This window comes from Patescibacteria group bacterium (genome assembly GCA_023380635.1).
Lineage (GTDB): Bacteria > Patescibacteriota > Microgenomatia > JAMCZE01 > JAMCZE01 > JAMCRP01.
The window spans coordinates 1-453479 of sequence record JAMCRP010000001.1 but is presented as its reverse complement, the minus strand read 5'-3'; the positions used below and the strand labels follow the sequence as shown (position 1 = coordinate 453479).

At 45.8% G+C, this 453479-nt stretch carries 479 protein-coding genes, 30 tRNA genes, 1 other RNA gene, 4 pseudogenes and 1 riboswitch (1 of these 515 running past the window's edge); of the genes and pseudogenes, 332 read left to right on the top strand and 182 right to left on the bottom strand.

Annotated elements, in window-relative coordinates:
* Positions 1-375 carry the 5' portion of a class A beta-lactamase-related serine hydrolase gene (locus M1403_02570; GenBank protein MCL4397886.1) on the bottom strand. The gene continues 603 nt to the left of window position 1, outside the view, so only the first 375 of its 978 coding nucleotides appear in the window; it begins with the start codon at positions 373-375; its stop codon lies off the left edge, out of view.
* Between the two features lie 214 nt (positions 376-589).
* On the opposite strand from M1403_02570, the gene M1403_02565 reads away from it, so the two are divergent.
* The 3 genes from M1403_02565 to M1403_02555 all read left to right on the top strand — a co-directional run bounded on the left by M1403_02565 (position 590) and on the right by M1403_02555 (position 2720).
* Positions 590-775, top strand: a complete 186-nt coding sequence (locus tag M1403_02565) for a hypothetical protein (GenBank protein MCL4397885.1) — start codon at positions 590-592, stop codon at positions 773-775.
* A gap of 71 nt (positions 776-846) precedes the next feature.
* Positions 847-1389, top strand: a complete 543-nt coding sequence (locus M1403_02560; GenBank protein MCL4397884.1) for an ATP-dependent Clp protease proteolytic subunit — start codon at positions 847-849, stop codon at positions 1387-1389.
* Positions 1390-1415: 26 nt separating this feature from the next.
* Complete coding sequence (locus M1403_02555) at positions 1416-2720, top strand: exonuclease domain-containing protein (protein ID MCL4397883.1); 1305 nt, start codon at positions 1416-1418, stop codon at positions 2718-2720.
* On the opposite strand, the gene rpoD is transcribed toward M1403_02555, so the two are convergent.
* The 3 genes from rpoD to M1403_02540 are packed head-to-tail and all read right to left on the bottom strand — an operon-like array spanning position 2708 to position 6257.
* Positions 2708-3850, bottom strand: a complete 1143-nt coding sequence (gene rpoD / locus M1403_02550) for an RNA polymerase sigma factor RpoD (protein ID MCL4397882.1) — start codon at positions 3848-3850, stop codon at positions 2708-2710. The two genes, M1403_02555 and rpoD, sit on opposite strands and share 13 nt — an antisense overlap.
* Before the next feature lie 24 nt (positions 3851-3874).
* Positions 3875-5695: a DNA primase gene (dnaG, locus tag M1403_02545; GenBank protein ID MCL4397881.1), complete on the bottom strand. Its 1821-nt coding sequence runs from the start codon at positions 5693-5695 to the stop codon at positions 3875-3877.
* A gap of 16 nt (positions 5696-5711) precedes the next feature.
* Positions 5712-6257, bottom strand: coding sequence for a transglycosylase family protein (locus M1403_02540; GenBank protein ID MCL4397880.1), 546 nt, complete (start codon positions 6255-6257; stop codon positions 5712-5714).
* Positions 6258-6364: 107 nt separating this feature from the next.
* Here M1403_02540 and M1403_02535 point away from each other — a divergent pair.
* From M1403_02535 to M1403_02520, 4 genes are all read left to right on the top strand, one after another.
* Positions 6365-6448, top strand: a tRNA-Ser gene (locus M1403_02535).
* 4 nt (positions 6449-6452) lie between these two features.
* Positions 6453-6526, top strand: a tRNA-Arg gene (locus tag M1403_02530).
* Between the two features lie 6 nt (positions 6527-6532).
* A tRNA-Ser gene (locus M1403_02525) sits at positions 6533-6614 on the top strand.
* Positions 6615-6627: 13 nt separating this feature from the next.
* Positions 6628-6702, top strand: a tRNA-Arg gene (locus tag M1403_02520).
* 2 nt (positions 6703-6704) lie between these two features.
* Here M1403_02520 and M1403_02515 read toward each other — a convergent pair.
* From M1403_02515 to M1403_02495, 5 genes are all read right to left on the bottom strand, one after another.
* Positions 6705-7229 (bottom strand): hypothetical protein, encoded by a 525-nt coding sequence (locus M1403_02515; GenBank protein ID MCL4397879.1) that lies wholly within the window; start codon positions 7227-7229, stop codon positions 6705-6707.
* 42 nt (positions 7230-7271) lie between these two features.
* Positions 7272-7571, bottom strand: a complete 300-nt coding sequence (locus M1403_02510; protein ID MCL4397878.1) for a hypothetical protein — start codon at positions 7569-7571, stop codon at positions 7272-7274.
* Between the two features lies 1 nt (position 7572).
* The gene (locus M1403_02505; GenBank protein ID MCL4397877.1) at positions 7573-10176 is read right to left on the bottom strand and encodes a hypothetical protein; all 2604 of its coding nucleotides are present in this window, start codon (positions 10174-10176) and stop codon (positions 7573-7575) included.
* Between the two features lie 110 nt (positions 10177-10286).
* Positions 10287-10445: a hypothetical protein gene (locus M1403_02500; protein ID MCL4397876.1), complete on the bottom strand. Its 159-nt coding sequence runs from the start codon at positions 10443-10445 to the stop codon at positions 10287-10289.
* A 46-nt stretch (positions 10446-10491) separates the two neighbouring features.
* Positions 10492-10573: transfer RNA gene (locus M1403_02495), tRNA-Ser, on the bottom strand.
* Between the two features lie 57 nt (positions 10574-10630).
* Between M1403_02495 and M1403_02490 the strand changes: the two genes are divergently transcribed.
* Positions 10631-11254, top strand: a complete 624-nt coding sequence (locus tag M1403_02490) for a hypothetical protein (GenBank protein MCL4397875.1) — start codon at positions 10631-10633, stop codon at positions 11252-11254.
* 1 nt (position 11255) lies between these two features.
* Here M1403_02490 and M1403_02485 read toward each other — a convergent pair.
* Positions 11256-11343, bottom strand: a tRNA-Ser gene (locus tag M1403_02485).
* A gap of 24 nt (positions 11344-11367) precedes the next feature.
* Here M1403_02485 and M1403_02480 point away from each other — a divergent pair.
* From M1403_02480 to ssrA, 3 genes are all read left to right on the top strand, one after another.
* Complete coding sequence (locus M1403_02480; protein ID MCL4397874.1) at positions 11368-12066, top strand: ComF family protein; 699 nt, start codon at positions 11368-11370, stop codon at positions 12064-12066.
* Positions 12067-12189: 123 nt separating this feature from the next.
* Positions 12190-12615, top strand: coding sequence for an SsrA-binding protein SmpB (gene smpB, locus M1403_02475; GenBank protein MCL4397873.1), 426 nt, complete (start codon positions 12190-12192; stop codon positions 12613-12615).
* 43 nt (positions 12616-12658) lie between these two features.
* Positions 12659-13042, top strand: a transfer-messenger RNA (tmRNA) gene (gene ssrA, locus M1403_02470).
* Here the strand turns inward: ssrA and M1403_02465 are convergent.
* The gene (locus M1403_02465; GenBank protein ID MCL4397872.1) at positions 13040-14710 is read right to left on the bottom strand and encodes a hypothetical protein; all 1671 of its coding nucleotides are present in this window, start codon (positions 14708-14710) and stop codon (positions 13040-13042) included. The genes ssrA and M1403_02465 overlap by 3 nt on opposite strands.
* A gap of 50 nt (positions 14711-14760) precedes the next feature.
* Here M1403_02465 and M1403_02460 point away from each other — a divergent pair, with 50 nt between their 5' ends.
* The 3 genes from M1403_02460 (at position 14761) to M1403_02450 (ending at position 20003) form a co-directional block, all read left to right on the top strand.
* A complete protein-coding gene (locus tag M1403_02460; GenBank protein ID MCL4397871.1) occupies positions 14761-17550 on the top strand; it encodes a hypothetical protein in 2790 nt (929 codons plus the stop codon).
* A gap of 5 nt (positions 17551-17555) precedes the next feature.
* A riboswitch (cobalamin riboswitch) is annotated at positions 17556-17656 on the top strand.
* A gap of 4 nt (positions 17657-17660) precedes the next feature.
* Complete coding sequence (locus M1403_02455) at positions 17661-18392, top strand: hypothetical protein (protein MCL4397870.1); 732 nt, start codon at positions 17661-17663, stop codon at positions 18390-18392.
* A gap of 9 nt (positions 18393-18401) precedes the next feature.
* Positions 18402-20003, top strand: a complete 1602-nt coding sequence (locus M1403_02450) for a hypothetical protein (GenBank protein ID MCL4397869.1) — start codon at positions 18402-18404, stop codon at positions 20001-20003.
* A gap of 2 nt (positions 20004-20005) precedes the next feature.
* Here the strand turns inward: M1403_02450 and M1403_02445 are convergent, their stop codons facing one another.
* The 8 genes from M1403_02445 to murJ all read right to left on the bottom strand — a co-directional run bounded on the left by M1403_02445 (position 20006) and on the right by murJ (position 29534).
* The gene (locus M1403_02445) at positions 20006-21637 is read right to left on the bottom strand and encodes a hypothetical protein (GenBank protein ID MCL4397868.1); all 1632 of its coding nucleotides are present in this window, start codon (positions 21635-21637) and stop codon (positions 20006-20008) included.
* A 32-nt stretch (positions 21638-21669) separates the two neighbouring features.
* Positions 21670-22008: a pilin gene (locus tag M1403_02440; GenBank protein MCL4397867.1), complete on the bottom strand. Its 339-nt coding sequence runs from the start codon at positions 22006-22008 to the stop codon at positions 21670-21672.
* A gap of 72 nt (positions 22009-22080) precedes the next feature.
* Positions 22081-22524 (bottom strand): pilin, encoded by a 444-nt coding sequence (locus M1403_02435; protein MCL4397866.1) that lies wholly within the window; start codon positions 22522-22524, stop codon positions 22081-22083.
* A gap of 66 nt (positions 22525-22590) precedes the next feature.
* Positions 22591-22995, bottom strand: a complete 405-nt coding sequence (locus M1403_02430; GenBank protein ID MCL4397865.1) for a pilin — start codon at positions 22993-22995, stop codon at positions 22591-22593.
* A 2-nt stretch (positions 22996-22997) separates the two neighbouring features.
* The gene (locus M1403_02425) at positions 22998-23777 is read right to left on the bottom strand and encodes a hypothetical protein (protein MCL4397864.1); all 780 of its coding nucleotides are present in this window, start codon (positions 23775-23777) and stop codon (positions 22998-23000) included.
* Between the two features lie 19 nt (positions 23778-23796).
* Positions 23797-26037 carry a hypothetical protein gene (locus M1403_02420; GenBank protein MCL4397863.1) on the bottom strand — a complete coding sequence of 747 codons (2241 nt, stop codon included), beginning with the start codon at positions 26035-26037 and terminating at the stop codon, positions 23797-23799.
* A 13-nt stretch (positions 26038-26050) separates the two neighbouring features.
* Positions 26051-27811 (bottom strand): translation elongation factor 4, encoded by a 1761-nt coding sequence (lepA, locus tag M1403_02415; protein ID MCL4397862.1) that lies wholly within the window; start codon positions 27809-27811, stop codon positions 26051-26053.
* A 10-nt stretch (positions 27812-27821) separates the two neighbouring features.
* A complete protein-coding gene (murJ, locus tag M1403_02410) occupies positions 27822-29534 on the bottom strand; it encodes a murein biosynthesis integral membrane protein MurJ (protein MCL4397861.1) in 1713 nt (570 codons plus the stop codon).
* 41 nt (positions 29535-29575) lie between these two features.
* Here murJ and rpsT point away from each other — a divergent pair, with 41 nt between their 5' ends.
* The 5 genes from rpsT to M1403_02385 all read left to right on the top strand — a co-directional run bounded on the left by rpsT (position 29576) and on the right by M1403_02385 (position 32643).
* Complete coding sequence (rpsT, locus tag M1403_02405; protein MCL4397860.1) at positions 29576-29875, top strand: 30S ribosomal protein S20; 300 nt, start codon at positions 29576-29578, stop codon at positions 29873-29875.
* A gap of 63 nt (positions 29876-29938) precedes the next feature.
* Positions 29939-30490, top strand: a complete 552-nt coding sequence (locus tag M1403_02400; protein MCL4397859.1) for a PilN domain-containing protein — start codon at positions 29939-29941, stop codon at positions 30488-30490.
* Positions 30474-31121, top strand: coding sequence for a hypothetical protein (locus tag M1403_02395; GenBank protein ID MCL4397858.1), 648 nt, complete (start codon positions 30474-30476; stop codon positions 31119-31121). Before M1403_02400 ends, M1403_02395 begins: the two co-directional genes overlap by 17 nt.
* Positions 31118-31309 carry a hypothetical protein gene (locus tag M1403_02390; GenBank protein MCL4397857.1) on the top strand — a complete coding sequence of 64 codons (192 nt, stop codon included), beginning with the start codon at positions 31118-31120 and terminating at the stop codon, positions 31307-31309. The genes M1403_02395 and M1403_02390 overlap by 4 nt, the downstream gene beginning before the upstream one ends.
* Positions 31306-32643, top strand: a complete 1338-nt coding sequence (locus M1403_02385) for an Ig-like domain-containing protein (protein MCL4397856.1) — start codon at positions 31306-31308, stop codon at positions 32641-32643. The genes M1403_02390 and M1403_02385 overlap by 4 nt, the downstream gene beginning before the upstream one ends.
* On the opposite strand, the gene M1403_02380 is transcribed toward M1403_02385, so the two are convergent.
* Positions 32618-33709, bottom strand: coding sequence for an LCP family protein (locus tag M1403_02380; protein MCL4397855.1), 1092 nt, complete (start codon positions 33707-33709; stop codon positions 32618-32620). The two genes, M1403_02385 and M1403_02380, sit on opposite strands and share 26 nt — an antisense overlap.
* Positions 33710-33711: 2 nt before the next feature.
* Positions 33712-34392 (bottom strand): triose-phosphate isomerase, encoded by a 681-nt coding sequence (locus M1403_02375; protein ID MCL4397854.1) that lies wholly within the window; start codon positions 34390-34392, stop codon positions 33712-33714.
* 23 nt (positions 34393-34415) lie between these two features.
* On the opposite strand from M1403_02375, the gene M1403_02370 reads away from it, so the two are divergent.
* Positions 34416-36209: a UvrD-helicase domain-containing protein gene (locus M1403_02370; protein ID MCL4397853.1), complete on the top strand. Its 1794-nt coding sequence runs from the start codon at positions 34416-34418 to the stop codon at positions 36207-36209.
* Here the strand turns inward: M1403_02370 and M1403_02365 are convergent.
* The gene (locus M1403_02365; GenBank protein MCL4397852.1) at positions 36187-37689 is read right to left on the bottom strand and encodes a hypothetical protein; all 1503 of its coding nucleotides are present in this window, start codon (positions 37687-37689) and stop codon (positions 36187-36189) included. The two genes, M1403_02370 and M1403_02365, sit on opposite strands and share 23 nt — an antisense overlap.
* A gap of 37 nt (positions 37690-37726) precedes the next feature.
* On the opposite strand from M1403_02365, the gene M1403_02360 reads away from it, so the two are divergent.
* Complete coding sequence (locus tag M1403_02360; protein MCL4397851.1) at positions 37727-39250, top strand: 6-pyruvoyl-tetrahydropterin synthase-related protein; 1524 nt, start codon at positions 37727-37729, stop codon at positions 39248-39250.
* Here M1403_02360 and M1403_02355 read toward each other — a convergent pair.
* From M1403_02355 to M1403_02335, 5 genes are read right to left on the bottom strand one after another with little or no spacing between them, the layout of a single operon-like run.
* Positions 39200-40705: a glycosyltransferase family 2 protein gene (locus M1403_02355; protein ID MCL4397850.1), complete on the bottom strand. Its 1506-nt coding sequence runs from the start codon at positions 40703-40705 to the stop codon at positions 39200-39202. The genes M1403_02360 and M1403_02355 overlap by 51 nt on opposite strands.
* Positions 40702-41430 carry a TatD family hydrolase gene (locus M1403_02350; protein ID MCL4397849.1) on the bottom strand — a complete coding sequence of 243 codons (729 nt, stop codon included), beginning with the start codon at positions 41428-41430 and terminating at the stop codon, positions 40702-40704. The genes M1403_02355 and M1403_02350 overlap by 4 nt, the downstream gene beginning before the upstream one ends.
* A 1-nt stretch (position 41431) precedes the next feature.
* Complete coding sequence (locus M1403_02345; GenBank protein ID MCL4397848.1) at positions 41432-42127, bottom strand: glycosyltransferase family 2 protein; 696 nt, start codon at positions 42125-42127, stop codon at positions 41432-41434.
* A complete protein-coding gene (metG, locus tag M1403_02340; GenBank protein ID MCL4397847.1) occupies positions 42124-43521 on the bottom strand; it encodes a methionine--tRNA ligase in 1398 nt (465 codons plus the stop codon). The genes M1403_02345 and metG overlap by 4 nt, the downstream gene beginning before the upstream one ends.
* Positions 43522-43534: 13 nt before the next feature.
* Positions 43535-43861 (bottom strand): hypothetical protein, encoded by a 327-nt coding sequence (locus M1403_02335; GenBank protein MCL4397846.1) that lies wholly within the window; start codon positions 43859-43861, stop codon positions 43535-43537.
* A 6-nt stretch (positions 43862-43867) separates the two neighbouring features.
* Between M1403_02335 and M1403_02330 the strand changes: the two genes are divergently transcribed.
* Positions 43868-44749, top strand: coding sequence for a DNA recombination protein RmuC (locus M1403_02330; GenBank protein ID MCL4397845.1), 882 nt, complete (start codon positions 43868-43870; stop codon positions 44747-44749).
* Here the strand turns inward: M1403_02330 and M1403_02325 are convergent.
* The gene (locus tag M1403_02325; GenBank protein ID MCL4397844.1) at positions 44715-45395 is read right to left on the bottom strand and encodes a class I SAM-dependent methyltransferase; all 681 of its coding nucleotides are present in this window, start codon (positions 45393-45395) and stop codon (positions 44715-44717) included. The two genes, M1403_02330 and M1403_02325, sit on opposite strands and share 35 nt — an antisense overlap.
* A gap of 62 nt (positions 45396-45457) precedes the next feature.
* Between M1403_02325 and M1403_02320 the strand changes: the two genes are divergently transcribed.
* Positions 45458-48307, top strand: coding sequence for an ATP-dependent helicase (locus M1403_02320; protein MCL4397843.1), 2850 nt, complete (start codon positions 45458-45460; stop codon positions 48305-48307).
* Here M1403_02320 and M1403_02315 read toward each other — a convergent pair.
* Together M1403_02315 and M1403_02310 are read right to left on the bottom strand one after the other, a co-directional pair.
* Entirely contained in the window at positions 48296-49108 is an 813-nt protein-coding gene (locus M1403_02315) for a peptidoglycan bridge formation glycyltransferase FemA/FemB family protein (GenBank protein ID MCL4397842.1), read from the bottom strand. The genes M1403_02320 and M1403_02315 overlap by 12 nt on opposite strands.
* Positions 49105-49962: a peptidoglycan bridge formation glycyltransferase FemA/FemB family protein gene (locus M1403_02310; GenBank protein ID MCL4397841.1), complete on the bottom strand. Its 858-nt coding sequence runs from the start codon at positions 49960-49962 to the stop codon at positions 49105-49107. The genes M1403_02315 and M1403_02310 overlap by 4 nt, the downstream gene beginning before the upstream one ends.
* Before the next feature lie 37 nt (positions 49963-49999).
* Between M1403_02310 and M1403_02305 the strand changes: the two genes are divergently transcribed.
* From M1403_02305 to fusA, 11 genes are all read left to right on the top strand, one after another.
* Complete coding sequence (locus M1403_02305) at positions 50000-52261, top strand: baseplate J/gp47 family protein (protein MCL4397840.1); 2262 nt, start codon at positions 50000-50002, stop codon at positions 52259-52261.
* Entirely contained in the window at positions 52261-52965 is a 705-nt protein-coding gene (locus M1403_02300) for a sortase (protein MCL4397839.1), read from the top strand. The genes M1403_02305 and M1403_02300 overlap by 1 nt, the downstream gene beginning before the upstream one ends.
* Positions 52962-53300 (top strand): RuvX/YqgF family protein, encoded by a 339-nt coding sequence (locus M1403_02295; protein MCL4397838.1) that lies wholly within the window; start codon positions 52962-52964, stop codon positions 53298-53300. The genes M1403_02300 and M1403_02295 overlap by 4 nt, the downstream gene beginning before the upstream one ends.
* A gap of 2 nt (positions 53301-53302) precedes the next feature.
* Entirely contained in the window at positions 53303-53482 is a 180-nt protein-coding gene (locus M1403_02290) for a hypothetical protein (GenBank protein MCL4397837.1), read from the top strand.
* Between the two features lie 4 nt (positions 53483-53486).
* Positions 53487-54386, top strand: a complete 900-nt coding sequence (mltG, locus tag M1403_02285; protein MCL4397836.1) for an endolytic transglycosylase MltG — start codon at positions 53487-53489, stop codon at positions 54384-54386.
* A gap of 117 nt (positions 54387-54503) precedes the next feature.
* Positions 54504-57908, top strand: coding sequence for a DNA-directed RNA polymerase subunit beta (locus tag M1403_02280; protein MCL4397835.1), 3405 nt, complete (start codon positions 54504-54506; stop codon positions 57906-57908).
* Positions 57901-61623, top strand: coding sequence for a DNA-directed RNA polymerase subunit beta' (gene rpoC, locus M1403_02275; protein MCL4397834.1), 3723 nt, complete (start codon positions 57901-57903; stop codon positions 61621-61623). The genes M1403_02280 and rpoC overlap by 8 nt, the downstream gene beginning before the upstream one ends.
* A gap of 4 nt (positions 61624-61627) precedes the next feature.
* Positions 61628-62065 carry a 30S ribosomal protein S12 gene (rpsL, locus tag M1403_02270; GenBank protein ID MCL4397833.1) on the top strand — a complete coding sequence of 146 codons (438 nt, stop codon included), beginning with the start codon at positions 61628-61630 and terminating at the stop codon, positions 62063-62065.
* 6 nt (positions 62066-62071) lie between these two features.
* The gene (rpsG, locus tag M1403_02265) at positions 62072-62536 is read left to right on the top strand and encodes a 30S ribosomal protein S7 (GenBank protein ID MCL4397832.1); all 465 of its coding nucleotides are present in this window, start codon (positions 62072-62074) and stop codon (positions 62534-62536) included.
* 4 nt (positions 62537-62540) lie between these two features.
* Positions 62541-62717: a hypothetical protein gene (locus M1403_02260; GenBank protein MCL4397831.1), complete on the top strand. Its 177-nt coding sequence runs from the start codon at positions 62541-62543 to the stop codon at positions 62715-62717.
* Positions 62718-62787: 70 nt separating this feature from the next.
* Positions 62788-64899, top strand: coding sequence for an elongation factor G (gene fusA, locus M1403_02255; protein ID MCL4397830.1), 2112 nt, complete (start codon positions 62788-62790; stop codon positions 64897-64899).
* 633 nt (positions 64900-65532) lie between these two features.
* Here the strand turns inward: fusA and M1403_02250 are convergent.
* Positions 65533-65907 carry a hypothetical protein gene (locus M1403_02250; protein MCL4397829.1) on the bottom strand — a complete coding sequence of 125 codons (375 nt, stop codon included), beginning with the start codon at positions 65905-65907 and terminating at the stop codon, positions 65533-65535.
* 111 nt (positions 65908-66018) lie between these two features.
* Between M1403_02250 and M1403_02245 the strand changes: the two genes are divergently transcribed.
* The 41 genes and pseudogenes from M1403_02245 to M1403_02045 all read left to right on the top strand — a co-directional run bounded on the left by M1403_02245 (position 66019) and on the right by M1403_02045 (position 88262).
* Positions 66019-66312, top strand: coding sequence for a hypothetical protein (locus tag M1403_02245; GenBank protein ID MCL4397828.1), 294 nt, complete (start codon positions 66019-66021; stop codon positions 66310-66312).
* 107 nt (positions 66313-66419) lie between these two features.
* Positions 66420-67607 carry an elongation factor Tu gene (tuf, locus tag M1403_02240; protein ID MCL4397827.1) on the top strand — a complete coding sequence of 396 codons (1188 nt, stop codon included), beginning with the start codon at positions 66420-66422 and terminating at the stop codon, positions 67605-67607.
* Positions 67608-67694: 87 nt separating this feature from the next.
* Positions 67695-68003, top strand: a complete 309-nt coding sequence (rpsJ, locus tag M1403_02235) for a 30S ribosomal protein S10 (GenBank protein MCL4397826.1) — start codon at positions 67695-67697, stop codon at positions 68001-68003.
* A 108-nt stretch (positions 68004-68111) separates the two neighbouring features.
* Positions 68112-68624, top strand: a complete 513-nt coding sequence (gene rplC, locus M1403_02230; GenBank protein MCL4397825.1) for a 50S ribosomal protein L3 — start codon at positions 68112-68114, stop codon at positions 68622-68624.
* A gap of 4 nt (positions 68625-68628) precedes the next feature.
* Positions 68629-69129, top strand: a complete 501-nt coding sequence (gene rplD, locus M1403_02225) for a 50S ribosomal protein L4 (protein MCL4397824.1) — start codon at positions 68629-68631, stop codon at positions 69127-69129.
* Positions 69119-69427 (top strand): 50S ribosomal protein L23, encoded by a 309-nt coding sequence (gene rplW / locus M1403_02220; GenBank protein ID MCL4397823.1) that lies wholly within the window; start codon positions 69119-69121, stop codon positions 69425-69427. Before rplD ends, rplW begins: the two co-directional genes overlap by 11 nt.
* Positions 69428-69458: 31 nt before the next feature.
* Complete coding sequence (gene rplB / locus M1403_02215; GenBank protein ID MCL4397822.1) at positions 69459-70247, top strand: 50S ribosomal protein L2; 789 nt, start codon at positions 69459-69461, stop codon at positions 70245-70247.
* A gap of 3 nt (positions 70248-70250) precedes the next feature.
* Positions 70251-70535: a 30S ribosomal protein S19 gene (gene rpsS, locus M1403_02210; protein MCL4397821.1), complete on the top strand. Its 285-nt coding sequence runs from the start codon at positions 70251-70253 to the stop codon at positions 70533-70535.
* A gap of 6 nt (positions 70536-70541) precedes the next feature.
* The gene (rplV, locus tag M1403_02205; protein MCL4397820.1) at positions 70542-70862 is read left to right on the top strand and encodes a 50S ribosomal protein L22; all 321 of its coding nucleotides are present in this window, start codon (positions 70542-70544) and stop codon (positions 70860-70862) included.
* A gap of 1 nt (position 70863) precedes the next feature.
* Entirely contained in the window at positions 70864-71532 is a 669-nt protein-coding gene (rpsC, locus tag M1403_02200; protein MCL4397819.1) for a 30S ribosomal protein S3, read from the top strand.
* Positions 71533-71538: 6 nt separating this feature from the next.
* Positions 71539-71952 (top strand): 50S ribosomal protein L16, encoded by a 414-nt coding sequence (gene rplP / locus M1403_02195; protein MCL4397818.1) that lies wholly within the window; start codon positions 71539-71541, stop codon positions 71950-71952.
* A 2-nt stretch (positions 71953-71954) separates the two neighbouring features.
* Positions 71955-72161 carry a 50S ribosomal protein L29 gene (rpmC, locus tag M1403_02190; GenBank protein ID MCL4397817.1) on the top strand — a complete coding sequence of 69 codons (207 nt, stop codon included), beginning with the start codon at positions 71955-71957 and terminating at the stop codon, positions 72159-72161.
* The gene (rpsQ, locus tag M1403_02185; protein MCL4397816.1) at positions 72148-72375 is read left to right on the top strand and encodes a 30S ribosomal protein S17; all 228 of its coding nucleotides are present in this window, start codon (positions 72148-72150) and stop codon (positions 72373-72375) included. Before rpmC ends, rpsQ begins: the two co-directional genes overlap by 14 nt.
* Before the next feature lie 4 nt (positions 72376-72379).
* Positions 72380-72754, top strand: coding sequence for a 50S ribosomal protein L14 (gene rplN / locus M1403_02180; protein ID MCL4397815.1), 375 nt, complete (start codon positions 72380-72382; stop codon positions 72752-72754).
* A gap of 1 nt (position 72755) precedes the next feature.
* Positions 72756-73055 (top strand): 50S ribosomal protein L24, encoded by a 300-nt coding sequence (rplX, locus tag M1403_02175; protein MCL4397814.1) that lies wholly within the window; start codon positions 72756-72758, stop codon positions 73053-73055.
* Between the two features lie 11 nt (positions 73056-73066).
* A pseudogene (rplE, locus tag M1403_02170) lies at positions 73067-73537 on the top strand (50S ribosomal protein L5).
* A 69-nt stretch (positions 73538-73606) separates the two neighbouring features.
* Positions 73607-73795: a type Z 30S ribosomal protein S14 gene (locus M1403_02165; GenBank protein ID MCL4397813.1), complete on the top strand. Its 189-nt coding sequence runs from the start codon at positions 73607-73609 to the stop codon at positions 73793-73795.
* Positions 73786-74169, top strand: coding sequence for a 30S ribosomal protein S8 (gene rpsH / locus M1403_02160; GenBank protein MCL4397812.1), 384 nt, complete (start codon positions 73786-73788; stop codon positions 74167-74169). Before M1403_02165 ends, rpsH begins: the two co-directional genes overlap by 10 nt.
* A gap of 4 nt (positions 74170-74173) precedes the next feature.
* Entirely contained in the window at positions 74174-74737 is a 564-nt protein-coding gene (gene rplF / locus M1403_02155) for a 50S ribosomal protein L6 (protein ID MCL4397811.1), read from the top strand.
* Positions 74738-74739: 2 nt separating this feature from the next.
* Positions 74740-75045 carry a 50S ribosomal protein L18 gene (gene rplR, locus M1403_02150; GenBank protein ID MCL4397810.1) on the top strand — a complete coding sequence of 102 codons (306 nt, stop codon included), beginning with the start codon at positions 74740-74742 and terminating at the stop codon, positions 75043-75045.
* A 5-nt stretch (positions 75046-75050) separates the two neighbouring features.
* On the top strand, positions 75051-75509 hold the full coding sequence (rpsE, locus tag M1403_02145) for a 30S ribosomal protein S5 (GenBank protein ID MCL4397809.1): 459 nt from the start codon (positions 75051-75053) through the stop codon (positions 75507-75509).
* 12 nt (positions 75510-75521) lie between these two features.
* On the top strand, positions 75522-75962 hold the full coding sequence (gene rplO / locus M1403_02140) for a 50S ribosomal protein L15 (protein MCL4397808.1): 441 nt from the start codon (positions 75522-75524) through the stop codon (positions 75960-75962).
* Positions 75962-76288, top strand: a complete 327-nt coding sequence (locus M1403_02135) for a hypothetical protein (GenBank protein MCL4397807.1) — start codon at positions 75962-75964, stop codon at positions 76286-76288. The genes rplO and M1403_02135 overlap by 1 nt, the downstream gene beginning before the upstream one ends.
* A gap of 36 nt (positions 76289-76324) precedes the next feature.
* The gene (gene secY / locus M1403_02130) at positions 76325-77608 is read left to right on the top strand and encodes a preprotein translocase subunit SecY (GenBank protein MCL4397806.1); all 1284 of its coding nucleotides are present in this window, start codon (positions 76325-76327) and stop codon (positions 77606-77608) included.
* On the top strand, positions 77605-78174 hold the full coding sequence (locus tag M1403_02125; GenBank protein ID MCL4397805.1) for an adenylate kinase: 570 nt from the start codon (positions 77605-77607) through the stop codon (positions 78172-78174). The genes secY and M1403_02125 overlap by 4 nt, the downstream gene beginning before the upstream one ends.
* On the top strand, positions 78161-78910 hold the full coding sequence (gene map, locus M1403_02120; GenBank protein ID MCL4397804.1) for a type I methionyl aminopeptidase: 750 nt from the start codon (positions 78161-78163) through the stop codon (positions 78908-78910). Before M1403_02125 ends, map begins: the two co-directional genes overlap by 14 nt.
* A 72-nt stretch (positions 78911-78982) precedes the next feature.
* Complete coding sequence (infA, locus tag M1403_02115; GenBank protein ID MCL4397803.1) at positions 78983-79201, top strand: translation initiation factor IF-1; 219 nt, start codon at positions 78983-78985, stop codon at positions 79199-79201.
* Between the two features lie 4 nt (positions 79202-79205).
* On the top strand, positions 79206-79319 hold the full coding sequence (gene rpmJ / locus M1403_02110) for a 50S ribosomal protein L36 (GenBank protein ID MCL4397802.1): 114 nt from the start codon (positions 79206-79208) through the stop codon (positions 79317-79319).
* A gap of 10 nt (positions 79320-79329) precedes the next feature.
* Positions 79330-79758 carry a 30S ribosomal protein S13 gene (gene rpsM / locus M1403_02105; GenBank protein ID MCL4397801.1) on the top strand — a complete coding sequence of 143 codons (429 nt, stop codon included), beginning with the start codon at positions 79330-79332 and terminating at the stop codon, positions 79756-79758.
* A 14-nt stretch (positions 79759-79772) separates the two neighbouring features.
* Positions 79773-80180, top strand: a complete 408-nt coding sequence (rpsK, locus tag M1403_02100) for a 30S ribosomal protein S11 (protein MCL4397800.1) — start codon at positions 79773-79775, stop codon at positions 80178-80180.
* Positions 80181-80182: 2 nt separating this feature from the next.
* Complete coding sequence (rpsD, locus tag M1403_02095) at positions 80183-80791, top strand: 30S ribosomal protein S4 (protein MCL4397799.1); 609 nt, start codon at positions 80183-80185, stop codon at positions 80789-80791.
* Between the two features lie 61 nt (positions 80792-80852).
* Positions 80853-81773 (top strand): DNA-directed RNA polymerase subunit alpha, encoded by a 921-nt coding sequence (locus M1403_02090; protein ID MCL4397798.1) that lies wholly within the window; start codon positions 80853-80855, stop codon positions 81771-81773.
* 6 nt (positions 81774-81779) lie between these two features.
* Positions 81780-82238, top strand: coding sequence for a 50S ribosomal protein L17 (gene rplQ / locus M1403_02085; protein MCL4397797.1), 459 nt, complete (start codon positions 81780-81782; stop codon positions 82236-82238).
* A gap of 2 nt (positions 82239-82240) precedes the next feature.
* A complete protein-coding gene (gene rplM / locus M1403_02080; protein ID MCL4397796.1) occupies positions 82241-82600 on the top strand; it encodes a 50S ribosomal protein L13 in 360 nt (119 codons plus the stop codon).
* 1 nt (position 82601) lies between these two features.
* Positions 82602-83069 carry a mitochondrial small ribosomal subunit protein uS9m gene (locus M1403_02075; GenBank protein ID MCL4397795.1) on the top strand — a complete coding sequence of 156 codons (468 nt, stop codon included), beginning with the start codon at positions 82602-82604 and terminating at the stop codon, positions 83067-83069.
* A gap of 35 nt (positions 83070-83104) precedes the next feature.
* Positions 83105-83175: transfer RNA gene (locus M1403_02070), tRNA-Pro, on the top strand.
* Between the two features lie 95 nt (positions 83176-83270).
* The gene (gene recA, locus M1403_02065) at positions 83271-84347 is read left to right on the top strand and encodes a recombinase RecA (protein MCL4397794.1); all 1077 of its coding nucleotides are present in this window, start codon (positions 83271-83273) and stop codon (positions 84345-84347) included.
* 306 nt (positions 84348-84653) lie between these two features.
* Positions 84654-85184, top strand: coding sequence for a TlyA family RNA methyltransferase (locus M1403_02060; protein ID MCL4397793.1), 531 nt, complete (start codon positions 84654-84656; stop codon positions 85182-85184).
* The gene (locus M1403_02055; GenBank protein ID MCL4397792.1) at positions 85175-85783 is read left to right on the top strand and encodes a RecX family transcriptional regulator; all 609 of its coding nucleotides are present in this window, start codon (positions 85175-85177) and stop codon (positions 85781-85783) included. Before M1403_02060 ends, M1403_02055 begins: the two co-directional genes overlap by 10 nt.
* A 130-nt stretch (positions 85784-85913) precedes the next feature.
* On the top strand, positions 85914-87413 hold the full coding sequence (gene rny / locus M1403_02050) for a ribonuclease Y (GenBank protein MCL4397791.1): 1500 nt from the start codon (positions 85914-85916) through the stop codon (positions 87411-87413).
* A gap of 6 nt (positions 87414-87419) precedes the next feature.
* Positions 87420-88262 carry a PEGA domain-containing protein gene (locus M1403_02045; protein MCL4397790.1) on the top strand — a complete coding sequence of 281 codons (843 nt, stop codon included), beginning with the start codon at positions 87420-87422 and terminating at the stop codon, positions 88260-88262.
* Here the strand turns inward: M1403_02045 and M1403_02040 are convergent.
* The 17 genes from M1403_02040 to nusA all read right to left on the bottom strand — a co-directional run bounded on the left by M1403_02040 (position 88244) and on the right by nusA (position 105664).
* A complete protein-coding gene (locus M1403_02040) occupies positions 88244-89191 on the bottom strand; it encodes a UbiA prenyltransferase family protein (GenBank protein ID MCL4397789.1) in 948 nt (315 codons plus the stop codon). The two genes, M1403_02045 and M1403_02040, sit on opposite strands and share 19 nt — an antisense overlap.
* Complete coding sequence (locus M1403_02035) at positions 89137-90243, bottom strand: undecaprenyl/decaprenyl-phosphate alpha-N-acetylglucosaminyl 1-phosphate transferase (GenBank protein MCL4397788.1); 1107 nt, start codon at positions 90241-90243, stop codon at positions 89137-89139. Before M1403_02035 ends, M1403_02040 begins: the two co-directional genes overlap by 55 nt.
* Complete coding sequence (locus M1403_02030) at positions 90240-90686, bottom strand: hypothetical protein (protein MCL4397787.1); 447 nt, start codon at positions 90684-90686, stop codon at positions 90240-90242. Before M1403_02030 ends, M1403_02035 begins: the two co-directional genes overlap by 4 nt.
* Positions 90673-92370 carry an alanine--tRNA ligase gene (locus M1403_02025; protein ID MCL4397786.1) on the bottom strand — a complete coding sequence of 566 codons (1698 nt, stop codon included), beginning with the start codon at positions 92368-92370 and terminating at the stop codon, positions 90673-90675. Before M1403_02025 ends, M1403_02030 begins: the two co-directional genes overlap by 14 nt.
* Positions 92371-92394: 24 nt before the next feature.
* Positions 92395-92790 carry a YtxH domain-containing protein gene (locus tag M1403_02020; GenBank protein MCL4397785.1) on the bottom strand — a complete coding sequence of 132 codons (396 nt, stop codon included), beginning with the start codon at positions 92788-92790 and terminating at the stop codon, positions 92395-92397.
* Between the two features lies 1 nt (position 92791).
* Complete coding sequence (locus M1403_02015; protein ID MCL4397784.1) at positions 92792-93058, bottom strand: hypothetical protein; 267 nt, start codon at positions 93056-93058, stop codon at positions 92792-92794.
* 7 nt (positions 93059-93065) lie between these two features.
* Positions 93066-93698: a helix-turn-helix domain-containing protein gene (locus M1403_02010; GenBank protein MCL4397783.1), complete on the bottom strand. Its 633-nt coding sequence runs from the start codon at positions 93696-93698 to the stop codon at positions 93066-93068.
* Between the two features lie 12 nt (positions 93699-93710).
* Positions 93711-95864 carry a DNA translocase FtsK gene (locus M1403_02005; protein MCL4397782.1) on the bottom strand — a complete coding sequence of 718 codons (2154 nt, stop codon included), beginning with the start codon at positions 95862-95864 and terminating at the stop codon, positions 93711-93713.
* Between the two features lie 46 nt (positions 95865-95910).
* A complete protein-coding gene (locus tag M1403_02000) occupies positions 95911-97614 on the bottom strand; it encodes a ribonuclease J (protein MCL4397781.1) in 1704 nt (567 codons plus the stop codon).
* A gap of 113 nt (positions 97615-97727) precedes the next feature.
* On the bottom strand, positions 97728-98363 hold the full coding sequence (locus M1403_01995) for a uracil-DNA glycosylase (protein MCL4397780.1): 636 nt from the start codon (positions 98361-98363) through the stop codon (positions 97728-97730).
* Positions 98363-99394, bottom strand: coding sequence for an AAA family ATPase (locus M1403_01990; protein ID MCL4397779.1), 1032 nt, complete (start codon positions 99392-99394; stop codon positions 98363-98365). Before M1403_01990 ends, M1403_01995 begins: the two co-directional genes overlap by 1 nt.
* 25 nt (positions 99395-99419) lie before the next feature.
* Positions 99420-99599 carry a DUF6496 domain-containing protein gene (locus M1403_01985; GenBank protein ID MCL4397778.1) on the bottom strand — a complete coding sequence of 60 codons (180 nt, stop codon included), beginning with the start codon at positions 99597-99599 and terminating at the stop codon, positions 99420-99422.
* 56 nt (positions 99600-99655) lie between these two features.
* Positions 99656-101902: a polyribonucleotide nucleotidyltransferase gene (locus M1403_01980; GenBank protein MCL4397777.1), complete on the bottom strand. Its 2247-nt coding sequence runs from the start codon at positions 101900-101902 to the stop codon at positions 99656-99658.
* A gap of 38 nt (positions 101903-101940) precedes the next feature.
* Positions 101941-102210: a 30S ribosomal protein S15 gene (gene rpsO / locus M1403_01975; protein ID MCL4397776.1), complete on the bottom strand. Its 270-nt coding sequence runs from the start codon at positions 102208-102210 to the stop codon at positions 101941-101943.
* A gap of 44 nt (positions 102211-102254) precedes the next feature.
* Entirely contained in the window at positions 102255-103172 is a 918-nt protein-coding gene (locus M1403_01970; protein MCL4397775.1) for a DHH family phosphoesterase, read from the bottom strand.
* Positions 103169-104551, bottom strand: a complete 1383-nt coding sequence (locus M1403_01965; GenBank protein ID MCL4397774.1) for a GTP-binding protein — start codon at positions 104549-104551, stop codon at positions 103169-103171. Before M1403_01965 ends, M1403_01970 begins: the two co-directional genes overlap by 4 nt.
* A 12-nt stretch (positions 104552-104563) precedes the next feature.
* Positions 104564-105664: a transcription termination factor NusA gene (nusA, locus tag M1403_01960; GenBank protein ID MCL4397773.1), complete on the bottom strand. Its 1101-nt coding sequence runs from the start codon at positions 105662-105664 to the stop codon at positions 104564-104566.
* Between the two features lie 122 nt (positions 105665-105786).
* Here nusA and M1403_01955 point away from each other — a divergent pair, with 122 nt between their 5' ends.
* Complete coding sequence (locus M1403_01955; GenBank protein ID MCL4397772.1) at positions 105787-106134, top strand: hypothetical protein; 348 nt, start codon at positions 105787-105789, stop codon at positions 106132-106134.
* Between the two features lie 46 nt (positions 106135-106180).
* Here M1403_01955 and M1403_01950 read toward each other — a convergent pair whose 3' ends face one another.
* The 5 genes from M1403_01950 to M1403_01930 all read right to left on the bottom strand — a co-directional run bounded on the left by M1403_01950 (position 106181) and on the right by M1403_01930 (position 111165).
* Positions 106181-107089, bottom strand: coding sequence for a DnaJ domain-containing protein (locus tag M1403_01950; protein ID MCL4397771.1), 909 nt, complete (start codon positions 107087-107089; stop codon positions 106181-106183).
* A gap of 99 nt (positions 107090-107188) precedes the next feature.
* Positions 107189-109096 (bottom strand): molecular chaperone DnaK, encoded by a 1908-nt coding sequence (gene dnaK / locus M1403_01945; GenBank protein MCL4397770.1) that lies wholly within the window; start codon positions 109094-109096, stop codon positions 107189-107191.
* Positions 109097-109120: 24 nt separating this feature from the next.
* Positions 109121-109606 (bottom strand): nucleotide exchange factor GrpE, encoded by a 486-nt coding sequence (locus tag M1403_01940; protein MCL4397769.1) that lies wholly within the window; start codon positions 109604-109606, stop codon positions 109121-109123.
* Positions 109607-109609: 3 nt separating this feature from the next.
* Positions 109610-110341, bottom strand: a complete 732-nt coding sequence (locus M1403_01935) for a hypothetical protein (protein ID MCL4397768.1) — start codon at positions 110339-110341, stop codon at positions 109610-109612.
* 119 nt (positions 110342-110460) lie between these two features.
* Positions 110461-111165 (bottom strand): M15 family metallopeptidase, encoded by a 705-nt coding sequence (locus tag M1403_01930; GenBank protein MCL4397767.1) that lies wholly within the window; start codon positions 111163-111165, stop codon positions 110461-110463.
* Positions 111166-111254: 89 nt separating this feature from the next.
* On the opposite strand from M1403_01930, the gene M1403_01925 reads away from it, so the two are divergent.
* Complete coding sequence (locus tag M1403_01925; protein MCL4397766.1) at positions 111255-111566, top strand: co-chaperone GroES; 312 nt, start codon at positions 111255-111257, stop codon at positions 111564-111566.
* Between the two features lie 3 nt (positions 111567-111569).
* Complete coding sequence (gene groL / locus M1403_01920) at positions 111570-113222, top strand: chaperonin GroEL (protein ID MCL4397765.1); 1653 nt, start codon at positions 111570-111572, stop codon at positions 113220-113222.
* Here the strand turns inward: groL and M1403_01915 are convergent.
* Together M1403_01915 and M1403_01910 are read right to left on the bottom strand one after the other, a co-directional pair.
* Positions 113219-113701 carry a hypothetical protein gene (locus tag M1403_01915; protein ID MCL4397764.1) on the bottom strand — a complete coding sequence of 161 codons (483 nt, stop codon included), beginning with the start codon at positions 113699-113701 and terminating at the stop codon, positions 113219-113221. The genes groL and M1403_01915 overlap by 4 nt on opposite strands.
* Before the next feature lie 3 nt (positions 113702-113704).
* Positions 113705-114310, bottom strand: coding sequence for a M23 family metallopeptidase (locus M1403_01910; GenBank protein MCL4397763.1), 606 nt, complete (start codon positions 114308-114310; stop codon positions 113705-113707).
* Positions 114311-114534: 224 nt separating this feature from the next.
* On the opposite strand from M1403_01910, the gene M1403_01905 reads away from it, so the two are divergent.
* Positions 114535-114807, top strand: coding sequence for an HU family DNA-binding protein (locus tag M1403_01905; protein ID MCL4397762.1), 273 nt, complete (start codon positions 114535-114537; stop codon positions 114805-114807).
* Between the two features lie 61 nt (positions 114808-114868).
* On the opposite strand, the gene M1403_01900 is transcribed toward M1403_01905, so the two are convergent.
* Positions 114869-115888 carry a DHH family phosphoesterase gene (locus tag M1403_01900; protein ID MCL4397761.1) on the bottom strand — a complete coding sequence of 340 codons (1020 nt, stop codon included), beginning with the start codon at positions 115886-115888 and terminating at the stop codon, positions 114869-114871.
* Positions 115889-116014: 126 nt separating this feature from the next.
* Between M1403_01900 and M1403_01895 the strand changes: the two genes are divergently transcribed.
* The 11 genes from M1403_01895 to M1403_01845 all read left to right on the top strand — a co-directional run bounded on the left by M1403_01895 (position 116015) and on the right by M1403_01845 (position 126584).
* Entirely contained in the window at positions 116015-116797 is a 783-nt protein-coding gene (locus tag M1403_01895; GenBank protein MCL4397760.1) for an ABC-2 family transporter protein, read from the top strand.
* Positions 116794-117591 (top strand): ABC-2 family transporter protein, encoded by a 798-nt coding sequence (locus M1403_01890; GenBank protein ID MCL4397759.1) that lies wholly within the window; start codon positions 116794-116796, stop codon positions 117589-117591. The genes M1403_01895 and M1403_01890 overlap by 4 nt, the downstream gene beginning before the upstream one ends.
* 12 nt (positions 117592-117603) lie before the next feature.
* Complete coding sequence (locus M1403_01885; GenBank protein ID MCL4397758.1) at positions 117604-118596, top strand: ABC transporter ATP-binding protein; 993 nt, start codon at positions 117604-117606, stop codon at positions 118594-118596.
* Positions 118597-118614: 18 nt separating this feature from the next.
* Positions 118615-119415, top strand: coding sequence for an ABC-2 family transporter protein (locus tag M1403_01880; GenBank protein MCL4397757.1), 801 nt, complete (start codon positions 118615-118617; stop codon positions 119413-119415).
* A gap of 7 nt (positions 119416-119422) precedes the next feature.
* Positions 119423-120202, top strand: coding sequence for an ABC-2 family transporter protein (locus tag M1403_01875; protein ID MCL4397756.1), 780 nt, complete (start codon positions 119423-119425; stop codon positions 120200-120202).
* Positions 120199-121044: a tRNA (adenosine(37)-N6)-dimethylallyltransferase MiaA gene (locus tag M1403_01870; GenBank protein ID MCL4397755.1), complete on the top strand. Its 846-nt coding sequence runs from the start codon at positions 120199-120201 to the stop codon at positions 121042-121044. The genes M1403_01875 and M1403_01870 overlap by 4 nt, the downstream gene beginning before the upstream one ends.
* Positions 121034-121543: a PH domain-containing protein gene (locus tag M1403_01865; protein MCL4397754.1), complete on the top strand. Its 510-nt coding sequence runs from the start codon at positions 121034-121036 to the stop codon at positions 121541-121543. The genes M1403_01870 and M1403_01865 overlap by 11 nt, the downstream gene beginning before the upstream one ends.
* A gap of 46 nt (positions 121544-121589) precedes the next feature.
* A complete protein-coding gene (locus M1403_01860; protein ID MCL4397753.1) occupies positions 121590-121997 on the top strand; it encodes a response regulator in 408 nt (135 codons plus the stop codon).
* A gap of 32 nt (positions 121998-122029) precedes the next feature.
* Positions 122030-123760: an ATP-binding protein gene (locus M1403_01855; protein ID MCL4397752.1), complete on the top strand. Its 1731-nt coding sequence runs from the start codon at positions 122030-122032 to the stop codon at positions 123758-123760.
* Between the two features lie 96 nt (positions 123761-123856).
* Positions 123857-126382, top strand: coding sequence for an endopeptidase La (gene lon, locus M1403_01850; protein ID MCL4397751.1), 2526 nt, complete (start codon positions 123857-123859; stop codon positions 126380-126382).
* The gene (locus M1403_01845) at positions 126294-126584 is read left to right on the top strand and encodes an MGMT family protein (protein MCL4397750.1); all 291 of its coding nucleotides are present in this window, start codon (positions 126294-126296) and stop codon (positions 126582-126584) included. Before lon ends, M1403_01845 begins: the two co-directional genes overlap by 89 nt.
* On the opposite strand, the gene M1403_01840 is transcribed toward M1403_01845, so the two are convergent.
* Positions 126559-126999 carry a hypothetical protein gene (locus M1403_01840; GenBank protein ID MCL4397749.1) on the bottom strand — a complete coding sequence of 147 codons (441 nt, stop codon included), beginning with the start codon at positions 126997-126999 and terminating at the stop codon, positions 126559-126561. The genes M1403_01845 and M1403_01840 overlap by 26 nt on opposite strands.
* A 431-nt stretch (positions 127000-127430) precedes the next feature.
* Between M1403_01840 and M1403_01835 the strand changes: the two genes are divergently transcribed.
* The gene (locus M1403_01835; GenBank protein ID MCL4397748.1) at positions 127431-128042 is read left to right on the top strand and encodes a ribonuclease H-like domain-containing protein; all 612 of its coding nucleotides are present in this window, start codon (positions 127431-127433) and stop codon (positions 128040-128042) included.
* Here M1403_01835 and M1403_01830 read toward each other — a convergent pair.
* Genes M1403_01830 through M1403_01820 form a run of 3 tightly spaced genes read right to left on the bottom strand, consistent with a single transcriptional unit; the run spans position 128039 to position 129181 of the window.
* A complete protein-coding gene (locus tag M1403_01830) occupies positions 128039-128203 on the bottom strand; it encodes a hypothetical protein (protein MCL4397747.1) in 165 nt (54 codons plus the stop codon). The two genes, M1403_01835 and M1403_01830, sit on opposite strands and share 4 nt — an antisense overlap.
* Entirely contained in the window at positions 128193-128846 is a 654-nt protein-coding gene (locus tag M1403_01825; GenBank protein MCL4397746.1) for a M23 family metallopeptidase, read from the bottom strand. Before M1403_01825 ends, M1403_01830 begins: the two co-directional genes overlap by 11 nt.
* Positions 128847-128860: 14 nt before the next feature.
* A complete protein-coding gene (locus M1403_01820) occupies positions 128861-129181 on the bottom strand; it encodes a GlsB/YeaQ/YmgE family stress response membrane protein (protein MCL4397745.1) in 321 nt (106 codons plus the stop codon).
* Between the two features lie 109 nt (positions 129182-129290).
* Between M1403_01820 and M1403_01815 the strand changes: the two genes are divergently transcribed.
* The 3 genes from M1403_01815 to cadA are packed head-to-tail and all read left to right on the top strand — an operon-like array spanning position 129291 to position 133062.
* A complete protein-coding gene (locus tag M1403_01815; protein MCL4397744.1) occupies positions 129291-129536 on the top strand; it encodes a metal-sensitive transcriptional regulator in 246 nt (81 codons plus the stop codon).
* Positions 129537-129545: 9 nt separating this feature from the next.
* A complete protein-coding gene (locus M1403_01810) occupies positions 129546-130874 on the top strand; it encodes a sulfite exporter TauE/SafE family protein (protein ID MCL4397743.1) in 1329 nt (442 codons plus the stop codon).
* Positions 130861-133062 (top strand): cadmium-translocating P-type ATPase, encoded by a 2202-nt coding sequence (gene cadA, locus M1403_01805; GenBank protein MCL4397742.1) that lies wholly within the window; start codon positions 130861-130863, stop codon positions 133060-133062. Before M1403_01810 ends, cadA begins: the two co-directional genes overlap by 14 nt.
* A gap of 99 nt (positions 133063-133161) precedes the next feature.
* Here cadA and M1403_01800 read toward each other — a convergent pair whose 3' ends face one another.
* The 4 genes from M1403_01800 to M1403_01785 all read right to left on the bottom strand — a co-directional run bounded on the left by M1403_01800 (position 133162) and on the right by M1403_01785 (position 134687).
* Positions 133162-133938 (bottom strand): hypothetical protein, encoded by a 777-nt coding sequence (locus M1403_01800; GenBank protein ID MCL4397741.1) that lies wholly within the window; start codon positions 133936-133938, stop codon positions 133162-133164.
* 64 nt (positions 133939-134002) lie between these two features.
* Positions 134003-134221 (bottom strand): hypothetical protein, encoded by a 219-nt coding sequence (locus M1403_01795; protein MCL4397740.1) that lies wholly within the window; start codon positions 134219-134221, stop codon positions 134003-134005.
* Positions 134222-134279: 58 nt separating this feature from the next.
* Positions 134280-134564, bottom strand: coding sequence for a hypothetical protein (locus M1403_01790; GenBank protein ID MCL4397739.1), 285 nt, complete (start codon positions 134562-134564; stop codon positions 134280-134282).
* Positions 134565-134616: 52 nt separating this feature from the next.
* Positions 134617-134687, bottom strand: a tRNA-Gln gene (locus M1403_01785).
* A gap of 179 nt (positions 134688-134866) precedes the next feature.
* Between M1403_01785 and M1403_01780 the strand changes: the two genes are divergently transcribed.
* The 3 genes from M1403_01780 (at position 134867) to M1403_01770 (ending at position 136731) form a co-directional block, all read left to right on the top strand.
* Positions 134867-135058 (top strand): hypothetical protein, encoded by a 192-nt coding sequence (locus M1403_01780; protein ID MCL4397738.1) that lies wholly within the window; start codon positions 134867-134869, stop codon positions 135056-135058.
* Between the two features lie 72 nt (positions 135059-135130).
* Positions 135131-135511, top strand: coding sequence for a hypothetical protein (locus tag M1403_01775; protein ID MCL4397737.1), 381 nt, complete (start codon positions 135131-135133; stop codon positions 135509-135511).
* Positions 135512-135534: 23 nt separating this feature from the next.
* Positions 135535-136731 carry a replication-associated recombination protein A gene (locus M1403_01770; GenBank protein MCL4397736.1) on the top strand — a complete coding sequence of 399 codons (1197 nt, stop codon included), beginning with the start codon at positions 135535-135537 and terminating at the stop codon, positions 136729-136731.
* A gap of 26 nt (positions 136732-136757) precedes the next feature.
* Here M1403_01770 and M1403_01765 read toward each other — a convergent pair whose 3' ends face one another.
* From M1403_01765 to M1403_01745, 5 genes are read right to left on the bottom strand one after another with little or no spacing between them, the layout of a single operon-like run.
* Positions 136758-137045: a GIY-YIG nuclease family protein gene (locus M1403_01765; GenBank protein MCL4397735.1), complete on the bottom strand. Its 288-nt coding sequence runs from the start codon at positions 137043-137045 to the stop codon at positions 136758-136760.
* Between the two features lie 3 nt (positions 137046-137048).
* Positions 137049-138035, bottom strand: a complete 987-nt coding sequence (locus M1403_01760) for an acyltransferase (protein ID MCL4397734.1) — start codon at positions 138033-138035, stop codon at positions 137049-137051.
* 4 nt (positions 138036-138039) lie between these two features.
* Positions 138040-138366, bottom strand: a complete 327-nt coding sequence (locus M1403_01755) for a hypothetical protein (protein MCL4397733.1) — start codon at positions 138364-138366, stop codon at positions 138040-138042.
* The gene (locus M1403_01750; GenBank protein ID MCL4397732.1) at positions 138347-139201 is read right to left on the bottom strand and encodes a hypothetical protein; all 855 of its coding nucleotides are present in this window, start codon (positions 139199-139201) and stop codon (positions 138347-138349) included. Before M1403_01750 ends, M1403_01755 begins: the two co-directional genes overlap by 20 nt.
* Positions 139185-140423, bottom strand: a complete 1239-nt coding sequence (locus M1403_01745; protein MCL4397731.1) for a glutamate--tRNA ligase — start codon at positions 140421-140423, stop codon at positions 139185-139187. Before M1403_01745 ends, M1403_01750 begins: the two co-directional genes overlap by 17 nt.
* A 52-nt stretch (positions 140424-140475) precedes the next feature.
* Here M1403_01745 and M1403_01740 point away from each other — a divergent pair, with 52 nt between their 5' ends.
* Positions 140476-141540, top strand: a complete 1065-nt coding sequence (locus tag M1403_01740) for a hypothetical protein (protein MCL4397730.1) — start codon at positions 140476-140478, stop codon at positions 141538-141540.
* A gap of 12 nt (positions 141541-141552) precedes the next feature.
* On the opposite strand, the gene greA is transcribed toward M1403_01740, so the two are convergent.
* Entirely contained in the window at positions 141553-142017 is a 465-nt protein-coding gene (greA, locus tag M1403_01735; GenBank protein MCL4397729.1) for a transcription elongation factor GreA, read from the bottom strand.
* A 119-nt stretch (positions 142018-142136) separates the two neighbouring features.
* Here greA and M1403_01730 point away from each other — a divergent pair.
* From M1403_01730 to M1403_01695, 8 genes are all read left to right on the top strand, one after another.
* Positions 142137-142213: transfer RNA gene (locus tag M1403_01730), tRNA-Glu, on the top strand.
* 47 nt (positions 142214-142260) lie between these two features.
* Positions 142261-142932 carry a L,D-transpeptidase gene (locus M1403_01725; protein MCL4397728.1) on the top strand — a complete coding sequence of 224 codons (672 nt, stop codon included), beginning with the start codon at positions 142261-142263 and terminating at the stop codon, positions 142930-142932.
* Between the two features lie 22 nt (positions 142933-142954).
* On the top strand, positions 142955-144313 hold the full coding sequence (locus tag M1403_01720) for an OB-fold nucleic acid binding domain-containing protein (GenBank protein ID MCL4397727.1): 1359 nt from the start codon (positions 142955-142957) through the stop codon (positions 144311-144313).
* Between the two features lies 1 nt (position 144314).
* Entirely contained in the window at positions 144315-144881 is a 567-nt protein-coding gene (locus M1403_01715; GenBank protein ID MCL4397726.1) for an HDIG domain-containing protein, read from the top strand.
* Between the two features lie 40 nt (positions 144882-144921).
* Positions 144922-146271 carry a serine--tRNA ligase gene (gene serS / locus M1403_01710; protein MCL4397725.1) on the top strand — a complete coding sequence of 450 codons (1350 nt, stop codon included), beginning with the start codon at positions 144922-144924 and terminating at the stop codon, positions 146269-146271.
* Between the two features lie 70 nt (positions 146272-146341).
* Positions 146342-147364 (top strand): ATP-grasp domain-containing protein, encoded by a 1023-nt coding sequence (locus M1403_01705; protein MCL4397724.1) that lies wholly within the window; start codon positions 146342-146344, stop codon positions 147362-147364.
* A complete protein-coding gene (locus M1403_01700) occupies positions 147365-148354 on the top strand; it encodes an ATP-grasp domain-containing protein (GenBank protein MCL4397723.1) in 990 nt (329 codons plus the stop codon).
* Positions 148332-148835 (top strand): methyltransferase domain-containing protein, encoded by a 504-nt coding sequence (locus M1403_01695; protein ID MCL4397722.1) that lies wholly within the window; start codon positions 148332-148334, stop codon positions 148833-148835. Before M1403_01700 ends, M1403_01695 begins: the two co-directional genes overlap by 23 nt.
* Here the strand turns inward: M1403_01695 and M1403_01690 are convergent.
* Both M1403_01690 and M1403_01685 read right to left on the bottom strand, forming a co-directional pair.
* Complete coding sequence (locus M1403_01690) at positions 148832-149326, bottom strand: hypothetical protein (GenBank protein ID MCL4397721.1); 495 nt, start codon at positions 149324-149326, stop codon at positions 148832-148834. The two genes, M1403_01695 and M1403_01690, sit on opposite strands and share 4 nt — an antisense overlap.
* 20 nt (positions 149327-149346) lie before the next feature.
* Positions 149347-150288, bottom strand: a complete 942-nt coding sequence (locus tag M1403_01685) for a hypothetical protein (protein ID MCL4397720.1) — start codon at positions 150286-150288, stop codon at positions 149347-149349.
* Between the two features lie 23 nt (positions 150289-150311).
* On the opposite strand from M1403_01685, the gene secA reads away from it, so the two are divergent.
* Positions 150312-153038 carry a preprotein translocase subunit SecA gene (gene secA / locus M1403_01680; GenBank protein MCL4397719.1) on the top strand — a complete coding sequence of 909 codons (2727 nt, stop codon included), beginning with the start codon at positions 150312-150314 and terminating at the stop codon, positions 153036-153038.
* On the opposite strand, the gene M1403_01675 is transcribed toward secA, so the two are convergent.
* Positions 153035-153658: a peptide chain release factor N(5)-glutamine methyltransferase gene (locus M1403_01675; GenBank protein ID MCL4397718.1), complete on the bottom strand. Its 624-nt coding sequence runs from the start codon at positions 153656-153658 to the stop codon at positions 153035-153037. The genes secA and M1403_01675 overlap by 4 nt on opposite strands.
* Between M1403_01675 and M1403_01670 the strand changes: the two genes are divergently transcribed.
* From M1403_01670 to M1403_01615, 12 genes are all read left to right on the top strand, one after another.
* Positions 153645-154136, top strand: coding sequence for a DNA-3-methyladenine glycosylase (locus M1403_01670; protein ID MCL4397717.1), 492 nt, complete (start codon positions 153645-153647; stop codon positions 154134-154136). The two genes, M1403_01675 and M1403_01670, sit on opposite strands and share 14 nt — an antisense overlap.
* Positions 154137-154141: 5 nt before the next feature.
* On the top strand, positions 154142-154810 hold the full coding sequence (locus M1403_01665) for a phosphatase PAP2 family protein (protein ID MCL4397716.1): 669 nt from the start codon (positions 154142-154144) through the stop codon (positions 154808-154810).
* A 6-nt stretch (positions 154811-154816) separates the two neighbouring features.
* Positions 154817-157144 (top strand): magnesium-translocating P-type ATPase, encoded by a 2328-nt coding sequence (mgtA, locus tag M1403_01660; protein ID MCL4397715.1) that lies wholly within the window; start codon positions 154817-154819, stop codon positions 157142-157144.
* Positions 157131-157799 (top strand): DsbA family protein, encoded by a 669-nt coding sequence (locus tag M1403_01655; protein ID MCL4397714.1) that lies wholly within the window; start codon positions 157131-157133, stop codon positions 157797-157799. The genes mgtA and M1403_01655 overlap by 14 nt, the downstream gene beginning before the upstream one ends.
* A gap of 67 nt (positions 157800-157866) precedes the next feature.
* Complete coding sequence (locus tag M1403_01650) at positions 157867-158865, top strand: PCRF domain-containing protein (GenBank protein MCL4397713.1); 999 nt, start codon at positions 157867-157869, stop codon at positions 158863-158865.
* Positions 158866-158886: 21 nt separating this feature from the next.
* Positions 158887-159384 (top strand): hypothetical protein, encoded by a 498-nt coding sequence (locus M1403_01645; GenBank protein MCL4397712.1) that lies wholly within the window; start codon positions 158887-158889, stop codon positions 159382-159384.
* Positions 159385-159387: 3 nt separating this feature from the next.
* On the top strand, positions 159388-160065 hold the full coding sequence (gene ftsE / locus M1403_01640) for a cell division ATP-binding protein FtsE (GenBank protein ID MCL4397711.1): 678 nt from the start codon (positions 159388-159390) through the stop codon (positions 160063-160065).
* On the top strand, positions 160062-160937 hold the full coding sequence (locus tag M1403_01635) for an ABC transporter permease (GenBank protein ID MCL4397710.1): 876 nt from the start codon (positions 160062-160064) through the stop codon (positions 160935-160937). The genes ftsE and M1403_01635 overlap by 4 nt, the downstream gene beginning before the upstream one ends.
* On the top strand, positions 160916-162118 hold the full coding sequence (locus M1403_01630; protein MCL4397709.1) for a C39 family peptidase: 1203 nt from the start codon (positions 160916-160918) through the stop codon (positions 162116-162118). Before M1403_01635 ends, M1403_01630 begins: the two co-directional genes overlap by 22 nt.
* 47 nt (positions 162119-162165) lie before the next feature.
* Positions 162166-163200, top strand: a complete 1035-nt coding sequence (locus M1403_01625) for a hypothetical protein (protein ID MCL4397708.1) — start codon at positions 162166-162168, stop codon at positions 163198-163200.
* On the top strand, positions 163197-164216 hold the full coding sequence (locus tag M1403_01620; protein ID MCL4397707.1) for an AI-2E family transporter: 1020 nt from the start codon (positions 163197-163199) through the stop codon (positions 164214-164216). Before M1403_01625 ends, M1403_01620 begins: the two co-directional genes overlap by 4 nt.
* Before the next feature lie 342 nt (positions 164217-164558).
* Positions 164559-166094, top strand: coding sequence for a YifB family Mg chelatase-like AAA ATPase (locus tag M1403_01615; GenBank protein ID MCL4397706.1), 1536 nt, complete (start codon positions 164559-164561; stop codon positions 166092-166094).
* Positions 166095-166102: 8 nt separating this feature from the next.
* Here the strand turns inward: M1403_01615 and M1403_01610 are convergent, their stop codons facing one another.
* Positions 166103-166273, bottom strand: a complete 171-nt coding sequence (locus M1403_01610; GenBank protein ID MCL4397705.1) for a hypothetical protein — start codon at positions 166271-166273, stop codon at positions 166103-166105.
* On the opposite strand from M1403_01610, the gene M1403_01605 reads away from it, so the two are divergent.
* The gene (locus M1403_01605; protein ID MCL4397704.1) at positions 166272-166991 is read left to right on the top strand and encodes a SurA N-terminal domain-containing protein; all 720 of its coding nucleotides are present in this window, start codon (positions 166272-166274) and stop codon (positions 166989-166991) included. The two genes, M1403_01610 and M1403_01605, sit on opposite strands and share 2 nt — an antisense overlap.
* Before the next feature lie 90 nt (positions 166992-167081).
* On the opposite strand, the gene M1403_01600 is transcribed toward M1403_01605, so the two are convergent.
* Entirely contained in the window at positions 167082-167225 is a 144-nt protein-coding gene (locus M1403_01600) for a DUF5679 domain-containing protein (GenBank protein ID MCL4397703.1), read from the bottom strand.
* Between the two features lie 238 nt (positions 167226-167463).
* On the opposite strand from M1403_01600, the gene M1403_01595 reads away from it, so the two are divergent.
* Genes M1403_01595 through secF form a run of 4 tightly spaced genes read left to right on the top strand, consistent with a single transcriptional unit; the run spans position 167464 to position 171533 of the window.
* Positions 167464-168675 carry a DUF3048 domain-containing protein gene (locus M1403_01595; protein ID MCL4397702.1) on the top strand — a complete coding sequence of 404 codons (1212 nt, stop codon included), beginning with the start codon at positions 167464-167466 and terminating at the stop codon, positions 168673-168675.
* A gap of 43 nt (positions 168676-168718) precedes the next feature.
* Positions 168719-169294 (top strand): hypothetical protein, encoded by a 576-nt coding sequence (locus tag M1403_01590; GenBank protein MCL4397701.1) that lies wholly within the window; start codon positions 168719-168721, stop codon positions 169292-169294.
* Positions 169295-169329: 35 nt separating this feature from the next.
* The gene (gene secD, locus M1403_01585) at positions 169330-170643 is read left to right on the top strand and encodes a protein translocase subunit SecD (GenBank protein ID MCL4397700.1); all 1314 of its coding nucleotides are present in this window, start codon (positions 169330-169332) and stop codon (positions 170641-170643) included.
* Complete coding sequence (gene secF / locus M1403_01580) at positions 170640-171533, top strand: protein translocase subunit SecF (GenBank protein MCL4397699.1); 894 nt, start codon at positions 170640-170642, stop codon at positions 171531-171533. Before secD ends, secF begins: the two co-directional genes overlap by 4 nt.
* On the opposite strand, the gene M1403_01575 is transcribed toward secF, so the two are convergent.
* Positions 171492-172835, bottom strand: a complete 1344-nt coding sequence (locus M1403_01575; GenBank protein ID MCL4397698.1) for a CCA tRNA nucleotidyltransferase — start codon at positions 172833-172835, stop codon at positions 171492-171494. The two genes, secF and M1403_01575, sit on opposite strands and share 42 nt — an antisense overlap.
* Here M1403_01575 and recJ point away from each other — a divergent pair.
* On the top strand, positions 172834-174438 hold the full coding sequence (gene recJ / locus M1403_01570; protein MCL4397697.1) for a single-stranded-DNA-specific exonuclease RecJ: 1605 nt from the start codon (positions 172834-172836) through the stop codon (positions 174436-174438). The two genes, M1403_01575 and recJ, sit on opposite strands and share 2 nt — an antisense overlap.
* Here recJ and M1403_01565 read toward each other — a convergent pair.
* Positions 174407-174790, bottom strand: a complete 384-nt coding sequence (locus M1403_01565; GenBank protein MCL4397696.1) for a hypothetical protein — start codon at positions 174788-174790, stop codon at positions 174407-174409. The two genes, recJ and M1403_01565, sit on opposite strands and share 32 nt — an antisense overlap.
* Before the next feature lie 213 nt (positions 174791-175003).
* On the opposite strand from M1403_01565, the gene aspS reads away from it, so the two are divergent.
* The 11 genes from aspS to M1403_01510 all read left to right on the top strand — a co-directional run bounded on the left by aspS (position 175004) and on the right by M1403_01510 (position 183927).
* Positions 175004-176332: an aspartate--tRNA(Asn) ligase gene (aspS, locus tag M1403_01560; protein MCL4397695.1), complete on the top strand. Its 1329-nt coding sequence runs from the start codon at positions 175004-175006 to the stop codon at positions 176330-176332.
* The gene (locus M1403_01555; protein ID MCL4397694.1) at positions 176310-177266 is read left to right on the top strand and encodes a D-alanyl-D-alanine carboxypeptidase; all 957 of its coding nucleotides are present in this window, start codon (positions 176310-176312) and stop codon (positions 177264-177266) included. The genes aspS and M1403_01555 overlap by 23 nt, the downstream gene beginning before the upstream one ends.
* Positions 177250-177657: a tRNA (adenosine(37)-N6)-threonylcarbamoyltransferase complex ATPase subunit type 1 TsaE gene (gene tsaE, locus M1403_01550; GenBank protein MCL4397693.1), complete on the top strand. Its 408-nt coding sequence runs from the start codon at positions 177250-177252 to the stop codon at positions 177655-177657. The genes M1403_01555 and tsaE overlap by 17 nt, the downstream gene beginning before the upstream one ends.
* Before the next feature lie 19 nt (positions 177658-177676).
* On the top strand, positions 177677-177955 hold the full coding sequence (gene tsaB, locus M1403_01545) for a tRNA (adenosine(37)-N6)-threonylcarbamoyltransferase complex dimerization subunit type 1 TsaB (GenBank protein ID MCL4397692.1): 279 nt from the start codon (positions 177677-177679) through the stop codon (positions 177953-177955).
* A gap of 31 nt (positions 177956-177986) precedes the next feature.
* Positions 177987-178307, top strand: coding sequence for a hypothetical protein (locus M1403_01540; protein ID MCL4397691.1), 321 nt, complete (start codon positions 177987-177989; stop codon positions 178305-178307).
* Between the two features lie 161 nt (positions 178308-178468).
* Positions 178469-179053 (top strand): CalY family protein, encoded by a 585-nt coding sequence (locus M1403_01535; protein MCL4397690.1) that lies wholly within the window; start codon positions 178469-178471, stop codon positions 179051-179053.
* Between the two features lie 54 nt (positions 179054-179107).
* Positions 179108-179629, top strand: coding sequence for a signal peptidase I (locus tag M1403_01530; protein ID MCL4397689.1), 522 nt, complete (start codon positions 179108-179110; stop codon positions 179627-179629).
* Positions 179610-182036, top strand: a complete 2427-nt coding sequence (locus tag M1403_01525; GenBank protein ID MCL4397688.1) for a lamin tail domain-containing protein — start codon at positions 179610-179612, stop codon at positions 182034-182036. The genes M1403_01530 and M1403_01525 overlap by 20 nt, the downstream gene beginning before the upstream one ends.
* Positions 182033-182773 (top strand): hypothetical protein, encoded by a 741-nt coding sequence (locus M1403_01520; GenBank protein ID MCL4397687.1) that lies wholly within the window; start codon positions 182033-182035, stop codon positions 182771-182773. The genes M1403_01525 and M1403_01520 overlap by 4 nt, the downstream gene beginning before the upstream one ends.
* Positions 182774-183664: a CAP domain-containing protein gene (locus M1403_01515; GenBank protein MCL4397686.1), complete on the top strand. Its 891-nt coding sequence runs from the start codon at positions 182774-182776 to the stop codon at positions 183662-183664.
* On the top strand, positions 183661-183927 hold the full coding sequence (locus M1403_01510) for a hypothetical protein (GenBank protein MCL4397685.1): 267 nt from the start codon (positions 183661-183663) through the stop codon (positions 183925-183927). The genes M1403_01515 and M1403_01510 overlap by 4 nt, the downstream gene beginning before the upstream one ends.
* Here M1403_01510 and trmD read toward each other — a convergent pair.
* The gene (gene trmD, locus M1403_01505) at positions 183905-184573 is read right to left on the bottom strand and encodes a tRNA (guanosine(37)-N1)-methyltransferase TrmD (protein MCL4397684.1); all 669 of its coding nucleotides are present in this window, start codon (positions 184571-184573) and stop codon (positions 183905-183907) included. The genes M1403_01510 and trmD overlap by 23 nt on opposite strands.
* 39 nt (positions 184574-184612) lie before the next feature.
* Here trmD and M1403_01500 point away from each other — a divergent pair, with 39 nt between their 5' ends.
* Genes M1403_01500 through M1403_01475 form a run of 6 tightly spaced genes read left to right on the top strand, consistent with a single transcriptional unit; the run spans position 184613 to position 189863 of the window.
* The gene (locus tag M1403_01500) at positions 184613-185359 is read left to right on the top strand and encodes a glycosyltransferase (protein MCL4397683.1); all 747 of its coding nucleotides are present in this window, start codon (positions 184613-184615) and stop codon (positions 185357-185359) included.
* Positions 185356-186096: a glycosyltransferase gene (locus M1403_01495; GenBank protein ID MCL4397682.1), complete on the top strand. Its 741-nt coding sequence runs from the start codon at positions 185356-185358 to the stop codon at positions 186094-186096. The genes M1403_01500 and M1403_01495 overlap by 4 nt, the downstream gene beginning before the upstream one ends.
* 1 nt (position 186097) lies before the next feature.
* Positions 186098-186580, top strand: a complete 483-nt coding sequence (locus tag M1403_01490; GenBank protein ID MCL4397681.1) for a GtrA family protein — start codon at positions 186098-186100, stop codon at positions 186578-186580.
* Positions 186580-188070 (top strand): glycosyltransferase family 39 protein, encoded by a 1491-nt coding sequence (locus tag M1403_01485; GenBank protein ID MCL4397680.1) that lies wholly within the window; start codon positions 186580-186582, stop codon positions 188068-188070. The genes M1403_01490 and M1403_01485 overlap by 1 nt, the downstream gene beginning before the upstream one ends.
* Before the next feature lie 3 nt (positions 188071-188073).
* Entirely contained in the window at positions 188074-188844 is a 771-nt protein-coding gene (locus M1403_01480) for a glycosyltransferase (GenBank protein ID MCL4397679.1), read from the top strand.
* On the top strand, positions 188841-189863 hold the full coding sequence (locus M1403_01475; protein ID MCL4397678.1) for a hypothetical protein: 1023 nt from the start codon (positions 188841-188843) through the stop codon (positions 189861-189863). The genes M1403_01480 and M1403_01475 overlap by 4 nt, the downstream gene beginning before the upstream one ends.
* On the opposite strand, the gene M1403_01470 is transcribed toward M1403_01475, so the two are convergent.
* The 9 genes from M1403_01470 to M1403_01430 form a co-directional block, all read right to left on the bottom strand.
* Positions 189775-191250, bottom strand: coding sequence for a 6-pyruvoyl-tetrahydropterin synthase-related protein (locus M1403_01470; GenBank protein ID MCL4397677.1), 1476 nt, complete (start codon positions 191248-191250; stop codon positions 189775-189777). The genes M1403_01475 and M1403_01470 overlap by 89 nt on opposite strands.
* Positions 191250-193013 (bottom strand): glycosyltransferase family 39 protein, encoded by a 1764-nt coding sequence (locus M1403_01465; protein ID MCL4397676.1) that lies wholly within the window; start codon positions 193011-193013, stop codon positions 191250-191252. The genes M1403_01470 and M1403_01465 overlap by 1 nt, the downstream gene beginning before the upstream one ends.
* A complete protein-coding gene (locus M1403_01460) occupies positions 193000-194034 on the bottom strand; it encodes a YfhO family protein (GenBank protein ID MCL4397675.1) in 1035 nt (344 codons plus the stop codon). The genes M1403_01465 and M1403_01460 overlap by 14 nt, the downstream gene beginning before the upstream one ends.
* Positions 194003-195208, bottom strand: coding sequence for a YfhO family protein (locus M1403_01455; protein ID MCL4397674.1), 1206 nt, complete (start codon positions 195206-195208; stop codon positions 194003-194005). The genes M1403_01460 and M1403_01455 overlap by 32 nt, the downstream gene beginning before the upstream one ends.
* Positions 195205-196758 (bottom strand): glycosyltransferase family 39 protein, encoded by a 1554-nt coding sequence (locus tag M1403_01450; protein ID MCL4397673.1) that lies wholly within the window; start codon positions 196756-196758, stop codon positions 195205-195207. Before M1403_01450 ends, M1403_01455 begins: the two co-directional genes overlap by 4 nt.
* Positions 196745-197641, bottom strand: coding sequence for a class I SAM-dependent methyltransferase (locus M1403_01445; protein MCL4397672.1), 897 nt, complete (start codon positions 197639-197641; stop codon positions 196745-196747). The genes M1403_01450 and M1403_01445 overlap by 14 nt, the downstream gene beginning before the upstream one ends.
* Positions 197634-198866: a glycosyltransferase family 39 protein gene (locus M1403_01440; GenBank protein MCL4397671.1), complete on the bottom strand. Its 1233-nt coding sequence runs from the start codon at positions 198864-198866 to the stop codon at positions 197634-197636. Before M1403_01440 ends, M1403_01445 begins: the two co-directional genes overlap by 8 nt.
* 71 nt (positions 198867-198937) lie before the next feature.
* Positions 198938-199429, bottom strand: a complete 492-nt coding sequence (locus M1403_01435; protein MCL4397670.1) for a hypothetical protein — start codon at positions 199427-199429, stop codon at positions 198938-198940.
* The gene (locus M1403_01430; GenBank protein ID MCL4397669.1) at positions 199383-200789 is read right to left on the bottom strand and encodes a hypothetical protein; all 1407 of its coding nucleotides are present in this window, start codon (positions 200787-200789) and stop codon (positions 199383-199385) included. The genes M1403_01435 and M1403_01430 overlap by 47 nt, the downstream gene beginning before the upstream one ends.
* Between M1403_01430 and M1403_01425 the strand changes: the two genes are divergently transcribed.
* From M1403_01425 to M1403_01285, 29 genes are all read left to right on the top strand, one after another.
* A complete protein-coding gene (locus tag M1403_01425; protein MCL4397668.1) occupies positions 200759-202384 on the top strand; it encodes a hypothetical protein in 1626 nt (541 codons plus the stop codon). The two genes, M1403_01430 and M1403_01425, sit on opposite strands and share 31 nt — an antisense overlap.
* Positions 202350-203792 (top strand): oligosaccharide flippase family protein, encoded by a 1443-nt coding sequence (locus M1403_01420; GenBank protein ID MCL4397667.1) that lies wholly within the window; start codon positions 202350-202352, stop codon positions 203790-203792. The genes M1403_01425 and M1403_01420 overlap by 35 nt, the downstream gene beginning before the upstream one ends.
* Positions 203789-204685 carry a glycosyltransferase family 2 protein gene (locus tag M1403_01415; GenBank protein ID MCL4397666.1) on the top strand — a complete coding sequence of 299 codons (897 nt, stop codon included), beginning with the start codon at positions 203789-203791 and terminating at the stop codon, positions 204683-204685. Before M1403_01420 ends, M1403_01415 begins: the two co-directional genes overlap by 4 nt.
* Positions 204682-205617, top strand: a complete 936-nt coding sequence (locus tag M1403_01410) for a glycosyltransferase family 2 protein (GenBank protein ID MCL4397665.1) — start codon at positions 204682-204684, stop codon at positions 205615-205617. The genes M1403_01415 and M1403_01410 overlap by 4 nt, the downstream gene beginning before the upstream one ends.
* A complete protein-coding gene (locus M1403_01405; protein ID MCL4397664.1) occupies positions 205610-206515 on the top strand; it encodes a glycosyltransferase family 2 protein in 906 nt (301 codons plus the stop codon). Before M1403_01410 ends, M1403_01405 begins: the two co-directional genes overlap by 8 nt.
* Entirely contained in the window at positions 206512-208188 is a 1677-nt protein-coding gene (locus M1403_01400; protein MCL4397663.1) for a hypothetical protein, read from the top strand. Before M1403_01405 ends, M1403_01400 begins: the two co-directional genes overlap by 4 nt.
* Complete coding sequence (locus tag M1403_01395; protein ID MCL4397662.1) at positions 208178-208990, top strand: glycosyltransferase family 2 protein; 813 nt, start codon at positions 208178-208180, stop codon at positions 208988-208990. The genes M1403_01400 and M1403_01395 overlap by 11 nt, the downstream gene beginning before the upstream one ends.
* Positions 208987-210042, top strand: a complete 1056-nt coding sequence (locus M1403_01390; GenBank protein ID MCL4397661.1) for a glycosyltransferase family 4 protein — start codon at positions 208987-208989, stop codon at positions 210040-210042. The genes M1403_01395 and M1403_01390 overlap by 4 nt, the downstream gene beginning before the upstream one ends.
* Positions 210030-212234 (top strand): YfhO family protein, encoded by a 2205-nt coding sequence (locus tag M1403_01385; GenBank protein MCL4397660.1) that lies wholly within the window; start codon positions 210030-210032, stop codon positions 212232-212234. The genes M1403_01390 and M1403_01385 overlap by 13 nt, the downstream gene beginning before the upstream one ends.
* Positions 212231-213631, top strand: a complete 1401-nt coding sequence (locus tag M1403_01380) for a glycosyltransferase family 39 protein (protein ID MCL4397659.1) — start codon at positions 212231-212233, stop codon at positions 213629-213631. The genes M1403_01385 and M1403_01380 overlap by 4 nt, the downstream gene beginning before the upstream one ends.
* Positions 213628-215196 carry a phospholipid carrier-dependent glycosyltransferase gene (locus tag M1403_01375; GenBank protein ID MCL4397658.1) on the top strand — a complete coding sequence of 523 codons (1569 nt, stop codon included), beginning with the start codon at positions 213628-213630 and terminating at the stop codon, positions 215194-215196. The genes M1403_01380 and M1403_01375 overlap by 4 nt, the downstream gene beginning before the upstream one ends.
* Positions 215189-216607 carry a glycosyltransferase family 39 protein gene (locus tag M1403_01370; GenBank protein ID MCL4397657.1) on the top strand — a complete coding sequence of 473 codons (1419 nt, stop codon included), beginning with the start codon at positions 215189-215191 and terminating at the stop codon, positions 216605-216607. Before M1403_01375 ends, M1403_01370 begins: the two co-directional genes overlap by 8 nt.
* On the top strand, positions 216604-217353 hold the full coding sequence (locus M1403_01365; GenBank protein ID MCL4397656.1) for a glycosyltransferase family 2 protein: 750 nt from the start codon (positions 216604-216606) through the stop codon (positions 217351-217353). Before M1403_01370 ends, M1403_01365 begins: the two co-directional genes overlap by 4 nt.
* On the top strand, positions 217322-218977 hold the full coding sequence (locus M1403_01360) for a 6-pyruvoyl-tetrahydropterin synthase-related protein (GenBank protein MCL4397655.1): 1656 nt from the start codon (positions 217322-217324) through the stop codon (positions 218975-218977). The genes M1403_01365 and M1403_01360 overlap by 32 nt, the downstream gene beginning before the upstream one ends.
* Complete coding sequence (locus M1403_01355; protein ID MCL4397654.1) at positions 218955-220451, top strand: hypothetical protein; 1497 nt, start codon at positions 218955-218957, stop codon at positions 220449-220451. The genes M1403_01360 and M1403_01355 overlap by 23 nt, the downstream gene beginning before the upstream one ends.
* The gene (locus tag M1403_01350; protein ID MCL4397653.1) at positions 220448-221161 is read left to right on the top strand and encodes a glycosyltransferase family 2 protein; all 714 of its coding nucleotides are present in this window, start codon (positions 220448-220450) and stop codon (positions 221159-221161) included. Before M1403_01355 ends, M1403_01350 begins: the two co-directional genes overlap by 4 nt.
* Before the next feature lies 1 nt (position 221162).
* Positions 221163-221915 (top strand): glycosyltransferase family 2 protein, encoded by a 753-nt coding sequence (locus M1403_01345; protein MCL4397652.1) that lies wholly within the window; start codon positions 221163-221165, stop codon positions 221913-221915.
* The gene (locus M1403_01340; GenBank protein MCL4397651.1) at positions 221912-222868 is read left to right on the top strand and encodes a glycosyltransferase family 4 protein; all 957 of its coding nucleotides are present in this window, start codon (positions 221912-221914) and stop codon (positions 222866-222868) included. The genes M1403_01345 and M1403_01340 overlap by 4 nt, the downstream gene beginning before the upstream one ends.
* Positions 222849-223877 (top strand): hypothetical protein, encoded by a 1029-nt coding sequence (locus M1403_01335; GenBank protein ID MCL4397650.1) that lies wholly within the window; start codon positions 222849-222851, stop codon positions 223875-223877. The genes M1403_01340 and M1403_01335 overlap by 20 nt, the downstream gene beginning before the upstream one ends.
* Positions 223877-224554 (top strand): glycosyltransferase family 2 protein, encoded by a 678-nt coding sequence (locus M1403_01330; GenBank protein ID MCL4397649.1) that lies wholly within the window; start codon positions 223877-223879, stop codon positions 224552-224554. Before M1403_01335 ends, M1403_01330 begins: the two co-directional genes overlap by 1 nt.
* Complete coding sequence (locus tag M1403_01325) at positions 224551-224877, top strand: DUF2304 family protein (GenBank protein ID MCL4397648.1); 327 nt, start codon at positions 224551-224553, stop codon at positions 224875-224877. The genes M1403_01330 and M1403_01325 overlap by 4 nt, the downstream gene beginning before the upstream one ends.
* A gap of 4 nt (positions 224878-224881) precedes the next feature.
* Positions 224882-226015, top strand: coding sequence for a glycosyltransferase family 4 protein (locus tag M1403_01320; protein ID MCL4397647.1), 1134 nt, complete (start codon positions 224882-224884; stop codon positions 226013-226015).
* Positions 226012-226980: a glycosyltransferase family 4 protein gene (locus M1403_01315; GenBank protein MCL4397646.1), complete on the top strand. Its 969-nt coding sequence runs from the start codon at positions 226012-226014 to the stop codon at positions 226978-226980. Before M1403_01320 ends, M1403_01315 begins: the two co-directional genes overlap by 4 nt.
* Positions 226871-228193, top strand: a complete 1323-nt coding sequence (locus tag M1403_01310; GenBank protein MCL4397645.1) for a glycosyltransferase family 39 protein — start codon at positions 226871-226873, stop codon at positions 228191-228193. Before M1403_01315 ends, M1403_01310 begins: the two co-directional genes overlap by 110 nt.
* Positions 228190-229263, top strand: a complete 1074-nt coding sequence (locus M1403_01305; protein MCL4397644.1) for a glycosyltransferase family 4 protein — start codon at positions 228190-228192, stop codon at positions 229261-229263. The genes M1403_01310 and M1403_01305 overlap by 4 nt, the downstream gene beginning before the upstream one ends.
* Complete coding sequence (locus M1403_01300) at positions 229263-230930, top strand: glycosyltransferase family 39 protein (GenBank protein MCL4397643.1); 1668 nt, start codon at positions 229263-229265, stop codon at positions 230928-230930. Before M1403_01305 ends, M1403_01300 begins: the two co-directional genes overlap by 1 nt.
* Positions 230911-232005 (top strand): glycosyltransferase family 4 protein, encoded by a 1095-nt coding sequence (locus M1403_01295; protein ID MCL4397642.1) that lies wholly within the window; start codon positions 230911-230913, stop codon positions 232003-232005. Before M1403_01300 ends, M1403_01295 begins: the two co-directional genes overlap by 20 nt.
* Positions 231986-232774 carry an FkbM family methyltransferase gene (locus M1403_01290; GenBank protein MCL4397641.1) on the top strand — a complete coding sequence of 263 codons (789 nt, stop codon included), beginning with the start codon at positions 231986-231988 and terminating at the stop codon, positions 232772-232774. The genes M1403_01295 and M1403_01290 overlap by 20 nt, the downstream gene beginning before the upstream one ends.
* A gap of 62 nt (positions 232775-232836) precedes the next feature.
* Positions 232837-234000 carry a glycosyltransferase family 4 protein gene (locus M1403_01285; protein MCL4397640.1) on the top strand — a complete coding sequence of 388 codons (1164 nt, stop codon included), beginning with the start codon at positions 232837-232839 and terminating at the stop codon, positions 233998-234000.
* Here M1403_01285 and M1403_01280 read toward each other — a convergent pair.
* The gene (locus M1403_01280; GenBank protein MCL4397639.1) at positions 233888-234874 is read right to left on the bottom strand and encodes a GDP-mannose 4,6-dehydratase; all 987 of its coding nucleotides are present in this window, start codon (positions 234872-234874) and stop codon (positions 233888-233890) included. The genes M1403_01285 and M1403_01280 overlap by 113 nt on opposite strands.
* Before the next feature lie 54 nt (positions 234875-234928).
* On the opposite strand from M1403_01280, the gene M1403_01275 reads away from it, so the two are divergent.
* The 16 genes from M1403_01275 to M1403_01200 all read left to right on the top strand — a co-directional run bounded on the left by M1403_01275 (position 234929) and on the right by M1403_01200 (position 251821).
* Positions 234929-236182 carry an oligosaccharide flippase family protein gene (locus M1403_01275; GenBank protein MCL4397638.1) on the top strand — a complete coding sequence of 418 codons (1254 nt, stop codon included), beginning with the start codon at positions 234929-234931 and terminating at the stop codon, positions 236180-236182.
* A gap of 86 nt (positions 236183-236268) precedes the next feature.
* Positions 236269-236844 carry a class I SAM-dependent methyltransferase gene (locus tag M1403_01270; GenBank protein MCL4397637.1) on the top strand — a complete coding sequence of 192 codons (576 nt, stop codon included), beginning with the start codon at positions 236269-236271 and terminating at the stop codon, positions 236842-236844.
* Positions 236841-238067 (top strand): glycosyltransferase, encoded by a 1227-nt coding sequence (locus M1403_01265; GenBank protein MCL4397636.1) that lies wholly within the window; start codon positions 236841-236843, stop codon positions 238065-238067. The genes M1403_01270 and M1403_01265 overlap by 4 nt, the downstream gene beginning before the upstream one ends.
* Before the next feature lie 15 nt (positions 238068-238082).
* Positions 238083-238988: an SDR family oxidoreductase gene (locus M1403_01260; GenBank protein MCL4397635.1), complete on the top strand. Its 906-nt coding sequence runs from the start codon at positions 238083-238085 to the stop codon at positions 238986-238988.
* The gene (locus M1403_01255; GenBank protein ID MCL4397634.1) at positions 238985-240049 is read left to right on the top strand and encodes a polysaccharide biosynthesis protein; all 1065 of its coding nucleotides are present in this window, start codon (positions 238985-238987) and stop codon (positions 240047-240049) included. Before M1403_01260 ends, M1403_01255 begins: the two co-directional genes overlap by 4 nt.
* The gene (gene wecB, locus M1403_01250) at positions 240046-241146 is read left to right on the top strand and encodes a UDP-N-acetylglucosamine 2-epimerase (non-hydrolyzing) (protein ID MCL4397633.1); all 1101 of its coding nucleotides are present in this window, start codon (positions 240046-240048) and stop codon (positions 241144-241146) included. Before M1403_01255 ends, wecB begins: the two co-directional genes overlap by 4 nt.
* Positions 241147-241155: 9 nt before the next feature.
* Positions 241156-242295 carry a glycosyltransferase family 4 protein gene (locus tag M1403_01245; GenBank protein MCL4397632.1) on the top strand — a complete coding sequence of 380 codons (1140 nt, stop codon included), beginning with the start codon at positions 241156-241158 and terminating at the stop codon, positions 242293-242295.
* Positions 242292-243419, top strand: a complete 1128-nt coding sequence (locus tag M1403_01240) for a glycosyltransferase family 4 protein (protein MCL4397631.1) — start codon at positions 242292-242294, stop codon at positions 243417-243419. The genes M1403_01245 and M1403_01240 overlap by 4 nt, the downstream gene beginning before the upstream one ends.
* The gene (locus M1403_01235) at positions 243400-244749 is read left to right on the top strand and encodes a DUF2142 domain-containing protein (protein MCL4397630.1); all 1350 of its coding nucleotides are present in this window, start codon (positions 243400-243402) and stop codon (positions 244747-244749) included. The genes M1403_01240 and M1403_01235 overlap by 20 nt, the downstream gene beginning before the upstream one ends.
* Positions 244750-244753: 4 nt before the next feature.
* A complete protein-coding gene (locus tag M1403_01230) occupies positions 244754-245461 on the top strand; it encodes a class I SAM-dependent methyltransferase (protein ID MCL4397629.1) in 708 nt (235 codons plus the stop codon).
* Positions 245458-246867 (top strand): glycosyltransferase family 39 protein, encoded by a 1410-nt coding sequence (locus M1403_01225; GenBank protein MCL4397628.1) that lies wholly within the window; start codon positions 245458-245460, stop codon positions 246865-246867. The genes M1403_01230 and M1403_01225 overlap by 4 nt, the downstream gene beginning before the upstream one ends.
* Entirely contained in the window at positions 246833-248143 is a 1311-nt protein-coding gene (locus M1403_01220) for a glycosyltransferase family 39 protein (GenBank protein MCL4397627.1), read from the top strand. The genes M1403_01225 and M1403_01220 overlap by 35 nt, the downstream gene beginning before the upstream one ends.
* On the top strand, positions 248124-249338 hold the full coding sequence (locus M1403_01215) for an oligosaccharide flippase family protein (protein ID MCL4397626.1): 1215 nt from the start codon (positions 248124-248126) through the stop codon (positions 249336-249338). The genes M1403_01220 and M1403_01215 overlap by 20 nt, the downstream gene beginning before the upstream one ends.
* Entirely contained in the window at positions 249319-250089 is a 771-nt protein-coding gene (locus tag M1403_01210; protein MCL4397625.1) for a glycosyltransferase, read from the top strand. The genes M1403_01215 and M1403_01210 overlap by 20 nt, the downstream gene beginning before the upstream one ends.
* On the top strand, positions 250086-250793 hold the full coding sequence (locus M1403_01205; GenBank protein MCL4397624.1) for a class I SAM-dependent methyltransferase: 708 nt from the start codon (positions 250086-250088) through the stop codon (positions 250791-250793). The genes M1403_01210 and M1403_01205 overlap by 4 nt, the downstream gene beginning before the upstream one ends.
* On the top strand, positions 250790-251821 hold the full coding sequence (locus tag M1403_01200) for a glycosyltransferase family 4 protein (protein ID MCL4397623.1): 1032 nt from the start codon (positions 250790-250792) through the stop codon (positions 251819-251821). The genes M1403_01205 and M1403_01200 overlap by 4 nt, the downstream gene beginning before the upstream one ends.
* On the opposite strand, the gene M1403_01195 is transcribed toward M1403_01200, so the two are convergent.
* Positions 251781-252701, bottom strand: coding sequence for an SDR family oxidoreductase (locus M1403_01195; GenBank protein ID MCL4397622.1), 921 nt, complete (start codon positions 252699-252701; stop codon positions 251781-251783). The genes M1403_01200 and M1403_01195 overlap by 41 nt on opposite strands.
* 21 nt (positions 252702-252722) lie before the next feature.
* Between M1403_01195 and M1403_01190 the strand changes: the two genes are divergently transcribed.
* From M1403_01190 to murC, 25 genes and pseudogenes are all read left to right on the top strand, one after another.
* A complete protein-coding gene (locus M1403_01190; protein ID MCL4397621.1) occupies positions 252723-253583 on the top strand; it encodes a glycosyltransferase family 2 protein in 861 nt (286 codons plus the stop codon).
* The gene (locus M1403_01185; GenBank protein ID MCL4397620.1) at positions 253580-254857 is read left to right on the top strand and encodes a glycosyltransferase family 39 protein; all 1278 of its coding nucleotides are present in this window, start codon (positions 253580-253582) and stop codon (positions 254855-254857) included. Before M1403_01190 ends, M1403_01185 begins: the two co-directional genes overlap by 4 nt.
* Positions 254854-255894 carry a glycosyltransferase family 4 protein gene (locus M1403_01180; GenBank protein ID MCL4397619.1) on the top strand — a complete coding sequence of 347 codons (1041 nt, stop codon included), beginning with the start codon at positions 254854-254856 and terminating at the stop codon, positions 255892-255894. The genes M1403_01185 and M1403_01180 overlap by 4 nt, the downstream gene beginning before the upstream one ends.
* Positions 255878-256978 (top strand): hypothetical protein, encoded by a 1101-nt coding sequence (locus M1403_01175; GenBank protein MCL4397618.1) that lies wholly within the window; start codon positions 255878-255880, stop codon positions 256976-256978. Before M1403_01180 ends, M1403_01175 begins: the two co-directional genes overlap by 17 nt.
* A 19-nt stretch (positions 256979-256997) precedes the next feature.
* Positions 256998-258071 carry a glycosyltransferase family 4 protein gene (locus M1403_01170; GenBank protein ID MCL4397617.1) on the top strand — a complete coding sequence of 358 codons (1074 nt, stop codon included), beginning with the start codon at positions 256998-257000 and terminating at the stop codon, positions 258069-258071.
* A 373-nt stretch (positions 258072-258444) separates the two neighbouring features.
* Positions 258445-258660, top strand: a pseudogene (locus M1403_01165) (acyltransferase).
* Between the two features lie 5 nt (positions 258661-258665).
* On the top strand, positions 258666-261767 hold the full coding sequence (locus tag M1403_01160) for a glycosyltransferase family 39 protein (protein ID MCL4397616.1): 3102 nt from the start codon (positions 258666-258668) through the stop codon (positions 261765-261767).
* 3 nt (positions 261768-261770) lie between these two features.
* Positions 261771-262964 (top strand): glycosyltransferase family 4 protein, encoded by a 1194-nt coding sequence (locus M1403_01155; protein ID MCL4397615.1) that lies wholly within the window; start codon positions 261771-261773, stop codon positions 262962-262964.
* Positions 262939-263838, top strand: coding sequence for a glycosyltransferase family 2 protein (locus M1403_01150; GenBank protein ID MCL4397614.1), 900 nt, complete (start codon positions 262939-262941; stop codon positions 263836-263838). The genes M1403_01155 and M1403_01150 overlap by 26 nt, the downstream gene beginning before the upstream one ends.
* A complete protein-coding gene (locus M1403_01145; GenBank protein MCL4397613.1) occupies positions 263838-264917 on the top strand; it encodes a glycosyltransferase family 4 protein in 1080 nt (359 codons plus the stop codon). The genes M1403_01150 and M1403_01145 overlap by 1 nt, the downstream gene beginning before the upstream one ends.
* Positions 264883-265998 carry a glycosyltransferase gene (locus M1403_01140; GenBank protein ID MCL4397612.1) on the top strand — a complete coding sequence of 372 codons (1116 nt, stop codon included), beginning with the start codon at positions 264883-264885 and terminating at the stop codon, positions 265996-265998. The genes M1403_01145 and M1403_01140 overlap by 35 nt, the downstream gene beginning before the upstream one ends.
* Positions 265982-266620 carry a sugar transferase gene (locus tag M1403_01135; protein MCL4397611.1) on the top strand — a complete coding sequence of 213 codons (639 nt, stop codon included), beginning with the start codon at positions 265982-265984 and terminating at the stop codon, positions 266618-266620. Before M1403_01140 ends, M1403_01135 begins: the two co-directional genes overlap by 17 nt.
* Positions 266621-266634: 14 nt before the next feature.
* Positions 266635-268545: a DUF4012 domain-containing protein gene (locus M1403_01130; GenBank protein MCL4397610.1), complete on the top strand. Its 1911-nt coding sequence runs from the start codon at positions 266635-266637 to the stop codon at positions 268543-268545.
* 14 nt (positions 268546-268559) lie between these two features.
* Positions 268560-269084 carry a DNA repair protein RecO gene (gene recO / locus M1403_01125; protein ID MCL4397609.1) on the top strand — a complete coding sequence of 175 codons (525 nt, stop codon included), beginning with the start codon at positions 268560-268562 and terminating at the stop codon, positions 269082-269084.
* A gap of 21 nt (positions 269085-269105) precedes the next feature.
* Complete coding sequence (locus tag M1403_01120) at positions 269106-270464, top strand: glycine--tRNA ligase (protein MCL4397608.1); 1359 nt, start codon at positions 269106-269108, stop codon at positions 270462-270464.
* The gene (locus M1403_01115) at positions 270461-270934 is read left to right on the top strand and encodes a hypothetical protein (GenBank protein MCL4397607.1); all 474 of its coding nucleotides are present in this window, start codon (positions 270461-270463) and stop codon (positions 270932-270934) included. Before M1403_01120 ends, M1403_01115 begins: the two co-directional genes overlap by 4 nt.
* Before the next feature lie 197 nt (positions 270935-271131).
* The gene (locus tag M1403_01110) at positions 271132-271488 is read left to right on the top strand and encodes a cell division/cell wall cluster transcriptional repressor MraZ (protein ID MCL4397606.1); all 357 of its coding nucleotides are present in this window, start codon (positions 271132-271134) and stop codon (positions 271486-271488) included.
* Positions 271489-271490: 2 nt separating this feature from the next.
* Positions 271491-272378, top strand: coding sequence for a 16S rRNA (cytosine(1402)-N(4))-methyltransferase RsmH (rsmH, locus tag M1403_01105; protein ID MCL4397605.1), 888 nt, complete (start codon positions 271491-271493; stop codon positions 272376-272378).
* A 38-nt stretch (positions 272379-272416) separates the two neighbouring features.
* Positions 272417-272761, top strand: coding sequence for a hypothetical protein (locus M1403_01100; GenBank protein MCL4397604.1), 345 nt, complete (start codon positions 272417-272419; stop codon positions 272759-272761).
* Positions 272758-274536, top strand: a complete 1779-nt coding sequence (locus tag M1403_01095; protein MCL4397603.1) for a penicillin-binding protein 2 — start codon at positions 272758-272760, stop codon at positions 274534-274536. Before M1403_01100 ends, M1403_01095 begins: the two co-directional genes overlap by 4 nt.
* 17 nt (positions 274537-274553) lie before the next feature.
* Positions 274554-275618 carry a UDP-N-acetylmuramoyl-L-alanyl-D-glutamate--2,6-diaminopimelate ligase gene (locus M1403_01090; GenBank protein MCL4397602.1) on the top strand — a complete coding sequence of 355 codons (1065 nt, stop codon included), beginning with the start codon at positions 274554-274556 and terminating at the stop codon, positions 275616-275618.
* The gene (locus M1403_01085) at positions 275602-276093 is read left to right on the top strand and encodes an NUDIX hydrolase (GenBank protein ID MCL4397601.1); all 492 of its coding nucleotides are present in this window, start codon (positions 275602-275604) and stop codon (positions 276091-276093) included. The genes M1403_01090 and M1403_01085 overlap by 17 nt, the downstream gene beginning before the upstream one ends.
* A 38-nt stretch (positions 276094-276131) precedes the next feature.
* Positions 276132-276827, top strand: a complete 696-nt coding sequence (gene murI / locus M1403_01080; GenBank protein ID MCL4397600.1) for a glutamate racemase — start codon at positions 276132-276134, stop codon at positions 276825-276827.
* Positions 276824-278044: a UDP-N-acetylmuramoyl-L-alanine--D-glutamate ligase gene (gene murD, locus M1403_01075; GenBank protein ID MCL4397599.1), complete on the top strand. Its 1221-nt coding sequence runs from the start codon at positions 276824-276826 to the stop codon at positions 278042-278044. The genes murI and murD overlap by 4 nt, the downstream gene beginning before the upstream one ends.
* Positions 278025-279323 (top strand): UDP-N-acetylmuramate--L-alanine ligase, encoded by a 1299-nt coding sequence (murC, locus tag M1403_01070; protein MCL4397598.1) that lies wholly within the window; start codon positions 278025-278027, stop codon positions 279321-279323. The genes murD and murC overlap by 20 nt, the downstream gene beginning before the upstream one ends.
* A gap of 213 nt (positions 279324-279536) precedes the next feature.
* Here murC and murB read toward each other — a convergent pair whose 3' ends face one another.
* Complete coding sequence (gene murB, locus M1403_01065; GenBank protein MCL4397597.1) at positions 279537-280442, bottom strand: UDP-N-acetylmuramate dehydrogenase; 906 nt, start codon at positions 280440-280442, stop codon at positions 279537-279539.
* 15 nt (positions 280443-280457) lie between these two features.
* On the opposite strand from murB, the gene murA reads away from it, so the two are divergent.
* The 15 genes from murA to M1403_00990 all read left to right on the top strand — a co-directional run bounded on the left by murA (position 280458) and on the right by M1403_00990 (position 295604).
* A complete protein-coding gene (gene murA / locus M1403_01060) occupies positions 280458-281849 on the top strand; it encodes a UDP-N-acetylglucosamine 1-carboxyvinyltransferase (protein MCL4397596.1) in 1392 nt (463 codons plus the stop codon).
* A gap of 2 nt (positions 281850-281851) precedes the next feature.
* Positions 281852-282865, top strand: coding sequence for a phospho-N-acetylmuramoyl-pentapeptide-transferase (locus M1403_01055; protein ID MCL4397595.1), 1014 nt, complete (start codon positions 281852-281854; stop codon positions 282863-282865).
* On the top strand, positions 282844-283929 hold the full coding sequence (ftsW, locus tag M1403_01050; protein MCL4397594.1) for a putative lipid II flippase FtsW: 1086 nt from the start codon (positions 282844-282846) through the stop codon (positions 283927-283929). Before M1403_01055 ends, ftsW begins: the two co-directional genes overlap by 22 nt.
* Entirely contained in the window at positions 283926-284963 is a 1038-nt protein-coding gene (locus tag M1403_01045; protein ID MCL4397593.1) for a UDP-N-acetylglucosamine--N-acetylmuramyl-(pentapeptide) pyrophosphoryl-undecaprenol N-acetylglucosamine transferase, read from the top strand. The genes ftsW and M1403_01045 overlap by 4 nt, the downstream gene beginning before the upstream one ends.
* Positions 284960-285514 (top strand): HAD family phosphatase, encoded by a 555-nt coding sequence (locus tag M1403_01040; protein ID MCL4397592.1) that lies wholly within the window; start codon positions 284960-284962, stop codon positions 285512-285514. Before M1403_01045 ends, M1403_01040 begins: the two co-directional genes overlap by 4 nt.
* Positions 285501-285890 (top strand): hypothetical protein, encoded by a 390-nt coding sequence (locus M1403_01035; protein ID MCL4397591.1) that lies wholly within the window; start codon positions 285501-285503, stop codon positions 285888-285890. The genes M1403_01040 and M1403_01035 overlap by 14 nt, the downstream gene beginning before the upstream one ends.
* Positions 285891-285893: 3 nt before the next feature.
* On the top strand, positions 285894-287231 hold the full coding sequence (gene ftsA / locus M1403_01030; GenBank protein MCL4397590.1) for a cell division protein FtsA: 1338 nt from the start codon (positions 285894-285896) through the stop codon (positions 287229-287231).
* Between the two features lie 9 nt (positions 287232-287240).
* Entirely contained in the window at positions 287241-288401 is a 1161-nt protein-coding gene (gene ftsZ, locus M1403_01025) for a cell division protein FtsZ (GenBank protein MCL4397589.1), read from the top strand.
* Between the two features lie 18 nt (positions 288402-288419).
* Positions 288420-288776: a hypothetical protein gene (locus tag M1403_01020; GenBank protein ID MCL4397588.1), complete on the top strand. Its 357-nt coding sequence runs from the start codon at positions 288420-288422 to the stop codon at positions 288774-288776.
* Positions 288777-289202: 426 nt separating this feature from the next.
* The gene (gene ileS / locus M1403_01015; protein ID MCL4397587.1) at positions 289203-292073 is read left to right on the top strand and encodes an isoleucine--tRNA ligase; all 2871 of its coding nucleotides are present in this window, start codon (positions 289203-289205) and stop codon (positions 292071-292073) included.
* The gene (gene rodA / locus M1403_01010; GenBank protein MCL4397586.1) at positions 292048-293103 is read left to right on the top strand and encodes a rod shape-determining protein RodA; all 1056 of its coding nucleotides are present in this window, start codon (positions 292048-292050) and stop codon (positions 293101-293103) included. The genes ileS and rodA overlap by 26 nt, the downstream gene beginning before the upstream one ends.
* Before the next feature lie 15 nt (positions 293104-293118).
* The gene (rplU, locus tag M1403_01005; protein ID MCL4397585.1) at positions 293119-293505 is read left to right on the top strand and encodes a 50S ribosomal protein L21; all 387 of its coding nucleotides are present in this window, start codon (positions 293119-293121) and stop codon (positions 293503-293505) included.
* Entirely contained in the window at positions 293429-294508 is a 1080-nt protein-coding gene (locus tag M1403_01000; protein ID MCL4397584.1) for a methyltransferase domain-containing protein, read from the top strand. Before rplU ends, M1403_01000 begins: the two co-directional genes overlap by 77 nt.
* Positions 294495-294740 carry a bL27 family ribosomal protein gene (locus M1403_00995; GenBank protein MCL4397583.1) on the top strand — a complete coding sequence of 82 codons (246 nt, stop codon included), beginning with the start codon at positions 294495-294497 and terminating at the stop codon, positions 294738-294740. The genes M1403_01000 and M1403_00995 overlap by 14 nt, the downstream gene beginning before the upstream one ends.
* A gap of 6 nt (positions 294741-294746) precedes the next feature.
* The gene (locus tag M1403_00990) at positions 294747-295604 is read left to right on the top strand and encodes a ParB/RepB/Spo0J family partition protein (protein MCL4397582.1); all 858 of its coding nucleotides are present in this window, start codon (positions 294747-294749) and stop codon (positions 295602-295604) included.
* On the opposite strand, the gene lepB is transcribed toward M1403_00990, so the two are convergent.
* Positions 295574-296161: a signal peptidase I gene (gene lepB, locus M1403_00985; protein MCL4397581.1), complete on the bottom strand. Its 588-nt coding sequence runs from the start codon at positions 296159-296161 to the stop codon at positions 295574-295576. The genes M1403_00990 and lepB overlap by 31 nt on opposite strands.
* Before the next feature lie 46 nt (positions 296162-296207).
* Positions 296208-296282 (bottom strand) — tRNA-Val (locus M1403_00980).
* Positions 296283-296353: 71 nt separating this feature from the next.
* Between M1403_00980 and M1403_00975 the strand changes: the two genes are divergently transcribed.
* The gene (locus tag M1403_00975) at positions 296354-296719 is read left to right on the top strand and encodes a hypothetical protein (protein ID MCL4397580.1); all 366 of its coding nucleotides are present in this window, start codon (positions 296354-296356) and stop codon (positions 296717-296719) included.
* Here the strand turns inward: M1403_00975 and M1403_00970 are convergent.
* Positions 296716-298986 (bottom strand): hypothetical protein, encoded by a 2271-nt coding sequence (locus M1403_00970; protein ID MCL4397579.1) that lies wholly within the window; start codon positions 298984-298986, stop codon positions 296716-296718. The two genes, M1403_00975 and M1403_00970, sit on opposite strands and share 4 nt — an antisense overlap.
* A 55-nt stretch (positions 298987-299041) precedes the next feature.
* Between M1403_00970 and M1403_00965 the strand changes: the two genes are divergently transcribed.
* The 8 genes from M1403_00965 to M1403_00930 all read left to right on the top strand — a co-directional run bounded on the left by M1403_00965 (position 299042) and on the right by M1403_00930 (position 306606).
* Entirely contained in the window at positions 299042-299257 is a 216-nt protein-coding gene (locus M1403_00965) for a hypothetical protein (protein ID MCL4397578.1), read from the top strand.
* 248 nt (positions 299258-299505) lie between these two features.
* Positions 299506-300261 (top strand): glycosyltransferase family 2 protein, encoded by a 756-nt coding sequence (locus tag M1403_00960; protein MCL4397577.1) that lies wholly within the window; start codon positions 299506-299508, stop codon positions 300259-300261.
* On the top strand, positions 300258-301397 hold the full coding sequence (locus M1403_00955) for a glycosyltransferase family 4 protein (protein ID MCL4397576.1): 1140 nt from the start codon (positions 300258-300260) through the stop codon (positions 301395-301397). Before M1403_00960 ends, M1403_00955 begins: the two co-directional genes overlap by 4 nt.
* Complete coding sequence (locus M1403_00950) at positions 301372-302079, top strand: glycosyltransferase family 2 protein (GenBank protein ID MCL4397575.1); 708 nt, start codon at positions 301372-301374, stop codon at positions 302077-302079. Before M1403_00955 ends, M1403_00950 begins: the two co-directional genes overlap by 26 nt.
* Before the next feature lie 8 nt (positions 302080-302087).
* Positions 302088-303641, top strand: coding sequence for a hypothetical protein (locus M1403_00945; GenBank protein MCL4397574.1), 1554 nt, complete (start codon positions 302088-302090; stop codon positions 303639-303641).
* Positions 303628-304248, top strand: coding sequence for a hypothetical protein (locus M1403_00940; GenBank protein MCL4397573.1), 621 nt, complete (start codon positions 303628-303630; stop codon positions 304246-304248). The genes M1403_00945 and M1403_00940 overlap by 14 nt, the downstream gene beginning before the upstream one ends.
* Positions 304211-305506 carry a hypothetical protein gene (locus M1403_00935; protein MCL4397572.1) on the top strand — a complete coding sequence of 432 codons (1296 nt, stop codon included), beginning with the start codon at positions 304211-304213 and terminating at the stop codon, positions 305504-305506. Before M1403_00940 ends, M1403_00935 begins: the two co-directional genes overlap by 38 nt.
* On the top strand, positions 305503-306606 hold the full coding sequence (locus M1403_00930) for an O-antigen ligase family protein (GenBank protein MCL4397571.1): 1104 nt from the start codon (positions 305503-305505) through the stop codon (positions 306604-306606). The genes M1403_00935 and M1403_00930 overlap by 4 nt, the downstream gene beginning before the upstream one ends.
* Here M1403_00930 and M1403_00925 read toward each other — a convergent pair.
* From M1403_00925 to M1403_00915, 3 genes are all read right to left on the bottom strand, one after another.
* Positions 306583-307299 (bottom strand): Ig-like domain-containing protein, encoded by a 717-nt coding sequence (locus M1403_00925; protein ID MCL4397570.1) that lies wholly within the window; start codon positions 307297-307299, stop codon positions 306583-306585. The genes M1403_00930 and M1403_00925 overlap by 24 nt on opposite strands.
* Positions 307300-307317: 18 nt before the next feature.
* Positions 307318-307389: transfer RNA gene (locus M1403_00920), tRNA-Thr, on the bottom strand.
* A gap of 17 nt (positions 307390-307406) precedes the next feature.
* Positions 307407-307637 (bottom strand): SHOCT domain-containing protein, encoded by a 231-nt coding sequence (locus M1403_00915; protein ID MCL4397569.1) that lies wholly within the window; start codon positions 307635-307637, stop codon positions 307407-307409.
* A 55-nt stretch (positions 307638-307692) separates the two neighbouring features.
* Between M1403_00915 and obgE the strand changes: the two genes are divergently transcribed.
* The gene (gene obgE / locus M1403_00910; protein MCL4397568.1) at positions 307693-308634 is read left to right on the top strand and encodes a GTPase ObgE; all 942 of its coding nucleotides are present in this window, start codon (positions 307693-307695) and stop codon (positions 308632-308634) included.
* On the opposite strand, the gene M1403_00905 is transcribed toward obgE, so the two are convergent.
* The 6 genes from M1403_00905 to M1403_00880 form a co-directional block, all read right to left on the bottom strand.
* On the bottom strand, positions 308591-308926 hold the full coding sequence (locus M1403_00905) for an ASCH domain-containing protein (GenBank protein ID MCL4397567.1): 336 nt from the start codon (positions 308924-308926) through the stop codon (positions 308591-308593). The genes obgE and M1403_00905 overlap by 44 nt on opposite strands.
* 6 nt (positions 308927-308932) lie before the next feature.
* The gene (locus M1403_00900; GenBank protein ID MCL4397566.1) at positions 308933-309646 is read right to left on the bottom strand and encodes a DNA alkylation repair protein; all 714 of its coding nucleotides are present in this window, start codon (positions 309644-309646) and stop codon (positions 308933-308935) included.
* 5 nt (positions 309647-309651) lie between these two features.
* Entirely contained in the window at positions 309652-310155 is a 504-nt protein-coding gene (locus tag M1403_00895) for a hypothetical protein (protein MCL4397565.1), read from the bottom strand.
* Between the two features lie 3 nt (positions 310156-310158).
* Positions 310159-310229: transfer RNA gene (locus M1403_00890), tRNA-Gly, on the bottom strand.
* Positions 310230-310249: 20 nt separating this feature from the next.
* Positions 310250-310840, bottom strand: coding sequence for a LysM peptidoglycan-binding domain-containing protein (locus M1403_00885; protein ID MCL4397564.1), 591 nt, complete (start codon positions 310838-310840; stop codon positions 310250-310252).
* A gap of 39 nt (positions 310841-310879) precedes the next feature.
* Positions 310880-310954 (bottom strand) — tRNA-Asp (locus M1403_00880).
* 26 nt (positions 310955-310980) lie between these two features.
* Here M1403_00880 and polX point away from each other — a divergent pair.
* The 13 genes from polX to M1403_00815 all read left to right on the top strand — a co-directional run bounded on the left by polX (position 310981) and on the right by M1403_00815 (position 324313).
* On the top strand, positions 310981-312747 hold the full coding sequence (polX, locus tag M1403_00875; protein ID MCL4397563.1) for a DNA polymerase/3'-5' exonuclease PolX: 1767 nt from the start codon (positions 310981-310983) through the stop codon (positions 312745-312747).
* Positions 312744-313616, top strand: a complete 873-nt coding sequence (locus M1403_00870) for a M48 family metalloprotease (GenBank protein ID MCL4397562.1) — start codon at positions 312744-312746, stop codon at positions 313614-313616. Before polX ends, M1403_00870 begins: the two co-directional genes overlap by 4 nt.
* A gap of 19 nt (positions 313617-313635) precedes the next feature.
* Positions 313636-314880, top strand: a complete 1245-nt coding sequence (locus M1403_00865; GenBank protein ID MCL4397561.1) for a MurT ligase domain-containing protein — start codon at positions 313636-313638, stop codon at positions 314878-314880.
* Positions 314877-315578, top strand: coding sequence for a cobalamin biosynthesis protein CobQ (locus M1403_00860; protein MCL4397560.1), 702 nt, complete (start codon positions 314877-314879; stop codon positions 315576-315578). Before M1403_00865 ends, M1403_00860 begins: the two co-directional genes overlap by 4 nt.
* 14 nt (positions 315579-315592) lie before the next feature.
* Positions 315593-315892, top strand: coding sequence for an Asp-tRNA(Asn)/Glu-tRNA(Gln) amidotransferase subunit GatC (gatC, locus tag M1403_00855; protein ID MCL4397559.1), 300 nt, complete (start codon positions 315593-315595; stop codon positions 315890-315892).
* Positions 315883-317241, top strand: a complete 1359-nt coding sequence (locus M1403_00850; GenBank protein ID MCL4397558.1) for an aspartyl/glutamyl-tRNA amidotransferase subunit A — start codon at positions 315883-315885, stop codon at positions 317239-317241. The genes gatC and M1403_00850 overlap by 10 nt, the downstream gene beginning before the upstream one ends.
* Complete coding sequence (gene gatB, locus M1403_00845) at positions 317238-318530, top strand: Asp-tRNA(Asn)/Glu-tRNA(Gln) amidotransferase subunit GatB (GenBank protein ID MCL4397557.1); 1293 nt, start codon at positions 317238-317240, stop codon at positions 318528-318530. The genes M1403_00850 and gatB overlap by 4 nt, the downstream gene beginning before the upstream one ends.
* Positions 318527-319384 (top strand): diguanylate cyclase, encoded by an 858-nt coding sequence (locus M1403_00840; protein MCL4397556.1) that lies wholly within the window; start codon positions 318527-318529, stop codon positions 319382-319384. Before gatB ends, M1403_00840 begins: the two co-directional genes overlap by 4 nt.
* A gap of 62 nt (positions 319385-319446) precedes the next feature.
* The gene (locus M1403_00835) at positions 319447-322683 is read left to right on the top strand and encodes a DNA polymerase III subunit alpha (GenBank protein ID MCL4397555.1); all 3237 of its coding nucleotides are present in this window, start codon (positions 319447-319449) and stop codon (positions 322681-322683) included.
* 50 nt (positions 322684-322733) lie between these two features.
* The gene (locus tag M1403_00830; GenBank protein ID MCL4397554.1) at positions 322734-322916 is read left to right on the top strand and encodes a hypothetical protein; all 183 of its coding nucleotides are present in this window, start codon (positions 322734-322736) and stop codon (positions 322914-322916) included.
* 42 nt (positions 322917-322958) lie between these two features.
* The gene (gene rplS / locus M1403_00825) at positions 322959-323252 is read left to right on the top strand and encodes a 50S ribosomal protein L19 (protein MCL4397553.1); all 294 of its coding nucleotides are present in this window, start codon (positions 322959-322961) and stop codon (positions 323250-323252) included.
* A gap of 3 nt (positions 323253-323255) precedes the next feature.
* A complete protein-coding gene (locus tag M1403_00820) occupies positions 323256-323624 on the top strand; it encodes a YraN family protein (protein ID MCL4397552.1) in 369 nt (122 codons plus the stop codon).
* An 80-nt stretch (positions 323625-323704) separates the two neighbouring features.
* On the top strand, positions 323705-324313 hold the full coding sequence (locus tag M1403_00815) for a hypothetical protein (GenBank protein ID MCL4397551.1): 609 nt from the start codon (positions 323705-323707) through the stop codon (positions 324311-324313).
* Between the two features lie 113 nt (positions 324314-324426).
* Here the strand turns inward: M1403_00815 and M1403_00810 are convergent, their stop codons facing one another.
* The 3 genes from M1403_00810 to M1403_00800 form a co-directional block, all read right to left on the bottom strand.
* On the bottom strand, positions 324427-325023 hold the full coding sequence (locus M1403_00810) for a hypothetical protein (GenBank protein MCL4397550.1): 597 nt from the start codon (positions 325021-325023) through the stop codon (positions 324427-324429).
* Between the two features lie 217 nt (positions 325024-325240).
* Positions 325241-325312 (bottom strand) — tRNA-Lys (locus M1403_00805).
* Between the two features lie 39 nt (positions 325313-325351).
* The gene (locus M1403_00800; GenBank protein MCL4397549.1) at positions 325352-325852 is read right to left on the bottom strand and encodes a class I SAM-dependent methyltransferase; all 501 of its coding nucleotides are present in this window, start codon (positions 325850-325852) and stop codon (positions 325352-325354) included.
* Positions 325853-325873: 21 nt separating this feature from the next.
* Between M1403_00800 and M1403_00795 the strand changes: the two genes are divergently transcribed.
* Positions 325874-325949 (top strand) — tRNA-Glu (locus M1403_00795).
* A 51-nt stretch (positions 325950-326000) separates the two neighbouring features.
* Positions 326001-327797: a translational GTPase TypA gene (typA, locus tag M1403_00790; GenBank protein ID MCL4397548.1), complete on the top strand. Its 1797-nt coding sequence runs from the start codon at positions 326001-326003 to the stop codon at positions 327795-327797.
* Here the strand turns inward: typA and M1403_00785 are convergent.
* Entirely contained in the window at positions 327794-328129 is a 336-nt protein-coding gene (locus M1403_00785) for a hypothetical protein (GenBank protein MCL4397547.1), read from the bottom strand. The genes typA and M1403_00785 overlap by 4 nt on opposite strands.
* 61 nt (positions 328130-328190) lie before the next feature.
* Between M1403_00785 and M1403_00780 the strand changes: the two genes are divergently transcribed.
* From M1403_00780 to M1403_00755, 6 genes are read left to right on the top strand one after another with little or no spacing between them, the layout of a single operon-like run.
* Positions 328191-329324 (top strand): hypothetical protein, encoded by a 1134-nt coding sequence (locus M1403_00780; protein ID MCL4397546.1) that lies wholly within the window; start codon positions 328191-328193, stop codon positions 329322-329324.
* Positions 329234-329602: a metallopeptidase gene (locus M1403_00775; protein ID MCL4397545.1), complete on the top strand. Its 369-nt coding sequence runs from the start codon at positions 329234-329236 to the stop codon at positions 329600-329602. The genes M1403_00780 and M1403_00775 overlap by 91 nt, the downstream gene beginning before the upstream one ends.
* Positions 329565-330077 (top strand): hypothetical protein, encoded by a 513-nt coding sequence (locus tag M1403_00770; GenBank protein MCL4397544.1) that lies wholly within the window; start codon positions 329565-329567, stop codon positions 330075-330077. The genes M1403_00775 and M1403_00770 overlap by 38 nt, the downstream gene beginning before the upstream one ends.
* Positions 330078-330086: 9 nt before the next feature.
* Positions 330087-331415, top strand: a complete 1329-nt coding sequence (locus M1403_00765) for a hypothetical protein (protein ID MCL4397543.1) — start codon at positions 330087-330089, stop codon at positions 331413-331415.
* Positions 331387-333723 carry a phosphoenolpyruvate synthase gene (gene ppsA / locus M1403_00760; protein ID MCL4397542.1) on the top strand — a complete coding sequence of 779 codons (2337 nt, stop codon included), beginning with the start codon at positions 331387-331389 and terminating at the stop codon, positions 333721-333723. The genes M1403_00765 and ppsA overlap by 29 nt, the downstream gene beginning before the upstream one ends.
* The gene (locus M1403_00755; GenBank protein ID MCL4397541.1) at positions 333720-334760 is read left to right on the top strand and encodes a hypothetical protein; all 1041 of its coding nucleotides are present in this window, start codon (positions 333720-333722) and stop codon (positions 334758-334760) included. The genes ppsA and M1403_00755 overlap by 4 nt, the downstream gene beginning before the upstream one ends.
* Here M1403_00755 and M1403_00750 read toward each other — a convergent pair.
* A complete protein-coding gene (locus M1403_00750) occupies positions 334687-335313 on the bottom strand; it encodes a 2,3-bisphosphoglycerate-dependent phosphoglycerate mutase (GenBank protein MCL4397540.1) in 627 nt (208 codons plus the stop codon). The genes M1403_00755 and M1403_00750 overlap by 74 nt on opposite strands.
* Before the next feature lie 2 nt (positions 335314-335315).
* Complete coding sequence (gene rsmI, locus M1403_00745; protein ID MCL4397539.1) at positions 335316-335990, bottom strand: 16S rRNA (cytidine(1402)-2'-O)-methyltransferase; 675 nt, start codon at positions 335988-335990, stop codon at positions 335316-335318.
* A 2-nt stretch (positions 335991-335992) separates the two neighbouring features.
* On the opposite strand from rsmI, the gene M1403_00740 reads away from it, so the two are divergent.
* Together M1403_00740 and M1403_00735 are read left to right on the top strand one after the other, a co-directional pair.
* A complete protein-coding gene (locus M1403_00740; protein ID MCL4397538.1) occupies positions 335993-336601 on the top strand; it encodes a DedA family protein in 609 nt (202 codons plus the stop codon).
* A gap of 52 nt (positions 336602-336653) precedes the next feature.
* On the top strand, positions 336654-336821 hold the full coding sequence (locus M1403_00735; GenBank protein MCL4397537.1) for a hypothetical protein: 168 nt from the start codon (positions 336654-336656) through the stop codon (positions 336819-336821).
* On the opposite strand, the gene lexA is transcribed toward M1403_00735, so the two are convergent.
* Entirely contained in the window at positions 336818-337447 is a 630-nt protein-coding gene (gene lexA, locus M1403_00730; protein ID MCL4397536.1) for a transcriptional repressor LexA, read from the bottom strand. The two genes, M1403_00735 and lexA, sit on opposite strands and share 4 nt — an antisense overlap.
* A gap of 52 nt (positions 337448-337499) precedes the next feature.
* On the opposite strand from lexA, the gene uvrB reads away from it, so the two are divergent.
* The 8 genes from uvrB (at position 337500) to M1403_00690 (ending at position 347480) form a co-directional block, all read left to right on the top strand.
* Positions 337500-339563 carry an excinuclease ABC subunit UvrB gene (gene uvrB / locus M1403_00725; protein MCL4397535.1) on the top strand — a complete coding sequence of 688 codons (2064 nt, stop codon included), beginning with the start codon at positions 337500-337502 and terminating at the stop codon, positions 339561-339563.
* A gap of 65 nt (positions 339564-339628) precedes the next feature.
* Positions 339629-342577 (top strand): excinuclease ABC subunit UvrA, encoded by a 2949-nt coding sequence (uvrA, locus tag M1403_00720; GenBank protein MCL4397534.1) that lies wholly within the window; start codon positions 339629-339631, stop codon positions 342575-342577.
* Positions 342578-342617: 40 nt separating this feature from the next.
* Positions 342618-344141 carry a hypothetical protein gene (locus tag M1403_00715; GenBank protein MCL4397533.1) on the top strand — a complete coding sequence of 508 codons (1524 nt, stop codon included), beginning with the start codon at positions 342618-342620 and terminating at the stop codon, positions 344139-344141.
* The gene (locus tag M1403_00710) at positions 344059-345267 is read left to right on the top strand and encodes a GIY-YIG nuclease family protein (GenBank protein MCL4397532.1); all 1209 of its coding nucleotides are present in this window, start codon (positions 344059-344061) and stop codon (positions 345265-345267) included. Before M1403_00715 ends, M1403_00710 begins: the two co-directional genes overlap by 83 nt.
* 3 nt (positions 345268-345270) lie before the next feature.
* Positions 345271-345675 (top strand): phage holin family protein, encoded by a 405-nt coding sequence (locus M1403_00705; GenBank protein MCL4397531.1) that lies wholly within the window; start codon positions 345271-345273, stop codon positions 345673-345675.
* Positions 345672-345896, top strand: coding sequence for a preprotein translocase subunit SecG (secG, locus tag M1403_00700; protein MCL4397530.1), 225 nt, complete (start codon positions 345672-345674; stop codon positions 345894-345896). The genes M1403_00705 and secG overlap by 4 nt, the downstream gene beginning before the upstream one ends.
* A gap of 1 nt (position 345897) precedes the next feature.
* On the top strand, positions 345898-347229 hold the full coding sequence (locus M1403_00695) for an ABC transporter substrate-binding protein (GenBank protein MCL4397529.1): 1332 nt from the start codon (positions 345898-345900) through the stop codon (positions 347227-347229).
* 65 nt (positions 347230-347294) lie between these two features.
* A complete protein-coding gene (locus M1403_00690) occupies positions 347295-347480 on the top strand; it encodes a hypothetical protein (protein ID MCL4397528.1) in 186 nt (61 codons plus the stop codon).
* An 82-nt stretch (positions 347481-347562) separates the two neighbouring features.
* Here M1403_00690 and M1403_00685 read toward each other — a convergent pair whose 3' ends face one another.
* Together M1403_00685 and M1403_00680 are read right to left on the bottom strand one after the other, a co-directional pair.
* Positions 347563-347814: a GlsB/YeaQ/YmgE family stress response membrane protein gene (locus tag M1403_00685; protein MCL4397527.1), complete on the bottom strand. Its 252-nt coding sequence runs from the start codon at positions 347812-347814 to the stop codon at positions 347563-347565.
* Between the two features lie 152 nt (positions 347815-347966).
* Complete coding sequence (locus M1403_00680; protein MCL4397526.1) at positions 347967-348638, bottom strand: response regulator transcription factor; 672 nt, start codon at positions 348636-348638, stop codon at positions 347967-347969.
* A 73-nt stretch (positions 348639-348711) separates the two neighbouring features.
* Between M1403_00680 and M1403_00675 the strand changes: the two genes are divergently transcribed.
* Positions 348712-351003, top strand: coding sequence for an ATP-binding protein (locus M1403_00675; protein ID MCL4397525.1), 2292 nt, complete (start codon positions 348712-348714; stop codon positions 351001-351003).
* Here the strand turns inward: M1403_00675 and M1403_00670 are convergent.
* The gene (locus M1403_00670) at positions 350969-351934 is read right to left on the bottom strand and encodes a hypothetical protein (GenBank protein ID MCL4397524.1); all 966 of its coding nucleotides are present in this window, start codon (positions 351932-351934) and stop codon (positions 350969-350971) included. The two genes, M1403_00675 and M1403_00670, sit on opposite strands and share 35 nt — an antisense overlap.
* Positions 351935-351975: 41 nt before the next feature.
* Entirely contained in the window at positions 351976-352581 is a 606-nt protein-coding gene (locus M1403_00665) for a hypothetical protein (protein ID MCL4397523.1), read from the bottom strand.
* Between the two features lie 27 nt (positions 352582-352608).
* Here M1403_00665 and M1403_00660 point away from each other — a divergent pair, with 27 nt between their 5' ends.
* Positions 352609-353364 (top strand): phosphatase PAP2 family protein, encoded by a 756-nt coding sequence (locus M1403_00660; protein ID MCL4397522.1) that lies wholly within the window; start codon positions 352609-352611, stop codon positions 353362-353364.
* On the opposite strand, the gene M1403_00655 is transcribed toward M1403_00660, so the two are convergent.
* From M1403_00655 to M1403_00640, 4 genes and pseudogenes are all read right to left on the bottom strand, one after another.
* The gene (locus M1403_00655) at positions 353285-354751 is read right to left on the bottom strand and encodes an RnfABCDGE type electron transport complex subunit D (protein ID MCL4397521.1); all 1467 of its coding nucleotides are present in this window, start codon (positions 354749-354751) and stop codon (positions 353285-353287) included. The two genes, M1403_00660 and M1403_00655, sit on opposite strands and share 80 nt — an antisense overlap.
* Positions 354741-355438: pseudogene (locus M1403_00650) on the bottom strand (FAD:protein FMN transferase). The gene M1403_00655 and the pseudogene M1403_00650 overlap by 11 nt, the downstream one beginning before the upstream one ends.
* 28 nt (positions 355439-355466) lie before the next feature.
* Positions 355467-355895 (bottom strand): FMN-binding protein, encoded by a 429-nt coding sequence (locus M1403_00645; GenBank protein ID MCL4397520.1) that lies wholly within the window; start codon positions 355893-355895, stop codon positions 355467-355469.
* A gap of 67 nt (positions 355896-355962) precedes the next feature.
* Positions 355963-356241 carry an RNA-binding protein gene (locus tag M1403_00640; GenBank protein ID MCL4397519.1) on the bottom strand — a complete coding sequence of 93 codons (279 nt, stop codon included), beginning with the start codon at positions 356239-356241 and terminating at the stop codon, positions 355963-355965.
* Positions 356242-356336: 95 nt separating this feature from the next.
* Between M1403_00640 and M1403_00635 the strand changes: the two genes are divergently transcribed.
* The 3 genes from M1403_00635 (at position 356337) to M1403_00625 (ending at position 357563) form a co-directional block, all read left to right on the top strand.
* The gene (locus M1403_00635; GenBank protein MCL4397518.1) at positions 356337-356864 is read left to right on the top strand and encodes a topoisomerase DNA-binding C4 zinc finger domain-containing protein; all 528 of its coding nucleotides are present in this window, start codon (positions 356337-356339) and stop codon (positions 356862-356864) included.
* A gap of 138 nt (positions 356865-357002) precedes the next feature.
* Positions 357003-357076: transfer RNA gene (locus M1403_00630), tRNA-Gln, on the top strand.
* 43 nt (positions 357077-357119) lie between these two features.
* On the top strand, positions 357120-357563 hold the full coding sequence (locus M1403_00625) for a DUF5666 domain-containing protein (GenBank protein MCL4397517.1): 444 nt from the start codon (positions 357120-357122) through the stop codon (positions 357561-357563).
* A 940-nt stretch (positions 357564-358503) separates the two neighbouring features.
* Here M1403_00625 and M1403_00620 read toward each other — a convergent pair.
* From M1403_00620 to M1403_00580, 9 genes are all read right to left on the bottom strand, one after another.
* Positions 358504-358577, bottom strand: a tRNA-Val gene (locus M1403_00620).
* Between the two features lie 6 nt (positions 358578-358583).
* Positions 358584-358655: transfer RNA gene (locus M1403_00615), tRNA-Lys, on the bottom strand.
* Positions 358656-358664: 9 nt separating this feature from the next.
* Positions 358665-358740 (bottom strand) — tRNA-Arg (locus M1403_00610).
* A gap of 21 nt (positions 358741-358761) precedes the next feature.
* Complete coding sequence (locus M1403_00605; protein MCL4397516.1) at positions 358762-359121, bottom strand: DUF4112 domain-containing protein; 360 nt, start codon at positions 359119-359121, stop codon at positions 358762-358764.
* Positions 359122-359609: 488 nt separating this feature from the next.
* Positions 359610-359682 (bottom strand) — tRNA-Arg (locus tag M1403_00600).
* Between the two features lie 5 nt (positions 359683-359687).
* A tRNA-Gly gene (locus M1403_00595) sits at positions 359688-359758 on the bottom strand.
* Position 359759: 1 nt separating this feature from the next.
* Positions 359760-359832 (bottom strand) — tRNA-Pro (locus M1403_00590).
* A gap of 341 nt (positions 359833-360173) precedes the next feature.
* Positions 360174-360246, bottom strand: a tRNA-Phe gene (locus M1403_00585).
* Between the two features lie 4 nt (positions 360247-360250).
* Positions 360251-360322: transfer RNA gene (locus M1403_00580), tRNA-Gly, on the bottom strand.
* Positions 360323-360373: 51 nt separating this feature from the next.
* Here M1403_00580 and M1403_00575 point away from each other — a divergent pair.
* From M1403_00575 to M1403_00545, 7 genes are all read left to right on the top strand, one after another.
* Positions 360374-360517 carry a hypothetical protein gene (locus M1403_00575; protein MCL4397515.1) on the top strand — a complete coding sequence of 48 codons (144 nt, stop codon included), beginning with the start codon at positions 360374-360376 and terminating at the stop codon, positions 360515-360517.
* Positions 360518-360522: 5 nt separating this feature from the next.
* A tRNA-Leu gene (locus tag M1403_00570) sits at positions 360523-360606 on the top strand.
* A 9-nt stretch (positions 360607-360615) separates the two neighbouring features.
* Positions 360616-360702, top strand: a tRNA-Leu gene (locus M1403_00565).
* A 5-nt stretch (positions 360703-360707) separates the two neighbouring features.
* Positions 360708-360797 (top strand) — tRNA-Leu (locus tag M1403_00560).
* Between the two features lie 59 nt (positions 360798-360856).
* On the top strand, positions 360857-361444 hold the full coding sequence (locus M1403_00555; protein MCL4397514.1) for a hypothetical protein: 588 nt from the start codon (positions 360857-360859) through the stop codon (positions 361442-361444).
* A gap of 159 nt (positions 361445-361603) precedes the next feature.
* Positions 361604-362128, top strand: a complete 525-nt coding sequence (locus M1403_00550; GenBank protein MCL4397513.1) for a hypothetical protein — start codon at positions 361604-361606, stop codon at positions 362126-362128.
* A gap of 34 nt (positions 362129-362162) precedes the next feature.
* Complete coding sequence (locus M1403_00545; protein ID MCL4397512.1) at positions 362163-362504, top strand: hypothetical protein; 342 nt, start codon at positions 362163-362165, stop codon at positions 362502-362504.
* 47 nt (positions 362505-362551) lie between these two features.
* Here the strand turns inward: M1403_00545 and M1403_00540 are convergent.
* Positions 362552-362638, bottom strand: a tRNA-Leu gene (locus M1403_00540).
* A gap of 37 nt (positions 362639-362675) precedes the next feature.
* On the opposite strand from M1403_00540, the gene M1403_00535 reads away from it, so the two are divergent.
* From M1403_00535 to M1403_00520, 4 genes are read left to right on the top strand one after another with little or no spacing between them, the layout of a single operon-like run.
* On the top strand, positions 362676-363416 hold the full coding sequence (locus M1403_00535) for a hypothetical protein (GenBank protein MCL4397511.1): 741 nt from the start codon (positions 362676-362678) through the stop codon (positions 363414-363416).
* Positions 363416-363808 carry a hypothetical protein gene (locus M1403_00530; protein ID MCL4397510.1) on the top strand — a complete coding sequence of 131 codons (393 nt, stop codon included), beginning with the start codon at positions 363416-363418 and terminating at the stop codon, positions 363806-363808. The genes M1403_00535 and M1403_00530 overlap by 1 nt, the downstream gene beginning before the upstream one ends.
* 18 nt (positions 363809-363826) lie before the next feature.
* Positions 363827-364711, top strand: coding sequence for a hypothetical protein (locus M1403_00525; protein ID MCL4397509.1), 885 nt, complete (start codon positions 363827-363829; stop codon positions 364709-364711).
* Between the two features lie 8 nt (positions 364712-364719).
* On the top strand, positions 364720-365379 hold the full coding sequence (locus M1403_00520; protein ID MCL4397508.1) for a DUF5660 domain-containing protein: 660 nt from the start codon (positions 364720-364722) through the stop codon (positions 365377-365379).
* A gap of 242 nt (positions 365380-365621) precedes the next feature.
* Here M1403_00520 and M1403_00515 read toward each other — a convergent pair.
* Positions 365622-365693 (bottom strand) — tRNA-Val (locus M1403_00515).
* Positions 365694-365840: 147 nt separating this feature from the next.
* On the opposite strand from M1403_00515, the gene thrS reads away from it, so the two are divergent.
* The 7 genes from thrS (at position 365841) to pheT (ending at position 372487) form a co-directional block, all read left to right on the top strand.
* The gene (gene thrS, locus M1403_00510; GenBank protein ID MCL4397507.1) at positions 365841-367565 is read left to right on the top strand and encodes a threonine--tRNA ligase; all 1725 of its coding nucleotides are present in this window, start codon (positions 365841-365843) and stop codon (positions 367563-367565) included.
* Positions 367566-367587: 22 nt separating this feature from the next.
* Positions 367588-368055: a translation initiation factor IF-3 gene (gene infC, locus M1403_00505; GenBank protein ID MCL4397506.1), complete on the top strand. Its 468-nt coding sequence runs from the start codon at positions 367588-367590 to the stop codon at positions 368053-368055.
* Between the two features lie 2 nt (positions 368056-368057).
* Positions 368058-368252: a 50S ribosomal protein L35 gene (locus tag M1403_00500; protein MCL4397505.1), complete on the top strand. Its 195-nt coding sequence runs from the start codon at positions 368058-368060 to the stop codon at positions 368250-368252.
* A 129-nt stretch (positions 368253-368381) separates the two neighbouring features.
* The gene (rplT, locus tag M1403_00495) at positions 368382-368726 is read left to right on the top strand and encodes a 50S ribosomal protein L20 (protein MCL4397504.1); all 345 of its coding nucleotides are present in this window, start codon (positions 368382-368384) and stop codon (positions 368724-368726) included.
* Positions 368719-369183 (top strand): hypothetical protein, encoded by a 465-nt coding sequence (locus tag M1403_00490; GenBank protein MCL4397503.1) that lies wholly within the window; start codon positions 368719-368721, stop codon positions 369181-369183. The genes rplT and M1403_00490 overlap by 8 nt, the downstream gene beginning before the upstream one ends.
* 297 nt (positions 369184-369480) lie before the next feature.
* Positions 369481-370494 carry a phenylalanine--tRNA ligase subunit alpha gene (gene pheS / locus M1403_00485; GenBank protein MCL4397502.1) on the top strand — a complete coding sequence of 338 codons (1014 nt, stop codon included), beginning with the start codon at positions 369481-369483 and terminating at the stop codon, positions 370492-370494.
* 1 nt (position 370495) lies between these two features.
* Complete coding sequence (pheT, locus tag M1403_00480; GenBank protein MCL4397501.1) at positions 370496-372487, top strand: phenylalanine--tRNA ligase subunit beta; 1992 nt, start codon at positions 370496-370498, stop codon at positions 372485-372487.
* On the opposite strand, the gene M1403_00475 is transcribed toward pheT, so the two are convergent.
* Positions 372465-375026, bottom strand: coding sequence for a PBP1A family penicillin-binding protein (locus M1403_00475; protein MCL4397500.1), 2562 nt, complete (start codon positions 375024-375026; stop codon positions 372465-372467). The genes pheT and M1403_00475 overlap by 23 nt on opposite strands.
* Positions 375027-375085: 59 nt before the next feature.
* Between M1403_00475 and tyrS the strand changes: the two genes are divergently transcribed.
* The 10 genes from tyrS to M1403_00425 all read left to right on the top strand — a co-directional run bounded on the left by tyrS (position 375086) and on the right by M1403_00425 (position 383906).
* Complete coding sequence (gene tyrS, locus M1403_00470) at positions 375086-376231, top strand: tyrosine--tRNA ligase (GenBank protein ID MCL4397499.1); 1146 nt, start codon at positions 375086-375088, stop codon at positions 376229-376231.
* Between the two features lie 110 nt (positions 376232-376341).
* Positions 376342-378324, top strand: coding sequence for an ATP-dependent DNA helicase RecG (recG, locus tag M1403_00465; protein MCL4397498.1), 1983 nt, complete (start codon positions 376342-376344; stop codon positions 378322-378324).
* Positions 378325-378327: 3 nt separating this feature from the next.
* Positions 378328-378483 carry a 50S ribosomal protein L32 gene (gene rpmF, locus M1403_00460; GenBank protein MCL4397497.1) on the top strand — a complete coding sequence of 52 codons (156 nt, stop codon included), beginning with the start codon at positions 378328-378330 and terminating at the stop codon, positions 378481-378483.
* Entirely contained in the window at positions 378426-379046 is a 621-nt protein-coding gene (gene nusB / locus M1403_00455) for a transcription antitermination factor NusB (GenBank protein MCL4397496.1), read from the top strand. The genes rpmF and nusB overlap by 58 nt, the downstream gene beginning before the upstream one ends.
* Before the next feature lie 5 nt (positions 379047-379051).
* On the top strand, positions 379052-379735 hold the full coding sequence (gene rnc / locus M1403_00450) for a ribonuclease III (GenBank protein MCL4397495.1): 684 nt from the start codon (positions 379052-379054) through the stop codon (positions 379733-379735).
* 85 nt (positions 379736-379820) lie between these two features.
* Positions 379821-381044, top strand: coding sequence for a hypothetical protein (locus tag M1403_00445; protein MCL4397494.1), 1224 nt, complete (start codon positions 379821-379823; stop codon positions 381042-381044).
* Between the two features lie 10 nt (positions 381045-381054).
* Positions 381055-381372, top strand: a complete 318-nt coding sequence (locus M1403_00440) for a hypothetical protein (GenBank protein MCL4397493.1) — start codon at positions 381055-381057, stop codon at positions 381370-381372.
* 42 nt (positions 381373-381414) lie between these two features.
* Positions 381415-383391 carry a hypothetical protein gene (locus M1403_00435; GenBank protein MCL4397492.1) on the top strand — a complete coding sequence of 659 codons (1977 nt, stop codon included), beginning with the start codon at positions 381415-381417 and terminating at the stop codon, positions 383389-383391.
* A gap of 42 nt (positions 383392-383433) precedes the next feature.
* Positions 383434-383673: a 30S ribosomal protein S16 gene (gene rpsP, locus M1403_00430; protein ID MCL4397491.1), complete on the top strand. Its 240-nt coding sequence runs from the start codon at positions 383434-383436 to the stop codon at positions 383671-383673.
* The gene (locus tag M1403_00425) at positions 383673-383906 is read left to right on the top strand and encodes a KH domain-containing protein (GenBank protein MCL4397490.1); all 234 of its coding nucleotides are present in this window, start codon (positions 383673-383675) and stop codon (positions 383904-383906) included. Before rpsP ends, M1403_00425 begins: the two co-directional genes overlap by 1 nt.
* Here the strand turns inward: M1403_00425 and M1403_00420 are convergent.
* The 15 genes from M1403_00420 to tadA all read right to left on the bottom strand — a co-directional run bounded on the left by M1403_00420 (position 383887) and on the right by tadA (position 395376).
* Complete coding sequence (locus M1403_00420; protein MCL4397489.1) at positions 383887-384591, bottom strand: hypothetical protein; 705 nt, start codon at positions 384589-384591, stop codon at positions 383887-383889. The genes M1403_00425 and M1403_00420 overlap by 20 nt on opposite strands.
* Complete coding sequence (locus M1403_00415; protein ID MCL4397488.1) at positions 384578-385120, bottom strand: hypothetical protein; 543 nt, start codon at positions 385118-385120, stop codon at positions 384578-384580. The genes M1403_00420 and M1403_00415 overlap by 14 nt, the downstream gene beginning before the upstream one ends.
* Positions 385117-386154 carry a type IV pilus assembly protein PilM gene (gene pilM / locus M1403_00410; GenBank protein ID MCL4397487.1) on the bottom strand — a complete coding sequence of 346 codons (1038 nt, stop codon included), beginning with the start codon at positions 386152-386154 and terminating at the stop codon, positions 385117-385119. Before pilM ends, M1403_00415 begins: the two co-directional genes overlap by 4 nt.
* A gap of 15 nt (positions 386155-386169) precedes the next feature.
* Positions 386170-387033 carry a hypothetical protein gene (locus M1403_00405; GenBank protein MCL4397486.1) on the bottom strand — a complete coding sequence of 288 codons (864 nt, stop codon included), beginning with the start codon at positions 387031-387033 and terminating at the stop codon, positions 386170-386172.
* Between the two features lie 36 nt (positions 387034-387069).
* Complete coding sequence (locus tag M1403_00400) at positions 387070-387630, bottom strand: type II secretion system GspH family protein (protein ID MCL4397485.1); 561 nt, start codon at positions 387628-387630, stop codon at positions 387070-387072.
* Positions 387630-388076: a type II secretion system GspH family protein gene (locus M1403_00395; GenBank protein MCL4397484.1), complete on the bottom strand. Its 447-nt coding sequence runs from the start codon at positions 388074-388076 to the stop codon at positions 387630-387632. Before M1403_00395 ends, M1403_00400 begins: the two co-directional genes overlap by 1 nt.
* The gene (locus tag M1403_00390; protein ID MCL4397483.1) at positions 388063-388629 is read right to left on the bottom strand and encodes a prepilin-type N-terminal cleavage/methylation domain-containing protein; all 567 of its coding nucleotides are present in this window, start codon (positions 388627-388629) and stop codon (positions 388063-388065) included. Before M1403_00390 ends, M1403_00395 begins: the two co-directional genes overlap by 14 nt.
* Positions 388587-389357, bottom strand: a complete 771-nt coding sequence (locus tag M1403_00385) for a prepilin peptidase (protein ID MCL4397482.1) — start codon at positions 389355-389357, stop codon at positions 388587-388589. The genes M1403_00390 and M1403_00385 overlap by 43 nt, the downstream gene beginning before the upstream one ends.
* Positions 389358-389428: 71 nt before the next feature.
* Positions 389429-389905, bottom strand: coding sequence for a type II secretion system GspH family protein (locus tag M1403_00380; protein MCL4397481.1), 477 nt, complete (start codon positions 389903-389905; stop codon positions 389429-389431).
* Between the two features lie 104 nt (positions 389906-390009).
* Entirely contained in the window at positions 390010-390423 is a 414-nt protein-coding gene (locus M1403_00375; protein MCL4397480.1) for a type II secretion system GspH family protein, read from the bottom strand.
* Entirely contained in the window at positions 390420-390809 is a 390-nt protein-coding gene (locus M1403_00370) for a hypothetical protein (protein ID MCL4397479.1), read from the bottom strand. The genes M1403_00375 and M1403_00370 overlap by 4 nt, the downstream gene beginning before the upstream one ends.
* 33 nt (positions 390810-390842) lie before the next feature.
* On the bottom strand, positions 390843-391322 hold the full coding sequence (locus tag M1403_00365; protein MCL4397478.1) for a type II secretion system GspH family protein: 480 nt from the start codon (positions 391320-391322) through the stop codon (positions 390843-390845).
* A gap of 13 nt (positions 391323-391335) precedes the next feature.
* Positions 391336-392547, bottom strand: coding sequence for a type II secretion system F family protein (locus M1403_00360; protein MCL4397477.1), 1212 nt, complete (start codon positions 392545-392547; stop codon positions 391336-391338).
* A gap of 8 nt (positions 392548-392555) precedes the next feature.
* Complete coding sequence (locus M1403_00355) at positions 392556-393623, bottom strand: type IV pilus twitching motility protein PilT (GenBank protein MCL4397476.1); 1068 nt, start codon at positions 393621-393623, stop codon at positions 392556-392558.
* Between the two features lies 1 nt (position 393624).
* Positions 393625-395376, bottom strand: coding sequence for a Flp pilus assembly complex ATPase component TadA (gene tadA, locus M1403_00350; GenBank protein MCL4397475.1), 1752 nt, complete (start codon positions 395374-395376; stop codon positions 393625-393627).
* A gap of 74 nt (positions 395377-395450) precedes the next feature.
* Between tadA and M1403_00345 the strand changes: the two genes are divergently transcribed.
* From M1403_00345 to M1403_00300, 10 genes are all read left to right on the top strand, one after another.
* Entirely contained in the window at positions 395451-396419 is a 969-nt protein-coding gene (locus M1403_00345) for a hypothetical protein (protein MCL4397474.1), read from the top strand.
* 50 nt (positions 396420-396469) lie between these two features.
* Complete coding sequence (locus M1403_00340) at positions 396470-397060, top strand: hypothetical protein (GenBank protein ID MCL4397473.1); 591 nt, start codon at positions 396470-396472, stop codon at positions 397058-397060.
* A 46-nt stretch (positions 397061-397106) separates the two neighbouring features.
* Entirely contained in the window at positions 397107-399095 is a 1989-nt protein-coding gene (locus tag M1403_00335) for a hypothetical protein (GenBank protein ID MCL4397472.1), read from the top strand.
* A complete protein-coding gene (locus M1403_00330) occupies positions 399096-399812 on the top strand; it encodes a hypothetical protein (protein MCL4397471.1) in 717 nt (238 codons plus the stop codon).
* Complete coding sequence (locus tag M1403_00325) at positions 399796-402063, top strand: hypothetical protein (GenBank protein ID MCL4397470.1); 2268 nt, start codon at positions 399796-399798, stop codon at positions 402061-402063. Before M1403_00330 ends, M1403_00325 begins: the two co-directional genes overlap by 17 nt.
* Before the next feature lie 15 nt (positions 402064-402078).
* The gene (locus tag M1403_00320) at positions 402079-402630 is read left to right on the top strand and encodes a hypothetical protein (protein MCL4397469.1); all 552 of its coding nucleotides are present in this window, start codon (positions 402079-402081) and stop codon (positions 402628-402630) included.
* Between the two features lie 34 nt (positions 402631-402664).
* A complete protein-coding gene (locus tag M1403_00315; GenBank protein MCL4397468.1) occupies positions 402665-404575 on the top strand; it encodes a DNA gyrase subunit B in 1911 nt (636 codons plus the stop codon).
* Between the two features lie 44 nt (positions 404576-404619).
* On the top strand, positions 404620-406617 hold the full coding sequence (locus M1403_00310) for a sodium-translocating pyrophosphatase (GenBank protein MCL4397467.1): 1998 nt from the start codon (positions 404620-404622) through the stop codon (positions 406615-406617).
* A gap of 91 nt (positions 406618-406708) precedes the next feature.
* Positions 406709-409195, top strand: a complete 2487-nt coding sequence (gene gyrA, locus M1403_00305) for a DNA gyrase subunit A (protein ID MCL4397466.1) — start codon at positions 406709-406711, stop codon at positions 409193-409195.
* Between the two features lie 66 nt (positions 409196-409261).
* Entirely contained in the window at positions 409262-410011 is a 750-nt protein-coding gene (locus M1403_00300) for an SIMPL domain-containing protein (protein MCL4397465.1), read from the top strand.
* Here M1403_00300 and M1403_00295 read toward each other — a convergent pair whose 3' ends face one another.
* From M1403_00295 to M1403_00275, 5 genes are all read right to left on the bottom strand, one after another.
* On the bottom strand, positions 410012-410944 hold the full coding sequence (locus tag M1403_00295) for a tyrosine-type recombinase/integrase (protein MCL4397464.1): 933 nt from the start codon (positions 410942-410944) through the stop codon (positions 410012-410014).
* A gap of 931 nt (positions 410945-411875) precedes the next feature.
* Positions 411876-412709, bottom strand: a complete 834-nt coding sequence (locus tag M1403_00290; protein MCL4397463.1) for a hypothetical protein — start codon at positions 412707-412709, stop codon at positions 411876-411878.
* Positions 412710-412734: 25 nt separating this feature from the next.
* Positions 412735-413250: a crossover junction endodeoxyribonuclease RuvC gene (gene ruvC / locus M1403_00285; protein MCL4397462.1), complete on the bottom strand. Its 516-nt coding sequence runs from the start codon at positions 413248-413250 to the stop codon at positions 412735-412737.
* Positions 413251-413253: 3 nt separating this feature from the next.
* Positions 413254-413478 carry a hypothetical protein gene (locus tag M1403_00280; protein ID MCL4397461.1) on the bottom strand — a complete coding sequence of 75 codons (225 nt, stop codon included), beginning with the start codon at positions 413476-413478 and terminating at the stop codon, positions 413254-413256.
* The gene (locus M1403_00275) at positions 413462-414148 is read right to left on the bottom strand and encodes a YebC/PmpR family DNA-binding transcriptional regulator (protein ID MCL4397460.1); all 687 of its coding nucleotides are present in this window, start codon (positions 414146-414148) and stop codon (positions 413462-413464) included. Before M1403_00275 ends, M1403_00280 begins: the two co-directional genes overlap by 17 nt.
* 70 nt (positions 414149-414218) lie before the next feature.
* On the opposite strand from M1403_00275, the gene M1403_00270 reads away from it, so the two are divergent.
* On the top strand, positions 414219-414977 hold the full coding sequence (locus tag M1403_00270; protein ID MCL4397459.1) for a tetratricopeptide repeat protein: 759 nt from the start codon (positions 414219-414221) through the stop codon (positions 414975-414977).
* 129 nt (positions 414978-415106) lie between these two features.
* On the opposite strand, the gene M1403_00265 is transcribed toward M1403_00270, so the two are convergent.
* The 7 genes from M1403_00265 to M1403_00235 all read right to left on the bottom strand — a co-directional run bounded on the left by M1403_00265 (position 415107) and on the right by M1403_00235 (position 422462).
* The gene (locus M1403_00265) at positions 415107-416045 is read right to left on the bottom strand and encodes an LCP family protein (protein MCL4397458.1); all 939 of its coding nucleotides are present in this window, start codon (positions 416043-416045) and stop codon (positions 415107-415109) included.
* 8 nt (positions 416046-416053) lie between these two features.
* Positions 416054-417262: a tRNA guanosine(34) transglycosylase Tgt gene (gene tgt / locus M1403_00260; protein MCL4397457.1), complete on the bottom strand. Its 1209-nt coding sequence runs from the start codon at positions 417260-417262 to the stop codon at positions 416054-416056.
* 135 nt (positions 417263-417397) lie between these two features.
* Positions 417398-417712, bottom strand: coding sequence for an RNHCP domain-containing protein (locus tag M1403_00255; GenBank protein ID MCL4397456.1), 315 nt, complete (start codon positions 417710-417712; stop codon positions 417398-417400).
* Positions 417713-417751: 39 nt separating this feature from the next.
* The gene (locus M1403_00250; GenBank protein MCL4397455.1) at positions 417752-419425 is read right to left on the bottom strand and encodes a cation:proton antiporter; all 1674 of its coding nucleotides are present in this window, start codon (positions 419423-419425) and stop codon (positions 417752-417754) included.
* Positions 419426-419453: 28 nt separating this feature from the next.
* On the bottom strand, positions 419454-420188 hold the full coding sequence (locus M1403_00245; protein ID MCL4397454.1) for an RluA family pseudouridine synthase: 735 nt from the start codon (positions 420186-420188) through the stop codon (positions 419454-419456).
* A complete protein-coding gene (locus M1403_00240) occupies positions 420188-421219 on the bottom strand; it encodes a prolipoprotein diacylglyceryl transferase (protein ID MCL4397453.1) in 1032 nt (343 codons plus the stop codon). Before M1403_00240 ends, M1403_00245 begins: the two co-directional genes overlap by 1 nt.
* Positions 421200-422462, bottom strand: coding sequence for an MFS transporter (locus M1403_00235; protein MCL4397452.1), 1263 nt, complete (start codon positions 422460-422462; stop codon positions 421200-421202). Before M1403_00235 ends, M1403_00240 begins: the two co-directional genes overlap by 20 nt.
* 100 nt (positions 422463-422562) lie before the next feature.
* Here M1403_00235 and M1403_00230 point away from each other — a divergent pair, with 100 nt between their 5' ends.
* Positions 422563-423021 carry a hypothetical protein gene (locus M1403_00230; GenBank protein ID MCL4397451.1) on the top strand — a complete coding sequence of 153 codons (459 nt, stop codon included), beginning with the start codon at positions 422563-422565 and terminating at the stop codon, positions 423019-423021.
* Here M1403_00230 and efp read toward each other — a convergent pair.
* From efp to M1403_00215, 3 genes are all read right to left on the bottom strand, one after another.
* On the bottom strand, positions 423014-423589 hold the full coding sequence (efp, locus tag M1403_00225) for an elongation factor P (protein MCL4397450.1): 576 nt from the start codon (positions 423587-423589) through the stop codon (positions 423014-423016). The two genes, M1403_00230 and efp, sit on opposite strands and share 8 nt — an antisense overlap.
* 11 nt (positions 423590-423600) lie before the next feature.
* A complete protein-coding gene (locus M1403_00220) occupies positions 423601-424551 on the bottom strand; it encodes an NGG1p interacting factor NIF3 (protein MCL4397449.1) in 951 nt (316 codons plus the stop codon).
* Between the two features lie 144 nt (positions 424552-424695).
* Positions 424696-425142 (bottom strand): RAD52 family DNA repair protein, encoded by a 447-nt coding sequence (locus tag M1403_00215; protein ID MCL4397448.1) that lies wholly within the window; start codon positions 425140-425142, stop codon positions 424696-424698.
* Between the two features lie 63 nt (positions 425143-425205).
* On the opposite strand from M1403_00215, the gene M1403_00210 reads away from it, so the two are divergent.
* A tRNA-Leu gene (locus tag M1403_00210) sits at positions 425206-425290 on the top strand.
* Between the two features lie 16 nt (positions 425291-425306).
* Here the strand turns inward: M1403_00210 and dnaB are convergent.
* Both dnaB and M1403_00200 read right to left on the bottom strand, forming a co-directional pair.
* Complete coding sequence (gene dnaB / locus M1403_00205) at positions 425307-426632, bottom strand: replicative DNA helicase (protein MCL4397447.1); 1326 nt, start codon at positions 426630-426632, stop codon at positions 425307-425309.
* Entirely contained in the window at positions 426633-427109 is a 477-nt protein-coding gene (locus M1403_00200) for an MBL fold metallo-hydrolase (protein ID MCL4397446.1), read from the bottom strand. It lies immediately after the preceding gene.
* A 58-nt stretch (positions 427110-427167) separates the two neighbouring features.
* Between M1403_00200 and M1403_00195 the strand changes: the two genes are divergently transcribed.
* From M1403_00195 to M1403_00155, 9 genes and pseudogenes are all read left to right on the top strand, one after another.
* Positions 427168-427632, top strand: coding sequence for a hypothetical protein (locus tag M1403_00195; GenBank protein ID MCL4397445.1), 465 nt, complete (start codon positions 427168-427170; stop codon positions 427630-427632).
* Positions 427632-428285: a hypothetical protein gene (locus M1403_00190; GenBank protein ID MCL4397444.1), complete on the top strand. Its 654-nt coding sequence runs from the start codon at positions 427632-427634 to the stop codon at positions 428283-428285. The genes M1403_00195 and M1403_00190 overlap by 1 nt, the downstream gene beginning before the upstream one ends.
* 8 nt (positions 428286-428293) lie before the next feature.
* Positions 428294-429301: an efflux RND transporter periplasmic adaptor subunit gene (locus M1403_00185; protein ID MCL4397443.1), complete on the top strand. Its 1008-nt coding sequence runs from the start codon at positions 428294-428296 to the stop codon at positions 429299-429301.
* On the top strand, positions 429301-429975 hold the full coding sequence (locus M1403_00180) for an ABC transporter ATP-binding protein (GenBank protein ID MCL4397442.1): 675 nt from the start codon (positions 429301-429303) through the stop codon (positions 429973-429975). Before M1403_00185 ends, M1403_00180 begins: the two co-directional genes overlap by 1 nt.
* A gap of 95 nt (positions 429976-430070) precedes the next feature.
* Positions 430071-431276 carry an ABC transporter permease gene (locus tag M1403_00175; GenBank protein ID MCL4397441.1) on the top strand — a complete coding sequence of 402 codons (1206 nt, stop codon included), beginning with the start codon at positions 430071-430073 and terminating at the stop codon, positions 431274-431276.
* A 25-nt stretch (positions 431277-431301) separates the two neighbouring features.
* Positions 431302-432558, top strand: coding sequence for a histidine--tRNA ligase (gene hisS, locus M1403_00170; protein MCL4397440.1), 1257 nt, complete (start codon positions 431302-431304; stop codon positions 432556-432558).
* Positions 432545-433453, top strand: a complete 909-nt coding sequence (locus M1403_00165) for a DMT family transporter (protein ID MCL4397439.1) — start codon at positions 432545-432547, stop codon at positions 433451-433453. Before hisS ends, M1403_00165 begins: the two co-directional genes overlap by 14 nt.
* Positions 433454-433467: 14 nt before the next feature.
* Positions 433468-433656, top strand: a pseudogene (gene rpmE / locus M1403_00160) (50S ribosomal protein L31).
* 117 nt (positions 433657-433773) lie between these two features.
* Positions 433774-434688, top strand: coding sequence for a PCRF domain-containing protein (locus M1403_00155; GenBank protein ID MCL4397438.1), 915 nt, complete (start codon positions 433774-433776; stop codon positions 434686-434688).
* Here the strand turns inward: M1403_00155 and M1403_00150 are convergent.
* From M1403_00150 to ychF, 6 genes are read right to left on the bottom strand one after another with little or no spacing between them, the layout of a single operon-like run.
* Complete coding sequence (locus M1403_00150) at positions 434657-435835, bottom strand: trypsin-like peptidase domain-containing protein (GenBank protein MCL4397437.1); 1179 nt, start codon at positions 435833-435835, stop codon at positions 434657-434659. The two genes, M1403_00155 and M1403_00150, sit on opposite strands and share 32 nt — an antisense overlap.
* A 7-nt stretch (positions 435836-435842) precedes the next feature.
* Positions 435843-437021 carry a S41 family peptidase gene (locus M1403_00145; protein MCL4397436.1) on the bottom strand — a complete coding sequence of 393 codons (1179 nt, stop codon included), beginning with the start codon at positions 437019-437021 and terminating at the stop codon, positions 435843-435845.
* Between the two features lie 18 nt (positions 437022-437039).
* Positions 437040-437273 (bottom strand): 30S ribosomal protein S18, encoded by a 234-nt coding sequence (gene rpsR, locus M1403_00140; GenBank protein ID MCL4397435.1) that lies wholly within the window; start codon positions 437271-437273, stop codon positions 437040-437042.
* Between the two features lie 31 nt (positions 437274-437304).
* Positions 437305-437859, bottom strand: coding sequence for a single-stranded DNA-binding protein (gene ssb, locus M1403_00135; protein ID MCL4397434.1), 555 nt, complete (start codon positions 437857-437859; stop codon positions 437305-437307).
* Position 437860: 1 nt separating this feature from the next.
* Positions 437861-438145 (bottom strand): 30S ribosomal protein S6, encoded by a 285-nt coding sequence (gene rpsF, locus M1403_00130; GenBank protein ID MCL4397433.1) that lies wholly within the window; start codon positions 438143-438145, stop codon positions 437861-437863.
* 20 nt (positions 438146-438165) lie between these two features.
* Positions 438166-439257 carry a redox-regulated ATPase YchF gene (gene ychF / locus M1403_00125; GenBank protein MCL4397432.1) on the bottom strand — a complete coding sequence of 364 codons (1092 nt, stop codon included), beginning with the start codon at positions 439255-439257 and terminating at the stop codon, positions 438166-438168.
* A 63-nt stretch (positions 439258-439320) separates the two neighbouring features.
* Between ychF and M1403_00120 the strand changes: the two genes are divergently transcribed.
* Both M1403_00120 and M1403_00115 read left to right on the top strand, forming a co-directional pair.
* Positions 439321-439851, top strand: coding sequence for an HD domain-containing protein (locus M1403_00120; GenBank protein MCL4397431.1), 531 nt, complete (start codon positions 439321-439323; stop codon positions 439849-439851).
* A complete protein-coding gene (locus M1403_00115; GenBank protein ID MCL4397430.1) occupies positions 439852-440406 on the top strand; it encodes an AAA family ATPase in 555 nt (184 codons plus the stop codon). It begins immediately after the preceding gene.
* Here M1403_00115 and M1403_00110 read toward each other — a convergent pair.
* From M1403_00110 to M1403_00080, 7 genes are all read right to left on the bottom strand, one after another.
* Positions 440386-441042 (bottom strand): hypothetical protein, encoded by a 657-nt coding sequence (locus M1403_00110; protein ID MCL4397429.1) that lies wholly within the window; start codon positions 441040-441042, stop codon positions 440386-440388. The genes M1403_00115 and M1403_00110 overlap by 21 nt on opposite strands.
* Complete coding sequence (locus M1403_00105; protein MCL4397428.1) at positions 441035-442294, bottom strand: glycosyltransferase family 4 protein; 1260 nt, start codon at positions 442292-442294, stop codon at positions 441035-441037. Before M1403_00105 ends, M1403_00110 begins: the two co-directional genes overlap by 8 nt.
* Entirely contained in the window at positions 442295-443194 is a 900-nt protein-coding gene (locus M1403_00100) for a radical SAM protein (protein MCL4397427.1), read from the bottom strand.
* Between the two features lie 8 nt (positions 443195-443202).
* Positions 443203-443799, bottom strand: coding sequence for a hypothetical protein (locus M1403_00095; protein MCL4397426.1), 597 nt, complete (start codon positions 443797-443799; stop codon positions 443203-443205).
* 128 nt (positions 443800-443927) lie between these two features.
* Positions 443928-444488 carry a hypothetical protein gene (locus M1403_00090; GenBank protein MCL4397425.1) on the bottom strand — a complete coding sequence of 187 codons (561 nt, stop codon included), beginning with the start codon at positions 444486-444488 and terminating at the stop codon, positions 443928-443930.
* 76 nt (positions 444489-444564) lie between these two features.
* Complete coding sequence (locus M1403_00085; protein ID MCL4397424.1) at positions 444565-444978, bottom strand: hypothetical protein; 414 nt, start codon at positions 444976-444978, stop codon at positions 444565-444567.
* A complete protein-coding gene (locus M1403_00080) occupies positions 444975-445937 on the bottom strand; it encodes a hypothetical protein (GenBank protein ID MCL4397423.1) in 963 nt (320 codons plus the stop codon). Before M1403_00080 ends, M1403_00085 begins: the two co-directional genes overlap by 4 nt.
* A gap of 115 nt (positions 445938-446052) precedes the next feature.
* Here M1403_00080 and M1403_00075 point away from each other — a divergent pair, with 115 nt between their 5' ends.
* Positions 446053-446652, top strand: coding sequence for a phosphatase PAP2 family protein (locus tag M1403_00075; GenBank protein MCL4397422.1), 600 nt, complete (start codon positions 446053-446055; stop codon positions 446650-446652).
* On the opposite strand, the gene M1403_00070 is transcribed toward M1403_00075, so the two are convergent.
* The 3 genes from M1403_00070 to M1403_00060 are packed head-to-tail and all read right to left on the bottom strand — an operon-like array spanning position 446632 to position 447669.
* Positions 446632-446916, bottom strand: coding sequence for a hypothetical protein (locus tag M1403_00070; protein MCL4397421.1), 285 nt, complete (start codon positions 446914-446916; stop codon positions 446632-446634). The genes M1403_00075 and M1403_00070 overlap by 21 nt on opposite strands.
* 46 nt (positions 446917-446962) lie before the next feature.
* On the bottom strand, positions 446963-447199 hold the full coding sequence (locus M1403_00065) for a DUF167 domain-containing protein (GenBank protein ID MCL4397420.1): 237 nt from the start codon (positions 447197-447199) through the stop codon (positions 446963-446965).
* Positions 447200-447210: 11 nt separating this feature from the next.
* The gene (locus tag M1403_00060) at positions 447211-447669 is read right to left on the bottom strand and encodes a hypothetical protein (protein ID MCL4397419.1); all 459 of its coding nucleotides are present in this window, start codon (positions 447667-447669) and stop codon (positions 447211-447213) included.
* A gap of 46 nt (positions 447670-447715) precedes the next feature.
* Between M1403_00060 and M1403_00055 the strand changes: the two genes are divergently transcribed.
* Positions 447716-448051, top strand: coding sequence for a hypothetical protein (locus M1403_00055; GenBank protein MCL4397418.1), 336 nt, complete (start codon positions 447716-447718; stop codon positions 448049-448051).
* A 51-nt stretch (positions 448052-448102) separates the two neighbouring features.
* Here M1403_00055 and M1403_00050 read toward each other — a convergent pair whose 3' ends face one another.
* Positions 448103-448564 carry an OB-fold putative lipoprotein gene (locus tag M1403_00050; GenBank protein ID MCL4397417.1) on the bottom strand — a complete coding sequence of 154 codons (462 nt, stop codon included), beginning with the start codon at positions 448562-448564 and terminating at the stop codon, positions 448103-448105.
* A 190-nt stretch (positions 448565-448754) separates the two neighbouring features.
* Here M1403_00050 and M1403_00045 point away from each other — a divergent pair, with 190 nt between their 5' ends.
* Positions 448755-448922, top strand: a complete 168-nt coding sequence (locus M1403_00045) for a hypothetical protein (GenBank protein ID MCL4397416.1) — start codon at positions 448755-448757, stop codon at positions 448920-448922.
* Between the two features lie 2 nt (positions 448923-448924).
* A complete protein-coding gene (locus M1403_00040) occupies positions 448925-449350 on the top strand; it encodes a TIR domain-containing protein (GenBank protein MCL4397415.1) in 426 nt (141 codons plus the stop codon).
* A gap of 46 nt (positions 449351-449396) precedes the next feature.
* Here the strand turns inward: M1403_00040 and M1403_00035 are convergent, their stop codons facing one another.
* Positions 449397-449810 carry a hypothetical protein gene (locus M1403_00035; GenBank protein ID MCL4397414.1) on the bottom strand — a complete coding sequence of 138 codons (414 nt, stop codon included), beginning with the start codon at positions 449808-449810 and terminating at the stop codon, positions 449397-449399.
* A 109-nt stretch (positions 449811-449919) separates the two neighbouring features.
* On the opposite strand from M1403_00035, the gene M1403_00030 reads away from it, so the two are divergent.
* On the top strand, positions 449920-450561 hold the full coding sequence (locus tag M1403_00030) for a hypothetical protein (protein MCL4397413.1): 642 nt from the start codon (positions 449920-449922) through the stop codon (positions 450559-450561).
* On the opposite strand, the gene M1403_00025 is transcribed toward M1403_00030, so the two are convergent.
* Together M1403_00025 and M1403_00020 are read right to left on the bottom strand one after the other, a co-directional pair.
* On the bottom strand, positions 450543-451580 hold the full coding sequence (locus tag M1403_00025) for a site-specific DNA-methyltransferase (protein MCL4397412.1): 1038 nt from the start codon (positions 451578-451580) through the stop codon (positions 450543-450545). The genes M1403_00030 and M1403_00025 overlap by 19 nt on opposite strands.
* 65 nt (positions 451581-451645) lie before the next feature.
* Positions 451646-452155, bottom strand: coding sequence for an NUDIX domain-containing protein (locus M1403_00020; GenBank protein ID MCL4397411.1), 510 nt, complete (start codon positions 452153-452155; stop codon positions 451646-451648).
* A 91-nt stretch (positions 452156-452246) separates the two neighbouring features.
* On the opposite strand from M1403_00020, the gene M1403_00015 reads away from it, so the two are divergent.
* Complete coding sequence (locus M1403_00015; GenBank protein MCL4397410.1) at positions 452247-452465, top strand: DUF433 domain-containing protein; 219 nt, start codon at positions 452247-452249, stop codon at positions 452463-452465.
* Positions 452443-452829 (top strand): DUF5615 family PIN-like protein, encoded by a 387-nt coding sequence (locus M1403_00010; GenBank protein MCL4397409.1) that lies wholly within the window; start codon positions 452443-452445, stop codon positions 452827-452829. The genes M1403_00015 and M1403_00010 overlap by 23 nt, the downstream gene beginning before the upstream one ends.
* A gap of 34 nt (positions 452830-452863) precedes the next feature.
* Here M1403_00010 and M1403_00005 read toward each other — a convergent pair whose 3' ends face one another.
* Entirely contained in the window at positions 452864-453316 is a 453-nt protein-coding gene (locus tag M1403_00005; GenBank protein MCL4397408.1) for an NUDIX domain-containing protein, read from the bottom strand.
* Positions 453317-453479 lie beyond the last annotated feature (163 nt).

Here is a 453479-nt window from a genome sequence, read left to right as displayed (position 1 = left end):
TCCTTTTTCCACCTGCTGAAAAACCGCGCCCATTACCCAGAGCTTGTATAAACTGGCGGGCTCAAAGACCCGGTGTTCGTTTTGGAAGTAGGCCTCGCCGGCCTTCAGATTTTTAATGACGATACCGTAGGTTCCGGAAGTGCCCTCAAGGGTGCTATCAATAACCGTCGTTAATCCGGGAGAAGAAGGAGGTGCCGTTTGCGCCGAGAGGACGACCTGGTTGGTCAAGGAGAGATCCGCCGGCAATTTGCGGAAATGTTTATAGCTGATAATTCCCAGAAAGGCAATAAACGCCGGCAGCAGCAGAAGCAAGTATTTTTTCCTGGCCCGCTCCCGCCGTCGTTTCTCAATCAGAATTGGGGTATAGGTGAACATAACCTCAACAATATATCTTAAAACCAGCCAGTTTGGAAAGCGGAAAAGCCCTAGATATCAGAAATTCTGGTGCTGGTTCTGTTAAAAGTGAACAATCGTGTAGTTAAAAATGGCCAATAATTTTAGCCTGCTCTCTTATATTTTGCTTACAAAGCTCTTTTTGGTTTCTTTTAGCCTCAAATTACACTGATGTCTGAAAGGAGGAAACGAAAGTATGAAGAGGTACAAGCGGCGGGGAAGAGAGAGTACCTGGGGACTGGAACCGGATTCGTCGGGACTGACCCGGGAAGAACAGGATGATCTGGCCAGGGAGGAAAACCGACGCCAGAAACCTGTCAGCAGCCAGCGGGATCCGATCCAATCGGATCGGGCAGACAACACCGCTAGCCAAAAATCATGAGTAACGCTGGAAGGCAAACCGCAGCCTTGCCTTTCAGCTTGGCAAGAGCGCTGTTTTAGGAAGTAAAACTTATGGATGAGAAAAGCCTAAAACAAGCGGAGCCTTCGATTTTTTTTGCGCGCCTGGTCGGCAACATCGAAGACGACACCGTCAAAGAAACGGTGGAAGAATTAAATATCGCCAACGCTAAAAGTTATGTCACTCAAATATCTTTTACACTGGTTAGCTATGGCGGGGATCTCCTTTATTCTTTTGCGCTTTATGATCATATCAAAGCCTCTGTTAAACCCGTAGACATTATCGTTGAAGGCATGTGCATGTCCTCGGCCGTCATGGTTCTCCAGGCCGGAAGACGCCGGATTGCCCGACCCCATACTGTCTTCATGGTCCATCCGACCATCACTTCTCTGGAAGAAAAAACCTATCCGGAATTTATTTCCATTGTCGACCAGTTTAAAAAGAACCACGATCTTTTTGTTAATTTATCAATTGAACGGTCGGGAATGAGCCGGGAAGAGTTTGAAAAAATTTACGCGCCCCGAAAATACCTTACCCCCGAAGAAGCGCTGCATTTTGGTAAACACGGCCTCATCGACGAAATCTGCGAACAATAGTTGACCCCTGTGTTAGTATACGATCCATGCTCCCACCCAAAATTGCCTTCGTCGATATTGAAACTACCGGGACTAGTTTAAGACGAGACCGCATTATCGAAATCGGGGTTTTACGCGTTGAAAAAAATAAACTGACAGACACCTATCAAACTTTAGTTAACCCCGAAACCTATTTACCCCCAGAGATAACCCTGTTGACCGGTATTAAAACTTCGGATTTGGAAAACGCCCCGACTTTTTCCGAAGTGGCCCGTAATTTGACAGAAATCCTAGATGGCTGCGTTTTCGCGGCTCATAACGCCCGGTTTGATTATGGATTTATCAGACAGCAACTGGCGGGATATGGCATTAAGTATCGGGCAAAAAATTTGTGTACCGTTAAACTCTCCCGGCTTTTGTTTCCTCAAAACCGGCATCACAAACTTGACAATCTAATCGAACAATTTAGTTTAAACTGTGAGCGGCGTCACCGGGCTTTTGATGACGCGGCCGTTCTTTGGGATTTTTATAAGAAACTTTTAAAAGAAATCCCTGAAGAAAAATTTGAAATAATTATTAATCAGGTTTTGCGTAAACCTAACCGGCCGATAAATGTTTCTGAAAAAATACTGGATAATTTACCGGAAGGACCGGGGGTTTATATTTTTTATGATCAAGACGGCGCGCCTTTGTATGTCGGTAAAAGTGTCAATATTAATGATAGGGTCCTGTCCCACTTCGCTTCTGATAATGAGATAAAACTTTCCGGCCAGGTAGCCAGTATCGAAACGATTGAGACGAAAACAGAGCTTGAAGCGTTGCTTTTAGAATCCAAAAAAATTAAAGAACTGCAGCCGCTCCATAACCGGATGCTAAGAAAAACCCAAAAGCTTGTGGTCTTAAAACAAGATAAAAGCGGGGACTACAACACGGTCAAGATCGACACGGTTAATAAAATAATGCCCGGCGAAGTCGAAGAAATCTTGGGGGTGTTCCGCAGTGTTAAACAGGCCAAAGATACCTTAGTAAATTTGGCCAAAGAGCAAAAACTGTGTGAGCGGCTACTTGGTGTAGAAACTACCAATCGCGCCTGTTTTGGCTACCGTCTCGGTCGATGTAAAGGCGCCTGTGTCAAAAAAGAAAAACCGGCCCTTTATAACGCCCGGTTTGCGTTGGCTTTTATGAACTCCCGCATTAAGCACTGGCCCTTCAAAGGCCCCAGACTTTTGGAAAATAAATATCTGGTCGATAACTGGTGTCTCGTCGGGGAAGATTTTGATTTAGATACTTATAAAATTCTTCAGAGATACCTGCGCAACCAGCGAAGACAGATTCGGACTTATTCCAGATAGTCTTTGAGTTTTTTAGAACGGCTGGGGTGTTTAAGCTTTCTAATGGCTTTGGCCTCGATTTGGCGAATGCGTTCACGGGTGACACCGAAGGCCTTGCCGACTTCTTCCAGGGTTCGGGGCCGGCCATCTTCCAGACCAAAACGCATGATGAGTACCTTGCGCTCTCTATCATTTAAGGTACCCAAAGCTTCTTCCAAATGCTCTTTTAGTAAAGCTTTGCTGGTTTGGTCCTCAGGAGACGGAGCTCTTTCGTCAGCAATAAAATCGCCCAGCTGGGAATCTTCCTCGTCGCCGATTTTAGTCTGCAGGGAAGTAGGCTCCTGGGAGATTTTCTGTATCTCTAAAATTTTCGACACATCAATTTCCATTTCCTTGGCTACTTCTTGAGGCAGAGGATCTCTTCCAAGTTCTGAAGTAAGGCGGTTGCGAGTCCGAACGTACCGATTGATTGTCTCGACCATATGCACGGGGATACGAATGGTCCTGGCCTGGTCAGCAATCGCCCGGGTAATAGCCTGTCTAATCCACCAGGTAGCGTAAGTGGAAAACTTGTAGCCCCGGCGCCAGTCATATTTTTCGGTGGCCCGGATTAAGCCCTGATTGCCCTCCTGAATAAGGTCAAGCATGGTCATGCCCCGGCCGAGATATTTTTTGGCAATGGACACGACCAGCCTTAAATTAGAAGAAATCAGTTTGTCTTTGGCCCGTTTTTCGCCCTTTTCCGATCTTTTGGCCAAGTCGACTTCCTCTTTGGCGTTAAGAAGCGGAATGCGGCCGATTTCTTTAAGGTACATTCGGACCGGATCGGTGACTCCGCCGGATTCTAAAGCGGCAATGGATTCCAGTTCTTTTTCCAAATCAGAGGCGGTTTTGGTTTCGTTTTCGATGTCGTCGGCCGTGGTTTCAAATATGTCGACATTGGCGTTAATGAGGCGGTCATAGAGTTCGTCGAGTTCTTCCAGGTGCTCTTCGGCTTTAGGAAAAATTTGGAGGATTTCTTCCTGAGTGACAAAGCCGGAAGACTTGCCCTTCTTAAGCAGATCCGTGGCCTTATCGGGCAATTCAATTTTTGCCCCGACGGGGGATTTTTTTACCGGTGTCAATACCTTGGCGGGAGATTTTTTGGGCATATTGGAGCCTATTTTAGGCTCTTATTAATTTTTTGTCAAGAGTTGGCGCTCCTGCCGGAGTTGTTGCAGGACAGCAGTGGTTTCGGTAAAAGTCTCTTCCAAGACGGTGTCGTCGGGGTGCTTCTTGATCGCTTCACCGGCTTTTTTTAATTTTTCCCGTAGAGTCAGCTCCTTAATTTCCCAGACTGTCCGCTGAATTTCTTCTAAAGTTGCGGCGTCGGCAGTTAAATCGATTTTATTTTCCTGTAAATAGAGCCGATCGACCAGATCAAGAGCTTCCGGCGGAACGACATTCACAAAATCCTTAATGTCAAACTTTTTGCCGGGCATGGCAATGTCCGATTTGGGGTTATCGACCAGGGAAACCATCAGCTGATAAATCTTTCCCAACGCCTGGTTAGTGAAATCTTCAGGTTTTAGCCTGGGAGAAATCAGTAGCAGATAGTCTGACGGTCGGGAAGACTGGAGAAGCAGGGAAAGCAGATACTCTTCCAGAAGTTCACTGCGGGATTTGGGACTTGGAGAACTAGGGACATTGGGGGAACTGGAGGAATGGGGGAGGGTAAGCTTCTTGTATTCCTTGGCCAGTTGGGCCTGAACGACTTCTTGGCTGACGCCCAAAACCCTGGCCAGTTTTTTCAGGTAGTGATTTTTGACAATTAAATTATCGATCGGTTCAATAAACTTTGTAACCTCGCTAAGAATTTTCTTGCCGCCGTCGGCGGAGTCTGCTGCGTATTTTGTCGCGGCGTTATCAATCACATAGTCATAAAACGGCACGGCTTTCTCTACAGCTTCACGCCAAAGTTTGGGATCAATTTTAACCAGTTCGTCCGGGTCTTTAGCCTGGGAGAAAGTTACCACTTTAATATTCAGTCCGGCCTGGTCGGCCATCTCGATTCCGCGGTGGGCGGCGGCGTCGCCGGCAAAGTCAGAGTCTAAAGATAAATACACATTTTCCGTGTACCTTTTAAGTAGGCTGATATGCCCGGCCGTTAGAGCCGATCCTTTAATGGCCACGACATTGCGCACCCCGGCCTGATACGATGAGATCGCGTCAATTTCTCCCTCAACCACTACGGCAAATCCGGCTTTTTTAATTTCGTCATGAGTGATGTCCAAACCGTACAGCACATTGCCTTTGGTGTAAGCGGCCGTTTCCGCCGTGTTGATATACTTCGCCTCTTTAGCCTCCGGATCCAAAAGTCTGCCGGCAAAGCCGACGACATTACCCCGGTGGTCGCAGAGTGTAAACATTACCCGGCCGCGGAAGCGGTCAAAGTACTTGCCGATGCCGGACTTCGAGACTAACCCGGCAGCTTCCATTTCCGCGCCCGAGTAGCCTTTTTTAAGCAAAAACTTCATGAGGGAGTCCCAGGAATTGGGAGCGTAGCCGATTTTAAAAAGGTTAATCGAGTTGGGGCTGATTTTACGGTTTTGCACATAATCAAGACCGTTCTTGCCCAAGGGATGTTTCGTTAAAAGGTAATTGTAAAACTCCGACGCCAGGTGATTGGCGGCATAAATTCTTTCTTTTAGTTCCGTAGCCTTTGACGGCTGGTATGAAGTTAAAGTGACTCCGGCCCGTTTGGCCAGTATTTTTAAGGCTTCGGGAAACTCCAGATTTTCGGCCCGCATTAAAAACTTAAAGATGTCGCCGCCGTCCTGGCAGCCGCCGAAACAGTGCCAAATTTGCCGCTCCGGGGAAACAATAAAGCTGGGGGTTTTTTCGGAGTGGAAAGGACAAAGACCCTTGAAGTTGGCCCCGGTCTTTTTTAACTGGACATATTCGCCGATCAGAGTGACAATATCAATCTTTTGCTTAATCTGATCGAGGTCGGTCATTTGGCCGGAGTATACACTACTTTCCGCAAACGGGCCAGGCGTCCAGGCCGCCGTGGGCAATTTTCCAGGCAGAGGTTTTAATGGCTTCTTCGGCGTTAAAAACTAAAGAAGGGTTGGGATCAGCACCCATGGCCTTACGGGTAGATATCCAGGTACTCTCCAGGTACTGAAACATACCCAAATAAGGGCCGCCGGGATTAATAGAATCGGAGTGGAAATTAGACTCGCATTTGGCAATTTTGGTGAGTAAGTCCTTATCGACATTATAGATTTTAGCGGCCTCGCTAAAAATCGCCTCCAGATCGGTGGGAGCGGGATAATTTACGACCACGACTGGTTTCACTGCTACCGGAGCGGGTTTTGGTCTAGGTTTAACCGAAAAAGTGGCAATTTTTTCTTCCCAGTCCAGGGTGGAGGAAATGTGATCGTGAACAATAGTGTAGGAATAATCTTCATCAGTTGTTGGCAAACTGACGGAAATCTTCGGCGCCAATAGTAATAGCACCCCGGCTGCCGCGAGCCAGAAATAAGCAGGGATCGTTCTGGAAAGGGTAAATGACATGGAAACTGTTTAGCGGAGCAGATTCTATAGGCTAGATATGAGTGAAAAACTATAAATTAGTTAGAAGTCCATATATTAACAGAAAAAGGTATAATAGCGCTATAATTGGAGGAGTCGGATAGTGGCCCATTCCGCTTGCTTGGAAAGCAAGTGAGCGTAAGCTCGCGCGAGTTCGAATCTCGCCTCCTCCGCCGGGCGCCTGTAGCTTAACTGGATCGAGCACTTGGTTGCGGACCAAGAGACTGTGAGTTCAAGTCTCACCAGGCGCGCTGGATGGAGGATGGGCAGGACGGTAATGCGCTGGTTTCGAAAACCAGTGTTCGCAAGGACTAAGAGGTTCAACTCCTCTATCCTCCGCAAGATTATTTATGCGCCCGTAGCTCAACGGATAGAGTACTTCCCTCCGAAGGAAGTGATGGTGGTTCAATTCCACTCGGGCGTACCAAGTTAGGCGCGAAGAACCTTCTGACTAAACCAGTCGGAGATCTTGTCGACGACGGATTTTTCCGGGACTTCGATAAAAGGCAGATATTGGGCCAGAATATCCCGGATTTTTTCTTTGTCTGCCGAGTTTATAAGAATCGTCAGATGGCCAAAAACATTCCGGTTGGCAATATGGAGGATTAATTCGTTATTTCGGGGCATAAACCAGAACGGTCCAAGTTCGCCCCAAAGATAGGCGTGGTTCATAGAAATTATTCCTTCGGTGGTAATTTTATGTTCCACGGATTCCTGAGGAATCTTGGTCAAAGCAAAAAAGAGGAAATAGGCAGCCCAGGTTACGGCTATGGCCAGCCATTCCTGAAAGAAAGTAAAAATAACAGTAACTAAAAAGACTAAACTGCCCAGAGTGAGAAAAGTGCCTTTGGGATAATTTAGGGTCGGCCGGGAGAGAGATTGCCAAGTAAAAAGATCCCGAACCCGCGGTGGTTTCGGTGACTCTTGGCTATTGGGCAGAGGAGTTTCTTCCATTAATATAACTATACTTTTTGAGGCCGGGGAAGTAAAGCCGTTTTAGTTTTTGCCGGGAGTTAAATATTGCTGGGACACCCGGTCGCGAAGCTTAATTAAAAACTCTTCCGGGGTCATTTGTGTGTGGTCTTTAAAGCGTTTTTTGATTTCTTCTTCGGCCAGGGCGTCGTCGCTGATTTTTTCGATAGCTTGCATATCCTCTTCCGTCATTTGGCTCATGATAACAACATAGAGTTCTGCCGCGCTAAAGTTAAGAAAATCTTGAAAAAACTTTTCGGCTTCCTCAGGATTTTTGTCAGCCTTGACCTTATCAATGAATTTTTGAAAAATATCGTCCTGCATTTTATTTAATTATACTCAGATGTTGCATAGCCTGAGCAACAGCCGAACCATGGTTCATGAGATTGTTAAAGACACTTTGGGTGCCGTTACTGATTTGGAAAATTGCCCAGAGATCGGGGTGATCGGCGGCGCTTAGTTCGCCACGACTCCATAGATTAACTGCTTCCTGAAGCTTTTCGGCCAAAACGGTTTCGTTAATCATTTCGCCGCCGGCCAGTTGGTGCAGGTGAAGGGAGCCGTTATCTAAAAGGTGCCAAGGCTCACCATTGTAAGTTAATGTGTTATTAACTACCGAACCGTTAATGACGGCGCCATTGGGGGCAATCAGGTGCTCGATGCCCGGTGGAACAACCGGCGGGACCCCGGTTACTTCCGGACCGACAGGGGGTGTGGCACCGGGGGTGGGAGAGACGGGAGGTGTTTCCGCTTTTGGGGGAGTTGGAACTGCCGTTCCAGCTGTTGACGGTTTTCCGGGTGGTGGTGTTGGTTCGGCGGTTGGGCTATGAGTGGGGGTAGTGGTTTCTGCCGGCTGAGTTTCGGCTGTTAAATGGCTGGCCAAGCCGGACAAAGCGTGCTCACCAATGCTTTCGGCGCTCCAGCCCATAAGGACAGCGGTGGCGCCAGCGGCAAAACGCTTAATCCGCCTGGTAGCTATCGGGTGTTTTGCTTCTAGCGCCAGGGTTTCAGGATTTTGCTCAGCTGCCCTAATGGCGACATTAGTCGAGAAACCAAGGAACGCAAGGGACATATTAAGTATATCGGGGTTATAAAGATCAGCTCCGGCATGAGATAGGATCATCCGCAGTCCTGCGCCGCCAACAAAGAGAGCAAGCAATTCTCCGTTGTTTTTAGCGAAGTCGCTTAAATTTTTTGGCAAGTTTTCCAGAAATTTTTCCGCATTGGCCCGGATTCGTTCTCTGGTTATTAATTGGTATTTGTCCGGATAGGAATCCACCAAAAGCACTCGCTCCCGGTAGGTTAGATGATCGGGGTTAATAAGTCCCCGATTAATCAATTCATCCAGCTGGTCGACAGTGAGGGGTTCCCCTTTTTCCCTTCGGATAATCAGAGTCATGCGGTCTAGAAACTCATCTTCCTTACGCTGAGCTTCTCTTTTGGTTCGTTCCAATTCTTCTTGAAGATGATCGATAGTTTCTTGATCCCGAGCCTTTTGATCGGCTTTGGCCGCAGCGGCAGTCTGGGCGATATTAGCCTGTCGTTCGGCGGCCAGGGCGTCGGCCCGGGCTTTTTCCCGGTTGCGTTCTTGCTGAGCTTCCAAAACCTTTCTGGTTGCTTCGCCGGCAGTTTCGGTCGCTTTCTTGGCCTGTTCTTGGGCGGCTTTAATTTCCGGCAATTGTCCGCTGGCTGCTTGTTCCCGCAGTTGGGCAAGTTGCTCTTCAGCCGCTTTGGCTTGAGCCTGAGTTTCGCGCAGCCGAACCTCCAGGTCCAGCGCGTCTTTAACCGCTTCCGGTGTATTGGTTTCCAAAATTTTTGACCCGGCTAGGATTTGTTCCCGGTGGGCTACTTTGATCAATCGCGGAATAACCGCCAAGGCTTCACGCTCGATAGTATTGGGGTTTTCACTAGTGACGGTTTTTTCCCCGCGTAATTCCGGGGGAATGTTCTTCTTATCAAAAGTCGCGCGTTTTTCCGGATCGGTAATCGTGGCTCGTTCCTGCTCAATCCGGTCTGCATTGCGGATGTAATAGTCCCAGAGATTAAGTTCTTGGCGCAAATGGAAATTCCGGTCACTGGTTTCCCGGGTTGCCGCGAGCGCCTCTTTGGTCATCGCAACGGTTCTTTTCAGGGTCCGGCTTCCTTTGCCTTTGTTTTTCTGGCGCCTTTCTCTTAAGCGGTCTTGAATATCCATTTGTTGGTTATCCAAAGTGGTGTTTCGGTTGGCTCCCATTTGCTGAAGACGAGCCAAGTCTTCCAAAGCATTTTGTTTGTCGTCTTCGGGATTTTCCGGCAGACTTTTTTCCGGTTCCGGGGCTGGGGGATTCTCCGGTCCTTGGGGTTCATTGGGCACAGGAGGGACTGGCGGCGGGGTAACCGCCGGTTCAGGGATCGGCGGAACAACTTCAGCCGGCGGTTTTTGGACGGTAGATTTAATTTTTTCCTCCAGCTTATCAGCTTCCTGTTGTAAATTGTTAGCAATATCCTCTTTGTTTTGGTGCTCGGCGACCCCGGCGGCAAAGCGGATTGCCGCTACATTCTTGTAGTATTCTTCCTCGGAATTAGCCTCAACTGCGAAGCTGAATTTGTCTCCGGTTTCACTGTCTGTAATAGTGCAAGTTTCCCGGCCTTTGTCATCGGTCGTTATTGTTGCAATTTCATCGAAGAAATCATTCGTTTTGTCGGCAATTTCAGTTTCTCTAATCAGTTCCAACTCTTCTGAGGAATACCTTGGTTCCGGCGAAGGAGGAGTTTTCTCTTGATTGTTTTTTCTCATAATATTTTCTGAGAGTGGGTTGCTGGCTCGGGCTTGAGGTTCAGAAGGAATGGGCGTCCCTATTTTTGGTCCGGGAGCTTTCGGCAAGTTTTCCTTGCCCATATTATCCTGAGTCTCGTGAAGAATTGAACCTAACTCATCCCTTTCCGGCATATTGTTCCTTTATCAGTTTATAAACTTTACTGACATTCAACAAGTGCTGAGCCACGAAAAATTTATGCGTTGCAGGCATATTATACCTTTAGCGATCGGAGAAGGGAAATTTATGGTTTTAGGAATGTCGGCAAAGAGTTTGTTTGCCAGGCAAAGAAAACCAGCAGGGCGACAACTACCGCGGCCAGAAGGGCTAACTCCTGGGTGCCGAAAAACCGGCGCGACCGGGCAGACGCGTGGCTAGTCCTCTTGTGGGACTTTGTCTTCATATAACTAGTATAAGAAGATTTTTTACAGAAAGTAAAGGGGCGAGGGCGGAGGGTACAGGAGTCGAACCTGTTAACCCTTACGAGTATCAGTTTTCAAGACTGACGCCTTACCGTTCGGCCAACCCTCCGTAAGGCATATTATACTTTATTGGTACGCTTGCGGTCCTTTTGATATCATTAGCTTAATGGAATTTAAAGATTTTCTCGGTCGGTTCCGTCAGAAAGAAACTTCAGACGATGAAACCCTTGCTCAAGCTCACGAGGCATTTTGCCTGCTGTCGGCGGCTGGAGCTGGGGGTCAGGAGCCGATGGCCAGTTATGGGGCGGGGACAACCCTAATTTTGTCAGAGCTGCGTTCCGGGACAATCCTGCGGGAGAAATATGAAGATAACGATCTGAGCGAACCGGTGTATATCTGGTATTTTGTCGGGAGGACACAAAAAAATAACGAAAGTGTGGAAACGGTCTTATGCGATTCAACTCCTTTTACTGGTAATCCGCCAGGGCACTACTTTCACACTTCCCCAATCTATCAGCTCTTGGGTCCGGACAAAATGACGCTAAGCAAACGGGTTCTTAAAAGAAATAAAACCGGAATTGAATACGAAGTGGGGAAACCGGGGATTCTCTTGGATGAAAGCCTGGCGACTTGGATGAACAAGGAGTCCTGCGAAGCGATCAGACGGACGAGGCAAACCCTGCAAATCGATATTATTGTTTTTGGGAAGAAGGTAAAAGAAAAAGAAGAAAAACCCCAAACCCAAGGTCTTCAGGAACTTCGCCCGGTCTACGAACCGGGAGGAGTATAGTTGGCGGAGAGTACAGGAGTTGAACCTGTTAGAGTTTATACAACTCAGCGGCTTAGCAAGCCGCCGCATTACCGTCCTGCCCACTCTCCAGTTTTCCATATTATACTTGAATAGTGCTTAACTTTCTTCTGGATTTAATTTTTCCCCGGACTTGTGTCGGGTGCGGGAAGTGGGGGAAATATTTTTGCGACAAATGCGTCACTAAAATAGATTACTTCACCGATCAGGTTTGTCCGTACTGCGAACGGCCCAGTCCCTACGGTTTAACTCATCCTCGCTGTCAAAAAGCCTTTGGTATTGATGGAATGTACACCTTAGCCCATTATCGCGGGCCGATTCAAAAAGCAATCCAATTAATAAAATATCGCAACTCCTGGGCAATCTGTCAGGAGCTGGCGGAACTGATCGGGAAAAATTATCACGATAAATATAATTTCGACTATCTGGTGCCGGTACCCCTGGCTCCCAAAAGGGAAAGGAAAAGAGGGTTTAATCAGGCGGAAAAATTAGCGGGAGAATTGGTGAAATGTCTACGGACTACTGACCACCGACGACTGACTGTAGTAAATTTGTTGAAAAGAACCAGGGAAACAAAGCCGCAGTTTGATTTGAAATACAGCGAGCGGCAGAAAAATGTTCACGAAGCGTTTACTCTTTCTAACCAGTATCCAGTCTCCAGTGTCCAGCAAACCAGTTTTTGTCTGGTTGATGATGTGAGTACTACCGGCTCCACAATTTTTGAGTGTGCCAAGATTTTAAAAAAAGCGGGCGCTTCTAAAGTCTTTGCAATTTGTGTGGCGAGAGGAGGATGAAGGTGGAGCGGCCCGCAAAGTTTTTCGCGCTCGGCCGCTATGGCGAGGTACCAAGTGCCTGCGCAGCTTACCCTCGCGCTGCAAAACTTCGCCACGCTGCTCCTATTGTGGGATAATAGAAATATGAGGATTGAAAACCGCGCGGCACGGTATAACTATAATTTACTCGAAAAATTTGAAGCCGGGATAGATCTTTTAGGTCCCGAGGTCAAATCTGTGCGCGAAGGACAGGTTTCTTTAAACGAGGCTTTTGTCCACATTCGTGATGGGCAAGCATATCTGGTTAATGCCCACATTCACCCGTACCAAAATTCTATCGAGACGATTAGTCCCACTCGCTCGCGCCGCTTGCTTTTGCATAAGAAAGAATTGCTCGGTTTAGCCTCAAAAATGCAAACTATGGGCTTGACTTTGGTGCCTGTCGCGCTGTATAATAAAGGCAATATCTTTAAGGTGGAAATCGCCCTGGCCCGAGGCAAAAAACAATGGGATAAAAGAGAAGCGATCAAAAAGCGCGATCTTGAGAGAAGTTTGAAAATTGAAAATTAAGAATTCATTGAAAATTTAAAATTGTAAATTGAAAATTGTTCTTGGGGATGTACGAATCGACGAAAAAGCACTTTGACAACGGCAAGCCGAAGAAGAAATCTACTTCGTAAAAGACGGTTTCAAAAGATAAGTGCTAATCAAAAACTAGCATTTGCCTACGCCCAATTGGATCAAGATGGGTATCCCATCTATAGCTAAAAGGGTTAAAGCTGTTTCTTAAACCTTCTCCCGGTGGGGTTTCTGGAGCATAAACACAGCCGGAATGCTGGTTATTAAGTTTGGTTTTCTTAGTAATCCTAAGACGAACAACCACGGTACTGCTTTCTTGTTAGTTTGACCGGCAGTACCAAGAGTCAGAACTAACTAAGCTTGTAGATGTTTAAAAGTCACTTTTTCACACGAGGGGTCACACCCTCCATCTCCACTATTTGAGATCAAAGGAATAGACTTTTGCCCCAGAAAGCAAAAATACCTTCTTTACGGTTTCGTCGGCAAGAATGAGGCTGCCCTTAATATCCGGCGAAACATACTGGGCCTGATAATTGCCTTTTTTATCTAAAACGACGACCCGGTTGTTGCCGGAATCGAGAATATACAAATTATTGGTTTCGTCGGAAGTAAAAATGCTAGTAGGGTTGTTCAGGGGTTTGTCTAAACCGGAAACGCTAAAATCCTGCGCGTAGCCGCCGGAAAAATTGGCCACATTGCCGCTATTACTTAAAACAAAAATGGTGCCGTCAATGGCAAAAGAATTCACATTGGTAAAGTCAGCGGAACCGGCGCGAAGATACGCCGAGGGCGAGGCCGAAAAACCAAAATCCGTCCCCTGATATTTCCAAATTTGCGAACCGTCGGTGTCCAGAAGATATAAGTTTCCCCCGAAAGTCTTGAGGCCCCGGATTTTGACAAAATCACTTGATAAAGGCAATAAAACTTTGACGGAATTGGTGGTCCGGTTAATACTTTCAATTCCGGATGGTGTATATACATAAACGGTGTCGGCCGTCGCATCAATATAATTGTTACTCTTAAAATCCGCAGCGCCGCCGACAATGGCTGCCGTTTTTGATTTGGTGCCGAGAGAATAAACGGCGCCGTTATTGGAATCCAGGGCAACAATTTCGTTTTTGTCTAGAGAAGCAGCAGTAATGTTAGCATCGGCCCGCAGTAGACTGAAATCAGAAAAAAGATCCAGGGCGGATAAATTATAAATATGCGAAACCTGGGCCAGCTGATTATCCAAATCGGCTAAAACCGCCTGCAACTTTTTAGTTTCCGGGCTTGGGTCTTTTTGCCAGTTGGGGCCAAAATCCGTTTGGGCCTGGGTCAGGAAATTATTTTTGGCGGTAATGAGAGTGTTTCTGGCCATGTTGTCGTTCAGCCCGGCAAAGTTAGAGGCTTGATTCAAACTGTCCCGGGCCTGTTTTTCGATCACCGCGGCGTTTTGAGTGCGCTGTTCCAGATTACGGCCGCGCAGCTGAAAGGCGATAAGCGAAATCAGAAAAACCAGAATGACCCCGGCACCGTAAAGCGTGCGCTTGGAAGGGGTTTGAGTTAAGATTTTTGGCCGGTCAAAACTGGAGGGGAACAGCGGGCGGCGAGGAGAACTGGTAGGGCTGGATAATGGGGGTCGGAGACTAGTATCCAAAGAAACATTGTCCAGTTTCAGAATTAAACCGGCAACATTGTCTTTATCTTCCAGGCCTTCCAGTTTTAGAGATAATTCTTCAGGATTATGGACATTCTCGGAACTAAAAATCTTATTAAAAAAATCTTCAGTTCCCAAAACCAGAATGTCCCCGTTTTTAATATGGCCGGCAATTTTTCCCGGAGTCAGGAGAAGATTAATAATCTTTCCGCCGCGGAAGAGTTTGGCTCTCATGCCGTTCGTTGCGGCTACTTCCAAAACATCGCCGTCAATTTTGGCAATTAGTAAATGAGTGTTCGGAACGGAATCAATCAATTCTGTCGGAGCGCTTTGGGGCGACTGTTCAATGGTTTTTTCGATTTTGTGCAGCGCGTTAAAATCCGGCGCGACCACCTGAAACGAGTCGAAACTGGCGGCATGACCAAAAAAAGTGGCATGCTCGGGCATACGTCTAGTATACATTATCTTAAGAAGAGAATTTTTGCTAAGATGGTTGTATGGCCGATGTTGAACCTGTTTTGGGTTCGTATGAAGCGCAATTGCAAAAGGATATTGATAGGTTGGAACATGACCTGAATGATTCGAATACCGGGGTTAATGTTCTATTGGCCGCTGAAGAAAAAAAGGTTAGTGGGCAACAGGCATACTTTGACAAGGAACGGGCCGATCATGAGAAGGCTTTGCTGCAAGCTACTTTTGGGGCGGCGATTGGGGAAGGTTTGATTTCCGGCATCGAGGCACTTCGTGAACAATTAGCCGAATTGGAAAAAGCCTATATTCTGGCAAAAGACCATTCGCCAGATGCCATATATGGCACGACCGCACTTCTAATGGATTCTAGGGCGTCATATATAGAAACAGTTAATTTAGACAATGCTATTGTCGACTGGGTAAATGCACTAAGGGTCGGAACAAATCAAAGCCAAACTTCCCAACAGCAATCTCAGGCTAATTTCGAAGAATTTTTATTTGATCATGTCATTAAAAGAAAGCCGCCAAAAATTGGCAAGGCGCCGGAGTATAAACCAGCTTTTGAAACTCAGAACTGGCCGGTTATTATCAACATTTTTCGGGAGGAATATTTAGCCCTAGAGGAGTTATTAGCTAAGTATGAAGCAGGACTGCGGAATTTAGTTGGTGTCAACCTGAGTGATGTTATTTTTCTTAAACAGCCGGATAAAACCCTTCTGGAGTCACTAAAAGCCCAAAAAGCAAGATTGGATAACCAGCAGAGTGAAGCTAAGCACCGAATGGATCGTTTCCAGGCGCTATACGCGGTTTATTTGGAGCGTTGGCTGGACAAACCCGGCCTGGCAACTGCTGAGGCTGAGAAAAACGCGGCCCGCGACGCTCAAAGGGCTGTAGAACTGGAGGAGGAAGAAGCCAAAAAAAAGCAGGAAGAGCAGCCAATTGGAGTAGCGTCCGGCGAGCGCATTGTTCAAACTCCGGTGCCGGAGAAAAAGTCAGTTGAACAGACAAAGCCGGGATCGGTGGTCCAAGCTCAGGAACGTCGCACCCTGGAAGAAATTGGCGCCAGGCAGCTTAGTTGGCGGGCCGTAGTGCACAGTCCATCACTTCTGGTGCCCTGGTTTAGAGATTTTTTTGTCGGTTCCTGGGAACGAACATTTAGTAAAAGTAAGACTGAACAGCCGGTTACTACTCCGCCGGAAACGCTTACCCCCCCGCCGGCTAAACCGCAAAATATATGGCAAAGACTGACCGGGCGGTTTGTTTCTAAAAAAGACCTGAAGTTGGCCGGTAAAGTGGGCGGGGAGAGTTTAAAAAAAGCCGGGAAAGAAACCGGCAAGGTTGTTACCGGCGAAATCAAAAAGAAGTCGTGGGGAATGCTGATTAAAGGTGCTTTGGGAGCAATTCCCGGCGCGGGCCAGGTCATAGCCGCCATTGGCTTAATTTGGGAAGGAGCCAAACTGGTCAAAAAACTGCTCTCCAGCAAAGAAATGCGGGACTTAATGCTTAATGCTGGTGTCGGGACCGGTCTAGCCGTCTATGTTTTTATCCAAGCTTTGCTTTCAAACGCCATAGTGATCGGCTTCAGCGCGGCCGGGGCGCTGACCGGAATGGCTCTGGGAGCTCTGGCAGGCGGACCAATCGGCAGCCTAATCGGTTTTGGTTTGGGAGGAGTTTCGGGAGCAGCCATTGGTTATGTTGTGAGCAGTTCTTTTGGTTTCGGGGCGGGTTTCGGGTCGGCCGTAGCTACGGCTCCAGTGGCCAGCGCGGCGACAATTGGTGGCGCGGGAGCTTTGGGAACGGGGACGGGCGCGGTTGGAGCAGCGGCGTCCGGCGGCTTTTTGGGCATTAGCGGGCTGTCGCTCACATCTTTGTTAGGTGGCGGAGCTCTTCCGGTAATCGCTTCGGTGGCGGCAACCGCTGTCGGTTCATTGGTAGTGGTTATTTCGACCTGGACGGCTTTTGGCACCGTGGCCGCGACTTCTCAGCAGGCGGATTTAAGCAAAGAGGAAGGCACTTTATTTACGCTGGAAAAAACCGTTGATCAAACTTCGGTTGCCGGGGGGACGAGTGCTACCGTAACCTTTTCCCTTAAAATTACTGCCGGAAAAGATAACGATATCAGCATTGTTAAGGTTGACGATAAGTTTACCCGGGAAAATAATGCCAGCACGCCGTTGAAATTGTCAGCCAATCCGGTTTTTCCGCCAACCGTCCTAAAGGGCGATTCCACAACGGTGATGACTTCCTACACGACAACGGCTGCGGACAATAACAGCAATTTGGTAAATATAGCTACCGTAACGGTCAAAGCGGGCGACAAAGAAGAAACCCTGACCGCTGAAGCAACGGTAGCGGTCGGCAGTCCGAACTACACGGCCAGTCGCTGTCCAGTAGCGCCAATTGGCAACGCCTGTTCTGTAGCTAATCTCTCATCAACTTTTACTAGTGATCAGGTCGAAAATGCTTCGAGAATTTGTTATAGGGAATCCGGTGGTAAGAGTACCAAAACGAACGACGGCTGCAACGATGGAACTAATCGTCACAACGAATACAGCGTCGGCATTTTCCAAATTAATTTATTCGCCCATGATTATTTATGTAAAGAAATTCCTGGTGGCAAAAATCCGTTCTTAAAACCTTACTGTGGCAAAGATTGCGGCGATGCTTGTGATAGAGATGAGAATCTTTTAAAGCAATGTGCGGACTATTGGAGGCAAGACGATCACAATGCTGCTGCTGCAGCCAGGCTTTCAAATAACGGTCAGACATGGAAGGCTTGGTCAACTGCCAAACCTCAGTATTGCAATATCCCCTAGGATTTGGCATATTAACCCTGGATTGTGTTTAAGGAAGTCGGTGTAACTCCGACGCTGTGCCGCAACCGTTAAAGCCGGAAAACTAGCAATCTGCCCGTCTCGAGCAAGATATGATTTCCCGTCTTGAAGCCGTTAACGCCGTCTCTGCTAAAAATGAGCTTCTTCCCGGTTTAAACACCTCGGTTATTAGACTAAATCTCACCAATTTGGGAATTGTTGACCCGCTTTCCGGAAAAAGGATTGAACAAACTTTTGCGGCCCACAACCATCGGGAAGAGCGGGAAACCCAAGTTAATTTGGCCATGCTTAACGAATTGCAAAAAAATTCGGGGACCGGGGTTTGGCTGAGCCCTCCGGATAGTTTTTATAACCGGGGAAAAATTTTGGTGGCGATAAGAGAAGGAAATCAGATTGTAGAATATGACATTACTGGCCAGACCTTTTCCGGCCGGGATTTTGCCTCGTTTATAACTTCCTTAGCCGGATTTTCCCGTGAGGGCTATTATTTTTTGCCGGACCCGAAGATACTTGAAGAGGTTATTCCCATGTCGGTTATCTGGGAAAGTATCCGAAACGACCAGGCGGAAATAAAGTTTAATCAGGAAGTTGAAGAGATTCAGCATCAAAATGACCCAAAGGCTTATTTTTTGAAAAAAGAGGGGGTAGACATTGATAAAGCTTGCCCAAAGGCAGTCGAAGTTACCCAGAAGCGGATCGGACCCGATGGAAAAATCCAAGTTTTTGCCCGCGCCTGTGGAATCTGCGGAAAAGAAATTAATGATTGGATTACCAAAGGCTACCGGTGTAAACACTGTGGAGAGATTTATCTAGGCGTGTGTTAAAATGCTCTTATGCCAAGCATTTCTGGCGAAATTTTATCAGGACTCGGGGCTTCGGTACCACAAACGGAAGAAGATGTTTTTAATGCCCTAGCTGCTAAAACTCCGGATTGGATGAGCTACATTGGTGTAGCAACGCCGCCGGATATACCGGCTAAAAATATGCCTTCTATGATTACTGCAGCGGGTTTTCCTCCCCGAGACACCGGCTTAACTGGAGAAAAGATTTTTTCTGCCGAAGCCGTAGGAAACAATTTACGCGATATTTCTAACTGGGTCTTGATGATTTACGGCTCGGTTTATGAGAACCGGGGAAAATTGACAGAGGGAATCGGCACTCGAGTGTCACAGGAACTAGAGAAAAGGGCTCAGTTGGCTCGAACCGGAGTGCGGCCTTGGACCTTGTCAGAACAAGATTATCTGGATATTTTGGGGTTAGCCCGAGGTTTGCATAAATTACATAATCTGGATAATGCTTTTCTGCAGTCAAACGGTAACGCCGGAGAATTCATTAAGGCAGTAACTGCCGGTTCGGAGGACAAAGACTGGTTCAAGGAGGATGAGCTGGCGCAAATAATTTATTTTTCCAGAGGAGTTCAGCAATCTTTCCGTTTTTTGGATACTAACGCGAAACAATGGCAAGAAGAAGCTTTCGCTGCTATGATTGCCAATGGCGGTGCCCCCGATGACCGCTTTGAGATTGAGGCCAGATGGCTGGCGACTTCGAAAGCGATGTTTGCCGGGCGACCAGCCAGAACAGCTTGGGTCAACAGCTGGGACACGATTATTCCGGAATATCAATTTGCGATGACGCTACAACTGGCTCAGATCTTAGGTTATGTGGGCTATTGGAACCGGATAAATACGAGGACCGGACATTGGGATGAAAACACAATTGAATTTGGCGCCTGGACAACAAATGATCCCGTGGCGAACATAATGTACCCCCATCGATATGCTCTCTATGTTCGTGGAGAAATGATTACTGAGGCGATGATGCCAGCGCTGCGGCGCTATTCTGAGGCGTTTGATCTACCGTCTTATGCAAAAAAGGAAATTGACTCCCGTTCAGCAGTACCAGTATCCCGTCCTGCCGGAGCGCCGCCTGCGCTCTGGTCTCTGGTTGATGCTGGAGCTCGGGATGAGGAAATGCGCGACAATGAGGGGCGAAAGATTGGTTTAAAAAGTTATTTTAAAGCCTTAGAGCGGGGCCAGGCAGCGACGGAGGGTTTCATTGCTGCTTTGGGCGATTTTGGCAAGGTTGGTGCCGCTCTCAAATCGGTGGATAACTATGCCCGGGTAACTCTACAATATACCGGCCGACTTAAAGAAAACGCCAAGAGAAGCACTCTGGGAGGAATAGTTCTTTTGGAATCGACCATGGCTGAGTATATGCGGCCGGCTGGAAAACTTCTCAAACCCGGCGATTCCAGGGCATTTTTCCAGGAAATCAGAAATATGTATGGAATCGAAATACCAAAGAATATACGAGGCGATGTTATCTCGTATTTTGCCCAGAATGCTGCAAAAGGCTGGGGCAGTAGAGCCCTTCAAGATGTCTTGGGTGTAGCCGGCACGATTACCGGCATCAAATTTGGCGGCGGAAAAAGGTAAGGCTAACTAAACTGAGACCTTATCCAACCTGTAGCTACCGGTACAATTCCTCTTCTCCTGGCTCCTTCTCTTGCTCCAGGCAAAATTTCGGCATTACCAAGTTCCAAGGCTCCTCGGCCAGCAAACTGAGCACCGGTAGCTCCTGCAGTCAGAGACTCTTGCCAGGCGTTGCCATACTTAAACGGCGGGGTTTTAAGCATTTCCTGGACAATATTGACAGCTTTGGGAATAGTTAAAAGGATGCCTAATCCGATAAGACTGGAAGCTGCTTCCATATTCCCGGCGCCGAGAAGGGGCGGAACAAAGCCTCCTGAGGTGCCGACGTTACCCGTGCCGCTCCCTAAATTAGTCGTGATTGCTGAGCCGATGGTTAGCATGACAAAAACTACTGGAAAAGCCAGGAGGTTGGAGAGCATATTCCGAAGCCACGCACTAAACTGGTTTTGACCGGGAATAGCGTCCATCATAAGCATTAAGGGCGAACCAATAATGGCCAGAATAATATTGGCATAAGCCCCGATCAAGGATAGCCAGGTGCGGAAAAGGGCGACCAAAATGGCAATAGCAACAACTAAGAAGGCAAGTCCTGAGGTTACTAGTCCTAAAACAGAGCCTTGTACGGAATTACCCCCTCTTATGCCAGTAACGATTCCGTTAACAATGTTTCCGACTGCTGCTGCGGCACTGGTAGAAACATCCATGAATTGGCCATTGGCTACATAGTTGAAAATGCTACCGCTAAGAAGGTTTTCCAAAATATCCTTACCGCCGGCAACCGGACTCATTAAAGTTACAATTAAGGCCAGGAACACATACATGATATCGATCAAAAATCCGGCAATGGCGTAGGAGAAAGTCACCAAAACCAGAGCAATGACAATTTTTGGCAGGGAATTTTGAATGGTAGCAGCGGTTTTGGGATCAATTTTAACCCGCAGCATAATCATTAAACCGATAATTACGAAAATGATGGCAAAGACCAGATAGGCAAGATTACGGGCGATAGTCCAAAGCTGGAGAATGGGACTAAGTTGGCTGAAACCCACGCCGCCGATATTATCCGCGGCGTAAGCGGTTTCCGGGGTGCCGGGTACATGGAACTCCCGTCCCATGTACGCCAGATACTGGATCGATGAAGCCGGCGGATTAAAAGCCAAAGTATCAATGCCCCGGGCTAAAAAACCTACAGCACTAGCTTGAACGGAGTTCGGTTGGCCGGGCAAGCCAATGGCATCGGCAGCAATAGAAAGGCCAATATCCGACGCCACCATCTTTACCCATCTTGAGCTGTTTATTTCCGTTCCGGCATCGGCTCCGGCTTGACCATAGAGGTCGTTAGAAAAAGACTGGGGAGTGGGATTAAAAAAGGTGTAACTCCCTGGATATAAATTTGATGTGGCGGTACAACCCGAATTGTTTTGAGCATCAGTATCTGTAGGTGTTCCACTGGACCAAGAACAATTGGAACCGGTGGCGTCGCAGTTGCAAGTGCTGCTTCCTACAGTGGTACCGGCAATACAATTATATGAAGTTGTGGAACAGCTGCCCGACCTGGGCGCAGTCTTGGCTAGGGCTGGTTTTGGGGTCAAAAATAAAACTGCTAAAGCCAGGCCAAAAAAAACGGCCTTTTTCATTACATTCAGAATGGCATTTTTGAAGGATTAAGTCAAGGCTGGTAGAGACGGAAATTTTGAAGCGGGTTAGGAAGACCGAGGGCGGTAGTGATCACGCTGACGATCACATAAGCGCCCAGAACAACGATAATACCGACGATTGCGTAGGTAATGGTTTTTTGGGCTCCTTGGACGGCTTTTGGATCACCGCCGGAAGTGACAAAACGGATGGCACCCCAAAGGAGCATGAGTAAGGTCACGGCGCCGAGAAAAACGAAAGCCCAGTTAATGACACTGACAATGACTTGAGCCAGACAACCAAGTGAGGGGATATCGTTCGAACCTACACTCTGGCCGGTAAATATACAACCTTGACTCAAATCCTCTTTCATGAATTTATTCTAGCATATTTCCACGCAAAACCCGCCCTTAATCGGGCGGGTTAGATATTCCCATAATCAAAATTAGTGAGTTGTGCCCGTGCCAACATTCAGTGTTGGTACAGTCAGGCCAGTTAATCCGCTGCTCACCCCAAAGAAACTTAGCAAAATGTTAATCAAAATCCAGGCAGCGAGAACCACAGCCAAACCAATTAAAGCAGAAGTGACTGTTTCCTTGGCTTTGCTGGTACCTTCTTTATCGCCGCCGCTTAGGATCCATTTAATACCGCCGATAATCAGGAAAATCAAAGCGGCCACGAAAGCGACAAACAGCAAAAGATTTAAAACTGACGAAATAATCGATCCGACGCTAATTGCAGTGGCTTTTCCGTTGTCACATCCGGGCGGAAAGGGAGCTTGAGTCGGGCAAAGGCCCACTGTGTCGGCCAACGCCGGTAAAACCCCCCAATAAAGGGTGGTCAGAGCGGCTCCTGCTCCAACTCCAAATTTAACTAAATTTTTCTTCATGTTTTCACCTCCCCCGTTTATAGATTAAGAATACAGGCTTTTTCACGGACAAGTCAAGAGTCAGGGTTAAAGATTACAATAGCTCCCAACACATCTTGGCGGTTGGTCACCTAATAAATTAACTCCAAAAAATTGCCCAATAATGTTCAGGGCGAGAAAAGCCAAAATAGCAATGATTAACCCCACTAAAGCGTAAGTGATTGTGGCTTTGGCTTTGGCGGCGCCCTCCTTGTTCCCCCCAGAGGTAATCCACATAATACCGCCCCAGACTAAAAATATCAGTGACAGAACAAAAACAATAAACAGAGCGCCGGAAATGAGAAAAGGAATGAGTTGCTTGGTAAAAAAATCAATACCCTGGGCTTTGGGCCAGCCGTTGCCCGGGTCGAGGGTGCCCAGCCAGCCCCGAGGATTAGTAAAAGGCACCCCTCCGGTGTCTTCTGGTATCGCAGCCAAAATTTTTCCGGTCATGTTTAGAAAGTCGGCAGGCGCAAAATGTCTGCGCCAATAGTTTGCAATAAAATCAGGGAGAAAGCAATCATAAGAAGCCCGGTAAAAATCGCGACCAGGTTTTCTTTGACCACCTGGAGTTTTTCCGGATTGCCGCCGGAAGTGAGAAGAGTGTAGCCGGACATAATAATCATAAACAAAATGACCGCCCCGGAAATGCCCAGGGCAAATTTCAAAATGAAGCTTAAGAAACCACTCGGTCCGACCATGTTTCCAGTGGGAATGCAGCCAATGGCGGTGGCAACACCGACATCGCCGCCGGGGCAAGTAGTGGTATTCAAGTCCCAGGGGGTATTTACCCTTCGAACGCAGGTATCGCTTTTTTTATCATACTGGTAAAGCCCATCGCTACCACAATTAGTCTTGGGACACTCTGCCAGCGGCAGATTAATGGAGCCGGGGATTGCTGCACTTTGGTAACAATGCCATGCTTGTCCTCCTACTCCTGGAAGCAGAAGTGAAGCGTGAATTGCGGGATTTAATATTGTACATCCTGGCCAACACTCTGGTGATTGGGTTGTCGACCCTTTTGGCCAGCATTCTAAAACCACTTTGGTTAATTGGTCTGAACGGCTGTTTAGACACTCATCAGACGGGCAGCTTTTTGGAGTTTCGGTTTTGAACCATTCTACAAGATGGCTTGCGCTCTTATTGTATTGGGTTGCGTCGCAGGTATCAACAGCCAAGGCCGGTTTGGCGAAGATGATTAAGAAAAAAATTAAAAGCCCGACAATTTTCTTCATTATTTTCAGAATATCATATCTACTTGCTAACCGGCAGACCGAGAGTTTGGAAGACAAAATTGCGGGCGTTCCAGATGCCGCCAAGGTTATAGAAAAACAGCTGCCAGCCATTTTGTTTGTGGCCGGCGTCATTAATCGCCAGGCCGGAGCTTCCTGTTAATTCATACTTGACGCCGTCGACCGCAGCCGGAATCGGAGTGTAGGCTTCTTTAAACTTTTCCACTTCTTCGGGGCGGAAGAGCTGCAAAAAGCCCTGCATGAAGGAAATAGACTGTTCAGAAGCTTCAAAAAGATGGGGGAAAACGGTGCGGATCTGAACGGTGGCTTGGGCTCCGGCCACCTGACGATAACCCGGAGTCCCTCCGGCTTCGTTGCGCTGACATTCCAAAGTGCCGTCTGGCAAAAGAACGCAACCGGAAAGATTATCTTGCCCGGCCAGCGGTTTTAAATTGCCGAAGTTACAGCTGACGCCCCGATCCAGATCGGCGCCGTAAAGATTTTCCCAGGTCGGCGTCGGATTACAGGCGTTGTTTTCCAAATTTAAAGTAATAGCTTTGCCGTAGGTTTTAGGTTGATAGGTTTGGGTTGGCACCAGAGCTTGCTGCAAAATTTTAGTGGAGAGGTTCAGTCGTTGGATTTCCGGCAGGGAAACGGTGACGGGCTGAACAGTGGCCAGACTGGGACTGACAAATTCGATCTTGCCCAGAGAATCGTCATTGGGGACAAGCGGGATTTGGGACCAGCCGGCAAGGGTCGGATCGCAAGGCAGAGATGAAACCAGTTTCCCGTCGATTTTCAGATCTTTATATTTGGAATTGGGATTGTCCTTGACATATTTAATGAATTTACAGCGCAAGTCGTTTTGCTGGGTCGGAGAAGTAAAATAGGGCACCAATCTTTCAAAATAATCGCCCAACTGCTGGATTTGTCCCGGCACCGGAATCTTATTGTCCTGGATTTTAATTTGGGCGTAGCAGGTGCCTGAGCCGTTAGTCAAACAACTGCCGGTATCGGAAAGTTGCAGATTCTGGTCAATTTCCAGCGGCGGACTGCATTCGGAATTACAAATGTTGCCCGGTTGGTTGGTCGGCGAACAGGTTTGAGTGGTTTGGGCCTTGGTAGCATCCGGACATTGCTCTAAAGAACCCAAAGGAGGATAAACAATGCTGGTATCCTGTGGGTAGCCACTACCGGAACCATAAGTAACTGAGCCGCCAAGATTAATGACGCTTTTTTCGTTGCCTTTGTCATACTCGGTACTGGAAGAACAAGCGCCGGTGGGATAGTAGTACGCGTGAACCCGCAGTCGGTCATCACGCGAGTAGATAGTGGCCGCCAGGAAGTTGTTTCCCTGGCTGGAATTTAAAATGGCCTGATAAAAATGACAGGCTTGCTCTCCGGCCGGTGGAGGATAGACACCGTTGGCCAGACCAATTTCTGTAATGAGAAATTTTTTACTGTCAATTTTAAAGCCTGTGTCCTGCAAGGCCTTCAGGACTTTGTCTTTGTCCGCCAAAATATAGCCGGTCTTTTGTCCCGTGTCTTCAACACCCGGGGGTGGATAAAGATTTAAGGCGTAAGCGGAAATATTGGTATCCAGCCAGTCGTCAATCTTTTGACGGCACCGGTCGAGAGGATCAATATCCAAACTGCAGCTGAATTTTTGTGACAGTTGCTGGTCGAGAGCTTGTTTGAGCTTCAGATAATAGGTGTTGTAGTCGATAGCTGCCGCCGGGTTAAGAATTAAAGGGGGCAGCATTATTTTCACGGCGGAAAGATTTTCGGCAAACGGAATAAAAGTGGCGGCATAACTTTCCGGACTCGGATTACCGCCCCATTCGTCAGCGGCATTTACTTCATTGCCCATTTCCACATAAATCTCTTTGGGAAAACCGGAGGCGGCCACGGCCTGATTTAAATAAGTCGCGTCAGTTTGGGCGAGTTGGGTGGTAAAAGCCGGCCATTTAGAACCGCTATTTTCCGTGCCGATTCTGATGATGGGAAAGATTTTATTTTCCGCCGCTTTCTGGAAAAAAATTTTCAAATTGGGGCTGGAAAGGTCGTTGGTGCGCAGAAGAAAAGTAGCCGTGAGCCAACAGTTGGGACTGCCGGCGTTGGTATGCAAATTTTCCAGAACCTGCGGGCTGATATTGTCAATGAGATTATTTCCCGGACCGGGACAAAAATCGGCATCAGCCAGCACGGGTTTAGGAACAAGAACAAATAACAGCAAAATAAGAACGGCCAGACCGATCTTCATCGCTTTCAGAATATCATGTTTTGAAGACCTTGAGGAAGGTATCACCCGGGATTTGGACCTTACCGATTTGCTTCATCTTTTCCTTGCCTTTTTTTTGTTTTTCCAATAATTTCATCCGCCGGGTAACATCTCCGCCGTATAATTTCGCCGTGACATCTTTACGGAAAGACTTAATGTCCGCCCGGGCGACGACCTGACCATTAATACTTGCCTGGATAGGAATAGGAATTTGTTGGCGGGGAATGATTTCCGCCAGTTTTTCTACGATTCTCTTTCCGAATTTTTCCGCCCGGGTCTTTTCCATCATCTGAGAAAAAGCGTCAATAGATTCATGATTAATCAGGATAACCAGTTGTACGGCGTCAAAAGGCCGGTATTCCCAGAATTCGTAATCAAAACTGGCAAAGCCTGATGACTTGCTTTTTAACTGGTCAAAAAAATCGGTAATGATTTCCGCCAAGGGCAGTTCGTAAAATAAAGTGACCCCGGTGCCGTGGTACTCCATGTTTATCAGTTTTCCCCGGCGTTCTTCACAAAGGGTAATGACTGCACCGACATAAGCCTGAGGCGTAATAATTGTTGCTTTGATCCAAGGCTCTGCCCAAAGATTTTGGGTCCTGCCAGCTCGACCATCCTTAACTTCCTGCGCTGCAAACGAGCTATTCGCTTCTGGCTCATGGCTCGCGGCTCCGCCGAGGTGGCCGCTCGGAGTTAAGGAATTCGTCTCGCTGTCACCCAAAATCTTGTACTCTACAGTCGGAGCGGTGGCAATAATTGAGAGATTAAAGTCAGTTTCTAATCTTTCCTGGGAGACCTCAGCGTGCAAATGACCCAGGAAACCGCAGCGAAAACCTCGCCCCAAGGCTTTGGAACTGGTAGGGGAAAAAGTAATGGCCGCGTCGTTGAGGCGCAGCTTTTTTAAAGCGTCCTCAAGTAAATTGAATTCATCCTGATTAACCGGAAAAAAACTGACGAAGACCATGGGTTTAGGCGGCTGGTAGCCTTCCCACAGGTGGATTTTTTCCGGATCTTTAATGTTGGTTAACAGGTAACCGACTTCGCCTGTAGAGAGATATGGGGCCGGGGTCATGAACGGAGTGAAGTGGCCGACCTCGCCGGTCAGTTTTCCCTCCAGAACTTTAACGAAAGCCACGACGCCGCGCTGTTGGTTATATTGCGAAGAAAAGATCTGAGTTTTGGTAGGGCCATCAGGATTACCGGCCGGCGGAGGAACATTTTTGATAACTTCTTCCAATAACGCTTTTACTCCGTCTCCGGTTCTGGCAGAGATTTTAAAAATTGCGGATTTGTCTAATTGGACTAATTGAGCCAGCTCGGCAATAGTTTCTTCCACCCGGGTGTTGGGCATGTCGATTTTGTTAATGGCCGGAATAATTTTTAACCCTAATTTTTTGGCTTTATCAAAATGAGAAAGAGTCTGAGCCTGAATGCCTTGAGTGGCATCGACTAATAAAATCGCCCCTTCGCAAGCAGCCAGACTGCGCTCGACTTCATAGGAAAAATCCACATGGCCGGGAGTGTCAATCAAATTCAATTTGAAATTTGAATTTTGAAATTTGAAATTCATGGTCACAGGCGAAAGCCGTATCGTAATCCCGCGCTGTCGGGAAACCGGGTGAGTATCGAGGGTTTGTTCCACGAGATTTCGCCGGTCAACAGTGCCGGTCAGTTCCAAAAATCGGTCGGCCAGGGTCGATTTTCCGTGGTCGATGTGCGCAATAATGGCAAAATTGCGGATGAGCTTTTGATCCATGAGGCTAATTTTACCTTACTTCGGGAGTTTGTGGGGGAATTTCCACCGGAGCGGTCTCGGTGACGACATCGGAAACCGCCCGTTCCACCTGATCTTCGGCAGCAAAGAAGACATGCCCGAGCTGGCCAAACAGGCTCAGGAAAGACTTCAGTTCTTCGATTTGGAGAACCCAGGTTAAAAAGAGATAAACGGTTAAGCCGATCAGACTGACAGTGGCGGAAAGCATAATTAACGGCGCGGTGCGGGTGGTGTCAAAAACCAGCTGGTCTAAAAGTTTCATGGGAACATAGAGGGAAAAACCGGTCAAGGCGGCGGCAAAGAGAATTTTGCCGGCGGGCAAAAGCAACGCTTGCGGCTCGAAGGAATGGACGGCCCGGTTAAGCAGGTAAATTAAAATTAAGGCGTAAAGACTATCGGCGATGGCGGAAGCGGCAGCCAGACCGAGAACCGATTTTCCCCAGATGGGAAATAGGAAAATAAAACTAAAGGACAGGGCAATATTAAGTAAAACAGTCAGGCTGCCCACAATCACCGGGGTTTTGCTGTTATGCAACGCATAAAATCCCCGGACTAATAAATTGATGGCCGCTTCGGCAATTAAGCCAATGCTTAAAAAAGCCAGGGTCCGGCCGGTTTCGACAGTTGCCGGCCAGTCAAACTTGGAAGCTCCGTAAACCAGGCGAACGATCGGAATGCGCAAAACAATCAGAATGGCCGCGGCCGGGCAAACCAGAAACAGAATCTGGTGGAGCGAGGTAAGAAAAGTTTTTTTAAAGTTAGCAAAATTATCATCTTTGCCATGTTCTTCAGATAAAGTTGGCAAAGCGGCCTGAGCGATAGTAGCAGCAAAAACCCCGATAGGGAGTTGTTCCAGTTGCTGGGCAAAAGAAAAGATGGTGATCGCCCGGGTGGAAATTAAGGAAGAAATAGCCAGGTTGGCAAAATAGTTCAACTGGGTCACGGCCAGGCCCAAAGTGCGCGGGACAATCAGTCGGCCGATTTCGGTTACGCCGGGATGTCTCAGGTCAAACTTAAGCTGATAATGAAAATCCAAATGGGCGCACAGGGGAATCTGGATCAGCATGAAAAGAAACGCACCCAGAACCACGCCCCAAACCGCACCATACAACCCTAAACTCGGCGACAGGAAAAGAATGCCCAAAATTATGCCGATGTTATAGACCACCGGAGCCAGAGCCGGAACCAGAAACCGCTTGTGTGATTGCAGGATTCCGGTCAAGAAGTTGCCTAAAATGAGCGGCAGGGTTTGGCCCAAAAGCATGATCCGGGTGAAAGGAATGGCTAAAGACATTTCCCGTGGCGACAGGCCCGGGGCAATAAGATGCATCAGCGGGTCGGTAAAAACGAAAAACAGGAAAGAAAAAAGAAGAAAAATGAGGATACTCAGATTTAAGACAGTTGAGGCGATGCGGTTGGCATCTTCAGTTTTATCTTTGGCAATGTATGAAGTAAAAACCGGGATAAAAGCAGTCGTCAAAGCGCCCATAACAATCAGATCAAAGACGGTGTTGGGCAAACGGAAAGCAGTAATGAAAACTCCGATATCCGAAACGGAAAACCGGCCGGTCAAGAGACGGTATTTAAAAAGACCCAGGAGACGGGAGAGCAAAACGGCGGCGGCAATAACCGTGGCGGCAGAAAGGATATTTGTTTGGCGCCTAAAGAGAAGATCCCGGCCGTTTTTAATCAGGTTGTTAACCATTGCTACGAAGCATTGTACTATGCTAAAATCAGAATTAACATATGCCAGTAATCCAGTCAGCCATTAAGAAATTAAAACAGGCCCGAAGTCACGAGGCCCAGAACCGTGGGGTCAAAAAGCAGGTCAAAGAACTGATCGATGCCTTTAAAAAAAACCCGACGGTAGCGGCCTACTCAAAGGCGGTATCCGCTTTGGATAAGGCGGCAAAAAATAACGTGATTCACAAAAATAAAGCAGCCCGTCTAAAGAGCCGGCTGTCTAAGCGTTTGCCCAAAACTGAGACTAAAGCCAAAGGCGAAGCTAAACCAAAAGCTGCCAAGACGAAAACTGCCAAGAAATAGCTCCGGATTTTTTCTTCTGCTACATTGATTCTTTGCCTCGGATAATCTATTCTGATTAAAGTTATGCCGGAGGAAAAATTTCCCACACCGGAATTAAATCTGTTGTCTGGGGATGAACTGGAAAACACCTCGGGAGGAAAATTTATTAAATGGGCGCTGACCTGGGGCCGGCGGATTGTAGTTTTAACAGAATTAATTGTTATCGGGGCCTTTTTATCCCGCTTTTGGCTGGATACGGTGGTGGCGGATTTAAACGACAAAATTGACCGGCAAAAGGCGGTTGTTTTGGCCCTGGCGGATTTTGAGAAAGAATTTCGGACAGTTTCGGACAAGGTAGACAAAGCCGGCCAGCTGGAAAAAGCAACTTCTACTCTGACGGTTTACGATCAGACTAAAAAACTGATTCCCAATGGAGTAACTTTGGTTCAGCTGAGCATTAACCCGCAAATGATTGCCTTTGCCGGAAGCGCCGACGAAAATCTTTTGGAAACCATGGTAACCGGGTTTCAAAACTCACCGAACTTTTCCAATATTAATGTCGAGCGGATCGCTAAGAAGGATGTTTACGGTGTTGTTGATTTTTCTTTGAAAGCAGACTATGGCCACAAGCAGTAATTCAGCCCGATACCGGCGCTACTTTGCCTACATCCAGCCTGTCCTGACGGATCCGGTTGTCCGCAGTTATTTTGCCCTGATTGCCTCGTTGATTTTAATCACTTTCCTGATTTTGTTTGCCCTGTCGCCGACAATCAATATTATTCTGGGGCTGCGCAAAAAGATTGACGATCAGAACCGGATCCTGAAAGCGCTTAACGATAAAGTTAACGCGCTGGTTTTGGCAGAGGATGTCTATCAGCGCATTAGCCCGCAGCTGCCCCTTTTGGAGACTGCACTGCCAACGGAACCCCAACCCCAGGATTTGATTTTTGATTTGCATAAAACAGCCACGGCCGCGGGAGTCACGCTTTCCGGTTTACAGTTTGAGGATATTCCCTTGTCAACGGAAGCGGCCAAAACCGCCGGTAAAACGGAGAAGAAAGCAGTGACAGTGGCAAACTTACCGACGGTTAATTTTTCTCTGGCGGTTAACGGCACTGAGCTTCAGACCCGAGATTTCCTGGGAAGACTGGAAAACCAACTGCGCTATATCCGACTTTCGTCGCTGTCTTTTTCCTGGATAGAGAGCCAAGCAGGCGGGCTATCGATTAATGTTTCCGGTCAGGGATATTATTACAGAAGCCAATGAAAAAGAATCGCAACTGGTTGATTATCGCGGTTTTAGCTTTTGCTCTGGCGGCATCCTGGGCGATTACTTCTGCCGCGGCAAACATTCGCCGGTCAACTATCCCGGCAGATGTGGAAAAAATTATGACGCCACTCTCGCCGACAATTAATCAGGATATCTTTACTACTTTAAGTAAAAAGGAGCCATGAGAAAAATTCCTACGGCTGTCGGATTAATAATGGTTGTCGCTCTGGTGGGAGTAATGGCCGTGACAACCTCTCTGGTTAAAAATGTGACCAGTTTATTTTCCAAAGCCAGTTCCGACCAGATTTTGCTGGTGCCAGCTGATATCGCCAATGTTTCCGACACCAGCTTCACGGTTTTTTGGGTTGCCCAGAGCAAGACAGTGGGCGTGGTTTCCTACGGTCTTAGTGAAGGGGCAACAAATGAAACGGCGACCGACAATGGTCAGTCAGCAAGCCATTTTATCCGGGTAACCGGTCTTACGGCGGCTACGACTTATTATGTCAAAGTCAGCGACGCTCCTTCAGGGCAACCGCTTCAGGTGACAACCAAAATGGTTCCTGATAATCAGGTAACCGATCCGATTTTTGGCAAAGTGACGGACACGACGGGTGTGCCGCTGTCTGATGCGATTGTGGTCTGGCAGACCGATAAACCAACAGAGAAAGTAGCAGCTTTAACGAACGCCTCGGGAAGTTATGTTCTGCCGGTAGTAACTACGGCAGGTCAGGCGGAAACAGTGAAGATTTATGCGGCTGACGGAACCGCGGCAACCATAAGTTGTACTAATGGCCAGGATAAACCGCTGCCGACGGTTAAAATCGGTGACAGCACCAGTTGTGGACAAAACGGCCAGGTTCAGGCACCGACAGCGACTTCTTCCGGCGCGACAGGTTTTCAGGTAAGTCTTAATACTGGTTCTGCTTCTCCCAGCGGCGGAACTTTAGAGGTGACTTTAAAAAATAACGAAACGGTGTCAACGCCGCTACCCACAATTAAAGGCACTGCCGGACCCAACCAGATGGTCTCTATTACCGTGCATTCGTCGACGGTTTATTCAGGAACGGTAAAAGCTGATCCAAGCGGCAACTGGTCCTGGACCCCGCCGGCCGCCCTTTCTCCCGGGCAGCACACGGCCACAATCACGGTGGTTAATCCTGACGGAACAACCCAAACCATCACCAGAACTTTTTATGTCTCCGCGGACACTTCCATCTTGCCGGTGACTTCAGGAACACCTTCGGCCACGACTTCGCACTTTGCCTGCGTAAATAACGCCTGTGTTAAAGTAAATGGCCTGGGCCAGGACACCTGCTCCGCTGACGCTGATTGTGCGCCGGCACCCACACCGACGCCGCAACCAATTGAGGAACCGCCGGCCACGCCCACCGCTACCCCGGAAAACCAGCCGCCGGCTCAACCTCCGCAAACGCCAACGACCGGAGCTTTGGAAACCACCCTGTTGATTCTTGGCGGTGGAATAGGGGCAATAGTTATTGGGCTTGGCCTGATTCTGTAGCGATCAGCTGGTGAATTTCATCCCAGGAGCCGTTTTTGGGTATTAGGATCCAACCCCTTTGGTCTTGTGGAGGATTAACTAAGACATTTTCGTCCAGAGTGATGCTGCGTAGCGAGGCGCTGCGGTATTTTAGAGCCAAGTTTAGAAGATCCTGCGGCGAGGAAAAATCAAAATCGGTGTCGATATGGGATTTCAGCTGGTTATAAATGGCCAGATCCTGGCCGACATTGAGAAGCGACGGTAAAGTAAAAACCTTGTCCCGGATGGCTTTAATCACCAGCTGCTGACGCTGGGAACGGGCAAAATCCGAGCCTTCCGGCCACTGAGCATGGCGGCTGCGGACAAATTTTAGAGCCGTGGTTCCGTCCATGTGTTGCAGACCGGGATCAAAATGCAAATGTTCATAGCGGCAGGGGAAAGCGGCAAAGGCTGTCTGGTCGTCAATAATAGTTGCTGCCCGGGAAGCCACTTCCGCCTCAGAAAAACCGCAGGTATCATTTTCTTTACCATCAATAGGATACTGATAGTCGTCTAAAGTATTTGTCACATTCACATCAATGCCGCCGATGGTGTCAATAATTTTTTCGAAGACCGAAAAATCAATCCTCACGGCATAATGGATTGGCAGACCGGTAACCGTAGCCACGGCAGTTTCCGCCTGGGTTAAGCCTCCAAGGTCATAAGCGCTGTTGATTTTTCCCGGCAAAGAGTCCAGGTAGATATCTCTGGGAATAGAAATTAAGGTTATTGGCGGTACGGGAGTGTTATCTTTTGGTAGTTTAGTTACAGCCGAAACGACAATCATCGTATCTGTTAGATTCGGCCCGTCGTGAGTTCCTCCGCCCACGCCCAAAACCAGGATATTGGTTCGGCCGTTATCATTTTTCAGAGTAAAGTTATTTTGCGGCAGAATAATTTTCTGGCCGGTTTTTACTACGGGGGACAAATACGGGGATAAAAGATAAAAAATAAAAGCCAGGAAAGCGAAACAAATAATTCCAATGCCAATTGACCGGATTAGCCGTGGCCGGGAAAAAATTTTTCGCTTGAATCGTTTCCAGGGCATGTTTATGATTGCAGAGAATTAATAATAGCAGAAAACGAAGCCGAATCTAAAGAGGCGTGACCGACAACAAGACCAGAGATTAATTTGAAATTTGAAATTTGAAATTTGAAATCAGGATTAACACTGCCGCCATATAAAAATTTCGTCCCGGGAAGAATGGTTTGCCACTCAGACAGGACTTTATTAATGTTTTCCGGCGACTCCGGATGATAAATTCCGTTGGTGCTGATGGCTTCTTCGGGTTCGTACATGACATAGGGCAAATTAGGAACATCGGGAATATCTGACAGATTGCGGGCGCAGACAATCGGAGTAATTCCGTTTGCCAAAAGTTGTTTAACTTTTTCGGCTACAATATCTGCCATTTCGCCAAAATTTTTGCGTCGTTCCGAGTGGCCCACGAGGCAATATTTCACGCCAATTTTTGCTAAAATAGCGGCCGGGACTTCACCGGTATACGGCCCTTCGGGAAATCGGGAAACATCCTGCGAAGCAATTTGAAATTTTAAATTTGAAATTTGAATTTCTTGAGAAACACTGGAAATTAATGGGAATGAGGGGGCGATCGCAATTTCGATTTTGTTTTCGAATTGTAAATTTCGAATTGAAAATTCCTGAAACCATTTTTTAGTTTCAGGTGTGAAGGCTTTCCAATTGGCGACGATTAAGAAATTGTTTTCCATTACGACTAAAATATTCTAACACGATGGAAGAGCTTTTATCTAAACTAAACAGTAAACAGCAGGAAGCGGTGCGGGCAACCGAGGGACCGGTCTTGGTTTTGGCCGGGGCGGGGTCAGGTAAAACCCGGGTCTTAACATACCGAGTTGCGTACCTGATGGCGGAGAAAAAGGTGGCCCCGGAAGAAATTCTCCTGGTAACTTTCACCAATAAAGCGGCCAACGAAATGAAGGAGCGGTTACTGCAATTGGTTGACGGCCGCTCGCCGTTAGCTGGTACTTTCCATAGTATTTGCGCCAAAATTTTGCGCGTCGACGGCAAAGAAATCGGCATTTCTTCCAAGTATGTTATTTATGACGACAACGATTCTTCGGACCTGATTAAAGATATCATGAAGAAAATGGACATCTCGACAAAAAATTTCAATCCGAACGCGGTGTTGGCAACCATTAACGGGGCCAAAAACCAACTGATATCCGCAACGGACTATCCCCAATACGCCCGGGGTTTCTGGCAGGAAACCGTGGCTCAGATATACCTTAGTTATCAAAAAGCCCTAAAGGAAGCCGATGCCTTGGATTTTGACGATCTGATAATGGAGACAGTGCGGCTGTTTCGTACCTCTAAAAATACTTTAGAAAAATACCAGGAGCGCTGGAAATATGTTCTGGTTGACGAATATCAGGACACCAATAACGCCCAATTTGAACTGACGCGGCTGTTGGCTAAAAAATACCAAAACATTTGCGTTGTCGGGGATTTTTCCCAAAGCATTTATTCCTGGCGGGGAGCCGACTACCGCAATCTCTTAAAATTTAAAGCGGAGTTTCCCCGGGTCCAAACTTTTAATCTGGAACAAAACTACCGGTCCACGCAAAAAATTCTCGACGCTGCTTTCCATGTGATTTCCAAAAATAAGTCCCACCCGATACTCAAGTTGTGGACTGAATCTAATGGAGGAGAAAAAATTCATTTATACGAAGCGAGAAACGAACAAGATGAAGCGCTCTATATAATAAAAACAATAAAGCAGTCACCCAGTAAACCAATAAACTACTCTAATTACGCGGTGCTTTACAGGACCAACGCCCAATCACGGGTTCTGGAAGAAGCGTTTTTACACGAGGGCATACCTTATTTGTTGGTTGGAGGTACCCGATTTTACGAAAGAAAAGAAATAAAAGATGTCCTGTCCTATCTTCGCTATTTTCATAATCCCAAAGACGCGGTTTCCTATAAAAGAATCGAGAAACTTGGTAAGGGAAGACTGGAGAAATTTGAAGACTACCGATTACAGACCACCGACTACAGCAAGAAACAAACATTGGAACTACTCGACGATGTTTTGAAAGCTACCGGTTATCTGGAACTGTTTGACCAAGAGAACGAAGAAGATCTGGCAAGATTGGAAAACATTAAAGAGTTGCGATCAGTGGCCCAGGAATTTCCGAAGCTTGAGGAATTTTTGGAAAATGTCGCTCTGGTAGAAAGAGAAAGTAACCGCCGGGTCAGTAACAACGCCGTGACTCTCATGACTCTCCACAGCGCTAAGGGTCTGGAATTTCCGGTGGTCTTTATGGTGGGAATGGAAGAGGGGTTGTTTCCCCACAGCCGGGCGTTAATGGATAGACTGGAAATGGAAGAAGAACGCCGACTCTGCTATGTGGGCATCACCCGGGCTAAACAAAAGTTATACCTGACCTACGCGCGGCGGCGATTGTTTTTTGGTACCCGCTCGGAAAACATGATCAGCCGCTTTATTGCCGACATTCCGGAACACTTGTTGGAAGTACAATTTAGTTCGTATATTGGGGATTAAAAGTTGGTGGATTGGCGGGAAGGATACTGCGGTAGACGTAAACACTTTCAAAAGTTTGGGTCGGGCGATAATTCTTTTTCAGGAAATCTTCCAGAGTCGGGAAAGCAAAACCGGCGGGGCGGGAAACCAGAATTAATTTTGGCTGATATTTCTCCAAACGCTGCATGATTAAATCATAATTTTTCGGGGGGATAGTGGTCAAATGGTGGGCCTGAATAAACTTGGTAGCCGCCGGCCGGTTGGAAACAACATAAACAAAAGCGTTGTCACCCCAGAAAAAAATCGGATCATTGGGACCCGTGTTTTGATCAATATACTTTGCCAGGTCATAATTATTAGAAGTCCGGCTGTCAAAATAATTGACATAATCCATCCAGGATTTTCTTTCGGAAAGATAGTCAAACCAGTTGGCATAATAGGACCGGGTATCCAAGGCAAAAGCACCGGTAAACATTCGGGCGAGGAGGAGCAAAAGTATTAAATATAGAGTATTAAGGATTAGGTATTGGCGGATATTTCTTAACATGTAAAAAAGCAGGATAACTCCAGGGGGGACAATCTGGAGGAGATAATGCAAATAAGGACGGTTAGACAGCAAGGCGCCGTAGAGCGAAAAACCAAACCAGAAAGAAAGGAACAGAAATTCTTTGGAAACACGCTTTTTGAGGAAAAGAACCAATAAGATTAATAAGGAAAACAGGAGCAATAAGCCTTTTATAAATAAAGGATTAGATAATTTCGAGAGGGGGCCGGAATCAACGGTGACATAAGAAGCGTTTTGGAAAAACACTGCCAGGAGAAAATCGGGGAGGGCGTGATGGAGCTGAAAATAAACCGTTAGGATAACAAGGGAAAGTAAGGGGATCAGAGCCACGGCCAGAAAAAACTTAACTTGTTTTAAAATAAAACTAAAGAAGGCCCGGCCGTTTCGGGGGTGAACTTCAATAAAATCTATAAGTAAATAGGCCGCAAACATTCCGAGGAAATCAAAAGCGGCCGGAACTTTTAAAAGAAAAGCGATTGCCAGCAAGATACCGATGAACCCCGGTTTAAGCCGGTTAATAAGAAAAAAATAAGCGGCCAGGGCAATCGGCAAAGTAAAATACAATTCGGCGTTGGCAATGGTGCCTTCTAATAATGGTATCGAAAGCAGAACTCCCGCTAGCAGGGCCGCTAAAAAGTTTCGGGAAATTTTATAAACAACCGCGGTGGTTCCCAGGACAAAGACGGTCGCAGTAATCTTTGCCCACAAGAGAGTAGGAATAATGGCGTAAATCATGTACAAAAGCGGCGGCTTGTTATCCCAGATATCACGGTATAAAACGGCGCCCCGGCGCATGGCCTGCCCCAAAGCTAAATAAATTCCTTCATCGCCATACCAGTAAGGTTCAAACAAAGAGGGGAGGCGTAAGAGCAAGACGATACCAAGAACAACCAGAAGCGGGTATAATGGTTTTAGTAGTCTTATGAAGCGGCTCACAATTATAATTGTACTCCTTCTTTCTCTCTTTGGAATTATGGATCTGGCCCTGCCCGGCTATTACTCTTCCCACGACGGCATCGGCCATGTAATCCGGATGGAAGAGTTTTATCGCTCCTTAAAAGATGGCAATATTCCGGTGCGCTGGTCGGAAAGGCTTTATTACGGATATGGTTATCCTTTCTTTAATTTTAATTATCCGTCAATTTATTACCTCGGCGCGGCTCTTATGGCTCCGGGTCTTTCGGCCGCGGACGCTATGAAACTGGAAACGGCCGGATCTTTTGTTCTTTCAGGACTTCTAATGTACTGGTATCTGCGGCGCAAAATAAAGGGGGAGTATGCGGTTTTGGGAGCGGTGCTTTATATGTATGCCCCTTACCGAATGAGTAATATTTATGTCCGGGGGTCAGTGGCTGAAGCAATAGCATTTATTTTTCCGCCACTTCTTCTTTGGAGTGCGGAAACATTAACAACGAAAGGTAAAAGAAATATTTTATGGGTGGCTTTAATAGTCGGAGCTTTGGGGGTTTCTCACAATATTTCGGCCATGCTTTTGGCCGCTTTTTTCTTTGGCTATCTGGCAATTTTGGGAGTAGCTAACAAATCAATTATTCCTTTGGTTAAAGGTGCGGTCGCTTTTGCTCTGGGAATTTTAATGGCGGCCTTTTTCCTGGTGCCAGCCCTTTATGAGAAGAAATGGACCTTTCTGGATTTAACGATTGCCAAAGATTATCCCAACTATTTCGTCAGTCCGTTACAGCTAATCGATCCGCGCTGGAGTTTTGGAGCAGTACCTTTAAATCTTGGTTGGATCCAACTGGCGCTGGTTGTTGTCGCCTTGAGGTATATTCGCCGGAACATTCTGCTGGTCTTTTCCCTGTTAATGTTTTTGGTTTCGATTTTCTTCATGCTTCCGATCTCTAAAATATTTTGGGATCATGTGCCTCTCCTGCCGTTTGTCCAGTTCCCCTGGCGGTTTACCATGCTGACACTACCGGCCATGGCGGTCTTGGGGGCAATGGGGGTAGCGGCGGCTAAAGCTTCAAGAAAAGCCGTTATTATTTTAGTAGTCCTAACTATTCTGTCCGTCAGTTACACTTGGTGGCGCAACCAGACGGAATATGCTCCAGTTTTTCCCGGCGATGCCATTCCTGGCTCGACCACTTGGGCACACGAACAGGCGACCCGTTGGCTGGTTCCTAAACCAGATAGTATCCCCGCGCAAAAAATTGAAAACGCCAACTATCAGATCACTCTTTGGAAAACCAACGAACATGATTACGTGATTAATAACGTCGGTAAGTCCGGTTTAGTAACGGAAAACACCATGTATTATCCCGGCTGGGAGGTTTTTGTTGACGGAGTGGAGACGCCGATAAACTATGATAACGGCAAAATAAATTACCTTGTTTTGCCGGGAACCCATCAGATAAAAACAATCTTTACAGAAACACCGCTACGAAAAACAGTAGATCTTTTATCACTTGGAGTTTTTGGTATCGTTGTTTTAGGCCTTCTTCTCAGTTACGTGGTACCCGAGATATCTTCCAAGCATTAACCTGGTTTGGGATTCCAGACCCGGCAGTGACCCAAAAATCAAGCCGGTTACCGGCAGTAACAACCATTGCAAATAAGTTAGGGGATGAAAAAAGACGAGGACTTTATTTTTCTTCTGCGGATTAAGTAAATTATCATAAACGGTAATAGCAATGGCTCCGATAACGCAAATCGTCAAAATCAAACTGCTAGTTCGGGAGAGATTGTAGCCCAGAGTGGTCCGGGCGAAAGCGGGATTTAAAACAGTCGGAATAGTGGCTCCGAGAGTAATCAAAAACCAAGAAGTGGACCAGGAAAAATGCCATTCCAAAGCCAAAGATAATTTCACCAGTTTATCCCACAAAGGAATTTCCGGATGGAGGAAAAAGTTTTTAACAACATAGGGAATATCTACCACGCCCCACGCCCAACGTTTGTTTTGCTGATAACTGTTTTTATAAGTTTGCCAGCGGGATGACGATTCGGCGGCGTCAATGGTAATGGGCAGAAAAATCGGGACCACAGTGATGTTACCTTTGTTAGCAAAGTAGCATTTGTAATACAAATGGGCGTCTTCGGGAATAACATCCAGATCCCAGTAGCCGACGCTGTCCAAAAGTTTGAGGGAAAGCGAATAAGTCGAAAAATTCAAAAAGCGTTTGCTGTATTTTTGCAAAATTGACAGAAAATAAACGCCGCTGATAATAGCGGGGAAACGGATCAAAAGCGGAACGCGGGAAATGTTGTTGTACATAAAAAGCGGGGCCTGGAAAAATTCGTTAAACGGCTGTTTGGAAGTCAGGAATTTGTAGGTTAAGAGGGAAAAATATTGTGGCGGGAAAACACAATCGATGTCGCTCGTTGTAATTAAAACATTTTCGATCGGGACACGCTCTTTATCAATCAAAAGTTTCTTGGCCACTTTGGCCGCGTAAGCTTCATTACTGTGTTTGCCGATAGTTTCGCCGGGTTTTAGGGAATGAAAGGTAGCAATCAGCTCTCCAAATTTGCCGCGATATTTTTTCAGCAAATAATCCGCCCGCCGGTGGGCTTCCTCGCCGGCCCGTTCTTCCATTGCCAAAACTACTATTAATTTTTTAACCGGAAAATTTTGGGTTAAAAGAGAATTTAAATTCCGTTCCAAAAGTTCCACTGGTTCTTTGACATTGGGAATAATAACAATGTTCCAGATTTTTTGATGATCGGGAAGAGCGTCGAATTTTTGGCGCCAGTCAACTTTTTGGGTAGCCCGGATGTTGAGATATCCTAAAGTGGCGTGCCAGGCCAGCTGGGCTGAGCGGTAAAGCCAGTAGATATTAAAGGCGATGACAAAATAGGCGACAATTTCCGGAATAACAAAACTGCCCCCGATGACCCAGGCGATAATCAGCCAGGGAACCAGGCCGGTGGCAATTTCCAGGGCCCGCTGAGTTTTGACGGGGTGGTAGTTAATGTAATTAATAATTCTTTCGTTCATATTCCGAACAAAAAAGCGGCATTAGTGGCCGTAATTGTTTCAATTTCTTCCAAACTAACGCCTTTCAGTTCAGCCAGTTTTGACGCCACAATTTTAACATTCGCCGGGGAGTTTTGCGAACCACGGTAGGGTTCGGGGGCCAAATATGGCGAGTCGGTTTCTATCAGTATTTTTTCAAAAGGTACTATTTTAGCCAACTCCTGCAGTTCCTTGGCATTCCTAAAAGTTAGATTGCCGGCAAAAGAGATGTAAAAAGTCGGTAATTTCTCCAGAATAAAATTCAGGTAATTCGTATCGCCGCTAAAGCAGTGAAAGACACCCTGATTACCGGATAAAATCTCTCCAAATCTCTCCATTAAATCTGCCCGAGCATCACGAATATGTATAGATAACGGCAGATTTAACTTCGCGGCAATTTCGATTTGTTTAGAAAATATTGCCCTCTGTCTGTCCTTGTCCTGGTTTTGGTGATAGTCCAAACCGCATTCACCAATGGCGACGACTTTTGGTTGTTTGGCCAGCTCTTCAAACTTTAGCCAGTCAATACTATTAATAGTTAAGGTCGGATTGTCGACCGGATGAATGCCGACAGCCGCGAAAATATTGTCATATTTTTTGGCCAACTCGATAGCTTTTTCGCTGTCTTCCAGGGAAGTTCCGACATTAATAACCTTATCTACTCCCGTAACCGGTCCGCTAATATGGGCATGAGTATCGACGAGCATTTTAGTTAAGAATACTAAACGATTTTGATGGCCGGCGTTTTTGGCGAAGTTCCTTACAAACCTGATTCCAGATAGGTTTCATTTTCCAATAAGATGGTTTGCCGTTTACTCGATAATAGATTGTAGAGAAAGCAGGAACTTTAACAACATCATAGCCGCGGGCAAGCATTTCTAAGGCCCAATCATAATCTTCGCACCCAAACATTAGTTTTTCGTCAAAATGATAACTTTTCCAAAGTTTCTTTCTAATCATACTATTAGTATTCGTCATGTCCGCAATAAAATGTTGTTCTTTTCTACGCAACACAAGTTTCTTTCCTATTTTAAAATTTTCATCGACATAATGTCCTGAGATAGCGGCAACTTTAGAATCCGAGAAAAGCTTTAGACCATCTTCATAGAAAGAAGCAGTTATTGGTATGCTGTGACCGCTAAGAATGCCAATATATTGCCCGCGGGCGAATTTGATGGCTCGATTCAAGGCGTAACTATAATTAAACTCTTCAGGCTTAATACTAATTAGTCTGATAGGGTACTTCCTGACTATTTCCAGTGTTCCATCTGTTGAACCCGAATCAATAACAATTATTTCAAAATCCTTTCGTGTCTGGTTTTTAAGCATCTCTAGAACTTCTCCGATGTGTTTTTCTTCATTCTTTGTGCGAAGTACCCACGAAGTAGTGATTACAGTGGTCATATACTAATCCTCGGGAAAAGGGGATCTTGATAGTAAATCCGCTGGGAAAACTGATCCTCAATTTTTTTGGAAACCTCGGGCAAAAATGGCGTCAGGTTATAACTCAAGTTTTGGATTTTCGGAACGATACTGTCTAAAAACGCGCGTAACTGAGTACCGGGAACGGCCCAAGGTTTAGCAGTATCCAGATCGACATCACACTCTCTAACTTTGGTCCAGATAAATTCCAAGGCCTGATCGACCCGAAAATTTTCCAGGGCTTTTTGCACTTCCGGATAGAGTTCGTGATTAACACTTTTGGGAACATAAGCGGCTTTTTCTCCCAGCCGGCCAATACGGGAGATAAGATTTCCCAATCCATTAGCCAAATCGGCGTTATAAACTTCCGTCAGTTTTTCGTCGGTAATATCAATATCCGCGGTCAAAGGACCATAGCGCAAAAAGTAATATCGAACGGCATCGGTTCCGTATTTTTCTACCAGCTCTGATGGAAGGATAACGTTCCCCAGGCTTTTACTGACTTTTTGGCCATTCAGACTGATAAATTCATGGACTAAAATTGTTTTCGGCAAGGCGTAGCCCGCCGATTTCAACATGGCGGGCCAATAGATGGCATGAAATCTCTGGTTGTCTTTACCAAGAACATGAACATTTGCCGGCCAGAAATCTTCTTCATCACCATAAGTTAGATAATTTATGAGGGCATCGAACCAAACATAGATCACCTGATTGTCGTCGCCGGGGACGGGAATGCCCCAGGATAAATTCTTTTTATTTCTACTGACGGAAAAATCCCGCAAGCCACTTCTAATAAAACTCAGAATTTCGTTACGGTGCTTTTCCGGCCAGATAAATTCCGGATGTTTTTCGATGTATTTTTCCAGCCAGTCCTGGTATTTTGACAACCTGAAGAAATAGTTTTCTTCAGATATTTTCAGAATTTCTCTGTTAGGGTGAAACGGGCATTTACCTTCAATTAAATCGGATTCTTCATAGTAGGCTTCGCAGCCTTCACAATACAAACCTTCGTATTTTCCCAGATAAATATCTCCGTTCTCCTGACATTTTTTGTAAAACTCCTGGGAGAATTCGATGTGGTCTTGGTCGGTAGTTCTGATAAATCTGTCGTAAGAAATGTTTAAGCTGTCCCATTCTTTTTTATCCGCGGCGGCAATTTTGTCGGTGTATTCTTTCGGCGAAATGCCTTTAGCCTCGGCGCTTTTTTGCACTTTTTGCCCATGTTCATCCGTTCCCGTCAGTAGGCGGGTCGGATTACCAATGAGCCGGTGATATCTGGCCAAGGCGTCCGCCAGAATCTTTTGGTACGCGTGGCCAATGTGAATTACGTCATTGGTGTAGTCGATGGCGGTCGTGACATAGAATTTCTTTTCCATGAAGCTAATTTTACTACTTTTTATGAAGATATAAACCCAAAAGGAGCAGGAAAACGGCAAAAAGGCCAATATTAATTAAACTAAACAGACTGACTGCCCGCAGAAAAAGAAGAAAGGAAGCGGTTAGAGAAATAAACAAGGAGGTCTTGCTACTTTGGAAAAAACTGACAATAATCGCCAGGACCAAGAATAGCAAGACGGCCACCAGGGTAATCAGGCCGATGTCCGGCGGAGCCTTGAGAACGATAAGAACGATGAGAGAAACCAGAATAAGGAGGAAAAACAATTTAAGGGGAAGGAGGAATTTTTGAATTCGGCGCAGAAATATGGTAAAAAACATAAGCCGATGGATATTAATACTGCCGCTATCATTATATCCTCAATAATCATAGTTTTTCTGCTTCTTCGAAAGACTAAATCGGCTGACGACAAGGCTCTGGTGGAATGGCTCAAGTCCACCAATACCCGCCTGGACGAACAAACCCGGCAGATGGCCCAGACAGCTAAATCTATTGGGGAGTTTTCAGAAATTGGCCGGAGTATGAAGGATCTGCAAAGTTTCCTGGCGTCGCCAAAGCTGCGAGGAGGGCTGGGGGAACAGGTGTTAAAAACACTGCTAGAAGAGAGCCTGCCCAAGCAAAGTTTTAACCTACAGTATGGCTTTCGGTCGGGGGTCAAAGTTGACGCGGCCATTAAAACCGCCTCCGGAATCATCCCCATCGATTCCAAATTTCCCCTGGAAAATTTCAAACGCATGTGCGAAGACAAAACCTACGAAAAAGACTTTCAAAGAGATGTCAAAGACCGCATTGATGAAATTTCTAAAAAATATATTTTGCCGGACGAAGGAACCGTGGATTTTGCCTTAATGTATGTTCCTTCAGAAGCGGTGTACTACGAAATCGTCAACAGTAATCTCATGGATTATGCCTACAAACAGCGGGTTATGCCCGTTAGCCCGTCAACTTTTTACGCCTTTTTGCGGTCAGTCCTTCTGTCTTTTGAAGGCCAAAAAATTGCCTCTGAGATTAAAACCATTCAGCAGGCACTGCGGGCCATTCACACCGAAACTTCGAAGTTTGCCGAAGTGCTCTCTACCTTACAAACTCACATTAATAATAGTTACGCCACCATGTCTAAAGTTTCCTCGCAATTTTTAAGTCTTTCGACAAAGGTTGATAGCGTGCAAAAATTTAAAGAGGCCGACGAAAAATCTCTTTTAGAATAAATTTGTTCAGATAGAAAGACTTCAATACTCGCTTTACTAAAAAGTCCCGAACCGAATACGGCAAATTGCTGTGCCAGATATTTGACGCCAGAATAATAAACGGCTGCTGGTAATTCCACCCCCGGCCTTTAACGGCAAAAACCTGGGAATCCAAAACACCAATATAACTAAATTTTCCGTTAAAAATTTCTTCTCTCACGGCACGCCAGACTTCAGGGAAAGGGGCAAAGGCGTCGTGGCAAATCACAACTCCATTATTTTCCAAATGGGGCAGCCAGAGTTTTAAATCCTGTTTGGCGAATTCGTATTCATGTAGTCCGTCAATGTGCAGTAAGGAAATTTTCTTTTTCCAACCCTTGTTAGCGGTTTCCGAAGTTTTGCGGATGGGAACAACTTTATCCAAGTGATATTTCTTAATGTTTTTAAGAAAAACGGTGTAAGTCGGCAGGCCCTTTTTGCCATTAGCCTGAGTTTGGCCTTGATGCGGATCGATGGCGTAGATGAGATTTCTGGTCGCCAGTCCCATGGCCACCGTCGATTTCCCCTGAAAACTGCCGATTTCAACAATGGTTCCGGGACTTTTTTTGGCAAAATAGGCCAGAAGTTGTTCTTCGTAATCTGACAGCCAGCCGGCAATTTTCCTCATTTGTTCCAGTTTGAAACCTTATAACAGATTGTATTTTCGCACTAAAAACCTAATATGGAAATATGCTTAACCCCGAGCAGTTAGCGGCAGTAGAGGACACAACGGGGCCGCTGTTGATAGTGGCGGGAGCGGGGACGGGGAAAACCACGGTAGTCACCGAAAAAATTAAGCATCTTCTGGAAAAAAATCTGGCCCGCCCGGAAGAAATTTTAGCCCTCACTTTTACGGAAAAAGCGGCGCGGGAGATGGAAGAGCGGGTAGATCAGGCGCTGCCCTACGGGACTTTCGGAATGTGGATTATGACCTTCCACTCTTTTTGCGACCGGATTCTCAAAAGCGAAGCGTTGCAAATTGGCCTAAGCCCCCACTATAAATTGCTCACGGAGGCGGAAACTTACCTTCTGGTTAAGAAAAATTTCTGGAAATTTAATTTGAAAAATTTTCGGCCCAGCGGTAACCCTTATAAATTTATCGATGGCATGGTCAGCCATTTTAGCCGGTTAAAAGATGAAGACATAAAACCAACGGAATACAAGAATGAGGAGTATCCGGAACTGGAAGAAGCTTACAAGGTCTACGAACAACTGAAAGTTGATGAAGGAGTAATGGATTTTGCGGATTTAATCAGCAATACTTTAAAACTTTTCCGGGAAAGAAAAAATGTTTTGGAAAGATACCGGAAGCAGTTTAAATATATTCTGGTTGATGAGTTTCAGGACACCAACTTTGCTCAATATGACCTGATTAAACTTCTGGCTCCGGCAGCGGGTAACCCCAATTTGACAGTTGTCGGTGATGACAGCCAGTCCATTTATAAATTCCGCGGCGCGGCTATTTCCAATATCCTCTCTTTTATGAAAGACTACCCGAAAGCCAAACAAATTGTTTTAACTAAAAATTACCGTTCTACCCAGACGATACTCGACGCGGCTTACAGGTTAATAAAAAATAACGATCCTGATACTTTGGAAGCGAGACTGGGAATAAATAAAAATCTTGTTTCGCAAGTGAAAGACGGGCCGGGGGCGGAGTTGATTCATACGGACAGACTGGAGGAAGAAGCGGAAATGGTAATTGGGAAAATTAAAGAAATAGGGAAAAAAGAAAAACACGAATGGAAGGATTTTGCCATCCTTGTCCGGGCAAATAATCACAGCGAACCGTTTGTGAAAGCTCTGGAAAGAGCCAGGATACCTTTTCAGTTTTTAGGGCCGGGGGCGCTTTTTAAACAGCCGGAAGTTAAAGATTTAATCGCCTATCTTAAGGTCTTGGCGGACTTTACAGATTCAGTCAGTTTATACCGGGTACTTTCGATGGATGTTTGGAATATCCCGCAACGGGATCTGATTTACTATTTAAACAGTGCCAAAAGGAAAAATGTTTCCTTGTTTGAAGAGTTGGAACTACAGACCAGTGCAGCGGCAAGTGCGGTAGCTTCTGCAATTTCCGGATCAGGTGAGATTGCCACGGCGCTCACTGCGTTCGCGCCTCGCAACGAGGTAATAATAAAGTTTGTCGACATGGTCCACCGTCACCAAAAATTAATTCCCAAAGAAACCGGGGGACAAATTCTTTATTACTTTTTACAGGACTCGGGGCTGTTGCAAATGGTTGCCAACTATAAAACAGCGGCCGAAGAACGCAAAGCGCTAAACATCACAAAATTTTTTGACCGGCTGAAAACTTTTGAATCGGTTAACGCTGACGCCAGTGTTTTTGCAATTGTTGATTATCTGGATTTAGCGATGGATATGGGCGAAAGTCCGTTAGCGGCCGAAACCGATTGGAGCAGTAATAATGCCGTGAATATTTTAACGGTCCATTCGGCTAAGGGTCTGGAATTTCCGGTAGTATTTTTGACTAACCTGGTAGAAGGGAGATTTCCGACTAGAGAACGCAAGGAACAAATTCCGGTGCCGGATAAACTTATCAAAGAAGTTCTACCCCAAGGCGACTATCACTTGGAGGAGGAGCGGCGATTGTTTTATGTCGGTATGACAAGGACAAAAGAGCGACTGTATTTGGCCGCGGCCAACTATTATGGGGAGGGGAAAAGGGAAAGAAAAATTTCCCCTTTTGTCATTGAGGCGCTGGGAGATAACGGATTAAAGATATGGAATAATAAACAGGAAAAAGGAAGACAGATACCGCTGTTTGAATGGGAAAAGCCGATTCTGGAACCGGTTCACCAAAACACGGAACCGGTCAAGATTGATTACCTTTCGTATTCCGCCATTCAGGCTTTCAAAGATTGCCCTCTGCATTTCAAACTCCGGTACATTTTACGAATTCCTACCCCGACAACTGCGCCGCTTTCCATGGGAAACTCAATCCATCTTGCCCTGAAGGATTATCACCGCGACGGCGGAAATATTTTAGAGTGTCTGGAACGAAATTGGATTGTTGAAGGTTATGCCAGTAAGAAACACGAACAGGAAACTTTGGAAAAAGCCAAAAAATTCCTGACTGGCTATCTGGAAACGGAAATTCACAAAAAGGCTAAGCCGATATTTCTTGAACAACCATTCACTTTAAGAGTAGACCCAACATTAAAAGTCGGTGGAAAAATTGACCGGGTAGACGACTTGGGAAATGGAGAAATTGAAATAATCGATTATAAAACCGGAGCTAATGTGCCATCACAAAAGGACATAGACATAGATTTACAGATAACGATTTATGCTTTGGCTGCCGCCGATCCGGGGGTTTTAGGTAAAGATATCAGTAAAGTAAAATTATCCTTCTACTTTTTTGATAACGCGACCAAGGTAACCACGATCCGGACTAAAGACCAACTGGAACAAACCAAGAAAGATCTTTTAAAGATTCGTGACGAGATCCAGAATTCAAATTTCGCCTGTTCTCATTCTCTGTTTTGCGAAAATTGCGAGTTTAAAATGTTATGTGGGTAGACGATACTTCGAATAGCTTCCGGGATATTCGACAACTTTTCCGCCCCATTGTTTTTTAAATGCCGTGAAACCTTGCCAGTTTTTGGTCGATGATGGATAGCGTTCGTCATAAATGCCTTCCAAATCCAAATACTTTAGTTTTTTCTTTTGACAAAATTTAATGGCTTCCCAAAGAGTGAGATAAGCAGCGCCGCATTTGCGGCCTTCGGCAGTATTGGCGGCGTACATGTAGTGGGCCGTGTCGCCATTCCAAACCAAAAGACAACCAGCAGCAGGAACGTTATTAGTAACGTTATTAATAACGTTACGGGCAATTAATAGGACAGAGTTGTTTGGCTGAAAACTTTTCCAGAGATTGATAACCTCTTTTTTAATCGGGACAGACCATTTACCAATCTTCATGGTTTCCTGAAGAATTTTGTAAAACAGCTGCGGGTCTTTTGATTCTTCAACTTTTAGTCCGGCTTTTTCGGCTTTGCGGATTTCGTAACGAACATCCTTCGAAAGGTTTATTTTGTTAAGGTTTAAGACCAAAGTTTTTGAAGGAATGAGCGGCCAGTTGTCACGCTTGAAACCTAAGTTTCTTAAGGAACTTAAGTGACTTAAGTCACTTAAGTTGGGTTCGACTTTTATTAAAAAGGGGTGGTATTTTTTGAGAGGTGTCAAATCAATTTTGTCAGGGTGCTGAATTTTGACGATTGATGTAAACCACAGTTTTTTAATAAAAGCGCCGTGGTCGACAGTCCAGCCCAAAGACTCCATATATTTGGCATAATTTTTTGATTGGCGAAGAGCGCTCATCGAAGAATCTTCAGAATTTTCCAACGAAAATTATCGACTAAAGGATATAGGGGATATAAGGGAGATAAGGGGATATCAATGGCCTGAGGGAAATTCACTTCATAGCCGCCGAAACCGGATTTAAAGCGGTAAATGCCCCACCAGGGATCGGATTCGTCTTTGGAATTTTTATAGCTTCCCCATAAATCGTAAATTTTACAGCCCAGTTTTTTTCCCAGTTTAATAGCTTCCCAATGAAGAAGATTGGGAGCCATGTATTCCCGGTATTTCGGATCAGAGCCGCCATAGGGGTAATACAAAACTTCGTCATAATGAAAAAGCATGATGGCGGCCACTGGTTTATCTTCGACATAAGCTATTAATATGATTGGTTTAATGATTTGCCAAAGCTTGCGGTAGTAGTCGGGATAATGAGAGTAAAAACCCTGGCGGGCTTCCGTTTTCTCCAAAATTTTCATGAAAGTTTCAAGATCGTCACTTTGTTTTACGACCACGCCTTTTTTTGCGGCCAGACGGATGTTATAGCGGGTTTTCTCATGCATATTCTTTAGGAGGTCTTCTTCGGATTTTGTCAGGTCAATATAAATAGTATGTTGGGGCAGGATCGGTTTGCCGTCGCCGCCGGGGCCGGTCAGAGGTTCGACTTTTAAATAGATAGCTCCTTCTTTGCGACAAAGGTTTTTCAGATGGTCGTCAACTTTAACATCAGCCCGGGGAATATAGGCCACGGTAAAAGGCAGATGGGGGATTCGGTGGAAATAGACTTTGGTTCCGGCAATTTCCAGAACTTTTTTGACATTCGGAGTGCTCAGCCGAAATCTGGCCCAGGCGTCAGATTGGGTAATGTGTTTCATCTTTGAAGAATTGTACCATTTGTGCTAGTCTGAGTTAATGGATTTAAGTTCCGTTCTTTCTCGCGTGGGAGGGAAATCTGCCCGGTCAGAGTCGGCAGAGCAGTATCTGGCAGTAAAAATTTCTTCGACGGAGGTTCTGGCCACGGTTTGGGCTGTTTCGGAAGGTCGGGTGGTGGTGGAAAATACCGGCGGCGAGAAGATTGACAGTCAAAGTTATGAAGGACTGCTTGCGGCAGCAGATGCGGCAGTTTCGACGGCTTTAGGAGAAAGGCAATTACCGGCAGCCAAAACTATTTTTGGGGTTAGCCCGGATTGGATTAATGAGGGAAAAATTATCACTGAGAAACTGCAGCTTTTACGCAAACTTTGTAAGGAACTTGATTTGCGACCCCTGGGTTATGTCCAGCTTTTTGAAGCTTTGGAAAACTATCTGAAAGAAACGGAAGGAGCACCGTTAACCGCGGTTTTAGTTGGTCTGGACGGAGATAACGGCTGGGTCACGCTTTTTAGAGCCGGCAAAAATTTGGGAACGATTCCGATTCCGGAAAGCGCGGACGGAGTAAATAATCTGGCTGCCGGAATCGAAGTGGCCTTGCGCCGGTTTACCCAGGTAGAGGTGCTTCCGGCCAGAATTATTCTTTATGATGGGCGCCGGGATCTTAAGACTCTGGAAGAAAAAATCATGGCTCATCCCTGGACAAAAAGTTTACCTTTTTTGCATTTCCCGCGGGTAGAAGTTTTGTCCGGGGACCTCATTGTCAAAGCGATTGCCATTGCCGGAGGAACACAGATGGGAGGAAGAATTGATGTGATGGGCGCCCCGGCGGAAGAAGGGGAGCCGGAAAAGAAGATAGAAGAAAGAAAAAATAACGCAGAGAATGAAGAAGAAAAGGTCCGGGAGGCAAAGGCAATTGAAGAAATGGAAGAAGGGATAGAACCGGAGCTGGAAGAAGTAACTGCCGAAGAAGCCGGTTTTGTGACCGACGGAGACTTCGGGAAATTACAGGAGATGACCCATGAGGAAAGGGCGGTTCCGGCGATGCCGTTTAAGGCTGAAGCGCCCAAGATGATGCCTAAGGTTAATTTTAAAAAAATTTTTGGCAGTCTTAATCCTATGATCGAAAAAATTTTGGCCCAGGTTAAAAATCTGAAACCAAACAAAAAGATGGTAAATGTGAACGCGCCGGCATTTTCTTCCAAAAAACCGCCGGTTCCGGTGTTTCTGGCGGCCGCGGTCTTGGCGGTGATTCTTGTGGCCGGGGGATTAATAATCTACCTGGTGCCTCAGGCTAAGGTAATTATTCATCTGAAACCGGAAACTTTTGACCGGGAAATGGAAGCGACAATTTCGGGACAAATGGTCAGCGTGTCAGAAATGGGAACCAAGAAAAGCGTGGCCACGGGAAACAAACTGGTCGGGGACAAGGCGCACGGCAGCGTGACAATTTATAGCACGGCTGATAGCAAAAACTTTTCGGCGGGTACCGTTTTAACCTCGCCGCAAGGATTAAAATTCACTTTAAACAGTGATGTATCCGTGGCGTCCGGTTCGGGGGCAGCTTCTCAGGTGACTGCGACCGCCGCGATTACCGGGGCCGATATCGGGGATAAGTATAACCTGCCGGCCGGAACTCTGTTTACCATTGGCAGTTTTTCCAGCAGTTCCTATCAGGCTAAAAATGACGCGGCTTTAACCGGAGGTAACAGTCACGAAGCGACGGTAGTAACAAAAGCCGACCAGGATCGACTGCTGGCGACGCTTTCGGCGGAACTGCAGCAAAAAGCTGCCGCCGATCTTAATACCAAGCTGGACAGCGGTCAGACTCTTTTACCTAACGCCATAACTTCGCAAATTACTCAAAAACGCTATTCTAAAGATGTTGATGCTGAAGCCGATATGGTCAGCCTCGATCTGACAATTAATTTTAAAGGGGTAACTGTTTCCCGGGATGATTTGACCGATAAATTCCTGGAAAAATTTGGCAGCGATGTCCCCTCTGGTTACTATTTGGCCAAAGATACGGCTAAACCCGAGATTAAATCGACGAAGCTGGATAAATCAGGAAACGCCGTTTTGGATGTTCAACTGGCGGCTTCAATGCTGCCTCAGGTGGATTTGGATCAACTAAGTCGGGAGATTGTCGGGAAGAACCCGACTAAAGCGACGGAAATTTTGACGGCCCAGACAGGGGTTGACAGTGTTGATATCGAAGCAAAGCCTCGGGTTTTCCAAAGTATTATTAATTACTTCCTCCCCTGGCGTGCTCAAAACTTAAAATTGGAAACGGTAACTGATTAATGGACACTTATGTAAAAGGACCGGCCCGGGTAATTAAGCCTCCCCGTCGGCATCCGAAAACCGCCGGAATTTTCTCACTCCTGTTATTGGTTTTAGGGATTTTTTTAATTTTTCAGGCAGCCTGGCCGGTGGTCGGGTGGTATTTCTTTGTCATGCCGTCGGTAAGTACAAAAATAGTTTCTCCGTTGGCTTCGACCTTTGGGCCGTTAGTCCGGGCGCAGGAGGACCAATCTTATGATCCTTCTACCTGGTTTGCCAATTCAGGTCAAGTATTAGCGGCACAGTCAGCGGTGGCGAAAGCCTATACCCTCACTATCCCGAAATTGAAAATAAACGGTGCTAATGTTGTAGTTGGCGGAGACCTAAAAAAATCTCTGGTTGCCTGGCCGACTTCACCGGGGCCGGGGCAGTGGGGGAATAACATTATTTTCGGCCATTCGGAGCTGCCCCAGTTTGCCAGCCCGACAAATTATTCCGGGATTTTTACTTTTCTCATGGATTTAAACGAAGGTGACGATATTTATATTAATTCCGACGGAGTCCGTTACCATTATCAGGTTTTTGACAAAAAAGTGGTCGATCCGGACGATATTTCCGTTCTGGAGCAAAAATTCGATACCTCTTATGTCACTTTAATCACCTGCGTTCCCCCGGGAACAATCTGGAAACGGGGCATTATCCGGGCTAAATTAATACAGATATGATTCTAGGAGTAGATTATGGTGAAAGCTGGTGCGGTATAGCCACTTCGGAAGGGAGTTTGGCCGATCCGCTTAAAACCGTCCCCACGAAAAATATTTTTGCAGAAGTAGAACGACTAAAGCCTGAAAAAGTGGTGGTGGGTATTTCGGAGAAAAACATGGCCAAAAAGACCCTTGTCTTTGTCGACAAGCTGGCGGCCTGGACAAAAATGCCCATCGAAACGGTCGACGAAACTTTAACCAGCGTGGAAGCGGCCGGAATAAAAACTAAAGATAAGCAAAAACAGCACGCTGTGGCTGCGGCCTTGATTTTGCAGCGTTACTTAGATAACATGTAAACATGTTTAAGAATTTAATTTCTCCCGTTCAGGCGTGGTTACTTTCCCAGGGCAAATGCGTTGGTTGCGGTATGCCGCTGGCCAAAGGTAAAAAAGACGGGAAAATGGTGATTTGTAAATGCAAACGGGTTTATGTTGAAGAAAGTGGAAAATTCCGTCGGGCCAAAATGGATGAGGTCTGAAACCATGAAAAGGCTAATTCTGGCCGGCGGGCTCCTCGTGCTTCTGGTTATCGGGACTGCTTTTTGGTGGAAAGTTTCCCTCCTGCCGGTGAATACTTCGGACAAAACTAACCTGACTTTTGTGGTCGCCAAAGGCGATACCGTCAGGGAAGTTTCCAATAACCTCAAAGAAAAAGGGCTTATTCGTAACCAGATTGTTTATTTTCTCTTGGTCCGGCTGGGGCTGGAAAAAAATCCGCAGGCAGGAACCTTTGAACTTACCCCGGCCATGAGTACTCCCGAAATTGCCAAAGCGTTGACTTTTGGCATGGAAGAACAGGTGAAAATTACTATTCCTGAAGGCTGGCGAAGTTCAGAAATCATTAGTTACCTGCAAAAACAAGGTCTTTCCGAGCCTGTTGGTACTTGGAACGAAGAGGGAAAATATTTCCCTGAAACTTACTTGGTTCCCCGGACAGCCACCATTGATAGTGTCCGTCAACTGATGCGGCAAACTTTTGACGCAAGAGTCGCCAGTGTTACCCCGCAACAACTAATTGTCGCGTCGATGGTTGAACGGGAAGCCAAACACCCACAGGACCGGCCACTCATTGCCAGTGTCATTTACAACCGCCTGGAAGCAGGGATGTCCTTGGATATTGATGCCACAGTCCAATATGCTCTTGGATACTGGAAACAGAATTTAACTCTCGACGATCTTAAAATTAAATCACTTTACAATACCTACCAAAATGCCGGTTTGCCGCCAGGGCCAATCAGTAATCCAGGCTTGGCTTCTATTCAGGCCGCGATTAATCCGGCCAAGACCGACTATTTATATTATGTGGCCGACAAAAACGGCGTCTCTCATTTTGCCAAAACCCTCCAGGAACACAACGCCAATGTGGCTAATTATGTCCAGTAGTTTCCCTCTTGACGAAACCTGATTTTCTGCTAAAATAGCTTCAGTTGAATAGAAGTCTTTAGGCGAACATATTGTAGGTTCGCTAGTTTTTGTAGTCCTTCGGGACACTTTTTGTTGATGGCCAAGAAAAACCAAAAACCGGCTGCGAAAATTTCCGACTCCAAGCCCGTAGAACGGCTTTATTGGGGTAAATCCTATCCTTCTTTACCGCAGTTAGACTTCGTTTCTATCCACCGCGAATCTTATCAGCAATTTCTCGATGAGGGTATCGGCGAACTTTTAGCCGAAGTTTCGCCCATTTCTGATTTCACCGGCAAGAACTGGGAATTATCCTTAGGTAAATACACTTTCGGCGAGCCGAAATACACGGCGGTCTCCGCAGCCCTGAAAGGTGTTACCTTTGACATGCCGATCCGGGTCCAAGCTACCCTTCTCAATAAGCGAACCGGCGAAACCACTTCTCAGGAAGTATTCCTTGGCGAGGTGCCGGTAATGACTCCCTCGGGCACCTTCATTATTAATGGCATTGAGCGGGCGGTTATTCACCAGCTCGTTCGTTCTGCGGGTGTCTATTTCCTGGGCGACATTGATCCCGTCACCGGCAGAATGCTTTATTTTTCGGAGGTCCGGCCCCTGAGAGGAAGCTGGCTGGAATTTAACATCAGCCGCAATAATGTGATTTCTGTCCGGATTGACCGCCGGCGCAAATTCCCGGTCACTACCTTCCTGCGGGCCATCGGCATTGGCTCTGACGAAGAAATTAAAAGAGCTCTGGGTGATGACGAACTGGTTGAAGCTACCCTTAAAAAAGATGTGACTCACGGCAGCGCCGAAGGCGCCATGGAAATTTATAAAAAGATGCGCCCGGGCGAACCGGTGGTGGCCGAAACTGCCATGGACTATATTGCCTCGCTATTTTTCCAGCCGCGCCGCTACAATTTAGGCAAAGTCGGCCGCTATAAGATTAATAAACGCCTGGGATTAAATGTTCCCAATATTCCGGAAAATCAGATTATTACTCGGCAAGATATTGTGGCGACGATCAAATACCTCATTCGCCTGCAAAAAAACGATCCCGACACTTACACTGACGATATTGATAATCTGGGTAACCGGCGGCTGCGCCGGGTTGGGGAACTGGTGGGCAATGTCGCTTTCCGTGACGGGCTTTTGAGATTGGAACGGGCGGTTAAAGAGCGGATGAGCCTTCTGGATCCGAAAACCAAGGTGATGCCCAACCAGGTGGTTAACGCCCGGCCGATTATTTCGGCCGTGAACGAATTTTTCCGGACTTCGCAGCTCTCGTCAATTTTGGATCAGACCAATCCGCTGTCGGAAGTCGACAGTCTGCGTCGGTTAACTGTCATGGGTGTCGGCGGAATTTCCCGGGACCGGGCCTCTTTTTCAATTCGGGATATTAATTCTTCCCAGTACAGCCGGATTTGTCCGGTTCGTTCTCCTGAAGGACCAAACATTGGCCTGGTTACTTACATGAGCCTTTACGCCCGGGTTGACGAGTATGGATTTTTACTGGCGCCGTACCGGAAACTGAAAAAGACCGGCAATAAAGTAGCTTTAACTGACGAAATTGTTTATCTGGCCGCTGATGACGAACGCGAATCCAAAATTACGCATGCCGGAGTAGGTATCGACAGTCACGGAGTCATTACTGACAGCCGGGTGCCGGTCCGCTACAAAGGTGAATTCATTGAAGTAAACACTGACGAAGCTGATTTAATCGATGTAGTTCCCCGACAGGTAGTGGGGGCGGCGGCTTCTTTGATTCCGTTCCTGCAGCATGATGATGGTGTCCGGGCTTTGATGGGTTCAAATATGCAGGCTCAGGCCGTGCCCTTGGTGCGTCCTCAGGCTCCGGTTGTCGGAACCGGGGTAGAAGATGCTGTTGCGGGGGCCATGGGCTGGGTGGTTAAAGCCGAACATGGTGGTGAAGTTTCTTTTGCTGACGGAGATAAAGTCGTGATTAAAACTGGCGAAAAGACGGCTGATACCTACAAAGTGACGAAATTCTACCGGACTAACCCCAACGGCGCCTGTTATTCCCAAAGAACTCTGGTAAAAGTCGGCGACAAGGTTAAAGCAGGTCAGGTTATTATTGACGGTCCGGCTTCGGACCATGGCGAGCTGGCCCTGGGGGCTAATCTGCGGATTGCTTACATGCACTTTGACGGCTATGGCTATGAAGATGCGGTTATTATTTCCGAAAGACTGGTACGCGATGATGTTTTGTCCAGTATCCACATTGAGGAACACGAGTGCGAACTGGTGGATACCAAACTGGGACCGGAAGAAATTACCCGGGACATTCCCAATGTCGGCGAATCTGATCTGGCCAATCTGGACGAAACCGGAATTGTGGTCATTGGCGCGGAAGTCGGGCCGGGGGACATTCTGGTTGGAAAAATTGCCCCGAAAGGCGAGACAGAATTATCAGCGGAAGAAAGACTTCTGCGCGCTATTTTTGGCGAAAAAGCCCGGGAAGTACGCGACACTTCGCTTCGCATGCCGCACGGCGAACGCGGTACAGTCATCGGCATTAATATTCTGGACAAAAGCGTCGGAGACGAGCTGCCGCCGGGAACTAATAAACTCATTAAAGTAAAAGTTGCCCAATTCAGAAAGATTTCGATCGGCGATAAAGTTGCCGGGCGCCACGGAAACAAAGGGGTTATCAGCCGGATTGTGCCGATTGCGGATATGCCCCATCTGGCGGATGGTACTCCGGTGGACGTTATTATTTCGCCGTTGTCGGTTTTAGGCCGGATGAATTTGGGTCAGCTTCTGGAAACCCACTTGGGTTGGGCCATGAGTGGAGCGGGTAAAAGAGTGGCCGTGCCGGTATTCGAAAAGATTGCTGAAGACTGGATTGTCAAAGCTTTAGAAGAAGCAAAGCTGCCGGTCGACGGCAAAGTGACTGTCTATGACGGACGGACCGGTGATCCTTATGCTCAAAAGGTAGTTGTGGGGACGGGCTATTTCCTCAAACTCATTCACATGGTCGAGGACAAGACGCACGCCCGCTCGACCGGACCGTACTCACTGGTAACCCAACAGCCTCTCGGCGGTAAAGCTCAAATGGGTGGTCAGCGGTTGGGAGAAATGGAAGTTTGGGCTCTGGAAGCGCACCGGGCTGCTTACACTCTGCAGGAAATGCTGACGATTAAATCCGATGATGTCGTCGGACGGGCCAAAGCATTTGAAGCTATCGTTAAAGGAACGGATATTCCGCAGTCTTCCATACCGGAATCATTCAAAGTTCTGGTGAAAGAACTGCAAAGTTTGGGCTTGGCTATAAATCCGACCGGGGTTGTGACTACAACCCAAACCACGACTACCCCATTGCCAACGAAAGAAAAAACTGATAAAGAAGTAAAGGAAATGGAAGAAGTTCTGGAGGCCAAAACCGATGTTGCCGAAACTTCAGCCCATGAAGCGCATGAAAAAGGCGAAAATCTTGAAGAAGAAAAAAGTGAAGAAGAGATAAAGGAGGAAACCCATGAATAATTTAACCAATCCTAAACCACAGCAGGATAATCTGGCAAATATCGTCGACTTTAAGGGCTTGAAGATTACTTTGGCTTCACCGGCCCAGATTCTGGCGTGGTCGCACGGTGAAGTAACCAAACCGGAAACCATTAATTACCGGACCTTGAAGCCGGAGAAAGACGGACTGTTCAGTGAGAATATTTTCGGACCAACCAAGGACTGGGAATGTTACTGTGGTAAATATAAGAGGATCCGCTACCGTGGAATTATCTGCGATAAGTGCGGGGTGGAAGTAACCCAGTCAAAGGTCCGCCGGGAACGGATGGGTCATATTTCCCTGGCGGTTCCCGTGGTTCATGTGTGGTACTTTAAGGGAGCTCCTTCAAAGTTGTCATTGATACTGGACCTTTCACCAAAGGCACTGGAAAACGTCGTTTACTTTGCTTCCTACCTTGTCTTGAGTGTGGATGAAAGCAAGCGTGATGAAGCGATTTCCACTTTGAAAGAGACCATGGAAGAGCGCCAAAAAGAGTTGGCGACGACTTTTGATCGCCAGGTGAAGGAAGAAGAAAAAGAGCGTGACGAGAAAATCAAAGAGCAAAGAGCCAAGATTAAAGATAAAGACCAGTTGGGGCTGACAATCTCGGAAATCGAACTGTCCAGCAAACAAAAAATCGCCAAACTGGAGAGCGAAAACGCTCTGGAAAAACAGCGCCTGGGCGAGATTTACCGGACTCTTTTAGATCTAGTTAAAAGCGTCAAAAAGATTTCGGAACTGACTGAAGACGAATATCTCAAGCTTGACCAATACGGCGCAGCCGACTTTATTGAGGTCGGAATGGGAGCCGAAGCCATCGAAAAAGTTTTGAAAGAGCTGGACCTGGAAAAAATCGCGGCTAGCCTTCGGGAAGAACTGGTTGAAGCTACCGGCCAGAAAAAAGTTAAAGCCACAAAGCGGCTACGAGTGATTGACGGAATGCGCCGAAACGCCATCCGTCCGGAATGGACGGTTATGTCGGTGCTCCCGGTAATCCCGCCGGATTTGCGGCCGATGGTCCAGTTAACTGGCGGCCGGTTCGCCACTTCAGACCTGAATGATTTATACCGCCGGGTTATTAACCGCAATAACCGTCTCAAGCACCTGATCGATTTGGGTGCGCCGAACATAATTCTTCGTAACGAAAAACGGATGCTTCAGGAAGCCGTGGATGCGTTAATTGACGCTTCACAGCGAAGCAGTACCCGGGCAAATACAAACGAGCTAAAAAGTCTGTCTGACATGCTTCGGGGCAAACAGGGGCGATTCCGTCAGAACCTTTTGGGAAAACGGGTCGATTACTCCGGCCGGTCGGTCATTGTCGTCGGGCCGAAACTGGCTTTGTCTGAATGCGGATTGCCCAAGGAAATGGCGCTGGAAATGTTTAAGCCGTTCGTTTTGCGGGAACTTATTATGCGCGGAACTTCCCCGAATGTTCGCTCGGCCAAGTATGTTTTGGAGAAACGGACTCCGGAAGTTTTTGACATTCTGGAAGAAATTACCAAGAATCATCCGGTTCTCTTAAACCGGGCGCCGACCCTGCATAAACTGGGAATTCAGGCTTTTTATCCGGTTCTGATTGAGGGCTCGGCTATTCAGGTTCACCCGCTGGTTTGTACGGGTTATAACGCGGACTTTGACGGTGACCAAATGGCGGTTCATGTGCCCTTGTCAAGTGCCGCCAAGAGCGAAGCGGTCAATCTGATGATGGCTGAGCATAATCTTCTTAAACCGGCTGACGGCATGCCGGTGGCGTTCCCCAACAAAGAAATGATTCTGGGAATTTATTACTTTACTTCGATTGACGAGAAACTGCCCGTCAGCGAGACAATTTTTGCCGATTTTGCAGAGGTAATCACTGCATACCAACAGCATAAGATTGAGTTACGCCAGAAAATTAAAGTCCGCCAGGAAAACCAGACTATGGAAATCACTGCGGGTCGGATCATGCTTAACGAATTTGTTCCGAAAGAGCTTGGTTACATTAATGAAACCATTACCATCGGCAAACTAAAGTCTATCCTTAACAAAGCGATGGATCTGGTCGAAAAGAGTGAACTGGTTAAACTTTTAGATAACCTGAAAAACCTTGGTTTCTCCGGCTCAATGGCTTCCGGTATTTCCGTCGGAATCTTTGACATGATCATGATTCCCAATAAAGAGGAAATTATTGCCGAAGGGGATCGGGAAGCAGCCGAAGTGGAAGAAAATTACAAAGCCGGTTTAATTACCGCTGAAGAAATGCGCCGGCTGCAGATTGATATTTGGATTCGGGTAACGGATAGAGTGACAGATCTAACTTGGGAAGCTTACGGCAAAGATAATCCGGTTAAAACGATTCTGGAATCCGGTGCTGGTAAATCCAGCCGGGATAATGTTAAGCAGGTTTCCGGTATGCGGGGACTGATGGTAGATCCGACCGGAAAAATTGTTTCTCTTCCGACCAAGACAAACTTCCGCGAAGGCTTATCTGTTTTTGAATATGTCACCGGAACCCGGGGTTCCCGCAAAGGTTTGGCTGATATTGCCATCAGAACTGCCGATGCCGGCTACTTGACCCGCCGGCTGGTGGATGTCTCGCATGATATGATTATCCGGCTCGAGGATTGCCGAACGGACGATGGTATTGAGATTTTCCGCAGTGATAACCGACCTGCCTCGTTTGCTTCCCGGATTTTGGGCCGGGTAGCCGCCGTTGATATCAAGAGTGGCAAAAAAGCCATTGTGGCCGCAGGCGCGGAAATTGACGAAGCGGCCGTCGCCGAAATTGAAAAAGAAAAGATTGAGTCCGTTTTGGTCCGTTCGCCCTTGAAATGTAAAGCCAAGTACGGTTTGTGCCAGAAGTGTTACGGCCGGGACTTTAGCAGCCGCCAACTGGTGGAAATTGGCGTGCCGGTCGGGATTGTGGCTGCTCAGTCCATTGGTGAACCGGGAACCCAGCTGACGCTAAAATCCAAGCATACCGGAGGTACTGTCGCGGCGGATGTGACTCAGGGTTTGCCGCGGGTAGAAGAGCTCTTTGAAACCCGCTCGCCCAAGGTTTTGTCGCCGATTGCCGAAATTGCCGGGAAAGTTGAAGTTACCGAAACGCCCGACGGCTACAAAGTTCGGGTTCGCAGCCATGGTGTCAAACCGGTTGAGGAACGGGAATACATTATTCCTTTAACTTCTCAGCTTAAAGTCAGTGACGGCGACTTGGTTTCGGCCGGAACACAACTGGCTTCCGGCTATCTGGATATTAAAGATGTCCTGGCCGCCCGGGGATTGTTTGGTGCTCAGAAATACTTAATCGAAGAGTTGCAGGCGGTTTACGAATCCCAGGGGATTCCCATTAATGACAAGCATTTTGAGGTTATTGTCCGGAAGATGTCGGACAAGGTCCGGCTCGAAACTTCGGGTGATACCGTTTTTCTGCCGGGTGAATTTGCCGAAAAAGTGCGTTTTGAAGATGAAAACGCCCGGGTTATTGCTGCCGGAGGAGAACCGGCGACCGCTCAGGTAACCATGCTGGGGGTTTCGCGGGCAGCACTATATACCAGCTCCTGGCTGTCGGCCGCGTCTTTTGAACGCACGACCGAAGTTTTGTCCGATTCGGCTTTGCACGGCGCCGATGACAGTCTGACAGGTCTGAAAGAGAATGTTATAATTGGACGCTTAATTCCGACGAGCGCGGAAAGAGCCCGATTGGAGCAATAATTCCATGCCAACTATTAATCAGCTTATCAAAAAGGGCCGTAAATCCAAGGCTAAAAAAGTCCGGGCGACAGCCCTGCGGAAATTTTTTAACGCCAAGGACCGGCAGATGGAAAATATTGAATCTCCCTTTAAGCGGGGAGTCTGTACTGTGGTCAAAACGATGACGCCGAAAAAACCAAACTCGGCTTTGCGAAAAGTCGCCCGGGTCCGCTTATCCAATAAGCAGGAAGTAACGGCTTACATCCAGGGTGTCGGCCACACTCTTGCGGAACATTCGATAGTTTTAGTCCGTGGCGGCCGGGTAAAAGATTTGCCTGGTGTGAAATACCACATTGTCCGCGGGAAGTTTGATACCGGCGGAGTAGTGGGAAGAAAACAATCGCGCAGTAAATATGGTGCCAAGGCCGGCGAAACCGGACCCAAATCGGCAGCCGCTGCCTAAAAATTTATGCCAAGATCAAGAAAAATTACCAAAAGAGAGACACCACCGGATCCCGTTTATAACAGCAAATTGATGACCAAACTCATCAACAAGTCGATGTTTAACGGGAAAAAGAGTGTGGCTGCCGCCCAAATCTACGAAGCTTTTAAAAAGTTTGAAGAGCCGGCAAAAACCCTGGAAACGGTTATTAATACCATTGCTCCGAAGATGGAAGTCCGGCCTCGCCGGGTGGGAGGTGCCTCGTATCAAGTTCCGACAGAGGTGAAAGGCGACCGCAAAATCCATCTGGCCATCAAATGGTTATTGGAGGCTGCCCGAAGCCGCTCAAATAAGGAATACCATACTTTCGCAGAAAAACTGTCGGCAGAAATGAATGATGTTTTGGCCGGAACCGGCAACGCCTTAAAAAAGCGTGACCAGGTTCAAAAAATGGCTGAAGCCAACAAAGTCTTTGCCCACCTGAGGTGGTAAAAATATGACAGAAGCTAACGAATCGACCATTAAGAAAATTGTTTTTACTGATAAAGATGGCATAGAAAGACAGTTGCAGGTTGTGGAAATACCTACCCCGAGTAACCTTGTCGAGAAGAGCAGACGAAGATTAAAAAGAAGAAGAGCTGCCAGACTTTCTACGAATGTTTATTCGGATTAACTTGGATTAGGCGAAGTTAATTTTGTATAATTATCTCGTGCCGGAAGTTCGGCACGAATTTTTTGTAAAAATGGCTGACACCACCAAAAATCGCAATGTTTCTTTAGACAAGGTCCGTAACATCGGGATCATTGCTCATATTGACGCGGGCAAAACCACCACGACCGAGCGGATTTTGTATTACACCGGCAAAACTTACAAAATCGGAGACATTGATGAAGGCTCGACCCAGATGGACTGGATGACTCAGGAACGGGAACGGGGAATTACCATTGTCTCTGCCGCCACGACCACTTTCTGGCGTGACTACCGCATTAACATTATTGATACTCCGGGTCATGTAGACTTCACGGCGGAAGTGGAACGGTCCTTGCGGGTTCTTGACGGGGCGGTCACGATTCTTGATGCTGAGGAGACCGTGCAATCACAAACGGAAACTGTCTGGCGGCAGGCGGATAAATATAAAGTCCCGCGGATTATTTTTGTGAATAAGATCGACAAACTGGGGGCTAATTTCTTTAAAACCGTCGAGGCGGTAAAACAAAGATTAGGCGTTAAACCGGCGGTAATGGTACTCCCAATCGGGGTAGAGAACACCTTCAAGGGTGTTTACGATTTATTGGCCGAAGAAGCCTATGTTTGGGGCGGCGACGAACTTGGGGCCAAATTTGAGGTCAAAAAAGAGATACCGGAAGGATTGGACAAAGCCGAAGTCGATAAATATCGCCATCAACTGGTCGAACAGATTGCCGAAAGCGATGAGGTTCTTCTGGAAAAATATCTCAACGGCGAAACATTAAGTCTGGAAGAATTAAAAGCGGGACTGCGCAAAGCGGTTATTTCCTACCAACTGGTGCCGATGTACACCGGAACATCTCTTCGCAATAAGGGAGTCCAGCCGCTTTTGGACGCCATTGTTGACTATCTGCCCTCGCCGTTGGAAAGACCGGCCATTACCGGGACCAATCCGAAAACCGGTCAGGAAGAAACTCGGGAACAGAAAATCGACGCGCCGTTTACCGGTCTGGCCTTTAAGGCCCAACTCGATCCGCATGTGGGAAAACTTTATTATGTCCGGGTCTATTCGGGAGTTATCAAATCCGGCTCTTATGTTTATAACGCGACTAAAGGTCAGCAGGAAAGAATTGGCCGCCTGTTGTTGATGCACGCCAATAACCGGGAAGATATCGAGGAAGCTTACGCCGGAGAAATTGTGGCGGTAGTTGGTCTCAAAGATACCCGCACCGGCGACACTCTTTCTGACCCGCAACATCCGATTGTTCTGGAAGGAATTACTTTCCCCGAGCCGGTTATTTCTTTGGCTATTGAACCCAAGACTAAATCCGATCAGGAGAAAATGGGCTATGCCCTACAGCGGGTTATGGAAGAAGACCCGACGGTTCATGTCAGAAGCGATAAAGAAACCGGCCAGACGATTATTGCCGGAGTCGGAGAGTTACAACTGGAAGTTTGGGTCAGAAGAATGAAAGACGAAATGGGTGTCGACACTAATGTTGGGGCACCGCAAGTCGCTTATAAAGAAACTATTAAGCATGATGCCAATGGCGAAGGGAAATATATCCGCCAGACCGGTGGCCGCGGGCAATATGGCCATGCTCTTCTGAAAGTAGAACCGAAACCGCGCGGCGAAGGCTGGGAATTTGTGAACGCCATCAAGGGTGGTGCCATCCCGGCTGAATTCATTCCGCCGGTTGAAAAAGGTTCGAAAGAATGCGCTGATAACGGCATTTTGGCCGGCTATCCGATGACCGATATTAAAGTTACTTTGTACGACGGGTCCTATCATGATGTTGATTCCTCCGATGTCGCATTTCAAATAGCGGGTTCTATGGCTCTTCAGGACGCTTGTAAAAAGGCGGATATGGTTCTTCTGGAACCAATAATGAAGGTCGAAGTGACCACCCCCGACGAATTCATGGGTGATGTTATCGGCGATTTATCCGCTAAAAGGTCCCAGATACTTGGCACTTCTAAACGGGGTAACGCCACGATCATTTTGGCTATGGTCCCGCTGGCCGAACTTTCCGGCTACGCGACCAAACTGCGCTCGATCACCCAGGGCCGGGCTTCCTATTACATGGAAGCTTCCCACTACGAAGAAGTCCCGCGAAACATCCAGGAACAGCTGGTTTCAAAATCAGGAACTGTGAGACAGAGTTAACCAGCAACTGACAAATTGTTGCGAAGAAGTAATTCTTAAATAATTCGCTCTTTTTTCGTCGATTTTTGGCCTTGCACTCTAACCGTTAGAGTGCCAAAATATAACCACTTAGTCAACCTTTTATGGTTGGCTTTTTTATTGCACTTTGAAAAGTTGCAGGTAAAAATCTGCAGGGGAAAGCACCCCTCTCGGGGGAGGGTGGCAGTTAGCCACTAAAAATTACGAGAGGAGGTGAAAAGGTATGGTATTTTGGATTTTGCTCATGGTCGTAAGCCAGAGCCCCGTCGATGGCCCATATATCATAAAAAATGGTATCTGGGTAAAACGAGACTAATGCTTACTCCCTAAAAAGAGGATCTTTTCCCTGCGGGTATTTGCCAAGAACAGCTCACCTCTCAACGTTCGCTATCTTGTTAAGATCTTTTAACTCCTTTTGGATCATGTAGAGCATGTAAGCCAATTTGTCCGGATCGATGTTTCCACCTGAATCCGTTATCGAAGTCTTTATTTTTTCTTGGTCGTCCATATAATCACCTCCTTATATATCAATTAAATCAGTATGGTCAAGTTCCGTTAGCTAAAGTTTCGGAGCTTCAAGAATTTTAGGATTCCGGGGGAATTATCGAAGCTATTTCAGGCTAGTCTCCATAGCGTTTTTATTATCATAAACGCTATTTGAATACCATAAAGAAGAAATATCCAATTAAGAATATCTCCGATTTTACTCAACAGCCAACCCATCTGCTCTTTGTCGTACTCCTTTTCTATGTCTGTTTTAAACCAGTTTTGCCAGTTTCCAAAGAAAATTGAAGCTATTATCGCTAAGACAATAATTGGGGAGCTGACTAAATTCCAGATTACTGATATACCAATCGCTACTACCGATATTGCGCCACTGGGGTTTGACTCGATTATTTTGTAGACGATCGAAATAAAAAATATTAGACCAAGCCATACGTTAACGTTGGTTTCTTTTCCCTTTACGATCTTTTGTGTCTTTGTTGCCATATTTATTACAGTTTATAGGCCAGAAGCAAATAAGTAAAGTGTTTGTAATCCTATTATAAGAATTTAGTTGGATGGATTGTTTTTAAGCAAAAGTTGTGAGATCATGATGACATGAAGTCTCCGAAGAAAAACGACCTTACGCTAGAAAATATCGGGAAATTAATTGACCAAAAACTGGTGCCTATCGACAGAAAGATAGTCGGCATCTATGGCGAGTTAGATGGTATCAAGCAGCAAATCACTGACGTTGATATTAGGTTAAACACAAAAATAGACAGTTTGCATAAGGAGATGACCGAGGGTTTTGATACCCTTTTCGATGCGGTTACGGCTACAAACACGGAAATAGATAAGAACATTTTGCCAAGGCTAAAGCGGTTGGAGAATAAAGTCTTCGCCTGCTAGTTTCCCTATTGCAATCGTTTGAGCTCTGCTTTAAAATCGTAACAATCGCGTAAGAGAGCCATCTTTTGGCTCTATTAGTTATTTATCAATTAATAAATTAAAAGAATATGGCAGATGCCGCAAAATTCACTCGTTCCAAGCCCCATGTTAACATTGGGACCATTGGTCATGTCGACCACGGTAAGACCACTTTAACTTCAGCCATTACGACCGTTTTGGCCAAGAAAGGCTTTGCGAAAGCTTTGGCCTACGATCAAATCGATAACGCTCCGGAAGAAAAAGCCCGTGGCGTCACGATTAATATCACCCATGTTGAGTATGAAACCGAGAAACGGCACTATGCCCACATTGATATGCCGGGCCATGCCGATTACATCAAGAACATGATCACCGGCGCGGCTCAGGTTGACGGCGCGATTTTGGTCGTGTCCGCCGCTGATGGTCCGATGGCTCAAACCCGGGAGCACTTGCTGTTGGCCAAGCAGGTTAATGTGCCGGCCATTGTCGTCTTCTTAAACAAAGTCGACATGGTGTCGGATCCGGAACTACTCGATTTGGTTGAGGTCGAAGTTAGGGAGCTGTTAACCAAATATGGTTTTGACGGCGACAAAGCGCCGATCATTCGAGGTTCGGCCCTCAAAGCCTTGGAAGGTGATGCCGAACAGGAAAAACACATCATGGAGCTAATGGATGCGGTCGACAGCTACATTCCCACTCCCGTTCGGGAACTGGATAAACCATTCCTGATGCCGGTGGAGGATGTTTTCTCGATCAAAGGCCGCGGCACGGTCGTGACTGGAAGAATCGAGCGTGGTGTCGTCAAGGTTAACGAAGAAATGGAAATCGTTGGTCTGAAAGCGACTCAAAAGACCGTCGTTACCGGGGTCGAAATGTTTCGCAAACAGTTGGATGAAGGCCAGGCCGGCGATAATGTCGGACTGCTTTTGCGCGGCGTGGAAAAAGACCAGGTGGAGCGCGGTCAGGTGATTGCCAAACCGGGCTCAGTGACGCCGCACACGGAGTTCGAGGCTCAGGTATATATCCTGGCCAAAGAAGAAGGTGGCCGTCACACGCCGTTCTTTTCCGGGTATCGCCCGCAGTTCTACATCCGCACCACGGATGTGACCGGGGAAGTCACCTTGGAGCAGGGTGTGGAAATGGTGATGCCGGGAGATAACGCGAAGATGAAAATCAAGCTCATTCAACCGGTTGCCATGGAGGATGGGATGCGCTTTGCCATTCGCGAAGGCGGCAAGACTGTGGGATCCGGAGTGGTCACAAAAATTATCGCCTAATTTTGATAAGTCCCAAGCGGGCATCACAAATCGGTGCCCGCTTTTTTAGTCGCACCTTGACGGTTGGGGGTCGGGAGGGAAAACCTTATGCCAAAAGGACGAATTCGAGTTCGGTTAAAGGCTTATGATGGTCGGGTCTTGGACTCGACCTGTCAGCAAATTTTAGACGCCGCCATCAGGACCGGCGCTTCCATTGTGGGTCCCATCCCTCTTCCAACTGAAACTTCCCATATCACCGTTGGCCAATCGCCCTTTACCGACAAAGACTCCCAAGAACACTTCTGGATTAAAACTCACAAACGCCTCATCGACATCATTGAACCCACCGACAAAACCATCGACAGCTTAATGCATCTCGAACTTCCTGCCGGAGTGGACATCGAGATCAAGATGTAGTAAAATTGGATTTGAATGTTAGTAGGCCCTAAACTCACTAACTAGTGTAGTCGGAAGTAGGGAGGAGCTAATTGAAAGCCCCCTTAGTCCGGGGCTTTTTTGATGGTTATGGACACTTTTTACGGTTTTAAAGTCGGACAGTCACAAGCCTATGATAAGGAAGGCTTCCGCGTGCCGGTTACCATGATAAAGGCCGAGCCTCTAGCCATTAAAAATTCCCGTCAGGTGACTGTTGGTAAATACACTCGGGAACTCGGAGAAACTTTAACCGTCGGAGAGCCAATAAAAGCCTCCGATGTTTTTGTTGCGGGAGATAAAGTAAAAGTTACCGGTATATCAAAGGGTAAAGGTTTTGCCGGGGTGATGAAACGCCATCATTTTCATGGCGGTCCGAAGACTCATGGCCAGTCGGTGCGGGCCCGACATCCGGGTTCCATCGGCCAGTCAACTACTCCGGGAAGAGTTTACCGCGGAAAAAGAATGGCCGGACACATGGGGAATGTCCAAAGAACCGTGACCGGTTTACAGATATTCGATGTAAAACCAGAAGAGAATTTACTCTTAATAAGAGGTCTTGTTCCGGGGAACAAAGGCGGATTAATTAAAATTACTAAAGAATAAAAACATGGCAGAAAAGAAAAACAACCCAGCGAAATTTATAGCGCAAGCAGTTAGAGTTTACCTAGCTAACCAAAGGCAGGGGACTCAAAATGCTAAAACCCGGGCGGAAGTAAATCGAACCCGGAAAAAACTTTATAAGCAAAAAGGCACCGGCGGCGCGCGACATGGCGACCGGAAGGCTCCGATTTTTGTTGGCGGCGGCGTGTCTTTTGCTCCTAAACCGCGGGATTATAGCCTGAAATTGTCTAAGCAAATGAAGCAGAAAGCTCTGGAAGAAGCGCTGAAACTGAAAAAGGCGGAAAAAATAACTTTAACTAAAGTCGATGGTAAAACGAAGACTTTAGCGAAACTCTTGGACACGAAGAAAAGTACCTTACTGGTTACCAAAGAATACAACCCGAAGGTTTGGCTGGCAGGAAGAAACATTGCCAATCTAACAATAATGCCAAAAAATCAGTTAAACGTTTATGAGGTTATGAAAGCCGAGAAAATTTATGAAGAGTAATATTTTATTAAGACCGGTAGTCACGGAAAAATCCATGAAAGATGCGGCAGTCAACCGCTATACTTTTGCCGTGACTAAAGAAGCCAACAAAGCGCAAATCCTGGCCGAAATTACCAAAGCTTTTAGTGTTACGCCATTGTCGGTCAAAACTATTACCGTCAAAGGCAAAACATCCCTGTCACGAAAAACCCGGGAAGTTTCCCGAAAAACCGACTGGAAAAAAGCGATCGTGGAATTACCTAAAGAACAAAAAATTGATTTATTTGATACAGCCGGACAGGAGGTAAGCCATGCTTAAGAAAATGAGCGGAACACTATCGCGAAGGTTTATGACCGGATTGGATAACCGGGCGGTTTTAACGGTCACCGCGCCGGAAAAAACTCTGGTAGAAATTCTGCCGAAGAAATCCGGACGGGACGCGGGGGGCAGGGTCTCAGCGCGCCATCATGGTGGCCGGGAGAAAAGATATTACCGGGTGATTGATTTTAAACGGGATAAACTGGATGTAGCCGGAAGGGTCATTTCTATCGAATATGATCCTAATCGCAGCGCTAATATTGCTCTGGTTCAATATGCTGACGGCGAAAAACGCTACATTTTGCACGCGGAAGGACTAAAAGTTAACGATATCATTACCGCCGGAGTAAACGCTGAAGCCAAACTGGGCAATGCGTTGCCCTTGGACCGGATGCCTATTGGAACTGTAGTTCATAACATTGAACTGACAGCGGGGCGTGGCGGCCAAATTGTCCGGGGAGCCGGTACCGGAGCAACCCTCTTGGCTAAAGAGGGCGATTATGTTACCATTAAGCTCCCGTCTGGTGAGACCCGTAAAGTTTTCAAGACTAATTTTGCTACTGTTGGTGTCGTGGGGAATGTTGACTGGAAAAATGTGGTTATCGGTAAAGCGGGAAGATCCCGGCACATGGGTCGTCGTCCCGAAGTCCGGGGAACGGCCCAAAACCCGCGGACCCATCCGCATGGCGGTGGTGAAGGGCGCTCCGGTGAAGGCTTAAAACAGCCGAAGACTCCCTGGGGCAAACCGGCCCGCGGACTAAAAACCCGTAAACACGGAAAATGGAGCGATAAATATATAATTTCTAGAAGGGGTAAGTAGTTTATGGCAAGAAGTTCTAAAAAAGGACCATACATTGACCAGAAGCTTTTGGCCAAAGTTATCGCGGCTAAAAATACCGGAAATAAAAATCCGGTTAAGACCTGGTCAAGAGATTGCCAGATTCCGCCGGAGTTTGTCGGCGTAACCATTGGTGTCCATAATGGTCGAGTGCACATTCCCGTATTTGTTACCGAGGCTATGGTAGGCCACAGATTAGGAGAATTTGCTCCGACGAGGACTTTCCGTGGTCACGGAAAAGTGGTTGCCCGAGTCTTAAGTAAAACTTAAAAACTTATGGAATTTACAGCTACCGCTAAAAATATCCGAGTTGCTCCGCGAAAAGCGCGACTGGTAGCATCGGTGGTCAAAGGTATGCCGGCAACGATGGCAATGAATAAACTGCAGTTTTTGGCAAAAAGTGCTTCCACGCCGATTGCTAAAGTAATTAAATCGGCTGTAGCCAATGCCAAAGGGAAAGAAAATTTAATGGTTAAAAACATTCTGGTGGACGAGGGCATAAAAATGAAAAGACGCGATACCAGCCATGGAGCCAGATTTGGCGGAGGCGTCATTAATAAAAAAGCATCCCACATTAAAGTAGTTTTAACCGACTAATATGGGCAACAAGATACATCCAATCGGTTTTAGACTTGGTCCGGTTTACACTTGGACTTCAAGATGGTTTGCGACACGGAGTCGGTATTCTGACCTTTTGGTTGAAGACGTAAAGCTCCGACGGGCTCTAATGGCCAAGTTGCGTCCGGCCGGAATTTCCCGGGTCGAGATTGAAAGGTCGATTAACCGTTTGGGATTAACCTTATTTGTTTCCCGCCCCGGCGTGGTTATTGGTCGCGGAGGAACCGGCCTGGAAGACCTGAAGAAATACGTGGCTAAAGATTTATTGCACATTAAAGATAACGATGAGCGAAGCTCGCGTCCTTCGGACACAAAAAATGCGCCGAAAGTGGAGATTAAAGTTGAACAGATTAAAGAACCAAACCTTGATGCCTACCTGGTGGGAGTTAATATCGCTGATCAGCTGATTAAAAGAATGCCGGCTAAAAGAGTTCTGAAACAATCGTTGGAAAAAGTGATGGCGGCCGGGGCTAAAGGTGTTCGGATTCGGCTCGGGGGCCGGATTAACGGCGCGGAGATTGCCCGGGTGGAACATGTTCAGGCCGGAGTTTTACCGTTTAGCTCAATTAAGGAAAACATTGATTTTGCCTCCGTTCCGGCACGAACCCGGTCGGGGTATATCGGAATTAAAGTCTGGATAAATAAGTAAAAACATATGCCATTATTAGCACCAAGAAGAGAAAAACATCACACTGGCTTCCGGGGTCAGATGGCTGGGTTTGCTTGCCGAGGCAACACAATTGCTTTTGGCGAGTACGCTATTATGGCCGAAACCCGCGGCTGGGTGAGTGCTGCCCAGTTGGAGTCAGCTCGCAAGGCCATGACCCACTTTACGGCTAAGGGCGGTCGGGTTTGGATGCGGGTATTTCCGGATAAACCGATTTCCAAACAGCCGTTGGATCATCGCCAGGGTGGGGGAAAGGGCGAGGTGGCCGAACATGTGGTGACTGTCAGACCCGGACTGATTCTTTTCGAAATGGGTGGCATTTCCAAAGAATCAGCTAAAGAAGCAATTCGCCGGGCCGGCCACAAACTATCAGTAAAAACAAAATTTATTACCAAAGAATAATTATGAAACAAAAAGATTTAGACGATTTGAAAAATAAGACCGTTGAAGAATTGGAAGCCATGGCTGCCAAAACTAGGACGGAGATTATCAAGACCAAAATGGAACTTTCGATGCGGCACAGTAAAAATACCAATCTGGCTAAAAATCTGAAAAAGAATTTAGCCCAGATATTAACAATTAGAAAGGAACTGGAACATGCAAACGTTTAAAGCAACTGTTTTGTCAGCAAAGACGCCAAAGACCGTCGCGGTGACAGTGGAATATATTTACCAACACCCAAAATACAAAAAGATATTGCGGCGCAAAACAAAACTGTTAGCTCATAACGAGATAGAAGGAATTAAAGAGGGGGATACTGTGGAAATTGTTAAATCAAAACCATTTAGCAAGAATAAACACTTTATGGTGGTAAAGAAAATTTAATCATATGATTCAAAGAAGGACGATTTTAAAACCAGCAGATAACACCGGCGCCCACAAATTGCGGGTTATCCATTTATACGGCGGATCAAAAAGAAAATATTCTTATATGGGTGACATCGTTCGGGCCGTTGTTGACGGGGCGGATCCGAACGGAATGGTTAAGGATTCCCAGATGGTCTTTGCCGTGGTGGCCCGAACTCATAAAGAGCAGCGTCGCAAAGACGGAAGTTATATCCGTTTTGATGACAATGCTGCGGTTGTTATTAACGGCTTGGATAATTTGGATCCAATCGGTACCAGGGTTTTTGGCCCCGTGGCTCGGGAACTGAAAGATAAAGGATTTAATAAGATAGTTTCGATGGCATCGGAGGTACTTTAATATGAAACTTAAAAAAGGCGACAAAGTAAAAATTATGGCGGGGAAAGACCGAGGGAAAGAGGGGACCGTGGAAAAAGTTCTTGATGGAAGAGTTGCCGTTGCCGGAGTAAACATTTACAAACGCCATTCAAAACCGCGCAGCGAGGGACAAAAGGGAGGCATCGTCGACTTTGCTCGGCCACTGCCAATTGCCAACGTTGCTCTGATTTGTCCGAAATGTAAACAGATAACCCGCGTTGGTTTTAAGGTGACCGAAAAAGAAAAGGTGAGAATTTGCAGAAAGTGTGAGCAAGAAATATGACAAAAACAGATAACATCATGGCGAAACCAAGACTGCAAAAAGTAGTTTTGAATGTGGGTGCTAAAGAAGCGCTGACTGATAAAAAGGTCCTGGATATAATTTCAGCGGATCTGGCGGCGATTACCGGCCAGAAACCGGCTATTCGTCTGGCCAAAAAATCTATCGCTAATTTTAAGTTGCGCGAGGGCCAACCAATCGGAGTCATGGTAACTTTGCGGGGAAAAAGAATGCGGGATTTTTTGACTAAGTTATTTAATATCACTTTGCCGCGGGTTCGGGACTTTCATGGAGTGCCGGTTTCCGGACTTGACGGGCAGGGAAATTACACTTTGGGAATTAAGGAGCAGATTGTTTTCCCGGAGATAGATTACGGAAAAATTGATAAAATACGGGGCTTGGAAATCACCATTGTGACAACGGCCAGAGATAATGACCAGGCAATGGCGTTTCTTAAAGAGTTAGGTATGCCGTTTCAAAAATAATAACCAATAACCAAGAGACAAGATACAAACAATTAGGATTTGTTTCTTATTTCTTAGAATTTAATAAAGATGGCAAAAACAAGCGATATCGTTAAATTTCAAAAAAAACAAAAATACACGGTCCGGTTTCATAACCGGTGCCGGTTGTGTGGAAGATCCAGGGGTTATATGAGAAAGTTCGGTTTATGCCGGCTTTGTTTCCGGGAGCTCGCCCATAAAGGGGAGATTCCGGGGGTATTGCGGGCATCGTGGTCATGATAGATCCGATTTCCGATATGATTTCCAGAATTAAAAATGGCTATCTGGCCGGAAGGCTTTCTGTGGAAATTCCCTGGTCCAAAATGAAAGAAAGTCTCGCCAAATTGTTAAAAGAGAGCGGTTATATATCAGAAGTGAAGAAAGAGAAAAATAGCTTGATCTTAACCTTAAAATACAACGGTAAAGAACCGGGACTGACAGAAATCAGGCGGATCAGCCGCCCGAGCCTTCGGATTTACGCAGCCCATACCAATTTGCCGAAAGTTTTAGGCGGGGCGGGGACAGCTATAATTTCGACACCAAAAGGTTTAATGACTAATAAACAGGCCAAAAAAGCAGGTGTTGGCGGCGAAGTTATTTGCGAAATTTGGTAAAAATATGTCCAGAATTGGCAAAAAACCAGTAAAAATTCCCTCCGGCGTTACCGTTAAAACGGAAGATCACCGGCTGGTAGCTGCGGGTCCAAAAGGGGAATTGGCCTTGAATATTAAGCCGGAAATTAAGATTACTGTTTCCGGTAATGATGTTTTGGTGGAGCGGGCCGGGGACACGCCTAAAGCTAAATCGCTGCACGGTTTAACCCGGACTTTGGTAGAAAATATCATTATGGGAGTTAATCAGGGTTGGAACAAGGGATTGGAGTTGGTCGGAGTAGGGTATCGGGCGGCTCTGGAAGGAACAACTTTGGTTTTGAATGTCGGTTTTTCCCACCCGGTGAAGTTTCCGGCGCCGGCAGGAATTACTTTTGAAGTAACCGAGAATACAAAAATTAACATTAAAGGTGTTGATAAACAATTGGTTGGGGAGACGGCCGCTCAGATTCGCCGGATCAGACCCCCCGAACCCTATAAAGGCAAGGGCATTAGATATATCGGGGAAGTAGTTAGAAGAAAAGCGGGGAAAGCAGCTAAAGCTGTTGGCGGAGCGCCGGGAGCTAAGTAGATATGAACAAAAGAGATAATCGCCGGGCAAGAATTAAAAAGACCATTCGGGGAACAAAGGAAACCCCGCGGTTGGTCGTGTTCCGGTCAAACAGGTATATTTATGGCCAATTAATTAACGACGCGACTGGACAAACCCTGGTCTCAGTCGATAAAATTACCGACGCCGCTGTGGCCGGAAAAGAATTGGCGGAGAAAGCGTCAAAGCTGAAAGTTAAAAATGTGGTTTTTGATAGGGCTGGTTATAAATATCACGGCAATGTCAAAAAGTTTGCTGAAGCCGCGAGAGAAGCCGGATTAGTTTTCTAAAAGTTATGGCTAATAATTTTCATCAGGAACCAAAAGAGTTTGAAGAAAAAGTCGTTCAGGTCAACCGGGTTTCCAAAAAAACTCAGGGAGGCAACAAAATCGGCTTTAGTGTTTTAGTGGTTGTGGGAGATAAAAAGGGAAGAGTGGGAGTGGGGCTTGGTCAGGGACCGGAAGTTCAAAGCTCAATCCGAAAAGCCGTCAGTTATGCTCAAAAGCATTTAATAACCGTGCCGATGAGGGGAACCACAATCCCCCATCAGGTGGAAAAAAAGTTCGGGGCGGCCAAGGTGCTGTTAATGCCGGCTCCGGCCGGGTCCGGAGTCATCGCCGGGGGCGCGGTTCGGGCTGTGGTGGAAGCTGCCGGAATTCATGATATAAGCAGCAAAATTTTGGGAACGAATAATCAAGCCAATAATGTTTATGCTACACTTGAAGCCCTTAAGTCTCTTAAGGGTCTTAAGTAATTTAAGATACTTATGACGAATCTGACGACCTTACCAGCTCTGAAAACTCGTTCGGCCAAGCGTTTGGGTCGGGGTCACGGTAGTGGTAAAGTTAAAACTGCCGGCCGGGGAACCAAGGGACAAAAAGCCCGGGAAAATGTCAAGCTGACTTTTGCCGGTTCTTCCCTTCAAGCTTCATGGCTAAAAAGATTGCCGTTAATCCGGGGCAAAGGCAAAAATAAATCCCACAACGATCACCGGCCGTTTATCGTTAATGTTAAATATCTGAACTCTCTTAAGCCCAATACGGAAGTGACCTTGAAATCTCTTCAGGCGGCCAAAATCATTGATACGAATATTGATAAGGTGAAAATCCTAGGCGACGGGGATTTAAAAGTAGCTTTGGTAGTCAAACTTCCCTGCTCCAAAGGTGCCGTCAGGAAAATCGAAAAAGCCGGTGGTAAAATCGCTTAATGGATAATTGCCTCCTGATAAAAGATAAACTTAAATCCCTCAAGTCACTTAGGTATCCCAAAAAACAAAAAGAGATTCTCAAGCTTTTAGTAGAAACGGCCCAACTAATCCGAAATTCACAGGAGTTATCACCACGGCGGCAGGAAATTTTTCAAACGATTCAGGACCATCAAAGTGTCTCTGCTGACTTTCTCCATCGGCGTTTTCTAGCCGTTGATCCCCGATTGCTTCGATATGATTTAAAATATTTGGTTGATAACGGCTACATAGCAAAAGTAGGTAAAACAAGGGGTGTTTTATACACTGTCTCTTCTCAAAATCCCTAACTCCCCCAACCTCCTTAATTATGCTATCATTACAGCGTGAACCGAATTCTGCAAACTTTTATTAACGCCTGGAACACGCCGGAGCTGCGCCGAAGAATTATTTTTACGGCGGCGATCTTTTTTGTTTTTCGCTTCTTTGCCCATATTCCCGTTCCCGGAGTTAACGCTACAGCTTTAAAAAGTCTTTTTGCCAGCAATCAGTTCCTGGGACTACTCGATATCTTTTCCGGGGGAACGTTGGCAAACTTCTCGGTTATGGCTCTGGGCTTAAACCCCTACATTAACGCCACGATTATCTTGCAGCTTTTGCAAATGGTTTTTCCGTCGCTGGAAGAACTAGCGAAGGAGGGTGAATCAGGACAAACCAAGATAAACCAGTACGCGAGAATGATTACCGTTCCTCTGGCGACTCTTCAGGCCCTGGGCACTTACGCGCTTTTAAAAAATCAAAATATTATTTCCGGTCTTAATCCCCTGATGCTCATCGGCTTAATTTTTACCTTGACAGCGGGAACCTTGCTCTTAATGTGGCTCGGGGAACTAATTACCGAATATGGTATCGGCAACGGCATTTCCATGTTAATTTTTGGCGGCATTGTCGGGCGGTTTCCGGTAATTATTGGCCAAACGGTTTCGGTAGTAACGGGGGACCAGTTACTAAACATCTTCGTTTTCGGGGCAATAGCGCTGGTGGTTATTGCCGGCATTGTTATGGTAAACGAAGCTACTCGTCAGATTCCGATTGTCTATGCCCGAAGAGTTCGGGGTAACAAAATGTATGGCGGCCAGTCGACCTATTTGCCATTGCGGGTCAACCAAGCCGGAGTTATTCCGATTATTTTTGCCGTTTCCCTGGTTTTACTCCCCTCTTTGGTCGGCCAGTATCTGGGACAAGTCCCAAATCCGGAAATTTCCCGGATAGCCCAAAGTTTAGCGGCGGCTTTTCAACCTACCAGCCTTGTTTACAATGTCGTTTACTTTATTCTTGTTTTAGGTTTTACCTATTTTTACACGGCTATTATTTTTAATCCGGCCAAGATTTCGGAAGAGATCCAAAAGTATGGCGGTTTTATTCCCGGCATTCGGCCAGGCACTCCGACGGCAAACTATCTAAACTACATTCTTACAAGAATTACTTTAGCCGGAGCGATTTTTCTGGGATTAGTAGCCGTCCTTCCGTCGTTAGTCCAGGGAGTCAGTAATGTCGCCACATTAACTATTGGCGGCACGGGAGTTTTAATCGTCGTTTCGGTTGTTTTGGAAACAGCTCGGCAATTTGAAACCATGATGGTCTCCCGCAGTTACGAAAAATATCTATGAATATCACAGTAATGGGACCGCAAGGTTCCGGAAAATCTACACAGGCAGATTTACTGGCCAAAAAGCTTAACCTACTGAGAATCTCCTCCGGAGATATTGCCCGGCAGCTGATTAATGAAGATTCTGAAGAAGGCCGAAAGGCCTGGGAATACTATAATCGTGGTGAACTTATTCCCGACGAAATCCTCTTTGCTCGTTTAAAACAGTATTTTTTGAGTCCACAAGCAGCTAATGGCTTTGTTCTTGATGGCTACCCGAGAAATATGGAACAAGCGATCCCTTTTGAAGAGATGTTAAAGAATAACGGTAAAAGAATGGACAAAGTAATTTTAATAAATCTTCCTGATGAAGTGGGTATCCAAAGGATGATGTCCAGAATAAGCAAAGAGAACAGAAGTGATGATACCCCGGAGGCAATTAAAACAAGGTTAGGGATTTATCATCAGCAGACTCAGCCAATTTTAGATTATTATCGGCGCCAGGGAATTTTATCAGAAGTTGATGGCAGCGGGACAATTCCAGAAGTGGCCGCCCTCATTGATAAAAATTTCGATGATAAAAATTAAAACTCCGCAGGAAATTAAATTGATGGCAGAAAGCGGCAAAATTCTGGCCGAAGTGATGAAAAAAGTTTTGGCCAAAGCCGCCGTGGGAATAACAACTTTGGAACTGGATAAATACGCCGAGGAATTAATTTTAGCCGCCGGCGGCAAGCCATCGTTTAAAATGGAAAAGGGTTACTATTTTACTACCTGCATGTGCGTTAACGATATCGTCGTTCACGGAATCCCCTCGGATTATAAACTGCAGGACGGAGACATTGTGGGGGTGGACGCCGGAGTAGTCTACAAAGGCTGGCATTCAGACGCCAGCTGGACGATTCAGGTGGAAACTCAGGATAAAGAGATACAAAAATTTCTGGAAACTGGGCGCAGCGCTTTAAACAAGGCTATTCGCGAGTGCCGTCCCGGCAAGCATATCGGGGATATTTCCAAAGCAATTGAAGACACAGTCAGGGGCAGTGGCTACAGCCCGGTTAAGCAACTGGTGGGCCACGGGATCGGACGGGCGCTTCATGAAGACCCCGAAGTTCCCTGCTACCTGCGGGGAAGAATTGAAAATACTCCGGAAATTAAGACGGGAATGGTCCTGGCGGTGGAGGTAATTTATAACCGGGGTGAGTCCCCTGTCGTTTATGGCGGCGATGACGGTTGGACTATTGTTACCCGGGATAACTCTCCGTCCGGTCTTTTCGAGCACACGGTGGCGATTACTGAGAAGGGTCCAAAAGTATTGACTTGAGGGGCTAATCCCATATATAATACCTCTTAGCCTAAGAGAAAAGGGATCCTTGGGCTGTCTTTTTTTGTGGTAATGGCACATCAGGGCACAATGGAATTCGACGGGCAAGTTCTGGAGAATTTGCCTAACACCATGTTTAAAGTACAGCTGTCAGACGGACGAGAGATTCTGTGCACAATGTCGGGAAAGATGCGTATGAACCATATCCGGATTCTTCCGGGTGACAAAGTTAAAGTGGAAATGACTCAATACGACATCGATCGCGGAAGAATTGTGTACAGGACTAAGTAAGTTTATGAAGGTACAGGCTAGTGTTAAACCAAGGTGTAAAAAATGCAAAATTGTCCGGCGCAAAGGCCGGGTTTATGTCGTGTGCGAAAACCCGAAGCATAAACAGCGCCAGGGATAACTTTTAAAGTATGCCAAGAATTGCCGGAATCGATTTGGATAACAATAAGCGCGTCGATATTGCTCTCACCCGCTTGTATGGTGTTGGTCGGAGAAATGTCGGCAGCCTGTTAAAAATTGCCGGAATTGATCCGGCGAAGCGGGTTAAAGATCTTTCAGAAGATGAAGTTAACCGGGTGCAAAAAGCTATCGATACTGTCAAGGTTGAAGGTGAATTGCGGGCGGAAGTTCACGGCAATATTGCCGCCTTAAAGCAGATCGCATCGTATCGGGGGATCCGCCATACCCGTAACTTGCCGGTTAGGGGCCAGCGGACAAAATCCAACGCCCGGACAAAACGCGGTAAGCGGGTGACTATTGGCGCGATCAAGAAAGAGATGGCGGAAAAGCTGGGAATTGGCACAGCTGCAGCCGCGCCGGCAGCGGAAGCAAAAAAGTAATAATAAGATAAAAAATGGCTGATAAAAAAACTGAAACCAAAGAAACAAAAAAGGTGACCAAGAAATCCGGCAAGGAAGTTACTTCCGGCAGGGTTTACGTGACGGCAACTTTCAACAATACTTTGGTAACAGTAACTGACGCTGCCGGGAACACTTTGATGGCCGGCAGTTCCGGTAGTAACGGTTTCAAAGGAGCAAGAAAGTCGACACCGTACGCGGCCACCGCGACCGTAGAAAATGTTGGCAGAAAAGCCTGGGATCAGGGGATGCGTCAGGTGGAAGTCTACATTAAAGGTCCGGGAGCCGGCCGCGATGCCGCCTTACGGGCTTTGAAAACCATTGGTTTTGACATTAGTTTAATCGCGGATGTTACGCCGATTGCCCATAACGGGCCAAGGCCGAAGAAGAAAAGAAGGGTTTAACTATGGCAAGATATACCGGACCAAAACATCGATTAGCCAGGCGCGAAGGCGCTAATATTCTGGATAAGGCCAGCGGTTCTTTGGGCCGGAGACTTTCGGTTCCGCCGGGAGTTCATGGGCCCAAGGGCGGCCGGAGTAAACACTCAGAGTATTACCTGCAACTGCGGGAAAAACAAAAAGCCAAACGAGTTTACGGACTTTTGGAAAAGCAGTTCCGCCGCTATTATGAAGCTGCGGCAAAAGTTCCCGGCAAAACCGGCGAAGCCCTTTTGCAGAATCTGGAACGCCGGCTGGATAACAGTGTTTATCGCCTGGGTCTGGTGCCTTCGAGGGCGATGGGCCGGCAACTGGTTTCCCATGGTCATGTGCTGATAAACGGCAAAAAAGTTAATATTCCGTCATATTCTCTGAAATTAAATGAAGTCGTGACGCTTTCCCCGAAAGCTTTAGAAATGCCGGCAGTAAAGAAAATGCTGGAAGTAGCCGAACCGAAGATTCCGGATTATTTTGAAAGAGAAGCTGCCGCCGGACGGTTGGTAAAAATTCCGGGCCGGGACGACATTCCTACGGAAGTAGATGAGCAGTTAATTATTGAGTTTTATTCCCGCTAAATAAGTTTAAATTAAAAGGTAGAGTTTGCTTTTAGTTTAAGCTTAGTTAGCGAAAAAAATCATGTTAGATCCGGTTTTCAAAGTCAAAACTGACGAACAAACCGACAGTTACGGGCGGTTTGTGATTGAGCCCCTCGAAACGGGTTATGCCTACACTTTGGGCAATGCTTTAAGGAGGGTTTTGTATTCCTCTCTTCCGGGAGCGGCGGTCACCAGCGTGACCATTGATGGTGTGAAACACCAATTTCAAACTCTTGCCGGCCTTCAGGAAGATGTGGTGGAGTTTGTCTTAAATCTGAAAAAACTGCGGGTTCGCCTCCTGGACGGCGATAAGGCCACGATCCGGTTGGAAGCGACCGGCCCGGGCGAAGTGACCGCGGCCAGTATCGAAGATACTTCGGCAGTCGAAATAGCCAACAAAGATCTCTATTTGGGGACTTTGGCGGATAAAAAAGCCAAGCTCTCGGCCACTATTACGGTCGAAAAGGGCTATGGTTATTCTCTGGCTGACGAGCGGCGCAGTGGCGTTATCGGGGTTATTCCCCTGGATGCGACTTTCACTCCGGTTGTCCGGGTGAATTACCGCCAGGAGTCGACCCGGGTTGGGCGCCAGACTAACCTTGACCGTTTGGTCATCGAAATCTGGACTGACGGTACCATTGCTCCGTATGACGCGCTGAAACAGGCAGCCAAGCTTTTGGCTTCCTATTTCCTGCAAATCTACGAACCAAAGGCGGACATTTCCGAAACCACGGTGGCAGTCACGCCGACCGTTTCGGATGATGTTCTCAAAATGCTCATCGAAGAGCTGGACCTGCCGACCCGGCTGGAAAATGCCCTGAAAAACGGGGGCATTGAAACCGTGGGTCAGCTCTTGGGCACGCCGAGAAAAGATCTGCTGAAGGTGAAAAACCTGGGCGGAAAATCTCTTGGTATTGTGGAAGAAAAGCTACGCGAAAAAGGCGTCGCCTTGTCTGTCTAATTAATTATGAAACACCGAGTTTTTGGAAACCAGTTGCACCGGGATACTAACGCGGCCAAGGGATTGTACCGCAGTCTTCTGGTGGCGGTTTTAGACCATGGTAAAATTCAAACCACCTTATCCCGGGCTAAAGCTGTCCAAGGAGATTTGGACAGACTAATTAACTGGGCCAAAGAAGGGTCGGTTAATGCCCGGAGGTTAACCGTGGAAGATTTAGGGACAGACAAATTCTTTGATAAATACACCAAAGCTTTTACTACCCGCACTTCAGGCTACTCCCGGATAGTTCGCCTGGGACAAAGGATGTCCGACGCGGCGGAACTAGCGATCTTAGAGCTTGTGGAATCAGTTGAACCAAAGAAGGAAGCGGCAATATCTGAATCAAAAGCACAAGAACCGAAAGCCGAAACCAAGACGGAAACTAAAAAACCGGCTGTTAAGAAGTCTAAGACACTTAAGAAATAAACATGAACACAAAACTTTCTGACATTAAACACGACAAGCATGAGGTTGATGCTTCCGGCCAGGTACTGGGACGGCTGGCGACCAGAATCTCCAATCTTTTAGTTGGTAAGAGCAAACCCTATTTTGTCCGCCATTTAGATTGCGGCGATTTCGTGACGGTTAAAAACGCCAAAGCGATCAAAGTGACAGGTAGAAAACAGGAAAAAAAGGTTTATACTCGCTTTAGCGGTTACCCGGCAGGATTGAAAAAAGTGCCGATGAAAAATACAGCGCCGGAACAGGTGATCCGCAAAGCGGTGTTGGGAATGTTGCCGAATAACAAACTGCGTGACGTCTGGATCGCCAGATTAAAGTTTATCTAATATGCCGAAAGAGAAAAAAACAGAAAACAACGAACAGGAATCAGCCACCAAGTGGTACTTTGGTGTGGGCCGGCGCAAAACCGCTATCGCCAGGGCTCGGGTCTATCCGGCAACCGCTGAAGTAACCATCGACGGCAAAAAACTGGAAAAAGGCGACACTTTCGTTAACGGTAAGCCCATTGAAAAATATTTCCCCGATCCCTTTGCCAAAAGCCAATACAGCGAACTTTTTCGAACCACCAACACTGCCGGCCGGTTTATCACAACTGTCGTTGTGGAAGGTTCCGGTCTAACTGGGCAATTGGGAGCCACGACTCTGGCCATTGCCCGGGCTTTAGTGCAGGTGGATCCGAAATTTCGGGCCATTCTTCGCAAGAAAGATTACATGACCCGCGATCCGCGAATGAAAGAACCGAAGAAGCCTGGTCTTCCCGGCGCCCGCAAAAAGAAATCCTCTCCGAAGCGTTAATCTACCTATCAGTATGATAAAATCATCATATCTTTCGGGGAGTGGCGTAGTGGTAGCGCGCTAGGCTGGGGGTCTAGCAGTCCGAGTCCGATTCTCGGCTCCCCGACATAGGCTTTTTCTCTAGGACACGAAAAGATTGCCAAAACGAGACAATTTAGTGGTTGCTTTTTAGAATCTGCTGGTGTTTAATCACGACTAGATATGGCAAGAGGAACAGGAGACGACACTTCTTCAGCCGGAGCTAATCCCAAATTGGCCGCTATAAGACTGGCTATGGACCAGATCGAAAAGCAGTACGGCAAGGGTTCAATTATGAAAATGGGCGAAGCCGCTCCGAAAATGACCACTGATGTAATTCCGACAGGTATTCTTCCCGTAGATTTGGCTTTGGGTGTGGGCGGTTTGCCGCGGGGCAGAATTATCGAAATTTACGGTCCTGAAGCTTCCGGAAAGACAACTCTTATGCTGACTTTAATTGCCCAGGCCCAAAAAGTGGGTGGCGCGGCAGCCTTTATTGATGCAGAACACGCTCTTGATCCGCAATGGGCGGAAAAACTGGGAGTTAATTTAAACGAACTTCTGATTTCCCAACCGGATACCGGCGAGCAGGCATTGGAAATTGCTGAAACTTTGATCCGCTCCGGAGGAATTGATGTTGTCGTAATTGACTCCGTGGCCGCGCTGGTTCCTAAGGCGGAAATTGAGGGCGAAATGGGCGATTCCCAGATGGGGCTTCAGGCCAGATTAATGTCTCAGGCCTTGCGCAAACTAACCGGAGTAATTAATAAATCAAAGACCATCTGCATTTTCACTAATCAGTTGCGCCAGAAAATCGGGGTCATGTTTGGCAACCCCGAAACGACCACCGGCGGTCTGGCTTTGAAATTCTACGCGTCGGTGCGGATGGATATCCGCAAGATTGAACAGCTTAAAGAAGGGGACACCGTTATTGGTAGCCGGCACAGAGTAAAAGTTGTCAAAAACAAAGTGGCTCCCCCATTCAGGGTTGCTGAATTTAACATCTATTCCGCTTCCGGTCCGTCATATGAAGATGGTCTGATTGATGTTGGCGTGGAACTGGATGTGATCCAGAAATCCGGCGCTTTCCTTAAATATAAGGACACCATGCTGGGCCAGGGTCGCGAAGCCGCCCGGGAATTCCTGGTGGAAAACAAAAAAGTCGCCAAGCAAATTGAGGATGAGATCTATAAAAAAGTGAAAGCCGGCGCCGCTTCCGAAAAAGTCGTCATCGGCGAAGAAAACGGAAAAGAAGAGTAGAACGCTTCATAAAAGCCTCGTATAATTACTTCATGCGCAAATATTGGGAGTTCTTCAAGGCGTCTTACCAAATTACATTTAGCTATCGTGTGGGTATTATGATTCGGTTAATAAGAGATTTCATCATGATTTTTTTCTTTATACTTCCGGTTATGTTATTAATTTATGTTCCCGTTACGGCGCTATTAAATATTCTTGACTGGAAGTTGGCAGGTATGTCGGTAATTATGGTTATTCTGACCTGGATAATCTCAGAAAGATTTTGGCAATACGGTCTAAAAAGTTACTCTAGTGCTAGTTCGTAATATGGACGAGAAGAAATTTGTGTCCAGAGGAGGATTGAAATTAGAACACGCTCTTAAGGAGTTTGGGGTGGACGTGACGGGGATGACCGTACTTGATGTTGGAAGTTCGACAGGAGGATTTGTAGATTGTTTACTGCAATCCGGTGCTGCCAAAGTATACGCGTTGGACACGGCCTATGGTGAGTTTGCCTGGAAACTGCGAAATGATCCTAGGGTAGTGGTCATTGAGAGACAGAATATATTGTACCTTGATACTCTACCGGATAAAGTGGACCTGGTAACGATAGACGTAACTTTTACTTCCCTGAATAAAATCCTTCCTAAAGTCCGGGAATTTCTCAAGCCGGGCGGGAAAATAATTGCCCTGTTAAAACCACAATATGAACGCCAGGATTTGGCGCTTAAACACGGGGGTATAATTCCCCAGGAGAACTTGAAAGAAGTTGTTAATAGTTTTAAATTTCGAAAAATAACTGAGTCACCGATCAAAGGCGGCTCCGGCAATACAGAATATCTAATTCTATGCGAATAACTAAACTGGAATACCAGAAGAAAAACCCGGAGCGGGTTAGTGTTTATGTCGATGGGAAATTTGCGACCGGGCTGAATGTGAACGATATCGTTAAACTAGGTTTATATAATGGTCAAGAAATTTCTCAGGACTACTTAAATAAGATCATTGCGGAAAGCGATTTCGGAAAGGCGTTTAATGCTTCTCTGAATTTTCTCTCGTTTAGGCCGAGATCCGAATACGAAATACGCCAATACCTGAAAAGAAAAAAAGTAGAGGATATTGATGGCGTGGTGGAAAAACTGAGACAAATAGGACAAATTAATGATGAACAATTTGCGGCCTGGTGGGTAGAACAACGCAGTACTTTTAGACCTAAAGGAAAACGAGCGCTGGAAATGGAATTGGCTCGTAAAGGCATCAAAGTGAAATTACCAAAAGACAAAGAGTCGGAAGGAGAGAAAGCCATGCGGGCAATTCAGAAGAAACTAAAACTATGGTCTCAGGAAAAGCTGGGCGAGCAAAAGTGGCGGGAAAAGATTATGCGGTTTCTAATTTCGAGAGGATTTGACTATGACACGGTTGAAGAAGTTCTTGCAAAATTGGGAGCCGCGCGGTAAAATATTTCTATAGTTGGAAAAAGAAGATATGACAAGCCTGAACGAGCTTTTAAGCAAAATTCGTGAGCTTCTAAAAAAAGTGCTGGCGTAACTGCCGGTCTTTTCTTCTGTTTCCACAGTTGAAGAATTTATGTCATTTTTTTCGCGATTAACCCGAACAGTCGGGAATAACAAAACCCACAAAATCGTTAATAGAGCCGGTAGCGCTAAAACCTTGCCCCTTAAACCTGAGCCGAAAACTGACGGTAAAGCGGCTTTTGAAGCCGAAACTCAGGCCAGAGAGATTGTTTTTGCGGCCAAGGAAGAAGCCATTAAAATCCGGGCGGCGGCCGAGGACGAAGCCAGGAGGTTACGTCAGGAAGTAGTGGAACTGGAAAGACGTCTGGCCCAGAAAGAAGAGGCTTTAGATCAAAAAACGGCCAGCTTAAATTCGCAGCTGCAGCAGACCGAACAAACCCGGGAAGAAGTTGAAAAAATTAAAGCTGATCAGCTTGCGCGGTTGCAAAAAATTGCCGGCCTGTCCGTTGACGAAGCCAAAGAAAAAATTCTATCAGCCGTCGAAGAGAGTTCCCGAAGCGAAGCCGGAAAGATGATCAGGGCAGTTTTAGACGAAGCCAAAGAAGAGGCCGATACTAAAGCCAGGGAAATTATTGTTTCCGAAATGATCCATGGAGCCACGGACCTGGTGGCGGAATATACCGTTTCTACAGTGACTGTTCCTAATGAAGAAGTTAAAGGAAGAATTATCGGTAAGGAAGGCCGCAATATCCGGGCTTTTGAGAAAGCGACCGGAGTGGATGTAGAACTAGATGAAGAAGGAGTGATTAGACTTTCCAGTTTTGATTCTGTCCGTCGGGAGGTTGCCCGGGTTTCCCTGGAACGCTTGATCCGGGATACCAGAATCCAACCCGCAAGAATAGAAGAAGTGGTAGCTCAGGTTAAGCGGGAAATTGAAAGAATTATTGCGGATGAAGGGGAAAAATTATGCCACAGTGTCGGAGTCTATAATCTGCCGCGGCCGATTGTGGAGCTCCTGGGAAAATTCAAATACCGTTTCTCTTATGGCCAGAACATGATTGTTCATACCACGGAAGAAACAAAAATCGGGATTGCCATCGCGCAGGAAATCGGTGCGGATGTAAATATCGTTCGTCTGGGATGTTTACTTCACGACATCGGAAAAGTTATTGATTCCGAGGAAGGATCACATGCTGCCTTGGGGGCTCAGTTTTTGCGCAAGTTTGGCATTCCAGAGAAAGTTATTGCCTGTGTCGAAGAGCATCATGAAGAAAAACCTTTCTCTTCGGCTGAGTCGATGATCGTCTATCTGGCTGACGCTATTTCCGGATCACGGCCAGGAGCCAGATATGAAGACCTGGAAAGATATTTGACACGCATGAAACAACTGGAAGAGATTTGTAAAAGTTTTTCGGGAGTTTCGGAGGCTTGGGTTTTTCAAGCCGGGCGGGAAGTTCGAGTCCTGGTTTCTCCGGAAAAAGTTAACGATAACGAAGCAGCTGCCATTGCCTTTAAAATTAAAGAGCGAATTGAACAGGAAATTAAGGAATTTCCGGGGCAAATTAAAATTACGGTCATCCGGGAGCTACGGGTGGCTGAAACCGCCAAATAATAGATAATGGCCGCAAAAAAAGTTCTTCTAATCGCCTTGGGATTATTCATCCTTATGGCCACAGTTGTGGGAGCAAAATACTTGGCTGATAAACAATCTCCGGAGTTAGGATCACTTCAGATCGATTCCATCCCTAGCACTGAAGTTGTCATTGACGGAAAAGCCGTGGGAAAAACGCCATATCTGGCAGAAAAAATAAAGCCAGGTGAATATCAAATAAAACTTCAGGCTTGGGAAAATAAAGTAAAAGTATTGCCGGGAGTTTTAACTTATGTCAGCCAAGAGCTGGCCTCTTTGCCAGAAGATTCTGCCGGCCAGATTCTGACTTTGGAAAAGCTACCGACGGATCGTTTTTCGGAGCTAGCTGTTGTTTCTGATCCTGACGGGGCTTCAGTATCAATTGATGGTTTGGAAAAAGGACGGGCCTCGGCGGTTTTTAAAGATCTAACTTCGGGAGACAAGGTAGTAATCATTTCTTTGTCCGGTTACGCTGATCAGATTATTCATGCCCGGCTCGTTGCCGGTTTCCGGCTAAATGCAATTGTGAAACTGCGCAAATTAACCTTTGAACCGCAGCGGCAAATCAAATCCACCGCGGAACTAATTGCCAGCCCCAGCTCAGACTTAACCGAAACCAGCGCCTTGATCGCTTCAAGTTCGGCAACAGTTAAAGACAACCCGCTGGGTTTTGTCAGGGTTAGAAAAACTCCTGATTACACGGCTGAGGAATTAGGAAAAATTTATCCCGGCGAAAAGTACCCCGTAATGATGCAGAATGATAATTGGGTGGAAATTCGCTGGAAAGATAAGGAAGGTTGGGTCGCAAAGGATTATTTATTGATAACGTAGATCGTCGTAAAGAGCATTAAACCCAAAACGGTGGCGGTAATGATCAGGGCTTTGTCAGACAACAAAACTTTCTCCGGCGACTCGCCCTCATTCTTTTCATAAATTAACTGTAAGTAGCGCATAATTCCATAAATGACTAACGGAATTGTCAACATGATCCACTTTCTCCCCTGCAACGCGTCTAAATTATATTGGTCAAAAAGGTCGCCAATGCGCTGGCGCAAAATAGGGGGACGCTGCAAAAAAGTGTAAAACGCGTAGGTGATCCAGGCGGAGTTGGCAAACATCGAAATATAGACATCAAGCATTTTTTCACTGTAGCGGGACAGGGTTGCCCGGGTTTTAATTGGAACAGTTCCGCTCCAGCCGGAAAGCAAAGTCAGTTCCGACCGGCGTTTACCGATAGCCAAGAACAAAGAGACTGAAATAACTGTCAGGAATAACCAGATATCAATATGAAAGCCGGTGGCAATTTCTCCGGCAAAAACCCGCAGAATAAAACTTCCGGCAATGGCCAAAATATCCAGCAGGATGACATTTTTCAAATACATGCTGTAGGAAAATTGCAGAAGATAAAAGGCAATTATCGTAAAAAAGAAAGCGGTGCTAATAGTTGCCGCCATTATTAAGGCAATAATGCTGGCCAGGATTGCGGCGGTAATTGCCAGTTTTTGATTTAATTTTCCGCTAGCCAGAGGGCGATTCTTTTTAAACGGATGAAGCCGGTCTTTTTCCAGATCACGAAGATCGTTAAAAATGTACATGCTAGAGGAAGCAGCGCAAAAAGCCAAAAAGGCGACAAAGCTGGTAAGTAGTAATTGCGGATTAAGAATTTCGCCGGTGAAAAAAATTGCGGCAAAAATTGTCAGATTTTTTATCCATTGACGGGGGCGGGCTTCCCGAAAAAGGTAGTAGAGAGTTTGAGCCATAAAATTAATCCTCCAACAACAATAGCGACAACCAGAAAAGTAAAGAATTTCTGCTTGGCATTAACATTCAGGGCAATTATCCCCAATATAGCAGAGACAAACCAGTAAAACAAGGCAATCCGCCGCTTACTCCAGCCGGCATCCAGGAGTCGATGATGAAGATGATTGCGGCTGGCCATCATAGGATTCTTTTTTGACAAAAGATCAGCAGTCTTAACAAAAATGGCATCAATTAAAGGAATACCCAACACTAAAATTGCCGTACCCAGTTTCGCCGTAGTGAGAATAGCCAAGGTTCCCAATAAAAACCCGGCCAGAGATTTACCGCCATAGCCCGGCATAATCTTTTGGGGGAAAAAATTCCAGGGAAGAAATCCCAGGTAACTTCCGGCGGTAACGAAAGCCAGAGCGGTTCCTGTCCAGGCCGGGAAATTATCAATCGAAATCAGATTAAACGAGAGGATACCAATAAAAACTGCGGAGATAGCTACAAATCCAGGCAACTGTCCGTCAACACCTCCACTCCAGCCAACCATATTCATACACCAGGCCAGCCAGATAATGGCCAGCAGATCAGCCACCGGCAAGATGCTGTGTTTTCCTAAGAATTCAAAAGACCAGCGGATGGTGTCAAAATGCATGACCCCGCCGCTTATTGGATTGGTGATGAAACCAATGCCAGCCCCGCCGGCGACAGCCAGAATCGCCGCCAGAATATTTACCCCGAAACGAATATACGGATGGACATCACGATAGTCGTCAATTAAACCGACGGCTACCAACAATCCCGCTCCCAGCAGAATACCCACAATTCCTTTGGCAAACGGAATAAACATCGCGGCTGTCAGCACTAATCCAAAATACAAAGCCAATCCGCCAGCCCGGGGAATAATTCTTTGTTCAGTGTGGGCGGGGTGAGGTCTTTTTGTCGGATCGTCAATAAGGCCGAAATAGTTTGCTATCTGGATGACAGCTGGAACTGAGATAAAAGTTAAGATTGCAGAAATAAGGAGGGGTAAGAAAGCAATGTTTTTAAAAAGCGGCCAGTTCATTTAATCAAATTAATAATATTTACTGTGGTAATGGCAGCTAAAAGAGAAACAAGGGCGGCAGTACCGCCGAGGAGGTAGGAGCTAACCCGGTCATTGACATGAAAGTTAATTGCCAGGCCAAAATTGAAAATTCCCAATAATAAAGTTCCGGCCAGGGGAATAAAAATATAACTTTTAGCCGCCAGCTGGTCTTCACCCCAGTTACGGCTGTAGAAAAGCGGAATTTGGCTCGGAAGCAGGCGGAAATTAAACGCTGCAAAAATCGTTGCCAGAAGCAGAGGGACAAACCACACAATTATGAAAAGCCGGATAAAATTATCCGCCGCGGCGCTTTGCGACCAGGTAGTAAATTTTTCTTTGGCCCGGAAGTCTTGAAATTTCCGAAAGCCCGTCGGGTTAAAATCAGGTCGTTTGAATGAGCGGCTGGTTTTAAATTTTGGCATAAATGCGCCGGATGCCGGCAGAAACAGCTTCTTCCTTAATTATTTTAAACCTTCCGATTTCTTTGGTGTTGGCCACATGCGGGCCGCCGCAAATTTCTTTGCTGAAATTTCCAAAAGAATAAACCGTTACTTTTTCCGGATATCTTTCTTTGAAAAACGCCAGCGCGCCTGACTTGATCGATTCGTCATAGGTCAAAATTTCTTTTTTTTGTTCCAGGCCTTTGGCAATTTGTTCATTAACAATATCTTCTACCCGTTTAATCTCTTCGGGAGTCAGTTTTTGCGGATGAGAAAAGTCGAAGCGAAGGCGTTCACTGGTAAGATTGGATCCTTCTTGATGAACATGTTCTCCCAAGACTTGCCGTAACGCGGCCTGAAGAAGGTGGGTAGCACTATGATATCTGGTTACGGTTTCGGAGTGATCGACTAAACCGCCTCTAAACATCCCGGCGGAGGCGGTTCTTGAAAGCTCCTGATGTTTTTGAAATTCATTTTTAAATTCTTCCTGATCAACTTTTTGTCCTTTCTGGTTAGCCAGCTCTGCTGTTAATTCCCAGGGAAAACCAAAAGTTTGAAATAAATTGAAGGCGTCTCTACCAGTAATAGTATTTATTTTTTCAAATTCCCGCAGACCTTTATCTAACGTTTTTTCGAACCGCTGGATTTCTTCTAAAAGTACTTTGCTGATCATCTCACGGTTCGAAACAAGATCAGGGTAAACTCCGGACATTATTTCAATAAAAATACTGGCAATTTCGTTTAAACTTTCTGGATTGATTCCAAGTTGCTTTGCCTGAACAACTGATCGACGGATCAAACGGCGAAGGATATAACCTTGTTGTTTGTTTGACGGCAAAACACTATCGGAAATGGCAAAAACAGACGCGCGAATGTGATCAGCGATAATTCTAAATGATCTTAAGTTTTGCTTATATTTTTTTCCTGAAAGTTGTTCCAGTCTTTCGATGACCGGCATCCAAAGTTCTGTAAGGTAGTCATCGTCAAAACCGTTAACCACAGCTAAAGTTCTTTCTAACCCCATTCCGGTATCAACATTTTGTTGCTTCAGTTTTTCAAACTTTCCATCAGTAGTTTTGTTATATTCCATAAAGACGTTGTTCCAAATTTCAGAAAATTCGCCGCTATTCATTTTGTAATGCATTTCGGTATCGGGGCCGCATGGGCCAGTTTCTCCTGCTGGGCCCCACCAGTTATCCTTTTTGCCTAAAAACTTAATTCTGTCTTTTGGTATACCCAACGACTCCCAAACTTTAGCGCTAAATTCGTCTTTAGGCGCATCTTTATCGCCGGTGAAGCAGGTAATTGTTAAATTATTGGGGTCAAGCTTTAAGTCTTTTGTTAAAAATTCATAGGACCACTCAATGGCCTCCTTCTTGAAATAATCTCCTAAAGACCAATTGCCAAGCATTTCAAAAAAAGTGTGGTGAATGGGATCACCGACTTCGTCGATATCGTCAGTGCGGATAACTTTTTGAACATCAACCAGACGCTTACCGGAAGGATGCGGTTGACCAAGTAAGTATGGTACCAGGGGATGCATACCGGCCGTAATAAAGAGAACCGAGGGGTCGTTTTCCGGTACAAGGCTAGCGCTGGGAATAACTCCGTGTCCGCGGTCTTTCCAAAACGCCAAAAACTTATCTCGTAGCTCCAAATGAGTCATGAGTCAATTATACACGAATTGAGGCTATTTGTGGCGTTTTATACCCTTAAACAAACGGGGTTTAGCAGAAGCTTTTTCAATTTGTTTGCCCAGCGAGGCGACAGCTACGCCGAGCTTGTCCACCTTCTCCACGACGGCATCTTTGGCGGCGTCGCTAGCTTCACCAATAGTCATACTGGAAACTTCGTCCTTAACTTTCTGAACTTCATCCACGACAGTTTCATATTCTTCGGAGAGATTTTCCCGGACATCTCCCAAAGCATCCTCCAGTTGATCGAAAAAATCGGGATATTTTTCCCGGACATTATCCCGGATTTCCTTGCCCTTTTTAGTTCCGAACAGAAAAGTTATTCCGGCACCAAGAGCCGCGCCGATGGCTAAGCCGGTTATTAAGCCTCCGCTACTTTTGTTTTCGGACATATTAGTCTTTCTCCTTCGGTCTTTTCTCTGTTAAAGCTTTAACAATGGCTGATCCGCCTTTCACACCTAATAGCATTGTTGATAAAGTGCTTATCGGTTTGCTGACGGACTCGGAAATAACCCCAGTATCGTCCAGAACTTTGTTAGCTTTCGTCAGGGTTTGGCGAAACTCTCGCAGGATAAAATACACCTGCACGCAGATAATCGAAAGCATAACGGTAATGATGACGATGACAAAAACGAGAAGAAATTGGGTTGCGTCTACCATAGGCAGTTCATTTTTCTAAGCGTAAATTCCGGGTAATTGTTGTTTGCCGGTGGAATTTGTTGCTTGCAATAATAGTAATGGTGTTGAGGCCGGGTGTCAAGTCAATTTTAGTGCTGAAAGTTCCGTTTTCGTTAATACTAACGGCTTGATTATTAATCATTAAAGTAGCGTCGGGATCGGTTTTTCCGGTTACTTCAATTTCGTCGGTGTTAACGACGGCGTTTTTAGCCGGAGTGTCCAGAGCCAGGGCCGGAGAGCCGGCAAAACTGAGGTAGGAATAGACCAAATAGACAAAAAATAAAATTACCAGGATCATGACCCCGACTCCGGTAAACGATAATGAAGAAAAAGGAGACTTGGGCGTCGGCGGAGCGGGATTTTTCACTGGCAGGGTGGAAATTTTTTCTTCGTTAACCTGGCGGCGGTAGAAAGCCAGAGTATCGTCGACGGACAGTCCTAAAAAAGCCGCGTAATTTTTAATAAAGCCTTTAGTAAAAGTCCCCGGCGGCAGTTTGGAGAACTCGTTTTTTTCCAGAGCTTCCAGAAACTTCCGGCGGATTTTGGTGGCTTTTTCCGCCTGTTCTAAAGTTAATTTTTTCCGGTTACGGGCATTAGTCAGAATGTCTCCAACAGTAGTCATAAAAGTTATCTCCTAAGCGGGTTCGGAGGAAGTCTCTGTGGTGGTTGCTTGACCTTGGTTGGCGAAATATTCATCGGCGTTTCTCACCAACACATCTCTTGGTTTACTTCCTTCGCCCGGCCCCACTATACCTAATTCTTCCAAAGTGTCAAGGATGCGGGCGGCGCGGGCATAGCCGATGGAGAGTTTTCTTTGTAATAATGACGCTGAAGCGCGGTCATACTGGCAAACAATCCTGATTGCCTGATCGACCAGAGGATCGCCTCCTGATGCGGTTGTTTGTTTGCCGCCCGGTCCGGATTTAGTGATTGTCTGCATAGAAGTAACCTCTTCGGTATATTGCACCGGCTCACCGCGGCTTTTGAGCCAATCAACCAGCTTGTGAACTTCACCGTCAGAAACAAACGCGCCCTGGATCCGGCTAGGTTTGCTTTGATCCGGAGGAATATAGAGCATGTCGCCTTTGCCCAGTAATTTTTCCGCACCGGGGGTATCAATAATAACCCGTGAATCAATCATGGAGGTCACATTAAAGGCCATGCGGGCGGGAATATTGGCTTTTATTAAACCGGTTAAAACATCAACGCTTGGCCGTTGGGTGGACAGAACTAAGTGAATTCCGGTGGCCCGGGCCATTTGCGCCAGACGGCAAATAGCATCTTCAACCTCAACCGGGGCAAACATCATAACATCGGCCATCTCGTCAATGAAAATTACCAGGTACGGTAGCGAGGTGAACCCGGCCATTTCGTTGTAACCTTCCAAGTTGCGTACACCGACTGAAGCGAAAAGTTTATACCGGCGCTCCATTTCGGTAATCGCCCACTTTAGAGCCGACAGAACCTTGTCCACTTCAACAATAACCGGTGTAAGCAGATGGGGAATACCGTTATATAAGGATAGTTCCACGCGTTTCGGATCGACCATAATCAGTTTTAGTTCCGAAGGAGAATTGCGGTATAAAAGCGAAGTGAGAAAAGCGTTAATGGCCACCGATTTACCGCTGCCGGTAGAGCCGGCAATAAGTAAATGCGGCATTTTGGCAATGTCGGCTACTTTGGGGTTGCCGGAAACATCCAGACCCAAGGCAACGGCCAATTTACTCTTTGACTGCTGCATGGCGTCAGATTCCAGCATTTTTCGAATACTGACAAACTCCGGTGAACGGTTGGGGATTTCAATCCCAACCATGCTGCGGCCGGGAATCGGGGCTTCAATCCGCAACTGTCCCGGAGCTGCCAAAGCCAAAGCCAGATCATTTTGCAGCGTGGTAATCTTGGATAATTTGGTTCCCAGGGCAATTTCCAGGGCGTACTGGGTGACGGCCGGGCCGGTATTGACCTCGGCCACATGGGCGGTAATGCCAAAAGACTCCAGAGTGTTTTCGATAACCGTGGCGTTGTGTTTAATGTCTCCCCGGTCAGCTTTGCCGCCGGCGCTGTCGGATAAAAGTGACAGCGGCGGATATTCCCAGATTTTGGCTTCGCCGTTTTCAGTCGGAGGAGCATTTTGAATCATGCGTTCCGGTTGCTGAGCAGCGGCCGTTAGTGGCGGTGGAGTGTTAATTTTTGGACCCTGAGCCGGCGTGGGTGCCGGCGCGCCTGGTTTAGTATTAATTCCCGGCTGGTCTTTAACCTGACTGTCTTTAATAAAAACCGGGGCGGGTTTTTTGCCCGGCCGGGCGAAAAATTTGGCCACGGCGCCAATGATATCGCCGATAATTTCGACGACTTCGCCAAAGGAAAGTTGGAAAAGAATGGTGGCGCCCAAAAGAGCTAAGAGCAAAAGGATGAAAAAGACCATGATGCTTAGAGGAATGAGAGTATAAATTGTCTGAAAAACACTGGTACCAAAATTTCCCGATTGTGACAAGCCTAAAAGAGCGGTGACAATTAAGAAATATCCTAAAACCGCATTGGTCTTCGCCAGGGAAATTTTAATTTTGGCAAACATTAAAGCCAGCTGCAGGAGAGTAAAAACTAAAAGAATCCGGCCCCAGCCAAAATAAAGCGAAAATAGAGCGTTAATCCGGCTTAGAATTTTCCCCTCAGGAAGAATCAGGGAAACAACTACTAAGACCGCAGTTCCGAACAATCCCAGGGCAACGATAGAATAGATTGTCTGTTTACGAAGTTTTAGCTTGAACGGAGATCTCCTTCGGCTCATAGGCAGTAAATTATGCCCTTTCAATATACCATTTCTCTGCCTATTTTTACACTTCAACAATTACCGGAAGGATCAGGGGGCGGCGGTGGGTAGCTTCGAAGAGAAATTTCTCGAGATGGTCAGTGATGTGTCGGCGTAAAAAGCGGAAGTCAGACATGGGCCCTTGGTGGTCGGCGAGGGTGTCCCGGACGACTTGTTTGGCTTCACCGATTAGCTCATCTGACTCTTTCATATAGACAAATCCCCGGGAAACAATATCCACATTGCCCACAATCTTGCCCGTGGCTTTTTCTACCGGCACAATGACCATAACCACTCCGTCCGCGGACATAGTTAATCGGTCGCGAAGAACAACATTGCCAACATCACCAACGCCCAGACCATCAATCAAAATATTTTTCACTTCTACAAAGCCGTCGACTTTGGCTTTGCCACTCTCGATGTTAACTATCTGGCCTTCGGACGGAGTAATAATCTGTTCCGGTTTATAGCCGCTATCGATCGCCAGTTTGGCGTAGTGTTTAATATGTCTAATGGTGCCGCCAATTGGCCAGACATATTTTGGTTTGACTAAATTAAGCATAAGTTTCAAACCGTCCGCGGCTTCGTGGCCGGAGACATGGACATCGTCCAAGATGGCGGAATAATATACTTCGGCTCCGGCTTTAATGAGGGTGTCAATCAGCTGGTCGACAGCCGATTCGCTGCCGGGAATCGGATCCTGAGAGAAGACCACCACATCACCTTCGTTAATTTTTATCTTATGTTCGCCGTTGGCAATTCGAGAAAGAGCAGAATTGTCCTGTCCTTGAGAGCCGGTCGCCAGAACCATGATTTGGTTTGCCGGATAGCGGCTAACATCCTCAATCCGAATAATCTTGTCTTTGGGCAAAGTCAGATAGCCCAGGCGAACGGCTACCTCGGCGTTTTGTTCAATGCTTCTTCCGGCAAAAACAATTTTGCGGTTATGTCTTTGGGCCACATTGACGGCCTGTTGAATGCGGCTGATATTTGATGATGTTGTTGTAATAAAAAACTTTCCCCGGCATTTTTGGATTTGTTGTTCAAAAGTTTCCTCAATTTTTTGTTCCGAGAGGGTGTAGCCGGACTTTTCTACCCGGACGCAGTCGGACATTAAAAGTTCCACGCCGTTATATCCGGCGTTGGCAATCTTTTGCACTTCCGTTGGGTAGCCGTCAACCGGGGTCCAGTCAAACTTAAAATCAGAACCGTAATAGACGACACCGGCCGGAGTTTTAATAATCAGGTTCGAGGAGTCGGGAATTGAGTGAGCGACATGAACAAAACTGACGGAAAAACTGCCCGCCTGGATAGGACTTTTTAAGTCAGCAACGCGCCAATCAGCCTTGATGCCGGCCTCTTCGCATTTAATCTGGGCAAGACCGATGGTTAACTTTGTGCCGTAAATAGGAATTCGTGGTAACTCCGGCAGTATGTAGGGTAAGGCTCCGCGATGGTCCTCGTGGCCATGGCTTAAAAACATCGCCCGGATCTTATTCTTTTTATCCTTCAGGTAGGTGATGTCGGGGATGATCAGATCGATCCCAGGCATATTTTCGTCGGGAAAGGCGATACCGCAATCGACAATAATAATATCCTGGTCGGTTTCAAAAACATACATGTTTTTGGTGACATCGACACCGCCCAGGGAAATAATGCGCAGTTTTTCGCCTTTAGCCTGGAAAGTCTGCATTTGTTGTTTTGGTTTCGGTCTGCTAAAAAAAGCCATGTCCTTTAAAAATTCTAATAATTAAGAAACAAGATACAAACTAATAACTAATATTTAATATTTAATAATTTGAATTTGATTTGTTTCTTGTCTCTTGTTTCTTGGTTATTAATTTAGACTAGTTTGAGCTGCTCGCTATCTTTTTTCTCTTCCTTCGCTTCAGTTTTTTGTGTCGCTTCGTGTTTGTCTACCAACTCTTTTAGCTTGGCGAAATCGTCTTTGAATGTCTGCATCACGTGCGGATCGCGCAGGGCCGCGGCCGGATGGAACATTGGGAATATTATACGAGTTTTGCCGTTCCATTTTATAGTCCTGGGTTGGCCGTGAATTCTGGTGATGCTGGCTCCTTGCCCCAGGAATTTATACATCGAGTATCTTCCCAGAGTGACGATAAACTTTGGATCGATAACTTCAATCTGTTCATCAAGAAATGGCCGGAAATACTCGATCTCCTGCGGAGTCGGGTCGCGGTTTTCCGGCGGCCGGAACTTAACAATATTGGTAATAAAAACATCTTTTTCGTTAAAGCCGTTGGCAGCCATGGTCTTGCGTAGTAATTGTCCTGACACGCCGACAAACGGCCGTCTTTGTTGGTTTTCATGAAAGCCCGGAGCTTCCCCAATAAACAGGACTTCGCTGTCCGGATTGCCCTCGCCGGGAACCGGGTTACTGCCAAAAGATTCCATCGGTCCGCCTTTGGTCGCAGCTATTTCTTTAGCTATTTCTTCTAGTTTCTGTTGTTTATCCATTATTGCGGCAGGTATTGCGGCAGGTTTTGTTCATTAATAGTTACTTGCTGCACTTCTCCCGAAACTATTTGTAAAGCGGTTTTGCGAACCATATTATTGATGGTCCGCTCTAAAGTCCGAATGCCGCCGTCAAAACCCAGCGGCCGGACAATTTTGGGCCAAACTGCCTGGTCAATGGAAAGTTTGTCCGCAGTCAGTTTGGCTTCTTCCAAAGCTCTAGGTAAGACGAAATCTTTTCCAATAGTGATTTTTTCTTCGTCAGAGTACGACGGCATAGAGATTAGTTCTAGTCTGTCGAGTACTGCCGTAGAAATATTCGTCGAGTTGTTGGCGGTCACAATGAAAAGCACTTCAGATAGATCAAACGGGTAATCGAGAAAATGGTCCGTGTAGGCGCTATTTTGGCCGGGATCCAATAGTTCTACTAATACACCCATAATTGTAGCTCTGGCAGCCTCATCCACGCGGTCAATTTCATCAAGTAAAATAACGGGATTTTTGGTGCCCGCCCGGCGCAGGGCTTTGATAATCGCTCCTGGTTCGGCATCCGGGTAGGCTCTTGATTGTCCTCTCAGGTACAACGCATCGCCAATGCCGCCAAAGGGAATTCTTTCAAATTTGCGTCCCATGGCTTCGGCCACGGAAGAAGCTAAAGTTGTCTTGCCGGTACCAACAAGACCAATTAAAGCCATAATCGGCGCCCGGCCGGAAGGGTTTAGTTTTCTTACGGCTAAATATTCTAAAATTCTTTCCTTGGCGCTTTGCAGGCCGTAGTGTTTTTTGTTTAGTAATTCCTTAGCATGATTTAAATCGAGAATGTCGTCTGATTTTTTGTTCCAGGGCAGGGCAGTGATCCAGTCAATGTACCGGTTGGTGTTATCAAACTCCACAACATAATTTCCGCCCATTTTGGCGATCCGGTCGAGCCGTTCGACCATGCCTTTAGCTTTTTCCAGCAACTCCGGCGGTAGTTGGACGCTTCCTATCTTTTGTTGTAGTACAGCAATCTCTCCAGTCTGAGGGTTATCCATAGAATCAGTATATCATCAAGGAGCGCTATCTTTTCCGGGGGACTTTGTCGCCTTCGGCGCGGGCTTTGGAAATGCCTATGGCCACGGCTTGTTTACGGCTTTTGACCTTTTTGTTGCTGTGGCCGCCGATTTTCAGTTCTCCCAAGCCATACTGGTGCATCACCTTAGAAATGGTTTTTTGCGCCTTCTTGCCGTATTTAGCCATGAGAAAAATATTAGATAACAACATTAATAGGGCAATAGGAAGGAAGTAAGAAAGGTTTAATATCGGTCTCGTCTTCCGCCGCGATTTCTGTCAAAGCCGCCTCTGCCGCCGAAGCCACTGCGTCTTGGTCCGCTAAAACCGCCGCGTGGTCGGAAGCCACCCGGTTGCTGGCCCATTGGCGGTTGAGCGTTTTCGTCTTTCGGGCCCCAGTACATAGCCAGGTTAAGCCGGCCCATTTCGTCAATTTCCATGACCCGGACTTTCACTTTCTGGCCAATGTGGACCACTTCTTCCGGGTTGCCCACATAACCGGAAGTCATTCTCGAAACATGAACCAGACCCTCTTTGCCGGGCAAAACTTCGACAAAAGCGCCAAACGGTAAAATGCGTTTTACTTCGCCTTCAAATTCTTCGCCGGGTTGCAGTTCCCTTGTTTGACCGTCAATCCAGGCTCTGGCCTGTTCGACGGCAGCTTCATCGATGGCGGAAATGGTCACCGTGCCGTCATCCTCAATGTCCACGGCGGCGCCGGTTGTCGCGATAATGTTTTTGATGTTTTTGCCGCCCGGGCCAATGACTTCCCCGATTTTGTCTACCGGGATTTTCATCGTGACCACTTTCGGCGCGTATTGGCTGACCGCTTTACGGCTTTCCGGAATTACCACGAGCATTTTCTTTAAGATTTCCAGCCGGCCTTCGCGGGCTTGAGCCAAAATTTCCTTAACCATTTTCATGGTCAAGCCGCGGAATTTATCATTTAATTTAATGTCCAACTGAATGGCAGTAATGCCTGTTTCGGTTCCGGCAACCTTAAAATCCATGTTGCCGTAAAAATCTTCTTCACCGCGCAGGTCGGTTAAAATCGCATATTCACTCGTGCTTTCGGCAATCAGACCCATGGCCACGCCTGAAACGGGAGCCAAAATCGGTACACCCGCATCCATCAGAGCCAAAGTTGAGCCGCAGGTCGAACCCATAGAACTCGAGCCGTTTTGTGACAAGACTTCAGAAACCACGCGGATGGTGTAAGGGAATTGTTCCTCAGTCGGGATGACCGGTTCCAAAGCTCTTTCAGCGAGGGCACCGTGGCCAATTTCCCGCCGGCCTAAACCGCCAATGCGGCCCACTTCACCGGAAGAATACGGCGGGGCATTATAGTGATGAATGTATCTTTTTTCTTCCATGCCTTCCGCCGTCTCAATCCATTGTTCCAGAGAAGGATTTGCCAAAGTGACCACGGAGAGCACTTGGGTTAAGCCTCTTTGGAATAAGCCGGAACCGTGGGTGCGGGGAAGCAGTCCTACTTCGGCAGAAATCGGGCGGATATCCGCGAATTTCCGGCCGTCAACCCGTTTTTTGGTTTCCAGGGTCTTTTTGCGCAAAGCTTTTTTAAACAGATAATCGACAATTTGGGGAATCTGGTTTTTGTTAGGATTTTCCGCGTACTCTTCAGTTAAAGCCTTTTTATATTCTTCCACTCTCGAGCCGTCCATCTTACTCTCCGGGCTTTTGATTTCGACAAACTCTTCAATTTCTTTGCCATGCTTTTTTTCAATTTCGTGGATCAGGTCCTCGTCCAAAGCTATGGATTTGTAGGGATATTTATCCTGGCCGGCTTCTTTTTGGATATCTTTAATAAACTCCACAATTTTTTGGTCTTCTTCCAGGGCTTTTTCCACGGCAGTATTAGCTTTGTCTTCCGGCAGCTGCTTGGCTCCGGCTTCAATCATAATGACGCCGTCGGCGCTGGAAGAAACGACCAAATCTAAATCAGAAAATTCCATTTCCGGGGTCAGAGGATTAACCACATACCCGGCATCATCTTTGGAAACATATCCCATCCGGACAGCCGCGACCGGCCCGTTCCAGGGAATGTTGGAAACAGCCAAAGCCATAGAGACCGCATTTAAAGCCAAAACATCATGATCGTTGGCGTTGTCGGTGGAAAGCAAAGTCACAATAATCTGAACTTCGTTAGCCATGTCTTTAGGGAAGAGCGGGCGAATGGAGCGGTCAATCAACCGGTTGGTTAAAATGGCCTCATCGGTCGGGCGGCCTTCGCGTTTGACCCAGCGGGAACCCTTAATGATGCCGCCGGCGTAAAGCCTTTCCACAAAATCGACGGTAACCGGAGCTCCGCCATCACTGTAAGCTTTTTCGGCGCCAAGCATAACAGTGGCTAAAACCTCAGTATCGCCATAGCGGGCGATCACCGACGCGTTAGCTTGTGGTGCCACTTTATTAATTTCGAAAGAGAGTTCGCGTCCTGCGACTTCAATCTTTTTCGTGATACTTTTTTTCATTCAGTTCTATTCGTGGACAAAGAAGAAGAAAAATTCTTTTACTTCGTCAACTCTAATGCAGCCACGATTTTGGTGTATCTATCGTTTGCTTTCTTCGAGAGGTAGTTTAACAGACGGCGCCGCTTGGACACAATAGTCAAAAGGCCCCGGCGCGAATGGACATCGTGGCTGTGCTTTTTGAGATGTTCCGTAAGATTTTGAATTCTCTGAGTTAAAAGGGCCACCTGGACTTCCGGAGAACCGGTATCGCCTTTGCCCTGCGAGAATTTCTCGATAATCTTTTTCTTGTCGTCAAGCTGTAAAGCCATATCTGTATTTTACCTTATCTTAATTTTCTTGTCCAGAAGCGCTTCTAACTAACTGAAGTGCCTTTGTAAGATTTGGGGCCGAGCCAGTCGGAAGGAACGCCCTGGTTACTGGACGCTGGTTGCTGATTATTAGTATTTAGTATATTTTGTGGTTGGACTGGATTGGCCTGGGTAGGTGGGACTTGGTTCATATTTGGTTGAACAGCCGGCTGCTGAGGAGCAGTTTTGGGTTTAGCGCTTCTCAGGCAGATAGCCGCGGCTTCAAAGGTGGCAGCCGCCACTTTCGGTGACTGGAAATTTTGGGTGGCAGCCCGAATACCCTGATATAAATTCCCGGCGATGTCGGTGTCGATCTGCGCATTCACGGCCCGCAGGAAAAAGGTCACGATTTCCGAGATGGAAGCGGCGTCCGGTTCAACCAGATTAAATTTGCCGTAATCTTTGTTCGGATCATGATTATCGATGTTAATAATCGGGGTTGAAGCTAGCAAATTGGCGTCATAAAGCTGACCCAGCTGGGTCGGTTCCAAAACTTCCACGGTAAAAATCAAATCGGCGGCAGCACCGGTAAAGCTAAAGGTAAAATTCTTCGGATCCGGGGCGTAACCTTCGCGCGGAGTAATTGTCAGTTTGAAAGCGTCATCCAGGGTTCCGGCCTGACCCTGGTCTTCCAGATAGGTGACTTTTTCAAAATCGCCCAGGTTGTAAGGTTTATAAGTTAACAACAGATTCTTTCCGGCCAGGCTGGTTTTAACTTGATCGATACCCACCAAATTGGCGACCTCGACCAGAGGTTGAGATTCCATCGCCACGGTCACGTCTTTGCCCATTTTAGCCATTGCCAGATATAAAGCTAAAGTAGAAGCCATGGTGTCGACGGAAGGGTTGGTGTGGGTTAAGATAAGCACCCGGCGGGCGCCGGCGACTAAATTTTGAATTTGTTGCAGGTCCTCGTTGGTCATACAATTCTATAGGCCATTATATCATCTCCGGCCCGGAAGTCAATTTGAGGCTCCAGTAAAATCCCGCACTCTTTACCTTTTTCGACCTTATTGGTCTCTTCTTTGCCGGTTCGCAGGGATTTGATTTTGCTTTCGCCGACAGCCGTGTTTTCTCCTGAAACCCGGCGGGTTACCCGCACCAAATCGCCTCGCGCCACCCGTCCGTCAGTGACTTTGGTGCCGGCCACGCGCATTTTTTCGTAAGGAAACTCGGCAATAATTTCTCCCGTGCCCAAGACTTCCTCTGTTGTTTCCGGCGCCAGCATCCCGGCCGCCGCGTCTTTAAGCTCATCGAGAAGTTCATAAATTATCTTGTATGTTCGCACTAAGACTTTTTCCGTCTGGGCAAGCTTGGTAGCAGCCGGAGCAACCCTCACATTAAAGCCAAGAATGATAGCTTTAGTCGGTTTGGCCAATAAAACGTCCGCCTCGCTGATTTCTCCGGTTCCGGACTGCAAAACATTAACATTGGCCGGAATTTGGGCGCTGAGAGCTTCCAATGAACCCAAAGTATCCGTTTTTAAAATCAAGTTAAGCGCGCCTTCTTCCGCTTTAACCTGAGGTTTGGCTTCTTTGGCCGCACCTACCGGCGGGACCTTCTGTAAACCTAAGACTTCTACCGGTGTGCCTGGCCCAGCTTCGGCAATATTTTTGCCCTGATAATCAATCAGCGCCCGGATTTTACTGGTCTGATTATCAATCGTAATTTCCTGGCCGACTTTCAGGGAGCCGCTTCGGATAACCAGTGTCGCCACCGGTCCGCGGTTTTTGTCCAGTTTTGACTCAATTACGGCAAATTCCAACGGACCGTTAGGGTCGCTTTTTATCTCGGCAATATCCGCGACTAAGCCGATTAAGTCCAGAAGTTCTTTAATGCCTTCTTTTTTCTTGGCGGAAATTTTAATAAAGGGTACGCTGCCGCCGTAAGTTTCCAGAAGAACGTTATGGCGCAATAAATCTTTAACGACTTTGTCAAAATTGGCTTCGGGCAAATCAATTTTGTTAATAGCCACGATGTAGGGAATTTTAGCAGCCTGGATAATTTTGATGCTTTCGGCAGTTTGCGGCATGACAGAATCGTTAGCGGCCACGACTAAAATCGCGATATCGGCAACATTGGCTCCGCGCGAACGCATTTGGGAAAAGGCTTCATGGCCGGGAGTATCAATAAAGGTAAGTTTTTTTCCGTCGGGAGTTTCTACCTGATATGCTCCGATGCCCTGAGTAATTCCGCCGTATTCTTTTGAAGCTACATCTGCACTGCGGATCGCATCCAGAAGGGTAGTTTTGCCGTGATCAACATGACCCAGGACGACAATAATGGGTGGTCGTGATTGCATAGAAATTGGGCGTTACTCGGCTGCATTTTGATTCTCGCTTTTCGCGCTTTGCTCGACTTCCGCTTTTTTCTCTTCTCTTTTTTCTTCGTCTTTTGTCCCTTCGGCTTTTACTTCATCTTTCTTTGCATACTCAGCTTTTCCTTTAATATCAATTTTCCATTCACCCAGAAGTTTGGCGGCCAAGCGGACATTTTGGCCTTCCCGGCCAATGGCCAGAGATAACTGATCGTCGGGGACCAGGGCAATGGCCGTTTTTTCTTCCTGGTTTAAGATGACTTCAATATCTTTGGCCGGAGCCAAAGCAGCAGCAATTAAAGCAGCAGTATCTTCCGTGTATTGAATAACATCCACTTTTTCATTGCCGCCCAGTTCGTTAATGACGGCCTGAACCCGGACGCCTTTTTGACCGACTGACGCGCCGACCGGATCAACCCCGGATTGGGTGGAGGCGACGGCCAGTTTGGTGCGGCCGCCGGCTTCGCGGGCGATCAGTTTAATTATGACAGCGCCCGATTGGAATTCCGGCACTTCCTTGCGGAAAAGTTCAACGACCAGGTTCTCGGAAGCGCGGGAAACGACCACTTCCTGGCCCCGGGCCGATTCGCGGATTTCTTTAATGTAAAAAATGAGTCTCTGGTTTAAGCGATAGTGTTCCGCCGGATTTTGTTCAGCAGGCGGCATGACGGCCTCTGCCCGGCCGATATCGATAATAATATTTGGTCCGTCAAAGCGCAGCACCATTCCGGAAACAGCGGTCCCGATTCGCTGCGAAAAATCTTCAATCACAGCCTTTTTCTCCGCTTCGCGGATTTTTTGGCGGAGAACTTGACCAGCAGTTTGGGCGGCAATCCGGCCAAAACCCGGTGGAGTGACATCTTCGCCCCGGGAGCCGTCTTCTTTCTTACGGTAAATTCTGGCTTCGCCGGTGTTCGAATCGACGGACGCGACAAACTGTTCCACTTCCACGACCTCGCCATACATAGCCCGGTCTTTGCGATAGGCCATAAGCATCGCTTCTTCAATGTTAGCCAAAATCGTCTCCACCGAGATATTGCGCTCGGAAGCGACTTGGTTTAAAGCTAAAGCAAATTCTGATCGGACTTGTGCCGGCATAAATTTATCAAAATAAAAGGCGGGATTTCTCCCACCTGCAATTCCTACCTAACTTGGATTTATTGTAACACTAGTAAAACCATCGCGTCAAGGAGTGGGCGGATTGTGGTATGATTCCCGACATGACAACAAGGTTCCGAGCGCCGGAAGGCCATCCGATTGATGTTTGTGTCGGAGGTAAGGACGGTGTCAGGCCGAAAAGAATCGGTAAAAGTATAGTAGAAATCGGGGATAACCATTTTGCTTACATAAGATTTAGAGGCCTAAGAAAAGAGATGACCATTAAAGATCGGTCTGATTATGGATCTATGAATAGAGCAACGGTAAATTACTGCGGAAGTTATTATGATGTTACCGAAAAGACGGGGGCTTTTGAGGTTCCGGGAATGCCGGGATCGGCAGTGAATTATGACGGCCCGTCAACTCGAGTTAAACTTTTCAACCCCGATTTTCTCAACCGCCAATTCTAACTCCCGCGAATAACGTTATTATTAACGTTTTTGATAATCTTGTTCTTTAAAACCACCCGCTTCTTTTTTTAGAGGATTTGCGCAGTTCTTCGAGAAGATCGCGCTGTTCGGAAGAAACTCGAGAGGGGATTTTGACTTTGACGCGGACATATTCGTCACCGACATGGCTGCTGTTTGGCAGCTTTACGCCTCGGCCGCGTAATCGAATCATGGTATCCGGTTGTGTTCCTGCCGGTACTTTAATAGTCACCGGACCATCAATAGTCGGGACCTCTAAAGTCGTCCCTAGAACGGCGCTGGGATAATCAATTTCGGACGTAACATAGATATTTGGTCCTTCGCGTTGGAAAGTTTTATCTGGTCTGACAGATAAGACAATATCGAAATTGCCAAAGCGGACCCGGGTGCCTTCATCGACACCAGCCGGGATTTTAATTTTCATTTCTTTGCCGTTGATTTCAATCTGTTTTTCCGCGCCTTTGACGGCATCCATGAAAGAAATTTCCAATTGATAGGCCGGCCGTCTTTGGCGTCTGGGACCCCCGGTGAAACCGCCGCCGAAAAACTGTTCAAAAATCTCAAACGGATCGGAAAAGCCGCCACCAAACGCGCCTTCAAAGGGATTTTCCCCGGCGTTGCCGCCGTAAGTTCGATACGAATAGGTAAATGGTCCTTGCTGGCCCTGTCCACCAAAACCTCCGGCAAAGGGATTACCTTGGAAGCCTTGGCCTTGTTGAAAAGCAGCTGATCCAAACTGATCATAGGTTTGGCGTTTTTGAGGATTCGACAAAACCTCGTACGCTTCGTTCACCTCTTTAAATTTCTCGCTGGCTTCCGGGGCTTTATTACGGTCCGGATGCCATTGCAGAGCCGCTTTGCGGTAAGCGGCTTTAATCTCCGCGTCCGTGGCGTTTTTGGAAACTCCTAAAGTCTGGTAAAAATCTTTATCTGCCATAAAAAAGAGTAATCACTAATATACAAATCAAAAGTAATATACAAATCTACGAATTAATTCGTATATTAGTATATTTGTCTAGAATTCGTATATTCGTGATTACTCTACAACCTCTCCCTCTACTGTCCCGCCTTTCTTGGGTTCTTCTTTTGGCTGTTCCTGACTATCCGGTCCGGCCTGGCCGCCTGAGGCGGGTCCGCCTTGGGCGGACTGCTGTGATTGGTACATTGCCTGGCCAATTTTCTGGAGGGATTGCGATAAGTCATCGGCTTTGGTCTTAATGGCGGCCAAATCTTCGCCTTTCATGGCTTCTTTGACGGCGGTAATCTTGTCTTCTACCTCTTTTTTGACCTCGGCCGGAACTTTGTCGCCGGCATCTTTGAGAGTCTTTTCAGCGGTAAAGACCAGACTGTCGGCATTATTTTTCGCCTCAATGCCTTCTTTTTTCTTTTGGTCCTCCGAAGCATGCATTTCCGCCTCTTTGGTCATCTTTTCCACTTCGTCTTTGGACAGACCCGTGGAACCGGTGATCTTGATGCTTTGCTCTTTACCCGTGGCCTTGTCTTTGGCCTTGACCGAGAGGATTCCGCTCGCATCAATATCGAAGGTGACCTCGACTTGAGGCACTCCTCTTGGTGCCGGGGGAATCCCGTCAAGGACAAATCGCCCCAGGGATTTATTATCCGCGGCCATCGGCCGTTCACCCTGGAGGACATTAATTTCCACCTGGGTCTGGTTGTCCGCGGCCGTGCTGAAAATCTGCGATTTGGACGACGGAATCGTTGTGTTTCTGGCAATTAGCGGGGTAGAGACTCCGCCCAGCGTCTCGATACCCAGCGTCAGCGGGGTAACATCCAGTAACAGGACATCTTTGACCTCGCCGCCAAGAACTCCACCCTGAACCGCCGCTCCCACGGCCACGACTTCGTCCGGATTAACACTCTTGTTTGGTTCTTTGCCGAAGAACTTCGACACCACTTCGACGACTTTGGGCATGCGGGTCATCCCGCCGACCAGCACCACTTCGTCAATGTCGCCGACTTTTTTATTGGCATCGGCGAGGGCTTTTTTGACCGGTTCCAGGGATTTTTGGATCAGGTCATCAACTACCTGTTCCAGTTTAGCCCGGGTCAGTTTCATGGTCAGATGCAGGGGGCCGTTTGGTCCCTGAGTAATAAAGGGCTGATTAATTTCCACTTCGGTGGCTGAAGACAGTTCGATCTTGGCTTTTTCCGCCGCCTCGCGTAATCTTTGCAGGGCCTGCGGATCTTTACGCAGATCGATCTGGTTTTCTTTCTTAAACTCGTCGGCGATGTAGTCGAGAATCTTTTTGTCGAAGTCATCGCCGCCCAGATGAGTGTCGCCATTAGTGGACTTTACTTCATACACTCCTTCACCTAGCTCCAGGATGGAAATGTCAAAAGTGCCGCCGCCCAGGTCATAAACGGCAATAGTGTGGGCGTTTTTCTTATCCAGGCCATAGGCCAAAGCCGCGGCCGTCGGCTCGTTAATAATCCGCAACACTTCCAGCCCGGCAATTTCCCCGGCTTGTTTGGTTGCCTGGCGCTGGGAATCGTCAAAATACGCGGGGACGGTAATCACCGCCTGGGTAACTTTGCCGCCCAGATAGCTTTCGGCGTCTGCTTTAATTTTCTGGAGGATCATGGCGGAAATTTCCTGCGGGGTAAAGGTTCGGCCTCCAACCTCCACATCAGCCATGTCGTCCCGGCCGGCTTTAATCGTGTATGGCAACCATTTAATATCATATTGCACTGACTGGTCGGAAAACTTACGGCCCATAAGCCGCTTTATGGAAAAGATAGTTTCTTTGGGTTTAAGGACCATCTGCCGTTTGGCGACATCGCCGACGACATGAGTAATCGGATCGACCACAGAAGGGATGACATTGCGGCCTTCAGCGCTATAAATAACTTTTGGGGCGCCGCCTTCCATGACTGCAACGCAACTGTTAGTGGTACCTAAATCGATGCCGATTATTTTGGCCATATTTTTTAAAAATTAAATAAATAACTAACTATCGCTATGGGACCCCTCGCTATTGCTTGGGGTGGTGGTGCTGACGACCACTTTTGCCGGCCGAATAATTTTCCCGTTTAGTTTATACCCTTTTTGTAAGATCCTGGTAACTTGGTGGTCTTCCTCTCCGGGTTCAACCTGAACTGCTTCCATGTCCGCCGGGTTGAATTCCTGCCCGGCAACCTCAATTTCCTCTAATCCATTATTTTTAAAAATGGTCTTCATTTTGTCAATAATAATTTTCAGGCCTTCATCCTGAAGATGTTCCTGGGCTTTTTCCAAGTCATCAACAATTTCCAGTAATTTTATGATTAACCCCTGATTGGCAAACTTGATAAATTCATCCCGCCAGGTCTGGGTTTGTTTTTCCAGATTTTGATAATCGGCCAGGGAACGCAAATACTTATTATTTAGTTCCGCCACCTGAGCTTCCAATTCTTCAATCTTTTTTTCCAGATTATGATCCTGAGCCTTGGTCATAAATTATCCCAGCAACTGATTAAGTAAATCCCCAAAATAATTCACGGCCGGGACCAGCCGCGGATAATTGAGCCGGTAAGGCCCGACGACGCCGATCGCGCCGTGATGTTTATCCGGAGTCCCGAAGTGCTGAAAAACTACAGCGCAGGACGAGAGATAGTCCGAGCCCAGATCTTCGCCCAAGAGGACATGGGTGATCTTGCCGGAATCGTCATTAGCCTGGCCGAAAATCTTGTTGAGATAATCAAAATGATCTAACAGAGACAAAACGTTGCGGGTTAAATCGATATCAAAAAATTCCGGCATGTCCAAAATGTTGGCGGTGCCAGAATAATAAATATCCCCGTCAGAATCTGCCGCGACGGCCAAAGATTGGGTGGTGGCAGCCAATTCCCGGGTGGCTTCGCGCAAAGCTTTTTCAAACTGGGTTTTATAGTCCATAACCTTCTCCTTAATTTTGACTTCGTCGGTAACGGAAAGATTTTTAGGCTGCATTAAGTTGGCAACATAAAGACGCAAGGCTTTGGGGGTGGGAGTGCGGCCGGCGCTGGTATGGATCTGTTTGAGATAACCTTTGTCCGTTAAAGCGGCCATTTCGTTTCTTAAAGTGGCAGGGGAGACACCGAGGGCGAATTTTTTGTCCAGCTTTTCCGAACCCACCGGTTCGGCGGTTTCGATGTATTCCTCAATAATGTGCTTGAGGATTTTAATTTGTCTTGAAGTCAAATCTTCCATTCTGGATACTGGTTACTGGAAACTGGATGCTAGTTTTTCTGACTAGAAACTAGTCTCTAGCTACCAGTGAACAAGATTGGCACTAAGATACCATGAGTGCTAACTCTTGTCAATAGGGATTATCGGCAGCCGAGAGGTTGGTAAAAACTTTGAGGGATTGCCGACGAATAACGGATTTTTGTGGCCAGATCGACGCCCACATAGCGCCAGTGCCAGGGTTCGAAAGTGTAGCCGCTGCGCGTTATTTGGTTAGAGCGGTAGGACATGACAAACCCGAATTTTTGGGCGTTTTGGTCCAGCCAGGTCCAGGCGGCGGAGGGATAAAGAATATTAAAATCGACCGCGGTGCCCAGCTGGTGTTCGGAGTACCCAGCCGGAGCGGCGGTTAAATTTCCCCGGTGCCTCTGATCATAAATGGTCTTTTGCTGGCTATAGGTGCGATAGGTAGAGTCAATGGTAATATCCAGTCCCCTTCGGCGCATGGCCGCAAGCAAATTAGTTAAATAAGTTGCTGCTTCGGCCCGGACCGGAAAACCTTCAACTTCCGTTAAATCTGCTGGAGCGTAGTCAGCCGGCAAGCCATGGAATTTATCTACTAAAATATCCAGATCATTAAAACCGTGGCACGTTTTGTTTGCGGCGTCGCCTAAAATTTTTTGTTCCGCTGGAATTTGCCGGTTGCCCGTTTCGTCAGTCGGAGCCTGTGAGCTTTTCGGACTGAGAATACTATTATTAGCAGCCGTCGCGCCGAAATGCAGGGGAATGAGCTTAACGGTGAGAACCAAAAGAAGAAAAACGGCCAGTGAGGCAGCAAATTTGGTCACTTAACCATGCTAGAATATTTTTCGAGGTCTTGACAAGGAGGATTAACTTTTTTACAATCGCACTCATAAGACTTGATTGCTAATTTTCTATGGCAAAAGCAAACAAAAACAAGCAAAATATCCAGCCACTATTTGATAATGTTTTAGTTAAACCTCTTCGCCCGGAAGAGAAAACTGCTTCTGGTATCTACCTTCCAGAAACAGCCCAAGAGAAACCTCAGATGGCTGAAGTTGTTGCGGTTGGGCCAGGTACCACTGACGAAAATGGAAAATTTGTTGCTATGCAGGTTAAAGTCGGAGACACAGTTCTTTATAAAAAATGGGGTGGCGACGAAATCAAAATTGGTTTTGAAGACTGGATTCTCTTGAAACAGGAAAATATACTAGCAATAGTAAAATAAATTATGGCGAAACAGCTTAAATTCGGAGCAGACGCAAGGCAGGCCTTATCCTCTGGCGTTGATCAGTTGGCAAAGGCTGTTGTAACTACATTGGGGCCTAAAGGCAGAAATGTGGCTCTGGATAAAAAGTGGGGTGGCCCAAGCGTAATTCATGATGGGGTGACGGTTGCTAAAGATATCGAACTTGAGAATCCATTTGAAAACATGGGGGCCCAGATGGTTAAAGAAGCTGCTAACAAAACAAATGATGTTGCGGGAGATGGGACTACGACAGCCACAGTTCTGGCTCAAGCCATAGTCAATGATGGTCTGAAAAATATTACTGCTGGCGCTAACCCCATGATTGTAAAGAGGGGAATAGATAAAGGTGTCAGTGTCGTCGTCGACGAGCTCAAAAAAATGTCTAAGCCGGTAAAAGGTGATGAAATCAAGCAAGTAGCGATAATTTCTGCTCAAAATGCATTGATCGGGGAAAAAATAGCTGAAGCCCTTCACAAAGTCGGCAAAGACGGCGTAGTGACAGTAGAAGAAGGGAAGGGTCTAGAGTTAGAGCTTGAATACAAGCAAGGGATGGAGTTTGATAAAGGTTATGCTTCGGCCTATTTCGCCACCAACGCCGAGAAAATGGAAGCGGAAGTAGAAAACCCCTACATCTTAATTACCGATAAAAAGATCTCTTCACTGCAGGAGCTTTTGCCGTTCCTGGAAAGTTTGGTCAAGGTCAGTAAAAATCTGGTTATTATTGCTGATGAGATTGAGGGCGAAGCTTTGGCAGTTTTGGTAGTTAATAAGCTTAAGGGCGTCTTTAATGTCTTAGCCGTAAAAGCTCCGGGTTTTGGTGACCGACGCAAGGAGATGTTGCAGGATATTGCTGCGTTAACTGGTGGGGTAGTTATTTCAGAAGACACGGGGCGTAAATTAGATAGTGTTACTTTGCAAGATTGCGGTCAAGCGGATATGGTTTGGTCTGATAAGGACAAAACTCGGATCATAGGAGGGAAAGGTGAAAAGGCTGCAGTTGAAGCGAGAGTAAAGCAAATTAGACAGGAGCTGGAGAATACCACTTCGGATTACGACCGAGAGAAACTCCAGGAGAGATTAGCTAAGTTGATTGGTGGTGTCGCCGTCATTAACGTTGGAGCAGCGACTGAGGTGGAATTAAAAGAGAAGAAAGAGCGGGTTCTTGATGCTGTTGCTGCTACGAAGGCTGCGGTCGAGGAAGGTATTGTTCCTGGAGGTGGGGTAGCGCTTCTTGATATTTCTCAAGAGCTAAGTTCAAAGTTCCTTGAAAATGCAAAAGCCGGTGATGATGAGATTACCGGGATAACTATTCTAAAAAATGCTTTGGAAGAACCATTTAAACAGATAATGAAAAATTCTGGTCTTGAGGCTGGAGAAATGTTAGCCAAAGTAAAGGCTGTTCCTGAACATGGAGTTGGTATAAATATTATGAGCGACAGCCCGGAACCTATTAACATGGTTAAGGCAGGTATTATTGATCCCGTGAAAGTAGTTCGTAGCGCTCTTCAGAACGCTGCTTCTGTGGGAACAATGATCCTGACTACTGAATGTTTAGTAACTGACATTCCGGAAAAAGAAAAGACTCCATCAGTGCCCGGCGGTATGGGTGGCATGGGTGGGGGAATGGATTATTAATAAATCCTGAAAACGTAGCCGCTGGGGCGTTTGAAATATTCGGCGAGTTTTTCTTCAAGGTGAGGCATGTCCCAGCCGGTGTTACAAAATGAAACAAGATCAAAGGCTCCTTTCATTGCTAAAATTTCCGGTTCCGGGTTAAGATTTTTGCGTATATATTCCTCATAAAGCGTCGGCAAGTCTATATACATCCATTTAACTCCCGGGACCATTGGATTCGGACTTTCATCACGATCGACGCAGGTAATATTTTCTGGCCTCCAGCCTCTCTTAACCAACAATTTGGCAATTGGTCCGTCTCCGGCGGCCAGTTCGACTACTTTGGGGTGAGTTTCCGGGGTGACGTGGAATTCGGTAAACTCTTCATTCATCCATCTTTCTGCCGACTCCCGTCCTTTAAGAAAAGAATATCTTCTCCACCATTCGTCTTCTGTATTTTTCTGAGGATGCCTGATGAGGACATCTGGACTATTTGTCATATCTTAGTTTACACCCGGCACGATGTCGGCGGGATTAATGAGCTGTCCGTTCTGGTGGATTTCCAGATGCAGATGCGGACCGGTGGAAAAACCGGTGGAACCGGACAGGCCAATTTCCTCTCCGGCATTAACTTTCTGACCCGGTTCGACTTCGGTCCTGGACAGATGACCATAAAGGGATTCCAGGCCCTCCGCGTGGTCAATAATAATGTGGTTTCCATAACCAAACAGTTCATGGTTAACGGCGACTACCGTTCCCGTCATAATGGCCCGCACCTGGGTTCCGGTAGGAGCGGCCAGATCGGCGCCGGTGTGAAACCAGGAAAAACCGCGGGTTTCGACATCGTAATTAATTGGCTTTTGGATTGAAGCCTTGGTAGTGGCGTCAATAAGCGGGGCAACCGGGCCGGAAACAGCTAGGGCCGCTGAACCGCCGATGTTTGATAAATTATGAATGAGAATAACGGCGGTAGTCAGAGCGACGATCCCGACTCCAGCGGGACGCTTAAGCTCACGCTTTCTAAGCACTAAACGAGCGTACTTGCCCACAATGGAAGTTCCGTTTCGGGTGAACCCAAACAGCTTTCTCAGGCTGCGGAAGATTTTCATATTGGTGGCCTTACGGCCATAAAAAAAGTTCTCACACAACTGCGCGAGAACTGAAAGGATTATAACAGCTATAGGCTGCTAAGTCAAATTCCGGACCGTCACAGTGATCCATTTAGTTTGGCTTATGATATCTTGACAAAACTCTCACTTAAACTTAAATTGATTGTAGGTAAAATCCAAACTAAATTGGTTGATATGACGCGACGAAGGGAGGTGACAAGTTAATGACAAAAGCAGATTTAGTCGATGTGGTTGCTAAAAAAGCGAACCTCACAAACAAAGCCGCCCGGGAATCAGTCCAGGCGATTTTGGATGCCGTTCGTGATGCCTTAAAGAGAGGCGAAAAGGTGGTCGTGACCGGATTCGGAACTTTTTCCGTCCGTTCCCGCGCCGCAAGAACCGGTCGGAATCCGCAGACAGGGGCTTCAATTCAAATTGCCGCCCGCAAGACGCCCGGATTCACCGCTGGTAAAGCTTTAAAGAAAGCTATTAAGTAATTTTATTTAGTAGCTTTTAAACACCAATCCCGCATCGCGGGTTTTGGTGTGTTCTCCGAATTTACGGTTTTCCCAGCTCCGGATAGACCTCGACCATTTTTTGAAGAAATAGTTTTCTAGCGTCAGCAAATGGCGCAGTAATAGAACATCCTGCCGCGGCGCTGTGGCCGCCGCCGCCAAGAGCAATGGCCACCTTGGAAAGATCCGGTCCTTCATATTCGCGTTTGCGGATACTAAACTCCACCGTTCCCGGCAGCGTTTCCAACATGCTCACTCCAATAATCCAACCGGTAACCGACTTGAGAGTGTTTGACAGCTCAAGGTTTTTAGTGTCATCCTTGGCAATCCCGTGTTTTTGTAAGGCGTCATAGGAGACGGCGGCGATAGCCACTTTATTGTTGAAATAATGCTCGACAGAACTTAAGGCCAAGCCTAAAAATTCCAGTTGTTTTGGAGTTTTGGAATTTTCCAGAGCAAAAATTATTTTGAAATAATCCGGGTAAATTCTGGCCAGTTCGCTTCCTGCTAATAAGGTATCGGCGTTAGTCGGCGGGTATTTAAATCCGCCGGTGTCGGAATAAATAGCCGCAAATAAGTTGGCGGCGATATCCGGAGTGATTTCTGCTTTCCACTGCCGCATCAGATCATAAACAATTTGGCCAGCGGCAGGGTAGGTGGTATCCACTAAATTAATGTTGGCAAAATCCGCCTCATTTCGATGGTGGTCAATTTTGACGGTGCGTAATTTTGGCGGAAAGATGATTTCTCCTTCTTTTGAAATTTGACTTAAGGTTGAGCTGTCCAAAGAGAAAAGAAGATCGAATTCCTCCGGCTTAATTTGAAAGTAGTTTTTTTGGACAATTTCCGCTGAGCCGGGAAGGATTTTCATAGATTCGGGGAATATGGAGTCGCCGGCAATGATCGTTACTTGTTTCCCTAAGTTTTTGCACAAAAGATATAGAGCCAAAGCGCTGCCGGCGGAATCCGGGTCCGGCCCGCGGTGTAGATGCATAAGAATCTTATTGGCCTTTTGGATTTCGTCCCAAATCGCCGGGGCGAGTTGTTTAACTTTCTGCGACATGCCGATATTTTATCTTATTTTGCTGACTTGCGCTTGCAGGAAATGAATTTATAGGCGATAATTGTTTTTGCCCCCGATAAAAAGACGGCCTGTCTTTTTTTGCGTGGGAAAAAGTATCATAAATTAATGAAGAAATATCTAGTTGTTTTTAGCAACGCCTTGCAAAGCCTTACTGAGTATAGGGTTAGTCTTTTATTGGATGTAACAAGTAATCTGATCAGCAGCCTAGTTTTGTACCTATTTTGGAGGTTTTTAGCCGGGTCAGGATTGGATATTGCTCCCTATAACCAGGTTACCATCGGCTTCTATTTTTTGCTAGTAGCCGCTGTTTCTACTTTAACCGGCTTTGATACCCAGGGGGTTTCTCAGGATATTCGGGAAGGAGATATTACGCAGCATATTTTGAAGCCAATCAACTATATGTGGATCAGGTTTTTTAACTCCTTGCCGGACAAGTTTCTGAAAGTAACGGTAGCTGTGGCAATAATTGCCACCCTGTGGTTGTTGGGTTTCAGACTGGACATTAATCTGTTCGAGGCGACTGCTTTTATGGTTGTTTTAGCTCTGGCAATGTTGGGAAATTATCTAATATATTTTACTTCCGGTCTGCTGTCCTTTTGGACAATGCAAACTCTTGGCTTGACGCTACTGGTGTCAATTGGTTCATCTCTTGTATCGGGAAGTGTTATTCCACTTGAACTGGTACCACCATTGTTTATTGCGATTTCCAAAGTGTTGCCTTTCCGTTATTTCTTGTTTTTTCCCGTCCAAATTCTTTTAGGAAAAGTACCGCCGGAACAAATCATTACCGGCATACTAATCCAGATAATTTGGATAGTCACCCTTTACCTCTTAAGTATCCTGGTCTGGAAAAGGGGGATAAGACGCTTGGAGGCGGTAGGAATATGAAAACACTCATTCGATATGGCCGGATCTATCTGACGGTTTTAAAAAGCAGCATTATGATGATGCTGGCTTATCGCGCCGATTTTTTTATGTGGACTTTTGTTCACGCCTTTGAGCTGACTATTAATGCCACTTTTTTCAATATTATTTTTCTGCACACCAGCGCCATTGGCGGCTGGAATATTTATCAAGTTTTAATTTTGCTGGGATTTATGGAGTTGACCTTGGGGTTGGGAGGCGTTACTTTTTATCCCATGATGTATGGTTTTGGCCGAATGATTAGGAGAGGCGAATTGGACTGGAAGCTGGTTAAGCCGGTGGATGCGCAATTTCTAGCAACCATTCCCTGGCTTGATGTTTCCGACATGGCCTCAATTCCGTCTGGAATCCTGGTCATGAGTTATGGACTTTTGCATTTAGGATTTCAAAACTTGTTCTTGAATATCGGTTTGTTTGTTGCCAGTCTGTTTCTGGCAATGGTAATTATGTACTCGGCAATCGTTTTGTTACTCTCGCTAGCATTCAAAACTACCAATATAGATTACATCCATTATTTCTATTGGAATATCCAATGGCTGGGCCGATATCCGGTCACAGTCTTTAAAGGGATAACCCATTTTATTTTTATGTTTGTCGTTCCAATTGGACTAATTGCGACCGTGCCGGCACAAACTTTGGCTGGGACATTTAACTGGAGCTATCTTGGAATAGCCTTTGTTTATGCTGTAGGGTTGTTTTGGCTGTCCCGCAAGGTCTTTACCAGAAGCTTGCGGCTCTATTCTTCGGCAAGTTCGTGATATACTAATTTTATGCCGACGATTTTAGTTTCGCATTTATCGAAATACTATCAGGTTCACCAAAAGGAGCCGGGGTTGGCGGGGTCGATAAGGTCGCTATTCCATAGAAAGTACTACGATGTTAAGGCGGTTGATGATGTGTCGTTTGAAATCGGTGAGGGGGAACTGGTGGGTTTCATCGGACCAAACGGAGCGGGAAAAACGACCACGCTAAAAACGCTATCGGGATTACTGTATCCAACCAAAGGCGAGGTCTCCGTTCTGGGCTACACTCCCTGGAAACGCCAGCCCGAGTTTCAAAAACAATTTGCGTTGGTCATGGGCCAGAAAAACCAGTTGTGGTGGGACTTGCCGGCGATTGAAAGTTTTATTCTTAACAAGGAAATCTACGAAGTTCCCAAAGAAAAGTACGAAACAACTCTTAACGAGTTATCAGAACTTCTGGAAGTAAAAGATCTCCTGAAGGTACAAGTGCGTAAGCTTTCGTTGGGCGAACGGATGAAGATGGAGTTGATTGCGGCCCTGATTCATTCTCCTAAAGTACTCTTTTTGGACGAGCCGACAATTGGCTTGGATGTCGTGGCCCAAAAGAAAATGCGCGACTTTATCAAGATTTATAACCAGAAATACAAGTCCACGATCATTTTGACGAGCCACTACATGGATGATGTCAAAGAACTTTGTAAGCGGGTAATCATTATTGATAAGGGTAAAGTTCTGTTTGACGGCCAACTGGATGATATTGTTAAAAAATTTGCCGATCACAAAAATCTGTCAGTGGTTTTGGATAAAGAACTGACCAAAAAACAGATTGAACATTTGGAAAGCCTGGGTGGGATTAAGGAATTTGCTTTCCCGAAACTGGTGTTGCAGGTACCACGGGAGAATTCAAATAAGGTAGCTGCAAAACTGCTCCAGTCGTATCCAATAGCAGACCTAAATATTGAAGAGTCGCAAATTGAGGACATCATCCGCGAAGTCTTCACCGGCAAAGATGTTTCCTAGGCTGCTACAATAGACTTAATGTCTAAGTACTTCACAGTTTTTACGGCTTCATGGCAGAATGAGTTCACCTATCGTCTAAACTTCATTCTTTGGCGGGTGCGAAATATTCTCCGGCTTTTAATGACCTATTTTCTGTGGCGGGGAATTTATGTCACCAACACCAATGTTTTTGGTTACAGCCAGGCGCAAATGCTCACTTATGTTTTCATGGTTTTAATTGTCCAAACTGTCGTGGCCTCGGCTCCTTCGGCGGATAATATTGGTGGTGAGATTAGCGACGGCGATTTATCAAACTATTTGGTCAAGCCGATTGGCTACCTCAAATATTGGTTTACCCGAGATATTGCCAGCAAGTGTCTTAATATGCTCTTTGCCGTTTTTGAGGTGAGTTTACTCTGGTACTTTCTGCGGCCTCAGATTGTGGTGCCCCTGGCCCTTTCAACCTGGCTCGGTTTCTTTTCCAGTTTGGCAGTGGCTGTGGCCCTTTACTATTTAATCAGTGCCTGCGCCCGGTTCGTGGCCTTCTGGATTCCGGAATATACCTGGGGTCTGTCGTTTGTAGTTCTGGTTTTTATGGAAATTCTCGCCGGAAGCATTTTTCCGCTTAATATTTTGCCGGGATGGCTGTACTCTCTGCTTCAGCTGACACCCTTTCCGTATATGGTCTATTTTCCTATCGCCATTTTTTCCGGAAAAATTGTTGGCCAGGAACTTTTACGAATCCTTATTCAGTATTTAATTTGGTTGGGGATAATGTTTTGGTTTACCAAGTGGCTGTGGGCGCGGGGTCTGAAAGTTTATCAAGCAACGGGAAAGTGAGAATTATATGAAAGATATTAAAGTCTGGTGGCGGTTAACGCTAAATTCCTTTCAGCAGGTTTTAAGTAACCGCCCGTTGGTTCTAATCTTCATGACCGGAAAAATTTTGCGGGTAGTGATTTTTCTGGCCTTTCTGGGCTTTTTGTTTCAGGGGACCAAAAGCCTGGCGGGGTATAACCGGGAGCAGATTATTTTCTTCTATTTAGCGTTTAATTTAATCGATACCCTGGGCCAATTGTTCTTTCGGGAGGTCTACCGGTTTCGGCCGCTGGTGGTTTCCGGAGAACTGGACTACATTTTGGTCAAACCCTTAAACACTTTAACCCGGGTCCTGGCGGGCGGGGCGGATGTCATGGATTTATTCATGCTGGTCTTATTAACGATCATTACCTTTACTTTTGCCTTTCAGAATTTTGTGATTACTCCCGTTGATATCCTGCTTTTTATCGTTTTGGCTGCTAACGGCTTACTGATTTCCGCGGCTTTTTACATTTTTGTTTTGGGAATCGGAATTATGACCACTTCGGTTGACCACATGGTCATGATTTACCGCGATTTGGGATCAATGCTGAGAATTCCCGTAGACTTGTACATCGAGCCGATCAGGTTCTTACTGACTTTTGCTCTGCCCTTGGGAATCATGATCACTTTTCCGGCTAAAGCAATGTTGGGAATTTTGCCTATGCAGCTGGTTTTAGTTTCTTTTATTTTTGGAATCACCAGTTTGTCGCTTTCCCTGAAATTCTGGAAGTATGCATTAAAAAAATATTCTTCCGCTTCTTCATGATTAACAAGTTATTGGTAATTACCGGTCCGACGGCCACAGGAAAGACGGCGCTGGGACTAAAACTGGCGGAAAAATTTAATGGAGAAATTATTTCGGCGGATTCCCGGCAGGTCTATAAATTTATGAACATCGCGACGGGCAAAGATACTCAACATTTCCAATGGGGTATCGATTTGGTGACGCCGGATCAACAGTTTAATGTTTCGGATTGGACGAACTATGCAGTAGGAGTAATTGGGGAAATATGGAAGAGAAATAAACTGCCGATAATCGTCGGCGGGACGGGACAATACATTAAAGAACTGCTGCATCCGTCGCCGACACTGCATATACCGCCAGACGAAGAAATTAGAAAGCAACTGTTACATTGTTCCATTGCAGTATTGCAAAATAAATTACGGGAAGCCGATAGAACCAGGTGGGAAAAAATGAATGAATCGGACAGAAATAACCCCAGAAGACTGGTAAGGGCGATAGAAGTGGCGAAGCAGAATATTGAACATAGAATCTTGAATGCGGGGATAGAAGCAAATATTTTGATAATTGGACTGGAGGCGCCATTGGAAGTGCTTTGTCAACGCATTAACAGGCGGGTAGAGGAACGGATAAAGGCCGGAGCTTTGGCAGAAAAAGAAAAGTTATTAAAAATGGGTTATCAACCGAATGCTTTTGGATACCTTGAAAAGAGTATTGAAGAATGGAAGACCCATGAACACCAGTACGCGAAGCGGCAACTAAATTATCTGAAAAAATATCTGCCGGAAATACACTGGTACGATGTCGGAGCTGAAGATGTAGAGCCAACGGTAGCTAAATGGTATAGTGAAAGTAATGGAAGTTAAACGGGCGAAACTGGCCACACAAAAACAGAAAGAAAAGTACGCCGAATATCTGGCGGAAGGGGAAGAAGTGGTAGCGGTTTTTGGCATTGGCGACCGTTATTTTTGGACCAACGCCATAATGCTTGCTCCGTTATCCCTGCTATTAATCGGACTGCCGTTTCTATTAAAAATTGTCCATCTGAAACACTCAAAAACCTATATCCTGACCGACCGGCGGGTTCTGGTCAAAGACGGTGTTTTCTCCATTAAAATTATCACAGCGCCTTATGACAAAATTACCCACATTACTGTCCAGGAGGATTTCTTTAAGAAACTAAGTTACCAAATCGGAGACATTACTATTCACACGGCGGCTGCCGGCTCAGCCCCCGTTGAATTAAATTTAGTTAAAGTCCAATATCCCATGCGGGTCAAAAACTTAATTGAAGAGCTGATCGTCAAAGAGCGGTCGCTCCTTGGGGTAAAGCAAGACGACAGTTTGGTGAAACCGCTGATCTAACTCCCTCTTTACAAGCAGCGGCTAACTATAATATAACAATACTATTATGGCAGATGAACCTGCGGTCCCCGCTAAAAAAATTCTTCTGGTTGATGACGACCAGGCCTTGCGCCAGCTTTACAGTGTCGAGTTGACGGGTCGGCAATACGAGGTTGTTACGGCCGGTGATGGCGATGAAGGCATTGAAAAAGCCAAAAGCGGAAAGCCAGACCTGATCCTTCTGGACATTATGATGCCCAAAACTGACGGGATTGCGGCTTTGTCTAAAATTAAAGCTGATGAAGCCAGTAAAAATATCCCAATAATCATGCTGACCAATTTTGGTCAGGAAAATCTGGTCCAGCAGGCTTTTAGTTTGGGCGCGGTTGATTATCTTCTGAAATATAAAGTTACTCCGGCGGAAATGGCCGAAAAAGTGACCCAAGTATTAAGCGCTAAGCCAGTTCAACTCTAGCCATTCTCCATAAATCCTGCTAATCTAATCTCATGCTGCCCACGGATCCGACGGCTTATCTGACGGTGTTGGCCCTGTTAACCCTGGCGGCTTCATTTGTACAAATCCGCAAGAACGAGACCGATTTGAAAAAACGGCGTAAGGAAATCGACCAAAAGATGTACGAGACGTTAATTTTGCGGGAAGTGGGTGAGCGAATCGGCTACGAATTAAATCTCGAAAAAATTCTCGATACGATTGTCAATTCCTTAGACAAACTTTTGCCTTACAGCGTGGCGGGCTACATGCTGATTTCCTCCGATCAGAACAAAATTAACCTCCGTTTCCATTTGGAGGAAAGCGTAAACCGGAAGTTTTTGGATGACACCCGCGGGCACATGTTGGAAGCTCTGAGTAAAGCTACCGGGAAAACCTATGGAACTGACGCGGTTTCAGAAACTCTGACCGGAACAATTGTTGACGAGGGAATAAGAGAAAGTTTGTCATCGCTTTGGCTGGTGCCACTGTCAATTAACACCCGCGGTATCGGGGTTTTGGGGATTGCCAGTAAAAAACAGGGTTTGTATCGGGGACCGGAAATGGAGGTTTTAAATAAAATTCTGGCCCAGGCTAACCGGGCAGTGGCTAATCTGGAAAAGGTTTTAGCCACCGAAGAAGAGAAACTTAATTCCATGGTAACCTCGATGGCTGACGGAGTGTTAATGTTGGACGCCAATATAGCCCTCGTAGTGATTAACCCGGCGGCGGCGGAGCTTTTGGGTCTTTCCAAAGATAAGAAACTAACTATTTTAGATGTGGCGGCCAGTTTGTCAGACAAGATTGACTTGCGGGCCAAAATTGAGGAGAGTGTTTCCGGCAATAAATTGGTGGTGTTTGAAAATTTGCGGGTGGGGGACAAAATTTCCCAGCTCTTAATTTCTCCGGTGAAAGACGAGGGTGGCCGGATTTTGGGAACGGTAGTTTTGTTCCACGACATTACCGCTCAAAAGCAGTTGGAACGGGTACGGGAGGAATTCACTGCCATGATGGTTCACGAACTGCGGGCGCCGCTGACGGTGGTTCGGGGAGCGACGGACATGTTTTTGCGCGATCCGAATATCGCTTCTCAACAACAAGGCCAGGATCTTCTTAAAACCATGCAAAGCTCGGCGGCGACAATGTTGACCCTGGTAAATGACCTTCTGGACGCGGCCAAAATTGAAGCTGGAAAGTTTCAGATTCTTAAAACTGCCGGCGATATTTCCGCGGTGGTTGCTGACAGAGTTTTGTTCTTTACCCAGATGGCTAATCCCAAATCCATTACTCTGGCTCAGGAAGAGGTGGAGCCCGGCCTGAATGCCGAGTTTGACCGGGACCGGATTTCCCAGGTCTTAAATAATTTTCTTTCCAACGCCATTAAATTTACTCCCATTGGCGGCAAAATTACGGTCTCCGCCTATAAAATAAACAGTGCTAATGATATACATTGGCGTTTTGCTGAGGGTAAACCGGCCGACGCCGCCATTAAATCTTCTGCAATAATCATTTCCGTTTCCGATACCGGCATGGGGATTGCTCCGGAAGCTTTACCGGAACTTTTTTCCAAATTCAAACAGCTCCAGCCTTCCGATGCTTCACATAATAAAGGCACCGGGCTGGGTTTGGTGATCGCCAAGGGAATAGTGGAAAGTCATGGGGGAACAATTTTTGTCCAGTCCAAAGTTAATGAAGGAACCACTTTTTATATTGTCTTGCCACAAACAGCGCCGGTACCAGCCGCATAAACTTTTTTAGTTTAAAAGAAGGTAGGAAATGGGTAAAATTGGCCATTTTGTGCTTGACAATTAGCAAATCGGGTAGTAGACTGCTAACTACAAGAAATGCAAAAAACCTCAGTTTTACCGGTAGCGCCGCTTCGCGACGGACCCGTTTTTCCTTACACGGATGTCCCGCTGGTTTTTGGCCGCAGTAAAAGCGTGGCGGCTCTAAAAAGTGCGGCGGACACCAACCGTCTGATCTTTGTGACTGGTCAGAAAGATCCGGCTGAAGCCGACCCCGCCCAGACCAGTCTCTATGAAACCGGAACCATCTGCCAGATTAAGCATATTTTCCAAAGTGAATCCGAAGTGAATGTTTTGGTTTCCGGTGTTTCCCGGGCCAAGATTGTCAGACTTCAGAATATGAACGATTTTCTGGTGGCAGAAGTAGAAGAAATTCCTGATGAAGAATTTACCAATGATCCGGAAGTTGACGCTCTGGCCACTCATGTTACCCAGGAATTTCAAAACGCCATCCGGCTTGGCCGGGGTTTTGATTTCTTCGTTCTGATGCGGGTAACTTCGGGCCTCGGACCCGCGGAGCTGGCTAATCAAATGGCTCAGGTTCTGGATTTCACTTCGGTGGAAAGACAGACTCTTTTAGAAGAAACCAATGTCAAAAACCGTCTGCAAAAAGTTGCTGATCAGTTGGCAAAAGAAATTAATGTTATTGAACTGGAAAGAAAAATCATTTCCAGCAGTCAGCAGAAGTTCGACAAGAATATTAAGGAAAATCTCTTAAAAGAGCGCAAACGGGCGATTGAAGAAGAATTAGGGGAAATGGACGAAGAGACAAACGAGGTTAAGGAACTGGAAGTCAAAGCCAAGAAAGCCGGGATGCCGGAAGAGGTTTTGAAAAAGACTCTCAAGGAAATTAAACGGCTGGAGCGGATGAGTAATATGAATCCGGAAGCGGGTTACATCCGCACCTATGTTGAATGGCTCCTGGACATGCCCTGGAAATCAACCACTATTAACGGTACCGATATTACTAAGGCTCAGAAGGTTTTGGATGAAGATCATTATGGTTTGGAAAAAGTCAAAGAGCGGATTGTCGAATATCTGGCCGTGATGAAACTGAAAAATGCCCAGAAATCCGCCTCTGGCGGACCAGTTACTGACGACGGCGTGCCTCGGGCTACAAGTCTTGATGGTGAGGAAGAAAAAGAAGCCGCACCAAGTCTGCCTTCGGAAGGTAAAAAACGCAAAGCTTCGACACCGACTATTCTTTGTTTTGTCGGACCGCCGGGCGTGGGAAAAACATCTCTTGGTAAATCGATTGCCCGGGCTTTAGGTCGCAAGTTCGTCCGAGTGTCTTTGGGCGGTGTTCGGGACGAAGCGGAAATCCGTGGTCACCGGCGCACTTATGTCGGAGCCATGCCGGGCCGGATCCTGCAAGGAATGAAACAGGCAGGGAGTAAAAACCCGGTTTTCATGCTCGACGAGATTGATAAACTCGGTAATGACTTTCACGGTGATCCGTCAGCAGCCCTTTTAGAAGCTTTGGATCCGGAGCAAAATTATGCTTTTTCGGACCATTATCTCGAAGTGGCCTACGACCTTTCCGAAGTAATTTTTATTACCACGGCTAATGTTTTGGAAACCATTCCACCGGCTCTTCTTGACCGGCTGGAAATTATTCATTTCCCGGGCTACACCAGCGCGGAAAAGTTTTCTATTGCGAAAAAATACCTGATTCCCAAACAATTGGAAGCCAATGGTCTGGTGGCGAGCCAGGTAGAAATAACAGACAAAGCCCTGGAAACGATTATCACCCGCTACACCAAAGAAGCCGGAGTGCGTAATCTCGAGCGGGAAATCGCGACGGTTTTTCGCAAAGTTGCCAAGAAAATTGCGGAGAAAGATACCGGCAAGAAAATTGAAGTTTTACCCGACGATCTGCACAAATATCTTGGCCCCTATAAATTCACTTCCACGATAGCCGAGCGCAAGGATGAAATCGGTTTATCGACGGGATTGTTCTGGACCCAGGCGGGCGGCGGAATACTTCTTATCGAAGTGGCGACTATGCCGGGCAAGGGCACATTGACCTTGACTGGACAGTTGGGAGATGTAATGCAGGAGTCAGCCAGGGCAGCCTTATCTTTTGTCAGGTCCCGCTGGAAAGAGCTTGGTCTGGATGAAAAGTTATTCCAAAAAATTGATATCCACGTTCACGTGCCGGAAGGAGCCATTCCGAAGGACGGTCCCTCGGCGGGGACTGCCATTACTACTGCCTTAGCATCAGCTTTAACTAAAACTCCGGTAAAAAAGTTTGTCGGCATGACTGGGGAAGTGACGCTACGCGGTCGGGTCCTCGAAATCGGCGGCGTTAAAGAAAAAGTGATCGGCGCCCATCTGGCCGGGATAAAGACAATCGTTCTGCCTAAAGATAATCAGAAAGATCTTGAAGACATTCCGGGCTACATTCTCAAGGATTTGGAATTTAAATTTGTTGAGAGCATGGACGAAGTGTTAAATATTGCTTTAACTAAAGCCAATGGTAAAACCAAACTTCCGGCAAAAAGTTCTCGCCGTAGTCGCATCTATCCCGAAAGGCAGCGTCTCTACTTACGGGCGCGTCGCTAGACTGGCTGGTTCACCAAAAGCCGCGAGAGCGGTAGGAAATATTCTTCATAATAATTCTGACCCCGACCGCATTCCTTGCCACCGGGTAGTCTCAAGTACTGGTAAGCTCTCCTGTAAATACGCTTTCGGTGGTATTGAAGTTCAAACTAGAAAGTTACAAACAGAGGGAGTAAAAGTTATCTCCGGACGCGTTGCAGTTTAGCGACATAGACAATATCTAATACCTCTCCTTTTCCATCCTCAAATTGGTTGGAGTTGGTCAGCTCATGGTATTGCTGCAGATATTGGGAAAGTGATTCGCGAGCGGCTTTCATGTCAGCCGTTAAATCTTTAACTTTTTCTGATAGTTCGCGCATGTTCGGTTGCTGCATCAGTTGTTTTTTGGTTGCCAGCTTTACTTTTGTGGCCTCTTTAGCGGCGTCAGAATGTTTTTTATAGGTTTCGTCATTATTCAGGGCATCTTCAATCATTTGTTTATGTTCCGTCAGGAGCCGTTTGTTTTCATTGATCTGACCGAGGTAGTTTTGGATGAGGTTGGTGACCGTCACCAAAGTATCAGCATCCCCATTCGCGGTCACTTCGCCCTCTACGATTTGTTGAGTGTTATCTTCGTCCATAGCAGTTAAATATATGCTAATATCGATATAAAGTTCAAGAGATCAAACATGAACAAATATTTACGTTTTAGCGTTTTTCTTCTGATAATTCTCGGAATTTTGGACACGGTGTATCTGACGTGGGAACATTTTGGGAGTTTTGTGCCACCATGTCCTGCTCACTCAATACTTGGCAGTTGGGTTGATTGCGGCAAAGTACTGCGTAGCTCCTACTCCGTACTTTTCGGAGTGCCACTGGCTGTTTGGGGACTGGGATATTATTTTTTTTTGCTGGGAGTTTTCTTTTTTAAACCAAAACTGTTGCTTTTGATCACGCCATTTGGACTATTGTTTTCACTATACCTTTTGTATCTGCAATTTTTCGTCTTGCACGCCATTTGTCTCTATTGCACTGGTTCGGCGGCGATAAATTTGCTACTATTCTTGGTTACATGGTCTGTGAAGTTATCTTTGATGTGGAAACCAAAAAATTCTTCGACGAAATCGACGGTCACGACCCCGCCGATTTAGGCGTTTCCATTGTCTCCCTCTATACCCGTCAATTAAATGACAATCTGGAAGAAACTTCCGGGGAAATGCTTTCTTTTTTCGAAAAAGATTTTGAGAAGATGTGGAATTATTTTCTGAAGGCGGACCGGGTGATCGGTTTCAATTCTTTGCATTTTGATGTTCCGGCCCTTAAGCCTTACGCGCCGGCGCAATTCTCAAAACTTTCCCATTTCGACATTTTGGCCGAATTAAAAGATGCTTCCGGCCGAAGAGTATCTCTAAACTCTGTGGCCAAAGAAACCCTGGGAGAAGCCAAAATTGACCGCGGGGAAAACGCCATAAAATATTTTACCGCCGGTGATCCGGAAAGTCTGGCGAAACTGCAGAAATATTGCGAGATGGATGTGGAAATCACCCGGAAGATTTACGATCACGGACGAAAACACAAACAACTAAAATATAAAGATTTCTGGAACACGGTTCGGACCGTAGATGTGGATTTTTCGTACCCGGCAAACTTTACTATCGCGGCAAAACAGGAGAGCTTGTTTTAAGCTGTGGCTTTGTAGGCCAAATAAATTCCCAGAAGTCCCCCGATAATGCTGCCAATAATGCCCCAGAAAGACAGAAAATCCGCTCCCAATAATACGGGAACATAGCCGCCGATCGTTGAACCAACCGCCATTCCCAACATGATCAGGGACTTATTGGGCATGATTCAATCTTAGCACTTCTGCCGGGTTAAACCAGGCGGAAAGTTCGGCAGGAGAATTAACATAGCCGCGAAAATTTATACCCGCGCCTTTATGAATGGCAAAATGCAAATGCTTGCGCTCGTAGTCTGTTTGGGAAGAACAGGCATTACCTAATACTGCCAGTTTTTGCCCGGCACTGACAGCCGATCCTTTATTTACTGACAGACTATTTATATTAATATGGCCGTAGAGAGCGGTGACTTCCTGGCTGTCAATGTTAGTCCTCTCTATAACAACGCCGCCATAGCCCGAAACCGTCCCCGCATAAACAATTTTACCGTCACTTATAGCATAGACAGGAACGGGTATCTCCAGTTCGTTTGGAAATACTTCTAAGTCATCACCGGTATGGTAACCGGTAAAAGGGGCGCCGCAGGGGAGTTTTTGGGCATCTGCGGGGGTAACGTATTGCCCAAAGCTTTTGACGGAAATCCGCTGATCAAATTTAGAAATCGGGTAAAAATATTTCGAAGTAGCGGAGTGGGTAGCGGGCGGCTGGGTAACTTGTGTTGGTGCAGACAAAGGAGGCTCAGGCCTAAGATAAAAAATATACCCGGCAACAAATAAAAGTCCTCCCGTCAGGAGAAAGAGAACTTTGCGCATGGTTATAGTTTACCTTATGTGGGGCGAAAACCGCGGGGAGTGGCGCCCCGGCCGGCGGCAAAGAGTAATCGGGCGATGATGGCCAGAATTAATCCGCCAACGACGGCGGCCACCAGACCCTGAATGCTGAAACCAATAATGGTGGTCCCTAAAACTGCTGAGGAGATAAATCCGCCGATGATGGCGCCAACAATGCCTAGGATTACTGTTCCGATAATGCCGCCCCGGACATCGGTCGGATCAATCAGGTGAACAATAAATCCGGCAATAAAGCCAAAGATAATCCAGGCGAGAATATTTACCGGGTTAGCAAGAAGCGCATTAATCGTATCCATGCAGAGAATAGTAGAAAACAAGTTTGAGTAAGAGGTTAAGGGGATTTAAGTATTATGTAATAATATTTTACCTCTTGACATATCCCCCCATGGGGGATACATTAATTTCATGGACAAAACTTTGCATCGGCTGAAAATTGCTCAGGGCCATCTGAATAAAGTGGTAAAAATGTATGAAGGAGGAGAATACTGCATTGATATTCTGCTGCAATCTCAAGCTGTCCAAAAGGCCCTTAAAGAAATTGACAATCTGGTTCTGGAGAACCATTTGAAAACTTGTGTCGCGGATTCTATCAAAAAGGGGAAAACTGAAGAGGTTATCACCGAGGTTATGCGGGTTATGGATAAGAAGTAATTAAGTTTAATGGCCAATCAAAAGACGACCATCGAAATTTCCGGAATGCACTGCCGTTCCTGCGAAATTTTAATTGAAGAAAAACTGCGTCAGGTGCCGGGTATTAGCAAAGTAGCCGTTAGTCAACATAAAGGTATCGCGCATATTTTCCACGAAGAAACATTAGACCTTGTTCGGGTGGAAGAGGCAGTCACGGCGGCCGGTTACCGTTTGGGCCGCAGTGTTGAAAAACCATTTTTGTCAGTAAACGCAAAAGATTATCAGGATTTGGTAATCGCGGCCGTTATCGCTCTCGGTCTATATTTTCTTGCCCGGGTTTTTGGTTTGTTTAACCTTAGTGTCGGCGGTCCCGGAGGTTATTCCAGTTTGCCGGTAGTGTTACTAGTGGGTTTGACAGCTGGTTTTTCGACATGTATGGCACTGGTTGGCGGCCTGGTTTTGGGAGCCTCAGTAAGATATGCCGAAGCGCATCCTTCGGCTAGTTCCGTTCAAAAATTCCGCCCGCATCTTCTTTTTAATGCCGGACGGATTGGGGGTTTTTTTATTCTCGGCGGGATAATCGGACTTGCGGGTTCAGTTTTCCAGTTATCGCCGCTGGTTTTAGGACTACTAACAATAATCGTCGGAATGGTAATGCTAATGCTCGGTCTTCAGCTGACAGGCATTTTCCCGGCGGTAAAATCTATGAGCGTCAGATTGCCGGTTAATTTTAAGCTGGAAAATCCGGTGCTTTTGGGTGCCGTAACTTTCTTTCTGCCTTGTGGTTTTACCCAAGCGATGCAACTCTTCGCGATTTCTTCCGGCAGCGCGGTGACAGGAGCGGTGACCATGGGATTTTTCGCTATCGGCACAGCTCCGGGACTTTTGGGGATCGGCGGCCTGACAAGTATTGCCAAGGGAACGTTCGGGCGGCTTCTGTTTAAAACGGCAAGTTTAGTAATTTTGGCTATGGCCTTGTTTAATCTTTCCAACGGTTTTAATCTGGTTGGTTTTAATCCCGGAGATATCCTGGCCACAATGTTTTCAGTAAAAAGCGATACGACTCCGGCGGTTGTGGCAGCGATCGAAAATGGAGTCCAGACGGTCAACATGACTCAGGACGGATCCGGCTATCACCCTAATAGTTTTAATGTTAAAGTCGGAGTGCCGGTGAAATGGGTTATTAATTCGACGGATGCCTATACCTGCGCCAGCAGTTTACTGATGCCGCAATACAATATCCGCCGCGCGCTTTCCCAAGGCCAGAATATTATCGAATTTACGCCCACGGAAAAAGGAACGATTCAGTTTACCTGTTCCATGGGCATGTATCGGGGGGTGTTTAATGTCAGCAACTGACCTTTCCATTACCGGAATGCACTGCGCTTCCTGCGCGCTTTTGATCGAACAATCATTAAACAAAACTAAAGGTGTGCAAAAAGCAAATGTTAATTATGCCGCCGAAAAAGCCCGGGTAACCTTTGATGATTCCCAAACAACAATTGAGGATCTGGTGAAGGCAGTGGAAAAAGCCGGTTATAAAGCTGCCCTGAAAGAAAATCCTCTCCAGCATGAAGAGGAAACAGTCCTTTTTAAAAAGAAATTTATTGCCGCTTTAATTCTGTCCTTGCCTCTTTTGGTATTCATGTTTTGGAAGCCGCCATTTTATGAATATATTTCTTTAATACTGGCTACCCCTATACAGTTTCTTATCGGTAAATCTTTTTACCAAAGCGCCTGGTCGGCCTTGCGAATGAAAACTTTCAACATGGATTCTTTAATCGCCATTGGGACTTCGGTAGCCTATTTTTATAGTCTCATCAATTTAATTCTGGGTAACAGCGATCTATATTTTGAGACGGCGGCGTTTTTAATTACGTTTGTCATTTTAGGAAAATATTTGGAAGCCAAAGCCAAAGGGCGAACATCTGATGCGATTAAAAAATTGATGGGTCTGCAAGCGAAAACCGCCAGGCTGGCAAATGGCAAAGATATTCCCATCGAAGAAGTAAAAACCGGAGACATTCTTCTTGTTCGGCCGGGAGAAAAAGTTCCGGTAGACGGCGTCATAGTAAAGGGCAGCTCTTCGATAGATGAATCAATGGTGACGGGAGAAAGTTTACCGGTCGAAAAACAGATTAAAGACACGGTTATCGGGGCGACGATGAACAAAACCGGCAGCTTTGAATTTAAAGCGACCAAAGTGGGAGCGGAAACGATGCTGGCCCAAATCATAAAATTAGTGGAAGAAGCCCAGGGGTCGAAAGCCCCGATCCAGGCCTTCGCGGACAGAATCTCTTCATATTTTGTTCCGGCGGTAATCGGGATTGCTATTCTCACTTTTGTAATTTGGTATTTGATTCTTGGTACTTCTCTGACATTTGCTCTGATGGCTTTTACCGCGGTCATTGTCATCGCCTGTCCTTGTGCTTTGGGTCTGGCCACGCCTACGGCTATCATGGTCGGTACCGGCAAGGGAGCGGAAAACGGAATTTTGGTTAAAGGCGGGGAACCGTTGGAGGCGGCGGAAAAAATTAACGCGATTGTTTTTGATAAAACCGGAACGATCACCCATGGCAAGCCCGAAGTCACGGACATTATTGGGAATAAAGAAACGCTTAAAATCGCGGCCAGTCTGGAAAAACACTCGGAGCATGCTTTGGCGGAAGCGATTGTTAACAAAGCCAAAGAAGACAAATTAACTCTCAGCGAAGTAACAAAGTTTAAAGCCATTCCGGGACAGGGGATTGAAGGCTACATTGGTAAAACCAAATATTTTTTCGGCCGGCCGAAATTAACTTCGGAAATTGAAAACCTGGAAAAACAAGGAAAAACGGTCATGTCGCTAACCGCCAACGGCAAAGTTTTGGGCAGCGTTGCGGTGGCTGATACCGTTAAAGATACTTCTAAAGAAGCGGTCGAAAAACTGCAAAAGTCGGGCATTGCCGTTTACATGATTACCGGCGACAACGCCCGGACGGCCAAAGCCATTGCTTCTCAGGTGGGCATCACTAATATCCTGTCCGAAGTGCTGCCGGAAGACAAGGCTAATGAAGTGAAAAAACTTCAGGAAGCCGGCAAAAAAGTGGCTATGGTCGGGGACGGGATAAACGACGCGCCGGCGTTGGCGCAAGCGGACCTGGGAATTGCCATGGGATCCGGAACGGATGTGGCCATGGAAAGCGGCGGAATTGTGATTATTAAAAATGACTTACGAGATGTGGCCAACGCGATTGATCTTTCCAAAACCACGATGAACAAAATTAAACAAAACATGTTTTTTGCTCTCTTTTATAATGTCATTGGGATTCCGATCGCGGCCCGGGTCTTTATGTTTGCGGGGCTCATTTTGCGGCCTGAATTGGCCGGACTGGCGATGGCTTTAAGTTCTGTTTCGGTTGTCAGTAATTCGCTGCTGCTTCGGGGATATCAACCGGGGAAGAAAAATCTCATCTCGGCCTACGCGCCGATTATCATGGTGGCTCTTTTCGCTCTTCTTTTTGTTCAATTCGCCCGTTTCAGCTCGGGAATAACGGGAATGAAATGAACTAAGGAGTTACATCGGCGATTAGCTGAGGGTTAGTGGCAAAAAATTCCTTTAATTTTTTTATTGCTTTTACCCTTCTGGCACTGATTGCTGCCTTAGTTAAACCGCATGCCGGGCGATTTCCGCGCCACTTGTCTCCTGGGTTCCGTTAAAACCATACTCGGCGCGCAAAGTCATTTGTTCTTTTGGTGTCAGACACAATGTCATGATTTCAGCCAGTTTAGAAAAGGTTTCTTTGGTCAGAATATCTTGGAATTGGTCGCGAGAATCAGCCACATAGTCCTCCAAAGTATCTATTTCTTCTTCGTGTCCCGGAACCGGTTCATCTAGAGAAAGAGAATGCTTTGAAGGATAAATACTGGCTAAGGACCGAGCTGTTTCTTCGCCCACACTTCTCAGATGATGATGTATTTCATGAGCGCGGGGAGTATGGCCTAACTTAATTTCTAGTCTTTCAACCTGATTTAAATCCTCTTGGCAACGATGACTATTTAGTGGATTATCTTCCTGGTTAATTAAGTTTTTCATTACTCCCTGGACACGACTAGCATAGAAGGCATCGAAACTATCATTTACAGATGAATCGAATTTTTCTGCAGATTTTCCAATAAGATCTTCGAGCCCGGCCTGAACGATATCTGGAAATGTATTACTATAGGTAGGGAGAAATCTTCTTGCTATCCTTATAGTAGTTTTAAGGTGGCGACCGATAAGTTCTTCTTTCGCAGTTGAGCTTCCTCTGACAGCTTCTTTAACTAGCTTTGCCTCTTCTTCATTAGAAATAGGAGGAAGGTTATCATACCGGCGTAACAGTTTGAAATAAACATCCTCCATGCCACTGATTTGTTCCGTTTCTGAGTTTGCAGACTGGCTCATAGACAAATAGAAAGCTATTAAACATTAGCTACTGCTATTTGTCAAGAGTAAAGACTATAGGTACCTAAAATCCTAGCAGGCCAAGAACCCGATAGATCAACATTCCTGGCCAAACAATGGCTTCAACTACCCCAATTACACTGGACTGAAAACTAGTGGAGTGCTGCAAAAAGTACACCAAAGCTCCCAAAAAACCAAAGCCGTAAATAGCCCCGCTCCCGCCTCCGCCGCCCCAGCAGCGGCATTTGCACTTAACCACTTTCCCATTTTCCTCTTTTGCCATTTTTTCACCTCCCCTCATTCTTATGAAAAGAGTAGCACTAAGAACTTTGGAGAGCAAATTATAAACAGATGTTGAAGGGGCAAAGGGGAAGATCACCGGAGAGGTACCATTTGTTGTTAAACTTCACTAATTTTATAATTTTCCCATCAGAAAGCCGGCAGGTGCCGGAAGTGTCGGTTTTTTCCAGAAGTTTCTGGCAGCCGCGAAAGGCGTAATAGTTTTCGAAACTGCTGTGGGCTTGGCGAAGAGTAATAAATTGCTGGATAGAAAGGCCGCCGAAAACAATGATAATTGCCAAGGCAAGAGCCAGAAAGAGAGTAAGGTGTTTGCGGATTGGTTTCACCGGAATTATTATAGCAAACGTTATCAACAACGTTATTAATAACGTTATTTTGCTGCGGGACATGGATTCGGACCATGATACCGAGATTCAGAGTCTCGTGTCCTACCATTAGACGATCCCGCAAAAAATAGATACCCTGTGTTTTTAGTTCTTATCGAGCAGAGCTCGACCCTACCATAACGCATTTTCTTGCGAAAATGCTCGTCCGCCAGTTGGCGGAGAGACGATCCCGCAAATGCCCCTGTATTATACCCCAAAATCTATGCTAAGCTGGTATCGCAGCCGGGAAGCGAGGTGATTATATGTTTAAACGAGTTTTGAAATATCTGTCCGCTCACCCGGTGTATAACAGCATGGTGCATTTGTTAATCGGCGTCGGGATTGGGATTTTGATTACCTATCCGCTGGTCGTGACGCATCCGATTCGCTGGGCGGCAGTGTTTATTGGTCTGGGAGTTTTGGGCCATGCCTATCCGTTGTGGATAAAAAAGTAGGGGAGCAATTGATTGGTTTCGTGACGTTTTGAATATATTGCGCCGGGCAGTGTCCCGACATAGAATTTTTTAATGCTAAGAACCCGGGAATGTGATGCTTGCGATAATAGAGATTGCAAAATTATCTTAGCTAAGTCCTCCCCGGAAAAAGCCCGTGAAGTGTTTAGAATTTGCCGCGCTACCGTAAGAGCAAATATCAACACGAAAAGATTAAACAAAATATCTGAGACTGTCGGCTTACCAGAGGATTTAGTAAGAGATGTCCTTTCTGATGGTGCTGATCAACCTAATTTTAATAAAGCCCCGACTTTCATTGAATCAATGTCTAGGTTAGACAAGTTGCCAGATGCAGAAAAATATAGGAAACTTCTTGACCCCGCCTGGTTTAACAACGGAAAGTTTAATAAGGAATTAGCTGATGATATGCTGACAGACCCCGAGAGATTTCTGTAAAAAAGCGGGTGTATAATCGCCTCATGAACCTCGCCTATGAGCTGCGCCCCAAAAATTTAAACGAATTTATCGGCCAAAGCCACCTGGTCGGGGAAGGAAAAATTCTTTCCCGGATGATTTCCCAGAAAAATCTTTCTTCGATGATTTTCTGGGGGCCGCCGGGGTCGGGCAAAACCACGCTAGCCCATATCATTGCCAACGCTACCAGCGCTGATTTTCATGCGCTTTCTGCCGTGACGGCCGGAAAAGATGACCTGACGAAAATAGTGGAAACGGCTAGGGAGAACTTGAAAAAGAAACAGCGGACGATACTATTTATAGATGAAATTCATCGCTGGAATAAAGCCCAGCAGGATGCTCTTTTGCCTCATGTCGAAAGCGGATTGATTACATTGATTGGCGCGACGACGGAAAACCCGTCGTTTGAAGTAATCAGCGCCTTACTTTCACGAAGCAGAATATTTGTTTTACAAGGGCTAGGCGTAGATGATCTGAAGAAAATATTGAACCGCGGGGTAAAACAATACAAAAAAACTATCGATAAAGAAGCGGAAGAACTATTAATCCGGCTATCGGGCGGGGACGCCCGGATTATGCTGAACGCCTATGAACTGGCGGCAACAAATTACCGGGTAAAAATCATTACTCCGGAAATAATTAAGGAGGTTTTTCAGACGCAGACGGCCGGGATTTATGACAAGAAAGCCGACGAACACTACAACACTATTTCCGCTTTTATTAAATCGATGCGGGGATCTGATCCGGACGCGGCGTTGTACTATATGGTAAGAATGTTAGAGAACGGGGAAGACCCAAAGTTTATTGCCCGGCGGATGCTGATCTTTGCGGCGGAAGATATCGGGCTGGCGGATCGAGGAGCATTAATCCAGGCGAACGGCTGTTTTGAGGCGGTGACGAAAATCGGTTTGCCGGAAGCGCAGTTGATTCTGGCGGGTACTGTCCTTTATTTGGCTACTTCTAAGAAGTCGAGAGCGGTGGCCAACGCTTTGGAAAAAGCCAGAAGCGCGGTACTGGAATACCCGAACGAACCGATACCCTTGCATATGAGAAATGCCCCAACAAAACTGATGAAAGAACTTGGTTATGCCAAAAACTATCAATGGTCGGAAAAATATGTCGGCCCGACTAACGCAGTCCACTTCTTACCCGATCGGTTGAAGGATCGAAAGTTTTTCGATGATCCAAGAACTGTTCGCTAATCGCGAGCCCGAAGGGCGTGGCGATCTCATAAAATTGAGGACAAGTCTTTCATTAAGAGGTTTTTGCTCCATATTAGTTTTAGCTTCTTAACTCGGGACCAGGATTTAATTTGCTTTTCTCTTTTCAAAGCCGCCTCTAGTGTTGGCACCTCTTCAAAGTAAACTAGCTTGGTAGCGTTATACCAGCTGCTAAAGCCTTGAGACAAATGGTACTTGTGTTCCGTGGCTCTCCGGATCAGGTTTTTAGTGGAACCGGTGTATAAAACCTGGTTGTATTTGTTGGTGGTAATGTAGACAAAGTACTTTTCTTCCATTGCCTACCCAATTATATGGGATTGCCACGTCCGCCGTCCGGCGGACTCGCAATTATAACGAGTTACCGGAAGTTTTTTGAGGATCCCAGGACTGAGGGAAAGAATAACTCCCGAAACACCCAGAATTAATATTCGAACGGTGTCTCCCTGAGAAATTTGTGGTACTAAATAGGTAAAGATCAGGCGCAAAAATAAAGTGTGGCAAAGATAAATTAGATAGGAATATTTACCGATCACTACCAGAGGTAGTCGCCGTAGTTTTTCACCATACACAATCGCCAGGCCGATGACTCCAGTTGAATAGGCAATTACCTGAGGGCGGGAAGTTAAGGTAACCACGATTAGATTAACGCCGTGTTGCCAGGCGTCCAAAGCATTATTAAACATCCAGACGAAACCAAGAAGGGTAATAATCAAAAAAATAAAGTCCGGAATTTTGGGTTTGCCGAAAGCAAAAAAGATTCCCAGGATAAAGTAGTAAATCCAAATCGAGGCGTTACGGTACTGCTCCTGGTCCGGAAGGTTACCAAGAAGACGAAAAGCGATTAACTGAATAATTAAGCCAATTGCTAACAGCAGATACCGTTGTCTTTTTGCAAGAAAAAAAAGAAGCGGAAACAAAAGATAAAACTGAAAAATTACCGGGACAAAATACAGCTGGTAATCCGCGCGGCCCCAAAGAAGACTATCAATAGTGATCGGTTGGCTCAGGGCCAGAGAAATAATGACACTCCACAAAAGATAAAGCGGCAAAAGTTTGGTGACCCGGCGCAGATAGAAATCTATTAAAGAAAGCGACCGGGATAAATATTTTCCGGCGAGCAAATACCCTGATAGAGCAATAAATAGCGGGACGGAAAACCGGACCAGCTGGTCAAAAAATAAACTGGAAACAAAATCTTTTGTTTGGGAAAACCAGAAACCATTAAAGTGCAAGAATACGACAGCCAAAATCGCAATACCTTTCAGGATGTCGATCTCTTTGCGCACAGTGTTATTTTGAAGCCTTTCTAATTTCAGCAAGGATTTCGGCCCGGACTTTTTTGGCCTCGACAGTGATGAGTTTCTCGATATCGGTTATTTCCGCTTTTAGATATTCCATGAGGTTCGGGTCATGGGGCGCGCGGTGAAATTTGGTTAAAAATTCTTCATGCTTTTCCGGGCGCAAATTAATTAAAATCACATCCAAAATCCGGTGATACATATTTTCATCAACCAGGCGGATTAGTTCTTCCCGTTCGATAACGTCAATTTTATAGCGGTCGATTTCGGCCGTTATTTCACGGGTTTCGGTCAAATGATCATAGAAGATTTTTTTCATCGTTAATATTGTACTCCACGGGTCCAAGAGGAATCTTTTTTTCCGGATCGTCAAGAAAAAAGAGAATCACCGGATGGTTTTGCATCCCGTAATTTATGCCCAGATAAGCCATAACTTCCGGCGAGCCGCCGAATTTTTTTCCGGTCCAGATTGACGGTCCGGCGTCGGCCACAGCGGCTACCACCACTTTGCCGTTGACTGGATTTATTACTACCACCCTGCGGAACTTATACCAATCGGAGAGCTTCTTTGTGTCGGTACTCCAATTCGGTAAGTATAAAGTTTGTACAGCTACATACCATTTCTCCGTTTCCGCGTCTTCGACATAACCCCAGCCACCCAGGCCTGGCGTGATTCCTTTATTCACAAACTCACCATGCGCTGCGGCGGTGTCTCCCGGCCAGCGGGGCAGATGTTGTTCAGCGCCCATCCGGCCGTAATCATCATTAAGCTTATTGCCATCAAGACTGGCTTTGGCCTTAATTCCGTAGACTTTTTCCAGCATAGCGCTGACTTTGTCTTCCTCATCAGGATTTAAAGTCCTAATTTCCTTAGGAATAGCACTTGCGAGCAGGTTTTTTAGCTGATTACTGAGATCCTGGGGGATAGTAATACTCAAAGTATGTTCGGAAAGCGCGGTGGCTGCCTGGGCGGGCATACCGGCGTGAGCAGAGACTAAAAGGGTACTGGCCAGAGCTCCCGAAGTCAGGAGATTGGCGGCATGAGTTTTGAATTGGGAGATAACCGGATGATGGGCGGCCAGTTGTTTTTCCGCCTGGAGACTTTTCAGTTTTAACCGGGACCGAAGAAGATCGGTATTAAGCTGCGATTTCATAGGCAGATTTAAGTCTTTCCAAAGTTTCCTTTTCGCCGAGAGTCTGCATGATATCCCAAAGCGGTGGGGTGGCGGTTCTGCCTGTGACCGCGACCCGCAAAGCCATAAAATACTCTCCGACTTTGATATTCTTCTCGGCACAGAAAGCCCGGGCTTTTTCTTCAAGCACTTTCCCGTCGAAATTTTTTTCCAGGACGGAAATAGCGTGACTCAAAATTTGATGATTTTGTTTCTCAGCTTTCGGTTTCTCGAAAAAATATTCAACTAAGTTGTCAAAATCTTTCAAGGTAACCAGCCGGTCACGGACCAGCGGAAGAACTTTTTTAATTTCTTCCAAAGAATGTTTGCTATAACTTTTAATCTTTTTTGCCAACTCCTCATCGCTAAGTCTTTTTATATACTGCTGATTAAACCAGTTCAGTTTATCCGGAACAAATCTTGGATTAGATTTTTGAAAACCATTTTCATCAAAATATTTCACAAACTCTTCAAGAGTAAACATTTCCCGGTTATCTTTTGGCGCCCAGCCTAATAAAATTACAAAATTAAACAAGGCTTCAGATAGGTAACCATCATTCAGGAAATCGGAAATAGAGGTAGAACCTTTTCTTTTTGAGAGCTTGCCGCCTTCCGGAGATTGAATATCAGTCAAATGGCCGATTTCCGGGGCTTGATAACCTAAATATTTGAATACCAATAAATGAATTGGAGTGCTCGACATCCAGTCATAACCACGGAGAATGTGAGTAATACCCATTTCGTGGTCATCAACCGGGGCAGCCAGATGATAGGTGGGAAAGCCGTCGGATTTTAAGAGAACCGGTTCGTAAACATCATTGGTGTTCCATTTTATTTCTTCTTTGAAAACAAAATCCCGATACGAGACAGTTTCATTTTTGGGGATCTTAAGTTTGATAGCCCCCTCCGATTCGTAGGCGTGGCCGGAAGCAACCAATTGTTCAGCGGCCTTTTTATATATTTCCAGGCGCTCTGACTGAACATAATATTCGTTCCAGTTTAGCCCGAAGGTTTTTAACATGTTTTTTAGGGTCTCAATAGCCTCGGGAACATAGCGTTTTTGGTCGGTATCTTCAATCCGTAAAATAAAGTCACCGTTATTGTGTTTGGCTAAAGCATAGGCATAAGCGGCGGTGCGTAAATGACCGATATGCGGCATGCCGGTTGGAGAGGGGGCAAAACGCGTTCGAACCTTATTGTCCATACGATTGAATTATATATGCGTTCCAAGCTATACTCAATTAGAAATTCTGCCCATGGCGACACTGACCGATACCGCGTACATTACCCGCAAAGCGATTAATCTTGGCCTTATCCTGCTGGTTTTGGGAATTGTAGCCAGGATAATTCTGGGGAGCGTGGCCAGCCTGCGGGATGCTTTTTTCCCGCCGCCGCCCCCGCCGCCGACTCAGGCTTTTGGCCGGTTGCCTCTTCCTTCGGCCCAGAACAATATTGCTACACCGTCAGGCAGTATCAGCTATTCTCTGGAAACAGCTGATGGGGGGCTCCCGGCGCTACCTCCGACCCTTCGGGTCTATTTTATGCCTAAATCCAGCTCGTCTTTTGCTGCTTTTGACCGAATGAAAGCTACCGCGGCACAGTTGGGATTTGCCGATGTTCCAGTGCGCTTTTCTGCTACCGCCTGGCGGTTTACTGATGCCGGTAACCCTCTGCGGACACTGGATATTGATGAGGTGACCCAAAATTTCCGGTTGAAATATAACTATCTTTCCGACCAGTCTATTTTTAACGAAAAAAACTTTTCTTCGACCGACCAGGTGGTTAGCGACGCGAGAAATTATTTTCAAAACTTAGGAATTTTGCCCCCGGAGTTTCAGGGTGGCCAGCCGATTGTAACTTTTTACCGTTTTGAGTCCGGCGCTTTGGTTTCCACGACGGCTTTAGCCAATGCTGATGCGGTTGGCGTGACTTTGACCCGGGCGGATTTGGATTCGGGCTCAGCTTTGAAAAAACTGCCGGTGGTTTCCCCGGATTTTCGCCAGGGACTGGTTTCAGTTCTTTTTTCCGGCTCAAATGACAGCAAAAAGCACGTTCTGGAAGCCAGATTTCTGGTCTCTGATGTGGATCAGGAGAACTTTGCTACTTACACCCCGATTTCGGCGTCAGCGGCCTTTGATAAATTGAAAGGGGGTCAGGCGATTTTTGCTTCTCTTCCGGATAGCTTTGGAAATAATGTGACTATTCGTAAAGTGTACCCGGCTTACCTGGACCCTTACCCTGCCCAAAGTTTTCTCCAGCCGGTTCTGGTTTTTTCTGATGAAAAGGGATTTGTGGCCTATGTCCCCCTGATGGCCCAATAGCAGGTTGGGAAGTTACTCGATATTAGTAATAGTATAGGTGAGTTTGCCGGCAGGGGCGTCAACTTCGGCCTTTTCGCCTACCTTTTTACCCAATAATGCTTTTCCTAGGGGGGAACTGCCGGAAATTTTCTTCTCGGCTGGTTTAGCTTCCCAATCACCCACGATGCTAAAAGTTTGCCTTTTGCCGCTAATTGTGACCGTAACTTTACAGCCGACATCAACCGCGCCCTTAGCGCTGGATTTCCCAGCCATGACTGCCTTGGAAATAATGTCTTCCAACTCGTCGACCCGGCCTTCTAGAAATTCCTGCTCCTGTTTACCAAATTGGTAGGCGCTGTTTTCTGAAAGATCTCCGTCTTCCCGGGCTTTTGACACACGGGCAATCACCTCAGGAAGTTTGACATTTTTCAGTTCGTCAAGCTCTTTTTTGAGGGCCTCTAAACCTTCGGCGGTGACCACAAAAGTGTCGTTTTTCATAATAAAAAAGTATTCTATAAAACAAAAAGGCCAGCCAAAACGAGGCGGCTGAACCTGTTCAAATTAGCGTAGCTGTGCTATTATAGCCTGATACATAAAGTTGTCAAGTAGCCATTTCCGGCGCCTTCGTCTAGTGGTCCAGGACGGCTGGTTCTCATCCAGCAAATCACCGGTTCGACTCCGGTAGGCGCTACCATAAAATTCCTTCTTGCAACCTCCGGGAAAAGTTTATATTCTAATTTCGTGGCCCGCTTTCTCCCTCTGATTGTCGGTCTGGTTGTCTTGATAGCGGCAATTACCTGGCCCCGGTCCGAACTGACCTCTAAAGCTTTTGTTCAGGAAATTTATAATGCTTCCGGTCAACTCGATCCCACGGCCAGCAAGGGTGTCTGGTTTAATAAAGATGTCTCCGTGCCTGATGATGAATTAGCCAGAATTATTGGGCAAATTCCTCCGGTTTTGGGAGCGAGCACCGGGACAAAATGGATTGATGTCGATCTGACAACTCAAACACTGCGGGCTTATGAAGGTGACACAGTTGTCTATCAATTTCCCGTCAGCACGGGCCTTCCCTGGTTTCCCACGGTTACCGGAAGTTTTCGGATTTGGGCTAAAATTAAGGCTCAGCGGATGACGGGTGGGGATGTGGCCGCCGGAACTTTTTATGATTTACCCAATGTTCCTTTTGTCCAATATTTTTATAAAGGCTATGGTTTGCACGGCACTTACTGGCATCATGATTTTGGTAAGCCCCGGTCGCACGGCTGTGTTAATTTGAGTATTCCTGACGCGGAAAAACTTTTTTACTGGACTAATCCTGCTCTTCCCGACGGTAAATATTCTCTGACTAACATCGATCCTAACGAGAGTACGCAAGTCATCATCCACGGCACCACCCCTACCAACATTTATTAGTCTCTGCTAAGATTAGGCTACTATGGCCGAACCGATCGAAAATCTGCGGAAAGTCCGTCTGGAAAAACTGGAAAAAATCAGGGCGTTCGGGATAAATCCTTACCCGTCAAAATTTGCTAAAAAGCAGACGGTCGCCCAGAGCCGGACAATGCTGGACAAAAGAGTCCAAACTGCCGGGCGGATTACTACCTTTCGGGCTCACGGCGCCATTGTTTTTGCCGATCTTGTCGACGAGAGCGGAGAAATCCAGCTTCTCTTTCATAAAGACGAGTTGCTGGATCTTTTGGATATCGGCGATTTTGTCGGAGTAATCGGCAAAATGGTGACTACCAAAGCCGGCGAGATCACAATTGATGTTGAAAAGTACGAGCTTCTTTCGAAATCTCTTAGACCGCTGCCCAGCGAGTGGTTTGGAATTAAAGACGAGGAAACAAGGTTTCGTCAGAGATATCTTGATCTAATTCTTAATCCCGATTTAAAGATTCTCTTTCGAAAGAAAGCGGTTTTCTGGCAAAGCATGCGCGATTTTTTGATCAACAAAGGTTTTCTGGAAGTAGAAACTCCTGCTTTAGAAGCCACGGCGGGCGGAGCCAGCGCCAATCCGTTTAAAACTCATCATGACGCCCTAGATATCGATTTATTTCTTCGAATTTCTATGGGAGAGCTATGGCAAAAAAGGTTAATGGTGGCCGGGTTTGAAAAAACTTTTGAAATTGGCCGGCAATTCCGCAATGAGGGACTTTCACGCGAGCATCTTCAGGACTATACCCAGATGGAATTTTATTGGGCTTATGCCAACTTCGAGGACAGTATGGCATTGGTTGAAAAGATGTATAAATTTGTCGCCGCCACGACTTTTGGTAAACTGGAATTTGAGATTAACGGCCATAAAATCAGTCTGGATAAAAAGTGGGGAAGAATTGATTATCGGGAAACGATTAAAAAAACGACCGGAAAAGATGTGGATAAGATGACTGACGCAGCCGAAATTGATCAACTTTGGAAGTCGGTGCGCAAAGATATTTCCGGTCCGGTGTTTTTGACCGGCCACCCGGTAGCAGTTTCGCCTCTGGCGAAACGATCTGAAGAAGATCCGCAAACGACAGAGAGATATCAGGTAATCATTGCCGGCAGTGAAGTGGGTAATGGTTACTCTGAACTAAACGATCCGCTTGACCAAGAAGAAAGATTTCAAAAACAACAGGAAGCGAGAAATAAAGGAGATTTGGAAGCCCAAATGGAAGACCGGGATTTTGTAACTGCCTTGGAATATGGTATGCCGCCGGTGACCGGTTTTGGAGTGAGCGAAAGGTTATTTGCATTCTTAGCCAACCTTCCTGTTCGGGAAGCGGTGTTATTTCCCCTGATGCGTCCCGAATAAAATGAATATCAGCCGTAGTCAGGCGCTGGATCTTCTCCACTCGAAAATGCAAAACCAAAACCTGCGACGACACTGTTATAGTGTCGAAGCGGTTATGCGTGCCTTGGCAAAACATTTCGACGGCAATGAGGATGTCTGGGGAATTGTGGGATTGCTACACGACGGCGATTACGAACAGACAAAAGAGGATATGGCTAACCATTCAGTTTTAATGGCAAAATGGGTACAGGATCTGGGGGAAACGGATAAAGATATTGTCAGCGGTATCAAATCCCACGGTGCGTCACATCGGGGGGAAGAACCAAAGAACAAAATGGAATGGTCCCTGTTTTGCTGTGACGAATTAACCGGTTTAATAGTAGCTACGACGGTAGTGCAACCGGATAAGAAGTTGTCTGGAGTGACAGTCGAAAAAGTTCTCGACAAATTTAAGACCAAATCTTTCGCCGCCGGGGCAAAGCGTGAGAATATTGTCCTTTGTGAAGAAAAACTGGGAATTCCTTTGCCGCAGTTTGTGGGAATTGCTTTGAGGGCGATGAAGGAGATCGCGCCGGAAATTGGATTGTAGGTTGCTTAAGTAACTTAAGTATCTTAAGATACTTAAGACTATGTTAGACATTAAGTATATTCGCGAACATCCTGAAGAAGTTAGGCAAAATATCATTAACCGCCGGGTTGATCCGGCGAGAGCTGATGTGGACAAACTCCTGCTTTTGGACGGACGCAAAAACAAACTGATTGTCGAAATTGAGACAATGCGCGCAACCCGAAATCGTTTGGCTGAAGAGCTTAAAGACGAGAAAAAGCGCACTCCCGAAAAAATAGACGAAGGAAAAAAACTCAAAGAAGGCATTGATATTTTAGAAAAAGAACTGGCGGAAGTGGAGACCGATTTCCAAAATGTTATGGATTGGATTCCGAATATGCTTCTTCCTGATGTGCCAATCGGAAAGGGCGAAGATGATAATTTGGAAATTAAAGCCTGGACACCAAAAGAGGGAAATTTTCCCAAAGATAAATTGGGGCTTAAAGATTCTTCCGAAAAATGGATGCCCGCTTTTAAATTTCCGGCTAAAGACCATGTGGAATTGGGAAAAGAGTTAGACATTGTTGACACCGAACAGAGCGCCTTGGTTTCCGGCAGTCGTTTTTACTATTTGAAAAACGAAGCGGTTTTGTTGCAGTACGCTGTCTTTGAACTCTTAAAAGAAAAACTTCTTAAAGAAGGTTTTACTCCAATGGTTGTCCCTCTTTTAGTTAAGGGGCGGGTCTTATATGGTTCCTCTCATTTTCCTGGAGACGCCGATCAGGTTTATAAGATCGAAAATAAAAATGTGGAAGAAAATACCGATCTCTACCTGGTCGGTTCTTCAGAGCCGTCGCTTTTTGGTTACTACCTGGACAAAACTTTGGACCATACTCAATTGCCCCAAAAGTTCTTCGCCATTACTTCCTGTTTCCGTTCAGAGGTTGGATCCTGGGGTAAAGATGTCCGGGGGATAAAAAGAGTCCATCAGTTTGATAAATTGGAGATGGATACTCTGACTTTGCCGGAAAAATCCGGAGAAATGCAGGACTATCTTTTGGGAATAAATGAATGGCTGCTGCAACAGTTGAAGCTGCCTTATCATGTTATTTTGATGTGTAGCGGTGACGCCGGTTATTTTGCCACAGCCAAAAAATACGATTTTGAAGTTTGGCTACCGGTCTCCAAAACTTTTGTCGAGATGGGAAGCGACACCGATGCAACTGATTTCCAGGCCCGACGCTACAACACTAAATTTGTCACCAAAGACGGAGAAAAAGAGTTTGTTCATAATGTTAATGACACCGGCATAACCAACGCCAGAACAATCATCGCTATTTTGGAGAATTACCAAAATCCCGATGGAACGGTGACGGTGCCGGAAGTACTGCAAAAATATGTCGGCAGAAAATTGATTACTCCCCAAAAATAATTTTATCAGGGTTGACAAATCTTCCTTCTCTGCTATTCTGAAAAAAGTTTTCAATAAATTTCCATAAAAGATGAAACAAAAAAACGTCCGGCCCGCAAAAGTTACGGTTTTGTATAACGAAATTACTTCTCTTTCCTGCGGAGACAAAGATGCCATTCTTTCCGAAGAAGGCGGCAGGGAAGATGCCAGAGCGATTGCCAAAGCCCTTTCTTCTGATGGTTACAAACCGGAGATTTTTGAATTAACTCCGGAAAATATCAGTGACTTAAACAAAATTAAGACCGATCTTTTTTTTAATCTTTGCGACGGAATTGGCAATCTGCCTAAAACCGAACACAAAGTTCCGGAAATCCTGGACCAGATGAGTTTGCCCTACACGGGAGCCAATGCTTCATCGTTGATCTTAACAACGAACAAGGTCTTAACTAAAAAAATTTTCGAACAAAATAATATTCCCACGCCCGCCTATGCAGTTTTCGAAACGGTTCCTGATGAGTTGCCGTCGAAATTGGAGTTTCCGTTATTTGCTAAACCGGTAGCTGAAGATTGCAGTCTGGGAATTAATAATGAATCGGTTATCAAAAATTTATCACAACTGCGCCGGGCAGTAAAAAGATTGCTAAAAAAATATAACCAACCGGTTCTTGTGGAAGAGTATATCGCCGGCCGGGAATTTAATGTAACTATCATGGGAAACGGCGCGCAAGCCCGGGTATTGCCGATTTCGGAAATTGTCTTTGGAAAATTTTATGTCGGTAAACCGAAGTTTGTGGATTTTAAGGCCAAATGGCTGGAGTCTTCGTTATACTTCCGCAATACCGTTGGTGTCTGCCCGGCAAAAATTGATGCTGCTTTAAAACGCAAAATCGAAAAACTGGCTCTAAAAGCTTATTTTGCCTGCGGCGGTCGGGATTATGCCCGGGTAGATATCCGGCTTAGCCGCGATGAAGTTCCATATTTCCTGGAAGTTAATCTGAATTGTGACATTTCTCCCCAGATGGGAGCCTCAAGATCGGCTAAAGCTTCAGGGCTAAGTTACAGCCAGTTTATTGGCAAGCTGGCTCATATTGCTGCCCAGAGATACGCTTCATAGATGAAAATCACAGTAGTTTATAACCAGGTGACTTCCCTAGAACATGGTGATCCTCAGGATATTCTGGCCGATGAGGATACGGTTAAAACGGCCAAAGAGATTGCGGCAACTTTGGTTTCCGCCGGCCACCAGGCTGATCTGTTTGAAATAAATGAAAAAACAATACCGGAGCTTCTGAAAAAAGATACTGACTTCTTCTTTAATAATGCCTATGGTATCGGCAGCGCTGATAAAAGTGAGGGAGATGTTGCCGATGTTTTGAAGCGCACGGGAAAACCATATTCCGGATCGGACTCCCGGGCCATCATTTTAACGGATAATAAAATTGCTACTAAAAAGGTTTTGGAGTCGCAAAATTTGCCGACACCGGCTTATCAGGTTTTTACAGAAGGGACCAGGTGGGACCAGAAAATGCGGTTTCCGCTAATTATTAAACCCAGCAATGAACATTGCAGTCTGGGAATAACGGAAAAATCTGTCGTAGATAATCCTGTCGATCTTTATGAACGGGCAGAACAGTTGCAGCAAAAATACGCCGAGCCGGTTTTTGCCGAGGAATATATTGCCGGCCGGGAGGCTAACGTTACGGTTTTGGGAAATGGTGCTCAGGCGGTTGCCTTGCCGATTTCGGAAATTGTTTTCGGGCCGTCATTCGCCGGAAAATACAAGATTGTCGATTTTGCGGCTAAATGGGAAGAAAATTCGGTGGCTTACAAAGAAACTGTCGGGGTTAGCCCGGCGGATTTGCCGGGAGATTTGGAAACGCAAATTAGAGAACTAGCAGTTAGGGCTGTTCAGGTAACAGGTTGTTATGATTATACCCGAGTAGATTTTCGTATCAGCGAGGAATGGAGGCCATACATTTTAGAAGTCAATGCCAATCCGGCCATTGGTCCTAATGACGGAGCGATCAGATCTGCCAGGGTGGCCGGTTACACCTACCCCCAATTTTTACAAAAAGTTATCGATGTTGCGCTTACTAGATTCTAAATATAACGGTATCATCAAAGTAAAAAGTTTCTTCTGGCAAAAGTCTGTTTGGGTGGGAGGAGTGGAACAATCCGGACCTTTAGTAAAATCAGTCTGGCAGAGAGCCATTAACAATATAGCATTGGATCAATGTAGCAATGTCCTGATTCTTGGTTTAGGTTGCGGAACAGCTGCTAGGATAATTTCCCAAAAGTATCCCCATGCAAAAATTACCGGTGTCGAAATTGACCCGATAATGATCGATATTGGTAAAAAATATTTTGCCCTTGACAAAATACCCAACTTAAAGATTTTGGTTAAAGATGCCCGTCATTTCCGGTCCATCGGGAGATTTGATTTAGTATTGGTCGATATTTATGTCGGTGCGAAACAGGTAAGAATTTCCCGACTGAAGAAATTTTTGGCGCCAACGGGGCAGATTTTGGTAAATTGTTTACGGTTAAAAGAAGGTTATATAAATCTGGTGGAGGTTTGTCATTAAATAATTTGGTGGCTGCGGAGAAGCAGGTGCCTGAGCGTGTCGTTTGAAACAAAATTCTGCTCCGGGGTTTTTTGACGGACGCTAGTTGGCGGTATTTTTCCTGAGGTGTATAAACGGCGCCAAAACTCGTTGGCAATTTCCCGGCGGGTGGCGGGTGAAGTTTGACTGTTATTTATTTCTGCAGCAACATTTTTGATTCTTTCTTTAACCATGGGCCAGGGAACACTGTTATTTTTTATTTCTTGGAGAATTTCACCCAAACCTTCGCTTTGAGAATCAGCTTGTTGTTTGGCGTCCCAGTCACTGGACATGGCGTTATAAATATAGGCAAAAAGTTGTCTGGCACAGAGATCCACTTTTTGCAAGGTGGCTTCCTGTCCTGAAGTAAGGCCGGTTTTGCCATGATAAATATGGATGCCCCTTTCCTGGGGAACTCTCGTGGCGTTGATCCCGACCATTGCCAGTTTTTTAATAATTTCCGGTTTTGGCACGAGAGCATTATATTCCAAGTTTAGCGAGTTGACAATTTTAACTTTTTAGCAATAGCCTCAGCTGCAAGGTCATAGAAGCGCCTTTTTTCCTGTCGGGTGTTGTCACTGAACTTAACTTCCTGCCCGAGAAGGCCGTCAGTACAAACTATTCTCCCCAAGGGTATCGGTCTGATTTCCAGTTCGCTTAACGGCTTTTGACTGTAGTATACCCATTCATCAGTCAGCTTTCCGTTTCGCCAAGCTGGCCGGTTTACCTGTGAAGAATTTTCTATCGCTGCTGCCGTGGCTTCCTGGACAAAGGTGTCCAAGTGGACTCTTTTTAGTGACATTGTCTGCGTGAGTCCAGTTTTAAAATTATCAACAATGGTATTTTCGCCAACATTACCCTCAATTGCATCACCTCTGGTAATGAGTACAACTTGGTGTTCATGAATTATTCCAAGAGGAATAACGGCCGTTTTCTCAAAAAGTGGATTTTGCCGTTTCAACTGCAGGTAGTTATTAACGACCCGGATAATCTTTTGAGCAATGTCTCGAGCCAAGGGCTTATGAGGAGAAAACATCCACATTTGTGAACCTTCGGTCTCATCAAAAGCGGCTAGTTTGGGATGCTTAAGGAGTTCTTCAAGGAGTTCTGTTTCCAGGTTGGGACGGGGTAAGGAATTGAGCCGATTGGTCAGTTCAGAAATGATGAGTTCGTGGCCAAGAGAGCCGGCTTGGGCGTAAGCGGGATTGACTTCGGTGGGAACTGTGTATCCGCCGGCCCGCAGGATGTCCGTATAGGATAATTCAATAGTTTCTGAAGATTTTTCCTGAACAATGTTTAAAAAATTGTGTCGGCGGACGAAAACCTTTCCGGGGCTATAAATAGAAGGGGAAATTTGACTTTTATCAATGAATTGCTGGAAATCGGCTAAAGATCGATTGGTTCTCTTTTTAAACTCTTCTGATTTATCTGTCATCAAATGGTAAAATAGGCAGACTGATGCTTAATTTTCTCAATAAGTATATAAACGCAAATGACAAGGAAATCAAGAAGCTAATTCCGATTCTAGAGGAAGTTAATCGCTTGGAAACTGGAACTAAGAAAATTAAAGATAATGATTTTGCGCAAAAAACTGCAGAACTAAAAAAACAAGTCGCTAACGGAAAAAGCCTTGATGAACTTTTACCTGAAGCATTTGCTTTAATTCGGGAAGCGTCTTTCCGGGTAAATAATCAGCGGCCATTTGATGAACAGATCATGGCCTCAATTGTGCTGCATCAGGGAAAGATTGCCGAACAGAAGACCGGAGAGGGTAAAACCTTAACCGCCGCAATCGCGCTTTATCTTAACGCGCTAGCGGGCAAAGGAACCCATTTGGTTACGGTGAATGATTATTTAGCCAGGAGTCACAGTGGCTGGATGGGGCCAATTTTTCATTTGTTGGGGTTATCCACTTCGGCAATTATCCACGATACTTCATTTATATACGACCCGGAATTTACTGACGAAAAAGCAGCGGATTGGCGATTGCGGCATTTGCGGCCGATTTCGCGCCAAGAAGCCTACGCGGCGGATATTACTTATGGTATCAACTCCGAATTTGGTTTTGATTATCTGCGGGACAATATGGCCCGAAGCGCGGGAGAACTGGTCCAGAGAGGATTTTATTTTGCGATTGTTGACGAAGTCGACTCAGTTCTAATCGACGAGGCTCGCACTCCGCATATTATCTCTGCGCCTCAGGAAGAAGCCACCCAAAAATATTATGAATACGCCCAGCTGGTAGAAAAACTAACCCCGAAACTGGACTATGTCATTGATGAAAAATTGCGAACCGCCCATTTAACTGACCACGGAGTTGGCAAGATTGAACAACTTTTGGGTACAAAAGATATTTATGAGAAAGATTTTTCTACAGTTCACCATATTGAGGCCGCTCTGAAGGCCAAAACTCTTTACCAAAAAGAACGCGACTATATTGTTCGGGATAATCAAGTGGTCATTGTCGATGAGTTTACCGGGCGACTCATGCCGGGACGGCGCTGGAGCGAAGGTATCCACCAGGCGGTGGAAGCTAAGGAGGGTGTCCCGATACAGCAGGAGTCAAAGACGCTAGCTACCATTTCTTTGCAAAACTATTTCCGTAAATATGAAAAAATTGCCGGCATGACAGGCACAGCCGCTACGGAATCCGAAGAGTTTCATAAGATTTATAAACTGAATGTGGTGGTCATCCCGACACATAAGCCAATGGTCAGAATTGATCAGGCAGACCAGGTCTATAAAACCCAACGGGCTAAGTATGCCGCAATTGTTCATGAAATTGAAGAGATGCACAAAATCGGTCGGCCGGTTTTGGTTGGCACGACTTCGATTGACCGCAACGAGATTATCTCTCAGTTTCTGCGCCATAAAGGCATTCCCCATCAGGTTTTAAATGCTAAGCAGCATGAGAAAGAAGCGCTGATTATTACCCAGGCTGGCACAAAGGGTGCGGTTACGGTGGCCACAAACATGGCGGGCCGGGGTGTTGACATTCTTTTGGGCGGCAATCAGCCAAGTTTTGAAGATGGACGGCCAATGGTGGGAACAAAGGAGTGGAAGCAATGGGAAAAGGATCATGATGAGGTTGTAAAACTCGGCGGTTTGCATGTCATCGGCACTGAACGGCACGAATCCCGCCGGATCGATAACCAGCTGCGTGGTCGGGCGGGACGGCAGGGTGATCCGGGTTCCAGCCGTTTTTTTCTGGCGCTGGATGATGACATTATGCGTCTATTTGGCGGGGACCAGGTGGGAAAACTGATGACTTTCTTTAATATCCCCGAAGATCAGCCGCTGGAACACGGGATGGTGAACCGGGCGATTGAGCAGGCTCAGAGTAAGGTAGAGCAGTTTAATTTCGACTCACGCAAACACCTGCTGGATTATGATGATGTCATGAATAAACAACGGGAAATTGTTTACGGACTGCGGCGCAAGGTTCTGGACGATAATTTTAAGAACGAGAGCAAACAGTTTATTCTCGATAAGATTGATAAAGAAATTGCGACTATGGTCGCTTCCTACTCCGGCAACTTTGAGGATGACAGCACGGCTAAACTTGTCGAGGAATACGCCACGATTATTCCGTTTGACGAGAATTCCCGCAAAGAAATCGTTAAGAAACTTTCTCTAGGAGGAGAGACAGTGGAAACCTTACAGCAGATTGCCCGTGATGTTTATGACCACCGGGAAAAACAGATGGGCGTGGAAATTTCCCGTTACATTGAACAGCAGGAAATGCTACGGGTTATCGATACTCTCTGGATGGAACACCTGGAAGCTATTGATGATCTTCGCGAAGGCATCGGGCTACGCGGTTACGGCCAGCGGGACCCCCTGGTTGAATATAAATCGGAAGCTTTTGACATGTTCGAAAAACTGATGGCGGCCGTTGACAGCGAAATTGTCCACCGGATCTATAAAATTGCTGTGGCCACACCGGAACAGATTGCCCAAATGCAACAGGCGGTAACTAACGCTGCTCAAGTGGAGAACATTGAAGGCGGAGTGAAACAAGAGGAAAAGACGCTGACAGATACTAGCAGAACTGGACAGGCATTGACAGGTAGCAAACTAAATACAACTGTGCCTCCAAAATCAGATCACAGTAAACTGGGTCGTAACGATCCCTGCTGGTGCGGGAGCGGCAAGAAATACAAGCGCTGTCATTATCCTAATTAGCTTCTTTTAAGAATTATAAATCTGTTTCTTTCAAACCGGTCTTTTTTTATTTCTCCGCTGAAACTTTCCGGAAGATCAAAGACTTTCAAAGTGTGGGTATCATCAATTTCCAAAACGGCTAAACCACCGGGCTTGAGGCGAGTTGGCAACTGTTTAATCAATTGATTAATTAAAGTGGCGCCGTCGGGACCGCCGTCGAGAGCTAAGTGGGGTTCATATTTTCGTATCGCAGCTAGTAGCCGAGAAATTCTTTTCGAAGGAATATAGGGCAAGTTGGCGACGATAACATCAAATAGCAGGTTAACAGGATAGCCGGATAGCAAGTTAGATTTTAGGATAATAACGTTTTTGGTTTGAATGTTTTGGCGGGCGATAGACAAGGCCTCGTTGGAAATATCTGAGATATAAACAGTAGCCGCGGGATATTTCTCCGCCAGGGAAATGCCCAGACAGCCGCTGCCGGTGCCGACATCGGCAATCAATTTAGCATTAGCGGGAACCTGCTCGATAATTTCTTCAGTTTCAATCCTGGGGATCAAGACGGCGGGCGAGACAATAAAGTCTCTTTTATAAAATTTTGCTAAACCTCTGGTATACTCGGGCGGCATGAAACTTCTCACCCGGGCATTTTACAATAAACCGGCGGATATTTTGGCACCGGAGCTTTTGGGAAAATATTTAGTCCGCGGAAATCAGAAGCTGAAAATAACCGAGACTGAGGCCTATTTGGGGCCACATGATCTGGCAGCCCACAGCCGGTTTGGCCGAACAAAAAGAACGGAAATTATGTTTGGCCCGGCAGGCCGCGCTTACATTTATATGATTTACGGGATGTACTATTGTCTTAATGTGGTGGCCGGACCTGACGGCGCGGCGGTGTTAATTCGGGGGGCGGGAGACATTTCCGGACCGGGCAGGCTTTGCCGAAGCTTAGGAATTACTACCAAACTTAACGGAGTGGATATGACTGTCGCCGGCCCTTTATACATTACTGAAAGAGAGGATGTCGGCCGGCAGAAAATAAAAATAACCCCGAGAATTGGGGTGGATTATGCAAAAGAGTGGAAAGACAAACCCCTGCGATTTGTGTTAACATAATCTTTGTGAAGAGATTAAGCAAATATCTGCTATCAGAGTTTAAAAAAGCCAACACCCTGCCGAAAAATTTTTCCTATTTTTTTACTGGTTCCGGTTTTTTCCTGATCTTCTTGGTGATACTGGCTTTGGAAGCAAAAAGGGTCTTTGGTAATTTTGATGAGCAAACAACTTTATATCTCCAGTCCGTCACTCCCAGAACCCTGGACATTCCTTTGTCGATATTGTCGCTTTTGGGAAGTTTTGAAGTGACCACTCTCCTGGTTCTCCTTCTGGCCTTATGGGTTTTCCGAAGAGAAAAGAAGATCTTTTTTGCCCTGGTCTTTTTCGGAGTAATTTTAATGTTTGAATTCATCGGCAAACTAGGCCTTTATCACCCTGGCCCACCGCAAAATTTCTTTCGATATACTTTGCCTTTCTCTTTTCCTACTTCCTATGTGTCGACTAACAGTTCTTTTCCTTCCGGTCACGTCAGCCGGACCTTATTTTTAATGGTTGTTAGTTCATTTCTGATCGTCCGATATCTTAAGGTCCGTTGGGTGACGGTTGCTGCCGTTTTGTACGCGCTGGTGATGATTGTTTCTCGCATCTATCTTGGCGAGCATTGGGCCAGCGACACACTTGGCGGATTATTTTTAGGTTTGGCGATGGGCTTTTTTGCCGTCAGTTACTTCTAAAAACTTATGCTGGCCTTCGGTATCTTTCTTCGGCAGATTAAAAATCCGTTGTTAATTATCTTGGTTGTTGCAACGGTAATCTCTTTTACGGTGGGGGAAACAACCAATGCGGTCATAATCTTTCTTCTTATCGTCTTGTCGATCCTGATGGGTTTTTGGAACGAGTTTAGCGCGGAACGGACAGTCAGAGATCTTCTGAAAAGAATTTCCCTGATGGCAGTAGTCGTGCGAAACGGGATCAAACAGGAAGTGCCGGTAAAAAATCTCAATCCTGGAGAGGTGGTTTTTCTTTTCCCTGGCTGTGTGGTTCCGGCGGACATTATCTTAACGGAGTCGGACAACCTGGAAGTAGACGAATCGGCTTTGACCGGAGAAGCGGCGACCATTGCTAAGAAAAACGGCGACCCGGCGTTTATGGGAACAACGGTAATTCGCGGGTCAGCCCAGGGAAAAATTACGGCGGCCGGATCCCAGACCCGCTTTGGAAAAATCTCGACTAAATTGGAAGCCAGTCGACCACAGACCAGTTTTCAAAAAGGTTTAAGCGGTTTTAGTCTGTTTCTGGTTCGGGTAGTAGTGGTGATGGTAATTATCACCATTACTATTAATAGTCTTTTAGGTCGGTCTTTTATCGAATCGGTGCTATTTTCCCTGGCTATTGCCATCGGGATTACTCCGGAACTATTGCCGGTTATTATTACCGTTAGTTTATCTCATGGAGCTGGCAGATTGGCTAAAAAAGAAGTAATCGTTAAACAGTTGGTGGCTATCGAAAATTTGGGAAACATGGATATCCTCTGCACAGATAAAACCGGAACTCTGACAGAAGGGAAAATATCTTTAACCGGGTACTTTGACGCTAACGGAACCAAAAATGATCGGATTTTGGATCTGGCTCTGCTTTGTAATGGCGCAATTGTCCATCACCGGATTTTTGGTGACCCAATTGACAGTAGTATCTGGGCATTTGCTCATAATACTAACTATCATGTACCGGAAAAATATGAAAAGGTCGCCGAGGAGCCGTTTGATTATGGTCGGCGGGCGATGCTAACCGTTGTTGAAGGTCCGTCCGGGCGAGAGCTGATTTATAAAGGAGCGCCGCATGAAGTATTGGAGTTTTGCCGTTTAACACCACAAAAAAGGACAGTTTTGAGAAAGAGGATTGTTGCCCTGAACGAAGCGGGTTTACGGGTAGTAGCTGTAGCGACAAAATCTATCGAAGATAAACTACACTACAGTTTTGCAGACGCCAAAAGCCTAAGCCTGGCAGGATTTTTGACTTTCGCCGACACCCCGAAGCAAACGGCTAAAGTTTCCATTGAAAGGCTGGCAACCGCCGGAGTAAAAGTGAAAATTATTACCGGTGACAACGAAGTCATTACCCGGAAAGTTTGCCAGGAAATCGGGATTCCGGTTAAAGAAATTTTGACCGGTCCCCGGATTGAAGAAATGGCTGACGGGGAACTTCGGGAAAAACTTCGGGAGTTGGATATTTTTGCCCGGATGACACCGGAACAAAAACTTCGGATTGTTAATCTGCTTAAAGCCAACGGACACTGCGTGGGCTTTTTGGGAGATGGGATTAACGATTCTTTGGCACTGCACAGTGCCGATGTGGGAATTTCCGTTAACAGCGCGGTGGATGTGGCCAAGGATGCGGCGTCGGTAGTCCTGCTACGTAAAAGCCTGGCGGTAATTGCCGACGGAGTGGTTGAGGGGCGCAAGATTTTTGCCAACACTGTCAAATATATTCTCATGGGAACCAGTTCCAATTTTGGTAACGCTTTTTCGGCGGTCGGCGCGTCATTTTTCCTGCCGTTTTTGCCCATGACCGCTTCCCAGGTGCTGTTGTCCGATTCGCTTTATGATGTTTCCCAGCTTTCAATCTCTTCGGACAATGTTGATCCGGAAGGTTTGCAGCGCCCCCAACACTGGGATATGCGAACAATTCGGAAATACATGCTGGTCTTTGGACCGATTAGTTCAGTTTACGATTTTTTAACCTTTGGTATTCTGCTCTTTTTCTTCAGAGCGGCTGGTTCGCTGTTTCAAACCGGATGGTTTGTGGAATCACTGTTAACTCAGGTTCTGGTTGTGTTTATTATCCGGACCCGCAAAATTCCCTTTCTGCAAAGCCAGCCAAGCGCAGGGATGGTTTTAACCTGCGGCGGCATGGCCCTGACGGCTCTAATCATTCCCTTTACACCATTGGCTCACCTTTTTTCTTTCGTTTCCCTGCCGTTTATCTTGCTGGTTGTGTTATTATTGTTAACGGTAACCTATTTGTTTTTAGTCCAGACTGTTAAAATGCGCTTAAATGCCCAATCTTAGCACAGAAACCAAAGTTTTTATTGCGATTATTGCCGGCACGCTAATCCTTATTGGCGGGGTGGCTTTTTTGTCCGGACAGGGAAACAGCAGCTCAGGATCAACGGCGGCAGCTCAGGTGGTGGATACCAGTATTTTGGTTCGGCCCGACTCTCATTTTCTCGGTCCGGAAAACGCTAAAGTCACTATTGTGGAATTTTCTGATTTTGAATGTCCGGCCTGCCAGGCGGCTCAGCCAGCCGTGGCACAGATGCTGGATACTTATAAAAATAGCAGTGTCCGGTTTGTTTATCGTGAATTTCCCTTACCTTCTCATCAATACGCCTTTTTAGCGGCGGAAACCGCTGAAGCAGCGGGGTTGCAGGGGAAGTTTTGGGAAATGCACGACGCGCTGTTTGCTGCCTTCGAATCATCGCCGGACTACGCTTTTGATAAAGATAAAGCTATTGGCTTGGCTCAAAGTTTGGGGCTGGATACGGCTAAATTTGCGGCTGATTTAGATTCCGATGCTATACGGCAAAAAGTGTTAAATGATCAGGCTGATGGTAATAAAGTGGGAATTGACGCTACTCCGACATTCTTTGTTAACGGTACTAAGTTTACCGGCGGCCAGAGTATTGATCAGTTTAAGCAGGAAATCGACTTTAGATTAAAGTGAGCCACCGCAGTAGGTTATCCCGAGCGATAGCTAGGGATCTCCAAGGTAAGATATAATGTCTTCGTTTATGGATGATCTGCAAATAAAAGCTAAGAAAATTTTAGAGAAACTTAATCCTGATGAAAAAAGGCGGGAAGCGCGGAGACTGGAAGCGGAAATGGAAAAGCCGGAATTCTGGCAGAACCGGGAAGCGGCCACGGAAAAAACCAAAAGGCTGGCACAACTTCAGGAACTAACAAATAAATTGGAAAAACTGGATAGAGGGGAAATATCTGAGGAATTGGTGCAAGAACTGGAGACTTTACTTTATCTTTCCGGAAAATACGACACTTCTAACGCAATTGTCGCTATTCATTCAGGCCAGGGAGGGGTTGAGGCGATGGACTGGGCCCAGATGCTTTACCGAATGTATACAAAATTTGTTCAATCACAAAATTGGAAGCTGGAAGAAATTGAGTACGAACCGGGTTCAGAAGCGGGAATTAAGACAGTTGCCTTCGAAGTAATCGGCTCAAATATATATGGTTTATTAAAGCATGAAGCTGGAGTCCATCGGCTGGTCCGGCAATCGCCCTTTAATGCCGATCATTTAAGACAGACGTCCTTTGCTCTAGTTGAAGTTATGCCGGTATTTCAGGATACGACAAGTAGTGAACAGGGAACAATCAAGGAGGAAGATCTGGTCTGGGACTTTTTTAGAAGCGGCGGGCATGGCGGCCAGAATGTTAATAAGGTCAGTAGCGCCGTTCGCTTAACCCACAAGCCGACGGGTTTAGTCGTAACTTCCCAGAAAGAAAGAGACCAATCGCGTAACCGCGAGATTGCCATAAAAATTCTTAAGGCCAAACTGCTGGCTCTGGAAGAAGAGAAAACTAAAGAAGAAGCTGCCCGACTCAAAGGTGTTCATCTGACACCGGGCTGGGGAAATCAGATTCGTTCCTATGTCCTGCACCCGTATCATTTAGTCAAAGACTTGCGCACAGATTATGAAGAGTCCGATACTGACGCCATTTTAAATGGCCGCCTTGACAACTTCATCCAAGCCGAGCTACACTTCTTTGCATAGTTAAATGCGGATGTAAGTGAAATGGAAGAAATAAAAACCAGCAGACCGGCTCAAAACGACGAAACTCCGATTATTCGACCGCTAAGCGGTCAAACCAAAGGTGTCCCAAGGATTGATTCGGCAAGGATGGACAAAAAAGTTTTACTGATCCTTCTGGTCCCGATTCTCTTGGGTTTGCTATCCGGCTATTTTCTCTATCGCAAAAATACTGACGGAACGGTCCGATTGGCCGGAAAAAATGTGGAAGTGGTCCAGACACCGACAGAGGAAGGAGTCAAAGATGCTTCGACTTTCAAAGACACAGCCACCGGCACTTTGCAGGAAAATGACGGCAAGATTACTAATGAGGGAACGCATGTCCTTGTCCGGGATGGTGGTCCGTCACAGAACGTTTATCTGACTTCCTCGGTTATCGATTTATCCAAATATGTCGGTAAAAAAGTCCAGATCTGGGGCGAAACTTTCCAGGGACAGAAGGCGGGCTGGCTCATGGATGTGGGCCGGATTAAAGTTTTGTAATGAATGATCAAACTCGACTCGGTTACCAAAAAGTTCCCCGATGGTACCACAGCCCTCGACGATATTAATCTGGAAATTAATGATGGAGAATTTGTCTTCCTGGTTGGACCGAGCGGAGCCGGAAAAACTACAATTTTACGGCTGATTCTGCGTAACTTTCTTCCCAGCTCCGGCCAGGTTCAAATTGACGAACATGATCTCAAAAAAATAAACGGCGGAAAGATTATTCAGCTAAGGCGCAAGATTGGTTGCGTTTTTCAGGACCTGAAACTGTTAAACGACAGAAGTATTTTGGAAAATGTTGCCCTGTCGCTTTGGGTTTTAGGCAAAAACGCCAAGGAAGTCGATACTGAAAGTCGGGAAAAGTTGGAGCTGGTAGGCCTGAGTCAGAAAATTAATTGTTTTCCGGCTCAGCTTTCCGGCGGCGAACTCCAACGGGCGGCCATTGCCCGGGCGCTGGCCGGAGACCCAAAGTATCTCCTGGCAGATGAGCCGACAGGTAATGTTGATGATGAAAACGCCTGGAAGATAGTTAAAATTCTGGAGCAAATCAACGATAATGGAACCACGGTAATCATGGCGACGCATAATCCCGAGATTGTGGATAAGCTGAACAAACGAGTGGTTCGGCTCAAAGACGGGAAAATTATTTCGGATAAGAAAGGAAAGTATCGCGAATGAAACATCAGATGTCTGTCACCTGGCAGCACATGAGACGTAGCCCCTATCAGGCAGCAGCGGCTATTATGATCATGACTCTGACCAGCTTTGTCGGGCTGGTTTTCTTGCTTTTGTCTCTGGGTTCGCATCAGCTTTTGAGTTACCTGGAGCAAAAACCTCAAGTTATTGTTTTCTTTAACGACACGATAAACAACCAGGATCAGGTGGCCGACACCGTTTCGGCTTTACAGGATACCGGTAAGGCCGCCAGCATTCAGTTTGTTTCCAAAGAGCAAGCTCTGGAAATTTATAAAGAGCGCAATAAAGCTGACCCGATGCTTTTGGAACTGGTTACCGCCAATACCCTGCCGGCCAGCCTGGAAGTTTCCGCAAAAAATGTTTCTGATCTGCCCCAGCTTTATGACATCTTAAAGAGCGCTCCGAATGTTGAGGATATTTCCTACCAGAAAGATGTTGTCAACACCTTAATTGGTGTTCTGGACAAAATCCGTAAAGGCGGTTTGGGCCTAATTACTTTTCTTGTAGCCACTTCGCTGTTTACGATTTTAACTATAATCGGGATGAAGATTGCGCTGCGTAAAGAAGAGATTGAGGTGGAGCGGCTGGTAGGAGCTTCCAGTGGCTATATTCGTCTGCCGTTTCTGCTGGAAGGGTTTTTCTACGGCTTTTTCGGAGCTCTGTTTTCCTGGTCAGTGCTTTACGCCTTGCTTTATTTCTTAACACCCTATCTTCTGCCTTATTTTGCCGGGATCTCGCTGCTGCCGGTATCTCCGATTTTTATGCTGGAAATCTTGGGCGGAGCCGTAATCTGCGGAGGACTGGTCGGGATCACCGGAAGTTTTCTGGCAGTATGGCGCTACTTAAAAGGCTAACTTGCTTTCTGCTATTAATATCGGCATTTTTTCTTGCCCGGAGTATTGTTTTGGCTGACGATTCCTGCGTTTCGCTTTCCGGCCAAAGCAAGGTTGACTGCTATACCCAAAAGATTTCTGATACCCAAAGTCAGGAGAAAACCCTCTCTTCCCAGATTGACTTAATTAACACTAAAATTTCCCGAACAAAATCACAGATTACTGTTACTCAGGATAAATTGGATCGACTAAATGAAAATATTGCCAGCGTTACCGGAAAAATCACGGTTTTGGAAGGCACCTTAAACCAGGTAAGCGACATTTTGGCTAACAGAATTGTCCAGACATATGTCGAGGGCCGCACTGACCCGGTGCTGTATTTACTCTCGGCCTCGGATTTTCAGGATTTCTTTCAGCGGTTTGAATACATGCGTATTGTCCAAAAGCACGATAAACAGGTAATGGTTCAGATGGCTGCCAGCCGGAAGAACTATAACGATCAGAAAACGGAACTGGAGCAAGTAAAAAAACAACAGGAAATTCTTTCGGCTCAGCTGCAATCTCAAAAAATCGAGCTCGATCACGAAAACCGCGACAAACAGCAGCTTTTAACTGAAACGCAAAATGACGAGTCGCGTTATCAGCAGCTTTTGGCTCAGGCAAAAGCGCAACTGGCAGCTTTTAACTCTTTTGTAAACCTGGAAGGCGGCGACAGTTTACTCTCCAATCAGACGAAATGTGATGATTGGGGTTGCTACTACAACCAGCGTGATAGCAGTTGGGGAGCAATGGCCCTCAATCATACCGGTTACACCTTGGCCAACAGCGGATGTCTTGTGACTTCGATGGCAATGGTGATTACCCATTATGGTCATAAAGATGTTACGCCGGTAACCATCAATAATGATTCCTCAAATTTCGCGATTTATTATCCGGCCTTTTTGAATAAAACTATTAATGCCGGCGGATCGTGGCGGCGTGAAGGAATTTCCTATTCGCAAATTGACGGCGAATTATCTTCAGGTAAACCGGTTATAGTAGGAATCGGGGCCGGGCCGTCTCACTTTGTGGTTTTGGTCAGCGGTTCAAATGGAGATTACAAAATGAATGATCCTTATGTCGAAAACGGCAAAGACATTTCTTTCACTTCCAAGTACTCGATTAACAGTATTTCAGAAATTGATACGGTCCGTCAGAATTAAGCTTCCGATATTTGCATTTATGTTGGTCATAAAGCATACTAATTTTAATGCCTATTGCTTTGGCATTGTTGGCGGCCATAATCATCAGCACTCCGTCTGCCGCTTTAACCATTGGTGAACCATTTTCCGTAGCCGCTTCGATTTCCGGTCTGGCAGCCAGTTCTAGCTATACTCTCAAGCTTCGGATCGGAACCACATCCGGTTCCATGACCCGGGGGCAAACCAGGAGTTCTTCGGGCGATTGGCTGTCAGACAACGATGCCTGGGCCGGTTTTCCTGCATTTACGACAGACACTTTTGGTGTCTGGAACGGGATGGTGACCGGACGCCCGGGAAGCTCTGCCTTTACTGGCAATAACCTTCTTGTTTTGAGGCTTCGGGATTATGGTGACTCGGATGCGGTCGCAATCCAGATCAACGCCGCCCCGGTTCAGGATAGTGCGGCCCAGGATAGTAACAACAATAATAGCCAAAATAACAATACTGTAACTATCGTCCAAACTCCATTGCCGGAAATTACCTTTAGTCCCCCGGTTCAAGGCAATCTCGGCGAGGTTTTTAAAGTCTCTGTCAATTTAAAAAATTTTGAAGCCAATAAACAGTATTATCTTAAAGTCCGCGGAGTCCGGACGAAAAATGGTTCGGCTTATTTGTCAGATAATGAGGCCTGGGTGAAATTTCCCCTGATTACTACCGGCAACACCGGGGATTATCACGGCGAGGCGTGGGGGATAGTTTCTGAAGATAAAGACGCCGGAAACTATGAGATCCGGATCAGGATGAGGAAAAAAGATGCTGAGGATTTTTTTGAGTCAGAAGCCAAAACCATCAAGCTGGTAAAAATACCGGTGTTAGTGACTGCGAAGACTTCGGAAAGCGCAGTTTTGGGAACAGAAAGCGCCAAACCAAAGAAAGTATCGACGCCGGCAGCCGTAGAAACGGTTAAAATCGATTCTTCGACCGATAAAATTCCTTTGGCCCTGATTGGTCTGGGAAGTCTGTTTTTAATTGGCTCGTTGGTCTCGTTTCTGCACGGCAAGGGAGTTTGGGATATAATTCTACAGAAGTTTCATAAAACATGAAGATAGAGCGGCGTCATTTGCTGTATATTATTTTCGGACTGGCCCTGCTGGCGGTTCTTTATGCCGTCCGGTCAGTGCTCATGCCTTTTATTCTGGCCGCGATTTTCGCTTATTTACTTAACCCCCTGGTCACTTTTTTAACCCACCGGCTGAAACTCCCGCGGCCCCTGGCCATCGCTTTGATATATATTCTGATTATCGGCGGTTTGGCAGCCATAGCGATAAATGTTGGTGTCCGTTTCGGTCAGGAATCTGACGAGTTTGCTGCTGAAGCCCGTAATTTTATCCGCCAGACTAATTCCCAGATTACTCTCCTGCCGGAATGGCTTCAGCCGTTTGCCCTGGATGCTTTTGAGTCGGTGCGGGCCTCTTTGCTTTTACCTAACCGGAGGGTAACGGCATACCTTCCCGGAGCTTTAAACCGGACGGTGTCTCTTTTGGTCTTTCTGGTAGCCGCTTTTTATTTTCTTAAAGACGGTCACAGCTTCCAAAAAAACCTCCTGAACTTTTTGCCGGCAAAAACCCGTGAAGAAGGGACGGAAATTCTGGCAAAAATAAACCAGGTTCTGGGAAATTATTTACGCGGGCAGCTACTTTTAATTGCTATTATGGCGGTCTTCACTTATATCGGACTAATTTTAATCGGGGTACGTTATGCTCTGATTTTGGCAATTTTTACCGGGTTTGCGGAAATTGTCCCCCTTATCGGGCCGGTAATGGCAGCAGCTGTCGCCACAATTGTTGCTTTTACTGATCAATTTTCCCGGCTTGGACCGGTTCCTTTTTTGGATGTTATTGCCGTTATTAGTTTATATACCGTCTTGCGTCAGGCCGAGGACTTGTTTATCATCCCGCAGGTTATGGGCCGGGCGACCAAACTGCATCCACTACTGGTAATGTTTGCCGTGCTGGCCGGAGGGCATTTATTCGGAGTGGTGGGCTATGTTTTGGCCGTGCCGGTAGTGGCCTCCATCAAAGTGATTATCAACCATATTTGGGGCGCAAATATGGTATAATTACCCTGCTCTCTAAGACAGGGCAACTACCCGCCAACATCTGCGAAGTTGTGGCGGGAGGAAAGTCCAGACAGCAGGAAGCAGGGTGCCCGGATTAATTTCCGGGGCCACGTACAATTCATGTACGCGGACGGTGAAGCTACAGAGACGAGTCTTCTGGTAGCCTAAAACTATCAGAGGGGTGCAACGAAGCAATTCCCCCCGCTGCAACCAACCGAATGGCCAAGACCACAGCTTCCTGGTGGCCGAAGTAGTTGGGCATAGATAGATGTTGCTAAAACAGAATCTGGCTTACTCGTCTTAGAGAGCCTCTTTTTTCTTCTTTATGCTACTATTTATGTAGTGCTAGCCAAAGTTTTTTCCGGGGCGGTTTTGGGACTGGATTCGATACTAATCACTGTTGAAGTTGATGTTGCGTCCCGGGCTCTTCCCAGTTTCCAAATAGTGGGATTGGCAGATAAAGCGGTCGAAGAAGCGCGGGAGAGGGTACGATCAGCCATTAATAACTCCGGCCTGGATTTTCCTACCCACCGAATAACTGTTAATCTGGCGCCGGCTGACTTGCCGAAAGAAGGGGCTATTTATGATTTGCCGATTGCTGTCGGCTTGCTTTTGGCTAATGGTTCTCTTAAAGAAAACTCTGCGGACACCCTTTATTTGGGGGAACTATCGTTGGATGGAGAGCTGCGTTCCACCCCCGGAGTGTTACCCATTGCCCTTTTAGCCAAAGAGAAAAAATTTAAACGGGTCTTTGTGCCGGCGATAAACGCCAGGGAGGCGGCCATTGTTAATGAAGTGGATGTCTATCCAGTATCTTCACTAAAACAGCTTGTCGACCACATTTTAGGGATAGAAACAATCAGTCCGGTACCTAAAGAAAAGCTCGATTTTACAGTGGAGGAAAATTACGAATTTGATTTTGCGGATGTCCGCGGTCAGGAATCAGCACGCCGAGCTTTGGAAATTGCCGCAGCCGGAGGACACAATTGTCTCATGACTGGCAGCCCGGGATCGGGTAAAACCTTAATGGCGCGGACTTTCCCGTCAATTTTACCGAAACTGACCGAGGAAGAAGCTATTGAGGTTACAAAAATTTATAGCATTAACGGTCTTTTACCTGCGGATAATCCAATTGTTAAAAAACGGCCGTTTCGTAGCCCTCACCACACCACTTCCCATGTGGGCTTAATCGGCGGCGGAACTCATCCTAAACCCGGTGAAATTTCTCTGGCACACCGGGGTGTCTTGTTTTTGGACGAAATTGCCGAATTTCCCCGCCAGGTTTTAGAAGCCATGCGCCAGCCCCTCGAAGACGGTTTTGTAACCGTTTCTCGGGCGGCGGGGACCAGCCAGTTTCCGGCTAAATTCATTCTGGTTGCCGCTTCCAACCCCTGTCCCTGCGGTAACTTAAATGACACCAAGAAAAAATGTATTTGTACGGCGCATCAGATCGTCGCTTACAAAAAACGCCTTTCCGGACCACTCCTGGACCGGATTGATTTGCATGTTTTCTGCGCTACTATTCCGCCGGAAAAATTAACCGATTTGGAACCCGGGAAAAGCTCCGCGGAAATCCGAAACAATGTTCAAAAAGCCCGGGAGAGGCAACAAGAGCGGTATAAAAATACCGGGATTACCTGCAATGCGGAACTCTCAGCCAAAGCGGTTAAAATTTTCTGCCCGTTAGACGAAGAAACTACGGCCCTGCTGACACAAGCAGTGGCTGCTTTAAACCTTTCTGGCCGGGGTTTTCACCGGGTTATAAAAGTGGCCCGGACCATTGCGGATTTAGCTGGTTCGGAGAATATTGAAAAAACTCATGTGGCCGAAGCTTTGGGTTTTCGGCAAAAGGAAGAAGACAATAAAATTTACGGTTGACCAGAGAGTTAAAATATTAAAGTGCGAAAGATTATTATCTGGTTTTTAATTTGCTTAATATTGGTGATATTTGCAAAAGCAGATAATTTTCTTCCGTCAGCCAATTCCGGCGAAGTTCTGGGGACCCAAACTGCTCCCTTGACGAAATCAGGCCGATAGCCGAAAATACAGGCAATCATGCCAAGGGTTGCAAAAAAAACATCAGCGAAAACTTCTGCCGCGAAAAAAGTTTCCCGTCAAAATTCCGTCAGAGCTGCTAATCTTTCTAAGGCGACAGCAATGGCTGCTCCGGTAGAAAAAGTTTCCGCCCGCAGGGTTTCTCTTCCCAGAAATTTCTCCCGCTTTGCCGTTTTGGGATTATTGTTAATCGTGTTGGCTCTCTTGCTTTACCGCAATAAGGGCATGTTTGTGGCGGCGATGGTGAATAACCAGCCGATTATGCGTCTTAGTCTTGATAAGCAACTTGAAAGCCAGTACGGCGATGCCACTCTTGACGAGATGGTTGGGGAAATGTTGATTCGTCAGGCAGCAGCCAAAAATAAAATTACCGTGACGCCGGCAGAAATTGAGACCAAGATTGCTTCGATTGAAAAAACTTTAAACGGGCAAATTTCTTTGCAGGATGCCTTGGCCCAACAGGGTGAAACAGTGGCTGATTTCCGTCATCGGGTTGAATTACAGTTGATGCTGGAAAAACTGACAGCCGGCAAGGTCCAGGTTTCCGATCAGGAAATTTCTGACTACATTGACAAAAACCGCGCGTCCATGACGGCAACTGATGAGGCTGGGTTACGGGAAGAAGCCAAAACGGATTTAACCAACCAGAAACAAAACACCATCCTTCAGCAATACTTTTCCTCTCTCAAATCCCAAGCCAAAATTCTCAAGTTTTTCTAAGATCTATCTGAATCGCTTTCAGGTAGACCTTCCCTAAAAAAAGAAGCCTCCTTACGAAAGCTTCTTTTTAAAGTAAATCTTCAAAAAAGTTTAGGCTTTTCCCATAACCCGAGCGACAGTGGTGCCACAGGTCGGGCATTTGCCGACATGGGCTCTGCGGCCGTTCTTCCAAGTCACATCTTTACCGTTGGCAATAGTGACTTTGGCGCGGCATTTAACACAATATCCTTGCATTTAGTTCTTCACCCCCTTTAAGGCAGTTACTTTAAGCTAGATTTTTATTAAACCTTTGCCTAGCACATACCATAGCACAAGCTGCGAAAGAATTGCAAGCAGAGTCAAAAAAAGAATGCGTTTGATATCGGAACCGACATAAGAATAATCTTTTGGCGCGGAAGTCATGCAGCTTGTTTTAGCATATTGACTAACTCCGGTCAAGCTTTGTATAGTATGAATACGCAAATTACTCATCATGCAAAAGACGACAGTTATATTTTTAGGTCTGGCTCTTTATTTGCTCTGCGCAGGTAGTTCCTACGCTGCTTTTTCCTATTTTCGCCCCGGAGTTCCGGACGCTACAACGACTGCAACTACTGACAAGAATGGTAAATTCCAGGTGCCGGAGAAAAAATATGCTAATTTGCCCCGGACCGAAGCCTGTCCGCTTAACGGCACGCTTTATCCTAAACCACAGAGAACTGAATGGGAACAGCGCCGGCCTCTGGGGATTATGATTGAAAATTCCAAAGCTGCCCGGCCGCAATCCGGCCTTTCTTCGGCAGATATTGTTTATGAGGCGGACGCTGAAGGAGGAATCAGCCGCTTTATGGCTGTTTTTTATTGTGACAGTTCGGAAATTGTCGGGCCGGTTCGTTCCGCCCGGACCTATTATCTTGATTGGATCTCGGAATATGGAGATTTTCCACTTTACGCCCATGTCGGCGGAGCCAACACTCCGGGTCCAGCGGATGCTCTGGGCCAAATCGGTCGCTACGGTTGGGAAGGATATAACGACTTAAACCAATTCAGTATCGGTTTTCCGACTTTCTGGCGCGATTATGACCGCCTGGGACCGGACACTCCGACTGAGCACACGGTTTATGCCTCTACGAGTAAACTGTGGAACTTCGCGGCAGCAAAAAGAGGGCTGACTAACACGGAAACTGACGATCAGACAGGGAAAACTACCAGTTGGAATACCAGCTTTACGCCCTGGACTTTTAAGGACGACGCCGCTTTATCGGACCGGCCAGCCAGCGGGGCGACCGTAACTTTTTCGCTGGCCAACATAGACACTTCTTACGCCAATGACTATACCGTCGCTTGGAAATATGACCGGGATAGCAACTCATACCTGCGTTTTAACGGCGGTACGGAGCACCGGGACATGGATACCAATCAGCAAATTTTGGCTAAAGATGTTGTTTTACAATTTGAATCTCTCACTGTTGCTGATGATGGTTATAACGAGGAAGGTCATGGAGTGCACATGCTCTATGGTACCAAAGGTTCGGGGAAAGCAAAATTTTTAATTGACGGAAAGGTAACTGAGGGAACTTGGTCCAAAAAGAGTCGGACAGACAGGACGAAGTATTTTGATAATTCCGGACGGGAAATAAAATTTAATCGCGGGCAGATATGGATTGAAACTCTGCCGCTTGGCCAACAGGTGACAACTAGCTAAAAAGTGGTATAGTTACATAAACCCCTGCCCGATATAAAGCTTTATGCTTAATGATCTCATCATTTCCAGGGTTAGGGTTAAACTTCTCGAAATTTTTTTGTCTTCTCCGGGTCAGATAATTCATGTCCGTGAACTGGTGCGTAAAACTAAAGAGGAAATTAATGCTGTTCGGCGGGAACTGGCCCATATGGAAAAAGCCGGAATGGTGTCTAAAGAACACCGGGCCAACAGGCTTTACTATACTTTCCGCAAAGACTATCCGCTGTACTACGACCTTCTGGAATTGGTGACTAAAACTTCCGGACTGGGAGCGGCCATTATTAAAAATAAAAATAAACTGGGCCGGGTGAAGTTTGCCATGCTTTCCGGAAAATTTGCCAGAAATATTCCCGGGTCGGCCGAGGAGGTCGATCTGTTAATTGTCGGTAATGTGGTTGTTGCCGAAGTGGCCTCGTTGGTTCGCGAGGAAGAGCTGCGCCGGGGCCGGGAAATTTTCTTCACGCCGATGACGGAAGAAGAATTTGTTTTCCGCAAGAAGAAAAAAGACCCGTTTATTCTGGGAATTCTCTATGGTTCCCGGATTATGGTCGTGGGTGACGAAGAAGAACTAATATCGTAGAATACGCTGGCAAATTATTACCCGGTAACTTCAGAATGAAACCGTCAAAATATTTAATTCTCTTCATAGTTTTGTTGACCGTCGGGGCGATATTAGTAGACATGCCCAAAACGGTCAGCTTTCAGCGGCTGAAATTTAACCGGCCGAACTTTAACTTTGACATCCTCGGTAACCAAATTTCCCGGGATTTGGAAATAAAAGAAGGACTGGATTTGGCCGGAGGAACTCAGCTGACACTACAGGCGGATATGAGTAACATTAATCCTTCCGACCGGCAGACGGCCCTGGATTCTTTAAAAAGTATTATTGAACGGCGGGTGAACCTTTACGGTATTTCCGAACCAGTCGTTCAGACTTCAAAAGTAAATAACGACTACCGGATTGTAGTGGAATTGGCCGGAGTAACTGATGTTCAGCAAGCTCTGGATCTGATCGGCAAAACCGCGGAACTGACTTTTCGGGAAGAAGCGGCAACAGATTCGGCCAATGTGGCCACGGAAGCGGCCCAAATATATGGACCGTACCAAGTACTAACTAACCTCACCGGAAAGGATTTACAAAAAGCTACTCCTGGTTTTGATCAGCAAACAGGGGAACCGGATGTTCAGCTGGCTTTTAATGATCAGGGAACTCAAAAGTTTGCGCAGATTACCAAAGAGAACATCGGCAAGCGGGTGGCGATTTTCCTGGACAACCAACTTCTCCTAGCTCCGACTGTTCAAAGCGTTATTCCTAACGGTCAGGCGGTTATTACCGGGCAGTTCACAGCCCAGCAGGCAAAGGAGATTGCCATCGAGCTTAATTCTGGAGCGTTACCGGCGCCCGTCAGGGTGGTGGAGCAAAGGTCAATTGGAGCAACTCTGGGACAGGATTCGATCCATAAAAGCTTAATTGCCGGGTTGGTCGGGTTATCAATCGTCGCTTTGTTCATGATCGCCAACTACGGTAAGTTGGGGCTGTTCGCAGATCTGGCTCTGGTAATTTATTCGTTAACCGTCATGGCGATTTTTAAGCTAATTCCGGTAACTTTAACCTTGGCTGGCATTGCCGGGTTTATTCTCTCGATCGGTATGGCGGTGGATGCCAATATATTGATTTTTGAAAGAATGAAGGAAGAGATTCGCTGGGGGCGAAACCGGCTGGCGGCCATGGAATTGGGTTTCACCCGGGCGTTTCCGTCCATTCGGGATTCTAATATGTCATCACTGATTACCTGTGCGATTCTGTATTGGTTTGGCACTGGCGCCGTTCGCGGTTTTGCTGTTACTTTGGCCATTGGCATCACCGTTTCGTTATTTACGGCTGTAACGGTAACCAGAACATTACTTAGATTGTTTATTCAAAAATGACAAACTTGATGCGCTTTAAATGGTTATTTTTTGCCATTTCTTCACTGGTAATTTTGCCGGGTCTTTTTTCCTTAATTAAATGGAAACTAAATCCATCGATTGATTTCACCGGCGGATCACTTTTGGAAGTGACTGGCTGGCCGGACAGCAATCAAATAAAAGATATTTTCACGAAAGATCAAGTAGAAGTTTTTTCGATCCAAAGAGCCGGAGGTGGCGATTTCATTTTTCGGACAAAGGCTATCGATAACGCTACTAAAGACAAACTATTTGCAGACTTAACTTCTAAGCTTGGTTCGCAGATTTCGATTTCCCGCTTCGAAACAGTTGGTCCTGTAATTGGTCAGGAATTAACCAATAAAGCCATGCAATCAGTCGGAGTCGCCTCGTTAGCAATAATTGTTTATATTGCCTATGCTTTCCGGGAAATTCCCAAACCCTATTCGCCCTGGAAATTTGGGGTTTCCGCGGTAGTCGCCCTCTTGCATGATGTGTTGGTGGTCACGGGTATATTTTCAATCCTGGGTCATTTCTTCCATGTGGAAATTGATGCCCTTTTTGTAACGGCATTACTGACAGTAATAGGGTTTAGTGTTCACGACACAATTGTTGTCTTCGATAGAATTAGAGAAAACTTGAGAAGAACAGCCGGAAAGGTTAATTTTGAAGAAGTGGTCAATGAGTCGGTGTTGCAGACTTTAGCCCGGTCAATGACCACATCCCTGACGGTACTTTTCACCTTACTCGCTCTGGTCCTTTTCGGCGGAGAATCAATTCGCTGGTTTGTGATCGCCTTGCTAATCGGTATTTTCTCCGGAACTTACAGCAGCATTTTCAACGCCGCGCCACTACTTATCCTTTGGGAGCAAAGAAGGAATCCGCGAAAGTAAATATTCCCGGTTATTTTTTGACGGGTCTTCAGTAATTTCATCGAATAATTTGTTTAAGACCTGGCCGACTTTAGGGCCGGGTTTAATATGCAAGACTTCCATAACATCTTTGCCGTTTACCTTAAGATCTTTAACCGATGGCGTGTGTTTTTGAACCTCAATAATTCTTTCTTTAAATTTCTCTAATCTCCAGGAAGTTTCCCGGGAACCGGAACCTAATCTGTCACCAATACGTAAATCCAGCATATCGCTGGTGTTTTCCGGGCCAACTCTTTTGATAAACCGGCGGATAGCAGCGTCAGTGAGCAGTTCACTGACAGTGAACATGTGCCACCGGACCAGCAGATACAGTTTTTCTCTGTCTTCTTTGCTAAAGTGCAACCGGTTGGCAATATCTCTGGCAATGTGGGCGCCCACGACTTCATGGTTATAGAAAGTCGGCTTTTCGTTTAATTCTTTATAGGTAGCCGGTTTGCCGATGTCATGAATTAGAGTCGCAAACCGCACCAGCCAGTCGGGATTCTTAGTAAACCGCAGAGCGTCAAGACTATGAGTAAAGACATCACTGATGTGGTGACCGGGTTGTCTCATGCCCACACCCTTGGTTAGTTCCGGCAAAATATAGTCCAGTAACCCGGCGTTATATAAAAGTTGGACACCGTCGGCCGGGTAGTCGGATGATAAAATTTTTATCAGTTCTTCGCGAATCCTTTCGCCGCTGACAGTAGTAATGAGCCCGGCGTTTTCCTTGATAGCGGCAAAGGTTTTTTCCTCAATGTTAAAACCCAATTGGGTGGCAATACGAATTGCCCGGATCATGCGCAAAGCGTCCTCTTTAAAGCGATCGTTCGGGTTGCCGACGGATTTGACAACTTTCTTTTGCAAATCTTCCCGGCCGCGATAAGGGTCAATTATTTTCTTGCCGTCGGTGGCTATGGCCGAGATGGTTAACTCTCTTCTGGCTAAATCTTCCTCAAGAGTTTTGGCCCAGGAAATTTCGTCAGGGTGGCGGATATCGGAATATTTTCCTTCTTTGCGAAAAGTCGTGATTTCATAAATATCTCCGTCAACTTTTACTCCGACAGTGCCGTATTTGTTGTTATAAAAGCTATCCGGGAAAATCTTTTGGATTTCACCCGGCATGGCGTTTGTCGTAAAGTCCCACTGTTTTGTCGGTCTACCTAAGAGAGTATCCCGGACGGAACCGCCGACAGCATAAGCCTCAAAACCGGCTTTTTCGACGGTGTTAATGAATTCCTGAACTTGATCCGGAAGCTCGATCATATGATATGATTCTAGCATGAAGTGGAACATTTTAGCCAAGTCAAATGTTCAAAGTAAAAAGTTAAAAATTGTTGACAGTCTTTTGGAAAACAGAGGAATTTCTTCCAAAAAAGATCGGGAAGAATTTTTAAACCCGCCATTTCCGGACTTTAAATTAGATTCGAGGAAAGCGGTCACAAGAATTCGCCGGGCAGTAAAGAAAAAGGAGCCGATTGTGGTCTACGGTGATTATGACGCTGACGGTATTTGCGCCACGGCGATTATGTGGGAAGCCCTGAACAAATTAGGGGCAAAAGTTTTGCCTTTTATCCCGTCGCGGGAAAAAGAAGGTTATGGTTTGTCAGTTGACGGTATCGATACCATTCTGGCCGATAAAAAACATGCTGGAACAAAATTAATTATCGCTGTCGACAGCGGTATTGTGGCCCATAAGGCCGTGGACTACGCCGCAAAGAAAAAAATTGATGTCATTATTCTTGATCATCACGAAAAACCCAAAAAGCTGCCAAAAGCTTACGCCATTATTCACACGCCAAAACTTTGCGCGGCGGGCGTTGCCTATTTTATGGCCCGGGCAATGGGACTTGAAGATAATCTTCTGGAACTGGCGGCGATTGCCACGATCACTGATCTATTGCCTCTGGTTGGAATCAATCGGTCGATCGTCAAATTTGGTCTGGAGGCCCTGCAGAGAACACCGCGAGTCGGACTACGGGCGTTGTTTGATGTGGCGGGGATAAACAGCATCGGAACCTATGAAATCGGTTATATCGTCGGTCCGAGGCTAAATGCCTCCGGAAGGATTGAAAGCGCCTTAACCGCCTTGCGACTGCTTTGTACCAACGATTCGAGTAAAGCCCGGGAGTTAGCAAAAATTTTAAATGATACCAATAAAGATCGGCAAACAATGACGGCGGATATGAGCGACCATGCCAAACTGAAGGCATTAAGTGTTAAGCGGGACGAGGACAGGATATTGGTAATCGATCATGAATCGTACCACCAGGGTGTCATCGGTCTGGTTGCCGGCAAACTGGTAGAGGAATACTATCTGCCGGCAATTGTTATTGCCAAAGCTGATGGGGTGAGTAAGGCTTCGGCCAGATCTATTGCCGGCTTTAATATTATCGAAGCGATAAGAGCTTGCGATAAACTTCTGATTAATGCCGGTGGTCATCCGATGGCGGCTGGATTCTCGATTGAAACCGCAAGGATAGAGGAGTTCAAGATTGCGATTAGTGAATACGCTAGAAAACAAATAACCGATGATCTGCTGGAAAGAAATCTGCGGGTGGATATGGAATTGCCACTGGACCAAGTAACCATGGAACTTTATCAGGAGATAACTAAAATGGCGCCGTTTGGCTTGGGCAATCCGGAACCGGTTTTTGCCAGTACAGTGGCGGTGGAAAATATCCGGACGGTTGGTCAGGATGGGAAACACCTGAAATTGGTTGTCAGCGGTCTTGATGCCATCGCTTTCAATATGGGAGGCTGGCTGCCCAAACTAAAAGTAGGCGATTCAATTCGGATCGCCTACTCAATTTCCCTGGATACTTTTAATTTCAATCATAAACTTCAGCTCAAAGTTAAAGATCTTCGGGTGTCACCCTTTTCCTAGGAGAAGCGTTTGCCATTTTAGCCATTTCGCGTAGTTCCATGTAGGGTTCAGGGAAAAATCTCGGATCATCTTCATCGGCCGTTCTTAAGACGGTATCTGTCGCTTCGCTTAATCTCGTAGCATCGTTTTTAGATAATTTCAGGATTTCCATTTTTTCACCCCCCTTCTGTCCTAAGAGGTTCTTAACTGCCTGGTGAAGTCCAGCCAGGCGAACTCTTATTTTGCGGCAACGCGCTAGAGAGGCCGCATCAGTTTTCTCCTTAAGCCGTTCAAGCTCTTCTTGGCATTCCCTAATTCCTTGAAATCTCAAACTAACTTCGAACTTATCAACTTCGGGTATTTTTTTAAACATCGGCATAAAAAATGCCTCTCTTTTTAGTGAGAGGCTGCGTTATTTAATTTATTTTTTTTGCTTTTAATTATCGGCCTCTCACCTTATTTCTCCGTCCAAAGCCGGACGGCAATAATAAGAGAGGTAAAGCGATAATTCTTTTGCATGACCCCTGAATTTTAGAAAAACTAATGACTACTTGTCAAGACCCAACGGGCCAGCTAAACTATCAGTATGGAACGGACTCTTATAAAAGATACTGTCGGGCAGGTTGGAAAGACCGTGTTAATTGACGGTTGGGTCAGCGTGCGCCGCGATCACGGAAAGATTATATTTCTTGATGTCTGGGACAGGAGTGCTACTCTTCAGGTAGTTTGTACTTCCTGCGAAGCCGGAGTGGGCGACGCGGTGGAGATAACTGGACTGGTCAAGGCCAGGCCGGAAAAACTGGTAAATACGAAACTGGAAACCGGAAAGGTGGAACTGGAGGCCAAAGAAATCAAAGTTCTGGCGAAATCAGAAACTTATCCTTTTGACATGGGTAAGCCGGAACTCGATCTGGAACTGCCGACGCTGCTTGATCACCGTGCCTTAACTCTTCGCCACGAAAGGATTAGGGCAATATTTAAGGTTCAGGAAGCCGTGGCCGAAGGTTTTCGAAAAACCGCTAAAGAATTTGGTTGTACGGAAGTTTTTGTGCCGACAGTTTCTGCCTCATCAACTGAAGGCGGTTCAGAAGTCTTTCGGTTTGATTATTTTGGACACGAGGCTTTTATGGTTCAGAGCCCCCAGCTTTACAAGCAAATCATGGCCGGAGTCTTCGAGCGGGTATATTTGATTTCTCACATCTACCGTGCTGAACCATCAATCACCACCAGACACTTGGTGGAATCAGTTCAACTGGATTGCGAAATCGCCTTTGCCGAGTTCGATGAGCTTGTTGATCTTCTGGGCAAGACATTTGCCGGAACGGTGGCTTATGCTCAGGAAACTGCGGCGCCGTCACTGAAATATCTTGGTGTGGCGCCCAGCAAAGTTTATAGCAAGATTCCCCGCCTGACCCTGCGGGAAGCTCAGCAAGTTATCTTCGAGCGAACCGGCGTTGATCATCGAAAAGAAAAGGATTTAATGCCGGAGGATGAGAAAGAGATAGGCGCTTGGGCACTGGAAAAACATGATAGCGATATAGTAATAATCACTCATTTCCCAACCAAGAAACGGGCGTTTTATTCTCTGCCGGATCCTAAAGATCCAGAATACAGTTTGAGCTATGACTTGCTTTATAAAGGCCTGGAAATTAGCAGTGGGGCCCAGCGGGTTCACGACTATGACCAATTAGTGGAAATAATTAAGGAGCGGGGAATGAATCCGGCCAATTTTGAGATGTACCTTCAGGCTTTTAAATATGGAATGCCGCCGCATGGGGGCTTTTCCTACGGTTTGGAGCGAACGACAATGAAGATTCTGGATCTACCAAACATTCGGGAAGCTTCGCTTTTTCCCCGCGATATGGAGCGGGTAGACTTTCGGTTAAAAGCTCATGAAAAAAAAACTGGTAAGTAGGCCGCTAACGCTTCGGCTGTGGCCCCTGGCAGCTCTGCTTTTATTTCTGTTTTTCCTGCCGGGACAAAATTATTATGAAACTTTACAACTGGTTCCAAGGCCGCCGCTGGTGCGGGCGACAGAGTTTGACAGCTTTGTCCCGAGCAGTTATCCTCTGAAAACCGGAACGGAAGCGCCGCCGGAAATTTCGGCCAGATCAGCGGTGGTTGTGGACTTACAATCAGGGGTAACTATTTTCAGTCTTAATCCCAACGAAAAACTTCGCCCGGCCTCAATTACCAAGCTGATGACTGCCCTGGTGGCTTTGGAATACTATCCGCTTGATCGGGTACTGACAGTTCGTCGTTTAGCCCCGGTGGATGGCGAGTCAGACATGGGTTTGAAGATCGGAGATAAGCTGACGGTTAGAAATTTAATCTACGGTCTGCTGGTGCCGTCAGGCAATGATGCCGCGTATACTTTGGCTGATAATTATCCCGGAGGATTTGAGAACTTTATTTACTCAATGAATAAAAAGGCCCAGAATTTGCACATGAATAATACTCATTTTGAAAATCCCAGCGGACTGGACACGGATAATCACTACTCTTCAGCCCGGGACATTTCGCTTTTAACTGCCGTCGCTTTGAAAAACCCTCTTATTTCCGAGGCGGTGGCGACATACGGCATTACTTTGTCCGACACTACCGGTAAGAAATTTTTTCAGCTGAAAAATGTGAACAAATTTCTGGGCTATCTTTACGGAGCCGACGGAGTGAAGACGGGGTTTACGGATCTGGCCGGGGAGTGCTTGGTGGCTTCGGTTTCCCGTGACGGCCACCGGATAATTTCCGTAGTGCTGAAAAGTGATGACCGCTTTGGCGATTCGGCCCGGCTCCAGGAGTGGGCTTACCGCAATTTTACCTGGATTAATCCCTATGAAATCAGTAACTAAAACCGCTGCCCAAACAAAAAGTTTCGGAAAAAAGCTGGCCGCTAAAGTCAAAGATGGCGGAGTAGTTTGTTTGATCGGAGAGTTGGGGGCGGGTAAAACTACCCTTGTCCAGGGTCTTGCCCAAGGGTTAGGAATAAGAAGGCGGATATCCAGCCCGACGTTTATTATTGCCAGGAAATATAACCACTTCTGGCATATCGACTTATACCGGTTGCAAAATAAGGAAGAGGCAGAGGCTATCGGTATTCGGGAAATTCTGGCTGATCCGAAAAATATTGTGGTTATTGAATGGCCGGAGATAATCAAAAATGCGCTGCCGAAACACTATTGGGAAGTGAAAATCAGCATTATTGGTGAAACGCAAAGAGAGATAGAGATGAGTAGTACGTAGCAAGCAGCAAGGAGTAAGCATGAAGCTTTATATTGATACCGCTTCTAACCAAAAAACAACCGTAAAAGTTGGCCGGCGGGAACTTGTTCGGGATTCCTCGGTCTGGCGGTCGCAGGTGGTGTTGCCAATGATTGAAGAACTTCTTAAAGAGCAAGGTAAAACCCTGAAAGATATTACAGTCATAGAGATTAATCCTGGCCCGGGAAGCTTCACTGGTTTGCGGGTGGGAGCGGCGATTGCCAATGCTTTGGGCTTTGCTTTGGGAATTCCGGTGAAGGGCACGCCGAAATACAATTGACAAAAAACAGCCTGTAGTGTATATTGCGGTTATGGAAGAGAGAGCCCGTCAGGCAGCAGCGATCATTGTCGGCATCATTCTTTTGGTCTTGGTCGTGCTTTTGGCCCGCTGGACAGGCGAACGCATCCGCGAAAGATTTCTCACTCCGAAACCGCCGGTTGTCACCAGTACCCCGCCGGAAGAAAACACTGAGTCAGCCACACCGTCATCTTTACTGAATAATGGCGGCAGTAAAACTTCCACTGTTTCCGCTATTCCATCCACCGGTCCGGAAGATTTTGGTTATCTTGTTATGGGCTTAGTTCTCGTTTCCGGACTTTCTTCGCTAGCTCTCGCCCATAAACCCCAATAAATCTTCCCCTTGACAATCCTATATAAGAGGCTATATCCTCAAGGTACTGCCTGTCAGTGATGAGAGAGGGCGATTTTGTCTCAGAAAAATACGGTTAGGCCAGCTTCTTTGTAAGTCTGGCCATTTTTTTTGGAAAAAAATCATCTAGAAGGAGGTGAATTATGAGGAGAATTATTTTAAGCTTACTAATTTGTTTGGCGCTTACGGCCGCAGTCGCTGGTTCTACTGCTGCCTATTTTAATGACACTTCGACAATAAGCGGGATGAGCTTTGCGACCGGAACACTGAAGCTAAGCAATAATTCCGCTAGCTGGACAACTCATGTAAGTTTTCCCAATCTTAAGCCCGGAGACATGGTTCGAAAATGGGTTACGCTAGGTAATAGTGGAACTTTAGACATCGCTTCTCTTAGAGTAAGTGCTATTAATCAGACCAATCCTAATTTATTGGGGGTACTAAGAGTCACGGTTTATGGTCAGGTTGAGGGTTCTGATCAAGGAATTTATACGCCTGATTGGGGAAACGGCCAGCCCGTATCCACATGGCTTAATAACGTTGATATTTTAGGAACGGCAGTATATCGAGATGCAACTGCAGCGCATGTTTTGGCGCCTGGAAAAAACGACACTATAATTTTGGATTTCAAAGTTCCCACAACAGTGGATAATAATTACCAGGGCCAATCGGCAAGTTTTGACCTGCAATTTTTTGCGGAGCAATCTCACACTGGTTCGTCGTATTTCTAATCGTTCCTTTTCCGATTGCCTCTCGCCCGAGAGGCAATCCATTAAGGGAAAGATATGAGAAACATTGCGCTTTATTTTCTAATTGCTGGAATTATAATTCTGGCATTTTTTGCCGCGTCGCCGTCTTTGCCTGTTACCGGAAAATACAAATTCTTTACGGTTAATTCCGGCAGCATGTCGCCAAAGATTCCCAAAGGATCATTGATATTAGATAAAGAAGAAAAAAATTATTCTATTGGTGATGTTATTACGGCAAGGATTCCAGGAAACAAATTTACCGTCACCCATCGAATTGTGGAAACGGGAATGCAGGGAAGCTCCGAGTATTATCGGGTTAAAGGAGATGCGAATGATGCTCCCGATCAAGATCTGATTTTCAGGAGTTATGTTATCGGAAAAGTTATATTTTCTGTTCCCTTATTAGGTTTCCCGGTTTCATTTGCCCAAACTTTAACCGGGCTAATTATTTTAATTGTTATTCCGGGGACAGTCATTGTTTATAGCGAATTATTGAATATTAAAAATGAAGTGAAAAGGTTAATTCAGGAAAAACGAAATGAGAAGGATAGTAATTAAAATCCTACTTCTGGTTCTGTTGTTGAACTTACTCAAGACAGAAGGGACAAACTCCTACTTTACCAGCGAAGCGAAGGTAGAAGGAATGAACTTTTCTATGGCCTGTTGGAACTCGCCTTCGTTTCCGTTTTGGCCCGCGCCGGCGGACGGTTTCTCTGTGGGAGCAATTTGGGATCTTAATCCGGTGTTTAGCTGGAACACGGTGACCGGTTCCTGTCCGGGGGTGACGGCGATTTCCTATCAGTTTGAGATTTATCGTGATGCCGGCATGACTGATCTGGTGTATCGCTCGGGCTGGTTGACAGAGCCGCAGATTTCCCAGTCGGGTTTGAAAGATGGAACCTATTATTGGCATGTTAAAACCAAAGATAATTTCGATAACGAAAGTGATTTCGGGCCGCTTTGGAAGTTAACCATTGATCGGGTGGCTCCCACGGTTTCGCTTTCTATTTCCGGTTCCTGGTCAAAACTGGTGGAAGAAAAAATCGTTAATGGCGATTTTAAGGATGATTTAAGCGGCTGGACAACGACGGGTGATGTCAGCCTGACGACTATTGACGGGCAGAAAGTGGTAAAAATAGGCTCTGATAACAGCGATCCGGAATATTTGGGAAATTTTGTCTGGGAAAACCGGCTGATGCAGTCGTTTCCGGCGGGGGCGAAGACCTTGGCTTTGGATTACAACTTCAAGAGTGACGACTATGGTGACGATCCCGGTTTCTTGATCCGGCTTAATGGCCGGGAGGTTTTAGGGCTGGACAGCAGCGTGGCTGGCTCGAGCTGGCAAACATTTAAATATGACCTGAGTTCTTTTAGAGGGCCAAACATTGACCTGGCGCTTTATGCCGGAAATGCTTTGGACCGCACTTACCAGTCTTGGGCGTACATCAAAAAGGTGAGTACTTATTATGTGGCCGTTCCGGCGCACGCGGTGTACACCATTAGCTCTTCGGAGGAAGCAAGCTGCCGGTATCAGGTGGATGACGGGGTTTGGCAAAACGGCAACAGCTTTAGTATCGCGACGGGCGGGACCCACCATGTCAATTACTCCTGCACGGATCACAGTGGCAACAGTTCGGCAATAAACGAATTAGTCGTGATTACTGATGTAACCGCACCGGCAAAAATTACTGACTTAACCGCGGAGCCGGCCTATCCGAACATGGCTACTTTGCACTGGACCGCTCCGGCCAATGATGGCAACGATTGGTCCTCCGGTCCGGCGGCCCAATATGATATTCGCTACTCCACAAGCCCCATTACTAATGAAAGCAGCTTTGACGCGGCCAATAGAATGGTACAGCCAAAACAGCCTCTCGATCCGGGATCGACAGAAAGTATTCATGTCGACGGCTTGACACCGGACACGGATTATTATTTCGCGGTTAGAGCTGCCGATGAAGCGCCGAATTGGTCGGAGATTGCCTATACAACTATTCCAGTCAGAACTCCTTTGGCTGATCCCCCAACAGAAATAAACGAAGGGGACATCGTGATTAATGAATTAATGTGGATGGGAACGGCGACAGGATCAGCCGATGAATATATCGAACTGCGCAATACTACCGACCGGGCTATCGATATGAGTGCTTTGAAGCTAATGGCTTGGAACCAAAACGATAATATGTTTAAGGACATGCCCATAAGCCTTTCGGGACAAACAATTGCGGCTAAGGGATACTTTTTGATTTCTCATTACAATTCGGGAGACAGCAAGTCTGATCTTAACAGCAGTGTTCATGTGAACCTGGTTGCGCCGGGCATATCTTTGTCTAATAACAACTTGGAAATTAAACTGGTAGAAACAGCCGACGAAAATAATTTGATTGATCAGGCTTGGAATGGGACAACTCCGGGAGAAGGTTTGCATGATGGGAACAAACATTACGCGATGGAAAGAGTGGCCACAGTGGGTGACGGGTCAAAGCCGCTTTCCTGGTATACCGATACCGATCCCGCAACAACCGCTTTGTACTTTAAAGGAACCGCCGACGACCGGGGAACACCAGGGGCGCCTAACCGGGCGGAACAGGAGTTAAAGTCTGAAATTATCCCGGCGACGGAAAGCGCGGAAATTGCGGCCACTGAAGCAGCGATGCCAACTTTGGACCTGGTTATGGCCGACGATCAGAAAACGGTATCCTTTACCTTGAAAAATATCAGTTCTTTCGACAAATTTAATTACCAGTTAAACTACGATACGGATACCGTTTCTGATGGGGTGGTGGGCAATAATGTCAATCTGACCGGAGAAGATCCTTTTACGAAAGACGGTATTAAGCTGGCAACCTGTTCGACCGAAGGGATAGTTTGTACTTACTATACTAACCCGCATAATTTTAAACTTCAGGTCTGGCTATTTAGGCCGGACAACTCGTCTGTCCTGCTGACAAAAGAACTACCATGAACTTTCGCCGCAGTCTATTGATATTTATTCTTCTGATAGTTTTCTCGGGACTGAGGGCTGGCGCGGTCCAAGCTGCCACGATGACTTCCGGCGACCTTCAGGTGACTGCTGACAGTCCGCTGTTTCCTTCCGGGGCAGTTTGGGCGCCGGGAATCTCGATGACAAGATCTTTTAGTGTTAAAAATTTGGGCAATACCGGGCATACTTTATCTGTCCAAGCAATTAATACTTCTCAGTCTGAAAATATAGCGGACAAATTTTTTGTGAAGTTTCTAAGTAACGGGGTGGTGCAATATGGTGATAACCCGGCAAAAACTATGAAGCAGTTTTGGGATGACGGGCAGATAAACCTTTACAATTTGAATGGCGCCGAAACAGCTAATTTTGATATGGAAGTGCGAATGGCTCCGGAGCCGGGTAACGAGCTTCAGGGAAAATCAGCCAGTTTTGATCTGGTCATTGGTTTTGCCGGAACTTCCAGCCAGGTGGTTTTGTCCGCTACCAGTAGTAACCAATCCTCGGGGGGGTACTCCGGGGAGATTTTGGGAAGCGAAGACAATCTTGGTTCGGGATCGGCCACTCTGGCCGGCAGTCCCGCCTTGCAGCCGGAGATTTTAGGCTACGCGGATAATAAGACCGACAGCAACTGGTGGTTATGGCTGCTAATTCTTTTGTTTTTGGCCCTCCTGATTTTTATCTGGTTGCACCGCCGGCAAAAAAGGTCTTACAATGGGTAGATGAGACTTTTGGAACCGTTTCTGCATTTTTTAACGCCGAGGCAGAGTAATAACCACAAGGCTAAGGCACTTCATGTTTCTTCAGTCACGACCTACATTGTTTTGCTGCTGGTTTTTCAGATCATTCTCACCGGCGTCGCCAAATTTAATCCGGGAGTTTTGGGTTATGCCAGTAATATCACCGTTACCGATCTTCTTAAATACACCAACGACCAGAGAGTCGCCGCCGGGCAGATGCCGCTAAAACTTAATGATCAGCTTAATAGAGCAGCAGAAGCAAAAGCCGCGGACATGTTTGCCAACCAGTATTGGGCCCACACTTCGCCGCAGGGAAAAGACCCTTGGTCGTTTATTACCGCCGCCGGCTACAGCTATCTTTTTGCCGGAGAAAATTTGGCGAGGGATTTTGGCGATTCTAAAAGTGTCGTTGATGCTTGGATGAATTCACCCTCGCATCGGGAAAATCTGCTTAATTCCCGCTATGCCGATGTCGGCTTTGCGGTGGTTAACGGGAAATATAATGGTTACGAGACGACACTTGTCGTGCAAATGTTTGGGGCGCAGTCGGCTCGGACGCCAACGGTTGAAGAGACTTCAGTGCCGGCGCAAGTCCAGGAAACCAGCAGCGAATCAGCAAAACAGAGCACTCCGGCGGGAATGATTCTAAACACGGAAACAGGAAATAGCCAGCCAAAAATTGATGCTTTTGGATTAACCAAGACGGTTTCTGTGGCTTTGACAGTACTGCTTCTCGGAGTCTTGGTAGTGGATAGTGCTCTGGTTTACCGGCGCAAAACCGTCCGGCTTTCCGGGCACAATCTGGCGCATCTAGTATTACTTATAGCTTTGTTAGTTGCCCTTAATCTTATCGGCCGAGGCATCGTCTTATGAAAGTTCATTCTGCCCTCAGACACGGTGTCGATTTCCTGCTGTTAGCTCTGATTGTGGGTTTGGGGCTAGCGGGACTAATTTATTATCGTTTCGATTTGGCCGCTCAAATCGCGGATGTGATTTTGCTGTCGGTTCTTTATGTTTTGTGGGGAGTGTTACATCATTTTCATGAAGGCAATCTGGCTTTGAAGGTAATTGGGGAATACACTGCCATCGCTGCTCTGGTAGCCTTTGTCCTGATTATTTTTCTCCTGCGGGCCTGATTTTCTCCCGCCATTTTTTAATTTCGGCGTGGTTGCCGGAAAGAAGGACTTCCGGAACTTTCCAACCATTAAATTCTTCGGGGCGCGTATACTGCGGATATTCTAGATACTGGTCGCTAGATTCTGGTTGCTGGTTAGAAAATGATTCTATTTGAACAGCTTCTGGTTTTTCTAAAACCCCGGGGATCAGCCGGGTCACAGCATCAGTAATGACCATGGCCGGAATTTCGCCGCCGGTTAAAACATAATTACCGATACTAATACTTTCGTCGGCTAGTTTCTTAACTCTCTCGTCTATTCCTTCGTAATGACCACATATGAGGATAAGTTGATCGAGTTTTGAATAACTCCTGGCTTTGGGTTGAGAGAAAGTATTGCCACGGGCGTCTAATAACACAATCCTAATTTTTCCTTTTCTCTTTTTAATGTCTTCTATGGCGTTATAAATAGGCTCAATTCTGAGAACCATGCCAACACCGCCGCCATATGGCCGGTCGTCAACGGAGCCACGCTCGTCAATGGCCCAGCGGCGTAGATCATGTAGCTCAATATTTACCAGTCCCTTATCCTTTGCCCGCTTCACAATACTTTGATCAAACGGACCGGAAAACATTTGCGGAAAGAGAGTGAGAACATCGATCTTCATAGCTGTATTTTAGCCTTTTGTCTTGCTATACTCAATTCAATGAGCACGATAGTGATTGCCATGCCCACTTATAATGAGGCCCAGAGTATCGGCCGGATGATCGACGAATTGTGCGGCAAAGTTTTTCCAAAAATAAAAGACCACAAAATGCTTCTATTAGTTATTGATGATAAATCTCCTGACGGAACGGGGAAAATCGTTGCCGAGAAACAAAAGAAATATAAGAACTTGTTCCTTCTGGAAGGCGAGAAAGCTGGATTGGGAGCAGCCTATACCCGGGGATTCAGATACGCGATTGATAAATTAAAGGCTGACGCAGTGATGGAAATGGATGCGGACTTTCAACATGATCCTATTTATGTGCCGCGGTTTGTCGCGGAGTTTGATAAAGGTTACGATTATGTCATCGGTTCAAGATATGTTCCAGGCGGATCAATCCCAAAGGAATGGGGAATAGACCGAAAATTTTTTTCCGTGGTTGGGAACCTGACTTATCGAATAAGTCTCTTGATGTTTGATCTTCATGATTTCACCACGGGTTTCCGGTTGGCCAGGGTCAAAGGCTACCTGGATTCCATTAATTTTGGAAAGGTATTTTCAAACTCATTTTCCTATAAAGAAAGATTGCTTTACGAAATGAAAAAGCGAGGAGCAAAAATAAAAGAAATTCCCATTAATTTTGATCTAAGGACCAGCGGTGACAGCAAAATGACAACGAATACCGTAACCGAGCAAATGAAAGTAATCGCTGTTATTTGGGCCGACAGATTAGGACTGACTGAATGAAAAAAGTTGTTGTTGTTGCTCCCACTTTCAACGAAGAGGCAAACATTGGCAGTTTTGTGGCTCGGGTCTTAGCACAGCAGGAAAAAATTCCCGGATATCATTTGGAAGTGCTTATTTCTGACAGCCATTCTCCGGACAACACCGCGGCCATAACTTCAGAACTGGCCGAAAAGTATAAAAATGTCCACTACTATGACAGCAAAATTCCCGGACCGGGAAAGCTGGGACTGGGTATTTCCAAGGGCCTAGACTATGCCGTGGAAAAATTGGGCGCGGATATTTTAATCACTATGGAAGCAGATCTGTCAAACGATCCGGATCAGATTCCGGACTTTATCCGTAGATTGGAAAAGGCAGATATCGTCCTTGGCAGCCGGTATTGCCGGGGCGGAAAAATTATGAACTGGTCTTGGTGGCGCAAGGTTTTTAGCCTCAGTGCCAACAATATATTGCAGCTGTTGGCCTGGACCAGCAAATCGAAAGAATTTACCAATTTGTACCGGGCGTTTACCAAAGAAGTGTGGTTGGCTCTAAAGCCGAAAGTAGCCATGCATACCGGCTGGCTCCTTGTTCCGGCCTTTGCTTTTGAAGCCTTAAGTTCGAATTTTAAAGTCGCCGAGCAGCCGATTGTTTACTTCGACCGTCTCGGAGGACAATCAAAAATGAAGACCTTGTCCTATACCAAAAATCTCTTGCATTATGCTTTACGTTATCGGGTAAAAAAGGTAATATCATAGTATGGCGCATTTCTTAAAATTCCTGATTGTCGGCACTATTGGATTTATTATTAACACCACTGTCTTGATTTTGGGTGTCCGGGTTGATGTGGCGCCATCAATTGCTGGACCGGCGGGAGCGGAGCTGGCCATCATTTCTAACTTCATTCTCAATAATTTCTTTACCTTTTCTGATCGGTCTTTGGCGATGAGCGATGTGCCGATGAAGTTCGTTCAGTTTAATATTCTCTCTTTTGGGTCGGTCATTATTCAGTTCGTTTTTCTCAAAACTGGCGAGCTGATATTTGGTCTGAAAAAATTTAAGCAGCCAATATTGTTAATGACACCTTGGTCCAAATTGGGAATAGTTAAACTGGTTTCCGGATTACCCGTGGCTGGTAAATTTGCCAAGAAATTCAGTGCCTATCTGGTCTTTTATGTTGCCGGCGTTGGGGTGGGTTTGATCGTTAACTTCATCATCTACAGTCAAATCATCTGGAAATAATGTTTAAATTCCTTCGAAACAGCCGTTTTTGGCTCGTTGTAATTTTGCTAATAGCTGCGGGTCTGCGGTTTTACAACCTTTCAGGATACCTCCAGTTTTTGGGTGACCAGGGGCGGGATGTTCTCGTTGTTAAGGCGATGATCGTCAATCATAAGTGGACACTTTTGGGACCGAGCGCTTCGGTGGGCGGTTTTTTTACCGGGCCGATTTACTATTATTTCATGCTGCCCTTTCTGTGGCTTTTCCGCCTTGATCCCGTGGGTCCGGCCTATCTTTCGGCTCTGATCGGAGTGGCGATGGTAGCCTTAACCTACTGGTTTGCTGCCAGGTTTTTTGATACCAAGGCAGCAATTATCGCCTCGTTTCTGGTAGCTCTGTCGCCCAAAATGATCGATATTTCCCGGTTCTCCTGGAACCCCAATCCGGTACCATTTTTTACGCTTATAACCGTTGCTCTTTTGTATTTGTCTGCCACCAGAAAGAAGATTATCTACACCTTCCTGGCAGGAGTCAGTTACGGCATTTTGTTTCAGCTGCATTATATGAATCTGGCTTTGGCGGCGGTAATCGGCTTGGCAATGCTCTTAATCTTTCCGGTAAGAGATTGGTTAAGACAAATTGCCGCGGTTTTAGCGGGTTTTCTGTTAGGCAACTCGCTGTTTATTATCTTTGAGATTCGTCACGGATTTCCCAACACTAAAAGCATCTGGGAGTTTATCACCCGCCGGGGGCAAACTGTGGCCCCCCGAAGTAGTAATCTTGTTTGGCTAATTATGGAGATCCAGCGCCGGCTTTATGGCATGCTTTTTGGTTTCCGGGAGACAGTCTGGGAATATGTTTTCTTTTTTGTCTCACTAATTGGTGTGGGATATTGGGTAGCAAAAATACGCCAAACCGAAAATTCTAAGATTAAAGCGGCCTTAATTCTGGTCTGGCTGCTTGTTGGGACGCTGGGAGTTGGTTCTTATCAAGGCCAGCTAAACGACCACTATTTTGGCTATCTTTATCCCTTGCCATTTCTTTTGCTGGGGGTAACCGGAAGCGCGCTTCTTAAAAGAAAAGTAGGGATACCGGTGTTTTTGACCGGAGCGGCAATCTTAAGCTACTTTATGATTAAAAATCTTTATCTCTGGCAACCACCCCACAACATGTTGTCGCAAATTCAGGAGATAGACAGGACAGTTTTAGATTACGCCGGAGGTCAACCGTATAATCTCGGTTTGATATCCAATTTCAATACCGATCAAGCTTACCGTTATTACCTGGAACTCTGGAACCGGGCGCCGGTGACAATTGAGAATCCGGATAATGATCCCAGGAGGGAAACGGTAACTAACACCCTGGTCGTTATCTGTGAAGAAAAAAAGTGCGAACCGCTGGGAAATCCGCTTTGGGAAATCGCCGGTTTTGGCCGGGCGGAAATTGTCGATTCAAAAATGGGGCCGGCTGGAATAAGTATTTACAAACTGATACACTATACGGGTAAATAGTGTATGGCTAAACCATATCTTTCCGTTGTTATTCCCTCCTATAACGAAACCGAAAATCTGAAGCGAGGAGCGCTGGCAGAGGTGAACGACTATCTGCAGAAACAGGATTATCCATGGGAAGTTATCGTTTCCGACGATGGCTCTCCGGACGAGCAGGCTCGCCGCTTAGCTGAAGATTTCTGCGAAAAAACTTCCGGATTCAAATATCTTCAAAATGATCATGCCGGGAAACCTTTTGCCGTTTGGTCCGGGATTCGGGCAACCGAAGGTGAGATAGTTCTTTTTACTGATATGGACCAATCGACTCCGATTTCTGAAGTGGCTAAACTTCTACCTTTTTATAAAAAGGGTTTTGATGTTGTTATTGGCAGTCGGGGAAGCGAGCGAAAAAATTTTTCAGCTTTCCGGCAGTTGGCCTCAACAGTTTTTCGTGAGATTAGGCGGGCAGCTCTCCTTCGGGAGATTGTTGATACCCAGGCAGGTTTCAAATCTTTTAAAGGTAAAGTAGCCAAGGAGATTTTTCCGTTGCTTCAGGTTATCCGCAGTGAAAAAAACCAAGTCGAGGGGTGGAAAGTTACTTCTTTCGATGTGGAACTGTTGGTTGCCGCTCAGCGGCGGGGCTACAAGATTGCTGAGGTACCCGTGACTTGGGCTGATCGCGATGTGTCTACAGGAAAAAGCCGCGGGGGCGGCAAATTTGTCAAAGAATCCTTAGATATGCTTAAAGAAATCTTCCGGGTAAAACTTAACGATCTGCGGGGTTTCTACAAATGATCATCCTATATTTGTTACTCCTTTTGTCCCTGGGAATATATTCCTACTCCCAAATTGATCTCAATTTAACTCTATTTCAAACCTCATGGTTTTTGAATTTCCAACATCAGATGATTCAACTGGGTTATTTTAACCGGCCATTGTCAACGGAAATATTTATTGTTCTGACAATTCTATTTTCTATTTTCTATTTTCTATTTATCCGTGACGCTAATAGGCTATTGCCAAAAAATATGGCTCTGCTGGTAGTCGCTGTGGCCATACTTGGCTTGATAAGCTACCCTGCTTTTTCTCACGACATTTTTAACTATATTTTCGACGCCCGGATTGCTGTTTTCCACCATGCTAATCCGTATACCACTACCGCTCTCATGTATCCGACAGACACCTGGACCCGGTTTATGAACTGGACACACCGGACCTATCCATATGGCCCCACTTTTTTACCTATTTCCGTTCTGTTTTATTTTTTGGGGCTCAATAAATTCCTTTTAACTCTTTTTTGGTTTAAGGGGATGGCGGTAGCTGCTTATGTCGGCAGCGCGTACTTTATTTATAAATTAGCTAAAAACAAAGGCCTGGTTCTGTTCGCTTTCAACCCATTAATAATTTATGAAGGTGTCGTCGCCGGACATATGGATATTGTGATGCTCTTTTTTGCCATTTTCGGATATTACCTTTTTCTTAATAAACATAAAGTGTGGGGAACTTTTGGCTGGGTTATTTCTGTGGGAATCAAATACGCCACAGCTTTCCAAGTCCCCGCCTTTTTCATCAATAGAAGAAGGGAAATTGCTTTGATAGTTTTGGCTTATATCGGGGCATTGGCCCAAACGGGGACCCACGAACTGCTCCCTCATTATTTTATTGTTCCGTTGGGTTTTTCCGCGTTGTTGCCAAATAATAAATTTGCCGTCTGGAGCGCGGTCATTATTTCTTTGGTTCTGCTGCTTTTGCGCTATTACCCTTTCCTTTCCACAGGGGTCTGGTTGCCCATAGCGCCGTTACGCCTAGGCTGAGAAGTGAAACAATGTCTGCGGCAGTCCGAAGTGGCGTCTCCGTAAATTCTGCCTTTATATTGTGCGATCCCGGTGTTACCGCAATTTCAATTAAGCCGTTATCGGCGTAGGAGATAGGGGTTTTTTTGCCGTCAACAAAGACTTCCCAACCGGGAAAATATATTTGATTAACTCTGATGATATTAGGGGAGATGTTTTCTATATAGCTGACCGGCCGGGTTTTTGGATCGGAGACTACCCATTTACTCATATACTCGTTTTTAACGGTTGTGGTGTCGTCATTTGTGGAATAGTAGCTGTCCGGAAAATTTGTTCTGACGACATTAATAAGCGGTATAGACAGGGCTACACTAACAAAAATAACTAAGATAGCAATAATCCTGTTTAGTCTGGAAATTACTACCGCCAGTAAAATTGACGAGCCGAAAACAGTGACAGATAAAAATCTCCAGGGAAACTGAACGACTTTGGGAAGAAGCGGAAATTGCCAAAAAGTCCCGGAAAAACCGGAGGTAAAAAAGAGTGAGACTAAAACGGCCAAAAGAGAAATGGCAACAAGATAATTTTTGGTCTTCCTGATAAAAAGCACCGATGTAATAATCGCGAAGGGAATAGCCGGACCCACTAAAGACAGAAAATTATTCCGGTCAAGGAAATATTGGCGGAAATCCGCTACTTGAGTAGCGGCTGCTCTGGTGAACTGCAGATCATAAAGAGCCGGCAGCCAAAAGAATGCGGAAGTTGCCAAAGATAAAAGAAGAAAGATTAACGCGGATTTAAACTGCTTCGGTTTGAAGGCAAACAAAAGGATGAAAGGACTAAATATCAAAGCGATGACATTGTGGGCGGTGATCAAAGCAGCAAAGCTTAAGGCCGCGGCAAAGAAGCTTTGGCGTTGTAAAAAGTAAAAAACTAAGGGAACAAGAGCTAATGCCAAAACTTCACCTAATGAACCGCGGTGGTAAGTATCAAAAATATGATAAGGGGCATAGGTATACAGCAAACTGGCAGCCAGAGCGGCAAGGTTTCCCCATCTGGGACGGACAAGAAAATACATGAAAATTGCGCCGCAAAGAAAACTAAGAAGAAAGATAATCTTAACCGAATCGACAAAGCCGAAACCGGCAAGATGAATAATTTCTCCAAGATAAAACGGCAGGGGGTATAAAAAATCGGCGACCGGATACCCAAAACCATGGTTCAATGGATAGAGAAACCTGACGGGAAACTGGCCCGAGCGAAGAGTCTGGTGAAAGGCGGCAAGGCGAATAACCATCCAATTGCCGTCATCAGTGGCAAAAAAACCTGGTTGGAGTAATGGAAAAATAACCGGTATAGTCAGAAGGACAAGAGTTAAAACTGGCCAGAGTTTTCTAAGGCTTAGCATTATTTATTACAGACGGCATTAATAATTTCCTGGCTTGTTGTCTCATTACAGATTTCTCCCAAAGGTTTCGGGTTAACCACGCTGATGACAAAAGCGGGGTCGCCATTGAGATAGCGGATGGTCTTTAGCGGTGTCAGGGTGAGAATTTGGTTTTCCACTATATTCTCCAATCGAAGTTTGCTGGTATTGGAAGTTTCATCCGGATCAGATACCAAAAGACTCCCTCTGGGAATCTTATAAAGAGGCGGCAAAGATTTAACAAAGTTCCATTTACCAATTTGCTTCACCCAAATCCAGCCTTCATTTTCTCTTTCCCATTTAACAGTCGATCTGTTTTGAAAAATGTGAGGATCAAACTTATCGTAAAAAACATAGAAAGCGTATTGTTTTATGCTGCTGTTGGCCGCATTGGAAATATAAATTTGCGGATAATCTTTCTCTACCGAAAGCAGGTAATCCATCAGCGGTTGATATGGATAATGGGAATACATAGAATTTTTTAGAGGGAAGTACCAAAAATAATCGCTTAGAAAATGCGCGGTTTCGAATAGGAGAAAAATAGCCAAACCCGAGATCAGAAGAATCTTTAATTTTGGATTATCCAGGTAATTTAAAATTGATCTCCATCCGATTACTGCTATGGCAACCAGAGGTGGAACAATGAGAAGAGCCCGCATAGCTTGGCCATTACTGGTAAGGCTATCAGCAATTGGGGCTGCCAATAACCAACCGAGCCAAAGCCACTTTTTTTCTTGACTTTCTCTAACTAAGACAAGAAAACCGGCGATAAGACCCGGTAGTAATCCGAGAAAAAATAATCTTCCGGGCGGCAGAATTCCAACAAACCAATTGTCAGTAAACAAAAAAGTGGGCGAAAAGTGATTTAAATAGTTGGCCGAAACTTCACCCAGCCAAAGGAGGGGTTTATTGTAAATAGTTCGACACCAGATTGCCGGAGCGTTTTGCTCGCAGTCGAACCGCCGGACATTCAGTTCTCCAACCAACGAAACGTTGCCAAAAATTCCGGTTTGTTCCAAGCGGACGGCGCTGCCTCCGCCGGTAAGCGTTTTGAGGATTAAAGGGGAAATGATGAAAAGAAATACCATTAGCGAGGCAGCTTTGGGAAAAAGTTTACCTTTGTGCAACCAAGGCCATTTCCAAAACAGGAGAACCATCAGAAGAGGAGTGAAAATCTGACTGCTGTAATAAGCGTAAAATGACAAACCGAGAAAAATCGCCGCCAAGATGAGGAAAATATCCTTTTTGCGGCTTAAATACAAAAACAAAATTCCCCATATTGTCAGTGATAGCGCCAGGACTGCTTCGTTGGTAGTTCTGGTTAACCCCCAGAACCAGGGGGTTAAAATTAATACGATCGTTGCTAACCCGGCCAGCAGATTGTCGTAAAGATTTTTTAGAAGAAAGAAGAAGCCGACAATTCCGAGCAGAGCAGCGGCGACGCCGGCGAGACGCAAGCCTTCCTGGTTCAATCCAAAAAATTTGATAAAAGCCACGGTCCAATAGATTAGTAGGGGCAAGCGGGTTCCGCCGAAACCGCTAAAATACTGTAACGGTAAAAAATTACCCCATTGATCTCTGGCGGTTAATAAGATCGAGTTTGCTTCGTAGCCGATATCAACCTCATCATTGAGAAGACCCGGGGGGAAGCCATGAATAGTAAAAAGATAACCAATCAGGCTGACTGTTAATACTGTCATAAGCCAGAAAAGATCAGAGTAGAAAATAGATTTAAGTTTTCTCATGGCTTAATAAAAACACTATAACACCAAATAAGAAAAGGAGAGAAACGACGCTAATAAATGCTCCAATATAGAAACCCTGAGGCTGGTAATTAAATTTAACGACATGCTCTCCTGCCGGAAGAGAAACTGCCCGGAAAGTATAGTCGGCTCTTAAGATTGGAGCTTCTTGGCCATCAACCAAGGCTTTCCATCCGGGATAGTAGTTATCCGACAAAAAAAGGAGCTTTGGTTTATCACTATTAGTTTGGATAGTTACTTCATTTGGCGTATAGGCAATAATTTCAGCAGCAGCTGAGCTACCGGCTGCAGGTTTAATTGCCGGCTCTTTTTCTAGGATGAGCGTATTCCGGGCGTCGAAATCAGAGCTGTAAAGTCTGGCAAGAATTTGATTCTCGGGCAAAATTTGATAGTTATCCGCCAAAAAAGCCCGAGGCAAAGCAGTATGTCTATCGTAAAATTTCCATTGACTAACTTGCCCGGCAAAACCAAATTGCGCGCCGGGAAATTTGGCAAAATTCTGGCCCGTATCCAGTGTCGGACTGTCAGTAATATCTACAAAATCCTTTACCCCCAGTAAATCCAATGACTTATTTTCAATACTTTCGTTTTTCTGGTTTATCCAGGCGTCTGACCGAGGAATATTCTGGGTGCTGCCGGCCAGAAATTCTTCATAACGGCGGATGTAGAGCGGGTCATAACCTTCGGGGGAAAAAACCCGATAGAAAGTGGCAAAATTATTATCGATATACGATCTCTCCTGGCCGAAAAAGCGATTGAATCCGGCATTTTGCCGCAAAAAATTAAAGACCGGATGGCTGGGAAAAACAAATTTCGCCGGAGCAAAAGGTTGATATTTATTAAAGAAATAGGCATATTCCAAAGTAGCAAGAACGATAAAAAGGATGCCGGCAATTTTTTTGAGGCGCTTCGGGAGCACTAAAATAATTCCCAAAGTTGACCCTGCTAAGACTAGCGGCAGGACACAATTTCTAATGGTGATTAGTAATTCGCTCGAAACCATAAGCAGCTAAAATGCTCAAACTGAACTGGAAAATAAAGATCATTCTTGAAGGATACCCGGAAGAAAGAACCGGAATATGCAGCCAATCAAAAACATAAGCAAATGGTGCCAGAGAAAATAAGAGGCCGAGGACACCCGCCCCTAACCAGAATCTGATTTCTTTCTTTTCCCGAATATATTTTAAGGAGAACAGAGCCAGGATAAGAGCGACAATTCCAAAATAACCTTGGAAGTTTCCATAATCGCGCCCACGAAAGTTATTTGTTCCCGGGTTACCATAAAAATCCGGAGCCACTATAGTAACTAAATTTTGCCACGGAAATGTCGATTGATAGAAAAGTTCTCGGCTGACGGTTGCTTCCCTGGCAGATTGGAAATAGAGTTCTGCTGACGGAAAAAGTTGAACAGCAGAAATAGCGAGGGAAAATATAGGAATCAGGATCAGAAATTTTCCGGGAACGCGGCGAAATAGCAAATAGGCAAAAGTAATCAGATAAACATAGACCGTTGTTTGGATATGACCGCCGAAAATAGAGAAAGCTAAAAATATAGGGATGAGCCAGAGATAAAATTCTTTTTTCTTATCAAAGTAATTATTGATACCCCATAAGGCTAAAGGTAAAAACAGCGCGCTTTGAATGACTACTAGTTGTTCGGCCCAGACAACAAGATAGGAAATATTTGCGGCAACGATGCCCCCAAAGACGCTGGCAAGAGGCGAAAGTTTCAGGGATCTTAAGAAAAGATAGACAAAGAAACTGAAAAGTAACGGTAACCCAATCACCTGAAGGTTCCAGGCGGTTAGATATGGAAGAACCAGGAATAAAATTGTCCCGGGAAAAAAGATTGAAGACTGCAAATTGGCCAAGAGCGGAGTGCCGGAAAAGTTATAGGGATTCCATAGAGGAATTTGTCCCGATTTAATCATATCTGCGGCCAAAGTTTTCCAGGGATACATTTGCCTGACGACATCCATAGCAGTGACACCTTTTCGGGTGGTCCAAGGATCAAAGCCGGCAAAGCCGCCGCCATTCCAGGGAAAATAATAGGAAACCAGAAGGTTTCCGGGAAAAGGCAATAGTCCTTTAAAATAGAATTGCCAGAACAGAGCTACATTGGCTGCCAGCAAAATCAGGATAGCCCAAAAAACGTGACTTTTAATAATTTTTTTCATTCAGTAATTCTTTTTTCTACGATAATATCCCCGGGGAAGTTTTGCGTTTCCAGAATTTTACCGATTTTAATGAAACTCTTTTCCCAACCGGCAATTTCCCAGGGGCGTTCCCGGTTTGGTTCGATAATGACATAAAACAAACCTTCTTTTCCGGTTGGCGGGGTGGCTTGGCTGCCAATTCCCAGCAAAGGAATGCTCATTCGAAAATTTTCGGGAAGACGCTTATATTTTTGCTGTCCGTATTGCCAAAAATCATATTGCCAGATGTAATCATAAACAGGCGGCGTATAAGCAAAATAGGCGAAAGGTTTTCCGTCAGATGAAGAATAAACATAATCTAAAACCATTTGCTGCACTTTTAAATTGGCAGTATCTGAGGTGGTGGATCCTTTAATTTCCGAGAGTAGAGCGGCAGGGCTGATTGCTTTGTAAATTATCATCAGAAACAAGAGAAGAAGCGGCAGCCGGAGATAACGATATTTTTGCCAAAGTATTCCTAGCGGAATGGAAAAAAGCAGCGCATAAACGATAGGTAGTCCGGCCCGGTACCAAACCCAAAGCGGTCCGGGATAAAAGCTAAAACCCACATAGAAAACAACAATGATGATTGCGCATATTTTTATAAAAGATAATTGTGGTTCAAGTTTTTTCTTCCAAGCAAGGTATGATCCCCATAGCATCAAGATCACCGTCGGAACAACAATAAACCATTCCCGAAAAAGCAGAACCATAGTTAAAAAGTCGTCGCCAAACGACCAGGCCCGGTCCAGAAAACGCTGGGGTAATGACGCGTGAGTACCATACAAGCTGTTACTACCGGAAAAGATTTTCAAAATTCCTCTGGAAATCAAAAAATCATGACGAAAATCAAAAGCAACTTGCGGTAGAAAAGTTAACCCTACTAAGAATAAGCCCATTAAGAAACTCTTTCCCAGAGTTCGCCAACCTCTAAAAGTTACGAATAACACAATAAGAACAGGAAGGGTAAAAAGGGCAAATCCAATTTCAAATTGGAAAAAGAGGCCAGTGAGAACTAAGAGCGGCACCCAAAAAATCCTTTTTTGATTAATGAAAAGTTCATACGAACACCAAATAAAAAAGATGAAGAGAAATGTCAGCGGATGCGGACTGGCGACTATTGTTGAGTTAGTAACAAAAACCGGAGCGAGAAGAGTTATACCGGAAACAATGATGGCAATGACTGGACCAAGATACTTTCTGACCAGAAAAAAAGTGATGACAGAAGAAGTTAAAGATAAGATCGACAAAAAGATGGTAAATGAAATTGGATTCCCACGAGAAAGAGCAAAGGGAATGGCCATCAGCCAGGTCCAAATCGGTCCCATAAGGACTCCGGCCAGGCCGCTATAACGGCTGACGAGATTAATCTTATGATCGATGACAAGCTGCTTAACCAGGATCGTGTCCAGTCCTTGATCAAACCAGAAAAAAATATTCCCACTAATAACCGGGACCAGCCGAACAAGAGTTCCCAACCCCAGGAGAAAGAGGAAAAGAGCGGTAGCGGTTTTCTTACTATTTAAACGCATAGCAGTCAAAAAGATCGTTGGCGTAATATGGCACGATTGTCCGGTCCAGATGGGCATCGGCCACAAACCGTTTGGCAATTTTTTCCAGAGCGGGGTTAACTGCCTCCAGCCGGGTGGCCAGATAGCCCAAAGAAAGGTTACGCCAATGCGAAGTAAACACTATTTTCCTAAACCCGGCCTGTTCAAGGTATTTCTGCGCGGCTTGCCGGCTAAAGAAAACGCGGTGCATTTCCATATACCATGACCATTTGGTTCCCATTATTTTTGCCAGGAAACTTTGCGGATCAACGGTGGAAAAAGCGAAGACGCCGCCCGGTTTAAGACAAGAATAAACTTTCTTAATCTCCGAGACGGGATCAGTAAAGTGCTCAATGACATCCCACATAGTGATGGCGTCAAAAGATTCTGGCTTAAACATTTTATCAGTAAACGGTTTATTGATTAGGGAAATATTATAATTTTTCTTGGCATACTCCACAGCCCATTTATTTGGTTCTAAGCCGGCGGCTTCCCAACCATGGTTTAAGGCCAACTTTACGAAAAGTCCGGTGTTTGTGCCGATGTCCAGAAGTTTCCCTTTTTGAGGATATTGCTTCTCAAGTTTGGCCAGATACTTTTCAAAAGTTATTTTTCTGGCCTGTTGCTCGGAGAAGTAGGTTGGGTCTGTTGATTGTTCATAATAAGTGCTGATTTCTTTTTGAGAAGAATCATCGTCAACATAAATAATTTGGCAGTTTTGGCATTTTACTATCGGGCCATGAATACCAAAAGAATTACTGGTACAGGCGTAATCTTCATATTTTCTTTTTGCCCCGGCTTTTTTAGTGGAAGAAAAAAGCAGTGTTAACGAATTAGATTTACAGAAACGACAGTCTTTATTCATTCTTAGTTGTAACTTTAATTTTTCCGAACACTTCTCCCGGCACATCGTCTATATATGAAGGCACTGTTATTATATACTCCTCTTTAGCCTGTATAGATGGCTCGTGGCCGGACCAATAGAAAAGATATTTGAAACCATTATCTTGGCCGGCAACAATATTGTAGTTTACCTTAAATGGTTGCCCACCCGATTTATCAATAATATATTTAATTGCCTGTTTTTTATAGTACATACTGAAATCATATTTATTACTGACAATCTGCCACGTATTTGTCAGCATAAATGCCGTAATGATTAATGTCATAATCCGGAAATCGATCCGGGATAAAAATGCGGCGAAGAAGATTATAGCCACAGGAAATGTCGAGAGAAAATAATATTCCGGTACATGGAACGGGTATAAAGTAAAAAATGCCAGCGGAACTAATATCCAAACAAAAAGTATTTTTCTTTGAAATGCGGAAAATCCGGATTTAATAAAACTAATAGTGATTACAATTGTCGTAGCTAAATTAAGTAAAGCATTAACGAAATCGTTATATATAATTAACGGCAGAATTTGCTGGCGAAAGCTTTGAACTAATGTAATGATGTTTGTGATAAGTTTCGTTGGCAGGAAATAGTTCTCGTTTTTTGCCTGTCCAGAAAATATCAGTTGGAAAATTCTTTTTGTCACCATAAAGTTGTGCCTTATGTCAAAGAAGATCAGTGGGAACGCAAAAAGAACGATGATGGCAAGGATAATGAATTTTTTCTTGAAGTGAAAAAACAAACTTTGGGGTATTAGGACCATTGCTGCGGGTGAAACACTTAAAGTAAGTCCCAAGACCGGGCCAAGCAATAAGCCCTTTTTGTTAAGAAGTAAGTATAAGACAGTTAGGCTAAGTAACATTATTAAATTTGAAGGAGCAGTCGTCCGGTCGTAAAAATTTATCTGGAAAGAAAAAGCATAGATAATTAAGGCTATAACCGCTACCTTTTCGTCAAATAATAACTTGGCAACTTTATAGATGAGCACCATTGTGATTACCGAAATTAAACTTACCGCAATATTTGCCGCCAGGGGATCCATTCGAAACACAAAATAAAATATAGATAGGAAATAAAAAAATAACGGAGCTATGTATATACCGCCGACAGAAATTTCCTGGCCGATTAGTGAAATTTTGTGATCAACCAAAAACTGCTTAATCCACCACGCTGCAACATCTTGATCAAAATCCATTCCTGCCAATTTTTCCAGGTTGTAAATTCTTAGAATAAATCCGATAAGTATAATGAGGAAAACCCAGCGCTTCACTTTTGCTTAATTGTATGTAAATACCACCAGAAATACCAAGGATTTCTAAGACAGGAAAGCGGGTTTCGTGAGCAGTTGGGGGCAAAATATACAGTCTGAGTAAAATTTTCACCGCCGCTTTGGACTATTATTTCTGTTTTCTGCGGATGTGAGTTTTGCAGGTCAATTATTATTCCCCCGCCAAGATCATCTTGATCACGGGTTTGAATGTTTTCGATTTGCGGGCTAGTTTGAACGGATATTTGTGCTATTGCCGGGTTGTTATTAGCGTCACGTGGATAAAAAATCAGTCTGACCGGATTGCGGCTGACAAAAGCGTAGCGGTTGTTAACATAGACAAAGGATTTATTTTGATCTATTGGCAGGTTTGAAAGATAGAGCGGATAGGCGGCGGGATCTTTGTTAACCGTTTCTTTGGAAATGGTCTGTTTGCCCGGCAAGTCAAACCACTGAGGAGAAAAGACGGCAACGGCAACATGCATCGTCATACAAGACAAGTTTATACTCCCCTTCTTTTTCCAGGGAGTATTTTTGGGCATCGGTAATATTATTTCTTAACTCAATACCCGCCGATTTCTGATCATCAGGGATAGGATCAAGGAGATGGTTAGGCCAGCGTGAACTGTCCACAATAAAGGGGACAATCCAGGAGGCGCTTCCAACTGCCGTTCGTGATGAGTAAGGGTCGATCAGGTTCGAATCGTAAACTCGTAAATCGCTGATAAATAACCGGCCGCCAGCCAGGCGCAGGCGGATCCGGTAGGCATTGGTATTTATCCACCAGGCTCGTGAGGAGCGGTCTTTAAAAATATTTCCCTCGTAGACAGTAAATAATGGCTGCTTCTTGTTGAAAGGAAAATTTTGCGCGGTGACAACTTGATTATTTGAATCTTTTTTCCGCCACTGGCTGACATATTCGAGCTGCCAGGAAAACATCTGCTGATATTTTGCCTCCATAGAGTTTTCCAATCCAATAACGGCAATCGTGTAGTCGTTTAAATCTTGGGCATGGGCTTGGTCAAAAAGATATTGGAAATAAGCAAAGTTCGTCGTTCGGCGCATAAAGTCGTTCGGCTGGGAAGTGTGAGAATTGGTCGGATCGCCATAATTTTCCACCGGATCAGAGATTGTCTGACGGATTATCAGCGGAGAAGTGACAGCGCTACCGGTGGCCGGAATTATTGGCCAATTGGGGCTGGGAACATAAGGGTAATGCTCAGGGCCGCCATAAAGAGTGAGCCGGTCGGTTCCCCACTGGTCCCGGGTTATTTCGTGCGCCTGAATGTGATATTTGTCGCTTAAATATTGCAGCGAATAGGCATCGATAATCCAGGAAACGGTGGTTTTTGGAAAACCGCCAAAAGCTTTCTTGAAGCCGGCCATGTAGGTGTCAATCAATTTCTTTCTGTCATCGGGAGAGTAGCCAAGTAAATATAGATTTCCCGGTTGATACCATTTTTGGACATCACCATGATAAACTACCCCGCTTTCGGAGGCTAAAAGTGGGGTAATTTCCAGGAACCCCGCCATTTCAAAACCTTTATTTTTAGCATCGTTAAGGACCGAAAGATATTGTCCGTCATTCAAAGCGTCAAAGCGCACGGCAAAAGTGGCTGGCAAGTTCTTCTGTTCCAAGGTTTGCAGTTGCTGTTTTAGAAAATCAATATTTCCCGCATCGTAACACTCCGAACCGCGGACTTGATTAATAATTAGAGTGTAGTGAGGCTGGTTTCCGGTGGCCAATATTTGTCTCGGAGAAAAAAGAACAGCTATCGTCGTTAGTGCGGTAACTACAAGTAATTTTGTATAATGAACTCGTGTCCAAAATTTTTTCACGCGTTGCCACATTTCTTCCAGTAATTCTAATTCTTTTCCTCTCCTATTTCACCTGGAAACCCCTCCTGTCGCCCGGCTATTTTTCCATGCATGACGATCAACAGGTGGTTCGGCTTGAGCAGTTGGATAAGGCCCTAAAAGGGGGACAATTTCCCGTCAGGTGGGTAGAAGACTTGGGTTTTGGCTACGGTTATCCGCTGTTTAATTTTTATCCTCCCTTATCCTATTACCTTGGAGAGATTTATCACCTGACAGGTTTGGGATATATTGATTCGATCAAGTTGGTTTGGTTCACGGCTCTCTTGGGATCTGCTTTGGCAATGTACTTTTTGGCTAAGGAATTTTTTGGCAGAGCCGGAGGAACAGTTGCCGCGTTATTTTATTTATACGCCCCATATCACGCTGTTGACGCCTATATCCGCGGCGCTTTAGCGGAACTTTTCTCCTTTGTTTGGCTGCCGCTAATTCTTTTAGCTGTTTATAAAAAACGCCCGGTTTTGGCCGGGATCCTATTGGGATTGTTAATGATTACCCACAACCTCATTTTTCTGCCGTACATGGTTTTCTTTGCCGTCTGGGCTTTGGTTTTCAGCCGGAAATCTCTTCTTCTTTCGCCGATTATTGCCTTTGGTTTAACCGCCTTTTTTTGGTTGCCGGAACTGGCGGAAAAGCAATTTACTCTGGTTGACCAGTTGCTGATTAAAAATCTAGCCTCCTATCAGATTCATTTTGTCTGTCCGGCGCAGCTTTGGAACAGTCCCTGGGGTTTTGGCGGCTCGGTGGCCGGTTGTTTTGACGGAATGTCTTTCGCGCTGGGAAAAATATCCTGGTTAGTAATTTTAGTTTCCTTGGTGGCTGCCTTGCTTTGGAGAAATAGAAAAGCGCTTTTAGTATGGGTTTTACTGGCGTTTTCGCTTTTCATGACTACCGACTATTCCCGTTTTCTTTGGGACCGGATTTCCCCGCTTTGGTACCTGCAGTTTCCCTGGCGCTTTCTGGAATTTGTAGTTTTGTTTGCGGCTCTTCTGGCCGGGTTTATTGGTAAAAAACTCTGGCTGGCCGTTCCCCTGATCGCCGCGGTAATTTTTGTTCAGGGGAAATATTTTGTCCCGCAACGCTATATTCCGGTTTCTGATAACCAACTACTGACGGATAAATATGTCAAATGGGACATCAGCGGGTCGTCTTTTGAATTTATGCCGAAAGGAGTTGCGACTTACATCAATGATAAAGGGGTAGTGTGGGTGGATATTAATCAATTTGAAATTCGAAATTCGAAATTTGAAATTAATAACGGTAATGTGAATGTGAATTATTGGAATCCTGACAGTTTTTCTGTGACCGGCAATTTCAGTGACAATGCGGTTTTTCAGCCGCAAATAACCAATTTCCCCGGCTGGAAAATATCCGTTGACGGCCGAGAAGTTCCTATTACTGATGACAATCCGTATAAATTGATTACGGTTGACATATCTGCCGGAAACCACACTATTAATGGTATATTTACTAATACCTGGCCGCGGGTTGCGGGAAACGCGATTTCTCTAGCGTTTATCCTTGGAATCGGAATTTATGGAGTTGGAAGATATCAAAGGAAAAACCATTAGAAGTGTGGTCGCCCTGATCGGTCGGACAGTTTTATTGCAGGCTGTTTCCTTGGTGGCTTTCTTTTTTCTGGGGATTTTCTTGTCCCCATCGGCAATTGGTGTTTTTATTGCCGTCAACGCTCTGCTGCAAATTTTTACTATTTTTACCGATGTGGGGTTGGGAGCGGCTTTAATTCAAAAAAAAGAAGAACTTGACGAAGACGACTTACGGACAACATTTACTATTCAGGAGATTTTGGTCACGGCGGCGGTTGTCGTCGGATTCTTGGTTACCAGATATATCGCGGGCTATGCCCATCTAAACTCTCAAGGCATATTTTTATATCATGTTCTTTTAATAACCCTATTTATTTCTTCCTTAAAAGCCCTGCCATCCTTGCTGCTGGAACGGAAACTGGCGTTTGATGTCCAGGTCATTCCGCAAATCGTCGAGTCGTCGGTTTTTAATGTCCTGGTAGTGGTTTTGGCTTACAGAGGCTTCGAAATTGATTCCTATTCCTGGGCCATTTTGGTTTCAGCTCTTGTCGGGCTGCCGTTGTACTATATTTTATCGCCGTGGAAGGTGAGATTTGGCATAGCCAGACATAAGGCCCGGGCGCTTCTGTCGTATGGCATTGCTTATCAGGGGAAAAGCGTTTTGGCGGTTATCAAAGATAATCTTCTGACAGTTTTTTTAACCGGCTGGGTGGGGACGGAAGGCGTAGGATATTGGGGTTGGGCCCAGCGTTGGGCCTACAGCCCTTTCCGGTTAATTGTGGACAGTGTGACTCGGGTAACTTTTCCGGCCTATGCTCGTGTTCAGCATGAACAAGAGACCTTGCGCAAGGGAATTGAAAAATCGCTTTTTGCCGTGAGTTTTGTCCTCTTTCCCATTCTGACCGGGATGATTTTTCTAATCCAGCCGATAATTTATGTCATTCCCAAGTATGCTAAATGGGAAGCAGCTCTGCCCTCGTTTTATTTTCTTTGCCTGGGAGCGGGGTTGTCGGCAATTTCTAATGTTTTGGTCAATGCTTTGGATGCTACCGGCCGGGTCAAAACTACTCTTGGCCTAATGATTTTATGGATTGCTCTAACCTGGGGCTTTACCATTGTCCTGGTTGGAAAATTTGGGTTCACTGGAATCTCTATGGCTTCGTTTGTGGTCGCTCTAACCGTGGTGTATACCGGATATCTCTTAAAAAGGCACATTGAATTTAGCTTTGTTAAGCCAATCTGGAAGCCTACCTTTTCGTCAGTGGTCATGGGCCTGGGAATGTTTTTAATTTTAAGAGTAGCTTCCGGTATTGTTGGAATTTTGTTAGCCGGGATAACTGGGGCTATAATCTTTGCGGGAGTCTCTTTTATGATTGACAGGAAAGAGATTATGGAGAATTTTGGAATTTTTCTTAAAGCTTATCGCAAATGAAACCAAAAATTTCCATCGCTATTGTCACTTTTAACGAAGAAAAACATATCAAAGAATGTTTGGAAAGCGCTCGCTTCGCCGATGAAGTGGTGGTCGTCGACGGTACTTCTTCAGACAATACCGTAAAAATTGCCAAACAACTGAAGGCAAAGGTTTTCGTTGTTCCCAATCAGCCGCTCATGAAGAAGAACATGAACCTGGCCTTTGAAAAATGCCTTGGAGATTGGATTTTCAGTCTCGATGCGGATGAACGGATAACGCCAGAGCTCCAGGAAGAAATAGGGAGAGTAATTTCTGACCCGCAAGCCACAGCCTACCGGGTTCCCCGCAAAAATATTATTTTTGGCAAATGGATCGAGAACAGTCGGTGGTACCCAGATTGGCAATTGCGGCTCTTTAAGAATGGTAAGGCGAAGTTTCCTGCCAAACATGTCCATGAAGAACTGGAGGTTGACGGAAATATCGGCCAACTGGAAAATGCTATTCTCCATCTCAATTGGGTAACGGTTTCTGACTTTTTGTTGCGATTTGACAGTTACACGACTCGGGAGGCGGAAAAATTAATTTCCGAAAGCAAAGAAATCACCTGGAGAGATGCCATTAAAATGCCCACTGATGAATTTTTAAGCCGCTATTTTTTTGGCCAGGGTTACAGAGACGGTCTGCATGGATTGGTTTTAGCGCTTCTCATGGCTTTCTATATGGAGGTAACTTTCGCTAAAATATGGGAAAGGAAGGGTTTTTGGCAGCGAGACGTTTCCTTGAATGATTGTAATAGACAGTTTTTGCAAAGCAGCAGAGACTACAAATATTGGCTTTTTACTGAGCAAATGAAAGATACGAAAAATCCGCTGAAGTTATTTAGTCATAAGTTAAAAAGGAGATTCCGATGAGCAAAGTTCAGACTTCTATTGTCATCCCGGTCTACAACGAAGAAGGAAATCTGACAGAGCTCTATAAGCAACTGCGTGAAGTTTTGGACAAACAAGGAAAAGAGTACGAACTGATTTTTGTTAATGATGCCAGCCGGGATAAATCTCCCGAAATTCTTCGAGAGTTGAACGGTAAGGACAAGAAAGTTAAGGTAATAAATTTGTCACGAAACTTTGGCCAGCAGGCGGCGGTTATGGCCGGTCTGGCTCAAGCGAAGGGGGAAGTGGTTGCGACAATTGATGCGGACCTACAAGATCCGCCGGAAGTTTTGGGAAAAATGCTGGAAAAGATTGCTGAGGACTATGATGTGGTCTACGGCGTTTCGAAAGTCCGTCGTGATCCCCCGATAAGAAAACTTTTGTTTGGTCTCTATTATTTTTTGATGTGCCGATTGTCCTCCATTACCATTCCTCGCAACGTTGGAATTTTTGCGGTGATGCGCCGGCCAGTTGTGGAAGCCCTGCTAAGTCTTCCGGAACGGAACCGCTTTATTCCGGCCTTGCGCACCTGGGTAGGCTTTAAACAGTTGGGCCAGGAATATGAAAAACCGCCGCGGTTTGCTGGCAAGCAGTCTCAGAATTTTGCAAAGCTGGCAAAAATGGCTTTTGACGCAATTTTCTCTTTTTCCTATGTGCCGCTTCGACTGGCGACTTATATCGGGTTTGCCGTTTCCATCTTTGCTTTCCTGGTAATTGTCGATGTTTTATACGCTAAACTAGTAGCAGGAACGGCCGTTTTAGGGTGGGCGTCACCATTGGTTTCCACTCTATTTATCGGTGGAATCCAGCTGCTTATTTTGGGAGTTATCGGAGAATATTTGGGCCGGATATACGATGAAGTTAAGCAGCGCCCGACCTATGTTATCTCCGAAAAAATCGGCTTTAATGACTAAAATCTCCGTTGTGGTACTCCACGTTAAAAATGCCGCTATGACCGGGGAGTGTTTGGCGTCATTGGAAAAACTGAAGGTTAGAGATATTGATCTCTCATTAATTATAGTAGACAACGCCAGTGAAGATGATTTTTCCGGATACAAATCTAAGTGGGACTTTATTTTCATTAAAAACGAAAAAAATTTGGGGTACGCTGGAGGAAACAATGTCGGGATAAAACGGGCACTTGAAGATGGCGCCGAGTATGTTTGGATTTTAAACAACGATACTGTGGTTGATCCGCATTGCTTACAGGAGTTAGTGATTGCTGCCCAAAGACACCCGAGTGGCGGCATTTTTGGGGCAAAGATTTATTTTGCTCCGGGATATGAATTTCATAAAGAAAAATATAAAAAATCCGAGCTGGGGAAAGTTCTCTGGTGGGCCGGTGGGGAGATTGACTGGAATAACGTGATGACTAAACATCGGGGAGTAGATGAAGTGGACATTAATCAATATGCCCAAGAAGAAAAGACCGGAGCGGTCACCGGAACAGCAATGTTAGTGACAAGAGAAGTTTTTGAGAAAATCGGACTGTTAGACGAAAAATATTTCCTTTATTTTGAGGAAAGTGACTTTTGTCTGCGAGCCCTCAGAGCAGGTTTCGAACTTTGGTATGTTCCCACTGCGGTTGTCTGGCACAAAAACGCTGGATCTTCAGGTGCAGGGTCAGACCTTCATGACTACTATACGACCCGGAATAGACTGCTGTTTGGCCTTTTATATGCTCCTCTTAAATCCAAAATTGCCTTGGGTCGGCAGGCTATCGGATTTCTTTTTTCCGGAAGGCCCTGGCAAAAAAAGGGAGTTAAAGATTTTTTGACAATTAATTTTGGTAAAGGCTGCTTTCCGGCATGAAACACCGACTTTTAGCTATTCTTTTCAGCCTTGCAGTCGTTTTGGTCATGGTTACTCCCTTATGGCGAAGCGGAGTTGTTGATAATCTGGGGAATATTCTCTTTGACGCCGGAGCCACCTATTATGACGCCGGAGTTCACCTATCCCTAATTGGGGAAATGCAATCTCGTTTTCCCCCGACCGATTTTGCATACGGCGGAGTCCCTCTTAAGAATTACCACTATTTGTATGACACTGCCTTGGCCGCTGCCGTAAAGGTGACGGGTATTTCTTACCTGGATCTGTATTACCGGTTTGCCCCGATTATTCTGGCGCTTCTGTTGTCTCTAGTAATTTATCTAACTACATTAGTCTTGACGAAAAACCCCTGGGCGGCCACATTTTCTATTTTCTTTTCTGTTTTTGCCACCAGCTTGGGAGTCTTGACAATGCGGGGAACGAACAATGTCTTTATGACTGATCAGATTTACGACATGATGATTAATCCTCAGGGGGTCTTAAGCCTAATAGTTTTTTTGTCGCTGTTTCTTCTTTTGGCGGCATACGAGAAGTCCGGAAGAAAATGGCAGATGTTAGTCTTTGCGATTCTTTTGGCGGCTTCTTTCGGCATAAAAGCTCATGGTGGGGTGGTTTTTGCTATTGGGGCAGTTTTTGGAGCGGGTTGGTTCTGGTTTAAAAAGAAAGATATTTTTGCTGTTTTGGCAATATTAATTGGTTTAGGTGGAATGCTGACCTGGGTGAAACTTAATCTGGACGGTTCGGCGGTCGGTATCCAGGTGGCTCCTTTTTGGCTGCTCGAAAGGCTGATGGGAGATTATGAACGGCTTTATCTTATCAGTTTTACTCAGCATCTAGAGACGGCTAAACATTTTGGGAACTGGTTAACTTTAACCCGATTATATTTAGAAGCCTTCATTATTTATCTTTTCGGAAGTCTTGGGTTGCGGATTATTGGGTTGTTACCATTAATTTCTGCGCTTAGAAATTGGCAAAGAACAGCCTCGTCTCGTGCTTTTCTTTTCTTTAGTGGTCTGGCTTCTTTTGCTATTCCTCTCTTTTTTAATCAGGGAAAAAAGCCGTTTGATATTGTCCAGTTCACACCATATTTCACCTTATTTCTGGGCATTTGCTTTACGGTTTTTGTTTTTGCCGTTTTAGACCGTGTTAATAATAAGGCCGTCAAAGTTTTAACGCTTCTTGTTTTGGTGGCAATTTTTCTGGGGTTAGATAAAAGAGAGTTGCTCTCGCGGGGCGTGTATCTTAATTATGACCGCAGTGAAGTGCGCCAAACCATCGATGGTCCAATGCGCGGAAATCAAGTGGCTATAACCGCTCAGGAAGTAGCCGCGGTTAACTACATTCGCGCCCAAACGCCAACAGAGGCCATTTTTTTGGTTGCTCCGACAAAACTGAATTTGGGAACGCTTTGGTTTAGTGCTTTAGCCTGGCGGCGGACAGTCTATTCCGGTGAATTTTTTCCGTTCCAAGTTGGTTTAGACACGGCAGCCGGCAAAAACCACATTATAAAAGAGTTTGGTCCTGAACCGGTTAAAGCAGATTTTGGTTATGTTTTTCTGCGACGCAACGAAGTGCCCGAGTTTGGTAGAATTAAAGATAAATATCAGTTACACACCGTTTTTGAAAATAGTGAAGCTGTGATATATGAGCGTTAAACTTTCAGCCGTCGTTTTTACTTTCTGGCCGGAGGAAGAACACTATCTCGAGGCGTGTCTAAAGAGTGTTCATTTTGCTGACGAAGTTATTGTTGTCGATAACGGAGCCACTGAAAAAACACTGGAAATTGCCCGGAAATACACGAAGAAGATTTATAGAACTGCTTCTAAGGATTTCTCCGAAATGCATAATTTGGGCAAAGAGAAGGCAACCAGTGATTGGGTCCTTTTTATCGACGCTGATGAAAGAGTATCTCTGGCTTTACAAAAAGAGATTCTAAAAGAGCTGGAGTCGCCGCGATCAGACGCTTATGAACTACGCCGGGTGAATTTCTTTTTGGGAAAAGAAGTGAAGTTTGGTGACCGCTATCCAGACTATGTCACCAGACTTTTTAAAAAAGATCGTTTAGAAGGTTGGACGGGAGTAATTCATGAATCGTCAAAAGTAAGCGGGGAGATTGGGAAATTGGAGGCCCCCCTGTATCACCTGACCCATCGCGATATTTTTTCAATGATGGAAAAGACCATTAATTTTTCTGAACGCGAAGCCCGGCTGCGTCTGGCAGCCAATCATCCAAAGGTGGTTGGATGGCGGCTGGTAAGAGTATTTTTAACGGAGTTTTATTCCCGGCTAGTAAAATATCAGGGATGGCGCCAGGGAACTGAGGGCTGGATTGACGGCATATTTCAATCATTTTCGTTGTTTATTGTTTACGCCAAACTTTGGGAAATGCAAAGAAAACCGTCGCTTAAAGATACCTACGAAGAGCTTGACAGGAAAATTCTGGAGGGAACCTTATGAAGGTGGGACTGTTCAGTCCCTACCTCGATACTCTCGGCGGGGGAGAACGCTATTTTCTGACTGCAGCGCAATATTTTCTGAACCAAGGCCATCATGTTGATATTTTTTGGAATGGCGACCGTGACTGCCAAGTCCTACAAAAAAGATTTGACCTCGATTTGTCCAAGGCCAGGTTTATTAGCGATATATTTTTTTCCCGCACAACTTTACCGGAAAAGATATGGCGGACAAGCCAGTATGATCTGATTTTTTTTCTTTCTGACGGCAGCATCCCGGTAACCTTTGCCAAAAAAAACATTCTTCATTTTCAGGTGCCTTTTAATTATTCAAATCAAAAAACATTGCTGAATAGGTTAAAATTGACCCGCTTCAGCGATGTCGTTTGTAATTCACGGTACACTAAGGGTTATATTGATAAAACTTATGGCCTTAACAGCAGTATCTTGTACCCACCCGTAGATATCGAAAAGTTTTCTCCCGGCCCCAAATCAGAGATCATTTTATCGGTGGGCAGATTTTTTGCCCCCAGCAATCCCAAGAAACAAGAAATAATGATCGAAGTCTTTAAGGAAATGAATTTGAAGAAGTGGAAACTGGTGCTAATCGGCGGGGTAGCTTCCGAGAGTGCAAATGAGATTTCCTTGCTAAAGCAGAAAGCCAAAGGTTCCAACATTGAGATTATTACTGACAGTGATTTCAAAACGCTGCAAAAATATTATTCTGAGGCAAAAATCTATTGGCATGCGGCCGGCTTTGGGGAAGATCTGGAAAAATTTCCCGATCGGGCAGAGCATTTTGGAATGACAACAGTCGAGGCGATGGCTGCGGGAGCAGTACCTGTGGTTTTCGGTGGCGGCGGACAGCTGGAAATTGTTGAAGACGGAATTTCCGGGTATTTTTGGAAGCAGAAAGATGATCTGAAAGCCCAAACTCTAGCTCTTATAAATAATTCTGATCTTAGACAAAGATTGGCGATAGCTGCCCAGCAGCGGGCAAAACTTTTTAGTAAGGAAAAATTTTTTGATCAGCTGGAAGAGCTATGCGGTTCTTAAAATTTTGGCCAGTTCTGGTTTTTCTGGTATATATTTTTGCAGTCTACCGCCCGTTTATTTTTGGCGGGCGCTTGCCGATTCCGGCCGATACGATTGTGGGGTTATATTATCCCTGGCGAGATGCTTTTTCTGATCAGTACCCCAACGGAATTCCGTTCAAAAATTCTCTGATCACGGATGCTGTGCGACAGGAATATCCCTGGCGGCAATTGGCTATCGAGCAGCTTAAACAAGGCCATTTGCCTTTATGGAATCCTTATTCCTTTTCCGGTTATCCCCTGATGGCCAATTTGCAGTCAGCGCCGTTCTATTCGCTTAACTTCGTCTATTGGCTGGCTGATTTTCCGACAACCTGGTCAATCCAGGTAATATTACAAACTATTTTGGGTGGTCTGTTCATGGCAATTTTTCTTCGAAATTTGAAACTTTCACCAAGTTCGGCAGTTTTGGGGACTATCGCTTGGGTAGGTTGCGGTTTCTTCATCTCCTGGCTGGAAACGAATATGGTGGTTCAGTCAGTCATCTGGCTGCCGTTAATTCTATATTGTCTTGACAGATTAAATTCTCCCGACAGGAAATGGTGGTTAGTACCGGTTTTTATCTTCTCTATTGTGAGTACGATTCTTGCGGGCCATCTCCAGACAATATTTTATGTTATGATCGTTGCCGGCCTTTACGCTTTCTATCGGGCGATGGAAAAGCATAATCTTCGAAGCCTGATTCCTACGGGTATTTCCATTCTCCTAGCTTTATTAATCACTTCTCCTGTTTTAATACCGGCTTTCCAGTTCATTCAGCTCTCGGGAAGGAGCTTGGACCAGGCAGTTTGGAATAAGCCCGACTGGTTTCTCCCATGGCAAAACCTGATTCAGTTTATTGCCCCTGATTTTTTTGGCAATCCGGCAACCCTTAACTATTTCGGCGTCTGGAATTACGGCGAGTTTGTGGGATACATTGGCTTGGTCGCGCTATTTTTCGGACTGTCGGCAATTTTCACTAAAAGAAAGGAAGTGAGATTTTTTCAGTTAATTCTTGTTGCCGGTTTGATTTTGATTCTCCCGACACCAATTGCTGAAATTCCCTACCGCTTTAACTGGCCTTTTATTGCTTCATCCCAGCCGTCAAGATTAATTGTCATAATTAGCTTTACTCTCAGTGTCGCGGCGGCTTTTGGTCTTGATTGGTGGCAGAAAGAAAATAAAGGACGGCATCAGGCTATTGTTTCGGTCTTGTTTGGGATGGTGATCTCGGTCTTATGGCTGATAGCCTTCAAAAATCATTTGTCCATCAGCTTACGGAATTTGGTTTTGCCGACGGCTATACTTGCGACCATAATACTGGCGACTGCTTCGGTATTCTTTTCCTCTAAACTAAAAAGGGCAGCAGTGGCCGGATTGCTTCTCCTGGCCTGTTTTGACAGCGCGAAATTTGCGATTAAATTTTTGCCGTTTACGCCGGCTCAATGGCTATTTCCTAAAACAAAAATTATCAGCTATCTTTCACAACAGACAAAAACTGGTGTTTTTCGGGTAACATCGATGGAAGACCAGATTTTCCCCGATAACTACTCTGATTCCTACAAAATTCAGACGGCGTCAGGGTATGACCCATTATATTTGCAACGCTACGCAGAATTAATGATCGCTATTAACCGGGGCCAACCAGACATTAATCCGCCTTTTGGTTATAACCGATCAATTACACCAAGAAGTTATGATAAACCGCTTTATTCTTTGCTGAATGTTAAGTACCTTCTCACTCCTTTTGAACTTTTTCAACCTGATTTGCGCAAAGTGATGCAGGAAGGAGAAACGCGGCTTTACGAAGTAACTGACGCTCTTCCCAGGGCTTTTTTTGTCGAGAGAGTGAGGAAAACTAACAATAAACAAGAAACGATTACGGCCATGTTCGCGTCTGATTTTAACCCGGCAAAAGCGGCGGCAGTTGAGGATACTGACAAAATTCCGGACAACTGGTCGGAAGGGACGGCAGACATAAGAAGTTATCAACCTAACGAGGTTGTAATTGAAACAAACAATAAGAAAGATGGTTTTTTGGTACTGACAGACTCTTATTATCCGACCTGGAAAGCGGCAGTTGATGGTGTTCCGGCAAAAATTTATCTGACTGATTATGCCTTCCGGGGGATTATTGTTCCGGGAGGGGAACATAAAGTAAGATTTTCTTTATGAAAAAAATCCTGTCATTAGATGTTTTGGTTTTTCTGTTTTTACTTTTGTTTCTGCCGTTATTCTTCTGGAATTTAGGGGGTTTTGGTCTGGCGGATTTTGATGAAGCATGGTATGCCGCGATTGCCAGAAACATCATTCACAGCGGCAACCCTTATTTGCTGACATTTAACAGCGGGGCCTATTTGGATCATCCATATCTGGGTTTCTTTCTGATGGCCCTTTCGATGAAACTCTTTGGCATCACCGAGTTTGCCGCGAGGTTTCCCTCGGCAATTTTGGGATTCTTAAGTGTATATTTTCTTTACTTGCTTGGTAAAAATCTCTTTAGCCGCTTAGCCGGGTTGGCTTCCGCCCTTGTTCTTCTTTCCAGTGTTTGGTTTATTTTCCGATCAAGAACCGGAAATCTTGACGCCGTCTTTGTATTCTTTCTGATAATTTCCTTTTATCTGGCAACCAAGGTCTGTCATACCCAAAAAAGCCGGTGGCTAATCCTATTCGGTCTCAGTCTTGGCGGAGCTTTAATGGTTAAGTCAGTGATTGGAGTGGTAGCGCTAGTTCCGATAATTTTGTATTTCCTACTCATCGGCCGGCGATTTAAATTTCAGGAAATATTATTAATAGTATTGTCCTGTGCCCTGGTGGTAATGCCCTGGTTAGTGGTTAACTATTTTGTCTACGGTTTAACCTTTATTAACAATATGATCGGTATCGGAACCCGAAGCGGATCAAGAATGATGCCAAATTTTAGCGATTTGGGCGGGTCGCAGACCATGAATTATCTCCACTGGGGCATACGCAAATGGTATTATCCGGCCGTCCTGTCGCTATTTGCCTCAATAATATTAGTGATTAGGGAAAAACGCATAGTCCCGGTAATAGCCACGGTTCTGATTTTTCTTTTGGCTTTCTTAACAAACAGGAAAACAGAGATCTGGCATCTTATTCCTCTGTATCCTTTTTTAGCTCTTTTGATCGGCTTTACCGTTTGGAAATTCAGTCTGTGGCTTAAAATTCCCGGGATTATTCTTGCCGGTTTATTTATCGGTGTTGCTTTCTGGCAAATTTTTCAATTTCGTAACGAGATAAAACTAACGGATTCTGGTCTAAATTCCTGGTCAGCGGTCGCTTTGGCGGCAAAGGGGCGCAGCGAACCCCTTTATCTTGACGGCCCGGATCTCTGGCCGACAACAGTTTATTATTCGCAAAAGCGGGTTAATTGGGTTATAGCTCAAACCCCGCCTGCCGACAGCTTAATGGGAATGATGGCTTCCGGCCAGCGGCCCTTTTTACTTATTACCGAACAATGGCGGCTGGATCAGGATAAAATTAACCCAGCACAGTATCAGCTTCTGGCTGCGAATGACGGAAAGGTGCTTATCTTGGCTAAGAGTTTATGAGATCTAAACTTTTTCTCATTTTAATTGTTGTTCTGGGTTTGTTTTTACGATTCTATCGTTTAGGAGACAATCCGCCCTCGCTCTATTGGGATGAAGCATCGCTAGGTTATAACGCCTATTCAATTGCAGCTACCCTGCATGATGAGCACGGAGTTTTTCTGCCCCACGACGCTTTTGCCGCCTTTGGAGACTATAAACCCGTCGGCTATATTTACGCGGTTGTTCCCTTCGTTAAATTATTGGGGCTGACAGAGATTGCCGTTCGTTTGCCGTCGGCCATTGCCGGGATACTATTAATAATAGTCAGCTACCTGATAGTTGTTGAGCTTTCAAAAAATAGGAAATGGGCACTTCTAACCGCCCTGTTTATTGCCATTTCCCCCTGGTCGCTGCAAATGAGCCGGGCGGCTTTTGAAGCTAATCTGGCCACGCTTTTCAGTGGACTGGGGGTTTATCTTTTTCTAAAAGCCATTCGCGGAAAGACTATTTTCTTTCTCCTGTCTTCTATCTTTTTTGCGGCTGCTATGTATACCTTTAACTCCCATAGAGTTTTCGTGCCGTTATTAGTTTTGGCCTTAAGTTTTATTTATATAAAGGATATTCTTCGAATGTGGAAAAAATCTTGGGTGTTTTTTCTAACAGCGGCGATTCTTCTTATTCCGCTGGTTCCCCATCTTTTATCGCCTGAAGGCCGGCTGAGGTTTAATGAGGTGGCATGGGTAAACGATTTAAGCATTGTCGAAGCGGCTAACAAAAATATTGCCTCCAACAACAATGCTTTGTGGGCCAAACTAGTCTATAACCGGAGGATTCTTTATGGTGAAGAGTTCTTGCGTCACTATTTTGACCATTACCGGTTTAATTTTCTCTTTCAGACTGGTGATATTAATCCCCGGCTTTCCACTCAGGCAGTCGGGGAGATGTATCTTTTTGATTTTCCCTTGGTTCTTCTGGGGATATACGCTTTACTGCGAAAGCGAAATAAAATCGCCTTCATAATTTTTATCTGGCTGCTGTTAGGGCCAATACCGGCAGCTACAGCCCGGGAAACGCCGCACGCCCTGAGAACTCTTAATTTGTTGCCGGTGCCTCAAATTATTTCCGCACTGGGATTGCTCGCTCTTAGTAAAAGATTGAGGCTGGTGCTAACGCCGATATTGGCGGTGTTAGTCTTTCTATATTTACAAAACTATTATTTCGTTTATCCAACAAAGTACTCGGGTGACTGGCAGTATGGTTATAAACAAATGGTTAGATATGTGGCCACAGTCCAAAAAGATTATGATTATATTGATGTGACCAATCACTACGGCCGGCCGTATATTTATTTTTTGTTTTACAACCAGTATGATCCGGAAAAGTACTGGCAAAATCGGGATGCCAGTCGGGATCAGTTTGGGTTTTGGACAGTTTCTTGTTTTGACAAATATCATTTTGATACTTTAGCCGTGACTAATGGTAAAGGACTGTTTGTTGTTGATCCACAAACGAAATTACCGGGCCGTCAAAAAATAAAAACCATTTATGATCCAAATAACCAGCCGGTCTTTGACATCTATGATTGAATTTATCAAAACTCACAAGAGAGACATCTTGCTATGGATACTATTAATAATAGGTTTCCTCGCGACCAGGCTGGTGCGTTTGGGTTTAATTCCGATTTTTACTGATGAGGCGATTTATCTTCGCTGGAGTCAAATTCTGTCAGGGGATTTAAAGTACATCTACCTGCCGCTGACTGATGGCAAACCGCCGCTATTCATGTGGTTGGTAGCCGTGTTTATGAAGCTATTGCCCGGTACCGACCCTTTAATTACCGGCCGGCTGGTTTCGGTGCTTTCCGGTTTAGCCGCCTTGGCTGGAATTTATTTTACTTCCTGGCAGCTTTTAAGGAATAAATTTATCTCTTATCTATCTTCTATCTTCTATCTTTTGTCTTCTTTTACGTTTTTTTATGACCGTTTTGCCCTGGCTGATAGTATGCTGGCCATGTGGGGAGTCTGGAGTTTGGGGCTCGGTGTTGTGGTACTTCGTACTTTGTGGTGGCGTTGGGCAGTAGTTCTTGGAATTATTCTGGGACTGGGTTGGCTGACCAAAACTCCGGCGGAATTCTTTATTGTGCTGCTACCGATATTGGTTATCCTGAAGCCCAAAAGTATCGGCAAATACGCCCTCCTGATACTCTTATCCGCGGTTATCGCCCGGGGAATATATTCTCTTCTGTTTTTGTTACCCCAGGCATATGTCATCAATTTGAAAAGTTATGAATTCATCGTGCCCTTCTCAGAATTAATTAAGCACCCGCTGCAATTTTTCGTTGGCAACTTTAAAGGTTTGGCTACCTGGGAAATACAATATTTAACCTGGCCATTAGTGGGGCTAATCATTATCAGTCTGATAAAAATATCCCGGCCGAAAATCATCCTTCTGGCCTATTTTTTCTCGCTTTTTGTCTTCATGTTACTTTTTAATAAAGTAATCTATCCCCGATTTTTGCTAACCTTTACACCGATGCTTTTAATTCTAGCCGCGGCCGGAACTGCCGAATTTAAAAAACTGGCCCCAGTGGTTTTAATCCTTGCCTTGATATTACCCATATATACCAACTATAAACTTTTAACCGATCCGGTCCAGGCGCCAATTGCCGATACCGATTCGGCACAATATCTTAACAGTTGGTCAGCCGGCTGGGGGCTTCGCGAAATAAATAGCTTTTTTGCGGGTAAGAACACTACTGTCGGAGTGGAAGGAACCTTTGGTCTAATGCCCTATGCTTTGGAACTTTATCAAAAGGACCATCCGAATTTAACGATTAAACCGTATTGGCCGGCACCGGAAATTTTACCCGCTGGCCTGGATTACTTTATTGTTTATCAGCGGCCCGCGGCTCCGGCCGGATGGAAGGTACGCCTGATAGCCCAGTACTTTGATGGCTATGGAAAAGACTCCCTGAAATTATATAAAATCGAACCATGAAAAAATCAAAAATTATTGTCGTTCTGCCGGCATTTTTTGCCGAGAAAACAATCGAAAAAACAATAAAAGAAATTCCTGTCGGGGTTGTGGATAAAATTATTTTGGTTGATGACGCAAGCAAAGACAAGACGGCAGAGGTAGCAGAACAATTGGGATTAACAGTTTTTCGCCATCCGAATAATCTCGGCTATGGCGGTAACCAGAAGACTTGCTATTGGGAAGCCTTAAAAGATGGTCCCGATGTAGTCGTCATGCTGCACCCGGATTATCAGTATGATGGCTCAAAAATCAAGGGGCTGGTCGACCCGATTATTAACGGAGATTACGACATAATGTTTGGCAGCCGGATTAAAAACCGGGGAATGGCATTGACTGGTGGAATGCCCAAATACAAATATTTTTTTAACCGCTTGTATACCTTTTTTGCCAACATCATTACCGGCGAAAACCTTTCTGAATATATGAGTGGCCTGCGGGCCTACAGCCGCAAAGCCCTGGAAACTGTTCCGTTTCAAAGATTTTCCAATGATTATGCCTTTGACCAGCAATTCACTTTTTCAGCCATTGCCGCCGGTTTGCAAATCGGAGAGATTCCGATTCCGACCAGATACCACGATCAGCAACATACCATTAATGTCTGGCGGGGAATGAAGTTTGGCTGGGAAAGCTGTTGGGAAGCCGCGCTCTTTATATTTAATTCGTGGGGAATTTACCATGCACCGATTTTTCAAAAAAAACAGAGCTAATCTTCTTGCTCTAATAATACTTGCGATTTTCAGCGTGATTGGTCTTTGGTCGCTTATCTCTAATCCTTTCTATACCTCTCATGATGGTTTTACCCATACTGCCAGGATTGCTGCCTATTTTCAAGATCTGAGTGATGGCCAATTTCCTCCAAGATGGGCAACTAATTTTAATTCCAATTTTGGCTCTCCGATTTTTGTCTATAGTTACCCGCTTCCATATTTGCTTGGCGCCTTGCTTCACATGGCGGCAATTTCCTATCAAAATAGCTTTCGCATGGTGATGGCTGCGGGCTTCGTCCTTTCCGGATTAAGTTGTTTTCTTTGGCTAAGAAATAAGTTCAAAACTACGGGGGCTCTGGTAGGCGCTGTTTTTTACATGTGGGTGCCGTACCATTTTCTCAATGTTTATGTCCGGGCAGCTTTGGCCGAGAACCTGGCATATGGTTTTGTCCCGCTGGTGTTTTGGAGTATCGAGAAAAAATGGTGGACAGTCACCGCGGTATTGTTGGCTGCCGTCTTATTATCCCAGAATGAGGTAGCGGCATTGACCCTGCCGCTCTTTCTGGGTTGGGCGTTACTGCATCGTAGTTTTCGCCGTTTTATTTTGTCCACCGCTTTAGCGTTTGCTCTCAGCGCTTTTATCTATGTTCCTGATCTTTTCGAACGTCAATTTATTCATTTCGATCAGAACATGACATATTTTCGGGACCACTTCGTGGCTTTCTGGCAGCTTATCCGCAGTCCCTGGGGTTACGGTTTTGATTTTCCGGGAACAATTAGAGACGAAATGTCTTTTCAGTTGGGCTTGACACAGATCATGGTAGCAATATTGACCGGCGGACTGATTATGATCCGGCGTAAATTTGAAAAAGAGGTTTTGTTTTTCTTTTTGGTTTTAGCCGCCAGTGTCTTTTTGATGACAGAATCACCGATTATTCGTAACATCTGGCAGATTCTTCCGATTATTAAAACAATTGTTGATTTTCCCTGGAGGTTTCTCGGAATAACAACCATCTCTTTTGCGTTTTTTGGTGCTTATCTGGTGGCCAATTTTCGCTGGCAGAAATTATTAGCAATCGTGCTGTTACTAATAGTTTTTATTGCAAACCGTAATCACATTAGGATTAACCAGCCACTAAACTACTCGGATAAAACTTTCTCTGGTTATATAGGCACAGCGACAGCAACCAGTGATGAATATGTTCCGGTTTGGCGCGTAAACATGCGGATGCCCGGTCGGCCAAGCCGGTTTGATTTTCTCTATGGCGACGGGAGTATTTCCGAAGTAAGCGAAAATGCTTCGGGCTTGAATTGGCGAGTAGATAACACGAGCGGATCCGCAATTCTGCGCGTCAATCGTTTTTATTTTCCGCAAACAACAATTAAATATAATGGATTTAATCTGGCCAAAGGGAAAGATTGGAATGTCATTACGACCCAGAAGGACTTGAAATTCGACGACACAGGCTTAATGCTGTTATCCGGACCGAAGCCCGGATCCTATTCGCTTCGGCTTGAAGAAACACCTCTTGATAGAGCGGCAGACAGTTTATCTTTGATCTCCTTTGCCTGTATAATCTTACTGTTATTCAGGAGCGGATATGCGGCAAAGGTTAAAAATTGATAGATACCAGTTAATACTGGCGATAATTCTACTTCTTGCTTTTGTTATCAGGTTACGCGGTTTTGATTTGCGTTTCCTATTTAGCAGCGATACCGCCAGAGATTTACTAGTGGCGCGCGGAGCGATCAAACTTAACCAGCTTCCTTGGGTGGGTTCTTTCAGCTCTGCCGGGCCATTCGTTTTTGGACCAAATTGGTATTGGTTTTTGATGCTCCCAATCATTCTGTTGCCTAATGTTTTTCTTTCCCCATGGTTGTTCATGCTTGTAATTTCGCTCGGTTTTGTTTGGCTATTAGCCTTGGCGGGAAAAATCCTGGGCGGAAAAAGGTTAGGCTTAATAGCCGCTTTAATTGCGGCTGTGTCGCCGGCAGTTATTGGCATATCATCCTATCTGACACAACATGGATTAGTGGAAATTTGCGCTGCCGTTGCTCTGGTTGGTTTCCTGGCATATCTAAAATCCGGCAAAATGCGCTTTGTCTTTTTGACCGGCTTGGGTGCGGGAGCTGCTGTATCCTTGCACTATCAGGGAGTTTACCTGTTGGTATATTTCCCGATTATGTTTTTCGTCAAAATTCGAGATATTAAGTCCGCGTTTAAATTCGCCGTTGCGAGTGGGTTGGGATTGGTTCTTCTTCTTTGGCCCATGCTTTTGTGGGATTCCAGTCGAAATTTCCGCAATCTTGAACAATTGATCTATTACTTTCGGGTAGGACAATATCGTTTCTGGGTTAGCGACCGCTGGCTATTGTATGTGGGATCATTCTGGCCGACGTTTTTGGGAAAAATTGCCGGCGGACCGTTTGTTGCCGGAATGTTATTCGGTTTGTCGTCCCTTGTGGTTATATCTGTTTCCGTCATCCGCAGAAAAGTTTCCTTAACATTTTTGTATTTCCTTGCAGCTATCGGAATCCAAATTATCTGGCTACGCTATCTTCGCAGCGAGCGGCTGGACGGATACCTGATCTATTTTCATGCCGGTTTGATTCTTCTGGTAGGCTGGGTATTGAATCAAATTTTGCGAATTAACAAGATCTTGGGTCTTCTAGCTTCATTTTCTCTTATCGTTTCTGGTCTTTATTTTTCAAAAGATACTATGAATTATAACAATAATTTCCAGAGGCTTGCGATTGTGAGAGATCAGTTGGAGAAAAAATTTCCCGGTGAGAAGCTGGCGGTTTACGGCAAAGGCTTAGCCACTTCAAATGTGAGCTATTCTTTTTCCTTGGCTTTGGAAGCGTCGGGTGACGAAAGCGATTTTGGCCGCCCGGTAGGGATTTGCCTTTACTCCAGCGAAAATTGCGGACTAGCTAATGCCACTGAGTCGGCCAAAGGTGAATTTCAAGGGCAGGAATTCAGTGTTGTGGACCTCTCTGAAAATTGGAATTTACTTACCAAACAAAATGGCTGGTATCCCTTTTCGGTGTTGGCTGTATATGACGATGTCCAGAATTGGTGGAGGAAAGGCATATGACAAGATTATCGATAGTGATGCCGGTCTACAACGAAGAAGCAACGCTAAAATCAATTCTGCAAAAGGTGGTAGCGGTTAAGTTGCCGTGGAAAAAAGAAATTATTGTGGTTAATGATGCTTCTAAAGACAATTCCGGAAAAATTATCCAAGCGTTCGCCAAAAAACACCCTGAAGTTAAATATTTTGAACACGAGGCGAATCAGGGGAAAGGCGCGGCAGTGCGAACCGGATTTTCTAAAGTCACCGGAGATTACGCCATTATTCAGGATGCCGATTTAGAGTACGATCCGGAGCAAATTCCGCGGCTTTTGGCTAAAGCGGAAAAATTTCCCGGGACAGTAGTTTATGGTTCGCGATTAACTTCTCCTCCGGTGCTTTTCGGTAGACACCGAACGGTCCTGGTGATGCATTATTTTGCCAATAGGGTATTCAGTTTAGTCAATAGTCTTCTCTACGGTACCTGGTTAACCGATATGGAAACCGGGTATAAATTAATTCCCCGGGAAGCCATAAAAAAGATTAATTTAAAGGCGAATGGTTTTGAGATGGAACCGGAAGTTACGGCTAAACTGTTAAAAAGTGGTTTTAAAATTAGGGAAGTAGCAATTACTACCAAACCTCGCAGCTTCGACCAGGGAAAAAAATTTAATACTTTTAAAGACGGAACGCAGGCTCTTTGGTGTATTTTTAAATACCGCTTCGCTGACTAGTATGACTAAACTTTCGGTCACCTTGGCCACTTTTAATGAGGAAAAATTTTTGCCCCGTTGTCTGGATTCAGTAAAGGACATCGCTGATGAAATCGTAATTGCAGATGGAAAATCTCTGGATAGAACAGTCGAAATCGCTAAAAAATATAAAGCTAAAGTAATATCCACTACTAACAAGCCTAATTTCCACATTAACAAAAGAATGGCCAATGACGCGGCCACCGGCGAATGGATTTTGCAACTGGATGCCGATGAAGTCGTCAGTCCGGCGCTGAAGAAGGAAATTGCAGATACTCTTGAGAGTATCCCGGAAGAAAACGGTTTCTGGATTCCCCGGGCAAATTTTTTCCTCGGCCGTTTTTTAAAAAAAGGCGGAACTTACCCAGACTATACTATGCGATTATACCGCCGGGGTAAGGGTAATCTTCCGGCAAAAAGCGTTCATGAACAAGCAGTGGTTGAAGGAAAAACAGGCTACTTGAAAAATGATTTGCTCCACTACAATAACCCGACTTTTGGCGTCTATCTGGACCGGCGCTTTAACCGGTATTCAGACATTATGGCAAAAGAAGTTAACGGCGGCTGGTTCCAATATCTTTTCTGGCGGCCCCTCTTTGACCCTTTGCAGGGGTTTGTAATTGTGTATTTTCGCCACCTGGGTTTTCTTGACGGTTTTCCAGGTTTTGTTTGGGCCCTGTTTCAGGCGTTACTATTTCCCGTAGCATATTTTAAAAGCATAGAAAAAAAGATATGAGAGTTGCCATGGTAAAACCTCCGATAGTGGGGCACTCCGTGAGGGGTGTTGGCTTTTATGCCAAGCGGCTCTTTGAAGCTTTGCAACCTTTGGTTGATGTTCGTTGGATTGATGTACCGTATGTACCCACTACAGGATTTGACATTGTCCATTATCCCTATTTTGATTTTTCCTGGCCGACGCTTTCACCAATTACTACTGCTAAAACGGTGGTGACACTGCATGATGTAACCCCTCTAAAATTTCCTGAGCATTATCCATTTGGGTTGCGGGCAAAGATCGTTTGGCCTTGGCAACGGTTTCTTTTAAGTAAAGTAGACGCTATCCTCACAGATTCTGTTTGCTCGAAAAAAGATATTCAACAAATAATAGGTTTACAGTCACAAGTAACTTATCTAGCCCCCGATGAAGCCTTTAAACCGCTAAAAATAAAAAGAGAAAACTTTGTTCTTTACGTTGGCGGTGGCAATTGGAATAAAAATGTTGTTCCTCTGGTAGAGGCCTGCCGGAAGGTTAATATTCCTCTCGTGCTGGTAGGAAAGGAGTTTACCCAGACGGCGGGAAACAATATCGAAGCCCGGTCATTGAAAGAAGTACAGTCTTTTATTGACGGTAAAAATGTCATCGCCAGGGGATTTGTGGAAACTTCAGAGCTGGTTAAACTTTATAACCGGGCAAAAGTCTATGTTCAACCGTCAATCTATGAGGGTTTTGGACTGCCGGTTCTGGAAGCGATGGCCTGCGGGACACCGGTCATTTGCGGTAAAAATGGCAGTCTGCCGGAAATTGCCGGCGACGCGGCTACCTATACTGATGTAACAGATGTTGACGATATGGCTGATAAGATAGTTGCGGTTAAACCATCTGGAAAAGAGTTGGCTCAGGCGGCCAAGTTTTCCTGGACGAAAACGGCAAAACAAACCTATGAAGTCTATGAAAAAATTCTGGCGTGATAATGCCTTTATTCTTGTCATATTTGCAGTTTGGCGGTTTGGTTTGCTGTTTTTTGAGTACCTGGGGATAAGGTATTTGCCATTTAAAGGCAGCTTTCCTTATTTTGATACCATTCTTAAAGGCAGCGGGCTGCCACAGTGGCTGTGGCAGTGGGGGAGTTTTGATGGTGTCCATTACCTTATGCTGGCGAAAAACGGCTATGACGGTTTTGGGACTCAAGTCTTTTTTCCTTTATACCCGATGCTGATGAACCTCTTCTCCAATTTTCTAAATCCTCTTGTTGCCGGTCTGCTCATTTCCAATCTTTCGATTCTTTTGGCAGCCATAGTGTTGTATAGCCTCACAAAAAATAAATGGGCGGTGGCTTTTTTGTTTGCTTTCCCGACATCATTTTTCTTCGGCGCAATCTATACGGAATCGTTTTTTCTCCTCCTGGTTTTGCTGACCTATTCCTATTCAAAATTTTTCAGCATCCCCGCCGGGGCGACGCGGCTGGTCGGATCTTTTCTCCATCCGTTTGCCTGGTTGGGATTGGCGGCATATTCATTGTACCTGGGAATTCGCTTTGGGAAACCGCTGTTTTTCCTATCAGCCCAAAGTGCTTTCCAAAACGGCCGCGCGGACTCGTTTTCAACCCTCGTTAATCCTTTACAGGTCCTGTTTCGCTATTTGAAAATATTTTTTACGGCCAACCCCGCCCATTATGATTATTGGATCGCCGGTCTGGAATTCGTTGCTTTTCTTTTTGGAGCCGCAGTCCTGTTTTGGTTATCCGCGCGAAGGAAAATACCCGTTTCCTGGGCAATTTTCTCCTGGGCGGCCTTTTTATTACCATCGTTTTCGGGGACGCTTTCTTCCATGCCACGATACCTGTTAACAATTTTTCCGATCTATATCGGCCTGGCTGCAATAAAAAATACCCGCCTTAAGCTGGCAATTTTGTCTTTTTTTGTTGTACTATTGGGGATACTTACCGCGCTTTTTACCCGTGGCTATTGGGTTAGCTGATGAAAACTTTAATTGTGGTTCCGGCTCATAATGAAGAAAAGAAAATTGGCGAAGTGATTGGTGATCTCCAATCTTATGGTTATAGAGATATTCTGGTTGTAGACGATGGCTCCACGGATCAGACCAGTAAGGTTGCGGCGGAGAAAAAAGCAACGGTTTTGCGGCATGTGGTCAACCGAGGTCTGGGGGCGGCGCTGGGAACCGGGTTTGAGTATGCCCGGCGCAAGGGCCACGAATTATTGATTACTTTCGATGGAGACGGGCAACATAAGGCTAAAGATTTGGAAAAGCTGATATTACCAATTAAAAACGAACAAGCGGATGTCGTTATCGGCAGCCGGCTGATTAATCCCCGGGGTATGCCGTTGGCCCGGACAGCAGTCAATTATGCCAGCAACCTTGCGACTTTACTGCTGTACCACATCTGGACAACCGATACGACTTCTGGGCTTAGGGCTTTCAACCGACAAGCGATTGAAAAAATAGCCATTAAAACTGATAGAATGGAAGTCAGCAACGAGTTTTTTATGGAAATCAGGCGCAATAATTTAAGGTTAAAGGAAATTTCCATTAAACCGATTTATACTGAATACAGCCAGAACCATTCGCATAACGACCCGTCGCTTTGGCAGGCTGTAAGCGTGGGCAAAGGCATGCTCTTAAGATTATTTCGATGAATATAATTCAGATCATCTTAATCGTCTCTCTGCTGTTTGCCCTTAGCCGGGTGTTTCTCCGTTTACGTGACCACAAGGTGTCGGTGGCTGAATTTGGGTTTTGGGCTATCCTTTTCAGCGGGGCGATCACAGTAGTAGTTTTTCCCAACGAAACTACTCACTTTGCCCAGTTTTTGGGAATCGGTCGGGGAGTGGACTTAATTGTTTATGCGTCGATAGTTACTCTTTTCTATCTCATGTTCCGGGCATACGTTCTCATGGAAGATATTCGCCACGAAATCACGGAACTGGTTCGCAAGATCGCGCTTCAGGACAAGAAATAGCCCTATGAAGATTCTTCTGCTTTCCGAGTTTTTTCCGGTTGAAGACGGGGGCGAAATTACCGGCGGCTGCGAAACGCGGACTTATTATCTGGCTAAACAATTGGCAAAGAGCGGGCATGAGGTAACAGTGTTAACGGCCAATTTACCGGGAACTGGCAGGAACGATAATTGGAGCGGAATCAAAGTTATAAGAATCGGCCCGAAATATAGTTATGTTCAATCCGGTTCTGATCTTTCCCGACTCCTTTTTGCTTTAAGTTTAATTCCTAACGGCCTCAAAACTGATTTTGAGGTAGTTGACGCCAACAACACCGCAGTTTATGTGGCCTCTTTTTTAATTGCCAGATTGAAAAGAAAGAAATTGGTCTATTGGGTTCCGGATATTTTGGGCTTTCGGGGCTGGGTTAAGGCCTTGGGTTTGATAAATGGTTCTGTTAATTTTGTTAACGAATGGCTGGGTTTTACTATCAGGGCCGATAATTACATTGCCCTAAGTGAAATGACCCGGGAAAAACTGGAGAAAAAAGGGATAAAAGCTTCAAAGATTTCTGTTATTTATCCTGGGATTGAAGTAATTTCCAATAACAAAAAATTGAATCCAATAAAAGAGATAATCTCGGTCAATCGTCTGGTCGGATATAAGCATAACGACACGGTTATTAAAGCAATTTCGGAACTTAAAAAACGGGGAATTATTTTGGCATACAAAATTGTTGGCGACGGGCCACAGAAGAGTAAGCTGGAAAAACTAGCAGAAAACCTGGGGGTCAAAAACCAGGTGCGGTTTTTGGGAAACCTTCCTCATGAAGAGGTGTTAAAACAAATGGCGCAAAGCCAAATTTTTTGCTTGCCGTCGGCCATTGAAGGCTTCGGAATCGTAACTCTGGAAGCGGCCGGCTGCGGTTTGCCGTTTGTGAATAGTGATATCCCCGTTAATCAGGAAATCGCCCAAAAAAGCCAGGCTGGGCTGCTTTTTAAAACCGGCGATCCGCGGGACTTAGCTGATAAGTTGGAAGAGTTGGTTAAAGATAAAAATAAATACCAGAAATTAAAGGAAAGAGCCACACGGTTTGCCGGCGCAAATACTCTGGAAACTGCCGCCGGAGAAACTTTGCGGGTATACGCTAAAGAAATATGAAAATTTGCATGCTGACCGATGCCTGGCTGCCGGTTTGGGGCGGCGGTCAGGAACATGTTAAGCAGGTTGCAAAAATCCTGAAAGAAAAATATGAGTATCAGGTTGATATTATCGCCCCGACGCTTATTAATCCAAAGTTTAAGTTTTCTAATTTTTTCCACCGGGTCTGGTTCGCCTTTTGGGTTTTAAGATTCTTATTTACCTCTGACTACGATATTTATCATAGCCATAATTTTTCCACAAGTGCCTTTCTGCCGATTGTAAAATTGCGGGACAAAAAAACAGCGGTTACTGTCCACGGACTGGGGAAAAAAATGGTTGGCGGAGGACTACTGGACAGTCTGGGAATTGGCCGATTGTGGTTATGGCTGGTCCTTCGGGTTTGGCCGTTTGATTATCGTTTTTCTGCTGGCAACCTGGATGGTTATTTGACTGTGAGCAATGGGATTAATATCAAAGAATTCGATGCTGTCAAAGCAAAGAAGGACCCGGCTAAGTTCAGGATATTTTGGATCGGGCGGAAATACGATCCGGTAAAAGGAGTCAGATTTCTGGAGGAAGCCGTTAAAAAGATTGATAATCCCAAAGTTGAGCTGGATCTGGCCGACGGGATTTACGGCCGGGAGAAGATACAACGCTTCAAACAGGCGGATCTTTTTGTCTTGCCGTCACTGTCTGAAGGACTGCCAATAGTTCTTCTGGAAGCTATGGCCAGCAAGCTGCCCATAGTGGCCACTGATGTCGGGGATTGTAAAAAATTGATTGAGACAGCAAAATGTGGATTAATAGTGGCGCCCGGGAATGCCGTCCAGTTGGCGGACGCTATTCGGGTTATAATTAAGGATAAGAAGAATTATGGTGAAAACGGTTACGAATTTGTTAAGAAAAACTATTCCTGGGATAAGGTCGCCGCTGTTTATTATTCTTCTTACAGCCACGCTTATTCTAAGCTACAACCTCAATAAACCTTTCTGGGGACATCATGACTGGAATGGGGTGTATTGGGGACAGGTGGCCAAAAATTTCGCTGTCAACGGTCCGTTTAAAACCTCTTTCGCCATGACCCTCAACGCGGGACCGGTAAACAACCTATTAGAATACGATTATAATTTCCATTTCCTGCCTGCCTTCGCTTTGTTGTGGGCCCTCTTTTTTAAAGTCTTCGGGATAGCCAACTGGGTTTCGCGGCTGATGGCCATGGTTTTCTCGCTGGGGGCAATAGCTGTCTTTTATAAAATTGCCGAGAAATTCTTAGATCGAAAAACGGCAATCATCGCTTCTTTTTTCTGGCTGGTAACTCCAATGTTTATCTATTTTGGAAAAATGCCCGTCCACGAGATTCCTTTGATGTTTTTTGTTCTGCTCTCCTTCTGGTTTTATCTGAACAAAAAATTCTGGCCCATGTTTGCGGCCATTACCGCGGCTGAACTTTTAACCTGGCCGGGATTTTTCCTCGTGCCGGCGATTGCCCTCCATGCTTTTTTGACAAAATCCTGGAATAAAAAATATCTGCTGCTTTTTATTACCGCCCCGGCCCTGTTTGGCATCCACTTACTCCATGACCACTTTGTGACCAACGATTTTTTTGGCGGAGGCTTGCGGGAAATATTTCTGTTAAGAACATCCGGGGTTAATATGGTCTGGTATGTAAGAACTTTGGCCAGCTGGTCGTGGGCTTATTACTTTTTGTTGGTGCCTCTGGCTGCTATTGGCTTGGTTTGGAAAAGAAATAGAATTACTATCTTATTTTTGATGTACGCGGTAATTTATCCCCTGGTTTTTCGCGACGCGGCTTCCCGACATGATTATCTGCTGATCTATTTTTGGCCTTTTCTAGCCTTGTCTACGGCCCTGGTTATCCGGCCTTATTGGCTTGTCGCTTTGCTTGTGGTGGTGATGATTGCCGCGCGTTGGAATTTTATTATGGCCTTGGAAGACAGCAGTTTATACCGCGAGAGCGCGAGGATTGGGGAATATGCCGGAGCCAACACAATGCCGACGGACAAAGTGCAAGTTGTCAGTTTTGACCCCAGCGTTCCCTTCGACGGCTGGTTTGCCTCCTATTACGCCAACCGGCCGGTGATTTATACTCTTGACCCAAGCGAGATAAATCCGTCGTATAAGACCATCTATTACTATCCCGGAGGAAGAATTTCCCTAAAAGGAGAAAACAAATGAAGCTTCTGGCAATTGGCGGAGGTTTCGATCCAAAAAAAATTGGCGGCGCCGAGGCGCATTTCGTTGAAGTTTTAAAACGGATAGCTCCAAGTTTTGAGAAGGTAACACTAATAAACGAAATCTCTTACCCGAAAATTCCCAATCTTAGCTGGCTGACGTACTCAATTTTTGTTATCCCCGAGGTTTTAAAGGAAAAGTTTGACATCATCTGGTTAAAACAGGAATATTTGTGTTGGGCCGGTTTATTTCTAAAACTTTTAACGCGAAAACCGGTCTATGTCACCTGCCAGAACCCAAACCTGGCCACGGAAGAATGGGTGGGCAAAGGGCGGGCGGCCCAAGTCTTTCAGAAATATTTAGGCCCGATGTTTAATACCGTGCTGATGTTTCCGCTAAGATACATGGATACTGTCGCTGCGGTCAGCAGCTATAGCGCCGGTTTAGCAAAAAAATACGGTGCCAAAAAAGTGGTGATAATACCTAATGGTGTAGACACTGCCAAGTTTCAAGTTCAAAATTCCCAATCTCAAAAAAATTCAAAAATCAAAATTATTACAACGTCATCATTGATACCGCGTAATGGCATTGACACCCTGATTGAAGCCTGCGGGGACCTGGATATACCTTTTGAATTAACTGTTGCCGGCGAAGGACCGCAAAGACGGGAGCTGGAAAATTTAGTAACTAAACTAGGCCTAACCGATAAAATAGTTTTTCTGGGCCGCGTTGATTCGGAGAAGATCCCGCAATTATTGGCTAAGAGTGATTTGTTTGTTCGACCATCCCGTTTTGAGGGTTTCGGGAATTCTTTTATTGAAGCGATGGCGGCCGGGATACCGGTAATCGGCACCCCGGTTGGAGGGATAATCGATTTCCTTGATAACAATAAGACTGGTTTATTGGTAACTCCCGACGATCCCACTGGGTTGGCCCAAGCAATAGAGAAAATATATAAAGACTCCAAGTTACGCGAGAAATTAGTCAGAAACGCCAGAATGCTGGTAGCAGAAAAATACGATTGGGGCAACATCTCCCGGAAAGTCGAAGAGCATTTAATACAACTAGCCTGATGACACCGATACTTTTATTTTTTGTTTACTTATTTTCCGGCTACCCGTTAAGTCTTTTACTTTTAGATAACCCCAAATCTTGGGCGGAAAGGATTTTCAGCTCTATTGGTCTAAGTCTTCTTTTGACTTATCCGGCAGGATTTTTAAATGTCTTACGGGAGGGCCAGAGTGCGGCAGCGATTTTTGGTCCACATTTGTCAGGAGATCTGATGATGCTTGTTGGCTTACATCTTTTAGCCTGGTTGTTAGTTTTCTTCGTTAAAAAGAAAGAGACTCTCAAACTGAACTTAAAGATTAACTGGCTAGTAGTTATTCCAATTTTAGTTTCGGTTTTCTTTTCTTTTTACCAGCTTAACCGTGCGGATTTAAATAGTGATGAGTACGATCTCGGTTATCAAGCTTATAACCTTGTAGACGGTATTTTTGCCGGGAGGAAAGCGTATGTTTTATCTTTTTCAGCTCATCCACCCTTAACAATGTATATCCAGCACTTTACTATGCAAATTCTAGAACCACATGGATTGGATCTTTTATCTGACTGGATGTATCGTGCTGCCCCGGCAATGTTAGGGGTCATTACTGTTGGAGTAACTTATTATTTAATTTTAGAGATTGCAGAAGACCAAAAATTAGCATTTTTAGGTGCACTTTTGTTAGCCGTAAACAATTATCACGTTTTTCTAAGCAGAATTTTCCAACGGGAAATGTTTTTAGGTTTTTATCTAGTTTTGTTTCTTTACTTCTATACCCGGCATTTAAAAACAAAGAAAAATGAGTATCTTATTTTAAGTTCAATTTTTTTGGGAGGAGCAATGTTAGTAAAGGCAGTGGCGGTTATTTTTGTTCCGGTTGCTCTGCTTTTTACCAAGTTTCGGGCAAGGTTTCTGACAATTTTTTTACTGATGTTTCTTCCAGTAATTGTTTACAATCTTGGCGCTTATCTTTCTACAGGTTACATGGATATATTTTTTTCAAGGATCTTTCACACGCCAACGAATCCAGGAGCTTCGATGGTGCAATTCTCACCATTGCAGAATGTTTATAATTTTTTGTCGATTCTTACTGACCAGTATGGGCTCATTCTGTTTTTAGCCTTTGCTGTAAGTCTAGTTTTGAAACCAAACAAATTTATTCTCACGTTAATATTTGTAACTACGGCTTTTTTTCTCTCCAACGGTATAAGGGTTTATTATCTTTATTTTTTAACTGTTCCGTTAATTGTAACTCTGGTTTTTAGTTTCAAAAGATTTTGGCTATTGCTTGCTGTTTTAATTTGTTATTCAGCAATTTATACCGGCTCTACATTCTTTAACACTAGTTTTAAAGTTAGTGAACGCTTTACAGAAACTTATCCTCCCCCGTTGGCTAATCTTAGGCGGAATTTTTCCCTAACAACCAGGGGCTTTCTTGAAGATCGGGGCTGGAAAAGTTTGCAAGCCAATTTGACAGCGGCTTATACGAACCGAAGCTGCCTTAACGTGGATTTAAACAATCACCCCTTACAACTCCGGCGTTATCTTGGACTAAATGATAAAATCAAGGAGTTCTATTTAGGGACAGCATATAAGTCAAAGTATAGCTTATGTTCCGCCCGTCCGGGGGTAACGGATCAATGGCGGATAGTTGTTTCTGATCTTAGTGTTAACTATGAACGTTCTAACAATTAGTCTGGATAAATGTTTATTTGACCCCACCTCTGATGTCTTCCGACGGCACCAATTTTATGCTTCCGCTCTTTCCGGTTTAACGGTCATTGTTTTTACTTTGGAGAAAGAAAATAAAAGAGCCGTTAGCCGGAGGAATTTAAAAATAATCCCCACAAACAGTACAAATAAATTTAGTTATGTTCTGGATACCCTAAAAATTGTCCGGGATATCGATACAAAATTTGATTTAATCAGCGCCCAGGATCCGTTTGCTACCGGGGTTGCCGGGATTTTAGTTAAACGGTTTCTCAAGTATCCTTTGAATATTCAAATCCATAGCGAGTTTTTTAACAGCCGGTATTTTAGGGAAGAGTCGCTGTTTAACCGCTTTCTCTATTATTTGGGATTACTGGTTTTGACTCAGGCAGACAGCGTCAGAGCAAGGAACAACCACATTCGCGATGATATTAAACGCAGGTATCCGGGTTTGAAGAATAAGATTGGCTATGTTGGCGTAAGAATCAACGAAGAGTTTCTCAGACCGGTAAAAAAAGCTAAACGCCAGAAAGATCTAATTGTTACAGTTGGCCGGATAGCTAAACAGAAAAATTTTCCGTCATTAGTAGAGGCGGTCAATATAGCCAGAAAGCAAATACCTAATATAGAATTATGGATTGTGGGGGATGGAGAAGAGCGGAAAAATATCGGAGATGGGGCAAATGTCTTAGGCTGGAAGAAGCCGGATGAAATTAAAAAAATAGTGGAGAAAGCTTCTTTATTTGCTCTTTCCAGTAATCATGAAGGCTGGGCGTTGGTTTGTTTAGAGGCTCTGGCCCGGGGAACGCCGGTAATAATGACCAATACCGGTTGCGCCGGCGAGATTGTGATTCAGAACAAAACCGGCTATGTGGTTCCGGTGGGTAATGTTAAAAAAATGGCTGAAGGAATCGTGGAAATTTTGCGTCACCCGCAAAAATATCAAAAAATGGCGTTAGCGGGAAGAAAACTTGTCTTAATTGATGGTGAATTAGAAAAAATCAAAAAAGACATGCTCTCAATGTATAAGTTGACGATTCATGACACTAACTACAATTAGAAATTTATTCAGGTTTCACCTTTTTTCCTTGTCCGCAGATAATTTAACAAGAATAAAATTGCTAATTATCTTTGTCTGGTCCCCGATAAGGCAAAAACTGGGGATATTTCCCGATACTCAATTTAAGCTATCATTTCAAAAGTTTGGAACTCAGTTCGTGTTAACGGTCCGGGACAATATTGATACGGTAGCCATAGAAGACATTTTTATCAATGAGACTTATAAAGTAAGCCTAAATCAGAATAATCCCGTTATTCTGGACCTGGGTTCTCATATCGGCACATCAGTTATATACTTTAAACTACTTTACCCGAAATCAAAAATATTCTGTTTCGAGCCGAACCCCGATAACTACTTAATCCTTAAGAGAAATATTGCGTCTTTCGATGGAGTGAAAGCCTACAATTTCGCCTTGTCCGATGTTAACCAAACAAATAAGTTATACATTAGCGACGGTAGTATGTCTTCTTCACTTTTTCAAAGATATCCTAAACAGATGAGTATTGATGTCCAGTGTCGTTCACTTGATTCTATCGTTAAAGAACTTGGGATCAGGAAAATAGATCTTGTAAAGTTTGATATTGAAGGTGAAGAATATAAGGTATTTCGTTCATTTAAGAATAAGCATGGTACTGATTATCTTATAGGTGAGGTGCACCCGGATTTAATGAAAGCATCTTTAAGACGGTTTTTGTCTTTGTTTCCTGGATATAAACAAAAAATAGTTCCTTTAAACGGTGTACGTAGTTTAGTTCGCCTAACATGCTAATTTCTTTTGTTACCAAAATTAGGATGCCAGAGCAGCGTGGTGTCTCCCGAATGATTGCTGTTATGTGCCAGGCTTTTTTTGATAATGGTCACAAATTAGAGTTGTTACAACCCAGAATTCCGCCGGTAAAAACAATTAAAGAAAATTTTTGGGATTATTATCAGCTAGCACCAAACAGGTATGTCTTAAAAAGTTTGCCTTGCCTGATATTACCGGAGACTTTGTTAACGGAGCGGTTTTTCTCACATTTACGCTATTTTGTTATGAGCTGGTCATATAGTCTTGGACTGGTCCTGTATCTCTTCACCAACAAGAGAAAATATGTGCACTTGTTTACTGAATGTAAAGAAATTTTAGTTTTACTTAAGCTGATCAAACTAATATATAGCCCTACAGTTGTTTATGAAGTGCATATTTTGCCTGGTAATTTCTATGAACGGTTACTGGAAAAGATTGCACTTAGCAGGGTAGATATTATAGTTACCACTACTCATAAAATGGCAGAATATTACACAAAGAAGAATTTTGCAGGGAAAATAGAAGTTCTCCCAAATAGTATAAACTTGCAGGATTTTGATTATCAAACTTCCAAATCTGAGCTACGAAAGGGATTAAAACTACCTTCTGAAAAAATTATTGTCGGATATGGAGGCAGGTTTTTGACCAATAACATGGAAAAGGGTATACCAGAGCTTATCTCTGCTATGGGAATTTTAAAGAAGGAAAATAAGAAATTATTTTTGGTATGTGTTGGCGGACCAGAGGAACAGATAGAAAAATATCGCCGCCTAGCGAAAGAGAACAATCTGGCTAAAGACGATTATTATTTTATCGGTCACGTCCCTCCAAAGACTCTTTACAAATACATGCGCGCTTTTGATGTTTGTGCCATGCCCTTTCCTTGGACAGAACACTACGCTTATATAATGGCACCACTCAAGATGTTTGAATACATGGCTACCAAAAATCCAATTATTGCTACTGATCTCCCCTCCGTAAAAGAAGTGTTGATTGACCGGGAAACTGCGTTGTTGGCTGAGCCGGGTAGCCCAGAAAGTTTAGCACTAGGAATTAAGGAGTTGATTACTAACAAAAAGTTAGCCGAAACAATTGCTACTCAGGCTTTTCAAACAGTCTCGCAGAAATATACTTGGAGGCACCGGGCGAAGAGGGTTCTTTCTTTGATAACCGCCAGTCAATATACCGATCAATCCCTTCCCAAATAGTTACCGTAGGCTTAAATCCAAGTGTTTTCGCCTTGGAAATGTCTGCCGGAAACTTCATTACTTCGCCGGGGCGGGCTGGCGTATGCACGACTTTCGCCTTTAGTTTATTCGCGATGTATTGAGCAATATCTATAACAGAAGTATTAACTCCAGAAGCAAAGTTAACTGCTTGCCCGGATAATTCCTTGTGGTTCATAAGAAGTCCGAAAGCTTTTATAACATCAGAAATATAAGTATAGTCTCGTGTTTGTTTGCCTGTCCCGGATACTGTCAATGGTTCTCCGTGTATTGCCCTTTCTACCATTATGGGAATTAATGCGCCATGTTGCCCTGACTTTTGTCCCTCTCCAAAAATATTAAAAAAACGGCTTATGACAATGTTTAAACCGTAAGTTTGATAATAAGAATAACATAGGCGATCGGCTCCAGCTTTTGATGCGGCATATGGACTTTGAGGGCGAAGTTCTGATTCTTCATTTAAGGTAATACCTCTTTTGGGTTCACCGTAAACTTCACAAGTGCTCCAATAAATTAGTCGTGGCCTGTTTGTCAACTTTCGGATGGCTTCTAAAATGTTGTAGGTGCCATAAATATTAACATCTAAATAAGATCTTGGGTCCGTAACTGACTCATCTACATTTATTCTTGCGGCAAGATGGGTAATCAGATCGTGTTCGCGGACCGTCTTGTCAACCAACTCCTTATCAGTAACACTTCCCCACACAGTAGTCACCTTGTCCTTTAGAGTTAGAAGGCGTTCTTGCGAAGACTCCGAGAAGGTATTAAGAATAGTGATCTCGTGACCATTTTGAACTAGATAATTCACGATATGGCTTCCCTGAAAACCGGCCCCACCAGTGATTAAAATTCTCATGTTTGATATGATAACTAACAAAAGTAAATTTGTATAGTCAGGATTAAATAATAAATGAAAATACTTGAATCTTTCTCTCCAACAAATAATTTAATTCAAAAAATATCACTACTCGTGGGGTTAGATTTGAACTATGCTGCCTATTCCACAGCTTGGTTGTCTATTCTTAACCTACTAACCGCTGCAATTTCATTAATCTCAGTAGTAATTTTTACCCGTGTGTTTACTCCTCAAGAATATGGACTTTACAAATTTGTTTTTGTCATCGCCTCTTTACTTGGAGCTCTGACATTAACTGGAATGAACACCGCAGTCACTTTAGCTGTAGCAAAGGAGAAAGAAGCCATACTTAAAGAAGCAGTGCGGGTTCAAATAATATTCGGAACGCTACCATTACTAGTTGGTATTTCCTTAAGCTTGTTTTACTTTATTTCTCAAAATTTATTTCTTGGGTCAACAGTCCTCTTACTTAGTTTAGTAATACCCGTCTCTAATGCATTTAACACCTATTCGGCGTTATTTTTAGGAAGGAAGGACTTCAAACATTATTCAGTAATTACATTTGTTGTATTTTTTATTCCCATGTTGGTTTCAATAGTTGCACTAATTTTAAGATTAGGGCTTTTCGCTGTTATAAGTAGTTATTTTATTTCAACCTTGCTATTTAATATTTTTATTTATAAATTAATTATCCAAAAATTTCCAACTAGTTTGGCTCAAGATCAGAGCATTATTAAAACGGGTATATACCAAAGTATCCTTAACTGTTTAAATACTGTTGCCCAATATCTCGACTCTATTTTAGTGTGGCATTTCCTGGGATCAGAGAGCCTAGCGATGTATTCGCTAGCTATTTCTATCCCCGAGCAAGCTCGGATATTTTTTAAGTTTATACCTTCTTTAGCAATGCCAAAGTTAGTTCACCTGTCTGTAGACGAAATTAATTCCTTTTTGCCCCGCAAGGTTTTGTATTTTTCGTTAGTTATTGTTTTGGGAATTGTTGGTTACTACTTTTTGGCCCCCACGCTTTTTCATTTATTCTTCCCAAAATATAATCAAGCTATCCCATTAACCCAATTAGCTGGTTTGAATATGATTTCAATAGTTCCTGGAGTTATGGGAACCGCATTGGTGGCAAAGCAAAGGCATCGACGTATGGGAATATCGGGAGTAACTACTCCTATCGTACAAATTGCATTAACTTTCGGGTTCGGGTATTATCTTGGCTTAGTAGGTCTGATTCTGGCAAGAATAGCTACACAGGTTTTTATAATAATTGAGAATTATTTTTTATTAGTTTACAAGTGATAATATTGAGTCGTGTCGGATGGAAAATAGACAGATTTTTTTATCCCGAAAGAGAGTTTATCTCGAAAAGGGTGCGAGAAGAGTTAATGGGAACGACTACTATCTTAGATGTCGGCTGCAGTGATGGGAGAGAGTCCTTTTTAAGGGACGTACGGTTTTTGGGAAGAATTACGGGAGTTGAAGCGTATATTCCAGCCGCAAAGAAGGCACTTGAATCTAAAGCGTATCACAAAGTTATTGTTGGGGATATTTCTAAATTGTGGAAGAAATTTAAAGATAATTCCTTCGATGCTGTAGTTTCTTTTGATGTTATCGAGCATTTAGATAAAACGCAAGGCTGGGAATTGATTAAACAAGCACAGCGAATCGCTCGCAGAAAAGTAATTATTCTTACGCCTAACGGGTATATCTCTCAAGACGACAAACATACAGAAATAAACCCATGGAATAAACACCGTTCGGGGTGGTTTGCTAAAGATTTTAACGCTGCCGGATTTGCATGCATTGGTGCTGGCGGCCTTAAGTTCCTTCGTCGAGAAGAGGGTTACATCCGTTTTTCACCCAAAACAATTTGGCTCGTGGTCGCCAACGTCTCCCAGTTCTTTTTTTCAAGAATGCCTGCCTTAAGCTTTCATTTGCTTGCGGTTAAATCAACACTATGATTGCCTCTAGGATAAAAAAGACCTTGATTCTCTCTGCGTGGGCTCCGCCGCAAAGAAAAGGTGGCCCCTTAATGCTATATAATCTTTTTAAGACATTCCCACAAGGATCATATTGTTTTTTAACTAACGGATCGGGATTTGTAGACATTAATTCTTCCGATGAGAAATGGCTTCCGGCAAAATACTATTATTACCTTCCAATTCCCGAACAAAAAAAGCTCGGAACCAAGCAATTTACTTTAAAATATACTCTTGTAGCAAAAATAAAGAGATTTACGAACAAGCAATTAAACATAATATGGGAAACAACATTAATAGTAATAACTGGCATTAGACTGATTAAATCCGAGAATATAGAACTGCTTGTTGGTACCGCCAACGGGGAACAACTAATGGCAACATTCATTTTGCATTTTTTAACCAGGAAGCCTTACCTAATCCTGATATTTGACCTTTGGCGAGGGAACTCCCGATCATTACTTGATTCTGTTCTCGCATGGGCGCTTGAAGGCATGATCTTTAAAAGTGCTAGACATGTAATTGTAAACAATAAACCTACGCGCGACCACTTCAAAAAAAGATACGGAATTAACTCAAAGTTAATTTATAACTCGGTAGAAGTTGATAGAGCTGTTCAAGCAAATAATAGAGAAAAGATAAAACACAATTCAACAATTGTGTTTGTGGGATCAATTTATTGGGCTCAAGTTCAAGGAATAATTGATCTTCTTGATGCCATAAATATCTTAAAAATATTACACGTTAAAGTAGCAATTATTTCTCCGAATTGTAAAGACGACTTAAATCGGTTAGGCATCACTTTATCAATGAATGTAACCTTTAACGAAGTAGCACCATCTCATGTCCAGGAAACTATCCGATCGTCTGGTATTGCTTTTGTTCCCATGTCATTCGGGTCAAAAAATATAGATATAATAAGAACAGCTACTCCTGCAAAATATACAGAATACTTAGCTTCTGGAGTACCAATTCTTGTATATGCACCAAAATACTCGGCGGTTGTTTCTTACGCTAAAGAAACGGGGACCGCGTTAACTGTCACCGAGCAAAATTCGGCTGAGCTGGCAAAAGCAATCAAAACTCTTCTCACAAATAAAAAAATACGCCGTGCTTTGTTATCGAAGGCTAAAGACACATTTCTGGCGAACCATAACGCCAAAATGAATTCTCTCAAATTTCTTAAAATAGTTAGAGAGCTATAAATTTAAATTTTTTTAATGATTATGACAAAAAAGAGGATTCTAGTGCTGGGCGCAACGGGGAAAATTGGTCGCCTTCTCTTTCTCGGCTTATCTAGCACTAAAGGTTATGAAGTTTGGGGAACCTCGAGAAGCTCGATTAAGACAAAACAGATATTCAACGCTAAAGAGCGTGAGCACATACTTGATGAATTAAACGCATGGAACATCAAAAAGTTTGAAAATATAATTTATCAACTACGACCACAAGAAGTGATTAACTGCATTGGAATAATTAAACAATTACCAGAATGCCAAGTGCCTGAACAAGCCATTTATGTTAATGCGCTTTTCCCACATCTGTTATCAGGTATTTGTAAAAAGAATAATGCTAGATTAATTCATCTAAGCACAGACTGCGTATTTAGCGGACGGAAGGGAAATTATGACGATAATGATACTCCAGATGCATTAGATATGTATGGTAAAACAAAAGGGCTGGGCGAAGTCGCTAATTCGCATTCTTTGACAATCAGATCTTCATATATCGGCCATGAACTAGGAACTAAATACGAACTATTGGAATGGTTTCTGTCACAGCGGGTTACAGTTAAAGGATTTCGAAGAGCTATTTATAGTGGATTGACATTAATCGAACTTACCAAAGTTTTTAGTAAATATATAATTCCAAATGACGAGCTTACAGGCATTTATAATATTTCGTCAAAACCAATTTCTAAATTTGATCTCTTGCAATTAATAGCAAAAAGATATAATAAATCTACTAGAATTGAGATCGATGATAATTTTATCTGTGATAGATCATTAAATTCAGACAAGTTCAGAAAATTAAGCAAATATATTCCTCCGGATTGGCCCAAAATGATCGAGGATATGTATGTCCAAAATATTAACTTGCTTAAAAAGAAATCAATATCAGCATGATTCTTTTTGAAAATAAAACTATTGTAATTACAGGTGGAACTGGATCATTGGGGAAGGTTTTGACTAAACGTTTACTTACTGGAAATCACGGCCGTCCAAAAAAAATTATAATCTTTTCAAGAGATGAGGCCAAACAATATTATATGCGTCTGGAATACCTCAAGAAAAGGAACGCGACCGAAGAAATTATCTACGATGACTATCAGAGAATCCTCGATTTCCGCATTGGAGATATAAGAGATTATCATTCTGTCCGATCTGTATTACGAGATGCCGACATTGTAATTAATGCAGCTGCTTTAAAACAAGTTCCTTCCTGCGAGTACTTTCCCTTTGAGGCCGTTCAGACTAACATCTTGGGTCCACAAAACATAATTCGCGCTATTGAGGAGGGTGGGCTGAAAATTAGTGCAGTAGTAGGAGTTTCAACAGATAAGGCTTGTCGCCCTGTCAACGTTATGGGTATGACAAAAGCTTTACAAGAAAGGTTATTCATTACTGCAAATCTAAATTTGCCTTATACAAGGTTCATTTGTGTGCGCTATGGGAATGTCCTTGCTTCCCGGGGTTCGGTAATCCCTCTTTTTCATGATCAGATTAAGAATGGGGGGCCAGTGACAGTTACCACTAAGGATATGACTCGATTTTTGCTCACTCTAGAAAAGGCAGTAGATACAATTCTTGCTGCTTTAGGCTCTGCCCTTCCTGGTGAAATATATATTCCGATCATTCCTTCTTCAAATATTAATAATGTAGCTAAGGCATTAATTGGTAATAAAAAGATTAGCATTTCTTATACTGGAATAAGACCCGGTGAGAAGATTTACGAGGAGCTTGTTTCAGAAGAAGAATCTCATCGTACTTATAAACGCGGAGATTATTACGTTATTAAACCAGTTCTTTCTCATTTTCCTAATCATCACAAAGACGGTCAACCAATTAAAAAATCCTATAGTTCTACTGACAATATTATGTCCCTGTCGAACACCCGAGAACTTCTCAGCAAAAATGATTTACTTCTTGATAAGGAATTAAAATATGAGGGCGAATTGTTAAGATGAAGATTTTAACTATTATTGGAACTAGGCCTGAAATTATTAAGCTAAGTGTATTAATGCCCCTTTTGGACCAATTGTGTGATCACAAAATCCTCCATACTGGGCAAAACTACACCGCGAACCTAAAAGATATTTTTTTTAAGGAATTAGGATTACGAGCTCCCGATTATTCTTTCGAATCACAATCAAGTAGTCCATTTAAGAGTATAGGCAAAATTATGGTTGGAGCAGAAAAAGTAATTAACTCATTCAGGCCTGACCGCATTGTGATTTTCGGAGATACTAATAGCGGTCTATCTGCAATAGTGGCTAAAAAGATGGGAATTCCAGTTTTTCACTTGGAAGCAGGTAACCGATGCTTTGATGACCGCGTACCTGAGGAGTCGAATAGAAGAATTATTGATACTTGCAGTGCTCTTCTCATGGCGAATACCGAGAGGGCTAGAGATCTTTTGATTCACGAAGGTTACCACGCGAGTCGCATATATGTGGTTGGTAATCCTATTAAAGAAGTTCTTGATCGCTATGCAGAGAAAATAAACTCAAGTCAAAAACTTGAAGAGTTGCAGGTAAAAGAAAAAAAATATTTTCTTGCTACTCTGCATAGAACTGAGAATACTAACGATTTAAAACGGCTCGCAAACTTTGTTTCAGCATTTAATTCGATCGTAAGAAGATACAGACTTCCGTTTGTTTGGAGTGTCCATCCTAGGACTAAGGATAAGTTGTCTAAATTAACATCCGGGATTAAACTCGATAAAGGTATTACGATTGTTGAGGCAATGGGTTTTTTTGACTTTGTTAAATTGGAAAAGAATGCTTACTGTGTCTTGAGTGATAGCGGAACCGAACCAGAGGAATGTACATTATTTGGTGTTCCTAACGTCGCATTACGTGATACAAACGAACGACCGGAAGCAATTGAGGCGGGAAGTAATATCCTTTCGGGAGCAAATGCGGATTCAGTATTACTTAGTGTCGAAACAGTATTAAGTCAAAGGGTTAACTGGACAATTCCAGAAGAGTACTTGGTTCCAAACTGGAGTAATAAAGTTGCTAAAGTTCTTTTAGGGTATCGGGAAAACATTCAGCAATTTTAACAGGACCTGATGAACAAAGGAAAACTTCTCTACATTTTGCCGGAATATTCCAGCAATTCATCATCTCATTATTATAACTTGTCCGAATTGCTTGAGAGAAACTCTAATATTGTCAAAATCGCCTTGTTTATCGAAAAAGGTGAAAACCCGGGTTTTTTAGAGCAAAAAGTAAAAATTTATAGACAGCAGCTTACTCTGCCGCCATTTGGTCTATTAGAAAGATTTTTTATTTTTCTCGGATTTCGATCACAAGGATATAGAACTGCCTATGTACATTATTCTTACTGGAGCGCGATTATTGCCAGTCTGATCTTTCGACCGACCGGTGGGAAAGTTTATTTTTGGCACTGTGAAACTTTTGAGAACTACCATGCTCATTTGACCAACGATTTTACTGGTTTAAGAAGACGGCTAACTGATCATTGGCCAATGCTATTGACTTTGCGGCTGGTAAACTATCTGGTCACCGGAACGGAAACAGTGGGTGATTTTTATGAAAAAACTTTTGGAGTTCCTCACGATAAGATAAAAATTTTGCCGAACTGGGTTAATTTGCAGCGTTTTATGACAATAAGTAAGACTGAACAAATAAGATTAAGACGAAAGCTAAAGTTTCTTCCCGAAGATAAGGTGGTTCTATTTGTTCATCGGCTGGTACCCAGAAAAGGAACAGGGTACCTGCCGGAATTAATACAAAATGTTATCTCCGAAGTGCCGGAGGCACGGTTTGTTATTATCGGCGGGGGACCTGATGAAAAAAAACTTAAGACGGAATTAGCCGGTCAAAAAAAGTCGGTTCGGGTTTTGGGGGCAATTCCCAATAAGGAAATCTCTAAGTACTTTTCCTTGGCGGATCTTTTAATCATGCCGTCACGACAGGAGGGCTTTCCCCGGGTTCTTCTGGAATCCATGGCCATGAAAGTGCCGTTTGTGGCTTTTAATGTCGGCGGAGTTCGGGATATACTGACACCAAAACAAAAAAAATATGTTGCCGAGCCGGGAGATCTGAAAACTTTTTCCAGTTTTGCCGTACAATTGTTAAAGAGTTTGCAAAGAAGGCAGGAACTTATTTATGAAGGAACAAAACAAGTCCAAAAGTACGATTTAGAAAAAGCGGCCAGCCTTTTTATCGGACTCTTTAAAGAATGAAGCTGCTGATTGTCTCTCCAATTTACTCTCCTGAGATTGGCGGGCCGGCAACATATAGCCGGGAACTTCTAAACCGTTTAATCCCCGAATTTGATGTTCGGGTAATCAGTTTTGGGGCCAAGTCTGTTTCCGACAACAGGGCGACGATTATTTCTAAATCCGGAAATACCCTGACAAGACAGCTGAATTTGTTTTTTGCCTGCTTGCGACAGGGACTTTGGGCGGATTTAATTTATATCCAGGAACCGGCAGTGGTTGGTTTGGTAGCCTTGACGGCCGGAAAAATTCTGGGGAAGAAAATAATTACCAAGTATGTTGGTGATCCCGCCTGGGAAGAGGGCCGGCGCCGGGGGAAAATTTTGGTAAGTTCGACTTTAGAGATGTTTTTACAGACCGAGCAGAAACATCAGGGTCTTTTGTATAAAATTACTAAACTGGTTTTGCGACGAAGCGACAAAGTCATCACTCCGGCTTTCTATCTGGCAAGATTACTGGAAAAGTACTATCAAGTCCCCGCTAAACAACTCCTGGTAATTCCCAATTCCGTAGAAATACTTTCTAGCCAACCTCAAAAAGTTGCCGAGCAGATTGTGGTGGTGGGTCGTCTGGCGCCATGGAAAAATGTTGACCTGATCATTGAAGCCGCTAATAAATTAGTCAAAAAAGAGGTAAAGTTCTCCCTGAAAATCGTCGGTGACGGGGAAGAAAGACAAAGACTGGAAAGTCTGGTTAAAAAATTTGGGCTGTCGGCGAGAATTTGTTTTCTAGGAGATGTTTTGCCGGATCAAAGCCATGAGGTGATAGACAAATCTGAGATCTTAGTCCTTTTTTCAGATTATGAAGGGTTGCCGCATGTGGCATTGGAGTCTTTTGCCTCTAAAACCGTGGTCGTGGCTTCTAATATTGCCGGCACAAGTGAGGTTGTTAAAGATGGCGAAACCGGACTATTGGTGACGCCGAACAATACGGACGAACTAGCCCGGGTACTGGAGAAGATCTTGTCTGACACCCGCCAACGCCGGGAACTGGCCAATCACGCCCTGGCCCTGACAAAGAGAAGCTATACATGGGATAATAATCTGACAAAATTGAAGAAATTGTTATATGAAGTGGCTGCGGAGTAATTATTTTTTGGTTTTATTGCTGGCGGCAGTTTTACTTAAAAGCCTGCTTTGGATAAATCTGGTGCCGATTTTTCAGACCCCGGATGAACAGGCACATTTTGCTCAGTTGCAGTGGTACGCGGAAAAGAAGACCACTCAAATCGATCCGGTAAATAATCTTTCGTTAGAGGAAGCGACTGCCGAAGATATTCTGGGGACGCGCCGGGATGAGCGGGGAAATAATAAGTATACCTACCATCCGGAATATAAAAACAATTCTCCCGTTCCGGTTATGCCTATCGTGGCCAGGACTACTTATGTCGGTCAGGAAGCTGCCGTCTATCCACCGCTTTATTATGACCTTTCGGTGCCTTTTTATAACGCTGTCTATTCTCAAAATCTTGTCAACCGGGTAATGGCCGCCAGAATCCTACCGGTAATTTTAAATTTGCTTTTGGCGGCAGTCGCTTTCAAAATCGGAAAACTGATCTGGGAAGATAATCTTTTCGCTTTTTCCCTGGGAATAATAGTCTCCTTTCAGCCGATGATTTCCTATGTTTCAGCCGGCATCCATCCAGATAATCTGCTTAATCTTTTATATTCTCTGGGAATACTGATTTTGCTTTTTGCCTTAAAGAAGGGGTTTTCCTGGAAACTGGCAGTGGTATCAGCCGCCACCTTGTTCTTGGGAATGCAGACGAAACAGTTTATGATTTTTTTCCTGCCCGTTGCGGTGGCGGTTTTTGTCTATCTCTTTTTCAAAAGAAAGCTTTTGGGAATCATATTGGCGGCGGGAGTCCTGCTTTCGCCGATTGCGGCTTTTCTTTTGCGTATACCAATCCCTTACATGCCCGGGGTTGGTCCCGCCGGAGCAATTAGCTTTTTGGATTATTTGCATTTCCGAGTTGGAAAACTGGCGTTTGAAATGTGGCCGTGGTATTGGGGAGTTTTCAAATGGCTGGGAGTTACCTTGCCGCCGATGGTTATGAAAATAATCACCCGGGTGGCAGTTCTGGCCGCACTTGGATTAGTGATAAAAATATTGTTAGCAGCTAAAAACTGGAAAATTACTTTTGAGTTAAAGGCGTTAATTTTTTTTCTTCTTTCTTCCGCCTTCTATCTTATTTATCTGGTCTTTTGGGACTGGCGGCTGATGCAGTCAACCGGATTCTCCCTGGGGCTTCAGGGAAGATATCTTTTTCCCAATATCATTCCCCAGATGGCCCTCCTTTTGGCAGGTATCACAGCTCTTTTCGGGCGCTGGAAAAAAATTGGGGCAATTCTTTCGGCCACAGCCATGGTGGCTTTAAATGTTATTGCAATGCAGTTAGTCTTTAATATTTATCACTAATAAAATGAGGGAAGACCTTTATCCGGAGATGTACCGCCAGGAGAAAACTTACTGGTGGCATGTCGCCAAAAGGCAACTAGTTAAAAGGTTTTTGCAAGGGAAAAAGATTCTGGATGTCGGCTGCGGGACCGGGTCAATGCTATCAGAACTGAAAGAATCCGGGTATGACGCGTATGGGCTGGACGGTTCAAGAGAGGCTTTGGTGTTTTGCCGAAAGCGGGGACTGGAAAAAGTTAAAGCCGCGGACTTTGAAAAACCCCTGCCCTATCCTGCGGGAACTTTTGATACTGTCTTATGTTTGGATGTTTTGGAACATGTGGAGCATGACGACAAGTTGCTTTCCGGCATATACGAACTCCTGCAAGACGGCGGCAGATTAATTCTCACTGTCCCGGCCTATCAGTTTTTGTGGACCTATTGGGACGAAATGCTTGGCCACAAACGCCGCTACACTCTGGGGCAGGCGCGAAAGCTCGTGGCTAACAGTGGTCTGCGGGTGGAAAAGGCAACCTATTTTTTTTGTCCCCATTCCCCGGCTTTTATTATCCGTTTAATTAAAAGCCGGCTGGGCGGCCGCCAGGAGTCGGATTTTGTGGAGCTGCCGCCGGCAGTTAATAATTTTCTTCTCTTTGCCGCGGCTGTCGAAAGGTTTCTCCTGCGTTTTATCAACATGCCGTTTGGAGTGTCGATATTAATCGTGGCCAAAAAGTGAAGACTAAAATTTTTTTGCTGACTATTTTGGTTTTGGCGGTTTTCATGCGCTTCTATCATTTGCCGCAGCTTTTGCATTGGACAATGGATGAAGAATATTGGAGTTACATCCCGCTTAACATTGCCACCGGTTATCATTTTCCCCTGATCGGCGGCAGTATGGCCGACACCGGGATTTACACCACGCCCTGGTTTGTCTATTTAATGGCGATCGTGGCTTTTATCGGCCGGGGGGATCCAGTGGTTTTTGGAATTTTTGTTTCATCTTTGGGAGCGATTACAGCTCTATTGGTATATTTCCTGGGCAAAAAAATGTTTGGCGAACGGGCGGCTTTTTTTGCCGCCATATTATATTCCGGCTCGATGCTGATGAGCCTGTGGGACCGGCATTATTGGAATGCCTCGCTTACCCCAATTTTAAGTTTACTAGTGTTCTATTTCGTCTATAAACGAAAATTAATACTCCTGGCACTAACTTTGGCCTTAGCCGTCAGCGCTCACGGAACAGGGATGTCGCTTTTCTTATTTGCGGTTTTGGCCTTGGTAATGGGCTACCAAAAATTGAATATTAAAACTACGGTTTTGGCGGCAATAATTTTTCTCCTGTCTTTTTCTCCGGTTTTTCTTTTTGAAGCCCGGCACAATTTTTTGGAACTGCGAGCCTTGGCGACATACTTTACGGCCCCAAAAGCCAATACTCAAACTTTTCCTAATAGGACAGTAGCGGTAACGACAGAATTATTAAATACTTCCGGAAAGTTGTTTGCTTATCAGGATAACAATGATGTTAGTAGTCAGCTTACTTTGGGAGACAATACTCTGGACCGAGGACAGATGCAAATTGTTTCAGTATTGATGCTTTTCCTGGTGATAGTTTCGTTAAAATTGGCGAAGAAAGATCGGGCATACCAGCTGTTGTGGTTGCAAGTTGGGGCGACGGTTTTAGGATTGTTGATTTTCCGCAGCCCAATTTCCGGCTATTATTACACTCCGATAGCAATTCCTTTGTTTTTTCTTGCCGGGACCAGCTTTGATCGGATTTGGCAAAACAACCTCGGGAAAATGTTTGGTGTAGTCTTAATCGGGATTTTTCTCTGGCTTAATATGACAAAAATGCTGGCCGCCTATCACAGCGAATCCTATCCGGAAAAGTTGCAGGCGGTGCAAAAAGCTATTCAGGTCGTGGGTAATCAGCCGTTTTCTTTTGATGTTACCTGTCTGGGCCATTGTCAACCGTATGGTTTTCGCTATCTTTTTACCTATTTGGGCCATGAGCCGGTAAAATCTTATATGGACTTATATTTATCCTGGCTGTACACTGATCGATTACCGAAATCTGCACCTTTTTATGAGGTTAATTTCATAATTAAAGATGGGAAAATTGATCTTAAAGCAAATAAAACCTAACTGGTTTTTTCTGACTCTGGTTGTCATTTATTTGATAACACGAGCTTGGGGACTGGTTTCCTGGCCGCTTTTTACCGATGAGGTTTATTATCTTCGTTTGGTTCGGGAAGGGATAAGTAACCCGCTCTGGATTTCTTTTGCTGACGGGAAAGAACCGCTGTTTTTCTGGCTGCTGACTGCCCTTTCCAGATTACCCGACCCGATTCTGGCCGGAAGAGTTATGTCGCTTCTGGCGGGACTGGGGACAGCAACGCTGGTCTATTTTTTAGGAAAAGAATTGTTTGATCAGAGGACCGGTCAAATCGCGATGCTATTTTATGTCTTTTCACCGTTTGCCCTGGTTTATAACCGACTCAGCCTTCTGGACGGGCTTCTGGTTTTTCTTTTGACCGGATTTCTTTTTGGTTTAGTAAAGGCATCAAGGCTAAAGAGTCTTCGGTGGGTGCTGATATCCGGTGTTTTTTACGGGCTGGCCCTGGTCACCAAGACGATTGCCCAGATGTTTGTTTTTTTGGTGCCGCTGACAATGCTGATAATTAAAAAGAATAAATTACTATTGCTAGTTATTATCATTGCAGGAGCGATATATTTGCCAATTTTGTTTGCTCCCGGCTTTGCGGCCATTGCCGATAAAAACCAGACCTTTGTTTATTCGCCGTTTTTTGCCGCCAAACACATTCGGGAGGTACTCCTGACTAATTTAAAAATGAGTTTGAAAGATTGGCTGGCTGTTTATTTAGGGGTGCTGCCACTGGTTGGCGTTTTAATCGCCGGGGTTTATAACCTGGTTCACAAAAACAAATCGGCGGCATTTTTGGCGATAACTTTTTTTCTGCCACTGCTGGCTGAAGCTTTTTTGGCAAAGATTTTTTTCCCTCGGTATTTACTAATTTTATTGGTACCAGGGTTTCTGTTGGATGCTTATTTAATCGGTAGTCTAAAATTGGGAATGTTGCGTTTAGTGATCCTGGTTGCTTTTTTAATTCAGCCGTTAATTCTGTTTATGCAAATAGAGGTATCGCCGGCAACAGCGCCGCTACCGGCTGTGGAGCAGTGGCAATTCTTTACCGGTTGGCCTTCAGGGCTAAAAGCAGCAAAACAAATAGAAGCGATCAGGATTTTGGCAGCTGGTAAAAAAATTGTGGTTGCTACAGAAAACTATGGTGTCGGGGAATTTGTGCGCTATTATTTTTCTCATGACCCGGGAGTTAATATTAGAATAATTAACCCTGGCGGCGCTAAAATAGAGGCTGATTATGTGGCGGTTAACCAATAGACAGAATTTTTTTCAAAGTGCCGGTTTAAGCGCGGGGACGGTTTTTAACTCCCTCCTGGGGTTTGTTTTCTATATTCTGGTCGCCCGGATTTTGGGGCTTTCGGGCTTTGGTTATTTTTCCTATCTGCTTGGCCTGGGGCTCCTGGCTTCAGAACTGGGAGATCTGGGGCTGGGCAGCGCTTTAGTAAAGTTCGGGGCGCAGGAGCGGTTTCCGGCTATTTTTTCCCTGGCAACGCTTCAGAGAATTGCCGTCGGAGTAATTATTACAGCGGTCTTTTTTGTTGCTTCAATAGTTTTGGGAGATCATCTGCAAATTTACGGCGCGGCCGTCGGTGTCTCGCTCCTTTTTGTCAGTTTGGTTACCCAGAGTTTTTTGGCCAGACAGAAATATATGAGCTATGTCTTTGTCAACATTTTTGGCAATACCATCCGATTGGCGTTGACCTATTATCTGGTTGTTTTAGGGTTATTGAAGACAGTGTCAGCCCTGACAGTTTTTAGTCTGGCAAACGCTGCCGCTTTTATTATGGGGATAGCTATACTGTGGATAAACTTTCGCTGGCAGCTGCTAGACTTTACGAGTGCCCGCCGAATCCTTAGAGAAGTTGTTAATTATTGCCGCTGGTTGGCGTTGTCTTATGGTATCGCCTCGCTAACCGCAAAGATTGATATCCCCATACTTTATCTTTTGGGCGGAGCTGCCGTGACGGGTATTTACAGTTCGGCCCAAAAACTCCTTTCGGTTTTCGCCCAGGTGGCCGCGGCTCTGGAGGGAGTTTTTTCACCAAAACTTTCGACAATTTCCCAACAGACGAAGGCTTTTAGGGATTATATTCTGATATCTTTTCTGGCCAGTTTGGGAATGTTGGCAACGATTATTGTTTCCGGAATCGTTATTCCGCTGGTTTTTGGCAATAAATATCTGGAAGCAATTCCGGCCTTTAATTGGATGCTGGTCGGCATGGTTTTTTTCTTTCTTTCCGGGCCTTTCACTGCAGTGGTCTTGTACCAGAAAGGAAAATCGGTTTGGCATCTGACCGGTTCGGCGATGCAGCTGATTGTGAGTATCGCACTTTATTTCGGGCTAATACCCCGATTTGGAATTTGGGGAGCGGTAACAGCTTACATTTTGGGGCAGATTTTTAACTTTTCCTATTATTTAGTTGTTTGGCAATATGTCCGTCACCGTTCATAGCCTGGTTCGAAACGAAGACCAATTCGTGGGATTTGCTCTTCAATCGGTGCTTCCTTTAGTTGATAAGATACTTTTGTATGATACCGGTTCCACAGATAAGACAAAGGACATTATAAATAGTATCCACGATAAAAAAATTTTTTTCGAAGAAAAAGGTCCGGTTTCGCCGGAAAAGTTGGTCTCGTTTCGTCAGGAAATGATCGACCGGACAAAAACCGACTTTTTTATGCTTTTGGACGGCGACGAAGTTTGGTCTAGTACCAATATTAAAAAGTTTCTTCATGACCTGGAAACAATGCCTAAGGAAAAGATTGCCGTTTATTGTCGGAGCCGCAATGCGGTTGGTGACATCTATCACTATCTTCCGGAAAACGCGGGCAAATATCAATTTCAGGGGAGAAGGGGAAATTTTAATATGCGGGGTTTCCGAAACATTCCCGGCCTGACTGTTGGGGGAGTTTATCCCTTAGAGATGTATGAATATCAAGGGAAATCTCTAAATGGTTGGGACGAGAAATTGCAGTTTTCTGACAGTTGGTATCTGCACGCTACTCATTTGAAACGATCCTCAAGTAATCTGAAAGTGGCCGGGATTCGTTCTCAAAAGTTGGAAAAAGGATTGGTTTTTCAATCGCAAGAATTGCCCGAGGTATTTGCAGAATTAGATTTCCCAAGAAGATCGGTACTGTATGAAGTCGCTGCGAGTATAGTTACTCCTGCCAAAAATATTAAGAGGAGTTTCCGAATATGAAAATCTGGTCGGACAAAAAGTATTACGAGAGAATCGCCCGGAGAGAAAAGTTTGATCACCCCGGTTTTCTCAGGGCGGTCGAGTATTGTAAAGACGCTAAAGCAATCCTTGATGTCGGTTGCGGCGACGGCAGTAAGCTCAAAAAATTAGGCGGGAAAACAACCAAGCGTAAGGGCTGCGATGTCAGTGATTTGGCCGAAAAGTTTGGTTTTGATAAGTTTGACGGAATAAAACTGCCATATAAAGACAACTGTTTCGACCGGGTAGTCAGTTTTTTTGTTTTGGAGCACACGGAAAAACCAAAAGAGTTGTTGGCGGAAATGGTCAGGGTTCTCCGGCCCGGTGGATTATTAATAATTCTTGCGCCGAACTACGGCGCACCGAATCGCGCCTCGCCAAATTTTAAGGGATCGCGAATATTGAAACTATTATTTAACCGAAGCTGGAACCGGGTTCAGCCGCAAACTGACACCGTGGACACCTTTGAAAGTGATTTTGACACGACGTTAGAACCATATCTGGGAGATGTGGCTCGCTTTTTACGGGATAAAAAACTTAAAATAGTTGAAGCCGACTCTTTTTGGGAGATGGAACTCCCAAATGCTAAACCATGGCAGAAGGTTTTCCGAATATTTAAATATTGGGGACCGCACCTGTTTGTCGTGGCAGAAAAACCCTTCGACGGGGCTCAAGGTAAACTATGAAAATAGCATTTTTAAATCTTTACAGCGGAATTAATAATCGGGGAGCGGAAAGCTTTACAGAAGAACTGGCCCGCCGCCTGGACGGGAAATATGAAGTCAGATTTTTTTCAGGCAGAGATACGACCGTAAAAATTACTCAGCCGGAACACCAGCAGCCAAATAATTTCTTTTTAATGCTACGCAAGAGACTGTTCCTGGATCCGGCAGCTATTTCTGTACTTCAGTTTACCAAGCAGATATTGCCGCAATTGCAAAAAGAAAAATACGATTGGATAATTCCCTTGAACGGTTTTTGGCAGGTCATTCTTTGTAAGTTTTTTCTAAGAAGCAAAATTCTTATTACCGGCCACTCGGGGCCATATTGGGATGAAAGGTGGAATTTGTGGCTGAAGCCGGATGTGTTTGTGGCCACGACAGAGCCGACTGCCCAGTGGGCTAAGAAAGTCAGTCCGTGGACAAGAGTGGAAACAATTCCCTATGGTATCGATTGCGAAACTTTTAGGAAAGCAAAACCCGTAAAGCTAGATCTGGAACGACCAATTATTCTTTGTCCGGCTGCCGCTGTACCTTACAAAAGAGTTGATTTAGCCATAAAAGCCGTCGCGAAAATGGAGAGAGGAAGTTTGTTGCATTTGGGCCAGGGAGAATTATTGGATGAAATTAAAGAAACAGGTGAGAAGCTGTTGGGAAAGAAGCGGTTTTTGAGTTTGGTTGTAGATTATAAGGATATACCGGGCTACTATGCCGCCGCAGATATTATCACTCTGCCATCGAGCCCTCAGGAGAATTCGCCGATGGTTTTTCTGGAAAGTTTGGCCGCGGGAAAAGTTTGCGTGGCGACCGATGCGCCCCGGCCACGCTGGATTTTAGGTGATGCCGGAATTTTTGTTGACCCGACGGACAGCGATCAGTATGCAAAGGCCCTGGAGTTTGCTGCAGGTAAAACGGTTGCTATGAGAGAAGCAGAAAGATTTTCCTGGCCGAAAATTATTTCAGAGTACGAAAGACTATTTTCATCCCCTCGGTAAAATTGGTTTTTGGCGACCAGCCAAGCAGTTTTGTTGATTTAGAGATATCTGCCAGAGTGTTCTGAGGCTCGACCACTTTTGGCCCATAGCTAACCTTGGATTTTGAGCCTGTCAGTTTAATAATTATTTCGGCCACTTCGTTAACAGAGTAATTCTTTCCGGCACCAACATTAAAAGTTTGGCCAAAACAATCGGGGTTTGTTGTGTTTGCGGCCAGAAGGTTGGCTTCGACAACATCACCAACATAGGTAAAGTCTCTGGTTTGTTTCCCGGTGCCATTAATTACGGGACTGTTGCCGTCTTTGAGCATCCGGAAGAATTTGGGAATAAGATTAGCGTAACCGCCATCTGGATTCTGACGGGGACCATAGACATTAAAATAACGCAAACTGATAGTTTCCAGGCCATAAAGCTCCCGGAACAAGCGGCAATAATGCTCGCCAACAAGCTTATGCAAGGCATAAGGTGAACTTGGGTTCGGGGTCATTGTTTCGACAAGCGGTAAACGGTCCTGGTCACCATAAACTGATGAGCTGGAGGAAAAGACAAACCGCTTTACATTAAACTTCCGACAGGTGAGCAAAAGATTAAAAGTGCCGTTGATATTAGTTTCGTGGGTATTGACGGGGTCATTTATGGAGAGCTGAACCCGCGGAATAGCAGCCAGGTGAAAAACTACCTCAAATTTCTCATTTTCGAAAATTTGATCCAGATTATCGCAAATGCTTCTCTTAATTATTTCAACTTTTTTTCCGGCGAGGTTTTCCGGTCTGCCCGTTGAGAAGTTATCAATAACTGTAACTTCATGACCGTCGGATAATAATCGGTCAACAAGATGACTGCCAATGAATCCTGCTCCTCCGGTGACTAAACAATTCATAGAATGCTACAATCTAGATAGATGACAGTATCGGTTATTATACCAATATTTAATGAGGAAGAGGTTATCGGAAATTGCCTGGCCAGCCTTGCCAAGCAAACCATCCCTTTGGAAATAATTGTTGTCGATGATGGCTCTACGGATGGCTCAGTAAAATACGCAACCTACAAACAAAGCCACAAGGGACCGGGAGCGGCCAGAAATTTTGGGGCCAGCAAAGCAAAAGGAGATATTCTGGTTTTTGTAGACGCGGATATGGAGTTTGCGCCGGATTTCGTGGAAAAGCTGATCGCTCCGATAGTGAGCGGGAAGGCTATCGGGACATACAGTGAAGATGAATATCTTCTTAATAAAGATAAACCCTTGGCCAGGTATTGGAATCTGAACTTTGGTCGAAGCGTCGATAAAATGGATCCGCGGGGATATGCTGCAAAAGCCACTGGTTTATATAAATTCGGGAAAACTTTACTGGAGAAACTGGAAGGCGAAAAGGCCGATGAAGAAAGGAACAAAGTTTTTCGCGCGATTCTTAGGGAAAAATTTCTTTCCATGGGCGGTTTTGATACCAATGTCGGCTATACGGATGACTGGACTATTGCGGAAAAACTGAACGCGTATCCGGTAGCTGCCAAAGGCGCTGTTTATTATCACCGAAGCCCGGATACTTTGCCAGAGATTTGGAAACAGGCCCGGTGGTTCGGAAAAAATGAATTTTTGACAAAGAACATAATCCGCCGGATTTACAACCTTTTCCGCTATTGTCCCTTTTGGGCGGTTCTTAAATTACCCGACTGGCAGTTTTTTATTTTTAAACTTGTTTTTAACGGCGCTGTTGAAACCAGCGTCCTGCTGTCATTTTTTGGAGAAAAAAAATACAAGTGATTTACGTTATTTTACTACTGGGATTTGCTGTCCGGCTGATCAACCTGAACCAGTCGCTTTGGCTGGATGAGGCGATAACCCTTCAGGCGATTAAAAGCAATACGTTTGGCGAGTTGGTTTCAAAATTTGCTCCCGGCGATTTCCATCCACCGCTGTACTATTTGTTCCTGAAATGGTGGGACGGAATATTTGGTTACAGCGAAATTGCCAGCCGAATTCCATCGGTTTTGTTTGGAATAGTGACGGTGTTTCTGGTATTCAAAATCGGCGAGAAACTCTTTTCCCGTCGGGCGGGGATTTTGGCGGCATTATTTTTAGCCGTTAATCCCCTCGCGGTTTATTATTCCCAAGAAGCCCGGATGTATTCTTTGGCGATGATGCTGGTGGCGTCGGCTATCTACTTTTTACTGGAGAAAAAGTGGCTGGCATTTGCTGCCGCTGTGGTTTTATCTTTGTACACGGATTATCTTCCGGCCTTGATGCTGCCGGTATATTTTTTCATTACCCGCTATAAAAAAACTTTTCTGAAATATTTTTCCGTCATCATTTTGTTCATGCTGCCGGCTGTCCCCCTTCTACTTAACCAATTGGGCAACGGGCTAAGCGCGGCAGGGACTTCCTGGGGCGATACTTTGGGTCGGACAAATTTAAAAACCTTGGCCTTACTGCCGGTAAAATTTATTTTTGGCCGGGTGAGTGTCGAGAATAAATATCTCTATGGTCTAATCACCGGCGGTGTGGGAATAGGTTATTTCTTGACACTTGCCAGAAATCAGGAAAAAAGACTTTGGCTGTGGTTTTTGACTCCGCTGTTTTTAGCCGCTGTAATTTCTTTTAAGGTTCCTGTCTTTACATATTTCCGATTCCTATTTGTTTTGCCCGCTTTTGTTCTGTTGCTTTCCAGAGCGGGAAAGATCGCTGCCGGATTAGTCGTTATTGTCAGTCTTTTAAGTTTGGTCTATTTCAACTTTAATCCCAAATTCTGGCGGGAGGACTGGCGATCGGCAGCGCAGTATGCGGATACTATTAATAGTAGGGTCGTTATGCCCAACCTGGCTCAATCCGCCCCGCTTCTTTACTACAAACCGGATTTGCAAATTATGGACCAATCTAATTTTAATCTAAACGGCGCCCAGACGGTCTATTTGGTTCGTTATGTCCAAGAAATTTTCGATCCAAAGGATCTGGAAAGGCAAATAATTGAGGCTAACGGGTATAAACTGGTAGAGCAAAAAAGTTTTAATAATCTGTTAATCTGGAAATACTCTTTATGAAAGTCGGAATAGATATCAGCCAAATGGCGTTTCCCGGAACGGGGGTGGGGATTTATACCCGAAACCTCGTAACGAGCCTGTTAAAGACAAATAATGATTTAGTTTTGTTTGGAGCAAGTCTTCGCAAGCAGAAAGAATTTAAAGTTTTTCCGCAAACAAAAGTTTTTCCGATCCCGCCGACACTGCTAGAAATATTATGGAACCAACTGCACACGCTGCCGGTGGAAAGTTTAATCGGAAAGGTCGACGTTTTTCATTCTTCTGATTGGACTCAACCACCGACGACGGCCAAGAAAATTACGACAATTCATGACCTGGTCGTTTATAAATATCCGCAATCATCACATCCAAAAATAGTCGCCGCGCAAAAAAGAAGACTCGAATGGGTGAAAAAGGAAGTGGATGCGGTTATTGCTATCTCCCAGTCGACCAAAAAAGATATTGTGAAAACTCTCAATATTCCGCAGGAGAAAATTAAAGTAATTTACGAAGCTACAACGATGAAGAAGGGGCAAGTCAAAAAAAGCGAGCGGCCTTATATTTTAGCCGTCGGAACCAGAGAACCACGTAAGAACCTGGGCCGGCTAATCCAGGCTTATCAACTCTTAAAAACTAAGGATGTCGATCTCGTAATTGCCGGAAAATATGGTTGGGGCGAGAAAGAAGAAACAGTAAACGGCGTCAAACTTTTAGGATATGTCCCCAACGATCAGCTGGCTGACTTGTACACTAACGCCGCGGTGTTTGTGTACCCGAGCCTTTATGAAGGGTTCGGAATTCCGATATTAGAAGCCTTCAATTGCGATTGTCCGGTAATTACCAGCAATGTTTCCAGCATGCCCGAAGTGGGCGGCGACGCGGCTATTTATATTGACCCTCTCGATGCAAACGATCTTGCGGAAAAGATTGAGACGGTATTGGAAATGAACAAATCTAAAAAAGATGCCCTTATTAAGAAGGGCCGCGGCCAGGCCAGTAAGTTCTCTTGGGAAGAGACCGCCCGGCAAACGGCAAAAGCCTATGAAACACTTTCTTAACCAGTGGGAAGTCTATTTGCTTAGTGGCATTATCCTTTTGTCGGCCTTTGTTTACCGGGACTCTTTTAACGCCCGTTTTTTTCAGGATGACCGGATTGCCATGGACATGGCCGGCTCCGGCAACTGGTTGGCCACCGTTCCGGATGTTTATCATTACCGGCCGGTAAGCATCCAGCTTTTTTATGGTCTCTCTCGCAACTTATTTGGTCTAAATCCGATTGGTTATCATCTTGCTGAATTTGCCGCGTATAGTTTGACGGTGGTCGTCGTTTATTTGCTCCTTAAAAAGATTCTAAAAAGTCGCGAAAAAGCCATGACGGGAACGTTTGTCTATGCTCTAAACGTTTCACTTTTTGGGAACTTTTTTTGGATTGCGACCTCGTATTTCAGTTTAGGTGCCCTGTTTTATTTTCTGGCTGCATATCTCTATTTGAAACCCGGAATTGCCGCAACTGTGGCGACATTTCTGGTAACGATTTTAGCGATCTTTTCAAATGAGCTGGCATTGACCCTACCCTTTATTTTCCTGGTCCTGAGCTGGCATTTCGGTTCCTGGTCGAAAAGACTTGTTGGCAGTTTTGTTCTGGCCGGGTTCTATTTTGTGGCCAAACTGAAGATTATTGGGTTGCCGCGGGTTTCAGATTATAGTTATTCCTTAAGTGGCCGGGTGTTGGTGACAGCCAGATGGTATCTTTTCCGCGGGCTAAATTTGCCTGAGGGTGTTCGGTTCGAAGCTGGCAATGTCATTCTCTGGCTATTTTTGGTCCTGATTTTCCTGATGACAATCGGCTTAATGCGTTATTTTTCGCTCAGACAGCCGCACGCGAGAATTCTCCTCTTATCCGGGGTCTGGTTTATAGTTGCGGCTGCGCCGTTTTATTTTTTGCCCAATCACATGTCGTCCTATTATCTGACGATGGCACTTTTTGGTCCGGCGCTTTTTGTGGGAGAAATAGTTAGCGAAAGTTGGCTGAGAGCCACGGTTCTGCCGGTATACTTATGGTTGACAATTGTTGGACTGGAATTCTTGTCTCGAACCCACTGGATAATTCTGAAAAATACCGGTCCGATTGGAAAGTTTTAAGTTGTAGAATTAAAGAAATATGACTATTGGCATAAACGGCAACGAAGCCAATGTCTCCCACCGGGTCGGGGTGGGGCAGTATGCTTACGAACTGCTTAAGCAGTTCGTAAAATTCCAAACTCCAAGCACCAAATTCCAAGTGTATTTAGAAAATCCGCCCTTGCCGGAGATGCCGGATTTGCCTTATGAGGTTTTTGGGCCCAAAAACCTCTGGACGCTGACGGGTTTACAAAAGAGGTTACTAGCTAATCCTCCGGATGTTCTCTTTACTCCGACACACTATGCCCCGCTATATCTATCGTGTCCGTCAGTGATTTCCGTGATGGACCTGGCTTTTGAAAAATTCCCCCAGTACTTCAAGAAAAAAGATTTGTACCAACTTAAGTACTGGACGCGGCTTTCGGCGATGCAGGCTAAAAAAGTTATCGCCATTTCCGAAGCGACCAAAGGCGACCTTGTCCAGCTTTACCACCTGCCGCCGGAGAAAATTGTGGTTACCCATCTAGGGTATGATCAGGCTCGCTTTAATGAAAAAGTAAAACCGGCCAGGAAGGATAAGTATTTTTTCTATCTGGGAACTCTTCAGCCGCGCAAAAACCTGGTCCGCTTAATTGAAGCTTTTGGTCAGCTGGAAGATAAGGATATTAAACTGGTGATCGGCGGCATGAAAAACGAAGGCCGAGGCGGGTGGATGTATCAGGATGTCTTCGAAATAGCCAGCAAGCTCGGTGATAGAGTGGAATTCACAGGATATATTCCTGATACCGAAGTGGCTGGTTTGATGAAAGGGGCGGCTGCTTATGTCCTACCTAGCTTGTATGAAGGCTTTGGTATTCCGGCGGTGGAAGCAATGGCGACAGGGGTTCCGGTGGTGGTTTCCCGAGTGTCTTCGCTTCCGGAAGTGTGCGGAGAGTGTACCATTTATATCGAGAATCCATATGAGGTTGAAAGTATCCGCTCGGCCTTGGAGAAAGTTCTGGAAATGGGCGATTCTGAGCGCAAAAACCAGATCAAAGCTGGTTTAAAACTGGTAAAACGGTATAATTGGGAAGACACAGCAAAACAAACGCTGGAAGTGCTTAAAAATGTTTAAAGACAAATACGGAAAAAACTTAAGTTTTAGCCAGGCTTGGCCGAAGATTGTGACCCGCTTCTACAATTATTGTCTGGATTTTGAGCTGATGGTTTTAAATTGTGTCGGTCAGGTTCCTTGCAGGTTTGTTCGGCATTTCTTCTATGCTCTGGCCGGCATAAAAATCGGCGAAGGGAGCACCATTCATACCTGGGCCAGATTCTTCCAACCAAAAAATATCACTATTGGGCAAGATTCAATTGTTGGCGATCATGCTTTTCTTGACGGTCGGGACAAACTAACTGTTGGCAATCATACCGATATCGCTTCCCAGGTAATGATTTACAACTCTGAGCATGATACTACTTCCGAGGGCTTTGACCCAATCGAAGCGCCTGTCGAAATCGGCGATTATGTTTTTATCGGCCCGCGCGTCATTATTTTGCCTGGAGTTAAAGTGGGTAACGGAGCGATAATTGCTGCCGGAGCTGTGGTGACCAAAGATGTGCCGGAACTGACTGTTGTCGGAGGGGTGCCGGCTGTTAAAATAGGAGAGCGAAAAAATAAAGACTTACACTACAAACTGGGCCGGGCCCGCTTATTTCAATAAATAAAATGATAGCCAAATGGCTGCATTGGCTGGACAATAATATTCTGGCGGTTTTAGCCGGATTCTTGCTGGTTTTTATTCCTCTTTACCCGAAGTGGCCGCTGTTTGACATTTTGTACGGTTACAATGTTCGAGTCAGGCTTGAAGATTTCTTTGTGGCGGCGACCATTGTGATTTTTCTGCTCTGGATATTGCGCCGGAAAATCAAACTTGTTTTTAACGCCGTTTCACTTGGGCTGATCGGATATTTAGTCATCGGATTGCTCTCGGTAATCACGGCAATATTTATTATCCAGACGGTCCCCTTGCAATATCTTTTTGCCGGAAAAACCTTCCTGCACTGGCTGCGCCGGGCCGAGTACTTTTCCTTATTTTTCGTTTTCTTTGCTTCAATAAGATCTATGAAGGCGCTGAAAATATACCTGGGACTATTTTTTCTGACCCTGTTGGGCGTGATTATCTATGGCTACGGACAAAAATATCTGTATTGGCCGGCTTTCTCCACAATGAATCGGGAATTTGCCAAAGGCTGGTGGTTATATCTCACGGCTCACGCCCGGGTTCTTTCGACTTTCGGCGGGCACTACGACCTGGCCGGGTATCTGGTGATTGCCCTGACGCTTTGCTGGAGTTTCCTTTTTGGTTTAAAGAATAAGCTGGCAAAATTGGGGATTGTCTTGCTTCTGGCCGGAGGTTTTTGGCTGTTAATTCTTACGGCTTCGCGGATTTCCTTTGCTGGATATATGCTGGGGCTGTCGGTGGTTATCTTTCTTTGGACCTTTAAAAAAGGGTTGGGTTGGGGGGTAAGCCGTTGGGCAGCGGCGGCATTTTTAAGTATCTTATTAATGCTCTCGTTCGGAGACCTGTCTTCAAGATTTCTGACTCTTTTTAAGTTTGCTGACAGGTTCTCTGCTGTGCGGGAAATTTTGTTAAGGCCTGCCGGCAATGCCCCGACCCAAAACGCCACGTTTTTGGAAAATAATATCGCGGCGGTAACGACTCCTTCTGACCAGCCGCCAACACCAATGAAGCCCAGTGATGTCACCGGAAACGAAATCCCCCTTTTAATGCCGAAAAAGACTGCCAGTGGAGCTACGGTTTTAGTGCCGACACAAAGGACTTATTCACAAAACGCTTTAATGTTCGACTTGTCTACCGGTATCAGGTTTGATACGACCTGGCCCCGGGCGATTGCCGGTTTTGAGATGGATCCGCTTTTGGGAAAAGGCTATGCAACCCTTAGCCAGGCAAACAAATATGACTATACTGAAGGAGAATCGACGGACAATGACTATCTGCGGGCTTTGGGAGAAACCGGATTCTTAGGTTTCGCGGCCTTTTTTGGAACTTTATTAGTGATGGCCTGGATCGCATTTCGCAGCCTTGGAGGGATACGGGATCCGCTCTTATATTCGCTGGTTGCCGGCTTCATCGGCCTGATCGGCGGGCTTTTGGTAAACGCTACTATGATCGATATTTTCGAATCCAGTAAGGTTGCTTATGTCTTCTGGGGGGTGTCCGGGATGACTCTTGGGTCACTTTATTTAACCCGGGAAAAAATTAAGACGAATATGGAACCGCTACGAATTGAATTTTCTTTCAAAAATTTCCTCGCCCGGGTGAAAAAGTTTCTGTTGTCCGATTTTCTCTGGGTGGCGGTTATCGCAGTTGTTGCGTTGTCGATCCGGACTTACAAAATTAATTCGCCGATTGCCGACTGGCATTCCTGGCGCCAGGCGGATACTTCGGCCGTGACCCGGGATTTCTTGCGCAACAAAACCATTAATTGGCTGTATCCGACATACGACGACCTTTCTTCCATGGCTTCGGGAAAACCCAATCCGCTGGGTATAAGATTTGTGGAGTTCCCCATATATAATGCCGCGTCACTTTTTGTTGACCGGATACTAGCCGACTGGACCGTAGAGGCGGCTGGGCGGCTTACCTCAGCTTTGGCGACGGCAATTGGAGCAGTATTTATTTTTCTGCTCTGTCGGCGGTTTTTGTCCCGGCGGATCGCCTACCTGGCCGCCGGTCTATTTGCCGTTTTACCGTACAATATCTATTTCGGCAGGACCGTTTTGCCTGATCCTTCGATGGTAGCCGCCTCGCTTGGGGCCTTGTGGTTTGCCAGTTCCTATGTTTTCTCCCAAAGGAAAAGATATCTTGTTCTGGCTCTGATTTTGGCGATTGTCGCCTTGCTAATTAAACCTTATGCAGCTTTTCTGTTGATTCCCTTGGCCTACTTTTGGTTAGTGGGATTCGGCTTAAACTGGCGACAATGGGCGATTTTAGGTCTTTTCGGGATCATTTCATTGGTGCCATTACTTCTCTGGCGCTGGTGGATGCAGCAGTATCCGGCTGGCATACCGGCCAACGACTGGCTGCTTAACGGTGACGGGATCAGATTTAAAGGAGCTTTCTGGTATTGGATCTTTGCTGACCGGATCGGACGGGAAATTTTGGGATACTGGGGGTTGATCTTACTTGGTCTTGGGTTGGTAAGAAATACCGCCGGCAAGTACAAATATTTCCCTCTGGTTTTGTTTGCCGGCAGTCTTTTATATTTAACTATTTTTGCGACTGGCAATGTCCGGCATGATTACTACCAGATTTTAATTATCCCCTCGCTGGTAATTTTGGCTGCCATGGGACTGGACTTTCTGCTATCACAAAATTTCCGGAGCAAAATTCTGGCAGTCATTACTGTTTTGTTCATGCTGGCTTTCGGCTGGTACTTTATCAAAGACTATTACAACATCAATCATCCGGAAATTGTCGAAGCCGGGCAGAGAGTTCGGGAGCTGACGGATTGGCGGGCCAAAGTAATTGCGCCCTATGACGGCGATACCGCCTTTCTTTACCAAACTGACCGCAAAGGTTGGCCGATCATGGACGGGAGCCTTGATAAATTGATAAATGAAGGAGCACAGTATTATGTCAGCGTTAATTTGGACGACCAGACTAAAAAGATCATGGCTGACGCGTGGCCGGTTTGGGAAATCAAACCCGTCACCAATAAAAAGTTCTACCCTTACAAGCTTCTGGCTCAAACGGACAAGTATGTAATTATCCAGCTGGTCCCCGACAGCGAGCTTCCCAAGTAAGTTATGAAAATTTTGATGTTTACGCCATACGTGCCGTATCCACCAAATTCTGGTGGCCAGACGAGAACTTTCAATCTAATTAAGAATCTTTCCCGAAAACATGAAATCACTTCGTTTTCTTTTTTGCGGACAGATCAACCGGAACCGGATTTAACCCAATTGCGAAAATATTGCCGTAAAGTGGAAATCTTTGGCCGGAAAAAAGCCTGGGCTTCGCCGGAAAAGCTTTTGGTAACCGCGGTATCCCCTTATCCCTATTTGGTGAACATGTATCGTAGCGGCCGGGTGACTGAGGCGATTTCCGCCGAACTGGCAAAGGAAAAGTATGATCTAATCCATGTGGAAACTTATTACATTATGCCCAACATTGCCTCCACTACGGTTCCGGTTCTTCTTGCCGAGCAGACGATTGAATATCTTGTCTACCAACATTTCACGCAAACTTCCCGGCTTTGGCCGGTAAAACCGTTGTTGTATGTCGATGTCGCTAAACATAAATATTGGGAAAAATATTTTTGGCAAAAGGCTAAAAAAGTAGTGGCCATGTCGGAAGCGGACAAGGAAAAAATGAAAGAACTGGCGCCGGGACTGGATGTTGGTATTGTTCCTAACGGCGTGGACATGGATTTCTTCACTAAAAAAATCCTTAACGGTAAATCAACGGGCACAAAATTCCTGTTTGTAGGAAATTTTAACTGGTTACAGAACCGGGAGGCGGTGGAAATTCTGGTAAGAGAAATCTGGCCCGAAATAAAAAAGAAGCTTCCCGAGGCAACCTTGTGGATTGTGGGACGAAGTCCCACGGAAGCCATTAAAAATCTGGCTGGTGACAGCATTGTCGTATCCGACGATGTCGAAGACATAAGGACAGCTTATCAGGGCTCAGCAGTTCTTCTGGCACCGCTTTTTGGCGGCGGGGGGACCAGATACAAAATTCTGGAAGCGATGGCCTCAGATTTGCCGGTGGTCTCCACGGAAATCGGCATTGAAGGGATTGGGGCGATTGACCGGAAGCATGCCCTGATTAGTAATAACAAAAATGAACTGGCAAAACTGGCGGTAGAAGCAGTGCTGAATAAACCTCTGGCAAAAAGTCTGTCCACCAACGCTAAAAAGTTAGTGGCTGATAATTATGACTGGGGAAAAATTTCTACCAGTCTGGAAAAAATCTATGAAGAAACTGCCGGCAAAAGTTAAATTGTCAATTATTATTCTCAACTACAATACTGAAGCGTTGTTGCGGCAGTGCTTGGCTTCCATACCCTCGCGTCCGGACTATCAGGTGATAGTGATCGATAACGCCAGTACGGACAACTCAGTAATAATGGTTCAGAAAGAGTTTCCGGAAGTGGAGTTAATAAAAAACAAAGAAAATTGCGGATTCACACGAGGTAATAATTGCGCTAGGGAAAAGGCAAAAGGGGAGTATGTTCTGTTTCTTAATTCCGACACGCAAGTATACCCCGGAACTCTGGAGCGAATGGTTCAGTTTATGGACTATACTCTTGATGCCGGCATTTCCACCTGCCTGACGCTATTACCCAACGGTGGTCAATACTATGCTTCTCACCGGGGGTTTCCCACACCTTGGAACTCATTAGCCTATTTTACAGGCCTGGCAAAACTGTTTCCCAAAAGCAAAATGTTTTCCGGCTATACGGCTACCTATTTACCTTTAGACAAAGTTCATGAGGTTGATGCCGTGTCCGGGACATTTTTACTAATTCGAAAGAAATTATTAGACAAGATTGGTTGGTTTGACGAGGATTATTTTTCCTATGGCGAAGATATCGAGATGTGCTACCGGGTAAAGGAGCTGGGCTACAAAGTTTATTTTGTTCCGGATGTTAAAATTATGCACTATTGGGGAGCCAGTTCGGGTTTAAAATCTACTTCAAAATCCGTAGCCAAAGTTGATCCTGACAATCAGGCAAGGTGGAACCAAGCCCGTTATGACGCGATGCGCATTTTTTACGATAAACATTATCGCAAAAAGTACCCAGAACTGTTTCGCAGCGCGGTGCTTGGCGGAATCGGTTTGGTCAATTATTTACGGCGGGGGAGGGACTAATGAGGATCGGCATTGACGCCCGGCTGTGGAACGAAACTGGTGTTGGTCGCTACATTCGTTCAATTTTTAAATATCTTCCTGAAATCGATAAAGAAAACGAATATGTCTGGTTTTTTTCCAAAAAAGAATTCGAGGCGGTTGAAATGCCCAGCCCGAAATGGAAAAAAGTTCTGGCGGATGTCCACTGGCATACGCTAAGAGAGCAGCTGCTTCTTCCCTGGATATTCTCCCGGGAAAAATTGGATCTGTTACATTTCCCCTATTTTTCCTTCCCGATTCTTTATCCCGGCAAATTTGTCATTACTATTCACGACTTGATATTTGATCACTATAAAACCGGCAAATGGTCGACGCTGCCCGGTTGGTTGTATGTCATTAAAAAAACCGGTTACCATCTGGTTAATTGGGTTAGTGTCTTCCGGGCGGAAAGGATTTTTACCCTGTCCAATGACGCTAAAAGTGAGATAGTAAAACATTACAAGGCTGATCCCGATAAGATTTCCGTGATTTATGAATCAGGAGCTTTGGAAGGCACTTCAAAGCCCGGCAAACCATTAACGGTCAAACCCTATCTCCTGTATGTGGGCAATGCCCATCCGCATAAGAATGTTGAGACCTTGATCAAAGCTGCGGAAATTTTAAAAATGAAACTTGTTCTGGTAGGGAATGATAAATTTTTCTATCCCCGGCTACCAAAATCAAAATATGTCGAAGTTATTGGTGAAGTGCCCAATAGCCGGCTAGCTGACTGGTATCGCCACGCCTCAGCTTTTGTCACCTCTTCGAAAATGGAAGGCTTTGGCATCCCTCCATTGGAAGCCATGAGTGTTGGCTGCCCGGCAATCGTTTCGGATATTCCTGTGTTTCATGAAGTGTATGGCGACGCAGCGGTCTACTTTAATCAAAATGATCCTAAAGATATTGCCAGAGTAATAAAGGAGACACTAAAGGATAAGGAAAAATTGAAAGAACTAACAGATCGTGGATATAAAAGAGCCAAATCATATAGTTGGGAACGCTGCGTAAAGGAAACTCGTAAAATTTATGAAAGTAGCTCTAGTTTACGATCGGATAAATAAGTTTGGCGGGGCAGAGAGATTACTTTTGGCCCTGCATGAGATTTGGCCAGAGGCTCCGCTCTATACCTCTGTCTATGATAAGAGATTGACGCCATGGGCTGATAGCTTTGATGTGAGGACATCTTTTCTTCAAAAATTACCGCTTCCTAAAAATGCACACGAAATGTACCCATATTTAATGGGTTTAGCCTTTGAAAGCTTCAATTTTGATAAATATGATTTGGTAATTTCCGTCACTCATGAATTTGCAAAGGCGATCATTACTAAGCCCGAAACTTTCCATCTTTGCTACTGCCTGAACCCGGTCGGTTATCTTTGGGATAGTCATGACGATTATTTTTCTGCCAAGCCGGGTTGGTTTCGGGCCGTCAGTAATCCGTTAGTGAAGTATTTGCGCTGGTACGACAGGATTGTGGCTGCCAGGCCGGACCAGTACTTGACTATTTCTCGGGCAGTACAGGAAAGGATAAAACGAATCTACAATCGGGAGAGCGAAGTAATCTATCCACCAGTAGAAATCCCAAATCCCAAATCCCAAATCCCAAGCAAATCTCAAGCCTCAAACGCCGGGGAATATTATTTAATTGTTTCGCGGTTGGCGCCGCAAAAAAGGCTGGATATTGCCGTTAGCGCGTTTAACCAGCTGGGGTTGCCGCTAAAAATAATCGGGACAGGGAAAGAAGAAAACAGATTGAAGGGGAGGGCAAAAAAGAATATAGAGTTTTTGGGCTATTTGACAGACGAAGAGCTGAACCGGTATTATGAAAACTGCCGGGCGGTCGTAATTCCCGGAGAAGAGGATTTTAACATTGTCGCGGTGGAGGCCCAGGCCCATGGTAAACCGGTAATTGCATATAAAAAAGGAGGGGTGACGGAAACGGTAGTTGAAGGGAAAACCGGCTGGTTTTTTGACGAGCCGAAACCGGAGAGCTTGGCCGCGAAAATCCGAGAAATTAGAGAAGTAAGAGTAATCAGAGAAGATTGCAATACTAACGCACAGAGGTTTTCGAAAGAAAGGTTTAAAAAAGAATTTAAGGAAACTGCCGAAAGAAAATATCGCGAATATGTACGACATTCTTAAAAGAACCACGGATATTCTGTCGGCACTGTTTGTAATTACCCTGTTTTCTCCTTTACTTCTTCTAATTGCCTTGGCAATTAAATTAGACTCGCCAGGTCCATGTATTTATAAACAGAGGCGAGTGGGCAAGGACGGAAAAATATTTTTTATCTGGAAATTCCGATCTATGTTTGACAATGTTGACAAGATGCTGGCCAAAGATAGAGAGTTCATGAAGAATTTTAAGAAAAAAGAGGGTTGGAAACTCCCGGCGAACCAGGATCCCAGGATTACCAGAGTGGGAAGATTTATTAGAAAATATAGCCTCGACGAATTACCTAATCTTTGGAATATTCTTGCGGGCGACATGAGTATGGTTGGTCCGAGAGCATATCGAAATGATGATATTTTTGGTGATGAAATTGCTCAGCAACTAAAATTCTTTCCAGGCTTAAAAAAGGAATTGGATGTAGCGCTTTCGGTAAAACCGGGGCTCACTGGTCCTTGGCAAACAAGCGGTCGTAATGCCATTTCTTGGGATCGACGGGTAGCTCTTGACGCTGCGTATGCCCGTAACAAATCTATCTGGAGAGACTTTGTGATCGTTTTAAAAACCCCCTTGGCAATGTTTAACAAATGGTGATATCCTGAAAACTCATGGAAGAAGAAATCAAAGAAATTAAACCGGATGAAACCTTTGTGGCGAAAGCCGAACCGGTTATGACGGAAAAGAAACTGCCGCATAAAAAAGGGCTTTTAGTATTAATAATTGCCGTCGTGGTTTTAGTTCTGGCGTTAGGATTACCGCTGTTTCGCCTTTACGCCGATGCCAAGACAACTTATCGGTTGGCGCTGGGAATTAAAGACGCGGCTAAATCTCAGGATATCGCCAAAACCAGAGACGCTGTTGTCGCGACACAAAAGCAGTTAACGGTCGTTCAATCGGATCTGAACCTGATTGGCTGGACTAGATTTATTCCCCTTCTGGGCGGTTACACTAACGATGCTTTTGCCTTCATGGATGCCGGTAAGCAGGGTTTGGAGGCCGCTCAGATAACAGCGACGGCCATTGAGCCATACGCTGATTTGTTGGGTCTTAAAGGCCAGGGAAGCTTCACCGGGGGAACTACTGAAGAACGGATTGCGATGATGGTGGAAACCCTGGATAAGGTTAAACCTCAGATTGACCAGATTGCGGTTAAAGTCAGTGCGATGCGCAAGGCTCTGGATCAGGTCGACCCGAACCGTTACCCGGAAAGCTTTCAGGGAAAACCGATTAGAAGCCAGATTGTGGGGGCGAAAGAAGCAATTGATATGGCTGACAATCTTTTGACCGAAGCGCGGCCGATGGTCAAGCAGTTGCCGGAAATGCTCGGTTCCCAGCAGCCAAAAAAGTACATGGTTTTGTTCCAAAATGATGCGGAACTGCGTCCAACCGGCGGTTTTATTACCGCCTATGCGATTTTTCAGGTAGACAAGGGCAAAATTTCTCTTCAGACTTCCGACGATATTTACAAACTTGATGACACGATGACCAAACATGTTGCTCCTCCGGATCCCATTTCCCGATATCTTAATGTTTATGGCTGGCGGATGCGCGACGCCAACTTCTCGCCGGATTATTACTCTTCCATGAAAACCTTTGAAGATCTGTATGCCACTTCAAATGCCAAGCAAAACATTGATGGCATCATTGCCATGGACACCCATGTTCTAGTGAGTCTAATGAATGTTTTGGGGCCGGTGGACACTTACGGCACCACTTTTACGACCACAAAAGTTCCGCAGTGTGACTGTCCGATGGTAATTTATGAACTGGAAAAATATGCTGATGAGCCAAAAGCCTACGAACGGGGCAGCCGCAAAGATATTATCGGGGTTCTTCTGCAATCTTTAATGAAAAAAGCCATGACTGGAAGTAAACAGGTTTATGCTCCACTTTTCCAGGCGGCGATGAGCGAAGCTCTGCAAAAACACATTCTATTCTATGTTCATAATGAAGATGCCCAACGGGGGATTGAGGCTCTGAATTTCGGCGGCCGGATTAAAACTTATAACGGTGACTACCTTCATGTCAATGACGCCAATCTGGCCGGGGCCAAGTCTAACCTCTACATTGTTCCTAAAGTGACCAAGGAAGTTTCGATAACTGACAGCGGCGCCGATGAAACCCTTAATCTTGAATACCGTTATCCCCACGCAGCGGATAACTGTTCTTTGGAACGGGTCTCCGGGCTCTGCCTGGCAGGAATATACCGGGACTACCTGCGAGTTTACCTGCCAAAAGGGGCGACAATTACGGATGTTAAGGGTTTTGAGAGCAAAAGCCAGACTTTTGATGATCTGGACCACACGGTTGTTGACGGCTTCTTTACGGTCGTGCCGGAAGGCTTAGCTAAAATTCAGATTAAGTATAAAGTTGCCGGCAATTTCAAAAAGAACGGCAACTATAATCTCCTGATTCAAAAACAACCGGGGACAGATGGCATTGACTACAAGGTAATCGTCAACAATAAATCGCAGGAGTTCGCGCTGACGGAAGATAAGGAAATCAACGTCAAGTTGTAGGGTATAATCTCCTCGTGAAGACTTCGAAAATAACCGGGATTGTTCTCAAACGCATAAATTTTGGGGAAAGCGATAAGGTAATCACCTTGTTTACCAAGGAACGGGGCAAGTTATCAGTGGTAGCTAAAGGTATTAGGAGAATAAAAAGCCGCCGGGCGCCGCACCTGGAACCGCTAAACGAAGTGGCACTCATGCTTCACCGGGGCAAAAACTTTGAGATTATTACCGAAGCCAAAACAGTAACTCCATTTGTAATGCAGAATAATTTTAAATCTCTTGGTTTTGCTTTCTACGCCGCGGAAGTAATAGATAAACTTCTGCCGGAAAATGAACCGCACGAACAAGTTTACTGGCTTTTAGAGGAATTACTGAAGGGTAAGAACCTGGAAGAAAATAAAATAAAGGAATTCACGGCTAAGCTGCTTTGGCAGCTTGGTTTTCTCCCATTCGGTCACTATCCCAAAGAAGGCCTGACTTCTTTTGTCGAATCCGTTGCCGAACGGCGCATCAAAAGTAAGAAGATCATTGAGGAATTATAGTTCTCCTGCTAAACTCTACTTATGGCTGAGGATTTGATGCAAAAAATTGTGGCGCTTTGTAAAAGGCGGGGGTTTGTCTATCAAACTTCAGAAATTTACGGGGGATTAGTTAGCTCCTATGATTATGGTCCGGCCGGAGCTGAATTGCTTCGCAATATTCGTAATCTCTGGTGGAGCGAATTCATCAGTAAAAGAGACGACATGGTGGGGTTAGATTCTCAAATAATTCTTCATCCTAAAACCTGGGAAGCTTCAGGGCATGTGACTAGCTTCAACGATCCTCTCGTAGAAGATAAAGTAACTCACAAACGCTATCGTGCCGATCATTTGATTGGTTCGGAAGCGGACAATATGACCTTTGAAGAAATGGCAGAATATATTGCTAAGAACAGGATTAAAAGCCCCGAAGGAAACGAATTAACCGAACCCAAGAAGTTTAATTTGCTATTTGAAACCAGCATCGGAGTAGTGGAAGATGATAAATCTGCGGCCTATTTACGCGGGGAAACCGCTCAGGGAATTTTCTCCAATTTCCGTAATGTTGTCGACTCGACAAGGGTTAAATTGCCTTTTGGAATTGGCCAGATCGGAAAAAGCTTCCGTAACGAAATAACTACGGGGCAGTTTATCTTCCGAACTTTGGAGTTTGAACAGGCGGAAATCGAGTATTTCTTTAATCCGGATAAAAACGACTGGGAAAAATTAATGGCAGACTGGAAAGAGAACATGTGGCATTTTGTGACTAACACTTTAGGCGTAAAAGAGCCAAATTTGCGCTGGCGAAGGCATTCGGACAAAGAGCGCAGTCATTACAGCAAAGATACCTACGACTTGGATTATAACTATCCCTTTGGCTGGAAAGAGCTATGGGGAGTGGCTTACAGGACAAATTATGATCTTTCCCAGCACGCCAAGTTTTCCGGAGCTGACTTAACCTACCGTGATCCTGAGACGGGAGAAGCGATTGTGCCGCATGTCATTGAGCCGGCAGTGGGAATTAACCGGTTGATGTTTATGGTTTTGGCTGATGCCTACACCGAGGATCAGGAAAAAGAGCGGGTAGTCTTAAAGCTTTCTCCAAAGCTAGCGCCATACAAAGTGGCCGTCTTCCCGTTGGTCAAAAACAAGCCGGAATTAGTGGGTAAAGCAGAAAAAATTTACCATGAACTGAAACTGCACTTTCCGGCAGTCTGGGATGAGCGGGGAAATATCGGGAAAAGATATCTGGCCCAGGACGAAATCGGAACCCCATGGTGCGTAACGGTTGACTACCAGACACTTGAAGACAATACCGTCACCATCCGGGACCGGGATACCACTTTACAAGAGAGAATAAATGCTGATACACTGGTTGAAGAGATAAAAAGCAGGCTCGGATGAAAAATAAACTGCCCGTTTTAATAGTTCTTCTTCTGGTAGTAGTTGGCGGTTTTCTCGTCTGGCAAAAATCGCAAGCTAAGCCCGCAATTGTGCCCAAACCGGAAGTGACGGAAACCGGGATTAAGAAAGTGGACCTTTCGACTCAGCCGGAATGGGTTCAGAAGCTGGTGGTAACGGCCAAAAAAGGCCGCAGCGCTAATGGGCTGGATAACTTTACTCTAACTGCCAAGGGCATCGACCCCACTGTAAAAACTCTCACTTATGTTGTGCAATACGAAACCAGCAATAAAGGCACCCAGGGCGCCCTGGTCATGAAACCACAAGAGGTGACTAACGGAACCTATACTCAGGTCATTGATCTGGGAACCTGCTCCACCAAGTCTTGTGTGCGTAACGACGGCGTGACTTCGGTGGAAATTGAGCTCGACTTCTCCGACGGCTCCATCTGGACCGGAACCATCTCTCTGTAACGGACTCCACTAATAAGCTTCATTTTTATAGGATTGTTTTCTTTTGCTGTCTTCTTACCAGATTTTAGTGAAAATAGTGCTTGACAAGGCGTGAAAAAAGGTTCAGACTAGTTATGAATAGATAAATAGAGTGAAATATCGTGAATATAAAGTATTTTTTAGGCACACATGAAGTTAAACTCTTGTCAAATGGCCAAATGGCTTTACCTTCTAAAATTCGCAAAGCTCTCGGAAGCGAAGAACTGGTTCTTTCTACAGGCTTTGACAAATGTGTATTCGGCTTTTCACCCGACGGATGGGAAAAGATGGTCCAGGCGGGTTTTGATAAGCCGGTGTTTACTGCTGACGGAAGACTGGTTCGTCGCCAGTTCTTTTCTGAAGCAGAAGTTATTGAATATGACGCCCAAGGAAGAATTACTGTACCCGTGGAATTGCGTAAATATGCTGAGTTGAAACCGGAAGTTGTGGTGGTTGGGGCCGGAGATCATTTTGAAATTTGGGAAAAGAAGGAATGGGAGAAAGTTAAGAGCACTTTACCGGCGGGACCGTTTTAGAGATGGACGAGTATCATATTCCGGTACTTTTAAACGAGGTTTTAGAAGCGCTTGAGATAAAGCCAGGAGAAAAATACATCGATTGCACACTGGGAGGATCAGGGCATACGACAGGAATACTTAAGGCAGGGGGAAAAGTTTTGGGGATAGATCAGGATAGTGAAGCAATAGAAAACGCTAAGAGAAATTTGGGAGATTGGGAGAATCGGGGAGAATTAGTATTACGACAGAGTAACTTTGCACATTTAAAAGAAATCGCCATAGAGGCCGGGTTTTCGCAGGTAAGCGGAATACTTATGGACTTGGGAGTTTCCAGTCATCAGCTCGAAACTGATTACCGGGGATTTTCTTTCAATAAGGACGCTAAGTTGGATATGCGAATGGATCCGGCAACCCAAACGGTAACAGCGGCGGATTTAATAAATGCCGGAGGAGAGAAGGAACTGGCGAACCTATTCTGGAAGTTTGGAGAAGAAAGGTTTGCCAGGCAGATTGCAAAAATAATTGTTGAGGAGAGAAAAAATAAAAGATTCGAGACAACAGATCAGCTGGCCAAAGCGATACTTTCTGTAAGAGGCAGGAGCGACAGGGATCGGACACACCCGGCGACAAGAGTGTTTCAGGCGCTAAGAATCGCGGTAAACGACGAGCTGGCCAGTTTAGAAGCAGCTTTGCCGCAGGCGGTAAAACTGCTGAAACCGGGAGGAAAACTGGCAATAATCAGTTTTCATTCACTGGAAGACAGGATTGTAAAGAATTTTATCAGGGAAATGGGGGATATAGGGGTAATGAGGGATATGACTAAGACACCAACAACACCGACAAAAGAGGAAATTGACAGGAATCCGAGGGCGAGAAGCGGGAAGTTGAGAGTAGCAGAAAAAATATAAGCAATAAATATGAACATCGGGGGCAGCGATGGAAAATAGTGCAAAAATTACAACAGGAACAAAATTTAAGGCAGGAAAAAGTATCCGGACTGGTTGTCCTGGTGCTTTTTGTGATCGTCGGTCTGCTTTCGGCCGGGCGGGTATTTGCGGCTAACCGGCTGGTAGAAACCTCAGATAGCTTACGAAGACTGGACCAGCAGATTTCCAAGCTGGAAACGGAAAATCAAAAACTCGCCGAGGAAACCCGTTCTCAGCAGTCGATGCTTTCGGTCGAACAGCGGGTCAAGACTCTGGGCTTTACCAAAACTGACAAATATGCCTATCTTTCCGCCCGGCCGGAAATGGCTATGGGTAAAAACGCCGGGACCGAGGTTATGCCATGAGGTTTGCGGCTAAATTGCGGCTTCTGGGGACAATCTTCCTCGTTGCTTTTACCCTGGTTATTCTGAAATTAGCTTATATTCAGATAATCTCGGCGGAAAGTTTGGCGGCGGCGGCTGACGACGAGCATTTTTATTCCCTGGAGATTCCGGCAGGGCGGGGAGAAATTCTAAGTGCTGATGGTTTTCCTTTGGTAGCCAACAAGGACGACTATCTTTTTTATGTGAACTTATCGAAGTTTACTGATAACAAAGAGCTGGTCGCCGATAAACTGGCAGCAATCTTGGCCACTGATGTTCCTCTGATTCCCACCGGTAGCGGAGAAATTACCCCACAGGACCGGGAAAATTTTTTGAAAGATACCCAGAAAAGCATCGCCTCAGATTTATTGGCAAAATTTAACATTAAAAACGCGATCTGGGTCAATTTATCCCATTTTGTGGGTCAGAACACGAAAGACCAGATTAATAAGCTGAATATCGCCGGGTTGGGTTTTGAATCCGAACCCAGCCGGGACTATCCGGAAGCTTCAATGGCGGCTCATCTTTTGGGCTTTGTAGGTTTTGATGCTGTAGGCAATCCGAAGGGCTATTTTGGTTTGGAGGGTTATTACGAACGGGAGCTGGCGGGCAAAGCTGGGGAAGTGCGCATCGAAAAGGACGCTTTCGGCCGTCCGATTGCTGTCGGAACAGAAACACGTCGGGATAAACAGGACGGCCGGGACCTGGTAACCACTATCGATCGCTCGGTCCAGCGGTTCGTGGAAACGGATCTATTGAAAGGGATTAAAGATTGGAAAGCTTCGGGAGGCCTGGCGATTGTGATGGACCCAAAGACAGGCGCGATTTTGGCCGATGCTTCGTTTCCTCAGTATGACCCGGCAAATTTTTCTTATTACCCCGCCAAGCTTTACAAAAACCCGGCAGTGGCCGATCTTTTCGAACCGGGATCAATCTTTAAGCCGTTAGTGATGGCGGCGGCAATTAATGAAAATAAATTAACACCGAACACGACTTGTGACAAATGCGACGGCCCAAGAAAAATTGGCACTGACTATATTCATACTTTTGATGACAAATATCACCCTAACGAAACCATGACTGATGTTTTAGTTAATTCTGATAATACCGGTATGACTTTTGTCGGTGAAAAACTGGGTTTTGACAAATTATACTCGTACATTCAAAAGTATGGTTTCGGACAAAAAACCGGCATTGATCTGCAGGAGGAAGAAGGGGGATTTTTAAGACCCAAGGCTAATTATTACGAGATTGATAAAGCCACTTTAACTTTCGGTCAGGGAATCGGGGTTAACGCCATGCAGATGATGAAAGCCTGGTCGGTGCTGGCGAATAACGGCCGCATGAGTACGCCTCATTTGGTTTCAAAAATTATTGATGGCAATAAAACTATCGACCTTAGCTGGCCGCAAAGCGAGCAAATTATTAGTCCAGCGACGGCAAAAACAGTGACGGAAATGCTGGTCCATGTTGCCCGGGAAAGTCCGGAACATTTTCCTATAGACCGGGAAAAAGCTCTAGCTGATTTCAAAATTGCAGCTAAAAGCGGTACGGCTCAGATTGCCGCCGGGGGGAAATACATTGATACCGGTTATAACGCATCGCTCATGGGCTACTATCCGGCCGATAATCCGCGGTTTCTGGTAATAGTGAAACTAGACCAGCCGGAAGTACGGATTTGGGGAAGCGATACAGCCGGCCCGGTTTTTGCGGCAATTGCCCGTGATTTGCTTTATTACTACAGCGTCGCGCCGTGATCTGCTAAAATACAAGTATGCTGCGCAAGCTTAAAAACTTTGGCCATTGGCTGGAAGCGGTTTTGGCTTGTTTTTATTACGGTTTTCCTGGAAAAAAATTAACTGTGATCGGAATAACCGGGACTGACGGAAAGACTACCACCACTAATTTGGTTTATCACATTCTGACAGAAGCGGGCCACAAAACAGCGGTCCTTTCCACTTTATCCTCTGCTCACACGACGACTCCTACTACCTGGAAGTTGCAGAAATTTCTGGTCCAAAGCTTGCGCAATAAATGTACTCATGTCGTCCTGGAAGTATCCTCGCACGCGATTGACCAAAACCGGATTTGGGGGATTCCGTTTGCCGTCGGGGTTTTGACTAATATCGCCGACAACGAACATCTCGACTATCACAAAACCTTTGAAAACTACCGCAATACCAAACTAAAATTTCTAAAAAGCTGTAAACAGGTGGCGGATTGGACCAAATTTAAAGGCTACCGCTTTAAAACCCAACTGGCCGGAGATTTTAACCGGGAGAACTGTCTGGCGGCGATTTCTGTGGCTAAGGCCTTAGGAATAGAGGATAAAGATATTCGGGAAGCGGTCGCCAACTTTGAACCGCTGCCTGGGAGATTGGAAGTAGTGGCTAAAAAACCGTTTACCGTGATCGTCGATTTTGCTCATACTCCGCAGGCTTTTGAAAAAGTTTTGCCGGTGGCCAAAAAAATGGGTAAAAGATTAATTCATGTCTTTGGTTGCACTGGCAATCGTGACAAGGGTAAGCGGCCGCTCATGGGAACGATTGCGGCCAAGTACGACGATATCATTTTCCTGACACATGAGGATACCTACAACGAAAAGCCGGAGAAGATCATAGATGAAATTGAAAAGGGAATCGCAAATAGCAGCAAGGAATACTACAAAATTGCCGACAGAAAAGAAGCGATTCATAAAGCGTTACTGCTGGCCAAGCCAGGCGATGTGGTTCTTCTTACCGGCGTCGGCCACCAGAAATCCATGAACCTCGGCGGTAAGGAAGTGCCCTGGAGTGATCAAAAAATCGCGTTAGAATTACTAAATGCTAACAGGAGTTGACTATTATAAAAGCTTGCCGCGAAAAAGAATGGCCTCTGAGGTGTTTTTTATTAATAAAAAGGGTGAGATTCTTCTGGTAAAACCAACCTACAAGGACCGTTGGGGCGTTCCCGGCGGCGTTGTGGAAAAAGATGAATCTCCAAAACAGGCAGCCACAAGAGAGGTTAAAGAGGAGTTGAATCTTACGATTAGGAAGCTCAAATTAATAGGGGTTGACTATACTTTACCATATGGTCCAAAAGATGAAGCAATTATGTTTGATTTTTTCGGAGGGGTCCTGAAAGAAAATGATATTAGAAAAATAAAATTGCCTAAAGAGGAACTGAGCGATTTTGTTTTTGTAGCTATTAATAAAGCAGTGCCTATGGTTACCAGTTTGAAAACACATACTTCCTTACCAAAGCGTTTAAAAAGGTGTTTAGCAAAAGTTGATAAGACCGAAGTTTTATACATGGAAGGAGGAGAAATTAGATAAAAGTAAACGATTTTCCTATTGGCGTTTTTGATTCCGGGGTGGGGGGGCTGACGGTGGTGAAAGAAATTACTCGGGTTTTACCAAACGAAAGTATTTTGTACCTCGGGGATACGGCCAGAGTGCCATATGGTACTCGATCAAAAGAGACTATCAAAAAATTTGCTTTGGAACTCGCCAGATTTCTTCTGAAACAAAAAGTAAAGTGCCTGGTAATTGCCTGCAACTCTATATCCGCCAACGCCCTGGAAGACATTAAGAAGATTTCTCCGGTACCGGTGTTTGATGTTATTAGTCCGGTTTTACGAAAACTTGATGGGCAAAAGGCGGCCGTTATTGGTACCAAAGCAACCATTAATAGTGGTATCTATCCAATTCCCGGCAAGGCCTGTCCGCTGTTTGTGCCCTTAGTAGAAGAAGGTTTTGCTGACAGCGAGGTAGCTCTAACCGCCGCAAAACATTATTTAATGCCTATGGAGAATGTAGAAACGCTCGTACTTGGCTGCACCCACTTTCCGATTATGAGAAAAACCATCGAAAAAGTGGTTGGGGAAAAGGTAACTGTGATTGATCCCGCTGAAGAATTATCTCTGACCATTAAAAATTCGATTGAACCAAATTTCGGTAAAGCGGAAAGAAAATTTTTAGTTACCGATAGCGTGGAAAAAGCCCGGGAAGTGGCGGGCAATTTCTGGCCGGAAAGCTTAAAATATAAATGGGAACAAATAAAACTATGAAAGTGGCCGTTCTTGGTTTAGGCATCGACACCCAGGATGTAATTCCCTATTTAAAAAGTCGGGGAGATAAGGTTACCATTCTGGACGAAAAAAACGGCGACAAGTTTGAAAACCTGGATAAATACGATTTAATTGTCCGTAGCCCCGGTGTCTACAGATATCGGCCGGAACTTCTCAAAACCAAAACGCCGATAACTTCCAAAACAAAACTTTTTTTTGACGTGTGTCCGGGAAAAATTATCGGGGTTACGGGGACGAAAGGAAAAGGAACAACGGCCAGCTTAATTTATGAAATTATGAAAGCGGCCGGATATGATGTTTATCTTGGCGGCAATATCGGAACCGGGGTGTTTGATTTAAAACTGACAAAAAATTCCTGGGTCATTCTGGAACTTTCTAGTTTTCAGTTAATTGATTTGGATAAATCCCCTCACATCGCCGTGGTTTTGATGGTCACTCAAGAGCATCAGGATTGGCATCCGACGGTGCAGGAATATCTTGACGCCAAGAAAAGTATTGTTTCTCATCAGAAGCCAACAGACTATGCCGTGATTAATAAGGACTATCCCAATTCCGCGGAAATTGGCAGAGCGGCGACGGGAAAAGTTGTTTGGATAAGTAAAGACGCTCTCCAAAACATGGCCGATGAGGAAATTGGTTTGCGCGGTAGCCACAATCGGGAGAATGTGGTAGCGGCAGCCACGGTAGCAAAAATTATTGGAATCGATGAGGAGACAATGCGGCGGGTAATTAAAAATTTTAGGGGCCTGGAACACCGGTTGGAAGAGGTTGCAAAAATCAACGGTGTCACCTATTACAACGATTCTTTCTCTACAACACCGGAAACAGCCATTGCGGCTATTAAGGCCTTTAAGGAACCGGAAATTGTGGTTTTGGGAGGCAGTTCAAAAAATTCTGACTTCTCGGAACTCGGGAAAATTATTCGGGGTGCTAAAAACATTAAGGCTCTGATCTTAATCGGGACAGAGGCAAAAAAGATAAAAGAGGCGGTAGGAAAGGCCGGAGATATTAGGATTATTGAAGGATTAAAGAGTATGGACGAGATAGTAAAAACGGCGTATAATACAGCCATATCTGGTGATGTAGTTCTTCTTTCTCCTGCCTGTGCCAGCTTTGACATGTTTAAGAACTACAAAGACAGAGGGCGGCAATTTAAGCAGGCCGTCGTGGATCTGAATGACAAGCAAAACCACTAAAGTCCACTTCATGGGCATTGGGGGTTCCGGGGCCAGTGCAGTTGCGCGCATCGCCAAAGAGTACGGGTACAAAGTAACAGGTTGCGACCTGGAAGAAAGCTCCATTACCTATCGCTTACGCAAAGAAGGAATACCGGTAGCCATCGGCCATGATGTTTCTCACTTAAAAAATACTGGCCTTTTGGTTCATACTCCGGCGGTTTTTTATCAAAGTCTTACTCACCCGGAATACACTAAAGCCAACGAAAAAGGGATTGCTTTAACCTGGGAAGAATTCATGGCCAAATATCTGCAGAAAGGAAAATATACAATTGCCGTGGCCGGAACTCACGGAAAAGGAACGACAACCGCCCTAATCTGCCGGGTCCTGGAAACAGCTGGATTAGATCCGACTTGCGAAATCGGGGCAAATCTTTTGGACTGGGAAAAGAAAAACGATCGGATCGGAAAAAGCAAATATTTCGTTTTTGAAGCCGACGAATTCCGGGATAAATTTTTGATCTACAAACCGGACCTAGCAGTAATTACTTCCATAGAAATGGATCATCCGGAGTACTTTAAAGATTTTAACCAGATTATGGCTTCATTTGTGAAGTTTGCCAGTAAAGCTCAAATTCTTGTAGTCAATGCTGAAGATGAAGGTTGTAATAAATTACTTAAGAAACTTAAGATGCTTAAGAATCTTAAGTTAAAAATTATTAAGTACAAAAAGCTGACCAAGAGCCAGGCGAAGTTGAAACTGCCGGGGGAACACTTGAGAAGCGATGCCGCAGCTGCCTGGATAGTAGCTAAGACACTCGGGGTAAAAGACCAGAAAATTCGCGAGGGACTCGAGAGTTTTGGGGGCCTGGAGAGAAGGTTTGAATATAGAGGCGAAGTCGAAGGGGCTAAGATTTATGATGATTATGCTCACCATCCGACGGCGGTGGCGGTAAATATTGCGGCGGCCCGGGAAATATATCCGAAAAAGAAAATTTGGGTAGTTTTCCAGCCCCATATGCATGCCCGACTGGAAAAACTTTTTGAAGATTTCAAAAAAGAACTGGCGAAAGCCGATAAAGTGGTGGTTACTGATGTCTATACTCGCCGGGAAAGCGGCGTTACCAAGCCTTCCGGCAAAGATTTGGCCCTGGCCATCGGCGGCCCAAAAGCTACTTATGTGGGCGGCGAACTAGTTAATGTCGCCAACTTCCTTGCCCGCAACCTTTCAAAAAACGATGTGGTTTTAATCATGGGAGCCGGAGATGTGTATGAAGTTAGTAACTTATTATTACGATGAACAAAATTGAAGACCTTTTGCCGGAAAACGCGAAAAATTTCCTTTTGACTGATGAGTTACCTGCTGATGTCAGAGCCAGGTGGGAACCGATTATTCCCGAGGGGGTCACTTGTGGTTGTTGGATGCAGTCATCTGAAGCAAATAGGCTGTGCACTGTTCCGGCTCGTCTGCAACTGGGAGTAGTGTCGTTAGTTCCCAAAAGTTGCTGGCAGCTTAAACAACGTTAACTTCCGGTTCCAGGACAATTCCATAGTGCTCTTTAACATCCTGCTGCATTTTTTGGGCGAATTCGAAGATTTCCTTCCCAGTGGCGCCCCCGTAATTGACTACGATCAGGGCATGCTTCTCATAGGTTCCAACATTGCCGATTCTTTTGCCTTTCCAACCCAAGCTTTCCAGTAAATAAGCCGCCGGAACTTTAATCTGATGATCGCCTTGGACGGGAAAGTTGGGGACATCAGGCAGGAGTTTTTGCAAATTTTTCAACTTTTCCGGGTCAATAAAGGGGTTTTTGAAAAAACTTCCGGCCGATCCCAAGGTTATCCAGTCGGGCAATTTAGTTTTGCGTAAAGTGGTAGTTTCTTCGGCAATTTTTTTGGCGTTCGGGTCGCGGGAAAGTTTCAAAGTGACAGATTCAAGAAAATAATCTTTCAAAATATCTTTAAAAGCGCTTTCCCGATAACCAAAACGGCACTGTTCTTTGGTGAAAATTTCCTTACCGGCCTTGGCACAGACGAAAATGTCGGCAATCTGCTGTCCGTAAGCTCCCATATTGCCAACCAAACCTCCGCCAACCGTTCCGGGAATATAAGCCAGGTGTTCCAGTCCTGACCAGCCGTTGTCGACAGCCCATTGGACAAACTCCAGCCATTTTTCTCCGGTGGCTACTTCGATTGTGTCTCCGTTGACTGTTTTGCCCAGTAAATTATTTTTTACGACCAGGCCGTCGAAATCTTTTGTTAGCAGGATATTTGATCCCCCGCCAAGGATTAAGGTTTTTTCTTTAGGCAAATCCTTCAAATCCTGTGGAGAGCTGATCTCCATAAAATATTTTGCTTTGACGCAAACTTTAAAAGTGTTGTATGGCAGAAGATCGACATCAGATTGTACTTTGGCCATTAGTTCCATTATACTATGTTCGCTGCGATGACGAAGTATGTCATAACCGGCGGGAAACACCTTCACGGAAAAGTCAGGGTTCACGGAGCCAAAAATGCCGGTTTTAAAGAGATGATTGCAGCTCTTCTTTGTGACTCCCCCAGTGAAATTAAAAACTTAAGCTATATCGGAGATATTGAAAACACCACGGAAATAATCAGGTGTTTGGGCGGCAGAGTAACTGATCGGGGTAACCGGACAATGGAAATTGATCCAAAGAGTCTGGATTCGTTTAATGCTCCTAAAAGCTGTGGCCTCAAATCCCGGGCGGGAACAATTTTCGTTGGGCCGCTTCTGGCCAAGTTTAAAAAGGCTGTCTTGCCGATTCCCGGCGGTGACAAAATCGGTGCCCGGCCGATTGACCGTCATCTTGCTGGTTTGGAAGCGTTAGGGGCTACAGTCAAGCTCAAAGACGGAGTTTTTATTATTACCGCCGCGAAAGGACTCAGGGGAGGAAACTTTCGTTTTCCCAAGAACACTCATACCGGGACGGAGACACTGCTTTTGGCGGCGGTTAGAGCATCCGGCAGGACAGTCTTGGAAAATGCGGCGGCGGAACCGGAAGTGGATGATTTAATTACTTTTTTAAACCAGGCTGGGGCAAAAATCAAACGGACGGAGCCCCGGACCATCGTTATTGACGGCGTCGCGCATCTTCGCGGAGCTACCCACGAAGTTATGACCGACCGTAATACTGTAGTTACTTTTGCCTGCGCCGCCTTGGCGACAAAAGGAGAAGTTTTTGTGGAAAGGGCGGATAACAAAGTTCTCGGGGCTTTTTTGGAGAAAGTAAGAGAAATCGGCGGCCTCTGGGAAACACGGGAAGAGGGGATCAATTTCCGCTGGGAAAAACCCCTGCGTGCCGCGGATATTACTGCCGCTCCTTATCCGGCCTTCATGACGGATTGGCAAGCGGTCTGGGCAACTTTGATGACTCAAGCTGTGGGAACCTCTGAAATCACAGAAACCATTTTCGAAAACCGGTTTGGTTATGTGCCGTTTTTAGTTTCCATGGGAGCAAAAATGGAGCTTTTTAACCCGCAGGTTTTAAACCCGGAGGACTTTTACAATTTTAATCTGGGTGATGATAAGCCGGAAAATCTCCACGCTCTAAAAATTACCGGCCCCACCCCACTTGCCGGGAAACAAGTTGAAGCCAATGATGTGCGCATGGGCGCGACGATGATTTTAGCTGGGCTGGTAGCATCCGGAAAAACTGTAATTATTGATACTCATGACCAGGTGGCCCGGGGCTATGAAAATTTAGCGGAAAATCTGGTTTCTCTGGGCGCTGCGATTGAAATTATCCCCGGTGATGTTGTAGCATATACCAAACGGCCCGCAGTTACGGCTACGGTTGAACAATAGCTATGGGACCACTTTTAGGCTTGCTTTTATTGTCTTTTTTTATCACCGCCGTCCTTTTGGTTCCTTTCATCGATTTTCTTTATAAAATCCATTTTAAACGAACGGACGAGAACAAAAGAGTTGATACCCTGAATAAAGCCACTTCTATTACCGCGAAACTTCTGGGATATAAAAAACAGCGTCCAATCGGAGCAGGAGTTCTGATTGTCGTTATGACCACTGTCCTTTCGTTGTGGTCCTATGGCATGCTGGCGGTTCGGGCCAACATTTCCGAACTGGCAATTCTGCTATTTTCGATGCTGTCTTTTGCCCTTCTGGGTTTCTACGATGATTTCCGCAAGAATTTTAATAAAGAGCGGACGGGTTTCTTTGGTCTGCGCTGGCGGCACAAGCTGATTATTCAGGTAATTCTTGGGCTTATCATCGGCACCTATTTCTGGGCCGTTTTGGGCTATGATTTTCTCAATATCCACTGGTTCGGGATGCTTAATATTGGTGTTTTGTTTGTACCGCTGGCGGCATTTATTGTCGTGGCTTTTGCCAACGCCTATAACATTACCGACGGACTTGACGGGTTGTCTACCGGCGTGCTCCTTATTTGTCTAATGGCTTTTTTGGTCTTGTCTTACGAGTTGCTGCATCCGGCCTTAGCGCTTTTTATTGCCGTCTGGGCCGGAGCTTTAATTGCCTTTCTCTACTTTAATATCTTTCCGGCCCGGGTGGAGCTGGGAGATACAGGGGCGCTGGCTTTCGGCGCGACACTGGCAGTCGTGGGTTTATTAACCGGTAAGGCCTTGGCCTTAGCCGTCATCGGCGGCGTTTTTGTTTTGGAAGTCGGCAGCTCGCTTCTTCAGATGCTTTCCAAGCATTTCTCCGGCAAAAAGCTGTTTGCCGTCGCCCCTCTTCATTTATGGTTTATGTATCGGGGGTGGGAAGAGCCTAAGGTTGTTACCCGGTTTTGGCTGATTGCCATCCTCTTTGCAATCTTTGGCTTATGGCTCGGGGTCATCAAGTAATAGGTTTTCAAAAGATCCTTCTGGTTGTGGTTTTTCTACTGCTTTTCGGACTTCTGGTGGTTTATGATGCCTCATCCGCCACTGGCGCCCAAACATTCAACGATAAATATTTTTTTTTGAAGGAGCAACTTAAGTGGGCCGTGGTTGGAATAATGGCCGCTGTTTTTGCCTATTTTTTCGACTACCGGCAGCTTAAGAAACTGGCTTTGCCGGCATTGGCGGTCACTTTGGTTTTAATGGTTGCCGTTTTCCTTCCCGGCATAGGCCTCCGGTCTAATGGAGCCTCACGCTGGATTAATTTGGGTTTTACCGTTTTGCAGCCGTCAGAACTGGCGAAATTGTCTTTAATAATTTACCTTTCTGCCTGGCTGACGACTAAAGAGAAAGGCAGGCTGCCGGCTTTTATTCTCCTGGTCGGCTTTTTAGTTGGCTTAATCATGCTCCAGCCCGATATGGGCACAGCTATCGTCCTGTTTTTGACCGCGATGATTTTATATTTTTTATCTGATAATGAACTTTTGGGTTTGATATTTATGCTGCCTTTGATTATGCTCGGCGGTCTTGGCCTGGCGATTAAATCGCCCTACCGGGTAAAAAGATTACTAACTTTCCTTAATCCGGATACCGACCCGCTGGGTGCTTCCTATCATATTCGTCAGGCTTTGATTGCCCTGGGCAGCGGTGGAATATTTGGCTTGGGTTTAGGCAATTCCCGGCAAAAATATTCTTATCTTCCTGAGGCCACTACTGACTCTATCTTTGCCATAATCGGCGAAGAATTGGGGTTGATCGGAGCAGTCGCCCTGATTTTGATTTTTGCCGTTTTTTTTCTTCAGGCGACGCGGCTGACTCTTCAGGTGGAGGACAATTTCGGCCGGCTTTTGGGTCTGGGGATCATTGCCTGGTTGGCCGTCCAAACTCTGGTTAATCTCGGATCAATTGTGGCCTTAATTCCCCTGACCGGCGTGCCGCTGCCTTTCATTTCCTACGGCGGGTCGGCTTTGGTGGTAGAGTTAATAGGGATTGGAATTCTAGGTAATATCTGGCGACAAAATCTATCATGAAGAAAATATTTATAACCGGCGGGCATTTTGCTCCGGCAAAAGCGGTAATGGCGAAAATGCCAAAGGATTGGCAAATCTTTTACCTCGGCCGGAAATATGCGATGGAAGACGACAAGGCGTTGGCGCTGGAATATCAGGAGATAGGAAACTTAAGTAACTTAAGAAACTTAAGGTACTTAAGCATTACCACAGGGAGACTGCAAAGAAAATTCTTCGTTAATGTCGGTCAATCCATTAGATCGCTTTTGAAAATCCCCGTCGGTTTTATCCAATCTCTCTATTGGGTTTTGCGGTACCAGCCGGCCGTAGTTCTTTCCTTCGGCGGTTATGTGGCCGTGCCCGTGGTCATTTCCGCGTGGCTTTGGGATGTCCCGATTGCTACCCATGAGCAAACTAAATCTGTGGGTCTGGCTAACAGAATCATAAGAATATTCGGGGCTAAAGTTTTGGATACCGGCAACCCGATTAGAGAAGAAGTTTTGAAAGCGTCAAGCGTAAAGGATAAAGCGTCAAGAACGATTTATATTACGGGCGGGAATCAAGGGGCGCACGTGATTAACACCGCTGTCGCGGAAATAATTGAAGAGTTGGTTGAAAAGTACAAGGTTATTCACCAAACAGGGGATTCAATGTACAAAGATTTTGAAAAAGCCAAAGAATTAAAAAATTATGTCGTTAAAAAGTTTTTAAATGGAGAAGAATCGGCCCAAACTTTGGCAGACGCCAGAATTGTAGTTTCCCGGGCGGGGGCAAATACGATTGAGGAAATAGCATTTTTAGGTAAACCTGCAATTCTAATCCCAATCCCCTGGTCGAGCGGGGGAGAACAACAGAAAAATGCCGAGACTTTGGCTAATTTGGGAATGGCGGAAATTATTCGCCAGGAAAAATTATCCGGAGAAACCCTTTTAGAGACTATCAACAAAATTGAGAAAAACTATTCTGTTTATTCGGAAAATGCCAAAAAAGGGAAGACTCTCGTCCATCCCGACGCGGCAGAAAAAATTGTTGAGGAAATTGAAAAACTTACATGATTAAAGCTGTTATTTTCGACTTCGGAGGAGTAATTGTTCCGGATTTATACACTCCTTTTGTAGCCGGGCATAAAATCACTTGCGAGGACAAGGCTACTAAGGGCTTGGCAACGAAAGAAGAATTAATTGAGGAGCTTGACCGGACTTTCGGCCCGGGGAAAGGAAAAGAACTAGACGCAGTTATCCTGGCTGAGTATCCTAAAGCCGACCCGCAGATTATTGAATTAATCAAAAGCCTGAAACCAAAATACAAAATCGGTTGCCTGAGCAATAATTTTTCCTTTTGGGGCCAGGCGGCAAAATCGCAAGCGTATATGTCCTTGTTTGATACGATAGTCATATCTGCTGATGTTGGATTAGCAAAACCGGATCCGGAGATATACTTGCTGACAGCCAAAAAACTTGGAGTCGCACCTGAGGAGTGTGTTTTTATTGATAATCTTGGATCGAATGTCCGCGGGGCGGAAAGTGTGGGGATGCAAGGAATTACTTTTAATAATGCTGAAGAACTGAAGAAGGAGCTTGAGGGCTTTTTAGATGAGCAACTATAGCCTTCTGGTAAAAAGAATTATTTCAATTGCCGTGGTGGTTCTTGTTTTGGTGGGGTTGGTTGCATTCTGGCAAAGGCAAAGGATTCGGAATTATTTTTATCCGCCGGCGGCCGTGAGTCCGATTTCCCAGGAGCCCACCGCTTACGATTTACTTTCGCTTTTAACGAAAAACAATTTGACTGTTTCAGGCACACCTGTTATTGTTGACGGCACGATGGAGGCAACGGTCAGCGGAGTTTTAGCTCTGTTTTCTCTGGATAAGGACCTGGCTCTTCAGGTCCGGTCTTTACAACTGGTTTTACCACGGCTTACAATGGAAGATAAACAGGTAAAAGAAATAGACCTGAGGTTTGACAAGGTAGTCTTGCGATATTAAATCATGGCAAAAGACAAAATTATTACTGCAATTGATGTCGGTTCCTCAAAAATCACGACGATTATCGCCTCGAACATAAAGGAAGATAAACTTTCCGTTATTGGTGTTTCCACGGTTAATTCAAAGGGCCTGCGCAAGGGCCAGATTGTGGATATTGAAGAAACGGTGAGCGCGATTTCCGAGAGTGTGGATGCCGCGGAGCGGATGGCCGGAGTTTCGATCGGATCGGCTCATGTCTCGGTAGGAGGAGGTCATATTGCCAGTCAGAATAGCAAGGGAGTTGTGGCCGTGGCTCAGCCTGAAGGTGAGATAAATAATTTGGACGTGGAGCGGGTTGTGGAGGCGGCCAAGGCAATTTCCATGCCTTCATCACGGGAAATTCTTCATGTGATCCCGCGGGATTTTGTGGTTGACGGTCAAGGTGGCGTTAAAGACCCAATGGGCATGACTGGGGTTCGGTTGGAAGTGGACACGCAAATTGTTACTGGAGCCACAACGGCTATCCGTAATTTGGGGAAATGTATTAATGAAGTGGGCGTGGAAATCGAAGGCCTGGTTTTTTCCGGTCTGGCTTCTTCCGAAGCGGTTCTTTCTGACACGGAAAAAGAACTGGGAGTCGTGCTGGTAGACATTGGGGCCGGGACGACAGATGTAGCTGTTTGGGTTGACGGCGCGCTGTCTTATTCCAGTGTTTTGCCTGTGGGAGCGCGTAATGTGACCAATGATATCGCCGTGGGCCTTCGCGTCAGTCTGGAAAGCGCCGAGAAAATTAAGTTATTCCTGTCGCGTAAGGACAAACCCAAACTTGGAGTGGAAACCCCAAAATCTTCTGACGAACTGGACTTGGAATCGCTGAGTCTTCCTGAAGATGTGAGGAAGATCTCGCGCAAAACCCTGATTGATGGGATTATTAAGCCCCGTTTGCTGGAGATTTTTACCTTTGTGGGAATGGAAATTCAAAAAAGCGGCTTTGCAGGAATGACACCCTCCGGAGTGGTAATTACCGGGGGTGGTGCGGAAACGGTGGGGATTGTGGAATGCTGCCGACAGCGGCTGGCTATGCCCTGTCGGACAGGTGCCCCGTTTGGCAAGCCAGCTGACGGTGGCGGTAATGGGGAAACGGCTTTAACGGGGCTGATTGACGAACTGGTTTCCCCGCAGTATTCTACAGCTGTCGGACTGATTCTTTACGGCGCAAAAGATACGGGAACTAATAGTGTTCACAAACTGCCCTCTCTGTCCTTGCCAAATATCGGCGGGTTTGGTAGGATAGCGCAAAGCCTGCCCCTGAAGAATTTCCTGCCGAAATTGGGGAATTTCGTTAAGGGGTTTCTGCCTTAACCAACATTAATGCTAATTAAACCAGATTTAACACGCTTCGCAAAAATTAAAGTTATCGGCGTCGGCGGCGGAGGAGGAAACGCTGTCACTTCAATGATTAATTCCGGAACGATCAAGGGCGTGGATTTTGTGGTCATTAACACCGACGCTCAGGTTCTTTTAACCAATCCGGCTCCGACAAAGATTCAAATTGGAGAAAATTTGACCCGCGGCTTGGGTTCCGGTGGGGATCCGGAGAAAGGTCGGCAGGCAGCTGAGGAATCGGCAAAAAAGATTGAGGAAAAGATCATTGACGCGGATATGATTTTTATTGCCGCTGGAATGGGCGGAGGAACGGGAACCGGAGCGTCAAGCGTGATTGCCGATATTGCCAAAAAGGCGGGAGTCTTAACCGTGGGAGTTGTCACCAAGCCGTTTAGCTTTGAAGGAACGGCCCGGACGGTGGTAGCGGAAGACGGAATTGCTGGTCTGAAAGACAAAGTTGACGCCCTGATTGTCATTCCCAATCAGAGAATTCTGGAAACAGTGGATAAAAAAGTTACTCTTTTAGAAGCATTTCGCATGGCGGACTCTGTCCTTTCTGCTTCTGTACAGGGCATTTCCGATCTAATTGTCATGCCGGGACTAATAAACCGGGATTTTGCCGATGTTAAAAGCATTATGTCCAATGCCGGTTCAGCCTTAATGGGAATTGGTGTGGGCTCCGGTGAAAACCGGGCGGGCATGGCCGCTCGGCAGGCAATTGCTTCCCCGCTTCTGGAACTAACTATCGATGGAGCCCGTGGAGTCTTGTTTAATGTCATCGGCGGTCCGGATATGACCATGACGGAAGTTGATGATGCGGCTAAAATTATTGCTTCGGCTGCTGACCCCGACGCGCGCATTATTTTCGGAGCCACTATCGATGAATCCCTGGTTGATCAAATAAAGATAACCGTCATTGCTACCGGCTTTGACGAAAACCGTCAGAGGCTGCGGGAACTGCGTTATGACCGCAATTTCGCACCCGGAGTGGTTGCAGCGCAGGCTGATAACAATAAAGCCACAGTTACCAAGCCACAGCCCGATGAGCCGGAAGAACAAAAACCGGAAACTCCGGCCCCGACGCCCTCTTTTGATGAGTTTGGCGACGACTTTGATGTCCCCGCTTTTATGAGAAAAGGGAAGTAAGAAATGGTATATTAAATAATGACGGAAAAAGTTATTGGTTATTTTCTTTTAGCCATTGGAATAATATTTATAATAGTTGCTGCTCTAAGCGTCTTCCAGGTTTTTACTGGGGCCGCCAAGCCGGTGCAGCTGTTTCAAACGCAGGGAATTTTTCTTAATTTAGGTCAAAGCCTGACCGGGAGTTTGCCGGCGCAATTGACTCGGGGGATAAGTAGCCCGTCAACGGAAATTATTCCGGCGTCGCTTATTAACGACAGCGCCAATCTGTTCGCTCATATCGTTTTGATGGGTTTTTTGGCCGGTATTGGCCAAAAGCTGGCCAGTTTAGGAATTCAACTGATACGGCCTATTGTCGTTAAGCTCAATGAACGATAGGTAAGGAAAACATGCTGAATATTAATGGTTGAGAAATACCGACCTAAGTGTTTCTACCGCCGACCTCTTACGAGCACAGTAGTTGTTTTGGTACAACAAGGTGAACTTAAGTGTCAGGGAAGGTTTGTCTGTACTAGACGAATTCCGATTTGTACAAAAGATATTCGACAGCAGGATGTGAGTTGTGTCGGGCCGAAGGATAAAGAATGCCCTGGGGCTTTTCAGGAACGAAGGCTGCAGAATAAAATACAAAGTGCTAAAATAAAAGAGGCAAAGATGCAGATATCACTGCGGAGCCGGGGAAGAAAGCACGCCGAAAGCGCGTGATTAGACCCTCACAAAATGAGAAGTAAGTTAGGTGGTACCACGCTTCGACAGGCTCAGCGCATGCGGCTTAATATCGAACCGTCCTAATATATAATGTAGATGGACGGTTTTTTTGTACTAAAAATGAAGAAACAGCAATTTCAACCGGTTCCGGCACAGATGGATTTTCCGGCCATGGAACGCGACTTATTGCGGGCGTGGTACGAATCCGGTTTGGTGGAAAAATATCTGCATAAAAATGACAAATCAAAAAAGAAATTCTCCTTTCTTGATGGCCCAATAACCGCTAACAATCCGATGGGAGTGCATCATGCCTGGGGTCGGACCTACAAAGATCTCTTCCAGCGCTACCATAACATGAAAGGCGAAAAGCAACGGTTCCAGAATGGTTTTGACTGCCAGGGCTTGTGGGTAGAAGTGGAAGTGGAAAAGGAGCTGGGTTTTAAGACCAAGAAGGATATCGAGCTCTACGGTGTGGCGGAATTCGTTAATCGCTGCAAAGAAAGAGTCCTTAAGTACTCTTCGATCCAAACAGAGCAAAGCAAACGCCTCGGCTATTTTATGGACTGGGAAAACTCGTACTTTACTATGTCTGAAGAAAACAACTATACGATCTGGAATTTTTTGAAAGTCTGTTTTGAACGCGGCTGGATTTATAAAGGCCACGAATCAGTGCCCTGGTGTCCGCGCTGCGAAACGGCGATTTCCCAACACGAGATGCTGACTGAAGACTACAAAGAACTGACTCACAAATCAATTTACATGCGTTTTCCAATCGTGGATCGGGATAAAGAGTATCTTCTGGTTTGGACAACGACTCCCTGGACTATTCCGGCCAACATTGCCGTTGCCGTCGACGAAAATTTTGATTATGTCCTGGCGGAAGACGAGAAAGGGGATAAGTATTGGCTTGTCAAACAGTCCAAAGACAGACTGATGGGGGAGGCGAGGGTGACAAGGGAGGCAAAAGGTAAAGACCTGACGGGACTGAAGTACCGCGGAGCTTTCGATAATCTCGAAGTGGTTAAGAAAGCGGCCGAAAATCCAAAGTTCCACACGGTTGTTGCCACTGATCCGCTGCTAATGCCTATCACGACGACAGAGGGAACGGGAATGGTGCATACGGCGGTCTCGGCCGGAGAAGAAGATTTCAGACTGGGCAAAAAACTGGGATTGCCTATGATCCCGGTGATTGCGGATAACGCGGACTATCTGCCGACGCTGGAATATCTGGCTGGCCGGAACGCCAAGAAACACCCGGAAATAGTTTTGGATTTGATGACCGAGCGGGGTTTTGCCTGGCAAATTGAGGATTACACTCACCGCTATCCGGCCTGCTGGCGCTGTAAAACGGAGCTGGTTTGGAAAGTCGCTGACGAATGGTACATCGCCATGGACGAGGCCGACCCGACGGATAAGAAAAAGAGAACTCTACGCGAACAGCTGATGGCGGTGGCTCAAAAAATCACCTGGTTGCCGGCATTCGGTTTGGACCGGGAGCTGGATTGGCTTAAAAATATGCATGATTGGTTGATTTCCAAACCAAACCGCTATTGGGGCTTAGCTTTGCCGATATACGAATGTAAAAAGTGTGGCCACTTTGAGGTGGTCGGCAGTAAGGAGGAATTGCACCAAAGAGCGGTCGAAGGTTGGGAAAAGTTTGAAGACCATTCGCCTCATAAACCCTGGGTTGATGAAGTAAAAATCAAATGTTCCAAGTGCGGGGAAACGGTATCCCGAATACCGGATGTCGGAAACCCCTGGCTAGACGCGGGAATCGTTTCGTTCTCGACCTTAGATTATCTGCATAACCGGAAGTACTGGGAAGAATGGTTTCCGGCAGATTTCATTACTGAATCTTTCCCCGGCCAGTTTAAGAATTGGTTTTATTCGCTAATTACCATGAGTACCGTCCTGGAAAAAACAAACCCAATGAAAACAGTTTTAGGCTTCGGGACAATGCTGGATACTCAAGGCAGGCCATTCCATAAGAGTTTAGGTAACGCCATAGAATTTGTTGAGGGAGCTGACAAATTTGGTGCGGATATTATTCGGTGGTTTTGTGAATCGGGAAATCCGGCTAACAATATTTATTTTGACGCTAATGTGGCCACAGAAGTAAAAAGAAAATTTTACCTGATGCTATGGAATGTCTACGCTTTTTTTATCACCTATGCCCGGTTGGATAATTGGCAGCCGAAGAAAACGGTGAGTAAAAATGTTTTGGACCGGTGGATTTTAGCCCGACTGAACGAAACTATCGAGCTAAATACCATGGGGTTGGATAAATATGACGCGATGACGCCGGCTAAGGCCACCGAAGACTTCGTTAATGACCTTTCTACCTGGTATCTGCGTCGGAGCCGGGACCGCAGAGATGACGAATTTTATGGCACTACTTACGAAGTGTTAGTGACTTTGAGTAAACTTCTGGCTCCATTTATGCCTTTTGTCACGGAAGAGATATATCACAACCTGACGAGTAATAAAAGTGTTCATCTAGAAAACTGGCCAAAAGCGGGGAAAGTTGATAAAAAACTCCTGGAAGAGATGGCGACAGTACGAAAAATAGCCGAATTAACCCACGCGCAACGGAAAGCGGCGAATATCAGACTTCGACAACCACTCGCCAAATTTGAAATTCGAAATTTGAAATTTGAATTGAATGAAGAATTAGTAGAATTATTGAAAGAAGAAACTAACGTTAAAAACGTAGTACAAACATTGGGTAAAGGAGAACTAAATGTAGAATTGGATACAAAACTGACCCCGGAGCTGGAAGCGGCAGGGACAGCGCGGGACTTGGTGCGGGAAATTCAGGAGGCCAGAAAAGCGGCCGGAACCAGCCTGGACGAAAAAGTTGTCGTCTATCTTCCCGATTGGCCGAAGGAGTATACTGACTACATTTCCCGGGAAACTTTAGCTACAAAACTTGTTAAAGGGAATGAACTTCGCATCGAAAGGGTTTGACTTCAGTATTGTTGTTTGTATTCTCGTTCTTTGCGGCTTTGGGGTGGCAATTATTGGCAGCGTTGCCTCATCGCTTGCGGCTTCGCAGGTATTTTACTATCTGATTGGTTTTGTTCTGTTTTATATCTTTTCCAAAATCGATTACCGGGTATTTGGCAGTATCTGGAAACAAATTTACGCGGTTTCTCTTGGATTACTCCTTGTAACTTTAATTTTAGGGCTGGAAAGCCGAGGGGCGATGAGATGGATTTCCATCCTTGGTTTCCGGCTGCAATTTTCGGAGGTCTTAAAGCCGTTTTTATTGTCCAGTCTGGCAGTTTTTCTTACTGAAGGAAGGACAAATTTTAAAAAATACCTGACGGCGGCGCTTCTGGGGGTAGTGCCCATGCTTCTAATTTTCAAGCAGCCGGATTTGGGCAGTGCCCTGGTTTATCTGGCTGGGTTTGGGACGATGATCTTTCTTTCGGGAATAAATATCTTCTATCTGGTAGCCGCCGGAGTTGGAGGAATAATATTTTTACCTTTGTTCTGGCATTTTTTGGCAGATTACCAAAAAAACCGAATCATAAGCTTTGTGAACCCAGCTTCAGATCCGCTCGGAGCCAGTTATAATGCCATTCAGGCGACTATCGCTGTGGGCTCGGGCCAACTATTTGGTTTGGGATTGGGTCGGGGAACTCAATCGCAACTGCTTTTTTTGCCGGAGCACCACACGGATTTTGTTTTTGCTTCCCTGGCTGAAGAACTGGGCTTTATCGGGGCCGGAGTGCTGCTTTTGGTTTATTTTGTTCTGATCTGGAGGATTTTTAAGATCAGCCAGGCGGCGCCTGATAAGCTCGGTCGGGTCCTTTCCTCCGGTTTGGCAATGATGCTTTTGGGCCAAATTTTTATTAATATTGGCATGAATATGGGCATTATGCCGGTTACCGGAATCACTTTGCCGCTTGTCTCCTATGGCGGTTCTTCGGTTCTGGCAACCTTCATTGCCCTGGGAATTGTGGAAAATATTGCGCAAGAGCGGTCTTTTTAGTACAATCTGACTACTATGAATTTTGCCGTGGTTAAATTTGGCGGAAAACAACACCTCGTGTCCGAAGGTTCCGTGTTTGAAATTAACGGAAATTTAGGCAAGACGGGAGAGAAAGTCGAAATTAAAGAGGTGCTCCTCCAGGCTGTTAACAGCAAAATATCTATTGGCACTCCCCTGGTGGAAAAGGCGAGCGTGACTGCTGAAGTTGTCAGCAATGGTAAAGGCGAGAAGATCCGCGTCGCCAAATTCAAGTCGAAAGTGCGCTACCGAAAAGTTATGGGTTTTAGACCGCTAATTACCGCTCTTAAAGTTCTGTCTATTGGGGATGAAAAAGTATCTACTGATTCTGGGAAACAGCCCGCAGCTCGCAAGGGCCGAGCTGCAAAGCCTTCTTCAAAGTAAAGAACTCCTCTTCCAACCCCCAGTGTTGGTGATTGAGACCGAGCAGCCTATTCCGTACGAGAAATTAGGCGGAACGGTAAAAGCTGGGGAAATAATAGAAAGTTCGATAACCGGCTACCTGAAAAGTATGGGCAAAGCTTCGATTGACTTTGGGGTGAGTGCTTACGGTGTCAAGCTTCCGGATATGAGAGAGATTAAGAGAGATTTGGGGGATATGGGAATAAAAACCAGGTTTGTCCTGCCAAAAGAAGGAACGGAATTATCCAGCGTGGTGGTTAAAAAACAAAGGTTAGTAGAATTTTTAGTGACCAACGATTACACAGCCAGAACAGTTTGGGTCCAGGATTTTGAAGACTGGAATAAGCGGGATTACGGCCGGCCGGAGGTGGAAGCGCATATTGGCATGCTGCCGCCAAAAGTGGCGAGACAAATGGTTAATCTGGCCATACCAGTATCCAGTCTCCAGTATCCAGCGACTATTTTAGATCCTTTTTGCGGGGTGGGAACAATCGCCTCTGAGGCGCTGGTTTTGGGACATGAAGTCATAGCAAGCGATATTAGTTCTGCTCAAGTACAGCGTACCCGGGAAAATGTTGAGTGGCTTCAGAGGAATTTTAAATTTAAAATTTTAAATTTTAAATTGCTGCAGGCTGACGCGCGGGAGATTAGCAAAAAAGTTCCGGTGGGAAGTGTTAACGCTATTGTTACTGAACCTGATCTAGGGCCGAATACGGGGAATACTAAGTATCAAACACCAGGCGTTATGGAGAAGCTTGAAAAGTTATACTTGGATGCACTACAGGATTGGAAAAAAGTGCTGAAACCAAACGGAACCGTCGTGATGGTGCTGCCTGCCTTTGGAGAAGATAAAACCCTTGTGAAAAATGTGGTTGACAAACTTGCGGCTATCGGCTATATTCTCTCTAAAGGTCCGTTCGAATACAGTCGGCCTCAGGCTGCTGTAAAAAGAAATATTTGCGTATTCACCTATGTCACACGTTAAAGGAAGCGCCGTTACTAAAGGAAACCGCGACTCCATCGCCAAAAGCCTGGGAGTCAAGATTTTTGCCGGGGAAAAGGTTCTGTCCGGAAACATTATCGTTCGTCAAAGGGGCACTCAGTTTAATCCTGGCCTGGGCGTGCGGATGGGCGGCGACTACACCCTTTATGCCGTTAAAGACGGCACCGTGCAATTTTCGCAAAAAAGAGGCGACCGATACATTTCTGTCATTTAATAAATTATGGCTGACGAGCAAATTACCCATTTGGACATAAATGTCCTGCAACCTAATCCCCTGCAACCCCGCGGCTTGATTACTCCGGAATCGTTGGTTGACCTGATTGACTCCATTAGAGAACACGGCATTTTAGAGCCGATTGTAGTGGCCGAAACCCCGGCCGGATACCAGATTATTGCCGGAGAGCGACGCTGGCGGGCCTCGAAAATTATCGGTTTAACCCAGGTTCCCTGTATTATTAAGAAAACTTCCCATCGGGGCATGTTGGAAATGGCCCTGGTGGAAAATGTTCAGCGGGTAGATCTTAACCCGTTGGAACGGGCTCAGGGTTTCAAGAGGATGATGGATGAATTTGGACTGGGAACGGCCGAAATTGCGCAGCGAATCGGCAAATCCCAGGCTTATGTCAGTAATTCCCTAAGGCTACTGACGCTTCCCGACGCCCTAAAAGATGCTCTGCTTTCCGGAATTGTCACTGAAGGCCATATCCGGGCACTGGCAGGAATTGAAGATCCCAACCAGATGGTGGAGGCTCTGCGCCAAATTCTGCGGGAAGGCGGGTCGGTCCGCCGGGCGGAAGAACTTTCCCGCCAATATAAAGCCAAAGCCGGAGTAAAACCCGCTTCAGAAACCGAGAGGGTGCATAGCGACGAAATTACTCTGATTGAAAACCGTTTAAGTGCCCGCCTGGGTGGCAAAGTCAAAGTAACTCAGTCAATGCGGGAGTTGCGGTTTATGATCGTAGTTAAGGCGGGTTTGGACAAGAGCTCCGATGTCATGCGCAAAGTAGATGACGCTCTGGAAAAAGCTTTCCCGGTTGACGGAGAAAGCTACTCGGTAGAAGTCGGCAGCGCGGAGTAATTAACCCCGGCAATTCTTCCAAAACGATTAATCGGCCAGTATCTCCAGAAAACTTTTCCGATAAATTCGCTGGGCAGAACAGGTCCGAAATCCCGGGAGTCAGAAGACTGCATCCGGTTGTCGCCCATGACAAAATAATAGCCGGAAGGAATAACGATTTCCTTATTTTCAGCCAAATAGCTTTCCGGCCCGGTATAAACTGACGGGTCCAGATAGGCGCTTTCGTCCAGAAGGGTGCCGTTAATATAAACTTTTCCGCCGGAAATTTTCAGGTTTTCCCCCGGCAGGCCAATAATCCGTTTAATGAAATCGACATCGGCGTTTTTCGGCGACTTGAAGACAATGACATCGCCGCGCTGCGGAAAACCAAGACGGTAGGAAATTTTGTCTGTCAAAATATATTCGCCGTCATGGAAAGTGGGTTCCATGGAGTGGCCTTTGACCTGATTAGGCTGGAACAATAATAAATAGCAGACAAAGAAAATCATCAAAGCGAACACGACCGCTTCGACGAATTCCCAGAGAACCCCAAACAGGCTTTTTAAACTTTCGAACACAGAAATAAGTTTATCGGGTTTTGAAGAAATAAACAATAGATTTATTTGGTGGACCCGGGAGGTGCCGCCCCTCCTGCCTCTCGAATGTGAATCGAGCGTTCTGCTGGTGAACTACGAGTCCTTTATCTTGTTATTATATCAGGTTTCACTTTGGGCCTTCACAGAGGCAAAAAGGCGTGTTAAGATTCTGTCATGTGTCCTGAAGCAACCATTGTTGGCCTTGACGGAAAGCTAGTCAATACTCTTTTTTCTGGGGATATCACTTTTTATAGTGATCGCTCCACTATCAGACTATATGTTACTTCCAATGAAACAATTTCCCAGCTTTTGCCTTTCTGGGGCCAACAACTGCTGGAACTTAGGAAGGATGGAGTCGCGGGGACGATTTATCATCTCAGGGATGACGGAAGCCAGGAACCAGTCGAAGGCTATAAATTCAATCCCAAGGGCAGACACGAAGTCAAACTTGTTTATCCCAAAAGAATTAAAGATCGGGAATCCTCGAAGATTCCAAATGTTAGAAAAGGATATTTTCCTAAAAGAACAATCCGCTATTAGTTTGACAGAAGATTGGCTCCGCGGGCGAAGAGGATAGCCAGATAGTTTTTTCCGGAATTTTTTAAGGCGTTAGAGTCGGCCAGAAGGCTTTGCGAAAGCAAAAGATTACTGGCCTCGCGGTTGGTCAATTTGCTTTTGGCCAGTTTCCGGTTAACTGAACTTTGGCTTCGAGAAATTTCTGAGTTGGTTGTGGGGCCTGGGGGGTTTAAGCGGTATTGTTGGTTAAGAGCGTTAGTAACAAAAATCAATTGCTCCGAAAGTTCCCGCAGATTTTGGCGATTAACACCATTGTTGTCCGTCGCTAATAACCCGATAGTGTCCAGATTAGCTTTTTCCAGCCGGGTAAAGGCTGCCTTCCGGTTGCGGTTGTTTTGAATATCGTTGACTGCGGCCACTACAGTGGCTTCAATAATCTTTAGGTTTCGCAAGTTGGTAGCAGCGACTTTTTGGCGGAACGAAGTTAAGGTAACCGCTCCATTGGTTTCAGAAAAACTTTGCCCGGGGTCAGAAGAAAAATTAAACACTGTGGTTTTTGTTGCACCCGAAGTTATGCTTCCGCTGAATGTTCGTTTAATTGTTTGGGTGTTATTGATATAGAAAGCATCCAGCTGAAAATTGCCATTGCCGGTACCACTAATAATCACCTGGTAGCTTTGTGCTACTGGATCCGCGATAAAAACTGCTTTTCCGTCAAGGTTTTTCCCCACCGGACTCCCGTCTTTATTCTTAATTTCAATTGTGGCGGGGGAATGGATAATAAAAGAAAGATATGATGTGGGTTCAGTTACGGTTGTGGCAATACTTCCGGTCAGATCAAAAGCATGAAGAATATCTGTTAGAGGAGCGGTGTTTTGAAAATAATCATTATGACTCAAGTCGTAATATTTATTGGCGGCCAAGCCGGCAATTTCGGAACTGGTTTTAAGGATTGTTCCATCGCCGACTGCATTTGTATAGCTTGCAGGCTTGCCGTCGGGCCAGAGATTTAAAGCAATATCCAGGGCATTTCTAGACGCAGTTGTAAAGCCTGACGGGGTTTGTTGGTTATTGCCAGAAAGCGGTGTCAGGCTGTTTTTAAAATTGGTCGAGAGCGGAAAGAGGGCTTCCAAATTGGGATTTCTGGCCACGGAGCTTAGTGAAGAATAGGGTTTTCCGGAAATGTAATCAAAAACCGGCAGAAGATCCCGGACGCCGGGCATTTTGTTTTGAATAATGTCTTTATCAGAAAGATAAGGCAGGCCGGTAGTATGCAGCACCAGCTCCATGGCTATTTTTGTTCCCAGATCAACATCTGCCTGGCCGCCTTCCCAAAGTTGGTAGGCTTTGATGGTGCCCAGGTGCGGCCCGCCTGCCGTCACAATTTTCCCGATTTTGTCTGAACAGCCGGTGTCTTTTTCATAGCAATCTCGCACGACTAGGCTTCCCATACTGTGAGCGATAACATTGACTTTCTTGCCCGGATTTTTTGGCTGAACTTCATTGGCGAGAAAAGTATTCAAGCTGGCCGCGTTATCCGTAATGGTTTTGCGAAAATCATAGGAAAATGTGAACAGATTTTGGTTTGCGCCCGAGTTGGTTAGCCCGGCATTTTTCAAAGTGGAAAGGAGCGGCTGATAATACGAATCCGTGAACACCGGCATTAACTGCCAATCAGCATATGTCGTCGGCTGGTTCTCCACGATTCCTTTGTAGGACCACGATCCTCCAAAACCTGGGATAAAAACGACAGGATCCGACTCGCTGGGAACGGTGTCGGCGTAATAGATGCCCAAGCCTTCAACACTGACAATCACTCTTTGCCCGGCGGCGTCCAGCCCCCAAGTGTTTCTCGACCCCCAAGCCGGATCGCCAACATTTTCCCAAGTTTCCCCAAAATCTTTGCTTCTCCAAACACTATAGGGAGCCTCTCTAACAGATGCATATAAATATCCATTTTGATCTTGAGCAACTCTGAAAATAAATTGTGAACCAGTAGTTACAGTCTTTTTTGACCAAGAGTTTCCTCCGTCGTTAGATTTATAAAAACCATTATCCGTTGAAATATAAATTCTGTCTGATACAAGTTTATCAATTAGGCCACCAGTAAACCCACCGTTTAGTGGCAATGCTAACCAATTATCTCCTCCATCGAGTGAACGATATAATGTATTCCCAACGCTGGCAAATATGCGATTCTGGTTGTTTGGATCAGTAATAATATCGACACTGTTTGCATTGCCGAGGTTTGAATTAGTCCAGGAGGCGCCTTTATTTAATGTTCTATACAAACCTGGCGCGTTATCACTAATTCCTACGAAAATGCGATTTGAAGATATTGGATCTATGCCAGTTGCTCTGGGAGAAGACGCGTCGTATATTTTTGTCCACGAATTGCCACCATTCTCGGTTAAATGTATTCCTGATCCCCATAAACTAATTGCGATGACATCATCATCAGAATGTTTAATGGCAATCCAATTGATATCTTGCCCCGAAGGGAGGTTATTTTTAACACTTGACCAATTTAATCCACCGTTAACGGATTTTAATATATCGTAACTGCTTGGGTTATGTTTCCTTATTGAACTAAATACCTTATTTGTGTTCTGATCCGAAAACTTAATTTCTGTACTTTCGTCTGTAGAACTATAAACTGATTTCCATTGAAGGGTGATAGCTAATGCACTCGGCGGGAGCGTTAATAGTATTGAGGTAAGGAAGATAAACGAAAAGATAAAAAGGTATAATCTTTTCAATTAACTAATCGTAAAATTGTTATTTATGTTTGTCAATATGTAAATTGTTTAATGAGAAAATTGCGTCTATCAGTTGTAATTCCAACACTGAACTGTGGTTCGAAACTCGAAGATTGCCTTTCAAGTATTAGGTGGGCCGATGAAATAATTGTCGTGGATATGGGTTCCACGGATAACACAATTCGAATTGCGAAAAAGTTTCATGCCATTGTTTACGAAAGAGTTCCTAGAGATGGCAACTTTGATAAAAATAGAAAATTTGGTATGCAAAAAGCGAGTGGAGATTGGATTCTAAAATTAGATTCGGATGAAGTACTTTCCCGGAGATTACAAAGTGAGATTAAAAAACTGCTGTTTGCAGACACAAGTAATTATGCTGGTTTTAATTTGAAGAATAAGATTTTCATGTTTGGCCATCAAATTTCTCATGGTTTTGTTAAGGCTGATTCTCATGAGCTAAGACTTGTACGTGCTGGGAAATGGCATTATGACCCATTTAAATATCACCAGCAGATTTTTGTTCGTGGCGAAGTTGGATTTTTGAGTAGTGCATATAATCACTATAATTATACTTCGATAGGTGAATTCATAGAAAAGACGAACAAATATACTGATCTAGATGCTAAATTCTATCCCTATAAGGTATCTATTACAGACGTTTTACTTTCACCTCTAAAGACCTTTTTTAAACTTTTCTTTTTGCAAGAAGGTTTTTTAGATGGTTACTTTGGAATAATTGTGTGCTTTTTGTTTGCGATTTATAATTTGGTTGAAAAAATAAAAGTCTGGGAGCTTCAAAATCTATGAAAGTTGCAATTGTGCGAGGGGATTTTGCTTCCCCTTTTGAATTAGGAGGAATGCGCTACCTGCAAAAGGGAAATAGGTTAGAGCTGGTTACTGGACTAATGCCAGTTTCAGACTTGTCTAGTTTATCTTTTATGGATTTTGTTAAGTTACCGTGTCCTGTTGATTTAAACTTTGGTCGCATAGATAGGGGGAAAATGGCTGTTCTAAATAGAATTTTTGTAGATGCGCATGTTCTTTTTGGTCTAGAGAATAAGCTTAAAAATCTTGATATAGCATTTTGTGCGGAGACTTATTACTTTTATTCCTACCAGTGTATAAAGGCGAAGAATCTAGGTTATGTCAAAAAGGTTATTTCATTAGTTTTTGAGAATATTCCTTTTAATAATGAAGGAATCTGGGGGCGACGAAGATTGAAACAATATGTGATTAAAAATACGGACCGGTTTATTGCAGTTACTGACCGGGCCAGAGATGTGTTAATTGAAGAGGGGGCGGATCCGAAAAAAATTGTCAGACTAAATCCGGGAGTGGATTTGAGCATTTTTAGACCGCAGGTTGAATCAAGAATTATGAATCATGAATTAGGCAAGAAGCCAATAAGACTGCTAACGGTAGGTAGGTTGGTGCCAGAAAAGGGGATCAGAGAAATGGTGGCCGCTTTCAAAAAGCTTCACAAGGAGTTTCCCGCTTTGGAATTTACTGTCGTTGGCAGCGGGCCGTTAGAGAGTCTTCTTAATGTTCCCGGGATAACACATCTAGAGAAAGTGAAGTTTGAAGACATGCCCAAAATTTATAATTCAGCGGATATTTACATTCATTATCCCGTCGGGTCCAAAACCTGGCTAGAACAGTTTGGGTTTGTTTTAACAGAGGCCATGGCTTGCGGCTTGCCGGTCGTGGCTTTGAACAAGGGTAGTGTGGGAGAGGTAGTTGGCGAAGGGGGGATTTTGGTAGAGAACCGCAAGCAATTTGAAGAGGTTTTGGAAAGACTGATTAAGAACAAACAGCAAAGGAGAATTTTAGGTAAGAAATCCCTGAATTTCGCCAGAAAAAATTATGATGTCAAAAAATATTCCGCCGGAATCTTAAAGGTATTTAAAGAAGTTTTGCATGAAAACCATCGCCGTCATCGTTGATTTCAAGAGCCATGAGAAAGTCAGGAAACTGGCGGGGGAGTTGAGGGCTGTGGGGGATTTGGGGGTGGTGGTTGTAGATAATACTGAGGACAACATTGGATTTGCGGGAGGGGTAAACAAGGGGATAAAGGTGGCGCTGAAGCGGGGAGCAGAGAGAGTACTCCTAGTGAATCCTGACGTTAAGATTTCCGCGGATTTGGAGCGGATTGACGCGGATTCGGATATTGTCAGCCCAGTGTTGAGGTTTAGGCGCAAAGGGAAATGGGTTTATGACATGGGAGGAAAAGTGAATTGGGTTTTGGGAAGAACTACCCACACAGAAGTTGGGGATATGGGGGAAGTGAGGGGTTTGAAAAAAAATATCGAATATGTATCGGGGGCATGCATGGTGGTGAAAAAAGGGGTTTTTGAAAAGATCGGATTTTTTGACGAGCGCTTTTTTCTTTATTTCGAAGACGCGGACTTTTGTTTACGGGCGAAAGCGGCAGGTCTTAAAGTAGCTGTAGATCCTAATATAATAGTAGAGCATAACATTTCGGAACACCGGTTTACTCGTGATCAGTTTAAAATACGGCAAAATCTAAAGAGTAATTTTCTGTTTATCCGTAAATGGGTGGCCCCTATTTTTTGGCCGCTGGCCCTCGGGTTTATGGCTATCAGAGTAGCCAGGGAAGTACGATAACTAATCAAATGCGAAAGAACTTACTGGTTCTTGGACTCTTTTCGTTGCTGACAATTTGGGTTACCTGGCCGCTCATTTTGCACATGAATATTAACATTATTGACCGTATTGACGGACTTTTGATTACTTGGATTCTGAACTGGAACGTTCGTAGTTTTAGTTACAACACTAATATTTTTTATCCCTATATTAATACTCTTGCTTTTTCTGATTTGCTCTTCCCCGAAGCCTTGATTGCCCTGCCGTTTGTCAAAATTTTCGGCGAACCGCTTTTAGCTTACAACATTAATTTTCTTCTTGGTTTTGCTTTGACGGGTTTTTCTCTGTATTTATTGTTGGACTATCTAACAAAAAATAAGCCGGTGGCCTTTCTGATTGGAGTTCTCTTTTCCTTCTCCATAATCCATCTAAATTATATGCCGCATTTGCAGTTGTTTAATTTTTGGCCGGTTGTTCTGGCGACCTTATTCATGCTTCAGAAAAGATACCGCTTGTTTATTTTGATGTTTTTGGCCGCGGCACTGACGACCGTCATGTTTTTCTATTTTTTGCTGGCGATAGGGGTAATCTGGGGAATTTGGGGAATTAGCGGGTTTAAGGATAAATTAAGATTAGCCGGGTTTTTGTTATTGGCAATTTTAATAACGGCGCCATTTTTGCTGCCTTACTATTTAGTATCAAGGCAATTTCACTACCAGCGGCCGATTACTGACGCGATTAATTTTTCTTTCCAGGTTCCGGACCTGCTAAATATCGGGACTGTGAGCCGGCTAAGTCAATACATAGGCATTAAAGACAATCTGACACCCGGATACCTGGGCGGCGTGTTTATGCTATTGACAGTGGCAGCCATGATCGGGGTGAGAAAAATGTGGAAACAAAAATACACAAAAACGTTTGTCATTTTAGCGGCGAGCTCTTTCATTTTAGCGCTGGGACCGGGTCTTCATGTTTTTCGAAATACAATTCATGTTGGCCCGATTCCGGCAATTCCCTTGCCTTATCTGGTTTTTTATTACCTGGTTCCCGGTTTTGCAGGAATCAGAACTCCCTCCCGGTGGATAATTTTGATGGCCTTTGCATTTGCGATGGTTATTGGCCTATGGGTTGGCAGGCTAAAAGAGAAAACAAAATGGGCTGTGTGCGTTTTGGGGACCATAGGCATTCTCCTGGAAATAAGTTGGCCCTTAAAATATGTCCAGGTCCCTTCCGTTAAGAACTTTCCGCCGGAGCAGAGTTGGCTAAAAGATAATTTCCCCGGAGCCCCAATTGTTCAGTTTCCCATTTACGGCTGGTGGGACCAGCCGGGCGTAGAAACGGAAACTCTGCGGGAATATTATTCTACAATTCATTGGCACCCGATGTATAACGGCTATTCCGGCTTTTCTCCGAAGGAATGGGAAGAAAGCGTTAAATGGCTACAAAAAGATTTTCCTTCCGCCGAAACGATTAGTTTTTTGAAGGGGAAGGGGATAAAATTAGTGGTGGCGCCCAACTCCTGGAAAATTGGTTTAAAAAAGGTCGCCGGATTTGATAAAGATTCCGTTTATGAAATTCTCTAAAGTTACTCTCAAAAAAAACGGTCCGATTACGGATTTTGCCGCGGAAAGAAACATTCTTTTGGAAAAAGCGGAAGCGGACTGGGTGCTGTTTGTGGATTCGGACGAGGAAGTGACTGCGGAGCTGGAAGAGGAGATCTCGCGGCTTGATAATAAATACTACGGATACTATATTCGAAGAAAAGATTTCTTCCTGGGAAAGTGGCTCAGGCATGGAGAAACCGGAAATATTAAACTTCTTCGGCTGGGAAAAAAAGACGCCGGACAATGGAAACGAAGCGTCCATGAATATTGGGATATTAAAAACGCGGCGACGCTAAAGAACTACTTACTCCATGATCCGCATACGACAATTGCCGACTTTATTTCTAAAATTAATTACTACACTGACATTGACGCGAGAGAACTGGTTCGGGAAGGAAAAACTTTTAGCTATTGGCGGGTAGTGACCAACCCGGCAGCAAAGTTTTTTCAAAATTATCTTTGGCGACTGGGATTTTTGGACGGAGCAGCGGGTTTTGTTCATGCTTTTATGATGAGTTTTCAATCGCTGGTTGTCCGGGTGAAACAATATGAGGACCAAGATTCTCACGAATTTAAAGCGGATTAACGGAGGCTTCATGTTGTCTGCGATTCTTATTTTTGCGGCGCTCGTTAATTTGGTTGGGGCGTTAGGACCGGAGCTGGGGTTCGACGCCTTGTGGTATCACCTGACAATTCCCAAACTCTATTTAATGTGGGGAAGAATTGACTTTATTCCCGGCGGACTGCTTTATTATTCGGCCATGCCCCGGTTGGGAGAATTTTTGTTTTTGGGAGCAATGCGGGTGATGGGGGAGGCGGGGGATTTGGGAGCACATCTAATCAGTTGGCTGGCCGGTATTGGAGCCGCCTTTGTCACTTATAAAATTGCCCGCAAATACCTGGATCAAAAATTTAGTTTACTGGCGGCGGTAATTTTTTATGCCACTCCCCTTTTGGGCTGGTTGTCGGGGAGTGCCTATGTCGATCTAATCCGGACGTTTTTTGAAGCCCTCGTGGTTTACTGGTTGTTGGAGAAAAAATTTGTTATGGCCGGGACCGCAGCAGGTTTAGCCATCGGAACCAAAACTTTAGCCATTGGGAGTCTGGCGATCCTGTTTGTTTTAAGCGGTTTTAATTTTTCTTTTTTGTTGCCGGCCGTTTTTCTCGGCGGGCCGTGGTTTATCTGGGCTTGGCAAAAAACCGGTTATCCTTTTTATCCCCTGGGGGCGGGCATTTTAAATACTAATGAGCATTCAAGTTTGTCTGGATTATTCACCGAAAATAAGTTAAATCCTTTATTCTTTCTGGCGTTTTTAAACCGGACAAACTTTTTCCTTTGGGCATATACTCTGGCAACTTTTCTTTTTTGGCTGGTAACGCCGCAGGGGGGCGGCGGCAGGTATTTGCTGCCATACTTACCAGTCTATGCCGTTCTGGCAACTCAGATGATTAGTAAAAAAAGATGGTTGGTTGCCCTGGCCGGAGTCTTTGTGGTTTTTAGCATTGCTTATCGATCGGCAGCAAATGTAAAAATAATCCCCTATCTGACCGGCAAAGAAACCAGAACGGAGTATCTCTGCAAGAACTTGGATTTTTCCACGGCGGTATTTGTGGATTGCGACGGGTGGTTTGCCGAAAACATCAAGAGCTCCGACCTGGTTTTAGTTAAAGGATTTCATAATCTATATTATGTTGATTTTCCGTTCGTAGATGAAACATGGTATAAAGGGGAGAAGACTGATTACACTTTAATATATGGGAGAAACGAGAGCCATAAGGGGAACCGGGGAACTAAAATTTATGAGAATCAATTAACCGGGGCAATTATCTATAAGACGCAATGAAATACCTGTTAATTTTGCTCTTAATTCTTTTTCCGCTTGGGCAGTTGGGAAGATTCGATTTGGGAAACGGGGTTACGCTGCATCTGAATGATCTGGCAGTTGGTATAGTCGGGGGAATCGGGATTATCCGGGAACTGCGGACCGGGAAAAAATCGGCGCTGTTCTGGCCGGTGGCGATCTGGGCTGCAGCCATGGCTCTTTCGCTTTTGGTTAATATCTCCCGCTATACACCTTTCCAGTTAGCGGTTGCCGGGATGTATGCAGTTCGTTGGTTGGCCTATGCCGGGATCTATTTTGCTTTTAGGGAGACGAAGGAAAAAGAGCTAATAAAAAAAGGTTTAATTGCGGGAGTTCTAATCGTGGCTCTGGCCGGTATTGCCCAATATCTTCTCATGCCGGATACCACTTTTTTAGCGGCCCAGAATTGGGACGAACATTACTTTAGGTTGATATCTACCTTTCTAGACCCGGGGTTTACGGGAATAATTCTGACCTTAGGATTATTCTCAATTTTTAATTTTAAATTTAAAATTTTAAACAAATTTTCAATTCTTCAATTTTCAATAATTTATACCGCTCTTTTATTGACTTACTCCCGGGCGTCGTATTTGGCCTATCTGGTTGGTTTCGGGATCATCGCCTGGTACAAAAAGTCATTAAAAATAATTCTTGTTGCTACTATAGTTCTCCTGATTGCCATTCCCCTGTTGCCGAAAAGTCTGGGCGAAGGGACCAAGCTCGGCCGGGAGAACAGCGCCATCGCCCGAATTAATAACTGGAAACAGGCAGTAATGATTTGGGAAAAGACCCCGATTTTAGGCAGGGGTTTTGACGCCTACCGCTACGTGACTAACGCCAGTACCCAAAGCCATGCCGGAGCCGGGGCAGATTCGTCCATACTTTTGGTCCTGGCGACAACCGGAATCGTCGGCCTGATCGCTTATCTTGGGGTCTTGCGGGGGATGTGGATTGCGGGGAAGAAAAGTTTGGCTTTTAAAGCGAGTTTTCTGGCAGTTTTTGTTCACTCCTGGTTCAACAATACTCTTTTGTACCCCTGGGTCATGGAGTGGTTATTCCTACTGCTGGTACTTGACGGTTAATTCTTTAGAGGTAGTGTTGCCGGCCGGGTCAGTGGCCGTGATCTTCAATTTGTTGTCTCCGCTGTTTAGGTTGAGGGAATAAGAAAAGTTACCGTCTTTGTCGACAATCGCCAGCCGGTCATTAATAGAAACCGTATCGCCCGGATCGGTGGCCCCGCTGACAGAAATAGTCTGGTTATTAAATGAGTCGCCGTCTTTGGGCGAGGATAAATCCAACTTTGGCTGGCCGGAAAGGAAGCTGACAACATAGGCCTCGGAAACATCGCTTTTCTGATTAGCGTCGTTAACCGCCTGAGCGGTAAAGCTGTTTGGACCTTTTTCCAAATCGGCGTCCTGGGTAAAAGTGCCATCATTTGAAGCGACTACGGTTCCCAAAGAACGTCCGTTTTGGAAAATTTCCACGGTGATGTTCGGATCGGCAACGCCGTGAACCTTGGTGTGGGCCGAAGATGTCGCCGTCAGGTCCTGGGAAAGTTCTGGGGTAGTTGGAGCGACGGTGTTATCAGAGGAAACGGTTGCAGAATTACCCCGGCGAAAACTACTGATAGTGCCGGTTAAATTAAAAAGAGCCGGCAGACCATAAATTACCAAAATAACGACCAAAATTATCGAACCAATCAGAGAAAGGATCAGGCGCTGCTGAGTTTGTTTAGTATAGCGCTGTTGCAGCCGGCTGTATGGCGATCGCATCATAGTTATTCTACCACCATGAGCCGAAGGTGAGAATCGGACTCACGACCTACTCTTTACGAAAGAGCCGCTCTACCACTGAGCCACTTCGGCATAGTGGTATTTTAGCATTACTGGAGATCCTTTTTCATTTCCTCGAACTCTTTCTTGGAAATTTCGCCTTTGGCATAGCGTTCGCGAAGAATTTCCGCCGATCGGTCATGATCGTGCCAGCGTCCGCCGCGAAAGAAGCGAATGGCCAGAACAATAACCACGATAAAAAATATCCAGGAAAAAACCCAGCCAATGATTGGTAGAAAGCCATAACCCATATAAGGACCGTAACCATAACCCCACATCATATGCATACATTATATATAACTATGCAAACAGACGCCTGGCGTTTAAAATACAGCTATGCTTATAGATGAAGCGGAAATCGAAGTTTCCGGCGGGCATGGCGGAGCCGGCAAAGCATCGTTTTTTAAAAAAGGCCGGGGGCCTGACGGCGGCAATGGCGGCGATGGGGGAGATTTATATTTTGAGAGTACAACCGACCTGACCGCTCTAAACCGTTATGCCAGCAAGAAAAAATTCGCCGCTTCGGACGGAGAACCGGGCGGGTCAAACCGCAAATCCGGCCATAATGCCTTGGATCTAACTCTCCTGGCACCAATAGGTACGGACCTGTTTGATTTAGAGACAGAAGAATTGTTTAGTCTGGATAATCCCAATACCAGAGTGTTAATTTGTAAAGGAGGCGCGGGGGGTTTGGGGAATGCTGACCGGGCCAACGCCCGTATGACGACCCCAACTAAAGCTCAGCCGGGTTTGCCGGGACAAAAACGGCGGTTAAAACTAACTTTGAAACTGATCGCCGATTTCGGGCTGGTAGGTTTGCCCAATGCCGGCAAAAGTTCGCTTCTCAACGCGTTAACCAACGCCAACGCGCCGGTTGGCGATTACCCCTTCACTACTTTAGAACCAAACCTCGGAGCCGTGAACGGAAAAATTATTGCAGATATTCCGGGACTAATTGAGGGAGCGAGTAGAGGCAAGGGGCTGGGGGATAGGTTTTTAAAACACATTGAAAAAGTCCCGGTAATCCTGCATTGCATTGCCGCCGATTCGACTAATCCACTGGCTGACTACAATACAATCCGCCAGGAACTGAAACAATATAATCCCGAACTGCTAAATAAACAGGAGATAATTCTCATGACCAAGGCTGACTTGGCAAATAATCCGGCTTTCAAAAAGCTAAAGAAGAAAATTACCCCGGTTTCGATTTTGGATGACACCAGTTTAGAGAGGCTTAAAGATCTAATTCAACATCAAAAATTCCCAACTGGCCCTTGACGGGGATTGGCGGATTAATCGGCCGGATATTGCGCAAAAACCAGGCGTGGGCGCGGGGATAAACTTTAATACAGGCATCTTTTTCGTGAATCTTTTTCATCGGCTCGACATGATACAACTCCGCGATACACAAGGCATATCCTGCAGGTTCTGGAGTACTTGGGAACTTTGAAGAGCAGATGACCAAATCGCCGCGATATTTTGTTCCCCATTTTCTCGTTTCAATTTTTTTCTTGCTGCTCGCTACCAAATTCGCCCAGGGTTGTTTGAGAGAAATGGCTTTATAAAGCATCGATTATTATTTGCCGGATTTCCGGCCGGATTTAAGTTTATTTTCTGTTTCGCGAATGGCGATTCTGGGCAGAACATCTTTGTTTTTCTCCAAATATTTTTCGACATCCTCATGGTGATTTTTAATAAGACTACGCAGGAGCCAGGAGACAGCTTTGGTAATAAGAATATCTTTTTCTCCTTTAAGACGGTCAATATTTTCTAAAGCCAATACTGAAAAGCAGGGGTCGGATGAATGACTAACCGGTCCGGTAAGCAAAACCAAACTTGCCCGGCGTTTGTGGACATTTTTGTCTTTGGAAAAATTACGAATCGTTTTTTCCCAAGCAGGCCAATCCGCAAAAAAATTCTGGTGTTGAAAATTATTTTGGCAAAGATTATCCACTTCAGCCCAACCGTGAACATTGTTTAGCCATTTGTCTAAAGATATCGGCTTAATTTGAGACCGAAGTTTAGGAAAAGTTGCGAGTAGGCAGCCGACTAAACTTTTTTCCTCATGCGATTTCCCAGTGTTTAGGGAGTCCAGAATCAGAAGAAAGTTATCAGGCGATATCGTCGTATTTTTTGCCGCCCAATCTTTGGCTATTTTCCATTTAACCGGGTTGGAAACATGATACTCAAAGCTGGTTGTTCCGGCATAATTGTTTGTATTTTTGTGCTTCGCCGGCTTACCCTGGTGTTTTTTAATTTCGTCTAAAAGTAGCCGATGTTGCGGATTCATTAACTCTATCCTTCTGAAAGAAATGCCTGGAAATCTTCTGGATACGGATAATTGTGGTTGTCGCCAATTTTTTCGACAATTTGGATGTCAGGATTAATTTTAGCCAGGAAAGTCTTGGCCTCCTGGTATGACCCATGAGGATCAGCATTGTTTTGGAAACATCTGATTTTTTCTACGGGGAAACTATTGAGAACTTTATATCTTTCCAGTTCTTCCGAGGGAAAGTCGTGCAGGGGAAAGCCGCAAATAATAATTTTGTTCACCTTACCGCCGGCTTTTTCCAGAACTCGCATGCCCAGAAGAGACCCGACAGACTTAATAAGGAGGTTGTAGGGTTGGCCCCCAAGGGTTTTTAGGGCTTTATTTGTTTCGAGATCGAAATCCAAACCCGAATCCTTTTGCTCGCTCCAATAGTCGTAGAATTGCGGCGTAGCGCCCAAAGTTTGGGCCATTTCTTCTACCCAAGCCTTGTTCTTAAATGACCCGCCGCCAAGAATAAGGGTTAACATAAGAGCGGGATAGGGGAATTGAACCCCCTTCTCTACCTTGGGAAGGTAGCATACTACCGGTGTACTAATCCCGCAATTTGAGAAAATTATACCACTACCGCGGGATGGTAAAGACATTCCCGGCATGAATTATTTCCGGGTTGGCCAGATGATTGGCCTGAGCGATTTGAGTCCACTTGAACCCGTCGCCATAAGCCCGAACCGCGATATCCCACAAATTGTCACCATGAACCACCGTGTAGGAATTGCCCGTGATCGAGTTCGCCGGGGTCACGGTTTGTTCTAAAGCAGTGTTGGTTGTCTGCGGCTCCCGCACCTCGACCTTGGGGATGGTTAGCTTCTGGCCCGGTTCGATCTCACTGGGATTAGTCAGGTTGTTGGCTTTGGCAATATCCTGCCAGTTGTAGCCGCTGGAATAATACCTTTCGGCGATAGACCAGAGACTTTCTCCGTTCTCCACGACATGAGTTGTTGGCAAAGCGACCGTGGCTGACGGCGTGGCCAGCTCTCCGGCTTGTTCCTCCTGATTCTGGGGATTTTCCATGGTGGAGTTAGGCTGATGGTTGCGGAAATAGCCGTAGGCAAGAATGCCTATCAGGATAACAATTAGAGCTCCCAGAAGCATGCTGACAATAGATTCGTTCAAATCCAGGTCATCGATAAATTTTCGAAGATTATCAAACATTTCTTCACTTCCTTCCGGGCAGAAGTTTGGGGCAGTTTGCGGGGTTGACGGGACTCGGACCCGCGACCTTCTCCGTGACAGGGAGACGCGCTAACCAAACTGCGCTACAACCCCAAACCGTGTTACAATATTATCAAACTATGGGGAATATTGAAATAGCCCGCTTGCTTCGCAAAATTGCGGCTGCCTACACTATCCTCGGCGAAAACAGATTCAAAATTATCGCTTACGACAACGCAGCTACGGCTGTCGAACACGCTACTTCGGAGTTAAAAGATCTTTGGGAAGACGGGAAACTGGATAGCGTGCCAGGCTTGGGCGCTTCTATCCGGGAACATTTGGACGAGCTGTTTAAGACGGGTAAATCTAAACATTTTGAGCAGGTTCTAAAGAAAGTTAACCCGGCAGTTTTTCCGTTATTGGATGTTCCGGGCCTGGGACCCAAAAGAGCAGAAATATTAGTTGAAAGTTTAAAGTTAAAAGAGAAGAGTCCCGTTGACGAGCTGGAAAAAGCAGCCAAAGAACATAAAATTGCCAAAATCGAGGGTTTTGGGGAAAAAAGCGAGCTGGATATTTTGACCAACATCGAACGGTATCGCCATGGTGCTATTAAAGAGAAAAGGATGGTTTTGCCGGAGGCGGATGAGCTGGCAGAAGAAATAATCAGCTACATAAGTAAGAAAGCAGAGCCGCAGGTTGGCAGGATAGATAAATTAGGCAGTTTACGGCGTCGGGTGGCCACGATTGGGGATGTGGATCTGGCGGTGGCCACCGAGTATCCGGAAGAGGTAATAAAAGCTTTTGTGGCCTATCCTGGGGCCTCAGGGCTAGTGGAAAAAGGGCCGACCGGAGCCTCGATTCTGCTTTCTGCCGGCCGCCAGGCAGATTTGCGGGTGGCAAAACCGGAAGAATATGGAGCCATGCTGCAATATTTTACCGGATCGAAGTATCACAATATAAAACTGCGGGATTTTGCGCTCAAAAAGGGACTCTCGCTTTCAGAATACGGCACTAAAGAGCTTAAATCCGGGAAGATTCACCGGTTCAAAACCGAAGAAGAGTTTTATAAATTTCTCGGTATGGACTGGATTCCGCCGGAGCTGCGGGAGGATACTGACGAGATTGAGGCGGCTTTGAAGCACAAACTGCCAAAGCTGGTTGAACTGAAGGATATTAAGGGAGATTTGCAAATGCATTCCAGCGATTTAGAGGAAACCAGTCATGACAGCGGGGAAGATTCGGTAAAGGTTATGAGAGAAATAGGGGAAAAGCTGGGTTATGGGTATATCGGGATTAGCGACCATAACCCGAGTCAAGCCAAAAATTCCCCGAAAGAGATGGAAGAGCGCCTGCATAAGCGAAATGAACTTATTGATCACATTAATTACTCAACAAAAGGGTGTAGAGTAATAAAATTACTCGAAGTAGATATTCTTCCTTCGGGCGAGCTTCCCGTGCCTCAGGAAGCCTTAGATGGACTTGATGGTTGCCTGGTGTCGATACACTCCTCTTTTAACATGAACAAGGCAGAAATGACCGGGCGAGTTCTGAAAGGCTTATCTAATCCGGTTGCCCGAATCTTGGCTCATCCGACCGGCCGATTATTGGGAGCGCGCGAGGGTTATGAGTTGGATTGGGATCAAATATTCAGTTTTTGTCTGGAACACGATAAAGCCCTGGAAATTAATGCCTACCCAAACCGCCTGGATCTTCCGGATACTTTAGTAAGAGAAGCGGTTAAGCGGGGAGTAAAGTTAAGCCTGGGAACGGATGCTCATAACAAGGACGGACTATTAATGATGCCTTATGGCATAGCGGTGGCCCGCCGCGGTTGGGCTGAGGCTAAAAACATTGTTAATACTCTGGACTATCGGGAGATAATATCCTGGCTACACAAAAGAACATGAATAGCATTGAAAAAACCTGGCTGATGATGGGAATCCTGGTCGCTTTTGCCGCGGCGGTGGCTTTTGCTTTTGGCAAACTGGCCGGTTACGGAGCAAGTTTTGTGGGGCCTGCCCTGGTTATCTCCGGAGTCTTTGCCTTTTTTAGTTATTATTTTTCCGACAGAATGGTGCTGGCTATTTCCGGAGCCAAACCGGTTAGCCGGGAGCAGGACCCGAAGCTTTATGAAGTTGTTTCAGACGTGGCTCAAAAAGCAAATCTGCCCATGCCCAAGGTTTACGCGATTGCCGACGCTTCTCCGAACGCTTTTGCTACCGGTCGGGATCCCAAGCACGCGGCGATTGCCATTACTTACGGCTTGCGGGAGAAATTAAACCGGTCGGAAATGGAAGGGGTGATTGGCCATGAACTTTCTCATGTCAAAAACTTTGATACCAGACTGATGGCGGTAACGGCAATTCTTGTTGGTTTTGTTTCTATGTTGGCAGACTGGTTTATGAGAAGCCTGTGGTTTCAGGATAATCGGGATAACCGCGGTAATGGCTCAGAGATGATTTTTGTGATTATCGGTTTGGTTCTGGCGATTTTATCGCCGATAGTAGCGACAATCATTCAACTGGCAATATCGCGCCGCCGGGAATTTGCGGCGGATGCTTCCGGAGCAAAGATAACTTCCGATCCTGAAGGGCTGGCTTCCGCTTTGGAAAAAATCTCCGCTGACCGGACGCCGGCAAAATTTGCCAATAATGCTACGGCTCATTTGTTTATCGTCAATCCTTTTAAAGGAAAGAGCGTGACTTCATTTTTGGCCGGACTGTTTGACACTCATCCGCCGATTGCGGAAAGGATTAAGCTGTTGCGACAAATGTAGAGCTGAGGATGTAGAATGTATGGGCATGCAAACCTCTTTGGCGATATTTTCCGGAAAGACCGTCTCTCTTCTTAGTAAAACTTTCGGTTTGGGAGCCGGGGTAACCTGGGCCGGGGAAGTGGCGTTAAAAATTGACCCGCAGCTATTGCCGAAGCTCCTGCCCAAAGAGGCCAAGATTATTCTAATTGCCGGGACAAACGGCAAGACTACGACCACTAAGTTTTTACGAAGCGTCTTGGGGGAAAAAAGGACAGTTATTAATAGCAGCGGTGCCAATCTCCTTAATGGCATCGCCGGCAGTATTCTCCAGCAAAGGTCGGGAAAATATTATCTTTTAGAGGTTGATGAAAATAATTTGCCGTTGGTTTTGGAACAGGTTAGTCCGCAGATAATTATTCTTCTTAATCTTTTCCGCGATCAGCTGGACCGTTACGGCGAAGTAGATACGGTTGCCAAAAGGTGGCAGGCGGCCCTGGCCCTTTATGAAAATACCTTAATAGTCAACGCGGATGACCCGCAGTTGGCCTGGATCGGGAAAAACTACTCCGGCGAAGTGAGGTACTTCGGGCTGGGTGATAAAAAATACTACTTGCCGGAAATGCAGCATGCTACCGATTCGATTTATTGTCCCAAATGCGGCAGCCGGCTGGAATTTGCGGGAACCTACCTGTCACATTTGGGTGAATGGCAGTGTCCTAAGTGCGGCTTGAGACATCCGAAAAACGATTTAAATATCAACGATTTAAATATCAAGGAAACTGAGAGGGTCGAAGGACTGGAAGGCACATATAATTTCTATAATGTTCTGGCAGCAAAGCTCGCAGCCGAAGAGCTGGGAATCAAAAATCCGGATTTTTCTAAATTTGAACCGGCGTTTGGAAGGAGTGAAGAAATTAGAGGAGTAAAAATTCTCCTATCAAAAAATCCGGCTGGCTTTAACGAATCCCTGCGGACGGTCATCGGATCCTCACGGAAGGGGCCGCTATACCTGGTTTTAAACGATCGGATTCCCGACGGCCAGGATATAAGCTGGATTTGGGATGTAGACTTCGAGATGCTACAAAAATGGAGTTTCCCAATTAATGTAGGCGGCGACAGGGTCTATGATTTGGCCTTGCGGCTGAAGTATGCGGGGATTAACTCAGATTTATTACGGATTCACACAGACCTAAAAGAAGGACTTAAAGACGCAGTCTGGGTATTAGCCACATATTCGGCTATGTTAGAGGTAAGAAAGATTTTAACCGGGAGAAAAATTCTATGAATTTAAACATCTGCTGGTTGTATCCGGAACTTATGTCCACCTATGGGGACCGGGGGAATATTATTTGTTTGCAAAAACGAGCGCAGTGGCGAAATATAAGCGTAAATATCCAAAACGAACCCGAAGGCGCGGATCTAGTTTTCGGCGGAGGAGCGCAGGATCGGCAACAGGAAATCGTGATGAAGGACCTAATGAGTAAAAAAAGTGTTCTCCAAAATATGATCGAACGGGGAGTACCGGGGTTGTTCGTTTGCGGGGCTCCGCAGCTTCTGGGCAGACCCTTTCTGGGAATTTTTGATATGGAAACAAAATTTCCCCGAGGCGAAAAAAGGTTGATCGGAAATCTTATTGCTAAGATACAAGATACAAGATACAAGATACAAACAGGTCAAGATACTATAGTTGGTTTCGAGAACCATGGAGGGAGGACATATTTGGGTCCGGGGGTGAAACCATTTGCGAAGGTAATAAGGGGCTACGGTAATAACGGTGAGGATAAAACGGAAGGAGCAATATACAAGAATTGCCTGGCCACCTATTCTCATGGGCCGTTTTTACCCAAGAACCCGCATATCGCCGATTGGCTTATCAAGACGGCACTTGAGGTCAAGTATAAGAAAAAGATAGAATTAGAGCAATTGGACGATAAGTTGGAATGGCAGGCGCATGATTTTGTTGTTAAGAAATATGGGAACTAAGGGATATGAGTGATATGAATAAAAATAAAATATTAACAATCGACGAGGTGAAACATGTGGCTAAACTGGCCGATTTGCCGCTTTTAGAAAAAGAGGCCGAAGACTTTCAAGTAAAACTTTCCGAGACCTTGGATTACGTTGAAAATCTTAACCAGATTGATACGGCCAGGGTTTCTCCAACTTATCAGACGGGCCACCAAGAAAATAAACTGCGCGAAGACGAAGTTAGAGCCGGCCTAACTCAAGAGGACGCGCTGAAAAACGCCAAGTTAACTAAGAACGGCTTTTTTGTAGTTAAAGCGATATGGGATTAAATCAATTAAATCTTTCACAAGCTCTAAATGGGCTGAAGGAAAAAAAATTTACCAGTGTTGATCTGGTGAAAGAGTGTGTGGCACGCATTAATCAAGTCGATGATCGGGTTCGTGCTTTCTTAGCTCGGAACAGTCGGGTTGAGACGGAAGCTATGGAACTGCCCGTGGGGATTCCGGTGGCTATAAAAGATAATTTCAATACGGTCGGATTGGAAACGACTGCTTCCTCGAAGATTCTTTGTGGCTATATACCGCCTTATGATGCGACCGTGGTTAGAAAAGTGAGAGAAAACAGTGGAGTTATTTTGGGAAAGACAAACATGGACGCGTTCGCTCATGGTTCCTCGACCGAAACTTCTGATTTTGGATCAACAAAAAATCCCTGGAATTTGACCCATTTGCCGGGAGGATCATCCGGCGGATCAGCTGCGGCTGTGGCTGCTGACGAAACGATTTATGCTCTCGGTTCGGAAACAGCCGGATCAATTCGCCAACCAGCAGCTTGGTGCGGAGTGGTAGGACTTAAGCCGACTTATGGTCGTGTCAGCCGCTATGGCTTAATCGCTATGTGTTCGTCTACAGATTCCCCTGGCCCAATTACAAAAACTGTCGGCGATGCGAGGATTGTATACAACTGGATTAGAGGAGTCGACCCCATGGACGCTACCACAAAAGACGGGGACAGTGGGGGTAGTAAGGGGATTAAAGGATTAAAGATAGGTTTGCCAAAAGAATATTTCCGGGCAGAAGCACAAAAAGGCATTAATGAAACTGTAAGGGCTGCAGCTAGAGAGCTGGAGAAGTTGGGAGCGAAATTAGTTGATATTTCTATGTTTGACCCGCGATATGCGATTTCTGATTACACTATTGTCCAACGGGCGGAGGTTTCCTCTAATCTCGAACGATTTGACGGGGTCCGTTTCGGACGAGACAGAAGCTTTTTTAATGAGGAAAATAAACGACGGATAATGCTGGGAACCTACACTTTGTCCGCAGGCTATTATGATGCCTATTACAAAAAGGCCCAACAAGTGAGAACTCTAATCGTTGATGATTTTGAGAAGACTTTTGAAAAGGTTGATTTGATATTGGCGCCGACTTCTCCGAGTGTGGCTTTGAAAGTCGGGGCCAGCAAAGGGCAAAGTATGTTTGGGGAATTGGCTGACATTTTAGTTGAGCCGAGCAGTCTGGCCGGGCTGCCGGGAATCAGTGTACCTTGCGGTTTTGTTAATGGCCTACCGGTTGGTATGCAACTGATTGGATCAATGTGGAGCGAAGAGTTAATTTTAAATATTGCTGAAGAGTTTGAGAGAGTAACTAACTGGCATAAGGAGAAACCAAAACTGTGAAGTATCAGCCGATTATTGGTTTAGAGGTTCATGTAGAACTGGCAACACAAAGCAAAATGTTTTGCGGGTGCAGTGCGGAACATTTTGGCGTGGAACCTAACACTCATACCTGTCCCGTGTGTTTAGGTCTGCCGGGGGCTTTGCCTGTTCCGAATAAGAAGGCTGTCGAGTGGACGATTATGTTGGCCCAGGCATTGGGTTGCAAAATTAATTTGGAATCGCATTTTGACAGGAAAAATTATTTCTACCCGGATCTTCCAAAGGGCTACCAAATTACCCAATACGAGAAACCGTTTGGGGAATGGGGGAAAGCCGGAAACATTCGCATAAGAAGAGTGCATTTGGAAGAAGATACGGGGAAGCTGCAACACACTGACGGAATGACGCTGGTGGATTTTAATCGCAGCGGAGTACCTCTGGTCGAGATTGTAACCGAGCCGGACTTCCGGTCGATTGAGGAAGTGGATGAATACCTGAAAAAGCTGCAAAAAATTATCCGCTACCTGGGCATTTCCAACGCCGATATGGAAAAGGGAAGCATGAGATTGGAACCGTCAATTTCCATGTCGCCGGATGGTAAATTGCCAAATTACAGAGTAGAACTGAAGAATATTAATTCTTTCCGGTTTGCCAGAAAAGCATTGGAATACGAGATTAAAAGACAAACAGAATTGATGGAAAAAGGAGAGAAAGTGCCGCAACAGACAAGGGGCTGGAACGAAGCAAAAAACGCCACAGTCCCCCAGCGGGAGAAAGAAGAGGCCCATGACTATCGCTATTTCCCGGAACCGGATATTCCGGAAGTAAAATTTAAGATAGAAGATATAAAAAAGATCGAAGAAAAAATTCCGGAGTTGCCGGATGCCAAATTTGAAAGGTTTAAGAAAGAATATGGACTAAATAACTATGATGCGATACAACTGACCGAAGAGAAAGCTACTGCGGATTTCTTTGAAGAAGCGGTAAGGGTCATGGGAGAAATGCGGGATATAGGAGAGATCTCAACTAAGGAGGTGGCCAATTGGATTATTAATAAGAAAGTGGACATGGCCCAAATGGTTCCGGCACAGTTGGTGCAAAAGATTGCCCAAGTCAAAGTGGTGGCCGCTGTCGACACTGCCGAGCTGGAAAAAATTATCAATGAAATAATTTCCCAAAACTCCAAAGCAGTGGCCGATTACAAAACCGGAAAGACTCAGGTTCTTGGTTTCCTAATCGGCCAGGCCCGGACTAAAATCAAGGCAGACATCAATGTCATCTCCGACCTGCTGCGAAGAAAGCTTTCATGAGCAGAGAACTATTGGGTACTTTTAACAGCCTTGGAAAATATTTCTTGCCGGAACAAAGCGAAAGAATTGCTGACCTGACTAAGACCTTTAGGGCTAATCCTAAATTTCGGACAATCATTAACGAGGAGTTTCGTGAAAACTGCAGTGTTTTCCGAAATCACGGACTGATTAAGCCTGACGGCTTTTTACGGGACAATTATGTTGTCTTAGCTGCTTGTTTCGACGCAGCTCTTCGCAGCTCAGATAACAGAATCGAGGCAGAAAAAGAATCGCGAACTGATTATCTGACTGGAGCCTTAAGTAAAAGAGGGTTGGACGAGGCTCTTTGCCGAATCTTTCAGCGATATCCGCCCGATGTTGAACATCGCCCATCGCCATATTATTATGCTATGGCTATGCTCGATGTGGATCGATTTAAGTGGTATGACGATAAACTGTCTCATAGCAAGGCTGATGTGATCCTGCAGGAAATTGTTTCTTTGACAAATACCTTAATTCGAACTCCCTTTGATCTGATTGCCCGACCAATGGGGGATGAATTTGTATTACTTCTCACTATAAGTGACTATGGCAATCGGGACCCTCAGAAGGTCGGACTAAAACGCCTGGAGGAAATTGCGGGTTTCCTAAACAGTTTAGTAACCGACTCGGTGATGGACCGTTATAATCGAAATGCCAGGAGCCAGAGTGAATTAATGGCTCCAATACCGAAAGTTACTCTCAGTTATGGAGCGAAGGTATTTTCTCATCCGGAAACGATTATTGATTCCCCACAAGAGCTTGGATCCAAGATATATGATCCGCTGGACATTGAATTGCAGCATAGCAAGAAATTAAAAAACATTAGCCGATAAATTTTGTTGTTCCTCTTGTGGGATTTTAAGCAGTTTGTTAAAGTATCGCAGGAAGATAAATCATGGCTAATTATGTTTCTCTTCATACCCACTCGGAATACTCGCTTCTGGATGGTTTAAGCAAGTTTAAGGATCTCCTGGCCCGGGCTAAAGAATGGGAAATGCCCGCCTTGGCGATTACCGATCACGGAACCATGTACGGAGCGATTAAATTTTACCTGGCCGCCAAGGAAGCAGGGATAAAACCCATTCTTGGAGTGGAAGCCTATCAGGCCGAAAAAAGCCGTCTAGACCGATCCGGTTCCGGACGCGACCAGTACCACTTAATTCTTTTAGCCAAAAATCTGAACGGTTATAAAAATTTGATGAAAATCGTCACCGCCGGACATCTTGAGGGATTTTATTACAAACCGAGAATCGATTGGGAGGTTTTAGAAAAATATCACGAAGGAATCATTGCTACTTCCGCCTGTAATCTGGGCATGATCGGGAAAGCGCTGGAGAAGGATGACTGGAAAAAGGCGGAAGAAATAGCCCTGCGTTACCAAAAGATTTTCGGGGAAGGCAACTTTTATCTGGAAATTCAACACCATCCGGGTCTGGAAAAAATTAACGAGACTTATGAAAAGCTTGCTAAGCTGTCGCGCAAATTAAGTATTCCCCTGGTGGCTACCAATGATTCTCACTACACCAAAAAAGAGGACGCTGACGGTCAAGAAACACTTCTATGTATCCAAACGCAAAAAACCTGGCTGGATAAGGATCGGCCCATGTCGATGATTGATGTTCCGGATTTCTATTTCAAGTCTCCCGAGGAAATGAGTAAAAGTTTTGCTCAATATCCGGACGCTTTGGAGAATACTTTGAAGATTGCCGATATGGTCGATTTGGATATCCCGATGGATAAATATATTTTTCCGCATTTTCCGCTGCCGGGGGGCGAGACCATGGATTCCTACTTGGAAAAACTGGTAGAGGAAAGAGTGTATAACCGCTATCCGGAGGTAACGGCGGATGTGACGGCTAGAATTGCGCACGAAATGGACATCATTGAAAGCATGGGCTATTCGTCATATTTTTTAATTGTTTCCGACTTTGCCAATTGGGCCATGAATAACGGTGTCATGCGTAACGCCCGCGGTTCCGGAGCTGGCTCCATTATTTCTTATATTCTGGGCATTTCGACGATCGATCCTTTGTTGTACAAATTGCCGTTTGAAAGATTCTTGCATAAACAACGGCCCAGCCCGCCGGATATCGACATGGATTTGGCCGATGACGGGCGGGAGAAAGTGCTGGATTATGTTCGACAGAAATACGGCGCGGATAAAGTGGCCCAGATTATTACTTTCGGGACTATGGAAGCCAAAGCGGCCGTGCGGGATGTGGCCCGGGCGCTTGGCTACCCGTATGCCGTCGGCGACCGGCTGTCAAAAATGATTCCGCCGGGCAGCCAGGGGTTCCCTATGTATATTGATCGGGCACTGGAAACAAATGCAGAACTAAAGGCGGCTTACGATAACGAAGAAGATACCAAAAAGATAATCGATATGGCCAAAAAAGTAGAGGGCGTTGCCCGGCACGCTTCGGTTCATGCCGCCGGGGTAATTATTTCCGATAAATCTTTAACGGAATATGTGCCCTTGCAACTTGATCCTAAGGGGGGCAAAGTGATCACTCAATATGATATGTATGCCCTGGATCTTAATGCCAGCAAACACGCAGTGGGGTTGTTGAAAATGGATTTTTTAGGCTTACGCAATTTAACGATTTTAGGTCAGGCTTTGAAATTTGTGGAGGAAAATACCGGCAAAAAAATTAATCTAGAAAAAATTCCCCTGGACGATAAAGAAGTTTACGCCATGATTGCCCGGGGAGACACCACCGGCGTGTTTCAATTGGAATCCGGCGGAATGCGAAAGCTGGCTAAGGATTTACAACCTTCGGTTATTTCTGATCTTGGCGCTATGGTTGCCCTCTATCGACCGGGCCCGCTGGAAATTATTCCGGATTTTGTTAAAGCCAAGAGACACCCGGAATTAGTGCGCTATCTTCATGAAGATCTTAAACCAATTCTGGAAGAAACTTACGGCTTTATTATTTATCAAGAGCAGGCTATGGAAATTGCCCATGCGATGGGTGGCTACACCATGGCGGAAGCGGATGGTTTCCGCAAAGCCATTGGAAAAAAGAAGCCGGAGCTAATGAAAGTTGAGGGTGAAAAACTTAAGGCCGGGATGGTTAAAAACGGTTACAGCGGCGACCTGGCAGACAAGATTTTTGCGTTGATCGAAAAGTTTGCCGCCTATGGTTTTAACAAGGCCCACAGTGCTGATTATGGCATGATTGCCTACGAAACAGCCTACATGAAATATCACTACCCTGTCGAATATATGACTGCCATGCTGACGGCCGAGAGCCGGGGTAACACCGGCGACACCAAAGACGAAAAGATCCAAATGTGCATTGAGGAATGCCGGCGGATGAAAATCCCCGTTTTGCCCCCGGATATTAACAAATCCGGAACGGAGTTTAATATTGAGGGCCGGTCGATCCGTTTTGGCCTTTCCGCCATTAAAAATGTCGGGGCGGCAGCCATTGATAGTATTCTTAAGGCCAGAGACTTGGAGGAACCGTTCCGATCGTTGTCAGATTTTGCCCGGCGAGTTGATTTGCAAAAAGTGAATAAAAAAACCCTGGAAAGCTTAATTAAAGCCGGAGCGATGGACCAGTTTGGCAAAAGGTCGGCCATGCTGGAATCATTGGAGAAAGTCATTTCCGAAAGTCATAAACTGGCCAAACAAATTAGTTCAGGACAAACGGGGTTGTTCGATACCGGAGATAAAACTGATGAAGAAAAAAAGGAATCTGTTTCTTTCGAGTTGCCGGATGTGGAAGAACGGCCAAAAGAAGAACTCCTTTTGTGGGAAAGGGAATATCTGGGGTTTTATCTGTCTGAACACCCGGCCCAAAAAGCTCTGGAGAAAATCGTCGACCTGATTACTCATGAAATCGGAGAGCTTTCTGAGGATCTGCATGTTAACAAAACCGTCACCACCGGCGGCATGGTAACCAGCACCAGGAAAGTTTTAACCAAAAAGAATAATGACGAAATGGCTTTTATGACTCTAACCGGGCGGGATGGCACCAAACTGGACTGTGTGATTTTCCCCAAACTTTACGCCAGCTTCGGAAAGGATTTATGTGTGGAAAATAATGTGATTATCTGTACCGGAAGAGTAGATAACCGTGACGGAAAACTTTCGCTCATCGTTGACACCATGAAAAAAGTCGGCTAGACTGTATTTCCAGGGGTTCATCCTTGTCCCTCCCAATAAGGGATTTTTTTATGGCCGGAAAGGAGGTGAAAAGAGTGAAAATTGAAGCAGTAGAGAAAAAACCAATTATTGATGTTGATCATATCGACGGCGACGAAATTCTCTGGCCGCCAGTTTTGATTAAGGCAACAAATCGACCGGAGGAACTACCGGCAATTTTGGAAATTCAAAACCGGGAGCCTCAAGGAGATTGAACTAGTTGAGTAAATCCGGCTAGTCTGCTAAAATAAGTAGGTATGGATATTGCGTTTCGCGTTGGCGATACCATCCGCGTTTCTCAAAAAATTGTGGAAGGGGAGAAAACTCGACTTCAGGTTTTTGAAGGAATTGTGCTGGCGATTAATAAAACCGCCAAAACCTTTACTGTTCGGAAAATTTCCGATGGCGTTGGGGTGGAAAGAATTTGGTCTGTTGATTCTCCCTGGATTGAAAAAATTGAAGTGAAGAAAAAGGCCGGAACCATGCGGCGGGCGAAACTTTATTATTTGCGCAATTTAACTCCGAAAGAAGTGACCAGGGCAGTGGCCTAACAAGTGGACGGAGAGAACAAGAGGATAGGTCAGCTGGGTGAAGAAATTGCCTCCAATTACCTTCTGAAGAAGGGATACCAGATTATTGAGCGAAATTTCCGGGCAAAGCAATATGGCGAAGTGGATATTTTGGCTCAACACCGAGACACTTTAGTCTTTGTTGAAGTCAAAACTAGAATCGGCGACGAGTTTGGCCGACCCGGTGAAGCTATTACTCCCGGAAAGCTACACGAACTTAAGAAGATGGTGGATTTCTATTATAACCAATACCCCAACACAAGTTTGTCGCCCCAGATTGATGTAATCGCCATTACTCTAAAAAGCGACGAAGCGATTGATAGCCTAGAGCATTTTGAAAATATCACCCTGTAGTGTGCTCGTTTGAGCTACTTTGTCCCTCTTGATAGGATTTATAAAAAGACAGAAGAATAGATAAAGTGAATAATTGTTGTGTGGAAACGATCGAGCTGGAAAAAGGCGGATTCTTAAAGAGATACCTCTTCCCCGAAATTGATACGCTTTTGGCTGATCTTGATCGACCCATGGATGAAGACCAGGAATTTGAGCTAGAAGCTTCTTTAGCGCTGGCAGCTGTAAAACCCGGAGCCATTGTGCTGGGACCTGTCTTTGCGAATCGTCTAATTAAAGATCAAAAAAAGATTGCAAAGCCTGACGGCTTTCTTTTTAGTCGCCAACCAGGCGAGCGGCTTCAACTAGAAGCTTTCTTGGAATCGAAAAACGGAAGAAAAGTTAACGGGAATGATGTCGAATACAAAAACCGGGGATTGGCAAACTTACTTAGGCGACTGAGAAAAGAACCGGGTTCTCTGTCAACGAGGCTCAGACACATCTTAGGCTATGAAGACGAGGAATTTGTTCCCGTGCCGGCCCAAGTGCTTATTCCTGAAACCTCGCGGGTAAAATTGATTTTAGCCAGGCCGCGAGGCAAAGGAATCGATGTTACCGACCGGTTAACAGCTAATCTCCCCCTGCCGATGGAATATTTGAATGTGGATGTTAACAAAGGCACAAGAATGAGATTTGACTTCAGGGCTCGGTGAAGCGGCCGTCCCGTGTTTGATCCCCTTTTGGAAGAGTTTAATACGATTGTCATCATAACCAAACAACCCACCGGTTTCGAACCCGATGGGCTGCTTAGGATTAAGTAGGTAACTCAATTTCCAGTTATATCTCCATGATTCCCTGTTGACGCATTTACCCAACTCCCATTATTACCAGCATGGTAGTTCCATGCCCAGTACGGTAGCTTGAAATCAGTATAACCAGTAAAGTAAGTTCCTATCCAATCAAACGATGGTCCCGAGCTGAAATCAAAAGTGCCGATATTTCCATGTGTTGGATAGCTAGGACTTGAATTGAGAGTGCCATCAAAGAAAGCTGTATAACCCCCTTCAAATGCACCTTGAACTCCAGCGGCTAGAGTTTCTCCTGTCTCTGGACTTCCAGCACCATTAGTTACAAATTGGCCTTGGTATTTTGCAATAGCACAAAATGTTCCATTAGCCTGTTGCCATATTTGAAGTCTCTTAGTGTAATTATCCGTAGCCCAAACTGGTGGTACTACTCCTGAATCAGCATTATTCGTGACTTTATATGTAACGTTAACTACTGGAGCACTTGAAGTATTACAACTGCTCGCATTTACCGTTTGACCAAAGTTCGTATGCACTGATGGGGCAGCAAAAGCTGGAACTGCAAACATTGCTAATCCGATGGCCGCAGATGCTACACCAATTAAGATTTTTTTCATTTATTTTTTCACCCCCTCTCTTTTTATAAATTTTAAACAAAAAAACCAACCAGTTACGGTTGGTTCCTGACACACTGACAAACAGTGAGTTTTGTCATGTAAATAATATAGTTCATGTTATCGGTCGTTTGCAAGATGTTTATATAGATCAAACCAGTTTATATTAAATCGGCATCTTTAACAACGCAAGCGTTTGCAGTTTTTAGAAGGGGTAGTGTGAGGCGACAGGGATTCGAACCCTGGACCAAGAGCTTAAAAGGCTCCTGCTCTACCGCTGAGCTATCGCCCCAACGGTTATATTTTAGCTTTTTTGAGGCTTTGAGGCAAGCTATCGCTGATAGACAAAAATCGGCAGTTTGCCGGTGGCTTTATCGATTTTGACAGGCTGCCATTTTTGGAAGAGAAAACCGTACGAGATTACGGTCGCACCCACGGGCAGCTCCGTTTCTAACTTAGCTTGAACCCTTTTATTTATGGTTCGGGGCAGGCCGTATAAATAGACGCAACTGGCTGGGGAAAGGTCCTGGGCAAAAAGATCGCCAAGAACATAACGCTCGCGGCGTGAAGCTTGGAGCAGGCGGCTGGTAGCGTACAAAAAAGGATTAAGCTCAATGCCAACGCTTTTGCAGCCGAACTTTTTGGCCACAAAGCGCACTACCCGGCCGTCACCACAGCCTAGTTCATAAAAAGTATCTGTTGGTTTAAGCTTAAGAACTTTACCTAATCTTTCCAATTCACTATTTTTGATCGGAATCCAAGGGGCAAACAACCACCCCGCAAGGGCAAAAGGCAGAATCATGATGAGGAGTATGACAGCAACCCAAAACATGATAAAATAATAAGCGATCGGGGCGCGTTCGTCTAGCCTGGTCTAGGACACAAGATTTTCACTCTTGGAATCGCGGGTTCGAATCCCGCACGCGCTACTTGGCCCTTCCGTTATTTTGCCCGAAGGAGGGCTTTTTTAATGAATAACTATGAATATAAGAAATGTCGCAATTATTGCTCATGTTGACCACGGCAAAACCACGCTCGTGGATGCTTTGCTGCGGCAATCGAACACCCATTTAAACAAAGAACAGGCGGCCCAAAGCGCCATTTTGGACTCTAATGAGCTCGAAAGAGAACGCGGGATTACCATTTTCTCCAAGAATGCGTCGGTTATGTGGGGCGATACCAAAATAAATATTATCGATACTCCCGGCCACGCCGACTTCGGTGGGGAAGTGGAACGGGTGCTGAAAATGGCTGACGGAGCACTTCTGCTCGTAGATGCCAAAGAAGGACCCATGCCACAAACCCGATTTGTTTTAAAAAAAGCCCTGGCTTTGGGATTAAAAATTATCGTGGTCGTGAATAAAGTTGACAAACCTGACGCCAGACCCGAGTGGGTCGTGGGCAAGACTTTCGATTTGTTCGTCGAACTGGGGGCTTCAGAAGAAGCCGCTTTTTTCCCGGTGGTTTATGCTATCGGCAAAGACGGCAAGGCGGGAATTGACCCCGATGTTTCGAAAATGAAGGATATTACCCCGGTTTTTGAGGCTATTAGGGAGTTTGTCCCGGCACCTTCGGGAGATCCTGAAAAACCTTTACAAATGCTGGTGACGACCATTAAGGGTGATAATTTCAAAGGGAGAATTGCCACCGGGCGGATCTATAATGGTCGGATTAAAGCTAATCAGGAAGTGGCTTTGATTAACCGGGCAGGCGAAACAAAAAAGTATCGTTTAACGGCTTTAATTGGTTTTGAAGGGTTGGAGAAAAAAGATATTGCCGAAGCGGAAGCGGGTGACATTGCGGCCATTGCCGGAATACCAGACATTAATATCGGGGAAACCATCACCGATCCGAATAATCCGACTGCACTACCTCTTCTGGACATCGAACAACCCACGGTAAAAATGACTTTTGGGGTTAACACCTCGCCGTTTGCCGGCAAAGAAGGAAAGTTTTCGACGGGCCGGCAAATTAGAGAGAGATTAATGCGGGAACTGGAAACGGATATGGCGCTACGGGTCAAGAATAATCCCGATGGCACCTGGGAAGTTTCCGGGCGCGGTGAACTTCACCTGGCGATACTCGTTGAACGCCTGCGAAGGGAAGGCTATGAACTGGAAGTTTCCCAGCCGAAAGTTGTTGAGAAAGATGGCCTTGTTCCTTATGAGATGGTTTATATCGAAGCCCCCGAGCAGTTTTCGGGGATCATTATGCAGGAAATGGGAGAGCGGCACGGAAATCTGCGGGACATGAGAACGGAAAATGGGACGGTTTTTTTGGAATTTCTGATACCAACACGCGGACTTTTGGGCTACCGGAGTAAATTCATCACCGATACCCGGGGCCTGGGGATTATTAACACTTCCTTTGAAAAGTATGATAAAGATTTTGAAAACTGGAAGGAGCGCGATCAGGGATCGCTGGTGGCTCACGAAACCGGAAAGACCTTACTCTATGGATTAATTAATATTCAAGACCGGGGGCAGTTGTTTGTCGGGCCAGGAGCAGAAGTGTACAAGGGTCAGGTGGTGGGCCAAAATGCCCGAACCGGCGACTTGCGGGTGAATGTCTGCAAAGAAAAACAGTTGACCAATCACCGCTCCAAAGGCGAAGGGGTTTCCGCTCATTTTGACAAACCCAGGGAGATGGCTTTGGAAAATGCTTTAGATTATATTGACGATACCGAACTGGTTGAAGCCACACCGCTTAATATTCGCATCCGTAAAGTTGTTCTCGATGAAGCAGAGGCCAAAAGAGCGGCGAGGGGACTGACTTAGGGGTTATCTTCACTACCGGCGAGGCCCACGAATTTCGCCGTTCCCGACACAAACCAACCAAGATTAATTTGGCCTTCACGAAGATCTTCGACGGGGACATTAAGCAGGCTGAAGGGTACGGTTCCGTTTATGAATCGGAGGCTGGTAACGGTAATTCTCCCTCCGGGATGACGGGGATCATCCATTTCCGTCACCACACCAGTTACTGCTTTTGCGGTGACCTCGGGACGGTTTTGTTTAACGATCAGTACGGGGGCTTTGGCCTTCTCGGCCAAGCTATTAGGTCTAGACTTAAGAAGTAACTCAGTCCAATCTGATATTTGTTCAGACACAAGGTGATTATATGATGATAATTTTGACCGTCAAGTAGAGAGTTGATGATATAATTTGCTAGTGCGCAAAAAAGCTGCAATTTGCCTCGCTTTAATATTTTGCGGATTGATTTTTGTTTCCCCTGTCAGGGCAGTTTACGACCCCCTATCCGTTCCCAATAATAAGTTCGGTATTCACATCCTGGATCCCCAGGAAATCTTTAAAGCGGCGGATTTGGTGAACACTTCCGGCGGACAGTGGGGTTATGTGACGATTCCCATCCGGGCCAATGACCGTGATTTGGAGAAGTGGACAAAATTCATGCAAAACGCCAAGCAACTCAAAATTATCCCAATCTTGCGTATTGCCAGTTTTCCGGTCGATGATCACTGGATGGCGCCGAACGAATATGATTTAGTGGATTTCGCCAACTTTCTTGACCAGTTGCCCTGGCCGACCAGGAACCGCTATGTGGTAATTTACAACGAGCCTAACCACGAGGGTGAATGGGGCGGTTTTGTTTATCCGCAAGAATATGCGCGGGTGTTGGATCGGGCTGTTGATATCTTTCACAAACGCAACCCGGATTTCTTTGTGATTTCCGCGGGGATGGACGCGTCAGCTCCTAACGGAAGCAATTCTATGAATGAATATGAGTATTTTTCAGAAATGCAGGCCGCCTGGCCGGGAATTTTTTCCCGGATAGACGGCTTTTCTTCCCACGCCTACGGCAATCCCGGCTTCTCGACCTATCCCAATGTTTATAGCCCGGTCAATGTAGCTTCGTACCGTTTTGAACGTGATTATCTCTGCCATAATTTTGAAGCCTGTAACCTGAAGATTTTTATCACGGAAGCCGGCTGGAAGAACGGCGGCTGGCTGAAGGCGGCTTTTGACGATATCTGGACCGACGATGATATCGTGGCCGTAACCCCGTTTCTTTTGGACGCCCAAACCCAACCCTTTGCTGATTTTAGTTTCACCGGGACAAACGGCTTAAAACCGTTCGCTAAAGAATACATGGCGATATCCAAGGCGGCGGGAAACCCGCAGCTGGCGGCAAAGATTAGCCAAATTAGCCAGGGATATCAGGTAAACCCCGGGTCTGGTAAGATATACCCGCAATGGACTGGCAACTTGCCCCAGATGTTAAACGACGCCTTGATCGGATCCTGGATAGCCAAATTTTTGGCCATGTTGACGGGTCCAAAATAACAGCTATGCGTGGCCACGGCTCGTCATCAAGAGCCATTGCCCGCATTTGGAGCCTGCCCCGCCCCTGGCAAATGGTTTTGGGAATTAAACCCCAGTATATAATCGAAGTGATAGCCGAACGGTTTGATAAAATGTCGGAGGAGGATAAGGATAAAACGCTTATTCATGAGTTAATGCATATCCCCAAAACTTTCAGCGGCGCTTTGGTGCCGCACAAAAGGGGATTTAATAAAAAAGTAAATGATCACTATTCTACATGGCGAAAATTCGGCCGCTAGTCGCAAAGAGCTGGAGAAAATAAAAAATGAGTTCTCCGGTGAAATCGTTTCATTAGACGGAGCCACTGTCAGCGAAACGGACTACATTCAGGCGACACAATCCGGTCCGATGTTTGCCAATGACCGGCTGATTATTATTGAAGGTTTGCCCAAGTTTGATTTGGGGAATCCACAGGCGGAAGTCATAGTTTGGTCAGGCAAAAAGATTACCCCGCCGAAAACGGCTAAAGCTTTGGAATTCCGGATTTCCCAGACAATCTGGAAGTTTCTGGATTATCCGACAGTTCCGGGATTTAGAGAAGCGCTTAGAGATAATGACGCCCAATTCATTTTTTTAATGCTGGTGCGAAAATACCGCCTCTCTCAAAACGGCCCGGCTTTAAAGAAGTTGCTGGAGATTGACTATCTGTTCAAAACCGGCCAGTTGCCCGGAGATTTGTCCCTTGCTATTGAACTATTTTTGCTGGGTCTCTAACATAGTAGAGTGGACATCGAAGCTGCCTTTAGGATGTTTGATATTCGGGGCAAATACCCCGGTGAGGTTGACGAAAGACTGGCTTTTCTTCTCGGCAAGGCATTAACCGCCCTCAGGAAGCCTAAAAAAGTACTTTTGGGATCCGACACCCGGGAAAGCTCACCGGGTCTCAAAAAATTTCTCATCGACGGCTTCTCGGCCGGAAAAGTCGCGGTTTTTGATCTGTTCGAAGTGCCGGTTCCCGAGTTCTATTTTTCCGTGGCCACTGGTGACTTTGATCTCGGGGTAATGATCACGGCTTCCCATATCAGTGCCGACGAAAATGGTTTTAAGTTGGTTGATTCGAACAGTTTGCCTTTTGATCAGGAAGAAATTTTGAAAGTGAAGAGTCTTGTTGGGCAGTTAGAAAATAACCCTATTCTGGTTCCCAAGGTTGAGGCTACCAGACTTAATAAGACCGAGGACTATATTACTGCCATCACGAACCTACTGCCCAGAGACCGCTTTCGGACTAAAGTCGTTTTGGATGTGACTGAAAGTGCGGTGGCGGTGCCGGTAAATGACCTTTTCTCCCGGCTGGGAATTAATTTTACTCTGGTCAAATCCCTCTCATCAGGTAACCCTTTGCTTCCCCAGAATCGGGTTAATCTGGCTAAGGCGGTAAGAGAAAACAAGGCTGATTTGGGAATAATCTGGGACTCCGACGGGGATAGAGTTGTTTTTGTCGATAGACAGGGTCAGCTAGTTCCCTTACCCTTTGTTCTGGGAATTCTGGCGGCCGGTGAAATCAGAAACTCAACTTCCGGCAGGAAAATTGCCGTGGATGTCAGGGCCGGGCTGGTCGTTCGGGATTTAGTGGAGGAAGCCGGCGGAACCCTGGAGGTCCTTCCCGCCTGGTCGCAAAATATTAAGTACAGCATGCAGGAAGATCCGGAGGTTATTTTTGGCGGCGAAACTTCCGGTCATTTTGTTTTTCGGTCTTTCCACTGCATTGACGACGGCGTTTTGGCCTCGCTAAAGTTTTTAGCGTTATGGGAAAGTACTCCTCTTGAGGAGAAACTGGCTGCCTTAGCAAAAAAATATTTCGAGCTTCCGGAAAAAAACTTTCCCTGCCCGCCGGCAAAAGCGCCGGAAATTTTAGAAAAGCTTAGTGAATTTTATCGAAAAATGGATTATCCTATTTCTATTAAAGATGGTCTGACGGTTTTCGGACCGGACTTTAAGTTTAATTTACGGTCAAGTCTGACGGAGCCGTATTTGAGATTAAATCTGGAGACCCGGAGCTTGGCTCAGGCGGACAATATTATTCATGAACTCGAAAGGCATTTACTGGTTTGAACAGATCGGCAAAGAAGATACCGAGAAAGTTGGCGGCAAAGGAGCTAACCTGGGAGAAATGACTACGGCCGGGTTTCCGGTACCGCCGGGATTTATAGTCGGAGCCGAGTGTTACCTGGAATTTCTTAAGGAGAACAAACTGGACCAGAAAATTAAAGAGACTCTTTCCGGGCTGAACACGGCAAACCCGGTAGAACTGGCCGAAGCTTCTAACAAAATTAAACACCTGATCAAAACTACTCCCGTGCCTCAGCCGATCTCTGAAGCGATCATTCAAAACTATCTACATTTGGGCAAAATAATGCGTAACGGTTCCCGTCTTGGGAAGTTTCTTCGGGGTCTTAAAGATGCGAATCTGGCGGTAGCCATCCGCAGTAGTGCTACTTCCGAAGATTCCAAGACGGCTTCATTTGCCGGGCAGAACGAAACCTATCTGAACATTGTCGGCGAGGCCAATGTGGTGGATGCCGTTCGGGCCTGCTGGGCGTCGCTTTTTGACGGCCGGTCAATTTTTTATCGACAGCAGCAACATATCAGCCAGGCGGCAGCGGCCATAGCCGTGGTTGTTCAGGCTCAAATTCCTTCCGAAGTTTCCGGGATAGTATTCTCTATTGACCCGGTAACAAATAACCGTCAACGGGTGGTAATTGAGTCGATTTGGGGTTTGGGCGAATATGTGGTTCAGGGAAAGGTTACTCCGGATCACTATGAGGTTAATAAGAACGATCTGTATATTACCGACCGGCAGCAGGTGGTCCAAACCATTCAGCTTTCCCGGATAAGCGGCGGCCGAACCAAAGAAACAAAGGTTCCCGGACGACTGAAGAATAAGCGGAAACTATCCGACGAGCAGGTAACGGAACTGGCAAAGCTCTCGTTAAATCTGGAAAAACACTACTATTTCCCCCAGGATAGCGAGTTTGCCGTGGCCGGAGGAAAAATATATCTAGTCCAAACAAGGCCAATTACTACCACACAGGAAACAGGAAACAGGACCTCGGATACAAAAGAAGAAGAGAAATTCTTGGAAAAAATGGAAATACTTTTAACCGGCGCGCCCGCCAGCCCGGGAATTAAAAGCGGCCCTGCCAAAGTTCTAAAAAGTGCTAAAGAGATTGACAAAATTATGCCCGGCGATGTTTTGGTCGCCACGCAAACCAACCCGGACTATGTGCCGGCTATGAAGAAGGCCTGCGCGATTGTGACTGATAAAGGCGGCCGAACTTCTCACGCGGCTATTGTTTCTCGGGAGTTGGGAATCCCTTGTGTTGTGGGAACAGAGAGCGCCACCAGATTGTTGAAAACCGGCGAAGTAGTCACGGTAAACGGAGCGGAAGGGAAAGTATATAAGGGCGGAATTAAAATTGTAACCAAAGTAACCGAGGTAACCAAAGTGAAAACAGAAAACAGGGAGCTGAAAACGGCGACTAAAGTATATGTGAATTTGGCTGAGCCGGACAAGGCGAAAGAGATTGCTGCCAAGAACTGTGATGGGGTGGGACTGCTTCGCGCGGAGTTCATGTTAGCCGGGATTGGAATTCATCCGAAAAAGGCCATTGCTGACCGAAAACAAAATGTGTTCATTGAAGGATTAACAGAACAACTTACTACTTTTGTACAAGCTTTTTACCCAAGACCCGTTGTTTACCGCGCCACTGACTTCAAAACAAATGAGTATCGTTCGCTTAAAGGGGGCGAAGCCTACGAACCACACGAAGAAAATCCAATGATTGGTTTCCGGGGAGCTTATCGGTATATTGTCCAGCCGGAAGTCTTCAAAATGGAGATTGAAGCGATTAAAAATGTCCGGGAAAAGTTGGAATTTCGTAACCTGTGGCTTATGATTCCTTTTTGCCGGACAGTTAAAGAGCTGGAGCAGGTAAAACAGATTCTTTCGGATAATGGTTTGCGGCGCAGCCCCAGCTTTCGGTTGTGGATGATGTGCGAAATCCCGTCTAATGTTATTTTGCTGGACAAATTCCTGGAGGCCGGAATTGACGGCATCTCTGTTGGCTCAAATGACTTAACCATGCTGACTCTCGGGGTTGACCGGGATAACGAGAATGTCGCTTCCGAGTATGACGAACGCAACGAGGCGATGTATCTTTCTTTTGAAAAGATTATCAAAACCTGTAAAAAATATGATGTCACCTGTTCGATGTGTGGCCAGGCCCCGTCTGATTATCCGGAACTAACTGAGAAGTTAGTTGAATGGGGAATTACCTCAGTATCGGTAAATCCGGATGTCATTGACCATACACGCCAGGTTGTCTACGAGGCAGAACGAAAGTTGATTAGTAAAAGATGAAGATTTCCTCAATTGCTGCCCGAAAGATTATCGCCTCTCTCGGTGACGATACTGTTGAGGCGACAATAACTTTTGATAATGGGACAATCAGTTCCGCTTCTGTTCCTGCCGGAATATCGGCGGGCAAGTATGAAGTTAAAAAATCGGCACCGGATGAGGCGATAAAAGAAATTGGAGAAATGGGAGTAGTTTGTAAAGACAAAGAGTGGACACAGGAAACGCTGGATCAAGAGATTGCCGCGCATGGATATGGTGGAAACGCCACTTTAGCTGTATCTGCAGCGTTTTTTAAGCACCAAGCACCAAATACCAAGTCCCAAAATTTTCCCAAACTGATGCTCCTCCTTGTTGAAGGGGGAGAACATGGGAATAAGAATATAACTATCCAGGAATTCTTAGCAGTAGAAGATACTCTGGAACAGGCCATGCGGGATTTTAAAACGCTTAAAGAATACCTGACGGAAAATAATATAGAACATACGGTTGGCGCGGAAGGCGGCTTTTCACCGAAAGATTTTAATAATCTTCAGGTGTTGGACACGATCAAGAAAGTTTTGCCGGAGAGAAAACTGGCCGTAGATGTGGCGGATACTTTCGCGGCGGGAGAAGTTCTGGACTATACTGCGCTGACGCGTGACTACCCGATCATTTCCATTGAAGACCCATATTCCGATGAGGATTGGGACAAATGGACGGCCTTGATGGGTTTAATGGGAAAGGATTATCTGATTGTGGGAGATGATTTAACCGTGACTAACCCGGAACGGATCAAAATGGCCATTGAAAAAAAAGCGATTAACGCCGTGGTCATAAAACCAAACCAGATTGGGACGATTAGTGAAAGCAAAGAGGCAGTAAAAATGGCTAAAGATGCAGGGCTCAAGATTGTCGTTTCGCATCGGGGACAAGAAACTGACGATTTCTGGATCACTGATTTTGCTGTTGAAGTGGCAGCCGACTTCGTCAAACTTGGCGGGATGGATCGGGGGGAGCGGGTGGCAAAGTATAACCGGCTGATTGAATTGGGAATGAGATAACTTTGGCTTCGCCGGTCTGAAGTTCCACATTGGCGATATCTTCATCAGAAATGTTTTCCAGATATTTGAGGAGAGCTCGTAAAGAATTGCCGTGGGCGGAAATGATAATGTTTTTCCCTTGCTGCAGGAGCGGTTCGATTTCTTTTTGAAAATAGGGTACAACTCGACCATAAACTTGCTTCAGGCTCTCGCCTTGGTCAATCGGCCGATCCCAACCACGGCGAAGTTTAAGATATTCCGCTTCACCAAGTTCTTTTTCCACTTCCAACTTATTTCTTCCGGTAAAAACGCCGTAATTGCGCTCGCGCAGGGCGGAAGAAATGATGCGGGGTATGGGGGAGTTGAGGACGGTGAGGATTTGATCACTGGTTTGTTTGGCCCGAATTAGATCGGATTCAAAAAGATAGTCCCAGTGCGTATCCTTAATTTTTTTGGCAGCTGTTCGGGCTTCCTCTTTCCCCTTTTCCGAGAGGGGAATGTCCGTCCATCCAGTCCAGAGATTTTTGGCGTTCCATTCGGATTCACCATGACGGATTAAAGCAAGAAGGGCCATAATCAAAGATCTTTATTAAAGAGTAGCACAAATTCGCCCTGAGGATTAGAAATTTTTTCCAGAACTTCGGAAATCGTCCCGGAAATGCGTTCTTCGTATACTTTGGTCAATTCTCGGATAAGAACGATCTGCTGATCGCCGAAAACTTCCTTCACAAGCTCCAGAGTTTTGCGGATTTTATGAGGGGAAACATAGAAAATAACCGTAACCGGCAGAGTTTCCAGGCTATGAGCCAGCATTTTATACAAATTTAACTGGTGGGAGGGCTTTTCCGGCGGATAGCCCATAAACATAAAGCGATTCGGCGGCAGACCGGAAACGGTCAAAGCCGTAACCACCGCGCTAGGTCCGGGAATGCTTTCTACTTTGATTCCCCTTTTAATGGCTTCGCGAACTAATTTGTAGCCGGGATCAGAAATAAGCGGAGTCCCGGCGTCGCTGACTAAAACCACTTTTTGCTCCGAGGCAATCAAGGCCAGAAGTTCATCCATTTTTTGGGTTTCAACTTCTTCATAAAAAGAAATAAAAGGTTTGTGGGGAATTTCCAGACTTTTTAAGAGCAAGCCGGTGTGGCGCGTGTCTTCAGCCAAGATTACATCCGCTTCCTTGAGGATTCTGACCGCGCGTAAACTGATATCTTCCAAATTCCCTATCGGTGTGGCTACAATATAAAGCATAAATGATAGAACTGTTAACCAACTTTATTATAGCCATTATTAAAGCCACCGGATACCCCGGCGTTTTCGTTCTTATGACTTTGGAATCTGCGTTGGTTCCGATTCCTTCCGAAGCCACAATGCCTTTTGCCGGTTCATTAGTTTCTCCAGGTATCTTTAATTTCTGGTTACTGGTGATGATCGGTACTGCCGGTAATTTACTGGGGTCGCTTCTTGCTTATGGCTTAGGCTACCTGGGAGAAAATGAAGTGGCGGACTTTATCCGCCGCTATGGGAAGTATGTTCTGGTCCGCGAGAAAGAATTCGAACATGCGAGAGTTCTGTTTAACCGCTTCGGCGAGCCGATCGTCTTTATCAGTCGGATTCTTCCGGCGGTGCGAACTTATATTTCACTTCCGGCCGGCATTGCCAAAATGGATTTGAAAAAATTCGTTTTTTATACAGCTGCCGGATCGTTTATCTGGGCGATAGTCTTAACCTATCTGGGGGTAATTCTTGGCAATAACTGGCATCTTCTAAGCAAGTATTTTCATATTCTTGACTTTGTCGTTATTGGTGGTATTGTTTTGGCAGTCCTCTATTTGGTCTTAAAGAGACTAAAGAAGATTTAAGACTGGGGGTGATAACACGGGAGTTAAAGTCTGTGCGAAAACTGCCGAATATATGCGACGCGAGATAGCCGCAGTGTTAAACGTGCATAGCAGTTTAGCTCACCATCCGAAGCTTGTTGAACAGCTGAGAAAAAGTGCCAGAGAAGACAGTATTGACCACGATTTTTACGGTCTCTCGCCGGTTTTTGAAGATAACCTGGTTAACAGACCAAAGGACTAAAAGTATCTCCGGACAACAGCCACCAGTTTTCCTTGGATTTGGACTTCGGTCGCGTAAATTGGTTCCATTTTGGAATTAGCCGGCATCAATTTGACCTGTTCCGCTTCTTTATAAAATCTTTTCAGGGTGGCTAAGCCATTATTTAAGAGGGCGACGACGACATCACCGTTTTTAACATTCTCTTCTTTTATTAAAACGGCATAGTCGCCGGGCAGGATCCCGTCTTCAATCATCGAGTCGCCTTTTACCTGAAGGACAAAGGCAATTTTCCCGGACGGGACCAAATTAGCTGAAACCTTAAAAGTCGCCGTCGGGTCTTCGTGCGGCTCCAAGGGTTTTCCGGCGTGAATGTAGCCTAAAAGGGGCAGTTCCACTCCGGCAGCGTGATCGGTAATATAATTAGTGTTGTAAGGAGCAGTGACCTCGAGGCCCCGGACTTCATTGGGGTTGCGGCGAATCACTCCTTTGGCTTCCAGGGTTTTAAGATGTTCATGAACGGTGGCTGGCGAGGAAAGACCCATGCCTTTGCAAATTTCGGCCAGGGTTGGACTATAGCCGTGCTGCTTAACAAAGTTCTGGATAAATTCGAGAAGGTCGCGCTGTCTTTTGTATAAAACAACTGGCATATATAATGCTAAAATATACCAAAAGAAAAGATTCTGTCAACTATAATTTTCTATGTCTTTTCGTCTCATTTCCGGTTACAAACCGACCGGTGATCAACCGCAGGCCATTGAAAAACTGGTAGCGGGGATTAACGCGGGCGCGAAACACCAGGTTCTTCTCGGAGTTACCGGCAGCGGCAAGACCTTCACTATGGCAAACCTGATTGATAAGGTTCAGAAGCCCACACTGGTTATTGCTCACAATAAAACCCTGGCGGCTCAGCTTTATCAGGAATTTAAAGAGTTTTTTCCCGACAACGCCGTCTCCTACTTTGTCAGCTACTACGATTTTTACCAACCTGAAGCCTACATTCCCCAAACGGACACCTATATCGAAAAAGAAACGGAAATTAATGAGGAGATAGATAAGCTCCGGCTCCAGACGACCACTAATTTATTGACCCGAAAAGATACGATCGTTGTCGCGTCAGTATCAGCTATTTATAACCTTGGCAGTCCGGTAGAATACGGCCGGTTTATTTTGGAACTTTCGCCGGAACTAAATATTGACCGAAAAATAGTTCTCGAGCGGTTAGCAGACCTGCAATATGACCGCAGCGACTTTGATTTTAGACGGGGGACTTTCCGGGTTTCGGGCGATATTGTCAGTGTCTATCCGGCCTATGAAGATTATGGCATTCGCATCGAGTTTAACCCCGAAGGAACCCAGGTAAAACAACTTATTAAGATTAATCCTCTGACCGGCGAAAAGATTGAAGTGTTTGATAAACCACAACCCGGACCGGCGGCTCCGGGGTCATACCGCAGCGTGGTTATTTACCCGGCCAAACACTATATGACCGACCCGCAAAAATATACTGATGTCTTTAAACTGATCCGGTCAGACCTTGATGAGCAGGTTAAGCGTTTTCAGTCAGCCGGAAAAATATTGGAAGCCCAGAGAATTAAAAGCCGGGTAACCTATGACCTGGAAATGATTGCGGAAGTGGGTTATGTTAACGGCATTGAAAATTACAGCCGTTATTTTGACGGCCGCAATCCTGGAGATCCACCTTATTCGCTACTTGAGTATTTTCCGAAGGATTATTTGCTGATAATCGACGAGTCGCATATGACTGTACCGCAGATCCGGGGCATGTACAACGGCGACCGCAGCCGCAAGCAAACCTTAATCGACTATGGTTTCCGGCTGCCGGCAGCTTTGGATAACCGGCCGCTCCGGTTTGACGAGTTCGTGCGGCGGATGGGACAAACGGTTTACACCTCCGCGACTCCTGACGAGTGGGAAATCTCACAATCCGAGGGAAATATTATCGAACAGCTGGTTCGGCCGACAGGTCTGGTTGACCCGGAAGTGGAAATCAAAAAAACCGAAGGCCAGATCACTGACTTGATAGAAGAAATTAAAAAAAGAGTGGAGAAAAAAGAACGGGTTCTGGTAACTACCCTGACCAAGCGAATGGCCGAGGAGCTAACCGACTATCTGAACGAACACGAAAAAACAATAAAAGTTGCTTACCTTCATAGTGATGTCGAAAATATTGAGCGAACCAATATTTTGCGCCAGCTGCGGCTCGGTGAATATGATGTCGTTGTCGGTATTAATCTTCTCCGGGAAGGTTTAGACCTGCCGGAAGTGAGCCTGGTAGCAATTCTCGACGCCGACAAAGAAGGGTTTTTGCGCAGCAGAACTTCCTTAATTCAAACCATGGGCCGGGCAGCTCGGCATATTCATGGCAAGGTCATTATGTATGCCGACAATCTGACCCGCTCGATGGATCAGGCCGTTAAGGAAAATAACCGGCGCCGGGAATATCAACTCAAATGGAATAAAGACCACCACATTACTCCGGTGGGCATTTCCAAACCGATCCGCGAAAATGTGCTGACCGAAAGGAAAGAAGATCGGGACAAACGCGGAGCCTGGGGTAATCGGCTAGCGGTTATGCTGGACCAGGAATTGGGGGAAATCGATATAACGCAATTGACACCGGATGATAAAAACAAACTGAAAAAAGTTTTGGAAAAAAGAATGAAGGAATCCGCTAAAATTCTCGACTTTGAAGGAGCGGCTTACTATAGGGATAAAATTAAGAGTTTAGATAAGGAAGATTAGTGGTAAAATACGTGTGGTTGCCCCGCCACGGTGGGGTGGATCCAGCCCGAAAGGGGGATTTTTGTATGTCTGACGAAAAAATCATCATCAAGGGCGCCAGGGAACACAATCTCAAAAACATTGATGTAGAAATTCCCAAGAATAAACTGGTAGTTTTTACCGGAGTTTCGGGTAGTGGTAAATCCAGCCTGGCCTTCGATACGATATATGCCGAAGGACAAAGACGGTATGTTGAAAGTTTATCCAGTTATGCCCGGCAATTCCTGGGCGTCATGGATAAGCCGGATTTAGACAATATTACCGGATTGTCACCGGCGATTTCGATCGATCAGAAAACCACTTCCCACAACCCCCGGTCCACTGTCGGGACCATCACCGAAATTTATGATTATCTGCGGTTGCTTTTTGCCCGGATTGGCCATCCCCATTGCCCAAACTGCGGCCGGGAAATTGAACATCTCTCTTTGGACCAAATTGTCGAGCAGGTTCAGAAATTAGGAGAATCGGGGAAGCTAGGAAGGTCAGGAAAAAGATTCTTAATTTTAGCTCCGGTGGTAAAAGGGCGAAAGGGGGAATATACCCAACTTTTTAACAGCCTGCGCGCCAAAGGCATTATCAAAGTTCGGGTAGATAAACATATTTATGATGTGGATGACGATATTGTGCTGATTAAGACAAATAAACATGATATTGAAGCGGTAGTGGACCGAATAACAGTAACCAAAGTAACCGAAGTAAACAAAGACATTTCAAGATTGCGGGAGAGTGTGGAGAAAGCGTTGAAATTAGCGGCTGGGGAAATTATTGTCAGCGAAGTGCTGGATGCCAGTTTCGAGTTCCCAGAGCGGCCGGCAAAAATGGAGGACCATCTGTTTTCGGAAAAGTTTGCCTGCCCGGTTTGTAATATCTCCTTAAGCGAAATCGAACCCCGGTTGTTTTCGTTTAACTCTCCGCAGGGCGCGTGCCCCAGGTGTACAGGTCTCGGCTTTTTATTAAAAATTGATCCCGAATTGGTTATCAACCCGGAGCTATCTGTATTGGAAGGCGGTATTTTGCCGATGGGTAACGAAGTGGAGCACGACACCTGGTTTATCCGCATGGTAAAGGCTGTCGCCGAGAAGCATAATTTTTCCCTTTCTTCGCCAATTGGCCAGATGAAAAAAGAGAATTTAAATTTGATTTTGTTCGGCACCGGCGAGGAAGAAATTCATGTAACCGGCACCAACCGGGAAGGCCGGATGACCGGGTTTTATGAGAAGTTTGAAGGAGTGATTCCCCGAATGGAGCGCCTTTATAACGAAACTGAGTCCGAGTGGCGCCGGATGGACATTGAAAAGTATATGCGAAACGAACCTTGCCCGGATTGTCACGGAGCCAAGCTCAAGCCCGAGGCGTTATCAGTCACTATCGACGGCCAAAATATTTTCCAGGTAACGACAAAATCAATCAGCGAAGTCTTGAGATGGGTAAAGACATTGACAAACATTGGCAGACATTGGCAGACATTGGCAGACAGGGAAAAAGCGATTTCGAAACCGATTTTTAAAGAGCTGATTTCCCGATTGCAGTTTTTGGAAGATGTGGGTTTGGACTATCTGACACTGGGAAGAAGCGCGAACACTTTGGCGGGGGGAGAAGCCCAGAGAATCAGGTTAGCCTCCCAGATTGGTTCCGGATTATCCGGGGTTTTGTATGTTTTGGATGAACCGTCAATTGGATTACATCAACGGGATAACCAGCGTCTCATAAGTACCTTAAGTAACTTAAGAGATTTAGGGAATTCAGTTATCGTAGTGGAACATGACCGGGAAATGATGGAAAAAGCGGATTACATTTTTGACTTCGGGCCGGGTGCGGGGGAACACGGGGGAGAAATCATTGCTCAGGGAACACCAGTCCAAATCAAGAAGGACCCGAATTCGATAACGGGGAAATACTTGTCGGGAAGAAAAGAAATTGAAATACAAGATAGCGGAAGACTGATGACAGAAGAAAGATTCCTGATGACAGAAAACGGAAAACAGAACGGCGAAAAAAAGTTAGTTTTGTTGGGGGCGAGGGAACATAACTTGAAAAATATTGATGTCGAGTTTCCATTAGGAAAATTCATTGTGGTTACCGGTGTTTCCGGTTCGGGAAAATCGACTTTGGTGCATGATATTTTATATCAGGCCCTGGCAGGGAAGTTTTATCCGCTCCACAAGGAGAAGCCAGGCAATTTCGACGGATTATTGGGATGGGAATTTCTCGATAAAGTTATTCTGATTGATCAGTCTCCCATTGGCAGAACGCCAAGATCCAACCCGGCCACTTACACCGGAGCCTTTACTCCGATCAGGGAAATATTTGCCCAAACCCGGGAAGCGCGGATAAAAGGATATGAAGCGGGCCGGTTCAGTTTTAACGTTAAAGGCGGCCGATGTGAGGCTTGCCAGGGGGAAGGCCAGATTAAAATTGAAATGCAGTTTTTGCCGGACATTTATGTTGACTGCGAGGTTTGCGGCGGCAAAAGATATAACCAGGAAGCCTTAGGTGTTCTTTACAAAAATAAAAATATTGCTGAGGTTTTGGCGATGACGGTTGAAGAAGCTTTGGAGTTTTTTGCTCCCATACCGGTTCTTCACGAAAAGCTCCAAACTTTGACCGATGTCGGCTTGGGCTACCTTAAATTGGGCCAGCCTGCTCCGACTCTCTCCGGCGGCGAGGCTCAGCGGGTAAAACTGGCCGCAGAACTATCTAAGAAAGCTACAGGCAAGACGGTTTACATTCTGGATGAACCGACGACGGGGCTGCATTTTGCCGATCTGGAGAGGCTTTTGTGGGTTCTGAAAAGTCTGGTAAACAAGGGCAACACGGTGATTGTGATCGAACACAACCTGGATGTCATTAAAAATGCCGACTATTTGATTGATCTTGGACCGGAAGGCGGCGACGGAGGCGGCCAAATTGTGGCCACGGGAACCCCGGAAGAAGTAGCCAAGGCAAAAGAGAGCTGGACAGGAAGATATCTCTAAACTTGTATTAAGGATTAAGGATTAAGTATTATGGGAAGAAATGCGAATTCTTGAGTGTTTGGTTTTCGGCATCCTACTTAATCTATTACTCATAATACAGCCACGAACCGTTTATGCAGCCTCTCCCCGTTTTGAAATCACGACGGATATAACTTACAAAATCGGCGATGATGGGAATACCCTGGTCACCCAAAACTTTTATTTGACTAATCTCACTTCGGAATATGCTCCGGACGAATATGTCACTAATCCGGGAATAACTGACTTGAAAAATATCCGGGCTTTTGACCAGAACGGGCCGATATCAGCCTATCTTTGGTCTGCCCAGCAGGAGGAAATTCACGTAAAACTGCCCAGAGATGTCGTCGGGATGAGAAAAACTTATTCCTGGACGCTTATATATGAAACAGCGGATATTGCTAAAAAGGTCGGCCGGTTATGGGAAATCAGTATTCTGAAACCTGCCGATGTTGAAGGACTGATTAACTACAATGTGAGTCTCTCGGTTCCGTCATCCTTTGGTAAGGAGATCGAGCTGACGCCCAAAAGCAGCGTCGGCGGTCATGTCTGGACTAAAAGCGACTTTAGCTCCGCAAAGTCCGGAATTTGGGCCGTTTACGACCCGACTAATTCGCCGCAATCTTACCAGGCTTTTAATTTTAAAATAACTTATGCTCTTTCTAATCCGAAGTTATATTCGGTTTTGGCCGATATTTATCTTCCGCCGGATACTGCCTACCAAAAGATTTTTCTGGACACGCTTAGTCCCAAGCCGGTAAATGTGGTCTTGGATCAAGACGGGAACTGGAAAGCCCAATATCAGCTTGGTCCGACGGGAAAGCTGGAAGTGGTGGCAGCCGGTTCTTTAGGGCTGTTTGGCTCTCCCCATTTTCGGCCCATCAGCCAGACAGTCGGAAACAATGGCTCCCAAAGAAAAGTTACCGGAATAATCGGGACTAAGACCTTGGGGGTCTGGGAAGAATTTCTCGATCCCGGATCGGGAGCCTGGGTAGCGGGCAATAATCCAGACTCGTCGGCTGATTTCCGGCATGTGGCCTTGATTATTAACCAGGACAAATTTGTCCAACCAGAGACGGAGCTTACTCCAATATCGGCCAATCTGGACTTTACTCAGATTCCCAAGGTTGGCTTGCGCGTAGATGTACCGAAAGAAATTATCGCCGGTTTTCCAGCCACAGCCACCGTTTATGTAGAAAATTACGGTCCAACCAGCTTTTCCGGCGATATTGTATCTTTAGAACCAAAAATTCTTTCACTGCATCAAAAATCTCTGGCCGCCGGGCCGCTGCCTCCGTTTTCTACTCAAACTCTGGAATTCAAAATTCACCCATCGACGTGGAACCTGAACCAAAATGATATAATTACTTTGAAGTTTGCCCAGGAAGAAAGGCAATACAACACCCAGATTAAACCTTTTTACAAAAACGGTTTTTTGTTAACAGTAGTCATTTTGTTCTCCCTTGGAATTATATCAATCGCTACCCAAATCGCCCGGAGTCTACTTTTTCAAAGACAAAAAGGGCAAGATAATATACATCGGTAAGGCCCGCTCGCTTCGTGACCGGGTGAGTTCCTATTTCCAAAACCCGGCCAACCTTTTGCCCAAAACGGCCAGTCTTGTTTCGGAAATTGCCAAAATTGACTATATTGAAGTTGCCAGCGAAGTCGACGCTTTGCTTTTGGAAGCCAATCAGATCAAAAAGTATCTTCCAAAATACAACATTGCTGGCAAGGACGGAAGCAGCTTTCCTCTGATCGAAATAACAAATGATAATATTCCGTTAGTCCGCATCGTGCGCCGAAAGGAGGATCCGAAAAGTTTCTATTTCGGACCATATCCGACAGGCAGCGATATAGCCGGCTTGTTGCGCTACCTGCGCCGGATTTTTCCCTTTGTTTCGGAAAAACATCGGGGCCGCCCTTGTCTGCGGTCGCACTTGGGCCTTTGTCCTTGTCCGGATTACAACGACTACCCGAGCAATCTTAAACATCTGAAGGACTTTCTCGGCGGCAAAAGAACAGCGGTTCAAAAGCAGTTGGAAAAAGAAATGAAAATCGCTGCCAAAGCTCAAAACTTCGAGGAAGCAAATAGGATTAAAAACAAACTGGACCAGATTGCCTGGATTATTTCTGCCGAGAATCGGCCGTGGCAGTATGAACAGAATCCAAACCTGGTCAACGACAGGAGAAATGAGGAAGTTAAGAAGTTAGCTGAACTCCTGAATATTTCGCCGCTTCACAAGATCGAGGCCTATGATATCTCGAATACTTCCGGCAAGCAGGCTACCGGGGCCCAGGTTACTTTTATTGACGGCGAGCCGGAAAAGAGCCTTTACCGGCGCTACAAAATTAAATTAAAAGAGGTGCCTGACGACTATGCCATGCTCAAGGAAGTATTGTCCCGGCGTTTGAAATCGGACAAACCCCTGCCGGAACTATTTGTGATTGATGGGGGCAAAGGGCAGGTCAGCGCTGTAAGGGAAATTATATCGAATGTACCGGTAATTGGTTTAGCAAAGCGCCTGGAAACAATTATCACCCCGAATACTGAAATTAAATTAAGTCCGGACTCTCCGGCGTTACATTTGTTGCAAAGGCTTCGCGACGAAGCTCACCGCTTCAGCCGGAAGTACCACTTTCTTTTAAGAAGCAGAAAAATGTTAGAATAAATTGTGGTTAAAGGTCTAGCCCGTTCATACCTGATTAACCTCTTTGCTCTCTGGGTGGCGGCACAATATATCGGCGGCTTTCATCTGACAGAAGGCTGGAAATCGCTATTAATCGTCGGGGCAGGGTTTACGACCCTGCATCTCATTCTAAAGCCGGTCCTGAAAATCTTTCTCGGAGCCTTGAACTTTCTGACATTGGGAGTAATTGATCTGATAATTGATGCCGGAATTTTATATGCTCTGGCGTTGTATTTCCCTCAGGTATCTTTAACTCCCTGGTATTTCCCTGGTTTGATCACTGACTATTTGGCTTTGCCTGCCTATGACCTGAGCTTGATTGCCGTCACCGTGATTTCCGCTTTTTTAATTAATGTGATAAGATCAGTCTTGGAAGCTTTAGCCTCATGAAAACCATTCTTATCATCGCGCAGATAGTAGATAGCATGGCACTTGCCGGGTTTATTCTTCTCCAGGCGAAGGGCACGGGTCTGGGGAATTCGGCAATTTTTGGTGGATCCGGTGAGTTTTACAGCAGCAAACGGGGAGTAGAAAGAGTCGTTTTTGTGGGAACTATCGTGCTTTCGGTCCTATTTGCAATTTTCTCCCTTTTGCTTCTGGTTGTTAAATGAAATGAAGCTTTTCAAGAAGATCCATTTGTGGATAATGCTCTTGTGGGGTTATATTCAAAATAACCGCCGGGCCTTTTTTCTCGGTCTAATCGTCAGTATTGCCTTCATTTTTCTTTTGCCAAAAGTTTCTCCATTTCTTTTTAAAAGTCAGCCGGAATCTATTGGAATGGTGGGAAATTACACTTTTTCTACCTTGCCCCGGCCAATTCAGGACGAATTGAGTTTTGGACTGGTTAAGCTTTTGCCGGATTATAGTGCAACGACCGGGGCTGCTCTTAGCTGGACGGCAACTGATTCCGGGAAAATTTTTATTTTTAATCTTAATCCCAATCTCACCTGGCAGGATGGAACGAAACTGACCTCGGACCAAATTAATTATAATCTTAAAGGCGTAGAAATAAGTCGCCCTGACGCTCAGACCGTTAAATTTGTCCTTAAAGAACCATTTGCTCCGTTGGTAACTCTTTTATCCCAGCCGTTGTTTAAGAACGGTTTGGTTGGTTTGGGAAAAAACCGGGTTACAAGCGTCCAGTTAAACGGCCGATTTTTGTCAGCAATTACCATCGAAAATGTGGCCACAAAACATGATAAAGTCTATAAGTTTTTTGCTTCAGAAAAAGATCTTATAACCGCTCTTCGCCTGGGGTCGATAAGGAAAGCAAAAGGTTTACATGAGGTTCAAAATTTGGAAACTGACCCGTCTTACCGGGTCGATAGTACAATCGCTGGAAACTCCGAGGCGGTTATTTTTTTTAATACGGTTAAACAACCATTGGAAGACAAAGCTTTTCGTCAGGCGTTGGTTTACGCTCTCCCGGACACTTTTGCCGGGGGTGAGACCGCGGAATCACCGCTGCCGAAAGGCCATTGGGCCCAAACTGGCAGCGCTAAAAAATATTCTCAAAATCTTAATCTGGCGAAAAGTTCTATTCAAAAAATCGCTTCAGGTTCCGCTGGTGCGAAGATTGTGTTAACTACCAGTCAAGAACTAAGCAAAGAGGCAGAGGTCATCGCTTCGGCCTGGAAAACAGCCGGGGTTGATATCCAAGTTCAAGAAAGTGACGTTTTGCCACTTAATTTCGATGCCTATTTAACTCTGATCGATTTGCCCGACGATCCGGATCAATACGCCTTATGGCATTCAACACAGACAGGAAATCTGACAGGATATAAAAGCTTTAAAGTCGACAAGCTTTTAGAAGAAGGACGCCAAACCATTGATCATGATGCCCGCCTGGAAACCTACAGCGCCTTCGAAAAAGCGATTACCGAAGATGTTCCGGCCGCTTTTCTTTTTTATCCGAAAGTTTATACTGTCACCCGCGCTCATTAAACCTCTTTAATTCTTCTTACCTTGGTATTTTCTTTTTATTAACCGGTCTTCCTATATTAATCTCAATGAAGACGCTGCCTACAGTCTCCGCTCTTAACTCCAGTTACCACATTTTCTCGTCATCATCCGTTTCTCTGGCTCAGGACAGAATAGAAGTTAAGAAGTTCAGTTTATATGATTTTCTGGTTTTCGCCATAAAATCCAGTATTTTCTACACCTTCTTCCTTTTGTTTACAGCTCCGGTTGAGTAATTTATTAGATAGTAATAGTAACAAAGCAATTACCGCAGCGAGTTTACGACTGCGGTAATAAGCTTCTCAGGCCGTTATATAACTATTGGTAAAGCATTCTTTCGCCCCAAATCAGAATGATAGCTCCGATAATGGCGATCACCAGGCTATAGATATTAAAGCCCGTTACACCACTGACACCGAAAATGCTGGCGATCAATCCGCCAACCAGAGCTCCGAGAATTCCGACAATTACATCCGTAATCAGGCTGCCTTTTCGATTGGTGCCCATAACTGATGTCGCAATTAGCCCGACCACGGCTCCGAAAACGATCCATAGAAGAAGATTTAACATTTGCTCACCTCCTGCACGGTTAAATAATCACAGTTTCCGCAATCGCCACCGCGATGCATTAATATTTTTAAGCAAATCGCAATGGCAATAGACATAGATTATTCAGATTAATATAAAATGTCATAAACGGGGAGTAAGCGGTCTGTAAGAAGCTATTCTTTAATTACGTATCCGAATCCCCGGACAGAATGGAGGAGTTTTTTCTTGAAGTCGGCATCGACTTTTTTGCGTAGGTAGCCGATATAAACATCAACCACTCTCGTTTCAATGTCTGGCGAGTAAAGCCAAATGCGGTTGAGAATCATATCCCGGGACAGAACCCGACCAGGGCTGCTCATTAAAAACTCCAGGAGTTTGAATTCATGGGGCGAAAGGGTAATCAGTTTGTCGCCGCGTTTTACTTCCATTGTTTCGGTGTTCATCTCCAGATCGGCCACTTTTAGTTTTGCCTGACCATTGCCGCCACCGCGTAAACGGGTGCGAATTCTGGCGATAAGCTCTTCTGCCTCAAAGGGTTTGGTAATATAGTCGTCGGCACCCAGATTAAGTCCGTGAACAATGTCTCCAGTGGAATCTTTGGCCGTCAGCATGATAATCGGCAAAGTGGGATAATTTTTACGCAGAGAGGTGCAGACACTCTCGCCACTGATATCTGGCAAACCTAGATCCAAGATAACCAGATCGGGGTTAAATTTTTCCGCAGCGTCTAGCCCGGCAGTTCCGGTGCCGGCAGTTCTGACAGCGTAGTTGTTTTCAGTGAGAACGGTTTTGAGGTATTCCCTGATGCCCTCTTCGTCTTCGATGACGAGAAGATTCTTTAACATCAGACGTACTATACCACAGAATTGTAAGAAAAAAAGACCCTAAAATTTGTCTTCTGTGGTATTATTCTTACTGATGCCCAACCTGACTTTGAACCCCGCAGAAATTCCTCACCGTTTCCTGAATTCTCTCTGGGACGAGGCGCCGGTTATTGCTTTCCTGGTCGATAAGCAAGGTAAAATTTTTGACGCTAATCGGATGGCCTGGGAAGATTTTGAGTCTACTTTTGACACTCTTTTCGGAGAAAGTTTTTCCGGTTTATTTTTGCCCCTGGAAAGAGAACGCATCGAAGAATTTATCCGCATTGGTTTCGCTCTTTCCGAGCGGTCGCCGTTTGAAGTTTTTCAGGCTCCCTCCAAAAAAGGAAGTTCTATTCCTCGATTTCTGGAACTAACCAGCTCTCAGATTAATCCTGATAACGCGGGACGGATGCTCCTGATCCTGGTGCGCAACGTGTCCCGTACCGTCTGGCTCTTGTCCCAACAGGAAGAAGCCAAACATGAAGCCGAGAAAACCGCCTTGGCCATGCGTTACAGCGAACAGAAACTTCAGGCGGCTTTGGGAACCGGCAATATGGGCACCTGGGAACTGGATTTGGAAAGCGGACTGCTAGAATGGTCTCTTGGGGCGAAGGCAGCTTTCAAGGGAACATACCAGAAATATCTGGAAGATGTGGTTCCGGAGGATCGAAATAAGATATTCTCCCAGATTAATAAAGTTATCCATAAAAAAAGTTCGACTTTTCGTCAGGAGTTCAGTTTGAACACTCCTGATGGTGAGACACATCGCATTGAATCCAACGGTAGGCTAGTTTCTTCTGACCCGGTTCTACGGATAATAAGTGGCGTTTGGATAGATGTCAGCAAACGACGTTTTGCTCAGCAGCGTTTGGAGACCCAGTATGCTGTTTCTCAGATTCTCAGCCACAACCTTGAACTTGAAAAAGCTCTACCGTCCATCCTGGAACAACTAACGGCGGGATTAGATTGGGACCAGGCTGCCTTTTTAACCAACGACGAAGTTTTGGCACAATATAAAATATCCCGTCAGGAAATTAAAAAATGTCAACCGGAAATTAGTCAGGCTTTTAATCTCCGAAGCGTTTGCTGGTTAACGAATAAACCTACCGGAACTTGCCTGGCTTTTCCGATTTTGTTTCATAATGCGGCGGAAGCGGTGATTGTGATGAAATCGCCCGAAGTTAAGGTTATAAACCGGGAAATGAAAAAGTTTTTTGCCATTTTTGGGAGCCAACTGGGAGAATATATTCAGCGATATAAGGAGCACGCGCAACTAGAAAACTCCAGGATACAACTGGAGTCAATTTTTCAGAATGTGACCGAAGGCGTCTTGGTTTTTGGACCCAAAGGGAAAATTATCTTTGCCAATAAAGCCTCGGTGGGTCTGCTGGATTTTCCCAATACTGAGAGCCTGATGGCGGCAGGCGAAAAAGGCTTTGTGGCTAAATTCAGCCTTAATGATTGGCAAGGTGACAGGGTTAAACTTTCCAACCTGCCCGGACATCAAGCTCTTTCCCGCGGGGAAGAAGCGTCCTTGGTCGTCCGGTGTCGTCATTTGAAAAAAGGCACCGAGAAGTGGTTGCTGATAAAATCCCGCCCAATTCTTAATTCTTCGGGAAAAGTCCAGATGGCGGTGACGATTATGGAAGATATCAGCGAGCAGATTTCCGGCCAGCACCAGAAGGAACTTTTTCTGGGAGTGGCGGGCCACGAACTCAAAACCCCAATTATGAGCATTAAAGCTTTTGCCCAACTGGCCCGCCGAGCTCCAGATAAAAAATATCTGGAAAAGATTGATGAACAGGCGAATAGACTGACGAGAATCATTAACGAAATTCTGGATGTTACCAGGATCAGGGCCGGAAGATTGGAGTTCCGCAAACAGAAAATAGATCTTAATGAACTATTGCGGAAAAACCTCAGTATCGTTAAGCCCGTTCTGGAAGGCCATAAAATTGTTAACCGAATCTCCGGGCGAAGAGCCTGGGTTCATGGTGATTCAGATCGTTTGTCTCAGGTGGCCAGCAACTTACTGGTTAACGCGGCCAAATATTCTCCCACCGGAAGCCGGATAATTATCAGTTCACAAGTCGACCGCAAAGAAATTATAGTTTCTATCCAAGATTTTGGGATCGGGATTCCTAAGGAAAACCAAAAGCATATCTTTGACAGCTATTACCGAATCCGTAATACCCGGGCAAATAATACCGACGGGTTGGGGCTTGGCTTGTTTATCACCGCTTCGATCGTTAAAGCCCATAATGGCAAAATCTGGGTAAAAAGTGCTCCGGGAAAAGGGTCAACTTTTACTTTCAGTCTCCCCCTGACCAAATCGCGTTCGAAATAACGAAAGCTGCCAGTCTACGGTGCTGTTCAGGCAACGGTTTTCCACCTAAGGTTATGTCCCGCCATTCTCCAACAGTGCGTAAGGCAAGGAGGCCACGAATATGTTCGATATCCCGAGTTTTATTAGTTCCCAGATGATTAGAAAAATAGTCATTCAGCAAATCAGTGGCCGCTTCAGGCTGCTGGGGGTAATTAGACCAGAGCCGGGCAACACTTGCGGCCAGATCGTAGTGGCGCGGGTAAAGCCGACTGGCCCATTCAGTGTCCAGAAGATACAACCTTCCATTAAAATCTGCCAGGCGCCAGGGGTCCAAACCTGATGTTGCCAAGTTACGCTCAAAAAGAAAATGGGTTGACCCCATAAGTTTATTAATTTCCAGAAGTTGCTTTTGATCACTAAAGGACAGGCCAATCAAATCCCGCTCGTAGCGCTGAGCAGCAAGTTTTACAGCCCGGGAGGTAATCTTTTCCCGACCAAATTCTTTGTCTGCGAGAACTTCATAAGGTAATTCAATAAATAAAGGTTGTAAAGCAGCAGCCGCTCCAGAGACAATGGGAACATATCGGCGGGAAAAATCCGAGCGCAAATTTCCTCCTACAAGAGCCAGATGGCTGTTTGGTGGAATGTATTCTCTAATTAAATATGTCCGATTTTCAAAAGCTCCCACTGCCAAAACCTGCGGAGCGGTTACCGGAAGAGGTCTCGGCTGGTTAGTAATTTGCCGGTAGAAGATGGCTTCATTTAGAACCCTCTCCGCGCTTTTAACAGACAATCCCATCTTGAAGTAATAAAGCTCCCGATCTTTTTCCACAATACCAAGAAGCATTTGGGAAAAGGTGTCTTCCTGCCGCCAATTAAGCGTATAGCCCATTCCAGCCAAATAACTTTCCAGCCTTTGGGGTGGTGGTGATTGTTCTTTACTTATGCTCACCCTGGTATTCTAGTTATTATAGGTTAAGAAATCGTAAGAGATCATGTTTCGATTTCCCGGGTGATAATAATTGAAAAGACACCAAAAGCTACCAATCCCAGACCGACTATTTCCGGAATAACCGGATAACGGGTGTAATTAATTCCTGTTATAAAAACCAAACCGACCAAGCAAAAAAGCAAAGCTCTTCCCAAATAGCCAAAACGGGCCAGGAATAAAAAAGGCGGACGGACGGCCAGTTTTGTGGTTACTCCGATTTGCCAAAAAGCGGCGACTAAAAGAGCTAAACCTGTCCAAATAGAAGGTCTTTGGTGTAAGGAGAAAATTATCGAGGCGTAACCGGCGGCGCTCCCAAGATATCCAAGTCTTTCCAATAGGGGTTTAGTGATTAAAGCCCTGATTAGACCCCAAAAGGCATAGGCTGCCAGCCCGGCGATAACTATTGACCGCAGATATTTGCCATAGGGGAGTTGAATTAAATTGCTAATTGCCAGCTGCGGTGCCGGAATCTGGTTAAAGGCCAGCAGTCCCAGCAGAATGTACAAAATGCCGCGCATCACATAGCTAAATCGCACTCCCCGTGACAGCCATGATGAGCTGATACTCTGTTTTTTAGCCTTTTCTAACTGGGCTCTTTCTTTAAGCATATAGCAAGCCTTGTAAAATTAGTTCTTGTGAATCAAAATGGCCCTCAAAAAGCGGTAAGAGAATCTTTGGCCCCGCGGCCGGTGCGAAGGTACCGAACCTGGCTTTTCCAGGGATATGTGGTCATGGCATCGGTATTTTTTGTCTTTCTGGCCATTCTTTCCCGAACCGCAAATTATTTTCCTTTTGACCTGATAGCCAGCCGGTTTGTCCAGTCGTTTAACGCGCCGGCCATTAATTACTTTATGCAGTTTGTGAGTCTCATTGGCCGGGAGCCTCAGATGGGAATCATTTCTGTCCTTATTTTATTTTTAGTTTTTGCCCTGGGGCTACGCTACGAAGCCGTTATTGGGGCGTTGGCCCTAATCAGCTCCGATATATTTGAAACCCTGGTTAAAATTCTGGTTAACCGGCCGCGGCCAAGCCCTGATCTGGTGCGGGTTTTTACCACCATTCACCAGCCCAGTTTTCCCAGCGGCCATGTTTTAACCTACAGCGTTCTTTTTGGTTATCTTTTCTTTTTGGCCTACTCTCTTCTTACCCGATCGACTCTCCGAACAACACTTTTAATAGTTTTCGGTAGCCTGATTATCCTAATCGGCCCATCACGGGTCTACTTGGGAGAGCATTGGTCCAGTGATGTTTTAGGAGGCTATCTCTTAGGCAGTATCTGGCTGATTTTAACCATTTGGGTTTACCGCCGGTTTAAAAACCCGGGAAAAAGTCTGTCCGTATCCGTTCCTGACGGACACCAAGATCCGCTAAAGTTTTTTCAAAATCTTTAATCATCTTTCTTGGTCCGGAGAGGTAAAATGTCCTGACTTGAATATCAGGCACCAGTTCAGCGATTCTTTCTGCGGTAAATCGTCCGACTGAATAGTAGATTTTCATTTCCAGGCGATTTTGGGCCTCCTCAAAGACATTTTTATAAACAAAGTCGCCTTCTTCCTTCGCCCTGTAAAGCAGAATGATATCCCGTTTTTGGTTAGTATCTAAAAGATACCGGATCATGCTGCGAAACGGCGTAATGCCGATGCCGCCGGCGATAAATACCAATTTGATATTCGGATCAGACGGTAAAGTAAAATCTCCGGCCAGGTTGGCGGCGGAAATTGCTGCTCCTGGAGTAAGACTTAGCAAAGACTTTTTAAAAGAGCTGGCCGGCTGATTAAATTTAACTCCGATACGAAGCTCCGGCTCAGTCGGGGAAGAGGCCAGAGTAAAGTAGCGCCGGTTTCCCCGGCTATCAATATTTTGATGGGCCAATGTCCATTCCAGGAATTGCCCCGGGCGGTAGGTAAATGATTTATTTTGAGTAAAGACAAAATCGTAAACATCCGGGCCCAAGGGAAGTTTCTCTTTTAGTTTTAAAAATAGTCTTTTTCTGAAAGAAACGGAATACGAAAAAATATTCCCCAAAAGTAAGGCCAGCTCCGGCGTCGAGTAAACCGGACCAATGTGCAGCTGGGGAGCAAATAGAATTCCCACCAAAACGCCGTATGTTAGTTGCAAATTTTTGGTTGGCGGAGTCGTCAGAGGTTCTGTCAGCATCACAAAAGCAAAAAAGAGCAGGGGAGTAGCCAAGACCGTTTTGGTTAACAGAGTTGATAGGGGTGGTCCGCTATTCCAGCTTAATACTACAATTGTTAAGAAAGCGGAGAGCAAAAAACCGAGCACCATATCAGTCCTGTCAGTCTTGCGGATAAGGAGTATCCCGCCCAACAGGACAGGTATAAGCATTGGTCCCGTTCCGATCCACCAGCTGGCTGATTGACCCAAAAAGACCGACGTAAGAAAGACGGAAATCGCCACCGGATTAAACAGATGTTTGCCGTTTAAGGCAAAAATAAATTTTCCCGCCATGGCCCAGACGCCGGCCCAAAAAAGAAAAGGTAAATCGGAAAGAGTTTTTGCCGGAGTAATAATCAAAGCCAAAATCAGGGCGGAAATGTAAACTGACTCGGCGTTGGCCGTAACCGCAAATGTTCTGGCAAAAGTCCAGTTTACAGCGTAACAAACCAGGACCAAAAAACCAGCCGAAAAAAGCAGTCCCAGAGGGTTAAATGACAAAATGCCGGTGAAACTCAAGATGACAGCTATGGCTACCAAAGAAATCAGGTAGTAAAGCACCAGTTTGTACATTGTTATGTCGTTGAGAAATTTATCCAACATATTTTTCGAAGCCCGAGGTAAAAGTAGCGAGTCTTTCTTTATCAATCAGATAACCCTCAAAACCGGGCAGTTTTTCAATAAAATTAATTCCCTTTTTACCCATAGCAAAGGCCGCAGTCACAAACCGGTCTGCCTCAAAGATATCCGGACCAATGACGGTTAAGGAGACAATCTCGTCGGCCGATTGGCCGGTCAGGGGATTGTAGATATGCCTGCCCCGCTCGTAATTTCCTGAGGTGGCCACGCCTTTGTTTTTAATATTTAAGATCTTCACTATTTCCCCAATTTTAAAGGGGTTGCGGATACCCACTTTCCAGTCTTTGCCATTAGCCTGAATATCGCCTCCGGCTTCAATAAAAAATTCCCGGTAGCCGTCGTCGACAATCATGTCCGCGGCGTTTTTAATGGCCCAGCCCTTAACCAATCCTGAAGGATCAAACTTGTTTTTGCGCCAGGGTCGAAATAGCCGCCGGTTTCTTTTTTAGTAGCCTCACAAAGCTGCAATATCTCCTGCATCTCTAAATTTTCGCTGGCCCGGCCGCTGTTTATCACCGATACTTCACTGGTTGCTTTGAAAGGGCTATATTTCTCGTCAATATATTCAAAATAGGCAAACACTTTTTCCAATTCATCTGTTTGTGTCTGATGGGGTCTGTCAATGCCTGAGATGTCTATAGTTACTGGCATTCCCATGATGAGTCTGGTCTGTTTCATATTAGGCGGCTTTAGTTAACGCTGACTGCAGCGACTGGATAAAAGCCTGGCTGGTCTGGGTTGCCCCGGAAACAATATCTACCTGAGCGTTTTGGGCAGCAATGGCTTCCTGTTTTAACTGAGGTGTCGCCATCATATTAATCATCAGGGAAGTTCGTCGGTCGTGAGGATAGTCCAAAAAAGCGACATCGGTAATTTTCCCGCCGGCAACGGTTACCTGAACCTGGACATTACCATAAAAGGCGTCAACGGAGTCGCCGGTAAATTGTCCGTCTTTATAAACTGTCTGTGGAATTCCCGAAGGAGCCGGAACAGGGGAAGGAGCCGGGAGACCGACATTGGAAACAGCAGCATTGCCTTCCAGTTGCCGATGCAGAGAATAGGTGAGGAAAGTAAAAATAACTAGACCCGAGAGAAAAACTTTCTTCATAATTTGTGATCGTACCGATCTCGACTTAATTTTTGCTGAGAAACAGAGAAGAGCTTTTAGGAAATTTTTATCGGGGTTCCTTGGGCCGGGCAATATTAACGACCAGCTTTCTGCCTTCAAGTTCCGCACCGTTTAATTCTTTTATGGCTTTTTGGGCATCTTCAGGATTTGTGAATGTGACAAAACCAAAACCTTTTGATCTGCCGGTGGCCCGATCAGAAATTACCACGGCTTCAGTGATTGCTCCGAATTTGGAAAACATGTCTTTGAGATTCTCTCCGGTATAACTCCAGGGAAACCCGGCTACAAATACTTTATTCTGGTCCATGCTCCGCAAATTAATCATAAATAACTAAAAATTCTGCGAGTATCGCTACACAGGAGAGTAAGAACTTTATTTAAAAACTTGTACCTTTCAGCAAAACCTGCTATTCTGGTCGCATGGCTGATCTTTGCCCCAAATGCGGCGCTCCCTTAAGCGAACCAATGGACACAAAAAGCGGCAAAAGGTTACAGCGTTGCAGCAATAGCTCCTGGAACCCGCAAACGAAGAAAAATGAAGGCTGCGACTATGTCAAATGGTTGGAAGTGCCCCCTCAGGAATTGGAAGAGAAATGCCCGAAATGCGGCGCACCGCTGATTTTGCAAACGACAAGATTCGGGAAAAAAATGAAAAAGTGTTCCAAGGGCGGTTGGGACAAAACCACCAAACAGGCGACCGGCTGTGACTATGTCCAATGGATTAACGGCACTTCCGAACCGCTTGAGGAAGATTGTCCGGAATGCGGGGCTAAACTGGTTCTCTATACGACCGCTGCCGGCAAAAAGATGAAGAAATGTTCCACAGCAGGCTGGGATAAAGAAACCAAAACTGCGACCGGGTGCAAATATGTTCAGTGGCTCAAAGCTTCGGATTACGGTTCTCCAGACTCCGGCGGCGAAGAATTCCTGCCCCCGGATCCTTCCTAAGGCTCCAATCTGGTATAATTTTGCTGTTGCGGGATCGTCTCTCCGCCAACTGGCGGACGAGCATTTTCGCAAGAAAATGCGTTATGGTAGGGTCGAGCTCTGCTCGATAAGAACTAAAAACACAGGGTATCTATTTTTTGCGGGATCGTCTAATGGTAGGACAAAGGACTTTGGATCCTTGAATCATGGTTCGAATCCATGTCCCGCAGCCAATCTTCTAAGCATTTCCTCAGGATTTTTCGCTAGACTCTACTCATGACTAGTAACATGGCAAAAGTTATTCTGGGAATCCTGATATTAGTCCTCGTGGGCGGAGTGGCTTTTACTGTCGGCCGGCGCTGGACTCTGGTACGCAACCTTGCCGCAAACCGAGGGATATCCACGCCAAACAACCCATTTTATCCAAACAACTTTCGCCGGGGAGTTGGTCCGGGAATGATGTATAGAGGCTATGGAAACGGTGGAAGTGGCGGTATCAGTGGGCAAATTACCAATCTCAACGGCAGCCAAATGACTTTAACCTTACCTAGCGGACAAACCTATACCGTTAATGTAAATACCAACACCACCTACTCCCAAGTCAGCCCCGCTGCTCAGGGAAGCCTGAGAAACGGGGAAAATGTTACCGTTTTCCTGTCCCGCGGGGCTGACGGCTCAACTTCCGCTCAGAGCGTGCGGATCAACTCCGCGACGCAATAAACTGGTAAAATACCCCTCATGACCAGTTTCTGGCAAAAACTGCCAAAACCATTTACAGTTCTGGCGCCAATGGATGATGTCACGGATGTGGTTTTTCGGGAAATTGTCGCCGACTTGGCCCGGCCTGATGTTTTCTTTACGGAATTTGTGAACGCTGACGGGCTGCTTTACAACCCCAAGAGGGTGAGTAGGAAGCTTCGGCTTACCGAAATACAAAGGCCAGTAGTGGCTCAAATCTGGGGCATTCACCCCGAAAATATTGCCAAAGCAGCTAAAACGGTCAAAGATCTGGGTTTTGACGGCATAGACTTGAACATGGGCTGTCCGGACCGCAAAGTGGTCAAACAGGGCGGGGGAGCGGGAATGATCGGAAACTATGAACTGGTCAAAGAGGTTATAGACGCGGCCCGTGTCGGGCTACCGCTAAGCGCTAAGACGCGTTTGGGTATTAATATAAACATAGCTAAAGAGTGGCTCGGCTTTCTTCTCGAACAGAAACTGGCAGCGCTGACGGTTCACGGCCGGTTGGCTAAACAGATGTCTAATGGTCAGGCAGATTGGGAAGAAATCGGCAAAGCCGTTAAGCTACGGGAAAAAATTTCTCCGGAAACATTAATAATTGGGAATGGGGATGTCAAATTTTACTCCGAAGTATTAGAGAAATACGAGAGATATGGAATTGATGGGGTAATGATTGGCCGGGGAATTTTTGCCAACCCACTGGTTTTTTCTAAAACCGAGAGAGAATTAAACCGCGAAGAAAAAATCGCCTTGGCCAAAAAACATTTTGAATTATTTAGGCAAATTTGGGGTCAGGACAAAAACTTCGAAATTGTTAAAAAGTTTTTCAAGATTTATATTAATAACTTTCCCGACGCCGCCATGTTACGAAAAAAATTAATGGAGGCTAAAACTCCGGAAGAAATAGGAAGAATCTTTGTGGCCAATGAGGGACTCGAACCCCCGACATCTTCGATGTAAACGAAGCGCTCTAGCCAACTGAGCTAATTGGCCGTTTTGTGAGCCGCCAGGGATTTGAACCCTGAACCAATACCTTAAGAGGGTACTGCTCTACCGTTGAGCTAGCGGCCCAAGTTTGCCTGGCGCACCCGAGTGGAGTCGAACCACCAACCACTTGTTCCGAAGACAAGGGCTCTATCCATTGAGCTACGGGTGCCTGCTGGCTGGCTCTATTATACTATTTTTGCAGTATTTCTCCCTCGACGGTGTCTTTGGGGGCGTATTTTCGGAGAAGGTCATAGTTTGTCCGGTTGGACTTGTAAAAAGCGCTGGCTAAAGCTCCAACAAGCGGAATTTCGCCAATTAAAAAGTTAAGCAGAATGTTTCGGATCATCCTGGCAATTATTTCTTCCGGAATTTCCAGCTTCCAGGCCAGCCAGATCAAATAAAAGCCTAAAAATGTCGCCAGAAAACTGCCAAAACCGGGGACCAAATCAAGCAGGGGATCGAAACCAATCCCCAAGCCCAGAAGCTTAAACTGGTCGTCCAAAACTCTGGCGATAATTCCGGCTGCCCGCAGATGATCCTTTGTGGTCATGGGCTATGATACACCAGCGCCCAAAAAATTTGCTAAAAAATATAAAGAAATCTAATATTAACCCATGAAGAAAAGACAGCTATCCCAAGCGGAGGTCGCATATGTCCCTGGTGCTCCCCCTACTTCAGAAAAATCATGCCATAACTGCTCTTTTATGAGCCGCTATTCTATTAGCCCCGACAAAAAAAGCAGCGAGTGCACGATTGTGGAAAATGTTAATGACGAAAATGGTTACTGCCAATGGTGGAGCCCCCAGTCTGAGAATCGCTTCCGGTCGGCTGCCAAAGAGCTTTTTTGGTTCTTTTTAGGCCTTACCAGGCACTGAAGATTATTTCCTGCTTAAAAAGAAGTTTTGAACGGCGAAGTAGTTGGGTTTAGAGGAGGTAATAGAAGGGTGGTGTACGGGAGTCGGACCCGCTAAAAACAGCTCCACAAGCTGCCGCCTAAGCCGTTCGGCACACACCACCATATTGCTTTCTGCTTTTTAGTGCGCCCGAAGGGAATCGAACCCCCAACCGACTCGTTAGAACCGAGTTGCTCTATCCGTTGAGCTACGGGCGCTCGTGAGCGGGATAAGGGAGTCGAACCCTCTTCTACTCCTTGGAAGGGAGTCATACTACCGCTGTACTAATCCCGCGTCGGGGATGGCAGATTTGAACTGCCGACCTCGCGGTCCCAAACCGCGCGCTCTACCAACTGAGCCAATCCCCGTGAGGTAATTTTTCCATTTTTAAAATCGCGTTCAAGTTGGCCATGGCTATTTTTATATTTGTTTTCAAATAGCGCGGCTTCTCTAATATCAGCAAACTCTCTATAACCAATCATTGTTAATGGCCTCCTGTTTTTTGTCGATCTGACATTCCCAGAATTGTGTTCATCAACTCTACGATTAATATCGGTAGTTGAGCCAATATATTTTCTCTTATCCTTTAGGCTTTCCAATATGTAAACGTACCCCTTCATATTTCTTTCAGGTCCCGCCGGGCAGAGCCCTCTGGGCGGCGCCCAAACCGAGCGTTCTACCGATGAACTACACCCCGCCAAGAAATTTGTGCTGAGGATGTGAGTCGAACACATATCTGATGCTCTTCAGGCACCCGCCGTGACCACCTTGGCTACCTCAGCTCGGAGCGGGCGAGCGGAATCGGACCGCCTGTCTTCTCCTTGGCAAGGAGACGTATTACCGGTATACAACGCCCGCTGGTACTATCCTCCGATTATAACAGAAGCTCGATTATGATAAAATCCATCTATGGATAATTCCAATAACCAAAAATTAATTATCGAGTTCGAGGGCCCGGAGGACAAAATCCAGGAGCTTTTGGAAAGACTGGAAAAAGAAGCTGATGAGAGCGACGATCTCGAAATTAAAGCGGTAACCATTCGTAAGGATTAGCTTACGGCCGAGTGGCGAAATGGTATACGCGCAGCACTTAAAATGCTGTGACTATAAAAGTCGTGCGGGTTCGACTCCCGCCTTGGCCACAAAATCTTGCCGTGATGGTGGAATTGGTAGACACGCAGGCTTCAGGAGCCTGTTGCCTTAAACAAGCAGTGGGAGTTCAAGTCTCCCTCACGGCACATTTGCGGACGTGGCGAAACTGGTATACGCGTAGCCTTGAGGAGGCTATGGGCTTAAAATGCTCGTGGAGGTTCAAGTCCTCTCGTCCGCACCAGATCCTGCCTGCCGGCAGGCAGGTTGACAAACCTGCGGTAATTTGTCATTCTTAACCCGGTGAAGAAATTATTTTTATTTGCCGGGTTTGTTCTGGGAAATTTTTCTATTCTGCTGTTATCCTTTCTCTTTCTGACAATTTATACCACGAAAGGCAGTACGGCTGCTGACACGGCCCCATTGCAAACTTTAGAACCCGAGGAACAACTTGTTGCTGAAAACGCTCAGCCGGAAATTGCTTCTCAGAAAGCCAAAATCACGGTCCGCGACGCCCGGGCCGATATCATCGAAAACTTTTTTAAAGCTTACCGGTCACCGATGCAGGGCCTCGGCCGGGATATTGTCGTAGCCGCAGACCGTTACCAGATTCCTTACGGCTATCTGCCGGCCATTGCCGCCTGTGAAGGGGCTTTAGGCCAGAAAATCCCGACCGGAAGCCACAACACCTGGGGATGGGGAATTTACGGCGCCAAAATTACCTTCTTTCCTTCCTGGCAATACGCTATTGATGCGGTCGCCAAAGGCTTAAAGGAGGACTATTTCAACAAGGGTCTGGATACCCCCGAGAAGATTATGCCTAAGTACACCCCCCCCTCAAAAGGCTCCTGGGCGGTCTGTGTGAATAACTATCTGGCTGAGCTTCGCTAAGTAAGAGAAACCCGAAAAAACCCCTTGACAAACCTATAACTCTTTGATAGAATTCTCTTCAGATCCTGAGGTATGCTTCCCAAGGCTACGTCAGGGTTTTTTTGTGGCTTGCGGTCTCGTTTAAAAATATCCCGTAATTGGATATTTTTGCCTGAGAACATGAGATCACTTTTCCCTAAAATTCTCTTTATTGGGCTGATTTTTGTGGTCAGCTTTCTCACCTCCTCGCAAAAAGTCTTCGCTACCGATGTCCGGACGGAAAAAGTGGCCAATTTTTTACAGAGCCAAAACTCGCCGTTGGTTTATTTTGCCCAGGATTTTGTGGAGGCGGCGGACAAAAACCACCTCGATTATCGGTTACTGGTAGCTATTTCCGGCGTGGAATCCACCTTTGGAAAATATTATTTAAGGGGAACCTATAACGCCTATGGCTGGGGCGGGGGACTGATCTATTTTAAATCCTGGCCGGACGGGATCAGCTCAATTTCCGCCGACTTAAAAACTAACTATGTAGATAAAGGGGTCAACAATGTCTGGTCTATCGGCCGAATCTATTGCCCGCCAAACTCCGCTAACTGGTCAGCAAAGGTGCAGTATTTCATGGAAAAAATCGACGCGACGCCGGCTGCCTTTGTCTCTGTCCCGGTTTCGCCGGAAATTCAAGCTTTACCTCTGACAATCTAAGTGCAGGCAAGAAAACAAGTAATATAATCAGAAGATGACAAAACTGAACGAAATAGTTGCTGATACAGTCTTTTTACCCCCAAACAGGTGCGTTCTCAAATATAAGAAAGGTACCAGACTTAATAGCGAACAGCTAAACTTTCTTGGGGAAAATGTTCACAAACAGATGCCGGAATCTGATCTACGACACAATAAAGCCGGCGAACATGAATGGGTGGAGCTTTGGTCCCGGGATTTTGGCCATAAATATTGGATTTTATTTGATAACGATCATACAACGCTAACCGCTAGGCATGCCCGCCTTGATGTGGAAGGAATCCCGGAAGATATTCAGACTTTAAACATTATAACCACTAGCGAATTTGACCGGAGTTAAAGAAACCGCTTCCTGAATTCAGGAGAGGCCACAACGTTTAGTCTTTGTGCCGAGGACAGGACTTGAACCTGCACGAGCATTTTAAGCCCACAGGGTCCTAAACCCTGCGTGTCTACCAATTCCACCACCTCGGCGTGTTAGTGTATATCGTATTAGTGTATATTATATATAATGAAGCTTATTTCTGCCTGTTTAGCTTTCATTCTCCTCTTCTTTGTTGTTTCTCCTGCTCTGGCTGATTACAATTCCGCTTATAGCACTTATACCGCAAATTACTCAAAATACCGTGAGGCTTACAGCAACTATCAGATTGCCAAATCAACTTACGGAACCTATAAAACTTTAACTGCCCAACAGGAGGCGATTTCCAAGCTCCAGCTGGTCTTGCAGTCGCGCGACGATTTGATTTCGTCCTATTATGACCTTCTCGCTACTCGGGTTCCGGCAAATTATCAGGACACTTTTTCTAAAATTTCTGACAGCGAAAAGAACTGGCTTTCTGACCATGGCAAAAAAATTTCTGCCGCCAGCACCTTGGATGACCTGAACAGCGCCTCCGATGAGTTTGAAAACCGGTACCCGCAAATGGACGCGGAAACCAAGCAGGCGATTAAGGCCGTATTGATCGCCAAAGAAAACCCCTTGCTTTCTCGCTGGGACACTCTGGCCGGCCAAATTTCCGACGAGCTTAAAAACATCAGTGCCGCAGGAGAAAATACCGGCATTGGTGAAAGAGGCGTTATCACTGCCCGGAATAAAAAAGAGCTTGCCGTGGCCAAAATGAATGAAGCCCAAAATACGAAGGCCACAGATCTTTTCGGCGCCCAGCAAAAACTCACCGAAAGTCTGCAATATTTGCGCGAAGCCACGGGTTATTTAAATGAAGTTTTGCAGGGCATTACCGGACAATAATGGAAGCCCAGTCCTATACCCACGCGATTAATAATCAGGTTATTGAAGAAACGGCGCAAAAGAAAAAGCCGAAAAATATGACCTTGTGGCTGATTTCCGGAATCGTCGGCTTGATGTTTATGGTAGTTCTGGGTTTAATTCTCGTGGGAGTAAGTCTCATCGTCTCCTCAGCCAGAAACCTTACCCCGACCAAACCGGCTCCCGAACCGGCTGTTACCGAATCTGCCCCTCTGCCGCCCAAAATTTCCCGGTTCGCTTCTGACAGCGCCGTTTTAGACCTACAAAGCGGGGTCGGAAAACTTCGTAGCGATATCGATACAACCGATCTTTTTGAGCCGCAGTTGACGCCGCCGAACATCGATTTAAACATCAGTATTCAATCCGTCAATTAAATTTGCTAAAATCCACCCATGACCACAGCTTTAACCAGATTGTCCGGATCCGCTTTCGAGCTGACGATTACCATCCCCTGGGCCGATGTGAAGCGGGTCTATGATGAAGTTTTCGAGGAACTGGCGGCCCAAATTGAAATTGAAGGTTTCCGTCCCGGTAAAGCCCCGAGAAATTTAATTGAAGAAAAAATTGATAAAAGTAAAGTTTATGGGGAAGTAATTAATCGCCTCGTCCCGGAGTCTTACCGCAAGGCTCTGGAAGAGCACAATCTTAAACCAGTGGTCGCTCCTCAGGTCAAAATTACTTCCGCTGAGGAAGAAAAAGACTGGCAGCTTATTGCCTCGGCCGCCGAAAAACCCCAGGTGGACCTTGATGATTATAAAAAATATGTTGCGGAAATTAACGCCAAAAACAAGATCTGGACGCCGGGGAAAGAGCCGGAAGGTTCAGAAGACAAGTCCGCTCAAGGCGGATCCGCCTCTGGCGGAAAGCAGGAAGAACAAAAGAAAATTTCGGAAATAATCGACAAACTACTTGAAGTCTGCAAAGTGGAACTGCCGGCGGTGATGTTGGAGTCGGAAATCAGCCGGCTGATTACGGCTCTTTTGGAAGATGTCCGTAATGCGGGACTAACCTACGAACAGTATCTGCAAAGCAGCGGACAAACAGCTGACGGTGTTAAAGAAAAATACCGGAAGCAGGCAGAAACAGCTTTAAAGCTGGAATTTATTCTGGAAGCCATTGCCGAAGATCTCAAAATTGAGGTGACGCCGGAAGAAATCAAGGCTGTGGTTGAAAAAGAAACTGACCAAGAAAGAAAGAAAGCTCTGGAAGAGCAATCCTATGTCCTGGCTTCCATCATGCGCCGGGATAAGACTATTTCCAAATTACTAACCTTATAGTATAATAGGTGCTGCCCAAAGCAACTCTGAAAGGAGAAACCAAAGTGGCAGATCAAAAACAGAAAAAATTCGTTCCCGCAGATAACCCGATCGAACAAATGAAAGACTTCGGAGGGAAAGTCGTCGGCGATGTTGTCGAAGTCCCCAAAGCCATCATTGATGAAGCCCTCGGCCAGATCGGCCTCAAACCACAGCGCAAACCTATGATGGGCGAGATTAATCTGGCCTCAGGCGAGCATAAAACCAATCAGGAAACCAAAAAACCCAATTTTGAGGCCCAAATGCGCGGACTCAACGCGGTACAGCGGCAGGAAAAAGAGGTCTTTTCCGCCAAGCAAAAAGCCGTGGAAGCCCAGGTGAATAAACTCCTTCAGGAACTGCACGCCGAGGTCACTAAACTTGAGCAACAGACGGCGGAACTTACTTCCGAAGCGAAGAAAATTACGGTCGAAACGGTACCCGCCAATGCCGGGTTGTACCACCTTAATTTCTTTGATTGGGTCATCAGCACCTTAAAAGACCTGCGCAAACGGGTTAATGAAAGCCGCCTGTGGCTCAACATGTGGACCCAGAAGAAAAAGCAAAAAGGCTACTGGGCCATGTCCAAAAAGCACGGCCAAAAGTTCCAGTTCTCTGATGAAAGGAGTGTCGCCACCGCGGCAGGATAAACACGAAAAAACTTCCTACTATCGAAGGTTTATGTGATTATTACGACCCAAGCGGCTTTGAATGTAAGTTTAAGGGTTCTTGCGCTCTTCAAACTAAGGGACGAAAGACAAATAGTCCCTGGCGCCGTGAAGGAAATGAGCATAATTTAGTCCAGATTTACCACTGCAAACCCGCCCAGGAACTTAAAAGTTCTCCATCTGCGGAATTAGCCAGGAAACAACAAACAAAAATAACTACTTAGTGCACCCGGAAGGAGTCGAACCTTCCACCTCTTCGATGTCAACGAAGCGTTCTACCGATGAACTACGAGTGCTTATTGACAGATTATAGCCCACGCACTACACTTAAGACAAGTAAATATTGGCGCTGATGGGATCCACCACCCCGGAGCCAAAAAATAATTAAGCCACCGGACTTTCGATGGAACCCCGGGTCGAAAGCAGGGTGGATTTTTTTGTTTATGGACGATAAATTGCAAAACTTAAGACACTCAACCGCGCATCTTCTGGCCGCGGCGGTCACGGCGTTGTATCCTAATGCTCTGCCGACTATCGGGCCGGCTATCGAAAGCGGCTTTTATTACGATTTCGATAATTTAAAAATCTCCGATGGAGATTTGCCGAAAATTGAGGAAAAGATGCGCGAAATTGCCCCGACTTGGCAGAAATTTGAGAAAAAAAACCAGGGAAACGAGGCTATCGCCAAAAATCCATACAAAAAAGAGCTCATCGCGGAACTGAAAGAAAAAGGCGAGCCGATTACCTATTACCAGTCAGGTGATTTTATTGATCTTTGCCGCGGAGGACACAGTCCAAATCCAGCTAAAGACTTACAGCACTTTAAATTACTGAAATTGGCCGGGGCATACTGGCGTGGAAATGAAAAAAACAAAATGCTTACCAGAATTTACGGGACAGCTTTTACGACAAAGAAAGAACTGGACAATTATCTTAAGATGCTTGAAGAAGCCGAGAAACGGGATCACAAGAAGCTGGGTTTACAGATGGGCTTATTCATGTTTCACGAGACGGCACCAGGGATGCCCTATTGGTTACCTAAAGGAGTCGTTCTTTATAACGAACTAATTAATTTCTGGCGGGAAGAACACGAGAAACGCGGTTATGTTGAAATAACTTCGCCGCTAATTAACAAGAAAGAGCTGTATCTCACCTCCGGGCATTGGGATCACTATAAGGAAAACATGTTTATTGCCAAGACTGAAGAAGGAGAAGTTTATGCCCTAAAGCCCATGAACTGTCCAAATGCTATGGTCGTTTTTGGCAGCAAGACTCGTTCTTATAAAGAGTTACCTTTAAGACTCGGAGATACCGATTGTCTTCACCGTTATGAACTATCCGGAACACTAAACGGGCTTTTCCGTGTACGAGAGTTTCGCCAGGACGATGCGCACATTTATGTCTCTGAAGACCAGATCGAAGAAGAATTCAAAAGGATTTTCGAAATTACCCGGTATTTTTATTCGCTTTTTGGTATGGAATATCGTTTTCGCTTGGGCACCAGGCCGGACGATTTGATGGGCGATCCTAAGGTTTGGGACAAAGCCGAGGCAATATTGGAAAAGATCGTCAAGGATTCCGGCCATGAGTATTTCATCGGCGAAAACGAAGGTGCTTTCTACGGACCAAAAATCGATATTCTAATGAAAGACGCCTTGGGACGCGAGTGGCAAACGGGAACAATTCAACTCGACTTTCAAATGCCGTTGCGTTTTAACCTCAAATATTCGGCCGCAAATGGTTCTCAAAAGACACCTGCAGTGATTCACCGCGTGATATATGGCTCACTGGAAAGGTTTGTTGGCATAATGCTGGAACACCTATCCGGAAATTTGCCAACCTGGCTGGCGCCGGTGCAGGCAGAAGTACTTCCGATAGCCGATAGACACCTGGACTACGCCCGGTCCGTTAAAGTCGCTTTAGAATCGGTCGGTGTCAGGGCTGAACTGGACGACAGATCCGAGAAATTAGGGGCAAAAATCCGCGACGCCCAGATGCAAAAAGTGCCGTATATGCTGGTAATTGGAGACAAGGAAGTAGAGGAAAAAACCGTGTCCGTACGCTCCAGAGACAAAGGTGACCTGGGAAGTCTGCCATTGAAAAAGTTCCTGGAAGACCTTAAAATAGAAATCAAAGAGAAAAAAATTGCTAAAACAGTACAAAGTTAACAGCCAAATAACCGTCCCCCAAGTGCGCCTAATCTCAGAAGAAGGCAAACAGGTGGGGATTTTTAGTCGGGAAGAAGCCCTGGACTACGCTTTGGGTCAAGGGTCTGACTTGGTTTTAATCGGAGAAGCCGCCAACCCGCCAGTAGCAAAGATCATCGACTATAAAAAGTTTTTATATCAGGAACAGAAGAAAGAAGCGGAAGCCAGAAAAGGCCAAAGAGGGACAGGCACGAAAGAAATTCGGGTCGGCAGTCCGTTTGCCGCTTCAGCTGATGTTGAGGCCAGGATCAGAAAAACTGCCGACTTCCTGGCGGAAGGTTTTAATGTTAAAATAAGCATTAAGTTTTCGGGGCGTCAGTTAGCCCACCCTGAATTCGGACATAAAATTTTTGCCCAGTTTAAAGAAGTCCTGAAAGACAAAGCCAGAGTGGAACGCGAAGCGAAGTTTGAAGGTAAACAGTTAGTTATCACCTTTAGTCCTATTAAGTAGCTATGCCAAAAATGAAAATGTCCAAGACCGTCAGGGACCGCTTTAAGGTTTCCGCGAACGGAAAAATAATGCGCCGCAAGATCGGCCAGCGACATTTGAAGGCGACCAAGAGCCGCGCCAACATCAGGCGCGGTAAAGTTCCCATTCAGGTCGTTGGTGTTTTAGAAAAAAAACTTAAGAAATTACTCGCAGTCTAATGCGCCGTTTCTTTGTAAATTTCAAAAAAGACGCCGGGCAAAGGGCGGCGGAGATGTCCGCCAGAGCCTACAATCACTACTTGAGGTTTAGGCCGATAGTTGATAAAATCAAGCTGAATTTAAAAAAATATGGCCAGAGTCAAAAGGGGATTAACTTCCCACGCAAAGCACAAAAAGCTTAAAAGCCAGGCCAAGGGTTACTGGATGACCCGTCATCGCCTGGTGCGTAAAGCTAAAGAGGCAGTCTTACATGCCGGGCAATACGCTTATGCCGGACGCAAAGACAAAAAAGGCGTTATGCGCCGCGACTGGATTCTTCATATTAACGAATCTCTGAAACTCAACGGCCTAAGCTACAGCACTTTCATTCATAAACTAAAGGTCGCTAAAATCGATCTCGACCGTAAGGTTATGGCTCAATTGGCCACCGAACAACCCCAAGCTTTTGCGGAACTAATTAAAAAAATTGGCTAAGCATTTGACTGCTGAAATTCCCGCAACCAGTAAAGTTTTCCTTGATCCCGTTTCCGGGTTAAAAATACCGGTAAGAGAAGACCCGGAAGAAAAACCAGCCACTGCCGTGGATCTCGCCATTAGATTCGGTCATGGAATTACTCCCGGCACTATCGCCCGTTATGGACAAATGCTGGACTCTGAAGTTGAAACAGTAAAAATCACCAGATTTAAAGGCCGGAAGATCTATAACTATGACGCCCGGCTATATAGTGCCAGCGATGTTGTCGAAATTAGAAGATTAATGTTTGAAGACGCAGCCACAGTCAGGTGTCACTCAAACAGTGTTCGCAGTTTTGCCCAAAGCTGCGGGATACATGTTTTCGAATTGATGTCTAGAGTCCCAAAGGAGAAAAAGGAAAATAAAAAAGAGAGGTTGACAAAAAGAAAACGGCGGCATAGTATTAGAAACACATGACAAGCAAACTTTTTTTTGCGTTCTTCTTTACTTCGCGGAAGCGGGGTTAGATTAACGTAAAAGAAAACGTTAATAGCCCCGCAGAAGCGGGGTTTTTTAGTGGTAAAGGGGGTGATTATATGAGGACTAAGGCTCGTTGTCCGGAAACATGTACTAAATGTCATCTATCTGACCTAGCGGCTCGGCAAACTGCCGTCTCTAAGGAAAGCCTAGAGATTACCGCCCGGCGGCTTTCTATATGGTGTCCGTTGGGACACCAACCCGTTGCGGTGAACAAAGAAGATAATATAAAATCAAATGGTGCAAGATAAACTTATAGACATCAAAAACGAGGCTTTGGCCCAGATTTTGACGGCTCAAGATAGCGCCACCCTGGAAGAAATCCGGGTGGAATATCTGGGCAAATCCAAGGGCAAGCTGACCTTAATAATGAAATCGATCCCCTCCTTGCCGGAAGGGGAGCGGGCTATCGTGGGCCGGTTTGCCAACGAAGTCAAAAACGCCATTGAAGATGCTTTAGCTTCGCAGGGAACAACCCTGCAAAAACACAAAGAGGCCAACATCGCCAAAACCGAATGGCTGGATGTCACGGCCCCGGCGATATACCCTCCGGAAGGCCACTTACATCCATTGACTCAAATTTTAAATGAAGTTATTAAAATCACCAATAAACTAGGTTATCAGGTCGTTATGGGACCGGAGATTGAAAGTGATTTGTATAATTTTGAAAGAGCTAATATGCCCAAAAATGCGCCCTCACGAGACACCCAAGCATCTTTTTATCTCGATTGCCGCAACAGTAAAATTCAACCCGGAGAAATGGTTCTACGAACCCAAACTACCAACATGCAGTCACGTGTATATGAGAAAACAAAGCCCCCAATGCGTGTCCTTGTTCCCGGAAAATGTTTTCGTGTTGATGATTTAGATGCCACTCACTCTTACGAATTCTGGCAGTTTGAAGGATTTGCTATTGATAAAGGTATTAACATGACCCATCTACTTGGAACGCTTGATTATGTCCTGCAGGGGTTACTACCCGGAATAGAGTACAAAGTTTGGACTACAAATTTCTCCTTCGTTGAGCCAGGAATTGAAGTTGTGGCGAAACGACCGAATGGTTCTTGGATGGAAATCCTAGGCGCGGGAATGGTACACCCCAATGTTCTTAGAATGGCAGGAATAGATCCCAAAGAGTGGTCGGGGTTTGCTTTTGGTATGGGTCTGACCCGCCTGGCCCTTATGCGATTTCAAATAGACGACATTCGCGCCTTGACTAATCCTGATTTACGGATTTTGAAACAATTCTAATATGCTAATACCGCTTAGTTGGTTGAAAGAATACGTCGACATCAAAATGCCGTTTCCGAAACTCGCGGAGCGGATGTCGGAAGTCGGACTAACTATTGAAACTTGGAGGGAGGTTGAAGGGGACATTATTTTTGACCCGGAAGTGACACCAAACAGGGGAGACTGGATGAGTATCACGGGCATCGCCCGGGAAGTTGCCGCGGCTACAGGAACAAAATATACCGCCCCAAAACTGATAGCGCCACCAGACAAGGTGAAGAATCCGCTCGAGATAAAGTATAAAGAGGATTTAAAAATTTGCCCGAAGACCTCGACCGTGATTATTCGAAACGTTAAAGTAAAAAGTTCGCCAGAATGGCTGCAAAAAAGAATTAAACAGATTGGTTTGCGGCCGATTAACAATCTCGTCGATATTACCAACTATGTCCTTTGGCTTTATGGCAATCCCCTCCATGTTTTCGATTACGATAAAATCCGCGGCCACACCATGTCAGTAGAGTTAGCTAAGGGCGGAGAGGAGTTTCGTAGTTTAGATGGTATTAATTATCGTCTACCAAAGGACGCCATTGTCATTAAAGATCTTGGCCGGGTAATTGACCTGCCTCCACTAAAAGGCGGCGAAAATACGGCGGTCAGTGCCGAAACAAAAAATGTTTTACTGCATTCCATTGTCTGCGATCCGGTTCTGACCCGGCGGGTTTCCCAAGCCCTGGGGCTGCGCAGTGATTCTTCGGCGGTCTCAGAACGGGGCGTTGACCCAAATGGTACTACCAAAGCTGTCCTAAAAGCCCTGGAACTGATACTCGAATTAGCCGGCGGAGAAGTGGCTTCACCCTTAATGGATGTGCCTGAAAAACCGTTCCCGTCCTGGACAGTGGAAGTTAGCCACGAACATCTGGAAAGAGTATTGGGCATCCCGGTCAAACCGGAAAAAGCCAAGGAGATTTGGGAAAGTCTGGAACTGAAAACAGCAATGAGACAATTGAGCAATGGAACAATGTACTCCATTGAAATTCCGACTTTCAGAAATGATTTGCACATTGAAGAGGATTTGGTTGAAGAGGTCGGGCGAATGATCGGCTATAACAGTTTCCCTAAAACCTTACCAGCTTCGCCGGTACCCACCACCAAGGTCGCCTACGTCCACGACTACGATTTTGACTATCAAATTAAACAAATTCTCAAGGGCGCCGGGTACAGCGAAATATATTCTTACTCTTTAATTTCTGAAGAGCAATTAAATAAATTGGGGATAAATCCAAGTAAAACTTTACGTGTCGACAATCCCATTTCCAAAGAATATGAATATCTGCGGCCAGTGCTTATTGGAAATTTACTCGAATCTTTAAAACTTAACCTTCCTAATTTTTCAGACATCAGACTATACGAAATGGGAAAAATATATCGAGGAGATTCCTGCGACAAAGCTACGGAGGAACTCTGGGTTGATGCCATTCTTTCCGGAGAAAAATTTTATCAGGCTAAAGGAATTATCGAGAATGTCCTTGATCAACTTGGTATTGATTTTGAAATAGTTCCTGCTGAGCCGGATAGTTGGACCCATCCGGGGAGGACAGCCTGGGTTCAAATCGAAAAGAAGACAATCGGATTTATTTTTGAAATTCACCCGAGATTGTTGGCGAAATTTGGCATTAATTCCCGAACTACTTATTGGAGTTTAAACAGAGATATTTTGTACAAAACTGCCAACACTAATAAAGTGTATTCTCCGATTTCCAAATATCCGCCGGTGATCGAAGATGTGTCGCTGGTCATTCCCGATAAAGTTTTGGTCGGGGAAGTAGTTGATATTATTAAAGAAAATAAACTAGTTTCCAGTGTTGAGATGATTGACCAACACGAAAGCAGCAAAACTTTCCGGATCACCTACCTTGACCCGACTAAAAACCTCACTGATAAAGAGGTGGCAGAAGTTAAAACTAAAATCCTGAAAAGCCTTAAAGAAAAACTTAAGGTGTCCCCGAAGAGCTAGCGGTAGGCGCGTCCCAATCCTGATTCACTCCGATATTAATTTCCGTCTGCCCGGAATTGCCGGCAGAATCCGAAGCTTTATAAATTATATCGTACTTTCCGTTATCCAGGTGAACCGTGTCATCAATCGTGTCGGAGCTTTTATTAATCTTCACCGTCCCGTTAATCGTCACCGTAAAATTGACAATGTCGCGCATCGAGTAGGCCTTGGCCGTCAGGTGGACATCATTAGTGTTAACCCGCTCATGGTCAGCCGGGCCGTTCCAGTTGACTTTCACCGTATTTTGGTCGGCATCGGAAGTGTCTGTCGGCGGATGATACTTTTGATCGTCTTTGTGGTTGGCGTCCACCCAGGCGTTGATGGCTTCCTGCCAGCGGTTTTTGCCCGCCTCAGACACCGGATCGTTTTCCGAAAAAACAATAAATTCCTTCTCGTCATAATTTCCGGTTTTAATTTCCAAATCGTTTGCCAGTTTGCCATTTGACTTGGAAATTTTCAGTTTCTTATAGATTGATCCCTGCGAAACGGGCTCCGTGCCTCTAATAAAGTATTCGCTTCTGGTCGGATCAGAGTCGTGCGGCAACCCCCCCGAAAGGGCGTCGATCGTTACCGCAGTCACATCATCCGGCACTTTAAATTCTGTCCGGGGGATATCCGCCAGAGCCGCTTTCATAATCCGGTTCCAGATAGGAGCGGCCCCGGTGACCCCACTGGTTATGGCTGGGGCCATAATGGAATTATCATTGTTGCCCACCCAAACCCCGGCCACAATATGTCCCGGATCATAGCCCACTGTCCAGTTGTCTCTTTTCTGATCCGTCGTTCCGGTTTTTACTGCCACCGTTTTACCCGGTATCTGTAAAAGGTTCACCGCGCCGAAAGTATCTTTCCGGGCGTTATTATCTGAAAGAATGTGGGAAATCAAAAAACTCACTTCCGGAGAGAAAACTCTTTTCCCGGTCACCGGCTTGTATTCGTAAAGCACTTTGCCCTTCGAGTCGGTCACTTTCAGAATGGCCACGGGGTCTATCCGGGTTCCGCCATTGGCAAAAACTCCATAGGCATCCGTGAGATCTAATAACTTTACCTCTCGGCCGCCCAGCGCCAAAGAAAGACCGACATTTTTCATATTGTCTGCCGTTGGCTCCCAAGTAGAAATCCCGGCATTATAACCGTTGGTCATAATGTCTTTTAGCCCGAGCAGGGCGGTCAGTTTCACGGCAATGGTATTAATGGAATTGCCCAGGGCAAAGCGCAGCTGCATGGGACCGCGGTATTTCAGATCATAATTTTCCGGAGTGTAGTCTGGTTTCGTGGGGTCGCCTGAAGGAAAAGAAGTTTTGACATCCATAAGAAGTGTCGCCGGAGTGTAATTTTTCTGGAAAGCCGTCGCGTAAATAAACGGTTTGCCGGAAGAACCCGGTTGCCGCAAGGCAGTAGCCACATTAAAACTGCCGTAATCCTTGTCGAAATAATCATAAGAGCCGTCCATGGCCAATATCTCTCCGGTCTGAGGGTTCATCACCACCGCCGCGCCGTTGCTCACTTTTAGCGGCTTAATTTTTTTGACTTCTTCATTGACGATTTGTTCCACCTGTTGTTCCAGGTCATAATCCAATGAGGTAGTTACCTTCAGACCGCCGGACTCCACCATCTGCTCACCGAAGCGTTTAACCAATTCGTCTTTAACATAAAAGACAAAATGTGGTGCCTTGATCGTTCCTGACTGAGTGGCAAATTGAACCGAATCCAGCTGTTTGTCCGCATCGGTTTCCTGCTGAGCCGTAATGTAGCCATCTTCCCGCATTCGCCGCAAAACATGACCGGCCCGGTCAACATAGGCCTTCGGATGAGCTCCGAAAGGATCGTAATAAGACGGTTGCTGGGGAAGACCAGCCAAAATGGCGGCTTCCACCAGGTCGAGATCTTTGGCGCTTTTGCCAAAATAATATTTGGAGGCCGACTCGACGCCGTAGGTGGCTCCGCCGTATGGTGCTTCGTTAAGATACATCTGAAGAATTTGGTCTTTGGTGAATTTTTTCTCGATCTGACTGGCCAGAATTACTTCCTTAATTTTCCGGAAGATCGTCTGTTCCGGTGAAAGAAGAACATTTTTCACCAGTTGCTGGGTCAAAGTCGAACCGCCGGAAATTCCCTGAAAAGTCACAATCCCTATGGCCGAGCGAGCTATACCAGTGAGACTAAAACCCTGATGCTGATAAAAATTCTTGTCCTCTACGGAGATAGTCGCCTCTTGAAGATATTTGGGAATATCTTTTAATTCCAGAGGGATCCGGTTCTGGTCGCCGTAAACATCATAAAGCGTCTTGCCATTACGGTCAGTAATAATTGTCGAAAAACCATCATGGCGGATGACTTTGTTCGGATCGGGGAGGTTGAGGGAAAAAACTGCAAAGACTATCGCCGTCAGAATCGTTCCTGCAATAATTGCCGCAAAGATACCACCGGAAAGATAAGCCAGCAGCCTCAAGCGTTCAGCGGGGTTATACCACATTCGCCGCAATTTTCGCAGCCACATATGATGTCCTAGTTTAACAAAATCTTGCCAAAAACAAAACTAGCCTCTATGATAAGCCTATGGATAAAATTGATGAGCTGCTTAGCCGTGGAGTAGAGAATATCATTTCCAATAAGGAAACGTTAGAGAAAGCTTTGCGTTCCGGCAAGAAACTTAACGTTTACTTCGGAATCGATCCGACCGCAGTTCATATTCATATTGGCAACGCTGTCCCACTTCGCAGACTCCAGACGTTTGTCGAACTAGGCCACCATGTTACCTTTATTATTGGGGATTTTACGGCCCTTATCGGCGATACCTCCGATAAGGAATCAGAACGGCCGGTTTTAACCAAAGAACAAATCCAGAAAAACTTCAAAGACTATAAAGCTCAAGCGGAAAAGCTGGTTGATTTTTCTAAAATTGAATTGCACCACAACAGCGAGTGGCTAAAAAATCTCCGCTTTGAGGAAATTGTCGAGCTGATCAGACATTACTCTTTAAATGATTTTATTAGCCGGGAACTGATTAAGAAACGCCTTGCTTCTGGTGGTTCCGTACGCCTTGATGAAGTTATTTATCCTGTCATGCAAGGCTACGACAGCTACCACCTGGATACCGACATCCAGATTGGCGGCCCGGACCAAACTTTTAATATGCAGGCTGGGCGCGTGCTCCAGAAAGACTTCCGCAACAAAGAGTCGTTTGTTTTAGTCACGGGTTACTTGGAGGGCACTGACGGGCGAAAAATGAGCAAAAGCTGGGGCAACGCCATCTGGCTCGATGACAGTCCAGAAGAGATGTTTGGAAAAGTGATGTCTCTTAAAGACGACCTTATTATTCAGTACTTCACTTTGGCCACCGATTTACCGATGGAGAAAGTCGGGGAAATCAAAAAACGCCTTGAAAGTGGGGAGAATCCGATGGTTTTAAAGAAAGAACTGGCGCACGAAATTGTTAGCGAACTACACAGTAAACAAGCCGCGGACAAAGCCCAAAGCGCTTGGGAGAAAACTTTTCAGAAAGGCGAAATTGGGGAAGTGGAAGAGATTAAGGCTGAATCGGTAGAAGATTTAGTGAGTAAGGGTATTGTCGCCAGCAAGTCCGAATGGAAACGGCTGGTTGATCAAGGCGCCATTGAAGTTGACGGAAAAAAGCTGGAAAGTGATAAAATCCTCCCCGGAACCTACCGCATTGGTAAAAAGAAGTTTATCAAAATAATATGAACTTATTTCGCAAGCATCAATGGATTTGGAAGGTTATCGTGATTGTCTCTTCGCTGGCTCTAATCGCCACTTCGCTTTTACCCCTGTTCTCTTTGCGGTAGAATTCGGGTATGAACAACAAGATCCCGGGTGTTGGCCCGGCATACGCCCGAAAGCTGGAAAAGTTAGGAATTAGAACGGCCAGAGATCTTCTCTACCATCTTCCCTCCCGTTATGAAGACTTTTCGCTTATTTCCAAAATTGCGAATCTTCAGGAAGGGGAAACGGTAACAGTTCAGGGGAAAATTCTGGAAATTAAAAATGTTTACACCAAAAACGGGTTCATGCTCCAACAGGCAAAAATTCAGGATGACACCGGAACACTTGACATCTTGTGGTTTAACCAAAGATTTTTGACCCGGGTTTTGCATAAGGACGACTATGTCTCGCTCTCCGGCAAAGTAGAGAAAAATAACCATAAACTCCAGCTGACGGCTCCGCAGTACGAAGTTATTTACCCCGGCAAAGGAGCGATTCACACCGGCCGACTGGTGCCCGTCTATCCGGAAACGGAAGGGATATCAAGCAAGTGGCTGAGGGGAAAGATTCATACTTTACTTGAGAATATCAGAGAAGTCGGGAAGATTAATGAGTATTTACCAAAAGTAGTCCTGGAGGAAAACGGACTGATGCCGCTGCAAGAAGCCATCATCAAAGTTCACTTTCCGGATAACTTGAAACAGGCGGAGGAAGCAAAAAAACGATTGGCCTTTGACGAGCTGTTGTTGGCTCAGGTTCAAGCCAAGGTCCGCCGGGACGAACTTCAAAAAAAACAAGTTGGCAACAAATTGGAAATTGTCGGCGTGCGAAAAGACCTGACAGCTCTTACTGCCAGGCTGCCTTTTGAACTGACCGCCGCTCAGAAAAAAGTAGTTAACGAAATTTACCAGGATCTGGCGTCTGCCAGACCAATGAACCGGCTGCTTCAAGGTGATGTCGGCTCCGGCAAAACTGTTGTGGCGGCCCTGGCCATGCTGGCAACCACTTTGAACGGTTTTCAGGCCGCCTTAATGGCCCCGACGGAAATTTTGGCTAACCAGCACTACGAAACCCTTAGAAAGCTCGGGATGGATGTCGGCATTGCTACCGGCAGCAAAAAAGATTATCAAAACAAAGGGATAATTGTCGGCACCCACGCTCTGCTCTCTGATGACCTTAATTTTAAAAAGTTAGGCCTGATAGTTATTGACGAACAACATCGCTTTGGCGTTTCTCAAAGGGCCAAATTGGCCGAGAAGGGGATTAATCCTCACATTCTGACCATGACCGCTACCCCCATTCCCAGGACAATTGCTCTGACTTTGTATGGCGATCTGAATTTGTCCGTCCTTGACGAGCTGCCCAAAAACCGGCTGCCGGTTAAAACCTGGGTTGTCCCCAAACATAAGCGGAAGGCTGCCTATGAATGGATCAAACAACAAAAAACCCAGGCGTTTATCGTTTGCCCGCTAATCGAAGAGTCGGAAACCCTGCAAACCGTCAAATCGGCCAAAACCGAATACGACTATCTGTCGAAAAATGTATTTCCTGACCTTAAACTGGGGTTATTGCATGGCCGGATGAAGCCAAAAGAAAAAGATAAAGTGCTGGAGGATTTTCGCCGGGGAAAACTGGACATCCTGGTCGCCACGCCCGTTGTCGAGGTGGGAATTGATATTCCGACAGCCACGATTATGGTTATTGAAGCTGCCGATCGTTTTGGATTGGCCCAGCTGCACCAGCTGCGCGGCCGGGTCGGACGGGCCGATAGACAATCTTACTGCCTGTTGTTTACGGAAAACGAATCTGAATACGCCGTAAAGCGGCTGAAAAATCTGGAGAAAATTAATAATGGCATGGAGCTGGCGGAAATAGACCTGCGGTTCCGGGGACCAGGCCAGCGGTTCGGTACCGCCCAGCATGGCCGCTGGGATCTCAGGATCGCCGATTTCTCTGATCTGGATTTAATCGAAAGAACCAACCAGCTTGCCCAAAAAGTTACTTTAAACCTGGAAAATTTTCCTCTCTTGCGTCAGCTTCTTGAGGAAAGTAAAATTAATATCGCCAGTAATTAAAACATGACACCCTTACCTAAACGCAAACTATCACGCAAACGACAGGGAAAAAGACGCGCTGCCTTAACTCTTAGGCTGGCCTCTCTAATCACCTGCCCGAAATGCCAAAAACCCAAACTTCCTCACATGGCTTGCAAGTTCTGTGGAGCCAGATCATGAAGAGTGCTTTAGACCCGCGCCATCTTAAACGCCAGAAAGCCGTCCAGGAACTTTTTGCTCGCGGATTTCACCCGCAGAAAGTGGACTCTGACTTGGCCCAACAGATCCTGACACACCTTGATTCTATCGATAAGACCATTTCCGAAGCCGCTCCCGAATTTGCTATTGATAGAATTAATCCCGTCGATCTGGCGATTTTGCGCCTGGGAGTTTACGAACTGCTGTTGGCTCCGACGGAACCGTCTAAGGTAGTTATCGATGAGGCCGTGGAACTGGCGAAAGAATTCGGCGGGGAGAATTCTCCGGCATTTGTAAACGGAGCCTTAGGCAAAGTTTTGGTTTCGCCCGCCCGGACGCTTAAAATTATTGCTGATAATCTGGGCGCGGATCAGAAAAATGTTACTCCCGAAGCAGATCTTCGTGCGGATCTAAACGCTACCGATTTGGAAATTGCCGATCTTTTGGCCAGGCTGGAAAGAGATTTGGGCCTGGAGTTTGAAAAAGGGAATAAAATGAAAACGGTGGGAGACATTCTTGATTATATTGAAGACCACAAGGACTAATTTGAATGCCAGATTTATCAAGCCTAGAAACAATACTGGGTATTAAGTTTACTAACAAGTCTCTGCTTGAAGGCGCTCTGATTCATCGTTCATATTTAAACGAAAACCCACAATTTAAGGAATCCAACGAACGACTGGAATTTCTGGGCGACAGCGTTCTCCAGGTTCTGACTTCAACAGAACTTTATCGGAAATTTCCGAAGTATCCGGAAGGAAAATTAACCAATCTCCGCTCGGCAATTGTCCGCACGGAAACTTTGGGTAAGCTGGCCAGAGAGCTGCATTACGGCGATTTCCTTTTAATCAGCAAGGGCGAAGAACACGGCGGTGGCCGGGAAAATTTGTCTCTTTTGGCCAATACTTTTGAAGCCGTGCTGGGCGCGATTTATTTGGACCAGGGCTTACCGGCCGCAAAGACTTTTTTGGAAAAACACCTCTTTTCCCAAATGGATAAGCTCACTGCGGACCGTAGTATCTATGACTACAAGAGCAAGCTTCAGGAAGTGATTCAAAACAAGGAGAAGGTTGCTCCGGCTTACGAAATGATTTCCGAGACTGGGCCGGATCATGACAAAACCTTTACCATTGCCGTGAAAGCCGGCAGACGCGAACTGGCCCGGGGCACAGGCAAGAGTAAGCAGGAAGCTGAGCAGGAGGCTGCTAGGATTGCTCTTGAGACCTTAAAGTAATAAACAAAATCTTTTCAACCAATTTTCCGCCTTCCAATGTTGGGAAAGTTGACATCCCTACAAAATAGCAGGAGAATCGATTGAAATGCCAGACGGTAATTCGAGCCAGGAGCTACAAAACTTCTCGACTGGACTGATCGAACCTCCTGAAAAACTCCCAGAATTAGGCCCAGCCGCAATGAGCCGACGAAAATTCATGGGTATTATGTTCCTGTCGACTCTTGCCGTAGCGGCTGGCGGAATTAGTCTTCAAGGCCAATTGGCAGATCAATTAGAATCATTATTTCCGCCGGCCGAAATCCCCCTAAACCCCGACCTGCTTGATGACGATGCCAAAAAATTACAAATCAGTGACTCTAAAACCTTCGCTGCTATCCGATCCAGGGCCCAAGTGGTTTTTGGCCGCAAACCCGGCCCAGATCGGTTATATTTGGAACGGCTCGAAAGCGGCGTCAACCGACTGAAAAATCTAGATGGCAAAACCGCCGTCAATAACTTGGACAGAGAAACAATTATTAATGAACTGGTGGCTTACCATAACAATATCGAGGCCAACGAAACCTTGCAAAAGATGTTTAACGAGCTTTGGCCAGGATTTTGGGCGGTTAACCGACTTCTCTCTGACAAACTTAACCCGACTGATTTTCGTGACGGCAAAACACCACAAATTCCTTCGGATCTACCGGAAAAATTCTTTGACTACTTTCAATTTTTCCCAGGCGGGGACAAGATTCTTGGTTTTAATGGTAACTGGCTGGAAAAAATCCCGGCGGGGATTGTCGGAGATATTTACTTTGACGAAAAACAGCTCAAACAAAATTATTCGCAAACTATCAACAGCTTGGTAGATGTGGGAACGGAAGAAGGACCACTCCATAGTCTTCTTCAGCCATCCAGCAGTTTTCTGGATCAGAACAAACTACACGATGCGAATATGGGCCACGAAGATAAATATGGGCGGGAAATTCATTTAGCAATGACGCTAATTAGATCTGTTGCCGCCAATGCGATCGGGGCTTCTGACCACCAACCAGACTCAAAACTACTGCTGGTCCTTGGCCGGATTCAAGACAAAGAACCAGAGACAGATGTCGTGCGTTTAATTACCAGCGTCGCCGTTCATGGCGACTACAATGGAAAATTAGAGAGAAAGTATAATCAGGATCGCCGTGAAAGTGATCCTAATTTCGAACAACTAGTTATGCAGGATCAATCTTTAGCTGCGGCTCCGGAATATTTGGAACTATTTCAGAAGAAATGCCAAAAATACATTAGTGGAGAATTTGACAAACCAGCCAAACCAAATTAAACTATAGGGTATGAAATCGCCCGAATTTCGGCCTTACAAAAATGCGCGGTTTGTTCGCGATATTATTCTTATCGCCTTACTTCTTGGTTTACCTTTTACACTTCGAGCTGGAGTTGAGTATGGTCGGCAATCTGTTTCTCCTATGCCGACTAGCAGCCCAACCTCAACTGATTTTTCCAGTTGCTCAGATTTAGAAAAACTAACTGTCAGTGGGGCAGCAAAGGATCTTTATGGCAATGCTTCTGTCAAAACAAGTTGCCGCCATGAGCTGTCCACAGACAATTTCTACTTCGTTATTCAGCCAGGGACTGACGATACTAGCCACTAACCCTCAATTGACAACCATCAGCCTGGGTTCTATTCTAAAATTGTGGGGCAAAAAGTCGCCATTTTTGTTTTTATTTGGTTATCACTTCTTTTTACTCTTCCTCTTCTGCACAACCAAGTCTTTGCGGGCTGTACCATGACTAATGATTGGTTTGCTTGTGGTGGCGGAGTCTGTCCCGTAGGAGGATCATGTAGCGTCAGTAACTCAAGTGTCACTATTCATGACGGTTGTAGTGCTGGAGAATCGTGTAACTATTCACAAACTTATCAATGTGGTAGTCCGGCAGAAGCCAAACAGATGTGCAGCGGGACCACCAGTGTTTGTACCGGAAAATGCACTTTACAACCTTCTGCAGGCTGCAGCGGGCTATCCTGCCCGCCGGCCGGAACAAATTTAAACCACGAATGGCGCGACCCCTTGGACCTAAACGGGACCCCGGTTTGCCTTTTGCCGGAAAATGTGGGGACTGAAGCCATGTGTAAGGATATTTACAACAATCCCGGCAGCCCGCCCCGGGCCGTCCACAGCGACCCCACTTTACAGCAATATGGCGATGTTGCCTGGGGACAATGTCTTTGGGTCCCGGCTGACGGTTCCTGTGTTCCGGCTGGTTCCTGTAACGAAATCAGTAACTGTGCTGATGCCTGTAACCAGCCTGTCTACTGTAACCCCACCTGCACCGTGTCCGGACCGGCAACAGCCACTACCGGCACGCCGGTTACTTTTACTAACACCCCGGCTAACGGGGCTACCATGATCGATCTGTGGACCAGCCCCACTTCCACTAACAATGCCAGTGGCCCCTATGGCACGGTCGGCAGTACCACCAATACCAGCCTTAAACTGACTAACCCCGTTAACACCCAACTTACTTTCCAAAATCCCGGGACCTACTGGGTTTATTGCCAAGGCTACAACCGGGTGAACTCCGCCGCGTCTTACGGCCGGTGCACCGGTAACCCTTTTGGGTATCCCACCGGCTGGAGCTATTGTGGCCTCGGCAGTGCTAAACAAATCACCGTTTCCGCTCCGGCTCCGGCCACTTGCGCTAGCAATACCATTTCCACGAATGTTCCTAGCCCCTTTCAGTTAGGTAACACCGGGACTTTGACGGCTAATTTTGCCGCCAGCGGCGGTACGCTGGGAACGATTACCTGGACCCGGACTTCCGGAACCTCAGCTGACTTTACCGGAGGGACGACTGGTAGTACTGTAACTATCCGGGCCAGTGCGACGACCGTGGGCCAAACCTGCTTTACGGCCTCAGCCCCGCTTTCTCCCGGAACCAATACCTGTTCCAACACTGTTTGTGTCACCGTGGCTGCCCCCACCTGCACTTTAACCCCGCCGGTTTTAAATCCGTCCGACACTTTTTACACCGGCCAGGACCGCAGCATTTCTTCCGTTTTAACCACCAACCCTCTCGGACAGGCCGCGACTTTTTCCTGGACTCCGACCTCTGGAGCCGCTGCCACCATTACCACCCCCACAACCAATCCAGCTACCATCCACGCTAATTACGCCGGCAGCACGGCCGTCACCGTCACCGCCACGCTTAATGTCGGAGGAAACACCTGCACCGCTACGACCCCGGTTGCCAGCCCCATTACGGTGGTTAACCCCACCTGCACTATGACCCTAAGTCCGACCATTCCCAATCCGTTTTACTTTAACCGCAAGGGGAGTATCACGGCTAATATTGTGGTCACCGGCCCTATCCAGTCAAGAACCGTTCAGTGGGTCTCTTCCAACCCCGGCGCGATTACGATCGATAACCCCGCCGCTGACCCGACCACGATCGTTTCCGCCGTCAAAGTGACTAGCCCCCAAACAGCCGCCGTGACCGCCACCGCCACTTTAACCCCCGGCGGTGCCCAGTGCTCAGCCACCACGGCCAATATCCAGGTGGTACCGCCCCCCTGGTGGCAGGTGCAAGGGGGCGATGTCTATGGTACAGTGGTGGGGAGTAACATTTCACCTTCCTGTTCATCTAACTGCTATATTAATTTGAAAAACTAGACGGTGATTGCATCAAGGCTGCGGAAATAGTAAAATCACTCCATGGCTGTAAAACTTAGACTATCCAGATTTGGCAAAACCGGAAACCCCGTTTACCGTCTTATTGCCATTGATGAACACCTCAAAAGAGACGGGAAAGCCCGGGAAATTGTGGGAACCTATGATCCGCATAGCCCTGACAACAAACTGGAACTGAAAAAAGAGAGGGTTGATTACTGGTTGTCCGTTGGCGCCAAACCCACTGCTACTGTCGAAGCTCTTCTAAGGAAAAACGCTAAATAATGAAAGACCTTTTAGAATATCTGGTTAAAAATATCGTTGATGAGCCGGAAGCCGTGGCCGTGGAAGAAATCAACAATGAAGGCTTTGTAAATTTAAATCTGACCGTGGCTCAACCGGACATGGGCAAAGTCATTGGTAAGGGCGGCCGGATTATTAAAGCCATCCGCGACCTGGTGCGTATTTTGGCCGTGAAACAAAACACCAGGGTTAATGTTACTCTGGCGCAACAGTAAAAATATCCTCCTGCGGCAAACTCTGGGCTAAACCAACCTCCTGGGAAGTTAAAGGCTGAACTTGTTTGGGAGTAACGGCCCCTTCTTTTGGCGGTTGAAAATAAAGTAAAAGTCCCAGGGCGGTGCTTGTCTTGGGACCGGAATGAGTGTATTCAACGCTGGTTACCCCGATCATCTGGCTGGATTTGGCCAAGTCCGCCAAAAAACGAGAGACAGCCGGAACATCAGCCGTAACCGTCAACTGGGCCGGAATGGCTTTAACACCGCCACCTAAGACTATTTCGCCGGAAGTATTTGTCACGACCGCCGTTGCTGAACCGGTAGAAATCAGTCCCGGGGAAAATTCCAGGCTGTTAACCACCACTCCGGAACTCGAAGCCAGGCGAGTTAAGCCCGTCACCACCCCGGCAGTTTTTTTCTCATCCGGCAAAGCAGCCGTCACTTTCTTTTGCAGAGCCGCTAAATTAGCGGGGTCTGTCTGGTTAAGAGCTGTCACTAGGTCAGAAAGAGTGTTGACTTCCGCCGTCTGTGCGGCCAAAGACGCCCGGGCCGAAAGAATTGTCGAATACAACGACGGAGCAAAGATCACCAGAACCCCAAGCTCGGCGGCAAAAACCACAAAAAGGAAAATGAAGAAAAAATAAGGCCTAATTTTTTTCAAATCCAGGCTATTATTTGTTTTCATAAAGCATCTGAATTGAAAAACTCAAAGTCTTGTCCTTGTTTTCCCGTAAGCCGGAAAGTTCGATTTGCCCGTACTTGTTTGCATCCCGACCGGCAATAATCCGACCCAGCAGGGTGTTAAAAGACTCCGGCCCGGCGGTTATTCCGGCAAAGCTGGTCTTTTGCGTTTGATCAACAGAAAGCTGGGTTAGCTGAAAACCTCCGGAAAACAGGGCTGTTAGATCATCCAGAATCGGAGGAAATTGCGTCTGGGAAGTTTTGATGGAATTAATTCCGGCTATTTTATCCTTAATCAGGCGCAAATCCAGAGCGGTTTTTTGAACAGCATTAAACTGCGCCGTGAGACTGGTCCGTCGGGCCGCGACCGCTGACAGGCGGGCAGAGTAGTAAGCGTTGATCAGAGCTAATGACCCTAAAACTAGAGCCGTCACCACGCCTCCGATAATAGCCGCGACAGTCAGTTGACTTCGTAGGATTTTCTCTTTTTGTGAGAGCACGTTTTGCGGTGGCAGGAGATTAATATCAATCATGTCTGTTTTTGAGCCAGTCCGACAGCAGTAGCGTAAAGCGGACCGTTTTCGCCAAGCTCCTGGCGCTGCTTGTCAGAAAGATTTACACTCAGGAAGGGATTACCAACCTGAACCTCGACTTCCAGATTAACGCTCAGATAACCCACCAAGCCGGGTAGAAGAGCCGTGCCGCCGGAAAGTACCACCCGTTTTACCGGATCTTTGAAGCCGTGGGTTTCGTAAAACGCCAGCACTTTTTTGATCTCTGCCAGAACTAAATCAATCATCGGTTTGATCGCCGTCACAACTTTGCCTTCCAGCTTGGTTTCGTCCATCCCGTAAGAGCGTTTGTATTCTTCCGCCTGATTAATTTCCAGCCCCAGACTCGAGGCGACCGCCCGGGAAATAGCCATGCCGCCGGTGGAAATACTTTGGGTTAACGACAAATTCCCGCGGGAAATAATTGACAGGGTTGTCGTTTCCGCCCCCATGTGTACCAGCAGGGAAGTGGGGGAAAAAGCGTCCGCACCAACTAAGGCGCGGGCCACGGCTAAAATCTCCGTTTCGATGGCCACGGTTTCCAAGCCGGCCCGGGAAAGAAGGCTGACATAACTATTTAAGAGTAAATTAGGCGCGGCAATTAATAAGACATTACATTTCGCGTCCGGACTGTCACTCTCGTCAGAACCCGATAGCAGTTGGTGTTTTAAAACTACATCGGACAGGGGTACGGGAATATACTGCTCCGCCTGCCAGCGAATCGCCTGCGCCAATTCCGCTTCCGACATTCTTGGCATTTCGATTACCCGGGTATAAACTTGGGATTCGGGAAGAGAGATGACTGCCTGACGACTCCCGGCGTGGCTATCGTGCAAAAGCTTTTTGATTGTCTCGACTTTAGCTTCATTGGCTTCCACCTGATTGGCGCCAACCGGCGGGGTGTTAATCTGGCCAATGGCTGAAAGAGAAAATTTATCCGGGCCGGAAACTGAAAGCTGGACCAGTTTAATCCCCTGAGAACCAATGTCTAAACCGATATGAGATTGAAATTTCATGGGCAGGAATAACTGTTACTTGGCTATTTGTCCGCCGGAATAAATCGCGTAATCAAAAATGGAAGGAAGAGCCGGAGGCAACTTTGTCACCTGCAGTCTTTTAACCGTACCGTTATCCGTTGTGGCCGTCATGGTGATAACGGTATAAGCCTCAGGCATATTCACCGCGCTGTTTCCCGAATTAACCGCACAAATAACCACCGGGGTCGATGAATAAAGCGCTTTTATCCGCAGAAACTGGTCGTTAGGCACATAGGGAATAGCATTTGAACTGTTAGAACCGCCGCTGCAACTGGTGTAGCTTCCGGAATCCGGAACTCCATTTAGACAACTCGACGGACAGTTAATGACATCACCGGTCGAATAAGAACTCAGCAGATTATTAGCCACTATGCTCCCCGTAGGATTATAAGGGTTATAAGCATACCGGGTAATAAGGTTCGATTTATCCACCCGAATTGCCTCAATTGCCGCCGGTGATTTCCAAAAAATCGTAAAAAGTTTTGTGTTGCTAACATTGTTGTAATTGATTTGCATTACATTATCCTTGGCCAAGTTGGGATAAATTGTCTGATTAGCGGTGTGGGAACAAACCCGATAAGTCAGGCTTTTAACCCCGGTAATACTCAAGTCAGTAGAGGAGATCGATTGGTCGCTCGTACACCAAGTCGGGTCAAGAGTCGACACATTGCCCAACATGTTTAAAACATATTCCAACCCGGCTTCCGCTCCGGCAAAAGCTTTGGTGCCCTGATCAACATAAGAGATCTGTTTTAAATCGGACAGCGACCTGGAAGCGGTGGCCAAACCGACTGTCAGTCCCATCAGGGACAAAAGGAGGACTAAAACCATCACCTGCCCGCGCCTGGTTTTTATCATCTTAAGTACATGATAGCGTAAAATTTGCCGCATCGTCTAGTACCGTCTTGGCACCAGGGTATTTTTAAGCTGGATTCGGGCACAAAAATCGGGAGTGACATATTTCGTTGCCTGCTGAAGAGTCAGGGTAATATCAGTAGCCAGGTTAGTCCCCACAACCACCTGCAGACCCTTGGCCGCATGAAGGCTGTCATCACAGGAAACAGCAGAAGTATCCAAAACAACCGCCTCGCTTTGAGAAGTGGTGTCATTATTATCCGAAGTAAAATCCAACGGCGCTCCGCTATTAACTGTTTTCGTCAGTTTCCCGGTATTATAAGCTGTATATACCACTGTTCTGCTTGGCACAATCGTGGTATTAGTGATAGTCAAAACATTCTGCGTTAAGCCGGACGAGAAAGTGACATCTGTCGCCGAACGCATTTCCGAAGCAATGTCTTCCATAATTTGACTGGCCGTCTGGCGGACATCGTTTTGAATCCGCACCTGATTGGCATTACGGATAACTGATATTAAAAAACTTGTTCCGGCTAGCATTAAAACGCCGAAAACGGCGATAACGACAATAATTTCGATCAGAGTAAAGCCCTTACGCATCAGTAATTAAAATAATAAGTCGTGGAGGTAAGGTGCTGACAAGCCCCCTTGTCCTGCCACCAGACCGACGAATCGACCTGAACCCGGCTAAGGCCAGAATCGGTCGTCAACTTTACATTTTGGCGAAAACCGTTGCTGCCCAAACTGCTGCAATCCGTCACACAAGTCGCTCCGGTGTCTAAATTTAAAATTCCGGCAGTATCAATATAGCAGGTTCCGCCGGAAGAGCCTTTGTTAGCCAGATTCATCCAAAAATTAACCTGATAAAAGCTCCTGATTTTCTCCAGGTTTTGTTCCGCCATCGCTGTAGCGGTATTTCGCAGCCGGGCGGAAGTGGTTAGGGCCATAATCTGGGTCAAAAGCAGGATTACCGCCGAAGTCACGGCCGCCAGCACTAAAAGGGCGAGGATGGTTTCGATAAGGGTCATGCCTCTAGTCGAGCGCATATATTCTGCTGATATCCATACCATTGCCTTCGATGCGGACAGTTTTGGAAACCGAGCCCCGGGAGAAGGTCACATCCAGATAGTTACTATCAACTTTCGTCCCGTTGTTGCAAGCAAAAAACGCTTCTGAACCAGCTACGGCACAGTTGCCGCATTGTCCGGTGGTATATCCGGTCAGCTTGGGGTTGGCCAAACAAACCGTAAAATTTGCCGGATTGGGAGCCGAAACCGTGACTCCGGTCGGGAGTATTTTAGTTACAGAAACCAGATTATTTGAAAGAGGAACGGTATAAGAAATCGTGTACTGATCCGGAGAACCGGTGTTTACCCACACCGTCTTAAAATTGACTCCGTCTGCTCCGAGAGCCGCCTGGTTTTGCGTGGCCCGCAGATCAGAAATAAAGTTATGCTGAGCATCGGACACCGCCTGGTTAACATTGAAATCTTGAATGCCGTAAAAAGCCAGCACCCCGATTATGGCCATGATGGCTAAAGAGATCAGCAGTTCGATCAGGGTGTAAGCCCGAGAATGGTAAGAACGGTATTTGTCCATAGGGCAGCAAAGAAAGTGCCAATTACCAAAAATGGCCCTAGAGCCATTGTGGCAGAAAGTTTTGTCCGGCGCAACGCCAATAAAATTATCGCCACCAGACCGCCAGAGACAAAAGCCACCCACAAACCCACAGCAATTTTCGGCCAACCGAGTAGAAAGCCCATCAGAAAAGCAAATTTAACATCCCCAAAACCCAAGCCGCGTTCTTTGGTTATTTTATAAATTAGGTAGAACAATAGCATGGCAATTAATCCTGCTAGAAAATCTAAGCCCCAATTTTCATTTTTCAATTTCCAATTTTCAATCAATTTTAAAATTCCAATGACCAAAAGCATTTCATCGGGGATAAAGCCATAAATTAAATCGGAAAAGAAAATTACTTCCAGAGCTGCAGCGATACCCAACACCCCCAATTTCCCCAATATCCCCAATCCGGGCGTCAAAACCCACGCCAAAACAAAAAAAATCCCTGTCAAAAATTCGACCAGGGGATATTGCCAACTAATCGGCTTTTTGCAGGAGCGGCAACGACCTCGCAGCAGCAGATAGGAGAGCAGGGGAAGGTTGTCAAACCAGGCGATCTGGTGTTTGCACTGAGGACAGATGCTTCGCCCCTGCCAAAATTTCGGCGCTTTCGGGTCATTTAGCCGCCAGATTAGGACATTGAGAAAACTGCCGATGATTAATCCAAATATCCCAATCAACCCAATTTCTCCTATTTCTCTCATGGTCTAATACTACCAAAAACCCCACCGGTTAGGGCAGGGTTTTTTGCTTCTTTACTCGCGCGAGTAAAGAATTACTTGGGTACACAAGCACCAGCAGCGTCAGCAATACCTTCACCGGCTGAATTTTGGGTATTTACAACCCAAAGTTCTTGTCCGACAGCCGCCGTCTCTAGGTCCACACAAATAGCGTATCTAAACCCGTCATCGGTCGTGATGTAAGTGTATTTTTGATAGTTACCCGTTGACCCCAAAGGAGCAATCGGCAAAGACGACATATAGTCCGGAGATAGTCCTGTTAACACGGTATTCACGTCCTCAGTTGTAATTGCCGTCGTTGAAATCGGGTAGGCCTGATGCTCGGTGTAATAAGCTTGAAGGGCAGTCTGAAGAGACTTCACTTCTGCCTTCCTCTTCGTATCCCGCGCCTGTTTCTGCACCCGGGTGAAAGACACTACCGCAATCGTTGCCAGAATGGCGATAACCGTGATAACGATCATCAACTCGACCAGGGTGAAACCTTTTTTACTTTTATTAGGCAGTTTAATCATGATTCACCCCCCTTCGGCCGCCATAACCTTAGTGAGGGCGGCTTTAGGTTTTCCACTATGTATTCATAGTGAAATAAAAAAATCCGCTTGTCAAGGGCCGTACCCTAAAAATCGATTTCACAGGGCGCGTCGGGCATCTCCCGGCCCGTAGTGTTATGGGTGTCGACCTTCAGCATCATGCCGGCCCCGGCCGTTTCCAGGTCAACGCACAGGGCATACTTGAAATGGGTGCTGTCAACAACATAGGTGTAGTCAAGATTGGTGCCTGTCGCTCCTTTCGGCGCTGCCGGCACACTGGAAATATAATCCGGGACAAGTTCGGAAAGCCCGTCGGGATAGGCTCTTCTTTCGGTAAAAAAAGCCAGAAGGGCCGTCTGGATTGCCGTCAGTTCCGATTTTCTCTTGCTGTCCCGGGCCTGCTTCTGAACCCGGGTAAAGGAGACAACCCCGATTGTGGCTAAAATCGAAATCACCACAATTACCACCATTAATTCAACCAAGGTAAAACCCTTTTTCATTGCGGGCTGAAAAAGTCCCCAGAACCGCCAGCTTCTTTGCCTAATTTCAACAGGTAGGTTCCCGAAGACGGCGTCGCTACATAATAATAAAGGGCGTTGTCGATTAAGGGATTACCGCCATCGGCTGAAGAGCAGATCGGGGATTGGGTCCCGGGGTCAACCGGGGTATAGGTAATATAGTTGCCGCTAACCAAGGCTGTGTAAACTCCGCAGAAAGTGTTAATCGTCGAGTAATACTCCTCGTTGCGGATTTTGTAAAGTTCCTGGGCGAACTGCAGATCATGCATGATGGCCGCCCGTTTGGCATCCCGACTCTGAGCCAAGACGATCCGGAAAGAAAACAAGGCAATCGTGGCCAAGAGAGCCACGACTGCTACTACAATCATTATCTCGATTAAACTAAACCCTCTCCTCACGCTTTATTGCGGACTAACAAATATGCTGGTCCCTCCGGCCTCTTTTGTTAAAGTCAAAGTATATTTAGTGCAGTTTTTATCCGCGGTGGTACACGCGCTTCCGTCTGCCTGCGTGGCTGTATAGGCGTAAGCTGTCGGGGCGCAGTCTGAAGCGCCCATCGTTCCCGTGCTCGGAATTGTAGTGCCGTTTTTACAAGGATCCTTCGGAGGGATTACCAGGTATTTTCCTGTAACCAGCGTGTCTATTGGGCTATCGGAGGCCCCGCTCCATTGATATCCGACACCCCCTGGTCCCGGATAAAATTGGTTGTCACCGTAATATCTCTCCAGAGCAGTTCTTATCCCATTCATAATCTGTTGCCGGGAAGAATCCCTGGCACTGGCCTGAGCTTTATTTAAACCAAACAGGGCAATCGTCGAAAGAATCGCAATTACCGAGATTACTACCATGAGTTCAATTAAAGTAAAACCTCTTTGCTTCATAATTTCACCTCCTTTATTTAATAACATTAACAAGATTAAACATTGGCAACAAGACGGCAAGAGCCAACCCGGCCACCATGCCGCCCATTAAAAGAATCATTATCGGTTCAAGAAGAGTCGTGAGAGCCTTTACTTTCACCTCAGCCGAGTCCTGGTAAAATTTTGAGAGCCTCTCCAGACTTTTATCCAGAGTACCGGTTTCTTCGCCGATGGCAATCAGCTGCGACATCATAATGGGAAAATTTTCGTTGCGCCGCAAAGCCAAAGAAAGAGGCAAGCCTTTTTCCACCATCGCTGCCGCCTCGACCAGTCCGGAACGCAAGGAATTATTCCCGACGGTTTTGGAAACAATCCGCAAAGCATCTAAAATAGCGACTCCCGAAGCCAGAAGAGTGCCCAAAGTCCGGCAGACCACCGCCAAATTGACTTCCCAGGACAACGGCCCGAAAATCGGGATTTTAAAAAAGAAATTGTTAATCAAATATTCGCTGGAAGGATTTTTCTTCAGGGTCCGGAAAGTGTAGTAAATCAGGCCGATTATCGCGGCAACGATAATAGTGTAATTGGTAATAAAATTTGCAATCCCGATCAGAATCCGGGTGGGAAGAGGCAAGTCGGCCCCGAATTCTTTATAAACATTAGCGATTTGGGGGATGATATTGGTGATCATAAAGAAGCCAATGCCGGTCATGGCGACCGTCACCACTGCCGGGTAGATCATGGCCCCTTTAACCTTGGACTGAAAATCCAGATTGGATTCAAGGGTGTCCGCCAGTTTGGCCAGAGCCTCATCAACCTTTCCCGAAGCTTCGCCGGCTTTCACCAGATTGACATAAAGATCATTAAAGACCTTGGGGTGACGGTTCATGGCTTCGGAAAGAGCCACGCCCCCCTGGACATCATGCATGATTGTCTGCAGTACTTCCCGAAAATAGCCGTTTTTTGCCTGGCTTACCAGATTGGAAAGAGCGTCGGTCAGCGGTAATCCGGTCGAAAGCATTGTTGCCAGCAGCCGGGTAAACTGGGCGATTTCCCGGGAAGAGGCTTTTTGGCCAAAACTGCCCAGAATACTATTTATATCCCAGCTGCGTTTTTCGGCGATGTTTAAGACCAGGTATTTACGCTCCTGAAGAGTCCGGGCTGCTGTCTGCGGAGAAACGCTTTCAATTACCCCGGTAGCAATCACCCCGTCAGGCTTGCGAATGCGATAGGTGAACTGTTTCATAGTAGGCTTTACAAACCCGTTACTGATTTACTCTTGATAATTCCGTTCAGGTCTTCAGGAGAATTGGCATAGGCCAGGGCTGTCTCGTAGGAAATTTTGCCGGCGGCGGCCAGGCGGGCCAGGGACATATCCATAGTACACATTCCGGCGTCCATAGAAGTCTGGATAATGTTATCCAGCAGATGGGTTTTGCCTTCCCGGATCACCGACCGGACCGCCGAAGAACCCAGAAGCACTTCCATCGCCGGAACCCGGCCGGAACTTACCATCGGCACCAGCCGCTGAGAAATAATTGCTTCCAGCGTATTGGAAAGCTGAAGCCGCACCTGCGCCTGTTGGGCTTCCGGAAAAACGGACACCACCCGGTCGATAGACTGGGCGGCAGAGTTGGTGTGCAGCGTAGCAAAAACCAGATGCCCGGTCTCGGCGATCGTCAAAGCCGCCTCAATTGTTTCGAAATCCCGCATTTCCCCGATAAACACCACATTCGGGTCTTCGCGAAGAGCTGCCCGCAAGGCATTATTCCAGGAATGGGTGTCACCGCCGACTTCTCTCTGAGAAACAATTGCCTTGGCCGGAGAGAAAATATACTCGATCGGGTCTTCAACGGTCAGAATGTGGCCGCCAAAATTTTCGTTAATTTCCTCAATGATGGCAGCAATGGTTGTGGACTTACCGTGGCCTGTCGGCCCGGTCACCAGGACAAAACCCTGTTTTAACGCCGCCAGATCGTGGCAGGCCGGGTGCAAGTTCAGTTCGTCGATTTTACGAACGCTTAGCGGGATTAACCGGAAAGCGACTGCCGGCGCTCCTTTCTGGTAGTAGGTATTAATCCGGAACCTGCCTTTACCGAAAGTGTAGCCAAAATCCAGTTCGTGGTTCTGTTCAAAAATCTTTTTTTGGTCAGGAGTTAAAAAGACGGAAAGCATTTGGGCGATATCAGTGTCAGAAAGCGGTTCCGGTTGCAAAGGGAGGAGATTGCCGTCAATCCGGATTGTAGACGGATAACCCGAAATTAAATGTAAATCCGAAGCGTTCCGGTCAATTGTAGTTTGTAAAAGTGATTGTATTGTCATTTTAGTCTTGCGCTACGCGCAGCACTTCTTCAATTGTCGTTACTCCCTCAACGGCCTTAAGGTACCCATCAACTTTCATCGGCATCATGCCTTCTTCCACAGCCTGTCTTTCAATTTCTCCCGCGTCCGCCCGGGTCAAGACCAGTTTGGCAATTTTATCCGTCACCGGTAAGACTTCAAAAATTCCCACCCGGCCCAAAAACCCGGAGTCGCCGCATTCCGAACAACCCTTGCCTTTATAAAGCATCAGTTTGCCGTTAACCAGTTTATCGGGAGTGAGGTATTTGCCTAAAACCGTGCGGATGTCGTTGGCCATAATTTCCGGCGGTTCATAAGGCTCTTTGCACTTGGGACAGATTTTACGCAAAATTCTTTGACCGACCATGGCGTTCATGGATGAAGCCAGAAGAAACGCCTCGCCGCCCAGATCCAAAAGGCGGGGAATAGCTCCGGAAGCATTGCTGGTGTGCAAAGTCGAGAAGACCAGATGACCCGTCAGGGCAGCCTGAATGGCCAGATCGGTCGTTTCGCCGTCCCGGATTTCACCGACAAGAATAACATTAGGATCCTGGCGTAAAAACGACCGCAGCCCGGTGGCAAAAGTCAGTCCCGCGGCCGGGTTAATCTGCACCTGGTTGACCCCGCCAATTTGGTATTCAACCGGATCTTCCAAAGTAACGATATTTACTTTAGTGGAATTAATTTTCGACAAAACGGAGTATAAAGTCGTGGTTTTCCCGGAACCGGTCGGCCCGCAGACAATAATAATCCCGTGAGGACGCAAAATGGCCGTTTCCAGATTTTTAAGCGCCAGGCCGCGCAATCCTAAATCCTGCAAGGTGGGAACACCGCCGCTTTTGCGCAATAGCCGCATGACCACTTTCTCGCCGAAAGCTGTCGGCAGCGTTGACACCCGGACATCGACTTCGTTGCCGCCGCTTTTATAATTAAACCGGCCATCTTGAGGCACCCTTTTTTCGTCAATTTTGAGCTCCGACATAATTTTTATGCGGGAAACCAGAGCGTCGTGGATCCGGGAAGGCAGAACCAGCTTCTCGTAAAGAATACCGTCAATGCGGTAACGCACCCGGGTGTGAGTCTCCAGAGGTTCAATATGGATATCCGAAGCCCGGGACTTGATGGCAAAATCCAAAAGGGAAGAAGCGATTTTGGCTACCGGCGCGTCCCGGATAATTCCTTCCACTTTGCTAAGATCCGCTCCGGCAGATTCACCCACCGTCGGGGCTTCCTCCAAAGCCGCCGACACTTCCGTCGTTAAGTTCTGGTTATAGCGTTCGTCGACCAGGGATTTGATAATTTCCGGAGCGGACAGGAACGGCCGGATTTTCTTACCGGTTTTTTTCTCCAGAAAGGAAATGGCGTTAATATCCAGCGGGTCGGCCATGGCCACTGACAGCGTTTCCCCGGACTGGTCCAGCTGGAACGGCACCGCCTGATAGCGCCGGGCCACAGTTTCCGGCACCAAACCTAAAACTTCCGGCAAAATTGCCTTGGCGGAAAGATCAGCGTAGGGAATCCCCAGAACTTCCGAACGGGCTTTAATAATGTCCTGGCTGGAGGCAAAGCCATGGTCTTTCAGAATCTGTTCGATGGGTTTGCCGGAATTAACCGATTCCAGCTTGACCAGATTTAACTGGTCGGGCGTAATCAGTTTGTTCTCAAAAAGGACATCCTCAATCGAGCGGTTCTGGGAAGCGGCACCATCTACCGGTACCTGGGCAGTATCGGGCATACACTATTAATGTACTATGTTTCTTAAACCCCTGTCAAAGCGGGAAAAAGGGTGTAAGATGGAAAGAACCAGCTATGAATGATGCGTCGCCAGCGGAATTTGGCTTGGGAAAAGCCACTAAACGCAAAGTAGAACTGGGCTTGTCAGCCCTTATTATTACTGCGGGAACAGCTTTTATGGCCAGACCGGCCATCAATTTCCTTAGCCGTTTTCTCTCCCATGACCAGCCAAATCTGCCTCCGGCTGCAGAAATATCTCCGGTAGAATTACCACCGCTTCCCGAGAGCCAGCCGGAGAAAAACATTCGGGCCACAGCTCAGGCGGCTGTCGGCATGGAAGAGTTTGACCGCTTTGACCAGATTGCCCGGGAAATTGTCGCCAAGCTGCCCTTTGAAAATGCTCCGAGCCTCGGAGGAGCAAAGATTATTCCCTGGACTGAAGAAGAAAAGGGCTATGTCCGGGCCGACGCTTATGTGGGAGTTTTTACTTTTTTGCGCTTGGGAGTTGAGCCACAATACCTGGAAAGCACTTTGCCGAATATTAATATTGTCCGCATTAATGATGGGGGGTGGGGCTTTAAATATTTCGGACGGGTAGAACTGGGCAGCCCCGGTCAGATTATCCATGAATGGACTCACGAACTGATCGAACTGGAATGGAAAGGCCAACCTTGGCAGGGAATGGAAGAATCTACCGCCCGCTTTGCCGAGTTGGAGGCGAGCCACGCTTTTACCCCGGAGATCAAAACCCCAAAATTTAAGGGTTGCCGCCTTAACAGTACCGGGTCTTTTGATTATGACGCCGGAGCCGAAGCTTTCCGCGCTGCCGCAGCGCAATTCAACCAGCCGGATAAACCGCATCTTTTTGCCGCCATGGTTAACAGCAACCGAAATTGGGTCCGGGAAGACCCGGCCAACCGTCTTGGCCATCGCATGCCCGCCGAAGAACTCTTTACCCGCTTGGGGAAACTTTATGACAAAAGTCCTAAGGAAGTTGAGCGTCTGTTAACTTCCGCGTCAGCTTTCCAGTGCGTGGGTTATTAAAAATACTTGACACATAAAACAAAGTATGCTTATAATTTATTATTAAAACTATGGGGCAAGAAACTAGAGACAAACTTGCTAAGACCGGGGTCATAGCTGGTGTTGCTACCGGGATGGCCATTGGCGGTGCAGCTGTCGTTCATTCTCTGCCCGCACAAGAACTTGAAGCTAAAACCGTGAATGTCACCGTTTTTGGCGCGTACGTCCCTCTACCCGGCAATAAGCCCGAAGATCTCGCCCATTTGTATGGCGGAAAAAAGATTCAAGATCTGACTCATAGGACGGAAATTATGATGCTTAACTCTAACGATCCTGCCGGCAGCTTTCCGGGATCGGTTTTAGTACGGGAAATAGGCTCTCAGCAATGGTACCGGACATCTCTGAGCGAAACCAAAGACCCGACCCCGGGGATTAAAGGGGAAGCCATAGGTTTCTTTAAAGACGGTGTCGCTTTGGGAAAAGACATTTATGTTATGGGCGTCTATCCTTCTTTTAATACCGGTTTTGGCATTTGGTCCTCAGTCGACGGAGGAGTTCACTGGGAACAGCGAACCGTCCTGGATGGAAACAAGCCCATGCCCGATCATCTCGCTTTTGTTAAAGCCGCTCAAAGCCTTCAGAACTTGTCTTCCAAGAAATAAATAAATCCTCTTGACGGCCGGGGAGTAAAAAGGCTAATCTGAATTAATGGCTCTTCGCCGGTTAGTTTTAGCTATATTTGCCTTTGTATTGATAGGCTTTCTTTTTCTCTTTTCTAAAAATATCGTGCTTGCCGGCTGCCAATTTCAAAGTTACTCAAGTTGGACTTGTGACTCCTGTTCTGGTGGAGAATATTACGGCAGTGGCTGTTCTACTAATGGAGGTTGGGTTCAAATTTCCTCTAAGTGTACTGTTGGAAATGCTTTCTGCGGTCAAGAAATCTATTACTGCGATACTAATACCGAAGCTAAGCAAATGTGTAGCGGCACGACCAGTGTTTGTACCGGAAAATGCACTTTACAACCTTCTGCAGGCTGCAGCGGGCTATCCTGCCCGCCGGCCGGAACAAATTTAAACCACGAATGGCGCGACCCCTTGGACCTAAACGGGACCCCGGTTTGCCTTTTGCCGGAAAATGTGGGGACTGAAGCCATGTGTAAGGATATTTACAACAATCCCGGCAGCCCGCCCCGGGCCGTCCACAGCGACCCCACTTTACAGCAATATGGCGATGTTGCCTGGGGACAATGTCTTTGGGTCCCGGCTGACGGTTCCTGTGTTCCGGCTGGTTCCTGTAACGAAATCAGTAACTGTGCTGATGCCTGTAACCAGCCTGTCTACTGTAACCCCACCTGCACCGTGTCCGGACCGGCAACAGCCACTACCGGCACGCCGGTTACTTTTACTAACACCCCGGCTAACGGGGCTACCATGATCGATCTGTGGACCAGCCCCACTTCCACTAACAATGCCAGTGGCCCCTATGGCACGGTCGGCAGTACCACCAATACCAGCCTTAAACTGACTAACCCCGTTAACACCCAACTTACTTTCCAAAATCCCGGGACCTACTGGGTTTATTGCCAAGGCTACAACCGGGTGAACTCCGCCGCGTCTTACGGCCGGTGCACCGGTAACCCTTTTGGGTATCCCACCGGCTGGAGCTATTGTGGCCTCGGCAGTGCTAAACAAATCACCGTTTCCGCTCCGGCTCCGGCCACTTGCGCTAGCAATACCATTTCCACGAATGTTCCTAGCCCCTTTCAGTTAGGTAACACCGGGACTTTGACGGCTAATTTTGCCGCCAGCGGCGGTACGCTGGGAACGATTACCTGGACCCGGACTTCCGGAACCTCAGCTGACTTTACCGGAGGGACGACTGGTAGTACTGTAACTATCCGGGCCAGTGCGACGACCGTGGGCCAAACCTGCTTTACGGCCTCAGCCCCGCTTTCTCCCGGAACCAATACCTGTTCCAACACTGTTTGTGTCACCGTCGCGGCCCCTACCTGCACTTTAACCACCCCGGTTTTAAGTCCTTCCGGCACTTTTTATGTCAGTCAGGATCGCACCATTTCCACGACTTTAAACACTCTTCCTGCCGGGCAGGCCGCGACTTTTTCCTGGACCCCGACCTCCGGGGCCGCCGCCACGATTACCACTCCGACCACCAACCCGGCCACCATTCACGCCAACTACGCCGGCAGCACGACGGTAACGGTGACAGCCACCCTGGCTGTCGGGGGAGGAACTTGCACCGCTTCCACCCCGGTAACAGCCCCCATCACCGTTATCAGTCCCACCTGTACCCTGACTTTAAACCCTACCATTCCTAATCCCTTCTACTTCAACAGAAAGGGGAGCATTACGGCTATTCCGGTCATTACCGGCCCGGCCACGGTTAGTTCAATTAACTGGGTTTCTTCCAATACTGGGGCCATTACTGTCGATGACCCGTCGGCTAACCCCACGGCCATCGTTTCGGCCGTCAAAGTCACCAGCCCCCAAACGGCCAACATTAGCGCCACGGCCACCTTAACTAACGGCGGCTCCCAGTGCTCAGCCACCACGGCCAATATCCAGGTGGTACCGCCCCCCTGGTGGCAGGTGCAAGGGGGCGATGTCTATGGTACAGTGGTGGGGAGTAACATTTCCGACCGTTGTACCTCTAACTGTTTTATTGATTTAAAAAACTAAATGAAAATTAAAAAGCTCCCGATAATCTTAATAATTATTATTTTGGTCGCGGGCATAGGGGCGGGGATTGTGCTTTATAAAAGAGGTGCCTTAAGGCCGCCAATTACAAATATTACCAAAAAGAAAATTACCGTCTCCGCCGACGAACTGGCCCAGGCAGAAAAACTGGAAGAATTGCTCCAAAAGCCTGTTCAGACCGGCTCAGGGTCGGCAAAACCCAGTAAAGAAGCCTTGGAATTCATTGCCAAAAGCCGCGTTCAGCAGCGAAAAATTCTCGAGGCTGAAGCACCTAATCTTAAAATTGACTTGAACCAAGTTAAACAAGAGGCCGAAAAGTCCGGCGCCTTTACTGCGGAAGGAAAAGTCATTACTGACCCGGCTTTGGCCCGAATATTCACTTACGATCAGCAACTGGTTCAGGACGCTCGCCAAAAAATAGAAGGCTATACTACCTTTCGGATTATTTCTTTTCCGGCTGGCAAAGAAGCTGACGCCCAAAAAGCAGCAGAAACTCTCAAAGCAAACCCCAACGCCCCAATTGATGATTCCGAACAAAAAATCACCGTTATAGGTAAAGACCCGTCCTACACCCCCGGGTTAGTACCGTCGCCAACTGGTTATCAGATTAATGTCATCACCGACCAAAATCCCGGCTTAGGAAAAACTTTCATCGATTGGTATCAGCAGGTTTTGAAAAAGTATGAAATCAGCTCTTAAATTTTTATTACTCCTTGTTTTGGCCCTGGGATTTTTGACCAAGGGCGCCCAAGCAGTCCGGGCTTTTTATCCGGTTGTTCGTTACGCGGGAATTAGCGACACGACACCAATCGCTGACGGCAGCACGGTCTATTCTCTCACTGTTCAGGTCTCTGACGGCGATTGGTATTTAAGTTCCGGTGGCAACGGAAATAATATCAAAGACGCCAATGTTATCATTAACTATCAGGGCCCAAATGCAAATCCGCCAAGTTATTCAAACATGCGCGGCCAGTTCGGCTGGTCGCTGACAGGTTATTTTCCATACTGGGGCAACGGCTACAACGCCACTAAAGATCTCATAACCTGCACTGACAGCACTTATGGCACTTCAGCGGTGGGCTATGCCGCAATTTATGATGGCAGCGATTTAGGCGGTGAAGGTTACCAATATGTAGATCTTGTGGGCTGCGACACTTGGGTTAACGGAAACGGCTATGCCATGCGGAGCGTCAGTTTCTATTTTCACTTGAACACTAACTTTAGCTCTCCCTTAACCAACAATACCGTTTCCGGCTGGGGAATGAATAACCTTAATCAAACAGATGGCTGGAAAATTACTAACACGAACAGCTATTTTAATCTTCGCCAACCAATTACCCTTGGAGGACATGAATATCTTTCTGGCGGCCCGGGTACCCCACACGGCTCTGTTTATCTTTACGACTATGGCTCTCCCAATTATCAGTGGAACTATATTGCTACTGCACCGGTTGATGGCGCTGGCAATTGGTCCTCTACTTTTACCGCAGCAGCCGGTACCTTCATAACCTGGGCGGGCTACAGTCCGCCGCAATATTACCAGCAGGATTCGACAGTAACTGCCAGTTGCGGCACCCCTTACCCCTACTATTGGGAATGGTGGGCCAGCCCGCCGCAATCCTGCACCAGCATCGGTTTTTATGCCCACTATACCTGTAACGGTATTCCTGTCTACTGCGGAACGATTACCGGCTGCCCGCAATGCGGCTCTCAGGCTACCGGTAACCAAACCTGTTATGACCAGGGTTGCGGCGCCCCAATTACGCAACACCCCAACTGCGGCTTAACTGACACCACCTACTGTTATAAGACTTTTGGGACCTGTAATGTTACGGGCATTATGTCCTGCACTAGCATTTATGGTGGTACCTGGAACACCAACACTTGTAACGCTGTTGATCCCAGAATTAGTTACTGTTCCGGAAAGCAATGTGGTTATAACGGCTGCGGCGGAGAGTGCCCCCCGGGTTGCCCGTCCCCTTCAACATGCACTAATAATATTTGTTTTTGTCCTGGAACAGGTCAAGTTATCTGCTCAGGCACCTGCACAGACTTAAATAATGACCCGCAAAACTGCGGCGCCTGCAACCATAACTGCGGCTCGGGCGTTGCCTGCTACTCTGGCAAATGCGTCCCGCCGCCCAACAGCGCCGGGATTGTGGAAACAAAAGATCTGACCATCAACTATGGCTCAGGCGGCAACGGCTGGATCTCCCAAAACGGGATTTTGCCCGGCATGAACATCTTAAGCAATTCGAGTGCGCTCAATAAGAATGAGGCCAATTACCCAACCCTAATGGCCACCGTTCTCAAAAACGCCGGCATTCCCAGCCTAAAAGCTCTAACCGATTTGTTTGATGTCTGGGGATACGAGTATCCAATTGGCAATGCTGATCCGATCATTTCTGGAAATAATCGCTACCGTTTTTGGGGCACTAGCAACGATAATCTCAACAGCGTCTTGAGCCAAGCAATGGCCGATAAAACCGACACAGTTCAGGTTATCGTCCCGTGGAAAATTTCGAACTCCCAAACGATCGATACCGCAAAAACCATTCCAGCAAACATGCGGATTATTGTTTTCATTAACGGCTCGTTAACTGTTAATAAGAATATTACAACCGGGACCGGCAACTCCTCAATAATCTTTGTCCAAAATAATCCGGACGCCTTTAATCCAGGAAATTTAACCCTCAGTCCTTCAGTGTCACAGCTGGACGGCGTGTATCTTTTCCCTGGCAGCTTTGATGACGGTGCAGGGTTAGGAGCTTTGGTCGGCAACGGTTCGCTCCTGGCTTTTGGCAACTCCGATCTGGGCCTGAATCGTGCCGTCAGTGACAACAGTCTTCCGGCAGAACGGTGGATTTACCAGCCAAAGTATCTGACAATCTATCAAAACATTCTTTCCCGGCCATCCTATTCCTGGACCGAACTAACCCCTTCGGATTAATGATAAAATTGCCCCGTGAGTGTTTTGATTACCGGAGGAAACAGCCGAAGCCGGCTGACCAAAGCGAAAGAGATTTTTCCAGACGGTTTGATTGTCAACCCGACCGGAGTGGGGGAGATCCGGGAACTGGAAGGCCTTATCAGTACCGGCCAATCAGTTATTGTCGAAAACGCCCAGAATCTTACTGAAGAAGCCCAGAATGCCTTTTTAAAAACTCTGGAGGAACCTCCGGCGGGAACTGAAATTATTCTTCTTGCCGAAAACGAAGACCAGTTGCTACTAACTGTCACTTCCCGATGTTTAATCATTAATATCAGTACCGACAGGAGGGCTGGTAAGATCAGTAACCAGGAAAAACAGATTCTCGATTGGATCGAGAGTTATAACTTTGGCAATGGTTCGAAATGGGCTGAAACCGTCAAAAATCGGGGTGAGGCGATAGCCCTTATTGACACTTTAATTGTCGCTTCCGGCACCAAACACTTGCGGCAATTACTGAAGGCAAAAAAGTATTTACAGGCCAACACCAATGTCCGTTTAACTCTGGAAAATCTCTTCCTAAAATAGTAAAATATGAGGGCAGATAAAGTCTGCTTTTTATATGGCTAAAGATTCATATACTGCAGAAAACATTCAGGTCTTGGAAGGCCTTGAACCTGTCCGCAAGCGCCCCGGAATGTACATTGGCTCGACGGATGAAAAAGGTCTGCATCACCTCTTTAAGGAAATTGTAGATAACAGTGTGGATGAGGCTTTGGTCGGCTACGGCAAGAAAATTTCCGTAACCATTAACGCTGACGGCTCCCTGACTGTAGAGGATGAAGGCCGGGGAATTCCGACGGACATTAATCCTAAATATAAAGTTTCCGGCGTGGAGTTGGCCATGACCCGGCTGCACGCCGGCGGCAAATTTGACGCCAAGGCTTATGCCAAATCCGGCGGTCTTCATGGTGTCGGGGCCGCCGCCACTAACGCTTTATCTACCTGGATGATCGTGGAAGTCCAGCAGAAAGGGAAATTATTCCGCCAGTCCTACAAAAAAGGCGTTGCCGACGGACCGCTAAAGGAAATCGGTAAATCCACTAAGACCGGAACGAAAACCACCTTTAAACCGGATCCGGAAATTTTCTCAACCATCGAGTGGAATTTCGATACCATAAAAAACGAGCTGCGCAACTGGGCTTATCTGGTGCCAAATCTTTTATTTAACCTGAAAGACGAACGCTCAGAAGCGCAGTACAGCTTTTACTTTGAAGGCGGCATTAAAGCTCTAGTGGCCCATCTGAACACTAATAAACAAACTCTTTCCGATATTTTTTATGTTTCCAAAGAAGTGGAAACTGCTGTTGCCCCGGTCGGCATTGAAATCGCCATGCAATATAACAACGATTTCGGTGAAAGGCTGGAGTCGTTTGTCAATATCATCGAAACCCCAGACGGCGGCACCCATGTGGCCGGCTTTCGTTCAGCTTTGACCAGAAGTATCAATGACTATGGCAAAAAAATCGGGGCGATTAAAGAGGGTCAGGAAAGTTTTATCGGAGAAGATTTGCGGGAAGGTTTGACGGCCGTGGTGTATGTGAAGATGGCTGCTGACCGCCTCCAGTTTGAATCCCAGACCAAAACCAAACTGAATAATGCCGAAATCCAGCCGGCCGTGGCTGCCGTCGTTAAAGAAGCTCTGGATACCTATTTTGAAGAAAACCCCCGTGACGGCCGGGCCATCTTAGAGAAAGTCTTCCTGGCCGCCAAAGCCAGACTTGCCGCCCGGGCCGCCAAAGAAGCAGTGATTCGCAAAGGAGCTTTGGAAGGGTCTGCTTTGCCGGGGAAATTAGCTGACTGCCAGTCGCGCGATCCGGCTCAAAGTGAATTATTTATTGTCGAAGGGGATAGCGCGGGAGGCAGTGCCAAGCAGGGGAGAGACCGCAAGTTTCAGGCCATTTTGCCGTTATTCGGGAAGGTTTTAAACACCGAACGCGCCCGGATCGACCAGATCGTGGACTCCGATAAATTTAAATCCTTAATTATTGCTATCGGGGCGGGGATTTCCGATCAGTTTAATATTGAAAAACTGCGCTATCACCGGATTATTATCATGGCTGATGCCGATGTCGACGGCAGCCATATCATGTGTTTGTATCTGACATTTTTATACCGCCATCTGCGCCCCCTCGTCGAAAACGGCTATGTTTATGTGGCCATGCCGCCGCTTTACAAAATCGAGTGGGCCAAGGAGAAGAAATATGTTTACACCGAACAGGAAAAGGAAGAATTTACCAAAAGTTTGGGCAATATCAAACTGAATGTTCAGCGCTACAAAGGTTTGGGGGAAATGGATGCTTCGGAACTTTGGGAAACCACTTTAAACCCACAAAACCGCCAGCTGAAAAAAATCACTATCGAAGACGCCCAGCGCGCCGACGCCACTTTTGACATGTTAATGGGCGAGTTGGTCCCCCCCAGAAAAAGATTTATTCAGGCCCGAGCCAAGACAGCCAACCTAGACATTTAGCCCTTGCAAACGGCTAAACCCCATATATATAATCGTAAGCAGTTATGCAAAATCTGATTTATGCTTCTTTCGGGGCCGGATTTTTGGCCGTTGCTTACGCCCTCTGGCAGATTAATCGGATTTTAGCCCTCCCGGCCGGCACTGTGAAAATGCAGGAAATTTCTCAGGCTATTTTGGAAGGGGCCAACGCCTACCTCAAGAAACAATACTCTGTTGTCGCCGTCGTCGCTCTACTGGTCTTAGCAATACTTTATTATTTGTATGGCCCGTTTGCAGCGATCGCTTTCTTGATTGGAGCGGTCTTATCCGCCACCTCCGGCATCGTTGGCATGAGTGTTTCCGTCAGATCCAACAGCCGTACAGCTCAGGCCGCCACCAAAGGTTTGGGCGCGGCTCTTAAAGTCGGCTTTGATGGGGGATCGGTCACCGGTTTAATGGTCGCCGGTTTAGCTTTGCTCGCGGTTAGTACGGTCCTTGTCTTACCGGGCGGTAATGAAAAATTGGCCGCCTTGGGTTTTGGCGCGTCATTAATTTCCATTTTTGCCCGGATCGGCGGGGGAATCTTTACTAAAGCGGCTGATGTCGGCACGGACATGGTAGGCAAAATCGAAGCGGGGATTCCCGAAGACGATCCACGAAACCCGGGTGTCATTGCGGACAATGTCGGCGACAATGTCGGCGACTGTGCCGGCATGGCGGCGGATCTGTTTGAAACTTATGTGGTCACCATGGTGGCCACACTTCTACTTGGTAATTTGGTTTTTCCGCATTATCCGGTTTCCTCTTTGTATCCTTTGTTAATCGGCGCCGTTTCTATTTTCGGCTCCATTATTGCCACTTTCTTTGTCTCTCTGGGCAAAAAGCGTAGCATTATGGGCGCTTTGTATAAAGGTTTAATTGCCGCCGCGGTCTTTTCGGCGTTGGCTTTTTTGCCGCTGACTGCCTATTTGATGGCCGACAATGCCCTTTTTCCTTGGGTTAATTTGTATTTTGCCGCGCTTATTGGTATCGGCGTCACTGCTGCCATGGTTGTGATTACCGAGTTTTACACTTCCAAAAACTATGGCAGTGTGAAGGGAATTGCCGCCGCCAGTAACTCCGGTCACGGAACCAATATTATTGCCGGCCTGGCCGTCTCCATGAAATCCACCGCCGCGCCGGTTATCGTCATTTGCGTGGCTATTTTGCTCTCGTATTATCTGGCTAATTTATACGGCGTCGCCGTCGCAGCCACCGCAATGTTATCTCTTACCGGTATTGTCGTGGCCATTGACGCTTTTGGCCCGATCACCGATAACGCCGGCGGCATTGCCGAAATGGCCGGGCTGCCGGAAAAAGTCAGAAATGTCACCGACGCTTTAGACGCCGTGGGAAACACGACCAAGGCCGTCACGAAGGGCTATGCGATTGGGTCAGCTGCTTTAGCAGCTTTGGTTTTATTTGGCGCCTATGTTCAGGAAGTGGCGATCCGGACAGCTATGCCCCTGGTTTTCTCTTTGACTGACCCCAAAGTTTTAATCGGCCTGTTCCTGGGTGGAGCCATGACTTACTTTTTTGGAGCCCTGCTTATGGAGTCAGTCGGGATTGCTGCGGGCACCATTGTTACGGAGATTAGGCGACAGTTTAAAGAAATCAAGGGCATCATGAAGGGCACGGAAAAACCGCAGTATGGCAAAGCTGTTTCTATCGTCACCGGCGCCGCGATTAAACAGATGCTGGTTCCGGCTCTGATTCCGGTGGTCGTACCTGTTGCCGTCGGCTTTCTGCTGGGACCCGTCGCCTTGGGAGGGGTCCTAGTCGGCGCCATTGTCACCGGTATTTTTGTGGCCGTTTCCATGACGACCGGCGGGGCAGCCTGGGACAATGCCAAAAAATATATCGAAGCCGGTAATTATGGCGGCAAAAAGAGTCCGGCGCATCAAGCCGCGGTCACTGGCGATACAGTCGGGGATCCCTACAAAGATACCGCGGGCCCAGCGATCAATCCGATGATCAAGGTGGCAAACATTGTAGCGCTGCTTCTGGCTGGACTAATAGTTTAATTCGCTTTAGAAAGACCTCTAAACAGTTGTTGCGCGGCTTCAAAAATGGTAGAATATAGATGTCCCGAAAGGGTAATTTTTTTGCAAAAAAATGGACGAACAGGATAACCACAAAAACGAAGAACTAGAAAAATTCGATCCGAAAATCGGCAAGATTCTTTCTTCTGAAATCACCTCGGAAATGGAATCGGCATACCTCGATTACGCCATGTCGGTTATTGTCAGCCGCGCCTTACCTGATGTCCGTGACGGCCTGAAACCGGTGCACCGCCGGATCATTTACGCGATGCACAAAATTGGTCTGCACCATAGCAGTAAACATGCCAAATCGGCCGCGGTTGTAGGCGAGGTACTAAAAAACTACCATCCCCATGGGGACATTCCGGTCTACGACGCGCTAGTGCGTATGGCGCAGGACTTTTCCTTAAGGTATCCGCTGATTGACGGTCAAGGTAACTTTGGGTCAGTAGACGGCGATCCGCCGGCCGCAATGCGCTACACCGAGGCCCGCATGGCTGCCGTTTCCGACGCCCTTTTGGCGGACATTGAAAAGGAAACTGTCGACTTTATTCCCAACTACTCGAACACCGATGTCGAGCCGGTCTATCTTCCGGCCTTGCTGCCTAACTTATTGTTAATGGGCGCTGACGGCATTGCTGTGGGTATGGCCACTAAAATCCCGCCGCATAACCTGGGCGAAGTGGTCGACGCCATCTGCTTTTTAATTGATAAGGGTGAAGAAAATACGACTGTTGAAGATCTGGTCCAGTTTATCAAAGGCCCGGATTTTCCCACGGGCGGCATAATTTACGACCAGAAGGAAATCCTGGCGGCTTACGGCACCGGCAAAGGCAAAATTGTGGTTCGCGCGCGAACCGAGATTGAAGAGCAGAGCAACGGCAAATCCGCCATTATCGTTACAGAAATTCCTTATCAGATTAATAAAGCTGACCTGGTCGCCCGGATTGCCGATCTGGTCAAGGACAAAAAGATTGAAGGAATTTCTGACCTGCGCGATGAATCCGATCGGCGCGGAATGAGGATTTATATTGAACTAAAACGGGACGCCAGACCGCAGGCAGTGCTTAATAATTTATTTAAGCATACCGAATTACAAACTTCCTATCCGGTCAATATCGTTGCTCTGGTCGACCAGACGCCGCAAACCCTGACTCTGAAAATGATTCTGGAGGAATTCTTAAAGCACCGCCAGAATGTCGTCACCCGCCGAAGCCAATTCGAACTGAAGGAAGCCAAAGCCCGGGAGCATATTCTGGAAGGATTAAAAATTGCGGTCGACCACATCGACGAAGTCATCGACTTAATTAAAAAAGCCGCCAGCGCCGAAGACGCCAAAACGAAATTAATGGCAAAATACAAACTGACCGACATTCAGGCCACAGCCATTTTGGACATGCAGCTACGCCGTCTGGCCGCTCTCGAGAGGCAAAAGATTGAAGACGAATTGGCAATGGTGCGCGAGACAATCGCTTATCTGGAAGATTTATTGGCCCATCCGGAAAAAATTCGCAAAGTAATTAAAGACGAACTGCAGAAATTAAAAGAGAAATACGGCGACGAGCGTCGTACCAAAGTTATCAAAGGCAAGGTCGGAGAGTTTAGCGAAGAAGATCTGGTTCCCAATGACCCCATGGTCGTTACTCTGACTAAAACCGGCTATGTGAAGCGATTATCGCCCAGCTCCTACCGCGCCCAGGCGCGGGGCGGCAAAGGCGTTACCGGCATGGCTACCAAAGAAGAAGACGAAATTGAGCACCTGGTGTCTGCCAGCGCCCACGACAATATCCTTTTCTTTACCAACAAAGGGAAAGTTTATCAGACAAAAGTTTACGAACTGCCGGAAGCGGGCAGAACTGCCAAAGGCCAGGCCATCGTTAATATTATTAACACCGCCCAGGGGGAGGCCGTCCAATCAGTCCTGTCATATCCCAACACCCCAAATATCCCCAACGCCCCCAAGTATGTTTTTCTGGCTACCCGCCGCGGTACGGTTAAGAAAACCCCCATTGAAGATTTTGCCAACATCCGTAAAAACGGCCTAACCGCCATAAAGCTGGAAGATAACGACGAGCTGGTTTGGGCCAAGCTGACTTCAGGTAATGACGAAATTATTCTGGTAACCCACGACGGCAAATCCATTCGTTTTGCCGAAAAACAGGCCAAACCGCAGGGCCGGGACACCATCGGCGTCCGGGGAATTAAATTAGCCAAGGAGGATTATGTGGTCGGCATGGAATGTGCCCACGACGGCGATCTTCTGGTAGTTTCGGAAAAAGGCATCGGCAAACGCACCGAAATGAAGCAGTTTCCCAAACAGGGTCGCGGGGGAATGGGAGTTAAGGCGATGCAGATTACCCCCAAAACCGGAAAACTCGTCACCGCCCGAGCCATCGACGATAATATCGACCAGCTGATCCTGACTTCGGCCAAGGGGATTGTGATTAAACTGCCGCTCGTTTCCGTTCCCCGCTTATCCCGAGCCACCCAGGGTGTTATCCTGATGAGGTTTTCTGATAGTAGCGACCATCTCGCTGCCGTCGCCACGCTGGAAAAATAATATGCTTTCACTGGAAGCCGAACCCCGGTCTTGACACCCCCCTCTATAGACAGCTAATCTATATCCGTGTCCGAAAGTCTGAAAACCGCTTTAGCCACTATTATTCTGCTTTTCCTGGGTCTTTTCATTTACGGCAAATTCGGCCCGGGTTTACCGTTATCGGTTAGTTCGATTACCACGGCCCAGCCGGCACCGTTTACCGTTTCCGCCGACGGCAAAGTTTTAGCCAAACCGGATGTGGCCCAAGTTAACCTCGGCTTTACCACCTCTGGTAGTTCGGTATCCCAAGTCCAAAGCCAAGCTAACCAAACCATTAATAATATTTCGGCGGCTGTGAAAAAGTTGGGGATAGGGGAGAGCGACATTCAAACGACCAACTACAACCTTCGTCCCGATTACGACTATAATTCCAAGCCGCAGAGAATTACCGGATACACAATTGATGTGAATATTGAGGTCAAAGTTCGGGATTTCGGCAAGATTAATCAGGTTATCGACGCCGGGACAACCAACGGTGCCAACACGGTTGGCGGGTTACAGTTTACGGTTGATAATCCGGAAACCTATCGCGCGCAGGCCAGAAAGCTGGCCATTGATAACGCCGAGAAGAAAGCTGCCGAAATTGCGGGGGAATCCGGCATCACTTTGGGCCGTCTGATTAATGTTTCCGAAGGCAATACGGCCACTCCCCAGCCATTGTACATGGACAAGGCGGTTGGTTTGGGCGGCGGAACTGCTCCGTCTGTTCCGACCCAAATCGAACCCGGAACTTCGGAAATTTCCGTCACGGTCACATTAAGCTACGAAACGAGGTAGTCACTTTCCGTGGAACTGCTCATGAATCTCCTTAAGTTTTTTATTGGTCACATGGGTATAAATCTGCGTGGTCGCCACATTCTTGTGGCCCAACATTTCTTGTACCGATCGTAAATCCGCACCATTACTTAGAAGATCCGTGGCAAAAGTATGGCGCAAAGTGTGCGGCGTGGCGGCCACCGGAATTTTGGCCAGCCGGACATACTTAGCAATCATCCTTTCGACAGACCGGGGGGTTAACCGCATCTTGTTTCCGCCGTCAGTTTCGTCCCGTTTACCCGAATATCGTATGAATAACGGGCGTGCCTGATCCTGACGCGTTGTAAGGTACCTAGAAAGGCTTTCAGCGGCGGCAGTAGATATAAATACCACCCGGGCCCGGCCGCCTTTGCCAATAATGCCAAATTCCCGGGTATCCAGATTGATTTTGTCCCGGTCCAGTTTTGTCAGTTCGCTGACACGCAAACCAGTACTGAATAATAATTCCATAATGGCCCGGTCCCGCAAACCCTCAGACTTTGAAGTATCCGGCTGGACTAACATCTGATTAAGATGGTCGCGGGTCAAAAACTTTATTTGCCGGTCCCGGTTTTTTCCCAGTTCAATCAGATCCGGGGCCAGAGTTTCAACATTTTTTTTCGTCAGGAACCTTAGAAAGGCTCTTAAAGCAATCAGAAAATAATTCTGGGTGTTCTTGGCCAGCGGTCCTTTAATCGGGTTCACATAGCGGCTTAGGTAAAGCCGGTATTCCCGAATGATATCTTCAGATAATTGGTTTGGCCGAAGCGGCTTATCCTGGGAAGCCAACCAGCCCGCAAAGCTGCCTAAGTAGTAGCCATACATCTTAACGGTTAAAGGGCTCAGGCTCCGGTCAAGCTCGCAGTACTCCAGAAAGTCAGTGATGTACTCCACCAGGAGTTTGTCACTAGTCATAGTGAAGCATTAATTTTAGCCTGTTATAACAAGATATTTTTCTCACCCGTGCCGGAAATGTCACCCTATAGTAGGGAACAACCAGGTCCAGAAATCTGGGGAATAATAAGAAATTAATTGTCAGACCCACAGGAATAATTATAAACATTTGCCATCCTTAATGCGCCAGACCTATGAGGCCCAGGAACCACTTCCCCCAGACCCCAGCTTCGGTCGCGTCGTTAAAGATACAATTTACGACATAATCACTTTACTGCTCCCGGGTGCCGGCGTCAAGAGAAAAGGTTCCTTTAAGGCATTAACTATTTAGAGACAATTAAAGAAAAGAAAAGAAAAGAAGAGAACCTCTCTAATGGTTTTAAGTCCGTCGCCACTGTTCTCTAATGGAAGATCACATAAGAAACTTAAGTATCTTAAGATGCTTAAAACGAAAGCCATTATCGAGCCTTTATCTGGAAGAGGGCTACGGGCGCTACTCTACTTTGGAGCCTAACAATGCACTAATCGTTAACTTTTGAGCGTAATAATATGCAATTTGGCCTTTATTATTCCCGCAAAGAATAGAGCGTCAATACGGGCTAATTTCGTTATTTCGAGCCTGTCTTCTTCCGTTTTGCCTCTGCAGTGTAAGAACCAGAGTTGAGGGCGCGGTAAGATCTAGCGCCGTGTTACGCTCCGCTATTTTGTTTTGTGCTCAATAAAACCTAGATTAATAGTTAAATAAGGCATAACTTTGGAGCGTAGCAAGGCCCTATAGTCGTAAAACCGAGCGTAGCTTTCGGGTTTTTTGCGGACCTCACTGCTTGCACCGAGAAGCGAAGCGACCGAGGTGATATAGTTTGATATCTGTGAAAAATAGGAGCACAACCTCGTGAAAGAATATCCCCGCTAGCCTCAGCTTGGTCCTATAGTTTTTGTTTCTCTCACTCTCCTATCCGCCCCATTGGGCCGCAAAAATTGTGATCAGAAAAACAAAAACAGCCACAAAAACAAATTCATTAGCGATGCGCCGGTTTAATCTTTCATCAAAATGGTACTGGATGATGCCCACCATTTCGTAAAAAATGGCCGTCAGAAAAAGAGCGACAATAGAGATCCCGACCGGCCAGAAAGACAAAATCCAGGCCACCTCGCCAAGAATGATCGTAGCAATAAAAGAATAATTTATAGTTCTCTCCCCGATCTTCTCTTCAAGAGTGGCGCTCCAAACCGCCTGGAAAATCAGCGGACCGGAAATAAGCATCACAAAAAAGAAATCCAGAAAACCGCTTAAGTGAAACGAAAACAGGACAATATAAAGCAGCAGAGCCGAGGCGACGGTCACCAGGAAACCAATAGAGTGCGCTACCCGTAGCAATTGAATATTTCGGATAGCAGCAACATTATAGATGTTAGCCGTTAAAATGCTGGCATAATACCCCACCACGAAACCAGCCAGAAATAAAAGTCTTACCGCCAAAGACAAAAGCATGCTAGTATCTGAAGAAACGGAAACAGTGGCAATCGTATCGAAACCCGACGGTAAAAGCGGAAAGGCCAGGGCCGAGCCCAGAGCGAACATTGCCGGCAGGATCGGTAAAGTCAGCCACTCTACCCCATTAAAGTCCTCGTCCTTAAGAGCCCAGATGGTGACGGCAATCGAGGCTAAAGCAAATAAAACGACCCGGAAACGCCACTGCAAAAAAACTCCCAGACCAGCCCGGCTCAAAATAATTCCCGCAAGCAAAACGAAAGTCGCAATGACAAACTTTTGGCGCTTTGACATACTTCAAGCGTTTAGCGGGAAGCGCTTAGTGTTTAGTTTTTTTCTTGACGCTTTCCGCTTGACGCTTCATGCTCTGTTTAATGTGGTGGGTAATCGCTATCGCCAGCCCGTCAGCCGCATCGTCAGGCTTAATAATTTTATCCATTTTAAGAATTTGCCGGACTCCTTCCTGAATCTCCTTCTTCTTGGCCCGGCCGAATCCCGTAATGGCAAACTTGACAGACAGTCCTTGGTATTCAAAAACGGGGATTTTATATCTGGCCGCCTCGGCCAAAACCACCCCTCTCGCCTGCCCGACAGCAATGGCGGTTTTGGCGTTAATGCCAAAAAACAGCGCTTCGATCGCCAAAACATCCGGTTTGTGTTTGGCCAGAATTTTACCAATTTCTCCCTGAAGATATAACAGCCGCTCGGGCATCGGTGTTTCCAATGAGGTTTCCAGACAGCCGGCATCTACAAAGGTCAAGGCATCGGCCTTACCATTTCTGATTAAACCGTAACCCAAACGGGCCGTGCCGGGATCAATACCAAGAATTAACATAAGCTAAATTTCCCTTTCACTGCTTTCTGACCAGTTGCGCATCGCCGGAGTTTCAACGGGAGGCACTAGCGTATCAGGGTGCGTCGCCTGAGGCTCAGGTTCTTTACTTTTTGGTTCTTTTTTCCACAATTTATAAAACTTTTCGCGCAAGCTGCCAGGTTCGGGCGGAACATACAATTTATCCCAACCTTCAATGAATGTTTCCGTTTTTTTATCGGGCGTTGACATAAATTTCCTGGACATCATCTAAGCTGTCCAGGGCCTCCAATAAATTATTTAACTTTGACTTCGTTTCTTCATCAGCCACCTCTACCATGGTTTCCTTATTCGGCCGGAATACCAAGCTCCCTGATTTACCCAAAGCTTCACTAACCTGGTGCAAGTCCTCAGGACTAGTATAGACGAAATTGTCCTCCACATCGAGAGCTCCGGCTTCGACCGCCTTTTCAAACACCGCTTCGCCGTTATCCGCTTCAATTTCCCCTACCCGGGTAAAAAGATAGGAAACTGACCCGGGCGTGCCCAGATTGCCGCCATGTTTATTAAAAAGGTTGCGGATTTCCGACGCAGTGCGGGTGTTATTATCCGAAACCGCTTCAACTATTACAGCTGCCCCGCCTGGGCCAAAACCTTCAAAAACCGCTTCTGTCAGAGCTGCTCCTTCCCCTTTTCCGGCCCCTTTATCGATTGCCCGCTGAATGTTTTCCTTGGGCATGTTAGCTGCCCGAGCTTTGTCGATGGCCAGCCGCAACCGGAAGTTAAAGTTCGGGTCAACGCCTCCACCCTGCCGGACAGCGATGGAAATCGCGTTGCCCAGCTTAGTAAAAGCCGCGCCACGTTTGGCGTCATTAGCGCCCTTGTCTCTTTTAATTGTGGCCCATTTTGAGTGTCCGGACATACCGATATTATCCTATGATCTCTTGACTTTTACAATGTATCCCCTACAATTCCTTAAGTTTATTTACTGCATGACCAACCTCTGCGACGACGCTATCAAGGCCGCCCTCTGTAATGACTGGAAACTCGCTGTTGACCTCAACACCCGGATACTTAAGGAAAAGGATAACGAAGCTGATGTTGACTGCCTCAACCGTCTGGGGAAAGCTTATTTGGAGCTTGGTGACAATAAAAAAGCCGCTACAATCTTTCGGAAAGTTTTAAAAATTGACCGCTACGATTCCATCGCCACCCGCAACCTGTCCCGGGCGCTCTCAACAACCCCGTCTAAAAAAACTCCCCATCCCGCCTGCACTCCCACGGTTACCATCAGCTCTTCACCCAATTTTCTGGAAGAGCCGGGCCGCACCAAGTTAGTCGCCCTGGTGAATCTGGCACCCATGCGGACTTTGCTGAGACTCAACCAGGCAGACCAGGTTCATTTGGAATGCAAACGACACACGGTTGTGGCCACCGACATCGAAGCAAACTATCTTGGTTCTCTGCCCGATGACCTGGGCCACCGCCTGGGAATTTTGATTAAAGGCGGCAACCGCTATACCGCTCTGGTAAAATCCGTTTCCAAAAGCCAGCTAATTATTTTTATCCGGGAACTCTCCAGGGTCAAAAAGTTTGCCGACACGCCCTCGTTCGTCGGAAGCAACCAGGATTATTTCAGCTTTATTCGTGACGAACTATTAACCGAAACGCCGCCGGTTACAGAAACGGAAGATGATGAGAGTTCGATTACTTCTAAACTTCACGCTGACGAGGAACCTGAGGCAACTTAATTACGCCGAACAAACTGCCCTTTCGTTTCTTAATCTTCTCGATAATTTCCGGAGCGTGCAAATCTCCTAAGCTCCGCCAAGCCAGGACACCGGAGAGCATAAAAATTATCGCAAATATCAGGATTATATTCATTTTGTTAAATAATCAGCGTAATTTTGGCCCAGCATAACGGTCACTGCCGCCCGGCTGCCGTCGTCTTTCTTTTCTATTTTACACCCGTAAATAGCAGCAATCCGGCTGACGGTGAGCGAAGAAAACGCGGTGCTGTCTGCTTGAATTTGGCAGGTGGGCAAAGCCGGTTCCCGGCTGTCGACATTAACCACCGTTAACCCGATATTGGAAAGCAGTCGTTGGGCCCGGCTGCCCAGTCCGGTGGCTTCGGTCGTGTTAATAACTTCGACCCGCAAATTTTCATCCTGCAGGCGGCTTTCAGAAAACATCCCTGAAAGGGCGCTATCTACCTCTTCTTTTTCTAAACTGATCGCTGTCGAGCCGTCAGCCAACACTAACGGCGAAGCCACTTTTTCCAAATCGACAGATTGTATCTTGTCAAAACGCACCCCGGCAAGGTCGATTGCCAGTTCGAGCCGGTCTAAAAGACTGATATTTGATTTGGCCTCAAATAGAAACTCCGGCGAAAGAAAAAAGGTCTTAAGGTCTCCCAGAGTTCGGTTTGTGTAATAATAACCGTCAACCGGCACGCCCAGATATTCCTGCACTGTTCCGGCCAGAGTTTCCCCTCCGCGATGGTCCAATTCTCCTGCCGGATAAACCGAAGAAACTTTATATTGCCCGTAGCCATGAATCACTTCCGTAAGATATAAATCACCCGGCAATTTGACGACAACAGCGGATTTACCGATCTGGTTATAGGAAACCAAAACCGTCTGCCGACCTCCAAGAACAATATTGATGCGATCATAATGAGTATGAGTTCCTTTTAGAAGCGATGGCAATAGTGGCAGGGCTTTCCAAACGCCTAAAGCCAAGCCACCGAGAATTAACAGAAGGATTAGGCCACCATAAAAATTCCCCCCTTTGCGCCGATGGGCAGATCTGCGTCTCATTTATTCCTTTATTGTAGCCAATCCGCTTTCAGTTTTGCAAACCTTTTTTCACGAATGGCCTTCCGGATTTTCTTCATCAGCTGGTCCATGAAGTACAAATTATGAATTGTCGCCAAACGATAAGCCAATAGTTCTCTAGCACGGAATAAATGATGAAGGTACGCCCGGGAATAATTTTGGCAAGTATAACAATTACACCCCTCCTCTATAGATTTTTTGTCTAAAGAATAAATACTTTTATTGATATCTACCGTGCCGTTTTTAACCAGCAGCCAGCCCATCCGGGCGATCCGGGTCGGGTGAACACAGTCAAAAATATCGACTCCCCGCTCAACTCCCTCAAAAATATCGTCTACTGTCCCGATACCCAGCAAATGCCGGGGTTTTCCCGGATGTAAATGCGGGTGAATCCAGTCAAGAATTTCTTTCATTTTTGCCTTGGAAACCAGGGCTCCGCCAACCCCGACACCAAAAAAATCATTCTCCGAAACAAATTTAGCCGATTCGATCCGCAAATCTTCAAACGGGCCTCCTTGTATGACGCCAAACATGGCCTGTGAAAGGCCATCCCGAGCTTTAGCAAAGGATCGCATATGATTAAGTGATCTTAATTCCCAGCGATGGCTTCTTTTCATTGAAAGCTGGGTGTATTCGTAGTCATGTAATGGGCTGGTACATTCATCCAAAGCGACAATAAAATCTGAGCCTAGTTTCTGCTGAGTTTCCACCGAAATTTCCGGCGAAAAGAAGTGCACTGTCCCGTCAATATGCGACTGAAAAGTCGGGCCGTCTTCTTCAATTTTGCACAGTTTGGTCCGCACCACCAGTTCTTTGGGATCAACCGCGATTGTTTCTCCCAAAACCATGTCCTTGGCAAACAGGTCAATCATTTTGCCGACCTGGTGTTCAATGCCAAAACCCAAACTGAAAACCTGAAACCCGCCCGAATCTGTCAGAATTGGCCGGTCCCAGTGCATAAACTCATGCAGTCCCCCCATCTTGGATACCGCATCCGCTCCCGGGCGAAGATATAAATGATAAGTGTTGGCCAGGATCATTTGGGTTCCGATTTTTTCGAGATCTTCCGGAGTCAGAGATTTGACACTGGCCTGTGTTCCGACCGGCAAAAAAACAGGGGTCTCCACTACTCCATGAGGCGTGGTTAGTTTTCCAACCCGGGCGCGTTTATCTGAAGCGGTAATTTCAAATTTAAACACGCCATATTATGGCATTACGGCTTTTGCGAAGCAATCTCGTTCAGCTTTAACCGGCCCTTTCTTCGTCCGGTCAGAAATTTCATGTTCTCCCCGAATCTCCTGCGGGTTTTTTCGGGACCGAAACTAAGGTTCATCTTAGTGCCTGGTACTTAACTCCGTTATTTTAGCAAAATCATCGTCGCCTGCAATCCGGTTAAAGCGTTCAAAGCCGCATTTGACGCAGCGGTGGGTTAAGACAAATTCCCCGGTACGCCGGGTGGTAACGGCCACGGGTTCCATTAAACCCTGGCAGGAATTGGCCCGGTCGCCGGGCATATCGCTATCCACGTGCTTGCTCCAAAGACAGTATGGGCAGTGGTTGCGGTAAGAACCGCCATATTTAATTGGTTCTACCTTTTTACGGCAGTGTTCGCAAACGAACGGGTCATTCCTGGCAATAAATTTAGGCATCCTCAGTAATTTTCAATTTACAATTGAAAATTTTCATTGTTACTGTACTTCTCTTCTCGCTTGCTTAAGATAAGTTGCTGTCCGCACCTTGTCTACTCCCAGAGAGTCCAGGACCCGGTGGCTCATGGACAGCCCGGCTTCAAGCTCCGGCGAAACCACCGCCGTGGCCCCCAAAGCGTAGAGCCGCCGGTGGTCTTCTTCAAAGTGCGACCGGCAGACAATCGCGACGCCCGGGCGAAGGTTCAAGGCGTTTTCAATAATTAATTCCTGAGAATAACGGTCCGGCACTGCCACCATGACTGCTTTCGCCCGACCGATACCGGAAAAAGCCAGGACTTCCCGGTCGGTCGGATCACCCAAAACTGTGGGGACCCCGGTTGCTGCCAGTTCCGAAGTAACATTGTGATTATAGTCCACCACGACATAGGGCACGCCGGCCATAGCCAGAATTCTCGTGATATGTTTTCCTACCCGGCCGTGGCCGCAAATGACCACATGATCGGAAAGTTCCACTTCCGAATGTTCCTTGCGGTAATGATCAAAACTGGAGAATAAAAGGTCGTAGAGCCGGGGCGACCAGCGCGCTGCCAGTTTTCGCAGATCTTCATAAACGGACACCGCTAAACCAAGCTGCCAGGGTGTCACCATCATTGTTAAAATTGTCACCGCCAGAATTAAAGAGTAGGTGTTTTGGTCTATCAAACTTCCGGAAAGCCCGAGGCGAGCCACCACAAAAGCAAATTCTCCTACCTGAGTTAAAGATAAACCAACCTGTAAAGCCGTTTTTAAATGGTATTTGAAAAACAGAGTTACCGCCAGGCTGACGACAAACTTTACAAGAATTACCAAGAGGGTAAATTTAAGAACCATTAACCAATTAGCTGCCAAAAACTGCGGCGAAACCAAAACCCCGAGCGTCACAAAAAAGACCACGGCAAACACATCCCGCAGGGGCCGGATCTCGCTGAAAATCGCGTGCTGCGAAGCTCCCTCAGCAATTAATAGCCCGGCCAGAAACGCCCCGAGAGCAAAAGACAGACCAAAATAACTGGTTACTGCTGCCGAAAGCAAGACCAGCCCTACAACAGCAATTAGAAGCACTTCCCGACTGCCGGTTTCTGCTACCTTGGTTAAAAGCCTGGGCACAATCTTTTTGCCGAGAATTAAAACGAGGTACAGTAAAACCGCTGCCTTAAGAAGCGAAAAAGTCAGGGCGGAAACCATCGAGTTAAGCGAACCGCCCACGGATATGGCGGGCAAAACGGTTAAAATCGGCACGACCGCCAGATCCTGAACCAAAAGCCAGCCAACCATAATTTCCGACGGGAGCGTATCGAGCTCTCCCCTTTCCGACAGCAGCTTCACGACAATCGCCGTCGATGACAGAGAAAACACTACGCCGGTAAGGATCGATCCGGTAAAGAAGGAGAAAATTATGGTCGTTAGAACCATCTGGATAATAGCTCCGAAAACGGCAATATTGCGCACCCGGCTAAGCCTGCGGAAAGAAAATTCCATCCCCACGACAAACATTAAAAAAGCCAGCCCCAGATCTGCCAGTTCGTTAAGATCCGCTGTCTGGAAAACCGGACCGAGGATAATTGTCGAAATTAAACCGGCCAGAAGATAACCGGTTAAAACAGGCTGATTAAGTTTCTTGGCAACCCAGGCGCCTAAAAAAGCCACCAGGAAAACTACCAACAGAGATACCATCAATTTATTCTAAACCAAATTTATCTCATTAGTCTACTTTGACCAGCTTATCTAATGCACTCTGAAGATCGGAAGGCAGCGGCAAAGAAAATGACATCACTTCGTCCGTTACCGGATGACGAAAAGTCAGTGAAGCGGCGTGTAAAAAAAGCCGCGGACACCAGGTTAGATCCTGTTTCGACTGTTTTCTTCCTGCGTAAATCGGATCAGAAACGAGGGGATGGTTGAGGTATTTTAAATGAACCCGAATTTGATGAGTTCGGCCCGTTTTCGGTTCGCATTCGAGGTAAGTGAACTTAAAATTCTTAAGATCCTTAAGATAGTTAAGCATCCGATATTTCGTTTCCGCCTTTCTTCCTCCGGGAAAAACACCAAAATGCATCCGGTTAAAGGGATTGCGTTCAATTGGGGCTTTTATCGTGCCAGCGGCGGGATAGACTTCCCCGTGAACCAGGGCCAGGTACTTTTTGGTCGTTTCCCGGTTTTTAAATTGATTCTTTAAGTTCTCGAATGCCTGGGGAGTCTTGGCGATTACCAGTACACCTGAAGTGTCTTTATCTAACCGATGGACAATACCCGCCCGGCTGGCAAACTCCTTTTCTATTTCCGTTACAATTTTAAATTTTAAATTTAAAATTTTAAATTCCGCGAAATCCTGAATCGTCTCTGATTTCGCGGCTGTTTCCGCCCGGTTAACTACCACTCCCGCAGGTTTATCAATCACCAGAAGTGCGTCGTCTTCGAAGATAATTCGTGGAGACATTAGCGCTCCCGCTTCTTTTCGCAGGATAAACAAAGGGTGGCTGTCGGCATAGCGGCCAAACGGTCCGTATCAATCATCTTGCCGCAGCCTTCGCAGATGCCGTATTTACCGATTTTAATCTTTGTCAGAGCCTTGCGGGTCGAAACCATCACGAGGTTTAATTGCTGTTGCATGGCGGCGACGCGTTCATGTCCGGCCTTGGCTGCTGCTTCCGTATCCTCCGATGCCCGATCCAAGAGCCGGGAATTATCCGCGAACGGATCTTCTTTTTTAAGATCATGCAGCCGGTGTTCCGCGTCGCGGTGTTTCTCTTCGAGGTAGGTTTTAATCTGTTTTAATACCGATGCAGGAAACTTGACCATAAAGACAATGCCGCTAACAGCAATTATCGCCAGGTAAATAACCTTTTCCGCGCTGCCAGTAGCTTCACCAAGTATTAAAAATGAACTCAGGAAAAAAATCAAGTAGGAAGACATAAAAAGCCCGGGGCGACGCGCTAAATCAACCAATTTGGGGCTAGCATTAATTTTATAGTTAAGAGCCAAAAGGAGTGCGGCAATGGCGGCAAAAATAACCAGCATTGCCGGGAGAAGATATTTCGGGGCGCCCACCAAACAACCGTCAAGAAAACACCCTGCCCAGCCGACGGTAACCGCCCAGGAGAAAGCCAGAGCAAAATAATCCAGAATCAGAAGGCTTTCCAATTCTAAAATGTGCGAGCTTACCATGGCGGCGACTAATCCTCCGGCAAAACCCCAGGGAAAAGACAGCCCGGCGTAATGATTAAACAGAAAAATCCGCGACGGATCTGCCCCGAACACCTCCCAGTGGGAAAAAACATAGCCCAGCCGGGCAAAGATTATGGCGACAAAAATGGTTAAAATAAAAGTGTCGAAAACTTTTTCTTCCGGCAGACCCTTTTTGCGGGCCTGCTTCCAAACCAGAAATGAGGCCAAAAGAACCGCCAGGCTTAAAAAAACCCCAAAGCTGTAAATAGTGACCGGGCCGACCCTAAGAAGAACTGGAAGCATAAGTTTCTCTATTATACTTTATCGCCAGGATCAAAAGGATTATGCCGGTAAACATCATCACAAACCGTACGCCGATAACATCCGCCAAGGCTCCGGACAGGACAATCGGCACCACTCCGGCCAGACCAATCACTGAAGAAACTACTCCGTAAACCCGGGAGCGAATCTCGGGAGGCGTATTTTCCTGAATTAAGGTGTTGACCGGAATATCTAAAAAAGCATTGGTAAAACCAAGGGTCAGAAGAATTACCAGACTGATCGGAATTACCGGTAAACCCGTCGGGCCAGCCAATTTATCCACCAGAGAATAAATTATCAAGACCAGCGCTGCCGCTAAAAAGCCGCCCTGAATCAGGTTTTCCCGTTTAAAGCCACCCATAAATTGACCGATGGAAACCGCCCCCAATACCATCCCGGCGGCCGCCGGAGCCATGACCAAAAGCGAAACATCTGTGACCGGCAAATGTAAAACCTGGTCTGCAAACCCCGGAGCAATGACCCCTAGGATCCCGATGGTAATCTGAGAGGCTCCTAAAAGATAAATTCCCCGCCGGACAACCGGATTATGATAAAGATAATCCAAACCTACCAGAAAGTCGCTGAAAAGTTTGGCAAAATCCAATTCCCGGTGGGTTTGAGTAAATTCCCAAACCGGTTTTCCCGGAAGTCTGCTGGTGAAAACCGAGGCAACTAAAAAAGCCATCGCCACGACCATGAATGTCCACTGCGGCCCGAAAAGCTGCAGAAACGGTCCGGCCAAAACATTACCCACAATTACCGAAGCAAAAAAAGTCACGGAAAAAAGGCTGTTAGCCGTTAAGAGGAGTTTTTGATCCTTAACCACTTCATGGATCGTTCCCGCTTCCGCCGGGAAGAAAAACTGGGTAATAATACTAATTAAAAAAACCAGGGAGTAAAGCCAGCCAATTGTTTCTGCCGAGACCAGAAACGCCAGCACCGCCAGAACGCGCAGGAAATGGGAGAAAAACATTACCGGCTTGCGCCCCCAATGGTCTACCAGAACGCCGGCTAAGGCTCCCAAAAAAATGTTAGGGATTGTCACCAGCAGGACAACAACCGAAACGGCGGAATTGCTCCGGGTAATTTCATAAATTCGGATCATGAGGGAGAAAAAGAGCAGATTTAAAAACACCTGAGATAGCAGTTGGGAAAGCCAGAGGTTACGAAAGGCATCGATCTTCAGAACTTGAAAAAAAGTAATATTCTTCAAAGCCCGGGCCATCTTAAGCAAAATATTAGGCCCCAAATACGGGCCCAAATAAGATTAACAAACCTGGCAGAAATTGACAAGGGCTGCTATACTAAAAAAACAACTTAAAAAGATGACGCTAACGGCGCACTCGATAATTGCTGCGGCTATCGTTTCCAAAGTCACTAATCCCGCCATTGGTCTACCGCTCGTTTTTACTTCTCACCTGCTTTTGGACAAGGTTCCCCATTGGGACATTATGACCAATAAGAACAAGAGTCACCAGCGGATTGCTCTGGAAACTTCGGCTGATATTATCCTTGGTTTTGTTGCTGCCGCCGCCTTTTATCTTCTTCGGGGACCATCTGTTGATCCGGCGTATTTCTTTATCGCGATCTTGGTGGCCCAGTCTCCTGATCTTCTGGAAGCACCGTATATTTTTCCCCGCTTTGACAATCCCGTTTCCAAAGGTGTTTACAAATTCCAGCACTATATCCACGATCTCTGGTTTGACGCACGGCTTATGGCCCCATGGGGAGTAATTTCTCAGGTGGCGGTGGCCGGAGCTTTCCTGCTTTGGAGCCTTACTTAGCCCGTTCGACGTATTCTCCTGAATCGGTATTTACCACGACCATTTCTCCCTGATTAACAAACATGGGAACTTTAATGCGGGCGCCGGTTTCAAGAACCGCGTCTTTGTAGATATTAGTCACTGAGTTGCCTTTATAACCCGGTTCGGTGTCGGTAATTTCAAACTTCATTTTTAGCGGTAAGGAGACGGAAAGCGCTTGGCCTTCATACATTTTTAGGTCTACCTCGGTACCCTCTTTAAGAAATTTTGCTGCCTCGCCGACCAGATCCTGAGGGGTCTCAAACTGTTCGTAAGTTGAGGGTTCCATAAAAACTAAATTGGCACCGTCACGGTAGAGGTACTGCCCGCGCTTCTTTTCCAGAATTACCTCGGAAACCCGAGCCCCGTTAATAAAAGCCTTTTCGATCGTGGTCCCCGTTTTTAAATTGCGGATTTTTACTTTGATGGTTGCCGTTCCCCGGCCCATTTTGACATGCTCGTACTTAAGCACGACCCAAGGTCCGTTTCCGACTAACGGATCCTCGAAGACGGTCCCTGACCGCAACTCAGTCACCCCAATCATGGCCATACTATTTACTATTACTTACTATTACGCTTTACCCGGATTAACCCCGAGCACGGCACTATTTGTACACCCTGACGCTCTATTTCGTCAAGGAATAAATTCATGCCTAGCGAATCCGAGCTTATGTGCCCGGCGACAACCATGTTCACATGATACTTTTCCGACTCTTTGCGATGTTCCTCCGAGGCATGCATACCCACAATGGTCCCTACTCCAGCCTGGGCCAGTTTTTCGTAAATTTGCGGCGACCCTTCTGTTCCGCCGGTGATCTCAATCGGAGCCACCTTACCTGCCCGTTTCTTCGCATCGCCCACAAAAATCATCGGCCCAGCTTTACCGCGGGTAGCTTCCTGGTACTCTGGAATCGTCATCAAAAGATCAACGACTTCGCCAACGGTTTCCGGTTTTTCTTTCTCAAACAATTTCTTTAAAAAGTCATAGACTAAATTATCAGTAAAAGTATGGGCGCACATCATCGCAAAGCCCAAAAGCCTGGCAGCATCAACATTCTGCTGATGATTGGCCGGTGAAATACGGCGGCGAACCTCACCCATTCGCTCGCCCAGCAAATGTTCGGCCACATTTACCGGCACGCCATAACTTCCTAAAATATCCACATTCAAATCCATAACCTCATGAAGCGCCGACCAACTCTCACCTTCAGGATGATGAGAAATTAATAAATCAACTCCGCCCAGCCGATCTGCCAAAACTACTTCACCAGTATAAATATCGATGCCAACTAAAATTTTTTTAATAACTTTATTTCTGTTACCAAGAAGGATCCGGGAGTCAACATAGGGATTAACTAAGTTTTCTTTATCAAAATATTTCTTCTGTTTTTCCGGCAGTTCTTCATATTCCTTTTTGATACGGGCCAAATATTTCTCCACCCCCGCCTTGCCACGGGGATCTGCGGCAATCGCCATTTTTAAACCCAGCAGATAGATATCTTCCAACGTCATAATTATATTTTATCAGATTTGACGGGTGGCAGCGAGACAGATGCCTTAAACGCGAAACTGAGCGGCGAGCGCACGACTACTGGAGTACGCAAGCTTAGCGGTTGAGCGCCTTAAGGGTGGTCGAGCAGACAGGACCCGTCAAATCTACTCTTCGGAGCTCCAAGTATCCAGATCCTTCCAGTAAATGTCCCCGGCCACACCAAGAAGCGAGGCACATTTTTTTAGGCAATCGGAGGCGGCGGCTTTAAGATCGTCGGCAATGCTAATCGCTTCCCCGGTGGCCCGGTTAAACTTGATATCTGCCCCGCCGTATTGGGCTTTGGTGATCTGTTTATCGTTTATCCGGACCGTGAGTTCTCCCCGCACCCAAACCTGTTTTTTGCCGATTTCCTGCTCCCAGATCTGAAAATCCCAGTCCCAGCCAAAAGCCTGGTTAAGCAGGTTGACCACATAGCCTATTTCTACATAGGACAAGGGCTTTCCTCCGGGTCCCGGCCGCGTTTTGACATATTGGGGCGGCGTTTTCTGCGTTAAGAAAGTTTCCTGAGCTTTATTGAGATTTTTTGGCAGCTCACTCGGTTTCTCGGGCATGCTCGAATGATAGGATTTATATGTTAGAGAGAGACTATAAGAATGCTATAATTAGGTATACTTGGCGCGGTGTTGGAATGGTAGACAAGCCAGTCTCAAAAACTGGTAGCCATAATAGGCTGTGAGGGTTCGACTCCCTCCCGCGCCACAAAATATTTTTCTACTTAGGTCTTGGCTAAAAGCTTAAACTGCATCATCGCCCCGTTAAACATGTAATTTATTTCGCGAAGCGCCCCGTTGCGGTGTTTATCGATTGATAAGGTAGTCGGAATTTTGTCTCCCGGGGCCAGGTCTTTGGTTTCTTCGCCGCGATATAAAAACATCACCACATCCGCGTCTTGTTCGATTGATCCCGATTCCCGCAGATCCGCCAGTTGCGGTTTTTTGGAGCCACGCGCCTCTACTTGCCTATTCAACTGCGAAGCAGAAATGACAGGAATGCGTAGCTCTCTAGCGAGGTTTTTTAGAGCCTGGGAAACAATTGACACCTCTTGGACCCGGGACTCGAGACTGCGTCCTGGGTTAACCAGTTGCAAATAGTCTACTAACAGTAGTTTTAATCCGTGTTCCATCTGGAGCCGGCGCGCTTTGGTGCGCATTTCCATGAGAGTTATGCCCGGCGTGTCATCAATAAAAACGGGGGCTTCAGCCAAAACTCCCATCGCGTCCTGCAGTTTGTCTAAATCCTCATCGTCCAGTTTTCCGGTCTTGAGTTTCCAGGCGTCGATACCGGCCTGCATGACCAAGAGCCTGTCGCCCAGTTCCTCTTGGCTCATTTCCAAGGAAAAGACCCCCACCGGCATTTTTTCCTTCACCGCCACATGCTGAGCGATGTTTAACAGAAAAGCTGTTTTACCGATGCCGGGCCGAGCCGCCAGAATGACCAAATTGCTTTCCTGAAACCCGGCTAACACATCATCCAGATCTTTCCAGCCAGTCGGCACTCCCCGAAGACCCGCTCCTCGCTTTTGAATCTCATCCAGCCGGTCAAAACTCCGGGTCAGAATATCTTTCATTGAAACAAAATTGCGCTCCAGGTTCTCCTGAGAAATGCTAAAGATTTTTGATTCCGCCTGGTCCAAAACATCCTGCAGATTTTTTCCGGAATCAAAGGAAAGTTCGGTCACAGCCGCCGAAGCCGCTATAAGCTGGCGTTTAGCACAAAGTTCCCGGATGATTTTGCCGTACTCTTCCACATGAGCCGAAGTGGGAACCACGGCCGTCAGTTCCGTCAGATAGGTTGAGCCGCCGACATCTTTATAGGTTTTCAGGCCTTTCAGTTTTTCGGTTAAAGTCAGAAGATCAATCGGGCGACGTTCTTCGTAAAGGGCCAGCATCGCCGAGAAAATTTGTCCGTGGCGGTCTTCATAAAAATGCTCGGGGCGCAAAAAACCGGCCACTTCGACAATGGCATTTTTGTCAATTAATATTGCCCCGAGGACAGACTGTTCTGCCTCCAGGCTATGAGGAGGAATTTTGGGATCGGCCATTTATTCAAGTACGACTACTGTCGTGGTCTCCGGCAGTTTTTCGGCAGAAGTAACTAGTTTCGCTTGGGCGACAGCCTGTTCTGTCCCCATTTGTTTCAAAAATTTTGCCCGGTTTTCACTGTTTCCGATGGGCACCACTATCTGGGGCTCAAGTTGGGCAACCACTTCCGCGGCCGCGTCAGCACTGAGAGTCTCCACCGGAATTAGCAAAACATTCGCCGGCCCAATTTGATTACTCTCCTGCTCAGTCAGTTTCCGATCCAGGTTATCCAGATAGACTACTAAAACATTATCAACATTGACCCGGTAGATCGTCCGGGAATCGACCGCCACCCCGACCACATCCACCCCGTTAATTTCAAACTCTCCCGGCCCGGGGACAACAAACTCCCCCACCGATAACTTGGCATTACTGACTAACGCCGGGGAATTTTTTCCTTTAATTTTTATGTCACCTTTACTTAAACTAATTTCCATATCAGCTGCATTTTAACCCAATGAAGCTTGTTGACAAGAGACTTAACTGTATCATAGAATGGCGCCGGCTGTGAACCGCGAAAAAATAATCACTATCGTCATTGGTTTGTCCGCCGGCGTCCTCGCTGCAGGCGGTTATTTCGCCTTCCAAAAATTTTTACCCGCTATCGGTAAAACCCCGGACCAGATCTTTACTAAACCGCAACCACAAATCGCTGCGACATCAGCTGCACAACCGGAAGTTTCCGGGGCGACAGGCCTGGCTTTGTCTTTGGACCAGATAAACGATAACATTTCTACCTCCGAAGCCAACCTTTCCGTTTCCGGAAAAACCGTTCCGGTCGCCTCCGTTGTCGTCTTTTCCAACGCTGACGAAAAAATCGCCTCCGCTGACGCCTCCGGAAATTTTAAGACAACAATAAAATTGGAAGAGGGAGAAAATAACCTTTCGGTTACGGCCTTTGCTAATCAAACAAACTCGGCTGTCATCCGGCGTAATGTTACTTTAGAAATTGCTCAGTAATGAAGAAACTAGCCAGCTTATTATTCTTAATCTTTCTATCTTATATTTTATTTAGCCGCAGCGCTTTAGCGGCGACGGCGACTCCTTCTCCCTCCGCTACTTCTTCCGCCCGCTCTCAGGAAATCCAGGACCAGGTTAACAAACTGGTCAATAAACTCTCCGGTGATCTGAAAAGAACTTATACCGGCAAAATTAAATCCGTCGGGGCCGCCTCAATTGTCATTTCGACTACTGAAGGCGACCGCACTATTACTACCAACGAAGTTACCAGTTTGTACCGGATCACCGCTGGAAAGCGGGCGGAAATTACTTTTAGCAACCTTAAGGACGGCGACGACCTGGCTGCTTTCGGGACGATTGACCCGGGAAATATGGAAATGACGGCCCGGCAGATTATTGTCAAAATTCATCGTTATAATCTCGTGGGGACGATTAAAACTAACGAAAAAAATGTTCTGACGGTTAAAGAATTCGGCGGTCCCGAAACCAAAGTGGACCTCACCGGCGCCATTTTGAAAAAGAATCTCGGCACCATTTTCTCCGCTGCCAAATTGGCTGATTTTAAACCCGGCTCGACCGTCATGGTGTTAGCTTACACTGACCCCAGTTCTCCTGTTCTCTCTACCCTGAAAGCTGATATACTCTCGCTGTAATTAACTTTATGCGCCAAATCACCAAGCATCGCTGGTTTTTTATTATGGCTGTCTTAATCATAGCGGCTTTTGGAGGTTACTTTTTTCTTCTGGCGCCAAGACTGACCCCTAAAAAGAGTTTCTACACCGTTAAGCGGGAAAATCTTTCGGAAACCCTGTCTTTTTCCGGAAGTATTAAAGCGGCCGAAAGCGCCAATCTTCATTTTCAAACTTCCGGGCAGCTCATCTGGGTAGGGGTTAAGCCCGGCGACACTGTCAAAAAGTATCAGGTCCTGGCCTCTTTGGACCAACGCGGAGTCCAGGACGACCTGAAAAAATATCTGAACGCCTATATGTCGCAGCGTTGGGATTTTGAAACCGCCAAAGACAATTATAATTCACAATTAACTTCCGACCTGAAGAAAATTCTGGATAAAGCCCAGTTTGACCTTAATTCTACGGTCGCGGATGTGGAAATTAAAAACCTGGCGGTTGAATACTCTAACCTCTGGACACCAATTGACGGGATCGTTGTTTCCGACCCGGTACCGACTGCAGGGACCAACATTACTTCCACAGGGACGGAATTTGATATTGTTAACCCTCGCACCCTCTATTTCTCCGCCTCGGCAGACCAGGCAGATGTGGTGAGGCTGGCCGCTAATCAAAGCGGAGAAATCATTCTTGATGCTTATCCTGACAAAACCATCACTTCGGGTATCACCGCGATTTCCTTTACGCCAGAGACCGGCGAAACCGGCACTGTTTATGAAGTAAAAATGACTCTGCCGGTAACCAACTCCGATTATTCTTACCGTCTCGGCATGACCGGGAATGCCGATTTTATTGTCAGAGAGGCTCAAAATGTGATTGCGGTGCCGACAAAATACATTAAATCCAACGATGACGGCTCAAAATATGTCTGGATTATGGCCAACGGCAAAAGAATCAAACAAAACATTGAAACCGGCGACACTTTTGACACCGACACGGAAGTCAAATCAGGACTGACCGAAGGGATCCAGGTGACTGATTAATGATCAAGCTGCAAAATGTTTCCAAAGTCTACACCCTCGACGGTGATGACCAGAAATTTCTGGCCCTGCAGGATATTAATTTAACGGTTAAAAACGGTGAGTTCAGCGCGATTATGGGGCCCTCGGGTTCGGGTAAATCAACTCTCATGCACCTGATCGGTCTTCTCGACCTCCCCTCCTCCGGGAAAGTTTTTATCGACGATAAGGATATTTCCCGGGTTTCGGATACGAATTTATCCAAGCTGCGTAACGAATTTATCGGTTTTGTTTTCCAACAATTCAACCTTTTGCCTAAACTGACGGTTCTGGAAAATATTCTCCTGCCGGCAGTCTACGCCCGGCACAAACTTTCCTATAATCCGGAAGATAAAGCAAACTACCTTCTGGAGCGTTTTGGCATCGCCCAAAAAGCCCGCTCTTTTCCCAATAAACTTTCCGGCGGCCAACAGCAACGGGTCGCCATTGCCCGCGCCCTGATTATGTCTCCAAAACTGGTTTTGGCCGATGAGCCGACAGGCAATCTGGACACCAAAACCGGCGACGAAATTATGAAACTGCTGGCCCAATTAAATAAAGAAGAAAAAATTACTATCGTGATCGTTACGCATGAACCGGATATTGCTGCCAAGACAAGAAGAATTATTAAAATCAGGGATGGACATATTGAGAAGTGATCTCACGAATATACGAATTGCCGCAAATATACAAATATACGAATTTGTAGATTTGTATATTTGTATAGGATTTGTATATTCGTGATTACTCTTTTATGAACTATTTTCGTTTTATCTTAAAATCGGCTCTTTTTGATTTTTCCCGCAATAAAGGGCGGACTTTTTTGACATCTCTGGGTATTTTGATCGGGGTCTTATCGGTTGTTTTACTCACGGCTTTCACTTTGGGCCTTAAAGAATATATTCGTCAGCAGTTTGAAAGCCTGGGCACCAACCTGATTTACATTATGCCCGGAGATTTAAGCAGTGGCGGCGGCATGGCTGCGGCCGGCGGAATCGGAGGAATTAAATTCACTCTTACTGACGCCCAGAAAGTAAGCCGAGTTCCGGGAGTTGAGGCTGCCTTGCCGATGACCGCCCAGTTTTCCAAAACCCAGGGCGAAACCGATACCAAAACCTACGAAGTTGTCGGCGGGCCGGCTGATGTTTTTAACACTTTAAACCTAGAAATCGATAAGGGAGAAATGTTTACCAAGGCCGATGTCGGCAGAGGAGCGAAAGTCGCAGTCATCGGCTCCAAAGTGGCGACGGAAATCTTTGCCGACGCTGATTCGGCTCTGGGAAAAAAGATCCGCATCGACAACCTGGCTTTCCGGGTCGTGGGAATTTTGATACCAAAAGGCGGCGGCGGCCTGGGCGGCCCGTCGATGGACGAACATGTTTTTATCCCCTACACGGCAGCCAGCCCTTATCTTGAAGACAAAAAGTTTTACGCCATTTACGCCAAAGCGGCCAACGGCACTAATCTGGCCACGGTCAAAGCGGATATCAAAAAAGAGCTTCTGAAAAAATATGACGAGGATAAGTTCTCGGTGGCCGACCAGACGGAGATTCTCTCTATCATTAATTCTATTTTCGCCATCCTTAATACGGTTTTGGTTGCCATCGCCGCCATTTCTCTTCTAGTCGGCGGGATTGGAATTATGAACATTATGTATGTTTCGGTAACGGAGCGAATTAAGGAAATTGGTATCCGCCGGGCCGTAGGGGCAACCAAGTCAGACATCTTGGCCCAGTTTCTTCTGGAATCCGTGATTTTATCTCTGTTTGGCGGTTTAGTCGGGTTACTCTTGGCTTTTTTAATTACCCTGGCCGTCAAGAGCATTTTCCCCGCTTACATTGATCTCGGTTCTGTGGCCCTGGCTTTGGGAGTCTCCTCAATAATTGGTATTGTCTTTGGTGTTCTTCCCGCCCGTAAAGCCGCCAATTTATCTCCCATTGAAGCCATCAGATACGAATAAGCTGTGAATTTGGTATCATAAACCTATGGCTAAATTGATTGAGCCCAGAACCCTACCCGGTTTCCGCGACTTTTTGCCTGAAGATATGGCTGTCCGGAAACGGGTTATTAGCATTCTTACTGCCGTCTTCGAAAAGTACGGTTTCTCTCCTATGGAAAATCCGACACTGGAATACCAGGATATCCTTCTAGGTAAAAGCGGGGCGGAAGCCGAAAAACTCATGTATTTGTTTAAAGACCCCGGCCAGCGTGATGTGGGCATGCGTTACGAACTAACCATCTCTACTGCCAGAGTTTTGGCTCAATACCCCAATTTAGTTAAACCCTTCAAGCGTTATCAAATTCAGCCTGTTTGGCGGGCAGACAAACCCCAGAAAGGCCGGTACCGGGAAATTACTCAGTGCGACATCGATACTTTCGGTTCAAACTCTCCCCTCGCCGACGCGGAAATTATTGCCGTTATTTATGAAGGGCTAAGAGGTTTAGGATTTAAAGAATTTACTATCAGGATTAACAGCCGGCAAATTCTCTTTGCAATGATGGCTAAAGCCGATGTGCCGCAAGACAAATATTTAACAACTATTCAATCAATTGACAAATTGGACAAAAAAAGTCAGGAGGAGGTTGAAAGGGAACTCGAGGAAAAAGGTTTCAGTAAAGAAACGGTGAAATCGATTTTTGATAATATTAAAAACGTCAAGCCAGACCAAAACCTGACGGAAATATTTGATGCGGTACAAGCCCTTGGAGTTCCCCGAGAATATTACAAGTTTGAGCCTTTTCTTTCGCGCGGCTTAGACTACTACACCGGAATTGTTTTCGAAACATCTGTTACCGAACCCAAAATCGGTTCTGTCACCGGCGGCGGACGGTATGACAGACTTATCGGAAAGTTTATCGGCCAGGATATTGCCGCGACCGGAACATCATTTGGTATCGACCGCATCTGCGATGTCATTACTGAGCTTAATCTTTGGCCAAACCTGTCAAAAACACCCACCACCGCTCTAGTCACTATTTTCTCGCCGGAATTGTTAGCAAAATCTTTGGAATTGACCGAAGTACTTCGCCAGAAAAACATCAATACCGAGGTTTATCTCGACGCGACGGCAAAACTCGACAAACAACTTAAGTATGCCGATGCTAAAGGAATTCCGTTTGCCGTTATTATCGGTCCCGACGAGGTGGAAAAGAAATTGGTGACGGTTAAAAATCTGCGTTCTAAAACTCAGACTACTACCACGCCGGCGGATGCGCTAAAGTTAATCAGTGAGAAAACTTAATTACCCCATTCTGGCCCTAATTATTGCTAATCTTATTTGGGGCGCGTCTTTTCCGATTTTGAAATTATCCCTGGAAAACATTCCTCCGTTGTCCCTGGCCTTTATCCGCTTTTTAAGCGCTTCGCTAATTTTGTATCCGTTTGCCCACAAAACGGCTAAATACGCGGACTTAAAAAATAAGTGGCTGTGGGTCTATGCTCTGACCGGTATCACCCTGAATATTCTTTTTTTCTTCTTCGCTTTGGAAAACACCACTGCCTTGGATTCGACAATTATTGCCTCTTCCGGGCCGATTATGGTTCTTATCGGTTCCGCTATCTACTTACGGGAACGGGTGAAAAAAAGCGCCATTATCGGCACGGTCATCTCCTTGGCCGGAGTTTTGACGATAATTATCCAGCCCATTTTAGCTCGGGAACCAAGCATGCAGATCTTTGGCAATGTTTTGATGATCTTTGCTACTTTGGTGGCAGCCATTAGCACCGTGGCCGGGCGGAAATTTTTAACTGCCGGGAATGCCCTGGCGATGACCTTTTGGTCCTGCTTTATCGGCACCCTGACTTTCCTTCCATTTCTGTTTACCGATTTTTTCCAAAACCCGGCCTGGTTTACTCAACTTGACTACCGCGGCTGGGTGGGAATTTTCTACGCGTCAATCCTCTCCACGGTCGTCGCTTACACTGTCTATGACTGGGCGTTGGCCAAGCTTTCGGCCTACCGCACGAGCGTTTTTACTTACATTGACCCCGTGGCCTCCATCGTGATCGCGATTCCATTATTAGGAGAAAAAATTACCTGGCCTTTTGTTATTGGAACTTTTTTAGTATTCCTCGGTATCCTTATCGCCGAGCGCCGGATCAGCTGGCACCCCCTACACAAGCTGCTGGAAAAATAGTATAATTAGCTGTCATGAAAGCCAATATCCATCCGACATACTATCCCAATGCCCAGGTGATTTGTGCCTGCGGCAACACTTTTACGACTGGTTCCACCAAGCCTGTTATTCGCGTGGAAATTTGCGCTAAATGCCATCCGTTCTATACCGGCGCCCAGAAGTTCGTGGACACTGTCGGCAAAATCGAGAAGTTCCAGGCCAGACAAAAAGCGGCTGCGGCTAAACAAGCCGTCGTTAAAGCCAAAAAGGAAGAAAAGACCCGGGAGGAAAACCGCCCCAAGACGCTTCGCGAAATGCTCATGCAAGCTAAATAGATTGCCATGGATATCCCCGATTATCTAAAACCCCAGATCGAAGAAATCGATAAAAAGATTGCTGAGGCTGAGAAGCTTAAAGCAGATCCTTCTATGGCGCAGCTGGCCCAGGAAGAAATAAATAAACTTGAGGAAGAGAAAAGCTACCTAATTTCTCCCGTTTCCGCCGAGCCGGAAACTCCCGGGGTCGACAAGTATGACCGGAGAAATATCATTTTGGAAATCCGCGGCGCGGCCGGCGGTGAAGAGGCAAAGTTATGGGGTCAGGATTTACTAAGAATGTATAGCCGCTACGCCCAAACGCAAGGCTGGAAAGTTTTTCCCGAAGGCGATTTATCCATAAAGATTACGGGCAAGGGAGTCTATGGAAGACTGAAATATGAATCAGGCGTCCACCGGGTTCAGCGTGTCCCCGTAACGGAATCGTCAGGCAGAGTTCACACCTCGACGGCAACTGTCGCCGTCATGCCGGAGTTGGAAGACATTGATGTCAACATTAATCCCGCGGATCTGGAATGGGATTTTTTTAGGGGCGGTGGCCATGGCGGCCAGAATGTGAATAAAGTCAGCAGCGCCGTCCGCTTAACCCATAAACCCACCGGCACAGTTGTTACTTGCACCGAAGAGCGCGATCAATCCAAAAACCGGGAGAAAGCCGAGAAAAAATTGCGCCAAATTTTGTGGGAACGGGAAGAAGAAAAACAATTGTCCGAAATGACCGCAGAGCGTCGAGCTCAGGTGGGCACCGGCATGCGCAACGAAAAGATCCGGACTTATAATTTTTTACAGGATAGAGTTACTGATCATCGCCTGGACCAAAATTTTCATAATATCAATGTGATTATGGACGGCAAACTGGACGAAATTATTAACGAATTACAGAAGAAGTTTACTGAGAAGCTTCCGTCAGCGTCGCTTTAAGGTCCAGGGTCTGGCCGGAGCCACTGCCGCTGCCGTCGCGGTAAACCGTCAGGTCAATGGTATTTCCGGGTTTCAGTTTGGAAATGATGGAAGACAGTCCCCCGCTGGTATCCCGCACAGCCTGGCCGTTAATTTTGGTAATGATATCTCCGTCCTGAACTCCGGCTTTTTCTGCCGGCGAGCCGGAAACAACCGTCTGGATGTAAGCGCCTTCCGGAATTTCGTTAAGGATGGAAAGCTGCCGCGAAACCATTTGATATTGGACACCCAGGTAGGCAATGGCCGGAAAACCCCCGGCTGTTTCAAAAGCGTTCAGATCACTTTTCAAAACATCTACCGGCAAAGCAAAGCCGATGTTTTGGGCATTAGAGGCAGTCGCCACATTGATGCCGATCACCTGGCCGGAAGAATTGAGCAAAGGACCGCCGGAATTGCCCGGGTTAATTGCCGCTGAAGTTTGAATAATATTGTTCAGTTGCTCGCTCCCTTGAAACGGCGCGCCCGCGGTAATGTCCCGGCCGATGCCCGAGACGACACCGGTCGTCACTGTGGAACGGAACTCCCCGAGAGCCGTGCCGATCGCAATGGCAAACTGGCCAACCTGAAGGTCATTGCTGTTGCCCAAAGTGACTGTGGGCAAATTGGTCGCGTTAATTTTAATAATGGCCAGGTCGTTATTCGGATCACGGTAAATCTTTTGAACATCGTAGGACTTGTTATCCGCCGTAATCACCCGGTACTTTGCGCTGGTGTCCGAAACCACATGTTTATTGGTCACAATTAAGCCGTCTGATTGAACGATAAAGCCCGAACCGATATTTTGCGGAGTCTGGGGCGAGGGCGAATTTTGCGGAGCCTCGAAAAACCCAAACGGTCCGAAATTAAAGTTCGGCGCGGACTGGGCGCTTGGAGTAATGGCAACAGTAACCACCGTGGGCGTCACTTTTTTAACCACATCGATTGTGACCGATTCTTCAGTGACAACCTGGGTGTTCTGTGAAGGTTGAAGCACGCCGACATTGGGTCCGGAAATATTTAATTTTGGCAGTTGGTTGGTTTTGAAACCGAGAACACCGGAACCTACTCCCAGAAGAATTAAAATTAAAACCAGGGAGATAGTGGCAACGATTTTACTTTTCCGGTTCATTCTGATGCTATTGTATCGAGTTTCCTGAGAACAAGCTTAAGGCTTTATCCAGCTGCGCGTCTTTAGTTGGATCATTAGCGTCATTTTCTATTTTAACATCAGGCGTCAAACCGGTACCGTTAATCCAATGATCGTTAGCCAGAAGCCATTTGGCAATTGTCACATGCAGACCCGAACCGTTGGGCAAATCTTCTGCTTCTTGAACGCTCCCCTTTCCGAAGGACTGCGTCCCGACAATTTTCGCCCGGCCGGCCACTTGTAAACTGCCCGCTAGAATTTCGCTGGCCGAAGCCGTACCTTGGTTAATCAAAACTACCATCGGAACCGAAAGCAGTTTGCCGGGACGGTCAACGGAGTAGGTCTGCGTCTGATTATTATAATCCTGCTGTTTAACCACAACTCCGCTTCTTAAAAACTCCGAGGCAATGTACACCGCTCCCGAAAGATAGCCACCGGGGTTATTGCGGACATCGAGAATTACCCCCGCGGGATTGCTGGCTACTATCTCGTTAATGGTTTGATCCCACTGCGGATCCGTCTGGTCGCCGAAACGGTTTAATTTAATATAGGCAATGTTGTTACCGAGTTTTTTCCATTCCACGCTTTTTAAAATAATCTGCCCACGGGTAATGGTCACATCAACGGGCTTATCGGCTTTCGGGTGAAGAATATTTAGCGCCACCTTGGTTCCTGCCGTTCCCCGGATTTTGGCCACCGTCTCCGGTAAGGTCCAGCTGGCGGTATCCTGATTATCTACTTTAACAATCCAGTCCCCGGCCAGAATTCCCGCCTTCTGAGCCGGGCTGTCGGATATCGGTGCCACGACCACGATCCGGTTATCTTTTATACCGAGTTCCGCCCCGATGCCTTCGAAACTGCCGTTTAAATCCTCTTTGGCCTGTTGGTTTTGTGTCGGCGGCAGAAAAACGGTGTAGGGATCACCGACAGCCGACACCATGCCGGAAATGGCGCCATAAACCATTTTCGAAGTGTCCAGTTTGGTTTTGTCGACATATTTGTCGGAGAGTTCGTTCCAAACCGTCCAGAAGAGAGTTAGATCGGCATTTTTAACCGGAGTGGAATTGAAGAGTTTTGTCTGGGCGCTGCCCAGTTTATAGCCAATGCCCCCGGAAAGGATCGCAATAGCCAAAACCAGAAAAAAACTGCGGATAACCCTCAGTCGCATGGAGTCATTGTACAGGATTTACAAGCCTTCGACAAATGGGAGATAAGCCAAGTGGCGGGCGCGTTTGATTTGTTGGTCGACGCGGCGCTGGTGTTTGGCGCAAATACCGGTTCTGGCCCGACCCAGAATGCGGCCGCGCTCGCTCATGTATTTTCGCAGCGCGTTGTAGTCTTTGTAGTCCGGTTCCCGTTCTTCCTTGCAAAACGGGCAATTTTTCTTAACCGGTTTTTGTTTTTGAAATTTCCTGAACATATTTAGAAATTAGAAATTAGTAATTAGAAATTTAAAACGGTATATCGTCTATATTAACATCCTCTTTACCCTGAGCCGCGTCGGAGGGTTTCGGTGCTTCTTTTGCTTCTTCTTTTTCCTCTTTGGCTTTCTTCTCTTTTCTCTCTTCTTTTTTACCTTCTTTTGGCTCATCCTTTTGTTGGGCTTCGGTGGCGGGTTCGGTGTTCGCCGTGGGAGTATTGGCGGCAGTCTGTGCTCCTGCTCCGGCAAACTTGGAATCCAAAAGAATCATGTCGTCAATTACAATTTCCGTGATTGTATGTTGGGCGTTATCGCTGCCGGTGAAGGTTCGGGTTTGCAGCCGGCCCTCTACATAAATCTTGCGACCTTTGGTACACAATTGGGCGCACAGTTCGGCTAATTTATTCCAGGAAACGAGCCGGTGAAACTCCGCTTCCTCCCGGATTTCCCCGTTTTCCGTTTTCCAACTGCGGTTGGTCGCTAAACCAAAGGTAGCCACCGCGTTGCCCTGCGGGGTATATCGCAGCTCCGGATCGCGGGTTACATTTCCGATTAATAAGACGCGGTTCAGTGATTTTGAAGACATACTACTCTGCTTTCACTAACAGGTATCTAATAAAATTCTCCTGTAACTTCAGTAATCGGTCAACTTCTGACACTTTTGCCGGGTCTAGATCCAGTTCCAAAAAGCCATAATAAGCCTCGCCGAAATCGGCTACCGGATAAGCGGTTTTTTGTTTTTTGAAATCGTTTTTGGAAGAAACTTTCGCTCCGGCTTTAGTCAGAAGTTCGGTAAGGTTTTTTACCTCTTTATCTAACTCTTTGTCCGTAAGATTGGGTTTCACCAAAACTGTCAGCTCGTAATCCCGCATAAGATCTAATCGAGATTTTACTAAATTCCGACTTTAAATTCAACCACATCCCCATCCTGCATTGTGTATTCTCTTCCTTCAAGCCTCACTTTCCCCAGTTCCCGACTCTTTTTCCATCCCCCGTTTTCGATAAAAGTAGGGTAGGAAACTACTTCCGCCTTAATGAAATTCTTTTCAAAGTCCGTGTGGATCACTCCGGCCGCCTGAGGGGCTTTCATATTTTTAGTTATCGTCCAGGCCCGGACTTCTTTTTCCCCGGCCGTCAGAAAAGAGATTAGCCCCAAAGCGTTGTAGGCCAACCTAATTAGCTGATCTACTCCGGAATCTTTTATTCCCAGACTTGCCAAATATTCCGCCCGTTCCTTGTCGTCAAATTCGGCCAAGTCCGCTTCCAACTTCGCGTCAATAACGCAAACCTGCCCCGGATATTTTTTGGCCAACTCGTCTACCTGCGACCAGTCCGTTGAGGTGTTGGCGTTCACCGCGTACAAAAATTTCTTGGCCGTCAGCAGTTGCAACTCCTTCGCCGCCTCTTTTTCCTCATCTGTCAGCGGTACTTCACTGGCCAACTTTCCGCTATTTAATCCGGCGGTTAACTTTTCAACGGCAGTTTTCTTACTTCCCGCTTGACGCTTAACGCTTTCTGCTCCTTTTTGTAGGGTTTGCAGATCCGCCAGGATTAATTCCGTATTAATCACGGCGATATCATCTTCCGGCGTGGTGCTTCCTTCCCGAATAATGTGTTCATCCGGAAACGCCCGAACCACTTCGCAAATTAAATCCACTTCCCGGATATGCGAGAGAAACTTATTCCCGAGTCCCGCTCCTTCCGCGGCGCCTTTGACCAGTCCGGCGATATCCACAAACTGAACAGTCGCCGGGACAATCGGCGGTAGATGGTCTAATTTTTCTTCGGCTTGAGTAATCGACGCCAGTTCGTCTAAACGCTTATCCGGTACCGGAACGATACCGACATTCGGTTCGATCGTCGCGAACGGATAATTGGCCACCAGCGCCGGTTTAGAAAGTTTACCCTGAGCCGCGCGAAGGGCGTTAAACAAGGTACTTTTCCCGACATTTGGAAGGCCAACGATTCCTACTTGGAGCATTATGGAGATATTTTAACAGAAACATTAAAAATAAATATTTGCTAAAATAGGGGCCTATAGATTAATATGGCTACCAAAACAAAGAATCAACTGACAGATATTGCTAAGAAATTCGCCACTGAAAAATTTGCTTTAGCAGGCAAAAAAAACCATTTCCTCGATGTCTTCCGAATACTCCAAAACGAATTTAAAATTACTAACCAGGACCTTCTTATAGCTGGAATTTTGCATGATACCCTAGAAGACACCGCCACTACTTATAAAGAACTGGAAATCAACTTTTCCAAAAAGGTCGCCAGCCTGGTCAAAGAAATTTCGCACCCCAAAAACTATACGCCGCGGCAACGAGAAAAATATTACGAAAGGCTAAATAAGATTTCTGACGAGGCAAAACAAATTAAAATGGCTGACTTTGCATCAAACCTGCGGTTTTTTATTGGTGTCTATGAAAGAAAAGAACAACGTCTCTATCCGCAATTTGCAAACAACGACAAATATATCAAAAGCATCCGCGAATTTTTGACCAGCTGTAAAGATGAATCAAAGAGTAAAAAAATTGTCTATGACTTAACAAGCAAACTGGAGGGTTTAATTTAAATGCCTGAAGATCAACCAAAATTTATTGTCCTAGAAGGTATTTCTGGAAGCGGCAAGACTGCAGTGGGTAAGCTGTTGTCTCAGCAAATTTCGGCTGAATATTATCACACTCCACCCGAAATGTTTGAAAAAATGAGAGAGGAAGCCCAAAGAACCTTAGATCTAGAATCTAGATTCCTGTTTTACTTGGCTTCAACAATGCAGGCATCGCGGGAGATAAGTAGTATTTTAGAAACGCAAAATGTGGTATGCGACAAGTACATCTGGACTACTATTTGTTATCACAAAGTTTATGGGCTTGATGTTCAACTGCCCAAACCCGACACATATCGGCAGCCGGATTACGCCTTTCTTATAGTTTGCCAGGAAGACAAAAGGCTTCTGCGACTTCAAGCGCGTGGAACTTATAATTATGGTATCCCTATCGAAAAACGGCAATGGTCTGAACGACAGTGTTTAGAGGAATTTCGTAAACACAAGCTTCACGAAATTGACAACACATCGGATAACCCCCAGAATGCCGTTAACCAAATCTTAGCGACAGTTCGAAAATAATCCATAATAATTAACGGTTAATTTTTCAATTATGTTTTTGACTAAGAGATAGGTTTGCTGGACGCTGATATTTCTGGCATCGAGCCTAATAATTGAAGCATTCGTATATTTATGAATCATATTCTGATAAAAACTTTCAAAGTGGTTCATGAACCGTTGATTGCTCCAGTAGACTAAATCTACGCGAGAACAGCCCCGTCTTCTATTAATTGTTTTTTTAGCCGAATTATCAAACAGAATAATGTGGCTGTAAGGAATCAGGTATTGTTTTTTTGATTTTACATATTTAACTAGTTCCTCAAACTCCTCGGGGTTTGAATTAACTTTCGACCTGGCATAACAATATGCCAATGTCGATAAATATGTTCTGTCAGCTATTACTATTTTCGCTTTCTTATCAAGATTCTTTAACCTAACAGCTCGTTCTTCCTCACAATCAATAAACCATTTAGATTCAACTATCGTTCCTCTTTTGTCAGTTAAGCCGGCTAATTGTTCTTTTGAAAAATAAATTTCCTCAAGAGTTACCAGGCGTGCATTATTATATTCCATCAGCCTTTTCAGGGTACTTGTTTTTCCGCTTCGCGGCATCCCCTCAAAACCAATAATAAGACTCTTATTTAATTTGTTAAACATAAAGTTTTTGGTTATAAGCACTGAGAACATCTTTGACGTTTACTTTCCAATCACGATGTTTCTCTACGTATTTCCTACCTTTTATAGAATATATTTTTGTTTTATTCTTATCTTCATACAATTTACTGATCAGTTCGGGATACTTAGAGATATTATTTTCGACGACTAAACATCTTTTAATCTGGGGCTCTAAACCCTCAATTGCCATATCGGTACAAACTACAGGTATGCCCGCTGCCATATAGTCAAGAATTTTTATTCTAGTGCCAGACCCGGAAATAATGGGAGCAATGGCAATATCAACTTTAGAAAATAGACCATTAAGATTCTCTACCCTCCCGAGAAACTTTATTTTATTTGAGGAATACTTTTGTTTGAGAAATAGAGCACCTTTCCCGGCAATCAATAACTTTTTACCGCTGGCCTTTGCAATTTCAATTGCAAGCTCTACCGCCTGTTGATTGGGACCATAATTTAAATGTCCGAGAAACAACATTGTATTTTTTCTAAGTAAGGACCGTCTCAAAAATTTAATTCTCCCGACATCAATACTTCCTTTGTATACATAGATTTTGCCTTTATCGCATCCGAGGTCTATCGCTGACTGACAATTTTGTTCTGAACGAACGATGACAATATCGGCCAGACTAAAAGCTTTTTGTTCGTAAACCTTAATATTGTTGATATCCTTTAGAGGAAGTTTTAATTGCTTCATTAATTCATTTTCAATATTGTGTACTTCAAAAAGCAGTCTTGTTTTATGTCTGGGAAGTAAATGGCACTGCAGACAGACGGCTTCAGCTGAATCAAGATGACAGATATCAATATTTAAGCCTAGGACAATTTTGCTGATCAATTTTTTATTGTTATAAAAATCGTCGGGTGAAATAAAAATTGTGCTAAATTTCTGCTTAAGATATAGGCGTTTATCGCTCCACCCCCGATAAGAATAAAGCAAATATACTTCCACCCCTCTATCACTTAACGCATTCATTAGACCGTAAATAGAATTCGCCGCTCCGGTGGAGATAGGTAAGAAAGGTCCATCACGAAAGAACATTACCCTTAATTTTCTTCGACTCTTGTAAGTTAAAGCGTTGACAATATCATCGATATTTCCCTTAAGAATTTTGCATTTTGCGTGTTTTTTGATTGCTTCCAGCCGTCCGCTTTCGACAAGCGGATACCACGCGGAACATTCTGTATCATTAGAAAGAATTTCCTTTATCCATGATGGAGTTTTGTTCTCCATTTAGTAGTTATAAGCGCTATAAATTATTTGTCTTAATCTGCTCTTCTCGTTAATATTTCCAAACACGATTCTCCTACTGTTGTCTTCATTGTTGAAATTATCACCATCAAGCAAAATATTTTGAGGTGACCAGACGTCTCCTCCGCTATCGACCAATATATACGAATCGTTTCTATCTTGGTTGCTTTTCGGCTCTACTGATATGTTATGGTCACGGAAGGATAAGTACTCCTGTAATCCAAAAATAGCCTGATTAAAAATATTAGTATTTATAAAATATTTATCTCTATTATGATAGGCTATTGGACCAGTCGGCGAAAATTGAAACAGCTGCCACCTTATAACGCTTGGCAGGCCAACCAGTAAATCCGCTATGTTTTTGAGGTCACGGTAATTTCCTTTATGGACTACAGTATTAATACAAACCTTTATATCGTATTCCGCACATCGTTTAGCCAAGCTGATCACGTTATTCGTATAATTACTTCTTCCCTGACGGAACATTTTAGTGATCTCATCGGTAGACCCGTCAATTGGAAGACCCAACAAATCAACGCTTTTTGCCAACAGGTCAAGCGGTATTTTTTTAACAGCTCCTGTACCGTAAAAAATCAAACGAGCGTCTTCCATCAATGGAATACCTGTAGTGTCCACCTGAACTTTTAAGTTCTCTTCTTTAAGTGACTGAAGAATTTCTAATATGTCGGGTCTTGATAATGGATCTCCCCCACAAACCGTAATGGTCTCTAATCCGACATCCCTCTTAACAGTCTTGGCAAAATCACGAATAGCTTCTTTTGAAACTAACGGACCTAAAGAAAAATGGTTGTAGCAACCTGGGCACCGAAGAAAGCATGATTTTCCAATTGCTAAAGACAACCCTTTGGATCTTTCTTTCATCAAAGTATTTAGAATAATAAATTTGTCCTTTTAGAATCTTTAAAATAATTTTGCATTTTAGTATTAAACTCAAGTATCTTCTTATTCTCTTCTTCAAAACTGAAACTTCTAAGATAATTAACTATATTAGGAGACAAATGGTTATATCCTTGTTCTCTTGAAGGAAATATTGTCGGGATTGAACCCGACCTTCTCAAGGCATAATCCCAACATGGAAGAATCCAGTGATGATAATGGGAATTTTTTATTCTCTCTTCGTGATATATTTCAGCAAATTCTATACCCAGCTCGTCTCTCATTCCTTTCCTCGTTAAAGATGTAACCAGACCCATTTTCATGGCTAATTCAGGAGAAAAATCGCTGATACTTCGAATATGAGCCTTGGGGGCAATGACGTAAAAGCCTGGTACCGGAAATTCTGCGTCCTGAACAACCATGACGTCTCTGTCTTCAAATACTGGAACCATATGTTCAGGCATTTCATTCTTGCGGGTCTGCATAAGGCATCCCCGACATTCATCCTCATCGACGAACCAATAGCTGCCATCTAAGAAGCCAACTATTCTTTTGCCAGGTGGTATTTCTATCGGCGATTCGGGAAACATATCTAGTTTGAGTTCAATTTACTCAACCCGATTATATCTTTCACATTATAGGTTTTCAATTCTGTGTGTTTTGACTAAAACTGGGAAATTCTTTGCAGTTTAAGAAGCCATCTGCTCTTTGAAGGAGTTCAATTACTATCTCCTGAGGTCGCGGGGTAGATGATAGCGTAAGCAAATCGGGTCGGGTCGGTGCCCACCAATCCTTTTGCTCCGGGACAGGTAAAGTTCATGTAATAAAGGTATTTACTGCTCACCCCGTGTTGGGGGGCTTCCGTGTCACAGCCGTAGGCTTTTAGCTTAAGGGTCATCGACTTAAACAAATCATCATCGGAAAGAGAGGTGGTGTAATAAGTGGCTTTAAATCCTCGGATGCTGCCGCAAAGTTTCGATTGGTCCGCCACTGCCGGAAAATCAGCTGGGAGATTTCCCCTGTCGCCGGCAACAAAAGCGTTATTCGGGTCCTCCATGGTTTGTTTGGTCAGATCACGAAGGTCAGCCGGCATATTTGCATAGTCCGGTTTTTTCTCATAAATGCCGCAGTCAACCACCGCCTTGTGAACCGTTTCCTGGGAAGATTTATTGGTTGTTCCGGCGGCTTTATTTAAAGCCGGATGGGCCTGATTTTTGTAGACGAGAAATCCTCCCCCGGCAACCGCAATAACCAGGGCAATAATAATAAAAAATTTCATCTGATTAATATTAAGATAATAATTTCGGCAGCTGTCAAGATATCAAACCAGATAATTAAACCAGGGCAAAGACTGCCTAATACCTGGTGTCTAAGTAGCCATAATCATACTTGGATCTTTTGAAGGTTACTTCGTGGCCGTCAAGATTGAGGATTAAGGTATCAATACTGGGCATTTGCACCGCCACCTCATGGCTTCCGGATTTATCGGTAACCGTGAGGGTATTATCATTTTTGACTTTATAGCTGAACGGTGACGCCATGTAATTTTTGTTTTCCAGCGCATATTTATAACCGGTCAGGTTTTTGGCAAACATGATGGTGACAACCGGAGAATCGGCCGTCGCCGGTTTGAAAGTGGTCCAGGTTCCCTGAAGGTTAGTGGCCGGTCCGGGATGCATGGCCCGCCAGATGCCAAGGACAAAAAATCCCAGAAAGATAATAAACATCAGGCCTAAAATTTTCCACAGTAAAAGTTTGTGTTTGCTCATGGTTTTAAAACGACGCTGTCGATGCCGTTGGGATTATGATAATGGCAGCTGGTGGTTCCCGGCGACCCGCCTTTGCAGGTACAGGGGTCGGCTTCGCGGGACTCTTTGCTGACAATCGTGTCGGCGGCCGTGACGCCGTATTGCCTCCACTTTGCCAAAACCGCGTCCGTCATGTGGGCAAAAGGTGGCTCGAGGTTTTGGGTCAGATAGGTCTGAAAATTATCGTTAATGTAGGCGCCGTTATACTGGGCATTCTCGTGACTGAAGCGCTGGAGGGCAAAATCAAAATCCCGCCCATAGTTATCGGTAACCGCGTGGGCGATAAGCTGGCCGGCTTTAACATGCGCCCCTTCGTAAATCTGCGAGTCGTCGAAATTTATATGGATAAAAGTCGCGTACCAGCCGTCGAAAGGTTCGCGCATAATCATGAAATGCCGACCCCGGACAATATCCATAGGGTCAATCTCCACAATTACCCCGTTAAACGGGGCAAAAACTTTCACCTGGTCGTTAGTACCTTCAAGACTTTCCAGCGGCTTGAAATAATCTTTCATCGAGCTATTGGGTTCTTCCGACCCGTCATAATCGGCGCCGTAGTAGTCATGCCCGTGGCAGGACCGGAATTTATAAACTCTTTCGATCTGGGCCGGATCCACCGGGCTGGCGGTAATAACCTTGTCTGAAGTTTGCGGATCGGCGACGCCGTTTCCGGCAAAGTAAGTCCGGGGGAAATCCCGCAGATCAACATCCACCTGGTTATATTCTTCGCCGACCCATTTGGGGGTGACCTTCGGAGCAACGGTCGGCGGCTTGGCCCAGGGCGTCTCGTTCGAAGGCACAGGAGAAAAGATATTCTGCTTGCCCGCAGGAGCGAAAATGTTTGCCAGACTAAACAGCCCCAAAAAGAGAATCAGCACTCCCGGAATAAGAAAATACTTAACCAAATCTCCTTTGCTCATTAATTTAGTATTCTCCGAAAAATCCGGGATTTCAAGTCCTCGCCGCGAAATTTTCCCCCGTCAGAAATTTACCGGATTTTAATGAAGAGGACATAAAATCCTCCTTAAGGAAAATATGAAACTGGCGGTCCTATGGCTAATCGACCTGGCGGCTTTTATCTGGCTGACTGTTACAGTTAATTCCGGAGCGACCCTTGGCTGGGACCTCTCTATCGGCCGGGCGGTGCAAAAATATACTTTTCTGTCCGCTCCCAGCTACGCGGTCATGTATTCCGGCTGGGCCCCGTGGCTTTTCCTTTGGCTGGGCGCCGTCCTTCTGGCTTTAATTCTCACCCGGAAATGGCGGGCGATAGTTTTCCTTCTTCTTTTGAGTATACTGGATGTCGTCGGATTTTTGTTTCACATTACGATTATTAACCGTCCCCGGCCCACCCCGGCTCAGCTGCATGTTTTCTTTCCCCTGCCGCTAAGCAGTTACCCCAGCGGCCATGTTCTTTTAACTTCTCTGGTTTTTATTTTTGTGGCCGCGGTTTACCGCAAACGCTGGGTCACTCTCCTGGCGATTATTATCATGGCCGCCGTTGGCCTTGGCCGGATCTATTCCGGCCAGCATTTCCCAACAGACATTCTCGGAGGTTATCTTCTGGCCGGAGTGGTTATCATTCCGGTGATCGCTTTATACCGATCGCGGAAGTTATTTTTCCATGAAGACTGAGTGGCGGGCCGGTTCCCATCCGGGCCGCTGTTCCTCATTAGCCATTTTCCACATTTCTTCCTTCACCCGGCCAAACGAATCGGGGTCCAGCAGCAGATCGGCCCCTATTCCCAGTCTTGTCCGGGCCTCACCGACAACTTCGCGCGTCGCGTGGACGGCGTCAAATTCCCCCTCAATATTAGTTTTGTAATAGAGAGTCAGCCCCACCTCTTTCCAGGGAAAGTTCGCAACGGGAGGAAGGCAAAATTCTTTCCTGATCTGCATGCCTTGATTCTAACCAGCTCACCTCTCAACTTCAATCCCCATCCGCTCAGCCCTCTCCATTTTCCTTAATAATTTCAAACATCTTATTCTTCGTTTTTTCTCCCGACACCAAAAGCACCTGATTCTTTTTAACTTTAAAATACTTTGCCAGCGCTTCCCCTGCCGCCCGATTAGCTTTACCATCAAGCGGCGGTTCTGAAACATAGACATGCAAGGCGCCTAGAAGATCCGTTTCCACTCTTGGCCGGCGGGAGTTTGGATGTGCAATCACTGAAATTTTCATACTCGCAGAGTTTATTTAGAAGTCTGTAGTGAATCGTCCGAAGCCGGTTTTTCTGAAGTCTCGGGAGCAGGTTCCGGGAAATTCCAACGCTGGCCAGTATCCCGCAGAAAATCTTTCACTGTCGAAGGATGTTTTCCCCGGCCATAATGCCTTCCGCTGCCATGCCCTTTTCTCCTTGCCACAATATCCTGTTTTGAAAGCTCCTCAGGCGTCACATCATCCCGACCTAAGCTTTCCAGATATTGGCGCAGACCTGCCTGAGGTTTTCCTTCCTGCCCGGCAAATCCCCGGTGGCCATTTCCCTTTTGCCCGACTAGAATTTCGCCAAAAGAGAACCCGACGATTTTTCCGTTTACATAATTGACAATTGCCCCGTGCCTACGAATCTCATCACGATACTTGTCCCAATCCGGCCCCGCCACCCGCCGCATCTCCGACAGCATTCCCATGTGCAATTTTTCCTTAGACATAGGAAGATATTACCACTTCTTTACTTTCGACATTTAGAATCCGCTTATGTCAGAAAATCCTGAAAAAAGGCCCAATCTGTTCAGAAGGACCAGCCGTTTCAGTAACCGGTTATTAAACCGCATAGCGCCTTTTGAGATTTTGGTTGGCGGAGCGGCGATTGCGGAAACTGCCGGAACGGTTCTGGACCCCAACTCACCCATAATTTCGGAGCTTAGCGGGAGCGGCTGGGATGTTCCCGGTTTTTTGCGCCGCCTGAACGAAGCCGGCGCGCCGCCGGTAGTGTCAATTGGTTTTCTGGTACTAATGGCTGCCGGAGGCACCTATCTTTTTGTTGACGGCACCCGCCGCCTTTTTCGCCGTTCTGCCAATCCGCCCCGGTAAATTTTTTTGCCCGGCTTCAACCCTTAAGCCAATGTGCCTTTCGTGATCTGCCTACTGAACAACCGAGCAATCTTTAATACTGATCACTCCCAACATTTGATCCCCCACCGTGCCCCGAACCGTGACCATCTGTCCGTTTTTTAAAGGCATCAGTTGTTGTTTATCTGTCACCGCGCAACTGATTTGGGTTAAAGAAAACTGCTTGCTGGCTATGCCGGTAAAAGATAACCCGGATTCAGTGATATTAGAGACTGCGGCCGTAAACTCGACCAGCTTCCCATTCCATTTTTCTTTTGCCGCCACTTGATTAGCGTCAAAATCGTCAGCCAGTTCGCTTGCCTGAATCTTGGTTGGCTCAACTGCTTGCGGTGCGTTATTCGTGTTGGCCGTCTCTTTAGCCGCCCCTGAATTTTCTGTAGGAGTCTTTTTGCTTCCGCCGGTTATCGCCCCGATCACGCCCAAAATAATAAGAACCAGAAAAATTCCCCCGACTATTTTCAAAATCTTCTTCATTTCCTCACCCCCTCTCAACCAATTTATGTGTGGAAAAGTTACCTCAGTATTTCATTGCTTGGGGACAAAGTCAAGAAAATTATAGGTTGATGTCTTATGATGTGAAAGTTGATAGTTGACTAAAATCTGGGCATTCTTTTATATTCCGGTTAGCAAACTTTAGCTGCGTTTGCTAGAGGTGGTGATAAATATGGCGACAAATGGACCTAAAGGTAAAGGCAGGGAAGGCGCGGTTGATAAGCGTACGCAATACTTTAATCCAAAAACCCACTTGTGGGTTAAGCAGAATAAGGATACTGGAATATTCATGGACAATAAAACCAGTGGCGGTAAGTTTAAAGGTGTTAGGAAAGGATAAATATGTATTCGGACACTACTTTACTTAAGCAAGAAAAGAAGCGCGTTTTTTTAAGCTTTTCTTCTGATGATCTTGATCACGTCAGGGGTCTGAGGTTGTTGAAAGATAACCCAAACTTTGAGCTTGAGTTTTATGATGAATCAATTAAAGAAGCAATTGATAGCAACAACGCCGAGTATCTAAAGCGCGTAATTAGAGATCAAATCAGACGTTCAAGTGTTACCGTTTGTCTTATTAGTGAGACAACTCACCAAAGCCGATGGGTTGATTGGGAATTACAGACAAGTCTAGAAGAAGGCAATAAAATCATCGCTATGGCAATTAAAGATCTAAAAAGTGCATTACTTCCGAAACTTATCAAAGAAAGAGGAATTACTTTTTGGGATTGGGACCCGGAATATCTTGGAAGGCTTATAGACGAAAGCTAAGTCACTCCTCGCTAGCTTTTTAGAGAGCTCTATCTGGAAATTTTACTTACAACTCCGCCTTTAGTAATTTTTTAAGTTTATCAATAGATTTTGCGTTTTTCTCTTCATTTCCAGGCATTCCTCCAGCATTAGACAACAAGATAAGTATTCGGGCGGCCTCTCTTATATCAATCCTTGGTGGAATAAGACTAAAACGGCTTAAAACACTTGTAAATGGGACTAACAGATAACTAGTTTCTAACTGGCAACTTAAGTCACGCATATCTCCTGATGCCCAGCTCAAATGTTCCTTATCTAGTCCAGAATTCGTAATTACGTTCGAATGAAACTTTACTTTGTGAATTATTTCACCTTTTACATTCTGAAAAGTCTGTAGCGGCTTTAAGAAAAAGTTTTGAAATATTTGGCCCAAACTAAAAACTGTAACTCCTGCGAAAATAGTCCAAAAAGTTTGACCCATAGTTACCCGGATTCTACTCCTTCTCGATTCATGTTTCCATTCAATTTGAGGTTTGGGGCGTCAGTAACGTTTAATTTGTCAATCGGCTATGTTAGTATTAGGCGAATTTATGGCAAAAAAACCTGACGAGCTTCTCGCCTTGGTAAAACCCTGGGGCATTGAAGAGGAAACCAAAAAATACATGGCCAAGTATTTTGCTGCCAAGGGCGAGACTGTAGATATCGATAGTTGGATTCGAGACCGTCGAACCGCTGAACAGTTTGGACAACAAATGAAGGCTTTTTGGGCTGTCGAAGACGCGTTCTCGGTCTGGCTAGAAAGAAACCTGCGCCGGAAATATCCTAAAGCCACTGTTAAAATCTCGGGTTCCGATCAAAACCGCACAATAGTTCAGGGTCAAAGCCCAAAAGGTAAAGTCACCGGCGCTTTGGATTACGAGGTCGATTTAAATGACGGCACCCCCCCAACCCAGGTTGAATTCCAATTTAGCACGACTGAGCTTGACGCTTATGATGTTAAAAAGAATAAAGTTACGAGAGCTGAGAGACAAAATGGTGTGATTCTTTTTGCCTTCCTGCCAATCAAAAAATTTACTATCCTCTCGCCAAGTTTTATTAAGGAAAACGGTAAAATATTGATAAACTCCAGACTAGGCGGGAAAGAAACCTGGAATATCCCAACCGAGAAAATTCAAATGAGGCCTGACGATTATCAAATCAGCAAAGAAGATCTTCAAAGCAATCGCTCCTGATAATTTTTCAAGGAAGAGATCGCATCTCGGGCAATCTCCGGGACAATTTCATAGCCGACACCATCTCGTTTTAAATCTGCTGCCGCTTTTAAGGTGGTGCCGCTGCCGAGGAAGGGGTCCAAAACTGTTTCACTAATGTAGCTGTAGGCTTTAATTAGCCGGTATGGCAACTCATATGGGAATGGCGCCACATGGCTGCGACCATCACCACTATTTTGCGGTTTCATCAGCCAAACATCACTATTTTTAAGCGATAGCCAAAAATCTTTATCAATTTTAGAGCGCTCCTTCTGTTCTTTGGACAGGTGAGCATATTTATTAAACCCTTTTTTCTCTGGTTTATTGAACTCCAAAATAAACTCATGCATGTTGTTAATCAGAATTCCGCCGGGATAAGGGTAGGTGCCAAATTGGGCCCGCACCCCATTAGTTTTGTGCCAGATAATATCGCGCTTAAAAATAAAGCCGATTTTAGTCATTAAGTCAATTGTTTGGCCGACCAGATTCAAACTGTAGAAACCGCCGTTTTCCCGAACCGGCAAATTCATGATGTTGATAAAAGCTTTCCGGCCCGGTTGCAAAACTCGATAGGTCTCACGCCAGACTTCACCAATTGTGGCAAACCATCTTTCCAGATCATGAATATTTCCCAGATCTTCTTTAAGCGGTTTTCTGGAATACATTTTAGCGTTAAAGTATGGCGGCGAGGTTATCATAAGATGCACAGATTCATCTGGCAAATCGTCCATTTTGCAAGAACTTTTCATAAAGATTTTTTGGCTTGTTCCGTTAATTTCTGTTTCCCAAAATTTCAGACCCGGTAGCCGCTTGGCCTTTGTATGGTTTGTCTGCTCGATTTTTTTTAAATCAGCCAGGACAAAGCGCTGCTGACCGCTGGGAGAAACTGTCGAGTTGACTTTGCCTGAAGAAACCAACACTCGTAGCGCTTTGACATTAATGTCTAAATATTTTGCGGCCTCAATGGCTGAAAGATATTTTCGCAGTTTATAATCATCCATACGCGTTCCCCCTGTTCCCCATTCTATCATTGTCTAATAAAAACAGAAGAACTTGTTTTGCCTTGTTAGGAAAAGACTGTTGAAGAAACATTTTTGACCTCGCCGTCTTGGCGATAGGCGCAAAAAGTCAGGGCGAAGGCTTTGGGGGTTTTATGAATGGTCTGGAGAAACTGTTTGACATCCGCCAGCATCGGGAGTTTCTTGATTTCCTCAGGGCTGTACCAGGTGAATTGCCCATCTTCGCTCTCCGGGATCTGCACTTCTTTTTTTAAATCCGCCACGAATTCCATGATCACCCACTCGACATTATTATTGAGATCCGGGACTTGGACCAGGCCGTGAGGGACGAACTTTTTCGGAGAAATATCAAGGCCGGTTTCTTCTTTGGTTTCCCGGACAATGGCGTCAAGAAAAGATTCCCCCGGTTCCACTTTTCCCCCGACGCCGTTGACGGTGTTAGCATCAACTTTTTTCTTGGGCGATCTTTTTAAAAGAAGAAATTTTCCGCGACAGCGAAAGAAAACGACGACGGCCAAAATGGTTTCGTGTTCACGGTATTTTTTCAAATCAGACATAACTAAATTATATTCCATATTGAGAGAGTTAGTCACTTCTCACTAAACTTTCACAAACTTTCCTTATTCTTGTTGACAATCGTCAACTTTTATGAAGATAATAAAATCAATGCCGGCAATGATGCAAATCGATCCCAATATTCAAGGAGGAGTTCCCGTGATTAAAGGAACAAGGGTGCCCGTGGCCAGAGTCATGGCCCTGAAAGCCATGAACTACACTCTCGCAGAAATTAAAAAAGAAATTCCCAACCTTGGCAAGTTAACCCAAAAGGACCTGAGAGAGTTTTTTGAGTATTACGCGCAAAGATAGGAACAAAGCCAAAAAGACCAGAAAGTTCAGGTTTCTTCTTGACAGTGCTTTTGCCAAACCTTCAGAATTCCCCAAACTGAGTAAGAAGAGCAGCCTTGCCCATTCTGTGTTTAACTACGGACTTTCCAAACAGGCGCCGGACGAGGAAATTCATAATTTAGCAGTGAAGGAAAACTACCTGGTAGTTACCTTTAACTTTAAACACTTCAAAAAACTTGTTCAAGCCAATCCAAAATCCGGGGCAATCTGTCCTCCGCCTTACTCATCAAACAGAGAAATTGACGAACTACTGTCAAAATACATTTCCGGAAAAAACCCAGGCGATTTTCTTGGTAAAACAATGAAGATTCATCCAGAGAACTGATTAACCTTTTATTCTCATTGGGTTGAGAATCTTTTTAATCAAACCGGCCGAGGTATTTTATTTCTTCTTTAAAGCCGGATTTATGGCCGGCCAGAACCAGATCGGTTAAGCGCGCTGGCAGGACATTAATTTTTTTCAAATCATCCAGCTTTATCCACTCAAGACAAGTTTCGGCAGTGGCCAGATCATCATTTCGCCCGTGAATGCCAGCGAATTTATCAACATCGCCCAAAATGAAAAACTCGGCGGAATGCTCAGTCGGATCATCAGACGGGATAAATTCACGGATGTAAAGGATTTTCCCGAAAGTGAAGTCGGCATCGGCTTCTTCGCGCACTTCCCGTTTGGCTGCCTCGGCCAAAGTTTCTCGAAATTCCACTTTCCCGCCGACATAATAATAGAACTTGTCCCGCGTGTTGTGGGAAAGCAGGATGTGGCCGTCTTTAATGATAATTAACCGGACTCGAACTTTGATTTTTTTATTCATAGGGTAATCCTACTCATATTATAGGAAAATGAAAGTCCTACATTCTAAATGGAATCGCAACACCCGTTGCTTGCTCCAATTCTAACATTTCCTGAGCGGTTAAATAACCATGGGTTTTGCGAGGTTTGTGGTTAATTTCCCAGACAATGTCATCTAATTCTTC

Coding starts and splice junctions, on each gene's coding strand:
- rpsP (MCL4397491.1), top strand. CDS start 383,434: ATGGCTGTAAAACTTAGACTATCCAGATTTGGCAAAACCGGAAACCCC.
- M1403_01490 (MCL4397681.1), top strand. CDS start 186,098: ATGGCGCATTTCTTAAAATTCCTGATTGTCGGCACTATTGGATTTATT.
- M1403_01540 (MCL4397691.1), top strand. CDS start 177,987: ATGGAAGAGAGAGCCCGTCAGGCAGCAGCGATCATTGTCGGCATCATT.
- M1403_00365 (MCL4397478.1), bottom strand. CDS start 391,322: ATGAAGCAAAGAGGTTTTACTTTAATTGAACTCATGGTAGTAATCTCG.
- M1403_01855 (MCL4397752.1), top strand. CDS start 122,030: ATGCTGCCCACGGATCCGACGGCTTATCTGACGGTGTTGGCCCTGTTA.
- M1403_00180 (MCL4397442.1), top strand. CDS start 429,301: ATGATCAAGCTGCAAAATGTTTCCAAAGTCTACACCCTCGACGGTGAT.
- M1403_01555 (MCL4397694.1), top strand. CDS start 176,310: ATGAAAAAAAAACTGGTAAGTAGGCCGCTAACGCTTCGGCTGTGGCCC.
- rplS (MCL4397553.1), top strand. CDS start 322,959: ATGGATATTGCGTTTCGCGTTGGCGATACCATCCGCGTTTCTCAAAAA.
- M1403_01860 (MCL4397753.1), top strand. CDS start 121,590: ATGGCAGATGAACCTGCGGTCCCCGCTAAAAAAATTCTTCTGGTTGAT.
- M1403_00940 (MCL4397573.1), top strand. CDS start 303,628: ATGAAATTCTCTAAAGTTACTCTCAAAAAAAACGGTCCGATTACGGAT.
- aspS (MCL4397695.1), top strand. CDS start 175,004: ATGGAACGGACTCTTATAAAAGATACTGTCGGGCAGGTTGGAAAGACC.
- rplN (MCL4397815.1), top strand. CDS start 72,380: ATGATTCAAAGAAGGACGATTTTAAAACCAGCAGATAACACCGGCGCC.
- M1403_00400 (MCL4397485.1), bottom strand. CDS start 387,630: ATGCGTAAGGGCTTTACTCTGATCGAAATTATTGTCGTTATCGCCGTT.
- M1403_00080 (MCL4397423.1), bottom strand. CDS start 445,937: ATGAGCAAAGGAGATTTGGTTAAGTATTTTCTTATTCCGGGAGTGCTG.
- M1403_00245 (MCL4397454.1), bottom strand. CDS start 420,188: ATGTCTCCACGAATTATCTTCGAAGACGACGCACTTCTGGTGATTGAT.
- M1403_01085 (MCL4397601.1), top strand. CDS start 275,602: ATGCTAACAGGAGTTGACTATTATAAAAGCTTGCCGCGAAAAAGAATG.
- M1403_01340 (MCL4397651.1), top strand. CDS start 221,912: ATGAGAGTTGCCATGGTAAAACCTCCGATAGTGGGGCACTCCGTGAGG.
- M1403_01480 (MCL4397679.1), top strand. CDS start 188,074: ATGGCTAAACCATATCTTTCCGTTGTTATTCCCTCCTATAACGAAACC.
- M1403_01695 (MCL4397722.1), top strand. CDS start 148,332: ATGTTGCGCTTACTAGATTCTAAATATAACGGTATCATCAAAGTAAAA.
- murB (MCL4397597.1), bottom strand. CDS start 280,442: ATGGCCAAAGTACAATCTGATGTCGATCTTCTGCCATACAACACTTTT.
- M1403_01235 (MCL4397630.1), top strand. CDS start 243,400: ATGAAGTGGCTGCGGAGTAATTATTTTTTGGTTTTATTGCTGGCGGCA.
- ppsA (MCL4397542.1), top strand. CDS start 331,387: ATGAACTCGAAAGGCATTTACTGGTTTGAACAGATCGGCAAAGAAGAT.
- M1403_02565 (MCL4397885.1), top strand. CDS start 590: ATGAAGAGGTACAAGCGGCGGGGAAGAGAGAGTACCTGGGGACTGGAA.
- M1403_00060 (MCL4397419.1), bottom strand. CDS start 447,669: ATGTCTAAGGAAAAATTGCACATGGGAATGCTGTCGGAGATGCGGCGG.
- M1403_01910 (MCL4397763.1), bottom strand. CDS start 114,310: ATGAAAATCTTCCGCAGCCTGAGAAAGCTGTTTGGGTTCACCCGAAAC.
- rpsJ (MCL4397826.1), top strand. CDS start 67,695: ATGCCAAAAGGACGAATTCGAGTTCGGTTAAAGGCTTATGATGGTCGG.
- secD (MCL4397700.1), top strand. CDS start 169,330: ATGAAACCGTCAAAATATTTAATTCTCTTCATAGTTTTGTTGACCGTC.
- M1403_01815 (MCL4397744.1), top strand. CDS start 129,291: ATGGACAAAACTTTGCATCGGCTGAAAATTGCTCAGGGCCATCTGAAT.
- M1403_01430 (MCL4397669.1), bottom strand. CDS start 200,789: ATGTGGCAACGCGTGAAAAAATTTTGGACACGAGTTCATTATACAAAA.
- M1403_01360 (MCL4397655.1), top strand. CDS start 217,322: ATGCACCGATTTTTCAAAAAAAACAGAGCTAATCTTCTTGCTCTAATA.
- ftsA (MCL4397590.1), top strand. CDS start 285,894: ATGGCAAAAGACAAAATTATTACTGCAATTGATGTCGGTTCCTCAAAA.
- M1403_01625 (MCL4397708.1), top strand. CDS start 162,166: ATGCCTATTGCTTTGGCATTGTTGGCGGCCATAATCATCAGCACTCCG.
- M1403_00055 (MCL4397418.1), top strand. CDS start 447,716: ATGTCAGAAAATCCTGAAAAAAGGCCCAATCTGTTCAGAAGGACCAGC.
- pilM (MCL4397487.1), bottom strand. CDS start 386,154: ATGAAATTTCAATCTCATATCGGTTTAGACATTGGTTCTCAGGGGATT.
- M1403_00810 (MCL4397550.1), bottom strand. CDS start 325,023: ATGAAAAAAATCTTAATTGGTGTAGCATCTGCGGCCATCGGATTAGCA.
- M1403_01415 (MCL4397666.1), top strand. CDS start 203,789: ATGAAACCAAAAATTTCCATCGCTATTGTCACTTTTAACGAAGAAAAA.
- M1403_02430 (MCL4397865.1), bottom strand. CDS start 22,995: ATGACCGGAAAAATTTTGGCTGCGATACCAGAAGACACCGGAGGGGTG.
- M1403_02355 (MCL4397850.1), bottom strand. CDS start 40,705: ATGAACGAAAGAATTATTAATTACATTAACTACCACCCCGTCAAAACT.
- M1403_01870 (MCL4397755.1), top strand. CDS start 120,199: ATGATTAACAAGTTATTGGTAATTACCGGTCCGACGGCCACAGGAAAG.
- rpsM (MCL4397801.1), top strand. CDS start 79,330: ATGCCAAGAATTGCCGGAATCGATTTGGATAACAATAAGCGCGTCGAT.
- rplU (MCL4397585.1), top strand. CDS start 293,119: ATGAATTTTGCCGTGGTTAAATTTGGCGGAAAACAACACCTCGTGTCC.
- M1403_02250 (MCL4397829.1), bottom strand. CDS start 65,907: ATGGCAACAAAGACACAAAAGATCGTAAAGGGAAAAGAAACCAACGTT.
- rplT (MCL4397504.1), top strand. CDS start 368,382: ATGGCCAGAGTCAAAAGGGGATTAACTTCCCACGCAAAGCACAAAAAG.
- M1403_01890 (MCL4397759.1), top strand. CDS start 116,794: ATGAAAACACTCATTCGATATGGCCGGATCTATCTGACGGTTTTAAAA.
- M1403_00640 (MCL4397519.1), bottom strand. CDS start 356,241: ATGATTAATTTGCGGAGCATGGACCAGAATAAAGTATTTGTAGCCGGG.
- dnaB (MCL4397447.1), bottom strand. CDS start 426,632: ATGGCCGATCCCAAAATTCCTCCTCATAGCCTGGAGGCAGAACAGTCT.
- M1403_02380 (MCL4397855.1), bottom strand. CDS start 33,709: ATGCCCTGGAAACGATTCAAGCGAAAAATTTTTTCCCGGCCACGGCTA.
- M1403_01335 (MCL4397650.1), top strand. CDS start 222,849: ATGAAAAAATTCTGGCGTGATAATGCCTTTATTCTTGTCATATTTGCA.
- M1403_02305 (MCL4397840.1), top strand. CDS start 50,000: ATGGATTTAAGTTCCGTTCTTTCTCGCGTGGGAGGGAAATCTGCCCGG.
- M1403_02035 (MCL4397788.1), bottom strand. CDS start 90,243: ATGAACTGGCCGCTTTTTAAAAACATTGCTTTCTTACCCCTCCTTATT.
- M1403_01880 (MCL4397757.1), top strand. CDS start 118,615: ATGTCTAAGTACTTCACAGTTTTTACGGCTTCATGGCAGAATGAGTTC.
- M1403_02125 (MCL4397805.1), top strand. CDS start 77,605: ATGAATATCACAGTAATGGGACCGCAAGGTTCCGGAAAATCTACACAG.
- M1403_02295 (MCL4397838.1), top strand. CDS start 52,962: ATGATTCTAGGAGTAGATTATGGTGAAAGCTGGTGCGGTATAGCCACT.
- M1403_00830 (MCL4397554.1), top strand. CDS start 322,734: ATGGCCGGAAAGGAGGTGAAAAGAGTGAAAATTGAAGCAGTAGAGAAA.
- M1403_02025 (MCL4397786.1), bottom strand. CDS start 92,370: ATGACTCATTTGGAGCTACGAGATAAGTTTTTGGCGTTTTGGAAAGAC.
- rpsK (MCL4397800.1), top strand. CDS start 79,773: ATGGCTGATAAAAAAACTGAAACCAAAGAAACAAAAAAGGTGACCAAG.
- M1403_02325 (MCL4397844.1), bottom strand. CDS start 45,395: ATGAGGAAAATTGCCGGCTGGCTGTCAGATTACGAAGAACAACTTCTG.
- M1403_02045 (MCL4397790.1), top strand. CDS start 87,420: ATGGCCGCAAAAAAAGTTCTTCTAATCGCCTTGGGATTATTCATCCTT.
- M1403_01040 (MCL4397592.1), top strand. CDS start 284,960: ATGATTAAAGCTGTTATTTTCGACTTCGGAGGAGTAATTGTTCCGGAT.
- M1403_01410 (MCL4397665.1), top strand. CDS start 204,682: ATGAGCAAAGTTCAGACTTCTATTGTCATCCCGGTCTACAACGAAGAA.
- M1403_01605 (MCL4397704.1), top strand. CDS start 166,272: ATGCCAAGGGTTGCAAAAAAAACATCAGCGAAAACTTCTGCCGCGAAA.
- M1403_02420 (MCL4397863.1), bottom strand. CDS start 26,037: ATGAAGATCGGTCTGGCCGTTCTTATTTTGCTGTTATTTGTTCTTGTT.
- M1403_00190 (MCL4397444.1), top strand. CDS start 427,632: ATGAAGAAACTAGCCAGCTTATTATTCTTAATCTTTCTATCTTATATT.
- M1403_01435 (MCL4397670.1), bottom strand. CDS start 199,429: ATGACGATGCATGTTGCCGTTGCCGTCTTTTCTCCTCAGTGGTTTGAC.
- M1403_01845 (MCL4397750.1), top strand. CDS start 126,294: ATGGTAAAACCAAACTTCCGGCAAAAAGTTCTCGCCGTAGTCGCATCT.
- rpoD (MCL4397882.1), bottom strand. CDS start 3,850: ATGCCCAAAAAATCTCCCGCCAAGGTATTGACACCGGTAAAAAAATCC.
- M1403_01565 (MCL4397696.1), bottom strand. CDS start 174,790: ATGTTTAAAAAAATACCCGAAGTTGATAAGTTCGAAGTTAGTTTGAGA.
- M1403_00145 (MCL4397436.1), bottom strand. CDS start 437,021: ATGCGACTGAGGGTTATCCGCAGTTTTTTTCTGGTTTTGGCTATTGCG.
- M1403_00735 (MCL4397537.1), top strand. CDS start 336,654: ATGCGACGCGAGATAGCCGCAGTGTTAAACGTGCATAGCAGTTTAGCT.
- M1403_01420 (MCL4397667.1), top strand. CDS start 202,350: ATGGAGTTGGAAGATATCAAAGGAAAAACCATTAGAAGTGTGGTCGCC.
- M1403_00270 (MCL4397459.1), top strand. CDS start 414,219: ATGACCAACCTCTGCGACGACGCTATCAAGGCCGCCCTCTGTAATGAC.
- nusB (MCL4397496.1), top strand. CDS start 378,426: ATGCCAAAAACCCAAACTTCCTCACATGGCTTGCAAGTTCTGTGGAGC.
- M1403_00395 (MCL4397484.1), bottom strand. CDS start 388,076: ATGCGCTCGACTAGAGGCATGACCCTTATCGAAACCATCCTCGCCCTT.
- M1403_01535 (MCL4397690.1), top strand. CDS start 178,469: ATGAGGAGAATTATTTTAAGCTTACTAATTTGTTTGGCGCTTACGGCC.
- cadA (MCL4397742.1), top strand. CDS start 130,861: ATGTCAGCAACTGACCTTTCCATTACCGGAATGCACTGCGCTTCCTGC.
- thrS (MCL4397507.1), top strand. CDS start 365,841: ATGGACGATAAATTGCAAAACTTAAGACACTCAACCGCGCATCTTCTG.
- M1403_01255 (MCL4397634.1), top strand. CDS start 238,985: ATGATTCTTTTTGAAAATAAAACTATTGTAATTACAGGTGGAACTGGA.
- M1403_01630 (MCL4397709.1), top strand. CDS start 160,916: ATGGCGCTACTTAAAAGGCTAACTTGCTTTCTGCTATTAATATCGGCA.
- M1403_01795 (MCL4397740.1), bottom strand. CDS start 134,221: ATGGCAAAAGAGGAAAATGGGAAAGTGGTTAAGTGCAAATGCCGCTGC.
- smpB (MCL4397873.1), top strand. CDS start 12,190: ATGAGGATTGAAAACCGCGCGGCACGGTATAACTATAATTTACTCGAA.
- rpsG (MCL4397832.1), top strand. CDS start 62,072: ATGCCAAGATCAAGAAAAATTACCAAAAGAGAGACACCACCGGATCCC.
- M1403_00185 (MCL4397443.1), top strand. CDS start 428,294: ATGCGCCAAATCACCAAGCATCGCTGGTTTTTTATTATGGCTGTCTTA.
- M1403_02135 (MCL4397807.1), top strand. CDS start 75,962: ATGGATAATTGCCTCCTGATAAAAGATAAACTTAAATCCCTCAAGTCA.
- M1403_02455 (MCL4397870.1), top strand. CDS start 17,661: ATGATTTCCCGTCTTGAAGCCGTTAACGCCGTCTCTGCTAAAAATGAG.
- M1403_00100 (MCL4397427.1), bottom strand. CDS start 443,194: ATGAAAGAAAGATCCAAAGGGTTGTCTTTAGCAATTGGAAAATCATGC.
- M1403_02260 (MCL4397831.1), top strand. CDS start 62,541: ATGACAGAAGCTAACGAATCGACCATTAAGAAAATTGTTTTTACTGAT.
- M1403_00005 (MCL4397408.1), bottom strand. CDS start 453,316: ATGAATAAAAAAATCAAAGTTCGAGTCCGGTTAATTATCATTAAAGAC.
- M1403_01970 (MCL4397775.1), bottom strand. CDS start 103,172: ATGACCAACGAGGACCTGCAACAAATTCAAAATTTAGTCGCCGGCGCC.
- M1403_01650 (MCL4397713.1), top strand. CDS start 157,867: ATGGATGATCTGCAAATAAAAGCTAAGAAAATTTTAGAGAAACTTAAT.
- rplV (MCL4397820.1), top strand. CDS start 70,542: ATGGAATTTACAGCTACCGCTAAAAATATCCGAGTTGCTCCGCGAAAA.
- M1403_01275 (MCL4397638.1), top strand. CDS start 234,929: ATGAAAATACTTGAATCTTTCTCTCCAACAAATAATTTAATTCAAAAA.
- M1403_02490 (MCL4397875.1), top strand. CDS start 10,631: ATGGAATTTAAAGATTTTCTCGGTCGGTTCCGTCAGAAAGAAACTTCA.
- M1403_01370 (MCL4397657.1), top strand. CDS start 215,189: ATGATTGAATTTATCAAAACTCACAAGAGAGACATCTTGCTATGGATA.
- M1403_01390 (MCL4397661.1), top strand. CDS start 208,987: ATGAAGGTGGGACTGTTCAGTCCCTACCTCGATACTCTCGGCGGGGGA.
- M1403_01045 (MCL4397593.1), top strand. CDS start 283,926: ATGAAGAAAATATTTATAACCGGCGGGCATTTTGCTCCGGCAAAAGCG.
- M1403_02090 (MCL4397798.1), top strand. CDS start 80,853: ATGTTAGATCCGGTTTTCAAAGTCAAAACTGACGAACAAACCGACAGT.
- M1403_01575 (MCL4397698.1), bottom strand. CDS start 172,835: ATGCTAGAATCATATCATATGATCGAGCTTCCGGATCAAGTTCAGGAA.
- M1403_02245 (MCL4397828.1), top strand. CDS start 66,019: ATGAAGTCTCCGAAGAAAAACGACCTTACGCTAGAAAATATCGGGAAA.
- M1403_01445 (MCL4397672.1), bottom strand. CDS start 197,641: ATGAATAAAGACTGTCGTTTCTGTAAATCTAATTCGTTAACACTGCTT.
- efp (MCL4397450.1), bottom strand. CDS start 423,589: ATGGCCATGATTGGGGTGACTGAGTTGCGGTCAGGGACCGTCTTCGAG.
- M1403_02280 (MCL4397835.1), top strand. CDS start 54,504: ATGGCCAAGAAAAACCAAAAACCGGCTGCGAAAATTTCCGACTCCAAG.
- M1403_02375 (MCL4397854.1), bottom strand. CDS start 34,392: ATGGAAAACAATTTCTTAATCGTCGCCAATTGGAAAGCCTTCACACCT.
- dnaG (MCL4397881.1), bottom strand. CDS start 5,695: ATGACCGACCTCGATCAGATTAAGCAAAAGATTGATATTGTCACTCTG.
- lon (MCL4397751.1), top strand. CDS start 123,857: ATGCAAAAAACCTCAGTTTTACCGGTAGCGCCGCTTCGCGACGGACCC.
- M1403_00625 (MCL4397517.1), top strand. CDS start 357,120: ATGACTAGTAACATGGCAAAAGTTATTCTGGGAATCCTGATATTAGTC.
- mltG (MCL4397836.1), top strand. CDS start 53,487: ATGAAAAGGCTAATTCTGGCCGGCGGGCTCCTCGTGCTTCTGGTTATC.
- rplR (MCL4397810.1), top strand. CDS start 74,740: ATGAACAAAAGAGATAATCGCCGGGCAAGAATTAAAAAGACCATTCGG.
- M1403_01770 (MCL4397736.1), top strand. CDS start 135,535: ATGAACCTCGCCTATGAGCTGCGCCCCAAAAATTTAAACGAATTTATC.
- M1403_02290 (MCL4397837.1), top strand. CDS start 53,303: ATGTTTAAGAATTTAATTTCTCCCGTTCAGGCGTGGTTACTTTCCCAG.
- tyrS (MCL4397499.1), top strand. CDS start 375,086: ATGGATAAAATTGATGAGCTGCTTAGCCGTGGAGTAGAGAATATCATT.
- M1403_01130 (MCL4397610.1), top strand. CDS start 266,635: ATGGAAGAAGAAATCAAAGAAATTAAACCGGATGAAACCTTTGTGGCG.
- M1403_00755 (MCL4397541.1), top strand. CDS start 333,720: ATGAAGATTTCCTCAATTGCTGCCCGAAAGATTATCGCCTCTCTCGGT.
- M1403_01295 (MCL4397642.1), top strand. CDS start 230,911: ATGAACGTTCTAACAATTAGTCTGGATAAATGTTTATTTGACCCCACC.
- M1403_01385 (MCL4397660.1), top strand. CDS start 210,030: ATGCGGTTCTTAAAATTTTGGCCAGTTCTGGTTTTTCTGGTATATATT.
- M1403_02460 (MCL4397871.1), top strand. CDS start 14,761: ATGGCCGATGTTGAACCTGTTTTGGGTTCGTATGAAGCGCAATTGCAA.
- M1403_01705 (MCL4397724.1), top strand. CDS start 146,342: ATGAAACAAAAAAACGTCCGGCCCGCAAAAGTTACGGTTTTGTATAAC.
- ruvC (MCL4397462.1), bottom strand. CDS start 413,250: ATGTTAATTCTTGGTATTGATCCCGGCACGGCCCGTTTGGGTTACGGT.
- M1403_02310 (MCL4397841.1), bottom strand. CDS start 49,962: ATGAAACACATTACCCAATCTGACGCCTGGGCCAGATTTCGGCTGAGC.
- M1403_02395 (MCL4397858.1), top strand. CDS start 30,474: ATGGCCACAAGCAGTAATTCAGCCCGATACCGGCGCTACTTTGCCTAC.
- M1403_01355 (MCL4397654.1), top strand. CDS start 218,955: ATGCGGCAAAGGTTAAAAATTGATAGATACCAGTTAATACTGGCGATA.
- M1403_02505 (MCL4397877.1), bottom strand. CDS start 10,176: ATGCCGGAAAGGGATGAGTTAGGTTCAATTCTTCACGAGACTCAGGAT.
- M1403_02320 (MCL4397843.1), top strand. CDS start 45,458: ATGCTTAACCCCGAGCAGTTAGCGGCAGTAGAGGACACAACGGGGCCG.
- M1403_00415 (MCL4397488.1), bottom strand. CDS start 385,120: ATGATTGATATTAATCTCCTGCCACCGCAAAACGTGCTCTCACAAAAA.
- M1403_01035 (MCL4397591.1), top strand. CDS start 285,501: ATGAGCAACTATAGCCTTCTGGTAAAAAGAATTATTTCAATTGCCGTG.
- M1403_01135 (MCL4397611.1), top strand. CDS start 265,982: ATGTACGACATTCTTAAAAGAACCACGGATATTCTGTCGGCACTGTTT.
- M1403_01940 (MCL4397769.1), bottom strand. CDS start 109,606: ATGACCAAGGCTCAGGATCATAATCTGGAAAAAAAGATTGAAGAATTG.
- M1403_01145 (MCL4397613.1), top strand. CDS start 263,838: ATGAGGATCGGCATTGACGCCCGGCTGTGGAACGAAACTGGTGTTGGT.
- M1403_00355 (MCL4397476.1), bottom strand. CDS start 393,623: ATGACAATACAATCACTTTTACAAACTACAATTGACCGGAACGCTTCG.
- M1403_01590 (MCL4397701.1), top strand. CDS start 168,719: ATGCTTAATGATCTCATCATTTCCAGGGTTAGGGTTAAACTTCTCGAA.
- M1403_00695 (MCL4397529.1), top strand. CDS start 345,898: ATGAAGCTTTTCAAGAAGATCCATTTGTGGATAATGCTCTTGTGGGGT.
- M1403_00315 (MCL4397468.1), top strand. CDS start 402,665: ATGGCTAAAGATTCATATACTGCAGAAAACATTCAGGTCTTGGAAGGC.
- M1403_00115 (MCL4397430.1), top strand. CDS start 439,852: ATGCCTGAAGATCAACCAAAATTTATTGTCCTAGAAGGTATTTCTGGA.
- M1403_01765 (MCL4397735.1), bottom strand. CDS start 137,045: ATGGAAGAAAAGTACTTTGTCTACATTACCACCAACAAATACAACCAG.
- M1403_00775 (MCL4397545.1), top strand. CDS start 329,234: ATGGACTGGCAACTTGCCCCAGATGTTAAACGACGCCTTGATCGGATC.
- rpmC (MCL4397817.1), top strand. CDS start 71,955: ATGAAACAAAAAGATTTAGACGATTTGAAAAATAAGACCGTTGAAGAA.
- M1403_01460 (MCL4397675.1), bottom strand. CDS start 194,034: ATGGTTTCGAGCGAATTACTAATCACCATTAGAAATTGTGTCCTGCCG.
- M1403_00250 (MCL4397455.1), bottom strand. CDS start 419,425: ATGGTATCTCTGTTGGTAGTTTTCCTGGTGGCTTTTTTAGGCGCCTGG.
- M1403_00425 (MCL4397490.1), top strand. CDS start 383,673: ATGAAAGACCTTTTAGAATATCTGGTTAAAAATATCGTTGATGAGCCG.
- M1403_01350 (MCL4397653.1), top strand. CDS start 220,448: ATGACAAGATTATCGATAGTGATGCCGGTCTACAACGAAGAAGCAACG.
- M1403_01595 (MCL4397702.1), top strand. CDS start 167,464: ATGCAAAAGACGACAGTTATATTTTTAGGTCTGGCTCTTTATTTGCTC.
- greA (MCL4397729.1), bottom strand. CDS start 142,017: ATGAAAAACGACACTTTTGTGGTCACCGCCGAAGGTTTAGAGGCCCTC.
- M1403_02000 (MCL4397781.1), bottom strand. CDS start 97,614: ATGGCTTTTTTTAGCAGACCGAAACCAAAACAACAAATGCAGACTTTC.
- secA (MCL4397719.1), top strand. CDS start 150,312: ATGCTTAATTTTCTCAATAAGTATATAAACGCAAATGACAAGGAAATC.
- M1403_02370 (MCL4397853.1), top strand. CDS start 34,416: ATGGAAGAGCTTTTATCTAAACTAAACAGTAAACAGCAGGAAGCGGTG.
- M1403_01285 (MCL4397640.1), top strand. CDS start 232,837: ATGTGCCAGGCTTTTTTTGATAATGGTCACAAATTAGAGTTGTTACAA.
- M1403_00025 (MCL4397412.1), bottom strand. CDS start 451,580: ATGGATGATTATAAACTGCGAAAATATCTTTCAGCCATTGAGGCCGCA.
- M1403_00860 (MCL4397560.1), top strand. CDS start 314,877: ATGAATTTAAACATCTGCTGGTTGTATCCGGAACTTATGTCCACCTAT.
- murA (MCL4397596.1), top strand. CDS start 280,458: ATGTTCGCTGCGATGACGAAGTATGTCATAACCGGCGGGAAACACCTT.
- M1403_00090 (MCL4397425.1), bottom strand. CDS start 444,488: ATGAAATTTTTTATTATTATTGCCCTGGTTATTGCGGTTGCCGGGGGA.
- M1403_00715 (MCL4397533.1), top strand. CDS start 342,618: ATGCGAATTCTTGAGTGTTTGGTTTTCGGCATCCTACTTAATCTATTA.
- M1403_00230 (MCL4397451.1), top strand. CDS start 422,563: ATGACGCTAACGGCGCACTCGATAATTGCTGCGGCTATCGTTTCCAAA.
- M1403_00885 (MCL4397564.1), bottom strand. CDS start 310,840: ATGTTTGATAATCTTCGAAAATTTATCGATGACCTGGATTTGAACGAA.
- secG (MCL4397530.1), top strand. CDS start 345,672: ATGAAAACCATTCTTATCATCGCGCAGATAGTAGATAGCATGGCACTT.
- M1403_00895 (MCL4397565.1), bottom strand. CDS start 310,155: ATGTTAACCCTTATTCTTGGCGGCGGGTCATTTAAGAACAAGGCTTGG.
- M1403_00240 (MCL4397453.1), bottom strand. CDS start 421,219: ATGCTTCCAGTTCTTCTTAGGGTCGGCCCGGTCACTATTTACAGCTTT.
- M1403_00360 (MCL4397477.1), bottom strand. CDS start 392,547: ATGAAACAGTTCACCTATCGCATTCGCAAGCCTGACGGGGTGATTGCT.
- M1403_01775 (MCL4397737.1), top strand. CDS start 135,131: ATGCTAAGAACCCGGGAATGTGATGCTTGCGATAATAGAGATTGCAAA.
- M1403_01520 (MCL4397687.1), top strand. CDS start 182,033: ATGAACTTTCGCCGCAGTCTATTGATATTTATTCTTCTGATAGTTTTC.
- M1403_00770 (MCL4397544.1), top strand. CDS start 329,565: ATGATCACTATTCTACATGGCGAAAATTCGGCCGCTAGTCGCAAAGAG.
- M1403_00960 (MCL4397577.1), top strand. CDS start 299,506: ATGAGAAAATTGCGTCTATCAGTTGTAATTCCAACACTGAACTGTGGT.
- M1403_00575 (MCL4397515.1), top strand. CDS start 360,374: ATGGATAATTCCAATAACCAAAAATTAATTATCGAGTTCGAGGGCCCG.
- M1403_00035 (MCL4397414.1), bottom strand. CDS start 449,810: ATGGGTCAAACTTTTTGGACTATTTTCGCAGGAGTTACAGTTTTTAGT.
- M1403_00420 (MCL4397489.1), bottom strand. CDS start 384,591: ATGAAAACAAATAATAGCCTGGATTTGAAAAAAATTAGGCCTTATTTT.
- M1403_01305 (MCL4397644.1), top strand. CDS start 228,190: ATGAAGCTTCTGGCAATTGGCGGAGGTTTCGATCCAAAAAAAATTGGC.
- M1403_02005 (MCL4397782.1), bottom strand. CDS start 95,864: ATGAGCCGAAGGAGATCTCCGTTCAAGCTAAAACTTCGTAAACAGACA.
- M1403_01150 (MCL4397614.1), top strand. CDS start 262,939: ATGAAGAAACTGCCGGCAAAAGTTAAATTGTCAATTATTATTCTCAAC.
- M1403_00375 (MCL4397480.1), bottom strand. CDS start 390,423: ATGAAAAAGGGTTTTACCTTGGTTGAATTAATGGTGGTAATTGTGGTG.
- M1403_01195 (MCL4397622.1), bottom strand. CDS start 252,701: ATGAATTGTTTAGTCACCGGAGGAGCAGGATTCATTGGCAGTCATCTT.
- M1403_01175 (MCL4397618.1), top strand. CDS start 255,878: ATGAAACACTTTCTTAACCAGTGGGAAGTCTATTTGCTTAGTGGCATT.
- rpmJ (MCL4397802.1), top strand. CDS start 79,206: ATGAAGGTACAGGCTAGTGTTAAACCAAGGTGTAAAAAATGCAAAATT.
- M1403_00935 (MCL4397572.1), top strand. CDS start 304,211: ATGAGGACCAAGATTCTCACGAATTTAAAGCGGATTAACGGAGGCTTC.
- M1403_00915 (MCL4397569.1), bottom strand. CDS start 307,637: ATGATGTGGGGTTATGGTTACGGTCCTTATATGGGTTATGGCTTTCTA.
- M1403_00345 (MCL4397474.1), top strand. CDS start 395,451: ATGAATGATGCGTCGCCAGCGGAATTTGGCTTGGGAAAAGCCACTAAA.
- M1403_01750 (MCL4397732.1), bottom strand. CDS start 139,201: ATGAAATCGCAGCTTAATACCGATCTTCTTCGGTCCCGGTTAAAACTG.
- M1403_00325 (MCL4397470.1), top strand. CDS start 399,796: ATGAAATCAGCTCTTAAATTTTTATTACTCCTTGTTTTGGCCCTGGGA.
- M1403_01655 (MCL4397714.1), top strand. CDS start 157,131: ATGCCCAATCTTAGCACAGAAACCAAAGTTTTTATTGCGATTATTGCC.
- M1403_02385 (MCL4397856.1), top strand. CDS start 31,306: ATGAGAAAAATTCCTACGGCTGTCGGATTAATAATGGTTGTCGCTCTG.
- murJ (MCL4397861.1), bottom strand. CDS start 29,534: ATGGTTAACAACCTGATTAAAAACGGCCGGGATCTTCTCTTTAGGCGC.
- rsmH (MCL4397605.1), top strand. CDS start 271,491: ATGGACGAGTATCATATTCCGGTACTTTTAAACGAGGTTTTAGAAGCG.
- M1403_00265 (MCL4397458.1), bottom strand. CDS start 416,045: ATGAGACGCAGATCTGCCCATCGGCGCAAAGGGGGGAATTTTTATGGT.
- M1403_00390 (MCL4397483.1), bottom strand. CDS start 388,629: ATGGACAAATACCGTTCTTACCATTCTCGGGCTTACACCCTGATCGAA.
- M1403_01395 (MCL4397662.1), top strand. CDS start 208,178: ATGAGCGTTAAACTTTCAGCCGTCGTTTTTACTTTCTGGCCGGAGGAA.
- M1403_01720 (MCL4397727.1), top strand. CDS start 142,955: ATGGCCGAACCGATCGAAAATCTGCGGAAAGTCCGTCTGGAAAAACTG.
- M1403_00015 (MCL4397410.1), top strand. CDS start 452,247: ATGAAGATAATAAAATCAATGCCGGCAATGATGCAAATCGATCCCAAT.
- M1403_01265 (MCL4397636.1), top strand. CDS start 236,841: ATGATTGCCTCTAGGATAAAAAAGACCTTGATTCTCTCTGCGTGGGCT.
- M1403_01260 (MCL4397635.1), top strand. CDS start 238,083: ATGATTATGACAAAAAAGAGGATTCTAGTGCTGGGCGCAACGGGGAAA.
- rpsR (MCL4397435.1), bottom strand. CDS start 437,273: ATGTTCAGGAAATTTCAAAAACAAAAACCGGTTAAGAAAAATTGCCCG.
- M1403_01800 (MCL4397741.1), bottom strand. CDS start 133,938: ATGAGCCAGTCTGCAAACTCAGAAACGGAACAAATCAGTGGCATGGAG.
- M1403_01300 (MCL4397643.1), top strand. CDS start 229,263: ATGACACCGATACTTTTATTTTTTGTTTACTTATTTTCCGGCTACCCG.
- uvrA (MCL4397534.1), top strand. CDS start 339,629: ATGTCTGACGAAAAAATCATCATCAAGGGCGCCAGGGAACACAATCTC.
- trmD (MCL4397684.1), bottom strand. CDS start 184,573: ATGAAGATCGATGTTCTCACTCTCTTTCCGCAAATGTTTTCCGGTCCG.
- rplQ (MCL4397797.1), top strand. CDS start 81,780: ATGAAACACCGAGTTTTTGGAAACCAGTTGCACCGGGATACTAACGCG.
- M1403_01330 (MCL4397649.1), top strand. CDS start 223,877: ATGAAAACTTTAATTGTGGTTCCGGCTCATAATGAAGAAAAGAAAATT.
- M1403_01715 (MCL4397726.1), top strand. CDS start 144,315: ATGAATATCAGCCGTAGTCAGGCGCTGGATCTTCTCCACTCGAAAATG.
- obgE (MCL4397568.1), top strand. CDS start 307,693: ATGCTTATAGATGAAGCGGAAATCGAAGTTTCCGGCGGGCATGGCGGA.
- M1403_01830 (MCL4397747.1), bottom strand. CDS start 128,203: ATGCCCAATAAGTCCCTGATCATGTTGGGAATGGCGGTTGGTTCAACG.
- mgtA (MCL4397715.1), top strand. CDS start 154,817: ATGCTGGCCTTCGGTATCTTTCTTCGGCAGATTAAAAATCCGTTGTTA.
- M1403_02510 (MCL4397878.1), bottom strand. CDS start 7,571: ATGCAGGACGATATTTTTCAAAAATTCATTGATAAGGTCAAGGCTGAC.
- M1403_02055 (MCL4397792.1), top strand. CDS start 85,175: ATGCGAATAACTAAACTGGAATACCAGAAGAAAAACCCGGAGCGGGTT.
- groL (MCL4397765.1), top strand. CDS start 111,570: ATGGCGAAACAGCTTAAATTCGGAGCAGACGCAAGGCAGGCCTTATCC.
- M1403_01825 (MCL4397746.1), bottom strand. CDS start 128,846: ATGCGCAAAGTTCTCTTTCTCCTGACGGGAGGACTTTTATTTGTTGCC.
- M1403_01925 (MCL4397766.1), top strand. CDS start 111,255: ATGGCAAAAGCAAACAAAAACAAGCAAAATATCCAGCCACTATTTGAT.
- M1403_00680 (MCL4397526.1), bottom strand. CDS start 348,638: ATGTTAAAGAATCTTCTCGTCATCGAAGACGAAGAGGGCATCAGGGAA.
- M1403_00075 (MCL4397422.1), top strand. CDS start 446,053: ATGAAACTGGCGGTCCTATGGCTAATCGACCTGGCGGCTTTTATCTGG.
- M1403_01160 (MCL4397616.1), top strand. CDS start 258,666: ATGATAGCCAAATGGCTGCATTGGCTGGACAATAATATTCTGGCGGTT.
- M1403_01110 (MCL4397606.1), top strand. CDS start 271,132: ATGGCTTTACCTTCTAAAATTCGCAAAGCTCTCGGAAGCGAAGAACTG.
- ftsZ (MCL4397589.1), top strand. CDS start 287,241: ATGCTAATTAAACCAGATTTAACACGCTTCGCAAAAATTAAAGTTATC.
- polX (MCL4397563.1), top strand. CDS start 310,981: ATGGGGAATATTGAAATAGCCCGCTTGCTTCGCAAAATTGCGGCTGCC.
- M1403_01990 (MCL4397779.1), bottom strand. CDS start 99,394: ATGGATAACCCTCAGACTGGAGAGATTGCTGTACTACAACAAAAGATA.
- M1403_00850 (MCL4397558.1), top strand. CDS start 315,883: ATGGGATTAAATCAATTAAATCTTTCACAAGCTCTAAATGGGCTGAAG.
- M1403_00065 (MCL4397420.1), bottom strand. CDS start 447,199: ATGAAAATTTCAGTGATTGCACATCCAAACTCCCGCCGGCCAAGAGTG.
- hisS (MCL4397440.1), top strand. CDS start 431,302: ATGGCTAAATTGATTGAGCCCAGAACCCTACCCGGTTTCCGCGACTTT.
- M1403_01230 (MCL4397629.1), top strand. CDS start 244,754: ATGAGGGAAGACCTTTATCCGGAGATGTACCGCCAGGAGAAAACTTAC.
- M1403_01470 (MCL4397677.1), bottom strand. CDS start 191,250: ATGCTAAGCCTTAGAAAACTCTGGCCAGTTTTAACTCTTGTCCTTCTG.
- rpsF (MCL4397433.1), bottom strand. CDS start 438,145: ATGCGGGATTACGAGCTGACAGTTTTGGTGAAACCCAATCTTACGGAC.
- M1403_02060 (MCL4397793.1), top strand. CDS start 84,654: ATGGACGAGAAGAAATTTGTGTCCAGAGGAGGATTGAAATTAGAACAC.
- M1403_00925 (MCL4397570.1), bottom strand. CDS start 307,299: ATGATGCGATCGCCATACAGCCGGCTGCAACAGCGCTATACTAAACAA.
- M1403_02560 (MCL4397884.1), top strand. CDS start 847: ATGGATGAGAAAAGCCTAAAACAAGCGGAGCCTTCGATTTTTTTTGCG.
- M1403_02400 (MCL4397859.1), top strand. CDS start 29,939: ATGCCGGAGGAAAAATTTCCCACACCGGAATTAAATCTGTTGTCTGGG.
- M1403_01510 (MCL4397685.1), top strand. CDS start 183,661: ATGAAAGTTCATTCTGCCCTCAGACACGGTGTCGATTTCCTGCTGTTA.
- M1403_01950 (MCL4397771.1), bottom strand. CDS start 107,089: ATGGCAGATAAAGATTTTTACCAGACTTTAGGAGTTTCCAAAAACGCC.
- M1403_00385 (MCL4397482.1), bottom strand. CDS start 389,357: ATGAGAGAAATAGGAGAAATTGGGTTGATTGGGATATTTGGATTAATC.
- M1403_01685 (MCL4397720.1), bottom strand. CDS start 150,288: ATGACAGATAAATCAGAAGAGTTTAAAAAGAGAACCAATCGATCTTTA.
- M1403_01180 (MCL4397619.1), top strand. CDS start 254,854: ATGAAAGTCGGAATAGATATCAGCCAAATGGCGTTTCCCGGAACGGGG.
- M1403_01610 (MCL4397705.1), bottom strand. CDS start 166,273: ATGATTGCCTGTATTTTCGGCTATCGGCCTGATTTCGTCAAGGGAGCA.
- M1403_01450 (MCL4397673.1), bottom strand. CDS start 196,758: ATGCGTTTAAATAGTAAGAAAACCGCTACCGCTCTTTTCCTCTTTCTC.
- M1403_02300 (MCL4397839.1), top strand. CDS start 52,261: ATGGACACTTATGTAAAAGGACCGGCCCGGGTAATTAAGCCTCCCCGT.
- M1403_00995 (MCL4397583.1), top strand. CDS start 294,495: ATGTCACACGTTAAAGGAAGCGCCGTTACTAAAGGAAACCGCGACTCC.
- M1403_00030 (MCL4397413.1), top strand. CDS start 449,920: ATGGCAAAAAAACCTGACGAGCTTCTCGCCTTGGTAAAACCCTGGGGC.
- M1403_00275 (MCL4397460.1), bottom strand. CDS start 414,148: ATGTCCGGACACTCAAAATGGGCCACAATTAAAAGAGACAAGGGCGCT.
- M1403_02450 (MCL4397869.1), top strand. CDS start 18,402: ATGCCAAGCATTTCTGGCGAAATTTTATCAGGACTCGGGGCTTCGGTA.
- M1403_00500 (MCL4397505.1), top strand. CDS start 368,058: ATGCCAAAAATGAAAATGTCCAAGACCGTCAGGGACCGCTTTAAGGTT.
- M1403_00110 (MCL4397429.1), bottom strand. CDS start 441,042: ATGTTTAACAAATTAAATAAGAGTCTTATTATTGGTTTTGAGGGGATG.
- murC (MCL4397598.1), top strand. CDS start 278,025: ATGACAAGCAAAACCACTAAAGTCCACTTCATGGGCATTGGGGGTTCC.
- M1403_01270 (MCL4397637.1), top strand. CDS start 236,269: ATGGGAACGACTACTATCTTAGATGTCGGCTGCAGTGATGGGAGAGAG.
- gatC (MCL4397559.1), top strand. CDS start 315,593: ATGAATAAAAATAAAATATTAACAATCGACGAGGTGAAACATGTGGCT.
- M1403_02360 (MCL4397851.1), top strand. CDS start 37,727: ATGGATCTGGCCCTGCCCGGCTATTACTCTTCCCACGACGGCATCGGC.
- M1403_01515 (MCL4397686.1), top strand. CDS start 182,774: ATGAGACTTTTGGAACCGTTTCTGCATTTTTTAACGCCGAGGCAGAGT.
- M1403_00095 (MCL4397426.1), bottom strand. CDS start 443,799: ATGTTTCCCGAATCGCCGATAGAAATACCACCTGGCAAAAGAATAGTT.
- M1403_01205 (MCL4397624.1), top strand. CDS start 250,086: ATGAAAATCTGGTCGGACAAAAAGTATTACGAGAGAATCGCCCGGAGA.
- fusA (MCL4397830.1), top strand. CDS start 62,788: ATGGCTGACACCACCAAAAATCGCAATGTTTCTTTAGACAAGGTCCGT.
- rsmI (MCL4397539.1), bottom strand. CDS start 335,990: ATGCTTTATATTGTAGCCACACCGATAGGGAATTTGGAAGATATCAGT.
- M1403_00550 (MCL4397513.1), top strand. CDS start 361,604: ATGAGATCACTTTTCCCTAAAATTCTCTTTATTGGGCTGATTTTTGTG.
- M1403_00945 (MCL4397574.1), top strand. CDS start 302,088: ATGCGAAAGAACTTACTGGTTCTTGGACTCTTTTCGTTGCTGACAATT.
- M1403_01095 (MCL4397603.1), top strand. CDS start 272,758: ATGAGGTTTGCGGCTAAATTGCGGCTTCTGGGGACAATCTTCCTCGTT.
- M1403_01935 (MCL4397768.1), bottom strand. CDS start 110,341: ATGGAAGATTTGACTTCAAGACAAATTAAAATCCTCAAGCACATTATT.
- rnc (MCL4397495.1), top strand. CDS start 379,052: ATGCCAGATTTATCAAGCCTAGAAACAATACTGGGTATTAAGTTTACT.
- M1403_00335 (MCL4397472.1), top strand. CDS start 397,107: ATGGCTCTTCGCCGGTTAGTTTTAGCTATATTTGCCTTTGTATTGATA.
- M1403_02335 (MCL4397846.1), bottom strand. CDS start 43,861: ATGTTTTTTACCATATTTCTGCGCCGAATTCAAAAATTCCTCCTTCCC.
- rplM (MCL4397796.1), top strand. CDS start 82,241: ATGAACACAAAACTTTCTGACATTAAACACGACAAGCATGAGGTTGAT.
- rpsC (MCL4397819.1), top strand. CDS start 70,864: ATGGGCAACAAGATACATCCAATCGGTTTTAGACTTGGTCCGGTTTAC.
- M1403_00645 (MCL4397520.1), bottom strand. CDS start 355,895: ATGAAGAAAGTTTTTCTCTCGGGTCTAGTTATTTTTACTTTCCTCACC.
- M1403_00965 (MCL4397578.1), top strand. CDS start 299,042: ATGCCAGTTGCTCTGGGAGAAGACGCGTCGTATATTTTTGTCCACGAA.
- M1403_01900 (MCL4397761.1), bottom strand. CDS start 115,888: ATGTCGCAGAAAGTTAAACAACTCGCCCCGGCGATTTGGGACGAAATC.
- M1403_00530 (MCL4397510.1), top strand. CDS start 363,416: ATGGAAGCCCAGTCCTATACCCACGCGATTAATAATCAGGTTATTGAA.
- M1403_00175 (MCL4397441.1), top strand. CDS start 430,071: ATGAACTATTTTCGTTTTATCTTAAAATCGGCTCTTTTTGATTTTTCC.
- M1403_00475 (MCL4397500.1), bottom strand. CDS start 375,026: ATGTGGCTGCGAAAATTGCGGCGAATGTGGTATAACCCCGCTGAACGC.
- M1403_01465 (MCL4397676.1), bottom strand. CDS start 193,013: ATGAGAAAACTTAAATCTATTTTCTACTCTGATCTTTTCTGGCTTATG.
- rpmF (MCL4397497.1), top strand. CDS start 378,328: ATGACACCCTTACCTAAACGCAAACTATCACGCAAACGACAGGGAAAA.
- rny (MCL4397791.1), top strand. CDS start 85,914: ATGTCATTTTTTTCGCGATTAACCCGAACAGTCGGGAATAACAAAACC.
- rodA (MCL4397586.1), top strand. CDS start 292,048: ATGAACTTCGCATCGAAAGGGTTTGACTTCAGTATTGTTGTTTGTATT.
- metG (MCL4397847.1), bottom strand. CDS start 43,521: ATGGAAAAGAAATTCTATGTCACGACCGCCATCGACTACACCAATGAC.
- M1403_00370 (MCL4397479.1), bottom strand. CDS start 390,809: ATGATTGTAGTAGCAGTCGTGGCTCTCTTGGCCACGATTGCCTTGTTT.
- M1403_02020 (MCL4397785.1), bottom strand. CDS start 92,790: ATGTCCGAAAACAAAAGTAGCGGAGGCTTAATAACCGGCTTAGCCATC.
- tadA (MCL4397475.1), bottom strand. CDS start 395,376: ATGCCCGATACTGCCCAGGTACCGGTAGATGGTGCCGCTTCCCAGAAC.
- rpoC (MCL4397834.1), top strand. CDS start 57,901: ATGAATAATTTAACCAATCCTAAACCACAGCAGGATAATCTGGCAAAT.
- pheS (MCL4397502.1), top strand. CDS start 369,481: ATGGTGCAAGATAAACTTATAGACATCAAAAACGAGGCTTTGGCCCAG.
- ileS (MCL4397587.1), top strand. CDS start 289,203: ATGGACGGTTTTTTTGTACTAAAAATGAAGAAACAGCAATTTCAACCG.
- M1403_01955 (MCL4397772.1), top strand. CDS start 105,787: ATGACAACAAGGTTCCGAGCGCCGGAAGGCCATCCGATTGATGTTTGT.
- M1403_00020 (MCL4397411.1), bottom strand. CDS start 452,155: ATGTCTGATTTGAAAAAATACCGTGAACACGAAACCATTTTGGCCGTC.
- uvrB (MCL4397535.1), top strand. CDS start 337,500: ATGTCTTTTCGTCTCATTTCCGGTTACAAACCGACCGGTGATCAACCG.
- M1403_01810 (MCL4397743.1), top strand. CDS start 129,546: ATGGCCAATCAAAAGACGACCATCGAAATTTCCGGAATGCACTGCCGT.
- rplF (MCL4397811.1), top strand. CDS start 74,174: ATGTCCAGAATTGGCAAAAAACCAGTAAAAATTCCCTCCGGCGTTACC.
- recA (MCL4397794.1), top strand. CDS start 83,271: ATGGCAAGAGGAACAGGAGACGACACTTCTTCAGCCGGAGCTAATCCC.
- M1403_01120 (MCL4397608.1), top strand. CDS start 269,106: ATGGCTGAGGATTTGATGCAAAAAATTGTGGCGCTTTGTAAAAGGCGG.
- M1403_00545 (MCL4397512.1), top strand. CDS start 362,163: ATGACAAAACTGAACGAAATAGTTGCTGATACAGTCTTTTTACCCCCA.
- M1403_00445 (MCL4397494.1), top strand. CDS start 379,821: ATGCCAGACGGTAATTCGAGCCAGGAGCTACAAAACTTCTCGACTGGA.
- ftsW (MCL4397594.1), top strand. CDS start 282,844: ATGGCTCGGGGTCATCAAGTAATAGGTTTTCAAAAGATCCTTCTGGTT.
- serS (MCL4397725.1), top strand. CDS start 144,922: ATGTTAGACATTAAGTATATTCGCGAACATCCTGAAGAAGTTAGGCAA.
- murD (MCL4397599.1), top strand. CDS start 276,824: ATGAAAGTGGCCGTTCTTGGTTTAGGCATCGACACCCAGGATGTAATT.
- M1403_00900 (MCL4397566.1), bottom strand. CDS start 309,646: ATGAATCCGCAACATCGGCTACTTTTAGACGAAATTAAAAAACACCAG.
- M1403_00040 (MCL4397415.1), top strand. CDS start 448,925: ATGTATTCGGACACTACTTTACTTAAGCAAGAAAAGAAGCGCGTTTTT.
- M1403_00740 (MCL4397538.1), top strand. CDS start 335,993: ATGATAGAACTGTTAACCAACTTTATTATAGCCATTATTAAAGCCACC.
- M1403_02350 (MCL4397849.1), bottom strand. CDS start 41,430: ATGCTCGTCGATACTCATGCCCATATTAGCGGACCGGTTACGGGAGTA.
- M1403_00525 (MCL4397509.1), top strand. CDS start 363,827: ATGACCACAGCTTTAACCAGATTGTCCGGATCCGCTTTCGAGCTGACG.
- M1403_02440 (MCL4397867.1), bottom strand. CDS start 22,008: ATGAAAGAGGATTTGAGTCAAGGTTGTATATTTACCGGCCAGAGTGTA.
- M1403_01315 (MCL4397646.1), top strand. CDS start 226,012: ATGAAAATTTGCATGCTGACCGATGCCTGGCTGCCGGTTTGGGGCGGC.
- M1403_01475 (MCL4397678.1), top strand. CDS start 188,841: ATGATCATCCTATATTTGTTACTCCTTTTGTCCCTGGGAATATATTCC.
- M1403_01670 (MCL4397717.1), top strand. CDS start 153,645: ATGAAACTTCTCACCCGGGCATTTTACAATAAACCGGCGGATATTTTG.
- lepA (MCL4397862.1), bottom strand. CDS start 27,811: ATGGATCAAAAGCTCATCCGCAATTTTGCCATTATTGCGCACATCGAC.
- rpsS (MCL4397821.1), top strand. CDS start 70,251: ATGGCAAGAAGTTCTAAAAAAGGACCATACATTGACCAGAAGCTTTTG.
- M1403_01020 (MCL4397588.1), top strand. CDS start 288,420: ATGACGGAAAAAGTTATTGGTTATTTTCTTTTAGCCATTGGAATAATA.
- M1403_01405 (MCL4397664.1), top strand. CDS start 205,610: ATGACTAAAATCTCCGTTGTGGTACTCCACGTTAAAAATGCCGCTATG.
- M1403_00255 (MCL4397456.1), bottom strand. CDS start 417,712: ATGCCTAAATTTATTGCCAGGAATGACCCGTTCGTTTGCGAACACTGC.
- M1403_01965 (MCL4397774.1), bottom strand. CDS start 104,551: ATGCAATCACGACCACCCATTATTGTCGTCCTGGGTCATGTTGATCAC.
- M1403_01325 (MCL4397648.1), top strand. CDS start 224,551: ATGAATATAATTCAGATCATCTTAATCGTCTCTCTGCTGTTTGCCCTT.
- M1403_01290 (MCL4397641.1), top strand. CDS start 231,986: ATGACACTAACTACAATTAGAAATTTATTCAGGTTTCACCTTTTTTCC.
- nusA (MCL4397773.1), bottom strand. CDS start 105,664: ATGCCGGCACAAGTCCGATCAGAATTTGCTTTAGCTTTAAACCAAGTC.
- M1403_02030 (MCL4397787.1), bottom strand. CDS start 90,686: ATGCCAAAATTTAAAACCAGCCGCTCATTCAAACGACCTGATTTTAAC.
- M1403_01155 (MCL4397615.1), top strand. CDS start 261,771: ATGAAAATTTTGATGTTTACGCCATACGTGCCGTATCCACCAAATTCT.
- M1403_01215 (MCL4397626.1), top strand. CDS start 248,124: ATGTGGCGGTTAACCAATAGACAGAATTTTTTTCAAAGTGCCGGTTTA.
- M1403_01200 (MCL4397623.1), top strand. CDS start 250,790: ATGAAAATAGCATTTTTAAATCTTTACAGCGGAATTAATAATCGGGGA.
- rplW (MCL4397823.1), top strand. CDS start 69,119: ATGAAGAGTAATATTTTATTAAGACCGGTAGTCACGGAAAAATCCATG.
- M1403_00905 (MCL4397567.1), bottom strand. CDS start 308,926: ATGCTTTATAAAGCCATTTCTCTCAAACAACCCTGGGCGAATTTGGTA.
- M1403_02075 (MCL4397795.1), top strand. CDS start 82,602: ATGCCGAAAGAGAAAAAAACAGAAAACAACGAACAGGAATCAGCCACC.
- M1403_01455 (MCL4397674.1), bottom strand. CDS start 195,208: ATGAAAAAAATTATTAAAAGTCACGTTTTTTGGGCTATCCTGATTTTG.
- M1403_00930 (MCL4397571.1), top strand. CDS start 305,503: ATGAAATACCTGTTAATTTTGCTCTTAATTCTTTTTCCGCTTGGGCAG.
- M1403_01915 (MCL4397764.1), bottom strand. CDS start 113,701: ATGACAAATAGTCCAGATGTCCTCATCAGGCATCCTCAGAAAAATACA.
- M1403_01115 (MCL4397607.1), top strand. CDS start 270,461: ATGAAAAATAAACTGCCCGTTTTAATAGTTCTTCTTCTGGTAGTAGTT.
- ssb (MCL4397434.1), bottom strand. CDS start 437,859: ATGTCTTCAAAATCACTGAACCGCGTCTTATTAATCGGAAATGTAACC.
- rpsD (MCL4397799.1), top strand. CDS start 80,183: ATGGCAAGATATACCGGACCAAAACATCGATTAGCCAGGCGCGAAGGC.
- M1403_00310 (MCL4397467.1), top strand. CDS start 404,620: ATGCAAAATCTGATTTATGCTTCTTTCGGGGCCGGATTTTTGGCCGTT.
- M1403_01745 (MCL4397731.1), bottom strand. CDS start 140,423: ATGGACAATAAGGTTCGAACGCGTTTTGCCCCCTCTCCAACCGGCATG.
- rpsQ (MCL4397816.1), top strand. CDS start 72,148: ATGCAAACGTTTAAAGCAACTGTTTTGTCAGCAAAGACGCCAAAGACC.
- M1403_00750 (MCL4397540.1), bottom strand. CDS start 335,313: ATGGCCCTTCTTGCTTTAATCCGTCATGGTGAATCCGAATGGAACGCC.
- M1403_00675 (MCL4397525.1), top strand. CDS start 348,712: ATGCCCAACCTGACTTTGAACCCCGCAGAAATTCCTCACCGTTTCCTG.
- M1403_01365 (MCL4397656.1), top strand. CDS start 216,604: ATGAAAAAATCAAAAATTATTGTCGTTCTGCCGGCATTTTTTGCCGAG.
- rplP (MCL4397818.1), top strand. CDS start 71,539: ATGCCATTATTAGCACCAAGAAGAGAAAAACATCACACTGGCTTCCGG.
- M1403_02435 (MCL4397866.1), bottom strand. CDS start 22,524: ATGAAGAAAAATTTAGTTAAATTTGGAGTTGGAGCAGGAGCCGCTCTG.
- M1403_02040 (MCL4397789.1), bottom strand. CDS start 89,191: ATGGCTCAAACTCTCTACTACCTTTTTCGGGAAGCCCGCCCCCGTCAA.
- M1403_00655 (MCL4397521.1), bottom strand. CDS start 354,751: ATGTTGGATAAATTTCTCAACGACATAACAATGTACAAACTGGTGCTT.
- M1403_00380 (MCL4397481.1), bottom strand. CDS start 389,905: ATGATTAAACTGCCTAATAAAAGTAAAAAAGGTTTCACCCTGGTCGAG.
- M1403_01840 (MCL4397749.1), bottom strand. CDS start 126,999: ATGGACGAAGATAACACTCAACAAATCGTAGAGGGCGAAGTGACCGCG.
- M1403_01700 (MCL4397723.1), top strand. CDS start 147,365: ATGAAAATCACAGTAGTTTATAACCAGGTGACTTCCCTAGAACATGGT.
- M1403_01210 (MCL4397625.1), top strand. CDS start 249,319: ATGTCCGTCACCGTTCATAGCCTGGTTCGAAACGAAGACCAATTCGTG.
- rpsL (MCL4397833.1), top strand. CDS start 61,628: ATGCCAACTATTAATCAGCTTATCAAAAAGGGCCGTAAATCCAAGGCT.
- M1403_02425 (MCL4397864.1), bottom strand. CDS start 23,777: ATGAAGAAAATTGTCGGGCTTTTAATTTTTTTCTTAATCATCTTCGCC.
- M1403_02465 (MCL4397872.1), bottom strand. CDS start 14,710: ATGCCCGAGCATGCCACTTTTTTTGGTCATGCCGCCAGTTTCGACTCG.
- M1403_02555 (MCL4397883.1), top strand. CDS start 1,416: ATGCTCCCACCCAAAATTGCCTTCGTCGATATTGAAACTACCGGGACT.
- M1403_01380 (MCL4397659.1), top strand. CDS start 212,231: ATGAAAAAAATCCTGTCATTAGATGTTTTGGTTTTTCTGTTTTTACTT.
- map (MCL4397804.1), top strand. CDS start 78,161: ATGATAAAAATTAAAACTCCGCAGGAAATTAAATTGATGGCAGAAAGC.
- M1403_01865 (MCL4397754.1), top strand. CDS start 121,034: ATGGAAGTTAAACGGGCGAAACTGGCCACACAAAAACAGAAAGAAAAG.
- M1403_01190 (MCL4397621.1), top strand. CDS start 252,723: ATGACAGTATCGGTTATTATACCAATATTTAATGAGGAAGAGGTTATC.
- M1403_00635 (MCL4397518.1), top strand. CDS start 356,337: ATGGCTGATCTTTGCCCCAAATGCGGCGCTCCCTTAAGCGAACCAATG.
- M1403_00295 (MCL4397464.1), bottom strand. CDS start 410,944: ATGACTAGTGACAAACTCCTGGTGGAGTACATCACTGACTTTCTGGAG.
- rplB (MCL4397822.1), top strand. CDS start 69,459: ATGACCGGATTGGATAACCGGGCGGTTTTAACGGTCACCGCGCCGGAA.
- lexA (MCL4397536.1), bottom strand. CDS start 337,447: ATGCCAGTTGTTTTATACAAAAGACAGCGCGACCTTCTCGAATTTATC.
- M1403_02540 (MCL4397880.1), bottom strand. CDS start 6,257: ATGTCATTTACCCTTTCCAGAACGATCCCTGCTTATTTCTGGCTCGCG.
- M1403_01310 (MCL4397645.1), top strand. CDS start 226,871: ATGGTGAAAACGGTTACGAATTTGTTAAGAAAAACTATTCCTGGGATA.
- M1403_01500 (MCL4397683.1), top strand. CDS start 184,613: ATGAGCACGATAGTGATTGCCATGCCCACTTATAATGAGGCCCAGAGT.
- M1403_00235 (MCL4397452.1), bottom strand. CDS start 422,462: ATGGCCCGGGCTTTGAAGAATATTACTTTTTTTCAAGTTCTGAAGATC.
- gyrA (MCL4397466.1), top strand. CDS start 406,709: ATGGACGAACAGGATAACCACAAAAACGAAGAACTAGAAAAATTCGAT.
- M1403_00990 (MCL4397582.1), top strand. CDS start 294,747: ATGGCTGACGAGCAAATTACCCATTTGGACATAAATGTCCTGCAACCT.
- M1403_00605 (MCL4397516.1), bottom strand. CDS start 359,121: ATGACCACAAAGGATCATCTGCGGGCAGCCGGAATTATCGCCAGAGTT.
- rplC (MCL4397825.1), top strand. CDS start 68,112: ATGGACACTTTTTACGGTTTTAAAGTCGGACAGTCACAAGCCTATGAT.
- M1403_01905 (MCL4397762.1), top strand. CDS start 114,535: ATGACAAAAGCAGATTTAGTCGATGTGGTTGCTAAAAAAGCGAACCTC.
- M1403_01400 (MCL4397663.1), top strand. CDS start 206,512: ATGAAACACCGACTTTTAGCTATTCTTTTCAGCCTTGCAGTCGTTTTG.
- M1403_01820 (MCL4397745.1), bottom strand. CDS start 129,181: ATGGATACGATTAATGCGCTTCTTGCTAACCCGGTAAATATTCTCGCC.
- M1403_00150 (MCL4397437.1), bottom strand. CDS start 435,835: ATGAACCGGAAAAGTAAAATCGTTGCCACTATCTCCCTGGTTTTAATT.
- M1403_01140 (MCL4397612.1), top strand. CDS start 264,883: ATGAAAGTAGCTCTAGTTTACGATCGGATAAATAAGTTTGGCGGGGCA.
- M1403_01875 (MCL4397756.1), top strand. CDS start 119,423: ATGAAAGATATTAAAGTCTGGTGGCGGTTAACGCTAAATTCCTTTCAG.
- M1403_02345 (MCL4397848.1), bottom strand. CDS start 42,127: ATGACCACTGTAATCACTACTTCGTGGGTACTTCGCACAAAGAATGAA.
- M1403_00330 (MCL4397471.1), top strand. CDS start 399,096: ATGAAAATTAAAAAGCTCCCGATAATCTTAATAATTATTATTTTGGTC.
- rpsT (MCL4397860.1), top strand. CDS start 29,576: ATGCCAGTAATCCAGTCAGCCATTAAGAAATTAAAACAGGCCCGAAGT.
- M1403_00200 (MCL4397446.1), bottom strand. CDS start 427,109: ATGGAAATTAGTTTAAGTAAAGGTGACATAAAAATTAAAGGAAAAAAT.
- M1403_00155 (MCL4397438.1), top strand. CDS start 433,774: ATGGATATCCCCGATTATCTAAAACCCCAGATCGAAGAAATCGATAAA.
- M1403_00215 (MCL4397448.1), bottom strand. CDS start 425,142: ATGCCCGAGAAACCGAGTGAGCTGCCAAAAAATCTCAATAAAGCTCAG.
- M1403_02445 (MCL4397868.1), bottom strand. CDS start 21,637: ATGAAAAAGGCCGTTTTTTTTGGCCTGGCTTTAGCAGTTTTATTTTTG.
- wecB (MCL4397633.1), top strand. CDS start 240,046: ATGAAGATTTTAACTATTATTGGAACTAGGCCTGAAATTATTAAGCTA.
- M1403_00050 (MCL4397417.1), bottom strand. CDS start 448,564: ATGAAGAAGATTTTGAAAATAGTCGGGGGAATTTTTCTGGTTCTTATT.
- M1403_01885 (MCL4397758.1), top strand. CDS start 117,604: ATGCCGACGATTTTAGTTTCGCATTTATCGAAATACTATCAGGTTCAC.
- M1403_02315 (MCL4397842.1), bottom strand. CDS start 49,108: ATGAGCGCTCTTCGCCAATCAAAAAATTATGCCAAATATATGGAGTCT.
- rplO (MCL4397808.1), top strand. CDS start 75,522: ATGACGAATCTGACGACCTTACCAGCTCTGAAAACTCGTTCGGCCAAG.
- M1403_00405 (MCL4397486.1), bottom strand. CDS start 387,033: ATGATAAAAACCAGGCGCGGGCAGGTGATGGTTTTAGTCCTCCTTTTG.
- M1403_01780 (MCL4397738.1), top strand. CDS start 134,867: ATGTTTAAACGAGTTTTGAAATATCTGTCCGCTCACCCGGTGTATAAC.
- M1403_00955 (MCL4397576.1), top strand. CDS start 300,258: ATGAAAGTTGCAATTGTGCGAGGGGATTTTGCTTCCCCTTTTGAATTA.
- M1403_01525 (MCL4397688.1), top strand. CDS start 179,610: ATGAGAAGGATAGTAATTAAAATCCTACTTCTGGTTCTGTTGTTGAAC.
- M1403_01440 (MCL4397671.1), bottom strand. CDS start 198,866: ATGGATTTTGATCAAGATGTTGCAGCGTGGTGGATTAAGCAGTTTTTG.
- M1403_01755 (MCL4397733.1), bottom strand. CDS start 138,366: ATGAAAAAAATCTTCTATGATCATTTGACCGAAACCCGTGAAATAACG.
- infA (MCL4397803.1), top strand. CDS start 78,983: ATGGCACATCAGGGCACAATGGAATTCGACGGGCAAGTTCTGGAGAAT.
- M1403_01055 (MCL4397595.1), top strand. CDS start 281,852: ATGGGACCACTTTTAGGCTTGCTTTTATTGTCTTTTTTTATCACCGCC.
- M1403_02390 (MCL4397857.1), top strand. CDS start 31,118: ATGAAAAAGAATCGCAACTGGTTGATTATCGCGGTTTTAGCTTTTGCT.
- rpsO (MCL4397776.1), bottom strand. CDS start 102,210: ATGGCTTTACAGCTTGACGACAAGAAAAAGATTATCGAGAAATTCTCG.
- M1403_00840 (MCL4397556.1), top strand. CDS start 318,527: ATGAGCAGAGAACTATTGGGTACTTTTAACAGCCTTGGAAAATATTTC.
- M1403_01000 (MCL4397584.1), top strand. CDS start 293,429: ATGAAAAAGTATCTACTGATTCTGGGAAACAGCCCGCAGCTCGCAAGG.
- M1403_02010 (MCL4397783.1), bottom strand. CDS start 93,698: ATGACTACTGTTGGAGACATTCTGACTAATGCCCGTAACCGGAAAAAA.
- M1403_01635 (MCL4397710.1), top strand. CDS start 160,062: ATGAAACATCAGATGTCTGTCACCTGGCAGCACATGAGACGTAGCCCC.
- rplX (MCL4397814.1), top strand. CDS start 72,756: ATGAAACTTAAAAAAGGCGACAAAGTAAAAATTATGGCGGGGAAAGAC.
- M1403_01485 (MCL4397680.1), top strand. CDS start 186,580: ATGTTTAAATTCCTTCGAAACAGCCGTTTTTGGCTCGTTGTAATTTTG.
- M1403_02515 (MCL4397879.1), bottom strand. CDS start 7,229: ATGGAAGAAACTCCTCTGCCCAATAGCCAAGAGTCACCGAAACCACCG.
- M1403_01835 (MCL4397748.1), top strand. CDS start 127,431: ATGGTCTGTGAAGTTATCTTTGATGTGGAAACCAAAAAATTCTTCGAC.
- M1403_01495 (MCL4397682.1), top strand. CDS start 185,356: ATGAAAAAAGTTGTTGTTGTTGCTCCCACTTTCAACGAAGAGGCAAAC.
- M1403_01985 (MCL4397778.1), bottom strand. CDS start 99,599: ATGGCTAAATACGGCAAGAAGGCGCAAAAAACCATTTCTAAGGTGATG.
- pheT (MCL4397501.1), top strand. CDS start 370,496: ATGCTAATACCGCTTAGTTGGTTGAAAGAATACGTCGACATCAAAATG.
- M1403_00535 (MCL4397511.1), top strand. CDS start 362,676: ATGAAGCTTATTTCTGCCTGTTTAGCTTTCATTCTCCTCTTCTTTGTT.
- M1403_00195 (MCL4397445.1), top strand. CDS start 427,168: ATGGCGCCGGCTGTGAACCGCGAAAAAATAATCACTATCGTCATTGGT.
- M1403_01620 (MCL4397707.1), top strand. CDS start 163,197: ATGAAGATAGAGCGGCGTCATTTGCTGTATATTATTTTCGGACTGGCC.
- secF (MCL4397699.1), top strand. CDS start 170,640: ATGACAAACTTGATGCGCTTTAAATGGTTATTTTTTGCCATTTCTTCA.
- M1403_00085 (MCL4397424.1), bottom strand. CDS start 444,978: ATGAGCAAACACAAACTTTTACTGTGGAAAATTTTAGGCCTGATGTTT.
- M1403_00685 (MCL4397527.1), bottom strand. CDS start 347,814: ATGTTAAATCTTCTTCTATGGATCGTTTTCGGAGCCGTGGTCGGGCTA.
- M1403_01995 (MCL4397780.1), bottom strand. CDS start 98,363: ATGGATAAACAACAGAAACTAGAAGAAATAGCTAAAGAAATAGCTGCG.
- M1403_01645 (MCL4397712.1), top strand. CDS start 158,887: ATGGAAGAAATAAAAACCAGCAGACCGGCTCAAAACGACGAAACTCCG.
- tsaB (MCL4397692.1), top strand. CDS start 177,677: ATGAAGCTTTATATTGATACCGCTTCTAACCAAAAAACAACCGTAAAA.
- M1403_00105 (MCL4397428.1), bottom strand. CDS start 442,294: ATGGAGAACAAAACTCCATCATGGATAAAGGAAATTCTTTCTAATGAT.
- M1403_02165 (MCL4397813.1), top strand. CDS start 73,607: ATGGCAAAAACAAGCGATATCGTTAAATTTCAAAAAAAACAAAAATAC.
- M1403_00665 (MCL4397523.1), bottom strand. CDS start 352,581: ATGCTTAAAGAAAGAGCCCAGTTAGAAAAGGCTAAAAAACAGAGTATC.
- M1403_00800 (MCL4397549.1), bottom strand. CDS start 325,852: ATGTTTTGGGTTGCTGTCATACTCCTCATCATGATTCTGCCTTTTGCC.
- M1403_00440 (MCL4397493.1), top strand. CDS start 381,055: ATGAAATCGCCCGAATTTCGGCCTTACAAAAATGCGCGGTTTGTTCGC.
- M1403_00975 (MCL4397580.1), top strand. CDS start 296,354: ATGTGTCCTGAAGCAACCATTGTTGGCCTTGACGGAAAGCTAGTCAAT.
- M1403_01245 (MCL4397632.1), top strand. CDS start 241,156: ATGAACAAAGGAAAACTTCTCTACATTTTGCCGGAATATTCCAGCAAT.
- M1403_00280 (MCL4397461.1), bottom strand. CDS start 413,478: ATGTCAACGCCCGATAAAAAAACGGAAACATTCATTGAAGGTTGGGAT.
- M1403_02015 (MCL4397784.1), bottom strand. CDS start 93,058: ATGGTAGACGCAACCCAATTTCTTCTCGTTTTTGTCATCGTCATCATT.
- M1403_00340 (MCL4397473.1), top strand. CDS start 396,470: ATGGGGCAAGAAACTAGAGACAAACTTGCTAAGACCGGGGTCATAGCT.
- recJ (MCL4397697.1), top strand. CDS start 172,834: ATGAAGTGGAACATTTTAGCCAAGTCAAATGTTCAAAGTAAAAAGTTA.
- tsaE (MCL4397693.1), top strand. CDS start 177,250: ATGAAATCAGTAACTAAAACCGCTGCCCAAACAAAAAGTTTCGGAAAA.
- M1403_00950 (MCL4397575.1), top strand. CDS start 301,372: ATGAAAACCATCGCCGTCATCGTTGATTTCAAGAGCCATGAGAAAGTC.
- rpsE (MCL4397809.1), top strand. CDS start 75,051: ATGGCTAATAATTTTCATCAGGAACCAAAAGAGTTTGAAGAAAAAGTC.
- M1403_00870 (MCL4397562.1), top strand. CDS start 312,744: ATGAATAGCATTGAAAAAACCTGGCTGATGATGGGAATCCTGGTCGCT.
- M1403_02330 (MCL4397845.1), top strand. CDS start 43,868: ATGGATATTAATACTGCCGCTATCATTATATCCTCAATAATCATAGTT.
- M1403_01240 (MCL4397631.1), top strand. CDS start 242,292: ATGAAGCTGCTGATTGTCTCTCCAATTTACTCTCCTGAGATTGGCGGG.
- rplD (MCL4397824.1), top strand. CDS start 68,629: ATGGCAGAAAAGAAAAACAACCCAGCGAAATTTATAGCGCAAGCAGTT.
- dnaK (MCL4397770.1), bottom strand. CDS start 109,096: ATGGCCAAAATAATCGGCATCGATTTAGGTACCACTAACAGTTGCGTT.
- M1403_01895 (MCL4397760.1), top strand. CDS start 116,015: ATGAAGAAATATCTAGTTGTTTTTAGCAACGCCTTGCAAAGCCTTACT.
- M1403_00045 (MCL4397416.1), top strand. CDS start 448,755: ATGGCGACAAATGGACCTAAAGGTAAAGGCAGGGAAGGCGCGGTTGAT.
- M1403_00290 (MCL4397463.1), bottom strand. CDS start 412,709: ATGTCAAAGCGCCAAAAGTTTGTCATTGCGACTTTCGTTTTGCTTGCG.
- M1403_01600 (MCL4397703.1), bottom strand. CDS start 167,225: ATGCAAGGATATTGTGTTAAATGCCGCGCCAAAGTCACTATTGCCAAC.
- M1403_00865 (MCL4397561.1), top strand. CDS start 313,636: ATGGGCATGCAAACCTCTTTGGCGATATTTTCCGGAAAGACCGTCTCT.
- M1403_01280 (MCL4397639.1), bottom strand. CDS start 234,874: ATGAGAATTTTAATCACTGGTGGGGCCGGTTTTCAGGGAAGCCATATC.
- M1403_01375 (MCL4397658.1), top strand. CDS start 213,628: ATGAGATCTAAACTTTTTCTCATTTTAATTGTTGTTCTGGGTTTGTTT.
- M1403_00070 (MCL4397421.1), bottom strand. CDS start 446,916: ATGCAGATCAGGAAAGAATTTTGCCTTCCTCCCGTTGCGAACTTTCCC.
- M1403_01980 (MCL4397777.1), bottom strand. CDS start 101,902: ATGAAAAAAAGTATCACGAAAAAGATTGAAGTCGCAGGACGCGAACTC.
- M1403_01740 (MCL4397730.1), top strand. CDS start 140,476: ATGGCGACACTGACCGATACCGCGTACATTACCCGCAAAGCGATTAAT.
- recG (MCL4397498.1), top strand. CDS start 376,342: ATGAACAACAAGATCCCGGGTGTTGGCCCGGCATACGCCCGAAAGCTG.
- M1403_01530 (MCL4397689.1), top strand. CDS start 179,108: ATGAGAAACATTGCGCTTTATTTTCTAATTGCTGGAATTATAATTCTG.
- M1403_01345 (MCL4397652.1), top strand. CDS start 221,163: ATGACTAAACTTTCGGTCACCTTGGCCACTTTTAATGAGGAAAAATTT.
- M1403_00120 (MCL4397431.1), top strand. CDS start 439,321: ATGGCTACCAAAACAAAGAATCAACTGACAGATATTGCTAAGAAATTC.
- M1403_00835 (MCL4397555.1), top strand. CDS start 319,447: ATGGCTAATTATGTTTCTCTTCATACCCACTCGGAATACTCGCTTCTG.
- M1403_01170 (MCL4397617.1), top strand. CDS start 256,998: ATGACTATTGGCATAAACGGCAACGAAGCCAATGTCTCCCACCGGGTC.
- ftsE (MCL4397711.1), top strand. CDS start 159,388: ATGATCAAACTCGACTCGGTTACCAAAAAGTTCCCCGATGGTACCACA.
- tuf (MCL4397827.1), top strand. CDS start 66,420: ATGGCAGATGCCGCAAAATTCACTCGTTCCAAGCCCCATGTTAACATT.
- M1403_01090 (MCL4397602.1), top strand. CDS start 274,554: ATGCTGCGCAAGCTTAAAAACTTTGGCCATTGGCTGGAAGCGGTTTTG.
- M1403_02500 (MCL4397876.1), bottom strand. CDS start 10,445: ATGAAGACAAAGTCCCACAAGAGGACTAGCCACGCGTCTGCCCGGTCG.
- M1403_01320 (MCL4397647.1), top strand. CDS start 224,882: ATGAAGATTCTTCTGCTTTCCGAGTTTTTTCCGGTTGAAGACGGGGGC.
- M1403_01220 (MCL4397627.1), top strand. CDS start 246,833: ATGGGAAAATTGATCTTAAAGCAAATAAAACCTAACTGGTTTTTTCTG.
- M1403_00690 (MCL4397528.1), top strand. CDS start 347,295: ATGAAGACGCTGCCTACAGTCTCCGCTCTTAACTCCAGTTACCACATT.
- M1403_00220 (MCL4397449.1), bottom strand. CDS start 424,551: ATGACGTTGGAAGATATCTATCTGCTGGGTTTAAAAATGGCGATTGCC.
- typA (MCL4397548.1), top strand. CDS start 326,001: ATGAATATAAGAAATGTCGCAATTATTGCTCATGTTGACCACGGCAAA.